This window comes from Brevibacillus agri (assembly GCF_004117055.1).
Classification (GTDB): Bacteria; Bacillota; Bacilli; order Brevibacillales; family Brevibacillaceae; genus Brevibacillus; species Brevibacillus agri.
This window is the reverse complement of sequence record NZ_CP026363.1, coordinates 2782082-3243454: the sequence shown is the minus strand read 5'-3', so window position 1 is coordinate 3243454 and position 461373 is coordinate 2782082. Positions and strand designations below refer to the sequence as shown.

Annotated in this window: 382 protein-coding genes, 3 tRNA genes, 3 pseudogenes and 4 riboswitches (2 of these 392 only partly in view); of the genes and pseudogenes, 174 read left to right on the top strand and 214 right to left on the bottom strand. The window is 55.0% G+C overall.

The genetic code is table 11. The features are described 5' to 3' along the window. Both BA6348_RS15830 and BA6348_RS15825 read left to right on the top strand, forming a co-directional pair. Positions 1-487, top strand: partial view of an MsnO8 family LLM class oxidoreductase gene (locus BA6348_RS15830; protein ID WP_005829526.1) — the 3' portion only. Its footprint begins 440 nt before the window's first position; the window shows 487 of its 927 coding nt (coding positions 441-927); its start codon lies off the left edge, out of view; the stop codon is at positions 485-487. Positions 488-591: 104 nt separating this feature from the next. Continuing rightward, a complete protein-coding gene (locus tag BA6348_RS15825) occupies positions 592-1509 on the top strand; it encodes a DMT family transporter (protein ID WP_005829527.1) in 918 nt (305 codons plus the stop codon). A gap of 204 nt (positions 1510-1713) precedes the next feature. On the opposite strand, the gene BA6348_RS15820 is transcribed toward BA6348_RS15825, so the two are convergent. Then, positions 1714-3030 (bottom strand): helix-turn-helix domain-containing protein, encoded by a 1317-nt coding sequence (locus BA6348_RS15820; RefSeq protein WP_371861772.1) that lies wholly within the window; start codon positions 3028-3030, stop codon positions 1714-1716. Between the two features lie 388 nt (positions 3031-3418). Between BA6348_RS15820 and BA6348_RS15815 the strand changes: the two genes are divergently transcribed. The 31 genes from BA6348_RS15815 to BA6348_RS15665 all read left to right on the top strand — a co-directional run bounded on the left by BA6348_RS15815 (position 3419) and on the right by BA6348_RS15665 (position 46087). Then, the gene (locus tag BA6348_RS15815) at positions 3419-4351 is read left to right on the top strand and encodes an ABC transporter permease (RefSeq protein WP_005829531.1); all 933 of its coding nucleotides are present in this window, start codon (positions 3419-3421) and stop codon (positions 4349-4351) included. 3 nt (positions 4352-4354) lie between these two features. After that, a complete protein-coding gene (locus BA6348_RS15810; protein ID WP_005829533.1) occupies positions 4355-5299 on the top strand; it encodes an ABC transporter permease in 945 nt (314 codons plus the stop codon). A gap of 28 nt (positions 5300-5327) precedes the next feature. Further along, positions 5328-6347 carry an ABC transporter ATP-binding protein gene (locus tag BA6348_RS15805; protein ID WP_005829535.1) on the top strand — a complete coding sequence of 340 codons (1020 nt, stop codon included), beginning with the start codon at positions 5328-5330 and terminating at the stop codon, positions 6345-6347. Continuing rightward, positions 6348-7295 (top strand): ABC transporter ATP-binding protein, encoded by a 948-nt coding sequence (locus tag BA6348_RS15800; RefSeq protein ID WP_007783650.1) that lies wholly within the window; start codon positions 6348-6350, stop codon positions 7293-7295. Between the two features lie 36 nt (positions 7296-7331). Next, positions 7332-8966, top strand: a complete 1635-nt coding sequence (locus BA6348_RS15795; RefSeq protein WP_005829540.1) for a peptide ABC transporter substrate-binding protein — start codon at positions 7332-7334, stop codon at positions 8964-8966. 126 nt (positions 8967-9092) lie between these two features. Next, positions 9093-10880, top strand: coding sequence for a S9 family peptidase (locus tag BA6348_RS15790; RefSeq protein WP_122953419.1), 1788 nt, complete (start codon positions 9093-9095; stop codon positions 10878-10880). A gap of 5 nt (positions 10881-10885) precedes the next feature. After that, complete coding sequence (locus tag BA6348_RS15785; RefSeq protein ID WP_007783660.1) at positions 10886-12904, top strand: S9 family peptidase; 2019 nt, start codon at positions 10886-10888, stop codon at positions 12902-12904. A 36-nt stretch (positions 12905-12940) separates the two neighbouring features. Continuing rightward, positions 12941-14341: a M20/M25/M40 family metallo-hydrolase gene (locus tag BA6348_RS15780; RefSeq protein WP_007783662.1), complete on the top strand. Its 1401-nt coding sequence runs from the start codon at positions 12941-12943 to the stop codon at positions 14339-14341. Between the two features lie 155 nt (positions 14342-14496). Next, positions 14497-15468, top strand: coding sequence for a peptide-methionine (S)-S-oxide reductase MsrA (msrA, locus tag BA6348_RS15775; RefSeq protein WP_005829548.1), 972 nt, complete (start codon positions 14497-14499; stop codon positions 15466-15468). A 220-nt stretch (positions 15469-15688) separates the two neighbouring features. Beyond that, positions 15689-17272, top strand: a complete 1584-nt coding sequence (locus BA6348_RS15770) for a glutathione ABC transporter substrate-binding protein (RefSeq protein WP_122953418.1) — start codon at positions 15689-15691, stop codon at positions 17270-17272. Between the two features lie 191 nt (positions 17273-17463). After that, entirely contained in the window at positions 17464-18390 is a 927-nt protein-coding gene (locus BA6348_RS15765) for a bile acid:sodium symporter family protein (RefSeq protein WP_025847681.1), read from the top strand. A gap of 179 nt (positions 18391-18569) precedes the next feature. After that, entirely contained in the window at positions 18570-19490 is a 921-nt protein-coding gene (locus tag BA6348_RS15760; RefSeq protein ID WP_122953417.1) for a M15 family metallopeptidase, read from the top strand. 131 nt (positions 19491-19621) lie between these two features. Continuing rightward, entirely contained in the window at positions 19622-20269 is a 648-nt protein-coding gene (locus BA6348_RS15755) for a TetR/AcrR family transcriptional regulator (RefSeq protein ID WP_005829556.1), read from the top strand. Positions 20270-20496: 227 nt separating this feature from the next. Beyond that, positions 20497-21033 (top strand): acetyl-CoA carboxylase biotin carboxyl carrier protein, encoded by a 537-nt coding sequence (gene accB / locus BA6348_RS15750; RefSeq protein ID WP_025847684.1) that lies wholly within the window; start codon positions 20497-20499, stop codon positions 21031-21033. A gap of 33 nt (positions 21034-21066) precedes the next feature. Continuing rightward, on the top strand, positions 21067-23193 hold the full coding sequence (locus BA6348_RS15745) for a methylmalonyl-CoA mutase family protein (protein ID WP_122953416.1): 2127 nt from the start codon (positions 21067-21069) through the stop codon (positions 23191-23193). After that, on the top strand, positions 23190-25373 hold the full coding sequence (gene scpA / locus BA6348_RS15740) for a methylmalonyl-CoA mutase (protein ID WP_122953415.1): 2184 nt from the start codon (positions 23190-23192) through the stop codon (positions 25371-25373). The genes BA6348_RS15745 and scpA overlap by 4 nt, the downstream gene beginning before the upstream one ends. Further along, positions 25370-26416, top strand: coding sequence for a methylmalonyl Co-A mutase-associated GTPase MeaB (meaB, locus tag BA6348_RS15735; RefSeq protein WP_005829564.1), 1047 nt, complete (start codon positions 25370-25372; stop codon positions 26414-26416). The genes scpA and meaB overlap by 4 nt, the downstream gene beginning before the upstream one ends. A 21-nt stretch (positions 26417-26437) precedes the next feature. Beyond that, a complete protein-coding gene (locus BA6348_RS15730; RefSeq protein WP_025847690.1) occupies positions 26438-27988 on the top strand; it encodes an acyl-CoA carboxylase subunit beta in 1551 nt (516 codons plus the stop codon). 17 nt (positions 27989-28005) lie between these two features. Further along, the gene (locus tag BA6348_RS15725; RefSeq protein ID WP_005829567.1) at positions 28006-28467 is read left to right on the top strand and encodes an acetyl-CoA carboxylase biotin carboxyl carrier protein; all 462 of its coding nucleotides are present in this window, start codon (positions 28006-28008) and stop codon (positions 28465-28467) included. A 14-nt stretch (positions 28468-28481) separates the two neighbouring features. After that, complete coding sequence (accC, locus tag BA6348_RS15720) at positions 28482-29858, top strand: acetyl-CoA carboxylase biotin carboxylase subunit (protein ID WP_005829569.1); 1377 nt, start codon at positions 28482-28484, stop codon at positions 29856-29858. Between the two features lie 375 nt (positions 29859-30233). Beyond that, a complete protein-coding gene (locus BA6348_RS15715; RefSeq protein ID WP_026557145.1) occupies positions 30234-31712 on the top strand; it encodes an Lsa family ABC-F type ribosomal protection protein in 1479 nt (492 codons plus the stop codon). A 114-nt stretch (positions 31713-31826) separates the two neighbouring features. Beyond that, positions 31827-32411, top strand: coding sequence for a hypothetical protein (locus tag BA6348_RS15710; protein WP_122953414.1), 585 nt, complete (start codon positions 31827-31829; stop codon positions 32409-32411). A gap of 25 nt (positions 32412-32436) precedes the next feature. Then, positions 32437-32775: a hypothetical protein gene (locus tag BA6348_RS15705; RefSeq protein ID WP_007786377.1), complete on the top strand. Its 339-nt coding sequence runs from the start codon at positions 32437-32439 to the stop codon at positions 32773-32775. A 491-nt stretch (positions 32776-33266) separates the two neighbouring features. Continuing rightward, complete coding sequence (locus BA6348_RS15700) at positions 33267-34841, top strand: type I restriction-modification system subunit M (RefSeq protein ID WP_122953413.1); 1575 nt, start codon at positions 33267-33269, stop codon at positions 34839-34841. Further along, positions 34841-35629 carry a hypothetical protein gene (locus tag BA6348_RS15695; protein WP_122953412.1) on the top strand — a complete coding sequence of 263 codons (789 nt, stop codon included), beginning with the start codon at positions 34841-34843 and terminating at the stop codon, positions 35627-35629. The genes BA6348_RS15700 and BA6348_RS15695 overlap by 1 nt, the downstream gene beginning before the upstream one ends. After that, positions 35622-36785 (top strand): restriction endonuclease subunit S, encoded by a 1164-nt coding sequence (locus BA6348_RS15690; protein WP_122953411.1) that lies wholly within the window; start codon positions 35622-35624, stop codon positions 36783-36785. The genes BA6348_RS15695 and BA6348_RS15690 overlap by 8 nt, the downstream gene beginning before the upstream one ends. Continuing rightward, positions 36782-39862: a type I restriction endonuclease subunit R gene (locus tag BA6348_RS15685; RefSeq protein WP_122953410.1), complete on the top strand. Its 3081-nt coding sequence runs from the start codon at positions 36782-36784 to the stop codon at positions 39860-39862. Before BA6348_RS15690 ends, BA6348_RS15685 begins: the two co-directional genes overlap by 4 nt. 232 nt (positions 39863-40094) lie before the next feature. Beyond that, complete coding sequence (locus tag BA6348_RS28045) at positions 40095-40358, top strand: heterocycloanthracin/sonorensin family bacteriocin (RefSeq protein ID WP_081414690.1); 264 nt, start codon at positions 40095-40097, stop codon at positions 40356-40358. 188 nt (positions 40359-40546) lie between these two features. Continuing rightward, complete coding sequence (locus tag BA6348_RS15675) at positions 40547-42520, top strand: putative thiazole-containing bacteriocin maturation protein (RefSeq protein WP_122953409.1); 1974 nt, start codon at positions 40547-40549, stop codon at positions 42518-42520. Continuing rightward, positions 42513-44453, top strand: coding sequence for a TOMM precursor leader peptide-binding protein (locus BA6348_RS15670; RefSeq protein WP_005829588.1), 1941 nt, complete (start codon positions 42513-42515; stop codon positions 44451-44453). Before BA6348_RS15675 ends, BA6348_RS15670 begins: the two co-directional genes overlap by 8 nt. Positions 44454-44485: 32 nt before the next feature. Then, complete coding sequence (locus tag BA6348_RS15665; RefSeq protein ID WP_005829590.1) at positions 44486-46087, top strand: SagB family peptide dehydrogenase; 1602 nt, start codon at positions 44486-44488, stop codon at positions 46085-46087. Positions 46088-46149: 62 nt separating this feature from the next. Here BA6348_RS15665 and BA6348_RS15660 read toward each other — a convergent pair whose 3' ends face one another. The 3 genes from BA6348_RS15660 to BA6348_RS26775 all read right to left on the bottom strand — a co-directional run bounded on the left by BA6348_RS15660 (position 46150) and on the right by BA6348_RS26775 (position 48273). Continuing rightward, positions 46150-47403, bottom strand: a complete 1254-nt coding sequence (locus BA6348_RS15660) for a cation:proton antiporter (RefSeq protein ID WP_005829592.1) — start codon at positions 47401-47403, stop codon at positions 46150-46152. Position 47404: 1 nt separating this feature from the next. Continuing rightward, the gene (locus BA6348_RS15655; protein ID WP_007786369.1) at positions 47405-47902 is read right to left on the bottom strand and encodes a cation:proton antiporter regulatory subunit; all 498 of its coding nucleotides are present in this window, start codon (positions 47900-47902) and stop codon (positions 47405-47407) included. Positions 47903-48105: 203 nt separating this feature from the next. Beyond that, positions 48106-48273 carry a hypothetical protein gene (locus tag BA6348_RS26775; RefSeq protein WP_007786367.1) on the bottom strand — a complete coding sequence of 56 codons (168 nt, stop codon included), beginning with the start codon at positions 48271-48273 and terminating at the stop codon, positions 48106-48108. Positions 48274-48466: 193 nt separating this feature from the next. Here BA6348_RS26775 and BA6348_RS15650 point away from each other — a divergent pair, with 193 nt between their 5' ends. The 8 genes and pseudogenes from BA6348_RS15650 to BA6348_RS15615 all read left to right on the top strand — a co-directional run bounded on the left by BA6348_RS15650 (position 48467) and on the right by BA6348_RS15615 (position 56975). Beyond that, positions 48467-49078, top strand: a complete 612-nt coding sequence (locus tag BA6348_RS15650; RefSeq protein WP_005829594.1) for a DedA family protein — start codon at positions 48467-48469, stop codon at positions 49076-49078. 266 nt (positions 49079-49344) lie between these two features. Beyond that, positions 49345-50493, top strand: a complete 1149-nt coding sequence (locus BA6348_RS15645) for an amidohydrolase family protein (protein WP_122953407.1) — start codon at positions 49345-49347, stop codon at positions 50491-50493. A gap of 279 nt (positions 50494-50772) precedes the next feature. Then, complete coding sequence (kynA, locus tag BA6348_RS15640) at positions 50773-51633, top strand: tryptophan 2,3-dioxygenase (protein WP_005829598.1); 861 nt, start codon at positions 50773-50775, stop codon at positions 51631-51633. 522 nt (positions 51634-52155) lie between these two features. Then, a pseudogene (locus BA6348_RS15635) lies at positions 52156-53254 on the top strand (ATP-binding protein). Then, complete coding sequence (locus BA6348_RS15630) at positions 53242-53571, top strand: DUF5682 family protein (protein ID WP_005829600.1); 330 nt, start codon at positions 53242-53244, stop codon at positions 53569-53571. The pseudogene BA6348_RS15635 and the gene BA6348_RS15630 overlap by 13 nt, the downstream one beginning before the upstream one ends. Before the next feature lie 92 nt (positions 53572-53663). Then, positions 53664-54623 carry an IS30 family transposase gene (locus BA6348_RS15625; protein ID WP_129552162.1) on the top strand — a complete coding sequence of 320 codons (960 nt, stop codon included), beginning with the start codon at positions 53664-53666 and terminating at the stop codon, positions 54621-54623. 239 nt (positions 54624-54862) lie between these two features. Beyond that, a complete protein-coding gene (ybaK, locus tag BA6348_RS15620; protein ID WP_005831219.1) occupies positions 54863-55351 on the top strand; it encodes a Cys-tRNA(Pro) deacylase in 489 nt (162 codons plus the stop codon). 271 nt (positions 55352-55622) lie between these two features. Further along, complete coding sequence (locus tag BA6348_RS15615; protein WP_122953510.1) at positions 55623-56975, top strand: LLM class flavin-dependent oxidoreductase; 1353 nt, start codon at positions 55623-55625, stop codon at positions 56973-56975. Between the two features lie 249 nt (positions 56976-57224). On the opposite strand, the gene BA6348_RS15610 is transcribed toward BA6348_RS15615, so the two are convergent. Together BA6348_RS15610 and BA6348_RS15605 are read right to left on the bottom strand one after the other, a co-directional pair. Continuing rightward, on the bottom strand, positions 57225-57701 hold the full coding sequence (locus tag BA6348_RS15610; RefSeq protein ID WP_122953513.1) for a GNAT family N-acetyltransferase: 477 nt from the start codon (positions 57699-57701) through the stop codon (positions 57225-57227). A 326-nt stretch (positions 57702-58027) separates the two neighbouring features. Continuing rightward, complete coding sequence (locus BA6348_RS15605) at positions 58028-59053, bottom strand: LLM class flavin-dependent oxidoreductase (protein WP_005831213.1); 1026 nt, start codon at positions 59051-59053, stop codon at positions 58028-58030. Positions 59054-59449: 396 nt separating this feature from the next. Between BA6348_RS15605 and BA6348_RS15600 the strand changes: the two genes are divergently transcribed. The 10 genes from BA6348_RS15600 (at position 59450) to BA6348_RS15555 (ending at position 68057) form a co-directional block, all read left to right on the top strand. Continuing rightward, positions 59450-59728, top strand: coding sequence for a glutaredoxin family protein (locus BA6348_RS15600; RefSeq protein ID WP_051353904.1), 279 nt, complete (start codon positions 59450-59452; stop codon positions 59726-59728). A 188-nt stretch (positions 59729-59916) separates the two neighbouring features. Then, positions 59917-60939, top strand: a complete 1023-nt coding sequence (locus BA6348_RS15595; RefSeq protein ID WP_025846646.1) for a methionine ABC transporter ATP-binding protein — start codon at positions 59917-59919, stop codon at positions 60937-60939. Continuing rightward, positions 60939-61589 (top strand): methionine ABC transporter permease, encoded by a 651-nt coding sequence (locus tag BA6348_RS15590; protein WP_005831207.1) that lies wholly within the window; start codon positions 60939-60941, stop codon positions 61587-61589. Before BA6348_RS15595 ends, BA6348_RS15590 begins: the two co-directional genes overlap by 1 nt. Positions 61590-61637: 48 nt before the next feature. After that, a complete protein-coding gene (locus BA6348_RS15585) occupies positions 61638-62480 on the top strand; it encodes a MetQ/NlpA family ABC transporter substrate-binding protein (RefSeq protein ID WP_122953509.1) in 843 nt (280 codons plus the stop codon). A gap of 57 nt (positions 62481-62537) precedes the next feature. Further along, positions 62538-63893, top strand: a complete 1356-nt coding sequence (locus tag BA6348_RS15580) for an LLM class flavin-dependent oxidoreductase (RefSeq protein ID WP_122953508.1) — start codon at positions 62538-62540, stop codon at positions 63891-63893. Between the two features lie 44 nt (positions 63894-63937). Then, complete coding sequence (locus BA6348_RS15575) at positions 63938-65095, top strand: amidohydrolase (protein ID WP_122953512.1); 1158 nt, start codon at positions 63938-63940, stop codon at positions 65093-65095. A gap of 6 nt (positions 65096-65101) precedes the next feature. Next, positions 65102-65887 (top strand): methionine ABC transporter ATP-binding protein, encoded by a 786-nt coding sequence (locus tag BA6348_RS15570; RefSeq protein WP_005831200.1) that lies wholly within the window; start codon positions 65102-65104, stop codon positions 65885-65887. After that, on the top strand, positions 65884-66552 hold the full coding sequence (locus tag BA6348_RS15565) for a methionine ABC transporter permease (protein WP_007784756.1): 669 nt from the start codon (positions 65884-65886) through the stop codon (positions 66550-66552). The genes BA6348_RS15570 and BA6348_RS15565 overlap by 4 nt, the downstream gene beginning before the upstream one ends. Before the next feature lie 41 nt (positions 66553-66593). Next, entirely contained in the window at positions 66594-67493 is a 900-nt protein-coding gene (locus BA6348_RS15560; RefSeq protein WP_005831196.1) for a MetQ/NlpA family ABC transporter substrate-binding protein, read from the top strand. A 27-nt stretch (positions 67494-67520) separates the two neighbouring features. Then, complete coding sequence (locus BA6348_RS15555) at positions 67521-68057, top strand: GNAT family N-acetyltransferase (protein WP_005831194.1); 537 nt, start codon at positions 67521-67523, stop codon at positions 68055-68057. A gap of 366 nt (positions 68058-68423) precedes the next feature. On the opposite strand, the gene gltC is transcribed toward BA6348_RS15555, so the two are convergent. After that, positions 68424-69326 carry a glutamate biosynthesis transcriptional regulator GltC gene (gltC, locus tag BA6348_RS15550; protein WP_005831191.1) on the bottom strand — a complete coding sequence of 301 codons (903 nt, stop codon included), beginning with the start codon at positions 69324-69326 and terminating at the stop codon, positions 68424-68426. A gap of 123 nt (positions 69327-69449) precedes the next feature. On the opposite strand from gltC, the gene gltB reads away from it, so the two are divergent. Further along, a complete protein-coding gene (gene gltB / locus BA6348_RS15545; protein ID WP_122953507.1) occupies positions 69450-74066 on the top strand; it encodes a glutamate synthase large subunit in 4617 nt (1538 codons plus the stop codon). A gap of 1098 nt (positions 74067-75164) precedes the next feature. Here gltB and BA6348_RS15540 read toward each other — a convergent pair. From BA6348_RS15540 to BA6348_RS15515, 5 genes are all read right to left on the bottom strand, one after another. Further along, positions 75165-75719, bottom strand: a complete 555-nt coding sequence (locus BA6348_RS15540) for a GNAT family N-acetyltransferase (protein ID WP_122953505.1) — start codon at positions 75717-75719, stop codon at positions 75165-75167. A gap of 52 nt (positions 75720-75771) precedes the next feature. Next, positions 75772-76047 carry a hypothetical protein gene (locus BA6348_RS15535; protein ID WP_238504068.1) on the bottom strand — a complete coding sequence of 92 codons (276 nt, stop codon included), beginning with the start codon at positions 76045-76047 and terminating at the stop codon, positions 75772-75774. A gap of 374 nt (positions 76048-76421) precedes the next feature. Continuing rightward, positions 76422-77750: a GntP family permease gene (locus tag BA6348_RS15530; RefSeq protein ID WP_005831180.1), complete on the bottom strand. Its 1329-nt coding sequence runs from the start codon at positions 77748-77750 to the stop codon at positions 76422-76424. Positions 77751-77773: 23 nt separating this feature from the next. Then, on the bottom strand, positions 77774-79315 hold the full coding sequence (gntK, locus tag BA6348_RS15525; protein WP_007786511.1) for a gluconokinase: 1542 nt from the start codon (positions 79313-79315) through the stop codon (positions 77774-77776). A 229-nt stretch (positions 79316-79544) separates the two neighbouring features. Next, on the bottom strand, positions 79545-80414 hold the full coding sequence (locus tag BA6348_RS15515) for a MurR/RpiR family transcriptional regulator (protein ID WP_005831176.1): 870 nt from the start codon (positions 80412-80414) through the stop codon (positions 79545-79547). Positions 80415-80641: 227 nt separating this feature from the next. Between BA6348_RS15515 and gnd the strand changes: the two genes are divergently transcribed. From gnd to BA6348_RS15490, 5 genes are all read left to right on the top strand, one after another. Beyond that, complete coding sequence (gnd, locus tag BA6348_RS15510; RefSeq protein WP_005831865.1) at positions 80642-81538, top strand: phosphogluconate dehydrogenase (NAD(+)-dependent, decarboxylating); 897 nt, start codon at positions 80642-80644, stop codon at positions 81536-81538. Positions 81539-81708: 170 nt separating this feature from the next. Next, positions 81709-81852 carry an AraC family transcriptional regulator gene (locus BA6348_RS15505; protein ID WP_005831866.1) on the top strand — a complete coding sequence of 48 codons (144 nt, stop codon included), beginning with the start codon at positions 81709-81711 and terminating at the stop codon, positions 81850-81852. Further along, on the top strand, positions 81849-82871 hold the full coding sequence (locus BA6348_RS15500; RefSeq protein WP_122953504.1) for an MFS transporter: 1023 nt from the start codon (positions 81849-81851) through the stop codon (positions 82869-82871). The genes BA6348_RS15505 and BA6348_RS15500 overlap by 4 nt, the downstream gene beginning before the upstream one ends. A 280-nt stretch (positions 82872-83151) precedes the next feature. Next, positions 83152-84420, top strand: coding sequence for a class I SAM-dependent methyltransferase (locus BA6348_RS15495; protein ID WP_122953503.1), 1269 nt, complete (start codon positions 83152-83154; stop codon positions 84418-84420). Next, entirely contained in the window at positions 84420-87005 is a 2586-nt protein-coding gene (locus BA6348_RS15490; protein WP_122953502.1) for a metallophosphoesterase, read from the top strand. Before BA6348_RS15495 ends, BA6348_RS15490 begins: the two co-directional genes overlap by 1 nt. A gap of 291 nt (positions 87006-87296) precedes the next feature. Here the strand turns inward: BA6348_RS15490 and BA6348_RS15485 are convergent, their stop codons facing one another. From BA6348_RS15485 to BA6348_RS15475, 3 genes are all read right to left on the bottom strand, one after another. Next, positions 87297-88724 carry an alanine/glycine:cation symporter family protein gene (locus tag BA6348_RS15485; protein WP_122953501.1) on the bottom strand — a complete coding sequence of 476 codons (1428 nt, stop codon included), beginning with the start codon at positions 88722-88724 and terminating at the stop codon, positions 87297-87299. A gap of 27 nt (positions 88725-88751) precedes the next feature. Next, entirely contained in the window at positions 88752-89693 is a 942-nt protein-coding gene (locus BA6348_RS15480; RefSeq protein ID WP_026557166.1) for a glutaminase, read from the bottom strand. A 370-nt stretch (positions 89694-90063) separates the two neighbouring features. Next, positions 90064-91257, bottom strand: a complete 1194-nt coding sequence (locus BA6348_RS15475) for a transposase (protein WP_007787630.1) — start codon at positions 91255-91257, stop codon at positions 90064-90066. A gap of 196 nt (positions 91258-91453) precedes the next feature. On the opposite strand from BA6348_RS15475, the gene BA6348_RS15470 reads away from it, so the two are divergent. Genes BA6348_RS15470 through BA6348_RS27695 form a run of 3 tightly spaced genes read left to right on the top strand, consistent with a single transcriptional unit; the run spans position 91454 to position 93697 of the window. Beyond that, complete coding sequence (locus BA6348_RS15470; RefSeq protein WP_371861766.1) at positions 91454-92665, top strand: ATP-binding protein; 1212 nt, start codon at positions 91454-91456, stop codon at positions 92663-92665. Beyond that, entirely contained in the window at positions 92643-93575 is a 933-nt protein-coding gene (locus tag BA6348_RS15465) for a response regulator (RefSeq protein WP_005831877.1), read from the top strand. Before BA6348_RS15470 ends, BA6348_RS15465 begins: the two co-directional genes overlap by 23 nt. Continuing rightward, entirely contained in the window at positions 93572-93697 is a 126-nt protein-coding gene (locus BA6348_RS27695; protein WP_255320403.1) for a hypothetical protein, read from the top strand. Before BA6348_RS15465 ends, BA6348_RS27695 begins: the two co-directional genes overlap by 4 nt. Here the strand turns inward: BA6348_RS27695 and BA6348_RS15460 are convergent, their stop codons facing one another. After that, entirely contained in the window at positions 93698-95491 is a 1794-nt protein-coding gene (locus BA6348_RS15460; RefSeq protein WP_242507361.1) for a sigma-54-dependent Fis family transcriptional regulator, read from the bottom strand. 303 nt (positions 95492-95794) lie between these two features. Here BA6348_RS15460 and BA6348_RS15455 point away from each other — a divergent pair, with 303 nt between their 5' ends. The 16 genes from BA6348_RS15455 to arsC all read left to right on the top strand — a co-directional run bounded on the left by BA6348_RS15455 (position 95795) and on the right by arsC (position 111312). Next, the gene (locus tag BA6348_RS15455; RefSeq protein ID WP_007781044.1) at positions 95795-97297 is read left to right on the top strand and encodes an aldehyde dehydrogenase family protein; all 1503 of its coding nucleotides are present in this window, start codon (positions 95795-95797) and stop codon (positions 97295-97297) included. Positions 97298-97354: 57 nt separating this feature from the next. Next, complete coding sequence (locus tag BA6348_RS15450; protein ID WP_122952480.1) at positions 97355-98407, top strand: zinc-dependent alcohol dehydrogenase family protein; 1053 nt, start codon at positions 97355-97357, stop codon at positions 98405-98407. Positions 98408-98668: 261 nt separating this feature from the next. Then, positions 98669-99571, top strand: coding sequence for a sigma-54-dependent transcriptional regulator family protein (locus BA6348_RS15445; protein WP_122952479.1), 903 nt, complete (start codon positions 98669-98671; stop codon positions 99569-99571). Next, positions 99495-100820: an ATP-binding protein gene (locus BA6348_RS15440; protein WP_141333624.1), complete on the top strand. Its 1326-nt coding sequence runs from the start codon at positions 99495-99497 to the stop codon at positions 100818-100820. The genes BA6348_RS15445 and BA6348_RS15440 overlap by 77 nt, the downstream gene beginning before the upstream one ends. Before the next feature lie 188 nt (positions 100821-101008). Then, positions 101009-102040 carry a LacI family DNA-binding transcriptional regulator gene (locus BA6348_RS15435; RefSeq protein ID WP_025846685.1) on the top strand — a complete coding sequence of 344 codons (1032 nt, stop codon included), beginning with the start codon at positions 101009-101011 and terminating at the stop codon, positions 102038-102040. Positions 102041-102077: 37 nt separating this feature from the next. Continuing rightward, positions 102078-103046 carry a sugar phosphate isomerase/epimerase family protein gene (locus BA6348_RS15430; protein ID WP_007787572.1) on the top strand — a complete coding sequence of 323 codons (969 nt, stop codon included), beginning with the start codon at positions 102078-102080 and terminating at the stop codon, positions 103044-103046. A gap of 18 nt (positions 103047-103064) precedes the next feature. Next, positions 103065-104114: a Gfo/Idh/MocA family protein gene (locus BA6348_RS15425; protein WP_122952478.1), complete on the top strand. Its 1050-nt coding sequence runs from the start codon at positions 103065-103067 to the stop codon at positions 104112-104114. A 66-nt stretch (positions 104115-104180) separates the two neighbouring features. Beyond that, complete coding sequence (locus BA6348_RS15420; protein ID WP_007787574.1) at positions 104181-105512, top strand: ABC transporter substrate-binding protein; 1332 nt, start codon at positions 104181-104183, stop codon at positions 105510-105512. Between the two features lie 129 nt (positions 105513-105641). After that, positions 105642-106952: a carbohydrate ABC transporter permease gene (locus tag BA6348_RS15415; protein WP_122952477.1), complete on the top strand. Its 1311-nt coding sequence runs from the start codon at positions 105642-105644 to the stop codon at positions 106950-106952. Between the two features lie 13 nt (positions 106953-106965). Continuing rightward, positions 106966-107793, top strand: coding sequence for a carbohydrate ABC transporter permease (locus tag BA6348_RS15410; RefSeq protein ID WP_005831897.1), 828 nt, complete (start codon positions 106966-106968; stop codon positions 107791-107793). A gap of 124 nt (positions 107794-107917) precedes the next feature. Then, on the top strand, positions 107918-108286 hold the full coding sequence (locus BA6348_RS15405; RefSeq protein ID WP_026557169.1) for an acyl-CoA thioesterase: 369 nt from the start codon (positions 107918-107920) through the stop codon (positions 108284-108286). Positions 108287-108766: 480 nt separating this feature from the next. Beyond that, the gene (locus tag BA6348_RS28040; RefSeq protein WP_129552208.1) at positions 108767-109000 is read left to right on the top strand and encodes a SpvB/TcaC N-terminal domain-containing protein; all 234 of its coding nucleotides are present in this window, start codon (positions 108767-108769) and stop codon (positions 108998-109000) included. Between the two features lie 11 nt (positions 109001-109011). Then, positions 109012-109326 carry an arsenical resistance operon transcriptional regulator ArsR gene (gene arsR, locus BA6348_RS15390; RefSeq protein ID WP_005831900.1) on the top strand — a complete coding sequence of 105 codons (315 nt, stop codon included), beginning with the start codon at positions 109012-109014 and terminating at the stop codon, positions 109324-109326. 65 nt (positions 109327-109391) lie between these two features. Further along, complete coding sequence (locus BA6348_RS15385; protein WP_005831902.1) at positions 109392-109832, top strand: ArsI/CadI family heavy metal resistance metalloenzyme; 441 nt, start codon at positions 109392-109394, stop codon at positions 109830-109832. 18 nt (positions 109833-109850) lie between these two features. Beyond that, positions 109851-110885 (top strand): ACR3 family arsenite efflux transporter, encoded by a 1035-nt coding sequence (gene arsB / locus BA6348_RS15380; RefSeq protein ID WP_005831904.1) that lies wholly within the window; start codon positions 109851-109853, stop codon positions 110883-110885. A 22-nt stretch (positions 110886-110907) separates the two neighbouring features. Further along, positions 110908-111312, top strand: a complete 405-nt coding sequence (arsC, locus tag BA6348_RS15375; protein ID WP_005831906.1) for an arsenate reductase (thioredoxin) — start codon at positions 110908-110910, stop codon at positions 111310-111312. 72 nt (positions 111313-111384) lie between these two features. On the opposite strand, the gene BA6348_RS15370 is transcribed toward arsC, so the two are convergent. Continuing rightward, positions 111385-112119, bottom strand: a complete 735-nt coding sequence (locus BA6348_RS15370; protein WP_007787580.1) for an EAL domain-containing protein — start codon at positions 112117-112119, stop codon at positions 111385-111387. 236 nt (positions 112120-112355) lie between these two features. Between BA6348_RS15370 and BA6348_RS15365 the strand changes: the two genes are divergently transcribed. The 15 genes from BA6348_RS15365 (at position 112356) to BA6348_RS15295 (ending at position 130967) form a co-directional block, all read left to right on the top strand. Continuing rightward, positions 112356-112970: a superoxide dismutase gene (locus BA6348_RS15365; protein WP_025846702.1), complete on the top strand. Its 615-nt coding sequence runs from the start codon at positions 112356-112358 to the stop codon at positions 112968-112970. Between the two features lie 9 nt (positions 112971-112979). Next, complete coding sequence (locus BA6348_RS15360) at positions 112980-113630, top strand: helix-turn-helix transcriptional regulator (RefSeq protein ID WP_005831911.1); 651 nt, start codon at positions 112980-112982, stop codon at positions 113628-113630. A gap of 48 nt (positions 113631-113678) precedes the next feature. Next, complete coding sequence (locus tag BA6348_RS15355) at positions 113679-114728, top strand: hypothetical protein (protein ID WP_051353872.1); 1050 nt, start codon at positions 113679-113681, stop codon at positions 114726-114728. 284 nt (positions 114729-115012) lie between these two features. Beyond that, positions 115013-115927, top strand: a complete 915-nt coding sequence (locus BA6348_RS15350) for a CsxC family protein (protein ID WP_242507359.1) — start codon at positions 115013-115015, stop codon at positions 115925-115927. 614 nt (positions 115928-116541) lie between these two features. Next, positions 116542-117543, top strand: coding sequence for a 2,3-diaminopropionate biosynthesis protein SbnA (gene sbnA / locus BA6348_RS15345; protein WP_277986642.1), 1002 nt, complete (start codon positions 116542-116544; stop codon positions 117541-117543). A gap of 36 nt (positions 117544-117579) precedes the next feature. Beyond that, the gene (gene sbnB / locus BA6348_RS15340) at positions 117580-118593 is read left to right on the top strand and encodes a 2,3-diaminopropionate biosynthesis protein SbnB (protein WP_035422698.1); all 1014 of its coding nucleotides are present in this window, start codon (positions 117580-117582) and stop codon (positions 118591-118593) included. A 25-nt stretch (positions 118594-118618) separates the two neighbouring features. Continuing rightward, positions 118619-120502: an IucA/IucC family protein gene (locus tag BA6348_RS15335; protein ID WP_122952476.1), complete on the top strand. Its 1884-nt coding sequence runs from the start codon at positions 118619-118621 to the stop codon at positions 120500-120502. After that, on the top strand, positions 120495-121739 hold the full coding sequence (locus BA6348_RS15330) for an MFS transporter (RefSeq protein ID WP_122952475.1): 1245 nt from the start codon (positions 120495-120497) through the stop codon (positions 121737-121739). Before BA6348_RS15335 ends, BA6348_RS15330 begins: the two co-directional genes overlap by 8 nt. Then, the gene (locus BA6348_RS15325) at positions 121736-123583 is read left to right on the top strand and encodes an IucA/IucC family protein (RefSeq protein ID WP_122952474.1); all 1848 of its coding nucleotides are present in this window, start codon (positions 121736-121738) and stop codon (positions 123581-123583) included. Before BA6348_RS15330 ends, BA6348_RS15325 begins: the two co-directional genes overlap by 4 nt. After that, complete coding sequence (locus tag BA6348_RS15320) at positions 123580-125424, top strand: IucA/IucC family protein (protein ID WP_122952473.1); 1845 nt, start codon at positions 123580-123582, stop codon at positions 125422-125424. The genes BA6348_RS15325 and BA6348_RS15320 overlap by 4 nt, the downstream gene beginning before the upstream one ends. A gap of 23 nt (positions 125425-125447) precedes the next feature. Next, positions 125448-126248, top strand: coding sequence for an HpcH/HpaI aldolase family protein (locus BA6348_RS15315; protein WP_122952472.1), 801 nt, complete (start codon positions 125448-125450; stop codon positions 126246-126248). After that, complete coding sequence (locus BA6348_RS15310; protein ID WP_122952471.1) at positions 126245-127450, top strand: type III PLP-dependent enzyme; 1206 nt, start codon at positions 126245-126247, stop codon at positions 127448-127450. The genes BA6348_RS15315 and BA6348_RS15310 overlap by 4 nt, the downstream gene beginning before the upstream one ends. A gap of 14 nt (positions 127451-127464) precedes the next feature. Then, positions 127465-128265 (top strand): ParB N-terminal domain-containing protein, encoded by an 801-nt coding sequence (locus BA6348_RS15305; RefSeq protein WP_035422699.1) that lies wholly within the window; start codon positions 127465-127467, stop codon positions 128263-128265. A gap of 296 nt (positions 128266-128561) precedes the next feature. After that, entirely contained in the window at positions 128562-129479 is a 918-nt protein-coding gene (locus BA6348_RS15300) for an ABC transporter substrate-binding protein (RefSeq protein ID WP_005831922.1), read from the top strand. A 279-nt stretch (positions 129480-129758) separates the two neighbouring features. Continuing rightward, a complete protein-coding gene (locus BA6348_RS15295) occupies positions 129759-130967 on the top strand; it encodes an MFS transporter (protein ID WP_007787586.1) in 1209 nt (402 codons plus the stop codon). A gap of 32 nt (positions 130968-130999) precedes the next feature. Here the strand turns inward: BA6348_RS15295 and BA6348_RS26770 are convergent, their stop codons facing one another. Then, on the bottom strand, positions 131000-131185 hold the full coding sequence (locus tag BA6348_RS26770; RefSeq protein WP_165328964.1) for a hypothetical protein: 186 nt from the start codon (positions 131183-131185) through the stop codon (positions 131000-131002). A 32-nt stretch (positions 131186-131217) separates the two neighbouring features. Between BA6348_RS26770 and BA6348_RS15290 the strand changes: the two genes are divergently transcribed. The 6 genes from BA6348_RS15290 (at position 131218) to BA6348_RS27845 (ending at position 133855) form a co-directional block, all read left to right on the top strand. After that, a complete protein-coding gene (locus BA6348_RS15290) occupies positions 131218-131634 on the top strand; it encodes a transporter (RefSeq protein ID WP_242507358.1) in 417 nt (138 codons plus the stop codon). Positions 131635-131855: 221 nt separating this feature from the next. Then, on the top strand, positions 131856-132107 hold the full coding sequence (locus tag BA6348_RS15285) for a hypothetical protein (protein WP_122952470.1): 252 nt from the start codon (positions 131856-131858) through the stop codon (positions 132105-132107). Between the two features lie 96 nt (positions 132108-132203). After that, positions 132204-132548 carry a hypothetical protein gene (locus BA6348_RS15280; protein ID WP_242507357.1) on the top strand — a complete coding sequence of 115 codons (345 nt, stop codon included), beginning with the start codon at positions 132204-132206 and terminating at the stop codon, positions 132546-132548. Positions 132549-132895: 347 nt separating this feature from the next. Beyond that, positions 132896-133045: a hypothetical protein gene (locus BA6348_RS27850; protein ID WP_283857771.1), complete on the top strand. Its 150-nt coding sequence runs from the start codon at positions 132896-132898 to the stop codon at positions 133043-133045. Then, the gene (locus tag BA6348_RS15275) at positions 133030-133659 is read left to right on the top strand and encodes a DUF6138 family protein (RefSeq protein WP_025846738.1); all 630 of its coding nucleotides are present in this window, start codon (positions 133030-133032) and stop codon (positions 133657-133659) included. Before BA6348_RS27850 ends, BA6348_RS15275 begins: the two co-directional genes overlap by 16 nt. After that, positions 133586-133855 (top strand): DUF6138 family protein, encoded by a 270-nt coding sequence (locus BA6348_RS27845; protein ID WP_307723487.1) that lies wholly within the window; start codon positions 133586-133588, stop codon positions 133853-133855. The genes BA6348_RS15275 and BA6348_RS27845 overlap by 74 nt, the downstream gene beginning before the upstream one ends. Here BA6348_RS27845 and BA6348_RS15270 read toward each other — a convergent pair. Further along, on the bottom strand, positions 133746-134288 hold the full coding sequence (locus tag BA6348_RS15270; RefSeq protein ID WP_165328997.1) for a helix-turn-helix domain-containing protein: 543 nt from the start codon (positions 134286-134288) through the stop codon (positions 133746-133748). The genes BA6348_RS27845 and BA6348_RS15270 overlap by 110 nt on opposite strands. Positions 134289-134409: 121 nt before the next feature. On the opposite strand from BA6348_RS15270, the gene BA6348_RS15265 reads away from it, so the two are divergent. The 3 genes from BA6348_RS15265 to BA6348_RS15260 all read left to right on the top strand — a co-directional run bounded on the left by BA6348_RS15265 (position 134410) and on the right by BA6348_RS15260 (position 137186). Continuing rightward, positions 134410-135879, top strand: a complete 1470-nt coding sequence (locus BA6348_RS15265) for a protein adenylyltransferase SelO (protein ID WP_122952469.1) — start codon at positions 134410-134412, stop codon at positions 135877-135879. A 178-nt stretch (positions 135880-136057) separates the two neighbouring features. Further along, positions 136058-136312 carry a hypothetical protein gene (locus tag BA6348_RS26765; RefSeq protein WP_157797560.1) on the top strand — a complete coding sequence of 85 codons (255 nt, stop codon included), beginning with the start codon at positions 136058-136060 and terminating at the stop codon, positions 136310-136312. Then, the gene (locus BA6348_RS15260) at positions 136266-137186 is read left to right on the top strand and encodes a leucine-rich repeat domain-containing protein (protein WP_122952468.1); all 921 of its coding nucleotides are present in this window, start codon (positions 136266-136268) and stop codon (positions 137184-137186) included. Before BA6348_RS26765 ends, BA6348_RS15260 begins: the two co-directional genes overlap by 47 nt. Positions 137187-137370: 184 nt before the next feature. Here the strand turns inward: BA6348_RS15260 and BA6348_RS15255 are convergent, their stop codons facing one another. Continuing rightward, positions 137371-138405, bottom strand: a complete 1035-nt coding sequence (locus BA6348_RS15255) for a YkvI family membrane protein (protein ID WP_007780875.1) — start codon at positions 138403-138405, stop codon at positions 137371-137373. A gap of 47 nt (positions 138406-138452) precedes the next feature. Here BA6348_RS15255 and BA6348_RS28035 point away from each other — a divergent pair, with 47 nt between their 5' ends. Further along, positions 138453-138731 carry an SDR family NAD(P)-dependent oxidoreductase gene (locus tag BA6348_RS28035; protein WP_122952467.1) on the top strand — a complete coding sequence of 93 codons (279 nt, stop codon included), beginning with the start codon at positions 138453-138455 and terminating at the stop codon, positions 138729-138731. Continuing rightward, on the top strand, positions 138613-139068 hold the full coding sequence (locus tag BA6348_RS15245) for an SDR family NAD(P)-dependent oxidoreductase (protein ID WP_122952466.1): 456 nt from the start codon (positions 138613-138615) through the stop codon (positions 139066-139068). The genes BA6348_RS28035 and BA6348_RS15245 overlap by 119 nt, the downstream gene beginning before the upstream one ends. Here BA6348_RS15245 and BA6348_RS15240 read toward each other — a convergent pair. Continuing rightward, positions 139034-139804, bottom strand: coding sequence for a hypothetical protein (locus tag BA6348_RS15240; protein ID WP_237716614.1), 771 nt, complete (start codon positions 139802-139804; stop codon positions 139034-139036). The genes BA6348_RS15245 and BA6348_RS15240 overlap by 35 nt on opposite strands. 593 nt (positions 139805-140397) lie before the next feature. After that, the gene (locus BA6348_RS15235) at positions 140398-141795 is read right to left on the bottom strand and encodes a hypothetical protein (RefSeq protein WP_005831944.1); all 1398 of its coding nucleotides are present in this window, start codon (positions 141793-141795) and stop codon (positions 140398-140400) included. A gap of 223 nt (positions 141796-142018) precedes the next feature. On the opposite strand from BA6348_RS15235, the gene BA6348_RS15230 reads away from it, so the two are divergent. Then, complete coding sequence (locus tag BA6348_RS15230) at positions 142019-143320, top strand: AAA family ATPase (protein ID WP_007780864.1); 1302 nt, start codon at positions 142019-142021, stop codon at positions 143318-143320. A 12-nt stretch (positions 143321-143332) separates the two neighbouring features. Further along, on the top strand, positions 143333-145096 hold the full coding sequence (locus tag BA6348_RS15225) for a VWA domain-containing protein (RefSeq protein WP_122952465.1): 1764 nt from the start codon (positions 143333-143335) through the stop codon (positions 145094-145096). Positions 145097-145559: 463 nt separating this feature from the next. Here the strand turns inward: BA6348_RS15225 and BA6348_RS15220 are convergent, their stop codons facing one another. The 3 genes from BA6348_RS15220 to BA6348_RS15210 all read right to left on the bottom strand — a co-directional run bounded on the left by BA6348_RS15220 (position 145560) and on the right by BA6348_RS15210 (position 148706). Continuing rightward, a complete protein-coding gene (locus BA6348_RS15220; RefSeq protein WP_005831950.1) occupies positions 145560-146078 on the bottom strand; it encodes a hypothetical protein in 519 nt (172 codons plus the stop codon). 79 nt (positions 146079-146157) lie between these two features. Continuing rightward, positions 146158-147300: a hypothetical protein gene (locus tag BA6348_RS15215; RefSeq protein ID WP_122952464.1), complete on the bottom strand. Its 1143-nt coding sequence runs from the start codon at positions 147298-147300 to the stop codon at positions 146158-146160. 527 nt (positions 147301-147827) lie between these two features. Beyond that, entirely contained in the window at positions 147828-148706 is an 879-nt protein-coding gene (locus tag BA6348_RS15210) for a 5'-3' exonuclease (RefSeq protein WP_005836262.1), read from the bottom strand. A 250-nt stretch (positions 148707-148956) separates the two neighbouring features. Between BA6348_RS15210 and BA6348_RS15205 the strand changes: the two genes are divergently transcribed. From BA6348_RS15205 to BA6348_RS15165, 9 genes are all read left to right on the top strand, one after another. Next, positions 148957-149157 (top strand): alpha/beta-type small acid-soluble spore protein, encoded by a 201-nt coding sequence (locus BA6348_RS15205; RefSeq protein WP_005836264.1) that lies wholly within the window; start codon positions 148957-148959, stop codon positions 149155-149157. A gap of 189 nt (positions 149158-149346) precedes the next feature. Next, on the top strand, positions 149347-149604 hold the full coding sequence (locus BA6348_RS15200; RefSeq protein WP_005836266.1) for a hypothetical protein: 258 nt from the start codon (positions 149347-149349) through the stop codon (positions 149602-149604). 103 nt (positions 149605-149707) lie between these two features. After that, positions 149708-150583 carry a M23 family metallopeptidase gene (locus BA6348_RS15195; RefSeq protein WP_005836267.1) on the top strand — a complete coding sequence of 292 codons (876 nt, stop codon included), beginning with the start codon at positions 149708-149710 and terminating at the stop codon, positions 150581-150583. Positions 150584-150597: 14 nt separating this feature from the next. Next, positions 150598-151413 carry a GTP pyrophosphokinase gene (locus BA6348_RS15190; RefSeq protein ID WP_005836270.1) on the top strand — a complete coding sequence of 272 codons (816 nt, stop codon included), beginning with the start codon at positions 150598-150600 and terminating at the stop codon, positions 151411-151413. Between the two features lie 74 nt (positions 151414-151487). Next, positions 151488-152723 carry a D-alanyl-D-alanine carboxypeptidase family protein gene (locus BA6348_RS15185; protein WP_122952463.1) on the top strand — a complete coding sequence of 412 codons (1236 nt, stop codon included), beginning with the start codon at positions 151488-151490 and terminating at the stop codon, positions 152721-152723. Between the two features lie 163 nt (positions 152724-152886). Then, on the top strand, positions 152887-153780 hold the full coding sequence (locus BA6348_RS15180) for a hypothetical protein (RefSeq protein ID WP_005836273.1): 894 nt from the start codon (positions 152887-152889) through the stop codon (positions 153778-153780). Beyond that, positions 153710-154507: a glycosyltransferase family 2 protein gene (locus tag BA6348_RS15175; protein ID WP_005836274.1), complete on the top strand. Its 798-nt coding sequence runs from the start codon at positions 153710-153712 to the stop codon at positions 154505-154507. Before BA6348_RS15180 ends, BA6348_RS15175 begins: the two co-directional genes overlap by 71 nt. A 121-nt stretch (positions 154508-154628) precedes the next feature. Beyond that, the gene (deoD, locus tag BA6348_RS15170) at positions 154629-155336 is read left to right on the top strand and encodes a purine-nucleoside phosphorylase (protein WP_122952482.1); all 708 of its coding nucleotides are present in this window, start codon (positions 154629-154631) and stop codon (positions 155334-155336) included. 94 nt (positions 155337-155430) lie between these two features. Further along, entirely contained in the window at positions 155431-156123 is a 693-nt protein-coding gene (locus BA6348_RS15165) for a DUF4241 domain-containing protein (protein WP_005836277.1), read from the top strand. A gap of 2310 nt (positions 156124-158433) precedes the next feature. Here the strand turns inward: BA6348_RS15165 and BA6348_RS15155 are convergent. From BA6348_RS15155 to tycA, 9 genes are all read right to left on the bottom strand, one after another. Next, positions 158434-159291: a class I SAM-dependent methyltransferase gene (locus BA6348_RS15155; protein WP_122952461.1), complete on the bottom strand. Its 858-nt coding sequence runs from the start codon at positions 159289-159291 to the stop codon at positions 158434-158436. A gap of 102 nt (positions 159292-159393) precedes the next feature. Continuing rightward, the gene (locus tag BA6348_RS15150; protein WP_007786636.1) at positions 159394-161649 is read right to left on the bottom strand and encodes an ATP-binding cassette domain-containing protein; all 2256 of its coding nucleotides are present in this window, start codon (positions 161647-161649) and stop codon (positions 159394-159396) included. Between the two features lie 163 nt (positions 161650-161812). Beyond that, positions 161813-163405: an alpha/beta hydrolase gene (locus BA6348_RS15145; protein WP_122952460.1), complete on the bottom strand. Its 1593-nt coding sequence runs from the start codon at positions 163403-163405 to the stop codon at positions 161813-161815. A 50-nt stretch (positions 163406-163455) separates the two neighbouring features. Further along, the gene (locus BA6348_RS15140; RefSeq protein WP_122952459.1) at positions 163456-164190 is read right to left on the bottom strand and encodes a thioesterase II family protein; all 735 of its coding nucleotides are present in this window, start codon (positions 164188-164190) and stop codon (positions 163456-163458) included. A 54-nt stretch (positions 164191-164244) separates the two neighbouring features. Then, the gene (locus BA6348_RS15135) at positions 164245-166032 is read right to left on the bottom strand and encodes an ABC transporter ATP-binding protein (RefSeq protein ID WP_122952458.1); all 1788 of its coding nucleotides are present in this window, start codon (positions 166030-166032) and stop codon (positions 164245-164247) included. A gap of 2 nt (positions 166033-166034) precedes the next feature. Further along, positions 166035-167816 (bottom strand): ABC transporter ATP-binding protein, encoded by a 1782-nt coding sequence (locus BA6348_RS15130; protein ID WP_122952457.1) that lies wholly within the window; start codon positions 167814-167816, stop codon positions 166035-166037. Positions 167817-167900: 84 nt separating this feature from the next. Then, positions 167901-187355 carry a tyrocidine non-ribosomal peptide synthetase TycC gene (gene tycC, locus BA6348_RS15125; RefSeq protein WP_122952456.1) on the bottom strand — a complete coding sequence of 6485 codons (19455 nt, stop codon included), beginning with the start codon at positions 187353-187355 and terminating at the stop codon, positions 167901-167903. A 107-nt stretch (positions 187356-187462) separates the two neighbouring features. Then, positions 187463-198229, bottom strand: coding sequence for a tyrocidine non-ribosomal peptide synthetase TycB (gene tycB, locus BA6348_RS15120; RefSeq protein WP_122952455.1), 10767 nt, complete (start codon positions 198227-198229; stop codon positions 187463-187465). 96 nt (positions 198230-198325) lie between these two features. Beyond that, positions 198326-201592, bottom strand: a complete 3267-nt coding sequence (gene tycA / locus BA6348_RS15115; protein ID WP_122952454.1) for a tyrocidine non-ribosomal peptide synthetase TycA — start codon at positions 201590-201592, stop codon at positions 198326-198328. Between the two features lie 299 nt (positions 201593-201891). On the opposite strand from tycA, the gene BA6348_RS15110 reads away from it, so the two are divergent. The 3 genes from BA6348_RS15110 to BA6348_RS15100 all read left to right on the top strand — a co-directional run bounded on the left by BA6348_RS15110 (position 201892) and on the right by BA6348_RS15100 (position 204458). Beyond that, positions 201892-202191: a hypothetical protein gene (locus tag BA6348_RS15110; RefSeq protein ID WP_005834059.1), complete on the top strand. Its 300-nt coding sequence runs from the start codon at positions 201892-201894 to the stop codon at positions 202189-202191. Positions 202192-203101: 910 nt separating this feature from the next. After that, positions 203102-203692 carry an antiterminator LoaP gene (loaP, locus tag BA6348_RS15105; protein ID WP_025844095.1) on the top strand — a complete coding sequence of 197 codons (591 nt, stop codon included), beginning with the start codon at positions 203102-203104 and terminating at the stop codon, positions 203690-203692. Positions 203693-203759: 67 nt separating this feature from the next. After that, entirely contained in the window at positions 203760-204458 is a 699-nt protein-coding gene (locus BA6348_RS15100; RefSeq protein ID WP_005834057.1) for a 4'-phosphopantetheinyl transferase family protein, read from the top strand. Positions 204459-204558: 100 nt separating this feature from the next. Here BA6348_RS15100 and BA6348_RS15095 read toward each other — a convergent pair whose 3' ends face one another. The 20 genes from BA6348_RS15095 to BA6348_RS15000 all read right to left on the bottom strand — a co-directional run bounded on the left by BA6348_RS15095 (position 204559) and on the right by BA6348_RS15000 (position 260442). Continuing rightward, the gene (locus tag BA6348_RS15095; RefSeq protein WP_005834055.1) at positions 204559-205140 is read right to left on the bottom strand and encodes a GNAT family N-acetyltransferase; all 582 of its coding nucleotides are present in this window, start codon (positions 205138-205140) and stop codon (positions 204559-204561) included. 389 nt (positions 205141-205529) lie between these two features. Beyond that, positions 205530-207782, bottom strand: a complete 2253-nt coding sequence (locus tag BA6348_RS15090) for a condensation domain-containing protein (protein ID WP_165328995.1) — start codon at positions 207780-207782, stop codon at positions 205530-205532. Positions 207783-207819: 37 nt separating this feature from the next. Beyond that, positions 207820-212115 carry a non-ribosomal peptide synthetase gene (locus tag BA6348_RS15085; RefSeq protein WP_122952452.1) on the bottom strand — a complete coding sequence of 1432 codons (4296 nt, stop codon included), beginning with the start codon at positions 212113-212115 and terminating at the stop codon, positions 207820-207822. Positions 212116-212272: 157 nt separating this feature from the next. Then, positions 212273-213457, bottom strand: coding sequence for a DegT/DnrJ/EryC1/StrS family aminotransferase (locus tag BA6348_RS15080; protein ID WP_242507356.1), 1185 nt, complete (start codon positions 213455-213457; stop codon positions 212273-212275). Continuing rightward, a complete protein-coding gene (locus tag BA6348_RS15075) occupies positions 213454-214395 on the bottom strand; it encodes an ROK family protein (RefSeq protein ID WP_026557197.1) in 942 nt (313 codons plus the stop codon). The genes BA6348_RS15080 and BA6348_RS15075 overlap by 4 nt, the downstream gene beginning before the upstream one ends. Then, a complete protein-coding gene (locus BA6348_RS15070; RefSeq protein ID WP_165328994.1) occupies positions 214392-215477 on the bottom strand; it encodes a Gfo/Idh/MocA family protein in 1086 nt (361 codons plus the stop codon). The genes BA6348_RS15075 and BA6348_RS15070 overlap by 4 nt, the downstream gene beginning before the upstream one ends. A gap of 54 nt (positions 215478-215531) precedes the next feature. Beyond that, a complete protein-coding gene (locus BA6348_RS15065; protein WP_207212829.1) occupies positions 215532-216626 on the bottom strand; it encodes a hypothetical protein in 1095 nt (364 codons plus the stop codon). A gap of 23 nt (positions 216627-216649) precedes the next feature. Beyond that, complete coding sequence (locus BA6348_RS27375; RefSeq protein ID WP_122952448.1) at positions 216650-221404, bottom strand: type I polyketide synthase; 4755 nt, start codon at positions 221402-221404, stop codon at positions 216650-216652. 5 nt (positions 221405-221409) lie between these two features. Further along, positions 221410-226872: a non-ribosomal peptide synthetase gene (locus tag BA6348_RS15055; protein ID WP_141333626.1), complete on the bottom strand. Its 5463-nt coding sequence runs from the start codon at positions 226870-226872 to the stop codon at positions 221410-221412. Further along, positions 226785-227891 carry a cysteine peptidase family C39 domain-containing protein gene (locus BA6348_RS15050; protein WP_242507502.1) on the bottom strand — a complete coding sequence of 369 codons (1107 nt, stop codon included), beginning with the start codon at positions 227889-227891 and terminating at the stop codon, positions 226785-226787. The genes BA6348_RS15055 and BA6348_RS15050 overlap by 88 nt, the downstream gene beginning before the upstream one ends. Before the next feature lie 59 nt (positions 227892-227950). Continuing rightward, the gene (locus BA6348_RS15045; RefSeq protein ID WP_122952446.1) at positions 227951-230368 is read right to left on the bottom strand and encodes an excinuclease ABC subunit UvrA; all 2418 of its coding nucleotides are present in this window, start codon (positions 230366-230368) and stop codon (positions 227951-227953) included. Further along, a complete protein-coding gene (locus tag BA6348_RS15040; RefSeq protein WP_025848612.1) occupies positions 230358-230837 on the bottom strand; it encodes a type II 3-dehydroquinate dehydratase in 480 nt (159 codons plus the stop codon). The genes BA6348_RS15045 and BA6348_RS15040 overlap by 11 nt, the downstream gene beginning before the upstream one ends. A 32-nt stretch (positions 230838-230869) precedes the next feature. Further along, positions 230870-235264: a type I polyketide synthase gene (locus BA6348_RS15035; protein WP_122952445.1), complete on the bottom strand. Its 4395-nt coding sequence runs from the start codon at positions 235262-235264 to the stop codon at positions 230870-230872. 29 nt (positions 235265-235293) lie between these two features. Beyond that, positions 235294-242295, bottom strand: coding sequence for a non-ribosomal peptide synthetase (locus BA6348_RS15030; protein WP_122952444.1), 7002 nt, complete (start codon positions 242293-242295; stop codon positions 235294-235296). Then, the gene (locus BA6348_RS15025; protein ID WP_122952443.1) at positions 242288-249988 is read right to left on the bottom strand and encodes an SDR family oxidoreductase; all 7701 of its coding nucleotides are present in this window, start codon (positions 249986-249988) and stop codon (positions 242288-242290) included. Before BA6348_RS15025 ends, BA6348_RS15030 begins: the two co-directional genes overlap by 8 nt. 38 nt (positions 249989-250026) lie before the next feature. Continuing rightward, complete coding sequence (locus BA6348_RS15020; protein WP_005833628.1) at positions 250027-250839, bottom strand: transglutaminase family protein; 813 nt, start codon at positions 250837-250839, stop codon at positions 250027-250029. Continuing rightward, on the bottom strand, positions 250832-255763 hold the full coding sequence (locus BA6348_RS15015; RefSeq protein ID WP_242507501.1) for a non-ribosomal peptide synthetase: 4932 nt from the start codon (positions 255761-255763) through the stop codon (positions 250832-250834). The genes BA6348_RS15020 and BA6348_RS15015 overlap by 8 nt, the downstream gene beginning before the upstream one ends. After that, positions 255760-259578 carry a non-ribosomal peptide synthetase gene (locus BA6348_RS15010; RefSeq protein ID WP_242507355.1) on the bottom strand — a complete coding sequence of 1273 codons (3819 nt, stop codon included), beginning with the start codon at positions 259576-259578 and terminating at the stop codon, positions 255760-255762. Before BA6348_RS15010 ends, BA6348_RS15015 begins: the two co-directional genes overlap by 4 nt. Before the next feature lie 303 nt (positions 259579-259881). Then, the gene (locus BA6348_RS15005) at positions 259882-260136 is read right to left on the bottom strand and encodes a hypothetical protein (RefSeq protein WP_005833632.1); all 255 of its coding nucleotides are present in this window, start codon (positions 260134-260136) and stop codon (positions 259882-259884) included. 21 nt (positions 260137-260157) lie between these two features. Then, the gene (locus tag BA6348_RS15000; RefSeq protein ID WP_005833634.1) at positions 260158-260442 is read right to left on the bottom strand and encodes a hypothetical protein; all 285 of its coding nucleotides are present in this window, start codon (positions 260440-260442) and stop codon (positions 260158-260160) included. Between the two features lie 388 nt (positions 260443-260830). Here BA6348_RS15000 and BA6348_RS14995 point away from each other — a divergent pair, with 388 nt between their 5' ends. Further along, positions 260831-261202, top strand: coding sequence for a cytochrome P450 family protein (locus BA6348_RS14995; RefSeq protein ID WP_007786678.1), 372 nt, complete (start codon positions 260831-260833; stop codon positions 261200-261202). A gap of 331 nt (positions 261203-261533) precedes the next feature. Here the strand turns inward: BA6348_RS14995 and BA6348_RS14985 are convergent, their stop codons facing one another. The 8 genes from BA6348_RS14985 to pdhA all read right to left on the bottom strand — a co-directional run bounded on the left by BA6348_RS14985 (position 261534) and on the right by pdhA (position 271212). After that, positions 261534-262526, bottom strand: a complete 993-nt coding sequence (locus BA6348_RS14985; protein WP_122952440.1) for an ABC transporter substrate-binding protein — start codon at positions 262524-262526, stop codon at positions 261534-261536. A 151-nt stretch (positions 262527-262677) separates the two neighbouring features. Next, positions 262678-264315 (bottom strand): ABC transporter substrate-binding protein, encoded by a 1638-nt coding sequence (locus BA6348_RS14980; protein ID WP_122952439.1) that lies wholly within the window; start codon positions 264313-264315, stop codon positions 262678-262680. A gap of 172 nt (positions 264316-264487) precedes the next feature. Continuing rightward, entirely contained in the window at positions 264488-264745 is a 258-nt protein-coding gene (locus tag BA6348_RS14975) for a hypothetical protein (protein WP_051353883.1), read from the bottom strand. A 70-nt stretch (positions 264746-264815) separates the two neighbouring features. Continuing rightward, positions 264816-266234 carry an FMN-binding glutamate synthase family protein gene (locus BA6348_RS14970; protein ID WP_122952438.1) on the bottom strand — a complete coding sequence of 473 codons (1419 nt, stop codon included), beginning with the start codon at positions 266232-266234 and terminating at the stop codon, positions 264816-264818. Positions 266235-266368: 134 nt separating this feature from the next. Continuing rightward, positions 266369-267796 carry a dihydrolipoyl dehydrogenase gene (gene lpdA, locus BA6348_RS14965; protein ID WP_122952437.1) on the bottom strand — a complete coding sequence of 476 codons (1428 nt, stop codon included), beginning with the start codon at positions 267794-267796 and terminating at the stop codon, positions 266369-266371. Beyond that, positions 267797-269146, bottom strand: coding sequence for a dihydrolipoamide acetyltransferase family protein (locus BA6348_RS14960; protein ID WP_122952436.1), 1350 nt, complete (start codon positions 269144-269146; stop codon positions 267797-267799). A gap of 18 nt (positions 269147-269164) precedes the next feature. After that, the gene (locus tag BA6348_RS14955; RefSeq protein ID WP_005833649.1) at positions 269165-270148 is read right to left on the bottom strand and encodes an alpha-ketoacid dehydrogenase subunit beta; all 984 of its coding nucleotides are present in this window, start codon (positions 270146-270148) and stop codon (positions 269165-269167) included. Continuing rightward, on the bottom strand, positions 270145-271212 hold the full coding sequence (gene pdhA / locus BA6348_RS14950) for a pyruvate dehydrogenase (acetyl-transferring) E1 component subunit alpha (RefSeq protein WP_005833651.1): 1068 nt from the start codon (positions 271210-271212) through the stop codon (positions 270145-270147). The genes BA6348_RS14955 and pdhA overlap by 4 nt, the downstream gene beginning before the upstream one ends. 188 nt (positions 271213-271400) lie before the next feature. Between pdhA and BA6348_RS14945 the strand changes: the two genes are divergently transcribed. Together BA6348_RS14945 and BA6348_RS14940 are read left to right on the top strand one after the other, a co-directional pair. Then, the gene (locus BA6348_RS14945; RefSeq protein WP_005833653.1) at positions 271401-272810 is read left to right on the top strand and encodes a sigma-54 interaction domain-containing protein; all 1410 of its coding nucleotides are present in this window, start codon (positions 271401-271403) and stop codon (positions 272808-272810) included. Between the two features lie 60 nt (positions 272811-272870). Then, positions 272871-273803 carry an aldo/keto reductase gene (locus tag BA6348_RS14940; protein WP_007786701.1) on the top strand — a complete coding sequence of 311 codons (933 nt, stop codon included), beginning with the start codon at positions 272871-272873 and terminating at the stop codon, positions 273801-273803. Here the strand turns inward: BA6348_RS14940 and BA6348_RS14935 are convergent. From BA6348_RS14935 to tnpA, 5 genes are all read right to left on the bottom strand, one after another. After that, on the bottom strand, positions 273773-273976 hold the full coding sequence (locus tag BA6348_RS14935) for a hypothetical protein (protein ID WP_005833657.1): 204 nt from the start codon (positions 273974-273976) through the stop codon (positions 273773-273775). The genes BA6348_RS14940 and BA6348_RS14935 overlap by 31 nt on opposite strands. Before the next feature lie 74 nt (positions 273977-274050). Then, on the bottom strand, positions 274051-274509 hold the full coding sequence (locus BA6348_RS14930; protein WP_005833659.1) for a GreA/GreB family elongation factor: 459 nt from the start codon (positions 274507-274509) through the stop codon (positions 274051-274053). A 159-nt stretch (positions 274510-274668) separates the two neighbouring features. After that, positions 274669-276447 carry an EAL domain-containing protein gene (locus BA6348_RS14925; protein WP_242507500.1) on the bottom strand — a complete coding sequence of 593 codons (1779 nt, stop codon included), beginning with the start codon at positions 276445-276447 and terminating at the stop codon, positions 274669-274671. A gap of 186 nt (positions 276448-276633) precedes the next feature. Next, positions 276634-277710, bottom strand: coding sequence for an RNA-guided endonuclease InsQ/TnpB family protein (locus tag BA6348_RS14920; RefSeq protein ID WP_007784978.1), 1077 nt, complete (start codon positions 277708-277710; stop codon positions 276634-276636). Positions 277711-277715: 5 nt separating this feature from the next. Next, entirely contained in the window at positions 277716-278114 is a 399-nt protein-coding gene (gene tnpA, locus BA6348_RS14915; protein ID WP_129552201.1) for an IS200/IS605 family transposase, read from the bottom strand. Positions 278115-278742: 628 nt separating this feature from the next. Between tnpA and BA6348_RS14910 the strand changes: the two genes are divergently transcribed. Then, a complete protein-coding gene (locus BA6348_RS14910; protein WP_026557227.1) occupies positions 278743-279060 on the top strand; it encodes a DUF2992 family protein in 318 nt (105 codons plus the stop codon). 59 nt (positions 279061-279119) lie between these two features. Here BA6348_RS14910 and BA6348_RS14905 read toward each other — a convergent pair whose 3' ends face one another. Then, positions 279120-281261 carry an RCC1 domain-containing protein gene (locus tag BA6348_RS14905; protein WP_122952761.1) on the bottom strand — a complete coding sequence of 714 codons (2142 nt, stop codon included), beginning with the start codon at positions 281259-281261 and terminating at the stop codon, positions 279120-279122. A 411-nt stretch (positions 281262-281672) separates the two neighbouring features. On the opposite strand from BA6348_RS14905, the gene BA6348_RS14900 reads away from it, so the two are divergent. After that, positions 281673-282110 (top strand): SRPBCC family protein, encoded by a 438-nt coding sequence (locus BA6348_RS14900; RefSeq protein WP_051353884.1) that lies wholly within the window; start codon positions 281673-281675, stop codon positions 282108-282110. 518 nt (positions 282111-282628) lie between these two features. Here the strand turns inward: BA6348_RS14900 and BA6348_RS14895 are convergent. Together BA6348_RS14895 and BA6348_RS14890 are read right to left on the bottom strand one after the other, a co-directional pair. Beyond that, a complete protein-coding gene (locus BA6348_RS14895; RefSeq protein WP_122952760.1) occupies positions 282629-284224 on the bottom strand; it encodes a catalase in 1596 nt (531 codons plus the stop codon). A 63-nt stretch (positions 284225-284287) separates the two neighbouring features. Next, positions 284288-285055, bottom strand: coding sequence for a 2-phosphosulfolactate phosphatase (locus tag BA6348_RS14890; protein WP_122952759.1), 768 nt, complete (start codon positions 285053-285055; stop codon positions 284288-284290). A gap of 126 nt (positions 285056-285181) precedes the next feature. On the opposite strand from BA6348_RS14890, the gene BA6348_RS14885 reads away from it, so the two are divergent. Further along, the gene (locus BA6348_RS14885; protein WP_005828682.1) at positions 285182-285622 is read left to right on the top strand and encodes a hypothetical protein; all 441 of its coding nucleotides are present in this window, start codon (positions 285182-285184) and stop codon (positions 285620-285622) included. Positions 285623-285685: 63 nt separating this feature from the next. Here BA6348_RS14885 and BA6348_RS14880 read toward each other — a convergent pair whose 3' ends face one another. Next, positions 285686-286603 carry a phosphotransferase family protein gene (locus tag BA6348_RS14880; protein WP_122952758.1) on the bottom strand — a complete coding sequence of 306 codons (918 nt, stop codon included), beginning with the start codon at positions 286601-286603 and terminating at the stop codon, positions 285686-285688. Positions 286604-286702: 99 nt separating this feature from the next. Between BA6348_RS14880 and BA6348_RS14875 the strand changes: the two genes are divergently transcribed. Beyond that, positions 286703-286909 (top strand): hypothetical protein, encoded by a 207-nt coding sequence (locus BA6348_RS14875; RefSeq protein WP_129552200.1) that lies wholly within the window; start codon positions 286703-286705, stop codon positions 286907-286909. Between the two features lie 26 nt (positions 286910-286935). Here BA6348_RS14875 and BA6348_RS14870 read toward each other — a convergent pair whose 3' ends face one another. Beyond that, entirely contained in the window at positions 286936-287139 is a 204-nt protein-coding gene (locus BA6348_RS14870) for a cold-shock protein (RefSeq protein WP_005828688.1), read from the bottom strand. A 420-nt stretch (positions 287140-287559) separates the two neighbouring features. Between BA6348_RS14870 and BA6348_RS14865 the strand changes: the two genes are divergently transcribed. Both BA6348_RS14865 and BA6348_RS14860 read left to right on the top strand, forming a co-directional pair. Beyond that, positions 287560-287904, top strand: coding sequence for a rhodanese-like domain-containing protein (locus BA6348_RS14865; protein WP_005828690.1), 345 nt, complete (start codon positions 287560-287562; stop codon positions 287902-287904). Positions 287905-287988: 84 nt separating this feature from the next. Beyond that, a riboswitch (cyclic di-AMP (ydaO/yuaA leader) is annotated at positions 287989-288144 on the top strand. Between the two features lie 8 nt (positions 288145-288152). Further along, positions 288153-288842 carry a CAP domain-containing protein gene (locus tag BA6348_RS14860; protein ID WP_122952757.1) on the top strand — a complete coding sequence of 230 codons (690 nt, stop codon included), beginning with the start codon at positions 288153-288155 and terminating at the stop codon, positions 288840-288842. 70 nt (positions 288843-288912) lie between these two features. On the opposite strand, the gene BA6348_RS26760 is transcribed toward BA6348_RS14860, so the two are convergent. From BA6348_RS26760 to def, 3 genes are all read right to left on the bottom strand, one after another. Further along, on the bottom strand, positions 288913-289071 hold the full coding sequence (locus BA6348_RS26760; RefSeq protein ID WP_007782111.1) for a hypothetical protein: 159 nt from the start codon (positions 289069-289071) through the stop codon (positions 288913-288915). A gap of 112 nt (positions 289072-289183) precedes the next feature. Then, complete coding sequence (locus BA6348_RS14855) at positions 289184-290206, bottom strand: hypothetical protein (RefSeq protein ID WP_005828695.1); 1023 nt, start codon at positions 290204-290206, stop codon at positions 289184-289186. A gap of 32 nt (positions 290207-290238) precedes the next feature. Beyond that, the gene (gene def, locus BA6348_RS14850; protein WP_122952756.1) at positions 290239-290769 is read right to left on the bottom strand and encodes a peptide deformylase; all 531 of its coding nucleotides are present in this window, start codon (positions 290767-290769) and stop codon (positions 290239-290241) included. 178 nt (positions 290770-290947) lie between these two features. On the opposite strand from def, the gene BA6348_RS14845 reads away from it, so the two are divergent. Then, entirely contained in the window at positions 290948-292255 is a 1308-nt protein-coding gene (locus BA6348_RS14845; RefSeq protein ID WP_007782104.1) for an aminotransferase class I/II-fold pyridoxal phosphate-dependent enzyme, read from the top strand. Positions 292256-292378: 123 nt separating this feature from the next. Here BA6348_RS14845 and BA6348_RS14840 read toward each other — a convergent pair whose 3' ends face one another. The 15 genes from BA6348_RS14840 to dacB all read right to left on the bottom strand — a co-directional run bounded on the left by BA6348_RS14840 (position 292379) and on the right by dacB (position 310832). Beyond that, positions 292379-293278, bottom strand: coding sequence for a DMT family transporter (locus BA6348_RS14840; protein ID WP_025847840.1), 900 nt, complete (start codon positions 293276-293278; stop codon positions 292379-292381). A gap of 145 nt (positions 293279-293423) precedes the next feature. Next, complete coding sequence (locus BA6348_RS14835) at positions 293424-294596, bottom strand: acyltransferase (RefSeq protein WP_122952755.1); 1173 nt, start codon at positions 294594-294596, stop codon at positions 293424-293426. 250 nt (positions 294597-294846) lie between these two features. Further along, entirely contained in the window at positions 294847-296007 is a 1161-nt protein-coding gene (locus BA6348_RS14830) for a Ger(x)C family spore germination protein (RefSeq protein ID WP_122952754.1), read from the bottom strand. Next, entirely contained in the window at positions 296004-296768 is a 765-nt protein-coding gene (locus BA6348_RS14825) for a YqjF family protein (protein ID WP_122952753.1), read from the bottom strand. Before BA6348_RS14825 ends, BA6348_RS14830 begins: the two co-directional genes overlap by 4 nt. Positions 296769-296809: 41 nt before the next feature. Continuing rightward, positions 296810-298222: an FMN-binding glutamate synthase family protein gene (locus BA6348_RS14820; protein WP_007782090.1), complete on the bottom strand. Its 1413-nt coding sequence runs from the start codon at positions 298220-298222 to the stop codon at positions 296810-296812. Between the two features lie 72 nt (positions 298223-298294). Continuing rightward, positions 298295-299461 (bottom strand): Ger(x)C family spore germination protein, encoded by a 1167-nt coding sequence (locus BA6348_RS14815; protein WP_242507354.1) that lies wholly within the window; start codon positions 299459-299461, stop codon positions 298295-298297. Positions 299462-299475: 14 nt separating this feature from the next. Beyond that, the gene (locus BA6348_RS14810) at positions 299476-300582 is read right to left on the bottom strand and encodes a GerAB/ArcD/ProY family transporter (RefSeq protein WP_005828707.1); all 1107 of its coding nucleotides are present in this window, start codon (positions 300580-300582) and stop codon (positions 299476-299478) included. Positions 300583-300588: 6 nt separating this feature from the next. Beyond that, a complete protein-coding gene (locus tag BA6348_RS14805; RefSeq protein WP_005828709.1) occupies positions 300589-301743 on the bottom strand; it encodes a GerAB/ArcD/ProY family transporter in 1155 nt (384 codons plus the stop codon). Positions 301744-301749: 6 nt separating this feature from the next. Further along, positions 301750-301968 carry a hypothetical protein gene (locus BA6348_RS14800; protein ID WP_005828710.1) on the bottom strand — a complete coding sequence of 73 codons (219 nt, stop codon included), beginning with the start codon at positions 301966-301968 and terminating at the stop codon, positions 301750-301752. Beyond that, positions 301965-303530, bottom strand: coding sequence for a spore germination protein (locus tag BA6348_RS14795; protein ID WP_122952751.1), 1566 nt, complete (start codon positions 303528-303530; stop codon positions 301965-301967). The genes BA6348_RS14800 and BA6348_RS14795 overlap by 4 nt, the downstream gene beginning before the upstream one ends. A 382-nt stretch (positions 303531-303912) precedes the next feature. Next, the gene (brnQ, locus tag BA6348_RS14790) at positions 303913-305253 is read right to left on the bottom strand and encodes a branched-chain amino acid transport system II carrier protein (RefSeq protein WP_005828714.1); all 1341 of its coding nucleotides are present in this window, start codon (positions 305251-305253) and stop codon (positions 303913-303915) included. Positions 305254-305470: 217 nt separating this feature from the next. Next, entirely contained in the window at positions 305471-306163 is a 693-nt protein-coding gene (locus tag BA6348_RS14785; RefSeq protein ID WP_025847821.1) for a YheC/YheD family protein, read from the bottom strand. Between the two features lie 38 nt (positions 306164-306201). Continuing rightward, positions 306202-306594 (bottom strand): aspartate 1-decarboxylase, encoded by a 393-nt coding sequence (gene panD, locus BA6348_RS14780; RefSeq protein ID WP_005828718.1) that lies wholly within the window; start codon positions 306592-306594, stop codon positions 306202-306204. A gap of 85 nt (positions 306595-306679) precedes the next feature. After that, positions 306680-307744 (bottom strand): Ldh family oxidoreductase, encoded by a 1065-nt coding sequence (locus BA6348_RS14775; protein WP_005828720.1) that lies wholly within the window; start codon positions 307742-307744, stop codon positions 306680-306682. A 190-nt stretch (positions 307745-307934) separates the two neighbouring features. Next, positions 307935-310832 (bottom strand): D-alanyl-D-alanine carboxypeptidase/D-alanyl-D-alanine endopeptidase, encoded by a 2898-nt coding sequence (gene dacB / locus BA6348_RS14770; protein ID WP_122952750.1) that lies wholly within the window; start codon positions 310830-310832, stop codon positions 307935-307937. Between the two features lie 178 nt (positions 310833-311010). Here dacB and BA6348_RS14765 point away from each other — a divergent pair, with 178 nt between their 5' ends. Both BA6348_RS14765 and BA6348_RS14760 read left to right on the top strand, forming a co-directional pair. Next, entirely contained in the window at positions 311011-311631 is a 621-nt protein-coding gene (locus tag BA6348_RS14765) for a hypothetical protein (protein WP_238503787.1), read from the top strand. A gap of 282 nt (positions 311632-311913) precedes the next feature. Then, positions 311914-312480, top strand: coding sequence for a hypothetical protein (locus BA6348_RS14760; RefSeq protein WP_005828728.1), 567 nt, complete (start codon positions 311914-311916; stop codon positions 312478-312480). A 382-nt stretch (positions 312481-312862) separates the two neighbouring features. Here the strand turns inward: BA6348_RS14760 and BA6348_RS14755 are convergent, their stop codons facing one another. From BA6348_RS14755 to BA6348_RS14680, 16 genes are all read right to left on the bottom strand, one after another. Further along, the gene (locus tag BA6348_RS14755; protein ID WP_122952749.1) at positions 312863-313570 is read right to left on the bottom strand and encodes a CPBP family glutamic-type intramembrane protease; all 708 of its coding nucleotides are present in this window, start codon (positions 313568-313570) and stop codon (positions 312863-312865) included. Between the two features lie 15 nt (positions 313571-313585). Continuing rightward, positions 313586-314371, bottom strand: coding sequence for an ABC transporter permease (locus BA6348_RS14750; RefSeq protein ID WP_122952748.1), 786 nt, complete (start codon positions 314369-314371; stop codon positions 313586-313588). Beyond that, complete coding sequence (locus BA6348_RS14745) at positions 314368-315285, bottom strand: ABC transporter ATP-binding protein (protein ID WP_122952747.1); 918 nt, start codon at positions 315283-315285, stop codon at positions 314368-314370. The genes BA6348_RS14750 and BA6348_RS14745 overlap by 4 nt, the downstream gene beginning before the upstream one ends. Positions 315286-315329: 44 nt before the next feature. Further along, a complete protein-coding gene (locus tag BA6348_RS14740) occupies positions 315330-315506 on the bottom strand; it encodes a PLDc N-terminal domain-containing protein (RefSeq protein WP_005828734.1) in 177 nt (58 codons plus the stop codon). 117 nt (positions 315507-315623) lie between these two features. Then, on the bottom strand, positions 315624-316379 hold the full coding sequence (locus tag BA6348_RS14735; RefSeq protein ID WP_005828736.1) for a CPBP family intramembrane glutamic endopeptidase: 756 nt from the start codon (positions 316377-316379) through the stop codon (positions 315624-315626). A 1-nt stretch (position 316380) separates the two neighbouring features. Further along, positions 316381-316995 carry an SdpI family protein gene (locus BA6348_RS14730; RefSeq protein WP_005828738.1) on the bottom strand — a complete coding sequence of 205 codons (615 nt, stop codon included), beginning with the start codon at positions 316993-316995 and terminating at the stop codon, positions 316381-316383. A 1-nt stretch (position 316996) separates the two neighbouring features. Next, positions 316997-317269: an autorepressor SdpR family transcription factor gene (locus BA6348_RS14725; RefSeq protein ID WP_007782051.1), complete on the bottom strand. Its 273-nt coding sequence runs from the start codon at positions 317267-317269 to the stop codon at positions 316997-316999. Positions 317270-317477: 208 nt separating this feature from the next. Then, positions 317478-318518, bottom strand: coding sequence for an ABC transporter substrate-binding protein (locus BA6348_RS14720; RefSeq protein WP_122952746.1), 1041 nt, complete (start codon positions 318516-318518; stop codon positions 317478-317480). 21 nt (positions 318519-318539) lie between these two features. Beyond that, a complete protein-coding gene (locus tag BA6348_RS14715) occupies positions 318540-319301 on the bottom strand; it encodes an ABC transporter permease (protein ID WP_005828744.1) in 762 nt (253 codons plus the stop codon). After that, positions 319301-320080 carry an ABC transporter ATP-binding protein gene (locus tag BA6348_RS14710; RefSeq protein WP_122952745.1) on the bottom strand — a complete coding sequence of 260 codons (780 nt, stop codon included), beginning with the start codon at positions 320078-320080 and terminating at the stop codon, positions 319301-319303. Before BA6348_RS14710 ends, BA6348_RS14715 begins: the two co-directional genes overlap by 1 nt. Then, the gene (gene tenA, locus BA6348_RS14705; RefSeq protein WP_007782039.1) at positions 320065-320745 is read right to left on the bottom strand and encodes a thiaminase II; all 681 of its coding nucleotides are present in this window, start codon (positions 320743-320745) and stop codon (positions 320065-320067) included. The genes BA6348_RS14710 and tenA overlap by 16 nt, the downstream gene beginning before the upstream one ends. Before the next feature lie 8 nt (positions 320746-320753). After that, positions 320754-322049, bottom strand: a complete 1296-nt coding sequence (locus tag BA6348_RS14700) for an acetylornithine deacetylase (protein WP_122952744.1) — start codon at positions 322047-322049, stop codon at positions 320754-320756. Next, entirely contained in the window at positions 322042-322812 is a 771-nt protein-coding gene (locus BA6348_RS14695) for a thiazole synthase (RefSeq protein ID WP_005828751.1), read from the bottom strand. The genes BA6348_RS14700 and BA6348_RS14695 overlap by 8 nt, the downstream gene beginning before the upstream one ends. A gap of 5 nt (positions 322813-322817) precedes the next feature. After that, positions 322818-323021, bottom strand: a complete 204-nt coding sequence (gene thiS / locus BA6348_RS14690) for a sulfur carrier protein ThiS (RefSeq protein WP_025847789.1) — start codon at positions 323019-323021, stop codon at positions 322818-322820. 210 nt (positions 323022-323231) lie between these two features. Further along, a riboswitch (TPP riboswitch) is annotated at positions 323232-323342 on the bottom strand. 41 nt (positions 323343-323383) lie between these two features. Further along, positions 323384-323767 carry a kinase-associated lipoprotein KapB gene (gene kapB, locus BA6348_RS14685; protein WP_005828754.1) on the bottom strand — a complete coding sequence of 128 codons (384 nt, stop codon included), beginning with the start codon at positions 323765-323767 and terminating at the stop codon, positions 323384-323386. A 71-nt stretch (positions 323768-323838) separates the two neighbouring features. Then, the gene (locus BA6348_RS14680; RefSeq protein WP_007782029.1) at positions 323839-325050 is read right to left on the bottom strand and encodes an alanyl-tRNA editing protein; all 1212 of its coding nucleotides are present in this window, start codon (positions 325048-325050) and stop codon (positions 323839-323841) included. 114 nt (positions 325051-325164) lie between these two features. Here BA6348_RS14680 and BA6348_RS14675 point away from each other — a divergent pair, with 114 nt between their 5' ends. Then, on the top strand, positions 325165-325551 hold the full coding sequence (locus BA6348_RS14675) for a DUF2203 domain-containing protein (RefSeq protein WP_005828758.1): 387 nt from the start codon (positions 325165-325167) through the stop codon (positions 325549-325551). A gap of 8 nt (positions 325552-325559) precedes the next feature. Here BA6348_RS14675 and BA6348_RS14670 read toward each other — a convergent pair whose 3' ends face one another. Continuing rightward, positions 325560-325787 carry a hypothetical protein gene (locus BA6348_RS14670; RefSeq protein ID WP_007782024.1) on the bottom strand — a complete coding sequence of 76 codons (228 nt, stop codon included), beginning with the start codon at positions 325785-325787 and terminating at the stop codon, positions 325560-325562. A 94-nt stretch (positions 325788-325881) separates the two neighbouring features. On the opposite strand from BA6348_RS14670, the gene BA6348_RS26755 reads away from it, so the two are divergent. Then, positions 325882-326043, top strand: a complete 162-nt coding sequence (locus BA6348_RS26755) for a hypothetical protein (RefSeq protein WP_157797544.1) — start codon at positions 325882-325884, stop codon at positions 326041-326043. An 85-nt stretch (positions 326044-326128) separates the two neighbouring features. Here BA6348_RS26755 and BA6348_RS14665 read toward each other — a convergent pair whose 3' ends face one another. The 11 genes from BA6348_RS14665 to BA6348_RS14625 all read right to left on the bottom strand — a co-directional run bounded on the left by BA6348_RS14665 (position 326129) and on the right by BA6348_RS14625 (position 335866). Continuing rightward, complete coding sequence (locus BA6348_RS14665) at positions 326129-327412, bottom strand: glycoside hydrolase family 18 protein (RefSeq protein ID WP_005828761.1); 1284 nt, start codon at positions 327410-327412, stop codon at positions 326129-326131. A gap of 64 nt (positions 327413-327476) precedes the next feature. Continuing rightward, positions 327477-327788, bottom strand: a complete 312-nt coding sequence (locus tag BA6348_RS14660; RefSeq protein ID WP_122952743.1) for a thioredoxin family protein — start codon at positions 327786-327788, stop codon at positions 327477-327479. Between the two features lie 113 nt (positions 327789-327901). Beyond that, complete coding sequence (locus BA6348_RS28030; protein ID WP_353505639.1) at positions 327902-328024, bottom strand: hypothetical protein; 123 nt, start codon at positions 328022-328024, stop codon at positions 327902-327904. Positions 328025-328324: 300 nt separating this feature from the next. Beyond that, entirely contained in the window at positions 328325-328624 is a 300-nt protein-coding gene (locus BA6348_RS14655; RefSeq protein WP_005828764.1) for a hypothetical protein, read from the bottom strand. Between the two features lie 58 nt (positions 328625-328682). Then, the gene (locus BA6348_RS14650) at positions 328683-329387 is read right to left on the bottom strand and encodes a C39 family peptidase (protein ID WP_238503774.1); all 705 of its coding nucleotides are present in this window, start codon (positions 329385-329387) and stop codon (positions 328683-328685) included. Then, positions 329387-329731, bottom strand: a complete 345-nt coding sequence (locus tag BA6348_RS27370; RefSeq protein WP_238503773.1) for a hypothetical protein — start codon at positions 329729-329731, stop codon at positions 329387-329389. Before BA6348_RS27370 ends, BA6348_RS14650 begins: the two co-directional genes overlap by 1 nt. Before the next feature lie 533 nt (positions 329732-330264). Next, positions 330265-330603 (bottom strand): hypothetical protein, encoded by a 339-nt coding sequence (locus BA6348_RS27365; protein WP_005834889.1) that lies wholly within the window; start codon positions 330601-330603, stop codon positions 330265-330267. A gap of 152 nt (positions 330604-330755) precedes the next feature. Then, entirely contained in the window at positions 330756-332252 is a 1497-nt protein-coding gene (locus tag BA6348_RS14640; protein ID WP_122952742.1) for a long-chain-fatty-acid--CoA ligase, read from the bottom strand. Positions 332253-332313: 61 nt separating this feature from the next. Then, on the bottom strand, positions 332314-333570 hold the full coding sequence (locus BA6348_RS14635) for an MFS transporter (RefSeq protein ID WP_026557251.1): 1257 nt from the start codon (positions 333568-333570) through the stop codon (positions 332314-332316). A 52-nt stretch (positions 333571-333622) separates the two neighbouring features. Next, positions 333623-334927, bottom strand: coding sequence for a CapA family protein (locus tag BA6348_RS14630; protein ID WP_005834884.1), 1305 nt, complete (start codon positions 334925-334927; stop codon positions 333623-333625). Between the two features lie 39 nt (positions 334928-334966). After that, positions 334967-335866, bottom strand: coding sequence for a MurR/RpiR family transcriptional regulator (locus BA6348_RS14625; RefSeq protein ID WP_005834882.1), 900 nt, complete (start codon positions 335864-335866; stop codon positions 334967-334969). Between the two features lie 313 nt (positions 335867-336179). On the opposite strand from BA6348_RS14625, the gene BA6348_RS14620 reads away from it, so the two are divergent. Then, on the top strand, positions 336180-336644 hold the full coding sequence (locus BA6348_RS14620) for an SgcJ/EcaC family oxidoreductase (RefSeq protein WP_005834879.1): 465 nt from the start codon (positions 336180-336182) through the stop codon (positions 336642-336644). Between the two features lie 144 nt (positions 336645-336788). On the opposite strand, the gene BA6348_RS14615 is transcribed toward BA6348_RS14620, so the two are convergent. The 6 genes from BA6348_RS14615 to nrdI form a co-directional block, all read right to left on the bottom strand. After that, positions 336789-337283 (bottom strand): acyl-CoA thioesterase, encoded by a 495-nt coding sequence (locus BA6348_RS14615; protein WP_005834877.1) that lies wholly within the window; start codon positions 337281-337283, stop codon positions 336789-336791. A 24-nt stretch (positions 337284-337307) separates the two neighbouring features. Then, positions 337308-339593: a 5-methyltetrahydropteroyltriglutamate--homocysteine S-methyltransferase gene (metE, locus tag BA6348_RS14610; RefSeq protein WP_007782007.1), complete on the bottom strand. Its 2286-nt coding sequence runs from the start codon at positions 339591-339593 to the stop codon at positions 337308-337310. A gap of 144 nt (positions 339594-339737) precedes the next feature. Further along, positions 339738-339937, bottom strand: a riboswitch (cobalamin riboswitch). A gap of 148 nt (positions 339938-340085) precedes the next feature. Then, on the bottom strand, positions 340086-341438 hold the full coding sequence (brnQ, locus tag BA6348_RS14605) for a branched-chain amino acid transport system II carrier protein (protein WP_007782002.1): 1353 nt from the start codon (positions 341436-341438) through the stop codon (positions 340086-340088). Between the two features lie 484 nt (positions 341439-341922). After that, on the bottom strand, positions 341923-342876 hold the full coding sequence (gene nrdF, locus BA6348_RS14600) for a class 1b ribonucleoside-diphosphate reductase subunit beta (RefSeq protein WP_005834871.1): 954 nt from the start codon (positions 342874-342876) through the stop codon (positions 341923-341925). A 64-nt stretch (positions 342877-342940) separates the two neighbouring features. Next, a complete protein-coding gene (nrdE, locus tag BA6348_RS14595; RefSeq protein ID WP_007781999.1) occupies positions 342941-345025 on the bottom strand; it encodes a class 1b ribonucleoside-diphosphate reductase subunit alpha in 2085 nt (694 codons plus the stop codon). Next, on the bottom strand, positions 345012-345371 hold the full coding sequence (gene nrdI, locus BA6348_RS14590; protein WP_005834868.1) for a class Ib ribonucleoside-diphosphate reductase assembly flavoprotein NrdI: 360 nt from the start codon (positions 345369-345371) through the stop codon (positions 345012-345014). Before nrdI ends, nrdE begins: the two co-directional genes overlap by 14 nt. A gap of 153 nt (positions 345372-345524) precedes the next feature. Beyond that, positions 345525-345722, bottom strand: a riboswitch (cobalamin riboswitch). 174 nt (positions 345723-345896) lie between these two features. On the opposite strand from nrdI, the gene BA6348_RS14585 reads away from it, so the two are divergent. Continuing rightward, positions 345897-346718: an alpha/beta hydrolase gene (locus tag BA6348_RS14585; RefSeq protein ID WP_005834865.1), complete on the top strand. Its 822-nt coding sequence runs from the start codon at positions 345897-345899 to the stop codon at positions 346716-346718. A gap of 125 nt (positions 346719-346843) precedes the next feature. Here BA6348_RS14585 and BA6348_RS14580 read toward each other — a convergent pair whose 3' ends face one another. From BA6348_RS14580 to tlp, 4 genes and pseudogenes are all read right to left on the bottom strand, one after another. Next, entirely contained in the window at positions 346844-347356 is a 513-nt protein-coding gene (locus BA6348_RS14580; protein ID WP_005834863.1) for an ACT domain-containing protein, read from the bottom strand. Between the two features lie 33 nt (positions 347357-347389). After that, positions 347390-347722 carry a hypothetical protein gene (locus BA6348_RS14575; protein ID WP_005834861.1) on the bottom strand — a complete coding sequence of 111 codons (333 nt, stop codon included), beginning with the start codon at positions 347720-347722 and terminating at the stop codon, positions 347390-347392. Positions 347723-347741: 19 nt separating this feature from the next. After that, positions 347742-348854 (bottom strand): tRNA 2-thiouridine(34) synthase MnmA, encoded by a 1113-nt coding sequence (gene mnmA / locus BA6348_RS14570; RefSeq protein WP_005834859.1) that lies wholly within the window; start codon positions 348852-348854, stop codon positions 347742-347744. Positions 348855-348993: 139 nt separating this feature from the next. Further along, a pseudogene (gene tlp, locus BA6348_RS14565) lies at positions 348994-349215 on the bottom strand (small acid-soluble spore protein Tlp). Between the two features lie 120 nt (positions 349216-349335). Between tlp and BA6348_RS14560 the strand changes: the two are divergent. After that, positions 349336-349557, top strand: a complete 222-nt coding sequence (locus BA6348_RS14560) for a hypothetical protein (RefSeq protein ID WP_005834853.1) — start codon at positions 349336-349338, stop codon at positions 349555-349557. A 4-nt stretch (positions 349558-349561) separates the two neighbouring features. Here the strand turns inward: BA6348_RS14560 and BA6348_RS14555 are convergent, their stop codons facing one another. Beyond that, positions 349562-349912: a DUF952 domain-containing protein gene (locus tag BA6348_RS14555; RefSeq protein WP_007781987.1), complete on the bottom strand. Its 351-nt coding sequence runs from the start codon at positions 349910-349912 to the stop codon at positions 349562-349564. Between the two features lie 28 nt (positions 349913-349940). After that, the gene (locus tag BA6348_RS14550; protein ID WP_005834849.1) at positions 349941-350186 is read right to left on the bottom strand and encodes a hypothetical protein; all 246 of its coding nucleotides are present in this window, start codon (positions 350184-350186) and stop codon (positions 349941-349943) included. 167 nt (positions 350187-350353) lie between these two features. Between BA6348_RS14550 and BA6348_RS14545 the strand changes: the two genes are divergently transcribed. From BA6348_RS14545 to BA6348_RS14535, 3 genes are all read left to right on the top strand, one after another. Further along, positions 350354-351364 carry a glycerophosphodiester phosphodiesterase family protein gene (locus BA6348_RS14545; protein ID WP_122952741.1) on the top strand — a complete coding sequence of 337 codons (1011 nt, stop codon included), beginning with the start codon at positions 350354-350356 and terminating at the stop codon, positions 351362-351364. 69 nt (positions 351365-351433) lie between these two features. Then, positions 351434-351634 carry a hypothetical protein gene (locus BA6348_RS14540; protein WP_007781980.1) on the top strand — a complete coding sequence of 67 codons (201 nt, stop codon included), beginning with the start codon at positions 351434-351436 and terminating at the stop codon, positions 351632-351634. A gap of 162 nt (positions 351635-351796) precedes the next feature. Continuing rightward, a complete protein-coding gene (locus tag BA6348_RS14535; protein ID WP_122952740.1) occupies positions 351797-352021 on the top strand; it encodes a hypothetical protein in 225 nt (74 codons plus the stop codon). Between the two features lie 235 nt (positions 352022-352256). On the opposite strand, the gene BA6348_RS14530 is transcribed toward BA6348_RS14535, so the two are convergent. Together BA6348_RS14530 and BA6348_RS14520 are read right to left on the bottom strand one after the other, a co-directional pair. Further along, entirely contained in the window at positions 352257-352550 is a 294-nt protein-coding gene (locus tag BA6348_RS14530; protein ID WP_122952739.1) for a YolD-like family protein, read from the bottom strand. Positions 352551-352818: 268 nt separating this feature from the next. Next, entirely contained in the window at positions 352819-353751 is a 933-nt protein-coding gene (locus BA6348_RS14520; RefSeq protein WP_242507353.1) for a bile acid:sodium symporter family protein, read from the bottom strand. Between the two features lie 282 nt (positions 353752-354033). Here BA6348_RS14520 and BA6348_RS14515 point away from each other — a divergent pair, with 282 nt between their 5' ends. Next, the gene (locus tag BA6348_RS14515; RefSeq protein WP_005834838.1) at positions 354034-354273 is read left to right on the top strand and encodes a hypothetical protein; all 240 of its coding nucleotides are present in this window, start codon (positions 354034-354036) and stop codon (positions 354271-354273) included. A 140-nt stretch (positions 354274-354413) separates the two neighbouring features. On the opposite strand, the gene BA6348_RS14510 is transcribed toward BA6348_RS14515, so the two are convergent. Further along, positions 354414-354860: a YhcN/YlaJ family sporulation lipoprotein gene (locus BA6348_RS14510; protein WP_005834837.1), complete on the bottom strand. Its 447-nt coding sequence runs from the start codon at positions 354858-354860 to the stop codon at positions 354414-354416. 749 nt (positions 354861-355609) lie between these two features. Between BA6348_RS14510 and BA6348_RS14505 the strand changes: the two genes are divergently transcribed. The 3 genes from BA6348_RS14505 (at position 355610) to BA6348_RS14495 (ending at position 357158) form a co-directional block, all read left to right on the top strand. After that, on the top strand, positions 355610-355906 hold the full coding sequence (locus BA6348_RS14505) for a hypothetical protein (protein WP_148039194.1): 297 nt from the start codon (positions 355610-355612) through the stop codon (positions 355904-355906). 31 nt (positions 355907-355937) lie between these two features. Then, positions 355938-356378, top strand: coding sequence for a hypothetical protein (locus BA6348_RS14500; RefSeq protein WP_005834833.1), 441 nt, complete (start codon positions 355938-355940; stop codon positions 356376-356378). 102 nt (positions 356379-356480) lie between these two features. Continuing rightward, complete coding sequence (locus tag BA6348_RS14495; protein WP_005834832.1) at positions 356481-357158, top strand: O-methyltransferase; 678 nt, start codon at positions 356481-356483, stop codon at positions 357156-357158. 67 nt (positions 357159-357225) lie between these two features. Here the strand turns inward: BA6348_RS14495 and BA6348_RS14490 are convergent, their stop codons facing one another. Then, positions 357226-357504 carry a DUF3862 domain-containing protein gene (locus BA6348_RS14490; protein WP_005834830.1) on the bottom strand — a complete coding sequence of 93 codons (279 nt, stop codon included), beginning with the start codon at positions 357502-357504 and terminating at the stop codon, positions 357226-357228. Positions 357505-357651: 147 nt separating this feature from the next. Between BA6348_RS14490 and BA6348_RS14485 the strand changes: the two genes are divergently transcribed. Beyond that, positions 357652-357999 (top strand): YkgJ family cysteine cluster protein, encoded by a 348-nt coding sequence (locus BA6348_RS14485; protein ID WP_007781960.1) that lies wholly within the window; start codon positions 357652-357654, stop codon positions 357997-357999. 324 nt (positions 358000-358323) lie between these two features. Further along, the gene (locus tag BA6348_RS14475) at positions 358324-358521 is read left to right on the top strand and encodes a hypothetical protein (protein ID WP_005834826.1); all 198 of its coding nucleotides are present in this window, start codon (positions 358324-358326) and stop codon (positions 358519-358521) included. Between the two features lie 223 nt (positions 358522-358744). On the opposite strand, the gene msrA (BA6348_RS14470) is transcribed toward BA6348_RS14475, so the two are convergent. Then, entirely contained in the window at positions 358745-359269 is a 525-nt protein-coding gene (gene msrA, locus BA6348_RS14470) for a peptide-methionine (S)-S-oxide reductase MsrA (protein ID WP_122952736.1), read from the bottom strand. A gap of 205 nt (positions 359270-359474) precedes the next feature. Here msrA (BA6348_RS14470) and BA6348_RS14465 point away from each other — a divergent pair, with 205 nt between their 5' ends. Continuing rightward, a complete protein-coding gene (locus BA6348_RS14465) occupies positions 359475-359954 on the top strand; it encodes a GAF domain-containing protein (protein ID WP_005834822.1) in 480 nt (159 codons plus the stop codon). A gap of 328 nt (positions 359955-360282) precedes the next feature. Here the strand turns inward: BA6348_RS14465 and BA6348_RS14460 are convergent, their stop codons facing one another. Then, on the bottom strand, positions 360283-360465 hold the full coding sequence (locus BA6348_RS14460; protein WP_122952735.1) for a hypothetical protein: 183 nt from the start codon (positions 360463-360465) through the stop codon (positions 360283-360285). Between the two features lie 241 nt (positions 360466-360706). Next, a complete protein-coding gene (locus BA6348_RS14455; RefSeq protein WP_026557257.1) occupies positions 360707-360913 on the bottom strand; it encodes a hypothetical protein in 207 nt (68 codons plus the stop codon). A 224-nt stretch (positions 360914-361137) separates the two neighbouring features. On the opposite strand from BA6348_RS14455, the gene BA6348_RS14450 reads away from it, so the two are divergent. The 5 genes and pseudogenes from BA6348_RS14450 to BA6348_RS14430 form a co-directional block, all read left to right on the top strand. After that, positions 361138-361332 carry a hypothetical protein gene (locus BA6348_RS14450; protein WP_005834816.1) on the top strand — a complete coding sequence of 65 codons (195 nt, stop codon included), beginning with the start codon at positions 361138-361140 and terminating at the stop codon, positions 361330-361332. 290 nt (positions 361333-361622) lie between these two features. Continuing rightward, the gene (locus BA6348_RS14445) at positions 361623-362147 is read left to right on the top strand and encodes a GNAT family N-acetyltransferase (protein WP_005834815.1); all 525 of its coding nucleotides are present in this window, start codon (positions 361623-361625) and stop codon (positions 362145-362147) included. A 78-nt stretch (positions 362148-362225) separates the two neighbouring features. Then, positions 362226-362714 (top strand): GNAT family N-acetyltransferase, encoded by a 489-nt coding sequence (locus BA6348_RS14440; protein ID WP_081414716.1) that lies wholly within the window; start codon positions 362226-362228, stop codon positions 362712-362714. 398 nt (positions 362715-363112) lie between these two features. Then, positions 363113-363186, top strand: a tRNA-Gly gene (locus tag BA6348_RS14435). Between the two features lie 543 nt (positions 363187-363729). Further along, positions 363730-364344, top strand: a pseudogene (locus BA6348_RS14430) (23S rRNA (adenine(2058)-N(6))-methyltransferase Erm(C)); the annotation flags it as partial. A 323-nt stretch (positions 364345-364667) separates the two neighbouring features. Here the strand turns inward: BA6348_RS14430 and BA6348_RS14425 are convergent. From BA6348_RS14425 to BA6348_RS14415, 3 genes are all read right to left on the bottom strand, one after another. After that, a complete protein-coding gene (locus BA6348_RS14425; RefSeq protein ID WP_122952733.1) occupies positions 364668-365630 on the bottom strand; it encodes an NtaA/DmoA family FMN-dependent monooxygenase in 963 nt (320 codons plus the stop codon). A gap of 42 nt (positions 365631-365672) precedes the next feature. Continuing rightward, positions 365673-366221, bottom strand: coding sequence for a helix-turn-helix domain-containing protein (locus tag BA6348_RS14420; RefSeq protein WP_122952732.1), 549 nt, complete (start codon positions 366219-366221; stop codon positions 365673-365675). Positions 366222-366530: 309 nt separating this feature from the next. Further along, positions 366531-366869: a helix-turn-helix domain-containing protein gene (locus BA6348_RS14415; protein ID WP_005836684.1), complete on the bottom strand. Its 339-nt coding sequence runs from the start codon at positions 366867-366869 to the stop codon at positions 366531-366533. A 324-nt stretch (positions 366870-367193) separates the two neighbouring features. Between BA6348_RS14415 and BA6348_RS14410 the strand changes: the two genes are divergently transcribed. Together BA6348_RS14410 and BA6348_RS14405 are read left to right on the top strand one after the other, a co-directional pair. Next, a complete protein-coding gene (locus BA6348_RS14410; RefSeq protein WP_007781794.1) occupies positions 367194-367634 on the top strand; it encodes an EAL domain-containing protein in 441 nt (146 codons plus the stop codon). Between the two features lie 412 nt (positions 367635-368046). Beyond that, positions 368047-368472 (top strand): PilZ domain-containing protein, encoded by a 426-nt coding sequence (locus BA6348_RS14405; protein WP_242507352.1) that lies wholly within the window; start codon positions 368047-368049, stop codon positions 368470-368472. A gap of 81 nt (positions 368473-368553) precedes the next feature. Here the strand turns inward: BA6348_RS14405 and BA6348_RS14400 are convergent, their stop codons facing one another. Continuing rightward, on the bottom strand, positions 368554-369012 hold the full coding sequence (locus BA6348_RS14400) for a transposase (RefSeq protein ID WP_242507351.1): 459 nt from the start codon (positions 369010-369012) through the stop codon (positions 368554-368556). Positions 369013-369087: 75 nt separating this feature from the next. Between BA6348_RS14400 and BA6348_RS27010 the strand changes: the two genes are divergently transcribed. Next, positions 369088-369471, top strand: a complete 384-nt coding sequence (locus tag BA6348_RS27010; RefSeq protein ID WP_202801634.1) for an Arm DNA-binding domain-containing protein — start codon at positions 369088-369090, stop codon at positions 369469-369471. Further along, positions 369468-370079: a site-specific integrase gene (locus BA6348_RS27005; protein WP_007783952.1), complete on the top strand. Its 612-nt coding sequence runs from the start codon at positions 369468-369470 to the stop codon at positions 370077-370079. Before BA6348_RS27010 ends, BA6348_RS27005 begins: the two co-directional genes overlap by 4 nt. A 53-nt stretch (positions 370080-370132) precedes the next feature. Here BA6348_RS27005 and BA6348_RS14390 read toward each other — a convergent pair. The 11 genes from BA6348_RS14390 to BA6348_RS14340 form a co-directional block, all read right to left on the bottom strand. Next, positions 370133-370218 (bottom strand) — tRNA-Leu (locus tag BA6348_RS14390). A 50-nt stretch (positions 370219-370268) separates the two neighbouring features. Continuing rightward, positions 370269-370353 (bottom strand) — tRNA-Tyr (locus BA6348_RS14385). 94 nt (positions 370354-370447) lie between these two features. Further along, entirely contained in the window at positions 370448-370759 is a 312-nt protein-coding gene (locus BA6348_RS14380; RefSeq protein ID WP_005830927.1) for a hypothetical protein, read from the bottom strand. 81 nt (positions 370760-370840) lie between these two features. Beyond that, positions 370841-371407, bottom strand: coding sequence for a thioredoxin family protein (locus BA6348_RS14375; protein WP_007783950.1), 567 nt, complete (start codon positions 371405-371407; stop codon positions 370841-370843). Between the two features lie 153 nt (positions 371408-371560). Further along, positions 371561-371731 carry a YycC family protein gene (locus BA6348_RS14370; RefSeq protein WP_005830931.1) on the bottom strand — a complete coding sequence of 57 codons (171 nt, stop codon included), beginning with the start codon at positions 371729-371731 and terminating at the stop codon, positions 371561-371563. A 157-nt stretch (positions 371732-371888) separates the two neighbouring features. Further along, positions 371889-372086, bottom strand: a complete 198-nt coding sequence (locus tag BA6348_RS14365; protein WP_005830933.1) for a hypothetical protein — start codon at positions 372084-372086, stop codon at positions 371889-371891. A 171-nt stretch (positions 372087-372257) separates the two neighbouring features. Continuing rightward, positions 372258-372791: a TlpA family protein disulfide reductase gene (locus BA6348_RS14360; RefSeq protein ID WP_005830934.1), complete on the bottom strand. Its 534-nt coding sequence runs from the start codon at positions 372789-372791 to the stop codon at positions 372258-372260. 24 nt (positions 372792-372815) lie between these two features. Next, the gene (locus BA6348_RS14355; protein ID WP_007783947.1) at positions 372816-373526 is read right to left on the bottom strand and encodes a cytochrome c biogenesis CcdA family protein; all 711 of its coding nucleotides are present in this window, start codon (positions 373524-373526) and stop codon (positions 372816-372818) included. Positions 373527-373775: 249 nt separating this feature from the next. Continuing rightward, entirely contained in the window at positions 373776-375005 is a 1230-nt protein-coding gene (locus BA6348_RS14350) for an efflux RND transporter periplasmic adaptor subunit (RefSeq protein WP_007783945.1), read from the bottom strand. A gap of 30 nt (positions 375006-375035) precedes the next feature. Beyond that, entirely contained in the window at positions 375036-378161 is a 3126-nt protein-coding gene (locus BA6348_RS14345; RefSeq protein ID WP_122952730.1) for an efflux RND transporter permease subunit, read from the bottom strand. 77 nt (positions 378162-378238) lie between these two features. Beyond that, positions 378239-378625: a MarR family winged helix-turn-helix transcriptional regulator gene (locus BA6348_RS14340; RefSeq protein WP_005830943.1), complete on the bottom strand. Its 387-nt coding sequence runs from the start codon at positions 378623-378625 to the stop codon at positions 378239-378241. Between the two features lie 196 nt (positions 378626-378821). On the opposite strand from BA6348_RS14340, the gene BA6348_RS14335 reads away from it, so the two are divergent. Then, a complete protein-coding gene (locus BA6348_RS14335) occupies positions 378822-380024 on the top strand; it encodes a sensor histidine kinase (protein WP_007783941.1) in 1203 nt (400 codons plus the stop codon). Then, entirely contained in the window at positions 380021-380698 is a 678-nt protein-coding gene (locus BA6348_RS14330; RefSeq protein ID WP_005830946.1) for a response regulator, read from the top strand. Before BA6348_RS14335 ends, BA6348_RS14330 begins: the two co-directional genes overlap by 4 nt. A gap of 17 nt (positions 380699-380715) precedes the next feature. Here BA6348_RS14330 and BA6348_RS14325 read toward each other — a convergent pair whose 3' ends face one another. From BA6348_RS14325 to BA6348_RS14260, 15 genes are all read right to left on the bottom strand, one after another. Then, positions 380716-381219 (bottom strand): hypothetical protein, encoded by a 504-nt coding sequence (locus BA6348_RS14325; protein WP_235694681.1) that lies wholly within the window; start codon positions 381217-381219, stop codon positions 380716-380718. A gap of 271 nt (positions 381220-381490) precedes the next feature. Next, complete coding sequence (locus BA6348_RS14320; RefSeq protein WP_007783935.1) at positions 381491-383029, bottom strand: two-component system sensor histidine kinase NtrB; 1539 nt, start codon at positions 383027-383029, stop codon at positions 381491-381493. A 344-nt stretch (positions 383030-383373) separates the two neighbouring features. Continuing rightward, positions 383374-383664, bottom strand: a complete 291-nt coding sequence (locus BA6348_RS14315) for an antibiotic biosynthesis monooxygenase family protein (RefSeq protein WP_025845901.1) — start codon at positions 383662-383664, stop codon at positions 383374-383376. A 79-nt stretch (positions 383665-383743) separates the two neighbouring features. Next, complete coding sequence (locus tag BA6348_RS14310) at positions 383744-384652, bottom strand: hypothetical protein (protein WP_122952729.1); 909 nt, start codon at positions 384650-384652, stop codon at positions 383744-383746. Positions 384653-384741: 89 nt separating this feature from the next. Further along, positions 384742-385404 carry a thiamine phosphate synthase gene (gene thiE / locus BA6348_RS14305; protein ID WP_005830956.1) on the bottom strand — a complete coding sequence of 221 codons (663 nt, stop codon included), beginning with the start codon at positions 385402-385404 and terminating at the stop codon, positions 384742-384744. Continuing rightward, the gene (locus BA6348_RS14300) at positions 385401-386042 is read right to left on the bottom strand and encodes a thiamine phosphate synthase (protein WP_237716644.1); all 642 of its coding nucleotides are present in this window, start codon (positions 386040-386042) and stop codon (positions 385401-385403) included. Before BA6348_RS14300 ends, thiE begins: the two co-directional genes overlap by 4 nt. Beyond that, the gene (locus tag BA6348_RS14295) at positions 386020-386388 is read right to left on the bottom strand and encodes a hypothetical protein (RefSeq protein ID WP_007783929.1); all 369 of its coding nucleotides are present in this window, start codon (positions 386386-386388) and stop codon (positions 386020-386022) included. The genes BA6348_RS14300 and BA6348_RS14295 overlap by 23 nt, the downstream gene beginning before the upstream one ends. Positions 386389-386506: 118 nt before the next feature. Then, on the bottom strand, positions 386507-386638 hold the full coding sequence (locus BA6348_RS27690; protein WP_255320463.1) for a hypothetical protein: 132 nt from the start codon (positions 386636-386638) through the stop codon (positions 386507-386509). 59 nt (positions 386639-386697) lie between these two features. Then, complete coding sequence (locus tag BA6348_RS14290) at positions 386698-387114, bottom strand: DUF3054 domain-containing protein (protein WP_007783927.1); 417 nt, start codon at positions 387112-387114, stop codon at positions 386698-386700. A 94-nt stretch (positions 387115-387208) separates the two neighbouring features. Beyond that, entirely contained in the window at positions 387209-387799 is a 591-nt protein-coding gene (locus BA6348_RS14285) for a GNAT family N-acetyltransferase (RefSeq protein ID WP_005830964.1), read from the bottom strand. 176 nt (positions 387800-387975) lie between these two features. Next, entirely contained in the window at positions 387976-389502 is a 1527-nt protein-coding gene (locus tag BA6348_RS14280) for a tripartite tricarboxylate transporter permease (RefSeq protein WP_005830966.1), read from the bottom strand. A 12-nt stretch (positions 389503-389514) separates the two neighbouring features. Next, complete coding sequence (locus BA6348_RS14275; RefSeq protein WP_122952728.1) at positions 389515-389979, bottom strand: tripartite tricarboxylate transporter TctB family protein; 465 nt, start codon at positions 389977-389979, stop codon at positions 389515-389517. A gap of 111 nt (positions 389980-390090) precedes the next feature. Beyond that, positions 390091-391128 (bottom strand): tripartite tricarboxylate transporter substrate binding protein, encoded by a 1038-nt coding sequence (locus tag BA6348_RS14270; RefSeq protein ID WP_026557265.1) that lies wholly within the window; start codon positions 391126-391128, stop codon positions 390091-390093. 137 nt (positions 391129-391265) lie between these two features. Next, the gene (locus tag BA6348_RS14265; protein ID WP_051353885.1) at positions 391266-392015 is read right to left on the bottom strand and encodes a response regulator; all 750 of its coding nucleotides are present in this window, start codon (positions 392013-392015) and stop codon (positions 391266-391268) included. Further along, positions 391951-393549 carry an ATP-binding protein gene (locus BA6348_RS14260; RefSeq protein ID WP_206699192.1) on the bottom strand — a complete coding sequence of 533 codons (1599 nt, stop codon included), beginning with the start codon at positions 393547-393549 and terminating at the stop codon, positions 391951-391953. The genes BA6348_RS14265 and BA6348_RS14260 overlap by 65 nt, the downstream gene beginning before the upstream one ends. Before the next feature lie 135 nt (positions 393550-393684). Here BA6348_RS14260 and BA6348_RS14255 point away from each other — a divergent pair, with 135 nt between their 5' ends. Together BA6348_RS14255 and BA6348_RS14250 are read left to right on the top strand one after the other, a co-directional pair. Beyond that, entirely contained in the window at positions 393685-395448 is a 1764-nt protein-coding gene (locus BA6348_RS14255) for a UbiD family decarboxylase (RefSeq protein WP_122952727.1), read from the top strand. Positions 395449-395622: 174 nt separating this feature from the next. Then, positions 395623-397113 (top strand): NCS1 family nucleobase:cation symporter-1, encoded by a 1491-nt coding sequence (locus BA6348_RS14250; RefSeq protein ID WP_025845919.1) that lies wholly within the window; start codon positions 395623-395625, stop codon positions 397111-397113. 80 nt (positions 397114-397193) lie between these two features. Here BA6348_RS14250 and BA6348_RS14245 read toward each other — a convergent pair whose 3' ends face one another. The 6 genes from BA6348_RS14245 to BA6348_RS14220 form a co-directional block, all read right to left on the bottom strand. Then, positions 397194-398906 (bottom strand): methyl-accepting chemotaxis protein, encoded by a 1713-nt coding sequence (locus tag BA6348_RS14245; protein WP_122952726.1) that lies wholly within the window; start codon positions 398904-398906, stop codon positions 397194-397196. Positions 398907-399013: 107 nt separating this feature from the next. Continuing rightward, positions 399014-399526 (bottom strand): hypothetical protein, encoded by a 513-nt coding sequence (locus tag BA6348_RS14240; RefSeq protein WP_005830982.1) that lies wholly within the window; start codon positions 399524-399526, stop codon positions 399014-399016. 98 nt (positions 399527-399624) lie between these two features. Then, entirely contained in the window at positions 399625-400515 is an 891-nt protein-coding gene (locus BA6348_RS14235; RefSeq protein WP_005830984.1) for a nitrilase-related carbon-nitrogen hydrolase, read from the bottom strand. Between the two features lie 33 nt (positions 400516-400548). Further along, a complete protein-coding gene (gene hydA / locus BA6348_RS14230) occupies positions 400549-401934 on the bottom strand; it encodes a dihydropyrimidinase (RefSeq protein ID WP_026557268.1) in 1386 nt (461 codons plus the stop codon). A gap of 101 nt (positions 401935-402035) precedes the next feature. After that, on the bottom strand, positions 402036-403313 hold the full coding sequence (gene preA / locus BA6348_RS14225; protein ID WP_122952725.1) for an NAD-dependent dihydropyrimidine dehydrogenase subunit PreA: 1278 nt from the start codon (positions 403311-403313) through the stop codon (positions 402036-402038). Between the two features lie 117 nt (positions 403314-403430). Further along, a complete protein-coding gene (locus BA6348_RS14220) occupies positions 403431-404777 on the bottom strand; it encodes an NAD(P)-dependent oxidoreductase (protein ID WP_025845926.1) in 1347 nt (448 codons plus the stop codon). A 190-nt stretch (positions 404778-404967) separates the two neighbouring features. Between BA6348_RS14220 and BA6348_RS14215 the strand changes: the two genes are divergently transcribed. Both BA6348_RS14215 and BA6348_RS14210 read left to right on the top strand, forming a co-directional pair. Continuing rightward, a complete protein-coding gene (locus tag BA6348_RS14215; protein ID WP_005830993.1) occupies positions 404968-405483 on the top strand; it encodes a hypothetical protein in 516 nt (171 codons plus the stop codon). A gap of 9 nt (positions 405484-405492) precedes the next feature. After that, positions 405493-405900 (top strand): hypothetical protein, encoded by a 408-nt coding sequence (locus BA6348_RS14210; protein WP_007780332.1) that lies wholly within the window; start codon positions 405493-405495, stop codon positions 405898-405900. Positions 405901-405943: 43 nt separating this feature from the next. Here the strand turns inward: BA6348_RS14210 and BA6348_RS14205 are convergent, their stop codons facing one another. The 3 genes from BA6348_RS14205 to BA6348_RS14195 all read right to left on the bottom strand — a co-directional run bounded on the left by BA6348_RS14205 (position 405944) and on the right by BA6348_RS14195 (position 409590). Then, positions 405944-407215, bottom strand: coding sequence for a hypothetical protein (locus BA6348_RS14205; protein WP_122952724.1), 1272 nt, complete (start codon positions 407213-407215; stop codon positions 405944-405946). A 258-nt stretch (positions 407216-407473) separates the two neighbouring features. Further along, positions 407474-408808 carry a hypothetical protein gene (locus BA6348_RS14200; RefSeq protein ID WP_174768825.1) on the bottom strand — a complete coding sequence of 445 codons (1335 nt, stop codon included), beginning with the start codon at positions 408806-408808 and terminating at the stop codon, positions 407474-407476. A 197-nt stretch (positions 408809-409005) separates the two neighbouring features. Continuing rightward, a complete protein-coding gene (locus tag BA6348_RS14195; protein ID WP_005831001.1) occupies positions 409006-409590 on the bottom strand; it encodes an LOG family protein in 585 nt (194 codons plus the stop codon). A 95-nt stretch (positions 409591-409685) separates the two neighbouring features. Here BA6348_RS14195 and BA6348_RS14190 point away from each other — a divergent pair, with 95 nt between their 5' ends. Continuing rightward, complete coding sequence (locus BA6348_RS14190) at positions 409686-410000, top strand: MazG nucleotide pyrophosphohydrolase domain-containing protein (protein WP_007780339.1); 315 nt, start codon at positions 409686-409688, stop codon at positions 409998-410000. A 136-nt stretch (positions 410001-410136) separates the two neighbouring features. Here BA6348_RS14190 and BA6348_RS14185 read toward each other — a convergent pair whose 3' ends face one another. Next, the gene (locus BA6348_RS14185) at positions 410137-411501 is read right to left on the bottom strand and encodes an aspartate aminotransferase family protein (protein WP_122952723.1); all 1365 of its coding nucleotides are present in this window, start codon (positions 411499-411501) and stop codon (positions 410137-410139) included. 14 nt (positions 411502-411515) lie between these two features. Beyond that, entirely contained in the window at positions 411516-413024 is a 1509-nt protein-coding gene (locus BA6348_RS14180; protein WP_005831007.1) for a CoA-acylating methylmalonate-semialdehyde dehydrogenase, read from the bottom strand. Between the two features lie 165 nt (positions 413025-413189). Here BA6348_RS14180 and BA6348_RS14175 point away from each other — a divergent pair, with 165 nt between their 5' ends. Further along, positions 413190-414833, top strand: coding sequence for a PucR family transcriptional regulator (locus BA6348_RS14175; protein WP_005831009.1), 1644 nt, complete (start codon positions 413190-413192; stop codon positions 414831-414833). Positions 414834-415138: 305 nt separating this feature from the next. Here the strand turns inward: BA6348_RS14175 and BA6348_RS14170 are convergent, their stop codons facing one another. The 12 genes from BA6348_RS14170 to BA6348_RS14115 form a co-directional block, all read right to left on the bottom strand. After that, positions 415139-417409 carry a S8 family serine peptidase gene (locus BA6348_RS14170; protein ID WP_122953534.1) on the bottom strand — a complete coding sequence of 757 codons (2271 nt, stop codon included), beginning with the start codon at positions 417407-417409 and terminating at the stop codon, positions 415139-415141. 143 nt (positions 417410-417552) lie between these two features. After that, complete coding sequence (locus tag BA6348_RS14165; protein ID WP_122953533.1) at positions 417553-419961, bottom strand: AAA family ATPase; 2409 nt, start codon at positions 419959-419961, stop codon at positions 417553-417555. 84 nt (positions 419962-420045) lie between these two features. Further along, the gene (locus BA6348_RS14160) at positions 420046-421221 is read right to left on the bottom strand and encodes an MFS transporter (RefSeq protein ID WP_122953532.1); all 1176 of its coding nucleotides are present in this window, start codon (positions 421219-421221) and stop codon (positions 420046-420048) included. Positions 421222-421303: 82 nt separating this feature from the next. Then, positions 421304-421795 (bottom strand): MarR family transcriptional regulator, encoded by a 492-nt coding sequence (locus tag BA6348_RS14155; protein ID WP_007780352.1) that lies wholly within the window; start codon positions 421793-421795, stop codon positions 421304-421306. Between the two features lie 131 nt (positions 421796-421926). Then, on the bottom strand, positions 421927-422139 hold the full coding sequence (locus BA6348_RS14150) for a hypothetical protein (RefSeq protein ID WP_026557274.1): 213 nt from the start codon (positions 422137-422139) through the stop codon (positions 421927-421929). A gap of 46 nt (positions 422140-422185) precedes the next feature. Further along, positions 422186-423226 (bottom strand): Gfo/Idh/MocA family protein, encoded by a 1041-nt coding sequence (locus BA6348_RS14145; protein WP_026557275.1) that lies wholly within the window; start codon positions 423224-423226, stop codon positions 422186-422188. A gap of 224 nt (positions 423227-423450) precedes the next feature. Beyond that, entirely contained in the window at positions 423451-424131 is a 681-nt protein-coding gene (locus tag BA6348_RS14140; protein WP_025845948.1) for a metallophosphoesterase family protein, read from the bottom strand. Between the two features lie 153 nt (positions 424132-424284). After that, positions 424285-424932: a nitroreductase family protein gene (locus BA6348_RS14135; protein ID WP_025845950.1), complete on the bottom strand. Its 648-nt coding sequence runs from the start codon at positions 424930-424932 to the stop codon at positions 424285-424287. A gap of 51 nt (positions 424933-424983) precedes the next feature. Then, entirely contained in the window at positions 424984-425943 is a 960-nt protein-coding gene (locus tag BA6348_RS14130) for an IS30 family transposase (protein WP_129552198.1), read from the bottom strand. A 275-nt stretch (positions 425944-426218) separates the two neighbouring features. Then, positions 426219-426545 carry a hypothetical protein gene (locus tag BA6348_RS14125; protein WP_005836319.1) on the bottom strand — a complete coding sequence of 109 codons (327 nt, stop codon included), beginning with the start codon at positions 426543-426545 and terminating at the stop codon, positions 426219-426221. A gap of 6 nt (positions 426546-426551) precedes the next feature. Continuing rightward, positions 426552-429101, bottom strand: coding sequence for a DNA topoisomerase IV subunit A (gene parC, locus BA6348_RS14120; RefSeq protein WP_007787021.1), 2550 nt, complete (start codon positions 429099-429101; stop codon positions 426552-426554). A gap of 2 nt (positions 429102-429103) precedes the next feature. After that, on the bottom strand, positions 429104-431074 hold the full coding sequence (locus tag BA6348_RS14115; RefSeq protein WP_122952640.1) for a DNA gyrase/topoisomerase IV subunit B: 1971 nt from the start codon (positions 431072-431074) through the stop codon (positions 429104-429106). 513 nt (positions 431075-431587) lie between these two features. On the opposite strand from BA6348_RS14115, the gene BA6348_RS14110 reads away from it, so the two are divergent. Continuing rightward, entirely contained in the window at positions 431588-431965 is a 378-nt protein-coding gene (locus tag BA6348_RS14110; protein WP_005836313.1) for a YflT domain-containing protein, read from the top strand. A 92-nt stretch (positions 431966-432057) separates the two neighbouring features. Here BA6348_RS14110 and BA6348_RS14105 read toward each other — a convergent pair whose 3' ends face one another. From BA6348_RS14105 to BA6348_RS14065, 9 genes are all read right to left on the bottom strand, one after another. After that, the gene (locus tag BA6348_RS14105) at positions 432058-432363 is read right to left on the bottom strand and encodes a DUF1292 domain-containing protein (protein ID WP_005836311.1); all 306 of its coding nucleotides are present in this window, start codon (positions 432361-432363) and stop codon (positions 432058-432060) included. Positions 432364-432445: 82 nt separating this feature from the next. Beyond that, entirely contained in the window at positions 432446-433882 is a 1437-nt protein-coding gene (locus BA6348_RS14100) for a PAS domain S-box protein (protein ID WP_081494735.1), read from the bottom strand. A 124-nt stretch (positions 433883-434006) separates the two neighbouring features. After that, positions 434007-434180, bottom strand: coding sequence for a hypothetical protein (locus BA6348_RS26750; RefSeq protein ID WP_005836307.1), 174 nt, complete (start codon positions 434178-434180; stop codon positions 434007-434009). A gap of 31 nt (positions 434181-434211) precedes the next feature. Beyond that, positions 434212-435078 carry an ABC transporter permease gene (locus BA6348_RS14090; protein ID WP_007787015.1) on the bottom strand — a complete coding sequence of 289 codons (867 nt, stop codon included), beginning with the start codon at positions 435076-435078 and terminating at the stop codon, positions 434212-434214. After that, the gene (locus tag BA6348_RS14085; RefSeq protein WP_005836304.1) at positions 435075-436007 is read right to left on the bottom strand and encodes an ABC transporter ATP-binding protein; all 933 of its coding nucleotides are present in this window, start codon (positions 436005-436007) and stop codon (positions 435075-435077) included. The genes BA6348_RS14090 and BA6348_RS14085 overlap by 4 nt, the downstream gene beginning before the upstream one ends. Beyond that, positions 436001-438238: a hypothetical protein gene (locus BA6348_RS14080; RefSeq protein ID WP_005836302.1), complete on the bottom strand. Its 2238-nt coding sequence runs from the start codon at positions 438236-438238 to the stop codon at positions 436001-436003. The genes BA6348_RS14085 and BA6348_RS14080 overlap by 7 nt, the downstream gene beginning before the upstream one ends. 17 nt (positions 438239-438255) lie before the next feature. Continuing rightward, a complete protein-coding gene (locus BA6348_RS14075; RefSeq protein ID WP_026557277.1) occupies positions 438256-439329 on the bottom strand; it encodes a TolB family protein in 1074 nt (357 codons plus the stop codon). Next, positions 439326-439889, bottom strand: a complete 564-nt coding sequence (locus BA6348_RS14070) for an RNA polymerase sigma factor (RefSeq protein WP_007787010.1) — start codon at positions 439887-439889, stop codon at positions 439326-439328. The genes BA6348_RS14075 and BA6348_RS14070 overlap by 4 nt, the downstream gene beginning before the upstream one ends. Positions 439890-440021: 132 nt before the next feature. Further along, entirely contained in the window at positions 440022-441170 is a 1149-nt protein-coding gene (locus tag BA6348_RS14065; protein ID WP_174768827.1) for a trans-sulfuration enzyme family protein, read from the bottom strand. 135 nt (positions 441171-441305) lie between these two features. Between BA6348_RS14065 and BA6348_RS14060 the strand changes: the two genes are divergently transcribed. Both BA6348_RS14060 and BA6348_RS14055 read left to right on the top strand, forming a co-directional pair. Then, positions 441306-442010 (top strand): peptidylprolyl isomerase, encoded by a 705-nt coding sequence (locus BA6348_RS14060; RefSeq protein ID WP_005836293.1) that lies wholly within the window; start codon positions 441306-441308, stop codon positions 442008-442010. Between the two features lie 243 nt (positions 442011-442253). Next, positions 442254-442877 carry a cell wall hydrolase gene (locus BA6348_RS14055; RefSeq protein WP_026557279.1) on the top strand — a complete coding sequence of 208 codons (624 nt, stop codon included), beginning with the start codon at positions 442254-442256 and terminating at the stop codon, positions 442875-442877. 303 nt (positions 442878-443180) lie between these two features. Here BA6348_RS14055 and BA6348_RS26745 read toward each other — a convergent pair whose 3' ends face one another. The 3 genes from BA6348_RS26745 to BA6348_RS14045 are packed head-to-tail and all read right to left on the bottom strand — an operon-like array spanning position 443181 to position 444445. Then, entirely contained in the window at positions 443181-443495 is a 315-nt protein-coding gene (locus BA6348_RS26745) for a GNAT family N-acetyltransferase (RefSeq protein ID WP_165328993.1), read from the bottom strand. Next, entirely contained in the window at positions 443441-443650 is a 210-nt protein-coding gene (locus BA6348_RS26740) for a hypothetical protein (protein WP_165328992.1), read from the bottom strand. The genes BA6348_RS26745 and BA6348_RS26740 overlap by 55 nt, the downstream gene beginning before the upstream one ends. A gap of 30 nt (positions 443651-443680) precedes the next feature. Further along, positions 443681-444445, bottom strand: coding sequence for an SDR family NAD(P)-dependent oxidoreductase (locus BA6348_RS14045; protein WP_005835740.1), 765 nt, complete (start codon positions 444443-444445; stop codon positions 443681-443683). Positions 444446-444543: 98 nt separating this feature from the next. On the opposite strand from BA6348_RS14045, the gene BA6348_RS14040 reads away from it, so the two are divergent. Together BA6348_RS14040 and BA6348_RS14035 are read left to right on the top strand one after the other, a co-directional pair. Beyond that, positions 444544-444855, top strand: coding sequence for a YfhH family protein (locus tag BA6348_RS14040; protein ID WP_005835742.1), 312 nt, complete (start codon positions 444544-444546; stop codon positions 444853-444855). A 114-nt stretch (positions 444856-444969) separates the two neighbouring features. After that, a complete protein-coding gene (locus BA6348_RS14035; RefSeq protein WP_025845972.1) occupies positions 444970-445419 on the top strand; it encodes a DUF441 domain-containing protein in 450 nt (149 codons plus the stop codon). A 5-nt stretch (positions 445420-445424) separates the two neighbouring features. Here the strand turns inward: BA6348_RS14035 and BA6348_RS14030 are convergent, their stop codons facing one another. After that, positions 445425-445733, bottom strand: coding sequence for an iron-sulfur cluster biosynthesis family protein (locus BA6348_RS14030; RefSeq protein ID WP_005835746.1), 309 nt, complete (start codon positions 445731-445733; stop codon positions 445425-445427). 103 nt (positions 445734-445836) lie between these two features. Here BA6348_RS14030 and BA6348_RS26735 point away from each other — a divergent pair, with 103 nt between their 5' ends. The 3 genes from BA6348_RS26735 to BA6348_RS14020 all read left to right on the top strand — a co-directional run bounded on the left by BA6348_RS26735 (position 445837) and on the right by BA6348_RS14020 (position 448103). After that, complete coding sequence (locus BA6348_RS26735) at positions 445837-445977, top strand: hypothetical protein (protein WP_007786995.1); 141 nt, start codon at positions 445837-445839, stop codon at positions 445975-445977. A gap of 112 nt (positions 445978-446089) precedes the next feature. Beyond that, complete coding sequence (locus tag BA6348_RS14025; RefSeq protein ID WP_122952636.1) at positions 446090-447145, top strand: DUF2515 family protein; 1056 nt, start codon at positions 446090-446092, stop codon at positions 447143-447145. A gap of 19 nt (positions 447146-447164) precedes the next feature. Then, positions 447165-448103: a prenyltransferase/squalene oxidase repeat-containing protein gene (locus BA6348_RS14020; protein WP_122952635.1), complete on the top strand. Its 939-nt coding sequence runs from the start codon at positions 447165-447167 to the stop codon at positions 448101-448103. A gap of 6 nt (positions 448104-448109) precedes the next feature. Here the strand turns inward: BA6348_RS14020 and BA6348_RS27840 are convergent, their stop codons facing one another. From BA6348_RS27840 to BA6348_RS14005, 4 genes are all read right to left on the bottom strand, one after another. Then, entirely contained in the window at positions 448110-448388 is a 279-nt protein-coding gene (locus BA6348_RS27840) for a hypothetical protein (protein WP_307723501.1), read from the bottom strand. A gap of 81 nt (positions 448389-448469) precedes the next feature. Further along, entirely contained in the window at positions 448470-449030 is a 561-nt protein-coding gene (locus tag BA6348_RS27835; RefSeq protein WP_307723502.1) for an apurinic/apyrimidinic endonuclease family protein, read from the bottom strand. A 167-nt stretch (positions 449031-449197) separates the two neighbouring features. Next, positions 449198-449788 (bottom strand): DUF1444 family protein, encoded by a 591-nt coding sequence (locus tag BA6348_RS14010; RefSeq protein ID WP_122952634.1) that lies wholly within the window; start codon positions 449786-449788, stop codon positions 449198-449200. A gap of 21 nt (positions 449789-449809) precedes the next feature. After that, positions 449810-450928 (bottom strand): DUF3900 domain-containing protein, encoded by a 1119-nt coding sequence (locus BA6348_RS14005; RefSeq protein ID WP_007786985.1) that lies wholly within the window; start codon positions 450926-450928, stop codon positions 449810-449812. Between the two features lie 109 nt (positions 450929-451037). Between BA6348_RS14005 and BA6348_RS14000 the strand changes: the two genes are divergently transcribed. After that, on the top strand, positions 451038-451886 hold the full coding sequence (locus tag BA6348_RS14000; RefSeq protein ID WP_005835757.1) for a serine/threonine protein kinase: 849 nt from the start codon (positions 451038-451040) through the stop codon (positions 451884-451886). Positions 451887-452190: 304 nt separating this feature from the next. Continuing rightward, entirely contained in the window at positions 452191-453591 is a 1401-nt protein-coding gene (locus BA6348_RS13995; protein WP_051353887.1) for an amino acid permease, read from the top strand. Positions 453592-453648: 57 nt separating this feature from the next. Here BA6348_RS13995 and BA6348_RS26730 read toward each other — a convergent pair whose 3' ends face one another. From BA6348_RS26730 to BA6348_RS26725, 3 genes are all read right to left on the bottom strand, one after another. Further along, positions 453649-453804 (bottom strand): hypothetical protein, encoded by a 156-nt coding sequence (locus BA6348_RS26730; protein ID WP_165328991.1) that lies wholly within the window; start codon positions 453802-453804, stop codon positions 453649-453651. Between the two features lie 36 nt (positions 453805-453840). After that, positions 453841-455112 (bottom strand): DEAD/DEAH box helicase, encoded by a 1272-nt coding sequence (locus BA6348_RS13990; RefSeq protein ID WP_122952633.1) that lies wholly within the window; start codon positions 455110-455112, stop codon positions 453841-453843. Positions 455113-455272: 160 nt separating this feature from the next. Next, a complete protein-coding gene (locus BA6348_RS26725; protein WP_165328990.1) occupies positions 455273-455419 on the bottom strand; it encodes a hypothetical protein in 147 nt (48 codons plus the stop codon). A gap of 127 nt (positions 455420-455546) precedes the next feature. Here BA6348_RS26725 and BA6348_RS13985 point away from each other — a divergent pair, with 127 nt between their 5' ends. Both BA6348_RS13985 and BA6348_RS13980 read left to right on the top strand, forming a co-directional pair. After that, entirely contained in the window at positions 455547-456611 is a 1065-nt protein-coding gene (locus BA6348_RS13985; protein WP_122952632.1) for a phosphodiester glycosidase family protein, read from the top strand. 32 nt (positions 456612-456643) lie between these two features. Next, the gene (locus BA6348_RS13980) at positions 456644-457156 is read left to right on the top strand and encodes a DUF6886 family protein (RefSeq protein WP_122952631.1); all 513 of its coding nucleotides are present in this window, start codon (positions 456644-456646) and stop codon (positions 457154-457156) included. Positions 457157-457224: 68 nt separating this feature from the next. Here the strand turns inward: BA6348_RS13980 and BA6348_RS13975 are convergent, their stop codons facing one another. Both BA6348_RS13975 and BA6348_RS13970 read right to left on the bottom strand, forming a co-directional pair. Beyond that, positions 457225-458796, bottom strand: coding sequence for an ABC-F family ATP-binding cassette domain-containing protein (locus BA6348_RS13975; RefSeq protein ID WP_122952630.1), 1572 nt, complete (start codon positions 458794-458796; stop codon positions 457225-457227). A 32-nt stretch (positions 458797-458828) separates the two neighbouring features. Beyond that, positions 458829-459686: a HEPN domain-containing protein gene (locus BA6348_RS13970; protein WP_005835771.1), complete on the bottom strand. Its 858-nt coding sequence runs from the start codon at positions 459684-459686 to the stop codon at positions 458829-458831. Between the two features lie 208 nt (positions 459687-459894). Here BA6348_RS13970 and BA6348_RS13965 point away from each other — a divergent pair, with 208 nt between their 5' ends. Together BA6348_RS13965 and BA6348_RS13960 are read left to right on the top strand one after the other, a co-directional pair. Then, positions 459895-460044, top strand: a complete 150-nt coding sequence (locus BA6348_RS13965) for a small acid-soluble spore protein P (protein WP_005835773.1) — start codon at positions 459895-459897, stop codon at positions 460042-460044. 131 nt (positions 460045-460175) lie between these two features. Beyond that, complete coding sequence (locus tag BA6348_RS13960) at positions 460176-460898, top strand: hypothetical protein (protein WP_005835775.1); 723 nt, start codon at positions 460176-460178, stop codon at positions 460896-460898. Between the two features lie 22 nt (positions 460899-460920). Here the strand turns inward: BA6348_RS13960 and BA6348_RS13955 are convergent, their stop codons facing one another. Together BA6348_RS13955 and lpdA (BA6348_RS13950) are read right to left on the bottom strand one after the other, a co-directional pair. Beyond that, complete coding sequence (locus tag BA6348_RS13955; RefSeq protein ID WP_007786969.1) at positions 460921-461082, bottom strand: aspartyl-phosphate phosphatase Spo0E family protein; 162 nt, start codon at positions 461080-461082, stop codon at positions 460921-460923. Between the two features lie 131 nt (positions 461083-461213). Beyond that, a protein-coding gene (lpdA, locus tag BA6348_RS13950) for a dihydrolipoyl dehydrogenase (RefSeq protein WP_005835777.1) crosses the window boundary here: on the bottom strand, positions 461214-461373 show its 3' end. It continues 1250 nt past the right edge of the window; only the last 160 of its 1410 coding nucleotides appear in the window; the start codon falls outside the window, past its right edge; the stop codon is at positions 461214-461216.

Genomic DNA, 461373 nt, shown 5'->3' with positions numbered 1-461373 from the left:
GTTCACCGTCGAGGGCGAGCCTGTCCTCGCCCGACCGCTCCCGCCACAGCCGCCGCAGCTATGGTTGCTCGGGACCAATCAAAAAAGCGCGGGCTACGCCGCGGCAAACGGGGCAGGCTACGCGTTCGGCCTGTTTATGAGCGAAGCGGAAGGGGAGGACGTCATTGCCGCGTACAAGCGAGACTACAAGCCGTCCGTCCGGCAGCCAAAGCCGGAGGTCATCGTTGCCGTCGGCGTCATTTGCGCCGAGACGATGGAGGAGGCGAGCGCCTGTGCGCAAGCGAGCAGCGCCGCGTTCCGCAGGCCGCCGATCGCGGGCGATCCGCTTTTTGTCCGGGAAAAGCTGCAAGAACTGGCAGAGCGCTATCAAGCAGCGGAAATCATGGTCATCACCGACATTCCGGATTACGCCAAACGGCTGCGCTCCTACGAGCTGATTGCCCACTCCGTCTTTAACCTTGGTTCCCCGGCTTGCCGCCAGACATAAATTGGGGCAGAGTATGGCTCATCTGCACATGGACTTTTTTGGCCTTCTCATGTACGATTGCATACGGGATTCCATCATGTAACGGGTGAAAGAAGGAAAAAACGATGATTCGTTCATACTTGCTGCTGCTTTTTTGTGTGACGCTGTGGGGAAGCAACTTTGTGTTCGGAAGCATGCTGGTCAAAGAGTTTCCTCCGCTGTTTCTCGCCGATGTCCGGCTGATTTTCACGTCGCTGTTTTTGATTTTGTACGCCTGGCTGACGAAAAAATTCGTGAAAATTACGCTGCGCGAGCTGGGGCTGCTCGTCTTGCTCGGACTCATCGGCACCCTGGCCAATCAGACGGCGTATTTCAACGGCCTGCTGACGACAGACGCCACGACCGCCTCGCTGATCCTGTCGCTGGCGCCGATTGTGACAGCCGTTCTGGCCTCGCTGTTTTTGAAGGAGCAGTTTACGCTGCGCATGAAAATCGGTTCGGGCATCGCCTTGCTCGGCACTTTTTTCGTCGTGGGGATTGGAGCGGGCCTCTCCATCTCCAAAGGCGTGCTGTTGATCGTGATTGCGATGGTGACGTTCTCGGCGTCGATGATTATCATTCGCAAGCTGACGCAGACGATGCAGCCGTTCATTACGACGGTGTATTCGACGACGGTCGGGACGCTGTTTTTGACGCCTGCGGCGATGCTGACGCTCGATTCCACGGCGCACATCAGCCATGAAGCGTGGGCGTGGGGCATGCTGATCGTCACCGCGATTCTCATGCAAGGCGTTTGCGGGATCGTCTGGAATTCGCAGTTGAAAATTGTCGGGACAGGGAAGGCGGCGATTTTTCTCAACTTGCAGCCGTTCGTGGCGATGCTCGTCGGCTTTTTGCTGCTTGGCTCGCAGGTGACCGCGATCCAGGCGGGCGGCTCTCTTTTGATCGTCGCAGGCGTCGTCGTCGCCAGCGTGCGCTCGAAGCGGTCCGCGCAGGCGGCGGCGCAAAGGCTCGCCGATCGTCCGAATCGCTGCAACGTTTAGAACCATACAAAAGCCAAAAACCAAACGGCAAAAAACCAGTCCGCCACGGCATCGCTTCAAACGCGCACCGTGTCTCAGACTGGTTTTTTGTACTGTACAGATAACAATGGATAAGCTGGTTATCGAGCATTCGTGCAACTAAGGCTGCGCCAAGCCGTTGGCGGCGCGGCCAAGTTTTCTAATCGGGCATGCGGACGATTGTACTTACGGGCTGTCCGATAAAGCGGGGAGAACGCGGTAAATTTTGCGCGGGCGTCCGCGATTGGTCGGGGTTTCCTCGCCGATCTGCTCGATGACGTTGTGCTCCGCCAGATCGCTCAAAATCCGTCTGGCATTGCGCGGCGTCATGCCCATCCATTCGGCCATTTCCGCCGCGCTGATGTAATTTTGCCCCAACGCCTTTTGCACCGAAATGATTTTGTTCAAGGTCGTAATGCTGACCCCGGCCTTTTTCAGTCCTTCGCTGCTCTCCTTGTCCTCTGTCCAGTACTCGTAGCTGATGCTTTTGGCCTGGCGCAAGGGGCCTTCGATGGAGCCGTCGTGATCGACGAGAATCGCGGCGTTTCCGTGCTTTTTGGCGTGGACGAGCGCGAGCTGCGCGTTGCGTTCGGCCGCCAGCGCGGTGACGCCAAAGCCGATGCCCATATTGGCTGTCGAGTTGGTGAGCAGCATGATTTTTTCCAGCAGGCACGTCGGATGGAACGCCGGGTTGTCTTCGAACGAGCCGCGTGTAGAAAACAAAATGAACTTGTAGTTGCCCAACGAGACGAAGCTTCCCGAGATGGATTCGGTGTAGTCGAGCACGATCTCCTGCAGCTTGAGGTCGAGGCGGCGCAAATCGTAAGCGTTTGCAGGTTCATTGGCGAGCTTGTCCATATCGGATACTTCCAGCAGTTGCACGGCGATTTGCGACCGTTTGAAGTGCAGCGTCTCGCCCTCCTGCAAAATTTGCTTGAAAATTTCGCGGAACGTCAGACGGGTGAAGCCCATCCGGTACACCTTGATCCCTTGGCGCTGCAGTTCTTCGGTCACGGACAGCATCCCGGTGACGCAGGCGTCTACTTTTCCTTCCCGGACGAGAGCCGTGTGATAGGCGACGAGGTGGTTGGTGAGCCGGAACTCCTGGTACGGATTGAGATACGGCTGCTCGCACGTCAGCCCAAGCTCCTCCAGCGTTTCGCGAAAATGCATTTCTGATACGGTATCGAAGCTGACGCGATCCAGCGATAGCCCGTCGCGGTACACCAATTCCAGGAGCACCTTCGTCAGCACACTGGCGTTGATTTGCGGATAAAAAGCTTTTTGCTTGTGCAAATGCTGCTTCGCCATCGAGTAGGGGCCAATCCCGGAGAAAAACCAGATATCTACCTCCGGCTCGTTTTCTACCACGATCGTAGCCGCTTCCTCCGCGCGCTGGTAAACAAACGGAATCAGGACGAGGCGGTCTGCGAACTCTCGTCCCACCTTTTTCATCAATTCCACGGAATCTTTCGGACCTACTAAGCCGACTCTTATAATCATCATGTCCTCCAACTAAACGGTAAAGTACGGGATAACCTATTCGTCACGAAGTGGATCGATCCTCTTTTCGGCATTATCGTATCGTTATATTCTTGATGCCAATGCCATAAATACCCAGCCCAAGCAAAGGAAATCCAGCACGTGAGCAAAAGGCGTTTAAGGGATGTTTTAGGGAAAAATTCCGTATTAGCGTAGTTTACTATTAGAACAGGCGAGTTGCAACCGATGAAAAAAATTATGAGTAAAACAAAAAATCAGAATTGACATTAAATACAGATATCACTATATTGTTGATTTAAGGAATGTTTTAGGTTAATTTCCGTTAAAGGGGGCCGAACGAGAGAGAAGCACGTTTTTTGCAAGCCTGGATAGGGGGAATAAGAAGAAAATGGCGCGTTACTTGTTAAAACGAATTTTGATGATGGTCGTTACGCTGTGGATTATCGTTACGCTGACGTTTTCCTTAATGCACATGATCCCGGGCGATCCGTTCGCCTCGGAATCCGATCAGCTCCCGGAGCAAATTTTGCTCAACTTGCGCGCCAAGTACCATCTGGATGAGCCGCTGCCGATGCAGTATTTGTCTTATCTGAAAAGCTTGGCGATGCTGGACCTGGGCCCTTCGATCAAATCAGAGACACGCGGGGTCAACGATATGATTAAAGACGGGTTCGGGGCGTCGGCCCTGATCGGGATGCAGGCAATCGTCATTGCGCTTTTTTTTGGACTGATATTCGGAATAATTGCGGCATTAAACCGAAATACATGGATTGATTATGCGGCGATGGTCATGGCCGTCCTGGGGATTGCGGTACCGAGCTTCATCATGGCGCCGCTGTTGATTAACTATCTGGCGATCAAGTGGCCACTGTTCCCGGTCGCGACGCTCGCAAGCTGGAAGCATTCCGTGTTGCCTTCCCTGGCACTTGCCTTCGGGCCGCTCGCGATCATCACGCGCTACATGCGGACGAGCATGATCGAAGTCATGAACCAGAACTACATACGGACAGCGGAGGCAAAAGGGATTCCGACTTTTCTGATTGTAGTCCGCCACGGCATTCGCAACGCGATTTTGCCGGTCGTCACGTTCCTCGGTCCGCTGGTGGCCGGGCTTTTGACCGGAACGTTCGTCGTCGAGAAAATTTTCGCGGTGCCGGGTATCGGGAAATATTTCGTGGACGGTATTTTCAACCGGGATTATCCGGTCATTTTGGGAACAACGGTGTTTTACAGCGCGATTCTCGTGCTGATTATTTTCTTGATTGACCTGGCGTACATGTTCATTGATCCGCGCATCAAATTGTCGAGCAGGGGGAGGTAGCCAATGGCGGCAGAACAAGCAGCGAATGAGCTGTTTCGACCAAGAGCACAAAAAACAGACGGGCAAGCTGTCCAGATGCGGCCGAGCCTGACCCATTTTCAACAGGTGACGCGCAAGCTCGTCCGCAACAAGCTCGCGATGGTAGGCTTTACGCTCATCGTGCTGATGGTGGTCATGGCCATCGTCGGGCCGCATCTGGTGCCGTACAGCTACTCGGACCAGAGCCTTTTGACCGCGAATCAGGAAATATCCGCCGAGCATTGGTTCGGGACGGACGAGCTTGGACGGGACATGTTTTCCCGCACCTGGTACGGAGCGCGAATCTCGCTCATCATCGGCGTCACAGCGGCGCTGATCGACCTCGTGATCGGGGTCACGATCGGAGGGATTGCCGGATACATGGCGGGCCGGGGAAAACGCGGCGACCGCATCGACACGATCATCATGCGTCTGATCGAGGTGCTGTACGGCTTGCCGTACTTGCTGGTCGTCATCATGCTGATGGTCGTCATGGAGCCGGGAATTTTGACGATTATCATCGCCTTGTCGGCAACTGGTTGGACCGGGATGGCCCGGCTCGTGCGCGGGCAGATTTTGCAGTTGAAAAACCAGGAGTTCATTATGGCGGCCCAGGTGCTCGGGGCAAAATTTCCGCGCATCCTGCTGCGCCACCTGATTCCGAACACGATTGGCGTCATTATCGTCAACCTGACGTTCACCATTCCGTCGGCGATTTTTGCCGAATCGTTCCTGAGCTTTCTCGGCTTGGGGGTACAAGCTCCCATCGCTAGCTGGGGGACGATGACGAACGATGCGCTGGGCGTGATTTTGACCGGAGACTGGTGGAGGCTGTTCTTCCCGGCTTTGATGATCTCGCTGACGATGTTCGCCTTCAACGTTTTCGGCGATGGCTTGCAGGACGCACTCGACCCGCGGATTCGTGAGTAACCGCGCCCAAGGATAGGAGGAACCGGGCATGACAGAGCAATTGCTGCAAGTAGAAAACCTCCGGGTACATTTCAAGACATACGGGGGAGAAGTACAGGCGGTGCGCGGCGTCACGTTTCACGTCGACCGCGGCGAAACCGTCGCTGTAGTCGGAGAGAGCGGCTGCGGAAAGAGCGTGACCGCCCAGGCGATCATGGGCTTGATCCCGAATCCGCCGGGACGGATCGTCGACGGGCGCATCCGCTTTGCCGGAAAAGACATCACGAGCCTGAGCAAAAAAGAGTTGCTCGCCTTGCGCGGCGCCGAAATCGGGATGGTGTTCCAAGACCCGATGACCGCACTGAACCCGACGATGAAGGTAGGAGCCCAGATCGTGGAAGGCTTCGTGCGCTCTCAGCAGGTGACGAAGGAAGAAGCGCGGCAAAAGGCCATGGAAATGCTGCGGCTGGTCGGCATTCCCGATCCGGAAAAACGGGTCGATCAATACCCGCACGAATTTTCCGGCGGCATGCGCCAGCGCGTCGTCATCGCCATCGCGCTGGCCAACAATCCGAAGCTGGTGATCGCCGACGAGCCGACTACGGCGCTCGACGTGACGATTCAGGCGCAAATTCTCGATTTGCTGCGCGAACTGCAAGCCAAGCAGCAGCTTTCTATCGTGATGATTACGCACGATCTGGGGGTCGTAGCGGAGATCGCGCACCGCGCTGTCGTCATGTACGCAGGGATCGTCGTCGAGACGGGCAAGGTCGAGGACATTTTCGCCAATCCGAAGCACCCGTACACATGGGGGCTGATGCGCTCGCTGCCGCGTATTGATGGCGAGGAAAAAGAACGGCTCGTGCCGATCGAAGGCGCGCCGCCAGACTTGTTCCATCCGCCAAAAGGCTGCCCGTTTGCCCCGCGCTGCCAGTTTGCGATGGAAATATGCGAGCAGCAGATGCCAGAGGCTAGCGTGTTTGAAAATGCACACCAGGCAGCATGCTGGTTGCATGATCCTCGGGCGCCCAAGCTGGATGAGCTCGTAGCAGCAGGGAGGCAGACGTAGATGAGTGAGTCATTGCTGGAAGTAAAAAATTTGAAGAAACATTTCGAGATCGGCAACGGCATCCAGCTCAAGGCGGTAGATGGGGTCACGTTTTCGATCAAGCGGGGAGAGACGCTCGGGCTGGTAGGGGAAAGCGGCTGCGGAAAGTCGACGCTCGGCAGGACGATGATTCGCCTGTACGACCGGACAGACGGCGAAGTTTTGTTCAAGGGCAAAAATGTACACCAATTAAAAGGAAAAGACTCGGCGCAGTTCAACCGCGATGTGCAGATGATCTTCCAGGACCCGCAGGCCAGTCTCAATCCGCGCATGACGGTCATGGATATTATCGCAGAAGGCTTGGACATCCACGGCTTGTCGCGCGGGGCGCGCGCCGATCGGGTCAAGGAGCTGCTGGAGCTGGTCGGTCTCTCCAAGCAGCACGCCAGCCGGTTTCCGCATGAGTTTTCCGGCGGTCAGCGGCAACGGATCGGCATCGCGCGGGCACTGGCGGTCGAGCCGGAATTTATCATCGCCGACGAGCCGATTTCTGCGCTCGATGTGTCGATCCAGGCGCAGGTCGTCAATCTGCTGGAAGATTTGCAGCAGGACAAAGGGCTGACCTACCTGTTCATCGCCCACGACCTGTCGATGGTCAAGCATATCTCGACGAAAATTGGCGTCATGTACTTAGGGAAAATGGTGGAAATGGCCGAGAGCTTCGAGCTTTACGCCAAACCATTGCATCCATATACGCAAGCCTTGTTGTCATCGATCCCGATTCCCGACCCGACGATCAAGCGGGAGCGCATCATTTTGCAGGGGGATTTGCCGAGCCCTGCCAATGCTCCGAGCGGCTGCGTCTTCCGGACGCGCTGCCCGAAAGCAACCGAGCAATGCGCACAAGAGGTGCCGGAGTGGATCGAGGCGGCGCCCAACCATTGGGTCGCCTGCCATTTGTATCGGTAGTACGATTTTACATCTTTTTATACAGGGGGAACCATTGTGAAGAAACTAGCTGCTTTTGCCCTGTCTCTGTCGCTCGTGGTGCCAGCGCTTGCTGGCTGCGGCGGCAGCGGCGGGACAGCAACCAACGGAGGTGCCGCTACAGGTGCTCCAACTGCTGCGGTCAAACAAGAAGTCGTGTTCAACGCCAAGTCAGAACCGCCTGACTTGAACCCGCTCACCTCCACAGATACGACCTCGTTCTGGATTATGGATCATCTGGGCGAAGGGCTGTACACCAAGGACAAAGAGGGCAATCCGATCCTGGGCGCAGCAAAAGAAGTGAAGCTGTCCGACGACAAGTTGAAGTACACGTTCATTTTGCGTGACGATGCGAAGTGGTCGAACGGCGAGCCGGTGACGGCAGAAGATTTCGCCTATACGTTCATGAAGCACATTGATCCGGCGACTGCTTCCACGACTGCCTATCTGCTCTACTACATTAAAGGAGCAGAGGCTTACAACAAAGGGACTGGAAAAGCAGAAGACGTCGGCATCAAGGCTGTAGACGAAAAAACGCTGGAAATCGAACTGGTAGCGCCAACTTCCTACTTCGACAAAATGCTCGCAACCCGCTACTGGCATCCGATCAACAAAAAGCTGGCCGAAGCCAATCCAAAATGGGCAGCCGATGCGGAAACGTACATTTCCAACGGCGCGTACAAGCTCGTTTCCTGGAAGCATGACTCCGAGCTGGTCATTGAAAAGAACGAGCATTACTGGAACAAGGACGACGTAAAAATGGAGAAGATCACCTGGAAAATGGTGAACGATGCCACGACGTCCTACCAGATGTACAAAAGCGGCGAGCTTGATTTCAACAAAGAGATGCCTTCTGACATTCTCGCCCAGGAAAAATCAAGCCCTGACTACAAATCCGTTCCATACTACGGCACGTACATGTACATGTTCAACGTAACGAAAGAGCCGTTCACCAACAAAAAGGTCCGCCGTGCTTTCGCAATGGCAATCGACCGCAAAGCGTTGACCGAAATGGTCAGCCAGGGCGGAGAAACGCCAGCTTACTCGATGGTACCGCGCGGAGCGATCACGCCGACAGGCAAAGACTTCCGCGAAGAAGGCGGCGACTACTTCAAAGAAGACGTGGCAGAAGCGAAAAAGCTGCTCGCAGAGGGCATGCAGGAAGAGGGCTGGTCTACTCTGCCTGAAGTAACGCTCATGTACAACACAGATGAGAGCCACAAAAAAGTAGCGCAGGCGATTCAGGAAATGTTGAAGAAAAACCTGGGCGTAGAAGTGAAGATGATGAACCAAGAGTGGAAAGTGTACCTCGACACGACGAAACAAAAGAACTATCAAATGGCTCGTATGGGTTGGGTAGGCCAAATCAGCGACCCGGCGTTTAACCTCGACTACTATTTGGGCGACAGCCCGAACAACCGCACTGGCTGGGTGAACAAGGAGTACGATCAACTCAACATGGCGGCAAAAGTCGAGCAAGATCCGAACAAACGGATGGAATTGCTGCATAAAGCCGAAGCGGTCCTGATGGATGACATGCCGTTCATTCCGATTTACCACTATCAGCAAAACTACTTGGTTAAACCAAACTTGGAAGGTTTGACATATCCGGTCAACGCTTTCCCAAGTGCGCGTTGGGCAACGAAAAAATAGAAAAAAGAGGAGTCTCTCCTCTTTTTTCCCTTTTTCTACACGGTCATCCCCACGCAACGATTCGTCAGCCAAGATCCACCTACATACACACGCAACTTACGAGGAAAGGGTGATTGAACCTTGATTATGGACTATTTGCAAGTGAAGTCCGCCTATCAGTTGAAAGTGGTGCCGCAGACAGACGAGCTGACCTTTTTGACCAAGCTGACAGGCATCGCCCAGTTGTGGCGCTGGGACGAAGCGAGCCAGAGCGCGCGCCAGGTGAGCTTTTTGCCTGACAGAGTGGTCGATTTCGGGCATTCGCCGTGCGGGACGAAAACCGTCGTAGGCATGGACAACAAAGGCGACGAACGGCAGCAGTTTTTTTTGTTGACGGACAAAGGGGCTGCCGTCAAGCCGCTCACGGATGCGCCGCAATGTTTCCACTACTTCGGTGGCTGGTCGCCTTGCAGCAAAAAGATCGCCTGGTCGAGCAACCGCAGGCATCCGCGCTGCTTCGACCTGTACGTGCAAGACGTGGATAGCGGTGTCTATGAAGAGGTGTATCGCTTTGACGGGCGCTGCGACCCGATCGCCTGGCTGCCGAATGGCAACGGCCTGATTTTTACCGTGCAGGAAACGAATATCGACAACGCGCTCTACCTGCTCGATCTAAAGAGCAGAGAGGCGAAGAAGCTGCCGATTTGCAGCAAGCAGGCGCGCTTCCAGTCGCTGCAATTGACGAAGGACGGCGAGCACGGCTACATCGTCACAGACCGCGACGACAATACGATGGCGCTTTGCCGCTTTTCGCTGGCAGATGCAGAGCTGGTGAAGCTCGTTCATATCGAGAAGTGGGATATCGAGGAAGCGAAGCTCTCGCCCGACGAGGATTTGCTTGCTTTTACCGTCAATCAGGGCGGGCGTTCCGTTTTGGGCGTTTACTCGCTGGCCGAAGAGCGCTGGGAGTTGGCGGAAAACGTGCCTGGCGGAGTAATTGCCGGATTGGCTTTCCGGGCGGATGAGCAGCTTGCCTTTGCGCTGAAAAGCCCGACCTTGCCCGGCGATATATGGACGTACTCGCTCCGCGAAAAAACAAGCGCGCGCGTGACGAGCATCGGCGTGGCGCGGACGATCCAGGACAAGCTGGTCGAGCCAAAGCTGTGTACGTTCCGTTCGTTCGACGGCCTGGAAGTTCCGTACTTCCTGTACAGCAAGGAAAAAACGGGCAAAAGCCCTGTCGTCGTCTACGTCCACGGCGGGCCGGAGAGCCAGATTCGCGCCGAGTATCATCCGGTTTTTCAATATTTGGCCAATCAAGGCTTCACCGTCGTGGCTCCGAATGTGCGCGGCAGCATGGGCTACGGCCGGGAGTACGTGCAGCTCGACGATCGCCGCAAACGGATGGACTCTGTCGCCGATCTCGCCTGGCTGGTCAAAGACCTGTCGCAAAAAGACACGGTCGACCCGCAAGCAATCGGTATCATGGGACGCAGCTACGGAGGCTTCATGGTGCTGGCCGCTCTGACCCATTACCCCGACCTGTGGGCTGCCGGAGTGGATATCGTCGGCATTTCGCACTTCCGCACGTTCCTGGAAAACACCGGGGAATGGCGGAGAAAGCTGCGCGAGGTCGAGTACGGATATTTGGGCGAGGACGACGATTTCTTCGAAGAGATCGCGCCGCTGAATCACTCCGCCAAGATCAAGGCGCCGTTGCTCGTCTTCCACGGGCGCAACGACACCCGCGTACCCGTAAGCGAGGCAGAACAGCTTGTGGCGGATATGCAGGCCAGAGGGCAGCAGGTTTCGCTGCACGTCTTCGAGGACGAGGGTCATTTCACGGAAAAGCTCGCCAACCACATCACGCTGAACCAGAGCATTACGCAGTTTTTCTTGCAGCATCTACAGCCTTCCCATAGTGAAAAGGAGTGAGGGGCATGACCAAACGAGGAATGACCGCAGAAGATTTGTACCAACTGAAGTACGCGAGCGATCCCCAACTGTCTCCGGACGGGCGCACCGTCGTCTACGTAGAAACCTCGATTGACGAGGAACATGCGTACCGCAACCATCTGTACGTAAGAGAGCTGGCAGCGGCAGAGCCGCGGGCGCTGACGACAGGCGCTGTGCGCGACACGTATCCGCGCTGGTCGCCGGATGGCTCGCAGCTTTCGTTCGTCTCCAAGCGTTCCGGCACGTCACAGGTGTGGCTGATGGACGCTACCGGAGGCGAGCCGCGCCAGCTCACTTTCTGCAAGGCAGGAGCAAGCACTCCGATCTGGTCGCCGGATGGCCGCTACATCGCGTTTTCTGCCCTGCTGGATCGCGGTGAGACGTTCCACGACCGCGAAGGCGAAGGCGAAAAGAAAGCGACTGCCCCGAAAGTCATCCACGTGGAGCGGATGAAATACAAGTCCGACGACCACGGCTACTTGTACGAAAAAACCCGGCAACTGGCACTGGTCGATGTGCAATCGGGAGAAATCACGGCGCTCACGGACGGCCCGTACCACCATACGGTCGGCTCCTGGTCGCCGGATGGACAATGGCTGGCGATCACGGCCAACCGCACGGAAAATCCCGACATGCAGCACAGCCTCGATGTGTACCTCATCCCGATTGCGGGAGGGGAATGGAAAAAGCTGACGAGCAGCAACGGAACCTTCTTTTATCCAACCTGGTCGGCGGACGGCAAAAAGCTCGCCTATATTGGCAGCGTGTCTGAAACCTACCTGAATGCGACGCAAAAGAAAGTATGGGTCTACGATTTGGAAAGCGGCCAGCAGACGTGCGTGACGGCAGACTGGGATGTGCAGATTGGCGATTCGACGATTGGCGACGTGCGCTCCCCGGGACATCCGAATCCGGGCGCGGTCTGGACAGAGGACGGAAGCGCGCTGTACGTGATCGTGAGCGAGCGCGGCAACTCCGGCATTTACCGCGTGTCGCTCGGTGGCGAGGCGACGCGCATCGTCGGCGGCAATCGCAACGTGTACGGATTTACCTTCCACGAGCAGCAGCAGACGGTGATCGCGGCCATTAGCGATCCGCTCATCCCTGGCGATTTGTACCAGATTGATTTGACGACAGGAGCCGAGCGACGTCTGACAGAGCTGAACCGCGACTTTTTTGCGGATGTGGAACTGTCCGTGCCGGAAGAAATCGAGTTTACCGCACAAGACGGCTGGAACGTGCACGGCTGGATTTTGAAGCCGGTCGGCTACCAGCCAGGCGAAAAGTACCCGCTCGTCCTGCAAATCCACGGCGGCCCGCACTCGATGTACGGCAACACGTTTTTCCACGAGTTTCAGCTTTTGGCGGCAAAAGGCTACGCGGTGCTCTACACGAATCCGCGCGGCAGCTTCGGCTACGGCGAGCGCTTCATGCAGGCGTGCTGCGGCGATTACGGCGGCAAAGATTACCTCGACCTGATGAGCGCGGTCGATTACGCGTGCGCACAGTTCGACTTCGTGGACGAGTCGCGCCTCGGGGTAGCTGGCGGCAGCTACGGCGGCCTTATGACCAACTGGATCGTCGGGCAGACGAACCGCTTCAAGGCCGGGGTGACAGATCGCAGCATTTGCAACTGGATGAGCTTTTACGGCGTGAGCGACATCGGCTACTACTTCAGCGCAGAGGAAATTCAGGCGAATCCGTTCACCAACCCGGAAAAAATGTGGCATCACTCGCCGATCCGCCTCGTCGCCAACATGGAGACGCCGCTGTTGATTATGCACGGAGAACAGGATCACCGCTGCCCGATCGACCAAGCCGAGCAGCTTTACATCACGCTGAAACATCAAGGCAAGGCTCCCGTGTCTTTCGTCCGCTTCCCCGGCGCCAGCCACGAGCTGTCCCGCAGCGGCGACCCGGAGCAGCGCGTCCTCAGATTGCAGTACACCGCAGACTGGTTCGCGACGTACATGGAGCCGAAGGTGCCGAGCTTGCAGCAGTAATCGTACCACCCATTCGGTCTTGAGGAGGAGCGTACCATGAACAAGGAACAAGTATTGGGCTACGTCCAGGAAATATTGCCGGAGGCTGTCGACCGACTGAAGCAATACGCCAGCTTTCCAACAGTGTCCGCGCAGCATAAAGCGATCCCGGAGACGGTGGAATACGTGGTGCAGATGATTCGCGAGGCGGGCGGCGAGACAAAAGTTCTCGACGACCTGGGCGGCAATCCGGTCGTCTACGCCTTTTTTGCAGCGGGCAGCGAAGGCGACGCGAGCAAAACGTTGCTCTACTACAACCACTACGACGTTCAGCCGCCAGAGCCGTTCAACGAGTGGCAGACCGAGCCGTTCACGCCGACCGAGATCGACGGCAAGCTGTTCGCGCGCGGAGTGGCAGACAACAAGGGCGACCTCGTGGCGCGGCTTTCCGCGATCAAAATCTTGCAGCAAAAGCTGGGCGGCCTGCCGTGCAACATCAAGTTTTTGATCGAAGGCGAGGAAGAGATCGGCAGCCCGAACCTGGAGCCGTATTTGCGCAAGTACAAAGACCTGTTTGCAGCCGATGCGTGCATCTGGGAGTTCGGCGGAAAAGACGAGGCTGAGCGCATCAGCATGGTCGCCGGAATCAAAGGTATGGCGTATTTGGAGCTGACGTGCGTAGGCGCGGACATCGACATGCATTCCTCCGTGGGCGCGTATGTCGACAACGCGGCGTGGCGCTTGGTGCAAGCTCTGGCGACGATGAAAAACCAGCAAAACGAAATTTTGGTAGAAGGCTTTTTCGACGGGATCGTGGAGCCGACAGAAGAGGAAAAGCAGGTCGTGGCCGCGCTGCCGTTCAGCGAGGAAGCGACGGCGCAGCTATACGGCTTGAAGCGCCCGCTGATTACGGCGGCAAAAGGGGTAGACCCGCGTGAAGCGATGGTGTTCCATCCGACGATGACGATTTGCGGGCTGGACAGCGGCTACACGGGCGAAGGCGCGAAAACGGTTTTGCCGAAGGTGGCAAAAGCCAAGGTCGATTGCCGCCTCGTCCCAGGCCAAGACCCGGACCACATCCTGCGCTGCGTCGAGGCTCATCTGCAAAAGCACGGCTTCGACGACATTTCCGTCACGATGATTAACGGCCAAAAAGCGTACCGCTCCGCTTTCCGACATCCGTTCGTCGCCCATGTGCTCGATTCCGCACGGGTTATTTATGAAAACGAGCCTGTGCTCGCGCCAAATGCGGCAGGAACTGGCCCGATGTACATTTTCGGGGAGCAACTTCAACTGCCCGTCGTCAGCACAGGTGTAGGCTGGGTCGGCTGCAAGGTACACGCTCCGAACGAATCTATCCGTCTGAAAGACTTTGAGGAAGGCATTGCCCACATGGTCGTGATGCTCTCCGGCTTTGCCCAGGCGCTGTCCGGGGCTGAAAAAGAAGTGGAAGCGTAAGCGCAAATTTCATTTCCCCCATTTCAAGACCTCGTCCAGACGGGGTCTTTTTTTACCCGGTTGCTGTTTGCGACAGCTACGGAGTGGACTTTCATTTTGCAAACCATGTACAATCGACTTAGCGAAGCTGTCGTATATTTCAGGAGGCGAATGGCATGAACAGCGAACATTCCCGGTTTGAAACCGCAACCTTTGCAGGTGGCTGCTTCTGGTGCATGGTCAGCCCGTTTGACAAGCTGCCAGGAATTGAAAAGGTTGTGTCCGGCTATACAGGCGGACATGTGGAAAACCCGACTTATGAACAAGTATGCTCCGGGACGACCGGGCATTTTGAGGCTGTACAGATTACGTACGATCCTGCGCTCATCTCCTACGAGGAGCTGCTGCAAATGTTTTGGAGACAGATCGACCCGACAGATGCAGGCGGCCAATTCGGAGATCGCGGACAGTCTTACGCTCCGGCGATTTTCTTTCACACCCCCGAGCAGGAGCGGCTGGCGATCCAGTCACGCGACGAGCTTGCGCAAAGCGGGCGTTTTCAGAAGCCGATTGCGACCTTGATTTTGCCTGCCAAGCCGTTTTACCCGGCGGAGGAGTATCACCAGGACTACTACAAGAAAAATCCGCTGCGCTATCAGTATTACAAGGCGGCGTCCGGCAGGGCGAAGTTCATCAAGGAAGCGTGGCGCGACAAACAGAAGCAGGAAGAACTGAAAAAGAAACTGACGCCGATTCAGTACGAAGTGACGCAAAACAACGGCACGGAGCGCCCGTTTGCCAACGAGTTCTGGAATCACAAGGAAGAGGGCATCTACGTCGACATCGTTTCCAACGAGCCGCTGTTTTCCTCGCTGGACAAATTCGATGCGGGCTGCGGCTGGCCGTCTTTCACGAAGCCGCTGCAAAGCGAGAACGTTACCGAGCACATTGACCTGTCCCACAACATGATTCGCACAGAGGTGCGCAGCAAGCACGCGGACTCCCATCTCGGGCACGTGTTCGAGGACGGCCCGGGGGAAAACGGCTTGCGCTACTGCATCAACTCTGCGGCGCTGCGCTTCATTCCAAAAGACAAACTGGAAGAGGAAGGCTTCGGCGAGTATAAAAAGCTGTTTGAAAACAAATAACGCCAGTTGCTGTTCCTTGCGCATCGCGAGGATCGGGCCGCCATTCTCTGTGGATTTTTTTGGGAAGGGCGGTCTTTTTGTACAGTTTAAGAATGGATAAGATTCTTATCCAGTATAAGGGCAACGAAGGCTAAGGCAATGGCTTGGCGCAGCCAAGTTTTCTCATCCAAAACAAGCGCGCCTCACAGGCTTACAGGGAAAGGATGCGAGAGAGTCCACCATGATCCGAAAGAGACTTTTCCACAGCTTGCTTGGACTGCTGCTCGCAGCGACGATGCTTGCGGGCTGTTCCATGGGGGTGGAACCGCCTGCGGAAAACGAGAGCCCGCCACCAAAAGCGGGGGCTGAGGGAGGCACCTTGGTCGTCGCCCGCATGTCTGATGCGACCAATCTCGACCCGCACTTCATTTCTACCATCAATGCAGCCAGTGTGGTGCACCAAAAAGTTTACGAGGGGCTGGTCAAGCGGGATGCCAACATGGTGATCGCGCCGCAGCTTGCCCTCTCCTGGAGGCAGGTGAACGACCTGGTGTGGGAGTTCAAGCTGCGTCAGGGCGTGTTCTTCCACGACGGTACGCCGTTTGACGCTGCAGCGGTCAAAAAGACGCTGGACCGGGTGATGGACCCAAAAACGGCTTCTCCGCGGGCTGCGATGTTCGACAAGATCAAGGAAGTCAAAATCATCGACCCGTACACGGTGCAGTTTCTTTTGGAAAAGCCGTTTGCGCCGCTGCTGTCCATTTTGGCCAGTCACGAAGGCAGCATCATCAGCCCGAAAGCCATCGACGAGTACGGCCGCGAGCTTTCCGCGCACCCTGTCGGGACAGGGCCGTTTCTGTTTCGCTCCTGGGAGCCTGGCCGGCAGATCGTGCTGGACAAAAACCCGCACTATTGGGGCGATCAGCCGAAGCTCGATCGCGTCGTCTTCCGCGTCGTCTTCCGCGTCGTCGCCGACGACACGAAGCGGATTGCGCTGGTCGAAAACGGCGAGGCCCATGTGGCCGAGTCCATTCCGGTGCAGGACATCGAGCGGCTGTCCGCGTCCAATCGTCTGCGCGTCTACCGCAGCGAGGCGTTGGGCACGGAGTTTATCGGGTTCAACGTGGCGGCGGGGCCGCTGCGCGATCTCCGCGTCAGACAGGCGATCAGCTCTGCCATCGAGACGGGCGCGATCATCAAAGGCGTGTACAACAACGTAGGAACGCAGGCCAATTCGCCGCTCGGCCCGAAAGTGTTCGGCTACAGTCCTTCCGTCAAAAGCTATCCGTACGACTTGAACAAAGCGCGGGAGCTGCTCGCCAAAGCCGGCTATCCGAACGGCTTTTCCATCCGCATGCTGACCTATGACCGCAACGACCGCGTTATGGTCGCGCAGGTGATCCGCTCGCAGCTAAAAGGCATCGGGATTGATGCCAGGCTCGAAGTGGTCAGCTACGCCGATTTTGTCACGCAGATCGAGAAGACGAGGACGCACGAAATATTCGTCAGCGGCTGGGGCAATGCGACAGGCGATGCGGACTACAATCAGTACAACCTGTTTCACACCCAGGGCGGCGGGGCCGGAAACAGCTTTCAGTACAGCAACCCGGAGCTGGACAGGCTACTTGACGCCGGAAGAGTGGAGACAGACCCGGCCAAAAGGCTTGCGATCTACGCCAAGGCGCAGGAGCTGGAGTTGCGCGACGCTTTGCTCGTACCGATCCGCAACCTGGAAAACCTCGCCGTCATCAGCACTGACATCCAGGGCTTTTCCATCAGTCCGGCAGGCTATCTGATGCTCGATCAGGTGAGTTTGCAAAAATAAAAAAGGCGGCAGCACGGCGCACGAAGCGGCTGTGCTCTAGGGCGGAACCCGAAGACGCGCAGGCTATAGCTGTATAGGTTTTAAGTATAGATAGAATGGTCGAAAAGGATAGAAGAATCAAAAAACGTGCAGTATAATCAAAAATATTTTAAATAGCCGTAAAACATAGAGAAAGAGTAGGAGAGAGAAACATGCATACTGTGGAGAGAATCAGCAAGTTTGTCGGCAGCACGTTTTCGCTATGGGTGATCCTGTTTGCCATTCTCGGTTTTTTCATGCCGGAAGCGTTCGTCGGAGGAAAAGGCTACATTTCGTTTTTACTCGGGAGCATTATGTTCGGGATGGGGCTGACATTGTCGTCCGAAGATTTTCGCGAAGTGTTTCGCAGGCCAGTCGATGTGCTGATCGGCGTCGTCGGCCATTATTTGATTATGCCTTCGCTCGCGTTCATCCTCGCGGTTACGTTGCAGCTTCCGCCTGATATTGCCGTCGGCGTCATTTTGGTCGGCTGCTGTCCAAGCGGAACGGCGTCCAACGTCATGACCTATTTGTCAAAAGGGGACGTGGCGCTCGGTGTGTCCATCGCCGCCGTGTCCACGCTGATCGCGCCGATTGCCACGCCTGCGCTCATCTCGCTTTTGGCCGGCAAGTGGATGGCGATTGATGCGAAGTCGCTGTTTCTCGATATCGTCCTGGTTGTGATTGTGCCGATTGTACTCGGTGTCATCGTCAAGGCGTTTTTCGGCAAGCAGGCGGAGGCGAGTGCAAAAGCGCTGCCGCTCGTATCCACCATCGCGATTGTGCTGATCGTCGCAATCGTCGTCGCTCTCAACAAAGGCAAAATCGTCGAAACGGGCATGATGATTTTCGCAGTCGTCATCCTGCACAATGTACTCGGCTACTTGCTCGGCTATTTCTTCGCCAAGCTGTTCGGGCTGAACCTGGCCAAGCGCAAAGCGGTCACGCTGGAAACAGGGATGCAAAACTCCGGTCTCGGCGCCGCGCTTGCAGCCGCTCACTTCAACCCGCTGGCAGCCGTGCCGAGCGCCATTTTCAGCGTCTGGCACAATCTGTCCGGGTCGGTGCTCGCTACGTACTTTGCGAAAAAAGAAGAATAGTACGTATGACAACCGATCGCTCGGGGTGGCATGATGATTTTTTGCCGATACAGACAACGTTCCTGTAACGAAACGGGCCCGATTTATGTCATAATGGGTACGTACTTCCGCTTTGCAGGACGTACCCAACACCTTTTGGGCTGACTTTGTAGCCGGGCCCGATTCGAAAGGACGTCAAGATGAAACGTTTTGCCAATTGTACAAACCATCCGATCATACTGGTAACGGCAGCGCTTCTTGCGCTGTCGGGGTGCAGCGGCTTGGCCGGGCCTGCTCCGCAGGAAAAAACGGCTCCGCCCGCGACAGCGCCGGAACAGACGAAGCAGAAGAGCGTAAAGCCAGAGGAGAGCAAGCCGGCGGATCAGCAGCCGGCACCTTCTGCAAAAACCGCGCCGCCGGCCGAGGCCAAGCCGGATGAGGCAAAGCAAACCGAAGCGCAACCGCCGAAAAAGCCGCCTGCCACAGCGGCCGCAGACACCGAGGCGATGCTTGCGGATATCGAGGTAGTCGCCGAGCCAGCGAGCATGGCCGTTCTCGTCAACAAGCAGCGCAAGCTCCCGGAAAACTACACGCCAACCGACCTCGTTTTCCCGAATGTGCCTTACCTGCTCCCGAAAAAGAGCGAGAAGCGGAAGCTGCGCAAAGAGGCAGCAGCGGCACTGGAAGCGTTGTTTGCTGCGGCGAAAGCAGACGGAGTCTCGCTTGCGGGCGTATCCGCCTACCGCTCCCACACCTATCAAAAAGCGCTGTTCAACCACTACGTGCAAAAAGACGGAGTAGAAAAGGCGCGCACGTACAGCGCCGTGCCTGGCACGAGCGAGCATGAGACGGGACTTGCGATCGACGTCTCCGGCATCGACGGCAAATGCGCCGCGACGAGCTGCTTTGCGGACACAAAAGAAGCGAAGTGGCTTGCCGAGCACGCTCAGGAATACGGCTTTATCATCCGCTACCCGGAAGGCAAAGAGGCGATTACCGGCTACATGTACGAACCGTGGCATTTGCGTTATGTCGGGACAGAAATCGCCAAGGAAATCAAAGCGCAAGGCATCACCCTGGAAGAGTATTTGGGCGTGGTTCCAGCTTCCGCAAGCGAATAGCGATCATCCGCAAAACGCGACGCCGATTTTTCGCCCGATGAAAAATCGGCGTTTTTCCTGCCCGGCTGCTGTTCGCGCAATCTGCCATTGAGAAACGGATTTCTATGCTATAATGATCTCGGGTGAAGATAATGAGCGAAAAATCAATCAGAGAACGAATCATCGAAACATCCATGCGCTTGTTCGAAGCACATGGCTACCACCGGGTGACCGTCGACCAAATCGTCAAGGAAAGCGGAACCTCGAAGGGAGGATTTTATCACAACTTCAAATCCAAGGATGAACTCCTCTACATCATTCACGACCAATTCATTACGTACGTTCTGGAAAAAGCAGAGGAAGCTTACGAGAAATGGGATACGCCGACGGAACGCCTGCAGGCGATCGTAAAATCGTTTGTCATGATGATTGATCTGTACCGCTCACAGGTAACGATTTTTTATCAGGAAAGCCTCTTTTTGACCCCGGAATATTTTACGGATATTGAAACGAAGCGGGATCGCTACAAAAAGATCATGTTTACGGTCATCTCGGACGGGATTCAGTCAGGCGAATTTCGGCCGGAGCTGCCTGTGCCGATCGTCTCCATGGCGATTTTCGGCATGGTCAACTGGATTTACAAATGGTATCAAAAAACAGGGACGTACTCGATCGAGCAGATTGCGGACATTTACGCCGACATGGTGCTGCATTCCGTTTTGAAGCCCGAGGCGATGGAAAATCCGGCGTTCAACCGTTTTTTCCTGACGTCTGGCGACACGCCGTTCAAGTCGTTTTAAAGCAGGAGGGATCAGGCGGCTACTCGCCGTTTGCTGGCAAGAGAGCAGGGGCATAGTCGCTTCACGGTCCGCTTAAAAATGTATCGCGCAGACTGACTGGTTGGTCTGTACTATTATTCAGATATTTGCTATAATCAGCAAAAGACCAACTGGTCGGTCCAGTAGACACTCCACAGACCAACCAGTCGGTTCGTAAAAGACAGACTCGGAACACGGGAGGAATAAGTGTGCTGACGATCTATGAATTGAGAGAACTTGTAAAGCTGTTGGAGCAGACGGACATAGAATCGCTCGAAGTAAAAGACGAGGAATCCCGCCTGCGCATCAAACGACGCACGAATGAGACTGCGACAGCCGACAAAGCGGCCTACGTGCAAAAGACGGAGCCTGGCAAAAAAGCGGCTGCGGTCGTTGCCTTGCCACAACCTGAAAAAGCGCCTGTCCAGCAACCGAAGCCGCAACCTGTGGCTGTAGCTGTAGCAGAAAAAGTCGCTCCGGCCGCAGTCGCTGAACAGACGGAAAGTTTGCACAAAATTACCTCCCCGATGGTCGGGACCTTCTATGCCGCTCCGGCCGAGGATGCTCCGCCGTACGTTTCCGCGGGCGACCGCGTAGAGCCGTCAAGCATCGTTTGTATTGTCGAGGCCATGAAGCTGTTTAACGAGATTGAGGCAGAGGTAAAAGGGGAAATCGTTCAAGTACTGGTGGAAAATGGTCAGTTGGTTGAGCATGGTCAGCCGCTGTTTCTCGTAAAGCTTGCCTAGAAGGAAAGCGCGATTGAAGGGAGGTCTGGACAAGTGAACAAAGACACGCTGTTTACGCAATTTCCCGTGCCGACGTACGAGCAGTGGCGGGAAGCCGCAGAAAAATCGTTGAAGGGCGCGTCATTCGATGCCAAACTGTTGACCAAGACGTATGAAGGAATCGTCCGCCAGCCGATCTACCGGACGGAAGATGTCGCAACATTGCCACAGCTAGACGTGGAGCCAGGCCAGGCGCCATTTGTCAGGGGAACGAAAAGTCCGTACGGAGGCGGCGCACAGCGCTGGGAGGTCTGCCAGGAGATGACGGCCTCGGACGCCAAGTCGTTTAACGAAACGGCCCTCGCGGATTTGGCTCGCGGACAAACGATGCTGCACCTCGTCCTCGACCGGGCGGCACGGGCAGGACTGGACCCGGATGAAGCGCTGCCAGAAGACATCGGAGCAGGGGGCGTCTCGCTTTTTTCCGTGGAGGATTTGGCTGAGGCGCTGCGTGGACTGAACCTGGAGGAACTGCCGATTTTCATCCCATCCGGGCCGCTCGGCTTGCCAGTGTTTGTCCTCGTGTTGGCTCATCTGGAAGCGAGCGGGTGCAAAGCCGGAGAACTGCGCGGCTGCATCGGCCAAGACCCGGTGGCAGCGCTGCTCGCAGATGGCGAGCTTCCGTACTCGCTGGACACGGCGTTTGCCGCCATGGCGAAAATGACGCGCTGGGCGAGCGAGCATGCGCCGCAGCTCAAAACGATTCTCGTCCAAGGCAACGCCTACTACGAAAGCGGCGGTCATGCGGTTGCCGAGCTTGCGTTTTCGCTGGCGACGGGCGTCGACTACATCCAGGCCATGCTGGAGCGCGGGCTGTCGATTGAGGAAGCGGCGGGCCGGATGCAGTTTTCTTTTTCCGTCGGCTCTGACGTGTTCATGGAAATCGCGAAGCTGCGGGCCGCGAAAATGCTCTGGGCGAATATCGTCGCTTCCTATGGAGGCTCGACCGAGGCCCAGAAGATGAAGATTCACGCGCGGACGGCCGCCTGGACGAAAACGGTGTACGATCCGTACGTCAACATGCTGCGCGCGACGACGGAAGCGTTTTCGGCGATTGTCGGCGGGGTAGACAGCCTGCACGTGTCGGCGTTCGACGAAGCGATCCGCCCGGCAAACGAATTTTCCCGGCGCATTGCCCGCAACACGCAAATCATTTTGGAGCAGGAGGCGCACTTGGCGAAGGTGGCAGACCCTGCCGGCGGCTCGTGGTACGTGGAATGGCTCACCGATGAGCTGGCGAAAAAAGCGTGGGAGCTGTTTTTGCAGGTAGAGGAAAAGGGCGGCATGCTTCGGGCGCTGGCGGAAGGCTTCCCGCAAAGCGTGATTGCAGAGAGCGCCGCGCGCAAGGAAAAAGATATCGCCGAGCGCAAAAGCCGCATCGTCGGCACGAACATGTATCCGAATCCGTCCGAGCAGCCGTTGCCGCAACAGGCGGCACCTGCCCTGCATGAACAGCGCATCGCCGAGCTGCACGCTCATCGGGCGAGAACAGCGCCGTCTGCGTTTTCCGAACGGCTGGCAAAGCTCGCGCACGACGCAGAAGAGTGGGTCGGCCATGCGGTACAGGCCGCGCTCGCCGGAGCGACCATAGGCGATATCGCCAAAGCGCTGACCCGCTTCGGGCAAACAGCGACCGTTATTGCCCCGCTGCGCACGCACCGCGCGGCCGAGGCGTTTGAAGCGCTCCGCAAACAGGCGGACGACTATACGCACAGGACCGGGCAGCGCCCGAGCGTCTTTCTCGCGGCAGTCGGCCCTGTGGCGAAGCATAAAGCGAGGGCGGATTTTGCCGCCGAGTTTTTTGCCGTCGGAGGCTTTGCGGTTTTGCGCCCGCAAGCATACGGCACTGCCGCAGAGGCCAAGGAAGCGGCGCTCGCCTCCGGAGCCAAAATTACCGTCATCTGCTCCGACGATGCGAGCTATCCCGAACTGGTGCCGCCGCTCGCCCAGGCGCTCAAGCAGGAAGCTGCCGACATGACCGTGCTGCTTGCCGGCTTGCCTGACGCCGAGCAGTTGGCCGCGTACAAGGCGGCTGGCGTAGATGACTGCATCCATTTGCGCTCCAATTGCTATCAGATGCTGCGAGAACTTCAGGAGCGGACAGGAGTGAGCTCACGATGAACAGACCTGATTTTTCCAAAGTGCCGTATCGTGGCAGCCGGGACATTTCCGATCTGTTTCCAAACCATGTGGCATCCGCCGAAGCGAAAAAGCTTCTGGATGAGCAGATTTGGCAGACGCTGGAGCAAATTCCCGTCAAGCCTCTCTATACAAAAGAAGACGTGCAAGGCATGACGCATCTCGGCTACATGCCGGGCTTGCCGCCGTATTTTCGCGGGCCGTATCCGACGATGTACGTGACGCAGCCGTGGACGGTGCGCCAGTATGCCGGCTTTTCCACGGCGGAGGAGAGCAACGCCTTCTATCGCCGCAATTTGGCGGCCGGACAAAAAGGGCTGTCGATTGCCTTTGACCTCGCGACGCATCGCGGCTACGATTCCGACCACCCGCGGGTCGTCGGCGACGTCGGGAAGGCCGGGGTGGCGGTAGACTCGATTCTCGACATGAAAATTTTGTTCGACGGCATTCCGCTGGACAAAATGTCTGTCTCGATGACGATGAACGGAGCGGTGCTGCCGATCATGGCGTTTTACATCGTGGCGGCAGAAGAGCAGGGCGTCTCGCAGGACCAGTTGACCGGAACGATCCAAAACGACATTTTGAAGGAATACATGGTGCGCAATACGTACATTTATCCGCCGGAAGCGTCGATGAAGATCATTTCCGATATTTTCGCCTACACCTCGAAGCACATGCCGAAATTCAACAGCATCAGCATCTCCGGCTACCACCTGCAGGAAGCGGGCGCGACGGCGGACATCGAGCTGGCGTACACGCTGGCAGACGGGCTGGAGTACGTGCGCACAGGGCTTGCCGCTGGAATCGACATCGACGCATTCGCGCCGCGCCTGTCGTTTTTCTGGGCGATCGGCATGAACTACTTCATGGAAGTCGCGAAAATGCGGGCAGCCCGCCTGATCTGGGCGAGCCTCATCAAGCAGTTCAACCCGAAAAACGAAAAGTCGATGGCGCTGCGAACCCACTCGCAGACGTCCGGCTGGAGCCTGACGGAGCAAGACCCGTACAACAACGTCGTGCGGACGTGCATCGAAGCGATGGCGGCGGCGCTCGGGCATACCCAGTCGCTGCATACGAACGCGCTCGACGAGGCAATCGCGCTGCCGACCGACTTTTCCGCCCGGATTGCGCGCAACACACAGCTTTTTTTGCAGGACGAGACGCAGATTACGAAGGTCGTCGATCCGTGGGCTGGCTCGTACTACGTCGAGTCGCTGACGGCGCAGCTCGTGGAAAAAGCGTGGGCGCACATCGAAGAGATCGAAGCGCTGGGCGGCATGGCCAAGGCGATTGAGACCGGCCTGCCGAAAATGAAGATCGAGGAAGCGGCCGCAAGACGCCAGGCGCACATCGACTCGGCGAAAGAAGCGATCATCGGCGTAAACAAATACCGGCTGGACAAGGAAGACCCGCTGGAAATTCTCGAAGTCGACAATACGGCGGTGCGCGAGGCGCAAATCCGGCGGTTGCAGGAGCTGCGACAAAACCGCGACGAGGCGAGAGTGCAGGCGGCTCTGTCGGCGATTACGGAGTGCGCGCGCACAGGCGAAGGCAACCTGCTTGCGCTGGCGATTGAAGCGGCGCGGGCACGGGCTTCGCTCGGGGAAATTTCGGACGCCTACGAAAAAGTGGTCGGCCGCCACAAAGCGGTCATTCGCTCGATCAGCGGCGTCTACAGCTCGGAATACGCGGATGCGGAAGAAGTGGCAGCCGTGCGCAAGATGGCGGACGAGTTCGAGCAGTGGGAAGGCAGACGCCCGCGCATCATGATCGCCAAAATGGGCCAGGACGGGCACGACCGAGGCGCCAAAGTGATCGCGACTGCTTTTGCCGACCTCGGCTTTGACGTCGACATCGGGCCGCTGTTCCAGACACCGGAGGAAACAGCCAAGCAAGCGGTGGAAAACGACGTGCACGTCATCGGCTTCAGCTCGCTGGCCGCAGGGCACAAGACGCTGCTGCCGCAACTCGTCGAGGAGCTGAAAAAGCTCGGGCGCGAGGACATCGTCGTCGTCATCGGCGGGGTCATTCCGCCGCAAGATTACGCGTTTTTGCGCGAGCACGGCGCTGCTGCCATCTTCGGTCCGGGTACGGTGATTCCGGTAGCGGCCCAGCACGTTTTGCAGGAGATTGTGCATCGGCTGGAGGCTGCTGGCCTATGAGCGCAGGTGGAGACGGCAAGGCTTCGCTGAACTTTTCCTCCAAAGTCCGCCTCCCGCGCCTCTCCGTCGAGCAGTACGTAAAGGGCGTGCGCGAAAACAACCGGACCGTGCTCGCGCAGGCGATTACGCTTGTCGAGAGCAACTCCGCCGCCCATATGGAGATGGCTCAGGAGGTGATCCGCCAGCTTTTGCCGCACACGGGAAATTCGATTCGCATCGGCGTGTCCGGCGTGCCGGGAGCGGGCAAGAGTACGTTTATCGAAGCATTTGGCACGATGCTGTGCGAAAAAGGCCACCGGGTCGCCGTGCTCGCGGTCGATCCGAGCAGCACGGTGACGCGCGGCAGCATTCTCGGGGACAAGACGCGGATGGAGCTGTTGTCGCGCAATCCGCAGGCGTTCATCCGGCCGTCCGCGACGGGCGGGACGCTTGGCGGCGTCAACCGCAAGACGCGGGAGACGATGCTGATTTGCGAAGCGGCAGGTTACGACGTGATTCTGGTCGAGACGGTCGGTGTCGGGCAAAGCGAGACGACGGTCAGGTCGATGGTCGATTTCTTTTTGCTGCTGATGCTGACGGGAGCGGGCGACGAGCTGCAAGGCATCAAAAAAGGCATCATGGAAATTGCCGATGCGCTGTTGATTCACAAGGCAGACGGGGAAAACCGCACCCGCGCGCTGATCGCCAAGGGCGAATACAACCGGGTGCTGCACTACTTGCAGCCTGCGACAACCGGCTGGGAGACGAAGGCGTACATGTGTTCGTCCGTGACTGGCGAAGGGATTCCCGAGATATGGGACGTCATCGGACAGTTCCGCGAGACGACCGTGAAGTCAGGCGGCTTCGAGGCCCGGCGCAAGGCGCAACTGCTCGACTGGATGCACAGCATGGCGCAGGACTATTTGCGCGCGACGTTTTTCGGCAATCCGCAGGTCGCGCAACTGCTGCCGGCGATTGAACAGGCTGTAGCCAGCGGAGAGCTGTCGCCGACGAGCGCAGTCCAGCAACTGGTGGCAGTCTACGAAAAAGCGATCATGAAATAGGGACAGGAAGAAGGTCGGACGATGAGCGATATGTACGAAAAAATCGACGAATTGATGGAACGCAAATTCAAAATCCAGTTGGGCGGCGGCGATGCGCGCATTGATGCCCAGCACAACCGCGGCAAGCTGACCGCCCGCGAGCGGATCGAGTTGCTGCTCGACCCGGACACGTTCGTGGAGCTGAATCCGTTTGTCGAGCACCGGGCCACGCACTTTGGGCTGGACCAGATGGAAGCGCCCGGCGAAGGCGTCGTGACGGGCTACGGCAAAATCAACGGGCGCCCCGTCTACTTGTTCGCGCAAGATTTTACCGTGTTTGGCGGCGCGCTCGGAGAAATGCACGCGATGAAAATTGCCAAGGTGATGGATTTGGCGGCGAAAAACGGCGCTCCGTTCATCGGGCTGAACGACTCCGGCGGCGCGCGCATCCAGGAAGGCGTCAGCTCGCTTGACGGCTACGGCACGATTTTTTACCGCAATGCGATCTACTCCGGCGTCATCCCGCAAATCTCGGTCATTCTCGGCCCGTGCGCAGGCGGCGCTGTCTACTCTCCGGCGATTACCGACTTCGTGTTCATGGTGGAAAAGACAAGCCAGATGTTCATTACGGGTCCGAAAGTCATCGAAACGGTGACGGGCGAGAAAATTTCCGCGGAAGATTTGGGCGGCGCGCGGGTGCATTCTTCCGTCAGCGGCAACGCCCACTTCACGGCCGAGTCCGAGCAGGAGGTGCTCGAAAGCGTGCGCAGGCTGCTTGGCTTCCTGCCGCAAAACAACCGCGATCGCGCCCCTGTGGCGGAAGCGGAAGTCGGCAAGGACTGGCAGGAGGAACTGCTGGAGCTGGTGCCTGCCGAGAGCACAAAAGTGTACGATGTGCGCAAGGTGATCGAAAAAATCGTCGACTTCGGCGACTTCATGGAGGTGCAGCCGAACTTCGCCCGCAACATCGTCATCGGACTGGCCCGCATCGACGGACACAGCGTCGGGATCATCGCCAACCAGCCGAAGGTGATGGCTGGAGGACTCGACATTCATTCCTCCGACAAGCTGGCGCGGTTCATCCGCTTCTGCGATTGCTTCAACATCCCGCTCTTGACCTTCGAGGACGTCTCCGGCTTTTTCCCGGGGATCAACCAGGAGCACGGGGGAATCATCCGCCACGGCGCGAAAATTTTGTACGCCTACTCGGAAGCGACCGTGCCGAAGATCACCGTCATTTTGCGCAAGGCATACGGCGGAGCTTACGTGGCGCTCAACTCCAAGTCGATTGGCGCCGATATCGTCTACGCCTGGCCGAATGCGGAAATCGCCGTGATGGGACCGGAAGGCGCAGCCAATGTCATTTTTGCCAAGGAAATCGAGAGCAGCGAAGACCCGGCAGCGACGCGCGCGGAAAAAATCGCGCTCTACCGCGAGAAGTTCGCCAATCCGTACGTCGCAGCCAGCCTGGGCATGGTCGACGATGTGATCGACCCGCGCGAAACTCGCCTGAAGGTCGCCCAGGCGTTGGAGATGCTCCGCAACAAGCAGGAAGAGCGTCCATATAAAAAGCATGGGAACATCCCATTGTAAGAGGGGAGCGTCTTGGAATGAAGCTGCATGAACTGCGTGAATTTATCAAGCTGGTGAACCAGTCCTCGATCGAGGAGCTGGAATGGCAAAAGGGCAAGACCCGGATCGTCATCAAAAAAAGCGAGCCTGTCGCTGTAGCGGCAGCCGAGCTCCCTGTGCAAGCAAGCGAAGTCGAGCAAGGCTACCAGGAAGCAGCGGCCACGGCTGAGGCAGAGCCTGTCGCCACCGTCGCCGAAGAAAAAGTGCCAGAGGAAGCGACACAGCTTGTCCTGTCCACATCCGTCGGCATCTTTTACGCGCAAGTGACCGTCGGCCAGGCGATCAAGGCGCAGGAGGTAGTCGGACGCTGCACCGTGGACGCGCTGCAACTGTCGTCCGACATTGTGTCGCCGGTGGCCGGGATCGTGACGGAAGTGCTTGTACCGGACGGTCAGCTCGTCGATTACGGCAGAGCGTTGCTGGTCGTCAAACCACAGTAAGAAGGAGCGTTCCTATGTTCACGAAAGTATTGATTGCCAATCGCGGCGAAATCGCCGTGCGCATTATTCGGGCGTGCCAGGAGCTGGGAATCGCCACAGTCGCCGTCTACTCGGAAGCAGACCGCGAAGCGCTGCACGTCGAGCTGGCAGACGAAGCGTATTGCATCGGCCCGAAGGAATCGAAGGACAGCTACTTGAACATGGCCCGGATCATGACGGTTGCCTTGCTCACAGGCGTGGATGCGATTCATCCCGGCTACGGCTTTTTGGCGGAAAACGCTTCGTTTGCCCAACTGTGCCAGGATTGTTCGATTACGTTCATCGGCCCTGATCCCGACGCGATCACGAAAATGGGAGACAAAGCTGTCGCCAAAGCGACGATGAGTGCGGCGAATGTGCCGCTCGTCCCAGGCACGGACGGGCTGATCGACGACATCGACGAAGCGCTGCAGGTGGCTGAGAAAATCGGCTATCCCGTGATCGTCAAGGCGACGGCGGGCGGAGGCGGCAGAGGCATGCGCGTCGCCTTTGACGCCGAGGAGCTGGAAAAAGCGATTCGCCAGGCGCAAAAAGAGGCGGAGACGGCTTTTGGCAACGCGGGCGTGTACCTGGAGAAATACGTCGAGGAGCCGCGCCATGTGGAGATTCAGGTGATGGGCGACAAGCACGGCAACGTCGTTCACCTGGGCGAGCGGGACTGCTCGATCCAGCGCCGACACCAGAAGCTGGTGGAGGAAGCGCCATCGCCTGCGCTCGATCCGGAGCTGCGCGAGCGGATGGGGCAAGCGGCTGTCGCGGCCGCGAAGGCGGTTTCGTACCACGGAGCAGGCACCGTCGAATTTTTGCTCGATCGGCACGGACAGTTTTACTTCATGGAAATGAACACGCGCATCCAGGTCGAGCATCCGGTCACGGAAATGATTACGGGCATCGACCTCATCAAAGAGCAGATTTCGGTCGCGGCGGGCAATCCGCTGTCCTTTTCCCAGGAAGACGTCAAAATCAACGGCTGGGCGATCGAGTGCCGGATCAATGCGGAAAACCCAGCGAAAAATTTCATGCCGTCGCCAGGAAAGGTCCGCAACTACTTGCCGCCGGGAGGCTACGGCGTGCGCGTCGACAGCGCCGTTTACCCGGGCTACGAGATTTCGCCGTTTTACGATTCCATGGTCGCCAAGCTGATCGTGTGGGGCACAAGCCGCGAAGAAGCGCTTGCTCGCATGAAGCGGGCCTTGCGCGAGTTCGTGATCGAAGGCGTGCACACGACCATTCCGTTTCACGAAAAGCTGCTGGAGCATCCTGATTTTGTCTCGGGCCATTTCGCGACCAACTTTTTGGAGAAAAATCCGCTGGAGCTGAAGGAAACCGAAGCCGCAAGCGGCGGCAAATGACGAAAGCGCTCGGGTTCGGTTCGCCAGGCGGGCAAGGGGCAGAAGCTCTGCGCGCAGCCTGGCGACACCGGGACATTTGCTCGTGGAGCGAGCGTGCCGGATAGTTGATAGAAGCAGCGCGGTATGGTAAGATAGTTGTACTTTGATGACTGGAGTTGAAGCCGATGAAGTAAGCTTTCTTGCTCAAAAAAGGAAAACAAGTGCGTTTTTTTCGCATGCTTATTTCCTTCTATGCAAGAAAGTTACTACATCTGTTCACTCAAGCGATATATCCAAATCCGGCTCCTGGGTGGAGTAGGTTTTGTTATACGTATTTGAGCTGCAAGAGAGTAACTTTCTTGCAGCTCTTCTATTTTTATCCAGGGGGATGAGGTTATGTCGACCATCAAAGTGACGAATCTGACTTTTGCCTATGACGGCAGTTTCGATAACATTTTTGAAAACGTGAGCTTCCAGATTGATACCGATTGGAAGCTCGGCTTTACCGGAAGGAACGGCAGAGGGAAGACGACATTTCTGAACCTGCTGCTCGGCCGCTATGAATACAGCGGCACGATCTCGGCGCAGGTGCAGTTCGAATATTTTCCGTATCCAATCGAAAACAAGGAGCGAATCACCGCAGAGATCATCCAGGAGATGATTCCCGATTACATGCACTGGGAGCTTCTGCGCGAGTTTTCCTTTTTGCAGATGGACGAGGAAGTGTTGGAGCGGCCGTTTGCGACGTTGTCCAACGGCGAGCAGACGAAGGTGCTTCTTGCGGCCTTGTTTTTGAAAGAAAACAGCTTTTTGCTGATTGATGAGCCGACGAACCATCTGGACATGGGCGCCAGAAAGCTCGTCAGCGACTACCTCCAGACGAAAAGCGGCTTTATTCTCGTCTCTCACGACAGAGCTTTTCTCGACAACTGCGTCGACCACATCCTGTCTATCAACAAGACGAACATTGAGATTCAAAAAGGCAATTTTTCGACGTGGTGGGAGAACAAAGAGCGGCAGGACAACTATGAGCTGGCCGAAAACGAGCGGCTGAAAAAGGACATCAGACGGCTGTCCGAGTCCGCGAAGCGCACCAGCAACTGGTCGCACGAAGTGGAAAAAACGAAAAACGGCACGAGAAATTCCGGCTCCAAGGTAGACAAAGGGTACGTCGGCCACAAGGCAGCGAAAATGATGAAGCGCGCAAAATCGCTGGAGCAGCGCCAGCATGCGGCCATCGAAGAAAAGTCCAAGCTGCTGAAAAACGTGGAGCAAGGCGACACGTTAAAAATCGCTCCGCTTGCTTACCATAAAGATCGCCTGGTCGAGCTTGTGGACGTTGCGATTTTTTACGGAGACAAACAGGTCACGAGCGGCATCCGTTTTTCGGTTTCGCAAGGGGAGCGAATCGCGCTGTCGGGGAAAAACGGCTCGGGCAAATCGAGCATCCTCAAGCTGATTTGCGGCGAGGACGTGCGCTACACGGGAACATTCCGCAAAGGAAGCCAACTGAAAATTTCCTACGTCTCCCAGGATACATCGCATTTACAGGGCAATTTGACGGATTACGCCAGAAGCAACGGGCTGGACGAAAGCTTGTTCAAAGCGATCCTTCGCAAGCTCGATTTTTCCCGCGTGCAATTTGAAAAGGATATGGCCGCTTTCAGCGGGGGACAGAAGAAAAAGGTGCTGATCGCGAAAAGCTTGTGCGAGCGGGCGCATCTGTACGTATGGGATGAGCCGCTGAACTTTATCGACGTCATTTCGCGCATGCAGATCGAGGAGCTGCTTTTGGAGCACGCGCCGACGATTTTGTTTGTGGAGCATGACAGCGAGTTTTGCAAAAATATCGCGACAAAGGTTATCGAGTTGTAGCAGGAAGGCTGGTTTGGCAGGGCGATGCGAGAGGGCGCCGCCACTTGTTCTTGTCCTGTTTTGCACCGCCTGGACATACGGTGTAAGGAGGGACATATACGTAGAGGTGGTATCATGAGCGCCGTTTTCCAGATTTTTGCGTTCGTCATTATCGCGTACGTCTGGTTTGCCTGGCTAGTCTGGCGAAGAAGAGGGCACATACAGCCGATGCACGGGATGGTAGGCGCCATGGCGATCGGGATGCTGGTTGGGCTGATCGCTGGTCTGTTGTTTGGGCTCGTATTCCAAGGGAGCCTTTCTCGTTCCACGCTGTGGGGGATGTCGTCAGGCGCTACGGCAGGCTTTTTGGTGGGCTTGCCCTTGTCGACGCTGACCGTGGTGGAAGGCACGCTATCCGGCCTGATGGCGGGCATGATGGGGGCTATGCTTGGTGAAATGATAACGCTGGAGCAGGCGGAGCCGCTTTTGTTTTTTCTGGTGATGCTGTACACGGCATATCTTTTGCTGATGGAGAGGTGGCATCTGCCTGAACAGAAGAAGGCGGAGCCGTCCGCAACGTTGCTCGCGCTGCGGCATCCCGTCGTCGGGGCTTTGCTGTTGCTCGCTGTGTTTGTCTGGTTTCAGGCGATGAGCTTCGCGCTCCCCGAGTCAGGCGAGCGCCCAGCCAATCCGATGCATCATGAACAACGACAGAAGTGACCGACAGGAAGAACAGGAGGAAGGTATGGCGTTAAGCAAAAAAGGCACACGGAAAATTACCGTGGGGCAAACGGAATACCGCTGGGTGGTCAGCCCCGCTGCCGACGGGCTGATCGTCGTCACGATTCAGCATGCGGAAGGAACCGGGCAGTTGATCCGCGTCTATGCCAAAGCGGATGTGCATGACGCGAGGTCGGCGGGTGCGAGCGGCTCAGCGCCAACGCGCGAGCGCCGGGCAATCAAGCCATCTGAGGTGGAGGCGATCATCACGGAAGCGGTGGCGCAAGGGTGGGTCCCGGAAAAAAGCGGGGCCCCGCTCGGCTTTGACTGGAAGGGGAGTACGCTACTCAAGCGAGGCAGGTAGAGGGGGCATACGCCTTGTCGGGTAAAAAATAAAAGGGCAGTGGTCGGTCAGGAGCAACGCGCAGTATGCCGCAAGCATTACGTGCAGCACGCTCCAGGTGGGCCGCTGCCTTTTTTGATTGGATACTTTTTTTGAAGAGATGGTTGGAGAAGGAGGGATTGGGCAACGTGGTGTAGCTAGGTGGTTTAACGATGCAGTCTAACAGTATGGTTGTAGTCGCGGTATTCTTCGTTATCATTCATTGCCAGCCACTATAGCATGCGCTATAATATATCAAGTTTTGAAATCCATTCAAAAAAACTAAATATATTACAAGAGCAGCTTGCCTGTATTTTTTACGACTTTGAACCGCTGTCACCGCTGGGAGAATAACAAGCTCCAAACCGAGTCGGTTGGCATATATGCGGATTAAGGATTATAGCACTCAAAAGTTTTATCATAAAGATATTAGTGCAGAACTGGATCGCTTGTAAAAATGGGAGGAATAAAAAATGGCTGACAATAGGAAAGAACAAGAGAGAGCAGAACTGCATCGTACCATATGGAATATCGCGAATGACTTGCGTGGAAGCGTGGATGGATGGGACTTTAAGCAATACGTATTAGGGATGCTCTTTTATCGTTTCATATCAGAAAATTTAACGCATTACATCAATAAAGATGAAATTGAAGCAGGCAATGTAGACTTTGATTATGCAAATCTTCCAGATGAAGAGGCCGAGCTAGCCCGTGAGGATATGGTAAACACCAAAGGCTTTTTTATTTTACCAAGCGAGCTTTTTGAAAATGTACGAAAAAAAGCGGACAAAGATGAAAACCTCAATGAAACGCTGGAAAAAATTTTTAAAAACATAGAAGCTTCTGCACAGGGCACGCGCAGTGAAAAAAACTTTAAAGGTCTATTTGATGACATCGATGTGAACAGCAATAAACTCGGAGGAACCGTTGCTCAACGTAATGCAAGGCTTGTAAAGCTTATGAATGGCATCGCTGATATGAAGCTCGGTAACTATCAGGACAACACCATTGATGCATTCGGTGAGGCATATGAATATTTAATGGGCATGTATGCTTCCAACGCTGGAAAAAGCGGTGGTGAATACTTTACGCCTCAAGAGGTTTCAGAACTTCTGACGCTTTTGGCATTAGGGGATAAAAAAAAGGTGAACAAAGTTTATGACCCTGCTTGCGGGTCGGGATCATTGCTTTTAAAGGCTACTAAAATTATCGGTAAAAACAATGTAACAAGAGGCTTTTATGGGCAGGAAATCAATATTACTACATACAATTTATGTCGTATCAATATGTTTTTGCATGATATTAATTATGATAAGTTTGATATTGGGCACGGAGATACCTTGTCTTCACCATACATACCGCACTATGCTGAAGAACCATTTGAAGTAATTGTCTCCAATCCCCCTTATTCTATTAAATGGGCAGGCTCTGATGATGCGACATTAATCAATGATCCACGCTTTGCACCTGCTGGTGTACTTGCTCCAAAATCAAAAGCAGATCTTGCATTTATCATGCACTGTCTCTCTTGGCTTGCAACGGACGGTACAGCGGCAATTGTTTGTTTTCCAGGAATTCTGTATCGCGGCGGAGCAGAGAAGAAGATTCGCCAGTATCTGATTGATAACAACTTTATAGATTGCATTATTCAATTACCAAGTAATCTGTTTTTTGGAACAAGCATAGCCACTTGTGTCATGGTATTAAAAAAATCCAAATCCGACAACGCGACACTGTTTATTGACGCTTCAGATGAATACGTAAAGATTACAAATAATAACAAGCTCACAAAGGAAAACATTCAAAACATCGTTCAAGTTTTTAAGGCACGCCAGGAGAAGGAGCATTTTAGCCGCCTTGTACAAAACAGTCAAATTGCTGAGCAGGATTACAACCTTTCTGTTTCTACCTATGTGGAAAAGAAGGATCAACGTGAAATGATCGACATAACTGCCCTTAACGCTGAAATAAAGCGTATTGTCGCCCGTGGAGATGTGCTCAGGCGCGAGATTGACGCAATTATTGCAGAGATCGAGGGGGGGCAGTAATGCGGTTATCCGAAATATTGTCCAAACCGCCAACCCTTGAGTTTAAGCAAGTTGAGGGCTTTTTGAAAGAAAAAAAGCTTGCAATGGGCAAGCAAAAAAAAATACAAGTAGGCAGAATTGCATTAAACTACTTTTGTAAGAATTGTGCGGACGTTCGTACCTTTTGCTCTGGAGAAGAAATTTATTGCATAGGGGTAAACGGGCATCTTGTCAGTATTGATTGCGTTCTCACTTGTCATTGCGGTGCTTCCGTGCAGATTTGGTTTTTGGTGGACTGCGAGGAAGAGATCAGTGGACGTGCGCCTAAGGTTCGGGTATTAAAGCGCACGGAAAAATTGTCGCCTGACGCTTTATTAAATACAGAACAGTACGGTGAGTTTTCGGAGCTTTTAGAAAAGGCACAGCGTGCTCATCGTGAAGGGCTTGGTGCTGGTGCCATAGTGTATTTACGTAAAATTTTCGAAAAAATTACAGTCCAAACAGCCGATGCCGCTGAAATCTCCTATACCAAGTATGAGGGTGGCAACCCGAAAAATTTTTCTGATTTATTGAAACGAGTAGATGAAAGGTGCTCGATTATCCCACGTGAATTCTCTGCAAATGGGTACAAATTGTTTCGGGAATTAAGCAATATCGTACATGGCGAGTATAATGAGGAGTTAGCTTTGCAAAAATATGAATCGTTACATCGGCTTATCATTGGGATTCTTGATAATGTGAAGAACAACAAAGAACTGATGACTGCAATTGATTCATTGGGATGGGTGGAGGTGGGCACCAATGACTAAGCTCGAACAGCTTATTAATGAGCTTTGCCCGAACGGGGTTAAATATGTGAAGTTGGGTGAAGTATGCGAAATTGAAACTGGAAAACTAAATGCCAATGCCGCTGTAGAAGGTGGTAAATATCCTTTTTTTACAACTGCTAAAGAAATCAGTCGTATCGATAAATATCGCTGGGACACTGAAGCATTGCTTATCGCAGGCAATGCAAACGTAGGTGAAGTCAAACATTATAGTGGTAAATTTGAGGCTTACCAACGCACTTATGTATTAACAAATTTCAATAAATTTATTGATGTCCGTTTCTTATACTTTGTCATCAACAATGATTTGAAAGCTTATCTTGAAAATCATACTAACTCAGCCGCAATGACATATATCGTTTTGTCAACGCTACAAAGCTTCAAAGTTCCTGTTCCTCCCTTACCCGTACAGCGTGAAATTGTCAGGATCTTGGACAATTTCACAGAGCTTACAGCAGAGCTTACAGCAGAGCTTACAGCAGAGCTTACAGCGAGAAAAAAGCAATATGAATATTATCGAGATAAGCTGTTGACCTTTGGTGATGATGTACCGAGGGTGACGCTTGGGGAAATCGCCACTGATATGTATCGGGGTGCAGGTATTAAGCGTGATGAAGTTACCGAAGAAGGTTTCCCTTGCGTAAGATATGGCGAAATTTACACAACATATGGTATTTGGTTTGACACTTGCATTTCCCATACACAATATGGCACAAAAACCTTTGCACATGGGGATATTTTGTTTGCTATTACAGGCGAAAGCGTGGAGGAAATCGCTAAATCTTGTGCCTATATAGGGCATGAAACGTGCTACGCAGGCAGTGATATCGTTGTAATGAAGCATGAACAAAACCCAAAGTATTTAGCCTATGCTCTTTCTACATCTGAAGCACAGTTCCAGAAAAGTAAAGGCAAAGTGAAAAGCAAGGTTGTGCATTCCAGTATTCCAGCACTAAAAGCAATAACTATTCCTTTGCCATCGTTAGAGGAACAAGCCCGAATTGTCGACATTCTCGACCGCTTTGACAAGCTGTGCAACGACATTAGCGAAGGGTTGCCCGCTGAAATTGAGGCAAGGCGCAAGCAATATGAATACTACCGTGACAAGCTGCTCACGTTCAAGGAGGCAGGAGCATGAACCAGTTTAATATTGTTGCGGCTGACAACGAATCAACTGTTGTGGCGAAATATACCCCGTCTCACCGCAGTGAGGACACCTATCAATCGGAGGCTCAGCTTGAACGAGATTTTATCAAACAGCTTAAAGATCAACAATATGAATATATCCAAATTTCCAATGAGGAAGAGCTGATAGCGAACCTTCGCTGTCAGCTTGAAAAGCTTAATGATTATGTTTTCACCGATACAGAGTGGGACTGGTTTTTCAAAAAATGTATTGCGGGTGCGAATGACGGTATTATTGAGAAAACCCGTCGCATTCAGACCGACCATGTCCAAATTTTGAAACGGGATGATGGAACTACCAAGAACATATACCTGATTGATAAAAAGTATATCCACAATAACCGTTTACAGGTGATTAACCAATACGAAGAGCCAAACGGAACGTATTCTACACGCTATGACGTGACTATTCTTGTGAACGGACTGCCGTTGGTACACGTCGAGCTGAAAAGGCGCGGTGTAGCCATCCGGGAAGCATTTAACCAAATCAACCGTTATCAGCGGGTCAGCTTTAGTGCAGCTTCGGGTCTATTTGAATATGTGCAGATTTTTGTTATCAGCAATGGAACCCACACCAAATATTACAGCAATACCACCCGTAGCCAGCACATCAAGGAAACGGACGAAAATGAGCGGCAAAACCGAAAAAAGACAAGCAATAGCTTTGAGTTTACAAGTTTTTGGGCCGACGCAACCAATAAGATTATTGCCGATTTAAAGGACTTTACCAAAACCTTTTTTGCGAAACACACCATTCTCAATATCCTTACCCGCTATTGCGTCTTTACATCAGAGGATTTGCTGCTTGTGATGCGGCCTTATCAAATTGCGGCAACCGAAAGAATTTTAAATCGCATTGCAATCGCAACGAACTACAAAAAATACGGTACTATAGATAGCGGAGGGTATATCTGGCATACAACTGGCAGCGGCAAAACCCTCACTAGCTTTAAAACGGCGCAGCTTGCCAGCGGATTACCCTATATCGATAAGGTATTGTTTGTGGTTGACCGCAAAGATTTGGATTATCAGACCATGAAGGAATATGACCGCTTTGAAAAAGGGGCCGCAAACAGCAATACTTCCACAAGAATCCTCCAAAAGCAGTTGGAGAGCAAAACCGCAAAAATAATCATTACAACCATTCAAAAGCTTGACAAGTTTATTACAAGCAATAAAACTCACGATGTATACAAAAAGCATATTGTGATTATTTTTGACGAATGCCATCGCTCGCAATTTGGTGATATGCACCGCCGTATTACAAAGGCGTTCCAAAAATATCATTTGTTTGGGTTTACCGGTACACCTATTTTTGCGGTAAATGCAGATTCCGGCGGAGATCCCATGCTTAAAACAACCCCGCAGACCTTTGGAGATAAGCTCCATACGTATACCATTGTGGATGCAATCAATGATGGTAATGTTTTGCCTTTCCGCATCGACTACATAGATACTGTCAAAATGGCGCCGGATGTCAAAGATGAGCAGGTGCGTGCTATTGATGTGGAGAAAGCTTTAGCCGCCCCCGAACGGGTAAGCGCGATTGTAAAATATATTCTTGAACATTTCGATCAGAAAACAAAGAGAAATGAAAACCGCTCTTATTACGAATACAGAGTGATTCAAAATGTTAAGGAAATAGCAAAATCCAAAAATAATGCGGTGCTTGAAGAAAAAATCACCAAGCAGGTAAACGGTTTTAACTCAATTTTTGCCGTTGCTTCTATTCCGATGGCAATGAAATATTATAATGAATTTAAAAAGCAAATGGAGCAAATAGGGAAACGGCTAAATATTGCAACCATTTTCAGCTATACACCCAATGAAGAGGACCCAGATGAGGATTTTGACAATAACAGGCTTGATAAAACCAGCCGGGATTTCCTTGAATCGGCAATTGCTGATTATAATGAGACTTTCAACGTCAACTATGATACCTCTGCCGACAAATTTCAAAACTACTACAAAGACGTATCCCTGCGGATGAAAAATCGTGAAATCGATTTGCTTATCGTTGTCAATATGTTCCTTACAGGTTTTGATGCCACTACGCTAAATACCTTATGGGTAGATAAAAATCTGCGCCAGCACGGGTTAATTCAGGCGTTTAGCCGCACCAATCGTATACTGAACAGTGTTAAAACATTTGGAAATATTGTCTGTTTCCGTAATTTAAAACAAGCTACGGATGATGCTCTTGCTCGTTTTGGAGATAGAGAAGCCGGTGGCATTGTCTTGTTGAAAACTTACGCCGACTATTACAACGGGTACGAGGAAAATGGCAAGCATAAACCGGGATATGTTGAACTCATACAAAAGCTGATGTCCACTTATCCGTTAGGAACTGCCATTGTTGGAGAGGGAGCACAGAAGGATTTCATTCGCCTTTTTGGTGCGATTTTGCGGCTTAAAAACATACTTACTTCTTTTGACGATTTTGCTGGAAATGAAATTCTGTCTGTGCGTGATTTTCAAGATTACCAAAGCGTATATCTGGATTTATACCAAACTTTTAGTAAGCGAACGAACTCAGAAAAAGAGGATATCAATGACGACATTGTTTTTGAAATTGAGCTTGTGAAGCAGATTGAGGTTAACATTGATTATATTCTCATGCTGGTTTCAAAATATCATGAATCCAATTGCGCTGACAAAAGTCTTCTTACTGACATACGGAAGGCAGTTGATTCCAGTATTGAGCTTCGGAGCAAGAAGGAACTTATTGAAGGTTTTATTTCACGAATTAATATCGAAAGTAATGTAGATAAGGGGTGGGAATCTTTTGTTCTTGCGCAAAAGGAAGCTGATCTGACTGCACTTATTGAAGAGGAAAGACTGAAACCCGAGGAAACGTACCAGCTTATTGAGAACGCATTCCATGATGGCATGCTTAAAACAACAGGCACAGATATTGATAAAATTTTGCCGCCGATATCTCGGTTTGCTAGACAAAACAATCGTACAGAAAAAAAGCAAAGCGTTATTGAAAAATTATTGGTATTCTTTGATAAATATCGCGGATTATGATTGACTTTGTGTGTAGGGCTTCCTCAATGGATAAGAAATAGATTATTGTCAATTCCCTTAGGGAGAGCGAAGGCGCATACGAGTGCAGTTGGCATCATTCTCACTAAACTAGGCTTCACCGAGATGCCGGTTTTGCCCCGGGGAAAAATGGGCGTTTGCAACTGGAACGAATACCTATCGCCGCTTCATAAATGTAGAGTAGCTACATGCAGTGGCGGAGGTGAAAATTTGGATGGATGAGTTTAAAAAAGAGCTGAAAAAGCTGAAGGCTTCGGAATTCAAGGCGGAGAACGTGACTCCATGGGATAAAGAAAAAGAACAGGAAACGATGCTCGTGCGCAGCCGGTGTGGCCGTTGCAGCCACGGGCGATGCGGAGGCTGTGCCAGATGCGGGCGCTGTGGCGGATGCGGCGGTTGCAGTTGTTCTTGTAGCTGTTTTGGCACCTGCTTCTTTCCGTGCTTCTTCCCGTGCACGCAGTGCGCCCGATGCTTCTAGTCTAGTCTCCCAGCCTCCCGCGCAGCAAACGGGCAGGCCAACTCCACGAAAGCTTCTGTCAGGCGGTTGTCAGGCAGGAGCTTTTCGCTTTTTTTGCGCAGGCATTTCGGACAAAGCGCACGACATAAAATGACCGTGACACCCTCATGGCGCAAAGTGGCGCACGCAGCCAAGCAAGGAGGAAGAGCATGGTCAAACTGAATCCGTCGATGCGTCTTGCAGTGAACCGGGATACGTTTTTTTTGCCCAATCCCGATGGCAGCGTCTATTTTCGCAATAACGTCGGGACGTTTCGCATGGAAGGGGAAATGATCGATCAGTGGGTCCAGCAGTTGCTGCCGATCTTCAACGGCGAGCACACGCTGGCTGAGATCACGGCTGATTTGCCGGAAGCATACCAGAGCCAAATTTATCAGATCGCCGAGAGCCTGCTGCAAAACGGATTCGTCCAGGACGTAAGCGACTGCAAGCCGCATCAACTGTCCGCTGCGGTCGTGGAGCGATTTTCCGCGCAGATCGGCTTCGTCGAGCAACTCGCTGGCTCAGGCGGCCAGGCATTTCAGGCGTATCGGCAGCAAAAGCCACTCGCCGTAGGGGCTGGCTCCTTTTTGCTCGCTTTGATTCACGCGTTATGGGAGTCGGGCTGCCCGCACGTTCACTTCGCGCTGACCGATCGGTCGTCTGTCAATCGAGAGCGGCTGGCAGAGCTGTATGCGCATGCGAGGCAAAAAGACCCGGAGGCAGAGCTGACCGAAATCCCCATCCAGCAGCAGGGAAAAGCGGGCTGGGAGCAGGCGCTTGCGCCGTTTTCTGCGGTTTTGTACGTCGCAGATGATGCAGAGCAGAGCGAGCTGCCTCTCGTGCATGCCGTGTGCCGGGAGATGGGAAAAACGTTCGTTCCCGCCTTTGGGCTGCTGCAAAAAGGAGTGGCTGGCCCGTTGGTGCACCCGTCTTCGCCAGTGTGCCTGGATTCGGTGCTACGTCGCCTGCACCGCGTTTATTTGCGCGAAGACGCCCGCGGCCATCCGTTTACGGCCACGTCAGCCGCACTGTTGGCAAACGTCGCGGTCTTCGAATGGTTCAAGCAGGTGACAGGTGTAGCGGCAGCAGAGCCGGGCGGCAAGCTGTACGTGCTCGATCTGGAGACGCTTTCCGGGAGCTGGCGAACGGTTATGGCGCATCCGCTTGTACAGGGAAGCCCGCGTCTCGTCCCGGTGGACGAACAGCAGGTGCTTGCGGAAGCAGAGCCGCAAAGGCACGGTCTGTTTGCTTCCTTCCAGGCGTGGACTTCGCCGGACATTGGCATTTTTCACCTCTGGGACGAAGGAGAACTGGTGCAACTGCCGCTCGCGCAATGCCAGGTGCAGGCAGTCGATCCTGTAGCGGATGGTCCTGCCGAGCTGCTGCCCGCCCGGATATGCCCGGGCTACACCCATGAGGAGGCACGCAAGGAAGCGGGCTTGCTGGGGACGGAAATGTACGTGTCCCGCCTTGTTGGCGCGTGCGGCATCCGGACAGCTTCTGCGCATATGTTTGGCGGCGGCAAGCCGGACAGCACACAGGAGAGCGTCTACGGCATCGGCGCGGGAGAGTCGGGAGCGGAGGCGCTGTGCCGCGCCTTGTACAACTGCTTGCAGTCCAGCCTGGCCGAGCAGGTGCAGTTGCGGCCGCCCGTAGCGACTCGCGTGAAGCTGCCAGAGCTGCGCGACGAGCCGTGTCTTTTTTACTTGCGCGCGTTCGCCATTGAAAAAGAACAGCCGCAAATCGCCCGCGGTGCCGACCTGTGCGGCTTTCCGGTGTACTGGGTCGGGATTGGGAACGGGACAGAATGGGTTGGCACGGTTGGCCTGCATGAAGTGGCGGCGCTGCGCAAAGCGCTGCAAGCGGCGTTGCTAAAACGGCAAGGAGCGGCGGATGAAGTCCTCGCCTCTGTCGTGAGGACGTCCTTTGTTTCACTGGACCAGCCCGAACAGCCCGAGCAAGAGGCGATGCTTCGTCCCTGCCCGGACAGCGAGGCAGAGCTGTGGCAGCAGGCGCGCGACGTGCTGGCCCGGCAACGGCTGGTCCCCGTGCTGCTGAATGCGGCTGTGGAGCCATTTTTACAGGAAGATTTGGCGGGGGTCGTCGCTTTGTCGCTGCGAGAGGAGGAAGCGCATGGGTAAGGAGATTCTGGTCGTGGGCGAAGGGCTGCTGGCTGATCTGGTCGCAGCACGGTTGCAGGCGGATTTTTGCGTGACGCGAAAGCAGACGGTCGAGCGGGAAGAGACACATGCCGACCTGGCGCTGGTGCTGCAAGACGGCTGGCGGCCGCATGAACATCTGGAAGCGGAAAAGTGGCTACAAGCCGCGGGCGTTCCTTGGCTCAGGGCGTTTGTGTCCTTCGGCGAAGCGGTGATCGGGCCGTACGTGCAGCCGGGGCTTCCGGGCTGCTCGCAATGCGCGGACATGCGGCGGCTCATGGCTGGCCGCGATCGCAAGGAAATGTGGGAGCACCAGTTTCAACTGACAAAAGAAGGCGGGGTGGCGGCAGATGCCTGGGCTTCGCGCACCGGACTTTTGCAGGTGAGCCATTATGTAGTGGCGGAAGTACAGCGGATGGCTGCGGGAAAACAAGCCCGGTTGCGCGACCATCTCCAGTTGCTCGACCTAGAGACGTTGGCAAGCTCTCGCCACTTTTTTCTCGCCGATCCGCTCTGCGGCATTTGCGGTCGTCTGGACGAGGACACGTCAGAGCGGGCGACGTTTGCCTGGAAGCCGAGTCCGAAGCGGCATCCGGACAGCTACCGCGTGAAGTCGATGGCGGAGTTGCAGCCCGCGCTGCGCACGGAATACGTGGATGCGCGGACAGGCTTTTTAAACGGGAAAATGCGCGATCTCGTCTCGGTTTACTCGGATGTGAGCGTCAATCTGCCGCTGTTTCCCCACGACGAAGCGACAGCGGGGCGGTCCAATTCCTATGCCGACAGCGAGTGGACGGCGATTCTGGAAGGGCTGGAGCGCTACTGCGGCTTGACGCCGCGCGGCAAGAAAACGGTCGTCTACGACTGCTACGCGAATCTGGCGGAGCACGCGCTCGACCCTGTGACATGCGGCGTTCATTCCCGGGAGCAGTACGCTATGCCCGGCTTTCCGTTTCAGCCGTTCGACCCGAAGCGACCGATGAACTGGGTATGGGGCTATTCCTGCATGAAGGAGCGGCCGATCCTCGTTCCCGAGCGGATGGCTTACTACAGTCTCGGCTACGGAGACGGATTCGTCTTCGAGACGTCCAATGGCTGTGCGATCGGGGGAAGCCTGGAGGAAGCGATTTTTTACGGCATGTTGGAAGTGGTGGAGCGCGATGCTTTTTTGCTCACCTGGTATGCCCGGCTGCCGCTGCCGAGGCTCGATCCGGCGACGTCCGGCGACCGGGAGCTGGACTTGATGCTCGCGCGGCTTGAGTCCGTCACCGACTACGACCTGCACTTGTTCAACGCGACGCTGGAAAACGGCATTCCGAGCGTGTGGATGATCGCGAAAAACCGCAAACAGACAGGGCTGAATCTCGTCTGCGCAGGCGGCGCCCATCCCGATCCGATCCGGGCAGTCAAAAGCGGGCTGCACGAGACGGCAGCGATGCTGAACAATTTGCACGACAAGTTTGAAGCGAACCGCGACCGCTATGTGCGCATGTACCACGACGCCTCGCTCGTGAAAAAAATGGACGATCACGCCATGCTCTACGGCTTGCCGGAGGCGGAAGAACGCCTCGGCTTTTTGCTCGAAAATAACGGGCCGCAGCAGTCGTTTGCCGAGGCGTTTGCGCAGCCGGGCAGGCACGCGGATCTGACAGACGACTTAAAGGCGCTGTTGGCTGTATTTCGCCGCTTGCAGCTCGACGTGATCGTCGTGGAGCAGACGACGCCAGAGGTGAGCCGCATCGGGCTGTCCTGCGTGCGCGTCCTGATTCCGGGGATGCTACCGATGACGTTTGGTCACCATTTGACGCGGCTGACCAATCTGGAGCGCGTCTTGCACGTTCCTGTCACGCTCGGCTACGCCAAACAGCCGCTCACGTACGCCCAACTGAATCCACATCCGCACCCGTTTCCGTAAAAGCAACGACCAAAGGGGGAGAGTGTGAGGAAATGAGCCTTGAGCGTTTCGTGCACGACCTGCATTTTGCCACCGAAAAAGTCAGGCCGCCCGATCTGGAAGTGAACTGGGACGACGCTCCGCTGCCCTACAAGCTGTATAGCGGCTTGCCGGCTGTGTCGTTGCCTGCGGAGGTGGCATTGTCACTGGCGGAGGAAAAGGTAGAGGGCGAACCGTCGCTCGCCCAGCTCGGCAGCCTGCTCTACTATATGTACGGACTGGCAAAAGTCAGCCAGACGGTATTTCCGCAAGAGGCCGCGGAGGAGGGGCTGTTTCCCGTGCAGTCTTACCGCAGGGCGATTCCTTCCGGCGGGGCGTTGTATCCGAACGAAGTCTACCTGTACGGAAAGCTCTCGTACATGGCCCAGGGCGTCTATCATTACGATGTGGCGCATCATCGGCTCGTGCTGCTTCGCGAAGGCGACTTCGATGCTTACGTAAGCCAGTCGCTCGGCCAGCGCTGCGCGCTTCACCATTGCTTTGGCGCGCTGTTTGTCTCCGCTTACTTTTGGAAAAACGCCTTTAAATACGACCTGTTTTCATACCGGCTGCAAGGGCTGGACACGGGAGTGCTGCTCGGGCAATGGTTGGCTTTGGCCGAGGGTTGCGGCATCGAAACAGGGGTGCACTATTTGTTTTTGGATCGCGCAATCAACCACCTGCTCGGCTTGTCCGGAAACGAAGAGAGCGTGTACGCGATCATGCCGCTTGCAGCGAAGCGACAGGAAGCGTGGCCGCTGCCCGCAGCGCCGGGGCTTTCCGCTGGAGCGAAATCCCGAGGGGAGACGACGGCTGAACAACTGCTCCGGCAGCTAGAACCTGTCACGCATCGGTATCATATCGGCTCGCAGAGGCAAAAAGACTACCCGCTGCTGCGCAAAATGAATGAAGCGGCGATGTACGAGTCGACCGCTTCATTTGGAACTCCGCGAGCCGCCGCCGAGCAGCCAGTCGCGGACAGTGCAAAGAAGCGGCATGTTTTGCCGGACAGCTTGCCGCAGCGGTACGATTTCGCGGAGTTTTGCCGCCGCCGCACTTCGCCGGAGCTTGACTTTGTTTGGCGAAAAATCGCCCAGGAGCAGCTATCCGCTCTCTTGCAGGAGGCGTTCGGCGCTTTTCGCTACCGCCATGACCTCGGCGGCACAGACAGTGGGCTGCCCGCGCTCTGCGTCTGCATTCACCAGGTGGACGGCATCGAAAACGGGGCGTACCGCTACGAGCCAGACAGCCACAGTCTGCTGGCGAGACGGTACGGGGACCAGCGGCTGGAGCTGCAAGCGGGCATGACGCTCGACAATGTCAATCTGTTTCAGGTGCCGCTCTGCTTCCACGTAGCGGGGGAGCGAAACCAGTTGCGCGACAGATGGGGGGACAGAGGCTACAGGATTTTGCAGATGCAGGCGGGGATCGCGGTACACCGCTTGCTGCTTGGCGCTTTTTCCTGCGGGCTGGGAGGACATCCGCTGCTCGGGTACGATGTGGCGAAAAGCGACGGCATTTACGGGCTGGCAGATGAGCAGAAGACGTGCCTGATTCAGTTGCCCGTTGGCTCGTACAGGCCGCGAGTCCGCCTAGAGGGGAGCTTGCATGGGTAAAAAAAGAGAAGGCTGACGTGCGCCGGATGCACAGAAATCAGCCTTCTCTTCGTTATGGATGATTACCCTTGTTGCTTTTCCGCGCTTGGCGCAGGAGCAGATGCCTTGGCTGCTTTTGCCTGAAACATCCTCTCCAGCGGCAGCACTTTGCTGAGCAGGTTGTGAATATGTTTCGATTCCTTCGTCAGTACCGGGCCGAGAATGGCCAGAATCAGGACGTAGAGGGCGGTGAATGGCTGCAAAATTTCCAACAGTCCGCCTGCTTTCCCCATATTCGCAATCAGGATGGAAAATTCCCCGCGCGCCGTAATCGTCAGCCCGATGTTCGAGGAAGCGCGTGCCGACAAGCCTGCGCTGCGCCCGGCCAGAAGTCCGGCGGTGTAGTTTCCGATCAGCGTAATGGCGACAGCCGCCAGTGACAGCCAGACAGCTCCGCCGAGCTGAAGCGGGTCAATCGACAAGCCGAAGCTGAAGAAGAACATGGCGCCAAAAAAGTCGCGGAAAGGCAGAATCATGTGCTCAATTCTCTTCATATGGACCGTTTCTGCAAGGACCAGACCGACGAGCAAGGCGCCAATCGCCTCGGCTACGTGGATGGTTTCCGAGAAACCAGCTACGAGGAACAGGCCTGCAAAGACCGTCAACATGAAAAGTTCATTTGATTTGATATTGAGCGCACGGTTGAGCAATGGAACGAGCTTGCGCCCTACGATGATGAACAGAAGCATGTAGCCGAGTGCGATCAGCGCAGAAGTGAGGACGCCGACGACCGATGTGGCTCCGCTGAGCACGAGACCGGACATGATGGACAAGTAAACAGCGAGGAACAGGTCGTCAAACATAATCATGCCCAGAATCATTTCCGTTTCCGGGTTGGCTGTCCGTTTAAGATCCACCAGCACTTTTGCCACGATGGCTGTAGAGGAGATCGTCGTAATACCGGCGATAATGAGAATTTCTTTGAAAGGAACCCCGGCAAAGTACCCGAAGAGCAAGCCGAGCGTAAAGTTGATGCCTATATAGATAGTGCCGCCGATCGCGATAGAGCGTCCCGCTTTAATCAGACGGCCAACCGAAAATTCAAGCCCGACGTAAAACAAGAGGAACAAAACACCCATCCGACCCATGAAGTCAATGAGCGGTTCGCTTTCAATAAACCGAAAGTCGATCAGACCGATCGAAGCGGCGTGCGGCCCTACGGCCATGCCGATGAGGATGTAAAACGGAACGATGGAAAAGCGGAGTTTTTGCGAAATGAACCCTGCGATGGCAATCAAGCCAATGGCTAGACCAATTTCAAAGACGATGTGTTCCAAATCAAGCCCCCCCTGATATGAGTGTAGATTTTAACACCTTCACCTGCCCTCTCTCACCTGCCACAACCAGCGTCACGCCTGCAGTCAGAACGCACTCTGGTCCCGGACTCACTTTTTGCTTTTGATCCTTTTCAATAATGGCGATGATGGTAGCCCCGGTCTTTTGGCGAATGTCCAGTTCCCCGATCGACTTGCCGATGCAGGCTGACCCTGGCTCGATCTTGTACCATTCAATCACGAGCTGGTCGAGCGCCATCTCGATCGTTTCCAGCGCTTTCGGCTTGTAGGTCATCCCGCCGATGATGCCAGCCAACTGCCGCGATTCCTGGTCATCCAGCGTGACCATGGAGACGCTTTCGTCCCAGTCGTCTTTGTCAAAATGGTAAATTTCCCGTTGGCCGTCATCGTGGATAATGATAATCAGCTTGTCGCCGCTTCTTGTTTCCACCTGGTACTTTCGTCCGATTCCTGGCAAATCTGATTCCCTGATAGTGAACATGGAAACGCCTCCTAAAAAGTGGAATCCACCTGTTTTTCGACAAACAAATAATTGTTTGCTAATATCATCATATACTTAAATGATGCGAATAGTCTACATTTCGAAACAGTTTGCAAAAAATATGACACACTTTGTCTGAATTCTGAATGGGCAGAAAAGTACAAAAAAAGACCGCCTCTGCGAGTAGTCCAGGTAAACGATCTTTAACTTGGGTTGAACACTATGATTGTCTTTTTTTTGATGTCTTCCAGCAGCTTGATGATTCGTTCGTTTTGCTCGACTTGCATGAGAATGTTCGCGTTGATTTTCCGCAGGGCGTCGTACAGGGCAGCCAAAGCAGCAACGGCAACGACGGCAACCAAAACCAGCATCGGCTCGCTCCTTTTACATTTTCTGCTAATCTATCTAATAGAAAGAATTGTACCATATTTACCAGATTTGGCGTGCGCAAGGCCCATAGCTTTGCACAGATTCTCCCGGGCAAATGCCGCTTTTCATTGAACTATGAACAAATCGTCTCTATACTTGAATCATAAGCATCGGTTGATATAAAAGAGGGGTAGTATGCAAAACTGGCTGACGCATTTCATTGAACAATACAGCTATCTGGGCATTTTTTTGATGATGGCGCTGGAAAACGTATTTCCACCGATTCCTTCTGAAGTGATCCTGACATTTGGCGGTTTTATGACCACACACTCGGCGTTGACCGTGCCGGGTGTCATTTTGTCGGCCACGTTCGGGTCCGTACTCGGCGCGATTTTGCTTTACGGGATCGGCTACTATTTGGACGTAGGAAAAATCGAGAAGGTCGTAGAGCGCTGGGGACATCTGCTGCGGGTCAAGCAGACAGACATCGAGAGAGCGCATGCCTGGTTTGACAAATACGGCTACTGGACGATTTTGTTTTGCCGGATGATTCCGTTGGTGCGCAGCCTCATTTCCATTCCGGCGGGGATGACCCGGATGAATCTCCCGCTGTTTTTGCTGTTTACGAGCATCGGGACGCTGCTGTGGAACATTGCCCTGGTGTGGATCGGGGCGTTTCTCGGCGAATCGTGGCAAGATGTTTTGCACGTGATGGACGTCTACTCCCACTTTGTCTACGGGGTGATCGCTGTCGCTGCTCTTGTTTTTCTCATCGTTTTCCTGCGCAAGCGCAGAACCCATCCATAAAGCGTTGCCCGCTGTCAGCCATCCGCCATCTTTCCGTTTGGGAAAGGTGGTTTTTTCAGCTAGGGAGCCTTTTGACAAAATCGTATCGGCATACAGGCAGCGAAAGCGTCGCCAAAAGCGGGCAGGCAGGCGAAACAGGTAAAGATCGTGAAAAAAGTCGTAATACTCTTGCAAATACAACGGCATTGCTTTTCGTTATCGTGTAGGGTAGGGGACCGCAGCACGCTTTTTCCCTCATGCACAAAAAGACAGGGAGGCGATTGCCAATGATCGATGTATTGCTCGTAAACGGCGTGGTCATCACGATGGACAAGGACAGACGGGTGATTGCGGACGGCGCAGTCGCGATTGACGACGGGCGGATCGTGGAGGTCGGGGTGCGGGAGATCGTTTGCACAGGGCCGTGCAACCCGCCGTGGCCGCATCCGTTCAGCCGCTGGGTCGACGGGAAAAAGGTGACGAAGGAAGTGACCTACGAAGAAGTGCTGGCGGGAGCCGAAGCGGTGATCGAGGCGCTGCACCATGCCAACTCGGACAGGACGCGGGCGTACATCACGCCGTTTGTCATCGTCACGTCGATCAACCCGTCGGCTCCGACCCAGGCCGATCAGTTGTTTGGCCCCACCGATTTTGACCGTTACCAGGCGCGAAAAATCCGGGAAATTGCCCGCAAGTACGACACGCGGATTCACTCTGACGCGTTTGGCGGCATGATTCATCTGGCTGTGCAAGACAAAGAGTACGCCTTGCTCGGTCCAGACGTCCACTTGCAGCATTGTCGCGGCATTTCGTTTGACGAAGCGAAAATTTTGGCGGAGACGGGGACGAATGTGAGCGCTTCTCCCGGTTTCGGGCAAATCAACGCCTGGACGCCGATCACCGAGCTATTGGAAATGGGGGCGACCGTCGCCATCACGACGGACGGCACTTCGCCGATGACGCCGTTTGACATGTTTCAGGCGATGCGCAGAATGCAGCTTTTGCAGCAGGCGGCTCTGCGCGATTACTTTTACCTGCCGCCCGGCAAGCTGCTGGAAATGGTGACGATTGATGCGGCGCGCTGCGTGGGCTGGGACGACGAGCTGGGCTCGCTCGAAGCAGGGAAAAAGGCCGATGTGATTACGGTGAACATGCAGCAGGCTCATTTGACGCCGGAAACGATGCACGTCCAACGCTTGGTGTACCAGGCCGTTGGCGGCGATGTGAACCACGTGATCGTCGACGGACAGTTGGTCATGGATCAGCGGCAGGTGCTGACCGTGGATGAGCAGCGCATTTTGACGGAGGCGAATGAAGAGGCGGCACGCACGATTGCGCGGGCGGGGCTTGCCGCTTACATGCAGCCGGGCAAGTACTTCTGGGGGCATGCGCGGGCCTACCTGGATGAAGGGCGGGCGCGGCCGTTGTTTTCGTAGCGACTAAGGCTGCGCCAATGGCTTGGCGTAGCCACGTTTTCCAATCGTTTGCCAAGGGGACTGTGACGCCATGGCTTGCAACGGCGGGGCAAGGAGCCGACTTCCTTGCCCTTTTCCTCTGGGGTGGCCATGTTCACGGAGAAAATGCAGGCGGACAAGAACCGAACAGCAGGAACTGTGCAGGGCGGCAAGGAATTAATACGTAAAGCCAGTACGTGCCCAGTAATGTAAGCGCATACATATCGTCTGCATGAAACGGAAAAAGGAGGCCGACCACAGATGAATCCCCATCCGCATGGAAGCAACGAACCGGACAAGTCCTCGCTGGAACACGATATCCATACCGATTTCAAGAAGGAAATGACGTATGGCGACTACCTGCATCTGGACAAAATTTTGGCAAGCCAGCAGCGGCTGTCGACTCATCACGATGAGATGCTGTTCATCATTATTCACCAGGTGAGCGAGCTGTGGATGAAGCAGATTTTGCACGAGCTTGCCGCGGCGATGGACTGTATTGCCAATCACGAGCTGGAGCCGGCGTTCAAGATGTTTTCGCGGGTGTCGCGCATCCAGCAACAGCTTATCAAGTCGTGGGATGTGCTCTCCACGCTCACTCCCGCCGATTACTTGCAGTTCCGCGACAAGCTCGGGCACTCGTCCGGTTTTCAGTCGTTTCAAAACAGGCTGATCGAATTTACGCTCGGTTACAAAAACGCTCATGTGCTGGCCGTGTACGAGCATCAGCCAAAGCTGCACGGGCAGTTGAACAAAGCGTTGCATGCGCCGAGCATTTACGATGCGGCGATCAAGGAAATGGCGGCGCGCGGCTTGCCGATCGACCCGGCGTGCCTGGAGCGGGACTGGTCGCAGCCGTATCAGCCAAACGCGAGCGTCGAGCAAGCCTGGCTGACGGTTTACCGCGACGTGCACCAATATTGGGACTTGTACGAGCTGGCGGAAAAGCTCGTCGACATCGCCAGCCAGCAGCAGCAATGGCGCTTCAACCATATGACGACCGTGGAGCGCATCATCGGGCAAAAGCCCGGAACGGGCGGTTCCTCTGGCGTCGCTTATTTGCGCAGGGCGCTCGATCACCGTTTTTTCCCGGAGCTGTGGAGCCTGCGCACACAGCTATAGGACAATCCAAGCGAATAGGCAACGGTAAAATCCCACAGCAAACAGGCGTGCGGACAAACATGTTCGGTCACGCCTGTTTTTTTTGACGCGCAAAGCGCGTGAGCTATCAGGACACAGGAACAGCACGATGCTAAGCCTAGCATGCATCCGACGGCAACGAACGTACCTGGCAGAAAACTTCCATCCGGTTGTCGATGCTTACATTTTCACAAAAAGAACTCTTCGAAAAAATGGAACTTTTTGCATGTCATTGTTACAATCAAGGAAGAAGGAGAAAGCCGTGACCGAAAAAAAGGTGGATGTAATCATTTCGCTGCTTGTTGACTGCCTGGGGGGATCCAGGTTTTTTGTCCTCGAAAGTCCCGCCTCAAATTGCCGCGCACCAGGACTCCAAGCGCAAATTTTCACATATTCTTCCTAATATTGGGCACAAATACCCTTCATTTCCCAAGTTTGCTTTGCTTATTATTTTTGAGATAAGCCATGTTTGTCAGAAAAAGCCGAAACGGAGTGGGCATTTGGATGGAAACGATGAAGCCGCCGATGGAAGTTTTGTACGCAGCGCAACTGGCTGCTTTGCGGGCCAACGACACTGGAGCCAAGCCGCCGAACTGGCAATTGTCGCCGCGAGCGGTCCGCGACTTTATTCTCGGCACCGACAAGCCGCTTGCGTACGAAGGAGAGTCCATCGAGATTACGAAAAAGTTTTACGGCGACGATGCCCTGATCGAGCGGGCGATCGTGACGCTTGCCGGAAATCGCGGACTCATGCTCGTAGGCGAGCCGGGAACGGCGAAGACGATGTTAAGCGAGCTGCTCTCGGCTGCGATCAGCGGCACGAGCACCAATACGATCCAGGGCACGGCGGGAACGACCGAGGACATGATTAAGTATTCGTGGAACTACGCCATGCTGCTGGACAAAGGGCCGTCGCTGCAAGCTTTGGTCCCGTCGCCCTTGTACAACGGCATGAACAAGGGCTTCATCACCCGCTTCGAAGAAATTACCCGTTGCCCCTTCGAGGTGCAGGACGTCTTAATCAGCATTTTGAGCGACAAAGTCATGAACATTCCCGAGCTTGCAGACGGCATCTTGTTTGCCAAGCCGGGCTTTAATATTATTGCCACCGCCAACCTAAGAGACAAAGGCGTCAACGAGATGAGAAGCGCTCAAGCGCCGCTTCAACTTCGAGACGATCGCGCCGATCAACCACGTCAAAATGGAAGCGCAAATCATCGAGTCGCAAGCGAAAATGATTTTGCAGCAAAGCGGCGTGGAAGTCGAGATTGATCGCGATGTCGTGGAACTTTTGGCGACGACCTTTATGGAACTGCGCACGGGCGAGACGAAGGAAGGCTACAAAATCGAGTCGCCGCAATCCGTCATGAGCACGGCGGAAGCGGTATCCGTCTACGTGCAGAGCGCGATGACCGCCTATTACTACGAGGGCAAGCCGATTACGCTGGAGCGGCTGGTGCAAAACTTGCAGGGTGCGGTCGTCAAGGAAAATCAGAAGGACGCGGGCATTTTGAAAACGTACTTCACGAAGGTGGTCAAAGAACGGGCAAAGGAAGAGGGCCTATGGGAAGCGTACTACAACGAGAAGAAATGGATCAAATAAACAGGCTGGTCGAGCAGGAGGTCTACGATCTTTCCGGGCAGGTCGTTTATTTTCCGGTCAGGCACCACAGCCCTGCTTGCGCCTACCATCTGCAAAAGACGATTGAGGCATACGCGCCGCAGATCATTTTGATCGAGGGGCCGGACAACAGCAACCACCTCATTCCGATTTTGACCGATGAACAGACGAAGCCGCCGATCAGCATTTACTACGCGTATGCGTCCGGGGAGAACAAGTACGTCTGCTACTTTCCGTTTTTGGCCTATTCGCCGGAATACGTCGCGCTCACCGAAGCGCGGAAGAGAGACAGATTGTAATATCAAGTGCGACACCTAGATAAAAAAACGGCCCATGATTGATTCGTGTAAAATGAAGTCACGACAACACCATTTACACAGGAGAATCAATCATGAGTTATACACATCTTAGCATAACAGAGCGTAGTGAGCTAGCACTCCTTCATCGGTTGGGTTGGTCTGCCCGCGCCATTGCCAGAGAACTCAAACGGCATCATGCTACCATTGCCCGTGAGTTAAAACGGGGTTGTAAGGCAGGGGAATATCAGGCAGAAGCCGCGCATGAGGTTTACGAGAAACGTCGCGAACGGTCTGTTCCCAGAGGCAAGCGGACTCCTGAACGTGAGCATTACATTGCCAGTAAGCTGGCGCAGACCTGGTCTCCCGAGCAGATTGCCGGACGGATGAGTCAGGAATGCCCCGAACAGAAAGTGTCGTTTAAAACGATGTATCGCTGGCTGTATCAGGGCTTTTTGGTTAAAGGAGATACCACCGTTCTGCGCCACAAAGGGAAACGCCGGAGACCAATCGAAACACGTGGTCGCTTCAACGTAGGAAAGTCCATTCGGCAGCGACCCAAGGAAGTACGAAAGCGTGAGAGCTTTGGTCATTGGGAACGGGATACGGTTGTTTCCAGCCGTGGAAAAAGTAAGGCGTGCGTCGCGACGTTCGCTGAGCGCAAGACACGCTTTTACCTTGCCGTAAAGATGCCTGATCGTACCTCGGCTTCCATGGAAAAGGCCTTTGGTTTCGTTGCTGAGTCGTTACCGAAAGGATCGTTTCAAACAGCTACCGTTGACCGTGGCAAAGAGTTTGCCTGTTACGAACGGCTGGAGTCAGCACATGGCGTAAACATTTACTTTGCCGATCCCTACTCTTCCTGGCAAAGGGGCACGAACGAGAACGCAAATGGCCTTCTGCGAGAATTTTTTCCCAAAGGCAAGGATTTTGCCGAAGTCTCCGAGGAGGAACTGATTCAGGCCTTGGAGCTCATTAACAATCGGCCAAGAAAATGTCTGGGCTGGAAGACCGCTTACGAATCATTCATGGAAGCTCTGTCGCACTTGTCTTGACAATTCGTCGTCAGGCTCTTCTCGCAAAAATGTAGCTATTGACATCGTTCTGCAAGCATTGGCAAACTAAGGGTAGTTGTCTTTAGGGGAACGTTTGTTGCTGTTACATGCCTGCCTGAATCGGGATGGCGAAGCTGTCGGTCAATTCGTGGCTATCGCCAAACGGCAACCTGCACGAAAAGAGGATGAAGAATAAGCGCAGTTACTTTCTTTCGGGGAACGGAATGGAGTGGAAAATGATGAAGCAAGCCAAAACGAATGCGATGCGGATTTTGGACAAGGAAAAAATCGACTACACTATGCTGACGTACCGGACCGACGACGGGAAAATTGACGGCGTCTCGGTGGCGCAAAAAATCGGCCGGGAAGCTGGAGTCGTCTACAAGACGCTCGTTTCGCAAGGCACGAGCCGGGCGTACTACGTCTTCGTCATCCCGGTGGAGGCGGAGCTGGATTTGAAAAAAGCGGCGAAAGTGGTCGGGGAGAAAAAGATCGAGATGATCGCTGTGAAAGACATTACCGCCGTAACGGGATATGTGCGGGGCGGCTGTTCTCCGGTGGGGATGAAAAAGCTGTTCCCGACCGTCATTGACAGCCGCGCGGAGCAAATGGAGCGGATCATCGTCAGCGGAGGGAACATCGGCGTGCAGATCGAGCTTGCGGTTGACGGGCTGCTGAAGGCGACAAAAGGCCGGCTGGCTGACGTTTCTACGCTGCCAACCGCATGAGGCCGGTTTTTTTGGAGCGGATGCATGGCGGTGAAATGAACCCTGCCGAACCTGGTGCGCAGATGCGGGTTTTGCCAGCCGGGCCGGGCTGATTTTCGCAAAACCTTATTGACACATCGGAATAATAGTAATAATCTGGAGGAAGAAAACCCATTCCTGCCGATTGGTCAACCAAAGGCTCCTGTGCTTGTACAGGGGCCTTTTTGTGCGTTCCAAAACTGACGGTTGCGGGCGTTGGCGGCAAGCCGTTTGGGATCGAGGAGGAGAGAAGATGGCAAAGAAAAGGCAACTGAGGCTCGGCGCCATGATTCACGGAATCGGCGGGCATATGGGCGCATGGCGACACCCGGATGCGCAGCCGGACGCCAGTGTCAGCTTTGCGTTTTACACGCAGCAGGCGCAAAAGGCGGAGGCCGGGAAGTTTGATCTCGTCTTCGTCGCGGACGGGCTGTACATCAATGAAAAATCGCTCCCGCACTTTTTGAACCGCTTCGAGCCGCTGACGATTTTGTCGGCCTTGGGCGGCGTCACCAGCAAAATCGGCCTGGTCGGGACGGTGTCGACTTCGTACAGCGAGCCGTTTACGGTAGCGAGGCAGCTCGCCTCCCTCGACCAGATCAGCGGCGGGAGGGCAGGCTGGAACGTCGTCACCTCGCCGCTGGAAGGCTCGGCGAAAAATTACGGCAACAAGCAGCATCCTGACCACGAGCTGCGTTACCGGATTGCCGAAGAATATTTGACCGTGGCAAAAGGGCTGTGGGATTCGTGGGAGGACGACGCCTTCGTCCGGGATAAGCAGTCCGGGGTGTTTTTCGACCCGGCGAAGATGCATCGGCTCGACCATCAGGGGGAGTTTTTCGCGGTGCAAGGGCCGTTGAACATCGCCCGCTCCCGACAGGGCCAGCCGGTCATTTTCCAGGCAGGCTCGTCGGAAAGCGGAAAGACATTGGCAGCCAAATCCGCCGATGCGGCCTTTACCGGACAAGAGACGCTTGCCGATGCACAGCGCTTTTACCGCGATGTCAAGGAACGGGCAGCCGCCTACGGGCGAAGCTCCGCCGACATTCTCATTTTCCCTGGGATCAGCCCGATCATCGGGCGAACGGCAGAGGAAGCGAAGCGCAAGCACGAAGAGCTGGCAAGCCTGGTCAGCATCGAGCAGGCACTGCATTTCTTGGGCCGATTTTTTGACCATCACGACTTTTCCCAGTACCCGCTGGACGAACCGTTCCCGGATATCGGCGAAGTCGGCAGCAACAGTTTCCGCAGCACGACGGACAAAATCAAGCAAAAGGCCAGGGAGCAAAAGTGGACGCTCAGGCAGACCGCGCTCTACACCGCGACGCCAGAGAGCGAGTTCATCGGCACGCCCGAGCACGTGGCGGATTTGATCCAGCGCTGGTTCGAGGAAGAGGCGGCAGACGGATTCATCCTCCAGTCGAACGTGCCGCGCGGGCTGGACGATTTCGTCGATCGGGTCGTTCCGATTTTGCAGCAGCGCGGCCTGTTCCGCACGGAGTACGAGGCCGACACGCTGCGCGGGAATCTCGGACTGCCATTCCCGGTCAATCGGTACGCGCAGCCGAGAAAACCGGAGCCGCAAGGGGTGAATGCGCCGTTGTAAAAACAGGGGAGGGGCGTGGGCGTTTGTTGCTCTGAGGGGGCGAGCAGGGGGGGCTTTTGGTTCTCTCGGAAAAACAGGGCTTGCGAGCAGTCCGCCCGACAAATAGCTGCCTGGCTGCCTGCATGAAAAGTTGCCCACCGTGTAAAGCTCTGTTCTAACAGCATGCTGCTCAAAGAAACGGAGTTGTTGTACAACAAAACCCGCCAAGGACTGGCGGGTTCTTTTTGGCGAGGTAACGATCGTCTCCCGTCAGCTTAATCGGAACTCCATTTTCCTGCTTTTGGTCGTCATGCCAATCGACTCGTAAAAGTGGATGGCCTGTCGGTTCCGCTCTGATACCCCCAATTCAATGCTGTCAACGCCCAAGCCTTTGGCGAAGTCAAAAACATGGTGCATAAGCTTCCTTCCGATTCCCTTTTTCCTCAGCGTATCCGCCACACATAAACTGTTGACAAGCAAAACTTTCCGCGCATTTACAAATGAGTTTTCCCGGATGTCTTCTTCCTGCAAAACAACGACGCCAACGATTTCCATACCGAGCGTAGCCACAAAAATATGTTGCCGATCATCGTGTAGCTGGTCATGAAACAACGCTTCCTCCACTGGAGTCGCATTCTTTTTGTAGAGGTCCGGCCGTTCGAAAACGTGCAAATCATGAACTTGCCGAAACAAAGGCAATAACGCCGCGTAATCATCTTGCTTAGCACTTCGGATCGTAATATCCATGCTTTCTCCCCCCGCCAATGGTTGCAAGCTGCATCGCTTGAAAAAAACTCCCGCTGTTTTGGCTGCGGACATTCAGCGAGATGTTCCTGTCGCTTGAGTCAATTCGCTACAGCTATTTTCGCTGATGCAGACGAATGTTTCCATTCATCATAATACAGCGATCATCTTGCGAACAGAGCCTCAAAAAACAGCCCCGCCAACTGTGGAGTCATTCCACAATCAGGGGGCTGTGCGAGGGGGACTGCGCTGTCCAACGCTGCGGCACCGCCAGCCACGTTTTTTCGCGCAAATGCCGAATGCCAATCGGCAGTCGCCAAACGCATCACTCAAGTAACGCTTAGCTCAGCAAACGCTTCGTGCAACAGTTCATAGGAGAGAAGCCGCTTGGCAAAATGTTTGATCGGAGTGTGGATCACCAGCTCTCCCACCTGATAGGTACGCGCCAGCTCCAGCAGCCGCTCGCGCACGGACTCCTTCGTTCCGGCGATGACGTTGGCTTCCTTGACCTCGATCCGAAACGATTCGTCTGCCTGCCGCCCGTATTCCTCCGCCTTTTTCAAGCTGGTGACGGTGACCGTTTTGCCGCTTTGCAGGTGGATTTTGGCGATTTTCGTTTCCGCGGCCAACTGCAAGGCTTCTTCCTCCGTCTGGGCGACGATGACGGAGACGGCCAGGATCGGGAGCGGCTTTGCCCGTTCGCCTGGCTGAAACTGCTGGCGGTACACGTCAAAAGCTTCCCGGCAGACCGCTTCGTCCTGACTGATAAAGAGGGCAAACACGTACGGAACACCGCGCTCTGCCGCAAGCTGCGCGCTCGCTGCACTCGTGCCGAGCAAATAAATGCCGACTGGCTCGCTTGGCAGGGGCACGGCGGTCAGACCGTACAGCGGATGAGTGGGGGGCAGCTCGTTGCGCAGGAACAGCGCAAGCTCCGCGAGCTTTTCTTCCAGCGATGCGCCAGGCGAACCCGTGCCGCTGTGCGGCTGTAGCGCTTTCGTCGAGAGGGGAAGCCCTCCCGGCGCGCGGCCGATGCCGAGATCCACCCGTCCCGGAGCCAGGGCGGCGAGGACATGAAAGTTTTCCGCTACTTTATAAGGACTGTAATGCTGGAGCATGACCCCGCCGGAGCCGATGCGGATGCGCTCTGTTTTCGCCAAAAGATGGGCGATGAGCACCTCGGGGGAGGAGCCGACCACATGATCGAGGTCGTGATGCTCCGCCACCCAGAAGCGGTGATAGCCCCAGTCTTCCGCCTTTTGCGCCAGCCGAATCGTATGCTGGAACGCTTCGGTCGCCGTTTCTCCTTCTTGAATCGGACTTTGATCGAGAATGCTCAATGTCAATGCCACCATGTCTCTCCCCTAACCGTGTCGAAGTACGCACAAAAAGCCCCTCAGTCATAGATCGGCAATCCGATCGGCGAAGGGGCTTCTGGTGGTCCAGTCAGCTATGCAAGCATGAAGTTGTCATCTGCTGCACTTTTAAATCTCATTTACTTAGTTGTTTACTCGGATTTTAACGATATCGCTCCGGGCTGTCAATGGGGGCAGGCAAAATGAGGCCGGACAAAAATCGCGGAAAACATCGTGGAAAAAATCCGTTGACGAGAAAGATGACGAATGATAATATCCCTAGTAATCCTATATGAATTTAAAAAGTCATCGACCAGACCACTGGAGAGACTTCCTGCTCGAGCTGTGCCAACGAGCAGGGAGTCTTTTTCTTTGCCTGGGAACAGCGTCGGAAAAATGGGGGAGGGAAAGCGAGTGGCAGAAACACAAACGAAAAAAGTCGTGGTATGGGGAAGAGAAGGCTGCTCCTATTGTGAAAACGTCAAAGCCATATTGGAAGAGCAAAACCGCCCATACGAATGGATTGACGTAGCAGGAAAAGACGTGCTGCGCGATGTGCTGGAGGTCAAATACGGCACGCGCCTGATCCCGCTCGTGGAAATCGGCGGCGACGGCAAATACGAGGCGCTGCTCTACACCCAATTGGATCGGCTCGCAGCGCTTTTGGCCGAGTAACGAGTACAAGGTAAATACGCGGGCTGCGCCCAAGCGCTTGCGAAAAAAGCGCAGCCGGTTAACGGGCAGGCAGGCCGCTGTCTGCCCGATAAAGTTTCGCTTGGCTAGGAGGAGATTGTATGGGAATCGGAGCTGCGGCCGTGGAAGACCATCCGCCGTATGGCATCCCGGGTGAGGCGAAGGAGAGCATGATCGCCTTTCACGGCGTATCGAAGACGTTTGAGAGCGGGGGCCAGACGATTGAGGCGTTGAAGGGCGTCACCCTCGACGTGAAAAAAGGCGACATTTTTGGCGTCATCGGCTTTAGCGGAGCCGGAAAAAGCACGCTTTTGCGGACGGTCAATTTGCTGGAGCGTCCGACAGCAGGCAGCGTCATCGTCGCTGGCAAAGACTTGACGAAGCTCTCGGTCAAAGAGCTGCGAAGCGTCAAAAAGAACATCGGCATGATTTTTCAGCAGTTCAACCTGCTGGCGACGAAGACCGTTTTTGACAATGTCGCCATGCCGCTTCGACTCGGCGACACGCCGAAAAAGCAGATTCAGGAGCGAGTCGACGAACTATTGTCCTTCGTCGGCTTGACGGACAAAGCGACGAGCTACCCCGACCAGTTGTCCGGAGGCCAGAAGCAGCGAGTCGGCATCGCCCGTGCGCTCGCGACCAATCCGTCCATCCTGTTAAGCGACGAAGCGACCTCGGCGCTGGACCCGCAAACGACCGAGTCCATTTTGCAATTGCTTAAGCGGGTGAACCAAGAGTACAACGTCACGATTTTGATGATTACGCACGAAATGAACGTCATCAAAGAAATTTGCAACCGGGTGGCGGTCATGGAGCATGGCGCCATCGTGGAGCAGGGTAATGTCCTCGACGTGTTTGCGAATCCGCAGACAGAGGTGGCGCGCAATTTCGTCAAATCGGTCGTGCGCGACGACATCCCGCCAAGCGTGCGCAAGCTGCTTGCGACCAAGCGCGGCAAATCGAAAATTCTCAACATCCACTTCATCGGGGAAAGCACGGGCCAGCCGCTGCTCTCCCAGGTGGCGAAACGCTTCAACAGCGACGTGAACGTCCTGTTTGGCAGCATCACCGAGCTTGCGGGCGTGCCTTTTGGCAATCTGATCGTCGAGCTTACCGGCAATGAAGCGGAAATCGTTCGCGCGTACCACTACATCCAGCAGCAAAATGTGACCGTGAAGGAGATTGTTTCGTGATGGAAGTCAGTTCTGCGCAAATCTATCAGGCATTGTACGAGACGCTCTATATGGTGAGTGTATCGTTGCTGTTTGCGACCTTGATCGGCCTGCCGCTCGGCGTCCTGCTGGTCGTGACGCGCAAAGGGCACATTTTGGAAAATCCGTTGATCTTTTCGGCCTTGAACCCGGTTATCAACGTGCTGCGTTCCGTCCCGTTCATCATTTTGCTGGTGGCGATCATTCCGTTTACGCGGCTCGTCGTCGGGACTTCCATCGGAACGACGGCGGCAATCGTGCCGCTGGTCATTTACAGCGGTCCGTACATCGCGCGGCTGGTGGAAAATTCGTTGCTGGAAATCAATCCGGGCATCATCGAGGCAGCCGAAGCGATGGGGGCCACCCCGATGCAAATCATTTTTCGGTTTCTCATTCCCGAGACGCTCGGCTCGCTCATTCTCAGCATTACGACGGCGACCATCGGCCTGATCGGCGCCACGGCGATGGCCGGGGCAGTCGGCGGCGGCGGGATCGGCGACCTGGCGATTACATACGGGTACCAGCGCTTCAGCACGATTACGATTGTCGCTACCGTTGTGATTTTGGTCGTGCTCGTTCAAGGGATTCAGTCGCTCGGCAACGTGCTCGCCCGTAACATTCGCAGAAAATAACCATCTTTTGCCCAAGACAGAAGAGAAGAACGAGGAGAGAAAAAACGGATGAAAAAGCTCGCCATTTCCTTGCTGCTCGCCTTCGTGACGATTGTCGCGGCGGGTTGCGGAACGGAACCGGAACAAACAGGCTTGAAAATCGGCATTCGCGGCTCGGAATCGCGGACGTGGGAGTTCGTGAAGGAACAGGCGGCGAAGCAAGGTCTCGCCATTGAACTGGTGCAGTTCAATGCAAACGTCAACCCGAATACGGTCTTGCTGGAGGGCGATATCGACGCGAATGCGTTCCAGCACGTCGCCTTTTTGGACCAGTTCAATACGAAAAACAACTCGGACATCGTTCCGGTCGGCTCGACGATCATCGCGCCACTGGGTATCTACTCGGACAAGTACAAAACCATCGCGGAAATTCCCGACGGCGCGAAAATCGCCGTGCCAAACGACGATTCCAACTGGGGGCGCTCCTTGCTTTTGCTGCAGGAAGCAGGCTTGATCCGGGTCGTGGACAACTTTGACGGCTTTGGCGGCGCGGACAAAATCAAGGAAAATCCGAAAAACCTGGAAATCGTTCCCGTCGATGGGGCGACGACCCCGCGCGTCATGAAGGACGTAGCGGCGTCGATCATCAACAACGGGGTGGCGGTCGAGGCAGGCTTTTTGCTCAAGGACGCGATTTTTCACGAAAGCAAAACCGCCAAGCCGTATATCAACGTAATCGCGACGACCAAGCAAAACGAAAACCGCGAAGACTTGAAAAAGCTCGTCGCCATTTACCAGTCCAAAGAAGTGTCGGACTTCATCACCGAAACGTACAAAGGCAACTACATCCCGACACAAGTGACCGTCGAGGAGCTGAAAAATTTCAAAGAGGCGTTTGCCAGCAAGCCGTGACGGCTGCGTGACGGACGCACTCATGCTTTAGCGGAAGATCGGAAGGGGAGGGGCACCATGCCGCAAAAAAGACAGATTCACTTATCCGCTTATTTGGTCGGAACGGGCATTCACGTTGCCTCGTGGCGACTGCCCGAGGCGCGGAAAAACGCCAGCATCGACATTGACTACTACAAATATTTGGCGCAGACAGCCGAGCGCGGGAAGTTCGATATCGCGTTTATCGCCGACAGCCTGGCGGTCAACGAAGATTCGCACCCGAACATTTTGAACCGGTTTGAGCCGACGACCTTGCTCGCCGCTCTGGCTGGGGCGACCAGCAAAATCGGGCTGGTCGCCACCGCGTCGACGACGTATCACGAGCCGTACAATCTCGCCCGGCTATTCGCTTCCGTCGACCATATCAGCAATGGCCGCGCAGGCTGGAACGTGGTCACGACGGGAGACGCCACCGGGGAGACCGGGCGCAACTTCAGCCGCACCGAGCATGTGGAGCACGATCACCGCTACGAGCGGGCGGAGGAGTTCATCGACGTCGTCCAAGGCTTGTGGGACTCGTGGGAAGACGACGCGTTTGTCCAGGACAAGGAAACCGGCGTGTTCTTCGATCCGGCGAAAATGCATCGGCTGAACTACAAAGGCACGTACTACTCCGTCCAGGGGCCGCTCAATATCGGCAGATCGAGACAGGGGCAGCCCGTCATCGTGCAGGCGGGAGCATCCGAGCCGGGACAGCGGCTGGCAGCGCGCACCGCAGAAGTCGTCTTTTCGCACGTAAAAGATTTCGAACGGGCAAAAGCGTTTTACAAAAGCTTAAAAAGCAAGCTGCCCGACTACGGGCGCACGCCTGACCAGTTGCACATTTTGCAAGGCATCTCCCCGATTGTCGCGGATACGCAGGAAGAAGCGGAAGCGATCCACCGCAAATTGCACGATCTGCTTTTGCCAGAGCAAGGGCTGCGCTTTTTGTCCGGGTACTTGGGCAAGGTCGACTTCAGCCGCTACTCGCTCGACACCCCGGCGGCAGAGGTGGAGTTCCCGCAGGACAACGGGATTCAAAGCCATTTTGAATGGATGACGGAGCTGATTCGCAAGCAAAACCCGACCTTGCGCGAGCTGTACGCTTTGCTCGAAGGCGGTGCAAACCGCGAGTTGATCGGCACGCCTGCGCAGATTGCCGACGTGCTGGAAAAATGGTTTGTCGAGGAAGCGGCGGACGGCTTCATGTTCATCGCTCCGGTGCTGCCGCAAGGGCTGGAGGCGTTCGTGGACAAGGTGATTCCGATTTTGCAGGAGCGGGGCTTGTATCGGCAGGATTACGAAGGAGACACCTTGCGCGAGCATCTCGGCCTGGAAAAGCCGTACAACCGTCTGGCCGTGCGCGATAGAGCGCTCTCGGAGGTGGAGTCGTAGAACCGATGCCAGCGCAAAAGCAGACAGAGAAAGGAGAGGTTCGGGTGCATACAGGAACGCAGGAGCTGGCAGGGACTGGCTTCGAGCAAAAGCTGATCGCCATTCGCAGGCAGTTGCACCAATACCCGGAGGTGGCCTACGAGGAATATGAAACGACGCGTTCGATTCGGGACTGGCTGACGGAAGCGGGGATTCGCCTCGTCGAGCTGCCGCTGGAAACGGGCGTCGTGGCAGAGGTGGGCGGCCAAAACGGCGGGCCTGTAATCGCGCTGCGGGCCGATATCGACGCTTTGCCGATTCAGGAGCAAACAGGCTTGCCGTACGCGTCCGCGGTCGTCGGGAACATGCACGCGTGCGGACACGATTTTCATACCGCCGTCATCCTGGGAGCCGCTTTTTTGCTGAAGCAGCAGGAGGAGCAGTTGCCAGGAACGGTGCGCTTTCTGTTCCAGCCCGCAGAGGAAAAAGGCACGGGTGCGTCGCTCTTGATCGAGAAAGGGGCGCTCGCAAACGTCACGGCGATCTTCGGCCTGCACAACAAGCCCGATCTCGCAGTCGGGACCGTCGGGATCAAGCCGGGAGCGCTGATGGCGAGCGTGGACGGCTTCGAGATCGAAGTGGAAGGCTTGGGCACGCATGCCGCAATTCCGCACGCTGGCATCGACCCGATCGTCGCCGCCTCGCAGATCGTCACGGCGCTGCAATCGATCGTCAGCCGCAACGTCAGCCCGCTGGAAAATGCGGTGGTGAGCGTGACGACTATCCATGGCGGTACGACCTGGAACGTGATCCCGGACAAGGTCGCGCTCGGCGGTACGATCCGCACGTTTCAGGAAGAGGTGCGCAGGCAAATACCCGGGCGTCTTCAGGCGATCATCGAGGGAGTGGCTGCGGCATACGGGGCCAAGGCGAGCGTGCGCTGGTTCAAGGGACCGCCCTCCGTGCAAAACGATGCCGCGCTGGCCAGGCTGGCCGCTACGACAGCAGAGCGGCTCGGGTTGCAAGTCGTCGCGCCGGAACCGTCTCCGGCTGGCGAAGATTTTGCCTACTACCAGAAGCACATTCCCGGCTTGTTCGTGTTCGTCGGGACCTCCGGGACGAACGAGTGGCACCATCCGGCCTTTACCGTCGACGAACGAGCGATTGCGCCTGCTGCACACTACTTTGCCAACTTGGCCGCAGATGCATTGAAAGGCGGGTGAAAACAGATGCTGCACATTTCCAATTTGAGCAAATCGTACAAAACAGCCAAAGGCATTGTGCCTGTTTTGCAAAACGTCAATCTGCACATCCAAAAAGGAGACATTTTCGGGATCATCGGCTTTTCCGGGGCGGGCAAATCGACTTTGATCCGCTGCCTGAACCGGCTGGAAGAACCGGACGCGGGCACGATCGAGATCGGCGGTAAGGTGATTACCGATTTGCCGGAAAAAGAGCTGCGCCGGGCCCGGCAAAAAATCGGGATGATTTTTCAGCAGTTCAATCTGCTCGACGCGCGGACGGTGTTCCAAAACGTCGCTTTTCCGCTGGAGGTAGCCGGGCATCCGAAGCCGTACATCCGCAACCGCGTCCGCGAAATACTGGATCTCGTGCAGCTTGGCGACAAGGAAAACGTCTATCCGTTCCAACTGAGCGGCGGACAAAAGCAGCGCGTCGGAATTGCCCGGGCGCTGGTCAACCAGCCTGATCTGCTGTTGAGCGACGAAGCGACTTCTGCGCTTGACCCGCAGACGACCTACGCCATTTTGGAGCTGCTGCGCGAGATCAACCGCCAGCTCAACCTGACGATTGTGCTCATCACGCACGAGCTGGACGTGCTGCAGCACGTGTGCAACAACATGGCCGTGATTGAAAACGGGCGAATTGTCGAAACCGGAACGGTGGAGAAGTTTTTCCTCAACCCGGAGAGCGACACGGCCAGACGGTTTGTCCACATTATCGATCATTACCGCGAAAAGCGAAATGTCATGGAAGGAGTCGGAGCAGGGATATGAACAGCGATCTGATTGACTTGCTCTGGGAAGGGCTCCTGGAGACGCTCTACATGGTGTTCTGGTCGTCCCTGTTCGCGCTAGCCATGGGGATTGTCCTCGGCGTCACGCTCGTCGTCACGGAAAAAGGCGGCATTCTCGAAGCACCAAAGCTGCACAAAACGATCGGCACGATCATCAACAGCGTCCGGTCCCTTCCTTTGATTATTTTGATCGTGCTGCTTTTGCCCTTGTCGCGCCTGATCGTCGGCACGACGCTGGGGCCGACCGCTGCCATCGTCTCGCTTTCGATTGGCGCCGCGCCGTTTTTGGGCCGGATCATCGAAAGCGCGCTGAAGGAAGTCAGCGCCGGGAAGATCGAAGCGGCCAAATCGGTCGGGGCCACGCCGTTTACGATCATTTTTCGCGTGCTGATCCCCGAGGCGATGCCCGCTTTGGTGCGCGGGATTACGATCGGAATTATCGGGATTACCGAGTTTACCGCTGTAGCGGGGGCGATTGGCGCGGGCGGACTCGGCAGCCTGGCGATTCGCTTCGGCTACCAGCGCTTTCGCGAGGACGTCCTGATCGCCACCGTCCTAATCATTATTGTTTTGGTTCAACTGATTCAATGGTCAGGCGATTTCCTCGTCAAGTCGATCAACAAAAAGCGTTACAAGTTTGAGTAAGATCCAACTTTAAAAACAGAGGAACCAGGGGAGTGGAAACGATGGGAAAGAAAAAAGGTCTAGGCGTCATTTTTAGCGTATTGGTGGCATTCAGCATGCTTGTGGCAGGTTGCGGCTCAAGCGGCTCTGGCAGCCAGTCGTCCGGCTCCGGGGCACAAGCGCCGGCGACGAACACAGCGTCGACACAGGCCAGTGGCGGACAGGCGGCGGAACCGCCAAAAGAAGTGACGCTCAAAGTGGGCGCGGCCCCTGTCCCGCATGCGGAAATATTGGAATTTATCAAGCCGAAGCTCAAGGAGCAGGGCGTGAATCTGGAGGTCGTCGTCCTCGATGACGAAGGGCAGTTGAACCCGGCTTTGCACGACAAGCAGATCGACGCGAACTTTTTCCAGCACGTGCCTTACCTCGATTCGGTGAAAACCGAGAAAGGCTACGATTTCGCCGTCACGACAAAAGTGCACGTCGAGCCGATCGGCTTTTACTCCGACAAGCTCAAATCGAAGGACGAACTCAAGGAAGGCGACAAGATCGGGATTCCGAACAACCCTTCCAATGAATACCGCGCCCTGATCTTGCTGCAGGAGCAAGGCTTAATCAAGCTGCGCGACGGCCTGACAACCTACGAGGCTACGCCGAAAGATATCGCGGAAAACCCGAAAAAGCTGGAGTTTGTAGAAGCGGAAGCCGCAACCTTGCCGCGGGCGCTGCCTGATCTCGCGGGCGCCGTCATCAACACAAACGTCGTGCTGGAAGCGAAAATCGATCCGAACAGCGCCCTGTTCCGCGAAGGCGCCAACTCTCCTTACGCCAACGTGATTACCGTCCGCAAAGGCGACGAGAACCGCGAAGAGATCAAAAAGCTGGATGCGGCCCTCACTTCACCGGAGGTCAAAAAGTTTATTGAAGACAAATACGGTGTCGCGGTTGTCCCTGCTTTTTAAGCCGGAAAAAGGGAGGAGAAGCCGACGATGAAGGCGAAGCAGCAGAGAGACATTTGCATTCGCGATGCGAATAGCCAGGACCGGGAGCGGATCAAACAGCATCTGCTCGATGCTTACCAGCAGTATGAGCAGCATTTGTCGGTGGACAGATGGACGCGGTACAAGGAGGAAATCGCAGAATCGGCAGAAGGACGCCAGACGATTGCGTTTCTCGTCGCGGACTGGGGCGGGGAAATCGTCGGCAGCGTCCAGTTGTTCGCTTCGTCCCAGGCGGCTTACGACCGTCCGGAGCTGGAAATTCACTCGCCGATCATCCGCTTTTTGGCCGTATCGCCGCAAGCGCGGGGCAACGGGATCGCTGCCCGGCTGATCGGAGAGGCTGTCCGCCGTTCGCGCGAGCTGGGAGCAGCCACGCTGCACCTGCACACGACAGACATGATGGAGGCGGCGGTGAAGCTGTACGAGCGGCTTGGCTTTGCCCGCGCGGCCGACAAAGACTTTTTCAACGGCGAGACGCACGTCAAAAGCTACTGGCTGCGGCTGGACGAGGCGCGCGTGAGCTGACGGCAGCTTTGCGAGTTTGGCGGTTCAGCGAGGCCAGGCAGGGGCTTTATCTGCGGCCCGGCAGCAGGTGACGTAGCGACCGCGAGTCCTGTGAACATCATACGAAAGCTATACAAAACCCACATAAAACCAACGGAAAATACACGAAAAATCACGATAATCCACACAAAGCAAGCCCTGATGACAACCGATCATCAGGGCTTTTCCCCGTGCCAAAACGCACGACTTTTCGTCATCTGTACTTGCATGACTCACTCCCCGCAGCAAGCGTTTTTCGGGAAAGCCGTTTAGCAAAAAAGCGGTCGCACCACTGTGGCGACTCTTTCTGTGGCGACTCTTCCTGCGGCGCTCTTCCTCTCGATACGACTAGCTGTACTTGCTCAATACGTCGAAAAACTCCTTCAAAAAATGGTAAAACAGCTTTTCGGAAGGCGGCAGCTCCCGGTTGTTCGGAATGATGATGCCGACGGTTCGCTGCACGAGCGGCTCGCTGATCGGGACTTTCACCGTTTCGCGCGGCACATTGTCGGTCAAGGTCAGCTCTGGCAGCAACGTGACGCCCAGACCGGCGGCGACGAGTCCCTTAATCGCGTCGATGTCCTCGCCCTCGAAGGCGGTTTTGGGCGCGAAGCCCATTTGCGCACAGGCGTTCACGGCGATATTGCGCAGGATGAACCCCGGGGGAAACAAGACAAACGTATCGTCCTGCAGTTGGTTCAGCCGCAAGCTTGGCTGCTTGGCCAGCGGGTGCTTCGCGGGCAGCAGCGCGACGATGTTCTCGGCGAAAAAAATATGGCTGCGCACGTTTTTTTCCTGGGTCGGAACCGGGCCGAGAAAGGCGAGGTCGATTTCTCCGTTAATCACGGAGTCGATCAGCCCCTGGTAAGAGCCTTGCCGAAGCTGGAAGCCGATGTCCGGGTACCGCGCGCGAAAGCCGGAGATGACAGTCGGCAGAGGATTCGCGGCCAGACTGCTCGTAAACCCGACGCGAATCGTCCCGCGCTCCGGATCGAGAAACTCGTCAATTTTTTGCTTCGCCTTTTCAATCTCGTTGACGGCCATTTCCACGTGCTGCAAGAAAATTCGGCCTACTGCCGTCAGCTTGACGTTGCGGCCTTCGCGGATGAACAGGGAGACGCCAAGCTCTGCCTCCAGGTTGGCGATTTGCCGACTCAGGGCGGATTGGGCAACATGCAGGTTGTGCGAGGCTTCCGTGAAGTGCTCGCGCTTGGCCACTTCAATGAAGTATTGAATCTGTCGTAGCTCCATGAATACCCCCCATTCCCAATTGATCTCGTTTTGAGATTAATATTGAGTAAATTATATATTGTTTGTATCGTTTCACTCAATCTAAAATTGAGTTAACAGAGAGAGCAAAGGGAGTGGAGATAAATGACGAGAACCGGAATGCCTGCGAAGCAAGGACTATACGACCCGATGTTCGAGCACGACGCTTGTGGAATCGGTTTTATTGCGAATTTGAAAGCAAAAGCAACGCACGATATGGTGAAAAACGGACTGAAAATTCTTTGCCAGCTCGAGCACCGCGGCGGGCAAGGCAGCGACCCCGAGACGGGTGACGGAGCGGGAATCTTGACGCAAATCCCGCATGCCTTTTTCAAAAAGGCCTGTAAGGAGCTGAACATTCAACTGCCAGCGCCAGGCAAGTACGGTGTCGGCATGTTGTTTCTGCCGATGGAGGAGAGCCTGCGCAATGAGTACGAGGCGAAGCTGGCCGCGATTATCGAAGCGGAAGGGCAGAAGCTGCTCGGCTGGAGAACCGTCCCTGTCGATGCGACGAAGATCGGCAAAACCGCGGCAGCAAGTCAGCCTTTTATCCGCCAAGTATTCATCGGGGCGAGCGCACATGTAGCGGACCAGATGGCCTTCGAGCGGAAGCTGTACGTCATCCGCAAGCAGATGGAGCACGCAGCAGGCGCTGACTTCTACGCCGCCTCCATGTCTTCGCGCACAATCGTTTACAAAGGCTTGCTCACGCCAGGCCAGGTGGATGCTTTTTACCTGGATTTGCAAGATAATTCTTACACTTCTACTTTTTCCGTCGTGCACTCGCGCTTCAGCACGAACACGTTCCCGACGTGGGAGAGAGCGCATCCGAACCGCTATTTGATTCACAACGGCGAAATCAACACCTTGCAGGGCAACGTGAACTGGATGCGGGCGCGCGAAAAAATGTTTGAATCCAAGCTGTTCGGCGCGGATTTGCAAAAAGTCGTTCCTGTCATTGATATGCAAGGCAGCGACTCGGCTATCCTCGACAACTGTGTGGAATTTTTCTCGCTGGCGGGCAGATCGCTGCCGCACGTCGCGATGATGATGATTCCCGAGCCGTGGGATCAGGATGAGCAGATCGACGCGAACAAAAAAGCGTTTTACGAATACCACAGTTGCCTGATGGAGCCATGGGATGGCCCGACGGCGATTTCCTTTACCGACGGCCGTCAGATCGGGGCGATTCTCGACCGCAACGGATTGCGTCCGGCCCGCTACTACGTGACGACGGACGATACGATCATTTTCTCATCGGAAGTAGGCGTTTTGGAAGTACCGGAAGAAAAAATTGTGCAAAAAGGCCGCCTCAGCCCGGGCCGCATGCTGCTGGTCGACCTGGAGGAAGGCCGAATCGTCTCCGATGAAGAGATCAAGCAAAAAATCGCCAGCGAGCAGCCGTACCGCGAGTGGGTGAAAAACAACCTGCACGCGCTGGAGCAGCTTCCACAGGCAGGCGCTGCCGAGGAGCTTGACGGAAAAGCGCTGCTGGCGCGGCAAAAGGCGTTTGGATACACGCAGGAAGAGCTGGACAAAGTGCTGGCGCCGATGGTCGCCGAGCAAAAAGACCCGATCGGCTCCATGGGTGTCGATACGCCGCTCGCCGTCCTGTCGGATCGTCCGCAGCTTTTGTACAACTACTTCAAGCAATCGTTCGCACAGGTGACGAACCCGCCCATCGACTCGCTGCGGGAGGCTTGCGTGACCTCGACGCACACGGTGCTTGGCGCGGAAGGAAACTTGCTGGAGCCTGCAGCGAGCCATTGCCGCCGCATCCGCTTGACCAATCCGCTGCTCGCAAACAAGGAGCTGGCCCAGTTGCGCGCCAATCCGTACCAGGAGTTCAGGGCGAAAACGCTGCCGATCCTGTTTGCCGCAGACGGGGGAGAAGCCGCGCTGGAGCAGGCGTTGGAGCAGTTGTTTGCCGCAGCCGATGAAGCGATTGCCGCAGGCTACACGCTGTTGATCCTGTCTGACCGCGGCATCGGCGAGAAGCTGGCAGCGATTCCGGCCTTGCTTGCCACGAGCGGCCTGCATCATCATCTGGTGCGCTCCGGTACGCGGACAAAAGCCAGCTTGATCGTCGAGTCGGGCGAGCCGCGCGACGTCCACCAGTTTGCCATGCTGATCGGCTACGGGGCAGACGCTGTCAATCCTTATGTCGCCATTGCCTCTGTGCTCGACCTGATCGCATCCGGCAAGCTGAAAGACATCGCGGCCGAAGACGCGATCGAAGCCTATTTGCAAACCGCAATCGAAGGCGTCGTCAAGGTCATGTCCAAAATGGGCATTTCGGCCGTCCAAAGCTATCGCGGGGCACAAATTTTTGAAGCGGTCGGGATTCACGCCGACGTCATTGACCGCTACTTTACCCGCACGCCATCGCAAATTTCCGGAATTTCGCTGGACGTGATCGCGCAGGAGACGCTGATTCGCCACGCGCAAGCTTTTTCGCCGGAACATTCCGAAGAAAAGCTCGATCCAGGCAGCGACTTCCAGTTCCGCCGCGACGGCGAGTACCACCTGTTCCAGCCAAAAACCGTTCACGCTTTGCAAAAAGCTTGCCGGGAAGGCAGCTACGAGCAGTACAAAATTTACGCGGAAATGGCAGGGGAGCAACCGTTTTCCGCCCTGCGCCACCTGCTCGACTTCAAGTCGGACCGCAAGCCGATCCCGCTCAGCGAAGTCGAATCGGTCGACTCCATCGTCCACCGCTTCAAAACGGGAGCGATGTCCTACGGCTCGCTCAGCAAGGAAGCGCATGAGACGCTGGCAATCGCCATGAACCGTCTGGGAGCTAAAAGCAACAGCGGCGAGGGCGGAGAAGATCCGGCCCGCTACACGACAGATGAAAACGGCGATTTGCGCCGCAGCGCGATCAAGCAGGTTGCATCCGGGCGCTTCGGCGTATCCAGCCACTATCTGGTCAATGCATCCGAAATCCAGATCAAAATGGCGCAAGGGGCAAAGCCGGGAGAAGGCGGACAGCTTCCAGGCAGCAAGGTGTACCCGTGGATTGCCGAAGTGCGCGGCTCTACGCCAGGCGTGGGCCTGATTTCTCCGCCGCCGCACCACGACATTTACTCCATCGAGGACTTGGCCCAGTTGATTTTTGACCTGAAAAATGCGAATCCGCGGGCGCGCATCAGCGTGAAGCTCGTCTCCAAGGCAGGGGTCGGAACGATTGCGGCAGGCGTCGCCAAAGGGCTGGCGGACGTGATCGTGGTCAGCGGCCACGACGGCGGTACGGGCGCTTCGCCGAAGTCGAGCATCAAGCATGCGGGGCTGCCGTGGGAATTGGGGCTTGCGGAGACGCATCAGACGCTTTTGCTCAATCAACTGCGCGACCGCGTCGTGCTGGAGACTGACGGCAAGCTGATGACCGGACGCGACGTAGTCATTGCCGCTCTGCTCGGCGCAGAGGAATTTGGCTTCGCCACCGCGCCGCTCGTCTCCATCGGTTGCGTCATGGCGCGTGTCTGCCATCTCGATACGTGCCCGGTAGGGGTCGCGACGCAAAATCCGGAGCTGCGCAAACGATTCAAGGGCGACCCGCAGCACGCGGTTAACTTCATGCGCCTCGTGGCTCGCGAAGTGCGCGAGATCATGGCTCAGCTCGGCTTCCGCTCGCTGGAGGCGATGATCGGCCAAAGCCAGGTGCTGACCGTGAGCGAACGGGCAAAAGCGCACTGGAAAGCAAAGCATATTGATCTGTCCGCGCTTTTGTACCAGCCGGCGGTATCCGCAGAGGTCGGCAAATACCATCAGCGCAATCAGGACCACAAGCTGGAAGAGACGCTGGACCGTCAAATGTTGCTCGCCTTGTGCAAGCCAGCGCTGGAGAAGCAAAAGCAAATCCAGGCGAGACTGCCGATCAGCAACACGAATCGCGTAGTCGGAACGATTCTTGGCAGCGAAGTGACGAGAAGATACGGCGTCCACGGCCTGCCGGAAGACACAATTCGCCTGGAGTTTTACGGTTCCGCCGGACAAAGCTTTGGCGCGTTTGTTCCACGCGGCATTACTTTGCAGCTTGCGGGCGACGCGAATGACTACGTCGGCAAAGGGCTGTCCGGCGGGAAAATCATCGTAGCACCGGCGAAAAAGAGCACCTTCTCGCCAGAGCGCAACATGATTATCGGAAACGTCGCGTTTTACGGCGCGACCTCCGGCGAAGCGTACATCAACGGGCTTGCGGGTGAGCGCTTCTGCGTCCGGAACAGCGGAGTCACCGCCGTCGTCGAAGGAGTGGGCGACCACGGCTGCGAGTACATGACAGGAGGACGCGTCGTCGTGCTCGGTCAGGTGGGCAAAAACTTTGCGGCCGGGATGTCAGGCGGTACGGCCTATGTGCTGGCAGAGGACCATGAGACGTTTGCCGCCCGTTGCAATCAGGAAATGGTGCTTCTGGAGAAGCTGACCGATCAGCGGGAGATTGCCGAAGTCAAGCGGCTGCTGGAAAACCACGCCGCCTACACAGGCAGTCCTCGGGCCCAAGCCTTGCTCGCTTCGTGGCCGCAGACGATCGCCAAGTTCGTCAAAGTCATTCCAAAAGACTACAAGCAAATCATCTCGACGATGGAGGAGCTGGAAAAGTCCGGCATGAAGCGCCAGGAAGCGATTTTGGCAGCGTTCGAACTGAACCAGAAGAAAAGCGCAGACAAGAAGGCCCCAAAGAAAAAGGTGCCTGAGCAGATCGGAGTATTGGTAGGCAACTAAAGAAGCAGGACGGCAACTCGTGCAGCGGGTTGCCGTTTTTTTTACACATACCAATGGATAAGCTGCTTATCCAGTATCGTGCAGCATAGCGAAACTTCGGGCAGGGAGAAAGCAGGCGCTGTGCTTTTTGGGTACGGACGAAGGCATTTGCCTATTTACTGGCTTGAGGCAACCGAGTTTTCTGAGCAGTCGAGAATGTTGTTTCCGTGGCGAGTTGTGGGGATCAAGGCGGATTGTTAGCTTGAAAAACGGTTGATCGTAGCGGTAGTGGTGGGAGGAAACAGGAGAAAGCGCTACAGGTACTTGGGCCTCTAGCGGGGGAGCGAAGACTGTCCGCCTCCGGGGAAAAAGGAAAACCGCGTCAAAAGTAGAGGATTCAAAAGAAGGAGGTTCAGGTTGACGCTTAAAAGCGTGTTTTCCTTTTTCCCCGGAGGCTGGGTAGGAGTCCCAAAGACCTTCGCTGGCTTTCTCCTGTTTCCTCTACGAGCTGTGTCTGTCGTTCGGGGGTGGTTTTTGTGTGTAGGTCAGGAAGCAAGGTGTCCAAGACAAAAAGAATCTCAAAAGCAGTTTTTGTATTGTCAAGCGGGTAGCGTTCATTGCTCGCCAGAAGAAAGGTCCGCGAGAATGCCGCCCCCCGTTCTTTAATTGTAAAGTTTTTTGTCCTGTCTTTTCTTTCCACCTCCGACCATCCCCCTTGGCCCCTGACGAGGAAAGAGACGAAATCCGCGAAAGCTCTTTGGGCTCCCAACCGAGGCGGAGGGGAAAAAGCGAAACACGTTTTCAGCGTCCAACTCTGAGAAGCTCCCTGAATCGACCACTTTTGGACGCGGTTTCGCTTTTTTCCCGGAGCCGGGCAGTGATACCCCCAGCAGGGAGCCCAAGAAGCTACAGCGATTTCGTCTCTTTCCTCGCCACACCAAAAGCGCCGATGAAGGGGCTTTTAAAAAACAATCAACCCCAAGCCCCATCTGACTCATCCTGCCACGAACACCGCATTTCTTCTTTCACTTTCAAAAAAATGCTATTCAGCAGCTTGGCAGACGAAAAAGGCTCATTCCCCTCGGAGCGCCGAGGGAAAACCAGCCTTTTTCTGTCAGTTCAATTGCCAGACGGTTCTGTCCACTCATCCCGTAGCAGGGAGAAGATCAGCAAGTCCACAAACTGACCGTTCGACTTTTCATACTGGCGCAGCAAGCCTTCTTCCACGAAGCGCAATTTGCTTAGCACACGGATCGAGCCGCGATTGTCAGGCTCGACCTTGGCCTCCACCCGGTTTAGCCCAAGCTCTGAAAAGCCGTAGCCGATGACGGCGCGGACGGCTTCCGTGGCGTAGCCTTTTCCCCAGTAGGGAGAGCCGAGATCGTAGCCAATTTCTGTCCGGCCGTGCTCGAAATCAAACGAATTGAAGCCACAGGAGCCGACCATCTCTCCCGACTCCTGCAAGACGATCGACCAGCGGATTGCCTGATCCTCCGCACACAGCTTGTTGATGAGAAAAATCATGTCCTCCGCCTGCTTGATGCGGGTCATGGACTCGATGTTCATATGCTTCGATACGTTTGGATCAGACCAGAAGGAAAACAAGGCGGGAGCGTCAGCAGGCTGCATCGGCCGCAGCAGCAAGCGCTCCGTGGTGATGGTGTTGATCTGCATAAACGAAGCCTCCAGGTAACTCAAGTTTGCTTGCACCTGATTTGTCTGTAGCCTACGACAACAAGGAAAAGGGAGCGTTGCCCAGCCAATAAAAATCCAGGCTGGTCAACAGGATGCCCCATAGCATGAGGGCAGAACCAATCGCGAGCGCCAAACAAGTGAGCAGCTTCCACATTCCATAAACCGAGCGTTTTCGCAAGCTGAACCGGCTCCATAACACCATCCACAGCCCGACGAATGTCTCGACGTGCTGCAAGACAGGGGAGGCGACCAGCACGAGCAAACCAGTGAGCGAGCCTAACAACAACAGCTTTGCAGTGTGAGTCATTTTCGAGTCCTTTCCCGTTTTCTCTCGCATGGAAGACGCAAACCCTTTTTGCAATCAGGCTCTTGTTCGCAAAAAAGGCTGCTATAGATATAGCTTGAAACGGATTGGCAAAGTAACGATAGTCCTTTATGGAAGAACGCTTGTTGCCGTGAATGCATGCCAAGATCGCATGGGGACGATGCCGATCGACTCACAGGCTTTTCGGAACACAACACTCTTTACGAAAAGAGCATACAATAAAGCAGGCCGAATGGAAAGGATATACAGATTTTTATCAATCATCAAACGAGATGGCTGTCTGTTCAAAAAAAGGACATCCCGCCCACGCATGGTGGATGGAATGTCCTGTTCTTTTGCCAATCGGTGCAAGCCGGTTAGATCACCAGGCTAAGCCCCATGATTAAAATGATCGCGACGACTGACAAAATCGTCTCCATCACGGTCCACGATTTCAGTGTATCTTGCACCGTCATGTTGAAGTATTCCTTAATCAGCCAGAAGCCGGAGTCGTTTACGTGCGACAGGATCAGGGAGCCTGCGCCTGTTGCCAGTACCAACAGCTCAGGGCTTGTCCCCGGCACTTGCAGGGCGATTGGACCGACGATGCCGGCTGCGGTCATCATGGAGACGGTCGCAGAGCCGGTCGCGACGCGAATCAACGCTGCGATCAGCCAGCCGAGGAAAATCGGGGAGATCGCGGACGCTTTGGCCAGCTCGGCGATGTAGTCGCCAACGCCACTGTTCAACAGCACTTTGTTGAACGCGCCGCCCGCACCGATCACGAGCAGGATGGTTGCCGTAGGAGCGAGGCAGTCGTTCGTAAATTTGAGAATGTCGTCTTTGGAAAAGCCGCGGTTGTAGCCGAGCGTCCAGAACGAAATGATAACAGCGATCAACAGCGAAGTGATCGGGCTGCCGATGAAGTCAGCCCATTGGCGCAGCATGTCTTCCTTCGGCAAGGTCACGTCTGCAACCGTTGCCATCAGCATCAACAGAACAGGCAGGAGAACGGTAAAGACCGTAATGCCGAAGCCCGGCAGTTCGCGCTCGTCCTTTGGCTCTGCCAATTGCGAAGCGAGGTCAGGCGAGATGCTCGTTTTGACGCGTTTGCCAATCCAACTGCCGTAGAGCGGTCCGGCAATGATCGCGGAAGGCAGCGCGACGATGATCGAGAGCAGGATCGTTTTGCCGACATCGGCCTGGAACAGATCAACGGCCGCCATCGCCGCTGGGTGCGGCGGCACAATGCCGTGTACGATGGACAAGCCTGCGACGAGCGGAATCCCGATTTTCAACAGCGAGACGCCTGTCTGTCTGGCGATTGTGAAGACGAGCGGAATCAACAGAACAAAACCTACCTGGAAAAAGACCGGAATCCCGACGATAAAGGCGACGAACATCATTGCCCAGTGTACATTTTTTTCGCCAAACAGGTTAATCAGCGTGCGGGCGATGCGTTCGGCTCCGCCTGATTCTGCCATCATTTTTCCGAGCATGGTGCCCAGCGCAAGGACGATGGCGATGAATCCGAGCGTTCCGCCCATCCCGTCCTTGATCGAGTCGACGACCTTGACGAGCGGCATGCCGGACGCGATTCCGACAAATCCGGCGGCGAGCAGCAGGGCGACAAACGGATTCACCTTGAAACGCGTAATGAGAATGAGGAGGAAAATAATGGATAGTAACGTAATGAGAAGTGGCATGAAAGACCCTCCTTATGGTGTCTCTAGTTGGTCAACTGCTTTTGGAACTTGGCGATCAGCTTGTATTCCTCAAGCAAGTTGTAGTAGACGCGTTCGTAAATGTAAAACAGTTCCAGATACATGCTGGATCGCTCCAAATCCGGCTCGTGCCGGTGGGAGATGTGAATCATCTTTTTCACATCGCGCAAGTCGTCGAGGGCGCCGAGCGCGTGCATCGCCAGCAGGGCAGCGCCGAAGCTGGAGCTTTCATGGCTCTCGGGAATGAGCACCTCGTAGCCGAACATGTCAGACATGATCTGCCGCCATTCTTTGGAGCGGGCAAAGCCGCCCGATGCGCGAATTTCCTTGGCTCCGCCTGCCAGGTCGCGAAGCGCGATGCCAATGCTGTAGACGCTGAACAAAATGCCTTCGAGCACGGCGCGGATGAAATGCTCGCGCTTGTGATGCAGCCCGATGCCGAAAAAAGAGCCGCGCGCCTGCGAATTCCAGTACGGAGCGCGTTCCCCGGACAGGAAGGGGAGGAAGAGCAGCCCGTCTGCGCCAGCGCGTACGTTCTCTGCTGCCTGGATCATGACGTCGTACGGGTCGACGCCAAGCTGCTTCGCTTTTTCCACTTCCGGCCAACTGAACTCGTCGCGGAACCAGCGCAGCATGATGCCGCCGTTGTTGGATGGCCCGCCGATGACCCAATGCTTTTCCGTCAGCACGTAGCAGAAGGTGCGGCCTTTCGGATCGGTGATCGGCTCGGGAACGACGGTTCTGACGGCACCGCTTGTCCCGATCGTGATCGCGACCTGGCCGTTTTCAATCGCTCCGATGCCGAGATTGGCCAACACGCCGTCACTGGCCCCGACGACAAACGGCGTATCGGGGTCAAGCCCGATTTCTTCCGCATAACGCAGCTTCATTCCCCGCAGGATATGGGTAGTAGGCACAGGCTCGCTCAAGTGCTGCTTGGTGATGCCAGCGACGGTGAGCGCCTGCTCGTCCCAGTCCAGCTTGCGCAAGTTGAACAGCCCGGTGGCGGAAGCGATCGAGTAGTCCACGACGTACTGCCCGAACAGCCGATAAATCACGTATTCCTTGATGGAAATGTACTTGGCTGTCTTCGTAAACGTCTCCGGCATTTGCTCCTTGAGCCACATCATTTTCGGCAGGGGAGACATCGGATGGATTGGCGTGCCAGTGGCGAGGTAAATCTGGTGGCCGACGCCGTCTTCCTTGAGCCGCTCCGCCTGCGCCGCGCTTCGGTTATCCGCCCAGATGATGCTGTTCGTCAGCGGATTTCCGTGCGCATCGACGGCAATCAGGCTGTGCATCGCAGTAGAGAAGCCGATCCCGCCGATTTCATGCTTTTCGATGTCCGCCTGTTCAATCGCTTGCTTCAGCGCCTGAATGACAGCGGCGAAAATCGTTTCCGGGTCCTGCTCCGCCCAGGAGGCTTTCGGAACGAGCAGAGGGTAGTCGATGTTGCCCGTCCCTCTGACGGCACCGGAAGGCGTGAAGACGATCGCCTTCGTGCTGGTTGTCCCGATATCAAGACCGATAAAGTAGGTTTGTTTCATGTCTGTTCACCCTTTTTGGATACGCTTTCAACCGAGTGGCTTGGTGATAACGCGATTATAGCGAAATTTTTTTCATTTGTTAATATAAAAGAAAAAAATTATTTCAAATTTATCTACACACCTGTAGTATTGCCAAAAAAAGCCGGAGGGTGGACAGAAAATCCGGCTCAGCACCATGGTGGCCTTTTTCCCGCTTTTTTAGCAGAGGGGCAAAAGAAAAACGCCTGATTTACAGGCGTTTGAGCGAGATCGCTTCGCGGATATGCTGAATGTTGGCAATGGTGTCGTCCTGCCGGCGCAGCGATACCGCCACGTACAGCAAATCGATCAGGCAGAGCTGGGCGAGCCGGGAAGACAAGGCTTCTGTGCGAAAAACGGTTTCTCTGGAAGTGGTGTACAGGCACATGTCGGCCTGCCTGACGAGCGGGGATTTGCCGTAGCTCGTGATCCCGATCGTTTTCGCCCCGCGCTGTTTTGCCACTTGCAGGGCGGCCAAAATATCTTTGTTGGAGCCGGAGTGGGAAAAGCCGACCGCGACGGCGCCCTCAGACAAGAGCGAGGCCGACATCACCTGGTAGTGGGCGTCGGAATGGTGAATACAGGGGATGCCTGTCCGCATGAACTTGTGGTAGGCGTCTTGGGCGATCGCCGCCGAGCCGCCAGTGCCGTAAAATTCGATCCGGGTAGCATGCTCCAGACAGTCGACAATTTTTAAAAGCTCTTCTTTGTTCATAATTTGCAAGGTATCGCGCAACGTTTCCAGGTTGGCGGTGAAAATTTTTTCCGCGATCGAGCCGATGTCGTCGTCATCGAGGTTGATCTCCTGGTAGATCGATTGTTTCGGGTTCGTCACTTCGCTGGCAAGCGCGATTTTGAACGCCTGGTAGCCGCGAAAGCCGAGCCTGCGGCACAGGCGGAACACGGTCGCGTCCGCACATTGGCACTGGTCAGCCAGCTCGGTAATGGACAGATGAACAATTTTGCTGGCGTGTTGCAAAATGTAGTCGGCGATTTGCTGCTCCTTGCCGCTCAGTTGCGTGTAGATGGCGCGCAACTGCGCAAGCACGCTCGCCGGAACGTGTGGTGTCGTTTCAGCCATGAATCGGTACCTCCCAAAAAGTGGCGCTGTGCCGTCTATGTAGCGAAAGCTTGTCTGTGTCCAAGCGCAATCGGGCAAGCGAAAACGTTTGCTTTCTGTTAGTATAAGGAAAATGGCTGTCCAATTCCTAGTTTCGAAAAAATTTTCTTCTTTTATGATGAAAGATGAAAATTTTTATCATATAATACGAGATAACGGAGATTACCCCAAAGGAGTGACGTACGCGAATGAAACTTGCGATACTCGGTTTAGGCAAAATGGGTTACAACCTGACGCTCAACCTGCTGTCCCACCAGCATGAGGTAGTGGCTTACGATGTAGACAACAGCCGCGCAGAGGAGCTCGGCCGCGAAGGAGCAATTCCGGCTGCTTCCGTGGAGGATGCGGTGGCGAAGCTGGAAGCGCCGCGCGTCATCTGGCTGATGGTTCCGGCGGGCGAGATCGTGGATCAACTGGTCGACCAGCTTTCCACCATGCTCGCGCCAGGGGACATCGTGATCGACGGCGGCAACTCGCACTACAAGCAGTCGGTTGAGCGCTACGAGCGGTTGAAAGCAAAAGGCATTCACTTCCTCGACGCGGGGACGAGCGGCGGCATGGAAGGCGCTCGCCACGGGGCATGTATGATGATCGGCGGGGATCGCGAGGCATTCGCTCATATCGAACCGATGATTCGCGACATCAATGTGGACAAGGGCTACCTGTACACAGGCGAAGCGGGCAGCGGTCACTTTTTGAAAATGATTCACAACGGCATCGAGTACGGCATGATGCAGGCAATCGGCGAAGGCTTCGAGGTGCTGGCGAAAAGCCAGTACGATTACGACTTCGCGGAAGTGGCGCGCGTGTGGGCGAACGGCTCTGTCATCCGCGGCTGGCTGATGGATTTGACCGAGCGCGCTTTCCGCAAAGACGCGAAGCTGGACGATATTCGCGGCGTCATGCACTCGTCCGGGGAAGGCAAATGGACGCTGGAAACCGCCCTGGATTTGCAGGCGGCCACTCCGGTTATCGCGATGTCGCTGCTCATGCGCTACCGCTCGCTTGACGAAGACACGTTCCATGGCAAAGTCGTAGCCGCGCTGCGCAACGAGTTTGGCGGCCACGCGGTGGAAAAAAAATAACCCGATGCTCGACAAAAAGGATGGCGGCAAAGCCGCTCTCTACAAAGGAGAGGCTTTGAGGCTCATCCTTTTTTTGCGCGGCTTTCTTGTCGCTTCCGTGGAGCTCTGATACAATGCCGTCATATTGATTGAAAATGATTATCATGCGCAACATTTGGGAGTGAACGCGATTGTTTCATACACAAGTTTTGCAGCAGGTCATGGCGTACATGGTAGCGCACTACCGCGAGGAGATTAACCGCGAGATGCTGGCGCGAATGGCAGGGATGAGCGTCTGGCACTTTTCCCGGGTTTTAAGCAGCAGTTCGGGATGAGTCCCTCCGATTATTTGAGCCAGATTCGCATCAACCGGGCCAAGGAGCAGCTTTTGACGTCGCGCGCTCCCGTCAAGGAAATCGCCGCGCAGGTCGGGTTTGCCGATGAATTTTACTTCAGCCGCAAGTTCAAGAAAACGGTCGGCACGGCGCCGTCCGCGTTTTTGGGCAGCAAAAAGTCGCACATGGCGATCATGAACTTTCCGTATGTGGGGCATTTATTGGCATTGGGCGTTGTGCCGAGTATCGGGGTGTACGACCAAAACCGGGACCGGCATCGCCGCGAGCTGCTAGGGGCCAGGTTGCACTACCCGCTCAAGCGGACGAAGCGCTTTGAAGCGCAACTCGCCGACTACAATTTGCAGGCGCTGCGCGAGTCGCGGCCGGAGCTGATCGTCTGCAGCGATTACGACAGCGAGGCGTACGGGCTTTCCACCATGCAAAAAATGGGGCCGACCGTGGTCATTCCGTGGATCTACGTAATGGCCGAGGTCGGCCTGGCGACCTGGCTGCCGACGTACTTGGTGCAGGTGAGAGGGCTTGCCTTGACGGAAGGAGCCTTTTACTTGTCCGGGTTTTATCTCGTCTTCACGATAGGGCGGTTGACGGCGCACAGGTGGATCGGGCGGATCGGCCAGGAGAAGGCGGTGCTGCTGTGCTCGCTTTCCGCCATTGTGGCGCTTGCGCTCGCCATCGCGGGGAGCAGCGGCACGCTCGGCTTTTTCATCGCCTCTGGCATCAGCTTCGCGGCGATTTTTCCGACGATTGCCGCCATCGCCTGCCAGCTCTATCCCGCGCACACGGGCAAAGTTCTCGGATTTTTGTTCACGCCCTCCGGCATCGGCTCCCTGCTCGCGAACGCAGCGATCGGGGCGGCCGCCAGCCAGTACGGCATGGGCTTCGGCTTTTCCCTGATCCTGATTTTTCTCGCCCTCGTCGTGTGCATGGGCAGCGTGATGAATGGGAATAAAAAGAAGCACCAGCCATTGCCAGTCGAGCCGTCTCTGGAAAACGAGTGAGCTGCGCCGGGCAACTGCACAACCGCACAGCCGCGCAACCGCAAAACTGCACAATCGCACAACGGCGCAATCGCGCAATGGCGCAACTGCACAACTGCACAACTGCACAACTGCACAACCGCGCAACCGCGCAACCACGTCAGGCAATCGAACCTTTTCTACCGAGAAGGTTCTTTTTTTGCCCGAAAAATCCGGTTCGTAATACTTCTGCCCTGTTCATTCCAGGTGAAATGGCAGAAGATGGTCCTACAGCAGCTTGGGAGGAAGGAGAGAAACGAAAATGGCCATCGTCCAATTGCGCTCGGAGAACCCGGCCTTCTCGTACCTTATCAGGAAAAATCCGGCGTCCGGACTGACGCTCCGGTCGGTTCGCAAAGGCATCGCCTACGGCTGGTATTCGGAAGCCTCCGTCTACCACGTTTATTTTAAAGACGCCGACAACGAAGTATCGTACAAACAGTTTGCAGAGGAGCGGTTTGAGTACCTCAACGTGTCCCGTTACAACACGCCTTTGTTTCCGCTCAACGCGATCAATGAATTTTTTTCAACGCCGATGAAAACGCGTGACGAGCGCGACGTCGAAGGGTACACGCACACGTTTTTCATCAACATGATCCACATCGAGCTGGTGCGCTACATCGAGTTTTTCCAGAAGCACGTCCCAGACTTTTCGTTCGACATCCGGCATCACGCCCATAAAAGCTACGCCTTGACCATCCGCACGCAAAAAAGCTTGTACGACCTGCTGCATGTGGCGAGCGTGCTCTGTTTGTTTCTCGCTACGTTTGGCAAGGAGCATCTCGACATTTCCGAGAGCATTCTCGACAAATACATCAAGAGCATCAACGCGATGGATGCCCCGTTTTACATTCGCAGCCTGTTCGCGCGCCAGTTTCTGAATCGGCGGGAGCATTTTCGCAAGTACAAGTCGCAGCTTGAACAGACAGAGCGGTACGCGATTCAGCTCGAATATGGCAGCACCGGATTGCAGCGGAGAAACTTCATCGCATCAAAGCTTTCTTTTGCCCGGCCGATTCTCGACGTCGGCTGCGGCGAAGGGTTTTACGCCTTGCCGTTTGCCGCGAAGCTGGCGCATTGCTACTACGCCGTCGACATCGACGAAGAGCGGCTGGCGCTGGTCAACCGCAAAGCGGCGGCGAAAGAGGTCGACAATATCGTCCTGTTTCCGTCTGTCGATGCCTTTTTGCACGACTACAACGGCGAGCAGGTCGAGATCGTTTTGACCGAAGTGATCGAGCATATGAGCCAGGACGAGGCGCGGGCGCTCATTTTGCAGTTGTGCCGACAAGTCGATTTCGAGCGCTTCATCATCACGACACCGAATGCAGACTTTAACCCGTACTACGAGCTGGCCGGGTTTCGCCACGACGATCATCAATGGGAAATGGGCCAGGCCGCTTTTCAGTCGTGGATGCACGAAATTGTGCAGGAAGCCGCCGTCCAGGCGGAGTTCGTCGCAATTGGCGACCGGGTGAACGGCCTGCCGACTACCCAAGGGGTCATTTTCAGAAAAAGGGGACGTAACTGATGCGCATTTCCACACAACTGCACACGATCTTCATGCTCGTCGGCCCGACCGAATGCGGAAAAACGACCTTTGCCACAGAAGTGCTGATTCCGCAGCTTCGCATCGAGGACGCGGCCAGACAGCTCAAGGCGAATGTGGCGTACATTTCCTCGGACGACTTGCGGCAGGAGCTGCTCGGGCATGCGTACGACAAATACGATCAGGTCATGCTGGAGGCGAGCGAGCAGGCTTTTTCGCTCCTGTTTGAAAAGCTGCGCCTCGTCACATCGTTTCCGATCAACGCGCCGTTTGTCGTGGTCGACACGACGGGCCTCGCCGAAGACTTCCGGGCCCGTGTCTGCGAAATCGCCCGCGAAAACCATTACAACCTGGAGGTCATCGTATTCGACTACCGCAAGCGCGAGGACTACTACGCCTCCGAACGGTCGAAAAAGCTGATTACGAGCCACATTCTCCGGCTGAAAAAGGAAGTGTTGCGCGCCTTGTCCAAAGAAGGGTACGCGAACATTCACCGCATCCGCGCCAAAGATTTTTACGAGCCGGCGGAGGCAAAAGCCAACGAAGCGTACCAGGTCGTGATCGAAAACAAAGCCGATTATTTGGCGACGATTCTTATCCCCGACACTCGCTACATCATCATCGGCGACGTGCATGAATGTGTGCACGAACTAAAACGGTTGCTGGCCGCCCACGGGTACCACCTCGACAACAACCGGCTTGTGGTCACAGACAAGGTGCGCAACACCAAAGTCATTCTCGCGGGCGACTGGATCGACAAAGGCAAGCAGACCCGCGAGATCATCGAGTTTCTGTACGACAACCAGGAGCATTTTTTGCTGGTGCGGGGCAATCACGAACATTTTGTCTACCACTTTTTGCAAGGAAAAATCAAAGGAGTCGAGCCAGAGCTGCTCGCTACGTATTTCGATTCGATCGCTGTCTTGCGCGACGATTTGCTGCTGCAACAAAAGTTCAACCATTTGTGCGCGGTTTCCCGGCCTTTTTACCGTTGCATCGCGCTTGCGAATCCGTCCTACTACGTCACCCATGCCCCGTGCCAAAACAAATACATCGGAAAGCTCGATGCCGTTTCCGTGCGCCAGCAGCGAAACTTCCGGCTCGATCGATCCACTTCTGTCGAAGAGCAGCTCGGCTTTTTGCGCGAGGAAGCGGTCGGCAACCATCCGTATCACTTGTTCGGCCACATCGCGGCCAAACAGGCTTTTCGCCTGAAAAACAAGCTGCACCTCGACACCGGATGCGTACAGGGCAACGCGCTGACCTCTGTTGTGATGGGGCACAAGCCTTTGTACAAGACAGAGCGCTCTGTCCATGCGGCGCTTGTGGAGGAGTTGCCGAGCTTGTTCCAGGAACAACGGCACGTCTCGCTGCAAGACCTGGCAGAAGAAGAGCTGCGCCGCTTGCACTACTGCCTGCACAACAAGATCAACTTTATTTCCGGGACGATGCCGCCAGCGGACAAAGACGAAGCGGCAGGCGAGCTGGAGTCGCTTTGGGCGGGCTTGCGCTATTTTGCGGAGCGCGGAGCCAGGCAGGTCGTGCTGCAACCGAAATACATGGGCTCCCGCTGCAATCTGTACCTCCATCGCGAACTGGCACATTGCTTCGCCGTCAGCCGCAACGGCTACAAGATCACGCAGGTTGACTTGACGCCGATTTACGCAAAGCTTTTGGACAAATTCGGTCCGTACATGGAAGAGCAGCAGGTAAAAATGCTGCTGCTGGACGGAGAGCTGCTCCCGTGGCGGGCGATTGGCGAGGGATTGATTGAAAAGCAGTTCAAACCGATTGAAAAAGCGCTGCACAGCGAGCTGTCCTACTTGCAGGAACACGGATTTGAGCAGGCGCTCCGCAAGCTCGTTGACGAATACGAGGCCAGCGGCTTTGAGCAGGACCAGTTCCATCTTGCCAAAAGCGCTTTGACCGAGAAGTACGGCTCCACCCTCTACCAAAACTACAAGCACGTTCGCGAAATCAAAGAAACGCTCGTTCCCATCGAGCAGCAGATGGCTGCGTATGCTACGTATGAACAGCAGCTCGCACTGTACGGCGAGCCAGGCGAGCTGGAATACAAGCCGTTTGCCGTGCTGAAGCTCGTCTACGAAACGGGGGAGGAACAGTTGCCGGATTGGCGAACGTCGGAGATGTATCGGTTTGTCAGCGAGGATGACTGCCTCGTAGTCGATCTGGACGAGGCGGATGCGTATGAACAAGCCGCGCGCTTTTTCGCGAAAACGACGCTGGAGCAACAGATGGAAGGAATCGTCATCAAGCCGGAAGTGCCAAACGAAAAGACGGTTCCGGCGATGAAGGTGCGCAACTCCGACTACTTGTCGATCATTTACGGCTACGATTACCGTTTTCCGCACAAGTACCGCAAGCTGATGAAGCAAAAAAACATCGGCCAAAAGCTGCGGACGGCGATGAAGGAGCACGAATTGGGCAAAAGCATGCTGCTCGTCAAGTTCGCGGACATTTCGCCCGCGCACGAGGCGTATCAGCAAACGGTCGCGACGATGCTGTTCGAGGTCGCACAGGAAAAAGAGATCGACCCTCGGTTGTAGGGATTTTTTCATACGGGGGGATCGAGCTTCCAGAGGGGGAAGCCCTCGTAAAAGAGGCCAAAGGCGAGCAGCAGGAACAAAAACCAGATCACCAGCCGGAATTTTTAATAAAAACGCTTCATGCTTTCCTCCAGAGCCCTTTTTCCTCTGATTATAAACCGGGGCAAGCAGGACAGGAAATTTTATCCAGACAGCAACCCGGATGTGGCTTTCAACCGCCGTCCCAAAAAGAAAGCCTGGGTCCTCTTGGAAAAGGACTCAGGCTTCTTTTGTTGACGCTATCGTGAAAACTTAGCTGACGTGCTCTTTTTTCGCAGCGACCGGAGCTGCCTCCCACGCTTCCACGTTTTCGAGGCCCGGAATGCTGTCGGCGTAGAACACAGGGTCTTTGCCTGCTTTTTTCTGCATCTGATAATCACGCAGGGCGGCAAAGGCGACCTTCGACAGCATGAAAATGGCGATCAGGTTGACGACGACCATCAGTCCCATGAACAAGTCGGCCAAGTCCCAGACGAGCTGGACTTTTGCCACCGCCCCGAACATAACCATGCCGAGTACGCTCACACGATAGAGCATCAGCCATGTTTTGCTCGTTTTCAAAAACTCGATGTTCGTCTCCCCGTAGTAGTAGTTGCCGATCAATGTGCTGAAGGCGAACAGGAAGATCATGACGGCGAGCGTAGCAGAAGCCCAGTCTCCCAGGTGAATGCTGAGCGCTGCCTGGGACAGCTCGATACCGCTCAACTCGGACTGCTTGTACGCGCCGGACAGCAGGATGATGAAAGCCGTGCTTGTACAAATGATGAGCGTATCGGTCAAGACGCCAAACGCCTGAATCAGACCTTGCTTGACCGGGTGGCTCGTCGTAGCGGTCGCAGCGGCGTTCGGAGCGCTACCCATACCGGCTTCATTGGAGAACAAGCCGCGTTTTACACCGTGCATGAGCGCCGCGCCGAGCGTACCGCCTGCGACCTGGTCGAAGCCAAACGCGTTTTTGACGATCAGGGCGAGAATTTCCGGCATTTGCGTAATGTTCATGCAAACGATCAGCAGGGCGACGCCGATGTACAAAATCGCGAGCACGATGACGATGTACTCGGACATTTTGGCAATGCGCTTGACTCCGCCAAAAATAATCGCAGCAAAGGCGATCGTCATAATCAGGCCGACTGTCAGGCGATCCGTGCCGAAGGAGTTTGCAAACGCAAGCGTAATCGTGTTGGATTGCACCGCATTGAAGACCAAACCGAAAGACAGGGTAATCAGCACCGCGAACAGGGCGCCCATCCAGCGTTTGTTCAGCCCTTTTTCCATGTAGTAGGCCGGGCCGCCGCGGAAGCCGTCTTTGTCCTTGATTTTGTAGATTTGCGCCAGTGTGCTTTCCACAAAGGCGGAGGCAGAACCGATAATGGCAATGACCCACATCCAGAAGACCGCGCCAGGGCCGCCCAGCGCGACAGCAATTGCGATCCCGGTAATGTTTCCGGTACCGACACGCGCGGCCATGCTGATACAGAATGCCTGGAAAGGCGAGATGCTGTCAGCGGAGCCTTTCTTTCCTTCGCGAATCGCCTGGAGCATGTCTTTTATCATGCGGACTTGCAGGAAGCCGCCTTTGAACGTAAAGAACAGGCCGAGTACAACCAGCATGACGATCAGGACGTAGGACCAGAAAAAGTCGTTAATGGACGCTACTACATCTAACAGGAATTGTTGCATCTTGTCACCTCGAATGGATAGATTGGCTTAAAAAATACTGACATCCCACTCGTGCGCGAGCTGCTTCAGCAGCGACACGCCTGCCACGCTGTTGCCGCACGAGTCAATCGCAGGGCCAAAAATACCGATGCCGCAGCCGTCGGGAAAAGGGGACTCTCGTTTCAGGGTGGGAGGAACCAAGGTCATAATGCCGCCGGACACGCCGCTCTTGGCCGGAAGTCCGACGTAGGCAGCGAATTTTCCGGAAGCGTCGTACATGCCGCACGTCAGCATGAGCGCTTTTGCCAGCCGCACGACTTGCTTGGGCAAAATTTGCTCGCCGCGCAGCGGATGGTAGCCGTCGAGCGCGAGAATCAGCCCGATCAGCGCAATCTGCTCCGTGTTGACCTGGATGGAACACTGCTTCAAGTACACCTCCAGCGCTTCCTCGACCTCGCAATCGAGGTAACCCGTATCTTTCAAATAGTGGGACAGCGCACGGTTGCGATGCGACGTCATCCACTCGGAGACGAACACTTCTTCGTTTACGACAGGGGCTGTAGCTGTAATCTTTTGGAAAATTTTGTATAAATAGTCCAGTTTCTGTTCGGGTGTATCCCCTGGCAAAAGCGAAGATACCGTGATCGCGCCCGCGTTAATCATCGGGTTGAACGGCTTGCCCGGCTTGTGCATCTCCAGCCGGATGATCGAGTTGAACGCATCGCCAGTCGGCTCCACATCGACGCGATCCAGTACGTAGCTAATCCCGTGGTGGCAGCAGGCAGCGATGAAGCTGACGACTTTGGAAATGCTTTGCATCGTGAACGGCACTTCCCAGTCACCCGCCGTAATCTTGTGCCCGGAAGGCTCGATCATGCAGATGCCGAGCTGTGTCGGGTCTGCTCGCCGCAGGGCCGGAATATAGCTTGCGCACTTTCCTTCTGCCGCCTGCAGGCGATGGTAGGCGACCCATTGTTCCAGTTCGTCCATCCGCTTGCGGTCCCATTTGCTATTGGTCGTTGTTGCCGCTTGAACCAAACGTGCTTCCCCCCAAATCCTGTGCTTTCTAGCCTTTTTGCCTTCGGTCGAAAGCGCTTCCACGCCAGGCAAAAAACGTATATTGAACACTTTAAAACCAACCTACAAAATCAAACAAAAACCAACAAAAGCTTTCACGCATTTATATAAATATTTTTTCTATACTTGTCGTTCACGTATTTTATAGATGAGCACTTTGCATAATTCCATTTTCGAGAAAAAGACAACAGATTTATATGGCCTGTGGTTGGTTTCAATGTCGTGATGTGATGGCTTTGGAAAAATGGGCAGACCTGCAGAATTTTCGTCTATGCTGAAAAATTTAAGCTGCGGCTTTGCTTGAATGCTTAACCATGGCTAGTGCAGAAGCCAGCAATACAATGGCGTTAAGGTACTGGTGCGTTGTGACTTTCTGAATTCCCCAAACGTGCATCGCATCGGCTGTTAGATAGGTTTTCAAGCGGGAATTGCATCGTTCCACGCTAGTTCTTTCGTTGTACAGTTCTTTCCAACGCTTGCTCTCCCGATGCGGTGTGGAGTAGCGGCGCAGATCACTGGTTGTATCCACCTTAACGACCATCCCATAATTGGAAGACGAACAAGCGGCCATTCCGAGCGGGCAGTCTACCTTGCCTGTAGCATGGGGACAGCGGAATTTCAGAACATCGCCATCCGCTCCCCAATAGGTCATCGGAAAACCCATGGAGCAGCAAGGCGTTCCGTTTGATGTCATGCCGGCAGGCGGCTCTTTCTCATTGCGAAGATTCATCGGGATGATCGCCTGTGCTTTCAAATTCCGGGCAGCCTCATAGTTTTTTAGTTGGTCGTACCCAGCATCGAGGACAAAGAAGCTGACTTTGGTTTTTGCCGCGACTTGTTCCATCAGATCTGGCGCCATATCGCCGTCATGGACATGAGCCGGTGTCACGGCGAGCGCCATCGGCAGTTCGCTTTTGGTATCGACGGCGAGATGAAGCTTGTAGCCAAACCACTTCACCTTATTGCCGAAGGAGTCGAACTTGGCACCCCAGTTTGCATTGCCTGTGAGCTCGCTTTTACGTTTCGGCTGTTTCTTCTCGTAGGCATGGATCGCGGCACTATCGATGGCCACATGACTTCCATCGACGATGCCTTCTTGCTTGCAGCGTGTGACCAGATCCTCAAAAAGTCGCTTGACCAGGTCTTTGCTCGTAAGCTCGGCAAAGACGCGGCTCAACGTTGCCACGGAAGGAGCTTTCCGATCAAGCCGAAGTCCGCATCGATAGCGAAAACGAAGATCCATATCCAGCCGGCGATGTAGGCCAGTGAACGTACTGATATTCTCAAGCGGAGCTGCAAGCAAAGCCCGAAGGATTCCTTGTCTGCAGTGACCGTCAGCGCCTCGGGGGGAACGGCTTCTCAGTTCTTTGGCGTAAGGACGTAGGTCAAGAGCGCTGAAAAAGATAGGCAATCGTTCTTTGGATTCAAGTTTTTGCAGTTCCTCGAAGGAAAACAGACTTTCTTGAAGAATATACAAGGTGACTTCCTCCTTTTGGGCGTTTTTGGTTTGGTCACCGAAAAACTTCTCCAAATTGGGGTGAAGTCCCTTTTTTATCCCTAGAAATCCTTGTGTCTCAAGGGCTCAGATTTCTGCAAAATGCTCAGATAAGAATAGATAGGGGAAAATAGTGACATTCATCGCAGAAACCAGACAGGGAGGGGAAGCTTCGCGCATGCATTCCCCATTAAAAAAGGACGGGTACCTCCTGGCGCTCATGCTGATTACCGTGCCGCTCGCCGGTGAGTTGAAATTTTATCCGGTCAACGAGACGTTTCGGATCAGCTTTGGCGCGCCTACCTTTTTCTTCTTCTTGCTTTTGTTCCAGCGGCTTCCGGCGGTTTTGCCCGGATTTTTGACAGGGCTTTGCGTGGTCGGCTTTCGGCTGCTGCTCGATTTTTACACGCACAGCGCTTTTGATTGGACGGCTTCCATGCGGGAGCACTACTCCAGCTTTTTTTTCTACTTTTCCTACTCGCTGCTGTTTTACGTCATCCGCATGGAGCGGTTTCGCGAGCAGACGCTATTGATTGCCGGGATCGGGATGGTCATCGAGGTCGTGGCCGACTTGATCGAGCTGCTGTCGCAATACGTCCTGTTCCACATCGTCATCACGTGGGGAGCGCTGCAGGAGATGTTCGTCATCGCGCTGTCGCACAGCTTTGTCGTCCTGAGCTTTTTGAACATGATCCGGCTGTACGAGACGCAGGCGCGGGAAAAGCAGACACGCGCCCAGCACGAGCACATGCTGCTGCTCATTTCCAATTTGTACGAGGAGTCCATTCATCTGAAAAAGACGCTGCAAAACGCGGAGAACATCACCGTCAAGTCGTTTGAGCTGTACCAGGGCTTGCAGGCGTTGAAAAGCGAAGTCGGGCAAGCTGCTGTCGAGTCGTTCGCGAAAAAGGCGCTGATTATCGCCGGGGAAGTCCATGAGATCAAAAAGGACAACCAGCGCATTTTTGCGGGTCTGCAAAAGCTGATTTCGCACGAAAACAAGACGGATTTTATGGACATTCACCAACTGGTGGACATCATCATGCGCTCCAATCAGAAATACGCGAGCCTGTTGGGAAAGCAGATTGCGTTTTCCAGCACGATTTCCGGCGAGCATCCGCACTACCACGCGTTTACGCTGCTGTCGCTCATCAACAACATCGTCGCCAATGCCGTCGAAGCGATCCAGCAGACGGGGCGTATCGTGATCCACGTGGACAGAAACGGCGACTTCGTCGAGCTGAAAATCGTGGACGACGGCCCGGGCGTTCCGCCCCGACGCAACCGCGCACGACGGAGCAACCGGGAGAGGGACAGAGTTTTTCATCCGGCTGCCGATCAATCATGTAAGGGAGAAAGAGTAGACGATGCTTTTTTACGTAGTCGATGATGATGAGGCCGTGCGCCTGATGTTGACGGAGATTATTGAGGATGAAAATTTGGGGGAAGTCGTGGGGGAAGCGGAGGACGGATCGCTCATCGACGGGCATATGCTGACGATGCGCCATGTAGACATCTTGCTGATCGATCTGCTCATGCCCATTCGCGACGGGATTGAAGCGATCCGGCAAATTCGCCCGGCGTTCAAGGGAAAGATCGTGATGATTTCCCAGGTAGAATCGAAGGACTTGATCGCGCAAGCCTACTCGCTCGGCAGCGAATACTACATCATCAAGCCCGTCAACCGGATCGAAGTGGTGACGATTTTGCAAAAAGTGATCGAGAAGATTCGGCTGGAAAAATCGATCCAGGACATCCACAAATCGCTGCATTCGGTTTTGCAGCTCGATCAGGCGGCCACGGGCCAGACGCGCACGGCCAAAAACGAAAAGCAGTTGCGCGAGGCGGGACAATTCCTCCTGTCGGAGCTTGGCATTGCGGGCGAGAACGGGAGCAACGATCTACTCGATATTTTGGATTACTTGTCCGACTACGAGCAAACGCACACGTTCAAAAACGGCTTTCCCGCGCTCAAGGAAATTTTCGTCGCGGTGGCCGAAGCCAGGTTGGGAGCAGGGGCAGAAGAAGCGCAGGTCATGAAGGTGGTCAAGGCATCGGAGCAACGGGTGCGAAGGGCGATCTACCAGTCGTTGAACCATTTGGCTTCGCTCGGCCTGTCCGATCTGTCCAACTGGAAATTCGAGAATTACGCGTCGCAGTTTTTTGACTTTACTTTTGTGTGGAAAAAAATGGCGGAGCTGAAAAACAAGACCGCTGCTTCCTCCGATATTCGCATCAATATGAAAAAGTTTATTCAGGTGCTGTATGCCGAGGCCAGACGCATCCAGTCGGAAGCGTGAAACCGCACGGCTCGTTTCCCGGCGTCCGCCTCTTGCCCATCACGAAAAGCCCGATCTGGTCGATCCGGGCTTTTTGGCGTTCGACTGTTTTGGACAAAAAGGGCAACGCGATCGGTCTGTAACTACGGATGAGGGCCGTCCTGGTCCAGCAGCTTTTTCAGCTTGCGGTACACCGTGTTGCGCCCGATGCCCAAAATGCGCGCCGTCTGCGACACGTTCCCGCCTGTTTGCCGCAGCACCTCGACAATCTCGTTTTTTTCAGTGTTCGCCGTCGGCGCGGCAAGCTCTATCGCTTCGGGCGGGGAGTAGCTGGACAAGATGTAGGCGGGGAAGCTCGCCTGCTCAATCGTTCCGCCTTCGGAGAGAAAAGCGGCTTCGCGCAGCGCTGCGGCAAGCTGGCGAACATTCCCCGGCCAGGAGTAGCTCTCGATCAGCTTTTTCGCACTGGCGGAAAGCGTAAGCGGGCCTGTCCCGAGCTGCGCCTCGATGCCTTGCAGCAAAAGCGCAGCGAGCTGCAGCCGATCCGCGCGCTCGCGCAGTGGCGGCAGCGTGATCTGCACGCCTTGCAGGCGGTAAAACAAGTCTGCGCGGAAGCTGCCCTCCTGCACTTTTTGCCACAAATCCGTATGGGTGGCGGTAATGATTCGCACGTCGACGTGAATCGGCTTCGTTCCGCCTACGCGATGGACGGTAAAGTCTTGCAGCACGCGCAACAGGGCCACTTGCATTTCCAGCGGCATCTCGGCGATTTCGTCGAGAAAAAGCGTCCCCTGGTGTGCCTGTTCGATTTTTCCGGGCTGACCGGACTGCTTGGCCCCGGTAAACGCTCCCGGCTCGTAGCCGAACAGCTCGCTTTCCAGCAAACTTTTCGGAATCGCGCCGCAGTTGATCGCGACAAACGGCTTGTCCGCCCGGTTGCTTTCGAGGTGGATCGCCTGGCTGACGACGTCTTTGCCCGTGCCGCTTTCACCGAAGAGCATGACGGTGTAATCCGTCTTGGCAGCCCGTTTGGCGAGGCGAATGGCCGCGAGAAACTGCTCGTCTTGCCCGTACAGCTCATCAAAAGAAGTAAGGCCAGTCCGATTAGGAGGCCGGGTCGGCTTCGGTCGGGAGGGCGGGGATGCGGCAAGCTGGGGTGGCCGTGTGTCGATCAGGACTTTGGCGTGCCAGTGGCGCTGTCCGCTGGCTTTGGCATGCAGCGGCATCGTGAGCGCTGCCGCTGTGTCTTTTTGCCTGCCGAGCAAAGGCTCGATGTCCGCTATAAGCTCGGTCAGGTGTACCTGCCCGAACCGCTTTTTGTCCAGGTGCAAAAGCTGCTGCGCCTCGCGGTTGCCGCCTGTGACGACTCCGTCCTGGTCGACGGCGAGCAAGGCGTGGTGCTTCGCGCTTTGCTCCGGGTACAGCGAGATGACCATTTGCCGATCCGGGCGGTGGATGAGCAGCCAGTCTTCGATTTTGCGCGCCATCACGTCCACCATGCCCAAAAGGGAAGGGTGGTACATGGCAGAATGGCCGCTGAAATCGAGGACCGCCACCAGCTCGCCGTACGGGTCGAAAATCGGGGAAGCCGCACAGTAAAGCATGTGGTTGGAAGGCAAGTAATGATCGGTTCCGACGACGGCAAGCGGTTTTTGCTCCACGATGACTGTCCCTGCGGAGTTGGTCCCGCGCACCTGTTCAGACCAGCAGGCTCCGCGATGCACCTGAATTTTTTCCGTGTCCTTGAGAAAGGCAGGATCGCCTTTGCTTTCGAGGATGTACCCCGATGGATCGCAAAGGACGACGATCGAGTACGAGCTTTTCAGCCAATAGGCCAAATGCTCCATCGTCGGGTCGACCGTTCTCATGAACTCTTCTTTCTGTTCCCGATACTGCCGGAACTGGGCTTCCTCCAGTATGGCATCCTTTGCTGTCAACGCATTGACTCCATTCAAGCGACTTCGTTCCCACGACTTTTTCAGCAAGGCATTAGTAGGCGCAAGCAAACGGTTCACCCCTCCGAAAGAGAAATGAGACTATCTCTTCTATATTACCACAATTTTCAAACAATATAAGAGGAGTGATGGAGCAATTGTATCGGCGAGATGGAGCAACTGTTCCAATGTACAAGGCGAAAACGATGCAAATAGCCGTTTTGAAAGCGTTTTCGTTTTGGCATGAAACATGCTTCTTATAGCGAGCGTAAGCATTTCCAAGCAAAAAAAGAGGAGGGACTTTTCGTGACGCAGACGGCAAACATCTCACTGGACCCTCGCGTGGAAGCTTTTTTGGCGGGCGGGCCGAAAAAGCTGTTCATTGGCGGGGAGTTTGTAGCATCGGCATCGGGAAAGACGTTTGAGACGATTGATCCGGCAACAGGCAAGGCGATTACTTCGGTGTACGAGGCAGATGCCGAAGACGTGGAACTGGCGGTGCAGGCAGCCGAAAAGACGCTTGCGGGCGCGTGGGCAAAAGTGACGCCGAGCGAGCGGGGCCGCTTGCTGTGGAAGCTGGCCGACCTGATGGAAGAGCACGCCGAGGCGCTCGCGCAGCTCGAGACGATCGACAACGGCAAGCCCGTCACGCATGCCCGCGTCGCCGATATTCCGCTGGCGATTGACCATTTCCGCTATTACGCTGGCTGGTCGACGAAGCTCGCGGGCGAAGTCATCAACAACTCGGCCGGACCGAACATGCTGACCTACACGCGCCGCGAGCCTGTCGGGGTCGTCGGGCAGATCATTCCGTGGAATTTCCCGCTGCTTTTGGCGGCGTGGAAGCTGGGGGCGGCTCTGGCGACAGGCAACGCCGTCATTTTGAAAAGTGCCGAGCAAACGCCGCTCACCGCCATCTATTTGGCTGAGCTGATCCAGCAGGCCGGCTTCCCCGAAGGCGTGGTCAACATCATCACGGGCTTTGGTCCGACGGCAGGCGCTGCGATCACGAACCATCCGCGCATCCGCAAAGTGGCGTTCACCGGATCGACAGAGGTTGGCAAGCTTATTATGCAGCAAGCCGCTGGCAACTTGAAGCGGGTGTCGCTGGAACTGGGCGGCAAGTCGCCGAACATCATTTTCCCGGACGCCGATTTTTCCAAGGCGATTCCCGGCGCGCTGATGGGCATTTTCTTCAACCAGGGACAGGTGTGCTGCGCAGGCTCGCGGCTGTTCGTCCATAAAAAAGTGTACGACAACGTCCTCGCCGACATGACGAGCTTCGCCTCGAAAATGAAGCAGGGCAACGGGCTGGACGAGTCTACCGAGATCGGGCCGCTCGTATCGAGCGAGCAGTTTGCGCGGGTGTCGGGCTACCTGCAAAAAGGGCATGAGGAAGGCGCGACCTCGCTGACGGGAGGCGCACCGCTGGACGGGCCGGGCTACTTTGTGCCGCCGACGATTTTTGCCGATGTGAACGAGCGGATGACGATTGCCCGCGAAGAAATTTTTGGCCCGGTCGTCGCAGCGATGCCGTTTGACGACGAAGCGCAGATTGCCGATGTCATCCGGCGGGCAAACGACACCGAGTACGGGCTGGCTGCTGGCGTCTGGACGACAGACTTGCGCAAGGCGCACAAAGTCGCGCACGCGCTCGAAGCGGGCACCGTCTGGGTCAACTGCTACAATGCGCTGGACGCAGCCGTGCCGTTTGGCGGCTACAAGCAGTCCGGGTACGGGCGGGAAATGGGCTCGTATGCGCTCGATTTGTACACACAGGTAAAAGCGGTCTGGGTCAATCTGGATTAATTCCCTGCGGACAAGGCTGAAAAAAAGAACGAGAAAAAATGAAGGGGGAAACGGTACATGAGAGCGGCGCAAATATTGGAGCAACAAAAACCACTTTACATCGGGGAGGTGCCGGACCCGACGCCGGGTCCAAAAGACGTCATCGTCCGGGTAGAGGCGTGCGGGGTATGCCGCAGTGACTGGCATGCGTGGATGGGCGACTGGGACTGGATCGGGTTGAGTCCGCAGTTGCCGATTATTCCGGGCCATGAGCTGGGAGGTGTCGTCGAGGCGGTCGGCAAGGAAGTGAAAAACTTCCGTCCCGGCGATCGCGTGACCACGCCTTTCCACGAAGGATGCTCGCATTGCGCCAATTGCCTCTCCGGGCATTCCAACCGCTGCGACAACATGGCGATCTTCGGATTCAGCTACGATGGCGCATACGCGGAATACGTCAAGGTGCCGAACGGAGACTTTAACCTGATCCGTCTGCCCGACGAGGTGGACACGTTGACGGCTGCGGCCATCGGCTGCCGCTACATGACAGGGTATCACGGCGTCGTGCGCGGAAACGTCCAGCCGGGCAACTGGCTTGCCGTACACGGGGCAGGCGGCGTAGGCTTGTCCTCGGTGCAGGTCGCAAGCGCTGTCGGCGCCATGGTCATCGCCGTGGATGTAGACGACGCAAAACTGGCAAAAGCAAAAGAAGAGGGCGCCGTCGCGGTCGTCAACGCCAGGAAGGAAAACGTCGTCGAAGCGATCAAGGAAATCACGAAGGGCGGGGCGCACGCCTCGATTGATGCCCTGGGGATACGCGATACGATCCTCAACTCGGTTCTGAGCCTGCGCAAAGGCGGCAGGCATGTGCAGATCGGCCTGACGACAAAAGACGAAGGCGGTATGGTCGGGCTGCCGATTGACGCGATTACCGCGATGGAACTGGAGATTGTCGGCAGCATCGGCAATCCGCACGCCGCCTATGACGGCTTGCTGACCATGATTGCCCAGGGCAGGCTGAATCCGTCCTCGCTCGTTTCCCGCGAGGTAGCGCTCGACGATGTGTCTGGCATCCTGGAGGATATGACGAACTACAACACGTTCGGATTCAACGTCATTACAAAATTCCGGTAGGAGCAAACAGCCAGTGTGTCTTTTTGGCCGCAGCAGCGCCAAAAGACACACTGGTTGATTTTTTCTGCGCTCAAGTGTACTTAAAAAACGTTTCATAAAAAGGAAAATTGGGTCAATTGTCGAAATGTTAATTCAAAAAATGTGTCACCCACTTTTTTATACAGATTAAGAATGGATAAGATTCTTATCCAGTACAAGGGCAACTAAGGCTGCGCCAACGGCTTGGCGCAGCCAAGTTTTCTAATCTGGAGGATGGAGACCATGAATCAGCGGATAGCTCTGGATAGGTTTGCTAATCTTTCACAAGAAAGAGTAAAGCTTGAACTGGAGTGGGAACGATTTGTTTCAGGAATCAGTGAAAGACCGGCCATTCGACCGCTGATGTACGAATCTTGGCAACGCTGTCAGGAGCAAAGCATCCATCCTCTGAGCAACCGAACAGCGATCACCCTGTCCCGGGAAGAGATTGAGGCCTTTTGGCAGGGTGACTCGCTTCAGCGCATACTCAAGCCGCTTCTGTTGAAGCTGAAGGATGCTTCGATGGACTCCGGCCACCTGGTTACGTTTTGCAACGCGGCAGGCGATATCGTCCATCTCGATGGCGACTTGTCGCTGATGCTGAAAGCAGAAGACATGAATTTCGTCCTCGGCTCGTCCTGGGCAGAGAATCGGGCAGGGACGAACGCCATCGGGACTTCCCTTGTGACAGGAAGCCCGGTGCAGGTGTTTGCCGCCGAGCATTTTTGCCAGGAGGTGCAAAAATGGACGTGCTCGGCCGCTCCTATCCGCGACCCGGCCACCCGCGATATTTTGGGGGTGTTCAACCTGACAGGCTTGTGGCGGGTTTACCATCCGCACTCGCTGTCAGCGGTGATCTCCGCGAGGCAAACGGTGGAAAGCTGTTTGCGCAATCAACTGGAGCAGGAGCGGTTTCGCCTGACGGAGCGCTTTTCCCAGCTCGTGTCCTCGGTTGTCGGCAGTCCTTTTCTGGTGCTGGACCGCGGGGGCAAGGTCATCAACGCTTCGAACATGCTGTACGAACAGGGCTGGATAGACAACCAACAAAATTTGATCGGCGCACCGCCAAATGTTCGGGTGGAGCGAGCAGGAAGTGATCGGCGACAAGCTGCCGACGATTCCCGATTTTTTGCAGGAAGATTATGAGAAGCTGCACGCGGAAATCGTGCGAAACCGCCATGTGACCTCGTATGAGACGGTGCGGCAGCGCAAGGACGGCACGTTGCTTAACGTCAGTACATTCATTTCCCCGCTCTCTGATGCAAAAGGCAATCTGATCGCTTTTGTCGCGATTCAGCGTGACATTACAGAGCATAAACGGATGGAGGCCGCGCTGATCGAAAATGCCAAGCAGTTGCGGACGTTAATCAACGCCATGCCCGATTCCGTCTGCTTCAAGGAAGGCGAGGGCCACTGGATCGAGGCAAACGACTGCTGCCTGCGCATTTTTGAGCTGGAGCATGTCCCGTACCAGGGCAAGCACGACGAGGAGCTGGCGCGACTGTCCCCCCATTACCGGAGCGCGTTGCTGCAATGCGCCGAGTCGGACAAGCGGGCGTGGGAAGAGGGCAAGCCTGTCCGCCTGGAAGAGATCATTTTCGTCAGTCGGGAAGAATCGCGCATTTTTGACGTGCGCAAAGTTCCACTCTTCGACCCGGACGGCAGGCGCATCGGCCTGTTGGTCATCAGCCACGACATTACCGAGCTGAAAAAGACCGAGGAACTGCTGCGAAAATCAGAAAAGCTGTCTGTCGTCGGCCAGTTGGCCGCAGGCGTCGCGCACGAAATCCGCAACCCGCTGACCTCGATTCGCGGCTTCATCCAGTTCATTCAGGAGGGCAACTACAAGCGGGAGTATTTTCAGACGATCCTCTCCGAGCTGGATCGCATCCAATCGGTCGTGAACGAATTTTTGGTGCTCGCCAAGCCGCAGGTCATCAACTTCACGCCGCGCAACCTTTCGCCGCTCTTGCATCAGGTAGTAGAGCTGCTGCAAACCGAGGCGATTTTAAACAACGTCCAGATCACGGTGGAGCTGGACGAGACTGCCACGATGGTCAATTGCGAAGAAAATCAATTAAAGCAGGTCTTTATCAATATTTTAAAAAATGCGATCGAAGCCATGCCAAACGGCGGGCGCATCACGATTCAGCTCCAGCAGCTCGGCGACAGCCTTTCTGTGCGCATTCAGGACCAGGGAGAGGGGATAGGCGAAGAGCGCATCCAGAAGCTGGGCGAGCCGTTTTATACGACGAAAGAAAAGGGAACAGGTCTCGGCCTGATGATTAGCTACAAAATCATCCAAGCTCATCAAGGGAACATGAAAATCAGCAGCCAGCGGAACAAGGGAACAACGGTGGAGATTACGCTGCCGGTATGTGCGTCCTTTGCATGAGCTTTTGGCGATAGCCCAGGGGGAAAGCCTCTGGGCTTTTTCGGTGGCAACAGGTTCGGGAAGCAGCGCGACAATTGACGGGAAAAGTCGAAAAGAAAAAATGACAGAATATTGACAAAACAAAGCCCGGATGTTATTTTCTGGATAGGAAAACGTTTACCTGAATGAGAGAAAGTGAGTGAGAGACCATTTCTGTCACCATAAAAGACATTGCCCAACTCGCCAACGTCTCGATTGCCACCGTCTCGCGGGTATTGAACAACTCGAAGCCAGTCAGGCCGGAGCTGCGCGAGCGGGTTTTGCGCATCGTCCAGAAGACGGGCTTTCAGCCGAATGCGATCGCCCGCAGTCTCGTCAGCAAGGAAACCCGGATTATCGGCGTCATGATTCCGGACATCAACAACAATTTTTACTCTAACCTCACCTACGGGATCGACAGTGTCCTCAGCGAAGACGACTACAGCATGTTTTTAGCGATCTCGGACGAGGTCGTGGACAAAGAGCTGAAGTATTTGCGCCTGTTCAAAGAAAAGCAGCTCGATGGCGTCATCATCGCCAGCATTCATTTTCTGGAGAGCAGCTTCCAGACGCTCCACGACATGCAGGTGCCGATGGTCGTGACGGGGCATGACTTGCCCGGCTATCAGATTCCGACCGTCAACGTCAACAACGTCCAGGCGTCCTACGATGCCACGGCCTATCTCATCTCGCAGGGCCACCGGAAAATCGCCTGTGTCTCCGGGCCGCTGTGGGACCCGCCGTGCGGGCTGGACCGCATGGGCGGATACCGCAAAGCGATGCGCGCGCACGACCTGCCGATTCACGAGGGCTTTGTCGTAGAGGGCGATTTCACTGCCAAAAGCGGCTATGAGGCCATGCGCCGCATCTGCGAGGAAGCTGTGCGTCCGACCGCCGTGTTTGTCGCCACAGACCTGATGGCCGTAGGCGTGCTCAACTATTTGCACGACCACGGGATTCGCGTTCCGGAAGACATCTCGGTCATGGGGTTTGACAACCTGGAGCTGGCCTCCTTGACCCGCCCCATGCTGACGACCGTACACAACGACCCGTTCATGTACGGCAAGGCAGCGGCAGAGCAACTGCTCAAGCAAATCCGCAACGAGCCGGTGGAGCGGATGAGCACCGTGCCGCACCATCTCGTCATCCGGCAAAGTGTAAGCGCTGTATTTGAGGGAGCATCACGAACTGCCCATAGATGAACCTGCAAGCTCCGCGAGAAAAAAGGAGGGGAAGCATTTGAAGCTCGGTGTGTTTACCGTTTTGTTTAGCGACAAGTCGTTTGAGGAAATGCTCGACCATGTGAAGGAGGCGGGACTGGAGGCAGTGGAAATCGGGACGGGTGGTTATCCCGGCAACGCGCACTGCCCGCTCGATGAGCTGCTGGAAAGCGAGCAAAAGCGTCAGGCGTACCGCAAAGCCGTCGAGGAGCGGGGACTGGTCATCAGCGCGCTCAGTTGCCACGGCAATCCGCTTTCGCCGGACAAAAGCTTTGCCCAGCAGTCGCACGAGACGTTCGTCAAAACGGTTCAGTTGGCTGAGTTGCTGGAAGTTCCTGTCGTCAATTGCTTTTCCGGCACGGCGGGAGATCACGAAGGCGCGAAGTACCCGAACTGGCCTGTCGCTCCCTGGCCGAATGAATACCGCGACGTGCTGAACTGGCAGTGGAACGAGAAGCTGATTCCGTACTGGAGAGAGTGGGGCGGCTACGCCAAGTCGCATCAGGTCAAAGTCGCCCTGGAGTTGCACGGAGGCTTTCTCGTCCATACACCGGGTACGCTGCTCAAGCTGCGCGAGCAAGTCGGAGACGCGATCGGGGCCAACTTCGACCCGAGCCATATGTGGTGGCAAGGCATTGATCCGGTAGCGGCGATCAAAATATTGGGAAAAGAACAAGCGATCTACCACTTCCATGCCAAAGATACGTATATCGATCAGGACAAGGTGAACATGTACGGGCTGACCGACATGAACTCGTACGCGAATCTCAATGAACGGGCGTGGTATTTCCGCACGGTCGGCTACGGACACTCGCAGCAGACGTGGGCGGACATGATGAGCGCCCTGCGCATGAACGGCTACGATTACGTCATCAGCATCGAGCACGAAGACGCGATCATGTCGATTGAGGAAGGCTTCGAGCGCGCCGTGCAAAATTTGCAGCAAGTCATTTTGCGCGAGCCGATCAAAAATCTTTGGTGGGTGTAGGAGGGAGATGTAGCGAATATGCGCACACACAAAATCGGGATCATCGGGGCAGGCGGGATCGCTCTGGCTCATCTGGAGGCGGCCAAGAGGGAGCCGCGTGCAGAGATCGTCGCCATTGCAGATGTGTCGCGGGAAACGGCAGCGGAAAAAGCCGAGCAGTACGGGATTGCGCACGTCTTTACCGACTATGAGGAGATGCTTTCGCAAGCGCCGATCGACGCGGTGATCGTCTGCGTCCCGAACTATTTGCACGCGCAAGCGGCGAAACAAGCGCTGGCAGCAGGCAAGCATCTGCTCTGCGAAAAGCCGATGGCCATGAACGCCCAGCAGGCGGAAGACATGATCGAAGCGGCGAAGCAAGCCGGGAAAATTTTGATGGTCGCGCAAAACAACCGCTTTCGCAGCCAAGCCCAGCAAGTCAAGGCATGGCTGGACGAAGGCAGGTTAGGCAGCATCTATCACGCCAAGACAGGCTGGGTGCGGCGCAACGGCATTCCCGGCTGGGGGAGTTGGTTTACGCAAAAAGAGCTGGCAGGCGGAGGCCCTTTGATTGACATCGGGGTACATATGCTCGACTTGACTTTGTGGCTGCTCGACCATCCAAAGCCGGTGTCTGTACTCGGCCAGACGTATGCGCAATTCGGCCCGCACAAGCGCGGACTGTCCGAGTGGGGCAGGCGCGAGGAAAACGGCAAGTTTGACGTCGAAGACATGGCGGTCGCGATGATTACATTTGAAAACGGATTTTCGCTCACGCTGGACGCAAGCTGGGCTTCTCACATCGAAAAAGAAAACGTTTTCCTGCAACTGTACGGGCAGGAGGGAGGCGTCTCGCTCGGCTTGCTTGAGGAAAAGCTGACGCTGTACCACGAGTGGGGCGGCGTGACGGCGACGACGGAGCTGTCGCCAACGCCTTGCAACGAGCGGGTGATGCTGCTCGCCAATTTCCTCGATGCGGTCGAAGGGAAGGCGCAGCCGCTCTGCACACCGGAGCAAGCCTTGTACATCACCCGGTTGATCGAGGCGATTTACCAGTCGGCGCAAACAGGCGAGGCTGTCCGACTGTAACGGCGGTTTTACGGCCTGCTTTGGCAGGCGACATAGATCCATAAAGAGCATAGGGGGTTAAATTGCATGAAAGTTATGAAACGGCTTACATCAATGGGACTTACCTTGACAGTTGCACTCTCCTTGGCAGCATGCTCATCAGCTCCGCAACAATCCGCGCCCGCACAGGGACAGCCCGCGACCGAGGCACCGAAGACAGAACCGGCTCCGCAGCCCGCCGCAGAAAAAGTCAAGCTCGTCTACGCGCGCGGCAAAGATGCGACCGACTCCACGAAAAAGCTCGTCGAAGCTTTTCAAAACGCCCACCCGAACATCGAGGTAGAAATTCGCGAAATGCCGTCTGACACCGGACAAAGCCACGACCAGTACGTCACTATGTTCAGCGCGCAGTCCCAGGAGATCGACGTGTTTGACTTAGACGTCATCTGGCCCGCGGAATTTGCCCAGGCCGGCTATTTGCTCCCGCTGGACCGCTTGATCGAGCAGGACGGCATTGACACCGGCAAATACATCAAAGGGGCGATGGATGCCGGAAACTTCGGCGGCCAGCAGTGGACCATGCCGAAATTCATCGATGCCGGGCTGCTGTTTTACCGCAAGGACCTGGTCAAAGAGCCGCCCAAAACATGGGATGAGCTGATCGCGCAGGCGAAAGCCACGAAGGGGCAGGGCGGCACGAAATTCGGCTACCTGATGCAAGCGAAGCAATACGAAGGACTGGTGTGCAACTTCGTCGAGTTCATTGCCTCCTACGGCGGAAAAATTTTGGATGAACAAGGCAACGTGGCGATTAACAATCCGGCCACCATCAAAGGCTTGAACAAAATGATCGAGGTCGTCCAATCGGACTTCGTGCCGAGCAACATCACCACCTTTATGGAGACCGAATCGCATACCGCTTTCCTCGAAGGACAATCGGCTTTCGTCCGCAACTGGCCGTACCAGTTCGCGCTCGCACAAGATCAGGCGCAGTCCAAAATCGTCGACAAAGTAGCAATCGCTCCGCTGCCGGCAGGCGATGCCGGGTCCGCTGCGGCGCTCGGCGGATGGATGGGCGGCATCAACAAGTTCAGCAAGCATCCGAAAGAAGCGTGGGAATTTCTGAAGTTTATGACGGGGGCCGAAGGGCAAAAAATTTCGGCGGTGCACGGCGGACTCGCTCCGACTTTCCTGCCTGTGTATGAAGATGCCGAAGTGCAAAAGGCAAGCCCGCTGTTCGCCAACAAAGACTTCGTAGATGGCGTCAGCGCTGCCGTCTCCCGTCCGACTACGCCGATTTATCCGAAAATCTCCGAAGTAATCCAGATCGAGGTGTCCAAGGCGCTCGCCGGACAGCAAACCGCCGAGCAAGCTGTGCAAAACATGGAAACGAAAATGAATGAGTTGATAAAAAAATAACGCAAGGCAAGCCGGAAAGAATACGGGTCCAATGGCTTCCGGGAGGGCGCGTCTCTCCCGGGAGTGAATGGATGTCGGATTTTGCCCAGTACCTCGAATGTTCCTATCAGGATAGAAGGTGGTGAACGGATGAATCGACAAAACAAAGGGTCCCTTTCGGAAAAACAGATGGGCTATTTGCTGATTTTTCCCGCACTGCTGATTATACTCGTCATCGCGATTTGGCCTGTCATGCGATCGTTTTGGATCAGTCTGCACGACATCCGGTTGAATGACCCGACGAAGACAGAGGTCCACTCTTCCTATGGGCTGGACATGGAGCGCTACGTCAGCACGCTGCCCAATTTGCTCCGCTATGTGAAAAGAGAGGCAGAGTCTGCCGAAGGGGCAACGAAGGAACAACTGGACGCCATCCGGCAGCAGATCGAGCAAATGAATGCTTCCCTCAACCAGACAGGCGAGATCGCGAGCCGTTACCACGCCGTCGATCAGTTGCTGCTCGAATTCAAGCCGATTCCCGCCGAACTGAAATATGTGACGCTGACAGGCGAGCAGACAGATGCTGTGCGGACAACCTTGGAGCAGGCGGAGGCGGCACTCCTTGCGCTTGGCGCGCAAAAGCAACTGTCTAAGCCCGAGGGGGCGGTCGGCGTCATGGAGGGGATCCAATCCTCGCTGATCGAACCGAACTACATTGGCTTCGCCTATTACCAGAAGTTTTTGACCGACAGCCGCATGTGGGCCGCTTTGTACAACACGTTCTTTTTCACGGTCGTCTCTGTTGCGATTGAGCTTGTGCTCGGCATGGGCATTGCGCTGCTCCTCAATCGGCCGTTTCGCGGGCGGGGGCTTGTCCGCGCGACCGTGCTGATTCCGTGGGCCATCCCGACGGTCATTTCCGCCATGATGTGGAAATTTCTTTACGACGGGCAAAACGGGATTGTGGCGCATCTGTTCGAGGTGACAGGGCTTGTCTCGGACATGGGCGTGCTGCTCTCGACGAAGGCAGGCGCGATGTTTTCCGTCATTTTGGCCGACGTCTGGAAAACGACGCCGTTCATGGCCTTGCTGCTCTTTGCGGGCTTGCAGACCATTCCGCAAAGCTTGTACGAAGCCGCCTCTGTAGATGGGGCCAACCGCTTCCAGCAATTTTTCCGCATCACCTTGCCCATGCTCAAGTCGACGATTCTCGTGGCGCTGTTGTTCCGCACGCTCGACGCGTTCCGGGTGTTCGACCTCATTTACGCGCTCACAGGCGGGGGGCCAGCCAACTCGACCGAAACGATTTCCATCTACGCCTACAAAACGATGTTTGCGCAGATGAGCTTTGGCGAAGGCTCGGCGCTCGCTGTCATTGTTTTCTTGTGCGTCGCCCTGATTTCGATTGGCTACGTCAAAATTTTGGGAGCAGACCTCTTGGGTGAGGGCAACGGAAAATAAGGAGGAAACGTGCATGCAAAAAAGTGCAGGGCCCTTGTTCTACGTCGGATTGCTGCTTTTTGTCTTCGTCGTCATGTTCCCGTTTTTATGGATTTTGCTCGCCGCCCTAAAACCCCCAGGGGAGTTGTTCGGTGAGCGCGCCTTTCAGTTCATCATCGAGAATCCGACGCTCGACAACTTCATCCGCGTATTCACCGAACGGCCATTTGCCACATATTTGTGGAACTCGACGGTAGTAGCGACGCTGACGACGCTGTATTCGATCACGATTGCGTCCTTTGCCGCGTATGCGATCGCCTGGCTGTCTTTTCGCGGGAAGACGATCATTCTCGGCGTCGTTTTGGCCGTCTCCATGTTCCCGCAAATCGCCACGATCTCGCCGATTTTCATGTTCATGCAGTCCGTGGGTCTGACAAACAGCTACCTTGGCCTGATTATCCCCTATACGACCTTCGCGCTGCCGCTCGCCATCTGGAATTTGACGATCTTCTTCCGCAAAATTCCGAGCGATCTCGGAGAAGCCGCCAAAGTGGACGGGGCGAGCATTTGGCAGACGATGACGCGCGTGTTTTTTCCGCTGGCGATGCCAGGCGTGTTTACGACGGCGATTCTCGTCTTTATCGCCGCCTGGAACGAATTTTTGTTTGCGCTCACGCTGAATACGCAGGAAGCGATGAAGACAGTTCCGGTGGGCATCGTCATGTTTCAAGGGATGTTCACGATTCCGTGGGGGGAAATCTCGGCTGCGTCCATCATCGTGACCGTGCCGCTCGTAATTATGGTGCTGATTTTCCAGAGACGGATTATTTCCGGCTTGACGTCCGGCGCAGTCAAAGAGTGAGGCGTGCGACTTAAGTGGCACAGCATGCGGCTCGCCCAGGCTGGCAGGAATTTTCAGCAGGGGGCGCGAACTATCGAACTATGACGAAAACAAACCTGCCAGCACAGACAAAAGGGGAGAGTCCATGCCGTTTTCACCGTTTGAAATTCGCGTACAACCAGAGGAGATTCACGATGGCCATGTGAACAACGTCCAATACATGGCGTTTTTGGAGCAGGCTCGCCAGCCGTGGTATCACTATTTTTCCCGCCTTGGCTTCCGCTCGTTCGTGGCCAGGCTGCAAGCCGAATACAAAAAGGAAGCCTTTCTCGGCGACGTCCTGCTGATTCATTCGTCCATAGAGCGGGTGGGCAACACGAGCTTTGTGCTCAGGCAGCTCATCCGCAACCAGCGCGATGAGCTTGTCTTGCAAGCAGAGGTTACGTTTGTCGCCATTTGCGCAAGGACGGGCGAAAAGATTCGCGTGCCCGATGAGCTGCGGCAGCAAGCGTAAGCAGGGGAAGTCCGCTTGCTCGCCTGGCAAAAGACGCCCGTGCAGGAAAAGAGGGTCCGATCGCTTCAGAATCGGGCTTTTTTTGGCGTGCCCAAACGAAAAACGACCGCTGCTTCTGGCGTCCGGGCCTTCAGTCAAACGTTTTTTCCGGAGACGGGCAAAACGGCACGAGATGGCGACGACGCCGTCTAGCCGCTAACCATGACAAAAGTTGCCGCTACAGAAAAAAAGAATGTTGAAATTTGTGGCAAATTTGACTGAAATACACTTTGCGTACAAACTTTCCTCACGATTCGCTGTTGGTTTTGTCTCGTTTCGACGAAAAATCCACTCTGAACAGGAAGGGAGCGCGGTACAGAAATGAGATCCGTTGAGTTGCAGCCGCGAAACAAGCCATGTCCAGTAAAATAACGACCAGCCACATCTCGCTGCCAAAAGGGGGAGGCGCCATCCAGGGAATGGGCGAAACCTTTGCGCAGCATGAGTTTACCGGAACGTTTTCCTTTTCCCTTCCCATCCACCTCACGCCCGGTCGAGGGTGTTTTCCAAAAACTGCAGCTCGCGTACAGCTCAGGAGAGGGGAACGGCATTTTCGGTCTGGGATTCAGCCTGTCTCTCCCTTTGCTCTCGCGCAAAACCGCCAAAGGAATCAACGATTGCATTTCCTTGCACATCATGCCTATAATCTATATATCAAAAAAAATTGATGAATGAGGTCATCTTCCATGAACAATCTGAAACAAAAGTTGGAGCAGTATGAGAAGAAATTCAAAGCGCTCGCCGATCAGAGACGATTAGAAATTATGTATGAGCTGTGCCAGCGAGGGAAAACGTGCGTCTGCGACCTTACGGAAGTTTTTGACATGCCGCAATCCAAGCTCTCGTACCATCTCAAAGTTTTGCTGGACGCCAATCTGATTACAAAAGAGACAAAAGGAACATGGAGTTACTACGATTTGAATGATGAGGAAGTGAATCACCTGCTATCGGAAGAGCTTTGTTGCATCTTCAGGAAAGCCGGAAAAGGAAGCTGCTGCTAATTTTTTTTGATCCTTACATCAATTTTTTTTGATGAATGACTTTTGAATCAGGGGAGGAATCAGAAATGAAGTATGCGCACGTTGGAATCAATGTTTCGCATTTGGCGAAATCAGTTGAATTTTACCAGAAAATGTTTGGGGTGAAGCCTGTAAAGGTCAAGGGCGATTATGCGAAGTTTTTGCTGGAAAGCCCAGGGCTAAACTTTACCTTGAATGTTCGGGACGCGATTCGCGGTAACCAGGTGAATCACTTCGGCTTCCAGGTGGAACGCGCAGAAGAGATCGCTCTTCACAAGGAACGATTGGAAAAGGAAGGCATCCTGGTGCGTGACGAACTGGATACGACCTGCTGCTATGCTGTCCAGGACAAATTTTGGATCACCGATCCGGACGGAAACGAATGGGAGTTTTTTTACACAAAGGCTGACAGCGACCTCCGCTATACGAAACAAGTAGCTTGCTGTGTAGAGGAAAATACAGCGCGGGATACAGTTTCGTGTTGCTAAGCCAAAAAGGAGTATTTCATGAAGCCATTATCGTTGTTAGACCGTTTCTTGACCCTCTGGATTTTTCTTGCGATGGCAGTCGGCATTTTGGCAGGGACGTTCATACCGGGTTTTACGAATAGTTTGCACCGTTTCCAGATGGGCACCACCTCGATCCCGCTTGCCATCGGCCTGATTTTGATGATGTATCCCCCGTTGGCAAAAGTTCGATACGAGGAAATGGCTCGTATTGGGAAGGACAAAAAAGTTCTTTTCCTGTCGCTGCTTCAAAACTGGGTGATTGGTCCGATCCTGATGTTTTTGCTGGCCGTCATTTTCTTGGCCGATCAGCCAGAATACATGGCAGGGCTGATTGTGATTGGCTTGGCCCGTTGTATTGCGATGGTCATTGTGTGGAATGACCTCGCCAAAGGGGATACAGAATACGCGGCTGCGCTGGTGGCATTCAATTCGGTGTTCCAGGTGCTCTTCTTCTCCATATACGCGTATGTGTTTCTCACGCTCATTCCGGAATGGCTGGGCATCCAGGGAGCGATGGTGACGTTTACCATGGCGGACGTGGCAAAATCGGTGCTCCTGTACTTGGGGATTCCGTTTCTTGCCGGGATGCTGACGCGTTTTGGTCTGGTCAAAGCAAAGGGCAGGGAATGGTATGAAAAAGTATTTCTGCCCAAACTAAGTCCGCTCACGTTGGTTGCCTTGCTTTTTACCGTCATCGTCATGTTTTCGATGAAAGGGGAAAGCATCGTCAGCGTACCTGTAGACGTCGTTCGCATTGCGATTCCTTTGCTGATTTACTTTTTCGTGATGTTCTTTCTTGCTTTTTACATGGGGAGGAAGATCGGTGCCGCTTATCCGGTTACGGCGACCTTAGCGTTTACAGCAGGCAGCAATAACTTTGAGTTGGCAATCGCCGTAGCCATCGGTGTGTTTGGGATTCATTCAGGCGCAGCGTTTGCAGCAGTTATCGGCCCGCTTGTGGAAGTGCCTGTGATGATCGCCTTGGTTAACGTCTCATTATGGTTGCGCCGAAAATATTTTGCTAACACATAAAAGTTGAAAAGGGGAGGACAGGATGGAAAACAAAAAAACGATTTACTTCTTGTGCACAGGGAACTCTTGCCGAAGCCAAATGGCCGAAGCATGGGGAAAGAAATACTTGGGCCACGCCTGGAATGTGTTTTCAGCCGGGATCGAAGCGCACGGTATCAATCCAAATGCTGTGCGAGCGATGCAAGAAGTCGGAATCGACATGTCCGATCACACCTCGGATGTGATAGATCCGGCCATTTTAAACAAAGCGGACCTTGTCGTGACGCTTTGCCATCACGCGGATTCCGCTTGCCCGATCACACCGCCGCATGTAAAACGGGTTCATTGGGGATTTGACGATCCTGCCGGAAAAGAATGGGCGGAATTTCAGCGGATTCGCGATGAAATCGGTTCCCGGATCAAGAGATTCGCCGAAACGGGAGAATAAAATTTTGCCTCGCAGAAAGAAGACTAAAAGCCCGTACCTCCCCGGTAACGGGCTTCTTCCACGTCCAAACCCTCACACTCCCCCCAAATAAACCGCTTCACAAAGCGCCCTTGGCCGCCCGAGCAAAAATCCTTGGCCGAGGGGGACGCCCAATGTTTTTGCCGTCGCCAGATCGTCGGGTTCCTCCAAGCCTTCCAGCACGAGATGGGATTGGCCCCGGCAAAAGTCGACGAACAGGGAGACGAGCTTTTGCTTGTTGGGGCTGAGAGCCAACTGGTTGCCAAAGTAGCGGTCCAGCTTCACGATGTCTGGCTCGTACTCCACGATTTTTCGCAAAGATGCAGCACCGGAGCCTACATCATCAAGCGCGATCAAATAGCCGTATGCGCGCAAGTCGCGAATTTTTTGCCCGAGAAGCCGAATGTCCCACATCTTGTCTTCCTCTGTCGCCTCGTTGATCTCCAGCACGATGCGCTGGCAGCAGGCGGGATGCGCGGCCAGCATCTCCTCAAGCAAGGCGCAAAAACCCGGATGCAGCAAGGTCGAAGGAAACACATTGAGAAACAAATAAGGCGCGTGCTGCGCTTGAGACACTTCGGCAAAGTAGGCAAATACAGCTCCGCGCATGGCCGTCGTGTCCAACTCGTACAGGCGGCCGCTTTGGCGGGCCGTCTGGAAAAGCCGCTCAGGCGAAGCGCCGGATGAGCAGCGTAGCAGAGCTTCGTATCCGAAGCATTTTCCGTTAGCCAGCTCGACGAGTGGCTGAAAAACGGAATAATGCGCTTGTGGCTGGATAGAGTCGGTCATGAACAGAAATTCCCTCCTGATTAGGAGTATGCAAACGACCCCTCGTCAAAAGGGGCAAGAGAACAGAATTTTCCCTGCAGAAAAATTGTTTCGTTCAGGAAAGATTGAGTTTATTCTACAACACAATAAACGATTTTGCAATTAAGTTTACCAAAGGAAACATTTTTGGGTATGTACAAAATATTTTTCTTCTTGTACACTGTCCTTGTAATCCACTGAACAGGAGGAATTTTCCAATGGGAGCTTTTACATTGCCACAATTGCCGTATGCCTACGATGAACTGGAGCCGTATCTGGATGCGAAAACGATGGAAATTCATCACGGGAAACACCATGCTACCTATGTCGCCAATCTGAACAAGGCTCTGGAAAACTACCCCCAGTTCCAGAACGCTACGGTGGAGGAGCTTATCTGTCACTTGAACGATTTGCCGGAAGAAATTCGCACAGCGGTCCGCAATCACGGCGGCGGCCACTACAGTCACAGCCTGTACTGGTCGATCATGAGTCCAACGGGCGGCGGAAAGCCGCGCGGGGACATCGCCAAGGGTATCGACAAGCACTTTGGCAGCTTTGCGCAAATGAAGGAAGAGCTGACGAAAGCCGCCATCAGCCGCTTCGGCTCCGGCTGGGGCTGGCTGGTCGTCGACGGGGACAAGCTGGAAGTGACGAGCACGCCGAATCAGGATACGCCGTTCATGGAAAAGAAAACGCCGATTTTGGTCGTGGACGTCTGGGAGCACGCCTACTATTTGCAGTACCAAAACAAGCGGCCGGATTTCGTGTCCTCCTGGTGGAACGTCATCGATTGGGAAGAGGTCAACCGGCGCTACAACGAGGCCATGAGGTAAACCGTGGGGATGGGAGCAGCGGCTTTTCGCGAACCGACCACCCGGCAAAAGCTATTGTTGTACATGAAAAAGCACGGGACGGTCAGCGTCCAGGAGCTGGCGGAGCATTTGCGGATTACGAAAGTCGCGGTGCGCAAGCATTTGGATGTGCTGCACCGGGAGCGCTATCTCGACGCCCAGATCATGCGCCGGCAGGTTGGCAGGCCCGTGTTCGTGTACCAACTGACGCCACGGGCCGAGCGCTTGTTTCCGACGGAGTACGAAGGCTTGGCTGTGGAGCTGCTTGGCGATATGGGCGACCTGTTTGGCGATTCGCTCGTGCATGCGCTGTTCGAGCGGCGGATGGAGCGGACGGCGCAAAAATATCGGGAAAAGATGGCGAATCAGTCGTTTGAGGAACGGCTGCAAACGCTGGCGCAGCTTCAAAATGACGACGGCTACATGGTCAAGCTGGAAAAACGGGCAGAGGGCGTCTATTTGTTTCGCGAGACGAATTGCCCGATCGCCCGCGTAGCCGACTGCTATCGGCAGGCGTGCCAGTGCGAGCTGCGCATGTTCGCCGCGCAGGCTCCGCCAGTAGGGAAGGAAGCCAAGCTTTCGCAGCAAGCGCCGCCTACGAGGACAGACGACTATGCCAAAAGGGGGCGGTCGGGCGTATGAATATAGCGAAGAGAAAACGTTGACCCAACGAAAGAAAGGAGGTTGCAAATGGCTGTCCCCCAACTGAAACGAGCGTCCGCGAAAAAGCCGCCTTTTTTAAACCACGGAGAACTAAAGCGCGCCCCCAAAAGCCCCCAGCAAACGTTTTTGCGCGTGAAGCAGCAACTGGCGAAGCAGGAGCTAACGGCTGACAAGCATCCGCCGCTGCGGCCGAGAGGAAGCAAGCTGGCAAAAAGCAAAGCCCCTCTCGTCCGCGTCCAGGCCAGACAAGAGCGAAGGACAGGGAAGCCTGTCGGCAAAAAGTCGCCCTGGAGCAAGTCCCCATGGGTCAAATCGCCATGGACCAAGCCGCAGCGCCAGCGGACGGCTGCCGCTCGTCCTCCCGCAGAAGCATGGGAGCAAGCCGATGCCGATGAGCTGCACGACGTAACTGGACAAGAGCCTGCCGAAGCCAGGGGCGAGGTCAGGGGCGCGCCTGAACTTGAACCTGCTCCCGATACCGCAGTCGCTAGGCTTTCGCAACAACAGCCCATGCCGAGGCAACAGGCGAACACCGGGAACAACCAGGTGGTGTTTGCCGATGTTTCCTACGCCGAACAGGCAGACCGCGCTTATATGCAAGTGTCTGTGCTCGAAGAGGTGTGGGAAGTGAACTGGGTACACCCGATCCAGGCGTGCTGGAAGCAGGAGTGGTGGGAGCTGCACCCGCAGATCGTGATGGATGTGCAGGAAGCGCGCTATGAGGACAAGGGGCGCGTGGTCTGGGTCCGTGGCGAATTTGAGCTGACCGCCTTTGGCACGACGGGAGAGGCGGGCAAAGTCGCGCATGAGACGCTGCGCCTTCCCTTTACTTCAACCGTGCTGCGCCCTCCCGTTGCCCAGGAAAAAGCAGAAGCGAGCCTGCTGCTCGACAGCAGCCCGTTGTCCTTGCCGGAAAAATGGATCGAGACCGGGGATTGGAAAGTGAGCCTCATGTCCGAGCCGTTTATGAAGCACGGTGCGAGCGTACGCGATTACAAAGGGGTGACGATCGTAAGCGGGCGAATCTGGTGGTTTCGCAAGCAGTTGGTTCCGCTGCGCGGACTGGGCCAAGTGTGAGCGCATCTTTTGGCGATCAATAGCAGGCAGGAGACAGAGGGCCGAAAGAACGGGATGCCCGTCCACGTATGGACACGTTGACAGGCAGATGCACACTTGGCATGTCCGGGCTGTACATACAGGCATGCCGGATTGTTGCTTAGGTAAATAAAAACGGATGGAAACGGAAAGTACAAAAGGAAAAAATGGGTAAATCACGCTCAACAACAGCCAAGTCCTTTGCGCAGTCCAGGCCATACAATGAATGGTAAGGCCATGTATGGACAAAGGAGGCGATAAACCAAGTGGGAAAACACAGCGAGTCAAAAGAAGGCAAGTTCAAAATGGAATACTATTGCGATGATGACAAGCACAAGGACAAGCACGACCACAAAGACAAGGAAAAAGACAAAGACAAGCACAAACACGAGCATAAGCACAAACACAAAGACGAGCATGACTGCAAATGCGAGCATGAGCACAAGCACAAGCCTGACAAGGAGCACGAGCACGGCAAGCCGAGCCCGCAATCCTGCGGCGTGGAAAACGTGCGCGTGTTCGGCTCCAGCAAGGAAGCGGCCCTTTTTCCGAAGACGATCAAGGTGCCCGTGACATTGGCCGAAATCTCCGTCGTCGTTTGTGTGGAAGCAGATATTCAACTGGAAAAGCCGGCGCTGGAAATCATTCGCGCGTGGAAAAGCGTCATCCTCGAACAGTGCGAGCTTGTGCCGACATTCAATCCGTACGTGGCGAAACTGTTTGGGAGCGGCTTCATCCGCAAAAACATCGAGTACGCCACTGCCGATCGCGTGTCCGGAAGCGCAGTTTGCGGAGACATTCGGCACATTTCTGCCATGATACCGTTCGATTTTTGCGTGGGAATTACATTCCCTGCGGGCGGGCCATCCTTGCAGCTTACCCCTGATTTTTCTTCCTCGGGCGAACTCGGCAACAAAGGAGGAACAGGTGCGCAGTTGAACCTGGGATTGTTCGGAAATCGCCAGGTGTACAACGAAAAGCCGTACTGCGAGCTGGTGTACTCCGAATTTACCGAGCTGGACATCGGGCAAGACTTGAAAAAAGTGAAAGCCGCCGAGCATGCTTTTTCCCATGTGCGCGAGAAAATCGTCCTGAATCTCGGCCTGAAAGTTTTGCAAGATCAGCAAGTGCCGCTGCCAGTAGTGACACCTCCGCCAAAACCACCCTATACGTGCAAGTAATTTCGACAAGGAAAACAGCAAAAAGAAGAGGCCGTTGAGAGAGGGCCTCTTCTTTTTGCCCGTGAAAAAACGATGGAATGCAGGCGCGATTCGCTACATACAACAAGGAGTGGGCATCAAGCTGACCCAGCAGAAGAGACATCGCCCATATCCGTGGTTTTTTGGCAAGCGGCGGTTTTTGCGTGCCTGTTTTCCTCGGCGGCTGAGGGGAAGGGGCGGACAGACTGGCTTGCCGTGGCACAAAACGATAGGAGCAGAAGCCGGAAGTAGTCCAGTAGGAGTGAATTTATTTTATGAATCAAATAAATCAGCGACAAGCGTCATACATTTTTTTCGAGCGGATTTGTTGCGAAAGACATCTTTTTCGACAATGAAAGTAGGTCGGCGGGAATAGAAAACGGGGAGGGCAGCCCTTGATACGCGCAGAAAAAGGGCTTCTTTGGCGTGTTCCAGGCAGTTGTCCAAACAGGGAGAAAGACGTCGAATCTTGGAAGAAAAAAATACCATTTTCCTAATTGACATTAAGAATCATTATCAAATATCATGTATTTGCAACATTTATATAACGATAATGATTATCATTGTCGCAAGAGGAAAGGGAGAAGGTGCCTGTGGTGATTCGATCTAACCTGGAAGTAACTGGTGAAAGAAGGACCGCTTCTGATTCTATAGTTTCGTGCGTAGGTCACACGCCTTTAGTCAAGCTGAGCCGTCTGTTCGCGCAGCACGAGGTTGAAGTTTTCGCCAAGCTGGAGCTGATGAATCCCGGCGGGAGCATGAAAGATCGACCAGCGCGTTACATCATCGAGCAAGGATTGCGAGACGGCACCATCCATAAAGACACGCATTTGATCGAGAGCACCTCGGGAAATCTCGGGATTGCCATTTCCATGATTGCGCGGGTGTACGGACTTGCGTTTACGTGCGTCGTCGATCCCAAAATCACGAAGACGAACCTGACGATCATCAAGCAGCTTGGCGCCAACATTGAAATGGTGCAGGAGCCTGACGATCAGGGCGGCTATTTGAAAACGCGGATCAAGCGCGTAAAAGAACTGGTGGCAACGATACCGAATGCCTATTGGATCAACCAATACGCGAATGAAAACAACTGGAAGGCGTACTACCACGGTACTGCGAGCGAAATCGTGGAGCAGACAGGCGGCAAAGTCGACTACCTCGTCATGGCTGTAAGCACGACGGGAAGCATTCTCGGCACCGCGAGAAGACTGCGGGAAGCGAACCCGAATCTGAAAGTGATCGCGGTAGATGCTGTCGGTTCGGTCATTTTCGGAGCGCCACCTGCGCCGCGCGAGCTGCCCGGCATCGGTTCGAGCCGCGTTCCCGAGCTGTTCAGGCGGGAGGAAATCGACGACGTCATTTTTGTCAATGACAGCGAATCCGTGCGCGGGTGCCGGGAGCTGCTCGCCGCCGAAGGCATTTTTGCCGGAGGCTCGTCCGGCTCTGTCATCACGGCGATTCAAAAAATCATTGCCACCTTGCCTGCCGGTTCGCGCGTCGTGACGATCTTGCCGGACAGAGGCGAGCGCTATCTCGACAGTGTGTACGACGAAGCCTGGGTCGAAAAACTGAACAAGCCAGCCGTAACGGTATAAACGGTATAAAGGCACAAAAAGGAGCGAAAACATACGATGTCCACTCAACCATCTATCTTGTATTTGTCCAAGTCTGATATTGCCCAACTGGGAGGCGATTCCTCCGATCTGTACGTCACGGCCGTGTCGCGGGCGCTGGAGCTGCATGCAAAAGGCGATTTTGTCCAGCCGCTGAAGCCGTACTTGCGTGTCAATGAAGCAAACGGCCATATTGCCGACCGGATCATCGCGATGCCGGCTTATGTCGGCGGCGAAGCGCCTGTCTCCGGGCTGAAATGGATTGGCAGCAAGCACGACAACCCGAGCAAGCGGGGACTGGAGCGGGCCAGCGGATTAATCATCCTGAACGACCCGGTCAGCAATTATCCGATTGCCGTCATGGAAACGAGCCTGATTAGCGCGATGCGTACGGCTGCCGTTACCGTGATCGGGGCGCGCTATCTCGCCAAAAAAGATTTTCAGACGGTAGCGTGCATGGGTTGCGGCGTCATCGCCAGCACACAGCTTCGCTCCATGCTCGAGCAGTTCCCGCAGATTACGTCGATCTATTTGTTTGACTTAAATAGCGATGCGGCTCGCCGATTAGCCGACCAATTGCGCGAGAAAGCGCCGGCTGTGGAGGTCGTCATCGCTACGAGCGCCGAGCAGGCGGTGCGTGCGGGGGAAGTCGTCATTACGTGCACGGTGGTCGACCAGCCGTACATTCCGTTTGAGTGGCTGCAAAAAGGAGCGTTTGTCAGCAACATCTCGATTATGGATGTACATAAAGAAGTATTTCTCAAGGCAGACAAAGTCGTGGTAGACGACTGGGATCAGTCGAACCGGGAGAAAAAAGTGATTAACCAGCTCGTGCTGGAAGGAACGTTTTCCCGCGAGCAACTGCACGCGGAGCTGGGAGAAATTTTGCTGGGGAAAAAAGCGGGTCGCGAATCCGCAGAAGAGATCATTCTCTTGAATCCGATGGGGATGGCGGTCGAAGATATTTCGAGTGCCTATGAAATCTACCAAAAAGCGGTGGCAGAAAACGTAGGAACCCGGCTGCCTCTGTAACGGAGCGAGAGGAGAGAAGCTAGTGATGGAAGCTGATTTGCTGGAAAAAGAGCACCCGCTTTTGCACAGAGCCGAGCAACTTGTTTTTTGCGACCTCATCAATGCGCTGTTGCAGGAAAATTTGGCCGGATTGCTCGATCGGGCACGCATCGAGCGCACGTGGCCGGGGCCTGCCGCGCACGAGTGCAGCGAGCTTGGCGAGGGCGAGCAGTACTTGCGCCTTCCGCTCGGCGATGAGCGCAGCCTGGTCGTTCGTGTCAAAGCCGCGCCGTTTATCCAGCCGTACAAACTAAGCAGGCTGCCCGCCGTGCTGGTCGATCAGCGGGCAAACAGCGTGCAGGAGCTGACCCCGATCTCGTTCATGCAACGGTTCGCCGATGCGCTCTCTGCGGTTGAGCGGCAGGCAAGCATGCCCAATTTGCAAGACTTTCAACAGGAATTGCGAGATTCGATTCGCCATACGGCTTTGTCCATGCAGGCCAGCACCAGTCTGGAACAGAGCGAACAAAAAAGCGACGACGCAGCCCTTCTGCAAGCCGAGCGCTTCTCCGCCATGCGGGACCGCCCCTTCCACCCGACGTCACGGGCGAAAAGAGGCTGGAGCGACGAGGACTACCGCACGTACAGCGCCGAGTATGGGCGAGCGTTTGGGCTGGATTGGCTCGCTGTCCGCCGCGACTACGTCCAGGCGAGTACCGCGCAGGATGTCGCCGACCTTATTCTGGACGAAGCAGAAAAAGCGCGCTTGCGTCAGGCGGTACGCGAAGCGGGAATTGACGAGCAGCGCTACTTGCTGATGCCTGTTCATCCATGGCAGACGGACCACGTCTTGCCCGCCTTTTACCGCGAAGAGCTGGCGCAGCGCATATGCGTGCCTGTCGTCCGGGGATTGGGCGCGTTCCGTCCGACTTCATCCGTGCGGGCGCTGGTTCCCGCAGGCTGCCAACGCTACCACGTCAAGCTGCCGATCGGCATATATTCCTTGGGCGCACTGCGATTGTTGCCGCCGCGCTATTTGCACAACGGAGCGAAGGGGCAGCAATTGCTTGTGAGCGTCGCGGAAAAAGACGAGCGGCTGAGACAACGGCTGCGCCTGTGCGACGAAACGAACTGGTGGGGGTACCATGATGCGGCGGCCGATCCGTTTGCGGATAAGCCTGGACATCTGGCGTGCCTGATTCGCGAATACCCCGCCGATCTGCTCCGTGACGATGCTGTACAACTGATCCCGATGTCCGGCCTGGCCGTCGTCGATCCGCAAGGGAAAAACCCGGTGTTTGCCGCATGGCTGCGGGCACGCTACGGGGAAGACGCAGGTGTGGCGGAAGTTTTGCAATTGTTCCGGGAAATTTGCCACATGCTGATCGACACGTCGCTGCGCTTGTTTTGCTACGGGATCATGCCGGAAATTCACGGGCAAAATGTGCTTTTGATCGTGCGCGACCACCAGACAACCGGGCTTTTGCTGCGCGACCACGACACGATCCGGCTGCATTTGCCGTGGCTTGCGGCGGCAGGCTTGCAAGAGCCGGCCTATCGCATCAAGCCCGGCACGCCGAACAGTCTCATCAACGAGACGCCGGAGAAGCTGCTCTCCTATTTTCAGACGCTCGGGGTGCAGGTCAACCTATATGCCATTGCGGATGCCTTGATGACCGCTTACGCCATCGAGGAAGCTGCCTTCTGGCGCGTAATCATGTCAGTCGTGCGCGAATCGCTGGGTGAAGAGGGGCTGCCGGAGCAAGCGCGAGACGTCTGGAAGACGCAACTGCTGGAGGCGGATACATGGCCGATTCGCCTGCTCTTGACGCCGCTGTTGCAGCGCACCGATTCCGGCGGAGGGAGCATGCCTGCCGGGGTAGGCAGCACCAGCAATCCGTTGAGGCAGCTCGAAGCGGCAGATGAGTAGCGCGACTTCGTTTGCCCGCAGCTTTCGGATTTTGTGGGCGGGGCAGTTTTTCTCTACGTGCAGCTTGACCATCATCGTTCCGTTGCTCCCTTTTTACATGGCGGAGCTGGGCGCAACCCTTCCCGAAGCAAACCGGATCTGGACGGGTGTGGCGCTGGCCGCTCCGGCGGTGACGATGTGCCTGTTTTCTCCGCTCTGGGGAAGATACGGCGATCAGGTAGGGAAAAAGTGGATGGTTGTGCGTGCATTGGCTGGTATATCCATCAGTTTACTTTGGATGGGGCTGGCAAGCTCGCCACTCGTGTTTGTATTGGCGCGGCTGCTGCAAGGCGCTTTTGGCGGTGTCGTCGATGCCGCCGCCGCTTTTGCCGGGGCACAGGCGAGCGAAGGGACGAAAGGCCGCGCCCTGGGCAATCTGCAAAGCGCGACGGCCGCAGGCTCGCTGACAGGTCCGCTCATCGGCGGGCTGCTCTCCGACTGGTTCGGGCTTGCGACGATGATTTTGTGGAGCGCACTGTTCACTGCGCTGTGCAGTGTAGCGGCGGCAGTGGTCTTGCAAGAGCCAGCGAGCGGCAGGAACCTCGAGAGTCGCGAAAAGCTGCCGATTGCCCATGCGACCCAGGAGATGCTGCGTCACCCCCGAATTCGCAACATGCTCGTAGCCGGAATGCTCGCCCAGTTTGGCGTGTACGGCCTGGTCGCGATCTTTGCGCCCCACGTGGAAGGAATCGTCGGGAGCGCGTACGCGGCTTCCTGGGTGGGGGTGCTACAGGCCGTGACCTGGAGTGCGACTTTTCTCGCCGCTCCGTGGTGGGGGCGGCGCAACGACAGGAAGCGCATCGAAAAAAATGTGTGCGTGGCCCTGCTTGGCTGCGGCGTCAGCATCGTTTTGCAAACGTGGCCGGCTGACGTCATCTGGCTGTTGCCGCTTCGGGCGCTGCAAGGCTTTTGCTTCGCTGCGCTCGTGCAGTCGATCTTTCTCGTGGTCACGCTAGAATCTGCGGAGAATCGCCGCGGCGTCTACATCGGACTGGCGAACTCTACGCTGACCATCGGCCAAATCATCGGTTCGTTGCTGGGAGCCGGATTCGGTGCCCTGCTTCCGCTGGAATGGGCGTTCGCGGCGATGGGGCTGGCGTTTTTGAGCGCAGCGGGCTGGCTTGCGCTCACGGCTCCCCGCCAGCGGCTGGCCCACGCTGCACTACCTTATCATCCCAAAGAGGTGAAGAATGAGTGACACTAGACACCGTGACAAACAGACGTAATCAGGCTGAGACAGCAGCAATCGAGCGTCTTTTCAACGCGTTTTTGCGAGAGACAGGGGTGTTCGACCCGACCGTGCGCGCAGAGGGCGGTGCGCTCGCCGACTTGCCGCCGGACATCGTCTCGCACCTGCAGGCAGAAGGTTTGCCGATGCGAGTGAAGCTGCCCGCGACCGCGGTGGAAATCGTCGGCTCGCTCACCTATTTTTCGGCTTTCGGCCATCATCGGTACGGTCATTCGTTCTGGCTGCGGCAGGCAGGAGGACAGGAAAAGGAGCTCACGCCCGTTTTGACGGCAAGCACACTGGCTTCCGCGCTGCTGCACGAGCTGGCAGAGTCGGCGCCGCCTTCGCTGCCGAAAACGGAGCTGGTCCAGACGTTGCTCGTGCAGGTCGAAAATTCCGTGCAAAAGACGAACACATACGTGGAGTACAGCTTGCGAGAAGGGCGCGCCCTGATGCTGCGGGAGGGAATCGAACGGTTTTTTGCCGCTGAACAGGCGATGGTGTACGGCCATCCGTTTCACCCGACGCCGAAAAGCTCGCAAGGCTTTACGGCGGACGACATGACGCGGTACGCGCCGGAGCTGGGCGCTTCCTTTGTCCTGCATTACTTCGCGTGCGCGCCCGAGATTGTCCGGGAAGTGAGCTTGACGGACCAGCCGCATGCCCACGACTGGATTCCGGCGGCGGTGAGTGAAGCGGCCAAAAGCAAGCTGACGGCAGCGCAGCAGTCATACCGTCTGCTGCCGTGCCATCCGTGGCAGGCCGAGCACGTAAAAAGCTGGCCGAGCGTGCAGAGTCTCCTGGAAAGCGGCTTGCTCGTCGATCTCGGGCCGCTTGGAGCCAAGGTGTATCCGACTTCGTCCGTTCGAACAGTCTGGGACCCGAATCACGCTTATTTTTTCAAGCTGCCGCTGAACGTCAGGATCACGAATTTCATTCGGGTCAATCCGCTCGATCAGTTGGAGCGAACGATGGACGCCAGCCGCGTCATGGCAAAACTGGCTCCCGTGGTGCAGGACAAAGCCTTTACGATTTTGCAGGAAGCAGGGTACCGCACGATTGCGCCGCAAGCGGCAACGCCGGAAGAACAAGAAAAGCTGATCGAGAGCTTCGCGGCGATTTTTCGGGAAAATCCCGTCGTGCTTCCGCTGGATCAGGACCTGCCAATCGTCGTCGCGTCCGCGTTGGAGGAACCGCCTCATTCCGTGTGGCCGCCGATCATGGACGCGGTGCGGGAGTCGGCGAAAAAGCAGCCGCATCTTGCGTTGTCCGCGTGGCTGGACAAGTGGCTGAGGCAGTATCTCGACATATCGCTCGTGCCGCTATTGCGCCTGTTTGTGCGGCACGGGGTCAGCATGGAGGCGCACGTGCAAAACTCGATGGTCGCTTTGCGCGACGGCTGGCCCGTCCATTTTTACGTGCGCGATCTGGAAGGCGTCAGCATCAGCCGGGAGCGCGCCCGCGAGCAAGACATGTTCGGCCGCTGCCTGAGTGAAAACAGCCCGGTTCTGTACGCAGAGGAAGAAGCGTGGAGCCGCTTCCAATATTACGTCATCGTCAACCATGTCGGGCATCTCGTCTGCACGTTGGCGCATGGCAGCTCGGTTCCGGAGGAAAAGCTGTGGCACATCGTGGGAGACGTGATCCGCTCCGCCGACTTTTTCCCGGAGGCACAGGCGTTGCTCGAAAACTTGCTGGAGTCGGAGACGCTGCCCGCCAAAGCGAACTTTATCAGCAGCTTCCAGCGGCGCGGGGAAAGACCGCTCTACGTCCCCGTCCCTAATCCGCTGGCGCAATCGAGGAGGAAAGTATGAAGCAGACACAAGCCCCAAACGATTTTGCCAAGCAGGCTGCCACCGTGGAAGCCGCGATCCAGTCCGAGCAATACGTTCGGGTGCGGCGAAGAATTTTTCGCCAGTTGCTCGAAGCGTTGCTCTACGAAGGCGTAATTCCGGCCGTCACCAATGAGGACGGCAGCGAAACAGTGTTTCGCATCGCCGGGCAGACAGAAGAGGGCAAGGCTGTCACCTACATTTGCCGCGGGCAGCGCCGCTTCACCTTCGGGCGCATCCGTCTGTCCGACGGCCCGATCTTGCGGGTAGCCGAAGAAAAGAGCGAAGAGGCCCAGTCGTTCGCCCAATTTTTGCTGGAGGTGCGCCACGCGATCGGAGCAGATGAAGGCCGACTGACCGCGTTCATCCACGAGCTGGAGCATACGCAGCTCAAGGACACGCTGGCCCAGTACGAGCGCCAGTTGCAGGGCAGCTCCTTTTCCTTGCGCGATTACGACGCGCTGGAAGCCGAGATTATGGACGGACATCCGTACCATCCGAGCTATAAATCGCGAATCGGCTTTGACTACGCCGACAATTACCAATACGGTCCCGAGTTCAAAGAGGAGCTGACCTTGCTCTGGCTCGCGGTAGCGAAAAAGCACACCCGTTTCGCCATCTCGGCGCAACTGGAGTATGAGCGCCTGCTCCAAGAAGAGCTGGGCGAGCAGCAGGTTGCCGCGTTTTCCCAAGTGATTTGCGACAGGGAGCTTGATCCGCAAAACTATTGGTTTGTCCCGGTCCATCCATGGCAGTGGAAAAACATCGCGACTACGGCTCTTCTGGAAGATTTGCGCAACAACCGCGTGATTTTGCTTGGTCCGGCACAAGACGCTTATCGGGCGCAGCAGTCCATCCGCACGCTGGCAAATGTCAGCGCCCCGCGCAAAGCTTACGTGAAACTGGCGATGAGCCTCATCAACACGTCGACAGGGCGGATTCTCGCTCCGCACACGGTCGCGAATGCTCCGGTCATCTCCGACTGGCTGCACGGAATCGTCCAGTCGGATGCGTTTTTGCGGGACGAAGCCCGCGTCGTGCTTTTGCGCGAACGGATGGGGATTGCGTACGACGCCCCGCCGCATGCGGCGCTCGTGCAGGCGAAAACGTACGGCGTGCTCGGTTGCATCTGGCGGGAGAGCTTGCATCCGTACCTGGAACCCGGCGAGCAGGCGCTGCCCTTCACCGGACTTTGCTCCCTCGATGGCAACGGCCGCCCGCTGATCGCACCGTGGATCGAGCGCTACGGGGCAGAGGCATGGCTTATGCGGCTGTTTGAGGCAAGCGTCCTGCCGATCGCGCACATGCTCTACGCGCACGGAATCGCGCTGGAATCGCACGCGCAAAACATGGTGCTGCTCCACCGGGAAGGCATGCCTGTACGCGTCGCGTTGAAAGACTTTCACGACGGCATCCGCTTTTCGAAAAAGCATCTTCAGGCACCGGAAAGCTGCCCGGCTTTGCTCGGAACGCCAGCCTATCACGCCCGCGTGAACCGCAACTCGTTTATTGAAACCGACGATCTCGCCCTGGTTCGCGACTTTATGCACGATGCCTTTTTCTTCATTAATATGGGCGAACTCGCGCTGCTGATGGCAGATGCTTTCGGCTTTTCCGAAAAGCGCTTCTGGGGGCTTGTGCGCCACGTGCTGGAAGCGTACCAACAGCGCCACCCGCATCTGGCGGAGCGCTTCTCGCTTTTCGACTTGTTTGCGCCTGCGATTGAGGTCGAGCAACTGGCCAAACGCAGGCTGTTCCCGGACACGGAGCTGCGCGTGCACAAAGTGCCGAATCCTTTGGCTGACAATAGAGCGCACCGTTAAAAACGAAAAGGAGAAGAGAGGCATTGCTGAAGGAAAATACACTGAAACGCAAGCTGCGCGAAGGCAAAACCGTATACGGGCTGTTTTGCTCGATACCAGCGCCAGTCGTCGTCGAGATGATCGGCTGCGCCGAATACGATTTCGTCATCATTGACACCGAGCACGTCCTCGTCAATCCGGAGACGTTGGAAAACATGATCCGGGCCGCGGAAGCTGCGCAAATTACCCCGTTGGTGCGCGTGGCGAATGCGTTGCCCGGCACGATTTTGCGGGCATTGGACAGCGGCGCGCAAGGAATCGTCGTGCCGCACGTCGAGAGCAGAGAGCAGGCCGAGCAAATCGTCCGCAGCAGCCGCTACTATCCGCTCGGTACGCGGAGCCTGAACAGCGGACGGCCTGGCGCGTTTGGCAAAAACGACCTCGTTCTTTATTTGGAGCGGGCCAATGCGGAAATCATGGTCGTCCCGATGATCGAGAGCAGGGCAGGCGTCGAGCGGATCACGGACATTTTGGATGTGCCAGGCATTGACATGGTGCTGGAAGGAGCGGCGGATCTGTCCCAATCGTACGGCAGGCCGTGGGACACGCGCGGCGAGCTGGTCAAAACCGCGCTGCAATCCGTGCAGGCAGCCGCTCTCAGCCGTGGCGTGCCGTACTGCGCCATTCCGCGCGCAGCAGAGGACATGGACGAATGGTTCGAAAAAGGCGTTCGCGCCTACGTGCTGGGCGATGAGCGGGGCATCGCGTTTCGGGCGCTGCGCCATCAGCTCGGCACGATGCGCGACAAAGAGCAGCACCGCAAGGAAAAGGGAGAGAGGCTATGAGTCGAGTCATCGAGTATATCAAGCGGACACAACAGAGCAGCGCCAAGCCTTTTTGCGCCTATCTCTACGATCTGGATCACCTGAGAAGCCATGTCGCGTCGAGGGCAGAATCGCTGCCAGCCGCATGCCAGCTTTTTTACGCGATCAAGGCCAACTCCGAGCCGCAAATTTTGCGCGCGCTCCTGCCTTACGTGCGCGGCTTCGAAGTCGCTTCGCTCGGCGAGGTTGACAAAGTGCGGGCGGTATCTGCGGACGTTCCGATTTTGTTTGGCGGCCCGGGCAAGACAAACGAAGAGATCGAGGGAGCCATTCGGCAGCGCGTCAGCCTGATTCACGTCGAGAGTCTCAACGAATTGCGGCGCGTGGACGTTTTGGCGCGAAAACACGGGGTGACGGTCCCGATTTTGCTGCGGGTGAACTTGCGCGGGCCGTTTCCTTCCGCGACGCTTGCCATGGCGGGGCGGCCGACGCAGTTCGGAATCGACGAGTCGCTCGTACCGGAGGCGATCCGCCTCGCGCTTGCGCTGGAGGGCGTGAAGCTGCAGGGCTTCCATTTCCACTCGCTGTCCAACAATCTGGATGCGGGCAAGCATGTCGAGCTTGTCGCGTACTATTTGCAGATCGTAGCCAAGTGGCAGGCGCTGTTTGACCTGGACATTTCGTACCTGAACGCCGGGGGCGGGATCGGGGTCAACTACGCGGATTTGCAGCAGCAGTTTGACTGGCCGGCCTTTGTGCAGGGCTTGTCCGCGCTGTTGGACAGCGCTGCGCTTCCGGTCCGGCACGTCTTGTTCGAATGCGGCCGTTACTTGACCGCCGCTTCCGGCTACTATGTGGCAGAAGTGCTGGATATCAAGCAAAATCACGGGAAAACATACGCCATCATCCGCGGCGGGACCCATCAGTTCCGCCTCCCGTCCTCGTGGCAGCACAGCCATCCGTTTACGGTCATTCCGACGGAAAAATGGGAGTACCCGTACGAGCGCACGCGGCATGAAAATGGCCCGCTTACTGTAGTCGGCCAGCTTTGCACGCCAAAAGACGTGCTGGCGAGCGACGTGTTTGTACCGTCGCTGCGGGTAGGCGACATCATCTGCTTCCAGTATGCAGGAGCGTACGGGTGGGCGATTTCCCACCACGATTTTCTCAGCCATCCGCACCCTGACCACATTTATGTGGAGCAAGCCGGCATTCTAGCTTGAGGAGGAATAAAAGAGTGAACCATGTTTTGTCTTCCATCCAGGTCGTTGACAGCGATCAGGTCTGCCTGCACGAAGACCATGAGCCAAACCGATTGGACGACACGTGCCAGTCGATCTCGCAGCAAGGGATGCTGCTTCACCCGCCGATAGCCAGGCGCATGCAGGACGGCAGATACCTGATTTTGGACGGAGCACACCGCACGGCCGCCTTGCAAAAAATCGGCTGCCGCCGGATTCCTGTGCAAGTCGTAACAGATGCCGATTACCAGTTGGAGGCATGGGCACATCTGGTTCCGTTCAGGCCATGGCTGAATGGGCTGCTCCAGCATGACGCCTTCTCATGGAAGGAAGAGCAGCAGGGGGAGCAAGCGCACATCGCTACAATCGTCTATGCAGACGGCAGCAAAAACTATGTATCGGCAAGCGAGGACGGCGCAGGCAGCACGCATAGACTGCGGCTGTGGCAACAAATTGTCCAATCGTACAGCAGCAGCTATCCCGTCCGCCGGATTCCACACGGGATGAAGGTGCTGCCCGAAGCAGACATGGTTTGCCTGCGCTATCGCCCCTATACGATGGAAGAAATCGAAACAATCGTAACCCAAGGACACGTCATGCCAGCGGGCGTCACCCGGTTTTTGATAAGCGGAAGGCTGCTGAACCTGAAAATTCCGCTCTCGCTGTTGCTTGACCCGCGCTTTGACGAGCAGGAGTGGGAGGCATACAGGCAGCATTGGGCAAGCTCGCTGCGCTTGTACGCCGAGACGGTTTATTTGAACGAAAAAGAATTTATGAAAGTGCCGCAGCAGATTTAGGTTCGACATCGCCTCTGGATGAAACGACTGTGCCAGCAGGGCGGGCGCAAGCAAAGTCCAGAGGCATCAACAATCGCAAGCCAAGTCCCAAAGACACCAGCCAATCGAGCTGGTGTTTTTTTGCTGAGGGCATCCCTGTGCGCAACAAAATCCGTTTTTGTATCGTGTTCCTCCCGATTTGACTGTCCGGGCCGCAGGCGAGTGTGAGAAAGTAGTTCGTGATCGGGGTTTTCGCCTCGCGCAGCGAACCAGCGAACCGCGAACCAAAAGTACATCATAAGGAGGGCAAAAGAGAGATGAAGAAACTGGCGAGGGCCTTGGCCGCAGTGGGTTGCCTGGCTTTGCTCTTGGCAGGCTGCGGTAGTCCGCAAGCAAGCGGGGGAGAGAGCGCATCCGCGCGCAAAGAGATCGTGAAACTGAACGGGGATGTCATAAGCATTCCGGTGAAGCCGAAGCGAATCGCCGCCCTTTCCGGCTCGACGGAGGAACTGCTTTTGCTGGGGATAGAGCCAATCGCATCCGGCAACGTCGATTACGGCAACCGCAAACAGTTTTCTCCGACCATCGCGGATCGTTTGGACAAAGACGTCGTCAATCTCGGCTGGTACGGAGAGCCGATCAGTCTGGAAGCCGTTATGGCCGTGGAGCCGGACTTGATTTTATTGGGGGCGCTGTTTAACGAAGATTCGTACGAGCAACTGTCCAAAATCGCTCCGACTGTCCAGGTTCCGCATCCTTATTATGAGTGGCGCAATCGTTTGAACTTTTGGGCAGACCTGTTCGGAGAGCAGGAGAAAAAAGACCAATGGCTGGGCGAGTACGCAAAAAAGGCGGAGGAATGGAAGCAGAAGCTCGCGCCCGTCGTCAAGGAAGAAACGTTCGCGATCCTCGAGACGTATCCGCAAAGCCTGGCCGAACTGCTCTACGACGATTTCGGGCTAAAGCGGGCGACAGGTATCCCCAAGCCCGAGCATTGGGGCGGAATGGAACTCAGCCTGGAAGCGCTGTCTTCCTTGAACCCGGATCACTTGCTGCTGATGGAAAGCAGCGAGCACAAAATGAGCGACAGCAACGTCTGGAAAGGCCTCAAAGCGGTGCAAAACGGCCATGTCTACAAGATCAGCCAGGTCGATAACTACAACTATTCCTTCACCGCGATCGGGCGGATGCAGCTTTTGGACAAGCTGGGCAACCAGATTTTGCAGCGCCAGTAACGGCTGGGGGGCAGTAAAAAGCGTACTGCCTGATTTCCGGGCAGGACAGTCAGGGCGAACGACCGCCGTTTCAGCAGCGAAACAGCGCGATAGCACGCGCCGGGAAGTTGCGTACCGTCCGGCGGTCCAGATGAATCGCCGTTCTCGCCCCAGTCCGTGGAATGGCATTTGCGACAGAAAAATCCGTTTTGCAGTAGTTTCGCTCCGTCTTTAGGTGGTGGCGCCCGGCGATTTTTCCATAAGATGATGACAGCACGTTACGAAAGGAGTAGAGAGAATATGGGACGAGTACGTGTCAGTATTTTTTTCAGCGTTTTCGTCGCAATGGTCGGCTTGATGATTATCGCTCCCGTCATGCCGCCATTGATTCGCGAATTAGGACTGAGTGAGACGCATTCAGGGTTAATCATTTCTCTGGGCTCTGTCGCGATGGCTGTCATGGCGCCAGTGTGGGGGAGATGGAGCGATACAAAAGGGAGAAAGCCGGTTATTTTGATTGGCTTTTTGGGGATGTTCGTCAGCTACGTGTTGTTTACGCTCACGATGTATGCGGGGCTGGCGAACCTCATCGGCGGCAGCCTGCTGGTGACGCTGCTCATCGTGGCGCGCGGGATGGTCGGGATGTTTATTCCTGCCGTTCCATCGTCGGCGCAAGCGTACATGGCGGATGTGACCGATGAAAAAGGCCGGGCGTCGGGGATGGCGCTGATCGGGGCCGCGAATGGCATGGGGCTGGTGATGGGGCCTGCGATCGCCGGGGTGTTTGCGCTCATCGGCTTGATCTGGCCGCTGTACATCGGCGCGCTGCTGCCGCTCATCGCGTTTGCCGTCGTGCTGCTGTTGATTCCGCCGCACAAGCCAATCGTCACGGAAAAAGCCCCCAAGCTGAACCCGTTCCAAAAAGGCTTGCGGCTGTATTTGTTCGCTGGACTGGCTACGATGATGAGCATCGTCACGTTGCAGGTCGTCGGCGGGTTTTACTTCCAGGATCAGTTGTCACTGACGACAACGGAAACGGCCCGGATGCTGTCGTTCGGGATGATGCTGAGCGGGATCGCGATGATCTTCACCCAAGGAGTGCAGATGAAAAATCCGAAATGGCAGCCGCGCTCGCTGATTTTGGTCGGCTCCTTGCTGGTGATTGCCGGAACGTCGCTGTTTTTGTTTGTGATCCATGCCGTCGGTTTTTACATAGCCTTCTTCCTGTTTGGCGTAGGCACCGGGCTGATGATGCCCGGCTTCATGGCTGGCGCGTCCCTTGCTGTCTCGCGTGAGCAGCAGGGGGGAGTAGCCGGACTGGTGGGAGCCGTGCAAGGAGTTTCCGCTGTCATTGCCCCGATTTTGAGCACAAGCTTGTACCAGTTGGAAAAGCATCTGCCTTTTGGCGTCGTCTCTGTAGTCGTGCTGGTGATGGCGATTACGATGCTTGTAACCAAAGCCAAAAGCGCCCCTGCAACAACTGTGCTGGCGACAAAGCATTCGGAGTAGGCAATCGAAGCAAGTCGCAAGGACCCGTTTTCTCACGAACGAGTTGGGGAGCGGGTCCTGTTTTTCAGATGTTGGTGATAATGATTATCGTTCCTACCGATCTGTCCTTTAAGAGAAAGGAGTGCTGCTTTTGTGAGTACGAAGTCGGAGATGTCTGGTCTGTTGAAAATCGCCGGAGAGAAAAAAGGGCTGTTGATCGCTGCCAGCATCTTTTCCATCCTCTCCAGCCTGCTGCAAATCGCCCCCTTTTGTGGCGGTGTACAAAATTGTCGAGGAGCTGCTCAGAAACGCGCAAAGTCCTGCCGGCATCGACCGGGAGCTGGTCGTGTATTGGGGCGTTGTCGCTTTTCTCGCTCTGGTCGGGGCACTGCTCGCGCTGTACGTCGGGCTGATGTGCTCGCACGTCGCGGCGTTCCAGATTTTGTACCAGCTCCGGGTGCGGCTGGCCGAGCACGTCGCAGCAGGCGATCAACGAGCTGGTCAAAAGCAAAACGGTCATCCTGTCGCGCATCGCCTGAAGACGAGCCAAAACGCGGATAAAATCATCGTGCTGGACCAAGGCCGCCTCGCAGAAGAAGGAACCCACAGCGAGCTTGTCGCCAGAGCCGGACTGTATGCCAATTTGTGGAGCTTGCAGCAGGAAGCGGAGGGCTGGCGGGTGAACTAAAACAGACGATAATCCCGTCCAAGCGGCGGGGTTTTTGGCGTTGCCAAGCGTTCCTATGCGCCCCCACGCGCTCTCAAGCGTTCCAGGCAAGAGCAGGGTCGTTTTGCAGCAAGACGAGCAGTTTTTTTTCTGAACAGACAAGACAACCAGCGCAGAGGTGAAAACAAGCGTATGAACCAAGCAGCACACTGGTATGCGGTCGAGAATGTAGTAGACAAGCATTGTGCGCTCGCAACCTGAATGCTCTCTATCGGAACGAATCGTTCCAGCAAACCGTCGTACTCCCGGAGCAGGTCGGCACAGGCTACTGGCAGCGGACGAGCCTGAATGCCATGGTGGACGTGATGATCTGCGACATTGTTTTCCGAGAAGAGCTTGGCATGAAGAGCACGGAGCGGGACGACTGGATGAAAATTTGCTTTGGAGCTCGAACGACACCCATCTGGACCATGGCATCGCACCCGGTGAGGTGATCGCATTCGGGAGAGCAGAGACGAGCAGCACGTGTCATTTCGCAGCGGAGCGCCACTTTCGTTGTTTGACTGTCAAGCTGGACGTGCCCCAAGCTCGTGCAGGCGTGGCCGATTCCCCGCCTGGAAGCGCAGTGGAGCCGAATGGCAGCGCGCGACAAGCTGTACGACAACCGGAAAATGACGCCGCTCGTCAAGCGTATCCTCCACGAAATCATGCGCTGCCCGTATCGCGCGGAAATCCGCCGTATGTATATGGAAGGGAAAATACTGGATCTTTTGGCCGTGTATATGGATGAAGTTTTGCTGGAAAAAGGTTCGTTGCCCCGCGATGTAGCTCTCTCGAAAACAGACATCGCCAGCTTGCGGCAAGCCAAGCAAATCGTGGACGCTTGCGCAGCAAGGTGCAAAGAGGGGAGTGAGAGGCAATGTGGCCTTTCGTAAGAGATAATGGCAGGGAGCGCAAATGCTGCTTGTCGCACAAAGAAATAGCGAACGAAATTTGTTTGTTGTGTTAATAACATTCGCTTATTATCCCGCTCCCCGCCTTCGAGTGAGAAAAATAACGGGGGTTATACTTTTTGAAACGGTAGTCCTTACTTGTAAAGGCGAACGTTAAGGAAAAACGCAATCATTTTTGCTAACGTAGGTATTTGGATCTGTTTTTTTGTCATTCCCTGGAAAAATGGTTGGAATCTACTATAATGAAAAACAAACAGGAGAAGCGAATGTACGTTCTTGTTCGTGCGCATTGTTTCGCTCCCCGATCCGTATGGGAGGCTGAAACGACTGTGATGGGTTCTGATCTCGAAACGACTTGCGCGGCCATGAAACGAGCGATTGACAACTGGCTTACAAGCATTAGCGAAAAGGATGCCGATGCGATTGTCGGCCGCACCACGCTGCAGGCATTCATGATTTTGCCATGCTCGAATACGTAAACGACAGAGCGACCGTGGCGATCACGGCGCTGGACGACTGGGACCTCGATTTTGACACGCCGGGAGCCAATCACAGAAGCGGGCAGCGCAGCGCCGAGCTGTCCGAAGCCTGCGTCCGCGAACAACTCGTGCCACAGCTTGCCGCCTATGTGAAACAAAAGCTGGACAGTCTGTCGTCTCCCGCTCTGCTGGACTACCGCTTTTCGTTTTGGGGCAAGTTCCAGACCGACACAGGCGAACTGAAGCTGCCGATCTTCCATTCTGTCGATCAGGAGAAACGAGCGCGTTTGCTTGCGAACATTTCCGCTTATGTGACCGAGCTGTTCGCGGACTATGCGCGCGAGGCAATGGAACAGTTCGCGTGGTATGCCGATGCGGACGACGAGAAAAACGTCATGCCCGGCAGCTACGCTGTCTTCGGGCTCGGGCTGGCAGACCGCCGCTATTTTTCGCTCGTCGAGGACTACATGGGCAAGATTGACGAAGAACACCAGTCAGCGAAAAATCAGTTCACCGCCGCTTTCGCGAAAAACGCACGGCGTGAATCCAGAGACGCTGCCAACGCTTGTCGCGTGCCTGCTGCACGCAACGGACGCGCTGAAGCTGAAAATTAAGACCGAGCTGGAGGAGACGGCCAATCTCCGCGTGTTGCTCGATTTGCTGCGCGCTCGCGAGCCGTATGAAGCGGAGCACGTCATCTTTATCGTCTGGGGCGGCGTGGAGAAGCTCCAGGCTGCGGCTGCCAAAGCAAAGGGAGAAACGGCAGGACTGCTAGCCGAGCTGGCGGGCTTTGCGATAAGCAATTGTTAAGCAGGTCAAAGGCGTGGCGTTTGCCGTACGGAACCAGCTCGGTAGGCGCGATTTTGCCCAGCCGCGCAAACGATTCTTCCGTCTCGGTGACAATCAGCTCTGGTTTTAGCTGCACGATTTCCGAGAGCGAAAACGGGAAGTTGTGAATCTTGGTCAATGAGGACGCGACTTTTTTCAAGTAGACGTGCTTGCCCAAATAGGCGCTGATCCCGGCCGGAACGACTTTTTTTAATTTGCGCAAAAAATAGGAGACGTCGTGAAAGCCGACCGCTTCGGCAATCGCTTGCACGCGCTCTCCAGCCAGCAGCTTGCGCTTGGCTTCGTCCATGCGCAGACCGTCGATGTAGGCGGAAACAGACTTGCCCGCAACCCGCTCGCTCGGCAAAAGCTTCGCGATACCGCACCAGGCAGGGGCACAGCATCCTTTTTTCAAAATGCAGCGCAGCGTCAGTAACAGACCGTCCAGACAAAATCCCGTGCATGCTTTTGGGTGCTCTTTTGGTAAAATGAACAGAAGGCGACAAATCCGACCAAAAAAGGAGCAATGGGAAACGATGACCCAAGCCATTCCAGAGGCAGGCTGGCATTTTGACAACAGCTATGCGACTCTGCCGGAAACTTTTTTCACGAGACTGAACCCTACCCCTGTACGCTCACCCAAGCTCGTCATTTTCAACCGTCCGCTGGCTGCTGCCCTTGGCTTGCAAGCCGATGCATTAGATGGAGAAGCGGGAGCGGAGGTGTTTGCAGGCAACCGGATACCTCCGGGCGCCAAGCCGATTGCCCAAGCCTACGCCGGGCACCAGTTCGGACAGTTTACCATGCTCGGGGACGGGCGTGCGCTCTTGATGGGCGAACACATTACCCCGCAAGGCGAGCGGTTTGACCTGCAATGGAAAGGCTCGGGCCGCACGCCGTACTCCCGGCGGGGCGATGGACGGGCGGCACTCGGGCCGATGCTGCGCGAATACATCATCAGCGAAGCCATGCACGGGCTGGGCATCCCGACGACCCGCAGCCTGGCGGTGGTGACGACCGGAGAAACCGTCATCCGCGAAGACGATCTGCCCGGCGCGGTACTTATGCGTGTCGCCTCCAGCCATTTGCGCGTGGGCACCTTCCAATACGCGGCCCAATGGGGGAGCGACGAGGAACTGCGGGCGCTCGCCGACTATACGTTACAGAGACATTTTCCGCAAGCTGCTGAGCAGGACAACCGCTATCTGGCGTTGCTGGAGGAAGTGATTCGCCGACAGGCAGAGCTGATCGCCAAATGGCAGCTCGTCGGGTTCGTCCACGGCGTCATGAACACCGACAACATGTCCATTTGCGGCGAAACGATTGACTACGGCCCGTGCGCCTTCATGGACACGTACGATCCGGCTACCGTCTTTTCCTCCATTGACTACCAGGGACGTTACGCCTACGGCAACCAGCCGCAAATCGCCGTCTGGAACCTGGCGCGCTTTGCCGAAGCCCTGCTGCCGCTCGTGGATGAAAACCAGGCCAAGGCGGTTCAGGTGGCACAGGATGCGCTCTCCCGCTTTGGCGAGCTGTACTACCGGAATTGGCTCGCTGGCATGCGGGCCAAGCTCGGGCTGTTCGGCGAGGAAGCGGACGACGTGGCGCTGATGGAAGAACTGCTCAACTTGCTGCAAAAGCATCGGGCGGACTATACGAACACGTTCCTCGCCCTGACGTTCGATCAGCAAAGGGACGAAGCGTTGTTTGCCGCGCCGGAGTTCGCCGCCTGGCAGGAAAAGTGGCAAGCAAGACAAAAGCGCCATGCTCCCTCCGACGATGCTGTCCGGCAACGGATGAAAGCGAGCAACCCGGCTCTGATCCCGCGCAACCATCGCGTCGAAGCGGCCCTGGAGGCAGCCGTGCAGGAGGGCGACTACAGCGTGCTGGAACGGTTGGTTGCCGCGCTTGTCGATCCTTACGCGCATTCGCCGGAGCAGGCCGAGTACGCCACGCTGCCGCCAGACTCGTGCGGCCCGTATCGGACGTATTGCGGTACGTAATTCACCAGTCGGCCAGGAAGATGCCGGAAGACCTTTGCTGGGGATTGTCCCAAGCAGAGGTTTTTTCTTTTTCCCGCTCCCTGTGCTAAGATAGATTGGTTGAAAAGAGAAAATATTCCAGCGTCCCGGGCGGTATTTTTCCGGGGACGCTGATTCAATTGGGACGGGAGCGGATTGTATGCTGAAACGACTCATGCAGGAAATCATCGAACTGCTGCGGGCAGATATTCCCGGGATGGCAGAGGCGTTTCATCCGCGACACGGCGAAGGAGAAAAACTACAGCGTCCAACAGGAAGACGACCAGCTTTTCTGGAGCTATGGCCGGAGCGGCACCATCCATTTTCTCGACGCGATCCGCAAGCTAAAGCTGCCTGTTTATCAGCCGATGCGCGTCGATACGGGTGTCCACGATCCGCAAGCGTGGCTCCGTAGTCTGGATGCGGGCTGGCAGGAGCGGATCGAGCGGGGCTGCGGCTCTGCTGACGTATTTTTGCATGCCAAGCAGTTGCGGTTTATTGGCGAAGGCATTACCGATGTGACGCCGCTTCAGCATTGCCGCGAGGTGCGCGAGCTGGTGCTGACCGCAAACGAGATTCGCTCCATCGAAGCGCTCCGCGGCTGCCAGCAGTTGAAACGGCTGTATGTGCCGAAAAATCAGCTCAGCGATCTGCGTCCCTTGCAAGGTCTGGCTTATTTGCAAATGGTGAACGTGTCTGCAACCGCCGTCACGGATTTGGCGCCTCTCGCCAGCCTGCCGAGACTGGCGGAGCTGGATATGACGCACACTCCCGTTCGCAGCCTCGCCCCGCTCAAGCAGGCAAAGAGCCTGAAAAGCCTGGCGCTCAGCCGTCCCGATGCAGAGCAGCTTCGCGAGCTGGGCGAGCTGCATTCGTTGTCAGAGCTTGCGATTGTCGGTCTTGGCGACGCGTGCGAGAGCGACTTGGCTGCGCTGGCACAGCTTGTGAATTTGCAGATGTTGCGCCTGGAGGACGTCCGCTTGCCCGATCTGGCGTTTTTGCCAAACAACCGCAAGCTGCGAAGCGTGAAGATGAACAAGACGGCGATTGGCGATATTTCAGCGTTGGCCGAACTGGGCAGTCTGCTTACGCTGGAACTGAACGATTGCCCCGAGCTGGGGAACCTGGAAGCGCTTGGAAAATCAGCTTCGCTCGCAAAAATAACGGCCTCCTACCAGCAGTTTGCCCGGTTGAAAGACCGTTTTGCGCGAAAAATTGATTTTTCTTCCATGACAGGCGACATGACGGACGAGGAAGAAGAGATTTGGCATGCGTATGTCCGGTCGTAGGGGGAGGGCGTGCTTGTGTACGGTGCAGGGAATCGTCAAGGGCTACGAGGAAGACAACTTCTGGCTCGTGCTGGACAATCGCAGCATCGTCGGGAAAAAGTCGAGTCTGCAAGAGGCGTAGAGGACTTCTAGCGCCGTGCCGCAGCTTTGTTTCTGTGGGGCGGATCCCGCGGCCAAGTCCAGGTCACCTCCTCCCTCGCGGCAGCAAAACCGCCGGCACAGATATCCGGCACAGCGTAGACAGCCCCAAATACCCGAACAGCGGATACAAAAACATCAGCAACTGGCTGTAGCCAATCAGGCAAAGGATGAAGGCAGCCGCAAAAAGATACAGGTAGAGCCGGGATTCCGGCTGCTGGAGCAGCTCGCGCAGTTGCTGGCCGATCCCGAACACGTTGGAGATGAGCGTGGTGAAAATCTCGGAGTAGAGGACGAACACGAAAAACAGTTGCAGCCATTCATTCCAGCGATCCGTAATGAACAGGATCGGGATGTCCATGAAGCGCACGTCGTCCCAATTCGCCAGCATCGTCGTATGCACGACGAGCAGCATAAAGCCGAGGACGACGCCTCCGATGACCGCCGCGCGGAACAGGACGACTTTTTCGCGGATGGCGTAGCCGATCGGGATCAGGACAGACTGGGCCATCGCCAGATTGAAGGAGACGTACAAAATCGTTTTCCACAAAAAGGCGTAGTCGGAAGGCTTGGCAAGCGGCAAAGGCGATTCGGCGCTGCCGTCAAGCAAAATGAGCAGGGCAAACAGCAGCATGGACGGGACGACGAGCGCATTGACCAGCAAGAGCTGCTCCAGCCCTCTTCGCAGGATGAGCAGCGCGAGCAAAACCGTGGCGGCCGTTCCGAGCAAATACGGGATGTCGAATTGCTCCTCCAGCACGGATCCCGCTCCGGCGAGCATGACGGTCGTGACACCGAACAAGGTTAAAAAGACAAGCACATTCATGGTGCGGCCAAGCATCGGCCCGAACAGCTTTTGATTGAACGATTCGTAAGAGGGCGTGCGCAGTTGATGGGCCAGCAGCATCATCTTGTAGCCCAGCCAGACGAACAGCGACGTGGCCAGCAGGATGCCGACCGTGCCTGCATGGCCATATGAGGTGAAAAACGCGAGAATTTCCTGGCCGCTCGCGAACCCGGCCCCGACCACTGTTCCTATGTAGGTTGCCGCGACCTGGATACTTTTTCCCCACAGTTTCATACGGTCTGTTCCTTTCCAAATGGGATGCTAGTACAAGTGTATGAGGCTTGGGCCAAAACAGAAGAAAAAAGTGGTTGAAGGACAAAGTTGCCCTTATTACCGGGGCCGGCCAGGGAATCGGCAAAGCGATCGCGTTGGCATTCGCCCGCGAAGGCGCCCACGTGGCGATCAACTGCTACAACCAGACTCAGGCGGAAATCGGACGAGGTGGTTGCCCAACTGGCGGGCTGCAGCGGGCAGGTGATGGCAGCGGAAGGCGACGTTACCGACGTGCGCTTTGTGCAGCGTCTGGTCGACGAGACGCTCGCAAAGTTCGGACGTATTGATATTTTGGTGAACAACGCGGGCATTCTTACCCAAAGCCTGATTCACGAAATGACGGTGGAAACATGGGACCGGATGATCGATGTCGATCTGCGGTCCGTGTTCCTGCTGACGAGGCATGTGGTGCCGCACATGATCGAGCAAAAGAGCGGGCGGATCATCAATATCGCTTCGCAAATTGGCCAAAAGGGCGGCGTCAAGCTGAGCTACTACGCGGCGGCCAAGGCGGGGGGCATCGGCTTTACCAAGTCCAGGACGACGAAGCGTGACAGCAAGGTTTTTTCAAGGCGAAGACAGTACTGGTTTATTCTACCGCTTGTTGCTGACGCCAAGCCTTGACCCATGATTTCACACTTGATTCTGTTTTTTCAAGCTTCTCCACCCTCTTCAACGCCTCCTGAACCTCCGTCTTCAGTTCGCATTCCAGTGCAGCCAACTTTTCCCTGCCTTTGCATGTAATCCAGTCATCGCTGATATGTCCCGTCTGCTCTAAATCCTCATGCAATTGATAAAGGTAGGACAGGTTTACCGGTTTCCCGAAATTGTCGCCAAGGTCTTTACAAGAGTGTGGGGACTTTCCATCCAGCGCGCCACGCAGTAGCAGCCAGTCGTAATAATCCGCGACACCAATGATTTTTTTCTCATGCTCATTTTCAGGCAAAGGGGAGGGAGGGCATGGCGAGGCGGGAAGCTTTTGGTCCAGATCGTGCAAAAAATGGCGAAGCTGCTTGACTTTGGCGGGTACGGCCTTGATGACTGCTCGCTCGCCGGTGTAAAAATGGATGAGACCTTTCTCCATAACCGTATAGTGCAGGGTCGGCCGCTCTGTAGTAGACCAGGTTGATTCCATGAAGAGAATGTCTTTCTGGGCGAGATTTTTCATAATCCGGTAGACGTAGGTCTGGTTGCTGCTCATAGGGAACACATTCATCGAACTGGTCATGTCATAAATATCTTTGGCCATCCATTTTTTCTGCAACGTAAATGCATGGGCCATCACCAAATGAACCAGTTCGTTCAATGTGATTAAATTGGCGAACGGGCGCATGTGCGAATGTTTGCTCAAACCAACCACCATCCATTTGCAATTAGTTCTAAATCTACAATCAGAAGTCGGTATTCCGAAAAAATAGTGTGCCTCCTCCTTTCTTTCTCTCATCATACCGGAATCTACAGACTATTGACAAATTTCTTCAAATAGGAGGATTGTATTCGGTTCTCTACGAGCAGTCAAGCTTTTTGGCAGGAAATTTTTACGCCGATCTTTTCCGTTTTTGCAGTTGTCGAGTCGACAAGACAGAGATCATGCGGGCCAAGGTTTCGGATGTTTATCAAGCCGTCACTTTCAGCGCTGTCCGCCAAGACTCTTGAGCGGAAGGGCAACCCGGCCAAGCGATGCCAAACCGCGGCAGCCGAACAGGGGAGAGAGAAACCTTAAAAGCTGCGAATAACAGCCGAGGCAAACACGAACGCCAAAGAGATAGAGGCAGGGGGCAGCAATCGTGAACAACTCCCTGAGCGGCTGGCTAATCCCGAAGACGTTGGAGAGGAGCGTCGCGAACATTTTCGAGTGATGCTAGTACAACTGCATGAACCGTCGGCAAAAACAACAGACGAAAAAGGCGGCGTGCCACGGCCAGGCGCCTTTTTCGCCTTTTTCGTCGTTATTTACAACAGGAACATGGCAACGATGGTCGTCACCAATAGCCCGATGGCGACGGGATACAGGTTGCGCCGCGCCAACTCGAACGGATCGACGCCGCAGATCGCCGCTGCCGGAATCAGCGCCCAAGGAATAATCGTTCCGCCGCCGACCCAGATGGCGGCAATTTGCCCGAGGGCGGTCAAAGTAGCGGCTCCGGCGCCCAGAGCAGTAGCGAAAAGCTGCGCGAGCGAACCGGCCAGCGTGATGCCGGAGAAGCCCGAGCCGTCCAGCCCGGTAATGACGCCGACAGCAGCGACAGTCAAGGCGGCTACTTCTTTGCTGATCGGGATCGTGTGGGCCAGCGCCACGCCCAAGTCGTTGACGATCCCTTGCGAGCCAGCCGGCAGCACCTCGCCGAACACTTTGACAAAGCCGCTGTCGCCCATGTAAAAAAAGGCGGCGATCGGAATGACGGGTCCGAACACTTTGAAGCCGAACTGAAAGCCGGAGATGAGATGGCTCGTCACTTGCTCCAGCCCTTTTTGCTTGTGGGCGAGCATCGTCGCGACAATCAGAATCAACAGAGCCGTTCCGCCGACGAGCGCCGTCGCATCGCCTCCGCGCAAGTCAAAAGCAAACATCGCCACGACATCAAGCGCAAACAGGACGGGAACGAGGGCAGCCAAAAAGCGGCGAGTCCCCGTAGGCAGAGGAACGCGCGCTGCGGCAAAGACGGAATCGCCCGCAGGCGTGTCGCTGCCGGACCCCGGGAGATTGCCCAGCTTCATGTCTTTTTTCAAGTACCAGAAGGCGATTACGGTCGTGACCAGCCCCATGACGACGACGAGCGGAACGCTGGCGGAAATGACGTCCTCTACAGGCAGGCCCGCCGCTTTGGCTGTCAAGGTCGGCGCTCCCTGAATGACAAAGTCGCCGGAGAGCGCAATTCCGTGTCCGAACAGGTTCATCGCAATCGCGACGCCCATGGCAGGCAAGCCCGCCCGCAAAGCGACAGGCAGCATGACCGCGCCGATCAGTGCAACCGCAGGCGACGGCCAGAAAAACCAGGAAATGACCATCATCACAATCCCGATCACCCAATAGGCCAATGTGGCGTTGTGAATCAGGTGCGTCATCGGCCGGATCATCGTCTCGTTGACGCCAGTATCTGTAAGCACATGACTCATCGCCACGATAATACAGATGACCAAAATCGTCGGCAACAGCTCGGTGATCGCGTAAATAAAGCTGCCAAAAATTCCGCCAATCGCCGTCGTCACCGATCCGGTCGCGACCAGTCCGAGCAGGGCAATCCCGACAATGCTAATCAGACTGGTGTCCCTGCGCATAACCATCATGAGAATGATGCCAATTACGAACAACACATACACGCCGTGCAACCATGCAAGTTCAATCCCCATACTGTACCTCCTCCCGCTTTTTCCTTTTGCCACACCATATGCGCGAGCAAATCTATGGGTGAACGTGCATGCGGCTGGCGAAACTGGCATTTTTGTCCACAATATGCCACTATTAAATGAGCAGGAGGCATGACAAAAAATCGGGGTCTTGATGACTTGGGTACGAGGCAAGAGAGGGGGAACGGCGCCCTTCGTTTATACGGGAGACAGGCGCCAAACGACGATGAATACGACTACACCAATCCAACGAAAAATGGACCAGGCGATCGAGCTGTTGGAGCGCCGCTTTTTGGAACGGAGCGAACTGATCCGGCTTTTGATGCTCGGGATGATGAGCGGAGAAAATGCGCTGTTGATCGGCCCGCCGGGGACGGCAAAATCGCAGCTCGCCCGCTCGGTGGCGCAACTGTTTGGCGCCGAGCATTGGTTTGAATATTTGCTGACCCGGTTTACGACGCCGGATGAGCTTTTCGGCCCCGTGTCGCTTCAACAGTTGAAGCTCGACAACTACGTGCGAAAAACAGCGGGCTATTTGCCACAGGCGCAATTTGCCTTCCTCGACGAAATTTTCAAGGCGAACAGCGCGATCTTGAATGCGCTGCTGTCCATTTTGAACGAACGCCTTTACTTTAACGGCAGAGAAAAAGAAGAGGTCCCGCTGCAGTTTTTGATTGCGGCGTCCAACGAACTGCCGGATGACGACGAGCAGTTGACCGCTTTATACGACCGCTTCCTGTTCCGCTATGAAGTCCACTACTTGCAACAGGCGGCCAGCTACGAGCGGATGTTCTCGCTGCCGACGAATCCGCTCCCGGTCGTCTTTTCCCTGTACGATATCAAGGACATTCAGGCGGCGGCGAAGCAAGTGACGATCCCGGAGGCATTGATTTACTTCCTCTACCGGATCAAGCAGGACATAGAGGAAAAGGAATACGTGCTGTCCGACCGCCGCTGGAGCAAAATCGCAGGCGTATGGCGGACGTCTGCCGCCCTGCATGGCCGCGAGCAGGTCACGATCTGGGACACGGTTTTTACCCCGCACATGCTCTGGGATGTGCCGGAAGACTTGAACGTCATGCGCGAGTTGTTCGAGCGCCAGTTTACGGAGATGCTCAAGGCAGAGCTGGAAAACGAACTGCCGCTCCAGCGCTTGCAGCAACTCGCTGATAAATGGAAGGAAAAGGAATCAGAGTTGCACGCTTTCCAATTCAAAAAAGAAGTCGGGGCCAAGCTGGGAAAAGAAGCGCTGGAGCGAAACGGGCAACTGCTGGAAGCTTGCCGCATGGAGCTGGAAGAGACGGCGCGCGATTTGCGCAACCGCCTGATGCAGTGGGAAAAGCGCGAGCATGACCTGGGCGCGTACGTGCTGGAGAAAAATCGGTTGATCCACAACGTCGAGAAGTACACGGTCAAATACGCGTACTTGCGGATCGAGGGCGAGCGGATTTTGCAGCAATTGCAAAAAACGTACCGGACCATATTTGACAAAGAGATCGCGGGGGCAGACTACGACTTTACGTTATAGGGGGGAGTGACGATGATAGTTCGTGCCAGCGGGGTCGAGCGCTATTTGTTTGAAACGTATCTCGCTTCTTCGCGCACGGCCCAGGAATGGGTGCAGGAGGCGCAGTCCCGGGCCGAGTGGTTCAATCACGAGCTGCTCGCCGACTTTTTTCTCGTTTTTTATGTGGAAAAACCCGAGATCGACATGACCCAGGAAGCGACTCCGTTCCATCACTGGATGATTCGCACGCTCATGAAGCAATATTTTACGCGGATGATTCACCCCCGGACGGTCGGCAATGAGAGCGCGGCTTTCAAGACGGCGATCAAGGCGCTGTTGTGGCTCACGGAGACGTTCGCGGAGGAAGTGAAGCAGCGGCAAAAAGATCGCAGCCTTTCCCCGCTTCTCGCGGGCTTGCGGGAACAGCAAGGACAAGAAGGAACGAAAGAAGCGCAGCTCGCCGATTTGCTCACGGAAAAGCAAAAAGCAAAGCTGGAGCTGATCGGCTATACGCTGCAGCAAGGCAAGCGCGTAGTGGAGGACAAGCAGGAAGCCCTCGACACGAAGCCGCTCGTGCGCGCGGAAATCGTCGGGCTGCAAGCGAAAATCGAGCAGCTTCGCGAAGAGATGAGCGTGCAGTTTACGAAGCGGACGAAGCTCATGCAAAAGGTCAAAAAGCTCGAAGAAGAGCTGGCCCAGCGGGAAAAGCAGCTCGACCGACTGCAAAAACAGGAAAAAGAAGCGATAGACGCTTGGGAAAAAGAACTGGGGCAGTGGCTGGAGCAGTCGTTGAAGGGGACGTTGTCCGCCGAGGATGTAGACACGCTGTTTGTAGATGAGGTGTTTGCGGCGAGCCAGCGCTTTGCCAACCGCAGTTGGGGACACGACCTGGGCAAGCTGCGCAGGCAAAGCTTTGAGCAGTATGTGAAGTGGGTGGAAAAATTGAAGCGCCATCCCGATCTGGTGGCGTTTTTGGACGAAGTCGGCCGCCAGGTGCATCGCTTTCGCGTGCGGCGCAAGGAGATTCGCTCCCGCCATTTGCCGGAGGAATACTACGATTTGCGGCAGTCCGGCGATATTGCCCACATGCTGCCGGGCGAGGCCGTGCTGCTCGCCGATCCGGACTACGAACATTACTTCATGCTGAAATGGCTGGAGCAAAAGCTGATGACGTACGATACGTCCGGCTGGGTAGAGGAACCGCCAAAAGGCCCGGTCATTTGCATGCTCGACACTTCGCACTCCATGCGCGGGGCAAAGCTGCGGCTGGCGCAAATTTTCATCATGACGTTTGCGGCGCTGTCCATGCTCGAAAAGCGCGATTTCGTGCTGATCTTGTTCGGGGCAAAAGGAGAGCTAAGAGAGCAGCCTCTGTATCACAAGAAGCCGGACTGGGGGGCGTTTTACGGCCTGGCGCAAATGGCGTTTGGCGGCGGGACGCATTTTGATGCGCCGATGAAGCGAGCGATGGAGCTGGTCGAGACGGAAAAAACGTGGCAAGCTGCCGATCTGGTGATGGTGACCGACGGCGTGGGCGGAATCTCGCCATACGTGCAAGAAAAGCTGGTCGCGCTCGGGCAAAAGAAACAAGTCCGCCTGCACAGTCTGATCGTCGGCTCGGCCCGGCAGCATCTCGTGCAAACGTACGACCTGCTAGGCATCTCCCACCGCGTGCGCTTCGCGACGAGCTGGGAAACGGAAGGGGCGGAAAATACGGGGCTGTTGCTCGACGTATTTGGCGTCTCGACCGCGCACCAGTCGCCAACGAAAAAGCGTGCCACGCGTGCCTTGCGCTGACAGGCCGCGCAGACTTGTTCCCAACAGCAACAGAAAGAGGCTATCCCTTGGGATAGCCCCAGGCTGATGAGAAACCCCTTGTTTTTGGGGTTTCTCTTGGTTGTACGCCCAGCATGGGCGTCATCTCTAGGGTGAAAGTCCGAACGGGGGCTGGCGAACGCCTACCGTTAGCCAAGAGAAAGTTTGAACTTGTCAACAAGACGTATGAAGATCCTGAAAATATACGAGACGAAGCGTTCTTCTTGGATACACATCCTGGATGAGGTCTTTCAACGACTTGTCCCGATCTGTATTTTTCCGTTTCAGGTAAGAATAGTATCCACTTCTTGAAACGCCAAACTCAAGGATTCTGGATACGACTGAAACTTCTGACCTTTGATTGCCATAAAAATGCACCCCCTAAAATTACATCGGATTTCCCTAGGGGTTTTTCCAATGTCTATTCTAAGGGGTGCACTTCACACTATAATGGTGCTTTTTCAACTATATACCAGTTATCTATTCCCAGTATCTTCATAATTGAATCGATATCTTTCTCTGTAAACTTTTCCAGGTTTAGCTCCGGCACCATTTTTTCAAAAGGTTTTACATAAAATGCCCCGTTGCTATCCTCAACGTAGGCTAAGTATTTACTATCCACTACTTGTTCTCCAATTTGATATTGAAATTGTAATACATATATTTTTTGGATTTTGGCCTGAGATATGTCTGTTTTATTCTTAGCTGTTTCCATCCAACGTAATATTCTTTTTTTTTCTTCTTCTTCCGATAGGAAAACTAAGAACTCTGGTTGAGCTTTATATGGCAACGAATCCAAGCGATATTCTGACACTCCTATCGAATGCAGATTTTCTGCAGTAAAGTCGCTTACTAAAGACTCGTGGGTTTGATCATTTGTCATGGTTTTTTCCTTTGAAGAACAACCCCATAAGAAAAAAATAATCGTCAATGTCATGATGAGAAGTATTAGCCTATGATTCATAATCCCTCGCCTCCTTCATTTTTAGAAAAACCCCTCGTTCCAATTGGAACGAGGGGTTTGCTTTTTTCTTTTGAAAAAATTAATCCCAGTCAGTCCCCCAGTATGATTTGAAGATGCTTTGGAAGGAATAGTTCCCTCCTGTAATAGTAGGGAGATAGTTTATATCCAGTGCATGTGGAGTGTATTTGTAAAGCGCCCATGTTCCATAATTTTTTACCCAGATGTAGTTTTTGTACGTGACCCCATTAGAGGTTACCGTTTTTCCGTAGTTGATGTTGTTGAATAAGATTGGGTAAGTCTCAGTAGGGGAGTTATACCATAGATCCTTGAATAGTTTAGTTCCTTTGTCAATCTGGATATCAAATCCGCTTGTTCCATTCAGATCTCCGCCATCCGTTGCACCATAACCCATAGCATAGTAGAATCGGCGAGATGAGTAGCTGACACTACCAGGTGCTGCAGAAACAAGAGATTGTTCTTTTTGAAGGGTTGCAATAACCACCTTTGGATTCATTCTGTGTGTCTGTGCAGCATTGTAAATTGCTTTGGACGGAAGGATTGTTTTGTTGGTATTGTAAACATTCCCGTTAGAATCTCTTCTCCAAATTTGCACCGGATCTTTCAAAATAGAGTTTTTATTCTGAAAGAATGATTGGATCTCACTCTCTGTCATAGAACTATAGTTAATGAACTTATCGGATCCTGATGAACAAGGGCATGAACCCGGAACTAGATTGTTCATTAGAACGCCGTTGACATAGTAATCCTCATATGTAGTAGTACTTTCGATGCCTATGGACCTTAAATCACTCTCTGCTCCCTTCTTATTACCCTCTTCCATCTTTTCCTTCTCAAGATTCTCGTGATCATTAGTCTTGACTTCAGGAAATTTCAAATCATTACTAGAAAGGGCGTGTTTAAAAAGTTCTTTCCCGTTCTCATATTCAGTCACTTCTACGTAGTTGTCCCGTTTCACATATTTTTGTTTTCTGCCTTTGTTGTCTTCAGATTCTATCATTTTTCCATTTTTGTATTTATAGGTGACCTCAAGTCCATCCACATGAAATTCCTTATCAATTTTTCCATTTTCATCGTACAATAAAATGTTGACATTTTGTTCGTTTGCATATTGAAGGAGTTCATCAGATGTTGATGGATTTTGTTTTGCTTGAATAGGCGAGCTAAAAAACAGAGAACTAACAGAAATACCGACAGATAGCATCGATACTAACGATGCCTTAAATAATTTTTTGACAAATTTACCACTCCTTACCTATAGAGGATGTTTTATCCAATATTTACTATAACAAATTTCCAAAGAGGAAATTTGTCGGAATTTGACGCTCAAAAATAAAAAATTTTCAAGACATGATAATCGCGAAAACACTCATGTAGACCGTGTCCGAGTCAGTGAATTAATCAACATTAAACTGACGGATATCGATTTTCATTACTGCCAGATACGGAGCTATTTGAATCCTCCTGGAAAAAAATACGGATCGGGGAATCCGTAAAATTCGGCAAATACTCCGAATAATCGGGCCAACAGTAAATTTATCACCTCACAAACTTCGTCACTTCAAAGCTGGCAATCACCGTTGCACCGTTTGAATATAAATAGTAAGTTTCCGACATAATTTCTGCTACTTTGCGGGTAGTGTCAGTAAGGCTGCTACTGCCCTAATAAAGAGACATCCCGGTTCCCCTTTTTCTCGCGAAAAGGGGAAGGGATCTTCGTGTCTTTTTGCGTTAGCCGACCCTTGTCGCCAGGCTGCGGCCAAATTCAAGCTCGTCAAATTTGTTCAAAACCGTTTCCGGATCGTAAGCCCACACGGCTTCCTCCATGGAAAACTCGACAGGCACATCGCGAATGATCGTCGCCAGCTTCTGGCTTAAGTACACCTGCTCGCGATGCTCTTCCAGCTTGCTGCGCATTTTCGGCGTGCAGCTCGTCAAGTTGTCGTACAGGTTGTCCAGATTGCCGTGCTCGGTAATCAGCTTGGTCGCCGTCTTTTCCCCGATGCCCGGGCAGCCTGGAATACAGTCTGACGTGTCACCCATGAGCGCTTTGACATCTACGACCTGTTCCGGAGCGATGCCGCGCAGGGCTCGCAGGCTCGCCGGGTCGTAATGTTCGTGCTTGCCGCCGTTTTTCAAGATTTTGACGCTGACGTTTTCATCGACCAACTGCAAGCTGTCGTAGTCGCCCGTCGCGATGACGATCTCATGGCCATCTGCGGCGAGGCGCGTGGACAGCGTCCCCAAAACGTCGTCGCCTTCGTAACCCGGACAGCCCAGGTTCGGCACGGAAAAGGCAGCGGTGATTTCCTTGACCAGCTCGAACTGCGGAATCAGCTCGTCCGGCGGCGCCGTGCGATTGGATTTGTAGCCGTCAAACCACTGGCTGCGCACGAGCGACTCGCGTGACGCGACGTCCCAGCCGACCATCAGGTGGGTCGGGCGAACCAGCTCGGCGTAGTCCAGCATCATTTTCGTAAAGCCGTAGACCGCATTCGTGTAGACGCCTGTGGACGTTTGCCGATAAGCGCCGCCCCAGGCAGACCCGTAAAAGGCGCGAAATAAAAAGCTCATGCCATCGATGAGCAGTACTTTCCCTGTTTCATTCACAAATGGTGACTCCTCTCAGCTCCAAACTTTACGCCTCATTATAGCATAAAGCAGGGGGACAGCTTTGACAGATTTTACATTTGCAAAAGGCGTATGGACTTAGGATCTCGTGGGATGATAGTAGCACAAGAGGTTGAACCACCGCCTCTTGGACCTCAAAATCATCTTCCGGTCTCAGTCGGTGGGAGGCGAAGAAGCAGGCGGTTCAAATCCGTCCCGGGAGAAAAAAACGCGTCAGGAGGAATCAATCATGGCTAACAACAACGGAAGCAGCAACAACCTGGTAGTTCCTCAAGCGAACCAAGCTCTGGATCAACTGAAGTATGAGATTGCATCTGAATTTGGTGTAAATCTCGGCCCAGACACTACTTCCCGCCAAAACGGATCTGTTGGTGGCGAAATCACCAAGCGTCTGGTAAGCTTCGCTGAGCAACAAATGGCTGGCCGCTAAGCACAAGCTTTTGACAAGTAAATAGTTGGATGAAGAAAGGTCCCTTGCACGGGGCCTTTCTTGTTTTGGCTTGCAGCCCTTTCTTTTTGACAGGGTGCAAACACACAAGCACATTCGCGGACTAGTCATATGGTGTAACGAACAGCTCTCTATTTTGGTTGTACACGCGAAAGGAGTGACGTTTCGACGATGAAGAAAAAAGAAGTGAAAAAGCTTCTGCGGGAAAATCCTGAATTCGAAGCGTGGGTCGTGGAAGACTCCATGCGCGTCCGGGCCATCCGCAGCAATCCCGGCATGGCCGAAGAATTGTTCAAGCGTTGGAATGACCGCAAAAGAGGGCGCCTCGATTTTGACAACATCTCGCAAAAAACAAAACGAGCCAGCGAAATGCTGACAGGCGTGCAGTCGATCATGGACATGATGGCTGATTACACGAAAAAACTGTAGGGCGCGCTGCAATGGATTGGAGAAGGCTAGTCGGATAGCCTTCTTTTTCTTTTTCCTTTCAAAGCCTGTTTTGTTATACTAGAAAATGGGAGGGAGCATGCCTATGTTTCAATCGATGGTCAGTTTGATGACGGTCGTTGCCCTGACGCTCACGTCCGGAACGGCCGCTTGCAGCCAAGTACTGGAAGGCGCTTACGCGAGTGTAGAGAAACAGCAACCATCGATTAGCGTGACGCCAGCCAGGACGTATCCCGGTGATGTCATTTTCGTGCGCAGCAAACAGCCTCAAACGGTTACACTCTTCTCGCGATCGTACCGTTTGCAGCCCTCTTCTAACGAGTATGCCCGATTTATCCCGATTCCATTTGACGTGAAGCCGGGAGATTACAACGTGCAATCAGCGGATAAAAAACTCACGGCAACCTTGACGGTTCAGCCGAAGCAATTTGCCGTGGACAAGCTGACCGTCAGCAAGCAAATGAATGCGATGCGGCAGGACACGGCCCGGATCAACGCGGATCAGAAGAAAATCAACGCCGCTCGCGCAAGCTCCCGGGCGACGCCGTACTTTAGCGAACCGTTTACGATGCCGGCAAAAGGGACATTGACGACACCTTTTGGCTATCAGCGCGTCGTAAACGGAGTGCCCGCCAACCGCCACGCAGCGATTGACATTGCGAACAAAACCGGAACGCCGATCTGGGCGAGCAACCACGGCAAGGTCGTTTTGGCCGACTCGCTCTATTTGACCGGAAACACGATCATTATCGACCACGGCATGAACGTCTTTTCGATCTATGCGCATCTGTCCAAGCTTGCGGTTGCGACCGGGCAGGAAGTGAAACAGGGACAGGTGATCGGGCTTATGGGCACCACAGGTTTTTCCACAGGCCCTCACCTTCATTACGGCATGTTGATTGGCAATACGTACGTAAATCCGCAGCCGTTTTTTGATGCATCACCTTTCCTCTGGAAGTAATTGGAGGTGTTTTCATGAGAGTTACCCATGTGCCAAGCAAAGTCTTGAACAATATGGTCCATTTCTTGGCACCGTATGAACAGGCAGTAGAGGAATTGAAGCTCAAACTGAAAGGAATCAAGTACGGCTTTCTGAAAAGCGGCCGCTATTCTCCGATTGAGTTCGTGGTGGGACGGGTCAAAAAAGTGGACAGTCTCATCAAGAAAGCCAATGAGAAAGGAATCGATTTTCAGCAAGCCAACTGGCAGGACGAAGTGGCGAAGGAAGTCCAGGACATCGCTGGCTTGCGCATAGTCTGCCGCTACGTCGATGACGTCCGCGAAGTTCAGCAGTTGCTGCAGGAACGGGAGGATATCGTCATTCATGACATCAAGGACTATATCTCCACGCCAAAAGATTCGGGCTATCGCAGCATCCATATGATCGTTTCCTACACTGTATATCACGGGAGCGAAAAGCGTACCCTTTTTTGTGAAATCCAAATTCGTACACTCGGCATGAACTTCTGGGCGACAAACGAGCACGAGCTGCGCTACAAATACGCCGGAAACATTCCAACCGACGTGATGCAGCAACTGCACGAGGCTTCGGTCATTACTCATCAGCTAGACGTGCTGATGAACAACCTGCGCCATGAAATCCTCACGCCGGCCGAGGTGGATTCGACTTTGGAAGAAAAGCTGGAGGAAATTTTTTCGCTGTACGTGAAACAAGATGTGGAGTCCGCCGCAGCCCTGTACCGCGAGCACGTCAGCGGCTTTGAAGAGGCGTTTGCAGACAATCCCAAGTTTAAAATGATTCACGATTTGCTGGGAAAGCGCTTGAAATAGCAGACTCGCGAAGCTTCCTGGAGCCAAAAGCCATACGTTAACACCCGACAAGCAAGGAAAGGATATAGACTAACATGCGTCTTCTACTAACGTACCTTCTCGTTGTGGTCACGGTTATTTTCAACCTTGACGTGCCTGTGGCTTTTGCCGAGGGATCGTCATCGATTACACCAAATGAGCTGTTTGGCGAATCGGCCATCCTCATTGATGCGACAACGGGACAAGTCCTGTTTGAAAAGAACCCTCATGTGAAGCTGTACCCTGCAAGCATTACGAAAATTGCCACTGGCATTTACGCCATTGAAAAAGGAAATCCGGACGACGTTGTCACGGTTTCCAAAAAAGCCCGATATGAAGAGGGAACCCGGGTTTATTTGGGCGAAGGCGAGCAGGTTTCACTGCGCAAGCTGGAATACGGCCTGCTCATGCACTCCGGCAACGATGCGGCGACAGCGATTGCGGAGCATATGAGCGGGTCCACCGAGCAGTTCGCCGAGGAATTGAACGCGTTTTTGGCCGAAAAGGTCGGCGTGACCGAAACGCATTTTGCCAATGCGCACGGCCTGCACGACCCGGAGCACTATACGACGGCGGCCGACATGGCGAAAATCGCGCAGTACGCGATGAAAAACCCGATTTTCCGCGAGATCGTCGGAACGAACCGCCTCCCCTGGGACGGAAGAGAGTGGAAGTCGGAGCTTATCAACCACAACAAGCTGTTGCGCGATTACCCCGGCGCGACCGGGATTAAAAACGGCTTTACCGATCAGGCGATGCATACGCTGGTTGGCTCTGCCAAGCGCGGCGATACGGAAATGATCGCGGTCACGATGAAAGCGGCTTCCGGCAATTACGCCTACAAAGACGTGACCAAGCTGCTCGATTTCGGGCTGAACGGATACGAAACGAAACAGATCGCCGCAAAAGGCGAGCGCTATTCCGCCATTGCGGCTCCAGGCGACACAAACCAGGTGAGCTATACGGCCAAGGAAGACTTGTACGCCACGGTTCCGGTCGGGAGCGAGCCGCTCGTGGAGCTGACCGCAGACGGACAGCTTTCGGTGTCCGCCGGAGAACTGGCGATGACGTATCCGCTGGAGCGCCACGAGCCGCCTGCGCAGCGCGTGCAGGCAGCAAGCGCCGCTTTTGGCTTTGGCGCGGCGGACGACGACAGCAGCCATTCCTACGCGCGTTACGGGCTTTTGATCGCCTGGCTGGGAATGAATCTGTTTTTGATCGGCTATACGTTTTCCCGCTCGCGGCGAATGCGCCGAGTCCGGCAGCGCAACCTGGAGCGCCGTGTCAATTGATCGACCCGACAAAATCAAAAAACAGGACGGGAGCAAAGTGCCGTCCTGTTTTTTGGCATGCGGATTTGTATGAGCGACGCGGGTATAGCAGCCGTGTCCAAACGATCAAGCAGTACGTACACTACCGATATAGCTTTACTTTTCTGGCGAGGGGGAAGGGGAAGTGGACTCTCAAAACTATGCGCAAAGCCTCGTGTCCGTCATTATCCCCACCCATGGCGGAGCCAGGAATGTGGAACGACTGGTTCACATCGCCAAACAGGTGGCTTTGGCTACAGAAGTGATAATCGTCTGCGCAGGCTTGCCCCCGCACGCGGCAGACAGCGAATACGTGTGGGGCGCCAAAGTAGTTCCGGCGAGCGAGCAGGCCACGGCCAGCGAGTGCCGGGCAATCGGGGCGCAGCACGCTCAAGGAAACGTGCTGCTGTTTTTGGAGGAAGGCATCACGCTTCCTCTCGGTTCCTTGAAAAAATACACCGCAGCCTTGCTGAAAGGCTACGACCTCGTTCTCTCCGCAGGGGGCCGCGTGTTGACGACGAAAGGCAAGCTGTCGTCAGAGCGCTGTGCCTATGCGCTATTGAACCATCTGCTCGGGCAAAAGCAGCTCGGGAGCGCTTCCTTGGAAAAAGCTCCGTTTGCCTTGAACCGCAAAGCGCTGGAAGCGATCGGGCAGCACCATTTGCACGTTCCGGCCGCTGCGCTCGTCCGCGCTGTGCAAAAGGCTCTGGCGATTACGCTCGTGACATCTGGCTCGACTGGCCAGGCAGCGCGGAAAAGGTCAGCGGCGAATCAGCCTTTGGCCAAAAAGCAAGCTTTGATATTCCAGGAGCATGGCGAAGCGATTCAACTGCTCCTGCAGGATAAAGACGTGCGTGGCGCCTTGCCTGATGGAGAGCGGCACCGCATCCTGGTGCAAGCGCCTGGACTGCTGCATTTGCGTTCCGTATTCTATCAGGAATCCCGCGAAAAGGAGGGGGATGAATGGGGTGCCAAACGGAAAGAAAGGCCCAAAAGAACCCGCAAAAGGGCGCAAAGTCGCAAAAAACGGTCGCATTAGCGATGTGGACAAATTGGAAAATCAGGACAGACTAAGCATTATCATCGGGGTGGAGCAGGACGAAGACACGATCGTCAAGGTGCTCAAGCAGGCAGAAAAGCTCTGTCCGCTAGAGATTGTCGTCGTCGTGCACGGCAGCCATGATCGGTCACTGGAGCATGTGCTCGCTTACTCGGCGTCGCCCGTCCTCCGCGTTTTTGCCTACCCGTATGCGCTGGGGGAAGACGTCTGGCGGGCGATCGGCGCGCGCGAAGCGGCAGGAGATGTGTGGCTGTTTCTGGGGGCGGAACAGATCGTCGCCGCGCAACAGCTTCAGCTTTTTGTCCGCTCCTGCTATCGCGGTACAGATATCGCGTTGCGGCAAGCGCATGCTTTTCCTGCGAGCGAAAAAATTGGGCAAGATCCGGTAGAGCTGGCGAAGTGTTTTCTGAACAACCTGCTCGAGCGAAGCGAGCTCGGCAGCTCGTCGATGGGCGATCTTCCCTTTGCCATGACCCGGGAGGCCGCGGCGTCGATTGGCGCGCATCATTTGTTCGTTCCGGCTGTCGCCCAGGCGATCGCGCTGCAAAAAGAGCTGCGAGTAACCCCCGTGCGCACCGCGAAGGAGCGCGTCTCTGCCAAAGCGGCAAAAGCAGAGCAGGCGAGAGACAGCACAAGCGCCCTGACAGACTTAGGAGATCATCTGGAAGCGCTCTCCCTTTGGCAAGCACAAGCAAAGGACAAGTGAAAAACCTCAAACAAGCGATGCTGCGACAAGTATCGCTCTATATTTTTCATTTTGCAGCGTTCGGTTTTTGTAGTACGATAAGCTGGTAGGAAATTTTTTGAAAGCGAAGGAGCAAGCGATTATGAGCATACATATCGGAGCCAAGCAAGGCCAAATTGCGGACACCATTTTGCTGCCAGGCGATCCGCTGCGGGCCAAATACATTGCCGAGACCTTCCTGGAAGGTGCCGAATGCTACAACGAAGTGCGCGGCATGCTCGGATTTACAGGTACATACAAAGGGAAGCGCGTATCCGTACAAGGGACAGGCATGGGTGTGCCTTCGATTTCGATCTACGTCAACGAGCTGATGGAATCTTACGGCGTGCAAAACCTGATTCGCGTCGGCACGTGCGGAGCGATCCAGGAGGACATCAAGGTGCGCGACGTCATCATTGCGATGAGCGCTTCTTCTGATTCGCAAGTCAATCGCCTGTTGTTTAACCAGATTGACTTTGCCCCGACAGCAAGCTTCGACCTGCTGCACAAAGCTTACCAGGTCGCTTCCGAGCGCAACCTGTCAGTGAAGGTCGGCAATATTTTCACAAGCGACAGCTTCTACCGCGAGAATTTTGACCTGTACAAAAAGCTGGCCGGCTACCAGGTGCTCGCCGTAGAAATGGAGTCTTCCGCGCTCTACACGCTCGCTGCCAAGTACAAGCGCAACGCCTTGTCCATTTTGACAGTAAGCGACCATATCTTGACCGGGGAAGAAACGACGGCCGAGGAGCGTCAAACGACTTTCAACGAAATGATTGAAGTGGCGCTGGACGCAGTCTTAACCAAATAACCATCGCGAAGACTGACAACCCGCTGGCAACACGTGACAGTGGGTTGCTTCCATTCTGTCGCTCACTATATCGCTTTGCTAGGAGGAATGAAGCTTGAGACAGCATTACCCGGATTTTTTCGAAACAGCGTTTACAGAAGGCTTCCGCACGGAGCAGCATAACTACGAATACCGCCTGGTGCCCCAGGAGATTGGCCAGTTGCAGGTGCCAACGGGAAAAATCGTCGCTAACGATCCGCTCGTCATGTTTGAAACCGAGCCGTTTACCGAAACATTTCCGACAGGCTCGTTTCCGGTGCAGCTTGCGATCGCCCAGGTAACGCCTTTGGACGCGGCAGGTGCGACACAAGGGGAAATGGAGCCGGATGAGCGCGTCGCGCTGGCCCGGATCGTTTTTGCCGACAGGCCGGTCGCTAGCTGGAAAATGGCTGTCTGGGAAAATTCCGATGTGACGCAGCTCGCCGCCAATGAGTTTTTCGGCTACGGCGTGGACGCCGGAACGGGCGCTTTTATGGACGAAAAGGCGTGCAAGCGCCTGGAGAGCCGTTTGGAGCAGGATGAGGCATTTTCCGAGGCGTTGATGGCGGAAATGGATCAGACGTACAAGCATACGAGAAGCTGGCTCGTCAAAGATATGGGGGATGGGTGCAACATCGCGATGTTTTCCAGCGGCTGGGGCGATGGCAGCTACGCGAGCTATATCGGCTATGACGCAGACGGGCAAATCGTTCGGCTGTTGACGGATTTTTATTTGGTGGATTGGATGGAAGGGCAAGAAGGGGAGTAAGGTGGGAGTCCTCTTGGAGTCTTATCTTTATATCTTCTGATCTGGAGAAGGGAAGCGAAGGATAGGGCGAAGGGGAAGGAATGTTCATAGTTCATATACGTCAAAACAGAGTGCCGCTATTTTTGGGCACTCTTTTATGTTTACTTTTTCTTGGCTTCTTTTTTCAGGTAGTGGGCCAGGTTGTTCAAGGTGTCTTCGTAGGAGCGTTTTTGGGAACGGGTGGCGGTTGCCGTCGATTTTATTTTGCCTTTTGTCATGTCGGGACCTCCAGGTGGGTGAATTTGAATTTTTAGGCATAGTGATCTCGATTATACTATAAATTAATTTCCAATAAATGTAAATACAATTTTATATAATACTTAAAAAAGTTACTTTATAGTGAGTTTTTACTGGAGCTTTTTCGCATTGCATGTGGTCTACTGACCGTTTTCAGGCAGCGAAAATACCGCGCGCCGAATGTGGGACCCGAGTGCGAGTATCTGAAGGGAATGGTCGAGTTTGGTGGAAGGTTGCTGATGTGGCTTATTGTCAGAACATGCTTTTTGTCATTTTTGTCAAATGAAAATTTCGTCTGAGCGTATGTTAACTGATGTATGCAGGTTGCTAACGGCTAACGGATGATAACGGATATTGAGGTTTGTTCATTGAAGTTAATGTTGAGTTTGCGAAGTTTGCTGTTTGCTGCTGATTACGTTGCTTAATCCGCAATGCGCAAATGCGCAGTTGGCGATCGCTTGTTATGTGTCGCTGTTGATTTGCATCTGTGCTTATAAGGTCGATTCGTGGAAACGCATCGTATTAATCGTATTAGATGAACTGGACGTTTGGACGTTGCAAATAATTCGTGTGGTGTCTGGTGGTTTAAGACTCATCTATGCAGGAACTCTAAGTTCGTCGGCTAGTAGCCAATCCAAGTTGTGTAGCTCTTGTAACGCAAACAGGCAATAGGTTAGCGCATCTAACTGCTGCTTTCTCCATTTTATTTTGAGTCCGATAATATATATTATGTAAACTTATAAAAAAAGCAAGAAATGCATGGGTGTGGTTACGCTGGATGATGTGTGCTGATTATGTACGATTTAAGTGTGTTAAGTATGCAGCAGCAGCTCCAATAACTGCGTATGGCTTAAATTTATGGTTCCGTCCATAGATTTTGCATAGTTTGATGCTATATCCAGATTCGCAATGGGATTGCATGTTAATAGCGTGTTGTAAGTTATGAGAAATTGTCAGTAACGATAAACAGTTGTCAGTAATGCTTTTTGTCGACGTCAGAAGAACCAAGTAGTAGCCCTCCACAGTCAAAGTTTCAAGTTTTCCTTTCAGTTCATGAAATGGCTGTTTTATGAACTGAAAGGAAAACGAAATGAGTTTCGCTCATCATTGAATCAAAATCTAATCATTTTTGTTTGATGTTCGTGTCCCTCACCACGGGTTGGCATTTTGCCCCCAGCTTCAAATAAAATTCGACTTCCCGAATTGCCCCCCCTTGCTCTTGGCTGATGGTTAGTAACTCTAATCCTCGCAACGGACCCCTCCACCTGGTTGTTTGATGCTCCTCTCTCCCCTGTTCGGCTCCCTCGGTTTGGCGTCGCTTTTGCCGGATTGCCTTTCCGCTCAGGAGTTTAAGCGGATAGCGCTGAAAATGACGGTTTGATAAACACCCGAAACCTTGGCCCTCGTGATCTCTTGTCTTGCCGCCTCGACAACTGCAAAAACGGAAAAGATCGGCGTAAAAATTTCCCCCAAAAAGCTTGACTGCTCGTGGAAAACGGAATACAATCCTCCTATTTGACAATTATGACAATAGTCAGTAGATTCCGGTATGATGAAACAAAGTAAGGAAGAGGCACACTTTTTTGCGGAATACCAAACTTCTGATTGTAGATATAGAACTAATTACAAATGAATGGATAATTGGTTGGTTTGAGCAAACATTTGCACATGCGCCCGTTCGCCAATTTGATTACATTGAACGAACTGGTCATTTGGAGATAGCCCTTGCATGCACGTTGCCAGAAAAAATCGGTGGCCAAGAGTAATTATAACATGACCCGCTCGATGTGCAGTTGTTTCCAGAGGCGGAACAAAACGTCGCCGCGCAACATCTTTAGCCCTTTGTGCGCTCCTGCTATCGCGGGACAAATATCGCATTGCGGCAAGCGCATGCTTTTCCTTCGAGCCAAAAAGGTGAAATCAAAAAGCAAGGCATAGGTATTTATCCTACACCTTGCTTTTGGCAAAGGAAAAAGTGCAGATGTATCTCCCTGCACGGTGCAGCCGACTCGCACATTTTCCCAACAGCCTAACCTAAGTACTCGCTAGAAGAAACTCCTCTCCACTAGGCAACCGCAGCCCATCTGCTCGACCGCTAAAATACCGCTGGTCAAGCTCGCTTGCAGACACGTGCTGAACTTCCCGGAACCCGGCCGCGCGGGCCAAAGCTAGCATTTCCGGCGGCGTGAAAAAGCTGATGAACGGGGTTCCGCTTGCACGCGCGCCCTTTGCGGATGTGGCAAATCCGGAACGGACCTCGGGAGCTGTGGCCTCCATCGGCAAAAGGAACGTCATCGCCAGCGTGGAGCCAGGTGCGAGCGTCGCTACCTGGCGCAAAGTGGCGGCAATGGCGTCTTTTGTGAGGTACTGGGTAACGCCAGTCGAGGCGACCACTGCCGGGCGGCTCGCGTCGAAGCTGGCAGCCTTTAGCTGCTCCAGCCAGGACTGGTCTGCCTCGAAGTCGACCGGGACGAACCGCAGCCACTCCGGGATGCCAAAGCCGAGGTCCAGCAGGCGCTGCCGCTTCCATGCCTGTGTCTCGGGCTGGTCAATTTCGAAGACGCGGATGTTCGCGGCGATCTCCGGGCGACGCTGGGCAAAAGTGTCCAGACCTGCACCGAGAATAACGTATTGCGTGACGCCCTGATCGGCTTGTTCGCTGACGAGATCCTCCACGAAGCGGGCACGAGCTACGATAGACGCCCGGAAGCTGCGCGAGAACTGCGGGTCCATATCGGGGCGCTGGCGCCAATCGGCGTCCGGGTTCGCCAGTTGCAGGCCAACTTCGTCTGCAAGCACATGTGGTGCGGAGTCGAGCCGGACGTGCAATGCCCGCCACAATGCGACTCGCACCGCCGTGTTGTCCGGGATTGTCTTTTGCTTGTCTGGCATGATATAAGCTCTCCTTTTCATGACTGTTTGACAAAACATTAGAAACCTGTGGCTATCTGAGCTAGTTTTTTTACGATGGATGAAAGCTCCCTCATCTCCGCCTTACCGCAAATACTTCCCCGTGATCGACTGCTCCGCATGGACGATCTGCGACGGTGTGCCCTCAAACACAACCTGGCCGCCTTTGCTCCCACCGTCCGGCCCCATGTCGATGATCCAGTCCGCCTGGCTGATGACTTCGAGGTTGTGCTCGATGACGATCACGGTATTGCCCGCATCCACGAGGCGGTTCATGATCTCCAAAAGGTGGCCGATATCTGACATGTGCAGTCCTGTCGTCGGCTCGTCCATGACGTAAATGCTGCCCTTTTTATGCAGCTCGCTGGCCAGCTTGATGCGCTGGCATTCCCCGCCCGAGAGCGTGCTGAGCGGCTGGCCGAGCGTAATGTAGTTCAGCCCCACATCGCTTAGCGCCTGCAGCTTGCGGACGACTTCTTTTAGCTCGAAAAAGTCCAACGCCTGCTCCACTGTCATTTCCAGTACATCTGCGATAGACTTGCCGTTCAGCTTGTAGTCGAGCACCTCTTCCTTGAACCGCTTGCCGCCGCATACTTCGCACGGCAGCTTCACGCTCTCAAGGAAGGCCAGGTCTGTGTACACGACCCCGAGCCCCTGGCAGTTCTCGCAAGCGCCTTTGGAGTTGAAGCTGAACAAGCTTTGATTGACCTTGTTCGCGGAAGCAAACGCCTTGCGCACATCGTCCATAATTCCTGTGTAGGTGGCGGGATTCGAGCGCGTCGACACGCCTACTGCCGACTGGTCGATGACGATGGCGTCCGGATGCTGGCGGAGGAATACTTCGTTAATGAGCGTGCTTTTGCCTGAGCCGGCGACACCCGTCACGACTGTCAGCACGCCTGTGGGAATGTCCACACTCACGTTTTGCAAATTGTGCAAAGTAGCTTCTTTAATGGAAAGATTGCCGGACGGCTGCCTGCAATCTTGCTTCAACTGCAGCGGCCGCTTCATGTGCGTGCCTGTCAGGGTGCCTGACTCCAGCAGACCCTGGAAGCTGCCTTCGTACATGATGTTGCCGCCGCGGCTGCCCGCGTGAGGCCCGACGTCGACGATATGGTCGGCTACCTTGATGACATCCGGGTCATGCTCGACGACGATGACGGTATTGCCTTTGTCGCGCAGCTTTTGCAGCAAGCCGTTTAACCGATGGACATCGCGCGGGTGCAAGCCAACGCTCGGCTCATCGAAAATGTAAGTGACATCCACCAGACTGCCGCTCAAATGCTTGACCATCTTGACGCGCTGCGACTCGCCGCCGGACAGCGTATCGGTCTCCCGGTCCAGCGTCAAGTAGTCCAGCCCGATATCGACCAGATGCTGCAGCCGCTCTGTCAGCGACTTGACGATCGGGGCGGCGGTGGCGTCGTCAATTTCCCGGATGACGCGGATGAGCTGGCCGACCTCCATGGCAGACATGTCCGCGATGTTGCGCCCGTTGATTTTGCAACTAAGCGCGGCCTGGCTGAGCCTTGCGCCGCGGCAACTAGGGCATGGCCCTTCGATAATGTACGGGGCGACCGCTTTTTGGGTGCGTTCGGACTTCGTTTTCACGTCCTGCTTGATGTACTTGTTGGTGAACTTCTCGATGACGCCTTCCACGGTAATGTTCGTCGCCTTTCCGGCGAAGTCCAGCTTCACTTTCCTCGCTTTGCCGTACAGCAGTTGCTCAAGTTCCTCCGCCGAGTAATCGCGCAGCTTTTTGTCCGGGTCAAACGAGCCTGACTGCACGACCAACGTCCAATCCCAGCTATCTACTTTATAGTCCGGCAGCATGATCGCCCCTTCGTTCAGCGACTTGGACATGTCGATCGCCTTGCTCATATCGACGCCCAATTTGCGGCCGATCCCGTTGCACTCCGGGCACATCCCTTGCGGATCGTTAAACGAAAACATGTGCGCTTGTCCGACATACGGCTGCCCCACCCGCGAAAAAAGCAGGCGGAGAATGGGAGAAATATCGGTAATCGTGCCCATCGTGGAATGCGAACCGCCGCCCAGCCGCTTCTGGTCGACGATGACAGCCATACTCAAGTTTTCGATTGCGTCTGCATCCGGCTGCGGATAGCGCGGCAGGAAATTGCGCACGAACATGCTGAAGTTCTCATTCAGCAAGCGCGTCGATTCTGCGGCAATCGTATCGAACACGATGGAAGATTTGCCGGACCCGGATACCCCGGTGAAAATCGTAATCTTCCGTTTGGGAATGCGCAACGATACGTTTTTGAGATTGTTTTCCCGCGCACCCGAGATGACGATATACTCCTGATTCGGTTCGCTCATGCGTAACACCCTCCCGCTACTGGTAGTTTCTGACTCATCTTCCCATTGTACCATTCCTCGTGCATCCATAGTCGAGCCGGACATGCTTTTTCTCCCCGGGAAGAGAAGGCCGACACAGAAAAAAACGACCCTGTAAAAAGGGTCGTCCATCGTTTGCCGCAGCTTATTTCTCTAACTCACCATCGTCATCGGTTACCGCAAAATTGTAGTTGATCGAACGGGTAAATGGCTCGCCGTCTTCATTGATGCCCGTTACGTCAAAAGACAGATTGTACACGCCCGGCTTGGTTGGGACCGTAAAATTGCCAGTCAGCTCTTCGCCCTTGATGGCAAACTTCACCTGGTCGAGCACACTCGCCTTTTTGCCGTTGAGCGAGCGCGTCACATTTGCTTTTTGCAGCAAGGACGGATCAATTTCGTTGTTGCCCAGCTCGACGGAAATTTTCGCTTTGTCGCCCTGCTGGAATACTTTTTTGCTTGCTTTTACCTTGGCCCGCTCGCCGCCTTCAATCGAAGCGACCATGAAGAACGCATCGTCTTCGCCCTCTACCTCAAGCGTCCATTCCCCCGCTTCTGGCTCGTCGACTTCAATGAAATGATGAACGGCATCGCTGAAAATCGGAGGTTCGTCCTCTGCGTTGTTCTTTTTGCTCAAATCTGCCTCATACTCCTGGCCAGACGGGCTAATCAATGTCACCTTCGTATCTTTCGAGGCAGTCATCGTGTCGAGGTTCAGCTTGTCAATGCCGCTCTCCAGGAAAAACGTTTCAGATACCTTGTCCTCCACTTCGCCGCCGCGCAAAATGAAGGAGCTTTCTTCTGCGGCAGAAGCTTTCGTTTTGGTTTTGCTTACTTTGTTCGGCTGTTCGCGAAGCGCAGCGGATGCTTTTTTCAGTTTCGGCTCGACCAGGTTCCACGTGTGCGAAGCTTTCGCGATTTGCCCGTGGGAAATGTTTTTCGTAAAGCTCTTGATCCCGTAAGGCAAGCCGAGAGCCGAATCTACGGAAACAGCGCCATCGTCTTCGCCGGGAAGAACGGCATGGGCAAACCACGTGGCGCTAAACAAGCCATCGTCGCCTGTTCCGGCAGACATGTAAGTGGTCGTGTAACCGTTTTCGCTACGGTTGTCGGTCTGGGAACGGAAATTCGCCATGTATGACGTTTGCAAGGAGTACACGGCATCGTCTTTTTTGCCGAGAATATCCGCGAGCCACCCTGCCCAGTTGCTGTATGCCAGGTCCGCCAGTTCTGACCCTTTGTTCGGGGTAGACAACTGATGGACCACGTTTACGTACGGATGTGCCCCGTAGTGGACGAGCGCGGTCTGTGTGTCAATGCCGCCTTTGGAATGCGCAATGACATTGATTTTCGAAACGCCGTAATAATTTGCCACTTTTTTGATTACTTCGGCGAGCTTCGCACCGTTTGTCCACATGTTTCCGCCAGTGCCATCTGCGTCCTTCAACTGGACAAAAGCGGTACGATACCCGGCGTTATAGGCCGCATCGTAAAATCCGTCTTCCGTGTACCATGTTTTGTAGGTAGAGTGCAAGCCTTGCACAAAGAGAATCACGGGTTTGTCATTGGAGACGTTGGGAGGAATTGCACCCGTGTACCAGTCCCCAAAATGGCCGTTCGGGTTGTCGTCATGCAGCATCGGAGCAGGAGCCGCTGCGCTTGCGACAGTGGGGCAGACCAGTACCGTCGTTAACGTAACGGCTGCCAGCATGCGGGACAAAGCTTTTTGCGTTTTCATCGTAACACCAACCTTTTCAGATAGGATTTATATTGTGCCACCCCGCTTTGCTAGAAAGAGGGATGGATTGGCACCATGGTTTCTTCGTTCCGCGCATGTTGAATGATTTCGAGGATCGGGCCGGTTTGCTGGTGCAGGAAGAAATGACCGCCAGACACCGGGTAAAAGCGACACGCTCGCTCGCAGTAGTCGCGCCACGCCCAAATATCTTCGGGTTCAATCGAATCCTCCGTACCATACAGCACCGTCATGTTCACAGGCACTTGGCGTGGAAGGGCGGGATTCATTTCATACGTCTGCACCGCTTGAAAATCGGCCCGCAAGATCGGCAAAAACAGCTCCAGCAGCTCCGGATTTTCCAAGACGTCTTCTTGTGTGCCGCCGAGCTTGCGCAACGCTTCGACGAACTCGGCGTGCGGCAGGTTGTACGTCTTTACGAGCTTGTGATACGCATGCGGTACACGCGAGGCGGACAAAAACAAGTGCTCGGGCAACGGCGCTCCCTTTTGCATCAGCTTTCGCGTCAGCTCAAAAGCGACGAGACCGCCCATACTGTGGCCGAAAAAGGCAAACCGTGTCTCGTGAAGCGCGGGCGTGATCCGTTCGCACACGTCCTCCAGCAGCTCGTAAAAGCAGGTTGGCAAGAACGTATCCTGCTTTTGCTGGGGAGGGTGCGGGCGCACCTCAAACGGGTCGATTTCCAAAAACGTGGGCGGAAGTCTCGACTTCCAACTGTAATAGATGCCAGGAAGTCCGCCTGCGTACGGAAAGCAAAACAGCTTCATCTCTTTCCCCCATCTTTCCTGATTCCTAAAAGCGTAGCCCGTTGCCAAACACGGCTATGCGAGGCCGGCGCTGCTCTGTGACCATTCGCGCGCAGGTAGGTCTTTTCGCTGCTGGACTTCATACATGCTGGCGTACAAACCGTTTTGAGCGAGCAACTCCGCATGCCGCCCCTGTTCCACGACTTTTCCTTCGTGCAGCACGTAAATGATGTCCGCATGCTCGACGGTCGACAGGCGATGCGCGATGACCAGAACCGTTTTTTCCTGCATGAGAGCCGCCAATGCTTGCTGCACCCAATACTCCGATTCCGCATCCAGCGCAGAGGTTGCTTCATCGAGCAACAAAATCGGCGCATTTTTCAGGATCGCTCTGGCAATCGCGATGCGCTGACGCTGTCCCCCCGACAGCTTCGCACCCCGCTCGCCCGTTCTCGTCTGATATCCGTCCGGCAGCTCCAGGATGAAATCGTGAGCGTAGGCCGCTTTGCACGCTCTCACGACATCTTCTTCCGTGGCGTCCTGGCAACCGTAGCGGATGTTTTCTGCAATCGTCCCTTCGAACAAAAAGGCGTCCTGCGGCACGTAGGCAACCAGGCTTCTCAGTTCGGCAATCGAGTATTGTCCGAGCGGTTTTCCCATCAGAAAAAGCGAGCCGGCTGCAGGCGGGTAATAGCCTAGCAAAAGCTTCATGACCGTACTTTTGCCGCCGCCGCTCGTCCCGACGAGCGCAGCCATTTGGCCGCGTCCGATGTGCAGCGATACTCCATCGAGCACTTTTGTGTCGGCGGTGTATCCGAAGACGACCTGCTCCATTTTCAGCATGCTGTCGCTATCATCGGCGTGGGCGAAACGGAGCGGGTACTGGTCCGGTTCGAGCGGCTCCTGGAGAAACCCGACGATCCGCGAAGCGCCCGCGAGCGAGCCTTGCAACGTAGTGATGACATGACCGAGCTGCAAAAAGGCCAGTGTCACAAGCATTTGCTGCTGAATCATGGCGACCAGTACGCCGAGTCCGATCATTTGTTTGGCGACCAGCATGATGCCAACCACAAGCATTCCGCCGAAGCTGACAAACTGGATGAAAAAGTTGGTCCCTTCCAGCAGCGCGTGCTTATGCCCTTGCTTGATGGCCGACGAAGCCACTTCTTCATTGGCTTTCGTATAGCGGGCAGTCACGACGTTATGTAAATGAAACATTTTGACGACGGGCAAGCCTGCCAAAAAATCGCTCAGCCGTTCGGTTCCGATCCCCAACTGCTGCTGCAACTGGTCGCCGATGCGCCGCACGGACTTGGCAAACTGCGCATTCACGTACAAGGTCAACGTGCTTACGAGCAAAAGCACCGTAGCGATTTTTCCATCCAGGGCAAACATCCCGATGATAGACCCGATCAGTGACAACAAAATGATGCACAGCGTTTTCAATTGCTCTCCGTACGCCCGCTCCATCAGTTGGACATCGTTGCCCAGCCGCGACATCGTATCGCCCGAATGGTGCTGTTCATAATAGGCAAACGGCAATCGGCTCAAACGCTGAAAGACAAGCAGCCGGATGTCGGCAATCAGCTCGCGAACGCAGCGCCGATAGATGTAGCTAAAAAAGGGCGACAGGAGACTGAACAACAAAAACATCGCGGCGATGGTGACAATCGCTCTGGTGAGCAGGGCCGGGTCTTTTGTATGCGCAAAATCGGTCAAGTCCTTAAACACAAATGGCAACGCGACCAAAACCGAGGCTTGCCCGATTCCATCGCCCAAAAGCCCCAAAAAATACGCGCGCTTTTTGGCTTTCATCAACGACAGCAGTTGAAGAAGCTCCTGCCCCAACTTTTGGATGAACATTCCTATATCCCCTCCGCTGCCAGCGCTCGTTGCTCCTCTGTGGCAAACTGTTTTTGATACAAGCGGGTGTACACGCCGCCTTGGGCAAGCAATTCGTAGTGCGTGCCTCTTTCGACGATTCGGCCATGTTCGAGGACGAGCACTTCATCCGCGTCTTTGATCGTGGAGAGGCGATGGGCAATGACCAGCACCGTCCGATCGCGCATCACATTTTCCAGCGCTTCCTGGACGAGCGCCTCCGACTCGGTATCGAGAGCGGACGTCGGCTCATCCAGCAACAAAATTGGCGCATCCTTTAAAATCGCCCGGGCAATAGCGATACGCTGTTTTTGTCCGCCAGACAGGCGAGAGCCGCGTTCCCCCACTTTTGTTTCATAACCGTGGGGAAGCTCCATGATGAAATCATGCGCATTGGCTGCTTTGGCCGCAGCAATGATCTCGTCTCGCGTCGCATGAATCCGGCCGTACGAGATGTTTTCCGCAATCGACACCGGAAAAAGCGTCGTGTCCTGCGAGACGAGGGACAAATAGCTGCGCATCTGTGCCGTATTCCAGTCGTGCAAGGAATGCCCGAACATTTTCACGCACCCGTTGCCCGCTTCGAGTTGGTAAAACCCGCACAGCAATTTCAGAATGGTGCTCTTTCCGCTGCCGCTGGAGCCGACCAGCGCAACCGTTTTGTTGCGGGGGAGCGCAAAGCTGACGTCCTCCACGATGTTCGTCGTGTCATAGGCAAACGTGACGCTCTCGAACTCGACCGGAACCGCTTGTGGATTGATGCGAATGGCTGGCTGATCGTCTGGCTCCACAGGCTGCAAAAAAATTTCTTGCAGACGCTTGGCTGCTCCGGACGTTTCCTGGACTTGGGCAAACAGCACGGGGGCAAGAGACAGCGGCTCGATAATAAAGTGAAGCAAATAGCTGAAAATGACCAGGCTGCCGAGGCTCAATTCCCCTGTCTGGATCAAGTAACCGCCGTAGGCGACAAAAAACAGGATCGGGGCCGAAAACAGCAAAATGCCGGGGGCGGTCATAAAAGCTCGCTTTTTTTCCGCCTGTATCCCGTTGTGCAGCACTTGTTTCATCCCCGCTGCGTATTTGCGGTACATCACGTCTTCCAGTTGAAAAGCTTTCACCATGTGAATCCCGGACAACGTGTCCTGGGCAATGGCGTTGGTTTGCCCCAAATGCTCCTGCATCCGCTCGGCGTACTTTTGCAGTGGTCTGCTCATCCGCCCTGTGACCGCGATTGCAACAGGCAGGATCGCGACGCTGAAAAGAATCAGCTTCCAATGGATCGACAGCAGCAGGGCCAGTGCCCCGGCAAACACGACCGGCAAGTAAAACAGTTGGAAAAAATGTTGCTGCAAAAAACTTTGCAAGAGTTGCGCATCGCTTGTCAGGCGAGAGACGAGATCGCCTGAATGGTATTGATCCATCGTGGACATGGGGACTTTTTCGAGATGAGCAGCGATTTTGTTTTTCAAATCCCGCATGGCTCTTGCGCTGAATCGGGCTGCTGCGTACGTAATGAAATATTTTGCGAGAAAACCGACGATGGTGAGACAAAAAATGATGAGGGCGATGCTGACCAGCTTGTCAAAGTCGTTTGTATGTTCGACCATGCTTTGAATCAGGATGCCCATCCAAATGTCTGCCACCGCCACGAGCACCGAAGCAACGATGCAGATCACAACCCAGATCCGGTAAGGCTTGACAAACGACAATGCCCAGCCAAACGCGGAGGTGCTCCTTGCGTGGGGATCTTGCTTGGGAAAAATCATGTGCGGCTCCTCTCCAAAGATGTTAGGGATGGATTCCCCCCGGAAAAGCTTTCTCCCAAGGGGAATCCTCACTCGGTTGCCGTCTTATTTCAGGATGAACAGTTCCTGCAGGATGTTTTGGAAGATCGCGGCATTTTGCGACACGTAGCGGCCTGCCAACATATGCGCGTGGATGCCGTACCCGTTGTACGTCATCAGCCGTTTCGTCGCTTTTGCCCAGGCAGCTTCGTTCCATTCGGCTGCCACCGGAGCGTCCTCGTCCGCCTCCAGCTCCGATTGGATGAGGTGGATCGCGGCATTCGTCATTCCGGTGTTCACCAGTTCGTTATGGAACATGACATAGCTGACCGTTTTGCGGACGAAGCTTTGCTTCACAAACTCGTTGGCCGCGTACAGTTGGAAATCTTCTTCGGTCATGTTGAACATCTCGGTGTTTTCGCCGATCTCAGCGAACAACTGGGCAATGTCGTTTTCCGTTTCCGCGACAGTCCGCTCGATCGCCTTGTCTTTCCAGTACGAGTCGAACAGGATGAGATCGGTTACGACATGGCCGCGTTTCTCCAGTTCTTTTGCAAGCTCAAAGGCCAGATTGCCTCCGGAGGAATAGCCCATGAGCGTGTACGGCCCGTCTGGATCAATCGCGGTGATCGCCTCGATATACTGCTCCATCCGGTCGTCTTCCTGGATGAAATCAAAGCTGTACAGGGAGACACCGTGAGTTTCTGCGGCAAGCTTCTGGTAATACACGCTCTGGGCCCCGATTGGCGTGAAGCAGAAGACGTTTCTGCCCGTTTGCTCATTCAGCAAAATGGCTTTGCCGTACCGCGTTTCAAAGCGTTTGTGCGTGATGAAATCGGCTACCTTTTCTACCGTCGGATGTTGGAAGATGAGGTTCAGCGGCAGCTCGATCTGCATGTACGCATACACTTTGGCAATCAACAGCGTAGCTTTTAAGGAATGGCCGCCCAGTTCAAAGAAATCGTCCGTGATGCCGATTGGCTCTACGCCCAATACTTCTTGCCAAATGGATGCCAGTTGCTGTTCGGTCGCATTTTTCGGCGCCACGTACTCGCGTGTAGTCGCATCCGACTGTTGCGGTTTCGGCAATGCTTTGCGATCTACTTTTCCGTTTGCGGAGTGCGGCAGTTGCTCCAGTTGGACGAAATAGCTCGGCACCATGTAAGCAGGCAGCTCTTTGGCCAGATGGCTTCGCAAGCCGGATACGGACACTTCTGCTGCGGCGACGACATAGGCGCAAAGGTATGGGCCATAAGCGGCGTCATCGTCACGGGCGACGACGACTGCTTGATCGATGCCTTGGTAAGCGAGGACGGCACTCTCGATCTCCCCGATTTCGATGCGATACCCTCGCACCTTGACCTGTTCGTCTGCACGGCCGATGTATTCAATCGTGCCGTCTGGCCGCCATTTCACCAGGTCGCCTGTTTTGTACATGCGCTCGCCCGGGCAAAACGGATTTTCGACAAACTTCTCTGCGGTCAGCTCCGGCTTGTTCCAATAGCCGCGGGCAAGCCCGGCTCCGCCGATGCATAGCTCGCCGACCACGCCAACCGGCTGCAGGTGATGCCCGTCGTCCACGATGTAGACGTGTACGTTCGCAAGCGGTCGGCCAATCGTGATCGCTTGCCCCGCTTCAATCGAACGGGAGATGGTGGTCACGACGCTGTTTTCGGTCGGCCCGTATTCATTGTTGATTTCGATTGCCGGGTGCTTTTCTTTTGTTTTTTGCACAAGCTGTACAGGCAGCTTCTCGCCGCCCAGCGTGACGCAGCGCAGGCGCGGGAAGTCGGTTGCCGCCGAGCAATCGAGAATCGCCTGGAACAGACTCGGCACGCCGTAGTAGTGGGTGACTTCCGTTGCGCCGATCAGCTTTTTCAACGCGACCGGGTCTTTGGCTTCTTCCTCTCGCGGCAGCACGCACGTTGCTCCACCGAGAAGCGGAGCGAACAAGCTGGCGACAAAGCCGTCGAAGGCAAAAGAGAATACTTGCAAGGCTCTGTCGCGCGGCCCGAAGCCGTATTCATCCCTTCTCCACTGCAAGCAATTGACGATTCCCCGATGCGGGATCATCACGCCCTTCGGCTTGCCAGTCGTACCGGACGTGTAAATGACATAGGCAAGATCAGTCGGCTGGTTGACGGGCGGCAGATTGGTTCCGCCAAGCCCGGCATCCTGTTCAGCGTTCAGCTCAAGGCACTCCGGCAGCTCGTTGGACACGCGGGCCAACAGCGGCAGCAGATGGGCTTGGCTGAGCAGCAAGGCTGCTTGGCTGTCTGCTAGCAAGTACTGGATGCGTTCCTGCGGATAGCCGGGGTCGATCGGCACGTAGGCGCCGCCTGCCTTCAAAATGCCGAGAATGCCGATCACCATTTCCGGTGAACGCTCCGCCATGATCGCCACAAGCCGGTCCGGCCCGATTCCTTTTGCGCGCAGTACCCTTGCCAGTCTGTTTGCTCGCTCGTTCAGCTCGCGGTAGGTCAGCGTTTGCCCGTTAAAGAGAAGCGCGGCCTGATCCGGTGTCTTCTCGACCTGCTCTTCGAATAGCTGGTGCAGCGTTTTGTCCAGGTCATAGTTGACGGCTGTGTCGTTGAACCCGGCCAAAATCTGCTGTTTTTCTTCAAGCGAGAGCATGTCGATATCGCCCAGGCGGATGTGCGGATTGTGCACGATGCTCGCGGCAATCGCCAGGAAGTGGCGACTTAGCCGTTCGATCGTTTCGCGCGTGAACAAGCTTGTGCTGTACTCTACGCCAATCGTAATTTCTTCTTTCTCCTCCGTGGCGATCAGCGTCAGGTCGAACTTCGCGTGCTTGCCTGTTTCTTCGGTCATGAACGGCGTAAGCGTGCATGCAGGCAGCGCCACGACCTCTTCTGTGCTGTTTTGGAACGTAAACACGGTGTCAAACAGCGGATTTCGGCTCAAGTCGCGCGAAATCGCGAGCTTTTCCACCAGCTCTTCAAACGGGTAATCCTGGTGGCCGTACGCATCCAGCGCATTTTGTTTGACTTCCTGCAAAAATTCGCTGAACGTTTTTTCGCGCTGCGGCTTGTTTCGCATCGCCAACGTGTTCACGAACATGCCGACGATCGGTTCCAGATCGGCATGGGATCTGCCTGTAATCGGCGTGCCGACGACGATGTCCTCCTGCCCCGCATACTTGGAGAGCAGCACGTTGTACGCGGCGAGCAAAACCATGTACAAGGTCGTTCCCGTCGCTTGCGCCAGTTGGTTCAAGCCTTCCGCGAGCGGTTTGCCCGTTTGAAGCGTGTACTGATCCCCGGCAAAGCTCTGGGTGCCGGGGCGGGCGAAATCCGTCGGCATGTTCAGCACGGGAATCTCATCGGCAAACGTCTGGAGCCAGTACGCTTCCTGCTTCTCGAAGGCAGCCGATTGGAAAAACGCCTGCTGCCACACGGAGAAGTCTTTGTACTGGATGCGCAGCTCCGGCAAAACGTCACCCTGATACAACCGCACCCACTCGGCCAGCAAAATGCCGGAGGACACGCCATCGGAAATGCTGTGATGCATATCGGTGAGTAGCACGTGACGATCCTCGCCGATTTTCAAAAGCGAGACGCGCATGAGCGGTGCGACCCCGAGATCGAACGGCTGCACGAGGGAAGAAACGAGTTTGCGCGCTTCGTCTTCTGTAACTTCCGAATAGGCAAGCGCAAAAGGAACGTCCGCGTGAATGTGTTGCACAGGCTCTCCGTTGACGACGGCAAACGAAGTGCGCAAGCTGTCATGGCGCGCAATCAGGCGCTGGAACGCCGCTTCCACCCGTGTTCGGTCCAGCTTGCCTTCGATCAGCATGGTCGACGGCATGTTGTAGCTGATGCCGACTCCTTCAAATTGATCGAGAATGTACATGCGCTTTTGCGCCGAAGAAACCGGGTAGTACGCTTGCTGTTGCGCTGGCTCGATCGAGAAAACGTTCCCTTTGGCAGTCTCTTCGATGAACGCCGCCAATTCCTGAATCGTCGGTTTCTCGAACAAGATGCGGAGCGGAATATCGACCTGGTATTCGTTGTGCATGCTCGCTATCACCCGCATGGCACGCAGGGAGTGGCCGCCGAGCGCGAAAAAGTCGTCTTGCACGCCCACTTGCGGAACGTTTAGCACCTGCTCCCATACGCGGGCCAGTCGGTCTTCCCATACAGAGCGCGGCGCGACGTATTCGGTCGTTCGCAGCATGGTGACATCCGGCGCTGGCAAGGAGCGTCTGTCTACTTTGCCATTGGCAGTCAGCGGCAGCGCGTCCAAGGTTACGAAATACGATGGAATCATCGCTTGCGGCAGCTCCTTCAGCAAATTCGCCCGTAACTCTGCGGCGTCAAGCGCATGGTCCGTCACGACGTATGCGCATAATTCCTTTTCCTGCCTGTGGTCTTCTCTTGCGACCACGACTGCTTCCGCGATTCCGTCCAGCTTGCGCAGTTGTGTCTCGATTTCGCCCAGCTCGATGCGGACGCCCCTGATTTTTACCTGGTGGTCATTGCGTCCGAGGAACTCGACATGGCCGTCTGCGCGCCACTTCGCGAGATCACCTGTGCGGTACAGTCGTTCACCTGGGGCAAACGGGTTCGGCACGAACTTTTCTTGCGTCAACTCCGGCCTGTTCAAGTAGCCGCGCGCCACGCCCGCTCCGCCGATGCACAATTCGCCCACGACCCCGACAGGCTGCAAATTCAAATGCGCATCGACTACGTACATCGTCATGTTCGGAAGCGGTTTGCCGATCGGCACCGTTCCCGAGCGGATGGCGGTGACGTCTGTTTCTTCGTAGTAGCTGGTGTCGATGCACGCCTCTGTCACGCCGTAGCTGTTGATAATGCGCATCGTGTGGCCGAAGCGCGCAAGCAACGTTTTGAAGTCTTCTGCCGGACAACTGTCCGCTCCGAGAATCAACAGCTTCATCTGGCTGATGTCCAGCTTGTTTTCGTAAATGTAGTGCATCAACGGCATAATCAGGGCGGGTGTCGCTTCGAAAATGGTGATTTCGTGGCGCCTGATAATCTCGTACAGCGAAGCAGGGTCCATCTTGACCTCGTTCGGGCAGATGACGAGCTGCCCGCCTGTCAGCAGTGCCCGGGCAAAATCGCCCGTCGAGACGTCAAAGGCGAAGCTCGCCATTTGCAGCAACCGTACCGGGAAGCTGTCCAGGTGATACTCGTCCTTCCAGGCAAATGCGACATTGGCATAGCTGCGATGCTCGATGACGACCCCTTTTGGCTTGCCTGTCGTACCGGAAGTGTAAATGATGTATGCTGCGTGCTCTGGACGCGCAACGTGCTCCAGATTGTCTGCTTCCTCCTGGTCCACTCTCTCTGTATCCAGATAAATGGTTTCATAAGGGAAGGCAACTTGGCTGTTCATTTTTTGCAAAGTGAGCAGCAGCTTCGCCTCGCTGTCTTCGAGCATGAACGCTTGGCGCTCCAGCGGATAGTCCGGATCAATCGGGACGAATGCCCCGCCTGCTTTCAAAACGGCCAGCATGCCGATGACCATGTAGGGCGAGCGGTCTACGAGGATGCCGACGGTGCTCTCCGGCTTGACGCCTTTTCGCCGCAGGACGCGGGCGAGCCGGTTTGCTTTTGCATTCAACTCGCGATAGGTCAGTTGTTCGTTTTCGCACACGACCGCAATCTGGTACGGTGTTTTTTCCGCTTGCTCCTCGAACAGCATCGGGAACGTTTTGTCCGTTGGATAAGCTCTCTTCGTTGCGAGGAAGCCCTCCAGCATGCGCTTCGTCTCCGCCTGGGACAGCACGCTGATCTCGGCCAGCCTGATGTCGGGATCGGCGGTGATCGTCTGCAAAAGCTGGACGAAATGGGCCGCCAGCCGATCGATCGTTTCTTTGGCAAACAACTTCGTGCAATAGCTGAATTGGACCAGCAGCTCATCTCGTTTTTCCATCGCATCCAGCGAAAGGTCGAATTTGGCGATATGGCCGTTCACCGGGTACGGCGACAGCTTCAGTCCCGCTACTTGCCCTGCGGCTGCGTCGGCAAGCCCGAGGCTGAACATCGTGTCAAACAGCGGGTTTCGGCTCAGATCGCGCCGCACTTGCAGCTTCTCGACCAGGTGCTCGAACGGATAGTCTTGATGCTCGAAGGCATGGAGCGCATTTTGCTTCACGTCCGCCAAAAACGCGCGGAAGCTCAGGCTGCCTGCCGCCGTATTTTTTAAGGCGAGCGTGTTGACAAACATCCCGACGATGCGCTCTACATCTGCGTGCGAGCGGCCTGCAATCGGTGTGCCGATGACGATCTCTTCCTGGCCTGCGTACTTGGAGAGCAGCACATGGTACGAAGCCAGGAGCACCATGAACAAAGTCGTACCGGTATCGCTAGCGAGCTGACGCAGTTGTTCCAGCAGGTGTTGTCCCGTGCCAAGCGCTACCGTGTCGCCGTCAAAGCTCTGCACGGAAGGTCTTGGGTAGTCAGCAGGCAGATTTAATAACGGAATCTCGTCGGCAAACGTCCGGGTCCAAAATTCCTCCTGCTTTTGGAAGCGTTCAGACTGGGCCAGCTTCGTTTGCCACACGGCAAAATCTTTGTACTGGATGCGCAGGTCAGAAAGCTGCTTTCCTTCGTATAAACTGGCGATTTCCTCGACGATGACCGCAAGCGATACGCCATCGGAAATAATGTGGTGCATATCCATGAAGAACAAGTGCCGCTCTGCGCCAAGCTTTATCAGGTTCACCCTGAACAACGGGGCAGTCGCAAGATCAAATGGCTGGATCAACTCTTGCACGAGCGCTTCTGCCTGCTCGTCTGTCGCCTCGATCATGCGGATTGGCAGCTCGACCTCGGCATGGACTCGTTGCAGCGGCTCCCCGTTTACCGAATGAAACGAAGTGCGCAAAGCTTCATGCCGCTTGACCAGGCTCTGGATGGCAGCGGCAAAGCGGTCGTAATCCAGCTTGCCTTCCAGCACCAGCACGTTCGGCACGTTGTAGCTGATCCCGCTTCCTTCGAACTGATGCAGGATGTACATTCGATTTTGCGCAAACGACACCGGATAATACGCGGCTGGCTCTGTCGGCGGGATCGTTTCGAACTGCTCGAAGGCACTCTCGGCAATATAGGCCGCCAACTCATGGATCGTCGGAGAGGCAAACAGCGCTTGTAGCGGCAGCTCTACCTGGAATGTTTTATGGACTTGCGTGATGACGTTCATCGCCTTCAAGGAATGACCGCCGATTTCAAAAAAGTTGTCGTGAATACCGATGGCTGGAAGCCCCAAAACCGTCTGCCAAATCTGCGCCAGCTTCGCTTCGGTTTCCGTTTGCGGAGCGACAAAGGCGCTTCCTGCCGTCCGTTCGCCAGATGGCTGCGGCAGTGCCCGGCGATCGACCTTTCCATTTGCGGTCAACGGCAGCTTTTCCATTTGCACATAGTAGGCAGGAACCATGTAGCCAGGCAATTGTTTGGACAGCGCGTCTCTCAGCTCGGTGGCGTCGACTGCCTGTTCCGGAACGAAGTAGGCGCAGAGCGCTTTTTGCCCGTTCCCTTCCTCGATCACGGCCACGACTGCTTCTTTTACGTTGTCCTGCTGGGACAGTACCGCCTCGATCTCCCCAAGCTCAATCCGGTATCCGCGAATTTTGACTTGCTGGTCGATCCGGCCCAAATACTCAATCGTCCCGTCTGCCAGCCACCTCGCCAAATCTCCCGTGCGGTACATCGTTTCGCCAGGCGCAAACGGATTAGGGACAAACTTCTCCGCGGTTAAGTCCGGCTTGTTCAAATAGCCTCGTGCGACCCCGTCGCCGCCGACGCACAATTCGCCCGGCACGCCAATCGGCTGCGGCTGATTGTTGCCGTCGACGATGTACGCGGTGGAGTTTGCAATTGGCTTGCCAATCGGAATCTGCTCGGCAAAATGCTTCTCGATCAAATAGCACGTCGAGAAGGTCGTGTTTTCGGTCGGGCCATACCCGTTCCAGATTTCCAGAGCAGGAAGGGCGCTTTTTACCCGGTTGATGTGTGCAGGCGACAGCGCTTCGCCGCCGACGATCAAGGCGCGCAAGCTGTCAAACATCGCCGGGTTTTCTTGCGAGAGCTGGTTAAAGAGCGGCGATGTCAGCCACATGGTCGTAATCTGGTTCGCCCGCAGGAAGCTGCCCAGCTTCTCGGCATCCAAAAGGACGTCCTTGCGCACCACATAGAGGCTCGCCCCGTGCAGCAAAGCGCCGAAAATCTCAAACGTCATGGCGTCGAAGCCAATCGCGCCCGTTTGCACCATCCGGTCGGTTTCGCGGACTTGCACGTAATTCGTATGCATGACCAGTCGGGTGACGTTGCGGTGTTCGACCATGACGCCTTTTGGCTTGCCTGTCGAGCCTGAGGTGTACATCACGTAAGCCAGGTCCCGCGCTCCGTTGACAATCGCCGGATTGCCGGAGTCCTCCTGATCTAGACTCGCCGCTTCCAACACGATCGGAATTAAACCTTCGCTTACGAGCGGCAACAAGTGTCTCTGCACAAGGACTACCTTCACGCCGCCATCTTCGAGCATGTAGGAAAGGCGTTCTGACGGATGTTCCGGGTCCAGGCCCAAATAGGCGCCGCCCGCTTTGAGAATCCCCAAGATGCCTGCAATCATCTCCGGCGAACGATCGGCGAGCAGACCGACGATGCCATCTTTTTCGACGCCGTGTCGACGCAGGACATGGGCGATCTGGTTTGCTTTTTCGTTCAGCTCCCGATACGTCAGCCTTTTTCCGTCCATCACGACGGCAGCATGCTCGGGCGTTTTTGCCGCCTGCTGCTCGAACAGCTCCTGAATCGTGCAATCGCGCGGATAGTCGGCAAACGTGTTGTTAAAATCGACCGTGACAAGCTGCCGCTCTTCCTCGTCAAGCAGGCTGATCTCCTGCAAGGCAACGGTTTGATCGGCAACGACTTCGCGCAGCACTTGCAGGAAATGCCCCGCGATTCTTTCGATGGATTCCCGGCGGAACAGTTTTGTCGAGTAGACGAGCGCAAAATGAATGCCTGCCTCGTCCTCGTGCGCTTCCAGCGTGAGATCGAATTTCGCGTTGCCTGCCTCGGCAGGGTATGCTTCCAGTTTCAGCCCATCCAGCTCGTACGCTTTTTGGTCCAGGTTTTGCAAAATAAACATGGTGTCAAACAGCGGATTGCGGCTCGGATCGCGCCGGATGTCCAGCTTTTCGACCAGCGCTTCGAACGGATAGTCTTGATGCGCATACGCTTGCAGCGTATTTTGTTTGACCTCTTCCAGAAATGCCTGGAATTGTTTCGCTTTGGCCGGGTAGTTTCGCAACGCGAGCGTATTGACAAACATCCCCAAAACGTTCTCGACGTCGGCGTGCGATCTGCCCGCAATCGGCGTTCCGACGACGATGTCTTCTTGTCCGCTGTACTTGGCCAGCAGCACGTTGTAAGCGGCCAGCAACACCATGAACAACGTGGACTGGTTCTCCTGGGCGAGCTTGGATAATGCGTCCATCAGTGGTTTGTCTGCCTGGAACGAAACGCAATCCCCCTCAAAGCTTTGGGCCAATGGACGGGAAAAGTCGGCTGGCAAATCGAGCACCGGGATGTCGCCGGAAAACGCGTGGAGCCAGTAGTCCTCGTGCTTCCTGTACACGTCGGTTTGGAACAGCTCCGACTGCCAGAGGGCGAAATCTTTGTAATGCACAGAGAGCGCCGGCAACGCTTCGCCTCGATACAGCTTCGAGAACTCCTCCACGATGATCCCGGCCGAGACGCCGTCCGAGATGATGTGATGCATATCCATCAGGAACAGATGCCGTTTTGCCTCCAGCTTGAAAAGTCCGACCCGCCATAGCGGCGCTTTCACCAGGTCAAACGGTTGCACAAACGATGCGACAGTTGGCGCCACTTGCTCTTCCGTCAATTCGCCGTACTGCACATGCAGCTCGACATGTTCGTGTACGCGCTGGACAGGCTCGCCATTTACGGTGTGAAAAGAGGTGCGAAGCGACTCGTGCCGCTCGACCAGCCTGTCAATGGCAGCCGCAAACCGCTCGACGTCCAGATCGCCTTCGATGTACAATGCGCTCGGCATGTTATAGACCGTGCCCGTGTCCGCAAACTGGCGCAGGACGTACATCCTCTTTTGCGCGGACGAAACGGGATAATACTCCTGCAACGGGGCAGGCTGGATCGGCACATACGCCTCTTTTCCGCTCGTCGCGACATACTGGGCCAACTCCTTGATCGTAGGCTGCGCAAAGAGCACTTTCAGCGGAAGCTCAACCTGATACTCGCGATGCACCTGTGCAGCGACAGCCATCGCTTTCAAGGAATGGCCGCCGAGCTGGAAAAAGTTGTCGAGAATGCCGATGCCGCTCATCCCCAGCACGCGCTCCCAAATCTCGGCCAGCTTTCGTTCCACAGCATTCGTTGGCGCTGCGTATTCCGCTCCGGTTACGGGCTTGCCCTCCGGCTTCGGCAACGCTTTCTTGTCGATTTTGCCGTTTGGCGTAAGCGGAAGCTGATCGAGCTGCACAAAATAGGCGGGAATCATGTACGACGGCAGTCTTTGCGCCAGAAGCGACCACAGCTTGGCGACCTCGAGCTTTTCTGTGGCAGTAAAATACGCAGCCAGAGACGGCTGACCGAGCTGATCTTCGTGGACGACCACAACAGCGGCTGTCAGCTTTTCTACCGCGAGCAGAACCGACTCGATCTCGCCGATTTCAATCCGGTAGCCTCTTACTTTGACCTGTTCGTCGATGCGACCGACAAATTCAATCGTGCCGTCCGGGAGCCATTTGCCGAGATCACCCGTCTTGTACATGCGCTCGCCTGCCGCAAACGGATGCGGAACGAACTTCTCGTCCGTGAGCGTCGGCTTGTTCCAATAGCCCCGCGCCAAGCCGAGGCCGCCGATGCAAATTTCCCCGATCACACCGATGGGCTGTAGCTGGTGGAATTTGTCGACGATGTACAGGCTGGTGTTGGCGATCGGCCGACCGATCGTGATCGCGGCATCCGTATCGACTATGCGCAGCGAGGTAGCGACGACACTGCTTTCCGTCGGACCGTACTCGTTGACGATAACGAGATCGGGATTCAACTGCTTGCTCTTTTCAACGAGCGGAGCCGTGATTTTTTCTCCCCCGAGCGTGACGGTTTGCAGCGGACGGAGATCCGCCGACGTACTGCATTCCAAAATAGCCTGGAACAAGCTCGGCACCCCTGTCATCAGGGTGCAGCGCGAAGCGGCAATGCGCTTTTTCAGCGCGACAGGGTCTTTGGCTTCTTCCTCTTGCGCCAGTACGACGGTTGCTCCGGACAGAACAGGCGCAAAGAACGACAGCACGAAGGCATCGAAGGCAAACGACAGAGACAGCAAGCTTCTGTCGCCAACGGTCAGCTTGTATTCCGCTTTTTTCCATAACACGCTGTTGACAATGCCGCGATGCTCGACCATGACCCCTTTTGGCTTCCCGGTCGTACCTGATGTATAGATGATGTAAGCCAGGTCGGAAGCGGTATGGATCGGCTGCAAATTCGCGCGCTGCGCCGAATAGGCGCTCTCGTCGTCCACGTACAGGCATTCCGCGCTCACCCCGGATCCGAGCTTCGGTCCCAGATGCTTTTGCGCAAGCACCAGCCGGGCTTCGCAATCCGCGAGCATGTAGGCGATGCGTTCCTCCGGATATTCCGGGTCGATCGGCACATAGGCTCCGCCTGCTTTCAAAATAGCGAGGATGCCGACAGCCATCTCCACAGAGCGGTTGACCATAATCCCTACGGTTTGGTCAGGCTTTACGCCCCGCTCGCGTAACGTGGCGGCAAGCTGGTTGGCCCGCTCGTTTAACTCCCGATAGGACAACTGCTGCTCGCCGATCTCAACGGCTGTCGCCTGCGGCGTTTTTTCTGCTTGCTCTTCGAACAGCGCCGAAAGCGTTTTGTCTTGCGGAAAATCCTTGTGCGTGTCGTTGAAGTCGACCAGCAAGCGTTGCTTTTCCTCTGCGGTCAGCATGGCGATCTCGGACAGCAGCACCTCGGGGTTCGCGGCGACGACCCGCAAGATTTGCAGGAAATGCGCCGCTACGTTTTTCATCGTCTCGCGCGAAAACAGCTTGGTGCAGTAGTCCAGGCTAAAGACGATCTCCGCGTTTTCCTCGTACGCCTCGAGCGACAGGTCAAACTTGGCCTGCTTCACCTCTGTCGCATATGGCGTCACGGTCAGTCGCTCCATTGCAAACGGCTTTTGCTCCATGTTTTGCAAAATAAAGACGGTGTCGAACAACGGATTGCGGCTCAAATCCCGCTGAATGTTCAACTTGTCGACAAGCTCGTCGAGCGGATAGTCCTGATGCTCAAACGCTTTTAGCGTGTTGGCTTTCACTTCGGCCAAAAAGCTGTGGAAGGCTTTGTCCCCGGCTGGCTCGTTGCGCAAGGCGAGTGTGTTGACAAACATCCCGACGATGGATTTTGTCTCTGCATGCGACCTGCCGGCAGTAGGAGCGCCGACGACGATGTCCTCTTGCCCGGAGTACTTGGACAACAGCACATTGTACGCCGCAAGCAACACCATGTAGAGCGTCGTCCCTGTCTTGTGCGCAAGCTGGTGCAGTTCTTTTTGCAAAGCGGTGCCGGAGCCAAAGACGAAGCGATCTCCCGCAAAGCTTTTGACCGAGGGCCGCGGGTAGTCCGTCGGCAGGTTCAGAACAGGGATGTCCTCCGCAAAACGGTCGATCCAGTAAGCTTCCTGCGCGGCAAACTCATCGGTCTGGAACCAGTCATTCTGCCACTTGGCAAAATCTTTGTACTGAATGCGCAGTTCAGGCAGCTCTTCGCCGCGATAAAGCCGGGCAAATTCCTGGATGAGCAGCCCGATGGAGACGCCATCTGCGACGATGTGGTGCAAATCGAGCATGAACAGGTGGCGTTCCGGCGCCAGCTTGATGAGTCCGGCACGCCAAAGCGGGGCTGTTCCCAGATCGAACGGCTGGATAAACCGCTCGGCTATTTGCCGGATCTCTGCCTCCGTCGCTTCGCCAAACGAGATCGCAAGCTCGACATCCTCGTGCACGCGCTGAACAGTCTCGCCTTGCACGGAGTGGAACGAGGTGCGCAAAGATTCGTGGCGCTGCACCAGACGGTTGAGCGCTTGCTGCAGCCGCTCTGTATCCAGCTTGCCGTCGAGGTACAGGAAACCAGGCATGTTGTAGCTGATGCCTGCCCCTTCCATTTGCTGGAGAATGTACATTCTCTTCTGTGCGGCGGACACGGGGTAATACTCCTGTTTTTCGACAGGCTGGATCGCGGTGTTCGCGCCTTTGCTGGCGGCAGCGACGATGGGGGCAAAGCTGGCGATCGTCGGCGATTCAAACAACGCTTTCAACGGTACTTCCGCCTGGAAGGTGCGCTGAATCAAAGCAATGACGTTCATCGCCTTCAAGGAATGGCCGCCCAGCTCAAAGAAATGATCGTGAACCCCGATCCGCTCCACGCCAAGCACACTTTCCCACATTTGTGCGAGCTTCGCTTCGAGTTCGTTGCGTGGCGCTACATACATCGAATCCGCTGCCGCTGCGTCCTCCGGCTGCGGCAATGCTTGGCGATCCACTTTGCCATTCGCCGACAGCGGCAACTGCTCCAAGAAAACAAACGCGGACGGAACCATGTAGGCTGGCAATGCGGCAGACAGGTACGTTCTCAGCTCCGCTGTTTGAATGTCCTGCTTTGCCACGACATATGCGGACAGGCTGTTTTGCCCGTTGCCATCCTGGCGGGCGATGACAACGGCTGCTTTGACCGCTTCATGCTGCAAAAGCTTGGCTTCGATTTCCCCCAGCTCGATGCGGTGGCCTCTGATTTTTACTTGATGATCGATGCGGCCCACATACTCGATCTCGCCGTCTGGCAAATAGCGGACCATGTCGCCAGTGCGATACATCCTGCCGCCCGGCTCGAACGGGTTGTCGACAAAGCTTGCTTGCGTCAGCTCCTCGCGCTGCCAATAGCCGCGGGCCAAACCGTCTCCGGCAATGCACAGCTCCCCGGCAACGCCTACAGGCTGAAGCTGGTTGCTCGCATTGACGACGTACAGGCGGACGTTGTCAATCGGTTTGCCGATCGGAATGACGCTGTATTCCTGCTGGCGCGGGCAAAGCCAGTAGGTCGCGTCAATCGTGGCTTCTGTAGGGCCGTACAAGTTAATCAACCGGGCTTGTTGCGTCTCGTAAAAACGCGAGACGAGAGCAGGTGTCAACGCTTCGCCGCCGCAGAACACCCGTTGCAAGCTCGTGCATGCGCTCCAACCCGGGTCGGTCATGACTAGATCGAGCAAGGACGGGACCATCTGCAAAGTCGTAATGTTTTGTTCGCAAATCAGGCGAGTCATGTACGCGATGTCGCGATGCCCGTCCGGCTTCGCCAGGACGAGCCGCGCTCCCGTCATCAGCGGCAAGTAAAATTCCCATACAGAAGCGTCGAAGCTGAACGGCGTTTTTTGCAGGACGGCATCCTCCGTCGTCAACGGGAACGTCTCTCTCATCCACAGCATGTGATTGCAGATCGCCTGGTGCGAGATCATGACTCCCTTCGGCTTTCCCGTCGATCCTGACGTGTAGATCACATAGGCCAGGTCGTCTTGGCCAGCGACGTTGTCCAGATTCGTGTCGTCTCCTGTGTAAATCGCTTCTTCGTCTACGTCGATGATCGCCCCTGCATACGCCACCGTCTCCTGCAAATGGCGCTGCGTCAGCAAGATCGGCGCCTCGCTGTCGCGGAGCATGTAGCGGATTCGTTCTGCCGGATAGCTCGGGTCGATTGGCGTGTACGCGCCGCCAGCTTTGAGCACGGCCAGCATCCCGACGACCATCCCCGGCGAGCGGTCTACCATAATACCGATCAATGTACCCGGACGGGTTCCCTGACTGCGCAGCAAGCGAGCCAGTTGATTCGCCCGGGCGTTCAGCTCGCGGTAGGTTAAGGCGTGCCCTTCATACGCGACAGCCACTTCATCCGGCGTGCGTGCCGCCTGCTCCTCCACGAATTGATGCAAGGCCATAGCGGTAGTGCGCTCCACAAACGTATCGTTCACGTTCAGCAGGAGGGCACGTTTTTCTGCTTCCGTCATCATGTCGATGTCCGCCAGTTTGACTGTCGGCCGCTCGCTGATCGCGCGCAAAATTTCCAGGTAATGCTCGGCCATTCTTTGCACCGTTTCTTTCTTGAACAGCCTGGTGGCGAATGTGAGCTGGAACTGAATGTCTGCTGGCGATTCACTGGCATTCAACACGAGATCAAACTTGGAAATTTTGTTGAACAACTCATACGGCGACACGGTCAGTCGGTCGATGGCAAGCGTCTTCTGGCTCGCGCTTTCCAAAGAAAACATCGTGTCAAACAGCGGATTGCGGCTAATATCCCGCTGGATCGCCAGCTTTTCCACCAGCTCTTCAAACGGATAATCTTGATGGTCATAGGCCGCAAGCGCATTTCGCTTCACTTCTTGCAAAAATTGCGCAAACGTTTTGCTGCTGGCCGGCTGGTTGCGCATTGCCAACGTATTCACGAAAATTCCCATGATCTGTTCCACGTCCACATGGGAACGGCCAGCGACAGGGGTGCCGACAATGATGTCTTCCTGGCCCGTGTACTTGGACAGCAGCACATTGTACGCGGCGAGCAAAACCATGTACAGAGTGGTCCCTGTCTCTGCCGCTACTTGTTGCAGCCGCTCCAGCCGCTCTTTTCCGGCGGCAAACAGGACGAGGTCGCCTTCAAAGCTTTGCAGGCTCGGGCGCGGATAGTCCGTCGGCAAGTTCAGGAGCGGGATTTCATCGGCAAACGCGTTCAGCCAATGCTGCTCCTGCTGCTTGTACGCGTCTGTCTGGAACCACTCGTTTTGCCAGGCGGCGAAATCTTTGTATTGGAGCGCAAGGGGCGGCAACTCTGCTCCCTTGTACAGCTCGGCAAACTCGCGCAGCCATATTTGCGAAGATACGCCGTCGGAAATGATATGATGCATGTCGAGCAGGAACAAGTGGCGGTCTGTCCCCAGCTTGACCAAGCCTGTTCGCACGAGCGGAGCGACCCCGAGATCGAACGGCCGGACAAACTCGCGCATGATGTTCTCCGCCTTGTCCTCGGTCGACTCCAGCATGAACAGTGGCACTTCTACCTTTGCATGCACTTTTTGCACAGGCTCGATGCGGTGAAACGAGGTGCGCAAGGCTTCGTGGCGCTCTGCCAGTTGTTGGATCGCGCTGGCAAACCGGGCGTAATCCAGCTTTCCTTCCAACAGGATGGCGCCCGAAATGTTATAGCTGATGCCGCTTCCTTCGAACTGCTGGAGGATGTACATTCTTTTTTGCGCGGAAGAAACCGGATAAAACTCTTGCGCTTCCACAGGCTGAATCGCAGTGTGCTTGCTTTTCTCCGACTGCGACAGGAAGCGGGCCAGCTCCGCTATGGTCGGGTGTTCGAACAGAGCTTTGATAGGCAAATCGACTTCCAGCGCCTTCGCGACCTGGGAGATGACCGTCATCGCCTTCAACGAGTGCCCGCCCAGGTCAAAGAAATCGTCGTGAATCCCTACCTGGCTCATGCCCAGCACCTGCTGCCAAATTTCCGCCAGCTTTGCCTCGATGTCATTTTGCGCAGCGACATACGCGGTTCCTGTAACGACTGCGCCGTCTGGCTTCGGCAATTTCTTTCGCTCAACTTTTCCATTCGCTGTCAACGGAATTTCCGCCAAGCGAATAAAGAAGGAAGGAATCATGTAAGAAGGAAGCGTACTGCCCAAAAACGTTCTCAACTCCGCTACGGTCAGCTCTTGCTCGGAAACGAAATAGGCGTACAGCACATTTTGGCCGCTCTCGTCCTTGTCCGCGATCACGACCGCTTCCTTGACCGACTCGTGCTGCGTCAGACGCGTTTCGATTTCGCCCATCTCGATCCGGTGTCCGCGAATTTTTACCTGGTGGTCGATTCTTCCTGCGTATTCCATGTTTCCGTCGGGCAGCCATTTTGCCAGGTCGCCTGTGCGGTACATTTTCGTTCCCGGGCGGAACGGGTTGTCGATAAATTTTTCCTCGGTCAGCTCCGGTCTGTTGAAATACCCTTTGGCTACGCCGTCTCCGGATATGTACATTTCGCCCAGCGAGCCGACGGGCACGGGTTGCATGGAAGCATCGAGCAAATAAAGCTGGACGTTGTCTGCCGGAACCCCGATCGGGACCGATTCCTGGGTCGTTTTTTGCGGGTCGTACAAATAAATCATGCAGCCGACAACCGTCTCGGTCGGTCCGTATTCATTGAAAATTTGCACGTCCTGGCCGAAGTGGTCGTAAATTTGCTTCGCCAGCTTTGTCGGCAAGTTCTCGCCGCCGACGATGAACCGTCTGATGCTGCTCGCCTTGCCGTCTACGTCTTCAATCAGCTTCAGGTGCGTCGGCGTCAGCTTGATGATCCCCACTTTGTTGTCGCGGATGATGTCCAAAATGAGCTGTACCTTGTCTGCCCCTCTGTACACATAGATCGTGTTGCCTGATAGAAGCGGCGTGAAGATCGACGTGACAGTCAAGTCAAACGAAATGGATGAGTACAGCGGAAAGTCCACGGCTTCCCCTTGAACGTACACTTTGTTGGCCCACCAAATGTAGTTGACCAAGCCTTGATGGGTAATCATCGCCCCTTTTGGGTTGCCTGTAGAGCCGGAGGTGTAGATCATGTAAGCCAAATCGTCGGGCTTGCTCTCGGCTGCGAATGGTGTGCTGTCGCCCGCATACAAGGAAGGATCGTCCAGATAAAGAATGCTGCCTGCAAACTGGATGTTTGGCTGCAGATGCGACTGGGTGAAAAGAATCGTCGTCTGGCTGTCGTCGAGCAAATACTGGATGCGATCGAGCGGATATTCGGGATCAATCGGCAAGTAAGCGCCACCTGATTGCAGGACCGCCATGATTGCTACGATCAGCTCCAGCGAATGCTCCGCCATAATCGAAACGATGCTGCCCCTGCCAATGCCTCTGTCGCGCAAAGCTTTGGCAAGCTGGGCCGAGCGCTCCATCAGCTCCTGATAGGTCAGGCTGTCATCGCCGCATACAGCCGCGATTTTCGTCGGGGTCCGGGTCGCCTGCTCTGCGATCAATGCAAAAATCGTCTTGTCCCGCGGGTAGTCAGCAGCCGTGTCGTTGTAGGCGACGAGCAGTTGCTGTTTTTCTTCCTCGGTGATGATGCCGATCTCGTGCAGCCGCACGTGCGGATTGCGAATCACCTGCTCGATGACCGTTCTCAAATGCCCCTCGATTCGGTTGACAAAAGACGGCTCGTAGACGGCGGCATTGTAGCTTAGCTTCACGTACAGCTCGTTTGACGGAGCGAGGGCTACCACTACGTTCAAATCGTAGGAGGTCTGCTCTTCCCCGCTTTCCACGGTGAGCTGGAACCCTAACGAATCTTCCAAATGTTTCATCGAATGGTCCGGGTAGTTTTCAAACGTGACCAAATGATCGATCAACGCTTGTTTCAGTACGGTCGTGCTCTGAATTTCGTACAGCGGCGCGAAATCGTAGGCTGCCGAAGCCAACGCTTGCTTTTGCACCGTTTGGAGCAGCTCGCTGAACGATTGTTGCCTGTTCGTCTGGACGCGGGTAGGAATCGTGTTGATGAACAGGCCCACCATGCTCTCAATTCCCGGAATTTGCGGCGGACGGCCGGAGACGACCGAGCCGAAAACGACATCGTCCGCATTTTTGTACTTGCTCGCCAAAATGCCCCAGAGTGCCTGGAATACGCTGCTCATCGTCGCCTGGTTTTGATTGGCGATCTGCATCAGTTGCTGCGTCTGTTCGGGAGCGATCGCAAACATCGACTCGACGTGTTCGTAGCGGCCAGCTTCCGCGCTGTGCTTCTTTTTCGGAAAATCGGCCTGATGGTCGTAGCCTGCCAAATAGTTTTGCCAATAGGTGAGCGCCGCTTCCTTGTTTTGCTTATCCAGCCATTTGATATATTCGCTGTACGGCTTCGTCGCTTCCCGCGGAATCGGCTCGCCGTTGCGCAGGGCTGCGTAGTACGCCAGCAGCTTCTGAAGCAGGACGCCCAATGTCCAACCGTCCACGATAATGTGGTGGAACGCCCAGACAAACTGGTACTTGTTCTCGCCTGTCTGAAAAATGGCGGCTTTCATCAGGCTGTCTTTTGTCAGGTCAAACGTATGGTGCTGATTTTTGTACGCCGTTATGTACTCGTTCTGCTCAAACGTTGGCAAATGCGCGATGTTTTCGAAAGCAACGGCAACCTTTCTCTCTTTCAACACAACCTGGCGGGGCCGCTGCAAGTTTTGGTACACAAACACCGTGCGCAATACTTCGTAGTTTTCCACGAGCTTGTTCAAGCTCTGTTCAAAAAGAGGCAGGTGAAAATCACCTTCGATCGTCGCCGACATTTGCAGGCAGTAGGCGCTGCTGCCCGTGTCTTTGACCGCGTGAAACAACATCCCCTCTTGCAACGGGGTTAACGGGTATATTTTTGCGATGTTTTCCTGCTTTTTCATTTTGCACCTCAACTCTGTAATTTATCGGTTCGAAGGAGGGGGGCCTCCCGTCAAAGCGCAGCTTGCCCCGCTTTGACGGGAGGCATTTCATTTCCAGCGTCGCCTGGTCAAATCAGTTCCAGGATGTTCTCCAACTCCTCCATGGAAAGATCGTCGTCCCCCAGGTCGCTCGGGGTGTACTCGCCTTCCTCTTTTGCCATGCAATGCTCCATGATGCCGAGCAAGTGATTCCGATAGCCGTCTGCCAGGCTGGCAATCGTCTCTTCCTTGTACTGGAGGCTGCTGTAGCCCACGGTGATCCGCAGCTTTCCATCTTCAATCAAGCCGGAAATGTCCAATAGGAACACTCTTTCCGATTCCGGGCTGAATAGCTGACCTGTTCCGAGCGGCGAGAATGTGTATCCGCCAGCCTTCCCGTCCGACTCGAATTGGCCGAGATAGTTAAAGCTGATTTCCGGCCGCAGCGCAAACGACAGTGGCGGCTGTACCTCGCGTGTCGTCATCGTGCGCAAAATTTCGTAGCCAATTCCTTTTTTCGGAACCCGGCGCAAGCTTTCTTTGATGTGCTTGATCTGGTACGACAAGTCATCGGCCTTTTCCATGTCGAGCACGACCGGGTATTGCGAAGTGAACCAACCGACTGTTCGCGTGACGTTCATCTCGTTCTGGATGTCTTCGCGGCCATGGCCTTCCAGATTGATGAGCACGCAGTTCGTCTTCGCCCAGTCTTTGATAGCCAAGCCCAACGCTGTCAAGAGCAGGTCATTCATCTCCGTGTGATAGGCGTGATGAACGTGGCGCAGCATGTTTTCCGTCTGGGTCGCTGTCAGCTCAAACGAGAGCGTGCGCGTATGTTTTTGCTTGCGATCTGCGGCGGCGAAGTCAGTTGGCAGCGCGGCAGCCGTGGCCGTGCTCTCCAGGTTGTGCCAATACGCCGCTTCCCGCAACAGCTCGTCACTGTCCGCGTACGCTTGCAATTGGGCCGCCCAGTCTTTGAACGAATCCGTCTTTTTCGGCAAGACGATCTCCTGCTGATGGAGAGCCTGCGCGTAGGCCGATGAAAAATCTTCAAACAAAATGCGCCAGGAGACGCCATCGACGACGAGATGGTGAATCGCAATCAGCAAATGATCTCCTGCGTTTGTCGAGAAAAGCGCGAGATGGACGAGCGGTCCTTGTTCCAGATCTATACTGCTTTGGATCTGATCGGACAGTTCCAGGATGCGGGCCGCGCAATTGGCCTGCTCCTGCAGATCATAGAAATGAAAGCGGAAGCGCTCATCAGTCAATCCGCGGTTGATTTGCCTGATCGTTCCGGCTTCCTGCTTGTAAATCATGCGCAGCGCGTCGTGATGCTCGACGATTTTATGGAACGCCTGGCAAACCAGTCCTGCGTCAAAGCCGTCCGCGCGGAACAGCATGACAGCCTGATTCCAATGGTGGCGATCCGTGAAATTGCGCTCGAAGAACCATTTCTGGATCGGCGTCAAGCCAATCTCGCCTTCTACGACGCCCTGCTCGCTCTCTCTGCTGTTCGGGGCGACGTGGGCTGCGACTTCTTCGATCGTCGGGTATTGGAACAGCTCTTTCATCGCAAGCGTCCAGCCTGACGCATTGAGGCGAGTGGACACCTGGATCGCTTTGATGGAATCGCCGCCCAGTTCAAAAAAGTTGTCTTTCATTCCGACCTGCCTGATGCCCAAGACATCTGCCCAGATGGAAGCCAGCAATTGCTCCAGCTCGCTTTGCGGTGCCGCGTATTCCTCGGCGCGATTCGCTTCCTGGCTTGGCTTCGGCAGTGCTTTCCGGTCAATTTTGTCATTGGGGGTCAGCGGCATCTTCTCCAGTTGGATGAAGAAGGCGGGAACCATGTAAGGAGGCAGCTCTTTTTCCATATAGTCCCGAAGCTGCGCGGGCGTGGCTTCTCCTTCCGCCACGTAGTAGGCGCACAAATAAGCTTGGCCGCGGTCGTCCTCATGGGTGATGGCGGCTGCCTCTTTGACCGTTTCATACCGCAGCAGCACGCTTTCCACTTCGCCCAGCTCTACCCGATGCCCACGAATCTTCACCTGGTGATCCATTCGGCCCACGTACTCGACGTTTCCGTCCGGGAGCCATCGTGCCAGGTCGCCTGTGCGGTACATTTTCTCTCCCGGTGCAAACGGATTGTCGACGAACTTCTCGGCAGTCAGCTCGGGACGATTCCAATAGCCTCTGGCCAGCGACAAGCCGCCGATGCACAATTCCCCGATCTGGCCGGGCGCTTTCAGACGCAACTGGTCATCCACAATGTACAGCTTCGTGTTTGGAATCGGCTTGCCAATGGTGATCGTCTCGACGGGTTCATCCGGGTCGGCGATCCAGAGCGTCGCGCAAATGGTGCTTTCGGTTGGGCCGTATGCGTTGATGTAGGTCACCTTTTCTTTCCACTTCTCCACCAGCGCGGCAGAGGAAGCCGATCCGGCTGTAATCAGGATGCGTAGCGACGGCAACTGCTCCGGTTCCAGGTACACGGCATACGTCGGCGGCAAGGTGAGAATGGTGATCGCGTTGTGGCGAACGTATGCGGCAAACTGCCGAAAATCGTTAATGATGTCGCGGGACAAGACGTACAAGGTCGCTCCCGACAGCAAAGGGATAAACATTTCCCACACCGAGGCGTCGAACGAGATGCTGGCAAAATGCCCCGCCCGGTCTTGCGGTGTAACGCCAAGCTGGTTGGCAAATACCGCTTGCAGATTCGCTACCCCTTTGTGCTCCAGCATGACGCCTTTTGGCTTGCCCGTCGTACCGGACGTGTAGATGATATAAGCCAGGTCAGACGGCTTGGTTGTGCAAGGCAGATTGTCTTTCTGTGACGCAAAATGGTTGGGATCGTCCAAATTGACAATCTCGGCCTCGCTGTTCACCTTGTGGAGCAAGTGCGCATGCGTCACCACGAGTTTTGCCTGACTGTCCTTTAGCATGTAACGGATGCGCTCTTCTGGATAATCAGGATCGACGGGTAAAAAGGCGCCGCCCGCTTTTAACGCGGCAAGCGTGGCGATGACCATCTCGGCGGAGCGCTCTACCAGCAAGGCGACGATGTGCGACGGCCCCACTCCTTTTGCGCGCAAAACGGCTGCGAGCTGGTTCGCCCGTTCGTTCAACTCCCGGTACGACATTCGCTTCTCTTCGAACACGAGCGCCGTTTGCTCGGGCATTTTGGCCGCCCATTCTTCAAAGAGCTGGTGGATGGTTTGATCTGCCCGGTACTCCCTCTCCGTATCATTGAACGCTTGCAGCAACATTTGCTTTTCTGCTTCGGTCAGCATCTCGATCTCTTGCAGCTTGCTCTTTGGACGGGCCGTGACCGCTCGCAAAATTTGCAGGAAGTGCCGGGACATGCGCTCTACCGTCTCTCGTTTGAACAGCTTGGTGCTGTATTCCAGTCGCAACAGCAGATCGGCTTTTCGCTCTGTCAGATGGAAAGACAAGTCGAATTTCGCGATGGCGAGCGCGCTGCCGGATTCATAAGGGCGATAGACCAGGCGATCCAGCGTTTTTTCGTGCAGTTCCTCGCTTTGCAAAATGAACATGGTGTCAAACAGCGGATTGCGCCCCGGGTCGCGCGGAATACCGAGCTTTTCCACAAGGCTTTCCAACGGGTAATCCTGGTGGTCGTAAGCATCGAGAGCATTTTGTTTGACTTCCTGCAAAAACTGCCCGAAGGTCTTGTCTGCTGTCGGCCTGTTGCGGATCGCCAGCGTATTGACGAACATGCCGACGACTGGCGCAAGCTCGGCGCGCGATCTGCCGGAAATCGGCGTGCCTACGATAATGTCGTCCTGCCCGGCGTATTTTGCGAGCAGCACGTTGTAGGCGGCGAGCAAAACCATGAACAGCGTCGTGTTCGTTTTCGCAGCCAGTTCGCGCAATGCATCCAGCAACGGCTGGTCCATGGACAGGGTGATTTGCCCTCCGGCAAAGCTTTTCACGGCCGGGCGCGGAAAATCTGTCGGTACATCGACAGGGGTGATGGTTCCGGCGAACGCGTGCAGCCAGTACGCCTCATGCTGCCTAAAGGCATCCGACTGATCGAGCGCTTTTTGCCAGACCGCAAAATCTTTGTACTGAATGCGCAACTCCGGCAAATGTTTTCCCTGGTACAATTCGGCCAGTTCATCGAACATGATCGTGACCGATGCCGCATCCGCCGCGATATGATGCATGTCGTACAAAAGAAGATGGCGCTCATCCGCGAGCTTCACCAGACTCATGCGCAAAAGCGGCGGCACAGCCAGATCGAAAGGACGGACGAATGCGTGGAAAAGCTCGTCAATCTGCTGTTCCTCTGCGGTCTGGTACGTCAAGTCCACGGTCACGCGGTCGTGAATTTTCTGCACCAGCTCGTCTCCGGCCATCTCGAATGACGTTCGCCAAATGTCGTGGCGATCGACCAACGCTTGCAGCGCCTTCGCCAGTTGCGCACGATCCAGCTTGCCTTCCAGCATGATGATGCCCGGCGTATTGTAGCTGATTCCGGCGCCTTCGAGCTGGTGCAGCAGGTACATTCGCCGCTGGGCAGAGGACGCCGGATAGAAAGCTTGCGGCTCCGCTGGCTGAATCGCGGCTGCGCCTGCGTGTTCGCCGGTTTCGATCAAACGGGACAAGTCGCGGATAGTCGGCGCTGCAAAAAACTGCTTCAGCAACAGATCCGTTTGAAACTCCCGATGCACCTGCGCCACCACGCTCATCGCTTTCAAAGAATGGCCGCCCAGCTCAAAAAAGTGGTCCAAAACCCCGACGCCGGAAATGCCGAGCACGTTCTCCCAGATCGCGGCCAGCTTCGCCTCCACTTCCGTAGCAGGTGCGACATACGCGGCGCTTGTCGCTGGCTTTCCTTCCGGCTTGGGCAATGCTTTGCGGTCTACTTTGCCGTTTGGCGTGAGCGGAAAAGCATCCAACTGGATGAGATAGGCTGGCACCATGTAGGCCGGAAGCGCCCTGGAGAGATGCGCGCGCAACTCGGCTTCCTCTATCGCCGCTTTTCCCGTGACATACGCCGCCAGATAGGAATCGCCGCGATCGTCCTGGCAGGCGACGACGATGGCTTCATTCGTCAGTTCATAAGCGAGCAGAACCGCTTCGATCTCTCCGACCTCAATCCGGTATCCTCTCACTTTGATCTGCTCATCGACGCGTCCAGTGAAATCAATCGTTCCGTCCGCAAGCCATCGTCCGAGATCGCCAGTCTTGTACATGCGCTCTCCCGGAACAGCCGGATTCGCAACAAACTTCTCCGCTGTAAGCTCCGGCTTTTTCCAATAGCCCCGCGCCAAGCCGCGGCCGCCGATGCAAATTTCTCCGACCACCCCGACAGGCAACAGTTGATGCTGTTGGTCCACGATGTAGATGCTCGTGTTGGCAACCGGACGCCCGATGGTGATTGGCTTATCCGGCAGCGTATTGCGCAAGTAGGTGGCGATGACGCTGCTTTCCGTCGGTCCGTATGCATTGACGACAAGCATTTGCGGATGCATCTCTTTGCACAGGTGAACCAGCTTCGGCGACAGCTTTTCGCCCCCGAGCATGACCGCCTGGATCGAGCGGATGTCCGCCGGAGTGCTGCACTCCAATATCGCCTGGAACATGCTGGGCACAAACACCACGTAGCTGCATTCCCAGGCGGCAATCAGGTTTCGCAGCGCAATCGGATCTTTCGCCTCATGATCGGGCATCAGGACGACGGTGGAGCCGGATATTATCAATGTAAAAAAGGTTAGGGCAAAGGCATCAAAGGCGAAGGAAAGCGACAGCGTCCCTCTGTCCCGGACAGATAGGGCAAACTCGTCTCGGTTCCACGTCACGCTGTTGACGATTCCCCGATGCTCGACCATGACGCCTTTTGGCTTGCCTGTCGTACCGGATGTGTAGATGATGTAAGCGAGGTCGCCCGCCGTATGCATCGGTTCCAAGTTTTCCGCAGAGGGCGCATAGCTCTTTTCCTCATCCAAATACAGGCGTTCCACGTCTGCCGCAAGCTTTTCGTCCAGCCCCTTTTGCGTCAGGATCAACCGGGCTTCGCAATCTTCCAGCATGTAAGCAATCCGCTCGTGCGGATAGTCCGGGTCGATCGGCACATACGCTCCGCCCGCTTTGAGAATGGCGATGATTCCGATTGCCATTTCCAAAGATCGTTGCGCCATGATTCCTACGCTTTGCTCAGCCTGCACGCCTTTTTTCCGCAAAGTGTGCGCGAGCTGGTTGGCCCGCTCGTTCAGTTCGCGGTACGTCAGCCGCTTGTCGCCGAAAACGATGGCGGTCTGCTCCGGCGTTTTGTGCGCCTGTTCTTCAAACAACTGCGAAAGCGTGCTTTCGGCTGGAGACAGCGTAGCCGTGTCGTTGAAATGAACCAGCAGTTCCTGCTTCTCGTGCGCGGTCAGCATTTCGACTTGCGCCAGCTTTTGCTCCGTGTTTTCGCTTGCGGCCTGCAAAATTTGCAAGTAATGCAGCGACATGCGCTCGATCGTCTCGCGCTTGAACAGCTTGGTGCAAAATTCGAAGCAGAAGGAAAGGCCCGCTGCGTTTTCGCTCGCTTCCAGCGACAAATCGAACTTGGCCATGTTCCCCTCTGGCACGTAAGGAGTCACGGTCATCCCTTCCAGCTCGATCAAGCCGGCATCCATGTTTTGCAAAAGGAACAAGGTGTCGAACAACGGGTTCCGGCTTCTGTTTCGCGTGAGCGCCAGCTTTTCGACGAGCTCTTCGAACGGATAGTCCCCGTGCTCAAAAGCCGCGAGCGTATTGTCTTTTACTTCCAGCAAAAATTGCCGGAACGTTTTTGTGGGCGCGGACTGATTTCTCATCGCCAGCGTATTGACGAACATCCCCGTGACGCTCTCTGTATCCGGGTGCGCTCTGCCGGCCGTCACGGTGCCGATCACCATGTCTTCCTGCCCGGAGTATTTGGCCAAAAGCACGTGATAAGCGGCCAAAAGCACCATGTACAAGGTCGTGCCAGTCTCTTTGGCTACGCGCTGCAAACGATCCAGCAGTTGTTTTTCGGCGCGGAACAAATAACGTTCGCCCGCAAAGCTTTGAACAGCCGGCCGCGGGTAGTCCAACGGCAGGTTCAAGACCGGAATTTCGCCTGCAAAGCGCTGGAGCCAATAATTTTCCTGTTTTTGGTAATCACTCGTTTGCGTCCGCGCTTTTTCCCAAACGGCGAAGTCTTTATACTGAATGCGCAGCTCGGGCAAAGCTTCGTGTTGATACAGACGGGCAAAGTCATGCAGGAGAAGCTGCGTGGACACCCCGTCTGCGATGATGTGGTGCAGATCGATTATCAACACATGACGGCTCTCGCCGAGCTTCACCAGCCCCACCCGGCAGAGCGGAGCCGTTTCCAAATCGAACGGACGCATGAACCGGAGAACGGCTTCGTTTACTTGCTCCTCCGTAGCTTTCATGCAAACAATCGGCAACGGGCATTCGGCGTGAATGCGCTGAACCGACTCGCCGTTGATCGTGTGAAACGAGGTGCGCAGCGATTCATGGCGCGACACCAGTCCGGAAATGGCGCGCTCCAGCCGCTCCCTGTCGAGTGTTCCGTCGAGAATCAGCACGACAGGCAGGTTGTAAACCGTGCTGCCCGGGTCGAGCTGGTTTAAAATGAGCATCCGTTTTTGCGCAGACGAGACGGGATAGTACGCTTGCGGCTCGGCCTGCGCAATGGCGTGATACGCGCTTTCCTCCCCGCCTTCCACATACGCTGCGATCGCTTGAATCGTCGGTTGCGCAAACAGTACGCGCAGCGGAACGTCTGCCTTGCATTCCTTCTGGATGCGGGAAATAAGCTGAATCGCTTTTAACGAATGGCCGCCCAGCGCAAAAAAGTGATCCTGAATCCCGATTGGCGACACGCCGAGAATTTGCTCCCAGATCGCGACCAGCTTTTGCTCCAGCTCGGTTGTCGGGGCGATGTATTCCGCGCCCGTCAAGGCACTCCCCTCTGGCTTTGGCAACGCTCTCCTGTCTGTTTTTCCGTTCGGCGTGACCGGAATCCGCGCAAGCTTCACGAAAAAGGACGGGATCATGTAGTCCGGTAGCGCACGCGCCAAATAGGTGCGCATGTCTTCGTCGCTGATTTCTGTTTGCAGGACGACATAGGCGCACAAAAACTTGCCGCCTGTCTCATCTGCTCTGTCGATGACTACGGCTTCCTTGATGGCCGGATGGTTGAGCAGGCGCGATTCGATCTCTCCCAGCTCGATGCGATGCCCTCTGATTTTGACCTGGTGGTCGATTCGGCCCAAAAATTCGAGCTGTCCATCAGGCAGCCAACGGGCGAGGTCACCCGTTCGATACATTCGTTCGCCTGGCTGGTACGGGTTTTCGAGAAACTTCTCCGCCGTCAGCTCCGGCTGGTGCAAATAGCCTCTCCCGACGTTTGCGCCGGAAATGTACAGCTCCCCGACGATCCCCTCCGGCTTCAACTGCAGCCCTTCATCCAAAATGTAAATGCCCGTATTGCTGATCGGCTTGCCGATCGGAGGCAGCTCGGGTATTTCCTTGCGCGGGTCCATCGTGTATGTCGTCACGACATGCGTTTCCGACGGTCCGTAGTGATTGTGCAAAAATACGCGATGATCGCGCAGGTACTTTTGCAACTCGTGCGTGACGACGAGCTGTTCCCCGGCGGTGATGATATGTTTGACACAACGCGGGAAGCTTTGCGCGTAGTCTTGTTCGTTGAAAATAAACTTCAAAAAGGACACGGGCAAAGACAAAATGCTGATCTGCTTTTCCTGGATGAACGCAAACAGTTTTTCCACATGCCGTCTCAGCTCGTTTGAAATGAGGTAAAGCTGCCCTCCCGCTAACAGCGTGGAGAAAATTTCCTGGTAGCAAACATCAAAACTGCATGTCGTGTACTGCAACACTTTTTCCTGAAAAGCGATGTTGGTTTTGGCAAACGTAAAGTGCAGCAGGTTCGCCATGTTCCGATGCTCGAGCATGACGCCTTTCGGTTTGCCCGTCGTGCCGGACGTATAGATGATGTAAAACAAGTCATGCGGCTGGTTGATCGACTCGACATGGTCGCGGCTCTCTTCCCAGATCGCGGAGGCGCGGATGTCCAGTTTTTCCGTCGGAGTCGTCACTTTTTCCAGCAAATGATCTTGGGTCACGACCAATTGCACGCCGCTATGCGTGAGCATGTAGGCAATTCGTTCCGCAGGCAGCTCCGGGTCAATCGGCACAAAAGCCCCGCCTGCTTTCAAAACGCCGATGATGCCGACGATCATTTCCAGCGAGCGATCCAGCATCGTGCCGACAAGGCTGTCAGCGCCGATGCCTTTTTTGCGCAAAAAACGGGCGAGCTGGTTGGACTTTTCATCCAGCTCCCGATACGTCAGGTGCTGATCGCCGCAAACAACCGCGACTTGCTCAGGCGTTTTTTCCACCTGCCGCGCGAACAGCTCGTGAATGGTGGTCGCCGGATAGTCAGCCGCCGTTTCCGTGCGTTTAGCCAGCAACTGAGCCGTTTCTGCTTCTGTCAGCATCGGAATCCGGCGAAGCTCGACATCCGGATTGGTTGCCACGCAAGACGCGATCTGCTGGAGGTGCCCGGCCATTTTTTGCACGACCTCTTCCGCAAACAGCGCCGCATTGTAGTCAAAGCGGAAGGCGATCTCTTCCTTGGGCAACACCATGACGGTCAAGTCGTAATTGGTAGGCTCGAACATTTCGACGTCGGTAATGGTGAAGCCGATTTGCTGGGCCTGGGCCTTTTGCTGCAACGCCTCTACCAGCGGATAGTTTTCAATGACCAGCAGGTGGTCGATCAGCTCCTGCTTCAAGTCCGACCGGTTTTGAATGTCGTACAAAGGTACGTGCTCGTACGGCCGGGATTGCAACGTCTTTTTGTGCACCTCGTGCAGCAGCTCGGAAAACGTCTGGCCCGCCTGCGCCTGCACGCGAAACGGGATCGTGTTGATGAACAAGCCAACCATTTTGTCGATGCCGACGATCTCTGTCGGGCGTCCGGAGACGACGGAGCCGAACAGCACGTCATGGGTCGCGTTGTACTTTTGCAGGAGAATCCCCCAGATCGTTTGAATCACCGTCGAAACCGTCACCTGATGTTGACTGGCGATTGTCCCGAGCTGTTTGCTCAAGGCGCGGTTCAGACGAAAGCGGTATTGGCTTGGCTGAAAAGCCGTGTCAGCGAGCTTTTCTTTTTTCGGCAAAGCGGTCTTCTGCTCATATTGCTGCAAGTAGTCGCTCCAATAGGCGAGCGCGGCCTGTTTATCCTGTTTTTCCAGCCAGCCGATGAAGCGACTGTACGGCTGTACCGGCTCCAGGGTAGGTGTGGTCTTGTTTTGCAACGATAAATAGATGGCGAGCAAGTCATCGAAAATAAGGCTGAAGCACCAGCCGTCCATCAAGATGTGATGAAAGCTCCAGATGACCTGGTAGTCTTGCCGGGTCATTTGGAAAATGGCGACCCTCAGCAACGGGTCTTTTGCCAGATGAAACGTCTTCTCCTGATCGGCTCTTTTGTACGCGGTGTAGCGGGCCTGCTTCTCGGACTCGTCGCAGGCAGACAAATCGTGGAATTCGATCGGAATGGGGCGTTCCTTCAGCACAACCTGCAACGGCTGCTTGAGCTTTTCGTAAAGAAATAACGTGCGGAATACATCGTACCTCTCTACCAGCGCACGCAGGCTGTCGGTAAACAGCCCGACGTCAAGATCGCCCTGCAACGAGATGGACATCTGTACGAGATGCGAGTTTTGCTCCTGGTCGAGCAAGGCGTGGAACAACATGCCCTCTTGCATCGGAGTCAAAACGTACATATCCTGGACGTGTTCTTTGCTAAATACACTCATTACGGCACCTCGATAAATTCATTTATTTGTCATACATGTATAAAAAAGGAAAATAAAGATGCGCGGCCGCCCCGCATAATCGCTGTCATCACTTGGTTAGGTCAGTGTATTGGCCAGTAATTCGAAAATATCGTCCATTTCCTCCATCTGAAGACCTTTGACGCTAAAATCGCTCGGCGTCCGCTCTACTTCTTTTTTCTCGATGCAGTGCGTGACGATGCGCTGAAGCTGCTTTTGATAACCTTGGCTCAATTGATGGATGGACTCTTCCCGAAACTGCTCCGCGCTATAGGAGAAAGTGAGGACAAGCTCTCCGCCTTCAATCAATCCGGTTATATTCAAAGCGGTGTACACCTCCGATTCAGGACTGAGATTGTTTTTGCCATCTGCGCCAAGCGTGTTGCCTCCGCTGAAAGGCGAGCGGGTAAACAGCTCTGTCTTCATGTCCGCATCAAACTGGCCCAAGTAGTTGAACGTCACTTCCGGCTGCACGGAAAAAGACAAGGAACCGCGATTTTCCGGGAGCGTCACATGCTTTAAAATGTCGTAGCCAATTCCTTTACGGGGAATTTTTCGCAAATTTTCTTTGGTGAGCTTGATGAAGTCGGACAAGTGAGCGGTTTGCCGCAAGTCGAGCAAAACCGGATATTGCGATGTAAACCAGCCGACGGTTCGCGCCACGTTTGCCTGCTCGATGATGTCCTCGCGCCCGTGCCCCTCGAGATGAATCGCGAGTTGCTCAAGCTTGCTCCACTCGGCAAAAGCCAGGCCGAGCGCCGCCAGCAACAAGTCGTTAATTTCCGTCTGGTAGGCCTGATTGGCGTGCTTCAGCAGTTGCTCCGTCTCTTCCGCCCGCAGCCGGATTCGCATGTTTCGCACGCTTTTTTGCTTGCAGCCTGCCGCTTCAAAGTCTTTGGGCAGCCAGACATGGCTCGCCTGCGATTCGACGCTCTCCCAATACGGAATCTCGCTCAGCAAATCCGCCTCGTTCGCGTATTCGTGCAACCACTCTGACCAGCTTTGAAAAGAATCCGTCTTTTCCGGCAAAGTGATCGCTTGCCCCGCAAGTGCTTGCGCATAGGCGGTTGCCAAATCTTCAAACAAAATGCGCCAGGAAATGCCGTCCACGACCAGGTGATGGATCGCCAAAAACAAATGATCGCCATGTAGCGTCTGGAACAGCGCGACCTTCACCAGCGGTCCTTCCTGCAAATCCATGTTGCTGTGCAAACGCTGCGTTTCTTCCGCAATCGCCTGCTCGACATCCGCGTGCGCGCCCAGATCGTACAGGGAGAAATCGTATCGTTTGCCGTCCAACCCGCGGTTGCGCTGAACGACCTGCCCGTTTTCGTGCCGATACACCATGCGAAGCGCGTCGTGGTGCTCGATGATTTTGTCCATGGCCCTCTGGATCGCGTCACGGTCGAATCCTTCCGGGCGATAAAGCATAGACGACTGGTTCCAATGGCTCATATTCGTGAAATTTTTCTCAAAAAACCATTTTTGAATGGGCGTAAGCGGTACGTCTCCGACGATGATGCCCTGATCGCTTTTTCGGGTCGTATTTTTTACAAACAGGGCAACCTGTTCGATCGTCGGGTAATTCAGCAAGTCTTTCGCCTCTAGCTTCCGCTGATAGGAATGCAGGCGCGCGACGACCTGGATCGCCTGGATCGAATCGCCGCCGAGCGAGTAAAAATTATCGCGTATCCCTATCTTTTCTACCCCCAGCACATCTTGCCAGATGGATGCGAGGATTGATTCCGTCTCGTTGCGCGGAGGATGGTAGGCGGCAAGGTTTGCGTTTGTTGCAAAATCAGGCTCGGGCAACGCTTTGCGGTCGATCTTGTCATTTGGCGTCAGCGGCATTTTGTCCAGCTTGACGAAATAGGAAGGCAGCATGTACGCTGGCAGCTTTTGCGCGGCGTATTCTCTGAGTTGTGCAGGAGTTACTTCTTGTCGCGAAATAAAATAGGCGCACAAATACTGCCCGGCCTGTTGATCCTCTCTGGCGATGACTACGGCCTCTGTAATTGGTTCGTACGAGAGCAAGACAGACTCGATTTCGCCTAGCTCAATACGATGACCTCTGATTTTTACCTGGTGGTCGATCCTGCCGAGAAACTCGATGTTTCCATCCGCCAGCCATTTCGCCAGGTCCCCGGTCCGGTACATCTTTTCTCCCGGTACGAACGGATTGTCTACGAATTTTTCTGCGGTCAAATCAGGGCGGTTCCAATACCCTCTCGCCAGGCCGACTCCGCCTATGCACAGTTCGCCTTCGCTGCCAATCGGCAGGGGCTGCAAGTCTTCGCCTACGATATAGATGTGCGTGTTTTGAATCGGCTTACCAATCGGAACGGACTGCACGGGGAACTCGTGGGCAGGCGCTTCCCATGTCGTCGCGCAAATGCTCGTTTCCGTTGGGCCGTATGCATTTATGTACCTGAGTTTGTCTTTCCATTTGTTTACCAAGGGGGCGGAGGCAGATGAACCTGCCGTAATCATGATGCGCAGAGAAGTGATTCGTTCTGGGGTGAGATGAGTCAAATAAGTCGGTGGCAGCGTGATAATCGTCAATTCATTTTCACTCAAATAGTTTTCAAACGTAACGAAATCATGAATCGTCTGCTTGGAAAGGATGTAGAGGCTTGCGCCGGACAGCAAAGCCATGAACATTTCCCAAACGGATGCGTCGAACGACATGCTGGCAAACAACCCGATTCGGTCTTGCGCGGTGACGCCAAACGAATTTTGGAAAAACGATTGCAAATTGGCGATGCCTTTATGCTCCAGCATGGTGCCTTTCGGTTTGCCCGTTGTCCCTGAGGTGTAAATGACGTAGGCGAGATCCGTAGGCTTGCTTGGCTGGCGCAGATTGGAAGCTTCGCGAGCGTCCAGCTTTTCTTCTTCCAACACAACGATATGCCCGCTGTACCCGACGTCATGCACGAGCTTGCTTGCGCTTTTTTGCGTGAGCACGATTTTCGTTTGGCTGTCCTGCAAAATATACTGAATGCGATCGCGGGGATATTCGATGTCGATGGGCACGTACGCTCCGCCCGCTTTGAGAACGGCCAAAATCGCGATGATATTTTCCGGCGCTTTCTCCATCATCACCCCGACGATGCTGTCTGTTTGCACGCCTTTTTCGAGCAACGCTCTCGCCAGTTGATTGGCTTTTCCGTTCAGCTCCCGGTAGGTGAGCTGCCGGTTTTCAAAAACGATGGCAACCCGGTCTGGAAAAGCCTCTGCTTGCTCTTCGAACAATTGATGGATCGACTTATCCTGGGCATATGGCACTTGCGGCTGGTGCTTCGTCTCCCGCTCGATCTCGACGAGATGGGCCTGATTTGCTAACATGTGTCCCCTCCGATAATGAAAATTGCGTGTGTTTATCATGAAGTGCGACAAAATGCTGGCCAACGAGTGACAGGGCGAGCTCGACGTGCTGTGGAGTTGGCGCCGAAGCTAAAAAAGACGGATATAGCAGGAAATAACAGGATGATCGTTCTTATGAGGGCCGAATGTAACGAAGAAATAGGATTTTGTTACTTGTTTGTCATTATTTTACAGCTTTTGAGTCGATGGGATCAGTCCCATTCCAGTTTTTCATTCTCCTTCATTTGGGTAATTTTAACAATCAGGAGAATTTCCTGTTTATGGGATGCACTTTTCATACAAAAGTCACATTTTCACGATGCGACAGCGGAAAACGGGCGCTGGTACTCAAGGCTGATGGATACGGGCTGGCTTGCTGGCTTTTGCCCGCGGCGCGAAGGAAAACTCCTTTACTTGAAAACCATCACCTGAAGCTCCCTATTCGTCTAACCCGTTGGCATCCCTTCTCCCTCACTCTTTTGGAAGCGCCGAACGAAAGCGGCTGGCAGGCTGAAAGCACTAGGTTGCTGACGCTGAAAATCATTATAACAGAGAAAATTTGGAAATGGGTTAAAAAATAGGGATAATTTGTTAAAAATGTACCAGATTTTTTACAACCTCTTTACGTAAACAGAGGTCCTGTTTGGCAAGCCTGTGTCAACTTGCGTGTGTAAGCCGAATGGGCAAGCATGTTTCGTGGTCATGCCCGTTTCTCTCCCCTTCGGCAAAAGCATGGAGCGCGAAGCAAGCTTTTCTACTGATATTTTTTTGATAAATATTTTCATAACGTTAAATATTTTATATGTTCACAGCTTATATAATGCTTTATACTGGTAAAGCAGGGGTTTTCTTCTAAAAATCAGCAGAGTCTGCTCTCCTGTGGGCTGCATTCGCCACGGTCTTGCCAAGCCCGCAGACTCCCAGAAAGCTTGTGATAGAAGTCACGAACCAATACCCTACTCCTCCTTTTTACTTGCGTTGGATTTTTCGCAAAAAAAGTTTTTAACTATTCTGACTTCCGCCCGGACCCGGTTCAAGGAAAGCCGGCAGCAGCCGGTCCTATGCTTTGCGATCCACCAAGCCGTCCGTCTTTGCTCTCTATCGTTCGCCGTTCGCCAGATAAAGCTCCCCAACCAGCCTGCACAAAAGAAATCCGAATACTGTCACCACTCCCAACGTTTTTGTTTTGGTTGGGCTTGACGGTCTTTCTGTCAGCATTTACCATTATTTAGAAAATAAAACAGTATTATGTAATCAATCGTTTATATCTCGCATAGTTGCGCATGGCTGATGCGGCTTCCATCTGGCCGACCGAAACATCCGCTTCCGGCATGCGAAACATAAGGTTTCCCATCGTGGTGACAGGAGATGAGCTTTTATACCCGGATCAGGAACTGCCAAGAGAGACGAATCTATGGAGGTTGTGGATTGCTGAGCGGTTGCACCTGCCAATGATCTTAGAAACGTTATGAAAAGGAGTCTTGCAAGTTGATGAACTGGTATGCTTTCTATGTGAAAACGGGTTATGAGCACTCTGTAAAAAATTGGCTGAATAAATCTTTTGAGAAAGAAACGCTGTATTCGATGGTACCGCAACGAATCGTTCCCGAGAAGAAAAACGGCGAGATTTTGCGCGTGGAGAAAGATTTGTTTCCCGGCTACATTTTTGTCAAAACGAACATGAATTGTTCGAAATATTACTTCATTAAAAGCCATTCCAAAATCATTCGGATGCTGAACTATTTGAATAAAATCGACCTCACCTACGACAGACCGGCTGCTCTGCGCAAAAGCCGCGCGAACGTAACGGAAAGCAAGGAAGAAGCGCTCTGCTTCAAAAAGATTCCCGACGAAGAAATGACGATTATTCTCAAGCTTTTGAATCACGATGAGCAAATTGATTTTTCCCAGGTCTATACGCAAGACTCCAAAGTATATGTAGAGTCCGGCCCGCTCAAAGGGCTGGAAGGGATCGTGAAAAAGGTGGACAAGCACAAACGGCGGGTCAAAGTGCTCGTCTCGCTCATGGGCGATGAGCGGGTGATCGACCTTGGAATTGAGCTGATCGAGCCGAGCGTGTAAGCAGGCAATGCCCTGCTCGCGCTTTTGTTGCGCAAAGCTTGTCGACAGACGAAATAGGAGGTTCAACATGGTGCAAATATACGCGGTTAACATCACCGATTTTCCGGACGAATCCATTCCCCACCTGTTGTCTTTTGTGGGCGAAGAAAAGCAGTTGCGGCTCTCTGCTTTCTACCGCCGCGAAGATTGTGTCAGAGGGTTGCTCGCCGACCTGTTGATTCGAAAAATTGCGGCGGAGACGTTCGCGGTTCCTGTGAAAAACATTAGGTTTGGCACGAATGCCTATGGCAAGCCTTCCTTGCAAGAGCCGTTGGACAGCTTGCACTACAACCTGTCCCATTCGGGCGACTGGGTCGTCTGCATAACCGATGACCGTGCCGTAGGAATTGATATTGAAAAAAAGCATGCGATTGACTTGCAAATTGCCCGGCAGTTTTTTGCCCAGGAGGAATGCGAGTTTATTGAGGCAGAACGGGACAGCGAGCGCTGGCAGGCACGCTTTTTTACGGTCTGGACCGCCAAGGAAAGCTATATAAAAGCGATCGGCAAAGGGCTTTCGCTTCCGCTGCACAGCTTCTCTACTGTCAGAGAGGGAACGGTCGAGGGTTGGCGTGTCTATGACCAGGAGGAATGGCACTTCAAGACGTACGTTCTGGATGACGAATACACGCTGACCGCTTGTGCGCAAAACGGCCAGTTTTGTGAACAGGTGGAAATCGTGTCGCTGGACACGCTGCTTCCGTATTTTCTCAGCTTCAGCCAGTGATCGGCACTGGGCAACAAAAAAGGTTTCATCCCCGCTTGGCTTTCGGGGATGAAACCTTTTGGTTTGGAACGTTCTTGTGTGGCCTGACTGCGCGATGCCGCTATCTCGTTTGCCGATTTTGATAGTCTTCCTGCAGCAAGCCGTAGATTTCCAGGTCGACAATCCCTTTGCCTGACCAGAGGGCTGCCTGTCTGAGCGTTCCTTCCAGGGTGAAGCCGTTTTTGCGCAATACTTGTTTGGACGGTTCGTTTTTCGGCATGACCTCTGCCTGGATTCTGTTCACGTTGACTTCCTCCATCAAGAAGCGCACGACCATTTGGACCGCCTCGGAGGCAAAGCCTTTTCCCCAGTGCGCTTCGGCCAGAAAGTAGCCGATTGTCGCCATGTTTACACGCTGGTTAAACTCGAACGCTTCGATAATGCCGACCAATCTCTCGCTTTGCTGAGCGGGAAACATCCCCCATTTTACTCTCGACTTTTTCAAGTAATCTCTTTTGAAATGCCCGATCATGGTCAGGACGGTATCTTTTTTGTGCTTGGGAATGATGCCGCAATACTCAAAGACGTTGTCGTTGCTGTAAATTTCATACAGTTCTTCGAGGTGACAATCTTCAATCTCCCGCAGGATCAAATGGTCTGATTTCAAGACCGGAAACTCGTGAAACAGCGCGTTACTATTCATTCTTCCGTTCCTTTCCTGTCCGAGTTTGCTTTTTTCCAGCCAGGTTGAGCATTTTGGCTTGATCGTAAGTTTTTGGCCGTCTGCTTTTCGGGGTGAGTTGTTGCTGTTGTTGGCTATGGTATATTATGCCAAAAACAGGTGAGAAAAGCGACTTGTTTGTATGGTCGTGGTGGTTAGGCTGGTGGGTTGGTGGCAGCGATAAAGGAAGTCGGCGCCTTGGGGCTACCTTTTTGTCCCCTGTGCGGTGGCATCTAGGCGCGGTGGTAGCTGGCGAATCGCTGTTGGTGCCCGGTATTGACGCGTTAGTAATCAGCAAGAAAACCACCATAAATGAACGAAAAAAATCCCGCCCAGGCAAAAGGCGGGATTTTGTCTATATGCTGCGGTTGTCAAGGATGGGGCGTCGCAATCTCTTCCTTTCCGTCCTGCTGCACATCCCGGACGATTTGCTGAACCAGGCCGTGAAAATGCGCAAGAAACTCCCGCGCTGTCTCATCCGGGAGATAAGCTTCCCGGTACGTCATTTCCAGATGCAGGGCGCGCTGATTTTCCTGCACGACGACGAAATGCAGATCGAACTTGCCTGGTGCGCCGTCGTACTCGACAGCTTGCAGCTTCAGCCCGTCGATCGTTTCCGCTTCGTGGTGCTGCGCAAACTGGAACATGACATTGAACAGCGGATTTCCGTTGATCTCGCGCGGGACGTTCAGTTTGTCCACAAGCTGGTCGAAGGCGTAGTCCTGATTTTCGTATGCGTCCAGCAGGCGCTCTTTTACCTGGTGCAAATACGTCAGGAAAGACTGGCTGCTTCGTGGCTGGTTGCGAATAGCCAACGTGTTGACAAACATCCCGACGATATTTTCCAGCCCTTCGCGGTGTCTTCCCGAAATGGGCGTACCGACGACAATGTCGTCCTGCCCAGACAGCCTGGACAGCAGGACGGTAAAGGCAGCCAGCATGACCATAAACAAAGTTGTCTCTGTCGAGTGAGCGAGATTTTGCAGCGCTGTCGCCGTATTTTCTTCCAAGGAAAAATGAAGCGTCCGCGATGTCGCCTCTGCTGTCAAGGCCGGGGGGCGGCTGAACCGCAATCGCACCGGGTGGACAGGCTCCTTGAATCGTTCCAGCCAGTATGCTTCCTGCTTTTTCCACTCCTGCGTGTGCATGAGCTGGCTTTCCCAGACGGCGTAGTCTTTGTATTGAAGGCTAAGAGGCTCCAGTTGCCTGTTCTCGTACAGCGCTGCCAATTCTTTGAGCATGATCCCGACAGACAGGCCGTCTGTTATCGCATGGTGCATGTCGAGGATGAGGATGCTCTCTTTTTTGTCCGTCAGTTCGATCAGCGCCGCGCGGAACAGCGGCGCTTTGTCAAGACGAAACGGCCTGACAAAATCGCGAATCATCTCTGCGGCTTCTGCCTCTGTCAGCGCGTAAACCGGAAACGCAAATGGAACAGCGGAATGTACCTTTTGCCGGAGCGCACCGCTCTCCACTTCCAGTTGGAACGCCGTCCGCAGCGATTCATGCCGCTCGACAAGCCCCTGTAGCGCTTTTTCCAGCCGCTTGCTGTCCACTCTGCCATTGATGTTGCGGATGACAGGGACGTTGTAGGCAGTGCTTCTTCCCAGCAGTTTATCCAGCATGAACAACCGTTTTTGCGCCGACGATGCCGGGTAATCCGGACGCTTTTCCGCTGCTTCCAAAGCAGGTAACGGGACCATGCTCGCCTGACGCTCGCCGGGCACGGCGGCGCTTTTCTCCGGATGTTCGGCCTGCTGTTTTCGCTGCGGCTGGTGTGCCGCGCTCCGCACTGGATCGGCTGAATCCGTCGTCAGGTTGTGGCCGCGGTCGTAAACGAGAGGCTCGTCCCCGTCTGCGGCGAGCATGTCCAGGTCTGCCAGTCGCTGGTCGGTATCTTGGACCAGTTGCTCCAACAGATGGCAGTAGTGGCGCAGCAGCCGCTCCATCGTGCTTGCGAAAAAGAGGTTTGCATCATACTCGATTCGCAAAGAAATGCCGTCACGCTCCACGTCGAAGCCGAGCGCGAAATCATCCTTTTGCCGCGCTGTTTCGGTATGGCGCTGTTTGAGGCGTACGTCAAAGAGCGGATTTCTGCTCGCGTCTTGGTCCGCATCCATTGTGTCCACCAGTTGCTCGTACGAAAACCGCTTCGGGGCGCGCGCCTGCAAGCACGTCTGCTCGATTGCCGCCAAAAACTCGCGCCATGTACGGCTCTGCTCCACGCAACCAGCGACTACCGTCGTGCAAGCTGTCTCGCTGCCACCGCAAGCATGTTGCACAGAATTAGACGTCCAGCCTACGACCACATACTCCTGGCCCGTATATTTCGCGAGCAGCAGCATGAGCGCAGCGAGCAAAACGACTTCCACGGATACCGCTTCGTTTTCGGCAGCAAGCGCAAGCTCCCGTTGTAACGCCAAAGTAGTTTTATACGTGACGGCGTCTCGCTGCCCGCCTTTCACCGCTGGCCGCACAAAATCCAGCGGCAAATTTAATGCATGAGTACGGTTTTGCAGTATAGTCTTCCAGTATTCATCCACTTGCCAATCAGACGCCGACTGCTCGACGCCGACCGGTAGATGGCCGTTCCTGTTGGCAGCACCAGCAAGCTTCTCGATCATCATTTGCGCTCCTTTTGTCTCAAATAAGAGGCTCCCATCACCCGCGCTCGGGGGCAATCGCTGCAAAGATAGAGGCCATTTCCCGCACAGCAGGCTCTTTGAAGATCGAGTAGTGATCTCCCGCCACTTCATGCCGGCTGACAGGACGGTAGAAAAAGCCGTTCCACTTGTCTTCTGCGATGGCAGATTTCTGCGCTCTGACCAGGTGCGCCTGGGCAAAAACTTTTCGCGGCGGCTGGTAATGAACATACGCATGTTGCAAATCAAGAAACAAATGCACGTAGCGGTAAAAATCGGTGCGCTCGCCGTAGGCATAGGCCGGAATCGCCTGCATCATCTCTTTCGGCAGCACGGCTTCCAGCGCTTCATACGTCAGGTGGTGGTGCTCCATGTACTGCGCCACCTGTTTGTACAAGCCGTACAACGTCGTTTCCTGCTCCAACCGGGCGATCCACTCTGCCGCCGTGACCATCTGCGCCATCTGCTGGCGGAAGGAGGCGACAACCGCCGGGTCAGGGTGCTGAAGGTGCTGGTGCAAAAGCGGCGGAGAAGAATCGATCAGGACGAGCATCTCTACCTCATCCCCGTCGGCTTCCAACTGTCTCGTGATCTCAAAAGCGAGCAGTCCCCCGAGACTCCAGCCCGCCATATTGTACGGACCTTCGCCCTGGACCTTTTTGATTTTTTCCAGATAGCTCGTTGCCAGCGCTTCGATGGTGATCTCCCGGCTTCGCTCGCCGTCGCTCCTTTCTGCCGGAATGCCGTAGCAAGTGAAGCGGTCGCCAAGGTGGTGGACCAGCTCAAAATAGGCGTCGATGCTGCCGCTAATATCGTGAATCAAAAACAAGGGTGGGGCCTCGGCAGACCCTTTGTTGATGAGAACGAGGTCGTGATCGTCGCCAGCCGCTGCCGACAGCGCCTCCGCTTGCAGGTAAGCAGCGATTTCCGCGATCGTCGGCTTGGTGTAAACGTCGCTGACGGGAATGTCCATGTTCATCTCCCGGCGAATTTGCGCGGCAATCAAAATGATTTTCAGCGAGTTGGCCCCGACGGAAAACAGGTTGGTACGGACGCCAAGCTGCTCGATATGCAGCACTTTTTGGCAAATCGCCGCGAGCTTCTTTTCCAGCTCGCTGACAGGCAGTTCATCCGCGCGGAAGTCGACTGCGACAGCAGGAGTGGGCAGCAGTTTTCGGTTTGCTTTTCCGCTGGCCGTCAACGGAATCTCCTTGACCGCCATAATCGCATCCGGGACGAGGAAGCGCGGCAGTCTTTTGCCAAGATAGCGTTTCAGCTCATCCGGCTCGACCTTGTCTCTGGGCACGTAGTACAGGCAGAGCAGCTTCTCGTCTGCCTCGCTCGTTTTGATCGCGGCTGCAGCGGCCTCAACCTCTGGAAGTTCGAGCAGCGCGTTTTCTATTTCGCCCAATTCAATGCGCACGCCCCTGATTTTGACCTGTTCGTCCATGCGACCGAGATACTCGATGTTGCCGTCCGGCATCCAGCGGACGAAATCGCCGCTCCGGTACATTTTGCTGCCGGGGCTCCAAGGATCGTCGACAAATTTTTGCGCCGTGATCGCGGGCTGGTTCACATACCCTCTTCCTACCCCGATCCCGGAAATCAACAGCTCGCCTGCGACGCCAATCGGCTGGAGCGAGTCTGTCTGATCCACTACGTACAGGCGAATATTGTCGATCGGCTTGCCGATCGGAATCGTCGTCCGCGCAGGCTTTTCCCCGTAGTCTTCCGAGCAGTCGAACCACGAAACTTCGACAGTGGTTTCGGTCGGGCCGTACAAATTGATGAGGCGTGCGCCGTTTCGCGCGTGGATCATCCGGTTGAAGCTGTTGACGGTGCTCGGCAGCAGCGCTTCGCCGCTCGCAAACAGAAAGCGCAGACTGACCAGCCGCGCTGCTTCCTGCTCCATGCGCGGCTCTACATAGGAAAGAAAGCTGCTCAACATGGAGGGGACAAAATGCAAAAGCGTGATGCGCTCGCGAGCGATCGTAGCGAGAATGGCTTCGGGATCTCGCTCCATGCCGGGAGCAAGGAAGCAGACGCGCGCGCCGTGAAAATACCATCCGAACAGCTCCCAGACGGAAACATCGAACGTAAACGGCGTTTTTTGCAACGTGCAATCGTCGGCTGTGATCGGAAACTGCTTGTGCATCCAGGCGATCCGGTTGAGGACGGAACGATGCTCGATCATGACGCCTTTTGGCTGGCCGGTCGAACCAGAAGTGTACATGATATAGGCCAGATCGGCGGGGCCGCTTCTCGGCGCCAGATTGGCGTCATCCCGGGAATAGATGGCTGGCTCCTTTACGTTCAAGTACAGCGACTTCGCCTGCGGGCTGCTGTCTCGCGCGTCCCGGTCAACGAGGACGACTTTGGCCTGGCTGTCCGCAAGCAAAAACGTCACCCGCTCTGGCGGATCGTCCGGACTGATCGGCACATACGCGCCGCCCGCCTTCCAAACCGCCAAAAGCGCTACCATCATGTCGACAGACCGCTCCAGCATGACGCCTGCGGTTACGCCGGGGCCGACGCCTCTGTCCACGAGCGCTCGCGCCAGTTGGTTGGCCTTTTGGTTCAACTCCCGGTATGTAAGCGCGTGCTCGGCGCAACTGACCGCGAGCTTGTCCGCATACTGTTCGGCGCGTTGTTCGAAGATCGCCTGCAACGTTTGTTCCGCGGGCAAATCAGCCGTTTCCTTGTTAAAAAAGTGCAAAATCTGCTGCCGCTCGGCCTCTGTCAGCAAGCTGTACGCTCCCAGCTTGCGCTCTGGCTGCACGAGAACCGCTTCCAGCAGAACGCTGAAGTGTTCGCCCATTCGCTGAATCGTGGCTGGCTCGAACAGCTCCATGTTGTACTCCATGTTCAGGCAGATCGCTCCCGAGTCGAGAAAATAGACGCCGCAGGCAATATCTTGCGCATTGCCGCTCTGCAGCGTATCCTGTTCCCCTCCGATGATTGATTCCGTAACCGACTCCATCTCGGTGTGAATGTTCAGCGAGACGCGGTACAGTGGATGTTCTGTCCTCGACACGCCATGCTGGCGGCAGATCGTCTCCTCCAGCTCGTCGATGTCGTACTCCTGATGCTCCAGCGAACGGATGAGGCTGTGCTTGACCTGTTGCAAATAGTCGGGAAACGCCTGCTCTGCGGCAGCCTGAAAGCGGATCGGGACGGTGCGGATGAACACGCCGATACTGTTTTCGAGTCCGCTGTAGCGGCGGGAAGATAACATCCCGATGGTGATGTCGGTTTGCCCGCAATAGTTGGCAAGCAGCAGGCCGTAGATGGCCGTCAGGAAAATGCCGGGCGTGACTTGATACTGTTTGGCGGCGGTCTGAATGGCCTTTGCCGTCTGTTCACTCAAAAAGAAGTTTTTGTGTCCGTAAGTGGAAATCAGGCCATGGCTACGGGGGCGATCAAGCGGCAGATTCAGAACGGGCAGCTCGTCGCCAAACAGATCCAGCCAAAAAGCTTTCTTTTCCCGATGCGCTTCCGACTTTTCGAGTTCGTTTTGCCATACGCAATAATCGACGTATTGCAAGTGGAGCTGGGGCAATAGACGCCCCTGGCTGATGCACGCCAGCTCGTGATACACCAGTTGCAGGGAAGTGGCGTCGAAAATAATATGGTGAAAATGCAGGATCAACAGGCTGCCTTCTTGCGGCAAGCGGACGAGGCCAACGCGAAAGAGCGGGAGCTGGTCGAGCGTGTACGGCTGACTGATTTCGACCACGCATTGGCGAATGAACTCCTCCTGCAACGCTTGTTCCTCGGGGGCCTCCCAGTCATGCAGGCGAAAAGAATCCGCAACCGCCTCGTCGTGAACGAACTGGACGACCGCATCGTCTTTGATGCCAACGGTGGTACGCAGCAGTTTGTGCCTTTTGATTATGTACGAAAAAGCTCTCTCCAGTTCGTAAGGCTCGATCTCCTGCGGCACTCTGCGAAGGTCGATCACAGCATTGTCTAGCCCGTCGAAATAGGCAAAGAACATCTTTTTTTGCGTCCAGGAAACAGGGTAGTAAGGTCTGTCCGGCGCAGGCTTGATAAAAGAGCGCGCGTCGTCCTGCGAACGGCGGATATACTCTGCCAGCTCGCTGATCGTGAGGTTCTGGAAAATGTTTTCCAGCGAGATTTCGAGATCGAACTCCACGCCGATTCTGACTTCCAGCTCCAGCGCTTTTAGCGAGTGGCCGCCAATCGCGAAAAAATTGTCATGAATGCCCACGTCGCTTCGCTGCAGCACATCTGTCCAAATCGCTTTCAGTCTTTCTTCGACATCGTCAGGCTTCGTCTGGGTGGTTCCATTCATCGTCTGCTTTTCCCCCTTCTGGATTAGAAAACTTGGCTGCGCCAAGCCTGTGGCGCAGCCTTAGTTGCCCTTATATAAAAAGGAACGGGTCCCGGCGAATGCGCCCAGGTACCCGTCCTTCTCCACATCAGCTATGGAGAAAATGTGTCAACGCTGGCTATACCAGCTTCGCTTCTGCGCTTGCTTGCAGCTCCCTGACGGTGCGGGCGATCCCTTTTGTCGATTCGGCATCGCCGAGCAGCGCCCGATGGTGGATCCAGATGACTTCTTCGGCAATTTTTCGGGAGACGGGGCAATGTAGCTCGTTCGGGAAAGCGTAGCCTTCACCCAGGCTGGCGACGAACTGCTTGAAGATCGGCGTATCGTGAATCTGCGTGTAGGCAATATAGGCGGGAATGCCTTGTTCGTTCAGCATTTCCACGAACCGCTCGCGCGTGATTCCGCCAAACGGGACCGGGTTGTAGTAAAACATGTACATGTAGTGCGTATGGAGCGTGCACGCCGCTTCGCGGGTTTGCGGAACGATCCCTGCAATCGCCTGCATTTCGGCATCGAGAATTTGCGCATTGCGCTCGCGTCGCTCGTTCAGCTCCGCGAGGCGGGACGTCTGCGGCAGCAGGACAGCGGCCTGAAATTCCGAAATCCGGTAATTGGAGCCTTCGACCAGGTGCTGATATTTTTTGTCGCCGACAGGCCGCCCTACGTTGTGGTACAGAAAAGCCTGGTCGTACAAGTCCTGGGAATTGGTGACGAGCGCGCCGCCTTCTCCTGCCGTCATCAATTTAAACTGCTGGAAGCTGAACACCCCGGCGTCTCCCATGCTCCCTGCGCGTTTTCCTTTCCATTCTCCGCCGTGCGCGTGGCACGCGTCTTCGATGATAAACAGGTGGAACTCGTCGGCAATTTGCTGGAGCCGATCCATATCGCACAGGTGTCCCGCCATATGTACGGGGATCATGCCGACCGTGCGCGCCGTCACCGCTTCCCGCACTTTGAGCGGATCGAGGCAAAACGTGCCGGGATCGACGTCGACAGGGACAGGGATCGCCCCCAGGCTAATGACGGGCAGCGCTGTCGAAATAAAGGTAAAAGCCGGAACGATCACTTCGTCGCCCGGCTTCACGCCCAGGCTCAGCAAAGCCAGCTCGATTGCGTGCGTTCCGTTCGTCACGGCCAGCGCATGCTTGGCGTGGTGCATCTTTGCAAACACTCGTTCAAACGCTTTGACTTTCGTGCCGGACATGCGCCACCATTGATTGCTGCGCAGCGCCTCCAGCAGTTCTTTTTCCTGGTTCTCATCTGCCATCGGCCAGCTTGGGAATCTTCCTGTCAGGTTACTCATTTGCGAACACCTTCCGTTTCTTTGTTTTTGGCAAACCATTGCAAACCGTAAGCGATCCCGCCCCAAAGCGCCGCATCGTCTCCCAGATTGGAAAGCGTGACGCTGACATTTCGCTGCGGCAAAGTCCCGAGAAACTCCTGAACGAGCGTTTCCAGCAAGCGATAGCGTTCCGGAAATCGGCTTGCCATCCCGCCGCCCACGACCACCATGTCGGGGTCGAACAGACGGACCGCATTGGCAATTCCGATCGCCAGCATCCGTATGGCATCGTCCACAATCGCCTGTGCTGTTGCGTTTCCGGCAGAGGCCAAACGAAACACGTCACTCGCCCTTGCAGCGGGCAGCCCGCTGGCTTGCGCGATTCGTTCCATCGCCCGGCCAGACGCGTACATTTGCAAGCAGCCGAAGCCGCCGCACGGACATTTTTCTCCCCGCGGGTCAACCATCATATGGCCGAGCTCTCCGCTCGCTCCCCTCGCTCCTGCGTACACATGGCCCTGCCAGACGAAGGCGCTGCCAATGCCTGTGCCGACTACTGTGTACAAGAGATGCGGCACCGGGTAATCAAGCCCGAACGCATACTCTCCCAGCGCTGCGAGATTGGCATCGTCAAACAGCACGACAGGCTTGCCGACCATCGCGGCAAAAGTATCGCGGAAGGCGAAGCCATTCCATGCTGGACGATTGGGCCAGGTGACAATCGTTCCTGCGGCATCGTGCACGGCAGCAAGCCCGGTCACAACGCCGCGGATTTTCGTCTGCGCCCCTTGTTCCCAGCCTGCGATGACGCTGGCGACTTGCGAAATCGCTTGCAGCGGTCCCGTTTCCTGCCCCAATTCGAGCCGGGCCGTTTCCAGCATCGTGGCGCCATCGAGAGCAAAGAGCGCCATTCTAGCGGTAGAACCGCCAAGATCGACAGCGACGAGTCCCTCGCTCATGTGACCATCAGTCCTTTGCGCGCTGATTGATAAAGCAGCTCGATCAGTCGAACTACTTGTTCGCCATCCTGCGCCGACGGAACGGGCTGGCTTTTCTCGCGGATACACGCGACGAACTGGTCCGCCTGGCGCTTGAACGCAACGAGCGGATCTGGCTTCGGCGGCAAAGGAAAATACTGGGCCTCTTGACCCGCGTAAGTCAAAAGCAAATGGGGCTGCTTGTACAACCCTTGATCGCTAAAGCCGAACAGCGTATTCAGCGTCAAGCTGCCCCGCTCGCCTTTCAGATGAATCTGCACAAAATCTCCGGCTACGTCGTCCTGCCAGCTTACATGCACCTTGCCGAGCATGCCGCCTGCAAACTGAATCATCCCTACTGCCGTGTCCTCCACTTCTACCTGTTCCGATTCAAAGCCGCCCAGCCAATTGCTGTATCCCTCCCGGGCGAAAAACGGACGGGAATGGAAGCTGCCCAGGCAAGCGACCGGCTCCGACGCTCCTGTCAGGAAAAGCAACTGGTCGAGCATATGGCTGCCCAAGTCAATGAGGACGCCGCCTCCCGAAAGCTGCTTTTGCGTAAACCAGCTTCCCGGTCGGGGAATCCCTCTTTTGCGGCGCCAGGTGACTTCGCACATTTGCACTTCGCCAATCTGCCCGGCTGCGATTCTGAAGCGAAGCTCCCGGATATCGTCCCGGTACCGGTTGACAAAGCCCATCATCAAAACGGTCCCGGTTTCTTCCGCCAGGCGGCGCAAAGACGCGGCTTCCTTTGCTGTGGTCGTCATCGGCTTTTCGCACAGCACGTGGATTCCTTTTTCCAAAAAGTGCCTGGCTATTTCGTAGTGGGTGTGATTGGGCGTACATAAAATGACAGCATCCAGCGGGACCTGTCCGATCTCGCTCAGACGGGAGCACGCCGTCGCTCCCGCCTGTTTGGCCAGGCGCGTCGCCCGTGCCTCGTCTGTATCGTATATCGCGCGCACGGACACGTTATCCAGCGACAAAAAGCACGGGAGATGCGCGTGTTCGGCGATCCACCCGGCTCCGACAATCCCTATGGACATTTGACGTTGTTTAGCCAAAGCATTCATCCTCTTCGTCTGTTGGTTGCGACTCATTTCGGTCGAAAGAAAGGGTTATGTTCCTGCGACCGGGCATGTCAAAAGCTCAAGCGTGAAAGACGCCGCCTGCTTTTCTTTTTCGTACAGGCCGACAAGCAGTTCTTGCAGCGACTCGACTTCGCGCTGGTGCGCCGGAGTAGAGCCTCTGCCCTTGCTGTAATAGCTCTTGTAATAAAATTTGATGAGCGCGTTCCCGAATAGCTCCCACTGCTGGCACAGCGTTTTATACTCGCCCTGCAACTGCTCGCATTCCCGCTCGTTCACCCAGCTTTGCTTCTGCAAGATCAGCGGCAAATGGACGGTAGATTTGCGAAAAAAATACGGATTTTTGATCGCCACGGCCTTGCGCTGAAACTGCGCAGGGGACATTCCGAGCAATCTCGGCTCCAGGCTCTCGGCGAATTGCTTGATCGCAGACAGTCCGTACGTCGTGGAAAGTAGCGTATTTCCCGCATGATCGGTCTTGAACGGCTTGCGCTCTTCGCGCAGAAGCGTCTGGAGATTCGCGCAAATCAGCTCTTTTGTGCACCTGGAAAAAAACGCTGCTTCTTCCTGTGCCTTGATCCGCGTGACGAGCAGAGAAGAAGTCTGCGCGGCTGCCAACGCCCGCTCGAAACAATCGTAAGGCAGCGCGTATGGCTCCATTTTGCTCGGTTGAAGACAATCTTCTATCAACAAATAGGAGCGCGCGTGTTCATCGTAGCCGTACAGAAAAGCAGGGTGGATTTGGTGCTGCTTTTCTGCGTCCACGCCAGAAGGATAATGAAAGCGGTCCAGATCGACAAAGACGTAGTATCCGCTGCGCAAAAGCTCCTTGATGGCCACATGCACGCTGTCGTTTGCTTGCAAAGAGCGGGTCTGGAAATCAAGCACAGAAGAAAAATCCAGCCCCCGGGCAACGTCCAGCAACAGGACTCCTTCCTCATGCGCTGCTGCCGCCTCTTGCCCGTCATCGGCTTCGACAACGTGCAGGTGAAACTGGGCTTGCGCCATGCACGGAGCATACGCGAAGCTTTTGTCGCGATTCATCAGGATCGAGATCAAATTGTTGCTGACACAATTCACCCACGTGCCGTTAAAAGGCTCTGCGGGGAGTGAAAACGCATCCAACACTCCTCACCTCCACGCTCATGCTAGACTGGCTCGCTGCTCTCTCTGATGAGCAGATCGGCTTCGTCCGCCGTAATGTTTCCTTGCTCCAAATCGCTCATGATTTGTTCGATCGTCATGCTCCGCTTTGCCGGGGTGGCGCGTTTTCGCTCCAAATAAGCCGCCATATCGTGAACCGTCGGATAGGAGAAAATATCGGAGATCATAAACACGCCGGGATAGGCTGCGTCCAGCTCCTTTTGCAGTCTGACCGCGAGCAGCGAATTGCCGCCCAAGTCTTCGAAGTTGGCAAAAATGCTGATCTCATCCAGCCCCAGCACACTTGCCAGGATGTGCGCGATTTCCTCGTCCCACGCCGTGATCTCCTGATGCTCTGCTTCCTTGATAATCGCGGCCGTTTCCTTGCCTGACACCTCTGCCGGATGGCTCCCGCCGCCAATCGCCTGCGAGACAGCCCGCTCGATGCCCTCTCCCAGCGCGTAATCGCGCACCAGACTGTGTCCAATCGCTTCTTTCGGGAGGCGGCGCTTGAGCTGGCCGACGATGACCTGAGGTTGATCCGCGTGCAAAAGTTCTGTGAAGATCGCCGCTCCTTGTCTGGGCGCGAGGCTCTCGAATGGGCTGTGGCGATTGTCGGCTTCGTGCGCTTGCCCCATCCCGACGTCACGCCACAGCGGCCAGTTGATCGTCAGCGCCTTTTTGCCCATCTGGCGCATATGCGCGGCGTACAGGTCCAGGTAGCTGTTAGCAGCCACGTAATCGCTCTGCCCGATGCCGCCTGTGACGGTGTGCATGCTGGAAAACAGCACAAAGAAATCGAGGTCGTCAGCTTCGGTAAGCTGGTCGAGCAGCCACGTGCCTTTCACTTTGGCGTTCAGCACTTCGCGGATGCGGCTTTCCGGCTTGCGCACGAGCAGTCCTTCTCCTGCCACGCCTGCGCAATGAATGACGCCGCGGATCGCGCCAGACTTCGCGCGGATGTGCTCCAGCACTTGCGAAAGCTCGCTTTCTTCGCTGATGTCTGCGGCGTGAACGTGTACGCTCGCGCCTTGTTTTTCCATCTCGCGGATCGCCGCAATCTGCTCGATTCGTCGCTGATCGGCTCCGGCCGCCTCGATCTCCGGCCACTTTTCCCGCCCGGGCAAGCCTTGACGGCTGATGAGGTGGAGCTTTGCCGGGTGCAGGCGGCTGATCTGCTTGCCGACTTCCAGGCCGAGTCCCCCGGTTCCGCCTGTAATGACGTAGACACCGTCCGCTTTGATGGCAGCGGTGTCACCTGTCGCGGCCAGCGTCGCTTGTTGCAGTCGCTCCACGTACCGCTTGTTATGGCGGTAGGCGACCTGATACGGCGCATCTGCAACCGAAAATTCCGCGACGATTACAGACGGGTCGGTATAGGCGTCGACATCCAGGAACCGGATGCGCACATGCGGGAACTCTTCCCGCGCTACTTTGCCGAGGCCGAGCAAGCAGCCATGCTCTGGCCGCAGAGCGGCTTCGTCGCCTGTCACCCGGTTGGCGCAGTCCCCGACGAGGATGATGTCCAGCTCGTCGCTATGCGGATGGGCAAACAGGCTGTCGAGCAAGTAATACAGGCTGTAAAAGCCTCTTTGTTCGGCTTCCTCCAGCTCTTTTGCCGATTGAATCGTTTTGTCTGTCACGCTCATCAGATGCACGATTTTGCGGACCTTTTTCGCCTGCCACTGCGGCCACAAGCGCTGGTAATCGACGCGATTCTTGACCTGCCCCGTCTCTGTTCCGAAGGCGACCTCGATCATTTCTCCGTAGACAGCGGCAAGCTGCTCGCGAAGCCGCTCGGCCAGCTCGCCTGCCCCGGTGAACACGACCACGGCTTCGTCAGCCTTTGCCTTTGCCTGAGTGGGGGACGGCGCTTCCTGCACGACCCAGTCTTTTTCGTAGTAGCTTGCTGCCGTCCACTGCGTGCGCACCTGCTTGATCGTGTAGCCTTCGATTTCCACAAGCACCTCGCCAGCAGCATTGACGATGTCGATGTCAAAGGTCGCCGTCTCGCTCCCTTCCGTTTGCTCCCGCCGCCTCACGTAGCTGTAAATCGCCGCAGGAATTGGCGCGTGAACGCGAATCGACTGGTAGTAAAAGGGCAAATACAGATGCTCGCCAATGCTTCTGATCGCGATGTTCGCCGCGTTGTCCAGCATGGCCGGATGGTAGTGGTAGTCAGCAGCTTCTGCGCGATACGGCTCGGCCAACTCGATCGCAACGAGACATTCCGCGCCTTCGCTGCGCAATTCCTGCAGGTTGTTCCAGCGCGCTCCGGTCGTGATATAGGCGCCGCTTGCCTGCAAATCGGCTGCGCGGGCAGCCACAGGGAGTTGCTTCATGAGAGCCGACACGTCTACGCGTTTTTGCTGCGCTGTCGGACGGCACAGCTTGCCTTCTGCGTGCTTGCGCCACGAGCCGTCTGTCTGATCCATGCTCGCGATGCGGAAGTGTTTTTCGTCGCCCGCTTTTTTCAGCGTGATGTGCAGCGCATGGCTCTCCCCTTCCCGCAACGAAAAGGGCTGCAAAAAGGCGAGGTCCTTGATGACGGTCAGCCCGCCTTGCTGCCTGCCCACCTCGAGCAGCAGTTCGATGTAGGCCGTGCCGGGCAATACGTATTCACTGCCCACGCGATGCTCGTTTACGACCCAATCGTCTGCGGCAGACAGGCCGACGCGATACGTTATGTGGTCGGATGCGCTTTCCGGCAAGCTCGTAAGCAGCGGATGCGGCGGCTTTTGTGCACGGGGAAGCGGCTGCTGTTTGTAGGCCGCGAAGTCCTCCTGGTTGAGCCAGCAGCGCACTTTTTGAAAAGGATAGACAGGCAAGCTGATGCGGTTGCACGCCAGCCCCTCGTACAGCCGTTCCCAGTCGATTTCGGCGCCTGCGACGTACAGCTCACCCAAGCGGAGATAGGAGGGCAGCTCTCTGTCCGGCAAGGCGCTGGTCATGCTTTGCAGCTCCCGCTTTGCCTGTAGCGTCCGCGCGTGCTTTTCTTCCTCCGTCACTTTCAGCCAGCCGCCAGCCCGGGCTGCTATCGTGTCGCCGCCCACCTCGCTTCCGTGAACCTGGTAATACACACGCTCATCTGAGGCAAGCCCGCGTTTTTGGAGCGCATCCAGCTTGCCGAGCAGATCGTCGTAATCGGTAAAAACAATCGCCAGCCGATGGCTGTAGTGGCCGCGCCCGGTGCTTGCGGTGTAGCACAAATCGTCCAGATCAACTTGCCGATGGCTAGCTACATAGGCGGCGTATTTGGCAACTAGCCTCGACAGCACCTGCTCGTCTTTTGCGGACAGCGGAAGCAAATAAAGGGGAGCTGCTTGTTTTCGCTCACAAAAAGCGGGCGGAGCCTCCTGCACGACCATGTGACAATTCGTGCCGCTCAACCCGAACGAGCTGATCCCCGCCGTCCGCAGCCCTCCAGAAGCGCTCCAGTCGCGCAACTGGTCGTTCACGTAAACGGCGGACGAGCTGAAATCAATCGCTGGATTCGGCTTTTGAAAATGCAGCGAAGGAAACAGTTTTTTGCTTTTCATGGCGTGGATCACTTTTACCAAGCCCGCAATCCCTGCGGCATGATCGAGATGGCCGATGTTGGTTTTGAACGAACCGATGGCGCAAAATTGCTTTTTGCTCGTATAGCGCGAAAAAGCTCGCGTAATGCCCTCTATTTCAATCGGATCGCCCAGCTTTGTTCCGGTTCCGTGCGCTTCGATATAGCTGATCGTCTCGGGATCAATCCCGGCTTGCTCCCACGCCTGGCAAATGACTTCCTCCTGCGCTTTCGCGTTCGGAGCGGTAATGCCAATCGAGTTGCCGTCCTGGTTGATCGCACTGCCTTTAATCACCGCATGAATATGGTCGCGATCCTCCAGCGCTTTTTTCAACGGCTTCAGCAAAACGGCCCCCATCCCCTCGCCTTTTCCGGTCCCGTCGGAACTGGCATCGAACGTCTTCGTTCTTTCGTCCGAGGACTCAATGCCGATTTTGACGTGCGCATGGCTTTTCAGCGGGAAAAGATGCAGCTTGATTCCTCCGGCCAAAGCGAGGTCGCAAGCGCCTTCGATGAGCTGGCGGCAGGCAAAATGAATCGCGACGAGCGAAGAGGAGCACGCCGTATCCATCGCGACGGCTGGCCCCTTCAAGTCGAGCAGGTAAGAAATGCGGCTGGCGATAATGGACTGGATGTTGCCGGGAATCGCAATGCCCATCGCTTCCGGCGCAAGAAGCTGGATGCCTTTTTTGTACACTTCGCCAAAATCGGTGCTGTAGCCGATAAACACCCCTGTTCTGCTGCCAGCAAGCTTCGCTCCTCCATAGCCAGCCTCTTCGATTGCTTCCCAGGCCAATTGCAAAAACAGGCGTTGATTCGGGTCCATCAAACTTGCTTCGCGCGGGGATATGTGGAAAAAGCCCGGATCGAACCGGTCGATCTCGGGCAAATATCCGGCTCGGTCAAACTGCGCTTTGGCTCGTTCGATGGGAAGCATGGGCAGGAAAAGGGCAGCGTTTTCCTGTCTGTTTGCCGGGATATCCTGGATGGAGTCGATGCCGAGATGCAGAAGCTGCTCCAGCCGGGCATCCGTGTCAGCCTGGCCTAGCCGGGCGGCGATCCCCACGATGGCAATGTCGTTTTCCGCCTCCTTTTGCTGATCGTGCCGCAAAAAATGAATGAGGCGGGCGGCAACGTTTTTGTCCAACTGCCCGGAGCCGACCTGCTTCAATATATAGGCGTACATCTCTTCTTTTTTTGCCATAAGCGTTACTCTCCTAATTTTTTCAGGATGTCTTCCACCGACGCCTCTCCCTCGCTAAATTCGTCCAATAGCTGCAAAATGTCGCCGATTTCATTGTCGTTTGGCTGCCCTTCCGCTTTCGCGCCCGACCGTCCTCGGTTTGGCTGGCTTCTCTCGATATGCTGGGCCATGGCACTGATCGTTTTGCATTCGAACAAATCCATCACTTTGATTTTTTGCGGGTATTTCTCTTCGATTCGGGCTTGCATGCGGACGATCAGGTGCGAGTTTCCGCCGAGATCGAAAAAGTTTTGCCTCGTCCCGACCTGTTCCACACCGAGCAGCTCGCGCCACAACTGAACCAGGAACGTTTCCACTTCGCTTCCGGGGGCTTGCAGCTCGCCTTGCTCTGTGGATTCAGCCGGGAGCGACATCGCTTGCAGCGCTTTGCGATCCAGTTTTTGGTTGGAGGTGACAGGCATCGCCTCCAGGCGCACAAACCGGGCCGGGATCATGTAAGCAGGCAACGCTTTGCGCAGCGATTCCTGCAATTCCGAAGCGGCAATGTCGCAGGTCGACGTATAGTAGCAGGTCAATTTGTTCGATTCGCCTTCCTTGACCGCGACGACGCCAACTGACGTGACGCCCGGGACGCTTGCGAGTTTGTGTTCGATTTCCCCTGTTTCGATCCGGTAGCCTCTGACTTTGACCATGCCGTCGTTGCGCGAAATATATTCAAGCTGTCCATCGGTCCCGTATTTGCCCAAGTCTCCGGTATGGTAGACGATCCGATCGGTAAACGGGTGCAGGCGATACACTTGCTCGGTCTTCGTTTTGTCACGGAAGTAGCCGGGGGTGACGCCAGGGCCGCTAATGCAAATTTCGCCGGGCACGCCGGGGCCGCACAAGTTTCCGTCTTTGTCCAAAATGTAGACCTGGTTATGTCCGAGCGGACGGCCGAGCGGAACGACCGCTTTGCCTGCAAGCTCCCTGTTCACTTCGCAACACGTAGCCCAGATCGTCGCTTCTGTCGGTCCGTACAAGTTGTACAGCTTGGCGGCAGGGAAATAGCGGGCAATCTCGCTGGCTAAGGCAGGGCCCCACGCTTCGCCGCCAACGAGGACGGTTTCGAACTGGCGCAAGCACGCCAACCGCTGTTCGTCCTGCTGAGCAAGGCCAAGGATGAATTGGCTTATTAAAGTCGGGACGGAATGCCACACGTCGACCGGATGTTCCTCCAGATAGGCAAACAGCAAAGCAGGGTCGCGCAGCCGCTCCGACGGCATGATATGCAAGGTAGCTCCACTCGTCAGGCAGCCAAAAATTTCAAACACAGAAATGTCAAAGCTGATCGAAGTGACCAGCATCATGTTGCGCCCAGGTCGCAGTTGAAATTGCTGCTGACTCCACAAAAGGTAGTGCAGCGCGTTTTGCTGGGTCACCATGACGCCTTTTGGCGTGCCAGTCGAGCCGGAAGTGTACATGATGTACATCAGCTCGGATGGCGGCGCTGTCACAGGTGCGGCGGGCTGGTTGCGAATATGCGCGTCCCCGTAATAGCGAAGATGCCCTACCGCTTCTGCCAGGAGCACATCGCCTGATAAATCGACCACCGCTTCCAGATGAGTTCCAGCGATCGTTTCCAGCATCGGAATGACGCTTTGCTCCGACAAAACGGTTTTGATCCGGCTGTGCTGAATCATGTAGGCGATGCGTTCGCTCGGAAAATCGACGTCCAACGGCACATACGGGCGTCCAGCCTTGAGAATGCCCAAAAGCGCGACGATCATTTCGATACCGCGCGGCAAATAGACGCCGATCGGCTCCTGCGATTCCTCGGCGCTCGTTTTCAGCAGGAAGGCGGCCAACTTGTTGGAGCGCTCATCCAGTTGCTGGTAGGTCAAGCGCATTCCCTCGAAAACGACGGCGGTCTGCGCGGGCTGTTTCTTGGCTTGCGCTGCAAACAGGCGGTGTACCTCGTCGGGAGCGTCCAGCGCAACAGGCGTCGGATTTTGCCCGAGCACTTCTGCCTTTTGCTCGGCATCCAGCAGCTCATAGCGCCCAAGCATTTGCGCCGGATGGTCGATCACCTGGTCGAGCAAAAACGAAAAATAGTCGGCGTATTTCCGGATGGTCGCCTCGGCAAACAGCGTCGTTTTGTACTCCATTCGCACTTCCATTTGCTCCTGCTCCATTTTGCAAATGCAGCTCAGGTCGTAGAGACTGATCCGGTCGTTATCTTGCGGGACGTTGTCGTATAGCTGAAAAATCGTGGAGAAGATCGGCGTCCGGCTCTGGTCCCTCTCCGGGTTCAGCTTTTCCACCAGCGTGTTGAACGGATAGCGCCCGTTGGCATAGGCTCGGACGCATTTTTGCTTGACCGCCTCCAACACTTCGTCATAGCGGGAAAGTCCGCGAAAATCGAGGCGGATGCAAACCATGTTCATGAACAGGCCGATGACATTTTCCCACTCTTGCCGCTCCCTGCCGGACACCGGAAATCCGACGATGATGTCCTCCTCCTGGCTGATTTTGTGCAGGAAAAGAAAATAGACGGCCAAAACCGTCATGTAAAGAGTCGTGGAGCGATTTCTCGCCAGCAGGCGCAACTGTTCGGTTTTTTCTTTGGACACCGTGAATTTGATGTAGCTGCCGTCGTAGACGAGAGAGGGCGGCCGCTCAAAATCGGTCGGCAAATTCAGCACTGGCAGCGGTTTGATGAGCTCGCTTGTCCAGTACCGATCCATGTGCCGGAACTCTTCCGACGCGAGCCACTTTTTCTCCTGCTCGACCCAATCGCTGTAGGGCAACGTCACGGCTGGCAACTGGACGGGCTGCTTCGAGCGGATGCGCTCATACAGCGCCATCAGCTCCCGGAAAAACAGCCCGACGCTCCAGCCGTCCGAAATGATGTGATGCATGTTGACGTAAAGGCGATGCTCATTAGCAGCCAGACGATGCAGCTCCATGCGGAACAGCGGCTGCGCAAAATCAAACGGAGTCGCATTTTGCTCCTCCAGTCGTCGGGCCGACATTTCTGCGCCGGACGGTTCATGGCTGTAGTCGCGAAACTGGATGACGTTTTGCCAATCCGGCAAAATGAACTGCTTCGGTACGCCAGCGACAGTTTGGACGACGGTGCGCAACGAGGCGTGGCGCCGGGTCAGCATGTCCAGGCTTTGCTGCAGCACGTCCAGATCAATGGCGAGCTGCAATTGCTTGACGACAGGCAAATGATAGGCTGTCGTCTGCGGATCGTAGTTTTGCAAAAACCAGATCCGGTATTGCGCCTTGGACAGATCGTGCCCGTCATGTGGCTCGGCTGTCGCTTCCTGCCTTGCGGGTTGCGCAGGCAGCACGTTTGCGTCCAAATAAGTCGCCAGCTCGGGGATGGTCGGAAATTCAAAGATTTCCGCAATCGTGATCGGCTTGTTCAGGTGCGTGTTCAGCACATTCGCCATTTGCGTCGCGATAATCGAGTCGCCGCCGACTTCGTAGAAGCTTTTTTGCAGGTCGATCTCGGAGAGGCCAAACGTTTTTGCCCACACCTGCGCCAGTTGTTTTTCGGTAGCGGTCAGCTCGTCGTGCGGTTTGCCGTCAATCGGCACGTCGAGAGGGAAAGCTTCACCAGGTGCGGCCGCTGCGGCTCGCTCCGCGACGTTTCCGCGCAGACCAGCGACTAGCTGCAACGGGAAGCGCTTGTCCGGCGAGGCGTGGAGCTGCTCGAAGCGTACATCTGCCACGACTACGCGCGGAACGTCTGGCAGACTGGCAAATGCCTGGACGGCCTGCGCCGTTTTCAGTGGCTTGAACAGAGCGTTGCCGTTTGTCACGCCATAGTCGGCCGCCATCCCGGTTTCTGCCCACGCGGTCCAGTTGATCGTCGTAGCGCGAATCCCTTGCTGACGCAAGTAAGAGGCAAAGCCGTCGAGGTAGCCGTTCGCCGCCACATAATCGCCCTGCCCCGGACTGCCCTCGACCGTTGCGATCGAGGAAAACAGCACGAAAAAGTCGGGGCGTTCCTCCAGCAAGCTGTACAGCAAGTAGCTGCCTTCGATTTTTGGTTTGGTCACCTGCGCGAACTCTGCCCATGTTTTGGTGAATAGGAATCCGCTGCCCGCCACGCCTGCCGCGTGAATGACCCCTTTGATCGGGCCGCACGCCTCGCGAAGCTGCTGCAACGTGGCCGCCAACTGCTGCTCGTCGGTGATATCGCACGCGCAGACGGTGACGCTGCTGCCCGACCGTTCGATTTCTTCCACACTGTCGATGATGCGGCGCGTTTTGCTGTCTGCTTCTGTTTCGCGCCGTTTGATTGCCGCCCAGTCTTCGCGCGGCGGAAGTGTGCTGCGGCTAAGCAAGCCAAGGCGAATTTTTTTGCGGGAGGCAAGATGTTTGGCGATTTCCAGCCCGATTCCGCCCGTGCCTCCGGTAATCAGATACAGCCCGTCCTCTTGCAGCTCCAGCGGCTGTACAGACTCAGACTCTTCTACCGGGCAGCGGGCAAATTCTTCGACATACCGCTCCTGACCGCGGTAGGCGACCTGATACGCGTCGGTTGCACCGTAGATTTCCGCGAAAAGGCTGCCGCCGTCCGTCGCTTCGTCGAGATCAATACTTCGGCATTTCAGATGGGGATACTCTGCGTTGATTCCTTTTCCTAACTGGAACAACGCCGTGTAGCACGGCTCCAGCTCTGGTTCGCTGCCTGTCACTTCCCAGCCATTTCTGCCCAGTATGACCAGCTCGATCTCCTGTCTGTACTTGGCTTGCACCAGCGATTTCACCAGCGAAAACAGGCTGCGGACGGTGCGGGCTTGCGTTGCTTGCAAGCGGCCGAGGCTGGGAGCGGCACGCTGTTCATCCAGCGCATACGCATGGACAATCCGGCTGATGCCTCGCCCTTGCAAGTCGGCGAAAAGCTGTTCATAATCCGCTTCCGCGTGTCCTACCACGTACTTCGTTTCCCGTTCTTTGCGGTAGCCGTCACCGTAAGCGACCTGAATCAGCTCGACGCCGCGCGCTTCCCATTCCTGAATCAGCTCCCGCACCGTTCCGCTTCCACTTCCGCTGTCGCTGCCGCCAAACAACAGCACGCTGCCTGCGTCGACCTCTCCACGCTGTTCCAACGGAGCTTTTACCCAGCGAATCTGATAAAACAAATCGTGCGCGACCATCGCCAGAGAGACGCGCTTCAACGTGTAGTTCTCGACCTCGGCAAACACGTTCCCTTGCTCGTCGATCAGGCTGATATCGTAGGAAACCGTCTCCCGGCTGTCGCCGCGCGCTTCTCTTTGCTGCAAATAGCTGTAAAAAGAAGCAGGCATGTTGCTGTAAAAGCTCATCCGCTTGAAGGAAAAAGGCAGGTACAGGTCTGATAGAACAAACATCGTCACGGCATTCAACCCTGTGTCGAGCAAGGCCGGATGAAAGTCGTACCAGGCAAAATCATTCCGGTAGGCTTCTGGCAACTGCACGTGGACCAGCACGCGATCTTCGCTTTTCGCCAAAGCCCGAATGTTGTGCCAGCGCGGACCGAATCTCGTCCGCCTTCCAGGTAGCGCATGATTTTATGCAGCGTCGCCTCCTCCTGCTGCATGTAAAACTTGAGCGTCAAGTTGCGCGCGTTCCGCGCTTTGCGCTCGATTTCGCTATACGCCGCATGAAGCCGGTCGGGCGAGTCGAGATAGTCGGTGTGCTCCTGCATGTATTTGATCCGGGCGACCATCAAGCTTTTGTGCTCCCATAAGCTGTGGACGTGGCGCACGTCGAAGCCTGCCTTGCCCGCAAGCAAGCGTTCGTAATAGTCTTGCAGGCAACGATATGTATCCAAACCGTAGGCGCAATGATCCCACGGGTTGGCGACCATGCGAAATCTGCTGGACGTATTGCCGGAAGTCAAATACTCTTCCAGCGTTTCCTGCACCAATGCCAAATCAAACGCATACGCCCCCGTTTCCTTGATTTTGTACAAATAGATGCGATTGCAAATGGCCTGGTGGTCGATCCGGGCGATGCTGTCATACGCCTGCGCAAACGCTTGAAAAGACGCGCTCGTGGTGGCGAGCATCTGCTTGTCTGTAAAGCCCAGCAATTGAAACGTTTCGTTTTGCAGATCGACGCCGTGCACCAGCACATCGTGGGAGAGATGGCTTTTTTGATAGACGGCGCGCTCGGGAATGTAGTACTCATCGACATTCAGGTACACATAGTAGCCGTCCAGGAGGCAATCGCGGACAAACTCGACGATGTTCCTTTGGACGATGTTCATCGTGCCCCTTTGCAAATGCTCGACGTGCAGCCATGGGTTCAACGTATAGTCGTGAATGTAAAACGTAAACGGAACAGGCGGATCAGGGCGCTTGTCGAAGCACACCTGGATAAAATTGCTGTACAGCCAGGGCAGGCTTCTTTTGTCCTGCAAGACGATACATAGAGGAAAGGCAAAAAATTGATAGCCGAAAATCGGCGGCTGGACGACTGGCAGCGTTACGCTCTCCACAAGCATCTCCTCTTTTCCGTTTCGAATCATGATTTTTCAGGCATGGCTGCAAGCAAGCGTGCCGTTTAGTCCAAAAACGGACCGATCATCGAGCAAGCGAACTGCTTGATCTCTTCCGGCGTTCCCTTGGCGATGACCTCGCCGCCTTTGTGCCCCGCGCCTGGCCCAAGCTCGATCAAATAGTCGCAGTAAGACAGCACGTACGGATCGTGTTCGATGAGCAGGACGGAATGTCCGCTGGCGATCAGCTTGCCGAGAATGACCAGCAGTTTTTCCGTGTCGTAGTAACTGAGGCCGACAGTCGGTTCGTCCAAAATGTACAGAAAGCTTCCCTTGCTGCTTTTTCCCAGCTCACGCGCCAGTTTCAGCCGCTGGGCTTCTCCCCCGCTCAACGTCGTCAGGCTTTGCCCGATGAGAATATAGCCCATGCCGAGTTCCTCGATCGTGCCGAGCATCTTGCTGATTTTGGCGTGGTCAGAGAAAAACGCGTGCGCTTCGGAAATCGACATCTCCAAAATGTCGGAGATCGTGCGCTCTTTGTAGCGAACCTGCATTACTTCCTGCTTGAATCGCTTGCCGCGGCAGGAAGGGCACGGATCGCTGAACGTCAACTGCCCGAGCCATCTTTTGATCTGCCCGTTTCCGTTGCAAACCGGACACGAGCCTGTCGAGTTGAACGAAAAAGAGCTGCGCGTAAACTGCCGGGCGATGGCCTCCTCCTGCGCGGCAAAAAGTTGCCGGATGTGGTCCCACACCCCCAAAAACGTGGCGACGCAAGAGTTTTCATGGCGCCGCGCCAGCTTCTGCGTGACGACGATGCAGCCATCGACGTTTTCCGCGCCTTCCAGCCGGGCATCGGCGTGCGCATGGGCGTAATCGCTGTCGTGCTCTTCTTCCTCCAGCAACTGCTTTTGCTTGCCCGCTTTTGCTTTCAACGCTGCTTGAAGCTTAGGGATAAGCGTGTCGATCACCAGCGAGCTTTTGCCGCTGCCAGACAGCCCGCTGATGCCGACGATGGCACGCAAAGGAAGATCGACGTCGATGTTTTTCAGATTGTTCGTGCGCGCGTTGCAAATCGACAGCTTGGGAGCGGATGCGTCCACGCCGCTTGCGTATTCTTTTGGCGGGTGCTTTTTCTTCCGCAAATACTGGGCCGTGATTGATTCGCGCGACTGGAGAAAGCCGGCGTAGCTCCCCTGGTAGACGATAGAGCCGCCGAGTTGGCCAGCCAAAGGGCCGAAGTCCATGATGTAGTCGGCGTGCTTGATGACGCTTTCATCGTGCTCCACGACAATGACCGTGTTGCCTTGCTGCTTTAGCCGATGGAAGCTTTCGATGATCTTTTCTTTTTCTTTTTCGTGCAGCCCGGCGGTCGGCTCGTCAAAAATGTAGATGATCGAATCGACCTTTGCCGACAGGTGAGACATGATGTGCAGCCGCTGTGTCTCCCCTCCGCTCAACGTCGGGATTTCGCGATACAGGTTCAGATAGGACAAGCCGACCGTTTCGAGGCAATCCAGCTTGCGCAAAATCTCTCCGAGCAAGTGGGCAATAAACGGGGTATGCGGCCGCGCTGTCTGGTAGTGGCGGAGAAATGCCGCCAGGTCGCTGACATTCATCTGGCAAAGCTGTCCGATATGCTTGTCGCCAATCGTAATCGAGAGCGCTTTTGGCCCGAGCCGGAACCCTTGGCATCTCGTGCACGGCCGCGTCGTCTGCAGATCGGGAAATTGCTGCAGATTGATCTTTTTCAGCTTTTCTTCAATGACGACAGTGACTCCGTAAAAAATCAGGTGGCCTTTGCTCTGCGTCCGCTTCGGCCGATAATGCAAAAACGCTTCCTTCGCTTCCGGCGGCAACTCGGCAAAAGGCGTGTCCGCGCTCACCTGAAAATGTTTGCTGAAATTATCGAGGCGCTTGTACACGTACTCCTTTTCCTCTTTTTTCGCGTGCGGGAACTGGTAGGCGAACTGATGCCACCGTTCAATCGTTTCGCGCTCCGACGGCAAAATTTTCTCGACGTTTACCTCGACGACACTTCCCCTGCCGCCGCAGGCCGGGCATGAGCCATGCGGGGAGTTAAACATGAACAGCCCCGGCACAAATTCGTCTGGCTGGTGCGAGGCTATCTCCTTGCCTGCCCGCTGTCCTTCCTGGGCGTAAATGATCGCCAGCAGGTTCAAAATGCGGGTGACGGAGCCGACGACCGAGCGCGGATTCAGATTGCTGACAGTTCGCTGCTGCACGGCAATCGTCGGGCTGAGTCCCTGAATCATGTCAAACGAGTCGTAGTGCAGGACATCGTGCGCGATGCCCAGCGCCTCCAAGTAAATCCGCTGCCCCTCGTGGTGCAAGGTGTCGAAAATAAAGCTGGATTTCCCCGAGCCGCTAACTCCCGTGACGACGATAAACTGATGCTTCGGAATCGTCGTGGTGATGTTTTTCAGATTGTGAAGCTTCGCGTTGTAGACTTCAATGTGCACCCGTTCTCCATTCCTTCCCACTGATCGATGTTCGCTGCTCTTTTACGTACTGCGCGATCCCTCGCAAGCCAAGCTCGTACACATTGGCCTTCAAGCCGATCACGTGGCCCACAGCGTTGGCGAAGAAAATTGATTCGGCATGCCAGCCGCCCCGTTCAAAAATGTTGGACATGTGCACCTCGATATAGGGAACGCCGACTGCGGCCAGCGCGTCGAGTATCGAGTAACCGGTCTTGGAAAATCCCGCCGGATTCAGCACCACGCCGTCCAGGTCGTGCAGTTGCTGCTGAAAAAAGTCGACGATTTCGCCTTCGTGGTTGGATTGGAAAAAGAGGACATCCACTTGCAGCTCGCCCGCCAGCCTGTACAGCCTGTCCTCGATTTGCTTCCAGGTGACGGTTCCGTAAATCGCGGTTTCCCGCAATCCGAGCAGGTTCATGTTCGGTCCGTTTACGATTGCAATTCTCATAGCGTTTATCATTCTCCTACGTGGCATGCGCCTTACTTCATCTGATTTTTTGCCTCTGCCCACAAATCGGCAATCCCGTCAGCTCGCGGGACGGCCACTACCAGACGTTTTACTTCCTCCAGCAGTTGCGCGACCGCATCGTGGGCAAATTGACTGCTGTCGTATTCCGCCCGGAGCGTGAAGCGGTCCTCGGACGGGTTGACAAACAGGCGCAGCGGAAGGTGAAGCTGCCCGCTGCTCTTTGCCTGAAACGGCTTTTGCTCGCCAGCTTGCGTCTGGAACGGAAAGTGCGTATAAACCAGGCTGCGCGTATTGATGACGGTTTGCAAAAAATCGAGCGGAATTTGCGACCACTGCGCCATTTGCTGCAACGTAATATGCTCGTAGCGGCGAATGCGCACGATTTTTTTCTGCAAGGCGACAAACCACTCTTTGACCTGGTCCGCGTCGTTGTAGGTCAGCCGGACGGGCAAGCTGTTGGTAAACAGTCCGACCATTTTGTCCATTTGCCCGATTTCCGGGACGCGTCCCGATGTCATCAGCCCGATCAGGACGTCGCGCTGTTCGAGCAGTCGCGCCTGCGCCAAGCCCCACGCGCCCAAGACTACCGTATTTAGCGTTATTTGGTTCTTTCTGGAAAATTCTCTTACAGTATAGACCTCGTCTTGTGCCAGAGCAACACTTTTCACGGCGCTTACATAGCCGCTGCGCTGGCTCGGTGTCGTCGGCACAAGCTGTTCGCGATAGCGGAACGGCCCCAGCTCCCCTGTCCAAAATTGCCGCGCTTCCTGGTCGTCCTGCCTTTTTTGCCACTTGACATAATCGAGGAAAGGCGTCGCGGGCGTCTGCGGCTCGCGGATGAGCGCTTCGCCGAGCTGATAGTTCGCCCACACTTCCTGCAAAATGAGATTCATGCTCCAGCCGTCAAACAAGGAATGTTGATACGTCCAGACAAACTGGTAGCTTGCCTTGTCGTATTGGATGAGCTGAAACCGCATTTGCGGAACTTCGTCCACCTTGAAGCTCTTTTGCCGTTCCTGCGCGATCCATTCGGCCAAAGCTTGCTTTTGCTCGTCCGCAGACAGCTTCGTCCAGTCCAGCACGTCGATGGCAACGTCGACATGCCTTTTCACGAATTGAACCGGATGCGATATTTTTCTCCAGATGAATCCAGTCCGCAGCACGGAATGGCGGTCGATAACCCGCTGCCAGGCCAGTCGGAAATGGTCAAGCCTAAGCTCCTCTGCAATCGGGAACGCGAGCAGGCTGACCGTGCCTTGCCGCGCGTGCAAAATGTTGTGGTTCAGGACCAGTAACTGCATGAAGGTGAGCGGATAGACGCTTTCGACTTCCCGTGTATCCACTGTACGCAGTAAAATCTCCTGGTCGGCCTGGTCGACGTTGTAGAACAGCGTGCTTGGGGCGGATGGCTGGCTGGTGCTTTCCAGGCTGATCTGCCGCGCCTGTTGCTCCTGCGTCGGGTCATCTGCCGCCAATGCTCCTGTGGTTGATTGGCTGTCGCTTTCCCGCCCGACCTGCCGCGCCTGCTGCTCCTCCATCGTCGGGTGATCCCCCGCCAATGCTTCCGTGGACGGCTTGCTGTCGCTCCCCAGCCGAATCTGCCGCGCCAGCTCCTCCATCGTCGGGTAATCAAACAGCAGATCGGAGGCAATCTCAATGTGATGTTCTTTCAGACGCGAAGCGAACTGGATGGCCGTCACGGAATCGCCGCCCAGGTCAAAAAAGTCGTCTGCCACACTGATCGGGCTTTTTCCGAGCAACTCCTCCAAAATTGTGCACAGCCACGAAGCCATGTCCTCCTGACGCTGATTGCGCGGCTGCTGCTCGGTGGCCGGAGCGGAAGCCGAAGCGCTGGCGAGCGGTGCGAGCTTTTCTCCGGGAGAATCAGCAGCAAAGCTCGCCAACAACTCTTCTACTTGCCGCATCTGGTGCGCTTGTAACGTGTAGCTGGCCTGGCCGTCCTGGATGAACTCGCCGCCCTGTCTTATCAGGAGCGTAGAGGGAGGCAGACGCTTTTCATTGCCAAGCGTCTCCGCAGGCGCAGCGAACGCCCGCTCAATCCAGTAATACTTCCGTTCAAAAGCGTAGGTCGGCAGCGGGAGGCGGCTCGGGTGCGCTGGCGCATGGACGTTTTTCCAGCGGATGTTCGCCTTGTACAGCCACAGTCGCCCTAACGAAGCGAGCATCGTCTTGCAGGCCGATTCGTTTTCTCCGGGGGCGGGCAAGGACGGCAGCAATGGCGCGGAACGGAACCGTTCGCTTGCTGCCAGCCGTTCAAGCTGCGTTTTCCCTGGGCCGACTTCGAGAAATACCGGCTTTTGCACATGGGAGAGCACAGGCAAGCTAGCCACATCCACCCCTTGACCGGAAAAGCTGACCAGCTCCCGCCAATAGTCCATGGAGCTGGCCTGCTCCTCGGTGATCCACGTGCCGCTTCTGTTCGACAAAAACGGAATGCCCGGTTTGCCAAGCGCGATGGCATAAGCACAGTCCCCACGGAAACAGAGCAGCTTCAAAGCGTCTTCCCAAGCCAAAACGCCTGCGAGACACGCGCTGACGTATTCTCCGAGCCAATCTCCTGCCAGCGCTTTTGGTGTCACTCCCCAGTGACGCCATAGCTGCGCCAGCGAGTATTCCAGGATGAATTGGGCGATTGGGCCATGGGGCGAATCGTTTTCCAGCCATGTTTTGGCATCCAGCCGCAGCACCCGCTCCACGAACCGGAAGCATTGGTCCATCTGCTCGCGGAAGAAAGGGAACTGCCGATACAAGTCGCGGGCCGTGCTTCCACACGCGATTCCCGCCGGGGAAAAGACAAAGACGACCGCTTTCTTTTCCGCGCTTTCCTCCGTTTCGCTGCAAACAAGCCGCAGCGCATCCGGATGGGCAACCGCCTCTTCCGTGTGGCACAGGACGATCCCGCGAAAATCGAAATGCTCCCGGCCCGTTTGCAGCGTGTAGGCGACTTGCGACAAGCTTGCCTCGGGATTCTCGCGGAGATAAGCCAGCACATTTTCATAGTTTCGCTGTCTCGCCGCACTGGTTTTCCCCGAAATCGCCAGCAGATTCCACTCGCTCGCCGCTTCTAGGGCGGGCGTCTTTGGAGCCGTTTCGACAATGACGTGCGCATTGGTCCCGCCGATGCCAAAAGAGCTGACGCCTGCCACTCTTTTTCCCGAATCCGCCTGCCACCTTACCGGGGTGTTATTCAAGCGGAACGGGCTGTTTTCCAATTCGAGCTGCGGATTCGGCTTTTGCAGGTGCAAGAGCGGCGGAATCGTTTCGTGGTGGATGGCGAGAACGGTCTTCATCAGGCCCGCGATGCCGGAAGCGGTGTTCAAATGCCCCACATTCGCCTTGACCGAGCCGATGTAACACGGATCGGCCGGATCGCGCTCCTTGAACACTTCCTTGAGGGCGGCAATCTCTACCCGGTCCCCCAGCTTCGTCCCCGTGCCGTGCGCTTCCACATACCCGATCTCGTGCGGAGTCACTCCGGCCACTTCCATCGCTTCGGAAATGACTTGAATCTGGCCCTCGAATCCAGGCGCGGTGTATCCGACTTTGCCTGCGCCGTCGTTGTTGATGGCCGAACCGCTAATGACCGCGTAGATATGATCCTTGTCTTGCAGCGCCTCGTCCAGCCTTTTGAGCACAACGACGCCCACGCCGTCGCCGAAGACGGTCCCTTCCGCTTTTTCATCGAAGCAGCGGCAATGTCCGTCCGGCGATTCGATGCCCCCCTGCTTGTACAAATAGCCGTGCTTGTCGAGAAACTGGACGGACACGCCTCCTGCCAGAGCCATGTCGCACTCCCCGTTCAGCAGGCTCTGGCACGCCAGATGCACGCTCACCAGCGAGGAGGAGCAAGCCGTCTGAACGGAAAAGCTCGGGCCAGTCAAATTCAATTTGTAGGAAACCCGCGTCGTCAAAAAGTCTTTGTCGTTTCCGACCTCGATTTGGCGATGGTCCAAAATGCGCAACAAGTCGGGGCGACTGACCACATGCGTCACATATTTGTTCGCGCCGATTCCGGCGAACACGCCCACCGCACCCTCAAGCTGCGACACGCTTTGTCCGGCATCTTCGAGGGCATTCCAGGCAGCTTCCAGAAACAGCCGTTGCTGCGGATCCATAATCTCGGCTTCCCGCGGCGTATAGTGGAAAAAGGCTGCATCGAACCATTCGATCCCTGCCAGTTGACCGCAAGCGGGGACGTAGTCCGGCCGAGCGAGCAGAGCCGGGTCTACGCCCGACTCCAACAGCTCCTCTTTTGTGAAAAAGCGGATTCCTTCTACGCCGTCCACCAGGTTGTTCCAATACTTACGAATATTTTCGGCTTGCGGAAATTTTCCCGCCATGCCGATGATCGCGATTTTCTCGCTTGGCGCATGTGCATTTTCCATTCCGATTTTCCTTTCCCCCAAACGGCTCCCTAGCTTCGCATCGTTCTTCGTTTTTTGCGCAGCTCCGCTCTTTTTTGTCCCGTTTCCACGCTGGATCGGTTCACGGCCGTTCTTTTGATCTGTTCGGCTATCTTTTCGATCGTCGTATATTGGAAAAGCTCCACAATCGACAGCTCATGGAACAGCTCCGTCTGAATCATTTCCTGCAACTGCACGATCAGCAAGGAATTTCCGCCGATGTCAAAAAAGTTGTCGTGAATCCCGATGCTAGGCGCGCCAAGCAGCCTGCTCCATATTTCCGCGAGCTTTTGCTCGACGTCGTCCCGGACTTCCGAAAACAGAGGCCCCGCGTCCAACTGCTGGCAATGTTGCTCCATTGCCTTCCAGTCCATCTTGCCGTTCGGAGTCAGCCAAAATCGCTCGACATGGAAAAATTGGGCGGGAACCATGTACTCCGGCAGTTTTTTCCGCGCGTACTCCTTCAATTGGCCCATCGGCAGCGGTCTGTCTGCTGTGTAGTAGCAAACGATTTTGCTTGTCTCCCCGTCTTTTACCGTCGTCACGGCGATCTGCTGAAGCGGCGCGGCATCCCGGAGCGCATGCTCGATCTCGCCAAGCTCGATGCGGTAGCCGCGCACTTTTACCAACTGGTCTTTTCTGCCGACAAATTCGATGTTGCCATCCGGCAAGTATCGACCGAGATCGCCTGTCTTGTAGCAAAGCTGGCCGCTGGCTCGCCGGATGAACGCTTGTCTCGTCCGTTCCTCGTCCTGGAAGTAGCCGCTGGTCACATTTCGGCCTGCTACGTAGATTTCACCGATCACGCCCGGCGGACAAACGTTGCCGTCCGGAGCCAAAATGATGATTTGATTATTGGCAATCGGCTTGCCGATGAGTACAGCTCCATAAGGGGCGTCTGCGTCTGGCTCCACCTTGTAGCTGGACACCCAGATCGTCGTCTCGGTCGGTCCGTACATGTTGCGAATGTCGGCAAACGGCAGCATCTGCCGCACCTGTTTCGCCAGGGCGAAGCTCCACGCTTCCCCGCCCAGCAGCACATGCCTGAGCGCTGGCAGCACGGGAGAATGACCGTACCGCTCCTTGTTGGCTTTCCAAAACGTAGTGAGCTGTACCATCAAGCTCGGGACGGAATGCCAAACCGAAACTTGCTGCGTCTCCATGTACGCGAGCAATCCGTCCATATCCCGGAGCCGCTCTTGCGTCACGATGCAAAGCTGCCCTCCGCATAGCAGCGCGGCGAAGATTTCAAAGACCGAGATGTCAAAGCTGATGGACGTGACGAGCATGAATACATCGTCTGATCGCAACTGGAAGTCAGCGATGCTCCACGCCACAAAATTGTGGACGTTGGCATGGGTAACCGGCACGCCTTTTGGCTTGCCTGTCGAGCCGGAGGTGTACATGATATACATCCAGTCAGCGCCGCTGCTTTCCGTCGGCGGATTGGCAGTTGTCTCGAAAGCGGCCTCCGTCGCGGCTGCTTCCTGGAACACGCTCAGATTGACGATGTCGACCTGCTGCTGTTGTCCGATCCGCCCGGCTTTTTCGAGCAGGCGATTTTCGGTCAAAAGCAGTCTGGCTCCGCTGTGAGCGAGAATGTAGGCGATTCGCTCCTCGGGATAGCCCGGATCGAGCGGCACATAGGCGCCACCCGCTTTCAACACAGCGAGGATGCCGACGACGGACTGCAAACCTCTGTCGACGAAAATGCCGACGGGCACGCGTTTGCCGACGCCCTTGCGGATGAGCAGCCAGGCGAGCTGATTGGCCTGTTCGTTTAACGTCTGATACGTCATCTGCTGCTCTTCGCAGACCAGCGCGATCGCATGCGGCGTTTTTTGCGCCTGGGCTTCAAATTGCTGGTGGAGCGGCAGCGGCTCGGGCCAGTCCAGGTGCGCCCCTTGAAAACGGTGCAGCAGTTCGTCCGCCTCGGGGCCAGTCAGCAAAGCCACTTCTTTGATCGGCATTTCCGGACGCTCCGTCACTTGCGCGAGAATGTGCAGGAAAAAGCGGGCAAACTGCCGGATCGTGCTGTCCGCAAACAAGTCCGAGTTGTACTCAAAGGAAATCTCGATCCGCTGATCGCCTTCCTTCGCGAGACAACTGAGTTCAAACTGGCTGATCCCGTCGTTTTCCAGATGCAGCTTGTCAAAAAACTGGAACAGCACGTTGTAGACGGGATTTCGCGCCAAATCACGCTCGGGATTAAGCTTTTCCACCAGCAGGTCAAACGGGTATTGCGCTTTGTCGATCGCCGCCCACACTTTTTGCTGGACAGCATGCTGCAACTGGGCAAACGTCGCGACGTCCTGAAAAGAAAGGCGAATGCACAAAGTGTTGATGAATATCCCCACTACTTCTTCCCATTTCTTTTGGTTTCTTCCAGCCGTAGGTACACCGACGATCAGCTCGTCGTCCTGCGACAGCTTGTGCAGCAGCAGGAAGTAGGCGCTCAGCAAAACGTTGCTGTACGTAATCTGCTGCTGCTCGACGTGGCGCTTGAGCGTTTCATAAAGCGCTCCGCTGATTTCGAACTTGTGGTAGCTACCGTTGTACGTCTGGACGGGCGGCCGTTTTTTGTCAGTCGGCAGCGACAGCGTAGGCAACGGCTTGGCAAGCTCGGAAAGCCAGTAGCTTTCGTGCTTGGCAAACTCTTCGCTCGTTTCCCATTCTTTTTGGGCAGCAATCCAATCAAAGTAATCGGGCTTCGCCTCGGTCAGCCTTGGGGGCTGCTCTTGCAAAAGCGACTGGTAAATGCCAAACAGCTCGCGGTAAAAAATGTCGATGCTCCAGCCGTCCGTAATCACATGGTGAAAATTGACGTAAAGGCAAAAGCGCTCCTTGGCAAGCTGGTACAAATAGATGCGGTACGGAGGCGATTCCAGATCAAACGGCTGCATTTTCTGCTCATGAATGCTTTTTTCCACAAAAAGCGCCTGGTCTGGCTGCTTCGTCGCGTCGATCACCTGGATCTCCGGACGGTACTTCGGCAGCGCTTCTTGCACAGGACTTCCGTCTTGCAGAGTGAACCTCGTGCGCAGCATCACGTGTCTGTCTGCGAGATAGGCGACGGCCTGCTCCAACAGCGCGACGTCAATGGCCATGTCATACGTGCGAATAAACGGCAAGTTGTAGGCGACCAGCTCGGGGGTCATCTTTTGCAAAAACCATATGCGTCGCTGTGCGTGCGACAGCGGCATGATCCGCTGGTCTGGCGCTGCTTCTCTTTGCTGCGGAGCGTCTTCCCCGCTTCGCTCCCGTTGTTTTTGCGAGACAAACTCGGCCAAGTCCGGGATGGTTAAATGCGTAAACACATCCTGCACCGACAGGGTGACCTGGCATTGCTCGTTAGTCCGGTTGGCGATCTTGATGCCCATGATCGAGGTTCCGCCCAGTTCGTAAAACTGATCGTGTATATCAATCGTTGGCAGCCGGAAGACGTTTCCCCAAATTTGCGCAAGCTGCCGTTCAAGCTCGGTATAGCCGCCATCCGCCCGGCCCGTCAGCTCTACCTGAATCTCGACCTCCGGCAGCTTGATTTTCGCCCGAATCCCCGCGGCAAGCGCGATCGGCAGGCTGCTGTTCCAGAACAAGTCATTGTCCGTGTTGATTTCCCCGATGACGACGTTGGACAAGTTTTTACGGAGAACATGCTCGAACGCTTTGACCGCCCGGCGAGGCGAGAGGGAGCGAAAAGCAGCATCGAGGCTCGCTCCTGCCTTTTTCGCCATGCCTGTATTCATCCACGTCGTCCAGTTGATCGCGATGATTCGCGTGGGCGCGCTTGCGACGCCGGAAAAAGCATCCAGGTAGCAATTGGCGGCGACGTAATCGCCCAAGTAAATCCCGCCGACCACCGCCGCGATGGAAGAAAACAGCACGAGAAACTCAGGCGGATTTTCCCGCGTCAGCGCGTGCAGATGCTGCGTCCCTCTGATTTTGGCAGCGAGCGCGGCCGAAAAATCGGCTTCGTCCTTGTCGACGAGCAGACCGCTGCCCGGCAAGCCTGCTGCGTGGATGATGCCGTCGATTTTTCCGTGGATGCGGTAGATGTCGCGGATAGCCGCGGCGATCTCATCCCGGTTGGCTACGTCGGCGCTGTATGTAAACACCCGGGAGCCGTTGCTCTCCAAGCTTTGCAGATGGTGAAGCAGCCTGCCCTGCTTATCGTGCTCGTGCTGGCTGAACTCGTCCCACAGGGCACGCTCGGGCAATGCGCTGCGGCTGATGAGAACGAGTTTCACCCGGTGGTGCTGGGCGATATGCTTCGCAAGCGCAAGGCCGATGCCGCCCGTGCCGCCTGTAATGACGTACACCCCTTGCTCCTTGAAGCGCAGGCCGCTGTCGCCGACCGCAGACAAATCCAATGGCGCCAGCTCAGGATAGTATCTTTGTCCAGAACGATACGCGATCTGGTAATGTCCGCTACTGCCCAACGCTTCCGCCGCGATGTCGCTGACAGGTGTGGCATCGTCGAAGTCGATGCACTTGCAAGGAAGTGCGCTGTACTCTTCGCGAATGACTTTTCCCATTCCGAACAAGGCCGCGAACTCCGGCTGGACGGTGTGATCGTCCGGCAGAACCCGCTGGGCGTTTTTCCCGACCAAGACGATTTCGCTGGGGGCAGGACGATTTTTCGCCAATGCTTTCGTCAAGAAAAACAGCGCGTGCAAAAGCTGCTCGGCATCGTCGCTGGCCAATCCGGGCGCCTTTACGACCGCGAATACGACTTTGCTAAAAGCAGCCTCGCTTGTATCGCGAATGAGCCGCTCAAAATCGGCTTGCGAGCAAGTAAGCCCATACTCGGTGGCACTTTCTTGGCGATAGGAAGTCGTCAGCCGGGCATGCACGACGCGCTCGCTGTGCGTCGCGATGGCGTCGGCCAGCTCGTAGCCCCAATCGGTAGAGTCGGTGATGACCAGCACCTTCGCTCGTTTCTGTGCTTGTGTGGACAAAGGCTCGGCAGGGACCCACTGGATGCGCTGATAGAGAGCCTGCTCGGCTGCGGGTAGTGCGGCTGGCGCTTCGCTCGCATGCCCGCTTGTTCCCGATGCGCTTGGCAAAGGGCCTTGCGCTTTTTTGTCCGCCGTCGGCCAGATTTTGATTTTTTCAAAGGGATACACGGGCAAATTCAGCTTTTGCCGCGGTTGGCGGTACACCGTCTCCCACGGGATCGACATTCCCGCGACGTATTGCTCCGCCAGCTTTTCCAGCGACGCTTTCGTCAGCCAGCCGTCACCGTCAGTCTCGGCATGCTCGCCCAAGCCAGCAAAAGAGCTGGCGGGAGTGCTGCCGTCACGGCTGGATTCGGCACTCTCAAAGAGGTACATTCCTTTGTCTTTCGCCCCTTCTGCTCCGGACAAATCGGCTACGCGCAATTGCTGCCGCAACTCTTCTATCGACTGGAATACGAACGCGACCCGGTTTTCGTATTGCCCGCGACCCGTGTTTGCCGTATAGCACAAGTCCGCCAGATTTATGGATGAGTGAGTTTGCAAATAGGAATGGTAGGCTTTTAGCAACTCCGCCAAGGACGACTTGCTTTTGGCGGAGAGCGTCAAAAGATGCACCGGCGGCAACGGCTCCGCTTCTGTTTCCGTTTCCGGGCGGTCGCTTTCCGGCGCCTCTTCCACGACGACATGGCAATTGGTGCCGCTGAAGCCAAAGGAATTGACCCCTGCGCGCAGCGGGGTGCCCCCTCTTTTCCAGTCTCTTAGCTCGGTCACGATTTCGACCGCAGCGTTGCGCGGATCGAGAAAAGGGTTCGGAGACTGGTAGTGCAGCGTAGCGGGAATTTTTTTGTGCCGGAGGGCGAGCACGACTTTGATGAGCGACGCCAGACCCGATGCGGCAACCGTATGGCCGATATTCGTCTTGACCGAGCCGATCCCGCACACATGGGGCCGGGACGCAGATTTTTGAAAGGCGTCGTTGATCGCCTGCAATTCGATCGAATCGCCCAACAGCGTCCCTGTGCCGTGCGCTTCGATGTACGAGATGGACAGCGGATCGATTTTGGCTTTTTCCCACGTGCGCAAAAACAATTGCGTCTCGGCATCCGGATTGGGGGCGGTCAAGCCGTTGGAAGCGCCGTCGGCATTGACGCCGCTTCCTTTAATAACCGCGTAGATCGGGTCGCGATCCTCGCGCGCCTTCGCCAACGGCTTGAGCATCACGGCTGTGATTCCTTCGCTCCAGATCGTTCCGTCCGCATGTTTGTCAAACGCCTTCACTCTGCCGTCCGACGTCTCCAGATCGTGCAGCTTCCCGGTCACCTGCGGAATGACCATCAGATTCACGCCGCCGACCAGCGCTGCTTCACATTCGTTGTTCGCCAGGGCCGTGCACGCCTGATGCAAGGCGACAAGCCCCGATGAGCACGCCGTATTGAGCACGAAAGCAGGCCCGCGCAAGTCCAGAAAATACGAAATCCGGTTGGACAACAGCCCCACGAGCGAGCCGACCAGCGAAGAAATATCTTCGTTTTGCAAGAGCGAGCGATAATGGGACTGGTAAGCCGTCTCCAGTCCCACAAACACGCCCGTGTTGGAATGCTTCAGCCTCGCTCCCCCGTATCCGGCGTCCTCCAGCGCGTGGTAGGCCGTCTCCAGAAACAGGCGCTGATACGGCTCCATCGCCAGCGCTTCGTTTTGTCCGATCTGGAAAAAAGAGTGATCGAAGCAGCAAATCTGATCGAGGTAGCCAGCCTGGTGATGGGCGCTCTCCAGCATCTCTTCCAGCTCTGGCAGGAAGCCGGACAAATCGCGCAACCGCTCTTCCGGAAAGTAGCCGATGCTGTTTACTCCCTGGACCAGATTGTCCCAAAACTGCTGGGGGCTGCTCGCTCCGGGGAAGCGGCAGGCCATGCCGATGACAGCAATGTCCTGACGGCTCTTGCGCTCTGGATGGCGATTCAGCTTTTCCAAAATGGAAACCGCCATTTCCTGGCTGAGATGTCCCGCTTTCAGCAGTTGCAGGATGCTGTCATTCATCTCTTTTCGGCTACTCATCTTCTTCTCCCCACTCTTTCTGGTCTAGGTAGTCCAATATGTTTTCCATCGAAACATTGCCCTTGAGAAAATCGCTCAGTTTGTCCTGCAAGGGGACCGTCTCGCTCTGTCCGGCCTTGCGGGGCGTCTCGTGGGCACTCGGCTTGTTTTCCAGATATTCCGCCATTTTCGCAATCGAAGGATAGGCGAACAGCGTGGCGATGTTGATCCGCCCCGGGTAGAGCTGCTCGATTTCTTTGACGAGACTGGTCGCGAGAATGGAGTTTCCGCCTGCCTCCTGAAAAGACTGGTACACATTCGCTTCCGGGATCCCCAATACTTTTTGCCAAACGGCGGCCAGGCGCGTTTCCACCGCGCTGTACGTGTGGTCGGTCCTGCCTGTGAGCATCGGCGCAAGCGGTGTGGCGTCCGCTGTCTCCGGCTCCCAAGCAACAGGACGCGCGAACATGCTCCTGATTTCCGGCGAGATGGCAAAAGGCAACGGATAGCGGTGGGTCTGAAAATGCGCCTCGTTCAGTTCGCCGACGATGACGCGCGCGAGCTTTCGTCTCAGCACCGCATCCAAAATGCCGATCGCCTTGTCCGGATGCATGCCGCAAAACGGCGAAGCCTCTTTCTGGATGCGGTATCGCGCCGCCATGCCTGTGTCGTTCCAGGCAGGCCAGTTGATCGTCACGCTCTGTCGGCCTTTGGCTTGCCTGTAGTCGCTAAACGCGTCCAAATAGGCGTTGGCCGCCGTGTAATCCGCCTGTCCGAGCCCGCCGAGCAAGCTGGTTACCGAGGAAAACAGGACAAAAAAGTCGAGGCGGTCCTGCTCGGTGTAACGGTCCAACAGCCAGGTGCCGACGACCTTTGGAGCGAGCACTTGCGCGATTTTGGCTCGTCCTTTGTTGATGAGCAGACCTTCGCCTGCCACACCCGCGCAATGGAAAACACCATGGATCGCACCGTATTGCTGGCGGATCGTCTGCAACACATCGGCCAGCCTGCGCTCATCGGCCACATCCACCGTATGCACTTCTACGCTGGACCCGCTGTCCTCGATGCTGCGGATTTGCCCGATTTGGCCCGCCAGTGCGGAATGGGGCTGCTCCCGGACAATTTCGGCCCATTGCTCGCGCGCAGGAAAGGCGCTTCTGGCGAGCAGGCACAGGTGCACGGGCTGCTTTTTGCCGAGATAATGAGCAACTTTCAGCCCGATATCGCCAAGCCCGCCCGTAACCAGGTAGACGCCGTTTTCCCGGATGGAGACGGCCTGCGGCTCTGCCGCTTGCAGCGTCTGCGCTTCCAGCCGTTCGACATATCGGACATTTTCCCGATACGCCACCTGGAAGTCTTCCTCTCCCGCTTCCCACTCAGCCCAGAGCGTAGACGGCGCAGTAGCGCTGTCCAGATCAATGCAGCGGCATTTCAACTGCGGGTACTCCTGCGCGACCACTTTTGCCAGGCCGAACAAAACGGCGTGCTGCGGGTTCAAGGCGGCTTCTCGCCTGGTCACCGAAAACGCCTGGTCGCCCAAAAGATACAGGTTGATCTCCTGGTGATACGACTGGTTCAACAGCTCGCACACAAGCTGGCAGAAGCTGTAGACGCTCCGGTTTTCCCACTCGTGAAAGTCGTCCGCACATGCGAGCTTCTCCTCCGTCATGCCCATGCAGTGGACGATGTGGCGAATGTCCCGGTGCGCCAGCTCTTGCAGCAAGCGCGGAAAATCGTCCGCCGAGCCGATCTTGTATTGACGATCGCCGCCTTTTTCAAAAGCAGCGCCGAAAGCAACTTCGATGACATCCGCTTCCCGCGCTTGTAGCTCCACGAGCAACTCATGACTCCTGTAGCCCGTTCCGCTCAAAAACAGCCACGTGCCCGGTTTCGCGCCAGCTTGCCGCAACGGTGCTGTCGCTTTGTCGTCGCGCACCCAATGCAGGCGATAGCATGTGTCTGTTGTTTGCGCCGGGCCTTCGGAGTTTTGCGGCCCGGTCCCGATCCAGTGACGGACCGATTCGTACGGATAGGCTGGCAATGCGATGATGTGGTGCTGCTCTTTTGCATACAGGCGCTGCCACTCGATATCGGCCCCGTCCGTGTACATGGCGGCGATGGTTTGCAGGCTGTCCAGCGCAAACGCGGTTCCGTTTTCCTTGTATTGCCGGATCGTTCTTTCCGCGAGCGCCGTCCGCTTGACTTTTTCTTCCTCCATGATCCCGTTTTCAGACGGATCGTTTTCGTCCACGATGACGCGGCTCGCCTTGTAGAAAATCCCGCGCTCGGCAGCCTCCTGCGTATTTTCCAGCCCTGTCGCGTCCGCGTATTTGCATTTTTCCCGCAACTCGGCCTGATCGCGGAACAGGATCGCTACGCGGTGCTCGTAATGGCCGCGAGTCGCATTGGCCGTATAGCACAAATCGGGCACATCGACCGCCGGCGTCTCGTTGAGGTATCGGGCGTAGCGGCTGAGTAGCGCGCGCAAGGAGCTTTTCGTCTTCGCCGACAACGCCAGAAGCTGCCAGCCCGGACTGCTCTCGCGCTTCGCCGGAGTGGACGCAGGCGGTTCTTCCAGCAGCACATGGCAATTCGTCCCGCTGAATCCGAACGAGCTGATGCCGCATCGGCGCGGCGTCTCGGCTGCACGCCATTTCTGCAGCTTGTCGTTGACATAGACCGGAGAATCGGCAAATTCGATGAACGGATTCGGCTGCCGGAAGTTGGCGACCGGGGGCAATTGCCCGTGCTTGAAGGCCAAAATCATTTTGATGACCGAAGCCATCCCCGACGCTCCGACCAGGTGGCCGATGTTCGCTTTTACCGTACCGACCCCGCAAAATTGCTTTTTATCGGTAAATCTGCGAAAAGCATTGGCGATGCCCTTCAGCTCGATCGGATCGCCCAATCTCGTTCCGGTGGCGTGCGCCTCGAGATACGTTATTGTTTCGGGATCAATCTTGGCTGCCTGCCACGCCTCGACCAGCGCTTTTTCCTGCGCTTCCGCATTCGGTGCGGTAATTCCGTTCGACGCTCCGTTGTTATTCATCGCCGAGCCTTTGACCACAGCGTGAATGGCGTGGTTGTCGCGCACCGCCTGATCGAGCCGCTTCAGCACAATCGTGCCTACTCCCTCTCCCCACATCGTGCCGTTTGCCTGCGCATCGAACGGGCGAATCGTCTCGTCGGCGGAATCAATCAGCGAATTGTGCTGCGTCGGCAAATAGGCCAGAGAAACGCCCGCTACAATCGCCACATCAATTTGCCCCGCCTGCAAAGCCTGGGCGGCCAGACACAGTGCTGCGAGACTCGAGGAACACGCTGTGTCCACAACGAGGCAAGGGCCTTTCAGATTGAGGAAATAGGCGATCCGGCTCGCGAGTATGCCTGTCGAGCCAGAGGTGACCTTCAGCGGGTGCTGAATATCAATCATGTTGTTGTACTCGTTGCGCCCGGTCGTGTCTTTGCCGATGTACACGCCCGTTTTCGTCCCGAACAGGCTTTTCCCGCCAAGCCCGCTGGTTTCCAGGGCCTCGTACACGTTTTGCAAAAGCAGGCGCTGTTCCGGGTCCATCAGCTCTGCTTCCTTGGGCGCGATGTGGAAGAACGCGGAGTCAAAGCGGTCGATCTGTTCCAGGTAGCCGCCCTGGCAGTAGGTTTGGGTTGCGCTCAAAAAGCGGTCGGTATCCTTTCTTCGGGAGGCGGGAAACGGGCGGATCGCATTGACGCCTGCGGTCAGGTTGGTCCAAAACTGCTCGGCGTTTTCCGCCAGCGGAAATTGGCAGGCGTAGCCGATGATCGCGTACTCGTCCTTTTGTTCGGACGGCGCAGTCTCGCCTGCTGAAAAAGCGGTCCACTGTTCCAGCAGCCGCTTGGTTTCCTCCTGCGAGTATTTGCTCGTTTTGTACCCTTCGAGGATCGACTCGACGGTAAGCGCGGCAGGCTTTGGTGCCTTTTTGCCGTCCAAGTAGTTCGCCATTTCAAAAATGGTCGGATACAGGTAAAGGTCTGCGACGTGAAGCGTGCCCGGGTACTTCTCGTTCCACTGCTTGTACAACTGGGCAGCGTGGATCGAATCGCCGCCCAACTGATGGAACGTGTCGAACAGGCTGATCGAGGACAGTCCGAGCACCTCTGCCCATACTTGTGCCAGCTCTTTTTGCGTCGCGGTAAATCCGTCCTGCTCCTTGAGCGTCACGGGTACAGGTGCGGCGGCTGCACGCCCCGGCTTTGCCGTCTGGCGGAACACGTCTTTCTTCACTTCATCTGCCAAGCGGAACGGCCAGATGTGCGCAAGCTCCAGCAGTTCGTTCGCCTGATTGAACTGGCCGACGATTGTCCGGAACATTTGGCGGCGGAGAATCGAGTCGAGCGCTTGCAGCGCCTGATGGGTAGGCAGAAAGCGGAAAACGTGCCGTTCCTCCTGCATCGAAAGCCGCTCGGCCGTCTCCTCCCACGTAGCCCAGTTGATGGAGAATACTTTTTTGCCTTGCCGCCTGATCGCTTCTGCCCAGCCGTCCAAAAAGGCATTGCCAGTGGCATAGCCAAGCGCCCCGCGTCCACCCGTGACGGATACCGCCGAGGAAAAGAACAGGTAAAACCCGGTGTCGATCTCCTGCGTAAGCGTGTACAAGAGCCAGCTCCCGTCTGTTTTCACGGCATGTCTGCGCGCAAACTCCGCTTCGCCGAGCGCCGCATCTTCCAGTTCGCCAACGCCTATGCCCGCGCAATGAATCACTCCGGCAAATCGCTGGTGTGTCTGGCGGATCGCCTGAACGGTTCGCTGCAACTGCGCTTCGTCGCATATGTCTGCACAGTGGTAGTCAAGCGTGGAGCCTAGCGCTTCCACAGCGAGCACCGCGTTGATTTTATCCGCCAAGCTTTTGTCTGACGGCTCCCGCAGCACGGCCGGCCACGTCTCCCGGTCCGGCAGCATCGTCTTGCCGAGCACGATCAGCTTGACTTTGTTTTTCTGGCTCAAGTACTTGCATACTTCCGTTCCCAACTGGCCCAGCCCGCCCGTTATCAGAAACACATCGCCTGCTTCGACCGCGAAGCCGTCCTCCTGCGCGCCCGTCTGCTTTGCTCTTTCGATAATTTCCATGTAGCGACGGTTTTGGCGCAGCGCTACGGAGTAGTCCGTCCCTTTCCGCCCTAGCTCGGCGAAAAGCGGCTCAGGCGCGAAGCCGTCCGGGCTGATGTCGATATGGCGCACGGACAAGCCGTAGTTTTCTTGGCGAAGCGATTTTCCCAGTCCGCCCAGCATATGGTGAAAAGGATCGCAGGCCGCATCGCCCGGCTGTACCGCCTGAGCGTTTTGCGTCAGCAGGACGACGTCGATTTCGTTTGCCAGCTTGCCTGTCGTAGCGAGCGCTTTGGCGAAAAGCAGCAGCGACCCGGCGGTCTGATCCATGGCCGAGCGAAAAGCGGCCAACGACTCCGGCAGTGCAGCGCGAGCCGGAGGCATGAACACAATCTGAGCGAGCGACGCCAAATCGAGCTGCGCGCAAAAGGCGGCGATATCGTCCAGCGTGCGCGAAACCTGGAAATAGTCTGGCGCGACTTGCGCAGAGCGCGCTCCCAGCTCGACTGTCACCAGGCGTCTCGCTTGGTGTTTTTGCAAAAAAAGCGCCCGCCAGATGGCTGTATCTGCCGCATCGACAATCAGCAGCACCGTATCGCAAGCCGTTTGCTGCTCGCTGTCCGTGGCGGGCAGAGCTTCTTCCTTCCAGGCCACTTGGTAAAGAAAGTCTGCCTCTGCTTTTTTGGGCTGTGCGCCTGCGGGCCAAAACTTTTGCCGCTCCAGTATATTTCCCGGCAGCGCCAGCTTGCGGCCACCACAGTAAAGCATCCCCCAGTCAATGGTTGCTCCTTGTATGTACAGCGACGCGACCTGCTCCCAGATCAGCCTCTGGTCAGATGTCTTCCCGATCCATTCCTTGATCGCTTTGTTTGCTTGCCTATCTAACGATTTTTTCGCTCGTTCCCTGATTTCCCACGCCTCGACTGTCTGCTTGCTGTCCGGCACGACTTCGTGCCGTTGGTAGCGGATCGCCGGGTTTGCCGTCCACGCGGATACGCGGTTCGCCGTTTTCAGCTCATTTACCTTCACTAACAAATCTTCATAGCTGTCGAACACAATCGTCGCCCGGTGCGCATAATGATGGCGCGACGCGCTGGCGGTAAAGCACAAATCCCCCAGGTGGACGTCCCGGTTTGCCAGTAAAAACTGCTGGTATTGCTTCGCCAGCTCCTGGAGTTTTTGCTCGCTTCTCGCCGACAGGACAAGCAAGTAGCTGTCTTGTCCGCGGCTGGCTTGCCGGACGGCCTTGGGCGGTTCCTCGAGCAAAACGTGGCAATTCGTTCCACTGAATCCAAACGAGTTAATCCCGATGCGAACAGGCTGGTCCTGCTGCTCCCATTTCGTCAGCGCGTCGTTGACAAACACGGCCGAGTTGGTCAGGTCCATGTATGGGCTGGGCGACTGGAAGTGCAGCGAAGGCGGGATTTCCCCATGCCGGAGCATCATCACTGCCTTGATGAGCGAGACAATCCCGGAAGCTCCGACCAGATGCCCGATGTTCGTCTTGACCGAGCCGACCCCGCAAAACTGCTTTTTGGACGTAAAAGCTTGAAAGGCGTTGATGATCGACTGTAATTCGATGGAATCGCCCAGCACCGTGCCTGTTCCGTGCGCTTCGATGTAGCGGATCGTTTCCGGGTTGATCTGCGCCTGCTTCCAGACGCTTTTCAAAAGCGCTTCCTGCGCCTCCCCGTTGGGGGCGGTAATGCCTTTGGACAGGCCGTTGTTGTTGATCCCGCTGCCTTTGATGACGGCGTAAATCACGTCGTTGTCCGCAAGCGCCCTGGACAACGGCTTCAAGAGCAGCCCTCCGCCACCCTCGCCCCATACCGTGCCTGTCGCTTCCTTGTCAAACGCGCGAATCTTCTCTTCGGCGGATTCGACCTGATCGAGCGATCCGTCTTCTTTAACGGGAGGAAAATAGAAAAGGCCGCTGATGCCGCCTACAAATGCCATCTCACATTCATTTCTGCGCAACGATTCGCATGCAAAATGAACGCCTACCAACCCGGACGAGCACGATGTATCGAAGACGATGCTCGGCCCTTTCAGGTTGTAGACGTACGAGATGCGGCTTGCCAAAATTCCCGGCCACGAGCCGGTCAGGCTGAAAATATCCGGGCTGACGTAGTGGCGGTACTCGATCCCTGTCACATGGTCTTTGCCGATAAAAACGCCTGTCTTGGAGCCGCTGATCTCCCGCGTCTCGTAGCCGGCATTGAGCATGGTCTCATAGGCAAGCTCCAGCATGATTCGCTGATAAGGCTCCATGGACAAGGCTTCTTTTGGCGAGATGCGAAACATGTCTGGATCAAAGAAGCTGATTTCATCCAAATAGCCCGCTTTTTTGAAGCGTTTGTGCGCAAAGCTCCGGTCGGAAAACAGCGCCTGTCCATCTTCCTTGCGATGGACAGGAAAGTCGTCGAGGCATTCTCGGCCAAAGCGAATGTTTTCCCAAAACTGCTGTACCGTATTCGCCTTGGGAAAGCGTCCGGCGATGCCGATAATCGCGATGTCATCGCTTTTTGCTTCGCTTGCTTTTTGCAGGCTCGTGATGTATGCCGTCGCTTCCTTGGCCGATAGCTTCCGGTCTGCGACCAGCTCGTAAATGTACTTCTTCAATTTATCCATCTTCGTATCACCGCTTCGAGTTTAATCGAACAACTGCCCTATCCTTTGAAATGCAGGAAGTCATGCTCGGAAAACAACGCTTGCAGTTGTGCGTAATTTTCATCGGGGTCTTGCAAATAGAGAGCAATCTCATCGAGCAGTTGCAGTTCTTCCCAGTCCAGGTCGTCCATCTCTTTTTGGCAAAGCGGAGGATAGTCCCAGTAGCCCAGCTCGTTTCCGAGAACGGCGTTTAAGTCGTAGCACAGGTTGTTGCGGATGTAGTGCATGCCCCACGATTTTTTCACCCCGAAAAGCTGTGGGTTGATTTCTTTGTCCCGAGCCATCAGCCATGCATCGCCCGCCATCAGGAACTCGTCGCCGCAAATGTCAACAAGCTCCCAATCGGGGTCGACCCGAATCCACCGTTTTTCGGCTTGTTCCCACACTTCGCAAATCCAGTGATCGATGTATTTTTGGCCGTTCTCGGACAAATAGCTGGCGAATCCGACACGGCTGCGCACCGGGATGCCCCGGGAGCGCAGCATGGAAATGAGCAGTAACGAATGGAAGCGGCAAGAAATGAGCAGCCGCTCGCTTGGCAGGCGGTCGTAGGTGAGACCGTCTGCGTTGCGTTCGACCAGCGCGTCGAGCATGTCTGCGACCGTGTAAAATTTCTCGTCTTCATTTCGCGTATAGTCGGTCAGCGCATGCCTCACTTTTTTTATCATCGTGGGATGGATCAATTGGCACTTGATTAATCGGCACAGCTCTGACAGGCCTTGGGGCAACTCGTAAAAGAGATAGCCGTATTCGCCGGGATCGGTGTTGGGAGTAAACGTCGTATAAAATTGCAGCAGTTCGGCTTTAGTCACTTTCGGAGTTCCTCCTTCTTTTGGCGTTTCTTTGCTTGATCCGTTCTCTTCCCTGGTTGCGGGCGTTGATCGTCTCCTCCTGCCCTTCGTCTGGCAGGTCGTGGTTGTCCGCTGTCAAATACGCGGCAAGCGCGTTGATGTTGGCGTGCTCAAACATGGCAAGAATCGGGATTTCCCTGGCAAACACGTCTTTCAGCCTGCTGTGAATCATTCCGATCTGCAGCGAATGAATGCCCAGCTCAAAAAAGTTGTCGAACACGCCCACATGGTCCATCTGCAAAACCTCCTGGAACAGAGCGACGATTCGCGCCTCCGCTTCATTGCGCGGGGCGACGTATGCCGTTCCGTTACCCGCGCCAGTCGGCTTTTGCTTCAACAGGGCTTGTACATCTACTTTTCCGTTGGCCGTCAGCGGCAGTTGCCCCACGACGATAAAATGATACGGTATCATGTAATCCGGCAAGGCTTTGGCCAGCCTTGTCCTGATCTCGCTGACAAAACGGTCCCGCTCTTGCGGTTCGTTTTCCGGCACGAGATACGCATACAACCGCTTGTCTGTATCGCCCGCCACCAGTACAACCGCATTTCGCACCGTCTCGATTTGCAGCAGCCGCGCTTCTATCTCTCCTAATTCAATTCTATATCCACCAATTTTTACCTGCTGATCCTTTCTGCCCAAAAATTCCATCTGCCCGTGGCGGTGCAGTACGCCGTAATCCCCAGTCCTGTAGATGTACCCGAGCTGCGGATGGTGGACAAAGGATCGCGCGGTCTTCTCATCGTCATGCAAATAGCCGTCCGCAACGCCGCGTCCTCCGATGTACAGCTCGCCCGGTACGGCAATCGGGCAAAGCTCTCTCTGCGAGTTGAGCACGTAAAACTGCTGGTTGGCTAATGGCTTCCCGTAAAAAATGCTTTTCCAATCAGCGCCTACCTCTTCAATCGGATAGTAAATCGACCAGATCGACGCCTCGGTAGCGCCGCCCAGGCTGATGACTTCAGCCGCAGGGAAGCGCTCGCGGATCGCATGCGGCAGCGTAAGCGGAATCCAGTCGCCGCTCAGCATGACCAGGCGAAGCTGCTCATCTTTCTGCTCGCCGCCCCGCTCGTTTTTTTCCGCGACCACGCGATCCATAATCGCCGGGACGGAGTTCCAGATCGTAATGTTTTTCGCTGTAATCGTCTCGGCAAGCTCGGTCATGTTCTTTTGGTCCTTGACCAGCACGAGCGTCGCCCCTGCGGCAAACGCGCCAAAAATGTCGTAGACGGACAAATCGAAGCAGAGCGACGATACGCCCAGCAGGCGATCCCGGGCGGTAACCTGAAACTTTTGATTGATATCCTGAATCGTATTGCATGCGGCTTCGTGCCGAATCATGACTCCTTTTGGATTGCCCGTGCTTCCCGAGGTGTAGATCACGTAGGCGAGCTGCTCCGGCTGCACCGCGACAGCCTCGCGCTTTTCCGCAGCACGCTCCAGCCCGTTTCGCTCGTAAAAGTCAGGCGCTATGACGAGCTTGCAGCGGCTGTGCCCGCGGATGTAGTCGACGCGCTCCGCCGGATAGTCGGGATCAATCGGCACGTAGGCAGCGCCGCTTTTTAAAATCGCTAACAAATAGACGAAGGTGGTTATTTCCCGTTTGGCAATGACGCCAATCAAGTCTCTCGGACCGACGCCGCAGTCCTGCAAGAAGCTGGCGACTTTATTGGCGCGCTCGTTCAGCGCCTGGTACGTGATCTGCTGCTCGCCATCCTCAATCGCGACGGCAAAAGGCGTTTGCGCCACCGTTTCCTCAAACAGCCCGTGCAGCGTTTTGCTCGGAATCTCCACGGCCGTATCGTTGTACGCATCAATCGCGGCTCGGTCACTGGCGGACACCGCTGGCAGCTCCAACTCGGCCTCGTCGTTCAAAATCGTATCAATCCGGGCCAGGTACTGGGCAAACATCGTGTCAATCACGACAGGGTCGAACAACTCGCTGATGTAGTCCCAGTTGATGACGATGTTCCCGTCGAGCAGCGCCACCTGATTGTCCAAATAAACTTGCGAAGTTTGCGTGATCCCTTTTGTATCGTTCTCCTGTTCCGATATGCGCTGCTCGTCGTCTGCCGCTTGCTGCTGGACAACGTCTTCGTTTTCAAACAAGGCGCTCGTAAATACGATCGGCATCAACGCTTTGTTGCCCAGTTCCCGCTGCTTGCCGATTTCTCGCATCACATCAATCCCGTCAAAATGACGGTGCGCCAAAGCTTCCATCAGCGCTTGCTGTACGTTGCCCGCCTTCTGCCAAAACGTATCCGCCGGACCTAGCCGCACCTCGACCAGCACAACAGAGGTAAAGTCGCCGACGAGCTTTTCCACATCCGGGTGCAGCGGCAGCCGATTGAACAAGGTCAAGTTGAGACTAAAGGCGAGCTGATTGCTCCAGTTCGCCAGCACTTCCGCATACGCCGCGCACAACACGGCCGAAGGGGTCAAATTGCGCTTCTGGGCGGCCTTTTTCAAGGCAGGCCAGCTTTGTTTGGCGTATCGCTTCGACTTTCTTTGGAAGTACGGGTTTTGGACGCGGGACGGCTGCACCAGCAACGGAATTTCCGGGGACAGCGGAAAATCGGGCAGCTTCGCCAGCCAATATTCCTTGTCTTGCTCATACAGCTTGCTGTTTTTCAGCCGCTCATAGCCGATCATATAATCCCGGAAGGAAATCGCTAGATCGTCCAGCTCGTCCGTCTTGCCTGCGTAAAGCGCTTGCAGCTCTTTCCCTAAAATTTCCATGCTGTACGCATCCATTATGAGCAGATCGAAGCTGATGCCCAATAAACTTTTCTGCTCCGTCAAGCGAAACGCTTTGATTTCAAAAAGCGGCCATTGCTCCGGACGGAACGTCGCGTGGGACATCCGCTCCCGTTCGTTTGCGATGATCGCAGCCTGCTCCTCCGCTTCGCATCCTTGCAAATCGCGAATTTCGATTGCGTACTCGGGGATCTCGGCCAAAATCTGCTGGCGGGCATCCGGCAAAAAAATCGTGCGCAGCGCGGGGTGCCTGCGAATCAACACATTCAAGCAATCGTTCAGGCGCGGGATATCGAGTGTAGTGACAACCTCCTGATACGAGTGCGTCGAGACTCCGCCCAGCTCGAAGCGGCTGCTTCTGCCCAAATAATAGGCCATTTGCACATTCGTTAACGGAAACGGTTCATGCAACCGGCTTGGCTCCGGTGTCAGCGCTGGCAAGTCCGCCTCGCGCTCTTCCTGGATCGCGGCGCGAATCCATCCCGCAATCGCCTCGATCGTTTGCAGTTCAATAAAGTCCTTAAACGGCATGGCGCATGAAAAATGGCGGTTGATTTCATACACGAGCTGCATCACCTGAATCGAGTTTCCGCCCAACTCAAAAAACTTGCCGCGAACGCTTATCGACTCGCGCCGCAATCCTTTGCGCCAAATGTCATACAGCTTCGCTTCCACCTCGTCGCCCGGGCCGACCAGCTCCTGGTGCGCTTCTGCCACCTCGGTTACGGCAGGCAGCGACTTCCGGTCGATTTTGCCGTTGATGGTGAGCGGAATTTGCGCAAGCCGCATGAAAAATGGCGGGATCATATATTCCGGCAGTTGTTTGCGCAAATAATCGCGCAACTCCTGGTTCGGTACGGCATCTGCCGAAGTATAGTAAGCGACAAGCAAAGGTTCGCGCAAAGCGTCCTGCTGGACATGCACCACCGCTTTTTCGATGGCGGGATGGGCCTCGAGCTGGTTTTCGATTTCGCTTTGCTCGATCCGGTAGCCGCGTATTTTCACCTGAAAATCGGTTCGTCCCAAATATTCGAGCAAGCCTTCGCGCGTCCACCTCGCCATGTCTCCGGTCGCGTACATTTTTTCGCCAGGCCGAAACGGGTTGTCGATAAACTTCTCGCTTGTCAGCTCCGGTTTGTGCAAATACCCGCGGGCCAAGCCGTGCCCGCCGATATACAGCAGGCCAGGGACGCCGACAGGCTGCGGCACCAGCTCCTGATCGAGCACGTAGACCTGGGTATTTTTCAGCGGTCTGCCGATGGCGACAGGCTCGCTGTCTGTCACTTGCTGAAGCGTGGACCAAATGGTCGTTTCGGTCGGACCGTACAGGTTGTACACCCGTCCCGCCGGCAACAGTCGCACGGCTTCGTCTGCCAGCGCTTGCGGCAACGCTTCGCCGCCGATCAGCAAGTAGCGCAAGCGGCTCAACTGCCCGGCCAACTCCGGCTCCGCGAGCAACAGCTTCAAGCGCGACGGCGTCGTTTGCAGCACGGTAATTTCCTCGCGCCGGACCAGGCTTGCCAGCATGCGCACATCTCGCTGGCAGTCCTCATCGGCAATGACCACCTGCTGCCCCGCCAACAGCGGCAAGATGCTCTCCAGCCAGAAAATATCGAAAGAAATGGTCGTCAACGACAAAAACTTTTCTTTTTCGCCAAAAGACAGCACTTCCGTCATGCCGAAAAGGAAATTCAGCAAGGCGCGGTGCTCGATCAAAATTCCTTTGGGAAATCCGGTCGTGCCCGAGGTGTACATGCAGTACGCCACATCGGTGCTGCTGTTTTGCAAAGGCAGCCTTGCTTGAGGCTGCGCCGATATGCGGGAATCGCGCATGTCAACAACCTGTCGCTCGCCTGCTGCCTCTACGGTTGTATTGGTCAAAATGACCTGGACACGGCTGTCGTCCAGCATGTAGGCGATCCGGTTGGCTGGCAAGCCCGGATCGACAGGCAAGTACGCGGCGCCTGCTTTTCCGATCGCCAATAGTCCGGCGATCATGTCACACGAACGGGTGGCAATGAGGGCGACGACCTGGTCCGGTCCGACGCCATGCGACTTGAGCGCATGGGCGAGCTGGTTGGCCCGCGCATCCAGTTCGCGGTACGTCATGGTTTGCTGTTGGAACGTCACCGCAGGCTCGTCCGCGTGCTTGTCGGCGATCGCTGCAAAACGCTCATGCACCAGCAACTGCTGCGGATATTCCCCTGCCGTCTGATTGAACCCGGTGACGAGCAGCGCAAGCTCCGCGGCATCGAGCAAGGAAAGCTGGCTCCCACGCTTTGCCCAGAGCGCTCCAACGCCTCCGCCCATTTTTGATACGAATGCGTCTTCAAAGGAAGCGCGGCGTCTTGTCCGAGGCAGCTTCGCTTGAGCAGCGCGTTCAAATCTTCCAGGATGATGCGCCAGGACACGCCATCGACTGCGAGATGATGGGCAGACAGCAGCAAAGTGCGTGTGCTCCCCAACTGACTCAGGCACGCTTTCAGCAAAAGGTCGCGGGACAAGTCCGTGCGCTCCGCCAGCTCGTGCGCCGCTTGCTCCAGCCTGCCGTAGCGCTCGGCAGGGGCAACGCCTGTCAAGTCGCGCTGTTCGAGTTTGAAGCGGGCCAGCAGGTGGTCATTGTTGTAAAACAGCTCGCCGCGCGCGTCGACGTTCATCCGCAAGCTGTCGTGGTGCTCCACGAGCTTGAACAGCGCTCTTTCCAGCATGTCTGCCGTGATCGCCGGACTGATTTCCACGAAGACGGTCTGATGATAATGCTGCGGCTTGGGGAATGCTTGGGCAAAAAACCACGCTGCAATCGGCGTAGGCAAAATGCTGCCCTCAGCCAGCCCCTGCTCGACAACGGTTGGCTCTACTGCTTCCACAAGCAGCGCCATCTCTTCCATGACAGGGTGGGACAGCATCTCTTTGACTTTGATCCGGTAGCCTTTGGCGCTCAGCTTGGAAGCAATCTGAATTGCTTTGATCGAGTCTCCGCCCATATGGTAAAAGTTGTGCTTCCGGCCGATCTGCCGAACGCCGAGGACTTCTGCCACGGTCTGGATGAACTGCTGCTCTTTCTCGCTCGAATAAGCGGCATATTCGCTGTTTTCTGTACTCGGCAAAGGGATTTTTGCCAAGGAGCGCGCATCGACTTTGCCGTTTGCTGTGAGCGGAATTTCCTTTACCTCTACAAAATATTGCGGGACAAGGTAATCCGGCAACTGCCGCCCCAACTGCTGCTTCCAGTCCAAAATGTCGATCTCGCCCGCCGCGACGTAATACGCACACAGCATTGCGGGTTGCTGCTTGTCTTCCCGCACGAGGACAACCGCCTCTTTTACGAGCGGGTGCTGAAGCAACCCGTTTTCGATTTCTCCCAATTCGACCCGGTAGCCCCTGATCTTGACTTGCTGGTCGCTCCTGCCCAAATACTCCAGCTTGCCATCCGGCAAAAATCGGCCGAGGTCTCCCGTCTTGTACATCCGCTCGCCAGGCGCGAACGGGTTGTCGATAAACTTTTCGCGGGTCAGCTCTTCCTTGTGAAAATACCCTCTCGCCACCCCGTCGCCGGCAATGTACACTTCCCCGACGGCGCAGGTCGGGACAGGAGCCAGGTGCCTGTCCAGTACGTAAATGCGGACGTTGTCGGCCGGCTTGCCAATGGGCACAGCCGCTCGCGTGTCCGTCGCGGGATCATAAGCGTGAATCATGCACCCGACTACCGTCTCGGTCGGCCCGTATTCGTTGAAAATTTCGATGTTGCCGCCGAAGCTGTCATAGATACCTTTGGCGAGGCTGGCCTTCAAATTTTCCCCGCCGACGATGAATCGTTTCACCGAACAATTCCGGTTGTCCCGATCCAGCAGCAACGACAAATGCGCAGGCGTAAGCTTGACGACTGTCGCTCTGTTCTCGCGCATCATGCGGAACAGCACGTACTCGTCTTCTGTGTGGCTGTAAACCAAAATCGTTCCGCCGCTAATGAGCGGGGTAAAGACGGACGTAATCGTCAAGTCGAACGCCAACGACGAATAGAGCGGGAACACTTCGTCGTCCTGCTTGACATACATTTTTTTGGCCCAGCAAATATAGTTGACCAGCCCGCGATGCTCGATCATCGTGCCTTTGGGCTTTCCGGTAGAGCCGGATGTATAAATCAGGTAGACCAGGTCTTGAGGCTCGCTCTCCGCCTGCAGGTTGGACGATGCATACGCTGTGCAGTCGACGTCCGGCAGGCGGATGACTTGTCCGTTGAAGTCCCACTCGTCCGCTGTGTCCACATTCGTCAGCAAAAGCCTGGTGCCGGAGTTTTGCAGCAGGTAGCGAATCCGCTCGGCAGGATTGTCAGGGTCGATGGGCATGAACGCTCCGCCCGCTTTTCCGATGCCGAGCAGCCCGACCACCGTTTCCAGCGAATGCGTGGTCAAAAGGCCTACAATCGTTTCCCGCCCGACTCCTTGCTCGCGCAAATATCTGGCAAGCTGATTGGCTTTTTCATTCAGTTGGCGGTAGGTCAAAGTCGCTTCGCCATGCTGCACCGCGAGCTTGTCCGGCGTTTTGGCTGCCTGCGCTTCGAACAGTTGGTAGATCGTCTGGTCGCGCGGATAAAACGCATCGGTTCGGTTATACGCCTCCACCAGTTTTTGCCGCTCATCCGCGAAAAAAAGCGTCAACCGCCTGATCGGCTCGTCGGGCTTGTCCACGATTTTCCCGGCCAGGGCAGTCAGGCGAGCGAACAAATCGCGGATTTGCTCCGCTGTGTAGTCGTTCGTTTTGTAGTCAAAGCTGATGCTGATGCGACCGGAATCGGACCATTCCTTGATGACCAGTTGCATGGAGTAAATCTGCTGCCCGCTGTAAAACTCGACATTCTCGACCGCGTAGCCGTCCCACGTTGTATCGAGCGCTGTGTTGTAGTAATTGACGCACACATCAAACAGTTGGTGGTGGCCCTTTTTCTTCAGCTCCACATCCTGGATCAGCAAGTCATACGGATAGCGTTGATGGAAAAAGCAATCCCGCAGCTCCCGGTTGACCTGTCCGATCATGTCCGCAACCGAGCAGCTATCGTCGACCAAAAACCGAAACGGCATCGTGCTCGTAAACATGCCAAACATGCTTTTTTGCTGCTTGCCAGACCGATTGAGCACCGGCGTGCCAATCACGAGATCCGCGCGCCCGGTGAACTTGTGGACATACAGCAAATACACCGCGACAAAAACGGTGTTCAACGACCAGTTGTTCGCGTTGGCCCACTCTTTTACCCGGGTGGACAGCTCGGCGCTCCATTCATACGTGAGGCGGTTTCCCGGCAGCGTGTCTGAGCTTTTTTCCAGATGCGAGTCGGGCAAGTCGCGGAATTTCTCCTTCCAAAACGTCCGGTTTTTGCAGAAGCGATCCGACGAAAGGTAGTCCCGCTCGTGCTCGATGTACGCCAAGTAGCTTGGAGCAGGCTGGTCGTCTGCTGCCTCTGTGCGCACGAGCTTGTCGTACCGTTCGCGAATCTCGTCGGTCATGATGTTGATCGACCATCCATCGGCGATCAGATGATGGAACTTGGCCAGGTAGCCATGCTCGCGGTCCGAGAGGCGAAACAGGGCAAAATAAAAAAGCCTTTCGTTTTCGATGACGAACGGCTTTCTCGCTTCCGCCTGCACCCAGTTGGCAAAGTCGTGCTGCGGCTCTGTGCCAGTTGAGAAATCTAGGCAGTCCAATGGGAAAGGTTCATACGGACTCACGTATTGCTGCGGCTCGCCCTTCCGGTTCAAAACGCGCAGTCGCAACGCTTCATGTCTGCCGATAAACAGATGAACAGCTTTTTCAAGCGCAGGCAGTTGCACAGGGCCTTTTATGATGACAGTTCCGCCAATGTTGTGCAACGGAGTGTCGGGATAAATTTGCTCGATTGACCAGATTCTTTTTTGCGGATGAGTCAGTGGGTAGCAGTTGATTGGCTCCATGGCTAGCGATTCCTCCATTATCTTGGAAACCTCTTTCTCTTTCGGGTCTTTTCTTTTGCTTTTGGATGGCAAAAACACAAAAAAACGGCAAAGCTTCGCCCCTTCATGTATCCGTCAGCCGATACACTCCAGTGCGCTTTGCCGTATGACCCCTTCATTCCTCTAAAGTGCCTAAGCTTCAATAGATTCACTCAGGTTGTTGTGCTATTAGATTCAAACGGGGCTTTTACGAGCGGCTCATCGTCCCTTGCTGCTCATGATCGCATCTTTTTTGCTTACGTCCGTGCTTCCTTTAGCAAAATTTTAATTCATCCGTCCGTCGATTTCAATCTTTTTCCACTTTTTTATAGAAATGACAAACTCGTGACCGCTTCCCTCATCGCGCTTTCGTCGATCGGGAAAGGGCAACATGGCAGCAGCCGCCACGCCGAGCGCCATCAGGGAAAAGACGATGCGGGCCGGGCCAGAATGCCGCCGGGCGAGCAGGCCGCCATCCGTGCGGCCGCACCTCTTCGTTCTCGAAGCAGCAGCTCCGGGATGAACCGACAATGAGTTCACCCGCAGCCGCTCCTTTTTCGTCTACTCCAGGATAGAGACGCGCTGCCCCAATGCGTTCAGGCCCGTGTACGTCCTCGTATCAAACTGCTCGACGCACAGCACCTCCGAGACCATCAGCGGCTGCTCGCGCACAAGCTCTTGCATTTGCGAATCGCTGTAAAATTCATACGCGTAACGGTGGAGAAGCCGTATGCGCCAAATTTTTTGTCCTTCTGCGGAAGTGAAAAACTGTTGCAGATGCGGGCACAGCCCCTTTTCGGACGCGAAGACTTGTTGGCAAGTCAGACAAGTATATTCCACGTTCATTCCCCCTGGCGAAAGCATTTTTCCTCCATAAAAACGGCTCCCACACGCATGCGCAAGGCAAATACGGGGAACCTTCAGTGGACTGATCGGCGTGGGTGAATATCGGTATGTGATACTTACAAGTGTAAATTAAATAAAACATATCGGTCAAGTTGGTATTTAGCCCAATTGCTTTCTGTCCGCGCTTTTTTTGCCGCAGACCGCGCGTGAAAATCTCAAGCCCCTGACTCCCGTTCCTCTTTTAAATAGAAAAAGCTGGATGGGCATGCTATTACAGGATTAGCGGCCGGAGGAACCTCCCTTCCATGCTTGTCGGGGAGCCTTCTCCGCATCCCTTTCCTTTTCATGCGCCATTTTACAAACCAATCATTCAAAAGGAGGTATATAGATGGAAAATACGGTATATCCACCGTCTGAGATCACGAATTTTAAAACGAAATCCGAACATTTTTTTCCTGTAGCGTGGTATAAGAAAATGCTTGAGCAGCATCCGGTTTACTACCACGCGGGCACGAACACTTGGAATGTTTTCCGCTACGAAGACGTGAAACGGGTGCTGACCGACTACGCCTTATTTTCGAGTGTTCGCGAGCGTACCCTTGTCAATGTCGGAGCTGGCACAAAGGAAGGGACGTTTCCAGAACGCCTGAACATCCATGACAGCGACCCGCCCGAACACCGCAAGGCGCGCTCTTTGTTTTCGGCCGCTTTCACGCCGAGAAGCCTAAAAACGTGGGAGCCGCGGGTGGAACAGTCGTGAATGAGTTAATTCGCGAGATGGAAACGAAAACAGAAGTCGATATTGTCCAAGATTTTACAACCCCGCTGCCAATCATCATCATGGCGGCCGAGCAGGTCGTACTCGTACAAGACGACGGTGGTGTCCGGATAGGCGCGGGTAGTCAGGCGGCCGAAAGAGTCAGTATATCAACATGCGCAACGCTTGCCTGCGCTAAAAATTTGGATAGACTGGGAGCGGCCTTCACAGAGAGGAAGTTTTTGCAGGCAAAAAATAAACAGCAAAAAGCCGCCAGAACACAGCAGTGTCTGACGGCTTCCGGAACAAGAGGAACGTTTTTCTATCGCAATGCTTATTTATTCGCTTTCGCACCGAGCAGCTTCTCGGTCGCGTCTTCCAGAATCAAGCGGTTCGCAATCGGGCCGAAACCTTGGAACCACAGATCGTAGTCTACTTCGTACACGCGGTTGTTTTTCACAGCGTCCAGCCCTTTCCATACAGCGGTTTCCCGCAAGGACGACACGCGGTCTCCGCCTTCGTGCAGCAGGAAAATATGGTCCGGGTTGACCTCTGGCAGCTTTTCAATAGAGAGCGGCTGAAAGCTCTTGGCCGCATCCGGAATATTCGCCGGCTTGGCCAGTCCGAGGTCGTCGTACAGCACCTCGAACAGCTTCGGACTGTAGTAGCGCAGCTCTTTATCGGTGACGCGCAGGAACATGACGGTCTGGTCGGCCATCGCCGCTTTAAGCTGGGCGCGGTACTTCTCCACTTCTGCGTCGTATTCCGCGATCTTTTTCTTGGCGATTTCTTCTTTTTTCAGCATCTTCGCCAGGCGCAAATACGTCTCGCGCATTTTTCGCACGCCTTGGTCATCTTCAACCGGCTCGATGAAAATCGTCGGGGCGATTTTGGACAGTTGCTCGTTCAACTCGCCGAAGTTTTGGTTGCCGATGATTAAATCCGGGCTGCTCTGCACGATCAGCTCCAGGTTCGGCTTCGGAATTTGCCAGCCCAGGTTGACCGAATCTTTCAGCCCGTCTTTCAAATACCAGGTGAACTCGGTGGAGTTGGGGCCTGAGCTTGGCGAAGCCGATGGTGTGATCTCCAGCGAAAGCAAAAAGTCACTGATCCATGGATGAAGCGACAATATTTTTTGCGGGTCCCCTTTGACGACCGTTTTGCCCATATCGTGCTCGATCGTCTGCTCCTGGGCAGGTGCCGGGGCTGGCGCTACTCCCGCCTGCGCTCCCTGCTGAGCGGGACTGGTTCCGCAGCCCGCTGCGGTCAGCGCAAACAGGCAGAGCGCCCCGGAAATTACTTTTTTAAACGGTTGAAAGGATATCATGACTGAACCTCCGCGTTGTTATTGATAATCATTTTCACTTTAGTGATTATAGAGTAAGCCGCTGACCTGGCACAATTGACAAAATCTTGTTCCTATATGGACAAAATCTTGCGGCCGTCCATGAAAAAAAGCCACTTGCTGACGAAGCGGCTTACATGACAGAGACCTCCCATTGCTTGCTCTCGGCCAGATGGCTGATGGCGACGTCGATGGACAGGCTGTGCTTGATCGGAGCGTGACCGTTCAGCCAGCTCTCCACCTCGTACACCTGATGTTTCTGCACCGCCCGCAAACCGGACCACGCCTTGGTCGCCTGGAGGGCCTTGATCTGTTCTTTGCTCGGATTGGAATTGTTCGTCGACAAAAAAATGTGGTCGGGATTCATCGCCTGGATTTGTTCGAGTGTCACACAGACGTAATGCGTTTTGGTCGAAATCCCCGCCGGAGGTGTCAACCGCAAATCTTCGTACAGCACCTTGCCGAGTTGCCTTCTGCCGCCGTACACCCGGTATTCGTTGCAAGTCACGGTGAGAATCATGACGGACTCGTCACGGGCTTTGGACAAGGACAAGAGCGCCTTCGCCTGATTTACCTTTTGCTCGTATCGCCGCATCCAGTGCTTCCCTTCTTCTCCTTTGCCGAAAAAACGAGCCAGTTCCAGCAAGAGGCTTTGCCAGTCATCCCGCAAAATGATCGGGATGGTCGGGGCGATTTTTTTCACCGACTCCAGATTGATGTGGAACCAGTTCGAGCCGAGAATCAATCCGGGCTTCGCCTCTGCCAGCTCGTCCATGTCCGGCTTGTTCCAGCTTCCCGTCAGCTTTGTCTCGCTCAACTCGCGAGCCAGATAAGGCAAGTAGCCATCCACCTGGTCATTCCCGCCGTAGGGCAGCGTCGCAAACGGCTTGACCCCAAGCGCCAGCAAGTAATCGTTCAAATGCGGCAGCAGCGTGACGATCTTGTCCGTCTGGCTCTGTTTTCGATAGGCGGACGGTGTGACGCCGACTGTTCGCTTGAAAATGCGACTGAAATAGAGCGGGTCTTTGAAGCCAACCTGCCGGGCGACGAGCTCAATCGGTTGGCTCGCCTTCAATTTTCGCTGCGCCTGGGCCATTCGCAGTTGTGTCACATAGTCAAGCGGGTTCAGTCCGACATGCTTTTTGAACACGCTGGAAAAATTCGAGGCGCTGATGCCGTGCATCTGTGCGACTTCCTTTAAAGAAATGTCCTCCTGATAATGCTGCTGCACATAAAGCAGCACTTTTTCAATCGCTTCCCGCGTCCCGCCTGTTTCTTCCGTTGTCAGCGGATCGGAGACGGCGAGGTACATGATTTCCTGGAACAAAATCGACTGCTTCCACTTGGCGAGCGGCTCCTCTGTTTCCGCAAGCTGCTCCATTTGCTCCAGCAACTGCGCAAAACGAGCGGCAGCCTGGGCAGACAGCGCGTGATGGCCAGGGGAAAAGACAGCCTTTGCTTTTTTTGACTGTGCTGGCGTGTCGCTCGCCACGGTATATGTAAACGAAAAATCGTAGAGAGACAGCGGCTTGCAGGAGCGGCCCTCCACCTCTACGCAGCAATCCGGGGCGAGCAGCACGATTTTTCCCGGCTTTAACAGGAGCGGGTCGCCGTCCACGCGCAAGATCCCCTCTCCTTCCTGGACGTAGAGCAGATGGTGCCCATCCTTCCATACGGGAGGATGCTCCTGCTGCAAACCGTATTGCTGCCGCTCCATTCGCTGTAAAACGAAAAACGTCTCTTTTGCGCATTCTAACGGATGTAAAAACACTCGGATGATTCTCCCTTTTGCGAATGAATGTAATTGATAATCATTATCATTATATAGCATGATCGCTTTGCGCAAAAGCCTGAACGATAACGAGCTAACAAAAAGCCCTATTCAGGCTTCCGGCTTTTGCCGGACCTCTTGAATAGGGGGTGAACGATCCGTCAGAAATCGCTTATGATTTGTCGCCTTTTGCCATGAACAGCGGGAGCGCCAAATACAAACCGTAGGCGAAAGCCATCCAGATCGTAAAGGCGAGCAACTGCTCATTGGAAAGCTTTGCAAAAAATACATCGCGGTTCCACAGCGCGAACGCATCGAGAACCAACCCGACTGCGCTCCCGATAATCCCCAGCTTGACTAACGCATACGGGCTGGAATCGAGCTTACGGAAGATCACGAATACGAGATACAAAGCCGCGCCTGTTGCCACTTCCAACCCCAAAAACGACAGAAGGAAGCTTTGCTCGTACGGGTTAACCGATCGTGTCTTGTTTTTGCCTTCATGACGGACTGTGCGGGATGCGCGGGGTGTACGCGAGCGGGATGTTTGTGACTTTGCTGGTCATGCTGTCGAGAGCGATCAAATCGTCGACGCCTACCTCGCGAACGGATGTCTTGCCCAATGCGAGAGTGGCTATCCGCATTTCATCGACAAACGCGCAAAAAAAATGCTCCAAATACTTGGCCGCCTCCTGCTCGTCAAACTCTTTTTGAGAGTGCCCGCCATAAAACAGGAGCTGGGTGGGCGGCTCCCACGGAATGGCCTTCGTGACCTGATCGTGCGCCATCCCCCAGAGCATGGCCGTGCCCAAATAGACGCCATCCACCCCCAGGGCCAGCGCTTTCAGGCAATGGCTTGGCGTATAGTACCCACCTCCGCTCAGCAGCGTAATTTTGTCCTTGACGCCGCGTTTTTGCAAGTAGCGGACCGCTCTTGACACCGCGTAGATCGTCGGCAAGCCGAAGTCGTCCTGCAAGATCGGCGCGCTGCCCTTGTAGCCGCCTTGGCCCCCGTCCATACTGATAAAATCGACGCCAGCCATGATCGCCACTTCCAGATCGGCTTCCATGTTCGCGCTGGCACACATCTTGACCCCAATCGGCACACCCTCTGTCAACTCGCGGAGCTGGTCGACGAGCTTGCGAAGATCGTCTGGCTTCTGCACCTCTTTATGCCGGGAAGGGATGACGATGTACTCCTGGTCTGGCAGATGCATGACTTGGCTGGCCTTGCCACGAAGATCACGATGCGGGATAAAAGTCGCAGCTCCGGCGGTAGCGCCTTGGCCGATCCGGATTTCTATCGCGTCGGCTTGCTTGAGAATCTCCGGACTCTTTGTCCATGTCGCGGAATGATATTGATAGATCAAATATTTTGCGTTTTCTCTTTCTTCGGGTAAGAAACCGCCTTCTCCCGTATTCGTGACGGTGCCGACCGCAGCCGTCCCTTTGGCAATGGCGATCTTGGTTTTATCCGTCACGCCAACGCCAAAGCCGATCCCGCCAGCCAACAGCGGAATCTCCAGCGTCAACGGTTTTTTGGCCATCGGCCCGATGGTGAGGCGCATATCGACCTCGGCATTTTCAGGCGCAGGAAGCACCGACAATTGCGCGGGGGAAAACAGGAGACCGTCGTAATTCAAAAATTTTCGCGGCGTGCCGAACGGCCTGTCAATCGCGGTGCCCTCCGCAGCGCGCAAGCTGTTTTCCAGCACCTTTTGGGGAGAGACGCGCGTCAGCGCCGAGACGATTTCCCATATGTTTTCCGGATAGCGGTCGTTCATCACGATTTTGGCGAAGTGGCCGACCGCCCAGCGCACGAATCCGCGCGAAAAGCAAAACGCTACGGTCGCGAGCAACACGATCGCCAGAAATGCCCCGATACTTGCTCCGATCCAAATCGTCACCCAGTCTCCCATCGTGCCCTCTCCTTTTTTGCAGCCGAACGTGCCGTTTCCTACTTAGTTTGGTTTCATGCAGGAAAAGATATACTTTCGGGCAGACAAGAAAAAACCCCCTTTCGCGTTCCATTCGCGAGCAAGGAGGTTTTCGCTCATTTTTTGTTGACGATGTGGATGGCGTGTCCGAGGGCGGCTTCCGCTGCTTCCAGCCACACCTCGCTCAAGGTCGGGTGCGGGTGGATGGTGAGCGCCAAATCCTCGACTCTGGCAGCAAGCTCCAGAGCCAGCGCACCTTCTCCGATGAGGTTCGGTGCATCCGCGCCGACTACGTGCATGCCCACTAGCAGGTGCGTGTCTTCCTCGACGACCACTTCTGCGAAGCCGTCACGCTCGTCGATCACCAAAGCTTTGCCGTTCGCCCGATACGGAAACGACGCCGTTCTGACCCGATAGCCCTGCTCCTTTGCTTCTTCTGGCGTCAGGCCGACACCGGCGATTGGCGGGTCGGTAAAAATGACGTAAGGGACATACGGCGAGTCCACGCTGCTTGGCAAGCCCGCGATGACTTCGGCGGCCACGATGCCTTGCTTCGAGGCGCGGTGCGCCAGTGCAGGCCCGGGCGTCACATCGCCAATGGCAAAAATGTGCGGCTGGTTGGTGCGGCACTCGGCATTGACGGGAATGTAGCCTTTTTCATCGATCACGACTCCGGCTTGCCCCAACCCGATATCCCCCGTGTTCGGCACCCGGCCAATCGTCACCAATGCTTTGTCCACCGTAAGCTCTTCGCGTCCGTGCGGCTCAGAGAGGACGGCAAGTGTCACCTGGTCACCGCTACGCGAGATTTCCTCGACTTTTGTCGCCGTCTTCACGCTTATCCCCAGCTTTTTCGCCTGCTTCCGCACTTCCTGCGTCAAGTGGGGAGCCGTCTGCGGCAAAATGCCTGGTGCTGCCTCTACGACCGTCACGCTCGTTCCCAGCTTGGCAAGCGCCATGCCCAGCTCCATCCCGATATAGCCGCCGCCAATGATCGCAAGCGACTTCGGCAGTTCCTGCAGGTTCAACAAGTCCGTGGAATCCAGAATACGCTCATGGTCCGGCGCCAAAGCCTTCGGCGCAAAAGGGCGGGAGCCTGTGGCAATGATCGCCTGGCGGAACTTGTACGTCTCAAAATCGCCGCCAGTCTCGACTCCGATCCGGTCGGCAGAAAGAAACGTGGCGGAGCCTTTGACTACCGTCACTCCGTTTGCCTGGCAAAGCTGCTCTACCCCCTGGCTCAATTGCGCAACTACGGACTCTTTCCACGCTTGCCAGTCCGGCATGTGAAACGCCGCGCTTCCGTCCGGCAGCCTGATCCCCAGCTTGCCCAGCCCGGCCAGCTTATGGTACTCGCCTGCGGCATGAATCAACGCTTTGGAGGGAATGCAGCCCCGGTTGAGGCACACGCCGCCCAACACCTCTTTTTCCACCAGGACGACTGATTGGCCCAACTGGCCGAGGCGAATGGCCGCCGCATAGCCGCCAGGGCCCCCTCCGATGACGACAACGTCTGTTTCGATTGCGATTTCCCCAACTACCATTTAGACCATCTCCGCGAACAATAGATTCGGATCTTCGAGCAGCTCCTTGATCCGGTTGGTAAAGCGCACTGCCGTCACTCCGTCGATCAGCCGGTGGTCAAAGGACAGCGATATGTTCATCATTTGCCGAATTACGCCTTCCTCTTCGCGCACGACCCAGCGCTTTTCCATTTTGTGCAGGGCCAAAATCGCAACCTCCGGATGGTTGATGATCGGCGTCGCTTGCAGGCCGCCGATCGGCCCCACATTGCTGATCGTAAACGTCCCGCCTGTAATCTGCTCAAGCGTCAGCTTGCCTTGGCGAGCAAGCTCAGCCAGTTGTTTGATCTCCGCTGCCAGTTGAAAAATGGATTTGCGGTCTGCGTCCCGGATAACAGGCACGATCAGCCCGTCCGGCGTATCGGTTGCAATCCCGATATGATAAAAGCGCTTTAGCAAAATTTCGTTGGTAGCATCGTCAATGGAAGCGTTCATGACCGGATATTCCTTCAGCGCGATCACCAGCGCCTTGATGAAAAACGGCAAAAACGTCAGCTTGAGCTGCTTTTTCTCGGCATGCGGTTTCAGCCGCTCCCGCAGCGCCTGAAGCTGATCCATTTCCAGCTCGTCGACAGAGGTGACGTGCGGAATGACCGTCACGGATTTCACCATGTGCTCGGAGATTTTTTTGCGGATGCCTTTCAGCGGCAGACGTTCGATCAGGTGATCGCCCACGCCCACGGGCAAGGCCGACGCCTGGGAGGCCGCTTGCTTTTGCACGGGCTTTTCCTGTTCTGCCGTCTTGCTAACGGCTGCTGGCGTCACTGGACGCGCAGGCTCCGCCGGCTCGTTCACGGGAGCTGCGGCAAAAGCAGTCGCCGATACTTCTTGCAGCGCGCGCTTTTGCCCGGCGCTGGCAAACTGGCGCAAATCTTCTTCGGTGACGCGTCCGGCTGGCCCCGTGCCGCTCACCTGTTCAATGTCGATTTTCATTTCTCGCGCCAACTGCCGCACGTACGGCGTCGCCAAGGAACGGCTCGCCCCTTGACGAGCCGGAACCGTAGCGGTCGATTGCTTTTCCGGTGCAGATACAGGCGTAACAGTCGGCTTCGCTTCCGTGCCCTCTCCGCTTGCTGCCCCTGTGTCGATCACCAGCAGTACCGTTCCCACCTCGACCGTGTCGCCCTCGGCAATGCGAATTTCCTGGACGACCCCGGTTGCCGGAGCGGACAGCTCTGCGCTGACTTTGTCCGTCTGTACCTCAATGACAGGCTGGTCCTGGACGACTGCTTCGCCCGGGCGAACCAGCACCTTGAGGATTTCCCCTTCATGCATGCCTTCTCCCACATCCGGGAGTTTGAACTCCACCATGTTCCTCGCTCCTTTACGCTAAAACGTAAGCGTTTCCACTATGCCGCTCATGACGCGCGCGGGCGTCGGCAAATAATCGTCCTCGATGCTGAACTGCGGGACAGGCACGTCAAAGCCCGTAATCCGCTTCACGGGAGCCTTCAAATAAATCAGCGCCTCATCGTTAATGATCGAGATGATTTCCGCTCCCATCCCTGCGGTCTTGTGCGCCTCGTGGACGACGACGGCGCGCCCGGTCTTTTTGATCGACTGGACAATCGCGTCGCGGTCGAGCGGGTAGATCGTGCGCAAGTCCACGACCTCACAGCTCGCTCCCTGCTCACGCTCAATCCGCTTCGCCGCTTCCTCGGCTACGCGCAGCATCGCTCCCCAGGCAAAAATCGAAATATCCGTGCCTTCGCGCACCACTTTTGCTTTCCCGATCGGCACGCAGTACATCTCTTCGGGGACTTCTTCCTTGAAAGCCCGATACAGCTTGGTCGGCTCCAAAAAGATGACCGGGTCCGGGTCTTCCATCGCAGCGATCAGCAAGCCTTTTGCGTCATAGGGCGTGCTCGGCGCCACTACCTTCAGCCCTGGCACGTGGGCAAAAAACGTCTCGACGCTCTCCGAGTGCAGCTCCGGCCCGCGAATGCCTGCGCCGTATGGCGTGCGAATGACCATCGGCACATGGTACTGGCCGCGAGTCCGGTAACGCATCCGCGCTGCATGGGACACGATCTGCTCGAAGCCGGGATAAATAAAGGCCAGAAACTGAATCTCGACGACCGGAATCAGCCCGTTCATGGCAAGCCCGATGGCCGCCCCGATCATGCCCGCCTCGGACAGCGGCGTGTCGACGACGCGAGTGGCCCCGTATTTGTGAATCAAGTCTTCGGTCGCGCGAAAAACCCCTCCGTTCACGCCGATGTCTTCGCCGAGCAGCATGACGCGCGAATCTTCTGCCATCTTTTGATCCATGGCTTCCGTAATTGCCTGAATCATCGTCAGTTTGCGAATCATGCCGGGATGTCCTCCTTCTTCGCTGGCTTCGCAAGCTCGCCTTCCTGCTCGACTGCCATCCAGGTCGGCTCTGCGTACACGTGCTTGAACATGTCTTCCGGCCGGGATTTCGGATAGCTCTCCGCTTCCGCCAGTGCCGCGTCAATCTGCTCGTTTGCCCGGGCGATCAGCTCCGCTTCCTTGGCGTCGTTCCACAGCCCGCGCCGGACGAGGAACGTGCGCAGCCGCTGGATCGGATCGCGCTCGCTTCTCCACTCCTTTGCCAGTTTTTCCTGATCGCGGTACTTTTTCGGATCGTCTGCGGTCGTGTGGGCACCGTAGCGGAATGTCACCGCTTCGATCAAGGTTGGCCCTTGCCCGTTCAAAGCCCGCTCCACCGCTTCTTGCATCGTCAGCCAGACGGCGAAAATATCGTTGCCGTCGATGCGCACGCCGGGAATGTCATAGGCGGCTGCGCGCTGGGCAATCGTTTTCGAAGCAGATTGCTGGGAAAACGGCACGCTGATCGCATAGCCGTTGTTTTGACAGAAAAAAATCGTCGGCGTCTGGAACACCCCGGCAAAGTTGAGCGCTTCATGGAAGTCGCCCTCCGACGTCGCCCCATCGCCAAAGTAGGCCAGGCTGACGTGCTGCTCGTTTTGCAGCTTGCTCGCCCACGCCGTGCCAACCGCGTGAACCATCTGTGTCGCAATCGGCACGCATGGCGGCATGATGTTCAAGCCTTTCGGGCTGATGCTGCCCTCCATATGGCCCATCCAGTACAAAAACACGCGCGCCATCGACTGTCCATGCACAATCGCCGCTGCGTGATCGCGGTAAGTGGGAAACAGCCAATCCCCGGGCTTGAGCGCCAGCGCGCTTCCGACCTGCGAAGCCTCCTGCCCTTCAAACGGCGCGTACGTCCCCATCCGCCCCTGGCGCTGCAAATGGATCGACTTGCGGTCGAACAAACGCACCCGCACCATCTGTTCATACATGTTTATCATCATGGACTCATCCAGTCGCCCGTCAATCGCCGCTGTCAGCTCTCCCGCAGGAGTCAATACCTGATATAATGAAGACATGAAAACATCCCTCGCTTTCTCCATCGTTCACCATAACGTATGAGCAAGTTGCGTGCCAAGCGAATGAAAGCGGTTTCTTTACAACGAATGTACTTGATGATTCATTTTGCATATGCATTTTTGCGCACAGATGCTCAATTCTGATTATTTTGCAAACAAGCAACAAGCCATGCCCAAGGAGGAACACCATGTATCAGACCAAATTTTTCCAGGGAAGCGACAATACCGAGCTCGTCCAGTTGATTATGACCATTTTCAAAACTTCCCACGACGGTCTGGCGATCTGCGACCGCAACGGCTATGTGCTCCTGTACAACGACGCCTATTTGAGCATTACCGGGATTCCTGCTGATATCCTGAACAACTTCAGTTATATTGAACAAAAAGAAATGCACATGGTTCCGGATTCCTCCGCCGCCAGAGCGATCGCGACAAAGCAGACGCATAGCGTCGTCATCCATTACGCCAACGGCCGGACGGCGATCAATACCGCGACGCCGCTGCTCGATCCAAACGGGGAGCTGCTGTTTGTCGTCGGCAACGTCCGCGATATTACCGAGCTGAACAAGCTACAGCAGGAGCTGGAGGAAACGCGCCAGATCAATTCTTCGTTCCAACGCGCGCTAGAGCAGATCCAAAACGACATCGACTCGGGCGGCCAGATCATCTACCGCAGCAGCATGATGCACCGGATCGTCTCGCTGGCGAATCGCTTTGCGGCTAACGATTCGCCGATTTTGCTGCTTGGCGAGTCCGGCGTCGGCAAAGACGTTTTGGCGAACTACATTCACGCACAGAGCGGACGCTCGGGCGAGTTTATCAAAATCAACTGCGGGGCGATCCCCGACCATCTGCTGGAGTCAGAATTGTTCGGCTACGAAAAAGGCGCGTTCACCGGAGCCAGCCAGGCGAAGGAAGGACTGTTTGAGCTGGCGCACAGCGGCACGGTCTTCCTCGACGAAGTCGGCGATTTGCCGTTTCCGTTGCAGGTCAAGCTGCTGAACGTTTTGCAGGACGGCAAAATCAGGCGGCTGGGCGGAAAAACGTCGCGCCAGGTGAACATGCGGATCATCGCGGCGACCAACAGCGACCTGGAAGCGATGGTCGAGCAGAAGCAGTTTCGCCAGGACTTGTACTACCGGCTGAACGTGCTGTCGCTGACCATCCCGCCCTTGCGCGAACGCCGGGAAGATATTCCCGCTCTCGTTTTCTACTATTTAAAAAAGCTGGAGTGGAAATACCAGCAGGAAATGCGCCTCGAAACCGACGCGCTGGAAGCGCTCGTCGATTACGACTGGCCAGGGAACGTCCGCGAGCTGAAAAACGTCGTGGAGCGCTCCTACCACATGTGCGAAAATGGACGCATCACGTACGATCAGCTTCCCGCCTCGATTCGCAATTCGCAGCATAGCGCGCTCCCGCTGCATCTGGCTAAAATGGAGCAACCGCTTGCGCTCAAGGAAGCGGTCGAACGGTTTGAGCGGGAATACATCCAGCGCGTATTGAAAGAAACGAGCACGATGCAGGAATGCGCGGACAAGCTCGGGGTGAATATCTCGACGCTCGTGCGCAAAAAACGCGGGCTTGGAATCAAATAGCGGTAGGGACAACGATCGCGATTGCCGAAAGTATTACGGAGCGAAAAATTGGATGGGGGAATGAACGTGAAGGTTTATCCGATCAAAAACACCGAGTTGCACGCTTCCAACATGATTATGGGCAATATGCGCCTGACCCAGCTTTCCCTGGCAGAAGCGGAAAACTTGATCCGTACAGCGCTCGAAGAAGGGATCAATTTTTTCGACCATGCGGATATATACGGACAAGGCCGCTGCGAGGCGCATTTTGCCGACGCCATCCAGATGAACCCGGCGATTCGCGAGAAAATGATTTTGCAGAGCAAATGCGGCATTCGCTCCAAGGAAAATTACTACGACTTTTCCAAAGAGCATATTCTCGCCTCGGTCGACGGCATATTGAAACGGTTGAAAACGGACTATCTGGATATTCTGCTCCTCCATCGCCCGGACCCGTTGATGGAGCCAGAGGAAGTCGCGGAAGCTTTTCAGCAGTTGCAGGACCAGGGCAAGGTCAACTATTTCGGGGTGTCCAACCAGAACCCCGCGCAAATCGCGCTCTTGCAAAAGTACATACCGCAAAAGCTCGTGGTCAACCAAATCCAGTTCAGTATCGCGCACACACCCTTGATCGATTCCGGCATCTCCCTGAACATGAAAACAGACCAATCGCTCAACCGCGACAGTAGCATTCTGGAATACTGCCGTCTGCACGACATTACGATGCAGGCGTGGTCGCCTTTCCAGCACGGCATGTTCAGCGGCCCGTTTCTCGGCGACCTGATTCATTTCCCGGAGCTGAACAAGGTGATCGACAGCATCGCGGAAAAGTACGAGGTGACGAACACCGCCATCGCTGTCGCGTGGATTACCCGCCATCCCGCCAATATTCAAGTAGTGCTCGGGACGACCAATGCGCAACGGCTCAAGGACGCGTGCAAAGGGGCAGACCTGAGCTTGACCCGGGAAGAATGGTACCGCATCTACAAAGCGGCGGGCAACCTGATTCCATAAAGGGATAATGTGGGAGTCACTTGCCACAGTGTGCTCTGATGCTCGATCAGCGGAGCGATTTTCTCGTAGGCGCGCGCTGCCATCAGCGCAGGCAGCTCGGTTCCTCGCCCGTATGCGGTCGTCAACCGTTGCCAAGGGATGTGTACGCCATCGAGCTGGTCGTATCCTGTCATTTTGCTCTCCTCCTTTTGCCTGGAAAAAGAAAAGACACTAACCGAACCGTTAGCGCCTTTTCCCTTCATCATGACTACTGAGCTGAAAAACCGCCCATATATGTAAAGCTTATCTCCCGCACTTGCACCTGCTGCCTGCCGACCGGGCTCTCCAGAACAACAAAATCGTGTGGAGCGGCCAGCAGCAACTGTCTGCCGATGGGCGACAAGAATGAGATTCTGTTGTTGTCTGGATCAATGTCTGTGGGGTACACCACAGTGAATGATTCCTCAAAGCCATCCTCTTCAAATAGCACCTTCACGCTGCTGCCAAGCAAAGTCACTGACTTGAGCGACTCAAACAGCGCACTGTCGTCTTTGGCGAGCAGTTGTTCCAGCGTCTGCTTGTAGCGCTGGATCATGTCGTCAACCGTCTGTTTTTCTTTTCCGTAATCCCGGACATAATGATCGAAAAAGAGCGAATATTGCTCATCGAAAAAGACAAGCTGGTTAATCAGATGCTTTCGCGTGCCTTGCAAAATACTAGGGTTCATAATAAATGTCACCCCCCAGTTGTTTTTCATAGACGAGTTTGATGAACGCCATGTTTTTCATCGAAAAAACCTCCTTAGAAAAATAGCCCCCGAAGGGACTCTCTTTATTGTAGCAGGAATTACAAAATGATTCCATTCTATGCATCGGCTGTCAATCTCTTAGGAGAGCTGGGACAGTCTGTAAGGGACAAAAAAAGTTTCCTCTACTTCAGTTGCTGGCAACGGTCGGCTGAAGTAATAGCCCTGAATTTCCTTGCAGGCGTTTTCCGTCAAAAAGTCCAGTTGGCCTTGTGTTTCGATTCCTTCCGCGATCACGTCCATGTTCAAATGCTTCGCCATCGAGATGATCGTCGCCACGATAGCCTGGTCGCTCGCATTTCGCGTGATGTCGGTAATGAAGGAGCGGTCAATTTTCAGCTTATGAATGGGCAACAGCTTGAGGTAACTCAACGAGCTGTATCCGGTACCAAAATCGTCGAGACTGATTTTCACCCCAAAATCGTTCAGCTTGTTGAGAATTTCCGTGGACAAATCCGGGTCCATCATCATGCTCTCCGTAATTTCCAGCTCCAAATATTTCGCTTCCAGCCCCGTTTCTTCCAGGATGTCGCGAATGTATTCGACCAGGTTCGCCTGGTGGAACTGCCGCGAAGACAAGTTGACGGAGACGGGAATGAGCGGCCCGCCTGCATCATGCCATTCTTTCATTTGCCGGCAAGCTTCCCTCAGCGTCCATGTGCCGATGTCGTAGATGAGTCCTGTTTCCTCCGCCAACGGAATAAAAATGCCCGGCGAGAGCATGCCCTTTGTCGGGTGGTTCCAGCGGACAAGCGCTTCGACCCCGATGATTTCATTGCTGAGCGCCTGCACCTGCGGCTGGTAGAACAGCGTGAACTCATTTTCCTTGACTGCCTTGCGCAAGTCGCTTTCCAGCTCAAAGCGCAGCAGCAGTTGGTTGTCCAGCTCGTTGGTGAAAAACTGGTAGCCGTTCTTGCCGTTTTTCTTCACCTCGTACATCGCCGTGTCGGCATTTTTCAGCAATTCCTCCACAGTTGTGCCGTGATCGGGATAGATGGCAATGCCGATGCTCGCCGAGACGTAATAGTCGTTGCTCTGCAGACGGTACGGAATCTCAATCTCCTTGACGACCTGCTCGGACAGCTCCGAAAAATCCCGGTCGGAGGACACGTTTTTGCAAATCAGCGTAAATTCGTCTCCCCCCATCCGCGCGATCATGACGTCGAATCCTTCGGTGCTTTTGCGAATGCGGTCGCTCACCTCTTGCAAAAAGCGATCTCCGTACGTGTGTCCAAGCGAATCGTTAATCAATTTAAACCGATCAATATCCAGCACCAGCACAGCAAAACGGGAGTTGTCCTCCCTGCTTATCTCAATCGTCTCCTGCAACGTTACATGCAGCTTCCTCCGGTTGGGCAAGCCCGTCAAATCGTCGTGAAGCGCCTGGTATTCGATAATCGCTTTCGCCCGTTGCTCCTCCATCCGCGTCTGATGCTCGTACGCTTCCAAAACCAACTGCTGTTCGAGGCTGAGCAGCTTGGTGACAGCCTGTGCCAGACCGGAGCAGTCCGGGTGAGTGCCTTGCAAACTATCGACGATGCGCAGCAAGGTGCTGAGCAGATTTTGAAACGAGCCCATACACCACTTCGAGGGCAACCCGATTTTTTGGTGCACCATGGCAATTCGCATCCGTTTTTCAACAAAAGCCTCATCAATACGGCCGTCGAACATCTCAATCAAATGGCTGGACAACGTTTGCCGCAGACGATTGACCGTCGTATGGCTCGTAATAATCTCTTTTAATGAATCGACGTGCAGGATCGCTTCGTAGAACGAGGCGGTGATTTGCTCAATTTGCTCCACGACGACAGGACGAAGCCCTGCAATCAGCTCCAGGTCTTTTTGCGTCAAATTAATCATGTTCAATTGAGCCAAAACTTCTGGGTTACCTTTTGAGACTCCCACGGCTAAAGCCGCAAGCCTTCCACCTTGCGGTGTACGGGTGGGATTCTTGAATGACTAAGCGTTCGCAGTCCATTTCTGTTTTGAACAGCCTTCAAGATGAGGACATCTCATTGCCCCTCCTAAGACAGTGCATATAGCATCTTAGGCTGATTGACTGTTACCATCAATCACAGGTGCATATCGAATGTTCATAGCACCGACTAAATCACGATGTTTTTCGAATCCACATTTGCATTTATACTTACGGTCTTGTGCCTTATTCTTCTCAGAGCATTTAGGGCATGTCTGACTTGTGTATGCAGGATTCACATGCTCAACTCTAATACCAACTAAATTCGCTTTATATTCAATGAACTGAGATAGGCGATAAAATGACCAAGTATGCAGATTCTTTTCGTTTTTACGGCTTGTTCTTGCCGTCTGTCTAATATTCGCCAGTTGTTCCAAGCGAATGACAGAAATTTTATTGTCTTTTGCAAAATTTACGATAGCACGACTAACCTTATGGTCTTGGTCTTTCATCCAACGTTGTTCTTTATCTTTTGAACTACGAATCGCATTTACCTTTTTCTTTTTGCCTAATGCTTTGCGTTCAGAACGAAACTTACGCTTCATGTACTTATTTTGTCTGCCATTCCCAAAGAAACGTACCTTTTCATCATCTGTTACAGCAACGGCAGGAACTTTTAACCCCAAATCAACACCCATGACTTTTACTCCTGTTCCTTCCATAGTAGGTATGGTGACAGAAATTTGGGCAATCCATTTATTTGCTTTCTGTGTGATTCGAAGCGTACCTAATTTGTGTTTTAGCAAAGCAAAGTTACGGTTGTCTTTATCAACTAACAAAGCACGGATAGGTGTTTTAGTTACCTTGCCGTCAATCATAATCGGCATGGAAATGTGCGTGAAATCAAACGAGTAGTTTTGATTGTTCCAAATGCAGACAGGTTTCTTCAAAACAGGAACAGTAGTGAATTTGCTTTTCTTCGCTTTCTTAAACACACTTTTCGCGTCCTTGATAGCTTGATTTTTAACGGCACTTGGCAAAGAAGCAGAAATATCCTTACTCGACTTCTTTGTGCTTTTCTTTTCAGCAACCATTTCGGAAACGAGAGTATTGATAGTGGAGAGGTACGTTTGACTCATTTCACGCAAAATAGAAGCCTGTTCTTTTGTTGGAAGCAATTTCACTTTGACTGTGATGGTCTGCGACATGATTTTCACCCCCTTGTTTTCTGTTGTTCGACATATCGCTTTATCGTTTCACTTGATACATTTCCTGCGGTAGAAACGAAGTATGAGCGTGTCCACAAACTCGGCAAATGCCGAAGATGTGGAAACTCTTCACGCAATTTCTTAGAAGTCACTCCTTTCATTTTTGCCATCATATCCGCAGGGCTTAATGATGGGAGTGCGTTGAGAAACATATGCGTATGGTCTTTGTCGCATTCAAGAGCAACAATCACAATTTGCAGTTCCTCACACCCTTCATGTACCAACTCTTTGAAGCGTTGTTCTACATCTGCTTGCAGAAAAATCTTTCTTCTGTACCGAGGGCAGAACACAAAATGGTAGTTTAATAATGAAAGGGTTGTGCTTGTTCTTCTGTATTCGTTCATACACCTATTGTATCAGTTTTCTTTATATACTACAACATATGAACAACAAAAAAGAGTGGAATTTTCAAATACTTGAAGTACCACAAACCTTCGATTTATTCGTGGTACTCCGTATTTGACCTCACTCTCATCCCGCCCCTAAAGGGGGTGCTATCGCACCGTAGCGGGCTTTCTCGTTCGGAAAATCTGTAAAGAGATGCGGGGAGAATCATCGTTTTGCCCAATCGACGACTCGCTGCATGAATGGTGATCGCTCTTAAATAGGTGAGAAAAATGATCCATTCCACAAAACTCCTTTGCTACCTGAACCAAAAATTTTGGACTCATGCCGGGTTGTTATGTCTACACATTCGACATGATTCTACATTTTCCTCCCATGTTTATCCATAGGTTGCACAAGATTGTTACAATATTCCAAACAAGCTATGCTTGACCGTTTGGAGGCTCACCATCGGCTGCAGCGATGCGGATTTCGTACCCATCTGCCTCGGTTTCATCATGGCCGTCTACTTGCAGAAAATGCAGGGCCAGCCTCCGCTGCCTGCGGTCCGTGACCGTTCGTGACAATGGATAGCTGTTTTCCCGCATTGCGGCATTTTGCCAGCAAAGACACCATCCCCTATGATAGATGGCGGAGCCAAAAGACGGCGAAGTGCTCGATTTTGTCCTGCATCGGCTGTTGCCTGGACTGGACAATCGGAAAGCGTCCGTGGAAGTGCAAGAAGCCGTTCCGACCAAAGTCAATCCGAAGCGGCTGGCCCGTCAAGTTGCCAAAGAGTTGCGCACAAAAGGCCCCTCGACCTATGCCCAGGAAGCGATCAAGCTGGAATGGGAAACGCGCAAGGCCGAAAAAAAGGTGGCCGGGCGCAAGCAAAAGCTCGAACGCCTGGAGCAAAAATGGCAGCGAAAAGTGCAAAAGGCAAAAGAAAAGCACAGGGGCAAATAATCTCCCCTGCGCGCGACGCTCACGCCCCACAATCCGGGCGTGAGTTTTTTCCTATTAGGTTATGGTTTCGCTTTGGTCTGGACCAGTTGCGGCTGAAGCGAGCTTTTTTCAAACGGGTTATAGCCGAGGACGACTACTTTGTCATCTTCCGTGACGATGACATGATAGTGCGATCCGGGTCCCTCGATGGCGTAGTCGTACGTGGACGCTACCAGGCGGACAGGGCGAGGAATCTGTTTTTTCACAAGCGGACTCCAGTCTTTTTCATACAATTGCCCGTCCTTCGTGATGCGCAGCCGGCCGCTGGCAAAGGCGATCCCTTCCTCCGCTTCCCCTGCCACGCTGACTTGCGCGATGTTCCATTCGTCTTTGTGGCGGTCCAGTTGAAATTGCAGCTCGCGGACCGCGCCCGCATCGGATAAAGCCCATACGGAAAGCGGGTCGGCCGTGTAGCGTACAAAATATTGCGGAGCCAGCTCCCGCACGCCTTTTACGCCAGGTACGCTTTGAAACGAGGGCTGCCTGGCAGTTTGCTCGGCGTACAGCACCTCGCCCTCTTTGGTTGTGGCGAAAAACAGGTAAGCGTTGGCGTACAGCTTGGCAATGCGCGCTGCCACGGCCGGGTCGATCTGCGCAGCTTCCATCTCGCCGACCGTGATGTTGGCGGGCACGTAGACGCCGTTTTTCTCGACCAGCTCATGGCGCAGTTCTACGGCGAACAGGCCGTCATCCGCCAGGCGCAGCAGCAGTCGTTCTTCCCCAGCGACCACATCTTTGACAGTGCCCGGCAGCGCCAACGTCTGGCACGTGCCGAACTGATCGGTCCAAAGCTGTACATGGCCCGCCGTATCCAGCGTGACTGCCGCATTCAACACGCTGTCAATCGTCTGGACATTTTTCGGCCCTGCCACCTGGTAAGGCTGCCGCTGCTCGTCGATCCCCCAAACCGTGCCGTCCTTGCGCACAAAATAAGGCTGGCCAAGTCCGGTTGCGATTTGCCTTACGTCCTTCAGCTCGCCGATCTCGGTCCACTCCGTGAAAAGGCGCGGCATTCTGCCCAACTGGCCTGTCATATTGCTTCCCCAGGAAAAGACGTGGCCGGATTTTTGCAAGGCGAGGATGTGATCGGTGCCTGCCTGCACATCGACAATATCGGTCAGGTCGGCAATCCGGACAGGCAGCTCGACCCGATCCGGGTACTGCTCGCCGAGCATCCCCAGCGTGTTGTGGCCCCAGCCCCAGAGCGTGCCGTCCTTTTTGCTGAACAGGTACAGCCCGTCTCCGCCAACCGCCATCTTGACTGCCTCCTCGGCTTCGCGCGGCGCCCGCGTCCACGTTTTCTCCTTCGCATTAAAGAGGTAAACCTCGTCATTTGCGGTCTGGATCATAGCCCGATCCGAATAATCGAGCGCGATTTGCTTCACCGCTCCAGGTACATCCACGACATGGGTAAGCTCGGCTTTCAGCTCCTGTCGCTTTCCGTCCAAATAAAACAGCTTGCCGCTTTCCTCTTGCAAAAACAGGGAGAAGGCCGAGCCGTAGAGCGCGCTGACTTTGGCAAACGACCCCAATCGCCGCGGCTGTCGCTCTCCCTGCTTGAGCGTCCACACGGTCCCGTCGTCTTTTAACAGGGCAAGTATCTCTTCGTTTCCGATTAGCTCGCGGATCGAGCGGATGTGATCGAGCCCCGCGATTTTTTCCGGCTGCGCCTGCTCACCCAGCCGCCATACCTCACCCGCATTCGTCAGAGCGTAGCCCCATGTGACCTCCTTGACGTTCTCGATGCCTGCGAGCTTTTGCGGAAAATCCAGCCACTGGCCTGCCTGCACGCCCCAGCGCCACGCGTTACCTGCCTGGTCGATCGCATAGGAAATGCCCGGACGCCAGCCGTACCCGGCTTCATCGAAAATAACGCCCGTGGCAATTTTCCGGATGCCGGACAGAGGCGAGGCGGAAGCTTCATCGAGGGACGCCAGGGAGTTTGCAGCAGGCTTCTTTTGCCCGGCTTTTTGCTCGTCCTCCCCGCACGCTTTCATCGGCACCTGCCTTGCTTTTTCCGCTGCTGTTTTACTGCCAATAGCCTGTTTTTGCGCAGGAGCTGTTTGCGCAGATAGCTGTTGCGCTTGCACGCTTCCTGAGACTGCGAGCACCAACGCCAAACTGCTGCACAGCCATGCTTTTGCGTGATTGCCGTTCCACATTGCCCGTTCCACCACCACTATTGGGATTTAGAGGAAAATCAACTGGTTAGACGTGCGGTGGCGGCAAAAGTTACCTTTTTCCAACACAAGTTTTTGAAAAGTTTTCTCTTGCACAGATTGTGGGAAATTTCCATTTATGATAGAATCGAATCAGAACATTTGTTCGGTTTTTAAAGCTAGGTAATAGAGAGAATTTCAAGGCGTGCGCCGAATCTACCATGCACTTCCTGTTCTGTGAAAATAAAGCATCAGACTGGGGAAATTAAGTTGTAGACTGAAAAATAACATAGAGTAGACTCAGGTGGCGGCGCTCAACTAACGGGCAGGAGCAGCATCCTTAGCCTGGAACAAGCATTTCGACGCACTGGAATTTCCCCTCAAGTCCATGACCAAAAAGGAGGAACAATGAACATGACCGCATCTGCACCGGAGTTCACCATCGTCCGCACCCTGAATGCCCGCCGCGAGCTCGTATGGCGCGCCTGGACCGAGAAGAACGATCTCGCCGCCTGGCTCCCTTCAACGCCGCTAGAGTCTATCTCCTTCGACGTCCGCGAAGGCGGACGCTACCGCTATACTATGGTCAATAAGCAGACCGGCCAGGAGTATCACACCGGGGGTGTGTTCCTTGACGTCATTCCTTTCGAACGGCTCGTCTTCACCTGGGGTTCCCCCGATGATCCCGTCGAGGGCACCCCTGTCGTGACCCTGACCCTTACCGCACAGGGCGAGCGCACCGAGATGATCTTCCACCTGCGCGGATTCGCTGGTCACCCCGGCGATCAGTATGTGTACGACGGTTGGTCTGGTACGCTCGACAATCTGGCGACGCACCTGCGCGACCAGTAAAAGTAGACGGCAGCAAGAACTAAAGAAGCAGCCTTCACGGCCTCCCGCAAGTTACGATTCTGCTAACAGATTGCCGCGCAGCGCTGGAAAGAACCATTGCTTTTTTCGTTCAACCTTGCCATTGAACAACCGAAAACCGCTCGCTCAAAAAACAGCGGCAGTCTCAGCCTTTATTTTTGAGTCCTAGTCCGCCGCTGTTTCTTTTACGCGGTCAATCTACCACTTTTTTATAGCGACTGCTGATTTTACTATTCAAAAACCGCACAGGTTCAATAACTTTAGTCTAATCCTATATTTTCCTGTGGCACTTCCACCATCATGCGAAAGGCTACGAGAATGAGCTTGAAAGCGGAACCGTTCGAATAACGGAAAAAGGGCGACTGTGCAAGCAGCCTTTTTGCTTCCTCGCGCAAAAGGGTACGGCAGGAGAGGGAAAAAGCCAACCCCTTTGCAGCCAATCGGCACACGCAAAGGGGTCAGGCGCTGTTTTCTGGCTCTGATGGCCTTTATTCAAGCGATCAATACGGCTCCGCCGGATGTCCATCCTGTTCGGCCTGACGCACGCCAGCGCCGGGATTGGTCGCTCCCATCGGTCCGCCGTGGCCGTTGTCCCGGTTCCGGCGACCTTGCTCGATTCCTTGCTTCACCCGGGAGCCGTACTCTTCGTCGCACTGGAAAAAGTAATCGAGCATCTTCTCCTGGATGCGCCGGTCACAGGACAGGAGAGCATCGGTCAAATTGGCGATCAGGTCGTCTTTTTCCCAGTCTTCCATGAGCCGGTACCGTTCGCCAGCCTGTTTGAAATCGTTGGTGCGGTCGATTTTTTGCCGGACGATCTTGCCCGCGACCTCTGGTTGATGGTCGGGAGCGGACTGTTTGGCCTCGTGCAAACCGCCGATCGTGGACGGCTCGTAGTTGATGTGCGGCTGCTTGCGGTCGACGCGGTACAGCATCTGCCCGCCTTCCTGGTTGGTGGCGACGTGCTTTTTCGGCGCGTTGATCGGCAACTGCAAATAGTTGGCTCCCACCCGATAGCGCTGCGTGTCGGAATAGGAAAACGTTCTGCCTTGCAGCAGCTTGTCGTCCGAGAAGTCCAGGCCGTCGACGAGCACGCCTGTGCCAAACGCGACCTGTTCTACTTCGGCAAAGTAGTTTTCCGGATTTTTGTTCAACACCATTTTTCCAACAGGCAAAAACGGAAATTGCTCCTCCGGCCACAGCTTCGTCGGATCAAGCGGATCAAAATCAAGCTCGGGATGCTCGTCATCGCTCATGATTTGCACGCACAGCTCCCATTCCGGATAGTCTCCCCGTTCGATCGCTTCGTACAGGTCCTGTGTCGCGTGATTGAAGTTTTTCCCCTGAATTTCCTCGGCTTCTTTTTGCGTCAAGTTTTTGATCCCTTGCGCAAGCGGCTGCCAATGGTACTTGACCAGCACCGCTTCGCCCTTTTGATTCACCCATTTGTACGTATTGACGCCGGATCCTTGCATCTGCCGGTAGTTCGCCGGGATGCCCCACGGGGAGAACAGAAACGTAATCATGTGCATCGCTTCAGGCGTATTGGAAATGAAGTCAAAAATGCGTTCGACGTCCTGAATGTTCGTCACCGGGTCTGGCTTGAACGCGTGGACGAGATCAGGAAACTTCATCGCATCGCGAATGAAGAAGACTTTCAGATTGTTCCCTACCAGATCCCAGTTCCCGTCCTCCGTGTAAAACTTCACGGCAAAGCCGCGCGGATCGCGCAAAGTCTCAGGCGAGTGCGTGCCGTGAATGACGGTCGAAAAACGGACGAACACAGGCGTTTTTTTGCCGCGCTCCGCAAACAGCTTCGCTCTCGTGTACTTCGCAACCGGCTCATCCCCGACCGTTCCGTACGCCTCGAAGTATCCGTGTGCGCCTGCGCCACGCCCGTGCACGACCCGCTCCGGTATTCGCTCACGGTCGAAATGCGTAATTTTTTCCAGAAAATCATAGTTTTCCAGAACGGTAGGACCGCGATTGCCTACTGTGCGCATATTTTGGTTGTCTGTGATCGGATGGCCCTGCCGATTGGTCAGCAGCTCTTCCTCGGTTGACCTGCCCTGTGTGCTGTTCTTCGATTCTTCCATGTTCATCCTCCCTGTCCAGTTTCTCACTCGATCATGAGAAATGGTTTCCGAAAAAGGGAGTCTTTATGCGAAAAAGCCCGGCGCTGAACCGAGAGCAGAAGAAGCGGCAACGTACCCGCCGTCTTTTCCCAGTAGCGGAACGGTCTGGCTGCGGTTCCATTCGGCTGCGATCTGAACATCCTGCGGATATCCTTTTGCGGCAAGCTCGCGTCCAGAGCCGCTTTCCGCGAGGACGGCAGCAAGCTGCTCGTTGGCCGCCCGGAATGCGGCGACCGCCATTTGCGCTTCGCAGGAGAGCTGGTAGCCGCTTAATCCGTCGAGGATCGCGCCTGCGGCCAGCATGTCTTCGATGGCAGGACGCAGGGCGCCGTTGGGCCATCTTTCTCCGCAGGCGATCACGCTCACGGTTCCTTTGTGCGCGTTGATGAAGCGAGCTACCGCCGCTGCATTTCGCAAGCAGCCTGCGACGACCACGGCTCCGCTTTGCTGCGCCAGCACAGTGCAGGTCGAACCGTTGGGGGAAGGCAGGACGAGTTTGCTCCCGGCTGGAATCGTCGCGAGACACGCCGGAGAGAGCGACACTGGCTCTCCGCGTTTCCCGGCGAGCAGTGCTCCTTTTTCCCGCGCGTAAAGCGCTGCCGTCTCGTCTCGCATGCGGTACGGATAGACGATCCCACCGCGCCCGCACACGACATCCACACAGGTGCAAAACGACAGCACATCTATCATGACGACGATGTCTGACTGGGGCGCCAACTGTTCTACCCCTTCATATCCCCATTCAAACCGCGCCGTATAGTCTAGCTGTTTAAATATGGAAGCTTCGCTCATCCATTCCACCGCTTTCTATCAGAAATGGTTACTTGTCCCCTTACGTTCGCCGTTACAAAAGGAGACAAGACTTAATATTGTAGTATTGTCCCATTAGTTAAACAACAAGAAATGGAGTGATCTGGGATGTCTGAAATGGAGTTTGAAAGCACCAGCGACCGAGGGGGTGGAAGACCAAGGAGAACAACTGTTTACACGACTGGCATTCTGCAAAACAACCTGAACACGGCTCTTACCGCTCACATCGACTTGGTCAACCTCAATGACGAGCCAGTGGAGGTGCGTGTGCAAGTGCTGAACTGGGGCACAGCGGTCACACAAACCAATCCGGTAGGTTCACTGCTCGACGTCACACAAACGCTCGCCGCAAACACACGGGTTGCGCTGAACGCGACTGTCGTTGCAACGAACCACTACGAAGTGCGCCTGACTGTCGGCCGCAACGGCAACCGTGAAAATGTCCTTCTGACCACGTATGGCCGTACTTCTATCGGCGGCGGTCAAGTCAACGGCCTGTCTGTTCTGCCTAGCCAACTGCTCACCATAGAAGTCGATGGCTGCCTGTAATTCTCGCTTTCCCTGTAAAAAGAACTATGGCTCTAATTCCATAGTTCTTTTTTCTTTTTCGATTCAGCTATACCAGGACGGGATGCGTCTTTCAAACGCGTCGTGCTCCTCGACAATCGTCTGGATCCGCTTCATCATGTCCGGCAGCAGCGCGGGGACAGTCCGCTCTGTCCAGATGATCGAGGAGAAAATGGCCATCGCCGTGTACACGTTGTACAGCGTCCAGAAAGAGTCGGGAATTTCCTGCCCGTTCCAATAGCCCGCCAGTTGGCCGTTGCAAAACGGAACACTCACCTCTTTGCTGAAAAAGGCGAGCTTGACGAACTCATGCACCGGGTCGCCCCAGTCGTAGCGGTTGAAGTCGATCACGCCTGCGTAGCTGCGGTCGCGGACGATCAAGTTTCCGACGTGAAAATCGTCGTGCAAAAAGCAGTTCGGCCGCCCAGCCAGCAGGGGCAAGTGCCGGTCAATGAATGCGAGAATGCGCTCGCCGTCTTTGAACGCGGAAGCAGAGGCAGCGTAGGCTGCTGCATACATGCGATGCTTTTGCACACAGCGCTCTGCCCATGGCGATGTCGACGCGGGAGCCGCGAGCTGGTGCATGGCGGCCAAATCCCGTCCCGCCAAAAAGCCGACCTGCTGTTGCTCGCTGTCCGTGAAGGTCGGCAGTGCGTCCCGCGCATCCTCTCCTTCGATGTAAGAGACGAGCATGTAGCAAATGCCCCATTCTTTTCGCACGCCAAAATCGAGCGGCCTGGAAGCTTTGATCGGCAGAGGCTGCAACGCCTGCAACCGCGCATACTCCTGCTCTTTTTGCCCGGCTTGCTCGTAGCTGGCTACCCGCAAGACAGCAGGGCCTCCTGCTGCCAACTCGACGCGATATTTCCGGTCTGCCGAATGCCCTTTTTTGATTTCCTCCACGCTCCCCGCCTGTTGCAAAAGCGGAACCGTTTTTTGCAGCGACACCAGCCAGTCTTCCATTTCGTTCACTCTCCTCCCGGTCTGTGATAAAAAGCAGCATGCTCGATTATACGACAGCCGTGGCAGCAATTGGTAGAAAAAAACGCCGGGAAGCTCGATTTGCTTTTTGCGTGTACAGACGAAATCTTGCCGAAGTTGATGGCGCAGCTCGCAGCGACGGGCGAGAACGCGGCCTTTCAGTTTGGCGACCCGGTTCCGCCTTCGTTCATCGGGCTGTTCGGCCACATCCAGGCGCACGCCGACTTTTACCGGGTGATGCTCGTCAAACACCGTGATCTTGCGAGAAAAAAAGAAACTGCCCGCTGACGGACAGTTTCTTTTATAAAGGAGACTTACAGTTTTACTACGTTCTCAGCTTGAGGACCGCGGTTGCCTGTTACGATGTTGAACTCAACGCGCTGGCCTTCTTCCAAAGTTTTGAAGCCGTCGCCTTGGATTGCGCTGTAGTGTACGAATACGTCGTCTCCGCCTTCTACTTGAATGAAGCCGTAACCTTTTTCTGCGTTAAACCATTTTACTGTTCCGTTCGCTTGCATGAGAAAACCTCCAAAAGTCAATTTGAATATGCTAGTCATATTTACCGAAGCAAATAAAGCTCACATATCATGAAGAAATACCCCAGAGCGAGATCGCGATACGCCTTCATGATATGTGAAGTTGATCTACTTCGCTAAAATGAAAGTGTCATAGGACGGAACTGCCATGTTAAAACCAAAACTTTTTGAAAACCTAAAACGACGAAAGCCCTTCCTCTCTTCCATCCTTGCGGCTCCGATGACCGCGCCAGTGTGAATCGGGATTTCAAAAACGTTATCCATCAGCATACACCTCGAAGATTTAGGCTCAAGTATTCAAGTAGCATTATCATTTTACCATAACCAGACCGTAAAAATCAACCATTTACTACTACTCTATCAGAAAGGCAACTGCTACAATAGGCTCGGGAGGGATTGCGAATGCAAAAAAACATCTGGACGAAACAGGAAGTAATCGAGTTGCTGGAAAAACAGACACCTGTACTCATCCTTGACGTCCGCGACGAGGCAAAATTCCGGAACGGAACGCTCACCAGCGAATTGGCCGCAACCAAAAACGTTCCCTATGTGCACATGCTCGAACGTGACAAGCCCTTAGATGAAGAAACAGAATCCGTGGCGCGAAAAGCACAGGTCATCACGGTCTGTACGTCGGGCAACAAAGCGCAAAAAGCGGCTGCTCTGCTGCGCGAGCACGGATACGAGGCAAAAGCGCTGCTCGGCGGACTGACAGCGTGGAACGAGCCGGAGAGCGAGGGCGAATAAGCCCAGTAGCGCCAGCGTTTCCAGCGGTTTGGCAGATATTACTTCTTTATTTCGGGTGGGATAGTCTGATATTCTGGGTCATGCCAAACCAATAAGCCGAAGCTTCCTCACGAATGGAAGTGCGGGGGATCTTTTTGTGGGTCACGCATCCACTAAGGGGTGAATCGCTCGAAGGAGCGTAGGGTTGTTTCCTCAATCCGAATCCGACAACTAACCTCGTAGGCCAAAAAAAGGAGACGATGTTGAATATGAAACGTTTTGGAGCTACTGCCATCGCGATGACTCTGGGATTGGGCTTGGCTTTGACCGGCTTTACCCCATCTGCATCTGCTGCAGCCAATTGCCCGGTACCAACTGGCATACAATACCAAATCCAGTATCAATGGATTCCATATATGGGTCAGCTTCCATTTGCACCTAGCGCACAGCCACAACAGCCTGCCGCGCCAGTAAATCAGGCGCCTGTACAAAAGCAGCCCGTACAAAAGCCGGTGCAACAAGCGCCACAAGCACCAGCAAAGCCAGTACAGAACGTCACAAAGCCGGCTGCTCCGGCGAACCAGGCACAGGCTGGCGACTTTGCCAAGCAGGTTGCTGATCTGGTCAACCAGGAACGCGCCAAAGCAGGTCTGGCGCCTGTAACGATGGATGCTGCCCTGTCCAAAGTCGCTCTGGCGAAAGCAGCCGATATGTCGAACAACAACTACTTTGACCACACCAGCCCAACGTACGGTTCTCCGTTTGACATGATGAAGCAATTCGGCATTTCCTACATGACCGCAGGCGAGAACATCGCCATGGGTCAACGCAGTCCGCAAGAAGTGATGACGCAGTGGATGAACAGCGAAGGCCACCGCAAAAACATCATGAACCCGGCCTTCACCAAAATCGGTGTCGGCTACACCAACGGTTACTGGGTTCAGGAATTTATCGGCTAAGAACGTCTTTCCCTGTACACGAAAGCCGGGTACTCTTTTTCCAAAGAGGCCCGGCTTTTTTCGTGTGGAGCTATCCTTGCTCCGTATTTGCCGCGTTTTTCGCTTTGGGGGTGCAGCCGCAGCCTTCCTGCTCGTCAAACAGAGCGACTTCCTTCTGGTTCATCTTCTGCTTCGTTGGATAGGCAGAAACTTGCTGCAGTTCGGCATTGACATCAGACGATTGATTCATCCGTATGGCCCCCTCGCCGCTATTTGTTCGTGGTACGTCCCTAGTATGCGCGAAAAACAAACCGGGTCATTCCTGCCGATCGCTGGAAAGCGGCGCAAGGAAGCTGCCGCTGTCAGACAGCGCCGTGTCTACTCATGATATGTTCCAGGTCTTTCAGTGCTGCCGCCGCCGCTGCTGCCGGGTCCGACTTCCCGCCCACGACCATCAGTTCGCCCATGACGTCTGTTTCCACGCGGATCGCTTTCGTCGTCCCTTTTACTTGGGCAAAAGGATGCATCGCATCGACTGCGACAAGCTCAACCGCTGCCGCTACGCCGTCTGCTGTCGGCCGGATCGTGCCGATCAGCTTCGGCACCCGTCCGGCGCGTTTCCACTCGGCGATTTGGGCGGGAGACAGGTCGCGAACGCTCGCCCGCGGGATATCGGAGAGCTTCAGCCTGGCGTCGAACACGGCGTTGGCCAAAATCGCGATTTTCGAGGCCGTATCCCAGCCGTCGATGTCGTAGGTCGGGTCCGGCTCGGCGATGCCCATTTGCTGCGCCCGGCGAATCGCTTCCTCGCTCGTGACGCCTTCCTCCATGACGCTTGTCAAGACAAAGTTGGTCGTTCCGGTAAAAATGCCTTCCACATGCTTGATTTCACAGCCCGCGAGATTGTAGCTGAACAGGTCGATCGTCGGCAGGGCGGCCGCTGTTGCGCCGCTGATTTTTAACTGCACGCCTTTTGCTTTCGCCAGGGCAGACAAGCCGGCGTAGTCGACGACGAGCGCGCCTTTGGACACGGCGATCGCGTGCATGCCGCCTGCAAGCGCCTGACGGATGTAGCGAAGCCCTGGCCCCCCTGTCCGGGCATCAGACGGGCCTGCCTCGATCAGCACGTCCGCTGCTACGGTCGACAGCCACTTTTCTGCCTTCCATGCCGGATGAGCGGGCTGCTTGGACTGCGTCAACGACTCAATCTGTTCGTTTGCAAGCCCTTCAGGATCGTAGAGCGCACAAGCCGACCTGGCGACCCCCACCAGCCGGACGTCTGCCTGGTACAGCTTGCGGTACCTGTCCTGGCGCTGCGCAAGAAGCCGCGCAATCTGCTTGCCTACTGTTCCGAATCCTGTCAGTACGATGTTCCAACGCTTCATTTGTCATTCTCCTTGCTGTCGCCAAACGGTTTCTATGCTTTGCGGTACGTCTCTCTTCTGTAGGCCAAAATGGCGTTGGCTTCCTTTTGCCTGAGCGGCTTTCCGGTTTTGGCAGAGTACAGAGCTTCGACGTGGTCGATGAACAAAACGCCTTCGAGATGGTCGATTTCATGCTGCACGCAGCGGGCGAGAAAATCTTCCGCTTCCAGCACGGTCGGCTCGCCCCTGCGGTTTTGCGACTTCACTTTGACGTAGCGCGAGCGGCTGACAATTCCGACGACGCCGGGGATGGACAGGCAAGCCTCCGGGCCAACCTGCACGCCGCTCATTTCCACAATTTCGGGGTTAATCAGCTCGATCAGGCCGCTGCCGCAGTCAATGACAATCAGCCGCAGCGGTACGCCGATCTGTACGGCCGACAGTCCGGCCCGTCCTTTTTTCGCGTAAAGCGTCTGCTTCATGTCTTCCGCGATCATTTCTGTATGAGGAGTCATGGATGAAATTCGTCGTGACCTTTCGCGCAAAAACGGATCGCCAAGTCGTACGATCGTCCGTTCTGCCATCGTACAATCCCCCCTGCCCCTATATGTGCTTACACCGTAGCAAAGCTTTTCGTTCCTTGTCAAAGGAATCCGTGCAAAAATCTGAAAAATCCCCGCCTGCTAGATGACAAATGCATGTAGATGCGCTATCTTTATTGATGATGATAAACAGATGTTCCAAAGGAAGAGGGAGGCTACCATGCATTCACTGGCATCACAGCTGAATGACACGATTCAGCGGGAAAATCCACACGTTTTTGACATGCTGTCCAACATCGGCAAGCTGATTTACTTTCCAAAAGAGGGCATCCTGAGCCAATCGGCTGAAGCGAAAGCAAAAGCGAAAAAATACAACGCCACCATCGGCATCGCGCTGGAAAACGGACAACCTATGCATCTGAAGGTGATTCAAGACAACCTGTCTGCCTTCCAGCCAAAAGATTTGTATGAGTACGCTCCTCCTGCCGGAAAGCCTGAGTTGCGCGCAGCATGGCGGCAAAAAATGATCGAGGAACAACCTGCTCTGGCAAACTATTCCTTCAGCAACCCGATCGTCACCAACGCTCTGACGCACGGGCTCAGCATCGTGGCCGACCTGTTCGCAGACAGCGGAGACAGCGTGATTATCCCGGACAAGAACTGGGAAAACTACGAGCTGACCTTCTCCATCCGCCGTGGTGCCGAAATGGTCTACTATCCATTGTATAACGACGAAATGAAATTTAATGCCACCGGATTGCGCGATGCGATCCTGGCGCAAAAAGATAAAGGAAAGGCGATTGTCGTCCTGAACTTCCCGAACAACCCGACAGGCTATACGCCCGGCGCAGAGGAAGGCCGTCAAATCGTCGCAGCTCTCAAGGAAGGCGCAGAAGCTGGCATCAACATCGTAGCGGTGACAGACGATGCGTACTTTGGCCTGTTCTTTGAAGACTCCCTGCACGAGTCGCTTTTCCCAAGCCTCTACAACGTGCATCCGCGCATTCTTCCTGTAAAAGTCGACGGAGCGACCAAGGAAGAGTACGTGTGGGGCTTCCGCGTGGGCTTCATCACATACGCCGCTCCTTCCAGCGACCTTTTGGCCGCCCTGGAACAAAAGACGTTGGGCATCATCCGCGCCACGATCTCCAGCGGAGCGCACCCATCGCAAACGTTCGTCCTGCACGCCCTCACCTCTCCGGAGTTCAAGGCGCAGAAGCAGGAGAAGTACGAAATCATGAAAGGCCGCGCCAACCGCGTGAAGCAGTTGCTCGACAGCGGAAAATACGACGACGCGTGGAGCTACTATCCGTTCAACTCCGGCTACTTCATGTGCCTCAAGCTGAAAACCGTCGATGCGGAAACACTCCGCCAGCATCTCCTGGATCAATACGGCGTAGGCACAATCGCCCTCGGCCAAACCGATCTGCGCATCGCCTTCTCTTGCATCGAGGAAGGCAACATCGACGACTTGTTCGATTTGATCTACAACGGCGTCAAGGATTTGGAAAAAGCCTTGGCTAAATAAAGAGGTTGGAGTAATAAAAAAGCGTTTTGGCCCGGAAGCCAAAGCGCTTTTTTTGCTATGGGCAAGCTGCCGCTTCTTGTTTCCAAAGAGGACGACCAGCCCGGCAGGTTCATGGCGATGCGATTACCGTTCCAGCGTTGTGCCTTTTTGCCTTGTCTGCTGCGTGCCGACGAAAATGGAGGCAAGCACGAGCAGCATGCCGATGCCATGCAGCCAGGTGAACGCTTCGTTTAAAAACAGCACGGCGACGAGTGCCGCGCTGATCGGCATCATCCCGGTAAACAAGCCGGCCTTGGACGCCTCGACCTTGGCGACTCCGTTGTACCAGAAAAAGAACGACAGGACGCTGGCCGTCACGGCATAGTAGACGAGCAGCCACCAAATATGGGCGGGAACCAGTCCCCAGTCAAAGCGGATGCCCTCCCAGACGGCAAACGGCAAAAACATGGCGAAGCTGATGACATTGATCGCAGCCGTCATTTGAAACGGCGTGATTTTGCCCGACAGCCGCTTGGCGAAAATGGTGAACAGCGCTTCGCTCACGACTGCCAAAAAGACGAGCAGGTTGCCGAGCATGCTCGCCAGCGTCTGTGCCCCTGCTCCGCCCGTAAACGTAATCAGGGCGATGCCGCATACCGAGAGAATGATCGCCACGACATTGTTCACCTGAAGCTTTTCCTTCAAAAGCCAGAAGGAAAAAAGAGCGATGCAGGCCGGGACGGTGCTGGTAATGATCCCTGCTGCCGTCGCGGTAGTCCATCGGACACCGTACAACATGCAAATACTGAACAGAAACACGCCGAAAAACGACTGCCAGAACAGGACGCTTCCCTCTTCCTTTTTCCACGATGTCTTCCACTCGCCGCGCAAAGCCAGCAGCGGCAGCAAAATGACCATCGCGAGCAAAAAGCGCAGCTCGGAAAACAAAAAGACAGGGACGTGCGAAACGATTTCCTTTCCGATGGAAATGTTCATGCCTACCAATGCCATTGATAGGGCCAACTGAATGTAGGCGAACAGCAAGCGTTATCTTTTCCTCCCTTCGTGCTCCTACTCTTTTCCATTCGCCCTGCCCCAATTCCTTTTACTGTGAAAAAATGTCGCGCTTTTTTCAGGCTAATGGCTGCAACTGCTGCCTGCGATCCGCCAAACGTTTTCTCTCTTTCGGCTACCCGGCGTTTTGCAGTTGCTTTTGCACAGGCTCGCTCGCCCGTTTTTTCTCGGCTGCGCCCACGAGCAAGGCGCCAAATGGCAGTTTGCCCAACCCGTACGACAGCAAAAACGAGCCGGCCGCACAGATGGCAAAAACGACCAGGCTGCCGATGATCCCGGTGTGAAACAGGCCAATCGCGCGCAGCCCCTTCATCAAGTAGGTGAGGATCAATGCGTGCATCAAATACGCGCCGTACGAATACTTTCCGACAAGCCCGAGCCAGTGCGTCCAAGCCGCTTTCTTTTTCCCGAGCCAGAGCGCCAGGCCGTACACGCCCAAGAGCGAAGCGACGGTGTACAAAAACATGGACGGCTTCAAGGAGGTCGCGACATTCAAATTGATAGTGCCGCTGTTAGAGTCGCGGAACAGCTCGTAGCCAATCCAGGCGTACAGCAGGCAAAACGCCGCCGCGATCAGCGGCCAGCGCTTGCGCAGACTGTCCCTGAAAGCCGGCAGGGCCACGGCAGCCACACCGCCGAGCAAAAAGTAAAAGAAGTAGTAGAAGCTGTTGCGATCGCGGTACTTGATAAAGTACGCTTCCAGCCAGCCCTCGGCAAATTCGCCAGGGTGCGCCGGAATATAGCGGGCGGAAAACCACATCAAGCCCGCATACACGCCCCCGGCAACCGCTCCGACCGCAAGAAGGCGGAGGCGGCCCGTGACCAGGCGATGCAAAAATTGAAACAGCTTTTGCCACAGCGGATAGAGCAAATAAAACTGGAAGATCATCACGACAAACCACAAGTGATAGGACGCAGTTCCCGTCACGAGCTTTTTGGCGATTGTCCACAAAAAGGCGCTGCCCTCGCCCAGCGGCTTCGTCTGCACAGCCAGGTAGATGGCCGACCAAATCCCGTACGGCACCAAAATTTCCGTTACCCGCTTGCGCATGAAAGAAAAGTAGTTGACTTTTTCGTAATAGTTGTAAAACAAGACCAGTCCGGTAATAAAAATAAATGCCGGAACGGCGAATTTTAGCAGATGAAACAACATTCCATATACGATAGCCGCTTGCTCGCTCAACCCTTTTTCCCTGATAAAGACGCCGATCACATGCTGATAGACGACCGCGAGAAAGGCAAAGGCGCGAATGAGGTCAAGCTCTGCTATTCGTTCTTTTCGGCCCATAGAAACTACCAGATCCTCCCTGTTTTATTGGACAAGTGTCATCCTCATCTTACAGATCCGTACGGCAACAGGCAACCCTGCATGTTAGCAAACTTCATTGGCGCAGCTTAGTTGCCCTTATACTGGATGAGAATCTTCTAAATTCTTATCTGTACAAAAAGGCCGATGCCGCCGCGGCATCCGCCTGCTTTCTTTTTTTATTGGCACATCCAGAAGGGGTCGTTTGCCCAGCCTGGCTTTCGGTCATTTCTTAGTGCTGCACCTCGGAATGCGGGAGGCCGCCAGGAACGGCGATCAGCCCAGGCCGCCTGACAAAAGCCTTCACGTTTATGTCTACCTCGATATCGGAAAACACCTGATTCCAGTCCGCTCGCACTGCCGCAAACTCTTTTGGATAGTTGCGATGAAACTGCTGGGCGAAGTTCAATATATCTGCCTTTAATTCCTTTTGCACCTGTTTGAGCGCGAGCCGGACTCTCGTTTTGATATCTTCGCGCAGCGCTTCCTCGACCATCGCGATCTGCTGGGGATTGTTCAAGGTCAGCCTGGTGCCGTTTTGCACGATGTCTCCCTCCGTGTCGATATTCACGAGCATCTTCCATTTCCCGTTTTCGATCCGCGGCGTCAGCTTGGTCACCTCGCGAATCGGGTTTAACGAGACGAATCCGTGTTCCTGTTTGAGCTTGACCGTCACCGTCGTGTTGGGGACTTCATTCCTCAGCCAGAGTACCCCTCTCGTCGTCCGGTCAGACAAAAGACCGATCATCTTGCCATTTTGAAAGACAGCCGTACCCGACAAATACGGGCTCGTCTTCTTCGGCTGTCCTTTCTTCGGCGGCTTCATGATGTCGATCATCGGCAAGGCGGCCGCCTCTGTTCTTGCGGCAAACATTTTTTGCAAATCTAGCAGAGTGACCGATAGCCCGACATTCATGTCAGACAGCTTGCGGACTACTTCGGCGGAGTATCGTTCGAGCGGCGGCAGCATCTCCAGAACTTCGCGGGCTTGTCCCCTGCTCACGTACACGAAAGCCCGGTTGCGCGGCTCGGGGTGACGGGCGTAATAGTCGACGTACTCCTTCAAGCCGTGCCGGGCGAGCGCTTGCCCGTAAATATACACCTTGCAATGGCCCCAGAACACTTTCCGCGGTATTTTCAACTGCACTTTGGACATCGCATCGGCAATATTGACCCCTTTTGCCGTGCGAATGAGCGTCATCGCGTTCCCTGCTCCGCTTCCCTCGCTGAGCGAGCGCGGGATGAACACCTGAATCGACAGTTCGATATCGTTTGGCGATGACCAGTCGATGGCGGCAGCGGTCACGAGTGCGACATCGTTTATCTCCACGCGGTCCCAGCACCCGCCAAGCAGACCTGCGCACAGGCAAAAAAGGAAAGCAAGCCGCTTCATCGGCTCCTTTCCCCTTCGAAGGGCGAGAGTTTCGCTAGCGGCCAGATGAAGCTCTCGACCCCGCGCGCGTACACGAGCAGATCAGGCTTCTCGCTGATCGGCAGCGCGAACGGGGCGAGCATGGAGTTTTCGCGGATATGCGCATCGGCCCGCTGCAGCATCCACGGCTCATGGAACACGTTGGCACAATAAAGTCCGTTTGTTTTCTTGCACTGGCAAAACAGCGTATAGCGTTCGGTCAGCCAGTGCTCCAGCGTACCGGCGCGGGCGAGGGCCGGCTCGGATACAGGCCAGTAGCTGCCGCGAAATGCAGCCGCATCCGCTCCTGCCGAAAACCGCTCCGACTGAAAATCAATGCGGTCAGCGTGAACCAGAAGATCCATCTTCGTATGATAATAGGGCAGCCGATACCAGTACTCGGCGATTTTCGTCACGAGCAAATGGGAAGTATCCAGCGACAAAAAGTAAACGCCTCGTGTGGAGCCTGCCCTCACATATGTTCGCACATTGATCTCGGGAAAGGTCGTGACATACGGGACTGGAAACAGGCGGCGGAGACGGACTCTGGTGAGCAGAAACGGAATGACGCTGATCCAGGCGTGCCCGTCATACGTATCCAGTTCCAGGCCTGCCGGAATCAGGCTGCGGATCGCCTCGGGCGAAACGGCCCAGTGCGCAAACAGCAAATGCTCCCACGTCTGCGTCATCCTCCAGCCTTTCTGTTGTCGCTTTTCCCTGATTGGAATGATTCCCTGGTTCATACGAATCCCTCCCCAACGTCGCCAGCCATCGTCATGTTTGTTCAACTTTCCGCAGAAGAATGGAAGGCGAGCGGTACTTTCGTCACTTTGCTCGTCAACTCATCAAGCGCTACGAGGTCGTCTGCTGTCACATCACGTAACGAAGTTTTTCCCAGGGCGAGTATGGCAATTTCCATTTCGTCTACAAAAGAAAGGAAAAAATTCGCCAAGTATTTGCTTGCTTGCTCGGCGTTGAATTTGTCCTTCAGCTTTCCCGGGTAATTCGTCAGCTCTGTCGGCGGCTCCCAAGGGATCGCCTTTGTCACCTGATCGTGGGTCATCGCCCACAGCATGGCCGTTCCCATAAAAATGCCATCCGCCCCCAGCGCAATCGCCTTCAGACACTCGCCAGGGGTCGTGTAGCCGCCACCTGACAAAAGCGAGATGCGGTCTTTGACCCCTCTCTCCTTCAAGTACTGGACGGCCCGGCACAAGGCGTAAATCGTCGGCAAGCCGAAGTCATCCTCCAAAATCGGCGGGCCGCCCTTCGTCCCTGCCTGCCCCCCGTCAATGCTGATGAAATCGACGCCAGCCTGGATGGCAATTTCCAAATCCTGCTCCAACACAGCGCTGGCGCATATTTTCACGCCAATCGGAACTCCGTCTGTGATCGCGCGCAGCTTGTCGACCAGCTTGCGCAAGTCTTCCGGGCTGTTGACCTCCGGCTGGCGCGAAGGAATGACGACCATTTCCTCGCCCTCCACCCCCATCAGTTGGCTTGCCTTGCCCGTTATGTATTCACCGGGGATAAAGCTGGCCGCTGCCGCCGTCGCGCCTTGCCCGAAGTGAATTTCAATGGCGTCTGCCTGCCGCAGCGTCTCCGGCTCCTTGGACCACGTGCCGGAATTGTATTGAATGATGAGATACTTGGCGTATTTTCTTTCCTCTGGCAAAAGCGGCCCTTCTCCCGTATTGCTCACGCTGCCGACAGCCGCCGTTCCTTTGGCGATCGCAATCTTCACGCTCTCGCTGATGCCGATGCCAAAGCCCATGGCCCCAGACAGGAGCGGGATATCGAGGGTCAGCGGCCGTTTTGCCTTCGGTCCGATCGTGATTTTCATGTCGACCTCGGCGTCCTCGTCAGCCGGCAGCACCGCAAGCTGGGCCGGGGAAAAGATCAGCCCGTCGAAGTTCAGAAATTTGCGCGGACTGCCGAATGGCCGTTCAATCGCCTGCCCTGTCGTCGCACGCAAGCTGTTTTCCACGACGTAGCGCGGACTGACCTTGGTCAATGCCGACACCATCTCGAAAATATTTTCCGGATAGCGGTCCGACATCAATCGCTTCATAAAGCGCCCGAGCAGCCACTGCACCGCAGGACGAAACGTGAAAAACGCCAGCAGCGCAAACAGGATGCCTGCAACGAGCGTTCCTACAAACGAGCCTATTAAAAAATCCATCCATCTCCCGTTCATTTCATCCACCTCCTGCGAGCATGCTGGTTCCAGCCTCTTTTGCTGCTTGCAACCGTCGCTTGACGTGCGCGACTACCGTTTTTCTTGGCTTGCCGGATAGCCCACCGATTCCGAGGTCAGTCCCGGGCGGCGGATCGCAGCGTGAATCTTCGTGCTCACCTCGACCTGCGGGTAGATTTCGTCCCAGCTTTGTTTGACTTCGTCCCATTGTTGCGGGTACTTCCGATGAAAAGCGGCGGCAAAGTTGGTCACATCCGCGTGCAGCTCCTTTTGCAAATAAAACAACGCCAGGCTGACGCGGGAGCGAATTTCGTTTTCGACCGCTTTTTCCACGAGCGCGATGCTGCTCAGATCCATCATGTTCAGCCGCGTTCCGTTTTCGACGACGTCGCCCTCCGTATCAATTTTGACCAGGATGGACCACTTCCCATTCTCGATCTTCGGAACCAGCTTCGTCGTAGCCCGAAGCGGGATGACCGATATAAGCCCTTGTCCCCCCGGAATGTTGACGCTGACGGATGCGCGGATGATCTCGTTTCGCAGCCAGAGCAAGCCTCTTGTGGCCTTTGTCGTCAGCGCGCCAATCATTTTATCGTTGCGGAAGATGGCCGTTCCCATCAAGAGCGAGTTTTCCTGGATTTGCGCCTGCTCGTCCAGCTTGCTCCCTTTTTGAATATAGGGAAGGGCCACAGCCTGGGCTTCTCCATTGAGCATGTTTCGAAAATCAACCAAGGTCACGGACATGCCGATGTGCAGAGTCGCGTATTCCCGCAGCGCTTCCGCCGTGGAACGCTCCAGCAAGGTTTTAATCCCGAGAATTTCCATTGCTTTTCCTTTGGAGATGTACAGATAGGCCCGGTTGCGCGGCTCCGGATGGCGCACGAGAAAATCGATATGATCGGCAATCCCTTCTTTGGCAACCGCTTCTCCAAACAAGTAAATTTTGCAATGCCCCCAAAAAACTTTGCGGGAAAGCTTGGCCTGAACCTTGGACATCGCATCGGCAATATTGATCCCTTTTCCGCTCAGCACGGTCGTCAGCTCGCGATCCGCGCTCATGGTCGGTCCGCCGAGCCCGCCTTCCCCCACCGCTCGCGGGATAAGCACCTGGATGCTCAACACAATCTCGCCCGCTCCCCCCTTGTCCACAGCAGCCGCAGTAATAATCGCAAGGTCGTTGATCTCCGTCCGATCCCAGCAGCCGCCAAGCAACACACAACAGGCCAACAAAATTAACACGCTCCCTCGCGCCCTCACCCGGATTCTGCCTCCTCTGTCTTGCTGCGCTTCCCGCGCATGATCGCCCAGACGAGCAGCCCCGCCGGAATGAAGCAAAAGAACAGCGTCAGCAAGGCCGGAATCGCAAACGTGGTGACATCTCCGAGCATGGAGAAGCTCGGAATGCCCCAAAAGCTGAATATCACCGTCAACACTCCGCTCGGCAAAATGAGCGGCTGGTAAGTAGTCAGGTTCAGCCATTGCGCGGTGCCGAGCACGGTCGCGTAGTAAAACATCGAGACTTTGACGAAAGCGCCGATAACCCAGATCGCCATGACGGCCGATTCCATATTCTCAAAAAAATCGGCGACGTTCACATACTTGGCCGTATCCATAATCGGAAACAAGATGTTGCCGAGCGCGTCCCCCATCAAAAACAGCGTGACCAAATTCGCGATCGTCATCGTCAGCATGGCGCCGGCCACTACGAAAAAGGCCGACCGCGTACCTTGCCTGCGGTTGGACAGGAAGGGCAGCAGGTAGGAAATCAGAAACACCTCGGTGAACCAGCCAAGCGGCGTGACCGCTCCTTTCATCGACGGCAACACCCCGTTGTCCAAAATCGGAAACAGGTTGCCAGGGTCCAGAGCGGGAAAAACAAGGCCGATCATCAGCAGCAGCGGGAGGATGAACACCGGGAAAAACACTTGCGCCGTCCGCCCCAGCACCTCGATGCCGCCTTTTACCGCGAGCGAACAGACGAAGATCAGGGCGGACGAGATGACGCCAAGCGGGGTTTCCTGCAGGAACAAGGCGATAAAATCCGCATACTCCCGCACGATGATGCCGTTTACTTGCAGCAAAAAGTACAAGTACAAGAAGCCGAGGACTGCCGCAGGAACTTTTCCGGTAATTTCCCGCGCATGTTCGATGACCGACATGCCGGGGAAGCGCTTGTTGAGATGGATCGCAATCCACACGCTGAAAAAACCGATAAGCGAAGCCCATAGCGGAGTGAGCCACAAGTCGTTTTGCGCGTGCTGTGCCATGATGCTTGGTCCGACAAGCATCGCTGTGGACACGAGGACTGGATACATCATCATCCCCATCTGCAAGGCTGATATTTTTCCCGTTTCGAGCATGGTTCCTCATCCTTCTTGCTTTTCGGAATGGGCACTGCCGGACACCGCGGCTATTTGGGCTTGGCTTTGCTGCTTGCCTTTTTTGCGCCAATAGGCGAAGCCGAGCAGCAGCAACGGGCAAATTGTCTGCATGAGCGGGCCGTAAAAAGGGAACGCGACAATGTCGAAGCGGCCTGCCTCGTTCAGATTCGGCATCGACCAGAAGCTGAGCGCCGCAATGAGCATCCCGATCGGAATGACAATCGGGCGATAATCTGATAGCTCCAGCCACTGGCTCGTCCCCAGCACAGTGGCGTAGTAAAACACGCTGATTTTGACGTACATCCCCAAAATCCAGACGGTCATGACCACCGAGTCCAGATTTTCAAAGAAGTCCGCAATGCTGATGTAGCGAAAGGCGACCATGACCGGGTACATGTAATCCGCCGCCTGCCGCCCGAAGACGAGCAGGATGAAAAAATTGATACAGGTCAATAGCAAGGCGATCCCGAGGATGACGAGCATTCCTGCGCGCATGCTTTTGTCCCGGTTCGTCACATACGGAAGCAAAAACGACATCAGGAAAACTTCGCTGAAGTAGCCTTGGGGAATCAGCGCCCCTTTCACCGACGGCAGCAAGCCGCGTTCAAACATCGGGAACAGAAACTCGAAGTGCATGTCCTGGAGCAAAAACGGCATCAGGAGCAACGGAAACAGGAAGAGCAAGAAAAAGCCTTGCGCTGTCCTGCCGATCACCTCTAACCCTGCCCTTACGGCATACGCGCACACGGCTATCATCGTGAGAATGACGACGCTGATCGGCGTTTGCGGCAAAAAGTTCCCGATGATGAACTCGGCATAGCCTCTGGCGATCAGGCCCGTCATGTGAACGTAAAAAAACAAAAGAAGCAGTCCGAAAATTTTTCCCGGGACTTTGCCGATGATATCTGTGCTGTACTGGATCACCGTTTGCTGCGGATACAGCCTGTTCAATGCAAACGCGATGTACACCGTAAAAAATCCGATTAGCGATGCCAAGAAAGGCGACAGCCACAAGTCGTTTTCCGCGTATTTGCCCGTGTAGCTCGGCACCACAGTCACAGCCGAGGCCACGATGGCTAAAAAGACCATTTTGCCCATCTGAGCGGAAGAGATTTTTCCCTGTTCTAGCAAACGCCCCACCCTTTTTTACTCCAGAAATTGACCTAGCGGCTTGAAAATCGCATTGATGAGCGTAGTCGGCCCCGGCAAGTTCGGCAAATCCAGCAACGACAAAACCCAGCCTGTGAACAGCAGAGTGATGAAGGACGCCTTGTCCCGCCTCGGCAAGCGCGAAAGACGCGGCCATTCGAACGCGAACAGGATACAGGCAAAGGCGCTCATCGTGACAATCTGGCCCCATTTCAAGCAGGATCTCCCCCTTTTTCCGGACCTGGCTTCTGGTCGGCCCCCTGCCTTATTTTTTGATAATCGCCAGTCAGGTGCGGTCGCTCGTTCATCATCCACCACGGCGCGCGGACGATGGTGTCTTTCCACTCCGAAAACTTCATCGGCCCGACTGGCGTCAAATAAGGAACCCCTAAAGAGCGAATCGTACTCAAATGAATGACGGTGACGATGATGCCGAGCATAATCCCCAACAGCCCGAGCGTGCCCGCGAGAAACATCAGGGGAAAGCGCAGCAGCCGAATCGAGATGCCTGCGATGTAGTGCGGAATCATAAAGGAAGCGATCCCGGTAATGGCGACGACAATGACCATCGGAGCGGAAACCAGCCCCGCCTGTACGGCAGCCTGACCGATGACGAGCGCGCCCACGATACTGAGAGCGGCACCTGCCTGTTTGGGCAGCCGGACGCCAGCTTCCCGCAGCGCCTCGAATGTAATCTCCAACAGGAGCGCTTCGACCAGGGCAGGAAAAGGCACGGACTCGCGGGACGCCGCCATGCTGATTAACAGAGAGGTTGGCACCATTTCGTGGTGGTACGTAATCAGCGCCACGTACAGCGAAGGCAGCAAAAAGGAAATCACCGTGAACAAGTAGCGGAGCCAGCGAATCGCAGTACTCGCAATCGACCGTTGGTAGTAGTCCTCGCTCGATTGCAGCAGGGAGAACAGCGTCGTCGGCGCAATCATCACAAACGGCGTGCCGTCTACGAGAATGGCGATCCGGCCCTCCAGCAAGTTGCCGCACGTCACATCCGGGCGCTCCGTCGTCAAAATTTGCGGGAAGGGCGAAGCGGGATAGTCTTCGATCATCTCCTCGATATACCCGCTCTCCAGCACGCCGTCGATGTCGATCCGGTTCAGCCTCGCCCGTACTTCCGTGACCAAATCCGCGTCCACAAGCCCGTCCACGTACGCGAGCACGACTTGCGTCTTCGTGTAGCCGCCAATCTGCATTTGCTCCATTTTCAATGCCGGCGTCTTGATGAGCCGCCGCAGCAGCGCCGTATTGACCTGAAGCGATTCGGTGAAGCCTTCGCGCGGACCGCGGATGACTCCTTCGGCCATCGGCTCCTCGATTTGCCTTTTTTCCCATCGTGCCAGGCCAAAGGAAAGAGCGCGCTGCTGCTGATCGATCAACAGGATCGGATAGCCGTTTGCGACAGATTCCAGACAGTCCTCGAAGGTCGCCAGCTCATGCGTTTTCGATACGGACACAACATTGTCCAGCAGCTTGCTGATCGCCGAATCCTTCGGCAGCTTCGTCTTCATCAGCACGGACAAGACGGTGCGCTCCAGCTCCTCGTTGTTCGTCAAGCCTTGGATGTAGATCGCAAGCGCCCGGGTCGATCCTCCGATGCGAAAAGAGCGGAAAACCACATCGGCGCAATTGGCATAAAGAGCGCGCAGTTGCTGCTCGTTCTCGGCAAGCTCCCTGTGCAAAGGCGTATGCGAAGGCACTGCCTGCTGTTGCTGGACCCTTTGCTTGTGCGATCTCCACCATTTTCGCGCGTTCCGGCTCACACCCCCACCCCCTGATTCCCAAACAGTCACGCTTCCCCCCGGAATGAGTCAAGCTGTGAAATGAGTTAGGGAAATTTTGCCCCATTCATGCCACTTTTATCCTGTCTGTCCGCATGGAATTGGACGAAACGGCCTGTTGGCAAAAGAAAAACGCCCGGATCAACCGGACGTTTTGGAACGCAGCCATTTCCACAAATAACAGTAACAGGATGTCAGCACAAGCACGACAGCGATCGTCATGAGAGTGTCAAAGCGCATGATAGCCTCCTTCTCTTTCCGTACTCTTTTACTACGAGCAAGCCCGGGAAAAAGTAACGGTGTTGCATCAGGCAAAAACAAAGAGCCCCGCTTGTGCGAAGCTCTTTTGCCAGCCATGCCTCTATTAATCGGGTTGGGAAGTCGTTTTCCCGTGTGGACGCAAAGCTCTTTTCCACATATCCAAAACCATGCCGACCGCAACAGCGATCAAGGCAGGCAGCAGCCAACCAGCGCCCTCCTTGTAAAACGGCAAAGCCGTCAGCACGCCATCCCACCCGCGAGCGAGGAACAAGACATTGACCAAATCGGCCAGCCCGAACAGCGCGACGACCCCAACTGTCGTGATGTAGACGAGCGAAGTCGCCGGAATGAACCGCTCCACCAGCGCGAGCAAAATAAGAACGATCGCAACCGGATAAATCGCGCCGAGCACGGGTACGGATACGGTCAAAATTTGCGTCAGCCCCATGTTCGCCACGATCATGCTCAAGACGCTGAGCACCGTCACCCATCCTTTGTACGGCAAGCCGCCGAACAGCCCATGAAAATATTGGCTGCACGAGGTCACAAGGCCAATCGACACACAGAGGCACGCGACGGTGAAGATCACGCCGAGAATCAACGTTCCGCTCGACCCGAACAACTGATTCATCATGTTCGCCAAAAGCTGTGCGCCATTTTCCGCCTTGCCCAGCGAAGCGGCGGAAGCGCCCATGATCCCCAAAATCACGTAGATGACTGTGAGCAATAGCCCTGCCCCGATCCCCGCGCGGATCATGCTCGCCGACAGCTTCTTCGTGTCGGTAATCCCTTTGGCGCGCAACGTGTTGGCGATGACGATGCCAAACACAAGTGCGGCCAGCGCATCCATCGTCAAATACCCGTCCAGAAACCCTTGGACAATCGGATTGGTGCCGTACTTCCCTGTCGGCGTCCCCATCGCTCCGAGCGGCGTCACCAGACTTTTCACGTAAATCAGCGCGATCAAGGCCAGCAAAGCCGGTGTCAGCAGCTTTCCAAAGCGATCGACGAGCTTGGAAGGAGACAGGCTCAGCCAGAAGACGATCAGAAAAAAGACGACCGTGTACACGAACAGGCTGAGTTTGGAGGCAACCAGCGGTTCAGGCAAAAACGGAGCCATCCCCATCTCGAAGGCAAGGCTTCCCGCACGCGGAATCGCGAGCGCAGGCCCAATCGAAACGTAAATCAAAAACGGAAAAATAAGAGCAAAAACGGGATGAACCCGGCTCGCCAGGCTGTGGAAGCTGCCAGCTTTTGCCACCGCCACCACGCCGAGAATCGGCAAGCCGACGGCCGATAAAACAAAGCCGAGCAGCGAAGACCAGACAAGCGAGCCTGCTTCCTGACCGAGATAAGGCGGAAAAATCAGATTGCCTGCCCCGAAAAACATGGAGAAGAGCATAAAGCTGATGAGCATCCATTCTTTTTTAGACATTGTTGTCATTGTCGAACATACTACCTCCCTCCATAATGAGAGGCATTCTATCAACTTTTGATATAATACGCCAGTGCTTCTCCTTTTTTCGCAATAGCAAGTGCATTGCGACAGCTTGCGCAAGGCCTGGCCAGCCAATCCCGGAAATCGGCTTGTCCACGCCAGAAAAGCGATGGGATAACCACCTGTCGCTTTTCTGGCTGCACCCGACTAGGTGGTTATCCGCTCATCGTTTTCGCATGGCCAAAATGCGTCTGTAAAAAGTCTGGTCCAAAAGCTGTTGAAACAAGGACAGCGACGGGCGAAAATTCGCTTCGATAATCCACGGCTTCCCGTGAATGTCGATACCCATATCCAAGCCGATTTCCCGCAAGGTCGGGTACGCTTTGCCCAAGCAATGTCCGACCGCAAGCGACACGCTTCTGATCTCCCTGAGCAAATCCGGTCCGGCCGCGACGTTGGACTGGCGAATCGCGGTGCGAAGCGGCAGCACCTTTCCCCTGCTGCGCGCCACGTTCGTGACGACGAAGCCTGGTCCAGCGAGCTTTGCCACCCAGCCCGTGATGAGCCAAGGCGAAGCTTTGCCAGTGCGCTGCAGCATCACGCGCACGTCAAAAGGCTTGCCGTTGATCCGGCCGAGCGGAATGCGCGGCTGCAGCAAATACTTTTTCGGACGGAACAGCGAGCGGACGTACTGCACGGTTTTTTCCTTGCCTTCGATAGTCCGCCGCACATTGCCGCTATGGACGAGGTAGCGCTCTTCGCCCAGGTCGGTCAACTGGATGATCCCTGCTCCGCCTCCGCCGCCGGACGGCTTGAGCATCACGCGCTTGTAGCTTTCCGCGTACTCCCATAACGCCTCCGGAGAAAACAACCGGGTCTTGGGCAGGTGCTCCCGCAACAACTCATCTTGGACCATGTGCTGATGCTTGCCCCATTTTCCTACGTTTGGCGCTTTTATGGCAATGTCTCTCCATTCGTAATGAGATGATGCTCTTCGATTTTGGTGATGCGATTGTGTTCATCCACAAACACGACCTTGGGCACCAGTTGATCGCATTCGCTCTCGTCGTACATGCCCATGCTTAAAATAATGACGATGTCGCCTGGGGAAAACAGGTGGGCAGGCGGGCCGTTCAGACAAATTTTCCCGCTTCCTTCTGCTGCCGGCAGAACGTATGTTTTCCAGCGCGTCGCATTGCGCAGGCTGGTAATTTGCACAATCTCGTAGGGCTTGATATCGGCCGCTTTCATCAGGGCCACGTCAATCGTAATGCTTCCGACGTAGTCCAGCTCGGCCTGCGTCACCGTCGCCCGGTGGATTTTACCTTTGCACATGTGGCGTTGCATCGGATGTTCACTCCTTTTCAAACCGCTGACATCAGTCTATGTGCGAGAGAATGTCCGGGAAACCATGGACAGCCAAAAGGATTGCTCACGCCGTACAGACTGCCTGTGCCAGATCAATTCCATAGGCGGAGCACAGCTTGGCGAGCTCCTCCACCACGGTTTGCGGAAAAGGAATGCCGTCCTGCTTGCGGGCCGTCATGATTCGCTGCTCGATCTCGCCGGGAATCAAAATTTCCGCGACACCGGGAGCAGTCGGGACGTTTTTGACTTGGCGAATGTATGCGTCCATGCTTTGCCTGAATGCATCGAGCGGCAGGAAGCGCTGTACGTCGATGCACAGGAAGACGTGTCCGATGTCTTGCGGGTCTTGCCAGTTGTCGTACAAGCTTTTCACGCCGGGGCCGACCGCCGCGCCCGTGAGCAGCCCGCAGACAATATCAATGAACATGGCAAGTCCGTAGCCTTTTGCTCCCCCGATCGGCAAAAGCGAGCCGAGCAAGGCTTTCGTCGGATCGTGAGTGGGCAAGCCGTCGGCGTCGATCGCCCAGTCTTCGGGGATGGCGCTCCCTTTTTTCGCAGCCAGAGCGATTTTGCCGCGCGCAGCCACACTCGTCGCCATGTCGAGCAAAAAAGGCGGCTGCTCGCCAGCCGGAATGCCAATCGCAATCGGATTCGTTCCGAAAAACGGCACAATCCCTCCGGTTGGTGCCATGGATGCGGGCGCATTTGACAAGACGAGCAAAATCAATCCCTCGTCCACTGCCTGCTCCGCGTAGTACGAACAGGAGCCAAAGTGGTTGGAATGCCGCACCCCGGCCAATCCGATGCCGTGTTGGCGGGCAAGCTGCTTCGCTTCGTCCAGCGCCGCTACTCCGACGACAACGCCGAGCTGATTTTTGCCGTCGATGAGGGCGGTCGCGCCTTGCCGGACGACGAGCGCTGGCGGCTGCGTCAGCTCGATCAGTCCCGCCTCGATCCGCTGCACGTAGATCGGCAGCCGCGACAAGCCATGGGATTCGACTCCGCGCAAATCCGCATGGACGAGCGACCGGGCCACAAGCTGCGCGTCTTCTCCCCTGACGCCCGCGCGAGAAAGGACCTGTGCAGCGACCTGCTCCAACCCCTTCCAATGAAAGCGTGTAGGGTTCACCTTCGCTTTCCCTCCCCGATCTTCGTTTTTTCGATCTGCATCTGAATATAAATATGTCGGCGCCGCAGCGACCGTCACAGGCATTGACCCGGTAGCGGAGAGAGCGGCTTGCCGACACGGCGGCACGCGAAAAAGAGAAGCCCCTTGCGCTTTTCGCGGCAAAAGGAGCTTCTCTACTTTTACGGACAGTTTATTCGTATGTGGCGACAGTCGAAACGATCCGGTCCTGCAGCTCGACGAAAAAGTCCTCGTCCTCTACGAAGCCGTTGAAGATGATCGAGACGATCAGCCTCTCGCCGCTTTTCGTCGTGAGATAGCCGGACAGGCTGTTTACTCCGGTCATCGACCCGGTTTTGGCATGCAGGCTATGGGCGGCGGCCGTTTCCACCAGCCGGTTTTTCAACGTACCGTCTACGCCCGCGACAGGCAGTGACGCCTCGTAAGTGGAAAAAGCCGGCTGCTTCGCCATGCCTTCCAGCACAGTGGCGATGTGGCGGGCCGAGATGAGGTTGTAGCGCGTCAGCCCGGAGCCGTCCACCATGTCAAAATTCGCCTTGCCGCCCATTGCCTGCACAGCTTCCTGGACGACTTGTGCGCCTGCTGCCGCGCTGCCTTCGCCTTTTTTCACGGCGCCTAACGTTTTCAACAGCATTTCCGCGTAAAAGTTGTCGCTTTTCTTGTTCAGGTACGAAACGATTTCTTTTAACGGCTGCGAGGCAAATTCGTTCCACTTGACCGCTGTATGAGGCACAGGCGAAACGAGCAACTCGCTGCCCGGAGCGAAGCGGACGCCCTCGCTCTCCAGCGCTTCCTTGAGCAGCGTCCCGACGTATTTCGCAGGCTCCTCCACAGGCACGCGCTCGTAGTCGCCGGGATGGTCGAGCGGGAGGTTTCCGGTCAGGCGAATCGTATTCGTTCCCCGGTCGCGCACGATGGCAAACGTGTTTTCCTGGCCTGGCTCTACCGTTTTCGCTTCGTTGATGACCTCTGCGTAGGACGTTTTCGGCAGCAGATTGAACGAAACGGCGTCTCCGGCTTTTGCGGCAGGCTCGTACTCGACCATGACTGTGCCGCGGTTTACGGACAATGCGCCGAGCGTCGGGTTGTAGTAGTAGCTCTCGTCATCCCAGGCCCAGCCCAGACCGAGCCGTTGCGCGTCGAAGTAGCTTTCGTCGAGCACCAGGTTCCCCTGAATCTCTTTGACTCCTTGCTCTTTGATCCATGCGGCGATTTTTTCAATCGAGACGCCTTCATGCACCTTCAGGGCGTTTTCGGTGTGCAGAGATGGATCGCCGTAGCCTTTGACGTACAGATTGCCTCGCTGCACGCCGTTTTTGGCGACGGGCGCATCCCCGTACAGCTCCGTCTTGAACGTGTAGTCCTCTCCGAGCTGGGAAAGCGCCGCAGCCGTCGTCAGCAGCTTGAGGTTGGACGCGGGCGTGAGCAGTGCATCGGCCTCTTTTTCGTACAAAATGGCTGCGTCCCCCGTTTTGTCTAGCGACTTGACGAGGACGCCTGCGGTCATGCCGACTGCCTGCGGCTGCTCGAACAGCGGATCGAGCAAGGCCGAGAGCGCGTAGGTTTTGTTTGCTTCCGGTGGATCCCCTTGCACGGCGGCGAGCTGCGGATAAGACGCGAGCAGCGTGCCCACGAAGTCTTGCAGGTCGCGCGCATACTTCGACTTGTAAATGCCGTTAATCAGGATGGAAAAGGCCAGCTTATGGCCGTTTTGCGCCGTGACGTAGCCGGACAGGCTGTTGACGCCGCCCATCGAGCCTGTTTTGGCGATGAGGTTTTTCGCTGCCGCCGTACCGAGCATTCTGGTCTTCAACGTGCCGTCGACGCCCGCGACTGGCAACGATTTTTCCAACTCCACGCTGTAGCTCTGCTGCTGCACAAACGCCAAAAGCCGCACGATCTGCTCGGCTGAAACCAGGTCAAAACGCGACAGGCCCGAGCCGTCAACCTGGCGATAGCCGCTGTCGATGCCGGCACGCTTCATGACGTCCGCTACCGCTTCACTTCCGGCTGCGAATGTGCCCGCCCCTTTTTGCGTCGCGCCGAGCGTCTTGAGCAGCATTTCGGCGTAAAAATTGTCGCTCTCCTTGTTCAACTCCACGATCACTTCGCCGAGCGGCTTGGAGAGATGGGTAGAAAAAGGCACGCCGGATTGCACCACTGTCTTTTTCACGGCTGCGCCCGGATTCAGCCCGATGCCTTGCGCGAGCAGTTGCTCTTTCCAGACATCCCCGACGAACAGCGCCGGGTCCTCCAGCGTGACATCCTCCTCATACGGTTTGGCGGCAAGCCCAATCGTTCCTGTCAGCACAACCTCGTTTTTTCCACGCGGCCGCTCAAGTGTGATGTTGGACTCGCTGCCTTCCACCGTCTGCAGCTTGTTGATGACTTTTACGTATGTAGTAGCCGGTTCCACCGCCAATGTCGGTGGCGCATTCACGGCCTTCCCCGGTGTAACGGTCAACGTCGTGACATTTTTATGCACAGAAAGAGCGCTCAGTTGGGCGCTGTAGCCATACGGCTCATCATCCCACATCCAACTGACGCCAAGGCGCGTATCGTCGAAGTAGCTTTCGTCCAGCAGCAAATGGCCGTTGATCCGCTTGATCCCGGCCTGCTTCAATACGCTTGCCATCTGCTGCAAGTCCGCTGGCGTCAAGGTCGGGTCGCCGTAGCCTTTCAACACCAGATCGCCCTGCAAAACGCCGTCCGCACTGACCTTTCCTTGCAGGAAAAGCTCCGTCTTCCACTGGTAGTCCGGCCCGAGCTTATCCAGTCCGGCAACCGTGGTAAACAGCTTCATGTTCGAGGCGGGAATGTAGTTGCGCTCGGCGTTGTGCCGATACAAATACGTTTTGTCCGTCAGGTCGTAGACGACAATCCCCGCATACAGCCCCACGCTGTTCTCGTCGCGCTTCAGGTCCGTCAAGTATTTCTCGATGTGATCGGCGAGCGCGCCCCTGGTGGCGGTGTCTTCCCTCGCAAAAGCAGGAGACGCCGCGAGCTGCAACACAAGCGCAAAAAGCAGAAAGCACGTACAGACGCGTCGAAAGACAACCAACTGATTCATGTTACCCTCCTTGTCCTAGTCTTGACGTTTTACGCAAATTCCACAGTACGCCCCAATGATAGCATCTATTTAGACTTTTCGGAATATTACTATCCTACTAAAAGGAAACAGAGGATGAACCTTGGCTCTATCGACCATACTATCGGCATGACAACGAAGAGCGAGGGGATATTTATCCATGCGATACCGCCTGCTGATCCTCATCATCCTGCTGTGCGCCGTCATGCTGCCCGTTTCCGCCGAAACGAACATCGGCCATCTCCATGTGCCGATCACTTCTGTCCAAAACGCCAAAGAGCTTGTCCAGCAAAGCGACTACATCGTCATCGGCTGGATGGACAGCGCGCATAAATCATACCCGACGGGGCGCAGCATCCCCCAGGGCAAAATCGTCAATTACACCCAAACCTTGCACGTCAAAAAAGTGTTCAAGGGCGCATCGCCCCGCTTGCTGACCGTGCTCAGCATAGGCGTCGAGCCGCTCCCCGACACTTCTAGCTCGCTGAACCTCACGTACACGGGCCCGCTTGGCGAAGGAAACTACCTCGTGTTTTTGCGCAAGGTGAAAGGTTCGTCGCTGCACAGCCTCACCGGACTATGGCAAGGCGTGTACCCGCTGTACCAAGGCAAAACCATCGCCTTGCAAGGTGTCGGCTTTGCCGACTTCAATCAACTGTCGTTGGAAGAGATCGAGCAAAAGCTGAAAAGCCTGCAGCCGTTAGCAAAGTCGCCAAAAAACCGCTCCCGTCCGGCGAGCGGTTTTTTGGCGTGCACCTCAAGTCAGCTTCTCATGACGTAAATGAAAATCACCATAGAGACGGCACAAGCCAGCACACAGCCGACAAAGCCCAGGATGACCCATTTGTTGTTCGTTTTTTGATCGTGTTTGTCGCTCATGAAAACTTCCCCTCGTACAAGCATTCCTCTCTATTATAGGGGGGTTTTGCCTGAAAAGAAAACCGTAATTCCGTTCACAGCAAATTCACACATATAAGCTATGGATTATATGATGATTTGTTGGTAAAATAAGACTGTAGCAAAAGCTTTCTGTCATGGAAAAACACTTACAGGAGAGTTCACTATGACACGAATTGCCCTTTTTTTATGTTTGCTCACCCTCTTCACCTTCAGTTATGTTCTGACCGACGATTCTTCTCCCACTGCGCTTGAGGCGATCGAAAGCATGCGAGAAGAAATCGGCACCGTTTTTCATGAAGCAAGTACAGATAAAGGCACATTGTTCTTCCTCGTTCGCGAGGATAGCCAGATAATTGACGCCGAATTTGCCAAGAAAACGATCCTTGGCTGGAAATGGGGAAATGGCGGCAGTCACACCATCCCCGCTGTTTCCGAAGTTCCGCTGCCTGATTCTGCCTTTTCCACGCAATACATTGCCAATGGAAAAGAAAACCCGTTCGACTCCCCGTTCCCGATGCTGTTTGGCGTCATTCTCGACCCGGAAGTTGACAGCCTGATGGTCGTAAGCGAAAAGACCGGAAAGGCGCTCCAGGCGGAAATTATCGACAACGAGCTGTTCCCCTTCCGTCTGTGGTACGCCCAGCTCCCGGTCAAACAGGGCGAGATGTTTTCCATCACGGCTTTCGGCAAGGACGGCGAAACTGTCGTCTCGGAAAAACAGATTTCGTAACCGCTCTCGCAGTGAAAGCACCAGCTCGCATCACCGTTGCATCGTCCCCTTTCTTCCCGTTTCCCACATGACAGGAAGCGAAGCGCTGATGAAATGGAACGTAGCAAATACGTTCAGGAAGCAAAAGAAAACGCCGCTCGTAACAGGCTCCCCTCCAAGCAGACATGGATCTGCCAGCCACGCCACCGTGGCTGGCCGCCTCTGCCCGGAGGGGGTTTTCTTTTCGTTACGCCGGTTGTTCCTCGATCAAGACGTTTTCAGCGACGATTTTCATTTCTGAAAAAGGGCATACCAATCTTTTGTGAAATATTTCAAAGTTGTACTCCCCTTTGTCTTCACACAAGCAGTTTTTTGACACCGCAGCCACACACTGAAGCTGCGTTTAATCTATAAAAACACTCGCTTTTTTTCTGTGCGCGACAACAGAATCCCCCTCTCCAGAATAGAAAAGGGGGATTACGGGCGTCCAGCATGTGACGATGCTGCCTTTTCCATACGTCATGTAATTCCCCGGGAGGTGGGCGCAAGCGAACACGATGGCGGCGACAGCGATGCCGAGCCAGTAGGAACTGCCGCCAAGCCCGAGCTTCTGGGCGAAAAACACGACAACGGTCATCACCCCGAGCCGCATGAGCACTTCCTCGCAAACCCCACCGTAAAAAGACGAGAGCAAACCGAGGAATCGTGATGAGATCGCTGCTTGTCCCCTTTTCGCGGTCATGTGCGGCTGAAACCAGCAGCGGTCCACGAAGTTGACCACGATCCCTGCCACAACCCCCGAGACGACGGAGACAACCCAAAAAGCCTGGAGCGAAAAAGGTAGCGCCACTCCTTGCGACGAGTGCTCTACCACCCACAGCCGCAGTCCGGTTGCAGGCAAAAGCCACAAACCTGCCGCAGTCGCCAGAGCGAGCAATACAGAGGTCTGAAGCATCATCACCGCAACCAGGACTGGGACTGGCGGGACTCTGCCAGTGGGATGGACTTCTGCTTGTAGCTGCACTTGCCTGCGAATCGTCCTGGACTGCACCGGGATGATGCAGAAAGCGCACAGCACGCTGACCGTCCAGATTAGCCAAAAGTGTTCCACAGCGACGCCCCCTGCCTAGATTTCAGATCGCTCCAGGAAGTACCAGCCCATGAAGAAAAACACGATGTTGAGCGCAAAGACGCCCGCCAGCCCCGGCAACCCGGTGATCGCCGCTTCAGCCAGCGTCGAATTTTCCTGAATCATCATCATCGCGGCATTGGGCAATCCGCCCGGGGAGACCATGTCCAAAAATTTGCCGAGAAATTGCGGGACGGTGAAGACCACGATATTGAAGACCAGCGACGCTCCCCCCGCCCCGACGGCGTTGGCAAAAAAGCTGGAGGCGCAAAGGGTCGTGGTGACGACAAGCAACAGATTCGGTATGTACATGAACGTCCCGAGCCACACGTGCGCCCAATCGAGTTTGCCGAAAAGCAGCTCCGTGTAGTAAGCGGTTATCCCCATCCCGATCAGCATGCTTCCGATTGTCAACGTGTAATAGGTAATGGCTTTGGCGAGATAGTACTTGGCCCGGCTGACCGGCTTGACGAATACCATGGAGGCAACCCCTGACGCTTTTTCCCCGGCAATCGTGCCCATGACGACGAGAATCAGCACAAAAGTGCCGAGCGAGCTGAACTTGCTGATCGCCGTCGACAGCACTTCCGGAGCAGACGGGGTGGGAATATTGATGACCGTTCCCTTCGGCAGTCCGGTGGAATTGGCCAAAATATCCGGCAGCATCTTCATCGTAATCGGCTGTGTAATCATCAAGGCGATAAACACAATCGGAACGATGAGAATTTTGTACGTTTTCATCAGTTCCTGAAATTCTTTTCGAATCATTGGGTAGGAAGTCATCCATTCACAACCTTTAGGAAAATATCCTGAAGTGTCAATGCTGACAGACGGTAGTACGCAAGCGTTCCGCCCGACTCCAGAAGAATGTGCGGCAAGCTTTCCTTGGCTTTTTCCATGTCACTGGCCATCACCTTGTACGTGCCCCCATCCTGGCTCCACTCCCTGACCCACGCAAGCCCGTCCAACACATCGGTCAAATCAAGGTCCTCCTGATCGAGCTTGAACTCGATTAGCGGCTCCACGTGGTTGGCCCGCAACTCTTCCAGGCTGGACGACAAAAGCACGGTGCCGTCTTTGATGATGATGATGTGGTCGGCGATTCTCTCGATGTCATCGAGAATGTGGGTCGACATGAAGACGGTCATGTGCCGCTTCAGCTTTTCGATCAACAGCAAAACGTCGTGTCTGCCCATCGGGTCGAGGGCGGAGACTGGCTCGTCCAAAACGAGCAGCTTCGGGTTGTGGATGAGCGCCTGGGCAATTCCCAGACGCTGTTTCATCCCTCCGCTGTAGCCGCTGATCGGGCGGTTCCGCGCCTCGCTGATTCCGCACAGCTCCAACAGTTCATTGGTTCGCTCTTTCACCGTACGCTTGTCCAGCCCGTACAGTTTGCCTACCCAGTGCATCCACTCAGTCGCTGTCATGTAGTTGTAAAAGGCGGGAATTTGCGGGCAATAGCCGACTTCGCTGGTGACCTTGTTGCGCTCGGTTACGACATCGTAGCCGACCACTTTCACCTTGCCCGCTGTCGGGGCAGCCAAGCCTGTGAGGATGCGGATCGTCGTCGTTTTCCCGGCACCGTTTCCGCCGAAAAAACCGACGCAGCCGATGCTGTCGATGGTAAAAGATACATCCTTCAGCGCTTTATGGTCTTTGTATTCCTTTGTGAGACTTTCGCATTCGATTACGCGCAAACCATGTCAACCCTTTCTTCGTGTCTTGGGCTAGTCTTTTCTGCCTACGAAGAAATAACGATGGGACCCAGGGTGTTAATAAAGACGATACCGAGCGCCCACGGCCATTTTTTCCCGCCTGCGACTCTGGCTGGGTCGCGGCGAACGAGGTCGATCAAGGCGATAATCATCAGAAGCAATTGAATGGCAATAAGCGGGGCGAGAAGCTGCATATCCGGCATCGAGCGATACTTCCAATTTTTTCTAATTTTTTTAAAGTTTAGCTCACCGCAACCTTGTAAGTTTACGGGAGACATTCCGTTATTTCCCAGTAAGTTGCAAAAACAAACCTGCTTCCCTTAGCTCAAAAAGCCGTGAAGCAGGATATCGCCGATCGCGTGGGCAATCATCGCGTACTCCAGCCCGCGCTTCCAGTAGAGGTAGCCAAACAAAATGCCTGCCACCCCGTTCAAGGCGATGGTCCGGACAAACAAGAGCGGAGTAATCTCTCCAAAATAGACGGACGCTGCCGGAAGATGGCCGAGCCCGAACAAAAAGGCTGCGCCGAAAATTCCGATCCAGTACATCCACGGCTTTGGAGAGGACTGACGCCCGAACAGCTTGCTCAAAATCCAGACCACGAGTGTCATCATGAACAGCCGTACCATGACTTCCTCGTACACTCCGCCCTGAATGGCGGTCAGGACGCCTGCCCAGACCGGCGCATTCAACTCTTGCGCCTTTTCCGCGAGTATCGGCATGAGCGGTTGAAAAATCAGCCGTTCCAGCAAATAGATCATCAGCGTTCCGAGCAGCCCGAAGATGACCGCCTGCACGATTCCTTGTCGGTTAAACGATGCACCGCCCGTTTTATACAACCATTTCCGCAAGATCGGAGCATCCAGCCCGACCTTGCCCGCCAAAGTCAAGCCCGCCCACGAAAGCAGAAACGCCGTGATGCTGCCCTGCAAGACGAACAAGGCGATCACAGCAGGCAACGGAAGCGGCACCATAGCTACCGCATCCCCTATCATGGTTAGCAAGTAAGGCGTGGCCGCGACAAACCCGATCGCACTCAGCCCCGACAAAAATAACGCTATTTTCAAGTTCTTCATTTTATTCCCTCCTTTTGGCATAGTAGTAACTGCTCCCCATCGTGACAAGAATCGTTGCCACGATCAGAAACAACAGCACGATAAAGTGAAGCGGTGCTGGCAAAAATGAGGTGAGGACGATGAGCAGCCCGCCGATAAAAAATACACGGGACCCCAGTTGGTGGGTCTTTTTCCAGACCTCTTCGCTAGCCAGCGTCCACGGCGTGCGAATCCCGATCATATAGTTATGGCGAAAACGCGGCATAAAATTGCCCATCGTGATGAACAAAACCCCGAGAATGAGCGTCGCTGCGGTCGCCATGTTCACCATATATCCGTAACCATATCCGATGATAAGGCCGTGGATGACGAGGAGCGCAACCATCAGCGTATGCATGATCGCGTCCTTGCTGCTCGCAAACTTTTGGTAGCTCTGCTCGCGATAGCGGGAAGCCAGAAATAGTACCACCATCATGATCGGAACAAAAGCTACGCCCACGAGCTTGGGCGCAAAACCGTCCGGCTCGCCGTTTATTCCCCAGTGAACGGCCATGGTGTCAGGCATGGAGGGATAACAAATCACCGCCATCACGACGCTGGCAAGGAAACACAAAATAGTCAAGCGGGATATTTTCATTTCATGACTCCTCTTTCGAATGGAATTGAATAAACCATTTCAACAGGTCCTGAAAAACGGTCGTATTTAACGAGTAGTAAATGTTTTGCCCTTTTCGCTCATCGAAAACCATTTCCGCCTGCTTTAACAGATTGAGGTGATGCGAGATGCTCGGTTTTGTCATTTGAAAATGCTCGGCAATTTCCCCGGCCGTCCTGTCTTTTTCCCGCAGCAGATCAAGAATTTTTCGCCTTGTGGGATCAGACAGCGCCTTAAAGGCATGATTCATGGACATAGTGATCGATCCTACTTTCAGAATATCTTTATTAGATATTTAGAAATTTATCAAAATAACTAACTCAAAGATACCATGTAAAAACCTTCCAGTCAACTCACCTATTGCCCCTTATGCAAAACCCCCCGACAGCCTCGCCCTGCGGAAACGAGAAATCGTTCCGGGCTGTTTGGCTAACGGGGGTTGCTATTTGCTTCTGCGCTTGTGCTTATTTCACCAGATCGCGCATGATGTCTTCCACTTTCACATCGGTCGTAATCAGCTTCTCTTGTTTCATCCAGTCGATCAACGTTTGCCACGACTCGGCTGTCATGGAGCCAAACGGCTTGTCGCCCGCATCCATCAACGGAATCAGGATGTCCAGACTTTTTGTTTCGATGTCTTTTTCCAGCGGGAACTCAGCGGCTTGCTTGGCGAGCAGCAAGTCGAGCGCCTTTTCCTTGTTGTTTTTCACGTAGTCTTGGCCTTTGGCAATCGCGCGCAGGAAGCCTTCGACCGCCTGCTGCTTTTTGCCAAGCGTCTCGTCGCTGGTCGCGAGCACAAGCTCGTAGTAATCCGGCACGCCAGAATCAGACGGCTTGATGACGTGAACCGGGATGCCGTTTTTCTCCAGAATGAGCTGTTCGTGGTTGATATAGCCGCCTACTACCGCGTCTACTTTTTTCGCAGTCAAGGCCGGAACGATGTCAAAGCCGATGTCGGTAAAGGACAGGCCGGAGTCGTCTGCGCCCGCATGCTTCACCACCTGGCGAACGATCGATTCGTCGAGCGGAATGGACGGGTAGCCGATATTTTTGCCTGCCAGCTTTTGCGGGCTGTCGATGTCGCCGTCTTTGCGCGTCATGATGACGTTGAGCGGATGGCGCACGAGTGCCGCGACAGCCACGACCGGAATCCCTTCGGCGCGCGCCTGGACGAGCTGCGGCTGGTAGCTGATAGCCAGGTCGACTTTGCCTGCCGCCGCCATTTTCAGCGGATCGTTGCTGTCCGATGGCATTTGCAGGTTGACCTTGAGGTTTTCTTCCTTGAAAAAGCCTTGCTCCTCTGCGGCGTACAGGAAAGAGTGCACCGCATTCGGATACCAGTCGAGCGCGATCGTCAGCTCGGCAGGCTCCGCCGCTTTTTCAGCCGGAGCTGGTGTCTGCGGCGCGGTCGTGCCAGCGCCAGACTGATTGCCGCACGCAGCAAGTCCGGTAGCCAGCGTCAGGGCCAGGATGACTTTTGTCCATTTATTACTCATCGGTTTCATAGTTTGATCTCCCTACTTTTCTTACTTGGATGTTGGGTGTTTCGCTTTTGTGTGCGGGGACAGATGGCGCTCGATCCGCCCGACGAGCCAGAAAAGCAGCATGCCGAGGACGGAGAGCAGCAGGACCGAGGCAAACAGCGCAGGCGCCTGAAAATTGCCCGATGCCCGTCTGCCGAAGTAGCCAAGTCCCTCGCTCGCGCCGAGCCATTCCCCGATCGTTGCACCCGCGACACTGTATGTCGCAGCCACCTTCAAGCCGCTGAAAAAATGCGGCAAGCTCGACGGCAGTTGCAGCTTCGCGAACATTTGCCAGCGGGTAGCGCCCATCGTTTTCAATAGCTGCAGCATTTCTTTGTCGGTAGAGCGCAGTCCGTCATACGTATTGACGACAATCGGGAAAAAGGTAAACAGGATCGTCACCGCGATTTTTCCGGACAAATCGTATCCGAACCACAAAATAAAAACAGGGGATAATGCTATAATTGGAATCGTTTGGGATATGACGATATACGGATAGACCAGTCGCTCGACGACTCGGCTCATATTCATCGCAAAAGCGAGCAAAACGCCAAACACGATCGAGACAGACAGGCCGAGCAGCACTTCCTTCAAGGTCGCCCACAAATGCAGCCCGAGAAGCGAGCCGCGCAGCTCCCACAGCGCCAGCACGACTGCGCTCGGCGGCGGCAAGATGAACGGCGGCACAGCCAGCAGGCGGCAAACAGCCTCCCAGGCGACGAAAAACAGCGCGATGGAAATGCCGAACCAGATCCCTCTGCCCATCACGCTTCCCTCCCCAGCGATTGCAACCTGGACTGCTCTGTGCGCAGCAAGGCCCAGATTTGTTCGCGCAAGGCCAGAAAGCCGGGCTGATTCCGGCTGCCCACTGCTCGCGGCCGCGGAATCGACACGTGCAGCTCCACAGGCTGGCGAATCGGCTTGCCCAGCAGGACGATCACGCGGTCAGCAAGCAAGATCGCCTCGTCGATGTCGTGCGTAATCATCAGCATCGTACTGCCTGTCTCTTGCCATTTTTCCATCAGCCATTCCTGCATGTCGAGCCGCGTAATGCCATCGAGCGCGCTGAACGGCTCGTCGAGCAGCATCAGGTCTGTCCCGGACAAGAGCGCCCGCAAAAAAGAGACGCGCTGCCGCATGCCGCCGGAAAGCTGGGCAGGATAGGCGTCTGCCCACTCGTGCAGTCCGTACCGGGGCAGCTCTTGCCGGACGCGCACATGCGCTTCCTTTTTCGGCACGCCTTTGATCTCCAGCGGCAAGGCGGCATTTTCCACAATCGTGCGCCACGGCATGAGCAGATCGCGCTGGGGCATGTAGCCTACCTGCCCCAGCCGCTGTTCCATCCGTTCCTCGCCCAGCCGGATTTCTCCCTGTTCGGGCTGCAAAAGTCCCGCGATAAGCTGAAACAACGTGCTTTTTCCGATCCCGCTTGGCCCGATCATGCTGACGAACTCGCCTTTTTTCACTCGCAGATCAAAGTCTTCGAGAATCGGCGTGCCTGTGTAGGAAAAGCGGACGTTGGAGAAAGCTAGTTGATCGCGCACGGCCACATTTCCTCTCTATAGGCCATATCCCAGAACATGTACTCCATTTTGGAGGTGTTGACGAAATACTCTTCCAGTCTCGCCAGCTCCTGCTCGTTTTTCCCGTCTGCCAGCTCGTTCATGATGTCGATCAGCCAGATCGCAAGCTGTCCGAACTCGTCCGAGCTGTACATCCGCACCCACTCGCCGTACAGCTCGTGGTCCAGCGCCCCTTCTACCTGCGCCAGCCGCTTGCCGATCTCCCAGTAGCTCCACGTGCACGGTAAAAGCGCGCTGACCAGCTCTGCCAGCGAGCCTTGGTGCGCGACTCGCAGCATGTAGCTGGTGTAGCCCAGCATGACAAAGGACGGCTCGGTCGCTTCCAGCTCCTCGCGGGAAATGCCGAAGCGCGCCGCATACTGGCGGTGCAGCTCCATCTCCATGTTGAGCGTCGATTCCTGCAGGGCGGCGAACCGGGCGCTCGTCTCCAGATCGTAGGCCTTCACGCTGGCGAGCGCGAACATTTTGGCGTAATCGATCAGGTAGATGTAGTCTTGCTTCATGTAAAATTTGAACGACTCTACAGGCAACGTGCCGTCACCAAGGCCGGTTACAAATGGATGCTGGTGAACGCGCTCCCAGATCGGGGCGACGCTGCGTAACAAACGGTCTGTAAAGGTTGCCATGCTTTTTTTCACTCCTTCGCTTCCTTTGGCGTGTTGCACCAGTTCGCGATAAAACGGGCCATAATCTGGGCAAACCGGACAAGCTGGTCAGGATCAATCGACTCATCGACGGCATGGGCGTGCTTCAGCTCGCCCGGGCCGAACAGTACGGCGGGAATGCCTGCGTGCGCGAACCAGCCCGCATCTGTGACGGTAGGAGACATGTCCACCACAGGGGCCTCGCCCAGCTCGCTCTCATAGGCGGCTTGCAACTGCGCCAAAGCCGGATGCTCCGTGTCCAGCTCCAGGGACGGGAAAATTTCTCCGCGCTCCTCGATCATGGAGCGACCGCCCCAGCGAAACACAGGAGGATGGTCGCGCAGCCACAAATCGGCCGCCGCTGCGCGTCCGACATGGTCCTCGATCTCGCGAATGATCTGTTCGTATGATTCGTTCGGATAAAAGTGAACCGTAATCCAGAGCGCGCAGCGATCCGCAATAAACGCAGCATGGCGTCCTCCCTCGATCACGGCAGGGTTGATCGTATTGCTGCCAGCCGCAAAGCCGGGGTACGCCTTCATCACAGCCCAGTCGCGTTCCAGCTCCTGCAGCGCCGTAATGATTTTCGCCATTTTTTCAATCGCAGACGCGCCGCGCACGCCGCCTCCGGCATGGATCGTTCTCGCCCGCATCCCGTCGTGCAAGGTCGTCGGACTCTCAATCGTGATCCAGCCGGTAATCACGCCGCCCTGCCCTTGCATGTGCAGGTTGCTCGTGTCGACGACGATGGCGTAGTCCGCCTGGTAGCCGCGTTCGAGCGCGACCAGCGTCCCGGCTTCGCCCGCTTCCTCGCCGATTACCGATTGGAACAGCAAATCGCCTGCCAGCTCGACGCCGTGCTCGCGCAGCATCTGGATGGCGAACAGGCTCGCAGCCAGTCCACCTTTCATGTCTGCTACACCGCGTCCGTACAGCCGTCCGTCTGTGCCACGCGTCAAGGAAAACGGCGGATACGTCCAACTCGCATCGTCGCCCACTTCCGCAACGTCGATGTGCCCGTTGATAATCAAGCTGTTCGCCTGGGCAGAAGCGCTGCCCGGCAGTCGGCCGACGACGTTGTCGTCGCCGGGGTAGACGGTCCAGCGGTCGACCTCAAAGCCGATGGCCGCGAGCCGATGGGCGAGTACCGTTTGCGCCGCGTCGCTGTTTCGCGCTGGCGGACTTACAGTCGGATGGGAAACGAGCTCTGCCAGGAGGGCAAACAACTCTTCTTTGCGCCTGGCAATCGATTCTACCGCTTCTGTCAGTCGGTTCACGCTACTCAATCATCCCTTCGGTCGGACTGCTCGCCGACGCGTAGCGCTTTTTCGCAATCCGTCCCGCGAGGAAGCCTTTGCGCCCCGCTTCCACGCCGAGCTTCATCGCTTCGGCCATCAGCACCGGATTGTCCGCGAGCGCGACTGCCGTATTCAGCAGCACGCCGTCAGCGCCCAGCTCCATCGCTTTCGCGCAATCGGCTGGCGAACCGATGCCTGCATCCACAATAATCGGTACTTTCGCGTCCTCGATGATGAAGCGGAGGTTGTTTTCGTTCACGATGCCTTGTCCGGAGCCAATCGGGGACGCGCCCGGCATGACGGCATGCACGCCCACTTCCTGCAAACGCTTGGCGAGAATCGGATCGTCGTTGGTGTAGGTCAGCACGATGAAGCCTTCTTCGACCAGTATTTTCGACGCTTCCAGCGTGCCGATCGGGTCAGGCAGCAGCGTTTTCGGGTCGCCGATGACCTCCACCTTAATCATATCGCACAAGCCGGATGCTTTCGCCAGACGGGCGATACGCACCGCTTCCTCTGCCGTATAGGCTCCCGCTGTGTTCGGCAGCAGGGTGAATTTTTTCAGGTCGAGCTGTTCCAAAAAGTTCGGCTCTTGCGGATTTTCCAAATTGAGCCGGCGAATCGCAAACGTCAAAATTTCTGCTTCCGACACCTCGACTGCTTTTCCTTGCGTTTCCAAATCTGCGAATTTTCCGGTCCCGAGCAAGAGGCGGGAGCGAAACTCGTAAGGGCCAATTTTCCATGTATCCATGCTGGTCATCCTCCTCCGACAAAATGAACGATTTCGATGCGGTCTCCGTCTGCAATCGGCGTTTGTTCATACTGGGAGCGGTCGATGATCTTTCCGTTGCGCTCCACGACGACAATCTTCTCTTGCAGGGAATACGAAGCGAGCAAGGCGCGGACTGTGTTGATCTCAGCCGACAGCTCTGCTGTTTTTCCGTTCAGCACAACAACCATTGTATTCCTCCTTCTTGATGGCACCTGTCGAGGGACGAAAAAACGGCCTCCCTCGCTTGCCGGAAGTCACCCCAGTCAAACGGTGGAAGCCGTATATGTATCCCATCGGACAGATGGAAGAAAAAAACCATCCGCCGTGGGATGGTTGAGTTGATCTCATCATCTGGTAGCAGCATTCCGGCAAATACGCCGCAACTGCCGCACCGTGAAATCGATTCATATACCTCTTCCTCCGCTGGCATGACCCAGGTCAGGTTCAACGGTCAGTAACACGCTCGTTACAATCTCAGCCGACGATGCTCGGCCCCCGTTTGGTAGTAAACCTATGAAATTGTCGTACGTTCGAGTATTACAGTACCATTCTATTTCGTGTTTGTAAAGGTTTCCTTGTACATCGCTTCCAGTTCAACCAGGCAGCGCTCGGACCAGGCCGCCATTTTTTTCAGCTTCTCCATTTCCCGCTCCATCGCTTTGCGCACGGACTCCTTGTAGTCCGGCACTTCGCCGTTGTAGCGGATGACGGATGCGGCCGGGGTCATGAATTTTTCCTGGTAGGAGAGCGCTGGGCGCTGGTGGAACAGCGGCACATCCACCTCGTAGGACGTATGCAGGTCGCCCTGCTGCGGGTATTTCGTCACCGCCAGCACCTTGACCAACAGCTTCGTATCGTGAATTTCCAGCACTTCCGCGATATATTCTCCTGTCCGCTGCGTCACGCGAACTTTATCGCCGGGGTTCCAAAACATCGTCGTTTCCTCCTCGCATCATCCATCATGGTAGGGGCCAGGCGTGAACGGCCTTGCCCACAGCTAGTCCGTCAGGCCAGCGACTGGGCAAGCAGCTTGCGGGCGTGCGCCAACACTTCGTCCGCAGCAGGCGCTGGTTGACCGCCGCCCTGCGCCATCGCCGGATTGCCGCCGCCTTTTCCGGCAATCAACGGCAGCGTCTCCTTGATAAGCTGGTTGACGGCGACGTTCACGTCCTGCCCCCGCGCAAACACAAGCTGGGTCTTCTCGTCAGTCGCTGCGGCCAGCAAGCATACGACGTCCGGCGCCTCCGCGACTGCGAGCTGGGCGTACTGCTGCAGTTGCTGGATCGTTTTGTCCGGGAAAACTTGCGCGATGACACGCACAGTTCCCACTTGCTCTGCCACGCCAAGCTGCTTTCGGACTTCGCCTTCCAGCAGTTGCTTTTCGGCGTCGGCGAGCCTTGCTTTCAAGCTGTCCCGTTCGGCCAGTACGCGCTCTGCCTGCGCGATCAGCTCCGCCTCGCTGGTCGCAAACCGCTTCGCCAGCTCGCGCACAGCCGCCTGCTTGCGCGTGTAATCCCGCAAAGCCCGCAAGCCGCAGATGAACTCCAGCCGGATGTTTCCGCGATGGCGCTCCCAGCCGAGAATTTTAATCATGCCCACTTCGCCCGTGCGCGCAGGATGTGTGCCGCCGCACGGATTGTAGTCGTACTCGGGGATGATGACGACGCGGACATTTTCCGTGACCGTCGGCTGTTTTTTCAGCGGCAACGTAGCCAGCTCCTCGTCGTCGACAAACCGGGCGATGATCGGATGGTTTTCCAGCACGACCTGGTTGGCCCGCTGCTCGACTGCTTCCCACAAATCCGCTGTCAGCTCATCCAGGCGCACGTCGATCGTCACGCGTTCTTTTCCCAAATGAAACGCGACCGTCTCCGCCCGCGCGACTTCCAGAAACGCGGCGGACAAAATGTGCTGTCCGGCATGCTGCTGCATGTGATCGAAGCGGCGGTCCCAATCGATCTGCCCGACCACTTCCGCGCAGTCCTCCGGCAGCGGAGCTTCCAGCCGATGACGCACCTCGCCCGCTACTTCTTCCACGTCGATGACCCGACATTCTCTGAGCGTGCCCACATCCCCGGGCTGTCCGCCTCCCGTCGGGTAAAACGCCGTCTGGCTCAGCACAGCGTACGGCGTTCCATCCTCTTCCGTGCCCTGCCGCAGTACGCGCGCCGAAAACGTTGTCGCATACGCATCTTGATAATAGATTCTGTCTTCCATCTTTGCTCCTTGCCGCCGGAGCGGAAAGCCATTTGCGCTTTTTCCATTCCGGCCATTTTCTCCCGCCAAGGGTGATATTATACTAATAAAATAGAGATCGTGGAGGGATGATCCGTGAACAAAAAAATCTTTACGCTTCAGGAAGCGAACGACTTGTTGCCCTATGTACGTGAAGAACTCTCGTTTTTGCAAAAATCGAAGCGCTCTTTCTACGAAATGTATCAAAAGCGCGAGCAAATCAAAAAGCAGCAGCCCGTTGACGAAGAGGCGCTCTTTTCGGTGGAATGCCAGCTTGAGTTTCTCGAACTGGAAGCGAAGATGCACGTCACCCAACTGATCGGCAAAGGCATCCAGGTGAAGGACATCGACATCGGCCTGTTCGACTTTCCCGCGATCATCGACGGCGAAGAAGTGCTCCTGTGCTGGCGCGAGGGCGAGGAATCCATCACCCACTACCACGGGTTGCGCGAGGGCTTCATGGGCCGCAAGCCGATCCGGTGACGGCTTTTTTAGCCAAACAGCCGATCCATCTGCTGTTCGCGCACGAGGCGCTCTTCCGGGCTTGCCAGATCGTATTTTTTCAACAGGTGAAACAGCTCGTTCAAACGCTCCTGGCTAAGCTCTCCTTCCAGCATGCGCTGGAACTGTCCTACCCGCTCTTCGGACAAAAACGGCGCTTGCTCGGCCAACTTCTTTTGCACATCCTCTTTGCTGTGATCCAGCTTGCATTCTCCCATACTTTCTCTCCTTTTCTACGTATTCTTTTTCCATCATACCACGATTGCTGCCAATCGAAAACGTGACCGGGCCAACACTTGCAGCGGCCCGGCGTTGCTGAAAAAGCACGCGCGAAACAGCGAGGGGCTCGTTTTGTCGGACAGCCTGGCTGTTTTGTACCCGCCTCTGGCGACGAACCGCTATCTGTTCTGCAACGAGTCGTCGTCCATTGCCGGGAACTGCGCCAGCAGACAAAAGGAGCGTGCGCCCTCCTGACTGGCTGACAGGCACACGGCGAAAAAAGTACCAGCCGGAAAACGAAAAAGGCGTACAAGCCGAAAGTGGATTGCACGCCTTCTCGCTACGCCCGTTTGCGGACGCGGAAGTTGCTTTCGATCAACAGCCAGTTTTGCGGAAACGGCAAACCGAGCTTCCAGTAGCTGACTCCGCGTATGCCCAGTTGCTTCACCAGATCGAACTTGGCTTGAATCGAGCGGGCGTCCTCAAACCATACTTCATGCCGCCTGCCGTCGTCTGCCGTATAGTGGAAAAACGGCGCCTGCGCCCGGTAATCGTAGCGAATCACGGCGTTTTCCCGCGCTGCCAAGGCAATCGCCGCTTGCGGACTCAACGCTCTCGCCGTCGTCCCCTGCTCATAAGGCAGCGTCCAGTCGTAGCCGTACAAGTTTTGACCCATCAAAATTTTTTCGGCCGGCATTTCGGTCAGCGCGTATTGGAGGACGCGACGCACAGGCCCGATCGGTGACACGGCCATCGGCGGCCCCCCGCTGTAGCCCCACTCATACGTCATGATGACGACAAAGTCGGCAATTTCGCCAATCGCCCGGTAATCGTGGGCGCTGTACCATCTGCCTTGCTGCTCGGCGCTCGTCTTCGGTGCCAAAGCGACGGAAATCATCATCCCCTGAGCGTGCGCCCGGTCGCGAGCCCTGCGCAAAAAGCGGATGTACGCCTCGCGATCCGCAGCCGGGAGCGCCTCCATATCGAAATGGATGTCCCCCATCCCAAGCTCTCTCGCCGTTTGAAAAATGTTGTCGAGCACCTTGTTTTGCAGCTCCTGGTCGTTCAGGATAAGCCCGCCCAGCTCGGTGCTGAACTGGTCGCTTTCCAGGTTGGTGACGACGAGCATCAGCACGACCTGGTTTTCTTTTGCAATGGCAGGAAAATCGTTCAATGGCGGCCGGGCCAGCGTCCCGTCCCGCCTGATCCGAAAGCTGAACGGCGCCAGGTACGTCAAATGCGGTGCCGCCGTGCGCACGTCCGCTTCCAGTGCTGCCGACACCGTCCTGCGCGGCTCCGCATACGCGTTGAAATCCGCCGCCCGACGCGGACGGGGCGGGATGTACAAGCGTTGCCCGATTTGCAACGGGCGGTACTGCGATATGTTATTGACGCGGGCCAGCTCGGCTGCGCTGATCTGGTAGCGCTGCCCGATCGTGTACAAGGTGTCTCCCTGCCTGACCCAGTAGTAGCTCCCGACAATCGGAATCACCATCGCCTGTCCCGCGACGAGCCTGCCCGGATCGGGTAGCTCGTTTGCCTCCGCGATCTCCTCAGCCGTCGTCCCATACGCTGCTGCTATTCCGGACAGCGTCTGTCCTTCTTCCACGACATGGATTTGCATGCGCCTCCCCCTTCGCAATATGTCTCTCTTTCTTTTATTCAGGACGAAGGAGATAGGTGTTTGTCTAGACGAGTGTTTTCAGCACGTCGTACAAATAACCGACGGAGCGCAGCGCATAATGCCTGCCTGTGACCTGTTCCCCGCGAAACAGGAACAGGGCCGGGACGCTCGTGATTTGCAGCCGCTCTGCAAGGGCTGCGGCCGTGTTGATGTTGAGCTGGTACAACGGAAGCGGCTCCGGGAGCGCTTCCCTGGTGACGTGCAGCATCCGCTCCGCCAGCTTGCAGGTGCCGCACATGGGAGTGTAGATGAACAAGGCGAAGGGCTTGTTTTGTTGGCAAAGGCGGTTGAGCGTGGTGGTGTCGATTTCTTGCATCTGGCGCCTTCCCTTCCTTTTTCTTGATTCTTTATGCTAGGCATGTCGGGAATGCCTTGTCAATGGGCGGAGGGAAAAGGAAAAGAACGGAAATGAACGCACAGCCAACTATCTCAATTGATACGTTTCCCGTTACCTGCAAAGGCTTCATCACCGTGTGTTTGATATTCATACTCCCATCGGCTACGCGTCGTAGGAGGAAGGCCTGAAGCTTTCGCAACAGGGGAGACTTTCATTCCTTCATGCATGATTTGCAACACGGCAGTTATCTTTAAGGCGTTGTCATACTTTTACGCATAGAAAAATAACCTCTTTACACAAAGTTATCCTTCGTCTTAACTCCGTGTAAAGAGGATTGATGAAAGTCCAATATTGGTCTTACCTTCGTGTCAAGTAAATTTGGGAAAGTCGATACATCACATGCTTCTCCACTCATTAATCGGGTATCTCTCCAAACCAATACGAACATAAACTCTGATTCACTTACGTAATTCTCTCGGTTTAGTGTATTTAATCTATTGACAGAGGTCCATTTATCATTCCTCATAAATATTCATAACTTCACCCTCTCCCCACATTCTGACATATACAGTATACTTTTTTTGTTCTTGTTTATCATTGATACCTGTAACATACAATCGCTGTCCATATCTATAAGAAGGTATATCTGCTCCAAGTTGTTCGATAGGAACATTGTATTTCTTGCTTATGTACTCAATAGCATGTTTGTTTGCTGCTATTCTACCATTGATCGTTCCGAAGAATTCAGAGCATCCACTAACAAGAACTGCTAGGATCAAAAGAACCCCAACGATTTTTATAATTCGTTTCAGCATATTCGATATCTCCTTACGTCTAGAGTAAGTCTCTTACTTACCCTAGACGTACTATTAACTAATTAATATCTATTGATACCATAGTAACAATATCCTCATGAGTTACATAATCGATATAAGCAACACCGCCTACACTATCATGGATATACATTATTTCATCGCCATCACCTTCAATATATCCTACTCCTGTTGTCCAATGGTAATCATAAACATATTCATCCCCCCAACTATCGTCAAACACAAACCAATCATCGAATTTAATTGCTAGAGGTCTATCTGCTCTAATTTCCGATTTATAGGTAGTGAAATTATTGAAACTATTTGTTTTAACAGAATACTTACCTCCATGTTCATTAGTGTGAATTTTTATAGCATCTCTTAGTTTACCAGTAGTCATCCCTAAAACTGTCCCTCCATGTGTATCCCACATGTGGTTAATCATATCCGCTTCCGAGTAATAATCAAGTCCGCGTATTTTACTTTTGCTTTCTTCAGATCTCCAGTATTCAGCTATTGTTGCGAGGGTAGTCGGCCCACAAGAACTAGCTGGATAGTCCACACCGCTCCCCCATTGATTCATTATTTCAACACCTTTGATATAATCCTCTTTTACTGCTGCGGTTGAAACAGCTGATGTATCTTTACGAGATGTGGTTTTACTATCAGAGATAAACAACTCCCATTTATCTATTGATTTTGAGTTTTTCTTAATGCGCAATTCTCTTTTATCTAACTGATTACTTTTGCTTACGCTTTTCTGCATCAAAGAGCTTTTTTCAATGCATCATTAATTCTATCTACAACATTTGTATCACTTTCAGCTTTATAGAGAGTCACATTACCAGCGTAATAATATTTACCATCATCGTCTATGATCTTAATATCAGGTTCGCCACTTCCGGCTGAGAAAAGCGGTGAGTAGTCAGTATTGGATGATAGTAACATAAAGAAGCTCTCTTCCCCATTCTCAAACTGATAATAGTAACCTAACTCGTTATCATCAAGGTCATAAAATGGAATCACATTGGTTTTGTCTTCAAACTCTACAGTAGTCTTCAATCTCTTCAAATATTCTTTTGCTACTTGATCTACAACTTCTTCTGTCACTTCGTTGCTCTTTGCTTGTGCGACAAATGTTGCTTGTACTAAGATGAGCGATAATGCAAAAAAATAATGAGATTAGTTTCTTAAACACCAAATTACCTCCTTATGTATTTTATTACACATTATACCATTTCGTATCAACATTTGCACTCAGAATCGTCTATAATGTTTTGTCGATTCCGACCATTTTTAATGTGCATCAGGAATAACCTTGTAATTAGACATTGTGTAATACGATCCAATACATTAACACGATCTTCAATCTATCTTCCCCAATTTCGTTCAAACTATTTACTAAGAATTCAAACTGTAACGCGGTGTTTGCCATGCTAACGGTCACCAAGTGAAGCAGAAGCCCTTTTCTTATGAGAGCAGCTATCCGTTATCGACCGATGATGCGGTGGAGTAAGCAATCCTCTTTTTCCCGCATTCACAAAAAAATACAGCTATCTGCAAGCAAGCGACAAAAAATGCCGATGCTCCTCTACAGGAAGCATCGACTTTTTGCAAATGTAGAAAACCCTACCGCCCAATACTCACCCAACCTGCTTCTCTGTCGTCGTGCAGACCGCGGACGAATTCCAGCTTCCTTTGTCCTGTGCCTTTGCTACTTCGTACATCTGCGATACCGTGTCTCCGACGAGTACGGGCACGTGCTGTTCGTGGGCTGCTGCTGCATAGAGCTGCAAGTCTTTTGGGCATGTGGTCGGCGCAAAAGGTCGCGTTTTGGTAAGTACCGTACAAAATTTTTGAATGACCGATGCCAGCATGTACGGATCGACGCCGGTGTTGCGCCGCCCATTTCCGCCTGAATTTTGCCGCCGCGCGCCTCGACTGTTTGCCCAAAGCCAGTCAGTCCAGCTTACGACGATCACGTAAACGAAATACCCTTGATGAAAGGTGCCCTCCCGTTATTCCGTATAAGAATCCGCTCTGGGCAAAAAAGAGCCAGATCCCGCGCGGGTCTGGCTCTTCTCCTTCTGTCAATCACAATCAGCTAACTATGTCGCACACGTCCAAGCGCAGATTACTTGCGCAAGCTGCGGCGCAAAATTTTGCCCGTGCTGTTTTTCGGCAGCTCCGGTACGATTTCGACCAGGCGCGGCACTTTGTACTTCGCCAATTTGTCCTGGCAAAACGCGACGATGTCTTCCTGGGACACCGCTACTTCTTTGAGCGCGACAAAAGCTTTGACTGCTTCGCCGTGCACTTCGTCCGGCACGCCGATCACCGCCGCCTCGATAATCGCCGGGTGCTGGTAGAGCACTTCCTCCACCTCGCGCGGGTAGACGTTGTAGCCGTCGACGAGAATCATGTCTTTTTTGCGGTCTACGATGTACACATACCCTTCCTCGTCCATCCGCGCCATATCGCCCGTGTACAGCCAGCCATTTCGAAGCGTAGCGGCCGTATCTTCCGGCAGTCCCAAATAACCGAGCATGACATTCGGGCCTTGCACCACCAGCTCGCCGACTTCGCCGCGCGGCAGCTCGTTGCCCTCCGGATCGACGACCTTGTTCACGACATGGGGGATGTTCACTCCGACCGAGCCAGGCTTTCTCGTCCCGCGCAACGGGTTGAAGGCAGTGGCCGGAGCCGCCTCGGACAGCCCGTAGCCTTCTAAGATCATTACTTCGTACTTGGCTTCGAACTTGTGCAAGAGCTCGACTGGCATGGATGCGCCGCCCGAGCAGCAGAGACGGACGGAAGCGAAATCTTCCTTCGTCGCATTCGGCAGTTGGAGCATGTAGTTGTACATCGTCGGCACGCCCGCAAAGCAGGTCGCTTTTTGCTCGCGGATCGTATTGACCACTTCTACCGGATGGAAGCGTGGAATGATGATAATGGATGCGCCGTAGCGAATCGGACCGTTGAGGCAAACCGTCATGCAAAAGACGTGGAACATCGGCAGCACCGCTACCACCCGATCTTCGGGGAGCAGCTCGAACAAAATCCCCATCGCTTCTGCATTGGAAGCCATGTTGCGGTGAGAGAGCATCGCGCCCTTCGGCTGCCCGGTCGTGCCGGACGTGTACAAAATCACAGCGAGATCGTCTTCGTGTCGCTCTGGCTCGACAAAGCTGCCGTCCCCCGCTTGTGCGACCTGCTCCAGCGTCAGCTCGTCGCCTGTCGCCTCCGTGTAGATGAGATGTGTCACATGCTCCAGTTGTTCCTTCAAGGGGGTAAGGACAGGTTCGAGCGCGGCGAGGGCGATCACGGCTTTAGCCTGGCTGTTGGCGAGGATAAAGCTGATCTCCCGCGGCGTGTAGATCGGATTCATCGGGACGACGGCAGCACCTGTCCGCAAAATCGCGTAGTAAGCGCTTACAAACTGTGGCCGATTGTCCATGATGAGCGCAACAGCGTCTCCTTTTCCGATCCCGAGCTTGGCCAAGCCGGAGGCCAGCTCATCCACCTGCTGGTTCAATTCTCGGTACGTGGTCGTCTCCCCCGAAAATATGTAGGCGGGATGGTCCGGGAAATTTTGTGCGCTTTGCCGCAAGTTTTCATTCAAATGATACATCACATCTACCCCCTTTTCAGAAAATTTTAACACCTGAAACGAGCCGGATAAAGCATTTCTTTTAGGAAACCGTAGGGATTTCTGCGAGCAACGGCGTCTTTTTTTCTTCCCGTTTGGCAAAGAGCAGAAAGAGGACGCCGCAGCCGACAAACAAGAGCGCATTCACGATCATCGCATGGCTGAAGCCGACGCCGACATTCCCTGCTGCCTGCACAATCGAGCCCGTGACGAGCGGAGAAATTATCCCGGCCAGCGTGACGAGACTGGACAGCACGCCTACAAGCAAGCCCGTGCGTTCTGGCAGCATGCTGCTGACGATGACAGAGGCGGCCGTGCCCACGGAAAAAGCAAACCCTTTTCCCAGGCAGAGCGCGATTAGCACAAGCGGCGTCGACTGGACGAAGGTGACCGCATAAAAGCACACGCCACCCAAAATGATCGAGACTCCCCCTACCAGCACGTACGATTTTCGGTAGCTGCGATGCTTTTTATAGAGGCGATCCCCTGTCCAGGAAATCAGGATGGTCATCAGCCCTGCCAAAAGCCCCATCCCGGCAATCGAGTAGGCCATTTGCTGATTCGTTAAATGGATGACTTGCACCAGGTAGACAGGCTCCCATACAGAGGCAAACGTCGTGCCCCAAATTTGCGCGAAATAAATGAGAAAGCAGAGCAAAAACGTCGCCGAGAGCAGGACGCCGGAGATGTCCGTCCACCTGGCTTTGGGCAAAGCTGCCGCAGGCTTTGCCGCCTCGACGCTGATCGGCAGTCTGTCCTTGCCGACCCACAGCCAGATCAAAAGCCAAATCAGGCTGAGAGCGCCCATGAACGCCCAGGCAAACCGCCAGCCGTTGCTGTCAATGAGCGAAACCAGCAGCGGAGCCGAGGCCACAGCGCCCACAAAAGCGCCGAAGTTGACGGTCGAATAGACGAGCCCGCGCTTTTCTTCGGGAAACCATTTGTTCAGGTGGCTGACCACCGTCGCCCAAAACGGGCCTTCGCCGATGCCAAGCAGCACCCTCGCGACCACGAGCATCGGCAATCCGGCGATCGCATAAGCGCCAAACTGGATGACCGTCCAGGACAAAGCCATGATGGCGAGCATCTTTTTCGTCCCGATCCGGTCCGAGAGCGCCGCCCCCAGGATTCCGGCGATCGAGAAAAACCAGAAGAAGCTGCTTCCGACCAGCCCCCACTCTTTTTGCGACAGGGAAAACTCTGCCATAATCGGTACCGCAGAATAGCCCGCAATCGTTTTGTCCGCATAGTTAATCATGTACAGCACGAACAGCATGACCATGGTGATTCTCGCCATCATGTGAATCACTCCATTCAAGTATGGGATGGAAAGCAGATTCGGCGCAGCCAGCTCAGCCTTTTTGCAGCCGCACCCTCCCGATGCCGTTGTCCATTTCGATAACCGTGCCGTACGGTTCGCAAAGCGCCCGCAGTCCGAGCAAAATCTCCGGGTTCGCGCTCAGTCTCGGCCAGCCCATCCGATAGACAGGCTGCTCGAAGCCAAGCTCAATCGGGTGCAGCTCCAGCTCGACCAGCTCGCCATTTTGCATACTCCACAGCGGAATGACCGACTGCCACACCTCTTTGTGCACGCACAAGCCGCGCGTGTAGTTCGCGCTCATCGCCTCCAGCGCGTCTGCGACGTTGTGCGTATGGTCCAGCCCGTAATGTTCGTAAAAATCGGCCGGCTGCGTCGTCACTAACTCGGTCTGGAAGACGAAATCGCCCAGGCTGTAAAAGATCGGCCTGTTTTTGTAAATTTCGATGCCGCGCAGCAGATGCGGACCGTGCCCAACCACGGCATGCGCCCCGGCGTCGATACACGCTTTGGCGAAAACAGGCAAAAAGTCTGCGGGCACCTCTTTGGCATCGCCTTTCATCTCATGCGCGTGAATGCTGACCACGACGTAGTCGGCGCGCCGCTTCGCCTCCCCGATCCGCTGCACGATCCGGGCCCGATCGCGCGGATGCGGCTGAGTCGTCGTCCCCTCCTCTTCTCCCGCCATAAAGCGGGCGTTTCCGAACAAAAAAACGTCTTTGCCCGGATCGTTCATGAAGCCTTCCTCGATCAATAGCTTGTTGAAGGCGTTGATGTCTGTCACAGCGGCAATCTCTTGCAGCCTGGCGAGCTTTTCCGGCTGCAAATAATGCGTCATGACGTAGCGCAGCGGATTGATTCCGGGGCGGCCGATGCTGTCTGGACGCTGTTCGCCCGCCGCCCACCACGGATGGAACGTCGATGTCGCCGCGATCAAGGCCACTCTCGCCGACTCGCATTCGAGATAGCGGGGAGCGGACGCCTCCGCGAGATTTTTGCCAGCGCCGGCATGGACGAAGCCGTATTCATTCAGGTGGCGCTCCGTCGCTTCCAGCCCGCCGTACAAATAGTCGAGCGTGTGATTGTTCGCCCAGCCGATCATGTTAAAGCCATAGTCCTTCAATACCTGCAACGAAGCTGGCGGCGACATCGCCCAGGTGCCGCCGCTTTGCGCGCTCGGATAGCCTTCGTTGTCGTGCACGGTCGACTCCAGATTGGCGATGCGCACATCGGCACGATGCAGCAAACGGGCTACTTCCTGAAAAGCGTGATCGCGATAAGGCAAGTCGCATGTGAGAAAGCTGTCGCCTGTAGCGGCGAACCAAACGGGCAAAGACATGGCTGCATCCTCCCTTACTTTTTTGATAAGCGTTGGATTTTAATAGATCGAAAAGTCTTCTTCCTCTTCTCCGACGAAGGAGTAGAGCTTCGAGCTGATCTCATCGTAGTGCTGCAGCCGTTGTTGCACACGCGCAGCATCGTGGACCATCACCCCTTTGACGAGGACATTCAGCACCGAAAACAGCGTAGGCATGCCGCTGGTCGCAACAGGCTGCGGCGTCGTGATTTTCAGCAGCAGATCGGCAGCCTGGCTGATCGGCGACAGCTCGCCCTCGGTAATCGCGAGCACTTTTGCCCCCAATGCCTTGGCGGAATGCACCATGGCGACCGTCTCGCTCGGATGGCGCGGAAAAGAAAGCGCAATGACGAGCCACTCCTGCTCGCGTTCGGTCAAAAAGTAGTCGGCGTTGTCGACCGCGCCCGTGTACAGGTGGGTGTTGCCCTTGATCGCGTTCAAGGCGGAAAACAGCCACTTCGCCGGGATGTGGCACCAGCGAAACCCTACGACGACGATCCGGTGCGCCGCCATAATGCTTTGCACAGCCTGATGCAGCAAGCCGTAGTCGATCTGCTGCAAGCTTTGCTGGAGGTAGGCGATGTCGGTTTCGATGACCTGGTGCGCGTAATTGTCGCGGGTGAGCGCAGCTTCGGTGTCGCGGTATTTCTGGATCGGCCCCTTTCTCTGGTCGCCGATCAACAGCGACTTTTTGATCTCCTCCTGCAACTCTGTGTAGCCGGAATAGCCCAGCGCGTAGCAAAAACGAATGACGGTCGCCTCACTCGTATTCGTCAGCTCCGCGATTTTTTTGGCCGTATGGATAGCTAGCAGGCTCGGCTTTTCGAGGGCGATTTTGGAAATGATCTTTTGGCTGGCGGTCAAATGGCCGTATTGCTTGCGAATGCGTTCTTTTACGTGCTGGTGCTGATCCTGATCCATACCGAAAAGACTCCTTTGCGTTTCGTTTGGTGCAAGTTTTGAGAATAGTATATCTTTTGCATTAATTCACTTCAATACATATTGAAAAATGTAGTTTATCCTTCAGTTTGCTGCCTGCCATCGCTGTACGACCGGAACTCCATCCGGATGGAAACACACTCGCAGCGAAGCGCACGGCAGCCACAGCAGACCATGCACACGCGCGGCGCGATCCTGAAAGTAGCGTTCGGTGCGTGCTCACAAGCCTTTGACATCGTTTCGGGTTCGTATGATACACTATGGTTCAAACAGCCACCCAAGGAGGTACGCCAGGATGGGCACAGCCACACACGAAGATGCGATTCGCACCCTCTACCGGCAAGTCATTCGCGGCTGGAACGAACACAGTGCATCCGGCATGTCCGCTCCGTTCGCGGCAGACGGCGAGCTTATCGGCTTTGACGGCAGCCATCTGATCGGACGAGCCGCCATTTTTACGCACCTGCACGACGTTTTTTCCCACCATCTGACTCCCCCCTTTGTGTACAAAATCAAGTCCGCATGCCTGCTCAGCGAGGAAGTGGGGATGGTTCGCGCCATGGTCGGCATGATCCCTCCCGGAAAAGACGAGCTTGATCCAGCGCTCCATGCGCACCAGACGCTCGTAGCGAAAAAGCAGGGCGAGCAGTGGGAAGCCGTACTGTTTCAAAATACGCCTGCACAGTTTCACGGACGGCCCGAGCTAGTCGAGCAGTTTACAGAGGAGCTGCGGCCGTTGGTGCGGCAACAGTTGTTTTGACGTTGCGGCTTTCCCCGTGCCGCATTGTGTGTTTGCCCTTGATCCCTTAGTGCCTGCGTGCCGCTCACAGCAAAAGCCCTCAACCTGTCGGTGAGGGCTTTTGGCATTGCTTTTGTTGCTGTATGCTGTTTCTTGCAACGGTGACTACAACTCCGCCTTCCGCTGCTTCCTCAGCGCGTAGCGATGCTTCGCCTTTTCGTGCTGGAGGCGCTCCTCCTCGGTTTCCGGGATGACGGCGGGCACCAGCGTCGGCTTGCCTTGCTCGTCGAGGGCGATCATCGTCAAGTACGCTCTCGCGGTCATGCGTTTTTCGCCTGTCAACAGATTTTCCGACTCCACCTTCACGAACACTTCCATCGACGTGTTGTGCGTCCAGGTGACGTACGCTTCCAGGTTGATCGCTTCCCCTGTCTTGATCGGCGCGAGGAAATCGAACGAATCGCTGGACGCGGTGACTACCGGCTTGCGGCAATGGCGCATCGCCGCGATGCAGGCGATCTTGTCGACGTACGCCATTACTTTGCCGCCGAAGATCGTATTGTGATGGTTCGTATCCGGCGGGAAGACGAGGTCTGTCAAAAAAGTTCTCGACTGCCCGACAGGCCGTGCTTCTGTTGCGATCTGGGCTTCTGTTGCCATCTGTACTGCTCCTCTCGCTCATGCTTATGCTTTTTGTGCCAGGCGGTTTCGTACTGCGTGTGTCGCCGCTACCATGTTTTTCAGAGACGCGATTGTTTCCTCTCGGCCCCGCGTCTTCAGCCCGCAATCCGGGTTGATCCAGAATTGCCCTGGCGGCAGGACTTGCACGCCGCGGGACACCATTTCCTCGATCTCGGCCACAGCCGGAACGCGCGGGCTGTGGATGTCGTAGACGCCGAGGCCGATCCCTTTGTCGTACGTGCACGTCCCGAACACCGAGACGAGCTCGCCGTGGCTGCGGGAAGTTTCGATCGAGATCACATCGGCATCCAGCTCGCTGATGGCGTCGATGAAATCGTGGAATTCGCAATAGCACATGTGCGTATGAATTTGCGTGCCAGGCTCGACTGTCGAGGTAGCGACCCGGAACGACTTGACCGCCCAGTCCAGATACGCGGCTCTGTCTGCCTGCTTGAGCGGCAAGCCTTCCCGCAATGCCGGCTCATCCACCTGAATCATGCGAATGCCCGCCGCTTCCAGCGCCTCCACCTCTTTGCGCAGCGCCAGCGCGATCTGCTCGCACACTTCCTGACGGGAGACGTCGTCGCGCACGAACGACCAGTTTAAAATCGTGGAAGGACCTGTCAGCATCCCTTTCACTGGTTTATCCGTCAACGACTTGGCATATACGCTCTCCTTGACCGTCATCGGGGAGACGAACTGCACGTCGCCGTAAATGACCGGCGGTTTGACGCAACGGGAGCCGTACGACTGCACCCAGCCGTTTTTCGTGAAAACGAAGCCGTCGAGCTTTTCTCCGAAATATTCCACCATGTCTGTCCGCTCGAACTCGCCGTGCACCAGCACATCCAGGCCGATCTGTTCCTGAATGGCGATCCACTCGCGGATTTGCTCCTGAATGAACGCATCGTACTGTTCGACGGTCCAGTTTCCTTTTTTGAACTGCTGTCTGGCCTGGCGAACTTCTGTCGTCTGCGGGAAGCTGCCGATCGTCGTCGTTGGCAGCAGCGGAAGCTTCCACGTCGCCTGCTGAATCTCGCGACGCTCGTGGAACGGCACTGCCCGCTTCGCCGCTGTCGACGCCAGCGCTTTTCTCGCCTCCTGCACTTCCTGGCGGTTCCGTGCCGGAGATTGGGCCAAGCGCTGCAAGTCTTTCTCGTTCTGGGCGATTTCCTTCGAGATAACATACTTTCCATATTGGAAACCTTGGACTAATAAGCGCACTTCAGCCAATTTCTCATCGGCAAACGCCAATGCGACGCGCACTTCTTCCGGCAAATCGGTTTCGTCTTCGACGGTAACCGGAACGTGCAGCAGGCTGCTCGACGGCTGAACCCATACCCGCTCTGGGGCTACTACGGTGCACAACGTTTTGACCAACTCCCACTTTTCCTCCAGGGCCGAGCGCCAAATGTTGCGTCCGTCGATGACCCCGGCGCCGAGCACTTTGTCTTGCGGAAAACCGTGCGTCGTCAAGTTGGCCAGGTTCGCTGTTTTCCCGTGAACAAAATCAAGGCCCAAACCGTGGACAGGCAGTTCAATCAGCTCCTCGTACCAGTCCACCGCTTCAAAGTACGTCTGCACCATCAGCTTCAGGTGCGGCAGCGCCTGGCTGAACTGCTCGTACACGCGACGAATGAGCACTTTGTCTTGCCCGGTAAGATCGAGGACAAACGCAGGCTCGTCGATCTGCACCCACTCGACGCCGTGCAGTTCCAACTCGCGAAGGACGTCCACGTACAGCGGCACGATCTGATCGACGACGCGTTCAAATTCGTCTTTGGCATACCCTTTGGACAGCTTGACAAACGTGTACGGCCCGACGATGACAGGCTTGCCGGCGATCCCTAGCTGATCTCTCGCCTCCAGGTACGCTTGCAGCGGCCTGTTTTCCGTCAAGACAGGCGTGCGCTCGCCGAACTCGGGGACGATATAGTGGTAGTTCGTGTTGAACCACTTGGTCATTTCGCTGGCGACCGCGTCTTTGTTGCCGCGCGCCATCGCAAAATACGTAGCCAGCGGCACCGGACCGCCCGCATACGCGAACCGCTTCGGAATCAGGCCGAACATGACCGCCATGTCGAGCATGTGGTCGTAGAAAGTAAAGTCGTTGACCGGAATCCAGTCGATCCCCTTTTTTTGTTGTTTGACCAGGTGCTGCTTGCGAATTTGCTCCATTTGCGCAAGGAATGTCGTCTCGTCGAGTTTCCCCGCCCAAAAAGCTTCCAGTGCCTTTTTCCACTCGCGATCTTTGCCGATCCGCGGATATCCCAAGTTGCTGCTTTTCATTTGCTTCCTCTCCATCCTTTGCGATCATTTTTTCGATTTCGCCCAATAAAAAAGGCATCTCCAACGATCAGAAAGAACGTTAGAAATGCCAAATAAACACTGAGATCACAGCATCCTAACACCTCCCTATCTCCCGTAGGTTAAGCAGTGTTGTCGAAACAGGCAGGTCTCCTGACTTGAGGATCATGATCTGCACAACGCCTTCCCAGTCAGCTCGACCAGTGGCCAAAAGTTGTGCAAACTCCCCTCATACAGTGGCGGGACCGTGTCGGATTCTCACCGACTTCCCTTTTCATCCTTGCGCCGATATTCATCGCCAAGGAACCTGTCTCCACTCATATGAAATTGTCGGTATGAGTGCATGTGCCCCAAAAATGGGCGGGACACACCTTTCTTCATACAGTAACACGTAAACCAGTTTTTGTCATGCTAAACTATTTCCACTTTGCAAACTGATGTCAACGTTCAGGCTGCTTCCTCATAATGCCTGTCCTATTGCTTGGTCAGGCGAAGCTCACGCGCGCGCAGCGATGGTTTGCGCATCAAATAAACGAGGTAGCCGCCAACGCCCCCGATCAATGCAGGCAGCAGCCAGCCCAGGCCGATCGTGTACATCGGCAAGTAGCGGGAAAAGACGTCGTTGATCGCCGCAAGCTCGACCCCGGCAGCATTCAGCCCGTCAAACAGGCTGACGAGAAACGTACCGAACAAGCTGCCTTGATACACCTCTGGCCGACCGCCAAACCCTTGATGCAAAAACGTCAAAAAGATCAGCGAGATGGCGATTGGGTACATCGTCGTCAAAATCGGAACAGACACCTTGATGAGCGCAGTCAACCCGATATTGGCGACGAGCGTACTGAACACAGCCAAAATGACGGCAAACTTTTTATACGAAATGCGCGGAAACATCGCGTGGAAATACGACGAGCACGCCGTAATCAATCCGACGCTGGTCGTCAGGCACGCCGCAGTAATCATCAGGCCGAGCAGCAGGCCGCCGTAAGAACCGAAGTAATAATTCGACACTTTGGCCAAAATTTGCGCCCCGTTTTCCAAATGGCCGAGCTTTTCCACGCTGGAAGCGCCCATGTAGGCAAGCACCGAGTAGAAAAACGCCAGGAGCGCACCCGCAATCAGCGTTGCTTTGGCGCACGTCAGCAAAATTTGCTTTTTCGACGTAACCCCTTTTTCCTTGATCGCATTGACGATGATGATGCCGAATACAAACGCCCCGAGCGCGTCCAGCGTCAAATAGCCGTCCTGGAATCCTTTGAAAAACGCCTTGGACTGGTAATCGCCCACTGGCGCTTGCAGCTCGCCAATCGGATACACAATCGCCGTCAGGACGATGATGCCGATAAACGTCAGCTTCATCGGTGTCAAGACTTTTCCGACTACATTGATAATTTTTCCTGGATTGAGCGACAACAGGCAAGCGAGCGTGAAGAACAAGACGGTAAACACAATCAACGGCAAAGGCCCGGCCTGCTCGGACAAGAACGGCTTGATCCCGATCTCAAACGAAACATTCCCGGAGCGCGGAATCGCAAAAAACGGCCCGATCGCCAAATAGAGCAAAATCGTGAAAACAAGACCGAACAGCGGGTGCACACGGCTTGCGAGCGAACGCAAATCGTCTTTACCTGAATACACCAACGCTGTAATTGCCAAAAGTGGCAAGCCAACCCCTGTCACGAGAAAACCGGCGTTGGCTTCCCAGACGTTCGTTCCCGCCATCTGTCCCAGCATCGGTGGAAAAATCAGGTTGCCTGCTCCGAAAAACAGCGCAAACAGCATAAATCCGATGATGACGATAAACGAATATGAAACTTTTTGAAGCATGACAAAAACCTCCTGTGAGTAAGAACGAAGGGCCTTGTAAGGAACCCTCAGATTAGTGAAAAAATTCACGAAGTCTAGCGGCTCGTCCAGCCTCCAGCCAAACTGGATAACACTGGATTCATTGTCAGATAAATCAGTCCTCCAGACGCATGACACGATGATTCTGCGACTCTCGTCACTGCCGCTTTGCTGTTCCAGCCTAAGCCCAACTCGGCTCGACCGGATGGCAATCAAAAGAGCCGACACATCATTTATTTATAACATAAATATGAATGAAAAGGTATTTTAAAATGAAGAATTCTTTTATTCCTTTCTATAAAAGATTCTTGATCGAGAAAATCTCACAGGAAGGAATGTGGGCAACTCATCCGCTACTTCGCGCGCGCCTGTGCATGCGCGCCGCTCGCCCCTTTTCGCGTAACGGGCACGACAAAAAGGCTGCCGTCTGTAGACAGCAACCCTTTTAAACGATCGTTTAACTTTTTTACTCAAAGCGAAAATCGTCATCCGTCAGCGGCTCGACGTTGAGCGTGCGGACGTAGCCATTGCCTTTTTTCGAGAAGAAATCATGCTGCTTCGTGTGCGTGCGAATCCCGTTCAAGACGATCGGGTTGACTTCCTCCTCGGGGAAAAACGGCTCCAGCCCCAGATTCATCAACGCTTTGTTCGCGTTGTATCGCACGTAGGCCAACACCTCGTCCGCCAGGCCAATCTCTGTGTACAAGGAGACAGTGTACTCCTCTTCGTTTTGGTGCAGCTCGTGCAATAGCGCGTACAGCTCCTCTTTGACCGTCGCCTGCTCCACGACGCTGAGCCGCTGGTACACTTCCTGCGCGAGCACGCCGACGTACAGGCCGTGAATGCTCTCGTCCCGGACGATCAGGTCGATGATTTCGCCGCTGCTCGTCATCTTGCCCTGCCCGGCCAAAAAGAGCGGGTAGAAAAAGCCGCTGTAAAACAGGTAGCTTTCCAAAAAGACGGAGGCGACCATCGCCATGTACAAATCTTTTGGCGTCTCGATCTCCTGGTAGCGCTTTGCGATCAGCGCCGCTTTCTTTTGCAGATGCGGACTCTGCTCCACCCAGGCAAAAATTTCGTCAATTTCCTCCGTGGCCGCGAGCGTCGTGAAAATGCTGCTGTACGATTTGGCGTGGATTTGCTCCATCATGCCCATGAAAGCCAGGACGGCTTTGCGCTGCAGCCCGTCCACATGCTCCATGATTTTCGGCATCCCGACGCCGCCTTGCACGGTGTCGAGCAAAGTCAGTCCGCCGAGCACTTTTTTGTACGTGTCCCGTTCCGAAGCGCTGAGCTCCATCCAGGACATTTTGTCATCCGAGAGCGGAATCTCGTCATCGGTCCAGAACTGCATGATGTTCTGGTTCCAAAACGTCATCGTAAAATCGTCGTCTGGCCTGTTCCAATTGACAGCTTTCATTAGGGCGTTCCTCTTCTCTGAAAAAACTTTGTTCCATGCCGGATGGTTCCTCACAGTAAACGGCTTAAACGGCGCAGCTAATGCACTCTTCTACCGTCAAATGCTTGGTGCGCGTGTAGTAGAGCGACTTCAAGCCTTTTTTCGCGGCGTAAATATAGTAGCGCGCCAGCTCTCTGGTCGAGATGTTGCTGTTGACGTGCAGCACGGTGGAAATGCCTTGGTCCACATGCTCCTGGATTTCGGCGATCAGATCGATCACTTTGAACTGGTCGATCACATAGGCAGATTTGTAGTAAAAATAGTTTTCCTGCGACAAATACGGCATCGGGTAGTAGGTCGTCGAGTTCGCGTACGTTCTCGTTTCGATGTGCTCGACAACCGGCATCACGCTCGACGTCGCATTCTGAATGTAGGAAATGCTCTGCGTCGGCGCAATCGCCAGACGGTACGCGTGATACAGTCCGTTCTTCTGCACCTTTTGCTTGAGCGCGGCCCAATCCTCCGGCGTCGGAATGTGCATGCCTGCGAACAGTTGCTTGCCTTTTTCCGTGCGCGGACGGTAGTCGTTTGCGAGGTATTTGTCAAAATACGTGCCTTTGGCGTACTCCGACTGCTCGAAGCCCATGAAGGTTTCCCCTTTGGCCATGGCGATCTCCATGCTCATTTCCAGCGAGTAGAAGTTCATCATCATGAAGAACGTGCGGGCGAAGTCTTTTGCTTCCTCGCTCTCGTAGGCGATCTTGTTTTTCGCCAGGTAGCCGTTCAGGTTCATCGCACCCAGCCCGACGGAATGCAGCTCGCGGTTGGCCTTTTGCACGCCTGGCGCATTTTCCACGCGGGTCACATCGCTCACGGCGGTGATCGCCTCGATGCCCTCGCGCACGGATTCGCGCACTTTTTTGTGCTCCATCACGTTGACGATGTTCAAGGAAGCGAGATTGCAGCTAATGTCGCGGCGGATGATGTCCGGCTCGCCGTAGTTGGTAATCGTGGACGTCTCCTGGAGCTGGAAAATTTCCGTGCACAGGTTGGACATTTTCACGGAGCCGATGTCCTTCAGCGCGTGATTTTTGTTCGCGTTCGTCTTGTTCATGATGTACGGGTAGCCCGACTCCATCTGGATCATCGCGATCTTGGTGAGCATTTCGCGGGCGCTCATGACTACCTTTTTCTTGACGCGCTCGTTTGCCACCAGCTCGTCGTACATCTCGTCGAGATCCAGATCATCCAGATGGGCGCCGTACTCCTTGTAGACGGAGTAAGGAGCGAACACTGTCAACGGCTTGTTTTCCTCTGCCAGCTTGTAAAACACATTCGGCACGATCAGGCCGATCGACAGCGTCTTGATCCGCGACTTTTCATCGGCATTGATCTTTTTGCAATCGAGAAACTCGTTGATATCCCAGCCGAAGATGTTGTAGTAGGCTGCCCCGGAGCCTTTGCGCTGCCCCATCTGATCGGCGTAGGAAAACGCGTCCTCCAGCAGCTTGAGTACAGGCATGACGCCCTTGGCTGCGCCCTCGACGCCTTTGATCGGCTCTCCGCGCCCGCGCAGCTTGGACAGGTTGACGGCCACGCCGCCGCCGATTTTCGAAAGCTGCATGCAAGTGCCGAGAACGTAGTTGATCGAGTTCAAGGAGTCGTCCATTTCCAGCAGGAAGCAGGAGACCATTTCGCCGCGGCGGCTTTTCCCCGCATTGAGGAACGTCGGCGTCGCCGGCTGGAGTCGCTGGTCCATCATCGACACGGTCAGCCGCTTCGCCAGTTCGAAGTCTCCGCGCCCGAGCGAGAGCGCCACAATCGCCACCCGATCCGGGTACTGCTCCAGATACATCGATTTGTCGTCTGTTTTCAGGGCGTAGTCTTTGTAAAACTTGGAGATAGCCATGTACGAAGCGAATTGAAAACCAGCGTCATGCGCCAGGCGGAACACTTCATCGACCTGTTCAACCGTGTAGCTTTCATACACATTTTCATAAAAGTCATTTTCGATCAAATAGTCCATGCGCTCTTTCACGCTGTTGAAGGTCATCGTCTTCGCCTGTACTTCTTCCATGAAGACCGCGACTGCCTCTCTGTCCTTTTCCAGTTGGTAAAATCCGTCGCTTCCTCGCTGCATCAGTTGGTTGTTCAATTCAATGTGTCGCAATTGCTGCCACCCCACTCGTAAATTGTTCCACGTCACGGCCGGTACCGGACAGTTCGAATTTGGAAATGACCGGAACGCCATATTGGCTGGCGATCGTGTCTGCGCTTTTGGCAAAGCTGGCTCCCCAGTTGCGGTTGCCGCTGGCTGACACGCCGCGCAAATAGACATGATTCCGCTTCAGAAAACGGTCCACCTTCTCCGGCACCTGGCCAAAGCCTGTCGTGTACGTGACCAGAATGAACGGCTCGTCGATCACCATCTCCGGATCAATCTCCACGTGCGGCAGATCGAGCTTGCTGACGAATCGTCTCACGTTTCCTGTTTTCGAATCAAAAGCGATTAACATGTCCCTCATCCTTTACTGCTGTTCTATACTTTTTTAGCCAAAGTAAAAGCGCATCCGACGCCAAAATGTCGAATGCGCATGATGATCCCCATCGTATCCATCCGCCGAAAAACGAATGGAGCGCTCGAACACTTCCCTATCTCCCGTAGGTTACACAGTGCTGACGGTCAGGCAGGTCTCCTGGCTCGGGGTCATCGCTCCATTCGTGCCTTCCCGATCGGCTGAATCAGTGGCGCAAAAACCAAATGGAACTCTCTCATCACAGTGGCGGGACCGCGTCGGAATTTCACCGACTTCCCTATTAAGTCTACCAAATATAGCGTGGCAAACACCTGTCCGCATCAATATGTAGTTGGTAAAACTTACTTTACCTCAATATATCGTAGGAGTCAAGCTCGGCATGCTCTATTTTGGCGACTGATAATCTCTCTCATTTCTCTATTGCCAATCTCTGGTTTGCGTCCATATAATAGGTTTCATGCACAAAAAAGGTAACGCCACCGGCCGATTGGAGAGTGACCCCTGATGGAAAGCACGGTTTATGAAGCAGTAGCCATTCCGCGTTCGCAAACGAGAAAAATGACATACAACGACCGCACGTTCCACATCTTCGTCAGCATCCCCGACGTGGCTTTGCCGCCGTCCGGCTTCCCGGTCATTTACTTGCTGGATGCCAACTCGGTGTTTGGCACCATGACCGAAGCGATTCGCCTGCAATGCCGGGTTCCGGAAAGAACGGGCGTCGATCCGGCCATCGTCGTCGGCATCGGCTACCCGACAGAAGCGCCGTTCCACCCATCGCGCTACTACGACTTCACCCATGTCGTTCCCGCATCCGAGCTGCCCGCTCATCCGCGCGGCGGCGAATGGCCGGAAATGGGCGGGGCAGAAGGCTTCCTCAGCTTCATCGAAGACACGGTGAAGCCCGCGATCGAAAAGGACTTGCCCGTCGACCGCACGCGGCAAACGATTTTCGGACATTCGCTCGGCGGCTTGCTCGTGCTGCATGCCTTGCTGACCCGGCCACACGCGTACCAATGCTACATCGCCGGCAGCCCGTCGATCCACTGGAACGAAAGCGTCCTGCTGGAAGAGGAGCGCCGCCTGCCGTCCCTGCTCACAGACGACTTGCGGGTCAGAGCGCTGCTCGCCATCGGGGAGCTGGAAAACGACGGCCGCTTCCACGTCAACGTCAAGGCGCAGGCGATGGCTGAACGGTTGTCCGCCATGGGCAACGGGCAGATCGAAGCGTCGTTCCGCCAATTTCCGGACGAAAACCACACGTCTGTCCTGCACGTCCTCATCAGTCACGCCATTCGCTTTGCTTCCAAGCCAACTGCCCGCTAGTCAGGGCAGTTTTTTCTTTGCCTCGCTCCATGCACACAAGCAAGCAAACAAGGCAGTCGGCACACGCAAAAAACCGCCCATACGAAAACGATGAGCGGCCATGCATGCACTACTGCTCTTTTCGCCTATTGCAGAGACAACACCTTGTTGATCTGCGGCAGCTCCTCGATGGCAGCTACGACAGTTGGCGTAATCTCTTCGTCGGTGACGCAAATCAACAGGGCGTTTTTCCCCTTTTGCTCACGCGACACATTCATCTTGGAAATATTGATCTCGTGGTCAGCCAGCTTGCGGGACACGTCGTAAATGACGCCCGGATAGTCGGTATGGTGCACCAACAGACCGTGAGCGCCCGGAGGGATCCGACAGGCGCAGTAGTTGATCTCGCTGATGTACACTTCGCGCCAGTCCTGGGCAAACGTGTATTTGTTCGCTCCCACGCGCAAATTCGCCAGATGGTTGGCGTACTCGCCGGAGCTGTTTTGAACCGAAACGCCGCTGCCAAGTCCATCCACCAGAAGCGAAGCGATCTCTTCTTTATTTTCATGGGCCAAAATGCTCAGGGACGCCCCTGCGAGCTGCGGCTCCAGTCTGCGAATCAATTGGGCCAATTCACGAAGTCCAGCATATTGGGTCATGTAATCCCCTCACTCTCCCAGTCAGGTTAATCCTTAATGCGGAAGAATCCACTCTTCCGGTTCCTTGATAATCGAGGAATGGTTATCGGAGCGATACCAGGCTGTCAGGCTTTGCCCATCTTTCGTGTACACGATGCGATAGATGGTGTTGCCCTTTCCGCTTTTCGGGAAGGGACTCTCCTCGGGAGGAACCACTGTCACACCACCCGCTTCAATCACGCCACCCTTTTCCTTGATGACGCTCTCGATCACGGTCATGTGCTCGTTGCTCGTGGCCGACATCCCCACGTAAGCGAGTATTCCCAGCAAAAGCGCTCCCGCCAAAAACGAAACAATAATCACTTTTGACTTTTTCGTAGCATCCACCAAGCGCTTCCCCCGTTATTCAATTCTCTTTGTCGATCAAACGCACCTTGTCAATCGTACCTCCGCCCAGGCACACTTCCCCATCGTAAAAGACGACGGCTTGGCCAGGAGTAACCGCTTTTTGCGGCTCGGCGAAAACGACTTCTACGGTGTTGCCCTCGCGGATGTGCACCGTCACTTGCTGGTCCGGCTGGCGATAGCGGAATTTCGCGGTGCACGCAAACGATTCGGTCGGCTTGTTCGCGCTCACCCAGCTTACGTCTGTCGCCAGCAAGCTACTCGAATACAGGCGGGGATGGTTGGAGCCTTCGCCGACGATCAAGACGTTGCGCTCCAGGTCTTTGTCCACCACAAACCACGGCTGGCCGGTCTTGCCGTGCCCGCCGCCAATCCCCAGGCCTTGGCGCTGGCCGAGCGTGTAGTACATCAGGCCGTCATGCTGCCCGATCACGTCTCCGTCTACCGTTTCGATATTGCCGGGCTTGGCTGGCAAGTAGTTTTGCAAAAACTCGCGGAAGTTGCGTTCGCCAATGAAGCAAATCCCTGTGCTGTCCTTCTTTTTCGCGGTGTAAAGCCCGGCTTCTTCGGCAATTTTGCGCACCTCGGGCTTCGGCAAATGCCCGATCGGGAACATCGTTTTTGACAACTGCTCCTGGCCGAGCACATTGAGGAAGTACGTCTGGTCTTTGTTGTTGTCCGCGCCGCGGATCAGCTTGTACTCTCCGTCGATGAACTTCACCTGCGCGTAATGGCCGGTGGCGATGTAATCGGCTCCCAGGTCCATGACCTTGGCGAGCAGCTCGCCGAACTTGATTTCACGGTTGCACATCACATCAGGATTCGGTGTGCGCCCGCGTTTATATTCATCCAAAAAATACTGGAACACCTTGTCCATGTATTCTTTTTCAAAATTCACGGTGTAGTATGGAATGCCAATTTGTTCACAGACGCGCCGGACATCCTGGAAGTCTTCTTCCGCCGTGCAGTGGCCGAATTCATCGGTATCATCCCAGTTTTTCATGAAGATGCCGATGACGTCATATCCCTGTTGCTTGAGCAGGTAAGCCGTCACGGAGGAGTCGACCCCGCCGGACATGCCGACAACGACGCGTGTATCTTCTGGTCGTTTCATAGTCTTTCTCCTCTTGATTTAATTTGTCCATCTACAGATTACCATGTTTCGTCCAACAATTCATGTTTTGTTGCACTTTTGTCGGCCTAATGTGAAAAACGCCTGCCGCAATGGACAGCGACAGGCGTTGATGAGCACGTTATTCACTTTGGGAAACTTCGTCTTTAATCTCGGAGCGGAACCCTTCGATGCTCTCTGCACGGCGCTGGTTTTTCGCCTCGATGTTCGCTCATTCCTCTTCGGAAATCTCGCCCGCGTGTGCCGCCAGGTAATCTTCCGACTCGCGAATGCTCTCTTCCGTGTTTTGCAGCATTTCTTGCAGCTTGGCTGCGTTGTCAGAACGATCGTCCGGTTTTGCCATGAAAAACACTCCTCACTTTGCCAGTATGATTCACTACCTGTACCATTGTGCTTCGTTCGCGGAACAATTATGTATGATAGGATAGAGAGAACGGACTTTGCGAAAAAGAAGGTTTTTCACATGGCTTCTCTGGATTTTCTGGAACGAAAGCTGCTGCGGATCATAGCGGAGACAGACCCTGTCCGGCTCAAACGCCAATGGGTGAGCAAGCGCGCCGAGTCTTCCGGCGAAAGCGAGCAGCGCAAACGAATCGCCCTCTTGCTGCGCAGGCTCGACAAGTTGCCGCCAGCCAAGCGTCGCGAGGTGCTGGATTTGCTCGCGCAGTTCAACTGGAACGGATAGGGCATTAGCGGATGGACGGACCGATGTGCCAGTGCCCGTCTGTTTTCAGCATGCGCCTCACGTCTACTATCGCCTCGCGATGGAGCGGGCCGTAAATGTGCGGATACAAAAGCCCGTCCTTGGCCTGCTCGTACTTCACGGGCGAAGGCGATTTTGTCTCGTCCACGACGAGCACGTACAACTCCTCATCGAACGCGCCGTACACCCGGTCTGCTACCTTGCCGAGCAGCTCCTCGCCTTTTGTGGCGTGAATGAACCCTTCCTGCTCGTAGTCGCGAGGCAGGTAATGGTCTTTGTCCGCCCATTTCTCCCAATAAGCTTTTGGGCACATACAATAAATGATCGATGGCTGCATGTTGTGTTCTCTCCCTTGTCGCACCGCTTTATTTTTTCCCCATCGCCTTGTTGAGATGGCGCATGGCTTTATCGAAAAACATCTGGTCGAAGGCGCCCTGATCGAACTTCCATTCAATGAAGTTTTTCAACGAATGCAAATCTACCCACGCATCCTTCGCTTGCGGGTTGCGGTCAGGCACTTCGCCCGTGACTTCTCCTTCGTAGACCAGCTTCGCCATCTCTGCCGGGTGCATCCCGATCTGATAGGCGATCTGGTGTAGCGCTATTTTCATGGAATCCCCCTGCTCTGTCCATTCTGGTTTCAATTATTCATCTATTTTGCCAGTCTTTTTCCTCCATGCCAACCCCTGCTCTCTCCGGCGAAAAAGGATTTCCGCTTGCGTCCGCATTTTGATAGAATGAACGCACAAAAAGTCACGACGCTGGAGGATTACAAGTCATGTCCACTTCCGATAACAGACCGCGCAAGCAATGGTACCGCAAAAAAGTGGTCTGGATCCCGCTTTTGTTTGTCGCCTACGTCTTTTTCGTCAACAGCTCCTACCTGGCTGCTCCGCCTGCCGGCTCTCCCTTTTTGCTCGCCCACCGCGGAATGACGCAGACCTTTCACATGGAAGGGCTGACGAACGAGACGTGTACAGCCGAACGAATTTACCCGCCGGAGCATCCGTATCTGGAAAACACGCTGCCGTCCATGAAAGCCGCCTTCGCAGCAGGTGCCGACGTCGTGGAATTTGACGTCCACTGGACGAAAGACGGGCAATTTGCCGTGTTCCACGACTGGACGCTCGGCTGTCGCACGAACGGCGACGGCGTCACCAGAGATTTTACCCTGGCCGACCTGCAGAAGCTCGATATCGGCTACAACTATACGGCAGACGGAGGACGCACCTATCCGTTTCGCGGAAAAGGCATCGGGCTGATGCCGTCGTTAACCGATGTGCTCAAAGCGTTCCCCGACGAGTCTCTGCTCATCCATATCAAGAGCAATGATCCAAACGAAGGACAGGCGCTCGCGGACGCCTTGCAGGCTCTGCCAAAAGAACGGCTGGAAAAGCTGACAGTCTACGGAGGCGACGAGCCGATCGCCGCCGTGAAGAGCCAAATCCCGGAGCTGCGCGTCATCTCGATGGATACGATGAAAAGCTGTCTGATCCCGTACATAGCGGCGGGCTGGTCCGGTTACGTTCCCGACGCCTGCGCCCACACCCAGCTCCACATTCCCGATCAAATCGCGCCATGGCTGTGGGGTTGGCCGAACCGTTTCATGGCGAGAATGGAAGCAGTAAATACGCGCGCCATCCTTGTAGCCGGAAGCGGCGATTTTTCCGCAGGCTTCGATACGCCTGCTGACCTCGACCGGGTGCCTGCTACGTTTACGGACGGTATCTGGACGAACCGGATTGACCGGATCGGACCTGTTTTTCCCGAAAAATTCGCAGGGAACTGAAACGATTGCCAAGCATATTCGTAAATACGAATATAAACCGATCCTACACGACGACTGGGAGTGATGGAGATGTTAAAAAAGCTATTGAAAAATTTACTGGGTAATCACTCGACTTCTTCCCACAAATACCGGAAATACAGCAGCAGCGACTACAAGTATCGCAAAGGATACGGTTCCAGCCACGGACATCGGCACGGGCATGGGCACTCCCATTACGGCAGCTCCCACTACAAGCGGAAGCACTCCAGCAGAAGTTTTTTCAGCAGCTAGGCGGTCCCGTCCCTTGCATGCGCACGCGTAAAAACACTCTGTTTGCCTGACAGCAGAGTGTTTTTTGTCGTTCATACGGTCATTTAGTTAACATAATAAATATTATGTCTCGTTCAAACAAACGCCTTCCTATGCTACAATATGGAAAAGGAGCGTGCACAAATGAACCCTTCCAAATCGTTTTACTATACAGTCGATCACGCCATGGTGGATGAGTACAAAAAAATGCTCGACTTGATGAAAATTCCTTACACGATCGAAGCCCCTGTCGCTTTGCTAAAGGAGGGAGCCGATCAGTATTCGTTCGTGTTCCCGAACATGCCGGGCCGTCTGTACCAGATGGTGAGCAAGCTGTTCAAGGGCGAGGGCAAGCCTTATCCGCAATAGGCAAGCTATCCGGGCAAAAAAAAGGACCCATTTCTGGGTCGAAGATAGGAAGTGGAGAGAATGCATGCTATGTAATATATACTAACATATCACGGTCGATTGTCAACGCTTTTTGGCAATTTTCTTGATTTCGTGTTAGGTTTTCTTACATAATATCTTTTTACTTCCTCATCCAAACGAAAAAGGAGGGCATAGTCGCCCTCCTTCTTTTGTGCCTGCCGCTAAAACTCCAAGCTCAGCCGCGCACATTCACGATCTGCTCCAGCTCAATCCATTCGCTTCTCGTTTCGTTGACCAACTGGACTTTGCGCGCTTTCGGATCGACCCACTTGACCACGCCCCACATGCTTTGCGTGTTGCCGCACTCGCCGTCCAACGAAACCCACCAGCTTACCGTCACCGCGTAATCCTCCATGCCCGAGTCGCGAAGCAAATACAAAAACGATTCGCGCTCCTGCTTCGTGACCCCCGGCGGAGTAGTGCGCTGCCGGGAAGCTTGCCGTCCCGCATAGCTAGTTCCGATCCCCACTTGCTTTCACCCACCCTAACCTGCACAAATCGTTGACGGCGCGCCTCATCTGGCGATCCGCCGCGATTGTGTTGATCTCTATTCCGTTCTCCAGCATTTTGTAGACACGAAGATGTACAGTTGTCAGCACCGGAACCCGCTTCATCACATTGTGGACGGGCACAACTATTGTCTCCAGCAAAAGCCTCACCTCGAACGTACGTTTGTATGTATTATATACGAACAACATGCGAACAAGCAATAAAAAAAAGCAGGATTTCCCTGCTTTCTACTGCGCGGCTTCCTGGGTGATTTTTTTCGGTGTTTTCTCCACGACGTCCAAAAACTTGCCAAAGGTGGAAGCGAGCGTCTGCTGGAACAGCATCCCGAGCACGACAGGCAGCGCGACTGTCGCCGGGAAATACGTAATCGCCATGACCGCTCCGGCACTGATGTTGCGCATCCCGCTGTTAAAGGTCAAGGTCACGATCACATCGCGCTCCCAGCCAAAGAGCCGGGAGATCCACCACCCGAGCAGGTAGCCCAAAATCGCGAGGAAAAGCACGACCAGCGCCATTCCCAGCAGCCTGGCATCAAAGGCGTGGAAATAGCTTGCGACCATCGAGCTGTTGATGGCAACGACGACACCCATGCCCAGCTTGGAAAACGGAGCGAGCTTGGGAGCCAACGTCTTTTTGACCCTCCCCTGCGAAAAATGATGCAGCAGCATCCCGGCAAGCGACGGCAGCACAATCATGTAAAACAGCCCCTGCATCATGTCCCACGTGTCCATCTCCACCTTTGCCCCGAGCAAAACGTACATGCCAAACGGAACGACAAGCGGCGAAATCATCGTATCTAGCAAAATAATCGAAAGCGTCAGGGCAATATTGCCCATGTAAATCGACGACCAGAGAAAGCTGGAGATCCCGGTCGGTATAAGTGCGGCCAACAAAAAGCCTGTGACGACATGCATGTCGTCCGGGTAGAGCAGATGAGCCACTCCCCAGGCGATAAACGGCATCAGCGCATGCAAAATCAGCAAATTGACGACGAGCGGCAGCGGCCGTGTCAATACTTTGGCAAATTCCTTGAACCCCGCTCCCAAACTCCCGGCAAAGGTCATAAAGGCAAACACCCACGGCGACAAAAAGGCATAGGGCTGAAGATGAGTCCCGGCCAACACGCCAATCGCCACACTGCTCGGGGTCAATACCGGCATTATTTTTTCCAATGACTTGTTTACTCTTGCTAAAACATCCACACTCTCCACCTCATTCGCTTCCGAAAACGCTCCACGGATCTTCTCTCACGGCTCAACGAAAAATCCCATCCTCTTATATTACGCACTAGGCAAGTTTATTTCCATAGTAAAGAGATAAACATGGTAAGACAAAGTGTCGAAAAAAATGATTTTATCCGCTCTTGCGCAGGCTGCCAGACAAATCGTTGCATACTTCTCTGTCATCGGGTAAAGCCTAAGGCAAGGAAAGGAGGTATTTTTATGAACGGAATGGATTGGGTAGAATTTATCCGCAAAACCGAAGATAAAATGTACCACCTCCATCGGGCCATTGATGGGATTTGTAATGAGCCGGATTACAAAGAATCCGTTTCTGCCCTGACCGAAGTGGTAAGGGATTATCAAGTGCTGGTTGAGAAAGCGAAAGACGAGCTGCGCGGCGTCGACTTGCATCGTGACCGCGATCATGACCGTGACCGTGTTCATGGCGATTGCTATTAAACGAATCCAACTCCCATCCCGGGAGTTTTTCTTTTGCCCTCGATGCGTTGTTCATCGGCAACCGTTCGCCTCGCCTGCTTGTTCACCGACCGCAAAAAGCCTCGGCCACCTTTTTGGCAAGCCGAGGCGCTAGACCGCTATTACCCTTTCATTTTCTTTTCCAGCTTTTTGCTCGCTTTCTTTTTCTGGCACGCTTCCTTGACATCCGTTGGCCACGGAGCGCCGCTCATCGCTTGCAAATCCATAAACAGCTTCTTGTCAGAGGTCACGTGGATTTTTGAATCCGGAAAAGCCTCCTTCAGCTTGCCAGAGACTTCTTTTTCAATCGACTCCAGCCGAAAGCGGTTGAAATTGCTCACCTTGATCGCCAGGTTCAGGTCTTTGTCGATGTGGACGGCTGCCACTTCGTCAATGCCATCCACCCTGCCTGCAATCGCCTTTGCCTGCTCCTCCCATTCGGTATGGCGCACGGGCGCCGGAGTGCACAACGGCTCCGCGTCGTTTTTCTGCTGGGTTTGCGCGTTGTTCTTGCCCGTGCAGCCCGTAATCGCCAAGACAAGCGCCAAAACAGCAAGGATCGTTCGCATGCGAAACACCTCCAGATCAATTTTCCCTTTCTTTAGGATGACCGGAAATGGAGCATGTATGAATGCGCGATCCTTCCATGGCAAGTTCTCGCCAACGTACAGCCGAAAGTATGGTACAAAAGACCTGAATATGTATGGCTCGCTTTTGTTGCAAGTAAGGCTTTCGTCGCAGCAAAAAACTTGGCTGCGCCAAGACATTGGCAAGGCTTTAGTTGCCCTCATACTGGATAAGAATCTGTATAAAAAAAGCGGTGGCTCCTCTGCATTTTTGAGCCACCGCGGACCCCAAGAACATTGTGAGTCCTCGTATAGAATATACCAAAAGCGCGTCAAAACGCGATAGGAGATCATTGGATGCCGGACGGCAAAAAAAATCCCAGCCGCAACTTCCGGCCGGGGCGTACGGGGTAGTACGCATATGTCATACGTGAATGATCTAATCATAAAGTACGATCTTCCCCTAAACAACGATCAATTTTAGGTAATTATACCTATGTATGGAACAAAAAAATAGCGTCGACCTATCTGCATAAATTCAGTCGAACGCATCGAATCCCCAAGTTGGATTATACTAGCTAGCTTGGATTACTTTTCTATTATCGCTAGAATTGGACGATAATACCATGCGAAAATAATGGTAACGGACGCAATTGTTTCCTCTATTTTTCCGTAAGGCTCCATAACAAATACCATTATTCCTCAAAATATCCAATTATGTTACAATGTACATGGTGATAACGATGCTCATTTTGTTTCGATTTTTTTTGGAAATCATTCGCATACTGATTTGCATGGCCATTTTTTTGGTGGTGACAGGCCCGGTGGTCACCTTGTTTTTTCCCGAACAAGCGCCGGGGGAAGGCATTTTTTTGGCGCACGCCGCCTTGTTTCTCCTCCTGCTCGTTTACTACCGCAATCGGCTGCAGCAATCTAGCTGGTTTCCAAGCAAGCACAACCACCCGCTTTCCAGGATGGCTACCGCGCTGCTCTCCTTTAGTGCAGCCACATGCTTTTTCGCAGCCATCTACATGACGTACCTCCAATAATTGTCGTTGACAGAAAGTGAGTGCAAATCCATTGACCGCAAAGCATGCCTATACGCTCAGCACGATTTTGTTTCTAGCCAGCGGGTTGCTCTACACGCTTGAAAGAATGCTCGCCTACTACATCTGGATCGGGCAAATGCAAGCCGCCTCTGCCACCGGGCAGTTTCCCACGCAGCCGGAGCTTCCCTCCCTGTTCACCAACGGCTTTGTGACCTTTTTTCTGGCGGCAAGCCTTTTTCTCTTGATCGTCGGGATCGTTTTGTCGACTCCCAAGCAGCCATCCGTTCGTCCAGGTCACGAGTCGGGCGCCGCGAATCCTTCCGGGGGGAATGCTTCGTCCATTGGCGCGCGAGAGCACGAAGCTGAAGCAGCGACGGGAGGCTTTGACAGGCTGCCAACGTATTTGGTTTACGGAATCATAGCGTTTCTGGGCTTTCTCATCGTCGTTGGCTTCCTCAATTTCTTGCGCTGAAATCGCCTTTGCATTTCCAATATTTCGACGATGCAGCTTTTATGATATGCTGTTTTTGCCATATGCTCTTTTCGTAGCCTTGTCATAAAAAGGAGGGAAACCATGAATCGCGAACAATGGACAGCCGTAGACGAGTATTTTACGCAAAAATTCGTTTCAGCCGATCCGATCCTGGAAGCCGTGCTGGAAAACAACGCTTCCGCTGGCCTCCCGCCTATCGACGTCGCGCCCAATCAGGGAAAATTTCTCCATCTGCTGGCACGAATCCAGGGAGCCCGGACGATTTTGGAGATCGGGACACTGGGCGGCTACAGTACGATTTGGCTAGCCCGCGCCTTACCTGCCGACGGTCGGCTCATCACGCTGGAAGCGGCACCGAAGCATGCCGAGGTGGCCAAAGCCAACATCGCCCGTGCCGGGCTGGAATCGGTGGTCGAGATCAGGCTTGGAGACGCCTTGGACAGCCTTTCTGCGCTCGCGGATGAAAAACAGGGACCGTTTGACCTCATCTTCATCGACGCCGACAAGAAAAACAATCCGGACTACTTCCGCTGGGCGCTGAAGTTCTCGCGAAAAGGCAGCGTCATCATTACCGATAACGTGGTGCGCAAAGGTGCCGTCGTCGACGAAGCCACCAGCGATCCGAACATTGTCGGCGTCCGGCAATTCGCCGATCTGGTCGCAAACAAGCCGACGGTTAGCGCGACCGCAATTCAAACGGTCGGCAGCAAAGGCTACGACGGCTTTGCCATCGCGCTGGTAACGGAAGATCCGCGTTAACGAGCCGTACAGAACATCCTGGGAAGAAAAACCCGTCGTTTGCGCTTGCTGCAAAGACGGGTTTGGTTTATTTCAGCCCATATTGGCCTTTGACTTGCAGCTTGCCATCCAGAAAGGTAAAGCTGGCGTTGCTGCCTGCCGCTTCCCCTTCGTACATGTAGACCACGGCATGAAATTGCTCTCCTTTATTGCCCGCTTCGGAGAGCAGCTCACCTTCTCCGCCGATGATGTTTTTCACTTCGTCATACGTCATCCCGTTTTCTATCTGGTCAAAGGCTGCTTTTGTAATTTTCGCCTTGTCGCTGTTCGCCGACTCCGTGCTGGCCGCCCTTTTTTCTCGCCGCAAATGGCAACTTTTAAAACAAATTGCACATTGACAAAAATTTCATTTTGTGATAAGATGGAATTATTTTTATTTACAATTCAAAATAAACCTTTCATACTATTCTTTACACAACAAACAGCAAAGAACAGATAGAAAGGTTGTGCTTTTGTGAATACACTGCCATGCCAAGACTGCAAAGGCTTATGCTGCGGTCCTGTGCCGATCACGGAAAAAGAGCGCAAGCACATACATAAGAAGCTGAAGGCCATGCCGAAAAAGCTGCGCGAAAACTTGGAGCAGCAGCCCCGCTTTAGCGGAACCTGTATTTTTTATGACATGAACAAAGATCAGTGCGGCATTCATTCGTTTCGTCCGGAGATATGCCGCATGTTCGGCTATCACGAAGACCTCGTCTGCTTTCGCAAGCCGGAGCTGGCCACCAAAGGAAAGGTCGCAATCAAAGAGAGGTACATCGGCCACCTGAGCATTGATTTTACGTGGAAAGATTTTCGCTGACACTCCGCTTGCCATGGCGCGTCGCTTCTCCCCCTCTCCTGTAACCAAAAATCCCCAAAACCGTATTGTCCATGGGGAGGGATCTTCGCCTATGTTCGACGATATTATAAGCAACGGAATCCTTTGGCTGCTTTTCATCGCCTGGGTATTGATTGTCGCGTCACCGTCTTACCGAATCAGATGGCTGTATGTCCTGGCTATCGGGTTGCTCATCTTCTCGATCTTTTGGGACTTTTCCGGGGTTGAAGCCGAAATCCACCGGCATGGACACTAGACGTAAAGAGAAGGAAGGCGCTGTTGAAATTTCCGGGAGGTGTCTGCTAGATGGGACCGTTCATCGGCTTTGGCCTGCTCGCTTGTCTGGCTATCACGCTTTTTCTCGCATTCGAAAGGCTGATCGAGCGCAGCCTGCCCACTGACAGCTTTTTGGCAGGCATGCTGTTAAAAACGATGTTGTTTCTACTCGTGTGTGCGCTCGTCTATTTTGCGTTGCCGTGGTTTAGCGGCCTGTTTGTACTCTAAACGGTGCCGTTCGAAAAAGCTTGCACGACGAAGGAGACAGAGCTGTATCGGGCGGTCGGCAGCAGCACGTACGAACGGCGCTCCAGATCACACACCTGGCTTGGCCGAAGCGTTCGCTAAGAGTCGTTTGGATGAGCGAACAAAAAAACCCGCCTTTTGCCAAAAGACGGGGACTGCCAGCAGCCTGTTCGGCTCTGCTACTGTGCTGTTTTTGCTGCCGCGCTTATGTCGTTTCCTTCCAATGCTCCTGAATGTACGCGTCGCGCCCGGATTTCTCGCGGTCTTCCTTGTAATGCTTCGGATTTTTCTTGTGGTAGCCCTGGTGGTATTCTTCTGCCGGATAAAACGGAGCAGCAGGCAAAATTTCCGTGACAATCGGCTTCGAGAAGCGGCCGCTCGCCTCCAGCGCTTTTTTGGACTGGACTGCCAGTTCGTGCTGTTTTTCATTGTGCGTAAAAATGGCTGTGCGATACTGGCTGCCGCGATCATGAAACTGCCCGTCAGGATCTGTCGGAACAATTTGCTGCCAATACAGCTCGAGCAGTCTCTCATAAGGGAACAGCTCCGGGTCGAACGTAATTTGAACCGCTTCCCAGTGCCCGGTCTGCCCCGTTTTGACCTGTTCGTAGGTCGGGTTCTCGACCGAGCCCCCTGTATAACCCGAGACGATGCCTCCGATCCCTGGCAACTCTTCAAACGGAGTAACCATGCACCAGAAGCACCCTCCGGCAAATGTCGCTTTTTCCATGCTGTCTTTTGCCTCCTATCCATGCCTTGCCCACGAGAAAATTCGGTATATCTCCCTTCATTGTACTAGAGCTCTCTACCAGCTTCTAGCAAAACTTGGGGCCAGCCGCATACTCTCGGCGAATTTGCCGGAGCCATTTCTCACCCGGATGGTTTATAATGGCGGAGTAGATCAACAGATGCTCAGCGGGTGGGAGGTAGCTTTCATGTTCAAACTCGAAAAGTTTCAAGGAAAAAAAGAAGAAAACTACGAACTGGTCATCAAACAGCTAGAAGCGCTGCTTGCAGGCGAATCCAACCAGGTCGCCAATCTGGCAAACGCCGCCGCTTTGCTGAACCAATTTTTCGAGGAAGTAAACTGGGTCGGCTTTTACCTCAATGATGGGAATGAGCTGGTGCTTGGACCGTTCCAGGGGCTGCCTGCGTGCGTGCGCATTCCGTTTGGCAAAGGCGTATGCGGCACCGCGGCGGAGAAGCGGGAAACTGTTCGCGTGGAAGATGTGCACTTGTTCCCCGGCCATATCGCCTGCGACGCCGCATCCGAATCGGAAATCGTCGTGCCGATCATAAAAGACGGCCAGCTTCTCGGCGTGCTCGACATCGACAGCCCGCGAAAAAACCGATTTGACGAAGTCGATCAGCTTTATTTGGAAAAGTTCGTGCAGGCGCTCGTTCGCTTTTTGTAGGCGCGCTTCCGCAGGGCAGGAACGAATGCTTGCCCCTCCGTGTGCGGAATGTAGCTTCGTCCATCTTTTGGGGCTTTGGTGCAGCCTTCGTTGCCTTCCTGTCGATGCGACTGTTTCTCTCTTCTTGGCTAGTAAAAAAAGAGCAGGCTCCCTCTGCTCTTTTTTGCTTTCATGGACTTGCTTTCATTTTCGGCAGTAGTGTTTTGCCCGCTCTTTTATCACTTGCTTTTTCGTCTTCGCTCTTATTCGCTGCACGGCGCTCGTCTCCCAGTTGCAAATCGCCCCCGGAATCGGCGCATAGAACCGAAACGCGCGGCTTTTTGCCTCGTTACTTGCTCTTTTTCCAGATCAAAACAACGAGGAAAGCGACGTGCAGCATCAATAAGCCCGTCAGCAAGTAATTCGTGGTCTGGATTTGCTCCTGCAGCGAAGCGAGCTGCCTCGTCACCTCCGACAAGGAATGGCCTGTTACGTCGCCTGCTTGCCGGACACTTGCGGAAAGATCGTTCAAATATTGGTGCAGCTTCTGTAAAGTCTACGTTTTGCATCGAAACGCCATCCTCTTCCCAGGTTTCATTAGCTTGCAACGATTCTGTCATTTGGCCTGGCCGTGTCTATCGGAAGAGGCAAAAAGCGGCGTTTTTTCGATCTTGCTGGCGCACCTGCTGTTGCCCATGGCGAGGGACGCCTTTTCTAAGCGGGTATCAATCGCTTGCTTTTCTCCATGTTGCTTTCCTTGATATCCCAGCCGTTTACTTTTGCGTACGTCTTTGGCTCTCAAGCAGTTCATCGAGCTTTTGATTGCGCTCGCGGTCAAGCTGTATTTTTGTTTTCATGAAACTGAGCGTTTTCCCTATCGCATAAATGACAAACGCGTAAAACAGCAGCACCGGGAGGAAAACGATCAATTGGACCAGCATTGTGTTCCATTCCAAAGCGACAGCGCCAAAATCCAGCACAGTTCCAGCCCCCTTTCTCTCTCTTGATGCAGCCCCATTGCCAGGCTGAATATTTTTCCAGAAGACAGAATTCCTTTTTAATATTACCACTATCTCCCAAATACGCAAGCAGTGCGTCGCTCGTTCCCTTCGGACTGCCAAAGGCCAAAAAATCTCCCTTTTTATTCCATTCCCTCTTGGAAAATGATACCCTATATATCGTAAGGCAGAGAGGAGGCTTTTTTATGAAAAGACTGGCTTATTTAGGGGCGGGATTGTTGACAGGCGTCCTGTTTCTCCTGTTTGAACCGAGGCATCGGATTGACTTTGTCGAGGCTCTCCTCGCCATTCTCAACGTAGTAGGCGTTCTCTTCCTGGCCTTCTTCGGACTCGCGATTGGCGTTGAAGCGATAAAAAGTCTTTTTCGAAAAGAACAATAGCGAAGCGTTTATCTGTCATTGCTGTCCCCGCATCCGAACGCAATCAATGGAAGAAATCCATTCTGCGAGCGAATTTGCTGACCAATTTGTCCAACTTCGTGCAAGCCAGCACAATATCTCCGCGCCGCCTGGGAAGAAGCTTCGCTCGATGTCTGGCTGGATGTGTCCGGCGTTCCCCGAAAGACCATCCCTGTTCCTGTCCTTGAGCAGCTTGCGAGCCATTCAACAAAGCTGCGTCCGTATCGCCGGCAGCTTTGTCGACTACTCTACCGCCCCCAAAGGAGAATCCGATGAACGAGCAACTTTTCAGTGCGCACCTCACCTTGAGCAAACTGGCCCCAACCGATTGGGAGCTGATCCGCTCCATTTACTCCAACCCGGCGCTCATGCAACACATCGGGGCAGCGATGAGCGAAGAAGAAATTCGCCGCAACTTCGAAAAAGAGCTCGCTCCGTGGAGCCTCGATTCGACGCATTGGCTCACCTGGATCATCCGCGAGGCGGCGACCAGCAGCGACGTCGGTCTGATGAGCCTCTGCACCCGCAGGCGCGAGCCGCTCACGGCGGAAGCAGGCTTCATCATCGTAGAAGCGCACAAAGGCAAAGGCTATGCTACCGAAGCGCTCCAGCTCGTCTTCGACTTCGCTGCCAGTACGTATGGATTCAAAGTGTTTACGGCCGTTTGTTCGGAAGAGCACGCCGCTTCCAGGCGCGTTTTGGAAAAGGCCGGGATGAAGCTGGATAAAATCGTGCCGGAGAATACGGAAATTGCCGGAAAGCTGGTGAATGACTGTTTTTATTCGTTGGAAAAGTGAGTCTTTCGTCGGCTTTTGGCAGGGAGAAATCTCTCTACCAGTAGCCTGCTTCCTACCAAAATGCAAAGGGTGGTATTCGTGTTCCACATTCGAAATGTCCAGATGGAAGATTTGCCGCAGCTTGTCGTCATTGAACAGCTCTGTTTTTCGGAAGAAGAGGCGGCAACGAAAGCGGCGTTTGCAAAGCGGATTCAGATGATTCCAGATAGCTTTTATGTTGCCGAAGAAAACGGGGAAATTGTAGGGTTAATTAACGGCCCCGTCATCGAAACCGCCTACATAACCGACGATTTGTTTACGCATATAAAGAAAAACCCGGCAACCGGCGGGCATCAAAGCATCCTGGGACTGGCGGTCCACCCGCAGTTTCAAAAGCACGGCATCGCAGCAAAGCTGCTGATGCACCTGGAACAAGAAGCAAGACAGAAACATCGTGAAACGATCACCCTTACCTGCAAAGAAAACTTAATTGGCTATTACGAAAAGCATGGTTATGTCAACAAGGGGCTCTCCAGTTCTGAACATGCCGGAGAGAAGTGGTACAACATGATAAAAGCATTATCGTAATTTTTCGCGTACGGGCCATGATGAGAAAGCGAACGGATATCGCTCGCAAGCTTTTGACAAGCTTTTAAACGACATACACCCCACCATTCGTCTGTGGGGTTTCGTTTTGCTTGCCTATCAACTCAACACCGCCGTTTTAACAGAGCCGTTGATAATAGAAGCTATGCTGGATATCCGAGACAACACGGAACGCATCGTTGCCTGTCAGACCTGCATCCCCCATCGACAACAGCCCGACGAACAGGCTGGCGTAACATTTTCCGTCTTTTTTTGCCCCAAGCAAACCTTTATGGATATCTTTTCCTTGACTTGGAGGATGCTGCTGCTATAATAAATAACAGAGGAATGAAACATTTTCACTGTGTGTAACAAACAGGACAAGCCAGTCTCGACGTTTTGCGGGTGTAGTTCAATGGTAGAACTCTAGCTTCCCAAGCTAGCGGCGTGGGTTCGATTCCCATCACCCGCTCCATACAAAAGCTTTTGAAAGCCTTGCTGATGCAAGGTTTTTTCTTTTCCTTCTTCCGCATAGACATGCACCACAAGCCCAAAAAGCGGTTTAACCCCCTGGTTAAAAGCTCATGCGAGGCCATTTCTTGGGTCAAACACGCAAATGGTGTTGACTCCCCTGCAAAGATGATGCTACATTGTAAATGTATGTAAAAAATTTCGAAAGAGGATTATTAAAAGATGGATTATATGAGACTACGTTCCCTGACTTTGAATAAGTAATTGTATATTCAAAGGCTCTGCTTGTGTGAGCAGGGTAAACGGGATTAGTCTGCCTTCTTTTAATAATCTTCATTTTGCATGAAATATACGGCAAGGTGTAGAAAGGTAGATCATACTGCCTTTCTTTTGTTATGCACATTTCCCCTTTTCTTTTCGTATGGCACAGGGGATCTTGTTTCGCTATGGCCACTTACGCGTAAATTGGCGTACGCGGAGGTCTTCTTCCGTTTGCTCTCCATCACAGGCAGAGTGCCCGTGATTTCCAATTGGAGAGGGCCGCCTGATCGAAACTTTGAAGCTAAAAACAGCGCACAACGGGAATGTGACGATCATTCAGCAAGATATCGTAAAGCTGCAGCTTCCCAAAGAAAACTTTGTTGTCGTGTCCAACATCCCCTATTCCATCACGACTCCGATCATGAAAATGCTGTTAAACCACCCGGCGAGCGGCTTTCAGAGAGGCGTTCTCGTTATGGAAAAAGGAGCCGCCAAAAGATTTACAGCCAAAGCGGTCAAAGATGCGTATGTGGCCGCCTGGAGAATGTGGTTTGACATTTGTTACGTAAAAACCGTGCCGAGGGAATGTTTCGCTCCCCCTCCGAAGGTGGATTCGGCCATTCTTTCCATTACGCGAAAAGCAAAGCCGCTTGTCCCGCTGAAACATCACGTCCTTTTCCACCGACTTGCCGAACACATCCTGAAAGCGCCAAAGGCAGCGATCGACGACGCTGTTCGGGGCATTTTTACCCCTCCGCAAATCACGCATTTAAAGCGAAACCTGAAGGGAACAGCGGATTTGCGGGTGGAGTCTTTAAGCGAGGAGCAGTGGGGCGTAATGTTTGAGACGATGGTCAAATACGTTCCGCCGTTCAGATGGCCAAAAGGGAGAAAAAAGTAGCCAAACATCAGCGCGCAGTCTCAAGCCGTTGCCGAACAGCCGAACATTTGCAAGCAAAAACAGCCTGCCAGCTCTTGGGGCCTCATCCCCTTGGAGCTGACAGGCTTTTCCGTTTGCACTCTTTCTCAGGCGCATACCGTAACGCATAACGCACGCATTTAAAAGAACGGCGAAAACTGGCGAAAAGCCCCCAGCCCCCGATGAGCACCCTTTTTTGCTCCCCGGTTTCGAAAAACTGACGATTTTCTCGCTCTTTTCCATCGCCAATGGCACTTTTGGATGGCTCTCCGGTTTGGAAAAGGCGTCACCCTCGTTTTTTCCCGTCAGCGGACGACGAAGCGATTGGACGGGCGCGGCAAGCCGAGATGTTCACGCAGCGTATTACCGCTGTATTCCGTGCGAAAAATGCCGCGGTTTTGCAGTTCGGGGATCACGTAATGAACGAGATCGTCCAGCGATTGCGGCGGCATCAGCAGCAGATCAGACTCAGGCCGGCCGTATTTGGCCAAGCGCCGTTTCAGGTCGAAATAAAACGATTGCGCTTCCGGCAAGGTGCGTAAAGCGGTGAACACGACGTCTGCCCCCTGGGCCGACCGTTCCTTGAACGTATCGGACCGCCCCGCCTGGACAATGACAGGATGCCCTTGAATCGGCCTTGCCACGTTCAGCGGACCGCGCACGGAAAACCACGTCCCTTCGTGATGCAACGCATGAATTTTGCCAGGATCGGCGAAATCGCCCGCTTCCCGGTCTATCTTGATCGCATCGTCCTCCCAACTGTCCCACAGTGCTTTTACCACATCGAGAAATTCCTCGGAATGCGCGTGCCGCTGCTCGTGTCGCGGGCGGTGATCGTTGCGAAAGTTGTGCGCGTCCAGATCGCCAATCGAGGTGACGACGTTCCAGGAAGCGCGGCCGCCGCTCAGATGGTCGAGCGTCGCCAGCATGCGCGCGACATGGAACGGCTCATGGTAGGTCGTCGACACCGTCGCAGACAAGCCGATATGCGAAGTCGCACCTGCAAGGGCAGACAGCAACGTCAACGGCTCGGGCCAAATGTTTATCCCCCGGCGCAGTTCCTCGGGGCTGTTCGCTGATACCGTATATTTATCCGGTTGAAAAATATAGTCGAGCTTGCCTTCCTCTGCCGTTCGCGCCAGCTCACGATAAAAGGCAAAGTCCAGGATTCGTTCCGGCTGTGCCGCCTGATCCCGCCAGCCCCCGCCGGAAGAACCCGGCGTAATGAGCGAAGTAGACAGCTTCAACTGCTTCTTGCCATTGCTCATGATGGACCCACCCCAGTCATTGGTAAATCGAATAAGAGACGGTCAACCATCTCCAGTTGCCATTCCAGCGTAATCGCGTCGTAGGCCCACATAGTGCAGCGTGACGATTTTCGTATCGTAGCCCCGAAAGCGCGCATATTGTTTCGGGGGAAGGCCGACGATTTGTTTGAACCGCCGATTGAAATAATGGGTGTCTTTGAATCCGCTGTTGCGCGAAATCGTATGCAACAGCTCGCCGCCGCTAAGCAGTTCTTCCTTCGAGCGGTTGATGCGGTAGGCGGTCAAGTAACCGATCGGGCTTTTTCCCGTCGCCCTTTTGAACAAACGGGTAAACTGACGAACGCTGAGATTCGCTTGCCTCGCCAATTGCTGCACGGTCAGCTCTTCGGCGTAATGCTCGTGCAAATACTCAATCGAACGCTCGATTGCAGCCGCCGAGTCCTCTTCTTCTACCGTTCGCGTTTGCTCGAACAGGGAGCACAGCAACTGCTGGAAAGCGATCTGCCCTTTGAATTGCTCCAGCTCATCTTCGCTCGGCCAGCGCCGCAGCAAAGCTTGACAATCGACGAGTACGCGATGAGCCGGCTTCATCCGGAAAACGCGATCGAACGGGAAGCAAAACGTTTCCTCTTACTTATTTCGTTTGCTGGAATCGGCGGAGACTGTCCGAAATAACAGGCGGTACAAATTGACAGAATATTAGGGCATGGGGATCCCGTTTAGTCTCCGATTATTGTAAATTTGCTCAAACTTAGTTTGAAGTGGAGGGGGCAGTAACCACAGTGGACGAGATACAAGCAAAACTTAATGATGTTGAATACGCAATATGAAATAGAGGGTCGGAGAATGTGGTTCCGCCTTTTTTTGACATTTCAAGAATACTTGCTAAACGACTGTTTTTCACAGATCTTTCCAGTCCAGCAATAGATCTAGTAACTTGAGGAAGATTTTTTGATCCTCAATGCTCCTTGTTTGCAAGCGGGTGACGATTCGGGACAATGTATACTCTTGAGAATCTGGATTAGAGTGGATTGACCGAAAAAGATTTTCTAACGGAATCCCCAGGGCGTTTGCCACCTTTTCTACACTCCCCAAAGTGGCGTTTTTTTCTCCACGTTCCAATTGCCCAATATATGTAGTGTGGAGATTGGCTAAGTGGGCTAATTCCTCTTGGCTCAATCCCTTTGCTTTGCGGTATTTTCGAATCCTTTCCCCAATAAGCTTTGGCAAGTCACTCATTCTACCACCTCTTAGGTAACTGTATCTTTAGTCTTAGGCTCCCCCAAGAGACAATAGATATAAAAAATAAAACGATGATATACTATAAGTATTATTTTTTTGCAAAAAACGTCGAAAAAAGGCGAATAAAGTCGTATAATGGGTTTAAATACCCATGCCTTTAGCGCTATCCTCTTTTATAACTGGTGATTCAAGTGAAAAGATTGGGAGTTTTTACCACGTCAGACGAAAATGGAAATCTTTTAGAGGACATCATACGAAAGAAAATGTTTCAACATGTTTTCCAACCGCTGTATGTAATGGAAAATTGGAAAGTATTCGGGTATGAAGCTTTGTTACGTTGCAAGTTTTTCAAAAATCCCGAATTGTTTTTTCGTTTGGCAATTGAAAAAAACAGATTGTATGACTTGGATATTTGCTCCGTTCATCATGCTCTGGCTAAAAGTGGTACATCTTTTGAAGGATAAGGGGTATGCCATTGCAATTGATGATTTCGGTAAAGGGGAGTCATCGTTGCAGACTGTCATTGAACTTGAGCCAGACTTTGTGAAATTGGATCGATATTATGCCGTGAAACTTTCCGCTTCAATTAAAAAACAAAACGAGATTCAGATGCTCTTGAAGCTTTGCCAGCAAAAAAACATGAAATTGATATTGGAAGGGATTGAAGAGCCAACCAATTTAGCAATGGCTAAGTTATTGGGAGTTCATTTAGGGCAAGGATACTTATTAGGAGAACCCTTGCCGATCAGCGAGATTCACTAAAAGAAGGGGTAAGTGTGTGATATGGAAAAGGTGATATGGGGAAGTATCCTGACTGTGTTTTTGATTATTCTGATACTTTTGCTAATACACTGGATCTATATGAGGCAATTAAGAAGAAAGGATGACCAAATCTATCTATTAAAAGAGTCACTGACTGACCTAAAAGCCAAATTGATGTGAATGCTAATCAAAAAGTTGACCATTTTTGGAGCAAACGCTCATCTTCGAGTTGACCACCTACGATGCTTTTTTTCACACAAAGTAGCATTTTATTTCCTGCACCAAGGATCGTCAAGGATAAAGGGTAAACCCCTTGCTACGCAAGCCCTTGACGATCCTTGGCTCAGTAAAAACATTTGCAATTAGGTGTGAAAATGATGACGTGTGCTCAAACTGTCAGGTGGGTAACTTTATGATGAGCAAAGTGGTCAACATTTTGGTGAGCGTTCACAAATTGAGAGATACGGAAAGAAGAAGGGCTTTCCGAATAAATCTTCTGGATCAGGTATGCATATTTGAGTTTATCGATTTTGGTGATAAATTATTGGAACCTTTGATGCAAAGAAAAGGAGAAGGGAAGATAAAGAACATCGGCCGTACAGGTATAAAATTGAGCTGTGAATTTGATTTGCCTGTCAGAAAACAGATTTTTTTGCAACTCTATTTTGTGCTTGATGATGAGGAGTTTACTTTTAAAGGAAAGATTATACGAAAAGAGGAACTGATGAATGAAATAATTTATGGAATTGACTTTATTGAAGCGGATCCCAAAGAAGAACAACGATTACTTCAGGTGATACAAAGAATGGAAATTGAAAGAAGGAAGAAGACGGAATAACCATAATAAAGTTGCGCACCTGTTTCAAGAGCTCTTCACCGTAAAACGTGCTTGATCTCCCTCTATCGCAGTTTTTCGTAGTTATGTAGCCGGTTTACACTCCAGTCTAATGCGAATCTTGAATCTCTCTAGATTGCGGTAGCCGTAGGCTCTTCGTTTGATTACCTTCACTTTGTTGTGTGTCCCTTCAATCTTGGCATTCGTTACCCGAAAGGAAAAATAATGCTGAATGGGCTCTTGCCACTGGACAATCGTTTTGGCAATGGAACGAACCGCAGGAGTCGGAGAATAGAGATGGTCGACAATCCATTTCTGAAGCGCTTCCTCCCCTGCCTCTTGGGTTTCAACGGCATACACGGTTCTTATGTCTTGAAGCGCAAAGTAGAGTCGTTCCAGATGTGGATCTTCTGCTAACCAAATCTTCAGTTCCTGAAGCTCTTCGGGCTTCAGCTTGTCAGGGATCGTATGGAGCAGGCGTTGCTCATGTCTGCCCCGACGATGTGTCCCACGAGCATGAGTGCGTTTTCGGGTAGCTTCCAACGCTTTAGTGTATTGAATTGCCGATTATCGTCAATGGTAGGAGATTGGGGCTGCTATGTCAAGGAGGGACATGATTTGGTAGCAGGCCACCTACAGGAGAAGAAAGGTTATTTCTACATCGTCTTAAATTATAAAGACGAATGCGGAAAGAGGAAAAATAAGTGGATTTCCACGGGTTTGTCTGTGAAAGGCAATAAGAAGAAAGCCGAAGCATTGCTTATTGAAGCTCGTAAAAATTTTGAAGTTCCCCAACAAGTAGATCAAGAAAACCCATTGTTTTCTGATTTTATGCTTCAGTGGCTGGAAATGATGAAACATCGTATTCACTACCACGCTAACATCCGAAAAGCGCTTCAATATGCGTTTAAAACGGATATGATTCCATCGAATCCCGCGGATAAAGTAGAACGCCCGAAAAAAATAAATTTGTCGGCAGTTTTTATGACAAAGAAGAGATGAACAGGTTATTCGACGCGGTCAAAGGCGATCCAATTGAATTAGCCGTATTGCTCGCTGCATTTTATGGCTTACGTCGAAGTGAAGTAGTCGGGTTAAAGTGGGATGCGATTGACTTCAAGAATAAAACCATAACCATTCAACATACTGTGATCGAAACGTCTGTTGAAGGGAAACTTATTATCGTAGAGAAAGACCGTACCAAAAATAAATCAAGTCATCGTTCCTTGCCGCTGGTTGCAGCATTTGAAGAACTTCTATTACGGATAAAGAAACAACAAGAACAAGACAGATACCTATATAAAGATTCTTACTGCACCGATTACCTCGATTACATTTATCTGGACAAGCTAGGGCATCGAATTAAGCCAGGATATATTATGCAACTCTTTCCCATCGTACTCTCAAGGCATAATTTGCGACGAATTCGCTATCACGATTTGAGGCATAGCTGCGCCAGCCTACTTCTGGCCAATGGAGTTAGCATGAAAGAAATACAAGCATGGTTGGGGCATAGCGATTTCTCAACAACAGCAAATATTTATGCCCATTTGGATGTCAGTACGAAAATCACTTCAGCCCATGCAATGAGCGAATGTTTACAGCTTTAAAAAACAAAAAAATTCTTTAGGTTATTAATCCTAAAGAACATTCTCCTAGATTATGGTGCCGGTGAGAGGACTCGAACCTCCACTCCCTCGCGAGAACTTGATTTTGAGTCAAGCGTGTCTGCCATTCCACCACACCGGCATGTAAACAAGCTGTAGTTTAATACTAGCACATTTTCGCTAAAAAATCAATGGTGGGGAGAGACGGATTCGAACCGCCGAACCCGGAGGGAGCAGATTTACAGTCTGCCGTGTTTAGCCACTTCACTATCTCCCCAGCTTAGCGTGCGCCTGCTGATTTTCACTTGTATCTATCAGAGACGACGCTTTTAAATCTACCATGAACAAGTTGATCCTTCAATAAATTTTACTCAATGAATTTCCGTTTGCTGCAAAATTTCCTGCGCCCACTGCTGAAAAACGGCGAGAGCCTGCTCCACCTCCGGAAAATGACGTTGCTCCTCACAGGCGTAGTCGGGAAATTCGAGGATGCGGTTTTTGCGGATGAGCACTTGCCCTGCCTCGCATTTGATCTCCAAAAAATACGGCACAGACTCGTCGATGCCGAAGCGATTTTCCAAAAACTCGTACGTGCGCACCCACTCCAAAATTTGCACTTCAGAGGGCTGCAAGCGCAAAACTTGCTCCAGCGACATGATCGTTTCGTTTCCATAGTAGTGCATGCACTTTCTCCGCCTTTCTGCATGAAAATGGACGGAGCCGCGACTCCGCCCTGTATTCGTCCTTTTCGCTTCTGCCTTTCCCTAAATCGCGGAAAGCAGCTCTTTCAATTCCTTGACGATGACTTGCTGGTAGCCGGTTCCTTCGCCGTACTGCTTGAGCATTTCCGCGCGCGCTACTTTGATTTTTTCTTCGTAGTCCGGCGCGTTGCGGTCGGGATTTTGCTGCTTGAATGCGGTCATGACTGCCTGGACGTGGCTTGGGCGCGGGCCCCATTTGGCCAGGACATGTCCGCCTGTATCTGCGAAAATAACGACCGGGATCGCGCGGCCGCCCATGGTCAAAAACTCATCCATCAGGTCGAGGTGGTCTTCCATGACCATGATTTCGACAGGCATGTCCGTTTCTTTCAGCGCGTGGAGAACGACGGGCAAGTTTCGTACCACGTCCCCGCACCATTCTGCGGCGAGAATCAGGCATCTGAGGTCATCCCGATGTTGCAGCGAGGCAAAAAACGCCCGCTCCTGCTCATCTGCCCAAGCAAACGCTTCCGACCAGCTTTGGAAAGCCTCCTGATTTTTGGTCATGCCTTCGACGAACGCTTTTGGCGTCAGTCCCGTGCGAAACTTATGTGCGACATTTGCAGCCATGTGCTTGCCTCCCATGTATGTATGTGGACTTGTTCTAGTATCTTTTCCACAGCAGGAGCAAAAGTCCTTTTTCTGCGAAAAGCGGCTCGCCGTTTTTCCTGCCCGGAGATGCGGCTGTGTGCGGTCGACAAACGCGACGCTGGCTTGTCTAGCTTACTCGGATTTGCCAGGCGCTTGCTTGTCCGCTTCCTGCTCCTGCTTGGCCAGCTCCATCATTTTTTGCAAAAGAATGTGCTGCGGCATGTGCATCAGCCGCTCCAATGGAACATTCAAGGCTTCGGCAAGCTTCACTGCGGTTTCCGGCGAGATTTGCAAGGGACGCATGAAAACAGCTCCTTTCGGTTGCGAAATGCGGTCTTTTCAGTATAATACATGGCGTCCGAAGCTGCCAGAGAGGGCTGCCCCAATCAAAAAGAGATAATCCCCTGCTTTAAGCCTTCTGGCAGGGATTATCTCCTGACGATCGGGTACCTGTTTTCACTTACGCCTTTGGTTTGGTAAGAATACAGGGAACCCCGTTTCCAATCGCACCAGGCTGGGACATGCGCTCCAAATACGCCAAGCCGCGCGCGCATTGCTGCTTGCATGCCAGGCATGTGCTGGAGGTCACGATTTTCAAATTCAGTTGATTGGGGTGCTGCCGACTGTTTCTTTTCTTTACCTTTTTGCCCTTGGCCATCCGATCCCCTCCCTTTGCCCTGGTTCACTCCAGTCTATGAGGGAGAACAACCCTGTTCTTTAGGCAAACATACAAAACGGGATCGCTGTCGGCAAAATGGGCCAACGCTCGCTTTGACGGCAAAAGAAAACCGCCGGGCAGCGTGCGCCAGCGGTTCGGATGTTTCGTTCGCTACTTTTTCTCGTTCTGAAGCTGCCGAAGCTCCAGCTCCAGCGTGCTTGCGTCAATCATTCCGATGATTTTTTTGCGAATAATGCCCTGTGCGTCGATCAAGTAAGTCGTGGGGAAAGCCTGTACGAGATAACGGTTGGACACCGAGCCGCTTACGTCCATCGGGATGGGAAAGGTTAACTTGTAAGTTTGCACAAAAGCTTGCGCGGCTTCGGGGTTGTCGCTGCTCGTCACGTTCACCCCGTACATGTCAATCTGTCCGCCGTACTTCTCATAGATTTTCTGCAAATCCGGCGCTTCCATCCGGCATGGCCCGCACCAGGATGCCCAAAAGTTGAGCAGCAACGGCTTGTTCCTTTTTCCCTCGACCTTGTACGTCTGATTGTCCAGGCCAGTCAGGGTAAAGTGAGGCGCCATGTAGCCTACTTCCGGTTTCTGAACATCTGCTACGACTGACGCTGATGACTCCGGCTTCTCCCATACCGCGATTCCTGCTCCCGCAATCACCAGCACCGCCAGCAACAGCTTTTTCATTTCGTCACCTCTGCATGACTGATCTTAAAATCCTGTAAAGCCTCCGAACAATTGAATGAGCACGCGCGTAATGTCTGTCAGTTTGTCCGTGTACAACAGCACGCCGAACAAAATCATCACGCCGCCGCCGACTTTCATGAATTGATCCGAATACTTGACGATCGCGCTCACTTTACTGATGAAAAACGTCATGACGAAGAACGGAATGGCAAACCCGAGTGTATAGGCCAACGTGTACGTCAAGGCCCGAGACGGATCGGTGACTCCGAGCACGATAATGCCGGAGAGAATCGGTCCGACACAAGGCGTCCATCCAGCAGCATAGGTCATTCCCACCAGTATGGACCCAGTATACCCCAAAGGGCGCGATTTTAAATCGATCTTGAACGACCGCATCATCCAGTCCATTTTAAACACTTGCAGCATGACAAGGCCGATAATGATGAGCAAAATCCCGCCAAGCTGCCGGATCAGGTCCTTTTGGTTGACGAACAGATTGCCAATCCACGAGGTAGACAGCCCCAGGGCAATAAAAATAATGGAAAAGCCGATGATGAAAAAAAGCGTATGTAAAAGGGCCTGCTTTTGGAAGACGGCTTTCCCTTTTTTCACTTCATCCACTGTCACTCCGGTGATGTAGGACAAAAAAGACGGATAAAGCGGCAGACAGCAAGGCGAAATAAACGAGAGAAACCCCGCCGCAAACGCCAAAAACACCGTAAGATTCCCAGTCATATGTACCTCCGAATGGTTGTTTCCTCCACTATATTCCTTATTGTAACGAATCTTTCTCCCCTTCAAAAGCGAAACCGGCACTTTGTCTTAAATCCGTGACAATTACGTTACCATTATCACCGTTATGGGCTACACGCACCGATTCCTCCGCCCTTTTTCCCAGCGGCAGCGGCTTGGGCGAAGATTTTTTCCATATTCATAGAAAAAAGAGGCGGACAATCGCTCCGCCTCTTCCTTCCATCTCCTGTTTTACTGCTGAATGCTAACCTTGCTGCCATCCTGCAGCATCGTGATTCCGGTTACGACAATTTTGTCGCCTTCTGCAAGGCCGCTTGTGACTTCGATCTTGTCGCTGGACGATTTTCCCGTAGTGACTTCTACCTGCTTCGCAATGTCGCCCTCAAGCCTGAACACGTATTGCTTGCCGTCGCGGTCAAAGACTGCTTTGCGCGAGATGACGAGAGCTTTCGCGCCGCTCGCTCCGTCGGATGGGAACGTCACATTGACGACCATGTCGGACTTCAGCTCATTGGATGGGTTCGGGATCGTAATTTCGATCGGATACGCTTTGAGCGCGGAATCCATCACAGGGCTGACTGCCGTTACTTTGGCATCAATCGTTTTTCCAGTCGATTGCACGTTCACTTTCACGACGGTGCCGACTTTGACTTTCGTGATGTCCGCTTCGGACAGGTTCGCTTTTACGAGCAGCGGGTTGGTGTTGACTACTACCACGACTGGCTGCTGCCCTGCCATTTGGCCGACCGCTCCGTTTACGCTGGAGACAAAGCCGTTGATTGGCGAAGTAACGGTCGCGTTCGCCAGTTGCTCACGGGCGTTTTGCAAGCTGACCGCAGCCTGTTTCGCCGAAGCCGCCGACACTTGCACGTTCGCTTTTTGCTGGGCGACCTGCAAGTTTTGCTGCGCGTTGTCATAAGCAGTTTGCGCGTTGGTCAACTGCATGTTCGCCTGCTCCATTTGCTGGGCGGAGATCGCTCCCTGCGTATACAACTGGTTCATCCGCTGCTGGTTCAGCTTCGCGTCAGCCAAAGCGACTTCCGCCTGCTTCAGTCCGTTGCGCGCTTGAACGAGTCCCTGATCCGAGCTGCTTCCAGCCTGATTCAAGCTCGCCTGGGCCAGCTCGTATGCGGCTTCCGCCTGTTTGACGCTGTTTTGCAAATCTTTTTCATCCAGTTTAAACAGCACCTGGCCTTTTGTCACATACTGTCCGAGCTGCACGGGCAGCGAAGTGATCTTGCCGCCCATTTTCGGAGTGAGCTGTACTTCTTCACTCGGCGCCAGCTTCGCCGTCAGACCCGACTCTGTCGTGACGGAGCCTGTGGCGACTGTTTCGACCTGGACAGGTGTTGCCGCTTCCACCGTTTCTGCCTGCGGTGTTTCCGCTTGCGGGCTGGAACAACCTGCCACGAGGCTTACGGCCAATACGGCCAGTATGACGGGTTTTATGCTAAGTTTCATGAATGTCCCTCCTCATCCCACAAACGCTTCTTACGATTCCAAAGCGGGAACGGTTTTCTTTTGTTTCTTTTCTTTCCGTTTCATGCGTCTTTCACGACGCTTTTTGCCGATATCGTCAAACCACGAAGTGACGACCGGAACCAAAACAAGGGTAATGAGTGTCGCAAAGCTCAGACCGAAAATAACGGTGATAGCCATTGGTGCCTGTGTCTCTGTACCCGATCCGCCGGAAAAAGCCAGCGGTCCAATCGCGAGGATCGTCGTCAGCGTCGTCATCAGAATCGGACGCAGACGGATTGGTCCGGCATGGAGAATCGCTTCGCGCAGCTCCCAGCCTTTTGCCCGCAACTGGTTCACGTAGTCGATCAGCACGATCGCGTTGTTCACGACCAGACCGATCAGGAGAATGTACCCGATCAATACGGATACGCTGATCGTCGTTCCGGTAACCAAAAGTCCCAGGAGAACCCCTGTAACCGTCGGCGGAACCGAGAACATGATGATGAACGGGCTGTAAAACGACTCGAACTGCGCCGCCATCACCATGTACAAAAGCACAACGGAGAGCAGAATCGCGAGCGCGAGGCTGCCGAACGACTCGGCCATGTCCTGGCTTTGTCCGCCGAACTCGACTTTGTAACCGTCCGGGAGATTCAGGTTGTTCAGTTTCGCCGTAATCTCCTGTGTGACGGAATTCAGGTCACGCCCGGCCAGATCACTCGTAACCTTCACTTCGCGCGTCAGGTTGGAGCGGTTGATCGTGAGCGGCACGTCCACTTTGCTGATGGTAGCCACCGAGGACAGCGCGATTTGTGCCCCGCCTGGCGCAGCAATCCGCAGGTTGTTCAAGTAGTTGATGTCTTCTTGATAATTTTCAGGCAGCTTCAGGTTAATGTCAATCTCGTCATCGCCTGTACGATACTTCGTGACCGTTTGCCCCTGGAAGGCCGTCCGGACGCTGGAGAGAATCTGTCCTGTCGACAAGCCGTACAAGCTCGCTTTTTCCGCGTCGACCTTGACTTCAAATTCCTGTCTGGACGCTTCCAGGCTAGTTGTAACGTTGCTCGTGCCAGGTACTTTTTCGACCTCGCCCTTGATGATCGCACTGATGTCTTTGAGGACGGCCAAATCGTCGCCGCGCACATTCAGCTCGATTGGCGAGCCCATGGACATGCCTTCTGCTGCGCTCACCTTGATTTCCGGCCCCGGAATATTTTTCAGCTTCTGCTGCAAGTCTATGGCGATGTCGCTTGAGGAACGTTTGCGCTCTGTCACGTCGACGAGCAGCAGCGTGATCGTTGCCTGGTTGGAGGACAGCGTGCTTGCAATCGGCGAACCGTTGCTGCCGATCGACGTCGCCACAATGTCTTTTTCCGGCACTTGATTCACAATCTCTTCTACTTGCTTGGCGACTTTTTCCGTCTCAGCCAAAACGGTTCCGTTTGGCATCTTAACCGATACAGAAATTTGTCCCTGGTCCATGCTCGGGATGAACTCCGCCCCGATCAGCGGCGTCAGGGCAAGCGAGCCGACCATCATGACGACAGAAGAAAACATGACTGTTTTTCTGTGGCCCAAAGCCCATGCCAGCAGCTTTTGGTAGCCTTTTTCCACTTTGCCAAACCCGATGTTAAACCAAGTAACCGGGTTGATGCCACGATAATTTTCGTGATTCGCATGATTCGGTACTTTCTTCAAAATGCGCGAGCTGAGCATCGGCACCAGCAAAATCGAGAAGACGAGTGCCGCAATATGCGAGTACACGACTGTCAAAGCCAGCGGTCCGAACAGCTCGGAAGCAATCCCTTCCGTCAGGGCAATCGGCAAGAATACGCAAATTTGCGCCAAGGCGGAGGCCATAACGGCCGTTCCAACCTCTTTGGAGCCGTCGAGCGCGGCTTGCATCATGCCTTTTCCTTGCTCCCGCTGGCGGAAGATGTTCTCCAGCATAACGACCGCAAAGTCGATCAATGACCCCAGCCCCAGCGTCAAACCGGAAAGCGAGATCAGGTTGATCGTCTGTCCTGACATGTACATCAACAGGAAGGTCGCGACGATGGATACAGGCAACACGATAATCGCGATCAGCATCGACTGTAGGCTGCCCAGGAAGAAGAACAGCAGGATGATCCCGACCAGTCCACCGAGCAGCGCGTGCTCCGCTGTTGTGTAGATCGAATCTTTGATGTAGGTCGAAGTGTCAAGCGTCGTAGTGATTTGCACGTGCTCCGGCAAATCCGCCTTGATTTTCTCCAGCTCTGCTTTTACTTCGTCGGCCACCTCGATGGTGTTTCCGCCGGAAGCTTTCGTAATGGAGATACCGAGGCTCGGTTTGCCATTTACGTAGCTGAGCTGCGTAATGTCTTCGAGCGTATCTCTGACTTCGGCAATATCGCTCAGGCGAATGGAGTTGGCCCCTACCGAAATCGGCGTCAGCGCGATTTCCTCCACGTTGGCAAATTCACCCTGGACGCGGATGTTCATCTTGCTGTCCCCTTCACGGACGGAACCGGCGGAGCCAGACAGGTTGCCGCTTGCGAGCGCCTGCTGGATTTGCTCCAGGGACAGTCCGTACGCGGAGAGCTTGGCCGGATCGACGATGACGTCGACGATTCGGTCCTGACCGCCGCTGATGGAAGCAGCCGCGACGCCGTCAATACGCTCCAGTCGCGACTGGATCATGTCTTCCGCGAGCTTTTTCAGCTTGTTGACATCCTGCTCGCCTGTGACGGCAAACTGGATGATCGGCTGGCTGTTCGGATCGATGCGCAATACCCGCGGCGCATGCGCGGAATCAGGGAGCATGCTCCTCACCTGATCGACTTTCTCTCGCATATCGAGAGTGGCCTGATCGAGATCCGTTCCCCAGTTAAACATGAGGATGACCTGCGAGGCCCCTTCAATAGACACGGATGAAATGCTGTCCAGGTTGGAAACCGTACCTAGCGCATTTTCGATCGGTTTTGTCACCAGTTTTTCTACCTCACTGGGTGAGCCCCCGTCCACAGACGTGACGACCACGGCAACCGGAAAATTCAGCTCCGGCATCAAGTCAATCGCCAAGCGAGGCAGGGAGACGAAACCGAAAATCAGCATGGCCACGGTCAGCATAATCATCGTGACCGGACGTTTAATCGAGAGTTCAGACAGATTCAAATCCACTCACCTCTTCTGGAAAACTTGACATGGCTAATCGTGACACTTTCGGCATTGCCATTTGCCGGAAGCGACAATTAGCCTGTTATTTCTTTCTTTTGGGAGAACAATTGTTGCAGCGCATGAAGAGATGAGATCGCGTGAGGATCTTCCGGCTTCAATTCCCGTTGTTCAGACACGCGCTCCGTTAAGGAAACCCACACGATTCGGCGGTCGGTTTGGTCTCGAAAACGACGCACCAGATTTTCCTGCTCCAGCCTGTTGATTAATCCTGACGTGGTACTGTACGGAAGATCGACAGCCTTGCAAATTTCCCCCATCGTTTTTGAACCGTTGCTGAGCTGTTCCAAAATCAGCACCTGCTGCCAGTTCAGATCAGTGCTGTCCAGTTCCTTTTTGGAAATGGACGCAAACAAGGCACTCGCTTCTTTCAGGAGCTTAGCCAACTGAATCAGTTCTTTCATGAAAGCCTCCCTCACTATCCCACATGACCCATCTACATCTTTTATTAGCCAAGATTTATTCTACCTATAGTCATGAGTAGTGAAGTCTATCAGCAGGTTGATTTCCCGTCAGCGAGGGGTCTATCTGGAGATAGACGACACCCCGTGCTAGAATGAAAGTAAACGAGCATCCGGCCAGAGAAAGAAGGATATCTTTTTGCTGAAACTGAGTATAAAAGCGATTCAAAAACGTTTGCTAATCATCTGGTTCTCCATTTTGATCGTGCTGGCCTTGCTGCCAGATTCGTTCATGCGCGAGACTCCCTTACAGTTTTCTCTTACGATTGTACTATTCTTTTGTTACATTGTGGTATTCTGGATTTCAAAAAGGAACTGGAAGCCGTACCAATTTGAACTAGCTACGGTTATGCTCGGCACCATGGCGCTCTTAAAAAGCGTGTTCGCCGGAGGAGAAGGCTTCGGAATGATGCTCCCGCTCGCCGTCTTTATCGGCTTTTACATCGAAGGACGGCGTGCGCTGGCTTACGCGAGTTTTTTTGGCGCGTGCACCACGTTGTTTTTGTATTTTTACGGCATCCTCCAATTTCCGCATATCATTCCGTTTATCCTGACGTACATCGGCTGCTATATCGGGGCGCGGGGATACCGGATTCAAAGCGAGGCGTACAAAACGAACCAAGCCCATTTGGAGGAGCTGCAACAAGCCCATACCGAGCTGCAGGAAGCGCATTCCCAGCTTCAGGAAGCGGCCTTGCACTCGTTGCAGGTAGCGGTTCTGGAGGAACGGACGCGGATTGCCCGCGACATTCACGACGCGCTGGGTCACAGTCTTACCTCGCTGATTGTCCAGCTTCACGCGCTGAAGTACATGCTGCAGGACGGACCGGAGCACGCGCAGGAAGCCGTGCGCAACATGCTCGGCGTAGCGAAGCAAAGCCTGGAAGAAATCCGCACCTCCGTGCATACGCTCGCCATGGACAAAACATCGCTGGGACTCACTCCGCTGCGCGCTTTGCTGTCGCAGGCGCAAAAGCATACAGGGATCAAGATGGAGCTCATCTCATCCGAGCTGGATATCCCGCTGTCCCAGGAGCTGACGATCACGTTTTACCGGATTTTACAGGAAGCGATTACAAATACGCTGCGCCACTCCAATGCAAAAGAAATTCAGGTCATGATCGAGCAGCGGGAAGGCTCCCTCTACTTCTCGATACAGGACGACGGTGACATCACTCCCCAGGATCAAATCAAGCCTGGGTTTGGACTGACAGGGATTGCCGAGCGCATCAAGCAGTTGAACGGCAGCCTGTCCTATTCGGCAAAAGAACCGCATGGATTCAAACTCGATGTAAGATTGCCGCTGGAACATCTGGAAAAAGAAGGGAGCATACGAACATGACAGACCAAGCCAAAAAAATTCGTGTGGTCCTGGTAGACGACCAAAACATGATTCGCCAAGGGTTGGGCTACGTGATACAAATGCAGCAAGATATGGAGGTCGTCGGAGAAGCCTCTGACGGGGAAGAAGCTGTGGAGCTGGTAGGAAAAATCGTGCCAGACGTAGTGTTGATGGACGTGCAAATGCCGAAAAAGTCGGGGATTGAAGCGACACGGGAGATCATGAACATGCATCCGGCCGTCAAAGTATTGATTCTCACCACCTTTGACAACCACAATTACGTCGTGGAAGGAATCCGCGCAGGCGCTGTCGGCTACATGCTGAAGGACGCCGACTCGCAGGAGATGCTCGACCTGATACGCAGAGCCTCCCAGGGGGAAGCTCTTTTTCATACCGCGACAGCAGCCAAGGCGCTGGCGGAAGCCCTGCAAGTTCAGCGCAGCGTTTCCGAACACACCTCTGCTCCTTCAGCCCTGCTCGATGAGCTGACAGACCGCGAGCTTGACGTCCTGCAACAGATCGCCTACGGGTATCGAAACGATCAGATCGCGCAAAATTTGTTTATTTCGGAAGGCACGGTAAAAACACACGTGCACCGCATTTTGCAAAAAATGGGCGTCGAGGACCGCACCCAGGCAGTCGCCAAAGCCCTTCGACTCAAAATCGTGAAGTAAGACGAAACATTTTCGTTTCAGCAGGCAGAAGGATAGAGCGAGACACGCGTGCCGTCGTCCTGCAAGCGCCATATCACCAGCCCGTCGTGCAGGCGGGCGGCAGACATGGCTTCCTGGACGGCGGCAATTGCTTTTTCCATGTCGATCACGCAGCAAATGACGGCAAGCTCGTCCCGGCTGTCGTCTCCTCCGTCACTATGCCCGTTTCCGGTCCGGCCGAGACATTCATCGAGCAACGCCTCGATAGCATACCTCATCTCCACATCTGCTTCCGACAGGTGCGGAAAGCTCACCACCAGCTTCTGCCAGTCTTCTTTTGCCAGTTCCGCATAGCCTTTTTCCTTCATTTCTTCCGCCCAGTTTTGCAGCACATGAGTCGGCTTTCCTTCGATTTGCTCAGCCACGATCGCATAGTGGTCGCCGATCTCGCCTACCTGACCGTAATGGACCGTGTACAGACGGTCTTTTTCGTCATACCACGCTTCCCAGTAGCTCCACCTCTTTTCGTTTTTATGCAACATCCGGATCACTCTACGTTCAACTCCGTTCAGCCTTTTTGTAAATTATTCCACCAAACGACACAGTTTGACAACATCTTACATAGAGATTGATTCGAAAGACTTGCAACCTTTTGAGCTAAAAGGACTTCATGCCTACTTCAAACAGATTAACCCGCACAGAACTGCGCCTTTTGGCGTGAAATCCGGATTGGACAGACGCCGCATTTTTCGGAGGAAGGCAACAAAAAAAGACGGATGGTTTGCTCCGTCTTTTTGGATAAGGAAACAGCTTCTATGTGTTTTCCGATACGGAAAGAGGCAGGCGGATTTCAAAGCGCGCTCCATTCAGTCGCGGCGAGTTGTCGGCAAAAATTTCGCCGCCGTGATCTGCAATGATGCGCTGGGTCGTGGACAAGCCAAGTCCTGTCCCCTCCTGCTTGGTCGTAAAAAACGGCACGAACAAATTGTCCAGACAAGCGGTACTCAGTCCCGGCCCGTTGTCCTCGACGACGATGACGACCTGGCTGATGGAGGCGCAGACGGTGACGCGCACCACGCTGCCTTGGGTCAGCAGCGCTTCAAACGCATTTTTCATGATGTTCAGGATCGCCTGCTTGATGCGGGAACGGTAGCCGAACACGTACCATTCGCCAGGGGTGATGTCGAGCTCCAGCTTGATCCCCCTGCGATTGGCTTCTGGCTCCAGTAAACGAATGACCCCAAAAAGCTCGTCCAGCACGAGAAAACGTTCGGAAACGATTTTGTCATCCCTGTACCGGGCCAAAACCAGCACGTCGTTCAACAATCCGTCGATGCGTTCGATCTCCGTCAAAATGACGGAAAAGTAGGACTCGCTGCGCCCCGCCTCTCCCTGCTCGCGCAACAACTGGATGAAGCCTTTGATCGAAGTAAGCGGATTGCGGATTTCATGCGCCATCCCTGCGGCTAGTTGTCCTACAGCCGCCAAAGCTTCCCGCTTGTTCAGCTCTTCCTCGTATCGTTTGCTCTCGGTAATATTTCGAAAAACGGCGATTGCTCCCCACATCTCGCCCATGTAAAAAATCGGACTGGTGCTGACTGTCGTCCATTTTGCACGGTATTCTGCCATGTAATGGCCTGACTGTCCGCGTTCGACGACCCATTGGACGAACCTTTCACTCTCGTGCGGCAAGAAAGCTTCGTCAATGTTCTGTCCGATAATTTGCTCGCGTTTGACGCCAAACAGATGGCACAACGCATGGTTGGCCTCGATAATTTTCAGCGTGCGATCAATCATCAAAACGGCTATGTCGCTCGAATGCAGCACCAGTTGGACCAGCTCCTGCTCGGCAAGCAGGGCGAATTGTTCCCCCTGCGCCCGCTCCAGAGCCGTGCCCGTATGTGGCTGCTGGCTCGGCGGTCGATGCTCCTGGCTGTAGACGCCCACGACTTGGGCAATCAACTGGTCCATCGCCAGAAAAAACGCGTATTGTCCCCGTAAAAGCTCAAGCTGCTCCGCCTCGCTTTGCACCAGCATGGCAGAGTCGTTGTTCATCTGCTCGACAATGCTGTCCCGGCACACCCGCAGGCATTGCACCAGCGTCGCAAGATTCAATCCTTGAAGCAAACACTTGTAAGCGATTTCGTTAATTTCTTGTTCTGCTGCTGTTGGATCATTCTCTTCCACAACTTCCGCCCAGCGAAAGAGCAATTGGACAAGCAAAGCCTCAGTATGTGCGCGGTCTCCCAGAAGCGAAGCAGAGTGGTCGTGTTTTTCAGAAAGAAAAGAAAACGTTTTGGCCACCGCTGCAGGGGCCAAATGAGTAAGATACTTACTTATTCGATTTTTCAAAACGCTCTGACTCCTTTTCTTCTTCTTGCTTCATTGAGGCCTTCCTTCAAGTATGTATGATAATGATTCTATTATGGACACAAAACCGACATGATGTAAAGAAGAGTGTCCAACAAACAGGTAGATTATCGCCAGCCGATCCCGCTGACGTGAGAGGGTTGCCGCGCATGCCGTCTGCCGGCGATTGTTTGTAGACAACTTTCCTGCCAGAAAGCTAATTGAAACCGCTCGCTTATCTACTTCTATCATATCACGATCATGCATGAGTTTGGCAAAAAAACGTTTATTGTTCAACGATTAAGAAAAAAAGCATTTGCCCAGCAACGACAAATGCTTCCTTTTTCCTATGAGTGAGCTTTCACGATGTAGTTGCGCAAGTCGGATTTGACCGGGCTGTTCTGGTTTGTGCCAGCGTGAGCGCGCTTGAACGCTTCGCTCTGCGTCCAGTTTTGGAACGCCTGTTCATCTGTCCATTTCGTGAAGACGATGTACTCGTCGCCTTCTGTCGGCGCGAGGAAGAGAAACTCCAAAAACCCTGGAACTTCCTTCATCCGCTCGCCACCGCCGCCAAAAGCGCGTTCGAGGTGAGACCGGTAATCGGCAGGAACTTTCAATCGGTTCATTGATACGTACATGCTTGTCCACGTCCTTTTCTAAATGGGTTGCCCTTCCATTATACAACGACGCAGCGAAAAACAAAAAAACGCAGACGCGTCAGTCACGTCTGCGGTTGAGCTGCTGCTCCAGCATAATATCCATCAACAAAGTGTCCTGCAACGGGTCTTTTGGATCAACCGTCAGCAAAGACGCGACAGCCGCCATGGCGCAGCGCACGGACTGGTACGAGTAAAAAGCGTCGCGCTCCGTCTCGCTGAACAAGGAAAGGTCCGAGCGCTCCTGGACCGGATAAGGAAAATCGGTTTCCACGCCTGCCCGATCCAGCACGATCAGCGCCTGCTTGATCGCAAGTAGTGCCGCGCTGACGCTGAGCCCGTACTCCTGGCGCAAGTCATCCCATACTTGGAAAGCGGACCGCTCCACTCTCTCCTGATTCGGCCGTGTGATGATTCCCGATTTCCGCCCTTCCTTCAAAAGCCAGTCGACGAAGATGTCGTGGCGCGGTGGAAACGCATACACTTGCAGCTTCATTTCAAGTTCCGTCGGAAAATCTTTGGCGAAGCGCGCATGAGCCAAAGCCATCTCGTAGCGCCGGGATGGATGCCCGGGTACCGTCACAAAAACGGTATCCTGGCGAACAGCGGCAATCTGCAGCTTCGTCCTCGCCGGAATCCGGCCCTGGGGCGCTTTTTCCCGGCGGATGTTGCCCGGAATCAACTCCGTTCCGAACTGGTGATACTCCAGGGGAGAATCAATCCACGGAATCGGTTCGCGGGTTTGAATCTCGTACAGCCCGTTAAACGTCACCCATTCGCCCGGACGTCGCTGACTGCGAATCAGGACAGCATGGACTTCTTTTTCCGGCGGCAATTCGGTATCCTGATCGTCCGGAGGCGGCTGGAGCCGCTTGTGCTCGATCAGGATGCAGTCGTTCAAGTACAGTCGCTCAAGCAACTCCCGTTTGCTGACCCATTCGTATCCGATCCGGTAAATCCGATTTTTCATCGGTTCCACCTCCTTTTGGTCGCCAGTATCGGTTTCCTTCGTGAATGAGTAATGTTACCCTACCATATGTATTCGTCTCTTTGTCCGTGCTAGATCGAGCGTACAATCCGCAGCAAGTCTGCCGCCGCTTTCCTGGGCGAGTCGGCCCGGCTGATCGCGCTGATGACAGCGACGCCATCGGCTCCCGCGCGTAGCACCTGCTCTGCATTCTCAAGCGTGATCCCGCCGATGCCCACGATCGGCAAGTCGCTGCCGACAGCCTCCCGGATGGCGCGCAGTCCCTCAGGTCCAATCGGCTCGCCCGCATCTGCCTTCGACGAAGTGGCGAACATCGCTCCTACCCCGATGCAGTCTGCACCACCGCTTTTGGCGGCGAGCGCTTCCTCCACCGTCCCTGCGGACACGCCGATGTACATGGCTTCGCCTACTTTTGCTCTCACCTCGGCCAACTGCATGTCATCCTGTCCGACGTGTACCCCGTCCGCTTGCAGCCGAACAGCCAGTTCCACATCGTCGTTGACGAAAAACAGCGCTTGCGCTTCGCGGCAAAGCTGCTGAAGCTGCCGTCCCAGCTCGTGGCGCTCCTCGGAAGTCAGCTTGCTGCCTTTGTCGCGCAACTGCAACGTACCGACTCCGCCCGCAAGCGCCTCGCGCGCGATTTCGATTGTCTTCTCGCTGGAAAATCCGCAATCCTGGGTGCCGATCACCAAATAAACGCCCATCTTTTCCCGAAGTGTTTGCCTGTCGTTCATTTTTCATTCCCCTCCCAACGATCCAATGCCTCGCGATAAGCCATAGCCACTGCCTTCGCATCTGCCGCATTGGTAATTCCCGATAGTACGGCAACGCCTGCGCAGCCTGCGGCGAGTACCTCAGCAGTCCGCTCCGGCGTAATCCCGCCAAGCCCGATCACGGGAACCGTCCACCTGGCCGTTATTTTCATCAGCTCGCCCGTCCCTCTAGGCGCGAGATTCGGCTTCGAGCCGCTTGGAAAAATGTGTCCGTACATCAAATAGTCTGCCCCTGCTGTCACCGCCTGTTCGGCTTCCGCGAAGGAATGGACAGAGCGACCTACTTTTTGTTCCCGCCGCAACACTTGCCGCGCGTCGCTGACCTCCAGACTGTGGTACGCCAGATGGGCGCCTGCACAGCCGGACGCGGCACTCACATCGACCCGATCGTTGACCAGCAGGCTTGCGAGCGGAACCACATTCGCCAAAGCCCGAACCCAGTCCATGCATTCCCTGGCGGTTCGCTGCTTTTCGCGAATATGCAGGTAATCCATCCCTCCGGCATAGGCCGCCTCGGCCATCCGCAGCACCTCTTCGAGCGTTTGCCTGCCGCTCGTAATGACGTGAAGCTCCCGGCTAGTGCGCATCTGCTTTGGCATCGGCACTGGCACCGCCTCCGGACAACGCCGTCAAGCATTCCTGCAGCCATCGCGTCGTCTTGTCGTCGTTGCCGGCAGGCGCTTGCGCGAGCAGCTCCACGACTAGCCTCCGCACGAAAAACGCTTGCTGCACCGTCAGTGGAAAGGTAATCGTTTTTGGCTTGATCTCTTGCTTCTCCAGCGTCTCCACTCCGGCCAAAAGCATATCCCCGATGGATTCGACCAGCTCGCGAAGCTGCTCGTTTTGCTTCAACTCGTCGTAGCATCCGTCGTAGAGTCGGCACAAAATCAAAAACGCCTGTGACGACATGGTCACCGGCTGTACGTCATGCAACGGTTCCGTCATACTGTTTTCCCCTCCACTCGCTTGAAAAACAAAACCTATTATAACACAACTCGTCCGGAATCGAACCATTTGCTGTGCGGGCCAGGCTGGTGAAAAGCAGAAAAAAACCGCTGAAAGCTCAGCGGTCTTTGGCGGTACCTTCGTTACGGTCATTGTGGTGGGATTGGCGCAGGTTCGTGTTCTGATCGTTGTGATCGAGCGTTTTCCCGCGGTTTTTCCCCAAGTCTTTGCTGTTGTTGTTTTTGCCCAACGGATTCACCTCCTGTGGTCATCACACACAGGATAGCGTAACCAATTTGGCACGGTTTATTAGTGAACGGTCTGGTGCCGGGTCCGCTTCCACAGCGCATGGACCAGCGCAAAGGGCAGACGCCAGCCAAGCAGAAAGGCCAGAGTCACGAAGTAGGTCACGCCGGCAAAAATGAGCGTGATCGGCACGCCCGTCCACCAGGAGCGGATCAATAGGCCAATCGGAGCCGCCAGCGTCCACGTGAACAGCATCGTGAGCAACTGCCGTCCCCAGGACGAGTAGGCGCGCTCCGCATAGGTGCGAAAAACGAGGATGGCGATGATCCAGCCGATCAAAAACGGAGCCAGCGTCTCGCCTATTCCGAGAAACGTGACTGGCAAGTTGTGGGCCAGCTTTCCATAGTAGACAAACAGCAAAAAGGCGAGCAGATCCCCGGCGAGCAGGACGCAGCCGGTTGGCAAGATGCGGAGTCTCATGTACACCCTCTTTTCTAAGCGCAACTAGAGGTATTCCTCAAGGTTCATCCCTATTGTACACATGCAGCTTTGGACCTACAATCGCCCCGCCCCTTTATTCACCAAACAGCAACATTTCCAGCCGTTGCTTCACCTCCGGCCACTCCCTGTCGAGGATGCTGAAATAAACCGAATCGCGAATGTATCCGTCCCGCATCACCATATGATTGCGAAGCACGCCCTCGCGGATGCCGCCGATGCGGGCGATGGCGCGCTGGGAGTTGAGATTGCGCGCATCGGTTTTCAACTGGACGCGAATGCAGCCAAGTTCTTCGAAGCAGTGGCGCAGCAAAAGCCATTTGCACTCAGTGTTGACAGCCGTTTTCCAGACGGCGGGGGTCAGCCACGTAAAACCGATTTCCAGTCCGCGATCTTTGCGGGAAATGGCGAGAAACCTCGTGCTGCCGATGACCTGCCCGTCCGCGCGGTTGACGATGGCAAAGGGCAGCTCGGTTTGCTCCGCCTCGTTTTTCAGCGCCTGCTCGATAAAAGCTTGCGCGTCTTCGCGCGTCTGAATCTCCACCGACATGTACGACCAGATTGGCGGAAAGGCCCCCGCAGCAAAAATTCCGTCCACATGCGCCGGGCGCAGCGGCTCCAGTCTGACCCGCTTTCCTTCCAATGTGACAGGCTCGATTGTTCGCATCTTCGTCTCTCCTCTGCTGTACTGCCCGGCTGTCCGGGCAGTACAGTTTCCCGAAATTTTTCCTATGATAAGGGGGGAGGAAGCCGTTGTCAAGAAGCGATAGGAAGCTTTGCGACAAACGAGCCGGCAGACGAACAGCTTGCGGACGGATCCCCTGCTGTATGCCTGAAGGAAAATCAGGCTTCTTCGTTAATCACGACTTGTTTTCCTCGCCGCTTCAACAACAGCGGCACGACGAGCCAGGCCAGCGCGCACAGCAGAAAGACGGCGGACAGCGGCTTCGTGTAAAAAATCGAGAAGTCGCCGTTGGATGTCGTCAGCGCGCGGCGCATGTTGTTTTCGATCATCGGGCCGAGCACCAGCCCCAGTACGAGCGGGGCGAGCGGAAAGTCGTTTTTGCTCAAAAAGTAGCCGAGAATGCCGCAACTGACGAGCAGGATGAGGTCGAACGTGCTGATCTGTACCGCGTAGACGCCGAAAACAGAGATGGCGATAATCATCGGAATCAAAAAATGCGGCGGCGTCTCAATAATTTTGGCAAACACTTTGACCAACGGCATGTTCAGCACGAGCAGCATCAGATTTCCGATGAACATGCTCGCGATCAGTCCCCAGGCGATTTGCGGATGATCGCTGAACAACAGCGGCCCCGGCTGGACGTTGTACATGAGCAGTGCCCCCATCAAGATCGCGGTCGTCCCCGATCCCGGGATTCCGAGCGTCAACAGCGGGATCATTGCCCCTCCGGAGGCGGCATTGTTCGCGGATTCCGGGGCGGCTACTCCGGCGATCTCGCCTTTTCCGAAGCGCTCCGGGTGCTTGCTCCATTTTTTCTCCAAAATATAAGAAAAGAAAGAGGCCAGCGTCGCGCCTGCTCCCGGCAGCACGCCGATGAAAAAGCCGAGCAAAGAACCGCGCGCGATCGGAGCGGCACTCTCCTTGAGGTCTTGCTTCGTCGGGAGAATCCGGCCGACCTTGATAATTTCCTGCGAGGACTGGTCGTTTTCCAGAATCGTTTTGAAAACCTCTCCTAGCGCGAACAGGCCGACCGCGATGGTCAGAAACTCCAGCCCTTGATACAGGTCGGGGATGTCGTAGGTGAAGCGGGCGACTCCCGATACGTTGTCGATGCCAATCGTGGCCAGCAAAAGCCCGAGGACGGTCATCAGCAGCGCCTTGGTCATTGACTTGCCGCCAAGCCCGCTCACGGCGCACAGGCCGAGCAGCATGAGCGAAAAATACTCGGCCGGACCGAACTGCAGCGCGAGGTCAGAGAGCGGATCGGCGAGAAAGACGAGCGCGACCAGCGCCACGATCCCGGCCACAAACGAGCCGATGGCCGCAATCGACAGCGCCGCTCCCGCCCGTCCCTGCCGCGCGAGCTGATACCCGTCCAAGGTCGTGACGACCGAAGACGATTCGCCTGGCGTGTTCAGCAAAATCGACGTGGTGGAACCGCCGTACATCGCGCCGTAGTACACGCCTGCCAGCAAAATCAGGGCGCTCGCCGCGGCCATCTCCGGCGGCAAGCCCGCCGTCAAGGAAGCTGTGACCGGCATCAGCAGCGCCACTCCGCTCATCGGCCCGATGCCCGGCAGCACGCCGACAGCCGTCCCGATCAGCACCCCGATAAACGCGTAAAGCAAGTTATGCCATTGAAAAGCGATGAGAAATCCATCGGCCAAATAGTCCAGCGCACTCATTCCGATCCCTCCCTAGACGCCGAGCCAGGTTGGAAGTCCTGGAAGCGTTCCTTTCAGCAATTGCACGTACACCACGTAGACGCCGACGGAAAACAGCAAGGAGACAACCGCCGATTGCAGTTGGCTTTTGCTGCCCATGACCAGAAACGTGACGTAAAGAAACAGAGCGGTAGCGATCACATACCCGATTGGCTCCAAAAGCAGGACATACAGCACCGTCGCCACGAGCATCAGGAGAAACCGTTTGTACAAAAGTTTTTCGGGCGCTTCTGCCACGGCACGGTTTTTCGCCTGGAATGTCTCCCAAAACAGGCGCAGGCTGAGCAGGACAAGCAAGATGCCCAAGCCGAACGGAAACATGTTCGGCCCGACCTGGCTGCCGTATGCACTGGTCGATATATGCTGGCTCTCCGTGATGAAAAAAGCGCCCACTAGCGCAAAAGCGATACTGCCGTACCGATCAAACCTTGCGTTCATACGTACCTCCTTTTTCGATAAGGGAGTTGCAGACGCGTCTTTCTCTCCACCAGGAAAAGCGGACGCGCGCCGCAAAAAGCGGGGGAAAAAAAGGAGAGGAGTGCCCTCTCCCTATTTCGCCATGCCAAGCGAGGTCAACAGCTCTTTTACTAGCTGATCCTGCTCCTCCAAAAACGCCGTGAAGGTCGCCGCGTCCTTGTACTCGCTCTCCCAGCCGTTTGCGGCAAGCTCCTGCTTCCACGCTTCGCTCTCCGACAACTCTTTCAGCTTGGTATCCCAATACGCTTTGGCATCCGCAGGCATGTCAGCCGGGCCGAATACGCCGCGCCAGATCGTAAACGTCGCATCAATTCCTTGTTCTTTCAAGGTCGGGACGTCCTTCAGCTCTCCGCCCATTCGCTCTTCCGACGTGACGCCGAGCACGCGAACCTTGCCTGCCTTCACATATTCTCCTACGCCGGAGGCATCGGTCGCGATCATGTCGGCATTGCCGCCGAGCAAGGCCGCAATCGCTTCTCCGCCGCCGTCGTAGGAGACGTACTTGACCGTTTTCGGGTCCATGCCGTATTTGGCGGCGGGCAACACGCTGACGAGGTGATCCATCGAACCCGGAGCCGAACCGCCTGCGAGCGTCATTTTCGTCGGGTCTTTTTTCAGCTCGTCCAAAAAGCTTTTCATATCCTTGTACGGCGAATCTGCTCGCACGACCAGGGCGCCAAAGTCTTTCGTCATTTGCGCCAGTGGCGTCACATGCTGGAAACCGAACGGACTGTTCCCCTCTTTTTTGTTATGGTTGATGAGAATCGGCGGAGAGCTGACGAACAGCTTGTAAGGGTTGCCTTTGTCTTTGCTGACGTATTCCGCCATGAAGACGGTCCCGCCGCCGCCTGGCTTGTTTTCTACCGTAATCGCTTCGGTCACCAGCTTGCTCTCGTTCAATACTTTGCCAAGCGAGCGGGCTGTCTTGTCCCAGCCGCCGCCTGCCCCGGATGGAGCTACGAACACGATCGGCTTTTCCGGATAGTTGGATGCAGTAGGCACAGGCTGCGCGCCCGAGCCGGACGAGCCGCTGTTCACCCCGCCACAGGCGGCCAGCGCGAGCGTAAAGAAAGCAGACAAAGTAATGAGCATGCATCTTTTCTTTTTCAAACAAAAATCCCCCTCGAACCCGTCGTTTTTGTAAGCGTTACCACGCTTGTCATTAACGTATCATGCCGGGTCTTGCGGGGAATAGTTTTCGTGCATAAGGTATATTTAGAAAATTTTAAACTTTTTGTTCATATTGTTCATGCCCGCTCTTGCAAAAAACGGTACTTTCTCTCCGGCCTGCCGACACTGCCGTAGATCAGGTCGGCTCGCGCCTTTTTTTCCTGCACCAGATGCTCCAGGTAGCGCCGAGCCGTCGTCCGACTGGTGCCGATCTCGCGGCCGATCTCCTCTGCCGAGACACCTTTGTCGCCTGTCTGCCTGATCGCCTCGATCACTTTTTCCAGTGTCAACTGGTCAATGCCTTTTGGCACGGCTGACTCGCGCATTTTCGCCTGGATCGGCCGCCTGGTCAGCATCTGGTCGATGACATCCTGATCGACCTCTGTCGCCTCTCGCGTCCGTGCCAGATGGGCGCGATAGCTCTCCAGCCGCTCGCGAAAGCGCTCGAACACAAGCGGCTTGACGATGTAGTCAAAAACGCCGCCGCGCAGCGCTTCCTGGACCATCTCCATCTCCTTGGCTGCCGTAATCATGATGATGTCCACCTCGCGATAATGCTGGCGGATGTACCAGACCAGCTCTGTGCCGAGCATATCGGGCAAGTACACGTCCAGCAAAACCAGATCGGGACGTATGGCGGCGAACAGCTCTTTGGCGTCGCTGCCGTTGGTGGCGGTGGCAATCACTTCGAATCCCTCGATCTTGCTCACGAATCTTCGGTTAATGTCAATAATCCGCAAATCGTCCTCGACGATCAGCACTTCAAGCTTCTTCACTGCCAGTCCTCCCTTCTCGCGGCAAGGAAACGGTGAACAGCGCGCCGCCATAGTCGCTTTTTCCGACGACGATGTAGCCGCCCATCTCTTCGATGATTCCGCGCACTTTTGCCAAGCCAAGCCCCCGCTCCTCGCCCGCTTTCGTCGAAAACCCGTCTTCAAAAATGGTCTCGCGCCATGCGTCAGGCACTCCCGGCCCGGAGTCGGCTATCTCAAACAGCAGTTCTTCTTCCGTGTCGGCCAAGTAAATGTCGACGCGCTTTTGCGAGACGGCTGCATCGTTGACCGCTTCCAGCGCGTTTTGCAGCAGATTGCCGAGCAGCACGATCACCTGCTGGCGGTTGATATGCGCGGGAAGCGCTTCGAGATGGCTGTCCTGGTCGATCACAAACTGGACTTTCAACTCTTTCGCCCGGTTGTGCATGCCGAGCAAAAGAGCGCCAATCATCGGGTCCGGAATCCGTCTGGCGACAAACAGGATCAGCTCTTCCTGCGCCGATGTCTCGCTCGTAATCAGCTCGATCGCCTCCTGCACCGAGCCGAGCTGCAACAGCCCGGAGATCGTGTACAGCAAGTTGTGGAACTCGTGCGTCTGGGCGCGTAGCACATCCGCATAGCGCCGGACCTGGGACAGCTCCGAGGCGAGCTTGTCGATCTCCGATTTCGGGCGAAAGCTGCTGACGACACCAACGACCTTGTCCCCGAGCTTGATCGGCAGGCGGTTGACGATGATTTCTTTGCCGCTCGTGATCGTCTCGCGGTCGAGCTGTTGTTCCCCCGTCTTCAGCACCTCCGGCATGCGGCTATCCGGCAGCACGTCCAAAATGTGCTTGCGGTGAATGTCTTCCTCCGGCAATTCGAGAATGCGGATCGCTGCCTTGTTCATCATCGTGATCTCGCTGTTTCTGTCAATCGCCACGATCCCCTCCCGGACGGATTCGAGCACGGCGTTGCGCTCCACGTACAGAGCGGCGATCTCTTCCGGCTCCAGTCCGAGCGTCAGCCTTTTTAAATAGCGGCTCAGCCCGATGGCAAAGGCGATCCCGCAGACGAGCGCGATCAGCGTAATGAGCAGAACTTTTTTCTGGTAATCGCCAATGGCTTCTTCGATATCCTCCAGCAAAAAGCCGACCGACACGATGCCGACCACCGCGCCATTGTCGTCGCGAATCGGCACCTTGCCGCGCAAGGAAGGGCCCATGCTCCCGATCGCTTTGGAAATGTACGACTGTCCGTGGGTCAGCCCCGGCTCGTTGTCGCCGCCGACCATCGACTTGCCGATGCGGTCAGGCAGCGGATGCGCGTAGCGAATGCCTTCCCGGTTGCCCACGACGACAAATTCCGCTCCGGTTTGCAGCCGGACGTTTTCCGCGATCGGCTGGATCAGCGCAGACGGCGAGCTGCTTTGAAAAGCCCGGCGCAGTTCGGGGTCGTGGGCGACGATTTTGGCTACGCTCAGCGCCTTTTTCCCGATCTGTTCCTCGATCGACGAGGCTACGATGGAAGAGAAGACGGCCCCAACTGACGAAATAATCAAAATAATGCCGACCGTAATGAGCAAAATCATTCTCGTTTGCAAAGACATCACTTTTCGGGCAGTAGTCACAAATCGCTCACCTCTTGGTTCATCTTACCATCCCGGGCCGATAAAAAGGTAGCTTCATCGCCTATGTTCGTGTACAGTTAAAAGGGAATTACGGGGATGTGGAGGTATCTACAGATGCACGCGAACCTTCGTTCGTTCATAGAACAATTGCGCCGCGCCGGACAAGTCGTGGAAATCGACGCACCAGTCGATCCCCATCTGGAGCTGGCCGAGATTCATCGCAGAGTCATTGAAGAGGGCGGACCTGTTCTGCTTTTCACCAATGTCAAAGGAAAATCGTTTCCCGTGGTCACGAACTTGTTCGGGACCGTAGAGCGGGTCGACATGGCGTTTGGGCCAAAACCCGAGGCTGTCGTCCGCAACCTGGTGCACGGGATGGACAAGCTGTTGCCGCCAAAGCTCTCCGGCTTGTGGGAGCTGCGCGAGCCGCTGTTGGAAGTCATGCGCACGGGCACCAAAACCGTATCTGCCTCCCAAGCGCCTGTGACTCAAATCGCAACAACCGATGTTGACATGACCAAGCTGCCTGCCTTGACAAGCTGGCACCTGGATGGCGGTCCGTTCGTCACCTTGCCGCTCGTTTATACAGAGCACCCTGATACAAAAGAGCACAACCTGGGCATGTACCGCATCCAGATTTACGACAAAAACACGACGGGCATGCACTGGCAAATCCAAAAAGGCGGCGGGTTCCACTACCACGAAGCCGAAAAACGGAACCAGTCGCTGCCTGTTACCCTTACGATCGGCGGCCCTCCTGCCCTGATCGTCTCCGCAATCGCGCCCCTGCCGGAAATGGTGCCGGAGCTGGTCTTCGCCTCGCTCTTGATGGGCGACAAGCTGAAAATGGCGGAGGTGCCGAACCATCCGCACCGGATCGTCGCGGAAGCCGAGTTTGTGTTCGCGGGAGAAGTTCCTCCGCACATCAGACGCCCTGAGGGGCCTTTTGGCGACCACTTCGGCTATTACTCCTGGGAGCATGACTTCCCGGTGTTCAACGTGAAGCAGATGTGGCACCGCAAAGACGCGATCTATCCGGCCACCGTCGTCGGGAAGCCGCGCCAGGAAGACTATTACATCGGGGATTATTTGCAACGGCTGCTGTCGCCTCTCTTCCCTGTCGTCATGCCGGGTGTCAAAGCGCTCTGGACATACGGGGAAACAGGCTTCCACGCGCTCGCCGGCGCGATTGTGCGCGAAAGCTACTATAAGGAAGCGATGGCGCACGCCTTCCGCATCATGGGAGAAGGCCAGCTCACGTTGACGAAGTTTTTGATGGTGACCGATGTGCCGTGTGACCTGAGCAATTTCAAGCATTTCCTCGAAATCGTCCTGGCTCGCTTCCAGCCGGAGCGCGACCTGCTCATCGTCAACGATACGTCGAACGATACGCTCGACTACACCGGACGGAAGCTGAACCACGGCTCCAAAGGAATCATGCTCGGCATCGGCGACCCCGTCCGCGAGCTGCCACGCGAGTACAAAGGACAAGGCATTCCGAGCATAACCGATATTCGCGCGTTTTGCCCCGGATGTCTGGTCATTTCCGGGCCGAGCTTCAGCGAAAGGCCGGAGCTGGGCGAAGAGTTGCTGTCCTATCTCAACGAAAATCTGGCAGACTGGCCGATGATCTGCATTGTGGACGATGCGGCGATCGCCGAGAAGCAAAGCAGCTTCCTCTGGACCGTGTTCACTCGTTTCGACCCGGCTCACGATCTGTACGCCAAGTCGACGATTGTCCGCAACAAAATCCGCTACGAAGGGCCGCTGGTCGTCGATGCGCGGATGAAGCCTTTCTACCCGGATGAAGTAGAGACGCTGCCGGAAATATCGGCATTGGTCGACAAACGCTGGAACGAATATTTCCCAAAAGCATAGCATTGCCACCTGCCGTACGTCTGGAACGAATCGTTCCAGACGTTTTTTTTGCCCGGGAAAAAGCTGTACTTAGGGCTTCTTTCCCCCAATATAATGTTACAACTTGTATTCGAGACAACCTGGGGGCGGTTGTCCGAATGCCAGCGATTTTGTCAAAAAAAGGAGGGAAAGAAAATGAAGACGCAGGAAGATGCAAATGGAATTGTCACCCTGACAAAAGCAGGGGAAGACCTTATCAAAGACAGCTCGCTCTACAATGAAGGGCTGCGGCCGACGACGAAAGCTGAGCATTCGTGGACCGCGTACAACTTTGCCAGCCTCTGGATCGGGATGTCGATCTGTCTTCCCACGTACGCGATGGCAGCCGGGCTGATCTCGTTGGGCATGAACTGGTGGCAGGCGATCTTGACCATTATTCTCGGAAACTGTATTGTCCTTATCCCTATCCTTCTCAACTCCCATGCCGGGACGAAATTCGGCATCCCCTACCCTGTGTTCGCCCGGCTCTGGTTCGGCTCCAAGGGCGCTCACATTCCAGCGGTCGCTCGCGGGCTGATCGGAGCTGGCTGGTTTGGCATCAACTGTTGGTTCGGCGGAGCCGCCATTGATACGCTGCTCATGTCGATGACAGACTGGGCCAGTGTCCCCGGCCATCTGTGGATTTCCTTTTTCGGCTTTTGGCTCCTGAACGTATGGGTCGCCTATCGCGGTCCGGAAGCGATCAAAAAGATGGAAGCCTGGGCAGCGCCGATCCTGATTATCATGAGCCTGGCCTTGCTCGTCTGGGCGCTGACCAAAGCAGGCGGATGGGGGCCGATGCTCTCCGCTCCATCCACATTCACCTCTGCCGGCGAGTTTTTGAAGGTCTTTTTCCCGGCACTGACAGGCGCGATCGCCTTCTGGGCAACCATGGCGCTCAATATTCCGGACTTCTGTCGCTACGCGAAAAGCCAAAAAGCGCAAATCGTCGGCCAATCCTCGTCCTTGCCGACGACCATGGGCTTCTTCTCCTTCATCGGGGTAGCCGTCGCCTCCGCTACCGTCGTCATTTACGGAGAAGCGCTGTGGGACCCTGCCGCCGTACTGGCGAAGTTTTCGCCGCTCGCCATCTTCCTCGGCACGATCGGCATCATTCTCGCCACCTTGACCACCAATGTGGCCGCCAACATCGTCGCCCCCGCCCGCGCCGTGGAAAACCTCGCGCCACGCCGTCTCTCCTACGAGGCCGGAGCGATCATCGCCGGTGTCGTCTCCCTGCTCATGCAGCCGTGGCATATTTTGGAAAATTTCGGCAATTACATCTTCCTCTGGCTCGGTACGTATGGCGCGTTGCTTGGCCCGATTGACGGAATTGCGATTGCTGACTACTGGCTCGTGCGCAAAAGACGCATCCATCTGACGGAGCTGTACAAACCGAACGGCATGTACGCCTACAAGACAGGCTTTAACATGCGAGCGATCTGGGCCATGCTGATCGGGATTGCGATTCCGTTTGTCAGCAAGTACATCCCCGGCTTCCATATCATTTGGGACAACGCCTGGACGGTCGGGCTCTTGATTTCGCTTGCGATCTACACGTGGATGATGAAAAACGACGCCTCGATCATGAGCCAAAAAGAGTACGACCAGATCACGACACAAGCGCAGGAGTCGCGCGCTTCCTGAATCGGAATCCGCATCACGGCAAAAAAAGACTGACAACCATAACGGGTTGCCAGTCTTTTGCTTGTTGCCGCAAAAACACACTACCATTTGAATTGGCTGATCGATTCCTGCAATTCGTGGGACAGCTCGTTCAAATTGTTGCTGGAGCGGGCAATTTCCTGCATCGCAGCGAGCTGCTCCTCTGCTCCGGCCGAGACGGACTGCGTATGTACGGCCGCTTCCTCCGACAGCCTGTTCATCTCGTCCATGGCGGAAGCAACCTGCTGCACGCTCGCCGACATTTGCTCGGTCGCTGCGGATACTTCCTGGATTTGGCCTGCCACGTCCTTGGCGGAAACGACGATGCGCTCGAACGTTTTTCCCGCCTCCTGAACGGCGGCAGCCCCTTTTTTCGCCTCTTCGGTCCCGGCCAGCATGACGGAGACGACCTGGGTTGTCTCGTGCTGGATTTCTCCGATCAGGCGGGCGATTTCCCGCGCCGATTCCTCGGATTGCTCCGCCAGCTTGCGAACCTCATCCGCCACCACGGCAAAGCCCCGGCCCTGCTCTCCGGCCCGCGCTGCCTCAATCGCCGCATTCAGCGCCAACAAATTGGTCTGGGAGGCGATGCCTGTGATTACATCGACAATTTTCCCGATCGCTTCCGAGCGGACGCCGAGCTGCTGAACGAGGTCTGCCGCGTGGTTCACGCCTTGGGAGAGAGAATCAATTTGGAAGACCGCTTGCTGAATCTGGATATTCCCTTGCTGCGCATCATCCGCTGCCACTACCGATGCTTCGGAAACGGCGCTGGACGTGTCGGCAATCCGTTGAATGGCAACAGACATTTCCTCCATGACGCGCACGCTTTCCTGTGTGCGCTGGGTCTGCACTTCGGCCGTCGTCGCAATCTGCTCGACGCTTCCCATCGCCTGCTCTGTGGCCCGCACGGATTGCTGGGCGCTTGCCGACAGTTCCTCGGAGGAAGCTGCGACTTGCTCTCCTGCGACTTTTACTTGCTCGATCAAGGAACGGAAGTTGGCGACCAGCTCGTTGAAGGCAATCCCGAGCTTGCCGACCTCGTCTTTTGCTACGTAAGTCACCGGAGCAACCGCCAAGTTCCCCTGAGCCAAATCTTCCATGCGGCTTGCGACGACGCGCAGCGGATCGGCAATCATCCGGGAGATCAAAAATCCGAGTCCGCCCGCCAGGACGATCGAAGCTCCCCCGACGATCAGCAAAAGCAGCACCGCTTTTTTCGAATCGTCCCAGTTTTGCTGCTGCATCCGATCCGCCTGGGAAGACTTGTAGTTCGCCCATTCCAGTTGTTCCTGATTGATCCAACTGAGCGTTTTGTCCGTCGCCCGATAGTAGGCGTAAGCCTGATCGGTCTTGTTTTCCTTAATCAGTTGGACAACCTCGTTCTGGTCTTTGCTGTACTGTTCCAGAAGCTCCTTCAGCTTACTGACGCGCTCTTGTTCTTTTTCGTCCAGGCGAGAGTTCTGGAGGTACCTAAACGTCTGGTCGGCAGAGGCGATGCGCTGGTCCAGCTCGGCCTTGTACTGCGCGAAGACAGCAGGGGCAGGATCGAGAATCATTTTGTAGATCAACCCGTCAATAGCCCGAATGTCTTGTCGCCAGTCGTTAATCCACTTCACTGGAAGCAGTTGCTCCTCATACATGGCCTGCATCCGTTCCCCGGATACTTTCACGTGAAAATAACCCGTGATGCCGACGCTGCACAAGAAGATCGCCATCAAGACGACCAAGCTGAACATTTTGGCTCTAGTGCTGAGGTTACGTAGTAGATTCATTGCTGTAGGTAATCCTCCCGTGTCCATAGTAGTAAGTTGAAAAAGCTCGAATACTGTCCAAATCTTACCAAACTCTGGCGAATCCGTCGATAGTCTTGGGTGATTTCTCACACTTCGAGCACAGAGAGAAGCGAAATGTCTTCGATTTGCGCGTCAGGCTCATAGCAAACATAGTACGTAAGTTCCGGGCTGATCCAGTAGCGAATCCCCCGGTATCCACAGGCGAGCAGGTAGGCCCGCACCTCATCTCCGGTCCATTCCAGCCATTCCTCGTGCGCAAGCCCGGCCGCGCGCCGCGCCAGCTCATCTGCCCCGTGCCTGTGCCGCAGCGCCTCGCTGCGCAATTCATTTTCGCCGAAGCGCTCGTCCAAACAGAACAGCCCCGGCAAAGCCACCTGCTGCTGAAGCACGGCGGCTTTGTCCCCGATCGTCTCGGCGTGGCAGATCGCGTACTGTGCCGCGACGACCGGATTGCTCACCAAATAGACGCCCGACCCGAACACCGCCTTTGCGCTCGCTCCATTCGTAAACTGGCGGCGTTCTGCCCGTTCGTAGCGCTGCGCCCTGACTACCCGCAGCGCTTCCTGATACTCCACTCCGCGATAAACGGTCTGCTTCATGATCTGACCGCTCCTTTCCGGCGTTTTTCGCAAAACCAAAATCGTGCCCACATAGGAAAAGGAGGAAGACGCATGCCTGGCGCCTCCCTCACCTCGTCTTACGGCAGCAACTTCACCATGTCGTCGTACGTCTCCGGGCGACGATCGCGATAAAATTGCCACGTATCCCGCACTTCTCTGATCTTTTCGCGGTCCATCTCCGCCACAATCACCTCGTCTTGATCGCGGCTGCCGACAGCGACAAACTGTCCGCGCGGATCGACCAGGTATGACTGTCCGTAAAATTCCCCCATGTTCCACGGCGCTTCCGTCCCAACCCGATTAATGGCGGCGACGTAGTAGCCGTTTGCCACCGCGTGTGCGGGCTGTTCGAGCTTCCACAAATACTCGGACAGGCCGGCGACGGTGGCGGAAGGATTGAAGACGATCTCGGCGCCGCCTAGGCCAAGCAGCCGCGCCCCTTCCGGAAAATGGCGGTCGTAGCAGATGTACACGCCGACTTTGGCGAAAGCCGTATCGAACACCGGGTAGCCCAAGTTTCCCGGCTTGAAGTAATACTTTTCCCAGAAGCCGCAGCCGCTGCTGCCCACCCCTACATGCGGGATGTGCTGCTTGCGGTATTTGCCCAGGTACGTGCCGTCTGCATCAATGACGGCCGCCGTGTTGTAGTAGGTGCCGATGCCGACCTTTTCATACACGGGCAAGATCAGCACGGTCCCGAGCTCCTTGCCCAGCGCGGAAAACTGCTGCACAGTCGGGCCGTTCGGCACCTCTTCCGCCGCTTCGTACCATTTCGTGCTTTGCTCCGCGCAAAAATAAGGGCCGTAAAAAATTTCTTGCAGACAGATGATCTGCGCCCCTTTGCCAGCAGCCTCCCGCACCATTTTCACATGCTTTTCGATCGCCTTTTCCTTGTGAAGATGAACCGGCTCGTCGCCGTGCACGTCATTTTTGGCCTGAATCAGCCCGATCGTCACTTTATCCGCCATCTTGCTCCTCCTCACCCCAGCATTTGCATTTGGCTATGGTCTGGCAAACGTCGACCGCTTCACGTAGCGGCCCGCCCCCGCATGGCCGACGAACTGCTTGTTGCGGACGACGAACGCGCCGCGGGAAAGCACAGAAATGACGTCGCCGTGAACCTGCATGCCTTCAAACGGGTTGTAGTCCACATTCATATGGTGCGTCTCCACCGAAATCGTCCGCTGCACAGTCGGGTCGAACAAGACGATGTCCGCATCGGAGCCAACCGCAATCGTGCCTTTTTGCGGGAACATGCCAAACAGCTTGGCGACTTTGGTGGAGGTGATGTCCACAAATTGATTCAGGCTGATTTTGCCTTTGCGCACGCCCTCGGAAAAGAGGATGGTCATGCGATCCTCAATGATCGGGCCGCCATTCGGAATTTTCGTAAAATCTCCGCGGCCCAGCTCTTTTTGCCCGGAAAAGTTGAACGGACAGTGGTCGGAACCAACTGTTTGCAAAATCCCGTTTTTCAGCGCGCTCCACAGTACGTCCTGGTTCCACTTTTCCCGCAGCGGCGGGGACCAGACGTATTTCGCCCCTTCGAAGTCCGGCTTTTCCAGCGCGGTGATATCGAGCACCAAATATTGCGGACATGTTTCTCCGTAGACGTTCCAGCCTTTTTCGCGCGCCTCGGCGATCCGGCGAACGGCGTCGGCGCAGGACACGTGCACGACGTACAACTGGGCATCCGCGAGCGCCGTGAGCGCAATCGCGCGGCCTGTCGCCTCTCCCTCCGCTTCCGGCGGACGGGTGTAGGCGTGGTAGATCGGATCGGTATTTCCTTCGGCCAGCGCCTGCTTGGTCAAATAATCGAGCACGTCCCCGTTCTCGGCGTGCACTTGGACCAACGCCCCTAGCTCCTTGGCGCGGATCAGCGTCTTGAACAAAGTTTCGTCGTCGGCCATCAGCACGTTTTTGTACGCCATGAATACTTTGAGCGACGTGATCCCTTCGTTGTTCACGACCGACTCCAGCTCTTCCAACACCTGGTCGTTGGCATCCGACACCATCAGGTGAAAGCCGTAGTCGATGACGGCTTTGCCTCTCGCTTTTTCGTGCCAGGTCGCAATCGCGGAGTGGAGCGACTCCCCTTTGCTCGTCAGGCAAAAGTCCACGATGCTCGTCGTCCCGCCGAATGCGGCGGCTTTTGTGCCCGTGAAAAAGTTATCGGATGTAACCGTGCCGCCAAACGGCATGTCGAGGTGCGTGTGCGGATCAATGCCGCCCGGAAGCAAATAGTACCCGGTTGCGTCGATAACCTCCGCATCTGTTGCTTGCAGGTCCGAGCCGATCGCGACGACTTTTTCGCCGTCGATCAGCACGTCTGCCTGATACGTGTCTGACGCCGTCACAACCGTCCCGTTGCGAATCCATTTTTTCATGACCTTCCTCGCTCCTTTCCCCTGCCGTGCATAAATGAGACATCCCGTTCCTCGTACATGCTATGCCGCAGACGCCCCATTCATGCCATCGGCCCTAGAACTTACGTCTCGCAACTGCCCCCGCCTGCCAAAGCAGCCTGGCGCTGGTTCCAGGAAAGCGGCGGCTTGCCCGTCGGAATCTCCACCATCTCGATCGTTCCTTCCACCGGACAGACAATCGAGCACAGGTTGCAGCCGACGCAGTCTTCCTCGCGCACTACCAACCGCTCTTTTCCCGTTGCGGCGTCCTTGACGATATCAATGCATTGGTGCGAAGTGTCCTCACAGGCGATATGGCATTTGTTGCAGTTGATACAGGTTTCTTCGTGGATGCGGGCGACTACTTTGTAGTTGAGGTTCAAATGGCCCCAGTCCGAATACGTGTGCACGGCCTTGCCGACGATGTCCATGACCGAGGCGATTTTGCGCTGGTCGAGGTAGTTGTTCAAGCCGTCGATCATGTCTTCGACGATCCGAAAGCCGTGGTGCATCGCGGCGGTACAGACTTGCACGCCAGTCGCACCCATCAGCAAAAACTCGACGGCGTCCCGCCAGTTGGAAATCCCGCCGATGCCCGAAATCGGCACGCCGACAAACGGATCGCGCGCACACTCGGCGACCATGTTCAGGGCTATCGGTTTCACCGCTGGTCCGCAATAGCCGCCGTGCGCTCCTTTTCCGTCCACGTGCGGTATCGGCAGCCATTTGTCCAGGTCTATCCCCATCAGGCTGTTGATCGTATTAATCATGCTGATCGCGTCCGCTCCGCCCGCCGAAGCCGCCCTGGCAGTAAAGCGAATATCGGTAATGTTCGGGGTAAGCTTGACGATGACAGGCGTCTGGGCCACTTCTTTTACCCATTCGACCTGCTGGCGAATGAGATCGGGGTGCTGCCCGACAGCCGAACCCATGCCGCGCTCCGCCATGCCGTGCGGACAGCCGAAGTTCAATTCCAGGCCGTCGACGCCAATCGCCTCCACTTTTTTGACGATCTCATGCCACGCCTCCTGCTTGTGCTCGACCATCAGCGAGGCGATCAGCGTATGCTTGGGAAACCGTTTTTTCGTCTCATCCATTTCCTTCAAATTGACCTCAAGCGGTTTGTCGGTAATCAGCTCGATGTTGTTGAACCCGAATACCCGCTGCCCGCCAAAAGTCAGTCCGGCAAACCGCGACGTGACGTTGATGATCGGCTCTCCCAGCGTTTTCCAGACAGCTCCGCCCCAGCCCGCCTCAAAAGCCCGCTGGACCTGGTAGCCCGAGTTCGTCGGTGGCGCAGATGCCAGCCAGAACGGATTCGGGGATGTAATCCCTGCTAGATTGATAGAAAGATCGGCCATGATTGCTCTCCTCCATCTTTTTGGCGCTGCCACGGGCACGCCGTACTCCCCTGCTAGGTTCACGTGCTGCAAAAAACGCTTCTACAGTTAAGTCGTAATATTCTGTACATTACTTCCCTAGACAAGCTGCTTCTGGTCGCGGATCGCCTTGTCGATGGCATAAGCGGCACGCTTTCCGTGATTGGCCGCGTCGACGACCATCGCGTCCGTTTTTCCTCCGCCAAAAATGACGTCCCCTGCGGCAAACACTTTCGGGTGCGACGTCCGGTAGGTGCCGTCCTCGACGGTGACGGTGCCGTTTTGATGCTGCAGGCCAAGCTGGTCGATCAGCGACAGGTGGCGATTTTGCCCAATCGCTTTGACGACAAAGTCCACCTCGATGAAAAACTCGCTGCCCGGGATCGGTACCGGACGTTTTCGGCCTTTGGCATCCGGCTCTCCCAGCTCCATCCGGATCAGCTCCAGCCCTGTCACGCGCCCTTTGTTCCCCAAAACGCGCGTCGGAGCCACGAGCCAGCGAAACTCCACGCCGTCCTGCTTGGCGAACTCGTATTCGAACTGGTAGCAGCTCATTTCCTGCACCGTTCTGCGGTACAAAATCTGCACATTGTCCGCCCCCAGCCGCTTCGAACAGGTCGCGGCGTCAATCGCCGTATTTCCGGCGCCGATCACGACCACTTTTTTGCCGACCATGTCCGTGGTAAGCGGCTTCGTTTTCGTATCTTCTACCAAGGCAATCGCATCCAGTACCCCTTCCAGCTCTTCCCCGGGAATATGCAAGGAAGGCACGCTGCTCATCCCCACCGCCAGCAACACCGAATCGTAGTTGGCAACGAGCTCGTCTGGCATGATGTCGACGCCGATCCGCGTGTTCGTCTTGATCGTCACGCCCAACGCCTCGACCTGCTCGACCTCCCAGAGCGATATTTCCTGCGGCAGCCGGAAAGACACGATGCCGTATGTGTTCAGCCCGCCCGCTCTTTCTTTTGCCTCGTAGATCGTGACCTCGTAGCCGAGCCGGGCAAGCTCTCGCGCCGCCGACAGCCCGGCTGGCCCCGCTCCGATAATCGCCACCCGCTTGCCGTTCGGATCGCCTTTTTGAAACAAGGCCGCGTTGTTGCGGATCGCCCAGTCTGTCGCATGGCGTTGCAATAGCCCGATCATGATCGGTTTGGAGGCGTGATTGAGCACACAGGCTCCCTCGCACAGCTCCTCCGTCGGACAAACGCGCGCGCAGCTTGCCCCAACCGGATTGGATTCCATGATCGTCCTCGCAGAGCCGAGCAGATTGCCTGTCGCGATTTTGCGAATGAACGAAGGAATGTCAATCGAGGTGGGACAAGCCTTGATACAGGGCGCGTCGTAGCAGTACAGACAGCGATTCGCTTCATCGATCGCTTCCTTCGGCTTGAGGGCGCTCACCACTTCGCTGAAGTTTTTTTGCAGGTCATTCGGGACGCTCATCCATATACAGCCTCCTTGCCAGCTCGAATAAGATGCTTGCTATTAATCAATGTGCAACATCGCCGTTTTATGCTTGTTTCATTTCCTATCGCCATATGTTCGCAGTGAAATCAATCGCCGCTCGCAGTCATGAATGATTTCACGTCCGAATAGGCTAACAGTAACCACGTCGGCAAAGGAGTCTGTCACGATGAAGGACTACGCCCGCAAAATCGCGCAGGTCAAACAGCAAATCGCAGAGCTTGCCGCGCTGCTTGCCGAACTGGAAAACGAGCAACAACGCTATCACGAGCAGTCGGAACAGCGCAAAGCGTACATGTCCTCGCGGGAAATTCTCGAGCTATTGGAGCAAAAGCAGGTCCGCATCGGCAGCATGGCCACGATCAAACGATGGTCGGATCACGGCTATTTGGGCGAGGGCGTGGACGAACGGGAAGCCTTTCCGCTTTTGGCGAGCAAACAGGGCAACAAACGGTTTCTGTATCCACGCGAGGCGGTGCTGTCGTTTTTGTACGAAAAAGGACTGCTCGTCCCCGCGTACGAAGTGCTGGACCGCGTGCAGCTTCGCCGTGCCAGCCGGGAAGCAGACTGGGCATTGGTCACCGCTGTGTCGCGCCGTGACCTGCGCTTTTTCTACCAAGTTCAATTGGAGACAACGGGAGAAGTCGTGCTTCAAGTACCGGAAGAAGAGTTGTTTCTCCCGTAAGGAGGCACTATGGAACTGGCCGTCATCATGCTGGAAAATACCGCGGACAATCAGGAGTTGTCCCGACAAATTCGCGATTTTCACAAAAAAAAGGGGCAGCCCCTCGCGATTCGTTTCAGCGAAGAACTGACCCATATTATTTTGGAAGCGCCTTGCCTGTACATACCGGACCCGGCGCAGCTCGATCCGCGCACGATTGTGGACGGACAAATCCGCGAGAGCGGCGGACATGGGGAAATTCACCCGCGCCACAAAGGAAAGACCGTCAACCTGCACCTGGATTCCGAGCTGGTTGCAGAACTGGAGCAAATTCGTGCGCTCGTCAGCAGCAAGACACAGCATGAGGTAATCCGCGAGCTGTTCGTGCGCGGCATGCGCGCGTATTTGGCGGAAAAGGAAGGCGAGCAAAGCGAATGAACAGACAGCGGTTTGGTCACCTCCAGTACACGTGGAGGTGGCTTTATTTTTTCCAGGCAAGGAAGACGCGCTCCCCGGCAAGCTGGTATTGCACGGTGTACGTGCGGCTGTCCGCGCTCACGAACGCAATCTCCTTTTTCGCCAGGTCGAGATGCGTTTCGTTGACGTCAAACATCGTGATCGGCGCCGCCTGCTGCTCGTCCCAGGACAAAATGACAGTCGCCTTTTGCGTGGGTACATGGTAGACACCAGCCCCCATCATCGTTTCGTAATAGATCCAGTTGTTGTCCAGCCAGACGGCTTTATTCACGTAATGCCCCGGAAACAACTGGGCGACGGGCTTGTCATTCGGATCGTAAAAACGGATGCTGGCGGAGCTGTAGAGAACTTCCGAGTCGATGACTGCCACCGTTTTTCGGTCCGGCGCAAAAATCCCTTCGCTTTTCGCTTGCAAAAGATTGGCCTTTTCCTGCTCGATTCGTTGCTTTTCGGCCACAAACAGCGCATCTTCCGGGGAGATGCTCACATAGGGAAGCTTCGCCAAGGCAGGCAGCGCGTCTTTTGCCGGAAAATTGCTGTAGATCGTCAATGTCGCCTCTTCCGGCGCACCGTCGTAGGCGATTCCTCTGGACGGATACTCCCAGGCATACGTGCCGATTCCGTGCAGATGGTAAGTAAAATCAGGCTGACCCCAGGCGGCAAAAATCGAAAAAGGCCCGGAAGCAGCCGGCTCGGCGAGCTTTTCGCCATACGCTTGCAAATGCTGCGCCATATCGACGAGCGCCCGCGTGTCGGGAACGCGATCGCGGCGATAGAGGGAAAACGCCTTCGCTTTTTGCTCGGCAAACGTGACAAACAAGTAGTAATCCTGGTAAGAATAGCCGATCAGCCCGTACTCCTGTTCTGTGAAGGCTGGCGTGCCCAGCTTGCGCAAAATCTCCTTCTGCGACGTCTGAACGGTAATGCCCGGAACGATTTCTCCCTTGAAGCCAGGCTCTGCCAACACCCCGAACGCTCGCCCGTTTTCATCCCACTTGACGGCAATCCCCGCCTGATAATACACATAATCGTCGAACGACTTGACGACTTGTCCCAAAAATTTGCCCAGCGCGTCCCGTTGCCATTGGCCGCCCTGGAACGCGTGGACGAGCGAAACTTGCGCCAGCTCCTGCGCAGCATTCGCTTGACCTGTTGCGGTCTGGCTCGGCGCAGTCTGTTGCAGGCCCGTCGCCACGCTGGCTGCCGAACCGATTGCCGTTGCGGTTGCAGCCAAACTAAAGCTCGTAAGCAAAAGAAACACATATTTCGCGAACACGGTAGTCCCTCCCCGATCAGCCTTTCCTTGTCTATCTATCCCAGTTTAGCAAAACATGCCGGATTTTTGCGAACATTTTCTCTTTGTTTGTCCCTTGTGAAAATGGCCACTGCTGGACAGCCTGAAGCTTTTGCCAGCGGGTTATACGTTAGTGCTCCATCCGGATCAGCGGGCGAGCGAAAAAAGCCTTGCTTCCCACTGCTTGGGCAAAGCAAGGCTTTTCGCTATTTATCCGATCCTCTCCGTTGACGGACAGGCTTATTTCGATTCGCCGTGGAGGTAGTTGTAGAATGGCTGGTCAACCCAGAACTTGTACGTTTCCACGTTCAGCTTGTCGCTCAGTTTTTTCAGGCCCGCTACCACTTTTGGCGACTCTTCGTTCAGGGAGAACGACTGGACGATGTAGCGGCCTTCCTTGATGACGTTGTTCGTAATGATCGGATAGTCTGCCAGCTCCGTGCGGGAGTGGTAGAGCGGCTGCCACCAGGACGCTTTCAACAGCCCCGTTACGTCTTCCTGGTTTCTTTTCGCGTATTTCAGCACCAATGGCTGGAAGCGCTCCTTCTCCTCCTTGCTCGCAAACTCGAAGCTCAGGTCGTATTCTTTTGCATAGGCGATAAAATTGCCGTTTTCGATTTGCACGACCTGGTAGTCATCCGACTCGGTCGGCTCGCCCCACTCTTTCAAATAGATGAAGGCGGATGTTTTCGGCTCGAACTGGACTTTGGCGTCGATGCCTTCGTTTTTCAACAGGCCAATCAGTTGAATGGCGTGCGCGATATCGCTGTGTCCGTAAGTAATGGTGCGCTCCGGATCAAAGTGCGGATCGAAGGCAGCATCCTTCAGGTTGTAGCCGGTAATCAGGTTTTGCTTGAGGCCCGTGTCGATGATCTGTTGCAGCTCTCCTGCCTTGATAATCGACGATTCGCTCCAGGCTTGCGCGAGCTTGCCGTAAATGTCCGCCTCTTGCACGCTGCCTAGGTAGTTTTTGTAGTCGCCGTGGAACTCCACGACTTTCCCCAATAGTTGGACAGCCAGCTCTCCGGTCGTGTCCCCGTCTGCCTTGATCGCGGCCAGCGTGCTCGCGGACACAAGCCCGGTGTCAAGGGCAACCGCTACTTCCTGTGCGGCCTGCAGGGAGAGCGCTCCACCCTTTTGGTAGGAAATGCCCGCCGCTTTCAGCGACGCTGCCACTTTATCCTCGCTGTACGTGTAAGCCAGCTCGGACAAGTCCGCTGCCTTCACAGCCGCGCTGATGGCTTCCCAGGCTGCGATTTTCGTCGCTTGCGCCTGCGCTTCGGGAACGTAGGCTTTCGCGCTCGCTTCTTTTTCCGTTATACTTTGGGTAGCCGCAACTACCTTGGCGAGTGCCTGGGAAAATTGCCCGCGCGTCACCGCCTTGTCAAGCGAGATGCCGTATTGCTGCAACAAAAAGCTGCCGTACTCTGCCTCGGCCGATGCGCTCGCCGCTTCTTTGGCCAAGACTGCCACAGGCTGATTCGCAGCCGCTGCTCCCGCTGTCGCCGGGAGAACCAGCGCAGCGATGAGCGCCGCTTTGTGGGAAAGCTGAAGCCACTTGTTCGATTTCATCATGACGGTTCCTCCTTATGTATGAAGCCCAAACATATTATCACTATTCCTATGCGTTCACTAGGATATATTGTCATCTACCTTATCACCTGTTCTTACTGTGTGTCAATCCTTTCTAGTTCAACGCAAAAACGCCCTTCCGCCAAGCAAAAAAGCAGCTCGCTCCATCTTCCAATGCGAACTGCTTTTTTTCAACGCAACTACTTCTCGGTCAACTCCGACCATTTGTTCACTTTGACGGGCGGCTTGTAGTCGCGCAGACGGTCGAGCAAAACAGCCGGATCGCTCTCGCACACGACCAGCTCTCCTTGCATCCGCGGGATGAAGCCTTCCTCTGTAGCGTGCTGCACCATTTCCATCAGCGGCGTATAGAAGCCGTCCACATTCAACAACCCGATCGGTTTCGAGTGAAGCCCGATCTGCCCCCAGCTCACCACTTCAAAAATTTCTTCAAACGTGCCGTAGCCCCCGGGCAAGGCGATAAAGCCATCGGACAAATCGTTCATCTTCGCTTTGCGCTCGTGCATCGTGACGACTTCATGCAGCTCTGTCAGACCCGTATGTACGATCTCGCCGCGAAACAGTCCGGTCGGCATGACACCGATCGCTTTGCCGCCGCCTTCGAGCACCGTATTCGCCACTCGCCCCATCAGCCCCATGTTGGAGCCGCCGTAAACCAGTTCCAGCTCTCTTGCAAGCAGTTCTCTCCCCAGCGCTTCTGCATATTGGGCATAAGCCGGATTTACGCCTGGATTGGAACCCGCAAACACACAGATACGTTTCATGCCATCCTCCTGGATCCATTAAAGTTGAGTGGCTTTCGTCACCACTTTTTGGTGTATAGTACAATTATACAAAAATCTAGAAGGGACAGATACATGTGAATATCACGGAATTTCAGAAATGGGTAGGAGATTTTTACGAGGAGCGGGGCTGGACGCAGTACGGGCCGTTTATTCGCGTAGGCTTTCTCATGGAAGAAGCCGGCGAGCTTGCCCGCGCCGTGCGCGCCATCGAAATCGGGCGCGATCGGCCGGACGAAGGGGAAAAACAGGCGGACGAAGCGCGCCAGGAGCTGGTGGAAGAGCTCGGCGACGTGCTGGGCAACCTGATTTTGCTCGCCAACCAGTACAACATTCCGTTTGAAGAGATTCTCGACGCTCACAAAGCGAAGCTGCAGAAGCGGTACGAGTAGCGGACGGAACGGTTTGTTCGCCTCCGCCGTCGCGAACAGCCAAACATGACAGCAGACGCCCCGGCCTGCAAGTCACACACAGGTACCTGCAAGGGGCGTCTGCTGATTTTTTGCCAAAAGGCTCTATCTCAAACTCCTATTCCAACGTGTCAAACGCTTCCTTCATGACGCGGGCGATAAAGTCGATGTCATCGCTGGTTGTAGAAAAAGGCGGCGACAGAGTCAGCACGTTGTTGAAGCCCGGAATGGTATCGCCGTTGCGGCCGATGATAAGCCCGCGCTTTTTGCACTCGCTGATGACCTGCGTGAGCTTCGCAGGCGTGGCGGGTTCTTTCGTTTTGCGGTCCTCGACCATTTCGATGCCCATCAAAAAGCCGAAGCTGCGAATGTCGCCTACATTCGGGTGATCGGCCAGGAAGGCGAGCTTGGCACGCAATTCGTCCCCCAACTGCTCGGCGCGCTCCACCAGCTTTTCCTCTTCCATGATCTCCAAGTTTTTCAATGCGAGCGCACAAGCCGCCGGATTTCCGCCAAACGTGTTGACGTGGCGGAAATGCAGGTTGTTGCCCTGCTCGTTGAACTTGTCGGCGATTTCGGCGCGCACCGCCGTGGCCGACAGCGGCAGGTAGGCGCTCGTAATGCCTTTGGCCATCGTGACGATATCCGGCTTGATCCCGAAGTTTTGGTGGCCGAATTTTTGGCCGGAGCGGCCAAAGCCGCAGATGACCTCGTCGACGATCATCAACACGCCGTACTTGTCGCAAATCTCCCGCACCTTCGGCATGTATTCCGGCGACGGCACGAGCACGCCCCCGCCTGTAATCGTCGGCTCCATGATGACGGCGGCGACGGTTTTTTCGCCTTCCCAGTTGATGACCTGATCGAAGTATTGCGCGCATTCCAGATTGCATTTGCCGTACGACTTGCCCGCAGGACAGCGGTAGCAATAAGGCGGCGGCACGTGCAGGAACCCTGGCGCGAGCGGCTCGTACTTTTCTTTGCGCACAGCCTGGCCCGTGGCAGCGAGCGCGCCCATCGTGTTGCCATGGTAGGCGCGGTGCCGCGAGATGAATTTGTAGCGGCCCGGCTCGCCGTTCTGGTGGTGGTATTGGCGGGCGATTTTGAACGCGACCTCGTTTGCCTCCGATCCGCTATTGGAGAAAAAGACGCGATACTCCTCGCCCAGCCACTCGCTCACTTTTTCCGCGAGGCGAATGGCCGGCACGTGACTTTGCGTCAGCGGGAAGTAGGCGAGCTGTTTCAACTGCTCATAGGCGGCATCTGCCAACTCCTGCCGACCGTACCCGACGTTGACGCACCACAGGCCGGACATGCCGTCCAGGTAGCGGTTGCCGTCGATATCGGTGATCCAGGAGCCTTTTGCGCCTGTCACGATCATCGGATTCGGGTTGTAGGGCGACATGTGATGCCACATGTGCTCGCGGTCGGCCGCAAGCAGGCTGTCCTTGTCGTACTCTTGCAACAGTTGATCTTGCTCCATCGCCTAAGCCTCCTTTATTTTACGAACACTTTTTGCGAGCCGATGCTCGTATCGCCATCTTCGAACCATCTGGAGGTAACCGTCTTTTTCTTCGTGTAAAACAGGACGCCGTCCTTGCCGTTTGCATGCAGGTCGCCGTAAAACGATTCTTTCCAGCCCGAGAAGGCGAAGAAGCCCATTGGCGCAGGCACGCCCACATTGACGCCGACCATGCCGGCCTCCACGCGCTGCACGAACTCCCTGCCCCATTTTCCGTTGTTGGTATAAATCGTCGCACCGTTGCCAAAGCGGGAGCGGCTAATCGTTTCCAGGCCCTCTTCAAAATTTTTCACGCGCATGACGCTGAGCACAGGCGCGAAAATCTCGTCGCGCACGATGACCATTTCCGCATCGGCCTGGTCAAAAATCGTCGGGCCGAGGAAGTAGCCTTTTTCGTGCTGCTTCGCATCCTCCCGTCCGTCGCGCACGAGCGCAGCACCGGATGCGAGCCCTTTTTCAATGTAGCTGTGCACTTTGGCCAAATGCGAATCGCGAATGACCGGACCGAGATCGACGCCTGCCTCAAGCCCGTTGCCCATCACAAGCGCGTTGGATTCTTCGATCAGGTGCGCCACCAGCTCGTCAGCGATGTCCTCGACAGCGACGACCGCGCTCGCCGCCATGCAGCGCTCGCCCGCACAGCCAAACGCCGAACTGACGATCGTTTTCGCTGCCCGCTTCAGGTCGGTGTCCGGCATGACCAGATGGTGGTTTTTCGCGCCAGCCAGCGCCTGCACCCGTTTGCCATGGGCGGCGGCTGTCTTGTACACGTACTCCGCCACAGGCTGCGAGCCTACGAACGAGATCGCCTTCACATCCGGGTGTTCCAGCAGCCCGTTGACGACATCGTGGGCGCCGTGCACGACATTGAACACCCCGTCCGGCAAGCCCGCTTCCTTCAGCAGCTCCGCGATGCGAATGCAGGACAGCGGCGTGCGCTCCGACGGCTTGAGGACGAACGTATTGCCCGCGGTAATCGCGATCGGATACATCCACATCGGAACCATCACAGGGAAATTGAACGGGGTAATCCCGGCCACGACGCCCAGCGGAAAGCGAATCGCCTGGCTGTCGATATTCGCCGCGATATTGGGCAGCGTCTCGCCCATGAGCAGCGTCGGCATCCCGCACGCAAACTCGACCATTTCCAGCCCGCGCAACAGCTCTGCCTGTGCTTCCGGAAGGTTTTTGCCGTTCTCCAGCGTAATCATCCGCGCCAGCTCGTCCTCGTGCTTCACCAGCAGGCTGTGAAAACGAAACATGATGCGCGCCCGATCCACGACCGGAGTCGCGCTCCACCCTGCGAAAGCTTCCTTCGCGGCGGCAACGGCCTTGTCCACGTCTTCTTTCGTCGACAGCGGCACGCGGGACAATAGTTCGCCCGTCGCCGGGTTGGGCACGTCCTCAAAGCGGGCTGCCTGCGATTCCACCCATTGTCCCCCTACGTAATTCTTCAATGGATTTCCAACAGCGGCTGTGTTCATCCTTTCAACTCCTTGCGATCATTTGTTTGACAATTCCATTTTATCCAAAAATAAAACCACTCATCACTAGACAAAATGACAATCATTCGGTAGGATTCATCATACATCATGTCAATTGCCCGTCCTCGGATCGTTTGTGGAAGACGGGCAGATAGGGGGCTGCTTATGAGCAATGACTGGCGACTGACCATCGCCGAGGCGATCAAACGTCCGTTGTTTCGGCACGCCGAGGTCGTGGCGGGCCACCGGGGCCTGGCCCGGCCTGTGCGCTGGGTTCACGTTCTGGAGACGGCCGATACGGGCCAATTTTTAAATGGCGGCGAGCTGATTCTCTCCACCGGACTCGGCTTCGGCGAGGCGAAAGAAAAGCGGCTCGCCTATTTGGCCGAGTTGATCCGGCGCAAAGCGTCCGGCTTGTGCGTGGAGCTGGGAGTGTACATCCCGTCGATTCCGGCGGACATGCTGGAGATGGCCAACCACCACGAGTTTCCGCTCATCGTCTTCCATCAGCCTGTGCGCTTCGTCGATATTACGCAAGATTTGCACGAGCATCTCATCAATCGGCAAATGCAGGCGCTGCGCGACCTCGAAGCGTATTCCCGCGGCTTGCAGCAGCTCAGCCTGCAGGCGGCGGGCATCCCCAAGCTGCTCCAGCATTTCCAGTCCGCAGTGCAAACCCAGGTGCTGTTTTACTCGCCAGACGTCGCTGCCCAGTACGTTCCGGCCTTGCCGCACGCAGTCCAACTGGAGATGACCGAGCTGATGCGCGCTCATTTTGCGCAAGCAGACACGAACGACGCCAGCGTCCGCTTTCACGCGTTGTCACAGACCAAGCAGTTGATCTATCAGCCGGTGATGGCAATGGGCCACCTGCTGGCCTACGTCGGACTGATCTTGTACGAGCGCGAGGCAGACGAGTATTTGCTGTTGACGCTGGACAACACCGTCTCGGCAATGGCCCAGTTTTTCCTGCGCAAAATGTTTGCCGAGGAACAGACGCGCGCCATGGAAAACCGTCTGTTCGACGAACTCATCGCCAACCGCGCGATGCCCGAGGAGCATATGCGCACGTTGCTCGGCCTGTCCGGCAGCAGCAAGGCGCCTGCATACTACACGCTCATCATGTCTTGCGAAAAAAACACCGACCAGACAGACGATGCCCTCCCGCCGCACGATCTGACGGCGATATTCCGCTCACTGCTGACGCGGCAAGGCTTTCGGCCGTTCATCCGCTGCACGGGCAACCGCTTCTACGTTTTGCTGATCGACCAAAAGACAACGGCGAACGCACGGCGGGCGCTGGAAAAGGCGTGGGCAGACATGAAGCGGATCGCCGGACAAATGCTCGGAGCGGACGCCAGGATTTGCTGCGGGATCGGGCGGGTGGGCAAACGGTTGTCTGACGCCGGAAGACACTTGGCGGAAGCGGAGCAGGCCCTCGCTTTTCAGCGCGAAGCGACGAGCCCTTTTTTCACGGACCTTGGCTTGTTTCGCCTGCTGTTTCATATCCCGACCGAGCCTGTGCTGGCGAGCTTCATCGCGGACTATCTGGGCCCGTTGCTTGCGCACGACCAAAAGCATGGCTCCGCCCTCGTGCACACGCTGCGCGTCTACCTCGACGCCAACTTGTCCAAGCAGGAGGCTGCCGAGCGCTTGTTCATTCACCGCCAGACGCTCTACCACCGCCTGGAAAAAATCGCGGAGCTGCTCGGGGACGACTACGCCTCCCCGGAGCGCCGCATCTGTCTGGAGATCGCCCTGCGCGCGCGGGAATGGCTGCAAAAAGAAGAGGGAGGCGTCCTTGCGTAAAAAAGGCCAGCTCCCGTGCCGTTCACCGTTTGCGCAGCGACGTTGGACAACCAGGCATTCGCCCTTTTTGCCGACGCTCTCGCCGCCTTTTGGGCAAAGACGCATTTTGACCACCACACATCTGAAAGCGGATGAGAAAACTTGGCTGCGCCAATGGCCAGGCGCTGCCTTACTTGCCCTTATACCGGATAAGAAGCTTATGCATTCTTATCTGTACAAAAAAAGACACAACCCTTCGCTCGCGCCAAGAGCAAAGGCTGTGTCTTTTCCGTTTATCATCGCGCTCGCCGCGCTGTCGGGAGTAACTAGCGCTTTTTCGTTCGTCCCGGATACCGCAAGTCCATGCGAAAATTCGCTTCTTTGCCGTCCGCAAGCTCCACTCGCACCTTGTACAGACCGGACTTCGGCAGCTTCACCGACAGCGCTTCGGGATTGTCCGTCCCCGTCGCGACAGCCAGCTCCTTCTTGTTGTTGTCGTACACGTACACTTGCAGGTCCGCTTCCTCGTCCCATTCCAGCGACAAGCTCATCTCTCCCGCTACAAAGCTGCGGATGACGTACTCCTTGTAAGGAGTCTTTTTGTTCAGCGTCCCTTTTTTCCATTCGCTTCTGATCTCATAGTCTTCGTTGCCCTCTTGGCCGCTGTTGTCGTCATCCTCTTCCTGGCCGTCTTCGTCCTCATCCTTGACCTTCGCCCATTTCCCGGTCGTGGCGATGGCGTACGGCTGCGGGCCTTTTGGAATGTTGTAGCCTTCCACGGTCACGGTGTACGTCCCTTTTTCCGGCTGCAAAATCCAAATCTGCTCGACGTTGTTCAGGTTGTCTACCTGGTCGTCGTACGGCGCTTCGAAAAAGTCGTTTCCGTTCAGGCGCTCGCCGCTCGGGGTCGTGACCTTCAGATTCAAGTCGTTGACCAGAGTGCGCCGGGCGGCAAACGAAGCCGGATAGTCCGTCCAGGCAAGCGTGATCGCAAGCGGCTTCGAGCTGTCTGTCACCTTGACCGCGTACTCGGCCTTTTCGCGCGTCCGCAACCCGTCCTTGACGTCTTTGTAGCTCGTCTGGATCGCCTGCTCCAAATTCGCCCGTCCGAAGCCTTGCTTGCGCATGTCTTCGCCGAGATCATCCGCGCTCGTCAACAGCATCGCTTTGAGCAGGGCACCGCTCGGCTCTTTCTCCCCCTGCTCGTCCAAATACTGCCGGACTTGCGCGACGCCGCCCGCGAGAATCGGTGTCGCCATGCTCGTGCCGCTCATATAGGCGTAGTAGTCGTTGAAGCGCTTGTCAAAATTTTTGCTCGGCGCAAGCGAAGAGCGGGTCGACAAAATCGACGTGCCCGGAGCCACGATATCTGGCTTCAAACGTCCGTCCGCTGTCAGTCCGCGACTGCTGTCTTCCCATACCTCGTCCTTGTTATCCGAGTGGTCGCCAAGGCTCGGGCGGACGTTTTCCGACGCGCCAACGGCGATCACATTTTTGGCGGTAGCCGGGCTGCCGACGCTCTGATAGCCAGCCACTCCAAAGTTGCCCGCCGCGATCAGCGCGGTCATGTCCGGATGCTCCCACAAAAATCGGTCAAACAAAAACGAGCTTAAACTGTAGTCTCCTTTGTCATTGGCGCCCCAAGAATCCGAATGAATCCGGGCGCCGTCCTCGTACGCTTCCTGCAAAATCGTTTCCACGTCGGTCACCAGCTTGCCGCTGCGGTCTTCAATCGAGTGAAAGACGAGCTTCGCGTCGGGAGCCATCCCTTTGTACTGCCCGTTCGATGCCTCGCCTGTGCCAAGAACAGCCCCGGCCACGTGCGTGCCATGCCCGTGCCTGTCGCTGGCATCGTCTTTTCTGCCCATGGCGTACAAGCTTTTGACCTGGCCTTGAAAATCCGGGTGCATCGACTTCAGGTCGCCCGTATCCAGCCCTGTATCCGCTACGCCGACGATCTGTCCCTTGCCAGTGTAGCCTGTAGAAGCCAGCTCGTCCGCATGGATGATCGTCGCTGCGATGTCGTTGTGCAGTTCATTTTCCGGGACAGGGACGATCGCGATGACGTCCTCCGATTCTATAACTTGTCCAATCACGTCTTCGTTCATCGTGACGATGGAGATATGCGGCGCGATCTTTGGCGACTCGATCTCTTTTATATCTGCTTCATCCGCCAGCCGGCTGACGGTGCGCAGCATGTCCACCTGTTGGTCGAAGCCAATTACGGCTACCTCTACGGCTTTCGTTTCTCCCAGGGTGGATCGCAACTGCGGAGCCAGCTTGGCCTGCGGATGATACGGAATCACTTTTTTCACAAAGGAAAGCCCCTCGATTTCTGCGCGTTGCTCCTCGCGAGCCAGCTTGGCCAAAAAGGCGTAATCCGGTATGTAATCGCCCAGAGTAGCACCCAAATCTTCCAGTTGTTCTTTCCATTGTTCGCGCACCGGGCCGGACAACTGGATGACGACGAGGTCAGAAGCGCTCCGTCTCGACGATGTTTTCTCTATCGCCAGCTCTTCCTTGGCTTCGATCTCGATATGTCCCCGTCTCTCTCCCGGCTGCTGCCTGGCCTCTGCCGGCAAGCTTGCCAGCAGCATGCTCAAAGCGATTGTTGTCGATAATGTTGCCTGCCATCTTTTTTGCAAAGAAAAACACCCTTCCCCTCATGGCCTTGTTTTTCCATTATACGGGATCGGGTGAATTGTCAAAAGAGTAGGAAGGCAGACGCCTGGGACAAAAACTAGGCTTTTGTCCCATTTTCCTCGCTTTCCCGTGTCAGCAACGGTTGAAAGTCGCTCCATAAAAGCGTCGCCAGCAGCTCCTGGTCCCAGCTCTCGCGGGACATGCCCGTGATGCGCAGCGCCTGGTTCTGGATCGCCTCCTGCAAAAGATTGTAGCTGAACCGCCCGTTTCCATGCAGCCGCTGCTCCTGGGACGCTTTTTCCAGCCTTTGCCGAATCGCCGCCACGGCGCTGTCCTCGATCACATAGCCCGCCTTCTGTGCGGCCTGCTCTAAAATTTGCACAAGCTCTTCCACGGAGTAGTCGGGGAAGTGGATGTACTTTTTAAATCGCGACAAAAGTCCCGGATTGCTCAGGAGCAGCCCGTTCATTTCCCCGGAGTAGCCTGCCAGCACCACAACCAGGTTTTCCGCGTGTCTCGTCATTTCCTCGACGAGCGTGTGGACCGCCTCCTGGCCGAAGTCTTGCTGGCCCGGCCCGAGCAGGGCGTATGCTTCATCAATGAACAGCACACCGCCCAACGCCTCGCGCACTTTTCTGCGGGTGAGCGCCGCCGTCTGTCCGACGAAGCCTGCGACCAGATCCGCACGGCTTGCCGTGACGAGGTGACCGCGCTTCAAATACCCGACCTCCTGCAACATTTGCGCGTACAGTTGCGCTACCGTCGTTTTCCCCGTGCCCGGATTGCCTGTAAACACCGCGTGCAGCTCAATCGCGCTCTTGGGCAAGCCTCTGGCCGCCCGCTCCTGCTGCACGGCGACATAGGCGGCGATTTTTTTCAGCTCGGCCTTCACCGCTTCAAGCCCGATCAACGACTGGAGCTGTGCTTCGGCGGACGATTCCGCAGTCGGCTGGGGCGCTTCGCTGACATCCTCCGGCCGCAAAATCGTGAAGTCGTCCCATTGCAGCGCTTTGCCCGCGGTCGCCCGCCCTTTGGCGAATATCGCGTCCAGCACCAGATTGGTGACGGTGCGGGCATTGCCGAACGTATCGTCCACCTGCGCTTTTTCGATGCGCTCCCGCAACGCCGTCTTGGCAGCATCCGTCAGCGTAAAGTCGTTTCGCGCCGCTACCGCGTCCGCAATTTGCACCAGCTCGTCTGCGTCGTAGTCCGGCAAAACAAAGTGGCCTGCCTGCGGAAAGCGGCTGTACAAGCCCGGATTGGCGTACAAAAACTGCCGCATTTCTTCCGGGTAGCCGGCGAGCATGACCACAAACCGTCCGGCGTACTCCCCGCTCGTCATCGCAGCCACCAGCGTGTCGATCGCGTTTTGCCCGTAGTCGCTGCCCGAGCTGTCCGGCCGCTTCAAGCTGTACGCTTCGTCGATGAACAGCACTCCGCCGTCCGCCTGCTTGATCGCCTCCATCACCCGCTGCTCCGTCTGCCCGACGTATCCGCCTACCAGATGAGAGCGGTCCACTTCGATCAACTGCCCGTTGGCAAGCAGCCCCAGCTCGTGGTACAGGCGAGCGATCAAACGGGCCAGCGTCGTCTTGCCCGTGCCCGGATTGCCCATCAGCACGAGGTGCAGCGGCAGTTGATCGTGCATGTGCCAGCCTTTTTCCTCGCGCAGTTTCCGGTATTGCAAAAACTGGGCAAGCTGGCGCACTCGCTGCTTGATGTCACGCAGTCCGATCAGGCTCTCCAACTGCTCCAGCGCTGACAGCTTACTGTGGCGCTCGGCTGCAGGCGCTTCGCTGGCGACGTCCGGCTCGTCTTCCGGCAAAAGCTGCACCTTTTCCTGTGCCTGCAAATTCAGGGCGCGAATCGTCTCCTGCAACTGGTTCAACATCTCTGCCGAGAAAAACACGCCGGAGAGCGATGCCCCGTACGATTGGACGCGCTCCAGCAGCTCGGCCAGCAGCCTCTGCCGCCTGCCGTACAGGTCGACCAGACGTTCCGCTGTCGCTCTCGCCTGCTCGTCCCCCAGCTTATGTGCCGTATGCAGCGCTTCTTTGGCAATCGCCTGCCACTGCTCGATTTCCGCTTGGGCGAGCAGCGCTTTTTCGCGCAGCACCTCTACGGCTCGTCTTTTGGCGACGACATTATCCGTCTCGCGAACGGTCGGAAACCCGGTTTCAAATGGATGGCTGCGCAGTTGCGAAAAGGCGAGCCGCAGTTGTACACCCAGTGCGTACAGATCGTTCGGCTTAAGCGACAGCGCCCGCTCCAGCCACTCCTGCGCCAGCGCATAGCCGCCTTTTTTCGCCATGCGCAAAACGGACAGCCTGGTCAGGACCGCCGCTTCTGCCCGATCGCGCTGCTCGTCCGGACTGTCGGTACGTGCCTCTTCTATTTTTTGCAAAAGGGCCAAACATTCGGCCTCTGTGTATGCTTGAATTTGTGCGGGGTCGACCAGCGCGCCCTCTCTGGCAGGCTGCCGATCTCGCTCGTGTTGTTGTTGCATGCTTTTTGCTCCTCCCGCTCTTGTGTCATTCTTTGTTGTAGCACATTTGCAGGTGGAAGAAAAGGTGATGCGGCAAACTTGCCGCTATGCGCTTTTGCCAAGGCGCAGCCCGCCCGCGTTTTTCGCGGCAAACAGAACCGCGAGCAAGAGCAAAAGTCCCGCTGCGCCAAACTCCAGCCAGGTGCCGCCCGCTCCGTACATCGCCGCTCCCGCTACGGGTCCCGCCGCCATGCCCATGTAGCGGATCAGGTTGTAGACGCCAATCGCGGTGGCCCGTTCCTGTTCAAACACTTCCGACAAGAGCGTAGTATGCACCGGCATCCCGATTCCGAGCGCCAGAGCGAACAGCGCGCTTGTCACGACGAGCAAGACGAGCGATGCATCTGCTGCCGCCATGAACAAAAAAGTCGCAACAGCGTGCATTCCGGCTGTCCAGACGAGTGCTTTGCGCGATCCCCACCGCTTTTGCACACGGGCAGCCAGCTTGCTGCTAATCATAAAGACAACCGATGTGAGCAAAAACAACAGACCGATTCGCTCGCTGGACAAGTGGTAGCGGTGCGTCAGCTCGACGGGGATGAACAGCAGGAAGCAGTAATACGTAAACATTTGCGCAAAGCCGAGCAAAATCACGGCCGCTCCCGTCGGCTGCCGGAAAATATCGCAGTAGGCGCGCAAGTGAAAGCTTCTCGCGGCTGTCTGGCTGTTTTTCGTCTCCGGCAGCAACAGTCCGTTCCCGATGAGCAAAAGAACTGCGGTTAAGGCCAAAAACGCAAAGACAGCCGAATGTCCGCCCACTCCCCCGATCCAGCCGCCGAGCAACGGGCCGATGGCTGGTCCTACCGCCAGCATCATCTGGTACGTTCCCATCGCATTCGCCCGCCCGTTGCCCGCAAACAGGTCGCCAATCATCGTGGCAGCCACAATCGGGATCGCGGCGAAGCCTGCGCCTTGAATCGCGCGAAAAACGAGCAAGGAAGCAATCGAATCAGCCAGATAGCAGCCGACGGAAGCAAGCGCATACAGGACGAGTGCCGGAATCAGCACCTTTTTCCGGCCGAACCGATCCACGAGCGGCCCGTAGACGATCTGCATCACAGCCAGCATGACCGTAAACAGCGAGATTGTCAGGTTGATCCAGTATTCGCTCGTCGCAAACGCCTTTTGCATGGCGGGCAGAATCGGCATAAACAAATTTTGGGCAAACGTTCCGAGCAAAATGGTCACGCCCAACAAGACGAGTACTTTTTTCGCATCCATCTGCGGTTTCACCTCATTCTCATAATTGTGTCCAAGGAAACAATTTACGAAAACGTTAGGGAGAACCCGAATCCGTCTCCCTTCACGTCTCTGCCCAGTTCTTTTCCAGCTCTTTTGTCGCTTCGCCAATGAACCGCGCGACAAACGCCAGCTCTGCTTCGCTGTAGTTGTCCAAAAAGCGGTACACGTTTTTCTCCAGCCGCGCGTGAAAGCTATCGTGAATGCTGTTCACCAGCTCGCCCACTTTGGTCAGGCGGAAAAAAACTTCCTTCTGGTTGTCTTCCAGTTGGTAGCGCTCCAGCAGCCCTTTTTTCAGCAGCTTCACCGTAATTTTCGAAATCGCGCTTTTCGTGACCCCGATGTTTTGCGCAATCGTCGTTACGTTCATCCGGGTATCTCGGCCAATCGCGGAAATGACGTGCAGCTCCGTGACCGAGAGGCTGCCCAGATGCTGGTATTCGGGAATGCTGTTCTGGATGAGGCGCAAGAGCAGCGCTTCGCGGCGTTTGCTCTGCTCCTCCTGTTTATGGAGAAGCGCGAGCCACTGATTCCAAATTTTCGTTTTCTGATCCAATTCAGAAGTCAGCTCCTTTGCCAATCGCCTTTTTGTTTCCTCGGAAACATTCTCACTGTATCACGTTTGAAGACAAGTGGCAAGCAAAAAACCGCAGCCCTGCCGTCCCGAGCTGCGGTCTTGCTTGAGCGTTACCCTTGCACATTTCCCAATTCCACGTCGGCGGCAAAATGGGCGCGCGCAAACTCCAGCACTTCGCCTTCCGAGCCTGCCGAAATTTTATAGTTCGCAACCACCTTTTTGCCGTTTCGCACCTGCACGTTGTACTGCGAATCGCCATCGTATGTGCATTCGCACTGATAGTCCTTGCCGTTGACCTGAATGTTTCCTTCCACAGCGGTCACACCTCCCCTCCTAGTGTGACCAACGCTCTTCTCCCTCATGCTACGATCAGACAAAAAGCTCGACGCTTCTCCCCGTCGCAGCGGACTCCATCGCCGCTTCGATAATGCGCAGGGCGTACAGCCCGTCTTCTCCTGTCACCGCCGGAGCAGTTCCCGTACGAATCGCCTCGACAAACGTGTCGATGACGCCACTTTTGGTCTGTGCGTCATTGGTCTGCATCGCACCGATCTGGTAAACCGCTCGCTCGCCGCCTGCGGTCACGACCTCGATGTCCTTTTGCGGGTCGGCAAAAATTTTCATGATGCCGCGCTCGCCGTATAAAATCGTGCTGTTGTCCTCATCGCCGTAATAGCTCCAACTGAACGACGCCGTGCCTACTGCGCCCGACTGCGTTTTCAGGAGGCATACCATATGGTCGCACACCTCGATGGGCTGGCCCTGTTCGTCTTTTTTGTCCAGGACGTCTGCAAACGCGCTGACCTGAACGATCTCGTCCTGGAGCAAATAGCGCAGCAGATCCACCTTATGAATGCCCAAATCGCCTGCCACTCCGAGCGCTGAGCGCGCTTTTTTGAAAAACCACGTGCCTTTTGTCCGATTGGCGCTCCAATACTCCGGACCTTTATGCCCGAAGCTCGTCTTGAACGAAAGAATTTTTCCCAGCTCGCCTGCCGCGATCAGTTGCCGCGCCTTTTGATGGGCGGGTACGAGGCGCTGGTTGTGGTCGACCATCAAAATCTTCCCCGAAGCGCGCGCTGCGGCGAGAATCGTCTCCGCCCCCTCGCTCGTCGTCGCCATCGGCTTTTCGCACAGCACATGCTTCCCGGCGAGCAGCGCCTGTGTGGTGATGATGTGGTGCATCTCGTTTGTCGAGCAGTCGCTGATCGCTGCAAGTTCCGGATGGTGGACGACTTCTTCCCAACTGCCAGCTACTTGTCCGCCGTACTGGGCTGCCAGTTTTTGCGCGCGCTCGGGATTGGGGTCGTAGACGAGGTGGATTTGTGTGTACGGATTGCTGCTGTACTCAGGCGCATGGCGATGCGTAGCGATCGAACCGCAGCCGATAATGCCGACTTTCAATGTCACGGTATCCTCTCCCCTTTTTCCTGGTTCCTGTCCGCCTTTTGACAGAAGCAAGGCTGAAGTCGCAGGTTGTCCAGCTTGTCGGTAAATCATTTCGCAATATTCTCATTATACAGATATTTGCTCCATTGGAAAACTTCGCTTCGGCCCGCTTTTTTGTCGTGGCATGCGACTGAAAAAGACGGCAAGCCCTTCCTAGGGCCTGCCGTCCTTTCCCACTGGTTGTTTTATTCGACCGAGTACACTTTGCGGCTGGGCAGCTCCAGGCAATGCAACCGCCCGCCGAAAACAGCGCCGCCGTCAATGCCGATGATGTTGTTTTCGCCGAAGTAGACGTCGTGCTTCCCGTGCAAATTTTCCGTCGGGGTATGCCCGAACACGACGGTCTTTTCCCCTTGGTAGCCTTTGTGGAACTCGTCGCGAATCCACATCAGCTTGTACGGGTCGGTTTCCGCCACAGGCGTCTGCGGATGCACGCCACCGTGGACAAAAATGTATTCATCCGTCTCGTGATAATGGGCCAGTCCGCCCAAAAAATCGAGGTGCTCCTGCACTTCCGGCGTCACTTCCAGAGACGCTGGCGCCCCCGGTTCGGTCTGTGCAGCCGCGTGGCCGTAGCTGGCCAACGTCGCCTGGGCGCCATTGCGAAACCAGCGCTCGATAAATACCGGGTCCTGCTCGAACGATTTCACCATCATATGGTCATGATTGCCCATCAGGACAATCGCCCCTTGCGCATGAAGCTGCTTCACTTTTTCCACGACTTCTCTGGACTTCGGCCCGCGGTCGACATAATCGCCGAGCAAAATGAGCTGGTCGTGCTGCGGATCGTAATTCACAAGCTCCATCAGCGACTCCAGCTTGTCCAGCTCCCCGTGAATATCGCTGATTGCCAATATCCGATTCATCCTAACCCTTCTTTCTTCTGTCTGTACGCTTCCGCTTTTTCTGTTTCATTGTACGCTCCCTCCCGCCCGATTTCTACCCTGCGGGCAAGATTGTCTGGCAAAAAACAGACAGCCACGGTCGAAAAGACCCGTGACTGTCGTGCGTACGCCCGTTTATTTGCTTGGCATTTCGTTCCAGAACGTAATGTCGTCCACATCGAGCCGGGTGGTCGGATGACCTGGCTGCGCCGCTTTGCCCACGGCGATCAGCATGACGGTTTCGTAGCGGTCGGAAATGTTGAACGCCTCTTTGAACAATTCGGCGTTGTAGCCGCCCATGGGCACCGTGTCGTAGCCACGCGCTTTTGCCACGAGCATGAACTGCATGGAAACAAGCCCGCCATCCACGAGAGCAATTTCCTTAATCAGACTGCGCTCGCGATTTTCGTAGCGGCGATTGATGTTGGCGATCATCGTCGCCTTCGCCTCTTCGGTCATGTAGCCTGCGTCGATGGCTTTCTGGTAAATTTGCTCAGCCTGCTTGTAGCCCTCGTAGTCGCCCAGCACGGCGACGATCGCCGCAGCCTCGACGACTTGCTTCTGGTTGAACGCAATCGGCAGCAGCTTTTCTTTCAGCTCCTGCTCGTCGATGATGAGGAAGCGCCAAGGCTGAAGGTTGGAGCTGGATGGCGCCAACGTAGCTTCGGCCAGCATCTCTTTCAGCTCGTCGCGGGAAATTTTCACCGTTGGATCGTAATGACGCACCGATCGCCGTTCAGAAATGACGTCAAAAAAAGCCTTTTTGTTCATGACTTGTTCCATCTCCTTACTCCTCCAATCAGTAAGTAACTAACCTTTGTTTATGACGAATTGTCAAGACAAGTGCGACAGAGCTTCCATGAATGATTCGTAAGCGGTCTTCCAACCCAGACATTTTCTTGGCCGATTGTTAATGAGCTCCAAGGCCTGAATCAGTTCCTCCTCGGAGACTTCGGCAAAATCCTTGCCTTTGGGAAAAAATTCTCGCAGAAGGCCATTTGCGTTCTCGTTCGTGCCCCTTTGCCAGGAAGAGTAGGGATCGGCAAAGTAAATGTTTACGCCATGTGCTGACTCCAGCCGTTCGTAACAGGCAAACTCTTTGCCACGGTCAACGGTAGCTGTTTGAAACGATCCTTTCGGTAACGACTCAGCAACGAAACCAAAGGCCTTTTCCATGGAAGCCGAGGTACGATCAGGCATCTTTACGGCAAGGTAAAAGCGTGTCTTGCGCTCAGCGAACGTCGCGACACACGCCTTACTTTTTCCACGGCTGGAAACAACCGTATCCAGTTCCCAATGACCAAAGCTCTCACGCTTTCGTACTTCCTTGGGTCGCTGCCGAATGGACTTTCCTACGTTGAAACGACCACGTGTTTCGATTGGTCTCCGGCGTTTCCCTTTGTGGCGCAGAACGGTGGTATCTCCTTTAACCAAAAAGCCCTGATACAGCCAGCGATACATCGTTTTAAACGACACTTTCTGTTCGGGGCATTCCTGACTCATCCGTCCGGCAATCTGCTCGGGAGACCAGGTCTGCGCCAGCTTACTGGCAATGTAATGCTCACGTTCAGGAGTCCGCTTGCCTCTGGGAACAGACCGTTCGCGACGTTTCTCGTAAACCTCTTGCGCGGCTTCTGCCTGATATTCCCCTGCCTTACAACCCCGTTTTAACTCACGGGCAATGGTAGCATGATGCCGTTTGAGTTCTCTGGCAATGGCGCGGGCAGACCAACCCAACCGATGAAGGAGTGCTAGCTCACTACGCTCTGTTATGCTAAGATGTGTATAACTCATGATTGATTCTCCTGTGTAAATGGTGTTGTCGTGACTTCATTTTACACGAATCAATCATGGGCCGTTTTTTTATCTAGGTGTCGCACTTGATATTACAATCTGTCTTATAAAAAACGGAAGTGTTCAAACTGTATCATATCTGCCAATCTTTTGGCAATCCTTTGAACTGTAAGAAAACGTAAAAAAACGCTTTGGCACGTCCAGGCACTTGTACAAAAAACATGTACAGGTGCCTGGACGAGAGCCAAAGCGTTTGCTTCATCCGCTCTTTTTGCCTACACAGGCGAGAACGCCGACAGGACGGCGGGTTGTCTCACGGTTTCGTTGTTCGGCAGTTGCACGATGAGGTGGCCGCTGTCCGCATCCTCGCCGCCTTCCCAGCGAAGCGCGAATGGCTTGCGCTCAAAAGCGTCGTTCTCATCGAGACTCGCCAGCATCTTTTTCAGCGTGTCTGCCGTCACCGGAACAGGCACGCTCGGGCCTTCCTCCTGCGGAAGCGAAAGCAGCTTGGGCGCGTCTTCAAAATACAGGACGGTATCGAGCAAAAGCGACACCTGCTGCCAGCTCAATGGGGATACAAAAGCTTCAAACGGAGTTGCCATTTTCCATCATTCCTTCTCTTCGCCAGGTTCGAGATCGAACAAAGTGACAGGCGCCGCTGTCGACTTCGGTTGCACACTCGCGGATTCGCCCTCTCCAGAGCCTTTTGCTGGTTCTTCTTTTGCTTCCTCTGTCGGCAGGACGGTTTCGAACACAACGGATTTGACGCCGCCTTCTACCAGGTGGCGACCAATTCCGCCCTGCTCGTTGACGTTGACCAGGCTCGTGTCGACCAGCGTCCATTCGTTTTGCGCCGTCCACGCGTACACCGTCTCGTCGATGAACACTGCCGCAAGCTGGTGCGGGTGGTTTTTGCGCTTGCGAATAAGCTGTACGCCTTTTCCGGCCCGGCCTTGCAGCGGAATGGCCGCAATCGCTGTCCGCTTGACCACACCTTCGGCTGTCAATAGCGTGAAGGCGCGGCTGTCCTCTTCCTCAATCGGGAGCATGGTGACGACCGCATCGTCAGGCGCGAGCGTAATCGCCTTAACGCCACTGGAAGCGCGGCCGGTCGGGCTGACTTCTCCCTGCGGGAAGCGAATGCCCATGCCGTCTCGGGTCGCCCCTAAAATGCCGCCTGCTTCGCCTGTCACAAATACATGCACAAATTCGTCATCTTCTGATTTCAGCTTGGCAGCCACCAACGCGCTCGAACGATTGGTCTCGTACTCGGACAGCGCGGTCTTTTTAATCAGCCCGTTTTTGCTGACGTGGTAAACAAACAGCGGCTGCTTGAAGTTTTCCACGATCGTAAAGCCGACGATGCGCTGATTTTTTTCCAGCGGGATGACGTTGACCAGCGCGGAGCCGATGTCCTTCCACTTGTCGTCCGGGAAAGCATTGACGAGCGTGGCGAAATACTTCCCGTCCTGCGTGAAAAACAAGGCGGTATGGGACGTATTCGTCTCCACGAAGTAGCGAACCTTGTCCCCTTCCTTGACCCCGCACGTTTCCAGGGTTCCGCCCACTGACTTGAAGGAGCGCGGACTCGTCCGCTTGATGTATCCTTCGTTGGTGAGCGTGACGATGCAGTCTTCCGCATTGATCTGCATCGCGATGTCGATCTTGATTTCCTCGATCTCTCCCTGGATTTCGGTCAGGCGCTCTTCGGCGTACTTTTTCTTGATTTCGTTCAGCTCGCTTGTGATGACCTGAATCAGCTTTTTCTCACTGGCGAGAATCGCTTCAAGCTCCTCGATCTCTTTGGCCAAAGTCGAAAGCTCTTTTTCCAGCTTGACGATGTCCAGCCGGGTCAGGGAGGCGAGCTGGATGCTCAAAATCGCATCGGCCTGCTCATCCGTGAAGCCGTACTTCTCCATGATGTTTTTCTTGGCGTCGGACCGGTCTTCGGAATCCATAATCGTATCGACGATTTCGCGCAAAATGGATTTGGCGCGAATCAACCCCTCAACGATGTGCTTGCGTTTGCTCTTGCGCTCAAGGTCGTAGTTGCAGCGATTCGTCACGACTTCTTTCTGGTGGTCGATATACGCGCCGAGCAGCGCTTTAAGTCCCATCTGGCGGATGGTTCCTTCGTGGATCACGTTCATGTTGTAGTTGTAGTAAATTTGCAGGTCGGTGTTTTTGTACAAGTAATTCAGAATCGCCTGCTCATCTGCTTCCTTGCGAATGTCGACGACGATGCGGACCTTGTTCATTTCCGCTTCCTTGCGCCCTGTCTCGTCGCGGACGGCCATCGCGCCTTCGATTTTGCGGTCCATCACCAGCTCGTCTATTTGCGCGACCAGCTTGGACTTGACCACTTCGAAAGGAATTTCCGAAATGACGATCTTTTTCACTTTCCCGCCCTTTGGCTCTTCCATGTGGGTCTTCGCGCGAATGATGAACTGGCCGCGGCCTGTCTCAAACGCCTTGCGAATACCCGACACCCCTTGGACGATGCCCCCGGTCGGAAAATCCGGGCCTTTGACGTGCTTCATCAGTTCGTCGAGCGAGATGTTCGGATTTTTCATCTGCGCGATCGCCGCGTCAATGACTTCGCCCAGGTTGTGGGTAGGAATATCGGTGGCAAAGCCGACGGCAATCCCGGTAGCGCCGTTCACCAGCAAGTTTGGAAAGCGCGACGGCAACACGGCCGGCTGCTGCGCCGAGTTGTCGTAGTTCGGGATGAAGATGACCGTATCTTTTTCAATATCGCGCAAAAGCTCGTTAGCGAGCGCGGACAGTCTCGACTCCGTGTAACGCATCGCCGCTGGCGGGTCGGCGTCGAGGCTTCCGAAGTTGCCGTGTCCCTGAATGAGCACCTGGCGCATTTTCCACCATTGCGCCATGCGCACCATCGTTTCGTAAATCGCCGAGTCGCCGTGCGGATGGTACGTACCCATGACGTACCCGACTGTTTTGGCCGATTTGCGGTACGGCTTGTCGTGCGTATTGCCTTCCTGGTACATCGCGTACAAAATCCGGCGCTGCACTGGCTTCAGGCCATCGCGGGCGTCGGGAATCGCGCGGGAGAGGATAACCAGGTTGGCGTAATCCCCAAACCGCTTGCCCATGATTTCCGCGAAGCTCTGGTTAATGATCTGATTGGACAACATGTTTATTCATCCTCTCCCACTTCAAAGGTAACGTGGTTCTCGATCCACTCGCGACGCGGAGGCACTTTGTCCCCCATCAGAACCGTCACGAGCTTTTCACAGTGAGCGAGGTCTTCTAGCTCGACTTTAATGAGTTTTCGCGTCTCCGGGTTCATCGTAGTTTCCCACAACTGATCGGCGTTCATCTCGCCCAAGCCTTTGTAGCGCTGTACTTCTGCGCCGCGTCCGACCCGTTTTAACGCCTGCTCCAGCTCGTGGTCGCTCCAACAGTAGATCGACTCCGTCTGCTTGCCCTTCACCTGTTTTTTCACCTGGTACAAAGGCGGCTGGGCGATGTACAGATGACCGGCGGCGATCATCGGGCGCATGTAGCGGAAGAAAAACGTAAGCAAAAGCGTCTGGATGTGGGAGCCGTCGACGTCCGCATCGGACATGATGATGACTTTGTCAAACGCGCAGTTTTCGATGTCGAAGTCTTCCCCGATGTCCGTCTCCAGCACTTCCAGAATCGTGCGGAACTCCTCGTTCGCCAACACTTCAGACAGCTTGGCCTTTTCCGTATTCAACGGTTTTCCCCGCAGAGAAAACAGCGCCTGGAACTCGGAGTTGCGCGCCTGCTTCGCAGAGCCGCCCGCAGAGTCACCTTCGACGAGAAACAGTTCATTGCGTTTGGAATCCCGGTATTGCGGCGGCGTGAATTTTTCCGAAATGGATTTGCGTTTTTTCGCCGTCTTGCCTTTTTTGTCTCCGCGCAGAGCTTCGCGCTGTTTGCGCAGCTCCTCGCGAATTTCAGCGGAGCGCAACGCCTTGTCGATCAAAAGCTTGCCTATTTCCGGATTTTCCTCGAGGAAGAAGCCCAGCTTCTCGGAGACAATTTGCTCGACGATCGCCCGCGCTTCTTCGTTGCCCAGCTTGTCCTTGGTTTGGGACTCGAACTGGACATCAGCCATTTGCAATGACAGCACACCGAGGAAACCTTCCCGCAAATCATTTCCTGTCAAGTTGGGATCTTTGTCCTTCAAATACCCTTTTTTCCGCGCGAACTCGTTGAAAATCCGGGTCGTTCCGTTGCGAAATCCGGTGACATGCGTACCGCCGTCTGTCGTGACGATCGAGTTGACGTAGGAGACGAGCGTTTCCGCGTAGCCGTCGTTGTACTGAAAAGCCAGCTCGACGTAGACGTTGTCTTTTTCCCCTTCAAAATAAACGATCGGGTGCAGCGTGTTTTTCCCCTCATTCAAATAGGAGACGTACGACTTCAGACCGTCCTCGAAGTAAAATTCTTCCCGCTTCTTCTCCGGGCCGCGCTCGTCAATCAGCACCATGCGCAGTTTCTTGAGCAAAAACGCCGTTTCCCGGAAACGATCGCGAATCGTCTCGTAGTCAAAGCGCGCGCTGCCAAATATTGCCTCGTCCGGCAGGAAGCGCACAGTCGTACCTGTCCTTTTGGTCGTTCCGATCACTTCAAGGTCTGTAACGGGCTTGCCGACGTGCTCGATGCCTTTTTCGTCGACTACGTAGGCAAAGCGCTGCTTGTGAATCTTGCCTTCGCGGTGAATCTCCACTTCGAGCCACTTGGACAAGGCCACGACGACGCTGGAGCCTACGCCGTGCAAACCGCCGCTTTTTTTATAGCCGCCGCCGCCGAATTTTCCTCCGGCGTGAAGCGTCGTAAAAATGACTTCCGGAACGGGCCGTCCCGTCTTGTGCATCCCCGTCGGAATTCCCCGACCGTGGTCCTCGACGCTGACGCTGCCATCCTTGTACAACGTGACGATGATCGTATCATTGACGCCAGCCAACGCCTCATCCTTGGCATTGTCGACGATTTCCCACAGGAGATGGTGCAAACCTCTGCTTCCGGTCGAGCCTATGTACATCCCAGGGCGCTTGCGGACGGCGATCAGGCCCTCCAGTACCTGGATATCTTCCTCGGTATAGGTCAGTGTATGTAGTGTGTCTGTTTCCTTCAATCGCGCTCTCCCCTCTACTTTTCGAAAAAGCGTCCAAAACAGGCTTTCGTTTTGGTAACCGCACAGGTCATCGCCTTGCTCTTGGGAAAACATCCTTTCCGTCCGAAAGGGAATATTTCACAAAAAAAGCGAACACTTAATCGCTATTGTACCGTATGCTTCCCATAGTATTCAACGCTAGTCACAAAATGGGGCAAAAAAACCACCCCGCCCCTAGCGAGATGGCCGATCCTGCACAGTATTCCCCGTATCCACTGGCGTCAGGCCGAAACCGTTTAGCCCAAGCATATGACGCTTCGTCATTAGTGTAGCATTTGCAGCAAAGCGAGGTCAAAGCGAAACCAGTCCCCGCCTGCGCTCTTTACTTTATTTCTTGCTCGTTTTGGAAAATCCCTGCTCGTTCAAACAATTTCTTCCGACATCGCGCACGCAACTATTTCCATTCATCTATACCGCGCGGGCGGGCAACCTATTAGAGCATCGATTCCTGAGGCGACATAGGGGGGAATAACGTTGATAAGTGCGACCAAGCCGTTTGTCAAGTTTCATCGGTACGATCAGGAGCTGGTTTCGGACATTCAGGCGTTGAACTCGTCCGGCTATCATAAGGATGACATTTGGGTGTTGAAGTGGAATCCCGATAAAAACCACTCGAATCAACGCGACAATTTTTATAAATACAGTACGCATTTTGAAAGTGCTGTAGGCGACATCGACAGCAAAGCCCACTTCTTCGACAACGGCGGCGAGGAGCTGCGCACCCGGCTCGAAAAGCTCGGGTTGACCAAGGATGAATGCTCCGCGCTGGTCAGGGAGCTGCAAGAAACGGACTACACCTGCCTTTTGGTCGTCCGCGACCTGAAAGACAACATCATCAAAATGAACGACTGATCTGCCCATCAAAAAAGCCGCTGCCGGTTTGTTCAAACCAGGCAGTGGCTTTTTTACGCTTGCGAGCATCCCGCAACAACGCGGGCACCCGATTATTCGCCTTTGTCGATCAGTTCAATGCCTTCCAGAACCTCGTTCAGCTTCGCGTACACAGCGCTTTCTTCGTCTTCTTCCAATGGAACCATTTCGCCGCCGTCGATCTGGAATACGAAGATGTCTACTTCTTCATCCAGCTCTTCTTCGGCCTCCTCGTCTTCGAGCGCTTCCGTCAAGGCAATATATTCTTTACCGTTCAGGTCGAACATCGCCACTACTTCAAAATCACCCAACGGTTCACCGTTTTCATCGTCCAGCGTAATGATATCGCCCAATTCGAGGTCTTTGCTATCTTCTGTCAATGCGTTCACGTCCTTATGCTGATATTGGTTCTCTACACCATCATACCGTTTTTTTCCGGCAGAAGCAAACAGGTGAATGGCGCTATCGCACCGGCAATCTGATTTCGAAAGTCGTCCCTGTCTCTTCCTTGCTGCACACAGAAATCGTCCCGCCGTGATTGGCGATGATTTTGTAGCTGACCATAAGCCCGAGTCCCGTCCCGTTCGGCTTCGTGGTGAAAAATGGCTCGCCCAGTTTCAGCAGTTGTTCCTCGGCGATGCCGCAGCCTTGGTCGGTAAAGGCAATCAGCATCATCCCGTCCTCGACACTCGCCGACACGGTCACGACCCCGCCATTCGGCATCGCTTCCACTGCATTTTTCAACAAATTGAGAAACACTTGCTTCAACTGGTTTTCCTCGCAGACGATGGCAGGCAGATTGTCGGCGTAGCTGGTGAGTATCTGGACGTTGTACATGATCGCATGCGTGTCGGCAATCATGACGATCTGCTCCAGGAGCGGCTGCATCTCCCTTTTCCGCTGGAATACGACCTGCGGCTTGGCGAGCACGAGAAATTCGCTGATGATAAATTCGATCCGATCCAGCTCGGACAACATGATCCGGTAATACTCGTCCTTGCCGCCGGAGTGCGCCCGGAGCAGTTGGACAAACCCTTTCAGCGACGTCAGCGGATTGCGAATCTCGTGGGCCACCCCCGCGGCCATCTGCCCGATCACCGACAGCAGCTCGGACTTGCGCACCAGCTCTTCTGCCTGTTTACGCTCGGTAATATCTTGCACAATCCCGATCACAGCCGGCTTTTGCTTGTACGTGCTCGTTTTTTGCAGCACCTCGACATCAATCCGATTGCCGTTTTTGCACAGACCGCGAAACTGGTAGTGAATGTTCGAGCGATCCCCGTTGATTCTGCGCTCCTGATGCGTGCGAACAATGTCCCGCTCTTCCTCGATGACGAGGTCGGAAGCGGTCATTTTCACCAGTTCTTCCTGACTGTAGCCGAAAATATCGCCGAGCCTCGGGTTGACGTAAACAAACCCCGGCTCGTCCACATACGCGATGTAGACGCCGACCAGTGTATCCTCGACCAGACTGCGGTACAGCTCTTCTGCCTCCTGCATCTGCTGCTTCATCTGCTTGTATTCCGTAATCTCTGTGGCAGAGCCTATGATTTCAGTGACGATGCCATTGCGGCAAATCGGCGTCAGGACGGAGGAAAAGTAGCGTTCACCAAACGCAAGCTCGTATTCGATCGTCTGTCCAGCGAAAGCGAGCTGGTAGTAAGGCATGATCGATTCGATCCCGTACTGGCGTAAAATATCTTCTGCGCGCATTCCTTTTAATTTTTCCGTGTCAACGCCAAACTCATACGCGAGCTTGCCTTCCGACAGATCCAGGACAAATTCGTCTTGTTCATTCCGGATAAAGGTAAAAATATGATTATGTACGTTTTGAATAATGTGGAACCATTCCTCTTTGGGTGAAAGCACCCCAGCCTCGACGCCTTGTGCACGCAACAACCATTCACCTCTTCTGTCATAAGGATATGGACAAATTCACCACAGAAGATGCTTTTCCTCTTTTTTCCGGGCAAACCTTCCCGCTATAAAAAACAACCTACCGTCATGGCAGGTTGTCCGCTTTTTACTCGCTGTACTCTTGAAGCACGCCTTTTTCCAGCAAAAACGCTTCCTCGGCTTGCAGAATCGTAATGATCGCTTCACGCTGCACGTACATGCCCGCAGAAGCGAGACGACTCTCAATCGATCTGAGCAATTCTTCAAAATCAATAATTTGCACTTCTTCCTGTTTGCTCACAAAAAGCCCTCCCTTTTCCGACACACACCCTTCATTTTACACGAACAGACCATTTCTTCCAACTCCACCATTTTCGCCGGATCGGCTTGAGCAAATACGCGCTCCACACCATCAGCAATAGCGCCAGCACGACGTAAAAGCAGGAAAAAAACAGCCACGGCGAAAAGGCGAACTGCTCGGAGTGGTCCAGCGTCTCTCCCAGTATGCCAAACAGGACGATGATCGGATTCATTCCCGCCAGCACTTGCAGCTCCGGCAAATTCCAGACGCCTTGATCGGGGTACATGTCCGGGTAGCTTTGCTGTAGCCATTCGCCGATGAAGAAAAAGAGCAGCCCGGTTCCGACGACGAAAAAGAAAGCGATCCCGTACGAAGTAATCGTGCTAATCGAGGTGCGTTTGATCCATGTCGAGCAAAACAGCCCAAGCGAGCCCAAAAAGAAAATGTTGACGGCCAGAAACAGAATCAACTGCGCCATCTGCTCCGGCGACACGCTGCCGTACAGCATGACAATGCTGTACAGCGGCATGGAGGCGACGAGCAACAGCGTGGAAAAAGCCAGCGACGTAATCAGCTTGCTCCACACAATCGTGGCAGGCGACAACTGCGTCGTCAGCAAAATGTGCAGCGTCTGCCGTTCGCGCTCGCCGCTGATGGCCCCCGCCGTCAGGGCAGGCGCGACAAAGCAGACCATCGCATAATGAATCGCCGCTGATATGAGAAACAGGTTGCGATTCTCGCCCAGCGCCTCTGCCCGCAACGTATCTGTCAGCAAAAAACCAAGCGGAATCCCGCCCATGATGAGCAGGTAAATCGCCAGGATGCACACCGTTTTCCGGGAGCGAAACCGCTCGCGCATTTCCTTGACGAGAATCGGGTTGAAAAGGAAGCCGTTCATTCCATACCGACTCCTTCCGTAATCGCCATGAAAACGTCCTCCAAGTTTTTCTTCGCGTCACCGTAGTAGACGACCGCCACCTGCTCGTCGATCAGCTCTTGCAACAGGTCGGCCTTTTCCTGCTCGGCGCCCTGAAAATAAAAGCGGAAGCCGCCCATGTATTCCTCCAGATGGTTCACATGCGGCGAGCTTTCCAACAGCAGCGCCGCTTTGTCGAGGTTGCGCAGCGCGCGAAGCTGCATGACGCTTCCGCCTGTCTCTCTGCTGCTTACTTCGTGGACAGAGCCGCACGCGATCAGTTTCCCGTTTTCGATCACGCCGATATCATCGCACAGCTCGGCCAGCTCCGGCAAAATGTGCGAGCTGATGAGAATCGTTTTGCCCATCTCGCGCAGTTGCTTGATAATCTCCCGCAGCTCGATGCGCGCCCGCGGGTCCAGGCCAGACGCCGGTTCGTCGAGAATCAGGACCGCCGGATCGTGGACGAGGCATCTCGCCAGCCCCAGCCTTTGCTGCATCCCCCGCGACAAGGAATCGACAAACGCATCCGCCTTGTGCGCCAGGTTGACCAGCTCCAGCAGGTCGGCTACGAGCGAGCGTCTTTTGCGCGCCGGGATTTTAAAGGCGCCCGCGTAAAACTCCAAATATTCCACAGCCGTCAAGTTGTCGTACACGCCAAAAAAGTCGGGCATGTAGCCGAGCGACTGGCGCACGCTGGCCGGGTCCTTGCGAACGTTGTAGCCGCAGACGTACGCTTCGCCTTCGCTCTGTTCCAGCAGCGTGGACAAAATCAGCATCGTCGTCGATTTTCCGGCGCCATTCGGGCCGATGAAGCCGAACACTTTTCCCGGCGCGATGGACAGATTCAAGTCTGACAAAGCTTGCAGGGTACCGTAGCGCTTCCCCAGATGCACGGTTTCAATTACCACTTTCTCACCCCTTCAACCTGGAAAAACGGCGTTGGCAGCGACAGGCGCGAAGCTGTGCTGTTGGAAAAACGAAGCAACAGCGTGCGGTTGGCTGTCAAGGCATCCTGAAGTTCTTGCTCCAGCACCAGCTTTGTCCCGTGCTCCACCGTCCGCCACTTCCCGCTTTTCTGGTGGAAGTACTCGATTCGGAACGGGCGGTACGAACTGTGGTCAAGCGGAACAAGCAACCGCTTCAACTCCAGGTTCGTCGCGTCCGTCCGCAATTCAAACGTAATGCTTCCTTTTCCGAGTTGCCAGAGGTAGCCCGAGTTCGATTCGTAGTCGCCGCTCGCTTCAAACAGCTCTGCATTGAGCAGTCCGTACGGCAGGATCACATCTCCTTCGGCTTGCGGCTGGAGTTGGACCGTCTGGTTGACGACATTCCAGTAGTGAGCCTGATGCGGCTCCTGCATTTTCATCAGCGGAACCGGCTCTGTCGTAATCCCGATCAGCCGCACCTGGCCGCCCTGGGCATAGCCGATGATGTTCTCCTGCATTTCTTTGCGCCGTTTTTCGGGCGAATCTTGTTCGTCCTGCTGCTGATCCCGCGGCATAAACAGCGACTCCAGCACGGCGTCAATCTGTTTCTCTTCTCCTTTTTTCAGCGCGCCAATCGGAATACGCTGCAAGCCGACCTCGAGAAACGACTGCTCGTAGGAGTACACCGTGTTGTTTTTCACCTGTCCGACCAGCCTGTTCTCCTCGACATGCACATCCACCTCAAACGCGCCGATGTCGTGCATGACGCCAAAGCCGATTGCCTGTTTCGGAGTCAGGTACGGCAGATTGCGGTAAGACAACAGCCGTGAACCGTCTGTTATTCCTTCCGGCTCGTAGTCGTTTCGGCCCTGCGTCAACGGAACAGCGACAATCGACGGCTCCACGATCACGTCATAGCCGTCCTTGTCGACTGCCAAAAAAGTAGTCCCGGTTCGCACTTTGGCCAACTTTTCATCCAAAACGCTGATTTCCGAAATCGTGTAGCTGACGTTCGTTTTCACTACGAGCGGCTTTCCGATCGCGAAAATCCCGACCGTCAGCAGAATGGCCGCTCCCGGAATGATTCCCCACGCCCATTCCCGTCTGCCGGCTTTTTTCAGCACGAAATAAGCCAGCGGCGCCACCAAAAGCACATAGCCGCCCCACATGACCACCATCCAGACAGGAGGCGGAGTTTGCACGTCGGGGATTTTTTTGCTCAGCTCCAACAAAGAACGCGACATCTGGTCGAAATAGCGCTTGTTTTCCAACACAGTCGTCACGCCTTGCTGGACCATGACGTTTTGCCACAACGGCAAATTGTGCTGCCAGGAAGCCAGCGGCTCAGCGGTCACATCGTAGTTGACGAACAGAAAAACTCCTTGGCCGCTCTTTTTCGCGACATATAGCGGCAGCTCCTTGTTGTACACGCCCAGCTTGCCGGGCGGGGCGGGCTTGTCACCTGCATACGTGCGTAGCGCCTCTGCAAGTGGCACGCTCCCTTTTTGTCCCGCCTGAATCGGCAAAATGTCCGCGAACCTTTGCACCAGTCCATCCTGTCCCGGCCCTGCCGACAGGATGACGACTCCTCCCAGCTTGATCCACTCCTTGATCGCGGCAAGCTGCGCGTCGTCGATCAACGCTCCTTGCTTGCCGCTAATCGCCAGCACGTCGAGACTCTCGTACATCCACGACTGGTCCGGAAGCATGTCCGGAGTCAAGTTTTGCACCGAGATCGGCCGATTCATTTTCGATTGGGAGGCGTTCACCGCGAGAAAATGAAACGCGTTTCCGCCCTCATCCACGACGCCGATCGTCTGCCCGTCTTTCGGATAAGGGAGGCGCAGCTTTTCGGATTTTAGGACCTGTCCGTTTTGCGTGACGTGAACGTACCAGTTATCGAGCAAGATTTGCATCGGCAAGTCGAAAAACAGCGTCGTGCTCTTGCCTTGTTCCAGCTTGACTGGCCGACGAAAGTTCGATTGCCGCAAATTTTTGGACAGAGGCTTTCGCGACAGCTCCACGAAGCCCGAGATGTCTGTTTCCTGGCTGGTGATCGTCACACCGAGCCGCACCCATGATTCGTACTTGACGATGCCGCCCAAAGGCAAATTCACTTCTATATCCATGTTGTTCTCCGCCAGCGCCGGCTGTCCCGCAAAGCCCAGGCCGAACCAGGCGACCGCAAAGACCAACATCCATTTCCATTTCATGCTTGTTCCTCCGCTCGTTATCGTGACGCCAGTGAAACAACCAGCTCCCGCGGCTGACTTTCACGCGAAATAAGCAGGATTTGCTTTCCTTTTGCCGCCCAATTCCCGCGGATCAGCTCGGCAGCATGCTGGTTGCGCAGTTGCAGCTCTTTTGTCACGAAAGGCTCGTCTCCCACGTTGGCTACCATTAACTGGCCGTCCGGCTGCGTATAGGTCAGCTCCTGCTCGGAGCGCCAGGAAGCCCACTGGCCTTGTCCGAGCATCGAAATCAGCCCTGTACGCATTTCCATGACCTGCACGGCCCCTTCCTTGCGAAACGCCAAAAAGCGTCCATCTGGGGACCATTCCGGCTGCGAGCCCTCGGTAAGCTTCCATTCCTGAAAGGAAATGGTGCTGCTGACCCAAATTTCGTCATTGCCGCCTTTCGAGCGGGTATAGGCAATCGAGTCGTCATGCTGCGACCAGCTTGGAGAGCTGTAGGCGACGCCTTCTTCTTCTTTTAAAAGACGACTGCTGCCCATGCTGTACGCCGTTGGCAGCTCCACGATCCACAGCCGGGACATCTGCTCGGCCTGCTCGACAACCGCGATTTGCTTGCCCTGGTTCGACCAGGCCACCGCCACGTACTTGCCTTTTGTCGGAGGCAATTTGACAGTGGCAGGCTTTGTGTCGCCATCGATCGGAAGCGTCCGCAGCTCGGACTGATGGGCGATGTAGGCAATCTGTGTCGCGGACCTGTCGATATCCACCTGTTCCACAGACGATTCGGCAGGCAAAGTGAGCACCTCATGCTTTTGGATCGTCACGGCACCTCTGCCCCACCACAGGCAAACCCCGACGGACAGCGCAACAACCAGCGCCGCACAGCTAATCCAGAGCAGCTTGCGTCTCTTCCACGGCTGTTGTCCTCCTTGAGCCTGCCCTTTTTTTGCTTCCAGTTCTTTCATTCGTTCCAGCAACTGCTTTCTCAAATCAGCCTTCAACTGGTAGTTGACAGGGACAGAACGGCGCATACGCTTCAAATGGGTCAGGAGTTGAGCTACAGTCTGATCGTCATTGTGACCTTGGGGGTATTTCTCCTCCTCTCTCATTCGGAGTCCCCCCTTTCGTACATCTTCTGAAGTTTTTGTAAGCCCCGATAGGAGATCATTTTGATGCTCGATTCTGTCTTGCCAAGCACTTCAGCGACCTGACTGATTTTCAGGTCGGCAAAATAGCGAAGCATGAGGACATCCTTCTGATCCTGCGACAACAAGTCCAGCCGGTCACGAAGCAGGCGAATTTCCTCGTTGGTCAACGCCTGCCGTTCCGGCTGCCACGTATCATCCGGTTCGCTTCCCAAAAAGTCCTCCTGGTCGACGGGAAGCTCCCTGTTTTTTCGCATAAAGTCCACGTATGTATTGTGAGCAATACGGAATATCCAGGAGGCAAACGGACTCGTTCTGCTGTATTGATCGAATTTTTCCAGCGCTTTCAAAAAGACCACGGTGGTCAGATCATCGGCATCCCACGTACTCTGGACACGGCAGCGCAAATAACGGTTCACGCGGTCGAAATACTCGTCGTACAGTTCGGTAAAAGGACGAGATTCGTAATAGTCTCCAGATGCTGGGTCCGATGGTTGCGCGGAACGCTTTATCGCCATTCCCATTGCGGTTTCCTCGGTTTCTCCCATTTTGTTGCATCGAGCCGGGATACAAGCACGCCATTCCTCCCGGCTCCATCCTATTTAAGTTATACGAACGGCCCGTCAAGAAGTTACAACGGACCATCCTTTTTTCAATTACTTCCCTAAAGCACGGCCAAGCTCGCTCAAAATGTCGTCGATGGCCTCGATCCCGACAGATATGCGGACCAGTCCCATCGTAATCCCGGTCGCCTGCCGCTGTTCCTCGGAAAAAGCGCGATGCGAGGTCGTAACCGGATGGGAAACGCTCGTCTCTACTCCGGCCAGAGACGGCACGAACTGGATCCAGTCCAGGGCCCGGTAAAACTCGTAAATCTCACTCTCATCCCGAAGCGCAAACGACACCATCGCCCCTTGCTTCGGTCTGGCGAAAAACGACGTCGCCTCCTGGCTCGGGTAGTAGACGCGGCTGACAGCCGGATGGCTTTGCAAAAACCTGGCCACTTCGCGCGCATTGTCGCATTGCCGCTCCATTCGGACCGCCAACGTCTTCAGCCCGCGCGCCGCCAGCCACGCTTCGAACGGACTGAGGGACGCGCCGTAATTGACGACGATTTCCGTCGCGCGCTCGATGAGCGGACGGCTTCCGACCAGCACACCGCACGTCACGTCGCTGTGCCCGCCGATGTACTTGGTTCCGCTGTGCACCACCAAATCCGCGCCAAAGGTGATCGGCTGGACGAGATACGGCGTCGCAAACGTATTGTCGACCATGACAAACAGGCCGAGTTCTTTTGCCTGGCGAATCCAGGAAGGCAGATCGACCACCGTGAGCAGCGGATTGGTAATCGTTTCCAAGAAAAACAGCTTTGTCGTAGGCCGTACGCGGCTCGCCAAATGGATCCCCTCGTCAAGCACGATACACTCCAGCTCGATGCCAAAACGCGACAGTTCTTTTTGCAGCAACGCGTAAGTGCCTCCGTATATTTCGTGAGAGGCGAGAACGTGATCGCCGGGGGAGAGGATCGAAAGCAAGCCAGCCATGATCGCCCCCATGCCGGATGCCGCGCTGACCCCCGCCTCCGCTTGCTCCAGACGGGCAACGGCAAAAGCCAGCTCGGCCTGGTTCGGATTGCCGTTGCGCGTGTACAAATATTCGCCTTCGCCCGCGTAGTACTTTTCGACTTCTTCCAGGCTATCGAAGGCAAAAACAGATGTCTGGTAAATCGGGGTAGACTTGCTCTCCGCTTGCCTCAGAGGCGCGTGTCCAATATGCACGGTAGTCGTTTCGAATCGTTCGCCCACGTCGATCACCCTTTTTCTACCATCATACCATGCCAGAAGCTGGACAGACTAGCTGATTGGCATTTGCCTGTCCATTTGTGCTATAATTCGAAACCGAACTACCCAATAGGTAAGAAACAAAGGAAGGTGCACAAGATGAAAAAGTTTTTCATGACCCTGTTCACATGTCTGATGGCAATCGCCTTGGTTACGGGTTGTTCCAGTGCAAGCAACGAAACGGCTCCGACAGAGCCTACTCAGCCGACTACGCCAACTGCAAAACCTGATTCCAAGGAGCCTGCCCAGCCTCCAGGCCCTACTGGCGAGAAAAAGTACGACAAAGCTCCTGCCATGCAGATCGACAAAAACAAGACTTATCAAGCGAAAATCTCCACTACAATGGGAGACATTACGATTGATCTGTTCGCCAAAGACGCGCCAATTGCCGTGAACAACTTCGTCTTTTTGGCCAAAGACAAGTTTTACGACGGTCTGACTTTCCACCGCGTCATCAAAGATTTCATGATCCAGACGGGCGATCCGCTGGGCAACGGAACCGGCGGCCCTGGCTACACGTTCGAGGACGAGCTGAAAAACGGCCACAAATACGAAGTCGGCGTGGTCGCGATGGCTAACGCTGGACGCAACACAAACGGCAGCCAATTTTTCATCGGTTCCGGAAAAGATGTAGAAGGTTTGGAAAACGTACCGAATTACACCATTTTCGGAAAAGTCGTAGGCGGAATGGATGTCGTGCAAAAAATCGCGGGCACGAAAGTGAAGAAAAATCCGCAAACGGGCGAACTGAGCGTGCCGGAGCAACCGATCAAAATCAACACCGTAACCATTACCGAAAAGTAAGACTTTCAGACTAGAACAGCAAAACACCACTGTGCAAGCACAGTGGTGTTTTGCTTTGAGAGCACAGGAGATACAAGCATCTGCTGCTTTTCGCCCCTCTCATTTTCACAACTTTCTGTTTTAGTAAATAGTACCGTGGGACCAATTTCCTCTTGCGCTATCCAACCATTCCCGCTAGACTTGCTAAAGACCCGATTCGCTTCCGCAATCAAAAGCAAAAAGCGAAAAGGAGTGGTTCTCACCATGAAGACACGAGAAGCGCGAATGCGCTTTTTCTTCTTTCTCAACAGTTTTGCCTTGCTTCTTCTGTGCCTGTTCGTCACGCCGACGAGCGCTTCGGCACCTCACGTGAAGAAAACAGCGCCTGTTCCGGTACAAGCCACAGCGGCTCCCGTACAGGCTGCCAAAAAGGAAACAAAAACTGCTATCCCTGCCACACAAGTAAAGCGCGATTCTGTCCAGGTCAGCCGGGACGATCGCCGCAAAGTGATTCGGCATGGAAAAGGAAAAATTTCAGATAGGGATATGGAACTGCTTGCCCGGTTGGTCTATGCGGAAGGCCGGGGTGAACCGTATGAGGGACAGGTAGCGATTGCTGCTGTCGTATTGAATCGGGTAGCTTCTTCACAATTTCCAAATACGGTACGGGAGGTCATTTTCGCTCCCAACGCGTTTTCGCCAGTCCGTAACGGCAGACTCTCGTCCCAAACAAATGAGAGCGCCAGAAGGGCAGTCGCGGATGCGGTGAATGGAAAGGATCCGACCAATGGCTCCCTCTACTTCTTCAATCCTGATACCGCCACATCCAAATGGATCTGGTCCAGGCCCCAGACAGTCGTGATCGGCAACCACCGTTTTGCCCGTTAATCGCGAAAAATTTAATAATACTTTATTTTCATTTTATCACAATTTTACTTTTAGCTGATATCTTGTCAGTGTAAGCACTTTTTCAACGCATTGAGAAAAAGTACGATGTTCTTCCTAGAATGACTTCTTTAACGTAAGCATGGGTAGATCGAAGTGTTCCATCTACGTATGCCTACGCTAACAGTAGCTGGCTGATTGACTGTATTGGGTGAGAGCAATCCAGTCACATGCGCCAATCGTGCCTTTTCTCAATCGCCCCCAAATAATTGGGCATTCCCCCTGCGGGAATGCCCCTTTTTTTTGCTAGTTACCGATGGTTTTTCGCATATGCGCAGTAGGGATGCCTGTCGTCCCTTCCCTTTGCACGATTTCCTCCTGCGTCACCACGAAGCCTTCCGAACGGTACAGCCTCATGTTTGCTTCCATTTCCATCCTCACTCGGCAAGTCAACGCTGCTTTTCCGTTTTGGGCCGCCCACGCTTCCAGCCAGCGAATGATCGAACGGCCGATTCCTCTGCCTTGCCGGGAAGGATCGACGGAGAGCCGAAAAAAAGTAAAGCGAGTCAGCTTTCCACTAAAAACCGCACCATCCCTGCCGGATGATCGTCCCTCCAGCAAATGGCCGCTTGTTCTCTCTCCTCTGCCAGTTGTGTCGCGACATCCTCCACCGTCTCCGAAAGGGCGCTCGATGGCGGAACCGCCGCCTGAAACGCGGCGTGCATGAGCGAAGTCAAAATCGGTGCGTCTTTGGCGCTTGCGATGCGCATATTCATGGTTGCCGTCTCCTTTTTCATTGCGAATCGTCAAAAGCCGTACACGGACATTCCGCCGTCTACCGCAATCGTTTGACCGGATATGTAGGCAGCCGCATCGGACGAAAGGAAAATCGTAGGGCCAACCAAATCTTCCACATCGCCAATCCGTCCGCTTGGAGTCCGCTGCAACACTTCTTGCACAAACGCCTCGTCATTCAACAGCGCTTCCGTCAGCGGCGTGCGGAAATACCACGGCGCAATCGCGTTGACATTGACGCCGAATTTGCTCCACTCCAGCGCAAGCACGCGCGTCATCTGAATGACGCCTGCCTTGCTCGCTCCGTAGGCCACTCCCGTGCGCAGCGCCACAAGCCCTGCGACAGACGCGATGTTGACGATCCGTCCGTAGCGCTGCTCGCACATCGTCCTCGCGGCAGCCTGGCTCAAGAAAAACGCCGCCTTCAGGTTCAGGTCCATGATGCGATCCCACTCTGCCTCGCTCACTTCATGGGCTTTTTTCCGGATGTTCATGCCTGCGTTGTTCACGAGGATATGCAAGCCGCCCAAAGCGTCCAGGGCTTGGGCTACGACTTTTTCCGCCGCCCCTGCTTCCGTCACATCCGCTGCGATCGGACAAGCTACCCCGCCATTTGCCTCAATCGCTTGCACGACTTCCTGCAAGTCCGACTCGGTTCGGGAGACGACCGCAACCTGTGCGCCTGCCTCCGCCAGACCGACAGCCAGCGCTTTTCCGATGCCCCTGCCCGCTCCGGTAATGATTGCTTTTTTTCCAGTCAAGTCAAATCGTGTCATTGTTTTCTTCTCCTCCATTCCCGTTAGAGCATTCTCCATCCATCGCCTTTTCCCCTGTCTTTTGCTACAATATACCTGTATGGAAAGGAGGCAGTCCGTTGCGTTTGTACAGTCAAATGACTCTCGCTGAGCTGCAGGAGGAGATGGAACGCCTGCACGTGGAAGCCGAGGAGAAAAAGAAACTGGGTGACGAGTCACAGCTTGCCATTATTACGCAAAAGTATTTCATGGCGAAGTCGTATTACTTGGGGACGGGAGAATTTCGCATTGGCGGAAAGTACAGTGTCGCCAACTACGATCAGCCGTTTACCATTGATTATTTCAACGGCGTGTTTGCCTGGGGCCGCTTTCCTGATTCGGACGAGCAGACCGGCTTTCCGGTCGGCATGCTGGAACTTTGGTACGACTAGCGAAAAAAGAGATCAGCGCCGACGAGCATGCTGATCTCTTTTTTTGTTGGCCGAACACGAGCCCTGCCGCGTCTGGATATACTACTGGCAAAAACGAAAGCGAGCACAATCGCCATGGACGTCATCAATCTTGCGCTGCTGCTTTTGCTTGCGCTCGGCATCGTGGGAAATAATGCGACCGTCTCGATCGCGGTAGCGCTTCTTTTGCTGATGCGGCTTCTGTCGCTGGAACGGTTTTTCCCGGTGCTTGAGCAGCATGGCTTGCAGATTGGCATCATCATTTTGACGATCGGCATTCTCACGCCGCTTGCGAGCGGAAAAATCACTCCCGCCTCCATGCTGGACCTGTTCACCCACTGGCAAACGGTGCTGGCCGTCGTCATCGGCGTGTTCGTCGCCTATCTGGCGGGAAAAGGAACGGCGCTGATGGCTGGCAATCCGTTGATCGTCACGGGACTGCTTTTCGGAACGATCATCGGCGTCACGTTTTTCCGCGGCGTCGCAGTCGGCCCGCTCATCGCTGCCGGGATTCTCGCGTTCATCCTGCAATTTTTGCCCAAGTAAAAACGTCAGCCCCAGCGCTCTTTGAGCGACAGGCCGTAAGCCACGATTTGCTCAGGCGTGACCAGGCGAAAGCCTTGCTGCGGACGGTAGTCAATCGTCAGCGCCTCCGAGCCGATGTACGCGATCGTCTCCGGGTCGAGCAACAGCGTCATCCCCTCGACCTGTATCACCTGATCCTGCGGTGTCGCCTCATCGAGCCAGAGCGCGTATTCGACCGTCATTCCACAGCCGCCTACCAGCTCGCCGTTGATCCGCACCGGTCGCGTCGCTTTTTGCAATTGGTCTACAGCTTCCTTCGTCAGCTTGATTCTCACCGTGTTTCCACCTTCCTGCTTGCTTTTTCCAGCACTTTTGTATGCATCATCTCTCTGATGATAGCATACAATGCTTGAAAGGCAGCGGAAAGGACGATCATCTATGAACATTTACGAACAGGACGGCATGTTTGTCGCAGAAACCCAGTTTCAATCCGAGCATGTTGTCATCTTCGCCAAATCGTGGGAAGAAGCCAAGGAAAAATTGCTCGTTCGGCTTCTGGTCCTGGAAATGATTGGTTGAAACGAAAGCGGGTCGTTTTTCATGACCTGCTTTTTTCACCCTCTCAACAACTAAAGCATTTCCCCATTTCCCCTCGCTGGCCTGTTCCAATGGCAAAAGGCAAGGAGCATTCATGACCATGACAACGATTACTTCTCTCGACCACCAAGGACTCGTCGCCCAGATCAGGCGGCAAACGGACATCGCCAACCGCAACAACGTCACCCGCACCCAGGCGTATCTCAATTTTTACCGCCAGCATGAGGAAGTCCACTGGGCGCTGCTCGCCCACCTCGTCTCGCGCAACGGCGGTTGGAACATGACCGATTTGAAAGGCGAATGGCTTCCCGCCATCTTGGACGAAGCGGAAATCGAGCCGTTTTTCTGGATGCTGGAACGAAGCAACTGGCTGATTTTTTACGATGCCTACCCGCAACTGCTCCTGTATGCCGAGATGAAGCGGCGTGGCGAGGATTTGACTTCGCTGCTCGCACCACTTGGCGTCTCCGTATTCATGCAGCCGTACTGGCAGGAGTTCCTCGCGTCAGGCGACAGCTCGCGGCTCACGCGCGCCCTGATCGTCAACGAACAGCAGTACATTGAGCAGCGCGTCGTACATAAACCGTTTACGATGAAACGCATTTTTTCCACGTATGCGTTTTTTACGCAATCGCTTTTTTCTCTCAACCAGATTTTGTTTCCCTACAAGGCGCACCCTACTGACAAAAGACTGAGTATCGCCGGAGTGAACGTCCATCATTTTCCGGATCTCATCCAGCGCATCGCCATCGGGAAGACTTTGTACCAGCTTTTGTTCGCAGATCGCCAGCGGCTGGAAAAAATGCGCACGTTTTGCACGCGCATCCCGCATACCGGCTCGCGCGCAGACTATTGGCCGCATCTGTTTACCCCGCGCCGCCGCTCGGGGCAAGCGGACAAAGGCTACGAGCTGCGACTGGAGGGCGACCAGCTAATGCCCGGACAGCCCAAGCTGTACAGTCCCTCCTTGCACGCCGTCTGGGCTGACGTCGAGCACGCGCCCGCCGATGGCGTCGACTGGTTCCGGGACGAAAAATGGCATCAGGAGGTGGAAAAGCCCGCACAACTGCCTGCGATTGACGCCGCCTCGTACATGCGGGCTTTGCACTGGATGGAATACGGCGTAAAATTGGTGACAACGCTCACCTGAGAATGGAGGCCACACCTCTATGTACGACGCCCGCAGCGACCTGCTTGCCCATCAACGTGACTATCTTTTGTCCTGCCAGCTTCCCGGCGGGGCTTTTCGGCTGGGACCTGGCCGGGATCAGATCAATCCGTATTTTACCAATCTGGCCTTGATCGCGCTTGTCCGGCTGCAAGAGTGGGAGGCGGTCCGCTCTTACATGGATTGGTATGTGCAGCATTTGAATGCGGACGGTTACATCAACGACTTTCGCCTCGATCGCGGACAAGAGCTCGACACGGGGACAGCCGACAGCGAAGACAGCTACCACGCGACTTTTTTCTCTGTCGTCGCGGAGTGGACCCGCAGCACAGGCGATTGCTCCTGGCTCGAAGCCAATCAGGACGTGCTCGCGTACTTGCTGCAAGGGATTGCCCGGCTGCAGCAAACAGACGGCCTGACCTGGGCCAAACATTCGTTTCGCGTCAAATATTTGATGGACAATTGCGAGGTCGCTAAAGGACTGGATGACGCGCACTACTTGTTTGCCTCGCTCGGCAATGCGCTGCTGGCACAGGAGGCTTCTGTGCGCGCCGCCGCCTGCAAGGCCGGAATTGCCGGCATGTACAGCCGCCTGCGCCGTTCGTACGCGATGTACGACCGCTCCCATCCCGGCTGGCGAAAATGGTATCCAGATATCACCTCACAGGCGTTTCCAATTGTGTACAGCTTGTGCGAGCCTACAGTCCCCTCCATGCTCTATGAGCGGATAACGAAAGCATTTCCTCGCTTCGATGCGTTTGTGACTGGCGACACGTATCCGTGGATGGTCATGGGCGTGTGTGCCCGCATGATGGGAGATGAGCAGCGTGTGCGCAACATGCTTACTGTTGCGACAGACCTGTACATATACGGACCGCGGCAGCCCTACTGGCTGATTCACGAGGCGGGACGGTTTGTGGAGTTGTTGCTTGGCGAGTAGATTGGCTTAGCTATCGGCCCGCTCCCGTTCCCCGTACAGCAGTTGTTCCACCCAGGTGTAGCAGGTCATCAGTTGCTTGTCGTCGATCAGCTCGGAGCGATGCTCGAACATAATTTTGACATCCGAGTTTATCTCCCTCACAATCCGCAAGTAGTCTTCGATTGGCGCCCAGCCAAATTCAGGCTTACAGGCTGGCAGCACAGGATAATGATTGTGGGAAAAAACATCCGTCGCTTTCATCGTCCACAGATGGAGACTCCAGGCGTATTTCGCATACATCTTCACCACTCGCCTCGAATCGAAGTGCGGGTCGATTTTGTCTTGCAAAAATAGTCGGCCGCTGTCCAGGCACAGCTTGATCTTCGGTTATTTCATAAGCAGTTTTTCTACCACATCTGTCTCATATACGTACCGATTGAGCGCATCAAATTCCAAGACGGGGACAAACTGATACGCCTCTCCCTTTTCGCTTAGCCAAGCAAACAACCTCTCGCTTCTTTCCACAAAAGCGGAAATTGAATATTCCGATTCAAAAACGTACTCGCTGGCGTCTGCAAAGCGCCACTCTTGCCAGTCGACGCGATCGTCCAAAATGACGGGCTTTGGATAATGGAACAAAACATAAACGGGCTTGAGCACTTGCATGTACTGCAATTCGCGCTCGACAAGCGCAAATGCTTCGCTTCGCAGTCCATCATCGGGGTGCATGAACAACGCGTCCCTGAATGGAGATTCTCCCGCCCTGAGGGGAAAATGAACGCCGATCTGAAAACCTTTAACTTGCGCTTCCCGCTGCAAGGTTTGAACGTCTTCTTCTGCGGCAAGCAGACACGCCTCGATTCCGTAAAACCCTTTTTTAAAGTCTCGTTTGTACTTTTTGTGATCGAATTGACCGTATTGGCCAATCATGAAGTTGCGCATGTGCATATAGTGACGCTCCCTTTTTCAGACCTGCCTGGCAATTTTTGCTTCCAGTCAGATTCTACCACAAGATAACTCAGACAAAAAAAGCAACAAACTTCGACCGCTAGAGCCTGCATTAACCCCTGCTTGCCCGGCTGCAAAACAAAAAACGCGAGAGCCCCTCGCGCTTTCTACTTGTTATTCGGCTTGCTGTCTTTGTCGTGCGAGACGACGAGAAACGGTGTCAACTCTCCATCCTCCCAAAAAAACGGCAACACGGCAATCGGCACCTGGCCTTTGGAGGCAAAATCGTAGGTCAGGCGGGCGAGCAAGTTCGCGCCGACTTCCCCGGTCATGTCCGCTACGATCAGCACATCCTGATGCGGAATGGCCACGCCGAGCGAGTCTCCACGTTTTTCTTGGTCAAACCGGCGCAGCAGAGAGTCCAGGAGAATCCGGCTTGCCGCGTAGCCGTCCAGCGGGCTGATAAAATGAATCCGGTTGCCCGCCACTTCCTGCGTTTTCACCGTGTACGGCAGCTTTTGCAAATTGTCCATCGCGTACTGGTGGAGCTGTTCGTTTGTCCAACCGACCTGAGCGAGCATGCCCGTCTCAATCAGCGCGTAGCCTTCGCCACGGTCAAGCGCATACAGCACGCGCGTATCTGCTGTGTGCTCCCGGACGACGAAGCGACCAGGGAATTTTTCTGCGATGGAGGCATGGCGCAAGACAGGGTACACGTTTTTTTCCTGCCCGATCAGAGTCAGTCCTTTTTCCTGCATGGCGGTAGTCCCCCCCTTCGTTTAGTCCCAAGGCGGTGTATCGTCGACGGCGCTTGGCATGCTGACCATTGGCTGGGCGTAGTGGCTGCTGCGCTCCTCGATCTCCTTGACGACCTCGGCCAATGATTTTGGCTTCGCAAACTCCACCGGAGACACTCCCCGCTCAAACTGGAGCTGCTCCCCCTCCAACACGACCAAATACCGTCCGTTCACCTTGGCAATGTGCAAATTCGAGCCGTAATCGGCGAGCAGCGTGCGAATTTGCATGTGATCGAGCTTGAATTTCAGTTCGACTTCCGGCTGGCGGTCCGTAATGATGTGCATCGCTTCCATGACCGTCTCGTGCTCCCACTTCTCCGCCAGCTCCCGCTTCGGGCTTGCTGCGATCAGTTCGATCGCTTCTTCCTCCCGCACCCTTTCCTCGGATTCCTCAGGATACGTGTATTCGATATGCTGACGGGCCAAGGAAATGACCTCATCGGAGACGAGTTGCGTCACCGTTTGCGGATATTCAATAAAGCGCAAAAATTCCTCGAAGTAGCGCGCATGGGAAAACTGATGGATTTTCACATGATACGGATCGTTCATCCCGGATTCGATCATGTACGGATACATCAGCGACTTCATGTTTTTCGCATTGATTGCCATACGCACATTGGAAATCAGGCTCTTTTCATCCGTAATGACTGCTGTTTTCTGTTCAAAATCGCATTTCAAAATAAACACGTAGCGCTCATCAAGCAGCTCCAGGCGCGTGCGCACGACAATCAGCACGCCGCCCCGCACCTGCGAGGTCCGCAAGTACGACTGCACCAGCTCCTGGCACGGCTCCTTGCTCTCGCCGGGCGTCTCGGCCGCAAGCAAGCGGTTCAGCAGCGCGTAGTTCGGATTGGAGTCGAGCGGATGTCCCGGCTCCACCACGAATTGGCCGAGCTTGGTCGGCGTCCCTTCCGTCTTCGGATTCATTTCGACCTTGCGTTTGGCGATGCGGGCAAACTCCCCGTCCAAAAAGTCACGAAGCTCGCTGCGCTGATATTCATCATGGCCCAGGTAGCGCGTCATGCGCACCTGCTTGATGCCGTCTTCTTCCTCAGGCTGTTCAATCAAATAAAAGGATAACCAGTCAATGATAAAATTCATACTCGTCGCTCCTGTCTACATGTACCGAACCTGATTATAGCAAACCTGCACGAAAAAAGGTCAGGCTTTTTCCATTCGTGGTAAGATGACAACAGGAGGAGAAGCGGCTATGTGGACGCACGTAAAAGAATGGTGGACGAACACCTTCCTGGACAAGCCCTATCGCCCGGGCACGACGATCGGCGCTTATAACATTCAGCACGTACTCGGGATGGGCAGCTACGGAATCGCCTATCTCGCCACCCACACGCCTACAGGAGAACAGGTCGTGCTCAAGCAGGTCAAGCCCAGCCTGCGCCATACGCCAAAGGGAGCGGCCATGCAAGCGTATGAGCGCAAGGTGCTGTCCTCCTTGTCCCATCCGCAATTTCCTCGCTGCCTGGACGCCTTTACGTATCGCAAAGACTCGTTTCTCGTGATGACGTATTTGTCAGGGCCTACTTTGGAGGAGATGCTGTTCGAGCGCGGCATCGCAGTGGATGAGTACGAGTGCGCCCGCTACATGCAGCAGATCGGCCAACTCGTTGCCCATCTGCACGACCAGGGGCTGATCCACCGCGATGTGCGCATTCCAAACGTCATCTGGCAGGACGGACAGCCGTATTTGATCGACTTCGGGCTGGCGCGGTTCATCGGCGACAAGCCGACGTACATGGCCGAATCGCTCAGCGCCTATCCGTCGGAAAAACAGTTGAAGCGCGAAGTGGCGCCTGCCAGCGATTTGTATGCGCTTGGGCACTTTTTCCTGTTTTTGCTCTATTCCGGCTACTCTCCCGAGGAAGGCGCGCCGGAACGCAGTTGGGAGGAGGAGCTAGCGCTGTCTCCAGAAATCCGCAGCATGATTCGCAAGCTGCTCCAGATGGACGAGCCTTATGGCAGCGTTCGCGAATGGCTGCAGGAGCTTGCGCTGTACTTGCAACGCCACGAGCGCAGCGAGAGTCGCCCGCAGCAAACATGACCCCGGCAAAAGCAGAGCGCCGTCCCGACAACGGCTGCTCTGCTTTTTTATGTGCATGGACAGCAGCCAATTCCCAGTGAGGAAAAAGGGGATTTTTGTACATGTTGGATAATAATCACTCCCATTTTTATGACACCCCGTCGAATAGATTATCGGCTCCAAATCAACTATCCTATTTGTAACCTGAATATTATAAATTTTCATTCGCTGTAAAAAAGGGGGCATCATATTGAGTCATACTCCACTGCACACACGAGAGAACAAAGAGCAGTATGAGTTGAAAAGAGGGCTGCGCGCAAGGCACATGTCGATGATTGCCATCGGCGGCTCCATCGGTACAGGCTTGTTTCTCGCCAGCGGCTCGACGATCCACTCCGCAGGGCCAGGCGGTGCGCTTGCGGCTTACGGCTTGATCTGCATCATGATTTACTTTTTGATGACAAGCCTGGGCGAGATGGCTACGTTCCTGCCCGTTTCAGGGTCGTTTAGCTCGTACGCTTCCCGCTTCGTCGATCCGGCGCTTGGCTTCGCGCTCGGCTGGAACTACTGGTACAACTGGGCGGTGACGATCGCCGTGGAGATTTCCGCTGCCGCGCTCATCATGAAGTTCTGGCTGCCGGAAAGCTCTTCCTTGCTGTGGAGCGCGTTGTTTCTCGCACTTTTGTTCGCGCTGAACTTCCTCTCCGTCAAAGCATACGGCGAAGGGGAATACTGGTTTGCACTCATCAAAGTGATTGCGATTATCTGCTTTATCGCGATCGGGCTGATGATGATCGTCGGCATCATGGGCGGCGAAGCGGTCGGCTTTAAAAACTTCACGGTCGGCGACGCTCCGTTTCACGGCGGCTTTATGGCGATGATCGGCGTGTTCATGGTCGCGGGCTTCTCGTTTCAGGGAACCGAGCTGGTCGGTGTCGCGGCTGGCGAAAGCGAAAACCCGCGGGTGAACGTGCCGCGAGCTATCCGGCAAGTGTTTTGGCGCATTTTGCTGTTTTACATTTTGTCCATTGCAATCATCGGCCTGCTCATCCCGTACACAGACCCGAACCTGATGAGCGGCGATTTGGAAAACATTTCTGTAAGCCCTTTCACGCTCGTCTATGAAAGAGCGGGGCTGGCGTTCGCGGCCTCCGTGATGAATGCAGTAATTCTCACGTCCGTTTTATCCTGTGGCAACTCCGGGATGTACGCCTCGGCGCGGATGCTGTGGATTTTGGCGATGGAAGGCAAAGCCCCGAAGTTTTTGCGCAAAATCAACGCGCGAGGCATCCCGACACGCGCGCTGTACGCGACTACGGCGGTTGGCATGCTCGCTTTTCTGGCGTCGCTGTTTGGCGACGGCGTCGTGTACATGTGGCTGCTCAACGCCAGCGGCATGTCCGGGTTCATCGCCTGGGTCGGCATCGCTATTTGCCACTACCGCTTCCGTAAGGCGTATGTCGCCCAAGGCCGCGATCTGAACGACTTGCCGTATCGGGCAAAAGCGTATCCGTTTGGCCCCGTGTTCGCCTTCATTCTCTGTACGGTGATTATCGTCGGGCAAAACTACAGCGCATTCACAGGCGAGACGATCGACTGGAACGGCATTCTCGTCTCCTACATCGGCTTGCCCATGTTCCTCCTGCTCTGGCTCGGCTATAAATTCGTGAAAAAGACAAAGGTGATTCCTTTGCAGCAGTGCAATCTCACCCGCGACGAGCATTAGGCAAAAAGAGCAGGGCACCGCTTGCGTCGGCTGCTCTGCTCTTTCCTTTGTTTTTGGTTACTCGGAAATCGGCTCCTGCTTGGCCGCTTCCATCTTTTCCTTCAATTCTCCTGCTTCGCGGCGAAGCACCTGCCGCTCCTGCTTCGACAAAACCTCTCCGCCGATCGTGCCGTTCACCAGCAAATCCTCTTCATACAAGCGATCTTTGCGCATGGAAACCTCCTGCAGACAAGATGTGTACCTCTTGTCCTACTTTGTTCCAAAGCCGCCCTTCTTATGTACGCGTTTTGAGGAGGAGCCGCTTTTCGCGGCAACCGGCTTGCCCGCTTCCGGCTGGCGGTTTTGCGGTCTGCCTTTTGCCGTTGGCTTGCCTGCTGGCTTTCGCTCCGGTCGCGGATCTTCCAGGGCGCCGTGCGACATCACTTTTTCTGCGATGGCAAGCTCTGTCTGTTTGGCGAACTTCTGGATGATAAACCGCTCCTGCGGACTGATGATCGAAAAGACGAGACCGGCGCGTCCCATCCGTCCCGTGCGTCCGCTGCGGTGAATGTACGTATCTGCGTCTGGTGCCGGGTCGTAATGCACGATGCATTCCACTTCCGGTATGTCAATGCCGCGTGCGGACACGTCTGTCGTAATCAATACCGGGAACACGCCGTCCCGGAACTGCTTGAGCGTCCGCGCCCGCTCTTCCTTGGACGCATCGCGATGCAACAGTCGGCAGGCCAGATGATGGTAGTTCAGTTTGGAAACAATCTCGTCCACTTTTTCGATCTGGTTGACAAACACGATCGAGGAGCGAACATTGACGAGCCGCAGCAAGCGTCTGAGCGTGTCCACTTTTTTGCGCGGATCGGAGACGAGGTACAGATGGGCGACTCCGGCTGCGCCTTCTGGTGCTTGCGCCCGCACAAGCACAGCGTCTTTTGTAAAAGCTTTGGCCGCCTCGACAATTTGCTCGGAAATCGTCGCGGAAAACAGCAGACGCTGAGTGTCGCGCAATGTTTTTTTCATCACTTCCTGGACCGGCTTGCCGAAGCCCGCATCGAGCATTCGGTCCGCTTCGTCCACGACTACCGTTTTGACTTCGTGCACCTTCAGCTTTCGCTGCTCGATCAGCTCCAGCAGACGGCCTGGCGTGGCGACAACCAGCACCGGCTTTTTCTTCAAACGCTCTACCTGGCGCTTGACATCGACACCGCCGATGATCGGAACGACCGCATGATCGGCTCCTGGCAACAGCTTTTCGGCTTCTTTCGCAATTTGAACGACCAGCTCATGCGTCGGCGCCAGCACAAGCGCCTGCACGTCCTTTTTATCCAGATCCATTTTTGTCAGCAGCGGCAATAAATAGGCAAATGTTTTGCCTGTCCCTGTCGGAGATTCGATCAAGGCGTCCCGCCCGGCTGCGATCAACGGGATCGCTTCTGCTTGCACGGGGGTCGGCGTCTCCATTTTTCGTTCGCGCAAAATCGCAACAAGCGGCGCGCTAATTTGTAAATCAGCAAACGTGGTGCTCACAAGAACCCTCCTGGCGTATATTCGTACATTGGGTAAGCTTACCACACTTTGCCCGTGTATAACAGAGGGCCCGGCTCACGAATGACCGCTTGCCCAGGCTGCAAGTCCCGGATGTGGAAAAACAGGCGAAATCCGTGTTTCGGACTTCGCCTGCCGTGCTTTACCCGTTGTTCGAGTCCTTACGGGTTTCCTGCTTTTCGGCCAGGTCGTGACGGTCCCGACTCGTAGTCTGGTTGCGTGTGCCCTTGTCGGGATTGTTCCGATACTCCTCTACTTCCTGTTGAAAAGCTTCATCATAGCCGCGCACAGCCATCACCTCCCGCTTCTATTTTCCCCCTGGTGATCCTTTATTATTTTGCTGAAACTTTTTACCCATTCATTCGTCCTTTTATAAGGAATAACCAATCATATTGTCAGATGGATGTGGAGGACTCATGCAAACCTTGTCACGCGCGCGATCGCGCAAGCTCGCAACACGAAAAAGACCTTGGCGCTGGGTAAAGCGCCTGATACTGGCGTCGGCCTTGACTTGCACTACGCTTGCACTCATCGGGATCATCTTTTTGTTTGGCACCAGAAGCGGCGAGGAGCTGCGCGAGTGGGCGGCAGGGACGCTCCTGACGACGCAGCACGACTACTGGGCACCGTACACGTTTTTGCCGGAAGAAAAGCTCAACGCCTTGAAGCAACAAATCCGCAACCCGGAAGTCATCAACTCCGAGCCGGATGAAACAGCCAAGCCGGAAGAATCGCCGCAGGAGCAGCCCGTGGTCGAAACGCCACCGGAAAAGCCGAAACAATTGATCGAGGTGGAAGACATCGACGTTTCCAAAGGCAATTACTACTTCAAAGGAAAAATCATGTACATCAGCGACCCGAAACGGGTACAATTAGTCGTCACCAACCGCAAGGACCGCGGCGATCTGCTCGACGAGTTCGTCAAAAAGACAAACGCCATCGGCATCGTCAACGCGAGCGGCTTCGCCGACCCGGATGGCTACGGAAAAGGCGCCAAAGCATACGGCGTGGTGATCCACGACGGGAAAATTCTCCAGGGCTACAATCCGAAAAGCGGAGAAACTGCCTTGGGCATCACCTACGACGGCAAACTGATTACCGGCAGCTATACGGCCGAGCAATTGGTGAAAATGGGCGTTCGCGATGCGATGAGCTTCCGCCCGCAACTGATTGTGAACGGGAAAAACTTGTTCAAGGACAAGCCTGCGAAAAGCTGGGGCATCCAGCCGCGAACAGCGATTGGGCAAAAAGCGGACGGCACGATCGTCTTCGTCGTCATCGATGGCCGCCAGCCTGGCCACTCAATCGGCGCGAGCATGAACGACCTGGCAGAATTGCTGGAAGAGCGCGGCATCGTAACCGCCATGGCGATGGACGGCGGCTCCAGCTCGATGATGCTGTACAACGGCGAGGCGATTACGAAAACATCTTGCCCGTATTACCGCGGCCGCTACCTCCCGAACGCCTGGGCGGTGATTTAGCCCTCGTCAGACGGTCCACGAAAGGAGCTGCCATGGACTACGTCTTTCATTACAGTGAAGACCCTTCGATTGCGACGTTTCACCCGCGCGCGCATCCCAGCCATCCCAGCCTGCCTCCTTCGGTCTGGGCAATCGACGCGGAACGCGCGCCGATGTACTACTTCCCGCGCGACTGGCCGCGCATTGCTTTTTATGCCAAAGCGGATTCGACTGCGGCAGACAAGGAGCGCTTTCTCGGCCTTGGCAGTGCCAGGATGGTCATTGCGATAGAAAGCCGCTGGTACAGTACGCTTGCCACGACCGTGCTTTACCAGTACACGTTTGCTGCCGATCTGTTTTCCTGTCTCGACGAAGGGGCGGGCTACTTCGTCTCCAGCAAGTCCGTTCAGCCTGTGGAGGTCACCGCGATGGGCAACTTGCTCGCCCGGCTCGCGCAGGCGAACATTGAACTGCGGATCACCCCGTCCCTGATGCCGCTAAAAGCAGCGCTGCTCGACAGCAGCCTGCAATTTTCTATGATTCGCATGCGAAACGCCGTTACCTGATCGCTTTCCACGTAGTTTTTTGCCAAATGAAACAGGCAGTCCACACGAATGTGGCTGCCTGTTTGTTTTTACAGTTTAATCGGAGTTTTCGCTTGCTCTAGACTCCATTTTTCTACATCCCACGTCTGCGTGACCCAATCCTCGTAAAACTCAGGTTCGTGGCAGACGAGCAGGACAGTGCCTTTGAATTCTTTCAAGGCCCGCTTCAATTCTTCCTTCGCGACTACATCCAGGTGGTTCGTCGGCTCGTCAAAGACAAGCCAGTTGCTCTCGCGCTGCAAAAGCTTACAGAGGCGCACCTTTGCCTGCTCGCCCCCGGACAGGGCGTTCATGTTGCGGTTGATATGCTCGTTTTTCAGGCCGCAGCGCGCCAACGCTCCGCGCACCTCGTGGTTGTTCATCGACGGGAACTCGTTCCAGACGTCGTCCAGTGCGGTGATCGGCTTCGGCTTGACTTCCTGCTCAAAGTAGGCCGGGTGCAGGAAATCGCCTTGCTCCAGCTTGCCTCCGAGCGGCGGAATGATGCCGAGCAACGTTTTCAACAGAGTGGATTTCCCCACGCCGTTCATCCCGACAATCGCTACCTTTTCGCCGCGCTCCAGCTTCACGCTCAGCTTTGGCAGCAGCGGATGCGAATACCCGATCTCCAGGTCTTCCGCTTCGATGACAAAGCGGCTGCTCGCGCGTGCTTCCTTGAAAATGAAGGAAGGCTTCGCCGCTGTCTCCGGCTTGTCGATCCGCTCCATTTTGTCAAGCTGCTTCTGGCGGCTTTTCGCGCGGCCTGTCGTGGACGCACGCGCTTTGTTGCGGGCGATAAAATCTTCCATGCGCGCAATTTCTTCCTGCTGCTTTTCAAACGCGTCAAAATGCTGGCTGCGCTTCATCTCGGACTGCGCCAGGAACGATTCGTAGTTCCCCGTGTAACGGTTCAGCTTCGTGAACTCCAGATGGTAAATGACGTTGACGACTTCGTTCATGAACGCCGTGTCGTGGGAAATCAGGATGAAGGCGTACGGATATTCCCGCAAGTAGTTTTTCAGCCAGCCGATATGCTCTTCATCCAGGTAGTTCGTCGGCTCATCTAGCAAAAGGACGGTCGGCTGCTCCAGCAGCAACTTCGCCAAAAGCACTTTTGTGCGCTGACCGCCGGACAAGGACGCGACGTCGCGCTCCAGCCCAATCGCGCTTAGTCCAAGCGCGTTGGCGATCTCCTCCACCTTGGCGTCGATCAGGTAAAACCCGCTCGTCTCCAGCTTATCCTGAATTTCTCCCATGCGCTCCAGCAGTTCTTCCAGTTCCTCCGGCGACGCCTCGGCCATTTTTTCGCCGATCGCCATCAGCTCCTGCTCCTGCTCCAACAGCGGCAAGAACGCATCCTTGAGTACGTCGCGAATCGTCTTCCCTGCTTGCAGCTTCGTGTGCTGGTCGAGGTAGCCGTACTGGATTTTCGGCATCCATTCGATGCGGCCTTTGTCCGGGATGTTTTGTCCGGTCAAAATGCTCATCATCGTAGATTTGCCTGTTCCGTTAGCCCCCACAAGACCTACGCGGTCGTTCGGTTGCAGGCGAAAGGACACGTCCCGAAACAAAATGCGATCCCCAAAGCCATGGGACAAATCTTCCACAATCAAAACACTCATGCAAACGCTTCCTCCTGTTTCCTCTGTGAGGTCTACAAAATAATACTTTCAAAATAAGACGGCGCATACCGTTGTGCATAGGTTTCGCCTGTCAATATCAACTCGTCCAATCTCACGCGCATATCCTGCAGGCTGATGCCGTGCATCGCCGTATTCAGAATCGTCGCTCTCGCCATCAACCGCAGCGTATTGACTTCATCTGTCAGCTTGTTGCCGAACATTTTTCCGCTGTGCACGATCTCTGAACGATGATTGTACGATTTTTTTACAAACTGGGCAATTTTTTGCCGCTGCGCGTACGACTCTCCAAAATAATACGCCATTCGCACCCGCAATTTATAGGTGATTTCGCCCTTTTTTCCGTCGGGAGCAAACAGCGACTCCAGAGCAATCCACAAATCGAGCAGTTGGTCTTCGTTGCTTTTTTTCTCCAGCGACAGGGAATAACGGCGAAAAGCAAGCGACGGCAGTTGATGATTTATCAGTCGCTCGAACACGTTTTGGGTCGCCTCGTCAAACTCGAATTTGCTTCCGTCGAGGGAGCGCTTCAAGTACGTGATCCCGCACATGTTGCCATTGATCGTCAGGACGTACGGAATCGAGCATGTCCCATCTATGGCGGACAAATTCAGCTTGTTTTCGATCTCTTCGATCCATGGACGGTCATCCGTCACTTTCATCTCCGCGTGCTCCGCAACCAAAAACAGGCTGTTGCGGTTGACCCGCGAATCGAAAATGCGCTTGTTCTCGTCCATCTCGTTTCGCAAATAACGCGAAGCTATCTCGTACGGCCGCTCAGCCCCCGAGATCAAGTAATACGCATTAGGCAGCTCGATCCGAATGGGCTGTGTCGTCATCGAATTAAACACGGGCGCAATCAACAGTGGCATTGGCTGCTCCTTTCAGATCCGTAAAAAAGCGCGGTTCTTGTTTACATAATCAAACGGACGCTACATAAACAGTATCGGGCCTATCTGCTCTTTTGACAACATATCAATTCCTACTAATCGCAGACACGCTTCCTTATAGAATACCAGCATTTCCTATGGTTCGTCACCATCGGATTGCGACAAACTACGAAAAGAAGGAGATGATTTGATGGAAAAGGATCATATTCTCGACGAAAATCCGCACCAAACATACAACAATGCGGCAAAGCCACAGGAGCAGACCGGCGAACCGCTGGCTGGCTCCAAAAAAGTCAAGCAAAAAAATCATTCCCGCTCCATCAAAACGCGGGAAGGGTAAGCTGTTGGCTAAAAGGCCCGAGCGGAATCAGTCCGTTCGGGTTTTCCTTTTTCTTACAACAAAATGATTGAATTGTCCCACAGGGATGCTCTATGATGGATGCAGTATCCATAATGGAGGTTTAGCCCAATATGATTACCATTCCACTTCCGGGCAACGGCCCGCTTTCGAACGCGATCAGCTACAGCGTCTCTCCTTTGTACGAGCTGGCAGCCAGCCTGCACACTCTCGCCCAGCCGACTCCCCCTGAACGCTTCTTTTCATGGTCAGAGGACAAGCTGGAGCAATTTGAATCCGCTCGCCTCAAGCAAGAATGGCAGTATTTGCTCCCGCTCTTCCGCTATGGTCTCCCCGACTCCTTCGATCCCGTCCAGACAAAAGGCGTGATGGGAGTGGACGATCAATACGAATACTTCGTGTCGCTGCCGACCGAGCAATTTGTCCGCAGTGTGACTCCGATGCTCGACCAATGGATGCAGCAGCACGAGATTCCGCAAGTGTATTTGGACATAAAGGAAGACTCTGATTATGTAAAAGGCCGTTTCAGCCTGTTCGTCTCGTCTTACTGGCAACTGTTTTTTGAAGAGAACTGGGAGAGCATCGCGCCGCAGTTTGTGAAAGAGGCGGAGCGCATTTACTATGCCGTGCAAAGCGTTCCTGCCCTGCTTTCCTACCTGCAGTCGCTCTCTCCCGCCTTCTCCCTGGATGAAGAGACTTGCCACCTGACATATCCGAGCCATGGCCCAGACGACCATGCGCAGCAGTTAATCCTGTATCCCAGCTATTATTATGCCCAGGAGCCTTGTCTCAGCAAAAAGGGAACGAACGCTCACCTGCTGTACTCCTTCTCCTGAGCTTTTCCACTAAAAACGCCCTTTAAGAAGGGCGTTTTTCATGCAACATATGCGCAACGATCAATTTATCCAGTTGCTGACTTATTTTCACGATTTCTGGGTCAAGAAAATTGTAGCCTGCTTCTTTGGCTGCACGTTCCAGCTTTTGGCGCAAGTCATCAATCATCTTACTCGTAGTTTCCATGCTGCCAAGCCTCCACCCACGTCAGTCTCCCACTATTTTACATTATATAAGAACAGGTGGAAAGGGTAAGATGTGGAAGAAAAAAGCCTTGTATCCGTATAGGAACAAGGCTTTTTTCGCAGGTGCCGCTGTTATTTCATCACGTGGATCGGACGACCCAGCGCCAGCTCAGCCGCTTCCATCGTCACTTCCCCGAGTGTCGGGTGAGCGTGGATGGTCAGCTCGATATCCTCAAGCGTAGCGCCCATTTCGATCGCCAGGCCGATTTCCGCGATGATGTTGGAAGCTTCC

What these genes read in the sequence shown, in the direction of transcription:
- arsR (WP_005831900.1), top strand. Translation starts at nt 109,012, where the DNA reads ATGAACAATCTGAAACAAAAGTTGGAGCAGTATGAGAAGAAATTCAAA.
- BA6348_RS14445 (WP_005834815.1), top strand. Translation starts at nt 361,623, where the DNA reads ATGAACGAGCAACTTTTCAGTGCGCACCTCACCTTGAGCAAACTGGCC.
- BA6348_RS14620 (WP_005834879.1), top strand. Translation starts at nt 336,180, where the DNA reads ATGGGCACAGCCACACACGAAGATGCGATTCGCACCCTCTACCGGCAA.
- BA6348_RS14585 (WP_005834865.1), top strand. Translation starts at nt 345,897, where the DNA reads ATGGAAAGCACGGTTTATGAAGCAGTAGCCATTCCGCGTTCGCAAACG.
- BA6348_RS15820 (WP_371861772.1), bottom strand. Translation starts at nt 3,030, where the DNA reads ATGATTATAAGAGTCGGCTTAGTAGGTCCGAAAGATTCCGTGGAATTG.
- BA6348_RS15440 (WP_141333624.1), top strand. Translation starts at nt 99,495, where the DNA reads ATGTTCGGGTGGAGCGAGCAGGAAGTGATCGGCGACAAGCTGCCGACG.
- BA6348_RS14860 (WP_122952757.1), top strand. Translation starts at nt 288,153, where the DNA reads ATGAAACGTTTTGGAGCTACTGCCATCGCGATGACTCTGGGATTGGGC.
- brnQ (WP_005828714.1), bottom strand. Translation starts at nt 305,253, where the DNA reads ATGACAACAATGTCTAAAAAAGAATGGATGCTCATCAGCTTTATGCTC.
- BA6348_RS14935 (WP_005833657.1), bottom strand. Translation starts at nt 273,976, where the DNA reads ATGACAGGATACGACCAGCTCGATGGCGTACACATCCCTTGGCAACGG.
- BA6348_RS15410 (WP_005831897.1), top strand. Translation starts at nt 106,966, where the DNA reads ATGCAAAAAAGTGCAGGGCCCTTGTTCTACGTCGGATTGCTGCTTTTT.
- BA6348_RS15190 (WP_005836270.1), top strand. Translation starts at nt 150,598, where the DNA reads ATGAGAGTTACCCATGTGCCAAGCAAAGTCTTGAACAATATGGTCCAT.
- BA6348_RS14885 (WP_005828682.1), top strand. Translation starts at nt 285,182, where the DNA reads ATGTCTGAAATGGAGTTTGAAAGCACCAGCGACCGAGGGGGTGGAAGA.
- BA6348_RS15385 (WP_005831902.1), top strand. Translation starts at nt 109,392, where the DNA reads ATGAAGTATGCGCACGTTGGAATCAATGTTTCGCATTTGGCGAAATCA.
- BA6348_RS14300 (WP_237716644.1), bottom strand. Translation starts at nt 386,042, where the DNA reads ATGCCAAAGCAGATGCGCACTAGCCGGGAGCTTCACGTCATTACGAGC.
- BA6348_RS14375 (WP_007783950.1), bottom strand. Translation starts at nt 371,407, where the DNA reads ATGGCTGCAAATGTCGCACATAAGTTTCGCACGGGACTGACGCCAAAA.
- BA6348_RS26740 (WP_165328992.1), bottom strand. Translation starts at nt 443,650, where the DNA reads ATGAATATGCGCATCGCAAGCGCCAAAGACGCACCGATTTTGACTTCG.
- BA6348_RS15815 (WP_005829531.1), top strand. Translation starts at nt 3,419, where the DNA reads ATGGCGCGTTACTTGTTAAAACGAATTTTGATGATGGTCGTTACGCTG.
- BA6348_RS28030 (WP_353505639.1), bottom strand. Translation starts at nt 328,024, where the DNA reads ATGAAAGTCTCCCCTGTTGCGAAAGCTTCAGGCCTTCCTCCTACGACG.
- pdhA (WP_005833651.1), bottom strand. Translation starts at nt 271,212, where the DNA reads ATGTCTTCATTATATCAGGTATTGACTCCTGCGGGAGAGCTGACAGCG.
- BA6348_RS14090 (WP_007787015.1), bottom strand. Translation starts at nt 435,078, where the DNA reads ATGAACGGCTTCCTTTTCAACCCGATTCTCGTCAAGGAAATGCGCGAG.
- BA6348_RS14810 (WP_005828707.1), bottom strand. Translation starts at nt 300,582, where the DNA reads ATGCTCGAAACGGGAAAAATATCAGCCTTGCAGATGGGGATGATGATG.
- BA6348_RS15185 (WP_122952463.1), top strand. Translation starts at nt 151,488, where the DNA reads ATGCGTCTTCTACTAACGTACCTTCTCGTTGTGGTCACGGTTATTTTC.
- BA6348_RS14340 (WP_005830943.1), bottom strand. Translation starts at nt 378,625, where the DNA reads ATGAAAGAACTGATTCAGTTGGCTAAGCTCCTGAAAGAAGCGAGTGCC.
- BA6348_RS15420 (WP_007787574.1), top strand. Translation starts at nt 104,181, where the DNA reads ATGAAAGTTATGAAACGGCTTACATCAATGGGACTTACCTTGACAGTT.
- BA6348_RS15225 (WP_122952465.1), top strand. Translation starts at nt 143,333, where the DNA reads ATGATAGTTCGTGCCAGCGGGGTCGAGCGCTATTTGTTTGAAACGTAT.
- BA6348_RS15050 (WP_242507502.1), bottom strand. Translation starts at nt 227,891, where the DNA reads ATGCTTGTGGAGAGCGTAACGCTGCCAGTCGTCCAGCCGCCGATTTTC.
- BA6348_RS15770 (WP_122953418.1), top strand. Translation starts at nt 15,689, where the DNA reads ATGATCCGAAAGAGACTTTTCCACAGCTTGCTTGGACTGCTGCTCGCA.
- BA6348_RS14420 (WP_122952732.1), bottom strand. Translation starts at nt 366,221, where the DNA reads ATGAAGCCGGCTCATCGCGTACTCGTCGATTGTCAAGCTTTGCTGCGG.
- BA6348_RS14660 (WP_122952743.1), bottom strand. Translation starts at nt 327,788, where the DNA reads ATGCAAGAAATCGACACCACCACGCTCAACCGCCTTTGCCAACAAAAC.
- BA6348_RS14930 (WP_005833659.1), bottom strand. Translation starts at nt 274,509, where the DNA reads ATGAACCCTAGTATTTTGCAAGGCACGCGAAAGCATCTGATTAACCAG.
- BA6348_RS14535 (WP_122952740.1), top strand. Translation starts at nt 351,797, where the DNA reads ATGAACCCTTCCAAATCGTTTTACTATACAGTCGATCACGCCATGGTG.
- BA6348_RS14220 (WP_025845926.1), bottom strand. Translation starts at nt 404,777, where the DNA reads ATGAGCGTCCCGAATGACCTGCAAAAAAACTTCAGCGAAGTGGTGAGC.
- BA6348_RS15470 (WP_371861766.1), top strand. Translation starts at nt 91,454, where the DNA reads ATGCATTCCCCATTAAAAAAGGACGGGTACCTCCTGGCGCTCATGCTG.
- BA6348_RS15415 (WP_122952477.1), top strand. Translation starts at nt 105,642, where the DNA reads ATGAATCGACAAAACAAAGGGTCCCTTTCGGAAAAACAGATGGGCTAT.
- BA6348_RS14715 (WP_005828744.1), bottom strand. Translation starts at nt 319,301, where the DNA reads ATGGGCAGAGGGATCTGGTTCGGCATTTCCATCGCGCTGTTTTTCGTC.
- BA6348_RS15310 (WP_122952471.1), top strand. Translation starts at nt 126,245, where the DNA reads ATGAGTCGAGTCATCGAGTATATCAAGCGGACACAACAGAGCAGCGCC.
- BA6348_RS15730 (WP_025847690.1), top strand. Translation starts at nt 26,438, where the DNA reads ATGAGCGATATGTACGAAAAAATCGACGAATTGATGGAACGCAAATTC.
- BA6348_RS15155 (WP_122952461.1), bottom strand. Translation starts at nt 159,291, where the DNA reads ATGCCAGACAAGCAAAAGACAATCCCGGACAACACGGCGGTGCGAGTC.
- BA6348_RS15800 (WP_007783650.1), top strand. Translation starts at nt 6,348, where the DNA reads ATGAGTGAGTCATTGCTGGAAGTAAAAAATTTGAAGAAACATTTCGAG.
- BA6348_RS14465 (WP_005834822.1), top strand. Translation starts at nt 359,475, where the DNA reads ATGTTCAAACTCGAAAAGTTTCAAGGAAAAAAAGAAGAAAACTACGAA.
- BA6348_RS14195 (WP_005831001.1), bottom strand. Translation starts at nt 409,590, where the DNA reads ATGAAACGTATCTGTGTGTTTGCGGGTTCCAATCCAGGCGTAAATCCG.
- BA6348_RS14125 (WP_005836319.1), bottom strand. Translation starts at nt 426,545, where the DNA reads ATGGCAACTCCGTTTGAAGCTTTTGTATCCCCATTGAGCTGGCAGCAG.
- BA6348_RS15230 (WP_007780864.1), top strand. Translation starts at nt 142,019, where the DNA reads ATGAATACGACTACACCAATCCAACGAAAAATGGACCAGGCGATCGAG.
- BA6348_RS14285 (WP_005830964.1), bottom strand. Translation starts at nt 387,799, where the DNA reads ATGCGAACAATCGAGCCTGTCACATTGGAAGGAAAGCGGGTCAGACTG.
- BA6348_RS15215 (WP_122952464.1), bottom strand. Translation starts at nt 147,300, where the DNA reads ATGCTATCTGTCGGTATTTCTGTTAGTTCTCTGTTTTTTAGCTCGCCT.
- BA6348_RS15590 (WP_005831207.1), top strand. Translation starts at nt 60,939, where the DNA reads ATGGAAGTCAGTTCTGCGCAAATCTATCAGGCATTGTACGAGACGCTC.
- BA6348_RS14275 (WP_122952728.1), bottom strand. Translation starts at nt 389,979, where the DNA reads ATGAACGCAAGGTTTGATCGGTACGGCAGTATCGCTTTTGCGCTAGTG.
- BA6348_RS15485 (WP_122953501.1), bottom strand. Translation starts at nt 88,724, where the DNA reads ATGCAACAATTCCTGTTAGATGTAGTAGCGTCCATTAACGACTTTTTC.
- BA6348_RS13975 (WP_122952630.1), bottom strand. Translation starts at nt 458,796, where the DNA reads ATGAGTGTTTTGATTGTGGAAGATTTGTCCCATGGCTTTGGGGATCGC.
- BA6348_RS14945 (WP_005833653.1), top strand. Translation starts at nt 271,401, where the DNA reads ATGTATCAGACCAAATTTTTCCAGGGAAGCGACAATACCGAGCTCGTC.
- msrA (WP_005829548.1), top strand. Translation starts at nt 14,497, where the DNA reads ATGAACAGCGAACATTCCCGGTTTGAAACCGCAACCTTTGCAGGTGGC.
- BA6348_RS14730 (WP_005828738.1), bottom strand. Translation starts at nt 316,995, where the DNA reads ATGAAAATATCCCGCTTGACTATTTTGTGTTTCCTTGCCAGCGTCGTG.
- BA6348_RS15425 (WP_122952478.1), top strand. Translation starts at nt 103,065, where the DNA reads ATGCGCACACACAAAATCGGGATCATCGGGGCAGGCGGGATCGCTCTG.
- BA6348_RS15530 (WP_005831180.1), bottom strand. Translation starts at nt 77,750, where the DNA reads ATGCCACTTCTCATTACGTTACTATCCATTATTTTCCTCCTCATTCTC.
- BA6348_RS14870 (WP_005828688.1), bottom strand. Translation starts at nt 287,139, where the DNA reads ATGCAAGCGAACGGAACAGTAAAATGGTTTAACGCAGAAAAAGGTTAC.
- BA6348_RS14240 (WP_005830982.1), bottom strand. Translation starts at nt 399,526, where the DNA reads ATGAAGCAGACCGTTTATCGCGGAGTGGAGTATCAGGAAGCGCTGCGG.
- BA6348_RS14865 (WP_005828690.1), top strand. Translation starts at nt 287,560, where the DNA reads ATGCAAAAAAACATCTGGACGAAACAGGAAGTAATCGAGTTGCTGGAA.
- BA6348_RS15675 (WP_122953409.1), top strand. Translation starts at nt 40,547, where the DNA reads ATGGTCAAACTGAATCCGTCGATGCGTCTTGCAGTGAACCGGGATACG.
- BA6348_RS15715 (WP_026557145.1), top strand. Translation starts at nt 30,234, where the DNA reads ATGTCGACCATCAAAGTGACGAATCTGACTTTTGCCTATGACGGCAGT.
- BA6348_RS14055 (WP_026557279.1), top strand. Translation starts at nt 442,254, where the DNA reads ATGAAGACACGAGAAGCGCGAATGCGCTTTTTCTTCTTTCTCAACAGT.
- BA6348_RS14695 (WP_005828751.1), bottom strand. Translation starts at nt 322,812, where the DNA reads ATGGATACATGGAAAATTGGCCCTTACGAGTTTCGCTCCCGCCTCTTG.
- tycC (WP_122952456.1), bottom strand. Translation starts at nt 187,355, where the DNA reads ATGAAAAAGCAGGAAAACATCGCAAAAATATACCCGTTAACCCCGTTG.
- ybaK (WP_005831219.1), top strand. Translation starts at nt 54,863, where the DNA reads ATGAAGCAAGCCAAAACGAATGCGATGCGGATTTTGGACAAGGAAAAA.
- dacB (WP_122952750.1), bottom strand. Translation starts at nt 310,832, where the DNA reads ATGAATCAGTTGGTTGTCTTTCGACGCGTCTGTACGTGCTTTCTGCTT.
- BA6348_RS14970 (WP_122952438.1), bottom strand. Translation starts at nt 266,234, where the DNA reads ATGGGAGACTGGGTGACGATTTGGATCGGAGCAAGTATCGGGGCATTT.
- BA6348_RS14720 (WP_122952746.1), bottom strand. Translation starts at nt 318,518, where the DNA reads ATGAAACCGATGAGTAATAAATGGACAAAAGTCATCCTGGCCCTGACG.
- deoD (WP_122952482.1), top strand. Translation starts at nt 154,629, where the DNA reads ATGAGCATACATATCGGAGCCAAGCAAGGCCAAATTGCGGACACCATT.
- BA6348_RS15695 (WP_122953412.1), top strand. Translation starts at nt 34,841, where the DNA reads ATGCGGTTATCCGAAATATTGTCCAAACCGCCAACCCTTGAGTTTAAG.
- BA6348_RS15565 (WP_007784756.1), top strand. Translation starts at nt 65,884, where the DNA reads ATGAACAGCGATCTGATTGACTTGCTCTGGGAAGGGCTCCTGGAGACG.
- BA6348_RS14845 (WP_007782104.1), top strand. Translation starts at nt 290,948, where the DNA reads ATGCATTCACTGGCATCACAGCTGAATGACACGATTCAGCGGGAAAAT.
- BA6348_RS15785 (WP_007783660.1), top strand. Translation starts at nt 10,886, where the DNA reads ATGACCAAACGAGGAATGACCGCAGAAGATTTGTACCAACTGAAGTAC.
- BA6348_RS15000 (WP_005833634.1), bottom strand. Translation starts at nt 260,442, where the DNA reads ATGAACGTGGAATATACTTGTCTGACTTGCCAACAAGTCTTCGCGTCC.
- metE (WP_007782007.1), bottom strand. Translation starts at nt 339,593, where the DNA reads ATGAAAAGCAGCAACTTGGGATATCCGCGGATCGGCAAAGATCGCGAG.
- tycB (WP_122952455.1), bottom strand. Translation starts at nt 198,229, where the DNA reads ATGAGTGTATTTAGCAAAGAACACGTCCAGGATATGTACGTTTTGACT.
- BA6348_RS26735 (WP_007786995.1), top strand. Translation starts at nt 445,837, where the DNA reads ATGAACATTTACGAACAGGACGGCATGTTTGTCGCAGAAACCCAGTTT.
- BA6348_RS14130 (WP_129552198.1), bottom strand. Translation starts at nt 425,943, where the DNA reads ATGAGTTATACACATCTTAGCATAACAGAGCGTAGTGAGCTAGCACTC.
- BA6348_RS15085 (WP_122952452.1), bottom strand. Translation starts at nt 212,115, where the DNA reads ATGAATGGAACCACCCAGACGAAGCCTGACGATGTCGAAGAAAGACTG.
- BA6348_RS14650 (WP_238503774.1), bottom strand. Translation starts at nt 329,387, where the DNA reads ATGCAGAAAAGCGTAAGCAAAAGTAATCAGTTAGATAAAAGAGAATTG.
- BA6348_RS15495 (WP_122953503.1), top strand. Translation starts at nt 83,152, where the DNA reads ATGGCCATCGTCCAATTGCGCTCGGAGAACCCGGCCTTCTCGTACCTT.
- BA6348_RS15135 (WP_122952458.1), bottom strand. Translation starts at nt 166,032, where the DNA reads ATGTTCATCCAAAAGTTGGGGCAGGAGCTTCTTCAACTGCTGTCGTTG.
- BA6348_RS14895 (WP_122952760.1), bottom strand. Translation starts at nt 284,224, where the DNA reads ATGGAAGAATCGAAGAACAGCACACAGGGCAGGTCAACCGAGGAAGAG.
- BA6348_RS15260 (WP_122952468.1), top strand. Translation starts at nt 136,266, where the DNA reads ATGCGCGTCGATACGGGTGTCCACGATCCGCAAGCGTGGCTCCGTAGT.
- BA6348_RS14070 (WP_007787010.1), bottom strand. Translation starts at nt 439,889, where the DNA reads ATGGGAATGGCGATAAAGCGTTCCGCGCAACCATCGGACCCAGCATCT.
- BA6348_RS14765 (WP_238503787.1), top strand. Translation starts at nt 311,011, where the DNA reads ATGCGATACCGCCTGCTGATCCTCATCATCCTGCTGTGCGCCGTCATG.
- BA6348_RS14165 (WP_122953533.1), bottom strand. Translation starts at nt 419,961, where the DNA reads ATGCAACAACAACACGAGCGAGATCGGCAGCCTGCCAGAGAGGGCGCG.
- BA6348_RS14450 (WP_005834816.1), top strand. Translation starts at nt 361,138, where the DNA reads ATGAAAAGACTGGCTTATTTAGGGGCGGGATTGTTGACAGGCGTCCTG.
- BA6348_RS15630 (WP_005829600.1), top strand. Translation starts at nt 53,242, where the DNA reads ATGGATCAAATAAACAGGCTGGTCGAGCAGGAGGTCTACGATCTTTCC.
- BA6348_RS14740 (WP_005828734.1), bottom strand. Translation starts at nt 315,506, where the DNA reads ATGCCGGATATGCAGCTTCTCGCCCCGCTTATTGCCATTCAATTGCTT.
- BA6348_RS15480 (WP_026557166.1), bottom strand. Translation starts at nt 89,693, where the DNA reads ATGGACGAACTGGAACAATGGGTCGCCTACCATCGCCTGCAGGCGGCA.
- BA6348_RS14625 (WP_005834882.1), bottom strand. Translation starts at nt 335,866, where the DNA reads ATGGATCAGGATCAGCACCAGCACGTAAAAGAACGCATTCGCAAGCAA.
- BA6348_RS14560 (WP_005834853.1), top strand. Translation starts at nt 349,336, where the DNA reads ATGGCTTCTCTGGATTTTCTGGAACGAAAGCTGCTGCGGATCATAGCG.
- BA6348_RS15330 (WP_122952475.1), top strand. Translation starts at nt 120,495, where the DNA reads ATGAGTAGCGCGACTTCGTTTGCCCGCAGCTTTCGGATTTTGTGGGCG.
- BA6348_RS14260 (WP_206699192.1), bottom strand. Translation starts at nt 393,549, where the DNA reads ATGTCTTTGCAAACGAGAATGATTTTGCTCATTACGGTCGGCATTATT.
- msrA (WP_122952736.1), bottom strand. Translation starts at nt 359,269, where the DNA reads ATGGAAAAAGCGACATTTGCCGGAGGGTGCTTCTGGTGCATGGTTACT.
- BA6348_RS15090 (WP_165328995.1), bottom strand. Translation starts at nt 207,782, where the DNA reads ATGATCGAGAAGCTTGCTGGTGCTGCCAACAGGAACGGCCATCTACCG.
- mnmA (WP_005834859.1), bottom strand. Translation starts at nt 348,854, where the DNA reads ATGAAACGACCAGAAGATACACGCGTCGTTGTCGGCATGTCCGGCGGG.
- BA6348_RS15295 (WP_007787586.1), top strand. Translation starts at nt 129,759, where the DNA reads ATGGGACGAGTACGTGTCAGTATTTTTTTCAGCGTTTTCGTCGCAATG.
- BA6348_RS14405 (WP_242507352.1), top strand. Translation starts at nt 368,047, where the DNA reads ATGATGAGCAAAGTGGTCAACATTTTGGTGAGCGTTCACAAATTGAGA.
- kapB (WP_005828754.1), bottom strand. Translation starts at nt 323,767, where the DNA reads ATGTTTTGGAACCCCGGCGATAAAGTTCGCGTGACGCAGCGGACAGGA.
- BA6348_RS15515 (WP_005831176.1), bottom strand. Translation starts at nt 80,414, where the DNA reads ATGGCTGAAACGACACCACACGTTCCGGCGAGCGTGCTTGCGCAGTTG.
- BA6348_RS13980 (WP_122952631.1), top strand. Translation starts at nt 456,644, where the DNA reads ATGGACTACGTCTTTCATTACAGTGAAGACCCTTCGATTGCGACGTTT.
- BA6348_RS14415 (WP_005836684.1), bottom strand. Translation starts at nt 366,869, where the DNA reads ATGAGTGACTTGCCAAAGCTTATTGGGGAAAGGATTCGAAAATACCGC.
- BA6348_RS15445 (WP_122952479.1), top strand. Translation starts at nt 98,669, where the DNA reads ATGAATCAGCGGATAGCTCTGGATAGGTTTGCTAATCTTTCACAAGAA.
- BA6348_RS15355 (WP_051353872.1), top strand. Translation starts at nt 113,679, where the DNA reads ATGGCTGTCCCCCAACTGAAACGAGCGTCCGCGAAAAAGCCGCCTTTT.
- BA6348_RS15140 (WP_122952459.1), bottom strand. Translation starts at nt 164,190, where the DNA reads ATGAAGCTGTTTTGCTTTCCGTACGCAGGCGGACTTCCTGGCATCTAT.
- BA6348_RS14365 (WP_005830933.1), bottom strand. Translation starts at nt 372,086, where the DNA reads ATGGCCAAGGGCAAAAAGGTAAAGAAAAGAAACAGTCGGCAGCACCCC.
- BA6348_RS14370 (WP_005830931.1), bottom strand. Translation starts at nt 371,731, where the DNA reads ATGCGTCCCTTGCAAATCTCGCCGGAAACCGCAGTGAAGCTTGCCGAA.
- BA6348_RS14725 (WP_007782051.1), bottom strand. Translation starts at nt 317,269, where the DNA reads ATGTCCATGAATCATGCCTTTAAGGCGCTGTCTGATCCCACAAGGCGA.
- BA6348_RS15365 (WP_025846702.1), top strand. Translation starts at nt 112,356, where the DNA reads ATGGGAGCTTTTACATTGCCACAATTGCCGTATGCCTACGATGAACTG.
- BA6348_RS15610 (WP_122953513.1), bottom strand. Translation starts at nt 57,701, where the DNA reads ATGGATATTACGATCCGAAGTGCTAAGCAAGATGATTACGCGGCGTTA.
- BA6348_RS14985 (WP_122952440.1), bottom strand. Translation starts at nt 262,526, where the DNA reads ATGATATCCTTTCAACCGTTTAAAAAAGTAATTTCCGGGGCGCTCTGC.
- BA6348_RS26760 (WP_007782111.1), bottom strand. Translation starts at nt 289,071, where the DNA reads ATGAATCAATCGTCTGATGTCAATGCCGAACTGCAGCAAGTTTCTGCC.
- thiE (WP_005830956.1), bottom strand. Translation starts at nt 385,404, where the DNA reads ATGAACGACAGGCAAACACTTCGGGAAAAGATGGGCGTTTATTTGGTG.
- sbnB (WP_035422698.1), top strand. Translation starts at nt 117,580, where the DNA reads ATGTCCACTCAACCATCTATCTTGTATTTGTCCAAGTCTGATATTGCC.
- BA6348_RS14215 (WP_005830993.1), top strand. Translation starts at nt 404,968, where the DNA reads ATGAAGGACTACGCCCGCAAAATCGCGCAGGTCAAACAGCAAATCGCA.
- def (WP_122952756.1), bottom strand. Translation starts at nt 290,769, where the DNA reads ATGGCAGAACGGACGATCGTACGACTTGGCGATCCGTTTTTGCGCGAA.
- BA6348_RS14735 (WP_005828736.1), bottom strand. Translation starts at nt 316,379, where the DNA reads ATGAAGAACTTGAAAATAGCGTTATTTTTGTCGGGGCTGAGTGCGATC.
- BA6348_RS14940 (WP_007786701.1), top strand. Translation starts at nt 272,871, where the DNA reads ATGAACGTGAAGGTTTATCCGATCAAAAACACCGAGTTGCACGCTTCC.
- hydA (WP_026557268.1), bottom strand. Translation starts at nt 401,934, where the DNA reads ATGAAAAAATGGATTCGCAACGGGACGGTTGTGACGGCGTCAGACACG.
- BA6348_RS14900 (WP_051353884.1), top strand. Translation starts at nt 281,673, where the DNA reads ATGACCGCATCTGCACCGGAGTTCACCATCGTCCGCACCCTGAATGCC.
- BA6348_RS14495 (WP_005834832.1), top strand. Translation starts at nt 356,481, where the DNA reads ATGAATCGCGAACAATGGACAGCCGTAGACGAGTATTTTACGCAAAAA.
- BA6348_RS14640 (WP_122952742.1), bottom strand. Translation starts at nt 332,252, where the DNA reads ATGTATCATTTGAATGAAAACTTGCGGCAAAGCGCACAAAATTTCCCG.
- BA6348_RS13960 (WP_005835775.1), top strand. Translation starts at nt 460,176, where the DNA reads ATGATTACCATTCCACTTCCGGGCAACGGCCCGCTTTCGAACGCGATC.
- BA6348_RS15195 (WP_005836267.1), top strand. Translation starts at nt 149,708, where the DNA reads ATGTTTCAATCGATGGTCAGTTTGATGACGGTCGTTGCCCTGACGCTC.
- BA6348_RS14830 (WP_122952754.1), bottom strand. Translation starts at nt 296,007, where the DNA reads ATGAAGCGGCTTGCTTTCCTTTTTTGCCTGTGCGCAGGTCTGCTTGGC.
- BA6348_RS14310 (WP_122952729.1), bottom strand. Translation starts at nt 384,652, where the DNA reads ATGAAAAATCGGATTTACCGGATCGGATACGAATGGGTCAGCAAACGG.
- BA6348_RS15080 (WP_242507356.1), bottom strand. Translation starts at nt 213,457, where the DNA reads ATGAGTAACCTGACAGGAAGATTCCCAAGCTGGCCGATGGCAGATGAG.
- BA6348_RS26730 (WP_165328991.1), bottom strand. Translation starts at nt 453,804, where the DNA reads ATGCGCAAAGATCGCTTGTATGAAGAGGATTTGCTGGTGAACGGCACG.
- BA6348_RS15145 (WP_122952460.1), bottom strand. Translation starts at nt 163,405, where the DNA reads ATGAAAACGCAAAAAGCTTTGTCCCGCATGCTGGCAGCCGTTACGTTA.
- BA6348_RS15205 (WP_005836264.1), top strand. Translation starts at nt 148,957, where the DNA reads ATGGCTAACAACAACGGAAGCAGCAACAACCTGGTAGTTCCTCAAGCG.
- BA6348_RS15655 (WP_007786369.1), bottom strand. Translation starts at nt 47,902, where the DNA reads ATGTTCACTATCAGGGAATCAGATTTGCCAGGAATCGGACGAAAGTAC.
- BA6348_RS14855 (WP_005828695.1), bottom strand. Translation starts at nt 290,206, where the DNA reads ATGAAGCGTTGGAACATCGTACTGACAGGATTCGGAACAGTAGGCAAG.
- scpA (WP_122953415.1), top strand. Translation starts at nt 23,190, where the DNA reads ATGAACAGACCTGATTTTTCCAAAGTGCCGTATCGTGGCAGCCGGGAC.
- BA6348_RS14510 (WP_005834837.1), bottom strand. Translation starts at nt 354,860, where the DNA reads ATGCGAACGATCCTTGCTGTTTTGGCGCTTGTCTTGGCGATTACGGGC.
- BA6348_RS14785 (WP_025847821.1), bottom strand. Translation starts at nt 306,163, where the DNA reads ATGGTCCAAGATGAGTTGTTGCGGGAGCACCTGCCCAAGACCCGGTTG.
- tycA (WP_122952454.1), bottom strand. Translation starts at nt 201,592, where the DNA reads ATGTTAGCAAATCAGGCCCATCTCGTCGAGATCGAGCGGGAGACGAAG.
- BA6348_RS15040 (WP_025848612.1), bottom strand. Translation starts at nt 230,837, where the DNA reads ATGAGAATTGCAATCGTAAACGGACCGAACATGAACCTGCTCGGATTG.
- BA6348_RS14245 (WP_122952726.1), bottom strand. Translation starts at nt 398,906, where the DNA reads ATGAATCTACTACGTAACCTCAGCACTAGAGCCAAAATGTTCAGCTTG.
- BA6348_RS15585 (WP_122953509.1), top strand. Translation starts at nt 61,638, where the DNA reads ATGAAAAAGCTCGCCATTTCCTTGCTGCTCGCCTTCGTGACGATTGTC.
- BA6348_RS14140 (WP_025845948.1), bottom strand. Translation starts at nt 424,131, where the DNA reads ATGAATCGGATATTGGCAATCAGCGATATTCACGGGGAGCTGGACAAG.
- thiS (WP_025847789.1), bottom strand. Translation starts at nt 323,021, where the DNA reads ATGGTTGTTGTGCTGAACGGAAAAACAGCAGAGCTGTCGGCTGAGATC.
- BA6348_RS15755 (WP_005829556.1), top strand. Translation starts at nt 19,622, where the DNA reads ATGAGCGAAAAATCAATCAGAGAACGAATCATCGAAACATCCATGCGC.
- BA6348_RS15595 (WP_025846646.1), top strand. Translation starts at nt 59,917, where the DNA reads ATGATCGCCTTTCACGGCGTATCGAAGACGTTTGAGAGCGGGGGCCAG.
- BA6348_RS14295 (WP_007783929.1), bottom strand. Translation starts at nt 386,388, where the DNA reads ATGACGGAACCGTTGCATGACGTACAGCCGGTGACCATGTCGTCACAG.
- BA6348_RS15030 (WP_122952444.1), bottom strand. Translation starts at nt 242,295, where the DNA reads ATGAGTAGCCGAAAAGAGATGAATGACAGCATCCTGCAACTGCTGAAA.
- BA6348_RS14615 (WP_005834877.1), bottom strand. Translation starts at nt 337,283, where the DNA reads ATGGCAACAGAAGCCCAGATCGCAACAGAAGCACGGCCTGTCGGGCAG.
- BA6348_RS14920 (WP_007784978.1), bottom strand. Translation starts at nt 277,710, where the DNA reads ATGTCGCAGACCATCACAGTCAAAGTGAAATTGCTTCCAACAAAAGAA.
- brnQ (WP_007782002.1), bottom strand. Translation starts at nt 341,438, where the DNA reads ATGCTTCAAAAAGTTTCATATTCGTTTATCGTCATCATCGGATTTATG.
- BA6348_RS14185 (WP_122952723.1), bottom strand. Translation starts at nt 411,501, where the DNA reads ATGGAGCAAGATCAACTGTTGCAAGAGTACGACAAGGACAGCCTGCTT.
- BA6348_RS27375 (WP_122952448.1), bottom strand. Translation starts at nt 221,404, where the DNA reads ATGGCAAAAAAAGAAGAGATGTACGCCTATATATTGAAGCAGGTCGGC.
- BA6348_RS14010 (WP_122952634.1), bottom strand. Translation starts at nt 449,788, where the DNA reads ATGCAGGAAAAAGGACTGACTCTGATCGGGCAGGAAAAAAACGTGTAC.
- BA6348_RS15130 (WP_122952457.1), bottom strand. Translation starts at nt 167,816, where the DNA reads ATGATTTTTCCCAAGCAAGATCCCCACGCAAGGAGCACCTCCGCGTTT.
- BA6348_RS14075 (WP_026557277.1), bottom strand. Translation starts at nt 439,329, where the DNA reads ATGAGAGAGGAGGAGAAATACCCCCAAGGTCACAATGACGATCAGACT.
- gnd (WP_005831865.1), top strand. Translation starts at nt 80,642, where the DNA reads ATGAAACTTGCGATACTCGGTTTAGGCAAAATGGGTTACAACCTGACG.
- BA6348_RS14655 (WP_005828764.1), bottom strand. Translation starts at nt 328,624, where the DNA reads ATGCTGAAACGAATTATAAAAATCGTTGGGGTTCTTTTGATCCTAGCA.
- BA6348_RS14835 (WP_122952755.1), bottom strand. Translation starts at nt 294,596, where the DNA reads ATGGGCCGAAAAGAACGAATAGCAGAGCTTGACCTCATTCGCGCCTTT.
- accC (WP_005829569.1), top strand. Translation starts at nt 28,482, where the DNA reads ATGTTCACGAAAGTATTGATTGCCAATCGCGGCGAAATCGCCGTGCGC.
- BA6348_RS15560 (WP_005831196.1), top strand. Translation starts at nt 66,594, where the DNA reads ATGGGAAAGAAAAAAGGTCTAGGCGTCATTTTTAGCGTATTGGTGGCA.
- arsC (WP_005831906.1), top strand. Translation starts at nt 110,908, where the DNA reads ATGGAAAACAAAAAAACGATTTACTTCTTGTGCACAGGGAACTCTTGC.
- BA6348_RS14200 (WP_174768825.1), bottom strand. Translation starts at nt 408,808, where the DNA reads ATGATGAAATCGAACAAGTGGCTTCAGCTTTCCCACAAAGCGGCGCTC.
- BA6348_RS15580 (WP_122953508.1), top strand. Translation starts at nt 62,538, where the DNA reads ATGCCGCAAAAAAGACAGATTCACTTATCCGCTTATTTGGTCGGAACG.
- BA6348_RS14330 (WP_005830946.1), top strand. Translation starts at nt 380,021, where the DNA reads ATGACAGACCAAGCCAAAAAAATTCGTGTGGTCCTGGTAGACGACCAA.
- BA6348_RS15570 (WP_005831200.1), top strand. Translation starts at nt 65,102, where the DNA reads ATGCTGCACATTTCCAATTTGAGCAAATCGTACAAAACAGCCAAAGGC.
- BA6348_RS15780 (WP_007783662.1), top strand. Translation starts at nt 12,941, where the DNA reads ATGAACAAGGAACAAGTATTGGGCTACGTCCAGGAAATATTGCCGGAG.
- BA6348_RS14670 (WP_007782024.1), bottom strand. Translation starts at nt 325,787, where the DNA reads ATGGGAGAATGCAAGCTGGATCACAGCAAAGAGGATGTGCAAAAGAAG.
- kynA (WP_005829598.1), top strand. Translation starts at nt 50,773, where the DNA reads ATGAATCCCCATCCGCATGGAAGCAACGAACCGGACAAGTCCTCGCTG.
- BA6348_RS14020 (WP_122952635.1), top strand. Translation starts at nt 447,165, where the DNA reads ATGTACGACGCCCGCAGCGACCTGCTTGCCCATCAACGTGACTATCTT.
- BA6348_RS14880 (WP_122952758.1), bottom strand. Translation starts at nt 286,603, where the DNA reads ATGGAAGACTGGCTGGTGTCGCTGCAAAAAACGGTTCCGCTTTTGCAA.
- BA6348_RS14520 (WP_242507353.1), bottom strand. Translation starts at nt 353,751, where the DNA reads ATGCCGGTATTGACCCCGAGCAGTGTGGCGATTGGCGTGTTGGCCGGG.
- BA6348_RS28040 (WP_129552208.1), top strand. Translation starts at nt 108,767, where the DNA reads ATGAGTTTACCGGAACGTTTTCCTTTTCCCTTCCCATCCACCTCACGC.
- meaB (WP_005829564.1), top strand. Translation starts at nt 25,370, where the DNA reads ATGAGCGCAGGTGGAGACGGCAAGGCTTCGCTGAACTTTTCCTCCAAA.
- BA6348_RS15490 (WP_122953502.1), top strand. Translation starts at nt 84,420, where the DNA reads ATGCGCATTTCCACACAACTGCACACGATCTTCATGCTCGTCGGCCCG.
- BA6348_RS15535 (WP_238504068.1), bottom strand. Translation starts at nt 76,047, where the DNA reads ATGACTCACACTGCAAAGCTGTTGTTGTTAGGCTCGCTCACTGGTTTG.
- BA6348_RS13995 (WP_051353887.1), top strand. Translation starts at nt 452,191, where the DNA reads ATGTCGATGATTGCCATCGGCGGCTCCATCGGTACAGGCTTGTTTCTC.
- BA6348_RS14005 (WP_007786985.1), bottom strand. Translation starts at nt 450,928, where the DNA reads ATGAATTTTATCATTGACTGGTTATCCTTTTATTTGATTGAACAGCCT.
- BA6348_RS14475 (WP_005834826.1), top strand. Translation starts at nt 358,324, where the DNA reads ATGGGACCGTTCATCGGCTTTGGCCTGCTCGCTTGTCTGGCTATCACG.
- BA6348_RS14265 (WP_051353885.1), bottom strand. Translation starts at nt 392,015, where the DNA reads ATGGCGGCGCGCTGTTCACCGTTTCCTTGCCGCGAGAAGGGAGGACTG.
- BA6348_RS14750 (WP_122952748.1), bottom strand. Translation starts at nt 314,371, where the DNA reads ATGACTTCCTACCCAATGATTCGAAAAGAATTTCAGGAACTGATGAAA.
- BA6348_RS15705 (WP_007786377.1), top strand. Translation starts at nt 32,437, where the DNA reads ATGGCGTTAAGCAAAAAAGGCACACGGAAAATTACCGTGGGGCAAACG.
- BA6348_RS14380 (WP_005830927.1), bottom strand. Translation starts at nt 370,759, where the DNA reads ATGCACTACTATGGAAACGAAACGATCATGTCGCTGGAGCAAGTTTTG.
- BA6348_RS14315 (WP_025845901.1), bottom strand. Translation starts at nt 383,664, where the DNA reads ATGTACGTATCAATGAACCGATTGAAAGTTCCTGCCGATTACCGGTCT.
- BA6348_RS15035 (WP_122952445.1), bottom strand. Translation starts at nt 235,264, where the DNA reads ATGGAAAATGCACATGCGCCAAGCGAGAAAATCGCGATCATCGGCATG.
- arsB (WP_005831904.1), top strand. Translation starts at nt 109,851, where the DNA reads ATGAAGCCATTATCGTTGTTAGACCGTTTCTTGACCCTCTGGATTTTT.
- BA6348_RS15265 (WP_122952469.1), top strand. Translation starts at nt 134,410, where the DNA reads ATGACCCAAGCCATTCCAGAGGCAGGCTGGCATTTTGACAACAGCTAT.
- BA6348_RS15100 (WP_005834057.1), top strand. Translation starts at nt 203,760, where the DNA reads ATGGTGCAAATATACGCGGTTAACATCACCGATTTTCCGGACGAATCC.
- BA6348_RS15710 (WP_122953414.1), top strand. Translation starts at nt 31,827, where the DNA reads ATGAGCGCCGTTTTCCAGATTTTTGCGTTCGTCATTATCGCGTACGTC.
- BA6348_RS14905 (WP_122952761.1), bottom strand. Translation starts at nt 281,261, where the DNA reads ATGTGGAACGGCAATCACGCAAAAGCATGGCTGTGCAGCAGTTTGGCG.
- BA6348_RS14825 (WP_122952753.1), bottom strand. Translation starts at nt 296,768, where the DNA reads ATGAACCAGGGAATCATTCCAATCAGGGAAAAGCGACAACAGAAAGGC.
- BA6348_RS15825 (WP_005829527.1), top strand. Translation starts at nt 592, where the DNA reads ATGATTCGTTCATACTTGCTGCTGCTTTTTTGTGTGACGCTGTGGGGA.
- BA6348_RS15685 (WP_122953410.1), top strand. Translation starts at nt 36,782, where the DNA reads ATGAACCAGTTTAATATTGTTGCGGCTGACAACGAATCAACTGTTGTG.
- BA6348_RS15360 (WP_005831911.1), top strand. Translation starts at nt 112,980, where the DNA reads ATGGGAGCAGCGGCTTTTCGCGAACCGACCACCCGGCAAAAGCTATTG.
- BA6348_RS14425 (WP_122952733.1), bottom strand. Translation starts at nt 365,630, where the DNA reads ATGAGCAATGGCAAGAAGCAGTTGAAGCTGTCTACTTCGCTCATTACG.
- BA6348_RS14025 (WP_122952636.1), top strand. Translation starts at nt 446,090, where the DNA reads ATGACCATGACAACGATTACTTCTCTCGACCACCAAGGACTCGTCGCC.
- BA6348_RS13970 (WP_005835771.1), bottom strand. Translation starts at nt 459,686, where the DNA reads ATGCCACTGTTGATTGCGCCCGTGTTTAATTCGATGACGACACAGCCC.
- BA6348_RS14665 (WP_005828761.1), bottom strand. Translation starts at nt 327,412, where the DNA reads ATGCAAATCCATGTCGTGGAAGAAGGACAGACGCTGTCCGGAATAGCA.
- preA (WP_122952725.1), bottom strand. Translation starts at nt 403,313, where the DNA reads ATGGCCGATCTTTCTATCAATCTAGCAGGGATTACATCCCCGAATCCG.
- panD (WP_005828718.1), bottom strand. Translation starts at nt 306,594, where the DNA reads ATGCAACGCCACATGTGCAAAGGTAAAATCCACCGGGCGACGGTGACG.
- BA6348_RS13965 (WP_005835773.1), top strand. Translation starts at nt 459,895, where the DNA reads ATGGAAAAGGATCATATTCTCGACGAAAATCCGCACCAAACATACAAC.
- BA6348_RS14890 (WP_122952759.1), bottom strand. Translation starts at nt 285,055, where the DNA reads ATGAGCGAAGCTTCCATATTTAAACAGCTAGACTATACGGCGCGGTTT.
- gltB (WP_122953507.1), top strand. Translation starts at nt 69,450, where the DNA reads ATGACGAGAACCGGAATGCCTGCGAAGCAAGGACTATACGACCCGATG.
- BA6348_RS14580 (WP_005834863.1), bottom strand. Translation starts at nt 347,356, where the DNA reads ATGACCCAATATGCTGGACTTCGTGAATTGGCCCAATTGATTCGCAGA.
- BA6348_RS15645 (WP_122953407.1), top strand. Translation starts at nt 49,345, where the DNA reads ATGATCGATGTATTGCTCGTAAACGGCGTGGTCATCACGATGGACAAG.
- BA6348_RS14910 (WP_026557227.1), top strand. Translation starts at nt 278,743, where the DNA reads ATGGCGGAGCCAAAAGACGGCGAAGTGCTCGATTTTGTCCTGCATCGG.
- BA6348_RS15335 (WP_122952476.1), top strand. Translation starts at nt 118,619, where the DNA reads ATGGAAGCTGATTTGCTGGAAAAAGAGCACCCGCTTTTGCACAGAGCC.
- BA6348_RS15690 (WP_122953411.1), top strand. Translation starts at nt 35,622, where the DNA reads ATGACTAAGCTCGAACAGCTTATTAATGAGCTTTGCCCGAACGGGGTT.
- BA6348_RS15540 (WP_122953505.1), bottom strand. Translation starts at nt 75,719, where the DNA reads ATGCAGATCAACACCATCACCACGGAGCGCTTGCTGCTGCGGCCGATG.
- nrdF (WP_005834871.1), bottom strand. Translation starts at nt 342,876, where the DNA reads ATGAAAGCTGTCAATTGGAACAGGCCAGACGACGATTTTACGATGACG.
- BA6348_RS14995 (WP_007786678.1), top strand. Translation starts at nt 260,831, where the DNA reads ATGGAAAATACGGTATATCCACCGTCTGAGATCACGAATTTTAAAACG.
- BA6348_RS14350 (WP_007783945.1), bottom strand. Translation starts at nt 375,005, where the DNA reads ATGAAACTTAGCATAAAACCCGTCATACTGGCCGTATTGGCCGTAAGC.
- tenA (WP_007782039.1), bottom strand. Translation starts at nt 320,745, where the DNA reads ATGGCAACCTTTACAGACCGTTTGTTACGCAGCGTCGCCCCGATCTGG.
- BA6348_RS13985 (WP_122952632.1), top strand. Translation starts at nt 455,547, where the DNA reads ATGCAAACCTTGTCACGCGCGCGATCGCGCAAGCTCGCAACACGAAAA.
- BA6348_RS14325 (WP_235694681.1), bottom strand. Translation starts at nt 381,219, where the DNA reads ATGTTGCATAAAAACGAAAAGAGGTGGAGCTACTGGGAAGCGTGGTAT.
- BA6348_RS14170 (WP_122953534.1), bottom strand. Translation starts at nt 417,409, where the DNA reads ATGCTGCTGGCAAGCTTGCCGGCAGAGGCCAGGCAGCAGCCGGGAGAG.
- BA6348_RS14210 (WP_007780332.1), top strand. Translation starts at nt 405,493, where the DNA reads ATGGAACTGGCCGTCATCATGCTGGAAAATACCGCGGACAATCAGGAG.
- BA6348_RS15405 (WP_026557169.1), top strand. Translation starts at nt 107,918, where the DNA reads ATGCCGTTTTCACCGTTTGAAATTCGCGTACAACCAGAGGAGATTCAC.
- BA6348_RS14060 (WP_005836293.1), top strand. Translation starts at nt 441,306, where the DNA reads ATGAAAAAGTTTTTCATGACCCTGTTCACATGTCTGATGGCAATCGCC.
- BA6348_RS27005 (WP_007783952.1), top strand. Translation starts at nt 369,468, where the DNA reads ATGAACAGGTTATTCGACGCGGTCAAAGGCGATCCAATTGAATTAGCC.
- BA6348_RS14135 (WP_025845950.1), bottom strand. Translation starts at nt 424,932, where the DNA reads ATGGAACAAGTCATGAACAAAAAGGCTTTTTTTGACGTCATTTCTGAA.
- BA6348_RS15095 (WP_005834055.1), bottom strand. Translation starts at nt 205,140, where the DNA reads ATGAATAGTAACGCGCTGTTTCACGAGTTTCCGGTCTTGAAATCAGAC.
- BA6348_RS14515 (WP_005834838.1), top strand. Translation starts at nt 354,034, where the DNA reads ATGAACGGAATGGATTGGGTAGAATTTATCCGCAAAACCGAAGATAAA.
- BA6348_RS13955 (WP_007786969.1), bottom strand. Translation starts at nt 461,082, where the DNA reads ATGGAAACTACGAGTAAGATGATTGATGACTTGCGCCAAAAGCTGGAA.
- BA6348_RS15320 (WP_122952473.1), top strand. Translation starts at nt 123,580, where the DNA reads ATGAAGCAGACACAAGCCCCAAACGATTTTGCCAAGCAGGCTGCCACC.
- BA6348_RS15370 (WP_007787580.1), bottom strand. Translation starts at nt 112,119, where the DNA reads ATGACCGACTCTATCCAGCCACAAGCGCATTATTCCGTTTTTCAGCCA.
- BA6348_RS14355 (WP_007783947.1), bottom strand. Translation starts at nt 373,526, where the DNA reads ATGACTGGGAATCTTACGGTGTTTTTGGCGTTTGCGGCGGGGTTTCTC.
- BA6348_RS14630 (WP_005834884.1), bottom strand. Translation starts at nt 334,927, where the DNA reads ATGTCTTTGCCCGTTTGGTTCGCCGCTACAGGCGACAGCTTTCTCACA.
- BA6348_RS15500 (WP_122953504.1), top strand. Translation starts at nt 81,849, where the DNA reads ATGAGTCCCTCCGATTATTTGAGCCAGATTCGCATCAACCGGGCCAAG.
- parC (WP_007787021.1), bottom strand. Translation starts at nt 429,101, where the DNA reads ATGTTGTCCAATCAGATCATTAACCAGAGCTTCGCGGAAATCATGGGC.
- lpdA (WP_122952437.1), bottom strand. Translation starts at nt 267,796, where the DNA reads ATGGTAGTTGGGGAAATCGCAATCGAAACAGACGTTGTCGTCATCGGA.
- BA6348_RS15220 (WP_005831950.1), bottom strand. Translation starts at nt 146,078, where the DNA reads ATGAATCATAGGCTAATACTTCTCATCATGACATTGACGATTATTTTT.
- BA6348_RS14035 (WP_025845972.1), top strand. Translation starts at nt 444,970, where the DNA reads ATGGACGTCATCAATCTTGCGCTGCTGCTTTTGCTTGCGCTCGGCATC.
- BA6348_RS15300 (WP_005831922.1), top strand. Translation starts at nt 128,562, where the DNA reads ATGAAGAAACTGGCGAGGGCCTTGGCCGCAGTGGGTTGCCTGGCTTTG.
- gltC (WP_005831191.1), bottom strand. Translation starts at nt 69,326, where the DNA reads ATGGAGCTACGACAGATTCAATACTTCATTGAAGTGGCCAAGCGCGAG.
- BA6348_RS14255 (WP_122952727.1), top strand. Translation starts at nt 393,685, where the DNA reads ATGCACGCGAACCTTCGTTCGTTCATAGAACAATTGCGCCGCGCCGGA.
- BA6348_RS15465 (WP_005831877.1), top strand. Translation starts at nt 92,643, where the DNA reads ATGCTTTTTTACGTAGTCGATGATGATGAGGCCGTGCGCCTGATGTTG.
- BA6348_RS26770 (WP_165328964.1), bottom strand. Translation starts at nt 131,185, where the DNA reads ATGGAAAAGATGCTGGCAGCGATCAACAGCCCTTTTTTCTCTCCGGCG.
- BA6348_RS15010 (WP_242507355.1), bottom strand. Translation starts at nt 259,578, where the DNA reads ATGGAGCCAATCAACTGCTACCCACTGACTCATCCGCAAAAAAGAATC.
- BA6348_RS14555 (WP_007781987.1), bottom strand. Translation starts at nt 349,912, where the DNA reads ATGCAGCCATCGATCATTTATTGTATGTGCCCAAAAGCTTATTGGGAG.
- BA6348_RS15790 (WP_122953419.1), top strand. Translation starts at nt 9,093, where the DNA reads ATGGACTATTTGCAAGTGAAGTCCGCCTATCAGTTGAAAGTGGTGCCG.
- BA6348_RS14680 (WP_007782029.1), bottom strand. Translation starts at nt 325,050, where the DNA reads ATGGAAGACAGAATCTATTATCAAGATGCGTATGCGACAACGTTTTCG.
- nrdI (WP_005834868.1), bottom strand. Translation starts at nt 345,371, where the DNA reads ATGTTAATCGCTTTTGATTCGAAAACAGGAAACGTGAGACGATTCGTC.
- BA6348_RS15605 (WP_005831213.1), bottom strand. Translation starts at nt 59,053, where the DNA reads ATGGTGGCATTGACATTGAGCATTCTCGATCAAAGTCCGATTCAAGAA.
- BA6348_RS15665 (WP_005829590.1), top strand. Translation starts at nt 44,486, where the DNA reads ATGAGCCTTGAGCGTTTCGTGCACGACCTGCATTTTGCCACCGAAAAA.
- BA6348_RS15760 (WP_122953417.1), top strand. Translation starts at nt 18,570, where the DNA reads ATGAAACGTTTTGCCAATTGTACAAACCATCCGATCATACTGGTAACG.
- BA6348_RS14235 (WP_005830984.1), bottom strand. Translation starts at nt 400,515, where the DNA reads ATGGCGGATAAAGTGACGATCGGGCTGATTCAGGCCAAAAATGACGTG.
- BA6348_RS15625 (WP_129552162.1), top strand. Translation starts at nt 53,664, where the DNA reads ATGAGTTATACACATCTTAGCATAACAGAGCGTAGTGAGCTAGCACTC.
- BA6348_RS15200 (WP_005836266.1), top strand. Translation starts at nt 149,347, where the DNA reads ATGAAGAAAAAAGAAGTGAAAAAGCTTCTGCGGGAAAATCCTGAATTC.
- BA6348_RS28045 (WP_081414690.1), top strand. Translation starts at nt 40,095, where the DNA reads ATGGATGAGTTTAAAAAAGAGCTGAAAAAGCTGAAGGCTTCGGAATTC.
- BA6348_RS15805 (WP_005829535.1), top strand. Translation starts at nt 5,328, where the DNA reads ATGACAGAGCAATTGCTGCAAGTAGAAAACCTCCGGGTACATTTCAAG.
- BA6348_RS14760 (WP_005828728.1), top strand. Translation starts at nt 311,914, where the DNA reads ATGACACGAATTGCCCTTTTTTTATGTTTGCTCACCCTCTTCACCTTC.
- BA6348_RS15150 (WP_007786636.1), bottom strand. Translation starts at nt 161,649, where the DNA reads ATGAGCGAACCGAATCAGGAGTATATCGTCATCTCGGGTGCGCGGGAA.
- BA6348_RS15700 (WP_122953413.1), top strand. Translation starts at nt 33,267, where the DNA reads ATGGCTGACAATAGGAAAGAACAAGAGAGAGCAGAACTGCATCGTACC.
- BA6348_RS14180 (WP_005831007.1), bottom strand. Translation starts at nt 413,024, where the DNA reads ATGAACACAGCCGCTGTTGGAAATCCATTGAAGAATTACGTAGGGGGA.
- BA6348_RS15255 (WP_007780875.1), bottom strand. Translation starts at nt 138,405, where the DNA reads ATGAAACTGTGGGGAAAAAGTATCCAGGTCGCGGCAACCTACATAGGA.
- BA6348_RS15110 (WP_005834059.1), top strand. Translation starts at nt 201,892, where the DNA reads ATGGGATGCACTTTTCATACAAAAGTCACATTTTCACGATGCGACAGC.
- BA6348_RS14290 (WP_007783927.1), bottom strand. Translation starts at nt 387,114, where the DNA reads ATGAGACTCCGCATCTTGCCAACCGGCTGCGTCCTGCTCGCCGGGGAT.
- BA6348_RS14360 (WP_005830934.1), bottom strand. Translation starts at nt 372,791, where the DNA reads ATGAAAAAGCTGTTGCTGGCGGTGCTGGTGATTGCGGGAGCAGGAATC.
- BA6348_RS15075 (WP_026557197.1), bottom strand. Translation starts at nt 214,395, where the DNA reads ATGAGCGAGGGACTCGTCGCTGTCGATCTTGGCGGTTCTACCGCTAGA.
- BA6348_RS14545 (WP_122952741.1), top strand. Translation starts at nt 350,354, where the DNA reads ATGTCCACTTCCGATAACAGACCGCGCAAGCAATGGTACCGCAAAAAA.
- BA6348_RS14955 (WP_005833649.1), bottom strand. Translation starts at nt 270,148, where the DNA reads ATGATTCGCAAACTGACGATGATTCAGGCAATTACGGAAGCCATGGAT.
- BA6348_RS15810 (WP_005829533.1), top strand. Translation starts at nt 4,355, where the DNA reads ATGGCGGCAGAACAAGCAGCGAATGAGCTGTTTCGACCAAGAGCACAA.
- BA6348_RS14175 (WP_005831009.1), top strand. Translation starts at nt 413,190, where the DNA reads ATGAGCAATGACTGGCGACTGACCATCGCCGAGGCGATCAAACGTCCG.
- BA6348_RS14635 (WP_026557251.1), bottom strand. Translation starts at nt 333,570, where the DNA reads ATGATGGCGAGAATCACCATGGTCATGCTGTTCGTGCTGTACATGATT.
- gntK (WP_007786511.1), bottom strand. Translation starts at nt 79,315, where the DNA reads ATGAAACAAACCTACTTTATCGGTCTTGATATCGGGACAACCAGCACG.
- BA6348_RS14000 (WP_005835757.1), top strand. Translation starts at nt 451,038, where the DNA reads ATGTGGACGCACGTAAAAGAATGGTGGACGAACACCTTCCTGGACAAG.
- BA6348_RS14820 (WP_007782090.1), bottom strand. Translation starts at nt 298,222, where the DNA reads ATGAACGGGAGATGGATGGATTTTTTAATAGGCTCGTTTGTAGGAACG.
- BA6348_RS14045 (WP_005835740.1), bottom strand. Translation starts at nt 444,445, where the DNA reads ATGACACGATTTGACTTGACTGGAAAAAAAGCAATCATTACCGGAGCG.
- BA6348_RS14550 (WP_005834849.1), bottom strand. Translation starts at nt 350,186, where the DNA reads ATGAAAATAGCGCTACACCAGATCGCCTATCAGATCGGGATGCACCCG.
- BA6348_RS15650 (WP_005829594.1), top strand. Translation starts at nt 48,467, where the DNA reads ATGCAAAACTGGCTGACGCATTTCATTGAACAATACAGCTATCTGGGC.
- BA6348_RS14925 (WP_242507500.1), bottom strand. Translation starts at nt 276,447, where the DNA reads ATGATTAATTTGACGCAAAAAGACCTGGAGCTGATTGCAGGGCTTCGT.
- BA6348_RS15615 (WP_122953510.1), top strand. Translation starts at nt 55,623, where the DNA reads ATGGCAAAGAAAAGGCAACTGAGGCTCGGCGCCATGATTCACGGAATC.
- tnpA (WP_129552201.1), bottom strand. Translation starts at nt 278,114, where the DNA reads ATGAACGAATACAGAAGAACAAGCACAACCCTTTCATTATTAAACTAC.
- BA6348_RS14960 (WP_122952436.1), bottom strand. Translation starts at nt 269,146, where the DNA reads ATGGTGGAGTTCAAACTCCCGGATGTGGGAGAAGGCATGCATGAAGGG.
- BA6348_RS15600 (WP_051353904.1), top strand. Translation starts at nt 59,450, where the DNA reads ATGGGGGAGGGAAAGCGAGTGGCAGAAACACAAACGAAAAAAGTCGTG.
- BA6348_RS15235 (WP_005831944.1), bottom strand. Translation starts at nt 141,795, where the DNA reads ATGGGGATTGAACTTGCATGGTTGCACGGCGTGTATGTGTTGTTCGTA.
- BA6348_RS15275 (WP_025846738.1), top strand. Translation starts at nt 133,030, where the DNA reads ATGCTCGAATACGTAAACGACAGAGCGACCGTGGCGATCACGGCGCTG.
- BA6348_RS14160 (WP_122953532.1), bottom strand. Translation starts at nt 421,221, where the DNA reads ATGGATGCGAAAAAAGTACTCGTCTTGTTGGGCGTGACCATTTTGCTC.
- BA6348_RS15670 (WP_005829588.1), top strand. Translation starts at nt 42,513, where the DNA reads ATGGGTAAGGAGATTCTGGTCGTGGGCGAAGGGCTGCTGGCTGATCTG.
- BA6348_RS14080 (WP_005836302.1), bottom strand. Translation starts at nt 438,238, where the DNA reads ATGAAATGGAAATGGATGTTGGTCTTTGCGGTCGCCTGGTTCGGCCTG.
- BA6348_RS15725 (WP_005829567.1), top strand. Translation starts at nt 28,006, where the DNA reads ATGAAGCTGCATGAACTGCGTGAATTTATCAAGCTGGTGAACCAGTCC.
- BA6348_RS14280 (WP_005830966.1), bottom strand. Translation starts at nt 389,502, where the DNA reads ATGAGTGCGCTGGACTATTTGGCCGATGGATTTCTCATCGCTTTTCAA.
- BA6348_RS15025 (WP_122952443.1), bottom strand. Translation starts at nt 249,988, where the DNA reads ATGGATAAATTGAAGAAGTACATTTACGAGCTGGTCGCAGACCGGAAG.
- BA6348_RS14250 (WP_025845919.1), top strand. Translation starts at nt 395,623, where the DNA reads ATGAAGACGCAGGAAGATGCAAATGGAATTGTCACCCTGACAAAAGCA.
- BA6348_RS14540 (WP_007781980.1), top strand. Translation starts at nt 351,434, where the DNA reads ATGTTAAAAAAGCTATTGAAAAATTTACTGGGTAATCACTCGACTTCT.
- BA6348_RS27835 (WP_307723502.1), bottom strand. Translation starts at nt 449,030, where the DNA reads ATGCACATGCGCAACTTCATGATTGGCCAATACGGTCAATTCGATCAC.
- BA6348_RS26765 (WP_157797560.1), top strand. Translation starts at nt 136,058, where the DNA reads ATGCTGAAACGACTCATGCAGGAAATCATCGAACTGCTGCGGGCAGAT.
- loaP (WP_025844095.1), top strand. Translation starts at nt 203,102, where the DNA reads ATGAACTGGTATGCTTTCTATGTGAAAACGGGTTATGAGCACTCTGTA.
- BA6348_RS15555 (WP_005831194.1), top strand. Translation starts at nt 67,521, where the DNA reads ATGAAGGCGAAGCAGCAGAGAGACATTTGCATTCGCGATGCGAATAGC.
- BA6348_RS15450 (WP_122952480.1), top strand. Translation starts at nt 97,355, where the DNA reads ATGAGAGCGGCGCAAATATTGGAGCAACAAAAACCACTTTACATCGGG.
- BA6348_RS26775 (WP_007786367.1), bottom strand. Translation starts at nt 48,273, where the DNA reads ATGCTGGTTTTGGTTGCCGTCGTTGCCGTTGCTGCTTTGGCTGCCCTG.
- BA6348_RS15765 (WP_025847681.1), top strand. Translation starts at nt 17,464, where the DNA reads ATGCATACTGTGGAGAGAATCAGCAAGTTTGTCGGCAGCACGTTTTCG.
- BA6348_RS14410 (WP_007781794.1), top strand. Translation starts at nt 367,194, where the DNA reads ATGAAGCTTTGTTACGTTGCAAGTTTTTCAAAAATCCCGAATTGTTTT.